Source organism: Streptomyces sp. NPDC012825 (genome assembly GCF_042900925.1).
Classification (GTDB): domain Bacteria; phylum Actinomycetota; class Actinomycetes; order Streptomycetales; family Streptomycetaceae; genus Streptomyces.
This window is the reverse complement of record NZ_JBIBBZ010000005.1, coordinates 1-432359: the sequence shown is the minus strand read 5'-3', so window position 1 is coordinate 432359 and position 432359 is coordinate 1. Positions and strand designations below refer to the sequence as shown.

Here is a 432359-nt window from a genome sequence, read left to right as displayed (position 1 = left end):
CGCCCGGTTACATTCCGAACCCGGAAGCTAAGCCTTTCAGCGCCGATGGTACTGCAGGGGGGACCCTGTGGGAGAGTAGGACACCGCCGAACAATTCTTCAGGACCCCTGGTCCCAGCGTTCACGCTGGGACCAGGGGTTCTTTTGTTTTTCCCTGATTTTTCTCCACTGCGCGGCGGAGTGCCGGCTGCGCGAGAATGACCGCAGTACCCGAAGACAGGAGTTACGACCATGCCCACCAACTCTCCCGACGACCGTCCGGAGCGCGAGCCGCGTCGCAGGGACGGTGCTGGTGGCGACCGGGGCGGCTTCCGTGGACCGCGCCGGGACGACCGTGGCGGCGACAATCGCGGTGGTGACAACCGGGGCGGCGGCGGATTCCGTCGCGATGACCGCCGTGACGACCGTGGCCGTGACAGCCGCGGTGGTGACAACCGTGGCGGCGACAACCGTGGCGGTGGCTTCCGCCGTGATGACCGTCGGGACGACCGGCGTGACGACCGCCCGTCGTTCCGGCGGGACGACAGCCGGGGCGGTGGCGGGTTCCGTCGCGACGAGCGGCGTGATGAGCGTCCGTCGTTCCGTCGCGATGACCGGCCTTCGTACCAGCGTGACGAGCGTCGGGACGACAACCGCGGCGGTGGGTTCCGTCGGGACGACCGTGGTGGTGACAACCGCGGTGGTGGGTTCCGTCGCGATGACCGTGGTGGTGACAACCGCGGTGGTGGGTTCCGTCGCGATGACCGTGGTGGTGACAATCGGGGCGGTGGCGGTGGTTTCCGTCGCGACGACAGGCGTGACGACCGCCGTGATGAGCGGCCCTCGTTCCGTCGGGACGACCGGCCTTCGTACCAGCGTGACGACCGGCGTGACGACAACCGGGGCGGCGGCGGATTCCGTCGCGATGACCGGCGTGACGAGCGTCCGTCGTTCCGTCGCGACGAGCGTCGGGACGACAACCGCGGCGGTGGGTTCCGTCGGGACGACCGTGGTGGCGACAACCGCGGCGGTGGTGGCTTCCGGCGCGATGACCGTGGTGGTGACAATCGGGGCGGTGGCGGTGGGTTCCGTCGCGACGAGCGGCGTGATGAGCGTCCGTCGTTCCGTCGCGATGACCGGCCTTCGTACCAGCGTGACGACCGGCGTGACGACAACCGGGGCGGCGGCGGATTCCGTCGCGATGACCGGCGTGACGAGCGTCCGTCGTTCCGTCGCGACGAGCGTCCCTCGTACCAGCGTGATGAGCGTCGGGACGACAACCGTGGTGGCGGTGGGTTCCGTCGGGACGACCGTGGTGGTGACAACCGTGGCGGTGGCTTCCGGCGCGATGACAATCGGGGCGGCGGCGGGTTCCGTCGGGACGACCGTGGTGGTGACAGCCGGGGCGGTGGCTTCCGGCGGGACGACCGGGGCGGCGACAGCCGTGGTGGGTACGGGCGCCGTGACGACCGGGGCGGTCGGGACCATGACCGGGACCGTGGTGACCGCGCGCCCGTCAAGCGGCTGCCGATCCCGCCGGAGGTCACCGGTGAGGAGATCGACCCGGACGTGCGCCAGGAGCTGATGAGCCTGCCCAAGGGGCTCGCCGAGGAGGTCTCGCGCAACCTCGTCATGGTCGCCCAGCTGATCGACGAGGACCCGGAGAAGGCGTACGGCTACTCCAGGGTCGCCCTGCGGCTCGCGTCCCGCGTCGCCGCCGTCCGCGAGGCCGCCGGCTTCGCCGCGTACGCCACGCAGAAGTACTCCGAGGCGCTGTCCGAGTTCCGGGCCGCGCGGCGGATGAGCGGTGGCGTCGAACTGTGGCCCGTCATGGCCGACTGCGAGCGCGGCCTCGGCCGGCCCGAGCGGGCGCTGGCGATGGCCGGTGAGCCCGAGGTGCAGAAGCTGGACAAGGCCGGGCAGGTCGAGATGCGGCTCGTGGCCGCCGGCGCCCGCCGGGACATGGGCCAGATCGACGCGGCCATCGTGACGCTGCAGAGCCCCGAGCTCGCCTCGGGCGCCGTTCACCCGTGGACCGCGCGCCTGCGGTACGCGTACGCCGACGCGCTCCTCGCCGCCGACCGCGAGCAGGAGGCCCGCGAGTGGTTCGGCAAGGCGCTGGAGGCCGACAAGGACGGCGCCACGGACGCCTCCGACCGGCTCGCCGAGCTGGACGGCGTCGAGTTCGTCGACGCGTTCGACGACTCGGAGGAGAGCTCCGAGGAGGACTCCGTGGAGGAGACCGGCGGCGTTGTCGTCGATGACGTCGAGCTCGACGGCGACGACCGTGACGACGACGACCGTGACGGCGACAAGGGCTGATCCGGGCCGGGACCGGTGAGTGGGAAGGGCGGCACCCGCGGGTGCCGCCCTTCTTCGTCTCCGGTGTTCCTCAGTCCAGCGCGAGGCTTCTCAGGACCAGGCCCGTCGCCGGTTTCGGGCCGAAGGAGGTCGACTTGCGGGGCATCGTGACGCCTTGGCGGGCCAGGTCCCGGACGACCTCCTCCCGTACCGGGTGCATGAGGACCGCCGTACCGCCGCGGCGCTCCGCCTGGGCCACGGCCGCCTCGGTGTCGTGGATGTAGGCGATGTCCTCGGGGGCGTCCGGGACGTGCCAGACGTGCTCCAGGAGGGCGGAGTGCAGGACGGTCGCGTCCAGCGTGCGCCAGGCCTCGGGACGGTCCGCGCGGACCGTGCGGTCCAGGAGGGCCGGGTCCGGGCGGTCCAGGAGGTGGAAGGCGCCGTCGCCCGTGAGGAGGAAGGCGGTGCCGTCGGCCGTGGCGGCCGCGAGGGCCTCCAGCGCCGCCGGCAGGGGGCCGTCGAGGCGGCGCACCCGGAAGGAGCCCTCGACGGCCGCGAGGGCGTCGGCGACCGGGAGGCGGTTGAGGAGGCGGTGGATGGCGCGGACCCGCAGGGGATAGCGGGCGGTGTCGACCAGGAGGACCAGGCCGCGGTTCCAGGGGCCCGGCGCGAGGTGCTCCTCGCGCAGGCGCAGGTACGTCGCCCAGCGGTGGTGACCGTCGGCGATGAGGGCCTGGTGGCGGCCGAGGTCCGCGGCGACGGCGGCCTGCTCGGCCGGGTCGGTCACCGCCCACAGGCGGTGGCAGAAGCCGTCCTCGGTGGTGGTGGAGAAGAGCGGTTCACGTTCCACGGTCCGCTCGATCACCGCGTCCGCGCCGCCGTCCTCCTCGCCGACGTAGGTGAGGAGCAGGGGTTCGAGGTTGGCCGCGGTCGTCCGCATCAGGGCGGCGCGGTCCTCGACCACGTGCGGCATCACGTCCTCGTGCGGGAGGACGACGCCCGCCTCGGGGGCGGAGAGCTCCAGGGCACCGATGATCCCGCGCTGGAGTATCCCGTCGCCCCGCTGCTCGTACACGTAGAGCGCGGGCACCGGATCGGGCGCGAGGACGCCGTCCGCGAGCCAGCGGTCGAGGGTGACGGCGGCCTTGCGGTGGCGGGTGCCGGCGGTGATCGCCTGGGGGAGGATCAGCCGGACGATGTTGTGCGGGTCCGCCGACTCCAGGTGGAGCAGCCCGTCAGGTCGGACGACGACGTCGTAGGGAGGGGACGTCACGGCGGCGAGGCTGCCGACCCGCTCGGGGACGTACCGCAGCCCGCGGAACGGGGACAGGCGCAGCCCCGCGCTGTCGTCGCGGACGTCGGCGGCCGCGTGACCTGAGGTGTTCATCTCGACATCGTATGTGCGCCGGGGCATGAGCGATGATCGGGGTAGCGGGGGGATCACAACCGGTGAGGCGAGGAGCGAGCGTGACGGTGCACGGCGGCGAGGGACGGCAGGGCGGCGGCAGGACGAGGCCGGGGAGCAGCGCGGAGCCGCTGAGCGGGGCGTACGACACGGCCCTCCTCGATCTGGACGGGGTCGTGTACGCGGGCGGCCTGGCCGTTCCGTACGCCGTCGAGTCCCTCGGGACGGCCCGGGACGCCGGGATGCGTCTCGCGTACGTCACCAACAACGCGCTGCGGACGCCGGAGGCGGTCGCGGAGCACCTCACGGAGCTCGGGGTGCCGGCGGAGGCCGGGGACGTGGTCACCTCGGCGCAGGCCGTCGCGCGGCTGATCGCGGACGAGGTGCCGGCCGGGTCCCGGGTGCTGCTCATCGGCGGCGAGGGGCTCGCGGTGGCGCTGCGCGAGCGGGGCCTGGTGCCGGTGGAGTCGGCGGACGACGACCCGGCGGCGGTCGTGCAGGGGTACGGCGGCCCCGAGCTGCCGTGGAAGCGGTTCGCGGAGGCCGCGTACGCGGTGGGGCGGGGCGTGCCGTGGTACGCCTCCAACACGGACCTGACGATCCCCGGCGCGCGCGGGATCGGGCCCGGGAACGGGGCGGCCGTGGAGGTCGTGCGGATCGCCACCGGCGGGCGCTTCGAGCCGAAGGCGGCGGGCAAGCCGCTGCCGCCGATGCACCGGGAGACGGTGCTGCGGACCGGGGCGGAGCGGCCCCTGGTCGTCGGGGACCGGCTCGACACGGACATCGAGGGCGCGTTCAACGGCGGCGTGGACTCGCTGCTCGTCCTGACCGGGGTGACGGACGTGGCGCAGCTCCTCGCGGCCGTGCCCGAGCACCGGCCGACGTACGTGGCGGCCGATCTGCGGGGGCTGCTCACGGGCCAGCCGGAGGTGGTCGCCGACGGGGACGGCGGGTTCGTGTGCGGGGCTTGGCGGGCCTCGGTGGACGGGGGCGCGCTGACGGTCGAGGCGACTTCGGCCGGGGAGACCGATCCCGTGGACGGCGTACGGGCCCTGTGCGGGGCCGCGTGGTCGGCGGCGGGGGCCGGGGCGGGCGCCTTGGACGCCGAGAAGGCGATCACGCGGCTGGGGCTGTAAGCGGGGGCAGGGAGGGAGAAGGCAGGGCGGGCGGTGGCTTGGGGTCCGGTCGGAGGGGCCTGGTCGGAGGGCCGGGGCGGGCGGCCGTGAGGCGGCTCAAGGAGTTGGGTAGGCTAACCTAACTCCGCTTGGGTCGTGGTCGTCAGCGTCCGCCACGGTCACGGACGAGGACGACGGGAGTCGCGGGTATGGCGGGTACGGACGGTCGGCGGAGGCAGCGCCTGAGCACGGAAGCGGTCACCCTGGCGTACGAGCAGCGGGTCATCGCCCGTGACCTGTCCGTCGAGATCCCCGACAACTCCTTCACCGTCATCGTCGGGCCGAACGCCTGCGGCAAGTCCACGCTGCTGCGCGCCCTCTCCCGGATGCTGAAGCCCACCCGGGGACGCGTCCTGCTCGACGGGCAGTCGATCCACTCCCTGCCCGCCAAGAAGGTCGCCAAGACCCTCGGGCTGCTGCCCCAGACCTCCCTGGCCCCCGACGGCATCACCGTCTCCGACCTCGTCGCCCGCGGCCGCTATCCGCACCAAGGGCTGCTGCGCCAGTGGTCCCCGGAGGACGAGCGGATCACCCGGGAGTCGATGGAGGCGACCGGCGTCGCCGAGCTGGCCGACCGGTACGTGGACGAGCTCTCCGGCGGCCAGCGCCAGCGCGTCTGGATCGCCATGGCACTCGCCCAGCAGACCCCGCTGCTCCTGCTCGACGAGCCGACGACGTACCTCGACATCCAGCATCAGATCGACGTCCTCGACCTGTGCGCCGAGCTGCACGAGACGCAGGGGCGCACGCTCGTCGCCGTCCTGCACGACCTCAACCACGCGGCCCGGTACGCGACCCACCTCATCGCCGTCCGCGCCGGCGAGGTGGTCGCCGAGGGGCCGCCGTCCGAGGTCGTGACCGCCGAGCTGGTCGAGCGGGTCTTCGGACTCCGCTGCCAGGTCATCGAGGATCCGGAGACGGGGACGCCGCTGGTCGTGCCCGCCGGGCGGAAGGCGCGCGCCGTCGCGACGGCGGAGCCCGCGCTGCGGAAGTGACGCCGGGGCGGGGGAGGGGCGCTACAGAAGCGAGCGGAGCCGCAGGAGGTCGCGGAAGCCGGCCTCCAGCCTGACCCGGCCCGAGGCCCAGGCCTTCGCGAAGTGCAGCCGCCCGTCCACCATCGCCACCAGGTCGTCACCGGTCATCGCGAGCCGGATCTGCGCCTTGGCCGGCGGCGGGCCCTCCACCGTGGAGTCCACCCGGATCCGGCCGTCCGCGAGGCGGCCCGTGAAGGTGGTGTCCAGGTCGGTGACGTGGCAGCTCAGGGTGCGGTCGAGCGCGGCGGCGCCGCGCACGTCGCCCTCCGCCCGCGCGAGGTTGTCGGAAAGTCTGTCCAGTGCGCCGCGGCACTCCGTGATCGTCGCCATCGCCGTCGACGGTACCCCAGGGCTTCGCGGTAGCGTCGGGGCATGAGCGACGCGATGCCGGGACCGGCTGGGGAACCGGCGACGGAATCAACGGAACCAGCTGTGGAACCGGTGCTGGACGACCATGCCGACGGAGTGTCCGGGGAGACCGGGGGAACGCCCGGCGGGGTGCCCGACGAGCCCGCCGCGCCCGCGCCCCTCGGGGTCGCCCGGGAGCTCACCGGCCACCCCGCCGTCGACGCCCGCCTCGCGCGTCTCGCCGAGGTCGACGCCCTCCCGGCGGACGGGCACCCGGAGGTGTACGAGGATGTACACCGGGGCCTGCGCGACGAGCTGACCTCGCTCGACGCACACCCCGCCCCCCGTCCGCACGACAACAGGAGCTGAACAGAACGTGGCAGGAGTGGCACGCCGCCGTCTCGACGCCGAGCTGGTCCGGCGCAAGCTCGCGCGCTCGCGGGAGCACGCGAGCCAGCTGATCGCCGCGGGCCGGGTGACCGTCGGCAAGAACGTCGCCACCAAGCCCGCCACCCAGGTCGAGACCGCCGCGGCCATCGTCGTCGTCCAGGACGACTCCGACCCCGACTACGTCTCGCGCGGCGGCCACAAGCTCGCCGGCGCCTTCGAGGCCTTCGTGCCCCTGGGGCTCGTGGTCGAGGGGCGGCGCGCGCTCGACGCCGGGGCCTCCACCGGCGGCTTCACGGACGTCCTGCTGCGCGCGGGCGCGGCCCACGTCGTCGCCGTCGACGTCGGCTACGGGCAGCTCGCCTGGTCGCTGCAGAGCGACGAGCGGGTCACCGTGAAGGACCGCACGAACGTACGCGAGTTGACATTGGACGTGATCGACGGCGTGCCCGTCGACCTCGTCGTCGGGGACCTGTCCTTCATCCCGCTCGGCCTCGTCCTGCCTGCCCTGGCGTCCTGCACGGCGCCGGACGCCGACCTCGTCCTGATGGTCAAACCGCAGTTCGAGGTGGGCAAGGAGCGGCTCGGCACGGGCGGAGTCGTCCGGTCCGCCGAACTCCGGGCCGACGCCGTGAAGAACGTGGCCCGGCGGGCCGGCGAGCTGGGGCTCGGCGTCCTCGGCGTCACCGCCAGCCCGCTGCCCGGCCCCTCGGGGAACGTCGAGTACTTTCTGTGGCTGCGGGCAGGGGCGCCCGCGCTGGATCCGGCGGACGTCGACCGCGCCGTGGCGGAGGGACCTCGTTGAGCTCAACGGCAGCACCACCAGAGACCGCACCACGCACCGTCTTCCTGCTCGCGCACACCGGCCGGCCGGCCGCCGTGCGCAGCGCCGAACTGGTCGTCCTGGGGCTGCTGCGCGCCGGGCTCGGCGTCCGCGTCCTGGAGGCCGAGGCGGCGGACCTGCCGCTGCCGTCCTCCGTCGAGAAGGTCCCCGAGGCCTGCTCCGAGGCGATCGACGACTGCGAACTCCTCGTCGTCCTCGGCGGCGACGGCACCCTGCTGCGCGGCGCCGAGTTCTCCCGCGCCTCCGGGGTGCCGATGCTCGGCGTCAACCTGGGGCGGGTCGGCTTCCTCGCGGAGGCCGAGCGCGACGACCTCGACCGGGTCGTCGACCGGGTCGTCACCCGGGCGTACGAGGTCGAGGAGCGGATGACCCTCGACGTCACCGTCTACCAGAACGGCGACGTCCTGCACCGCGACTGGGCGCTCAACGAGGCGGCCGTGCAGAAGGTGTCCCCGGAGCGGATGCTGGAGGTCGTGCTCGCGATCGACGGGCGGCCGGTGACCGGCTTCGGCTGCGACGGGGTGATCTGCGCGACACCGACCGGCTCCACCGCGTACGCCTTCTCGGCGGGCGGGCCGGTCGTCTGGCCCGAGGTCGAGGCGCTGCTCATGGTCCCGATCGGGGCCCACGCCCTCTTCGCCAAGCCGCTGGTGACCACCCCCGAGTCGATCCTCGCGGTCGAGGTCGAGCCGCACACCCCCGACGGGGTGCTGTGGTGCGACGGGCGGCGGACGGTGGAGCTCCCGGCGGGCGCGCGGGTCGAGGTCCGGCGGGGCGCCGTCCCGGTCCGGCTCGCCCGGCTGCACCACGCCTCCTTCACGGACCGGCTCGTCGCCAAGTTCGCCCTTCCGGTGTCGGGCTGGCGGGGCGCCCCGCGCTGACCGGCCCCGCCTCCGCCGGGTGCCGGAACGATCGGCGCGCCGGAGGGTTACGGCCGGGGCGATGTCGCATCGGACCAGGGAAACCTCGTAAGGTCTGGGGCGTGCTGGAGGAGATGCGGATACGGTCGCTCGGGGTCATCGACGACGCTGTGGTCGAGTTGTCGCCCGGCTTCACCGCGGTGACCGGTGAGACCGGCGCGGGCAAGACCATGGTCGTGACCAGTCTGGGGCTGCTGCTCGGCGGACGGGCCGACCCGGCGCTCGTACGGATCGGCGCGGCCTCGGCCGTGGTCGAGGGACGGATCAGCGTGCCCCCGGGCGCGCCCGCAGCCGTGCGCGCCGAGGAGGCCGGGGCCGAGCTGGACGAGGGGGTCCTCCTCGTCAGCCGTACGGTCTCGGCCGAGGGGCGCTCCCGGGCCCACCTCGGCGGGCGCTCCGTGCCCGTCGGGCTGCTCGCCGAGCTCGCCGACGAACTCGTCGCCGTCCACGGCCAGACCGACCAGCAGGGGCTGCTCAAGCCCGCCCGGCAGCGCGGCGCGCTCGACCGGTACGCGGGCGAGGCCGTCTCGGTGCCGCTCGCCGCCTACGGCGGGGCGTACCGGCGGCTGCGGGCCGTCACCGCCGAGCTGGACGAGATCACCACCCGGGCCAGGGAACGCGCCCAGGAGGCCGATCTGCTGCGCTTCGGACTCGACGAGGTCGAGGCCGTCGCCCCGCTGCCCGGCGAGGACGCCGAACTGGCCGCGGAGGCCGAGCGGCTCGGGCACGCCGAGGCCCTCGCCTCCGCCGCCGCGCTCGCCCACGGCGCGCTCGCCGGCTCGCCCGAGGACCCCGAGTCCGTCGACGCGACCACGCTCGTCGCGGGCGCGGGCCGGGCCCTGGAGGCCGTGCGGTCGCACGACCCGGCGCTCGCCGCGCTCGCCGACCGGATGGACGAGATCTCCATCCTGCTCGCCGACGTGGCCACCGAGCTGGCCGGGTACGCCGACGACCTGGACGCCGATCCGCTGCGGCTCGCCGCCGTCGAGGAGCGGCGCGCGGCCCTCACCCAGCTCGTCCGGAAGTACGGGGACGGGGAGGGCACCGGCGCGGTCCTGGCCTGGGCGGAGGAGAGCGCGGCCCGGCTCGGCGAGCTGGACAACGACGACGACCGGATCGAGGAGCTGACCGCCGAGCGGGACCGGCTGCGCGACGAGCTGTCGGCGCTCGCGCAGCGGCTCACCGACGCGCGCACGGAGGCGGCGGACCGGTTCGCCGCCGCCGTCACCGCCGAACTCGCCTCGCTCGCCATGCCGCACGCGCGCGTGTCCTTCTCCCTCTCGCAGACCGAGGACCCCGAGGGCGTCGAGGTCGGCGGCCGGCGGGTCGCGTACGGGCCGTCCGGGGCCGACGAGGTCGAGCTGCTGCTCGCCCCGCACCCCGGCGCGCCGCCGCGGCCGATCGCCAAGGGCGCGTCGGGCGGTGAGCTGTCCCGGGTGATGCTGGCCGTCGAGGTCGTCTTCGCCGGGGTCGACCCGGTGCCCACGTACCTCTTCGACGAGGTCGACGCGGGCGTCGGCGGCAAGGCGGCCGTCGAGATCGGCCGCCGTCTCGCCAAGCTCGCCAGGACCGCGCAGGTCGTCGTCGTCACCCACCTCCCGCAGGTCGCGGCCTTCGCCGACCGCCAGCTCCTCGTGGAGAAGACCAACGACGGCTCGGTCACCCGCTCCGGCGTCACCGTCCTGGAGGGCGAGGAGCGGGTCCGCGAACTGTCCCGGATGCTCGCCGGCCAGGAGGACTCCGAGACGGCCCGGGCCCACGCGGAGGAACTCCTCGCGGCGGCGCGGGCGGACGGGTGAGCGGGTTGCGTGGGTCGTGCGGGGCGAGTGTGCCGAGCGGACCGTACGGGTGAGGCGCGTCGTCTCCTTCGCCGTGGCCGCCGGGACGGCCCGGGCGGTGTACGAGGGGCTGCGCGGGCTTCCGCGCGACGCGCGGTGGACGCGGACGAACCACGCGGGACGGCAGGTCGACCTGTACGCCGGGCCGGCGGTCGTCCTCGGGACGGCGGCCGGGAGCGGCAGCGCGCCCGTCGCGTTCGCCGTGCTCGCGGCCGGGGCGTGCGGGGCGTACGACGACGTGAGGGGAGATCACCGGCGCGGTCTCCGGGCGCACTTGGCGGCGCTGCGGGACGGCGAGGTGACCGGCGGGACCGTCAAGCTCCTCGGGATCGGGGCCGCCTCGCTCGTGGCCGGGGCGCTGCTCAAGGAGCGGCCCGTGGACAAGGTCCTCGCCGGGATCGTCGTCGCGGGCAGCGCCCATCTGGTGAACCTCGTGGACGTGCGGCCGGGGCGCGCCGGTCTGGCCGTGTTCGCGCTCGCCGCCCCCGGGCTGCTCCGCGGCTCGACCGCCGCCGCCCCGATGGGAGCCGTCGCCGCGGTCCTCGCGGACGACCTCGGGGAGTCGACCATGCTCGGCGACACGGGCGCGCACGCGCTCGGGGCCGCCGTCGGCGGGGCGATCGTGGCCGGGACCGGGCGGCTCGGGCTCGCCGCGCACGCGGTCGCGCTCGTCGCCGCCGCCGTCCGGGGGGCGCGCGGCCTCCTCGCGCGCTCACCCGTGTGAGTGAACCCGTGGGCTGAGCCCCGGTGTCGGGCGCCCTCCGCGCAAGGGAACGACTCCATTTCGGTGCCGGAACGTGCGTACGGTCGCGGGCCCGGACTGGCATCCTTGGGCGCGTGACACAGCTCCGTACGGTCCAAGTGCTGGGCGGCGGCAGCGCGGGCGGCAGCGCTCACGTCCGATCACTCGCCTCGGGGCTCGTGGCGAGGGGCGTGCGGGTGACCGTGTGCGCCCCTCCCGAACTCGGCCGCGTCCACGACTACCCCGCCGCCGGCGCGCACTTCGTGCCCCTGCCGCGCCTCGGCGACCCCGCCGCCGTCACCGCCCTGCGCAACACCTGCATCGGCGCGGACGTGGTCCACGCGCACGGCCTCCAGGCCTCCGTGCGGGCCGCGCTCGCCCTGTCCGGCGGGGCGCCGGTCCCGCTCGTGACGACCTGGCACACCCGCGGCCACGCGGAGGGCGCGCGGGGCGGGGTCCTCCGGCTCCTCGAACGGCGGACCGTGCGGGCCGCGAGCGTCGTCCTCGCCACCTCCTCCGAACTGGTCGACCGGGCCCGGCGGCGCGGCGCCCGCGACGCCCGGCTCGCCCCCGTCACCCTGCCCGCCGCGCGCGGACCGGTCTGCCTCCACGACGGCAAGGCGCGCGCCGAACTCGGCGCCGTCGACCGCCCGCTGCTCATGGCCGTCGGCGCGCTCGAACGCGGCCGGGGGTACCGGACCCTGCTCGACGCGGCCCGGCGGTGGCGGGACCTCGACCCGCAGCCGCTCCTCGTGATCGCCGGGGAGGGCCGCGAACGGGCCTTCCTCCAGCGGCGGATCACCGAGGAGGACCTGCCGGTCCGGCTGATCGGGAGCCGCGAGGACGTCGCCGAACTGCTCGCGGCGGCGGACGTCGCGGTCCTCCCGTCCCGCTGGGAGGCCCGCTCCCCGCTCGCCCAGGAGGCGCTCCGGCTCGGCGTGCCGCTCGTCGCGACGGCGGTCGGCGGAGTGCCGGAACTCGTCGGGGACGCCGCGGAACTGGTGCCGTACGGCGACTCCGCGGCCCTCGCGGCGGCGGTCCGGGACCTCCTGGAGGACGCCGACCGGCGGATGGACCTGGCGGCCGCCGGCCGGGTCCAGGCGGGCACGTGGCCGACCGAGGACGACACGGTGGCGCACGTCCTCAGCGTGTACGACGAGCTGGTGGGGCGCTGAGGAGGACGGGCTACGGCGTGTGGCGGCGGGCCCTGAGGGCGAGCGACAGGGCCAGGACCGTCTGGGGATCGTCCAGGTCCGTGCCCAGGAGCTCCGAGACGCGGGCCAGGCGGTTGTAGAGGGTCTGGCGGTTGAGGTGCAGCTCGCGGGCCGTCTCCGCCTTGCGGCCCGCGTGCGCCAGATACGTCTCCAGGGTGGGCAGCAGCGGCGGCCGGGAGGTGCGGTCGTGCTCCTGGAGGGGCCCGATCGCGCGGTCCACGAAGGCCGCGAGCACCGTGTCCCCGTGGAAGTGCAGCCGCCACAGGAGCAGGTCGATGTCGAGGCGCCGCGCGTCGTACCAGGGCAGGTCCGACAGGCCCTGTGCCGCCGTCGCCGTCTCCGCCGCGTGCCGCAGGCCCGCCGAGGCCGCCGCCCAGCCGCCCGCGACGCCCACCACGATCACCGGCGGATGCGTGCCCGCGCGCTCCAGACCGGCCCGCTCCACGCCCGCGCGCAGGGCCGCCGCGACCCGGTCCGCGACCGCCGTCCGCTCGGTCTCCGAACGCAGGCCGAGCAGGAGCGGCACCCGGCCCTCGACCGGGCGGACGCCGAGCAGGACGGGCACGCCGACGGAGGACAGCTCCTCCAGGACCGCCCGGGCGAACAGCGCCCAGTTCCCCGACGGGGAGAGCTCCGGGGCCAGCCGCATCACCACCGGCAGGAGCGGGCCGTCCCCCGGTTTGAAGCCGAGCACCCGGGCCTGGGCCGGGGCGTCCTCGGCCGTGATCCGGCCCTCCGCCAGGTCCGTCAGGAAGTCGCCCCGGCCGCGCGCGGCCAGCTCCTCCTCCTGCCGCGCCTGCATGAGGACGACCGCGAGGAGCCCGGCCGCCCGCTCGGCCGCCATCCGGTGGACGGGGGAGAGGGCGCCGGAGACCGCCAGGAGCACGAGCCGGGCCCGCACCGAGCCCGTACCGGGTCCGCCGCCGGGCACGTCCACCAGGACCGTGCCGGTGGGCGGCCCGGACTCGCGGGCCGCCCGGCCGCCGCGCAGCCCGTCCCACACCTGGAGCGGGTCGGCGGGCGCGGACTCGGTGCCCGCCGCGTAGAGGAGCTGTCCGTCGGGGGTCTCCAGGAAGACCGGGTTGGCGGCGAAGTCGGAGAGGATCCGCAGCACCTGCGGCACCCCGCCGCCGCCGAGCAGGGCCTCCGTGCACTGCCGGTGGACCTCCTCGGCCCGCCGCTGGAGGGCGTAGTGGCCGTTGACGATCTCGGTGTGGATCTCCTCCGTCACCGTCACGAACGGCACCTCGCGGTGCAGCTGCACCAGCGGCAGCCCCGCCGCCCGCGCGGTCTCCACTATGGTCGCCGGGAGGCGGGCGAAGCGCGGCCCCAGCTCCACCACGAGCGCCGCGATGCCCCGGTCGGCGAGCCGCCGCACGAACGCCCGCTGCTCGGCCGGCCGGGTCCCCAGCCCGAGGCCCGTGGTGAGGAGCAGTTCGCCGCCCTTGAGCAGCGAGGCGATGTTCGGCACCTCGCCCGCGTGCACCCAGCGCACCGTCCGGTGCAGCCGGTCCGCGCCGGCGACGACCTCCGGGAGCCCGCCGCGCAGGCCGGGGAGTTCGAGGGCCCGCTGCACGGTGATACCGCCCTGGTTGTCCATGGCCCCGGACGCTACCCCGCGGCCCTGTTTCCGCGACATCACCGCACTGTCACGGCGCCGGACACTTCGTCCAACGGGGCGACAACTCGTCGTGTCGTGGCGGGAATTGCGCGACCGCCTGTCGATTGTGGCCTGCATCACGTCCGAGGATGCTCTCGCGCCATGGCAGAGAACCCCACCCCAGAGGTCCATCGGCTCAAGGCCGATTCGGTCGGTCTGGTCGGCGTCGTCTTCATGGCCGTCGCCACCGCCGCCCCGATCACGGCGATGACCGGGAACCTCCCCATCGCCGTCGGCTTCGGCAACGGCACCGGCGCGCCCGCCGGATACCTCTTCGCGACCGTCGTCCTGACCGTCTTCTCGGTCGGCTACGTCGCCATGGCCAAGCGGATCACCGCCGCCGGAGCCTTCTACGGCTACATCTCCCACGGCCTCGGCCGGATCGCCGGCATGGCCTCGGGCATGCTCGCCGTCCTCGCGTACGTCGTCTTCGAGGCCTCGATCGTCGGCGTCTTCTCCTACTTCGCCAGGACGACCGTCGCCGACCAGCTCGGCGTCGACCTGCCGTGGGTCCTCTACGCGGCGGCCATGCTGGCCGTCACGGCCGTCCTGTCGTACTTCGACATCAACCTGACGGCCAAGGCGCTCGGCGTGATGCTCGTCGCCGAGATCGCGGTCCTCTTCGCCGTCGCCACCGCCGTCCTGATCTCCGGCGGCGGCCCGGACGGCATACCGGTCGAGCCGGTCAACCCGAAGAACGCCTTCACCGGGGCCTCCGCCGGGCTCGGCCTCTTCTTCGCCTTCTGGTCGTGGGTCGGCTTCGAGTCCACCGCGATGTACGGGGAGGAGTCCCGCGACCCCAAGCGGGTCATCCCCCGGGCCACCCTGATCTCCGTCGTCGGCGTCGGCTTCTTCTACATCTACGTCTCGTGGATGACGATCGCGGGCAACGGCCTCGCCGGATCGGTGGAGCTGTCCGCCTCCTCCTCGCCCCTCGACCTGTTCTTCGCGCCCACCCGGTCCTTCATCGGGGCCTGGGCCGTCGACGCCTTCCAGTGGCTCCTGCTCACCGGCTCCTTCGCCTGCGGCATGGCCTTCCACCAGTGCGCCTCCCGCTACCTGTACGCCATCGGCCGCGAGGGCTTCCTCCACCCGGCGCTCGGCCGCACCCACGCCCGGCACGGCTCGCCGTACGTCGCCTCCTTCGCGCAGAGCGCGATCGCCGTCGGCCTCGTCGCCGCCTTCTGGCTCACCGGCCAGGACCCGTACATCCACCTCTACACGCTGCTCGCGATCCTCGGCACGATGGCGATCCTCATCGTCCAGACCCTCTGCTCCTTCGCGGTCATCGGCTACTTCCGCAAGAACCACCCCGAGGACCGGCACTGGTTCAGGACCTTCACCGCCCCGCTCCTCGGCGGCGTCGGCATGATCGCCGTGGTGGTGCTGCTGATCATGAACATGGAGACCGCGGCCGGACTCGCCGCCGACTCCCTCTTCTTCGAGGCCATCCCCTGGATCGTCGCCCTGGTCTTCTTCGGCGGCCTCGGCCTCGGTCTCCACCTCAAGGCCAGGCGGCCCGAACGGTACGAGATCATCGGCCGGATCGTCCTGGAGGACGCCACCGAGCGCGACGCGAACGGCACGGAAACCGCAGCACCCGCACCCGCCCCCGTACCCCAGAGCTGAATCCCCCTTCCTCCAGGAGCGCCCCATGGCACGCACCAACCCGATGCACCTCCTGAAGCACCTCGCCGCCGAGCACGCCGCCGCGCGCCGGCTCCGCCTCCCCGTCGACGACCTCAGGGGCCTGCGGGCCGACGCCCCCGGGCGCCGCTCGCTCCTCAAGGCGGCCGCCGCGGCCGGCGTCGCCGTCGCCGCCGGGACGACGGCACCGGCCGTCGCCGCCATCCCCGACCCGCCCGTCAGGAGCGACGCCAGGATCGCCGTCGTCGGCGCCGGGATCTCCGGCCTCACCGCCGCCCTCACCCTCCAGGACGCCGGCCTGAACCCCGTCCTCTACGAGGCCAACCCCTCCCGGGTCGGCGGCCGCATGTGGACCCAGCGCGCCCACTGGGCGTACGGACAGACCTCGGAGATCGGCGGCGAGCTGATCGACACCAGCCACAAGAAGATCCTCGAACTCTGCCGCCGCTTCGGCCTCGTCACCGAGGACTTCCTGGGCGGCGGGCCCAACGGGGCCGAGGAGGTCCTCTGGTTCGGCGGCGCGTACTACCCGCGCCACCAGGCGGACGAGGACTTCAACGCCGTGTACCAGTCGCTGCGCCGCGACCTCTCCGAGGCGGGGGAGGTGCGCTGGAACCGGACCACACCCGCCGGGACCGCGCTCGACGACATGTCGCTGTACGAGTGGATCGAGACCCGCGTCCCCGGGGGGCACTCCGCACCGCTCGGCCGCTTCATCGACGTCGCCTACAACGTCGAGTACGGCGCCGACACCACCGAGCAGTCCGCGCTCGCCCTGGTCCTGCTCATGGGCTACCAGACCAATCCGGGCAACTTCAACGTCTGGGGCCTGTCCAACGAGCGGTACCACGTCGTCGGCGGCAACGACCGGCTCCCGAACGCCATCGCAGGGGCCCTCGCCCCGGGCACCCTCCGCATGGGCTGGTCGCTCGACGCGCTACGGGCCAACGCGGACGGGACGCAGACGCTCACCTTCACCGAGGCCGGCTCGACGCGGACCGTCACCGCCGACCGGACGGTCCTCTGCCTCCCGCTCCCGATCCTCCAACGGCTCGACGCCTCCCGGGCCGGTTTCGACCCGCTCATGCGGAACCTGCTGAGGGACGCCCGCATGGGCCACTGCACCAAGCTCAACATGCAGTTCGCCACCCGCCCCTGGCGCGGCACCGGAGCCTGGCCCGGGGTCTCCGCCGGGGACTGCTTCACCGACACCGAGGTACAGCAGACCTGGGACACCACCAAGGTCCAGGGCGGCACCGGCGGCATCCTCATCCAGTACCACGGCGGCAGCCTGGCCCGCGCCCTGGACCCGGCCGGACCGTTCTCCACCGAGTCCGACCCGTACGTGCGCGCCCTCGTCACCCGCCGGCTGGCCGGCATCGACGCCTTCTTCCCCGGCACCTCCCGGGCGTACACGGGCCGGGCCCAGCTCTCGGCCTGGCACGAGAACCCGTACTCCCTCGGCGCGTACTCCTGCTGGCCCGTCGGCTACCTCCACCGGTACGCGGGCTACGAGGGCACCGCCCAGGGCAACGTCCACATCGGCGGCGAGCACTGCAGCTACGACTTCCAGGGCTTCATGGAGGGCGGCGCCACCGAGGGCGAGCGCGCGGCCCGGGAGGTGATCGACCGCCTGCGCTGACCGGCGGGCGCCGCCGGGGCCGTGCGCGGTCCCGGCGGCGCCCTCACACGCCCCTCAGCCGCCGTACGCGCCGCTCGCCGTCAGGCGCAGGGCCGTGTCGATCAGCGGGACGTGGCTGAAGGCCTGCGGGAAGTTGCCCACCTGACGCTGGAGCCGCGGGTCCCACTCCTCGGCGAGGAGCCCGAGGTCGTTGCGGAGCGCGAGCAGCTTCTCGAAGAGGGTGCGGGCCTCGTCGACCCGGCCGATCATCGCCAGGTCGTCGGCCAGCCAGAAGGAACACGCCAGGAACGCGCCCTCGTCGCCCTCCAGGCCGTCGACGCCGGCCTCCTCGCCGGCCGTCGGGTAGCGCAGCACGAAGCCGTCCTCCGTGGACAGCTCCCGCTGGATCGCCTCGATCGTGCCGATGACCCGCTTGTCGTCCGGCGGCAGGAACCCCATCTGCGGGATCAGCAGCAGCGAGGCGTCCAGCTCCCTGGAGCCGTACGACTGCGTGAAGGTGTTCCGCTCCTTGTCGTAGCCCTTCTCGCAGACGTCCCGGTGGATCTCGTCGCGCAGCTCGCGCCAGCGCTCCAGCGGGCCGTCGGCGTCCCCGGACTCGATGAGCTTGATCGTGCGGTCCACGGCCACCCAGGCCATCACCTTGGAGTGCACGAAGTGCCGGCGCGGGCCGCGGACCTCCCAGATGCCCTCGTCGGGCTGGTTCCAGTTCTTCTCCAGGTAGTCGATCAGCTTCAGCTGGAGCAGGGAGGCGTAGTCGTTGCGGGACAGGCCCGTCATGTGCGCCAGGTGCAGGGCCTCGGTGACCTCGCCGTACACGTCCAGCTGGAGCTGGTTGGCGGCGCCGTTGCCGACCCGGACCGGGCCGGAGTTCTCGTACCCCGGCAGCCAGTCGAGCTCGGCCTCGCCCAGCTCGCGCTCGCCCGCGATGCCGTACATGATCTGGAGGTTCTCCGGGTCGCCCGCGACGGCGCGCAGGAGCCAGTCCCGCCAGGCGCGGGCCTCCTCGCGGTAGCCGGTGCGCAGCATCGAGGAGAGGGTGATCGCCGCGTCCCGCAGCCAGGTGTAGCGGTAGTCCCAGTTCCGCACGCCGCCGATCTCCTCGGGCAGCGAGGTGGTCGGGGCGGCGACGATCCCGCCGGTCGGCGCGTACGTCAGCGCCTTCAGGGTGATCAGGGAGCGGACCACGGCCTCCCGGTAGGGGCCGTGGTACGTGCAGTGGTCGACCCAGTCGCGCCAGAAGTCGGCGGTCGCCTCCAGGGCGCCCTCGGGGTCGGGCAGCGCCGGCTGGTCCTTGTGGGAGGGCTGCCAGGAGATCGTGAGGGCGATCCGCTCGCCGGGCGAGACGGTGAACTCGGAGTACGTGGTGAGGTCCTCGCCGTGGGTCTCGGCCTCCGCGTCCAGCCACACCGAGTCGGGCCCGGCGACCGCGACCGTGCGGTCGCCGACCTTGTGCACCCAGGGCACGATCCGGCCGTAGCTGAACCGCATCCGCAGCGCGGAGCGCATCGGGACCCGGCCCGAGACGCCCTCGACGATCCGGACCAGCTGCGGCGCCCCGTCGCGCGGGGGCATGAAATCGGTCACCCGGACCGTGCCGCGCGGGGTGTCCCACTCGGACTCCAGGATGAGCGAGTCCCCCCGGTAGCGGCGCCGGTCGGCGGGGGCCGGCTCGGCGTCCTCGGGGCCCGCGGGGGCCACCCGCCAGAACCCGTGTTCCTCGGTGCCGAGGAGTCCCGCGAAGATCGCGTGCGAGTCGAAGCGGGGCAGGCAGAGCCAGTCCACGCTGCCGTCCCGGCAGACCAGGGCAGCGGTCTGCATGTCTCCGATGAGTGCGTAATCCTCGATGCGCCCGGCCACGTGCTTCACTCCAGTCGAACGGCCATGTCCGCCCCTCGGGGCGCTTGCTCCAGATGCCCGGCCGCGTGTGCCGGCCGGGGTCCGAGTGTGTCAGCGATCAGGGGGTCTTCGACAAGCCTCGGTCCGGGATGGGTCCCCGGGCGTTCGGCCCCGGAGGGACAGGCGGTGGCGTCGTCGGCCGGCCGGCTCGGCGGGCCATGTCCGAGCAGGATACGTGGCGCTCCGCGCCACCCGTTGGTCACACCAGTAACGTCGTTGCTCCAATCGGGTGAACACCCCCTTTACCCGTCCGGGGCTGGTCGGACCCCGGTCGCTCGCCGTCCGTGAACACCCGGCTGCCGCGTGTGGCCGGAAGCGGTCTCCCCGGGTCGCTGATACCCTGGTACCCCGTGGACCGGTGGGAAACGGCGAGAGCCGAGGACCCCGCAACCGCAGCGACGGCACCCCCCGATTCTTCCGGAGGGGAAGCCGGTACGCACCTCCAGAACGCGACCACGGGAGCCCCCTCTTGGCGATGCCGCCCAACACCACGACGACCAAGCACATCTTCGTCACCGGGGGTGTCGCCTCCTCCCTCGGCAAGGGCCTGACCGCCTCCAGCCTGGGTGCGCTCCTCAAGGCGCGGGGCCTGCGGGTCACGATGCAGAAGCTCGACCCGTACCTGAACGTCGACCCCGGCACCATGAACCCCTTCCAGCACGGTGAGGTGTTCGTCACCAACGACGGCGCCGAGACCGACCTGGACATCGGCCACTACGAGCGCTTCCTCGACGTCGACCTCGACGGCTCGGCCAACGTCACCACCGGCCAGGTCTACTCGCAGGTCATCGCCAAGGAGCGGCGCGGCGAGTACCTGGGCGACACCGTGCAGGTCATCCCGCACATCACCAACGAGATCAAGTCCCGGATCCGCCGCATGGCGACCGACGACGTCGACGTGGTCATCACCGAGGTCGGCGGCACCGTCGGCGACATCGAGTCCCTGCCGTTCCTGGAGACCGTCCGCCAGGTCCGCCACGAGGTCGGACGCGACAACGTCTTCGTCGTGCACATCTCGCTGCTGCCCTACATCGGCCCGTCCGGCGAGCTGAAGACCAAGCCGACCCAGCACTCGGTCGCCGCCCTGCGCAACATCGGCATCCAGCCCGACGCCATCGTGCTGCGCGCCGACCGCGACGTCCCCACCGCCATCAAGCGCAAGATCTCGCTGATGTGCGACGTGGACGAGGCCGCCGTGGTCGCCGCCATCGACGCCAAGTCGATCTACGACATCCCGAAGGTGCTGCACACCGAGGGCCTGGACGCCTACGTCGTCCGCAAGCTCGACCTGCCCTTCCGCGACGTGGACTGGACCGTCTGGGAGGACCTCCTGGACCGCGTCCACAACCCGGACCACGAGGTCACCGTCGCGCTCGTCGGCAAGTACATCGACCTGCCCGACGCCTACCTGTCGGTCACCGAGGCCATGCGGGCCGGCGGCTTCGCGAACAAGGCCCGGGTCAAGGTCAAGTGGGTCACCTCCGACGACTGCAAGACCCCGGCCGACGCCGAGAAGCAGCTCGGCGACGTCGACGCGATCCTCGTCCCCGGCGGCTTCGGCGACCGCGGCGTGAGCGGCAAGGTCGGCGCGATCCGGTACGCCCGCGAGCACAAGGTGCCGCTGCTCGGCATCTGCCTCGGCCTCCAGTGCATCGTCATCGAGGCGGCCCGGAACCTGGCCGACATCCCCGAGGCCAACTCCACCGAGTTCGACCCGGCCACCGCGCACCCCGTCGTCTCCACGATGGAGGAGCAGCTGGCCTACGTCGAGGGCGCGGGCGACCTGGGCGGCACGATGCGCCTGGGCCTGTACCCGGCGAAGCTCGCCGAGGGCTCGATCGTCCGCGAGGTCTACGGCGACGAGCCGTACGTCGAGGAGCGCCACCGCCACCGCTACGAGGTGAACAACGCGTACCGCGCGGAGCTGGAGAAGAAGGCCGGCCTGGTCTTCTCCGGCACCTCCCCGGACAACAAGCTCGTCGAGTACGTCGAGTACCCGCGCGAGATCCACCCCTACCTGGTCGCCACCCAGGCGCACCCGGAGCTCCGCTCCCGCCCGACCCGCCCGCACCCACTCTTCGCGGGCCTGGTGAAGGCCGCGGTGGAGCGCAAGACGGGCAAGTAGGACGCAGGCGTTAACGTTGCCGGGGTGCGGACCCGTTCGGGTCCCGCACCCCGGCTTTCGTATGTCCGTGTGTGTTCGTGTGTTGTGTACGGGAGGACGACTGATGGAGTTGCAGGACACCCCGCAGGAGTGGCGGGTCGTCGCGACGGACACCCCCTTCCGGGGCAAGAAGACGAGCGTCCGCACGGACGACGTGGTGATGCCGGACGGCGAGGTGGCGCGCCGCGACTACCAGGTCCACCCCGGCTCGGTCGCCGTCCTGGCCCTGGACGAGGAGGACCGGGTCCTGCTGATCAAGCAGTACCGGCACCCCGTGCGGCAGAAGCTCTGGGAGATCCCGGCCGGGCTGCTCGACGTGCCCGGGGAGAACCCGCTGCACGCCGCCCAGCGCGAGCTGTACGAGGAGGCGCACGTCAAGGCCGGTGACTGGCGGGTCCTGACCGACGTCTACACCTCGCCGGGCGGCTGCGACGAGGCCGTGCGGATCTTCCTCGCGCGGGACCTCGCGGACGCGGAGGGGGACCGCTTCGAGGTGGCCGAGGAGGAGGCCGACATGGAGACGGCGCGGGTGCCGCTCGCGGACCTCGTACGGGGGGTCCTCGCGGGCGACCTGCACAACAACTGCCTGGTCGTGGGCGTCCTCTCGCTGGCCGCCGCCCGCGCCGGCGACGGCCTCGACGCCCTCCGTCCGGCGGAGGCGCCCTGGCCGGCCCGCCCGTTCGAGGCGTAGGCCCCGGCCGGACCGTTCGCGTCCGTGCCGGGTGCGGTGGGGGTGGCGGGGGTGGACGCGGGTCCCGGTGTGACCATCCGCTGATCCGATCGGGGGATGTGTCCGCCCTGCCCCGCCGGGTACGTGTCGTGCCCTGAACTACGCTCGGAAACGCCCGCGTGGAGCCCCTCCCGCGGGATCGGCTCGTGCGCAGGTGGACGGGAGCGTGGCCCGTGACGGATCAGGCGGTGGCGGCAACCGGCAGCCGGCGGTTCTTCGGCCGCCAGCGGGAGTTGAAGGCCCTGCGCGCCGACATCGAACGGACCGGGCTCGACACCCTCACCGGCCGCAAGGTGCCCCGCGCCCGGGTCCTGCTCGTGGCCGGCCGGCCCGGCTCCGGACGTACCGCCCTCGCCGAGGAACTGGCCGCCGCGGTCGCCGACCGGTACCCCGACGGGATCTTCCGCGCCCGGCTCACCGAGCCCGGCGGGGAGCCCGTCCCCACCGCCCGGGCCGCCCAGGAGCTCCTCGCCGCCCTCGGGGTCGCCGAACCCCCCGGCGCCGCCGAGGACGAGCTGGCCGAACTGGTCCGCGGCGCCTTCACCGGGCGCCGGGCCGTCCTGATCCTCGACGACGCCGTCGACGCCGAGCAGGCGGACCCGCTGATCCCCGACGAGCCCGACACCCTGGTGATCGGGGTCGCCGGGGGGCCGCTCACCGGCATCCCCGACGTACGGCCCTGCACCCTCGGCGGCCTCGACCCCAAGTCGGCCATCGAACTGCTCACCTCCTTCACCGGCTCCGTCCGCGTCACCGTCGACCCGCAGGCCGCCGAGGCCCTCGTCGAGGAGTGCGGGGGGCTGCCCGCCGCGGTCGTCCTCGCCGGCGGCTGGCTCTCCACCCACCCCAAGGCCTCCGTCGCCGACCTCGCCAAGCGGCTGCGCGGGCCGAGCGGCGACCCCCTCACCCGGGCCTTCCTCCTCGCCCACGAGGGCCTGCCCGCCACCGCCTCCCGGATACTGCGATTCCTCGCGCTCGCCCCGCTCGGCCGGGCCGACGCCCACACCGCCTCCGCCCTGGCCGGCTGCTCGGTCTCGGCGGCCGCCACCACGCTCGCCGACTTCGAGGCCCTGGGACTCGTCTCGGCCGGCGAGGACGGCCAGTACGAGGTGCGCGCCCATCTCGTCCCCCTCCTGCGCGCGCAACTGGAGGAGCGCGACCGGCCCGCCGAGGTGCAGCTCGCGCGGGCCCGGATGCTGGAGCGGACCGTACGGCTCCTCCAGTCCTGCCGTGCGGTCACCGAGCCCGAGGGCTCGTCCGCCCGCAGGAAGCTGGCCGGGCTGCCGCGCGCCCTGCGCTTCCCGAACGCCGCCGCCGGGGCGGCCTGGCTGGACTCCCGGCGGCCCGTCCTGCTCGCCTCCGCCCGCCTCGCCGTCGCCGACGGGGAGCTCGACACCCTGGCCCGCCGCCTGATCGCCTCCCTCGTCCGGGCGCTCGCCGCGCACCGGGGCGCCGAGGCCGCGGCCCCCGAGCTGTACGGACTGCACCGGCTCGTCCTGGACGTGGCCGAGCGGCGCGGACTGCACCGCGAGCGGGCCGCGGCCCTGCTCAACCTGGCCGACCTCGACGCCCGCACCGGCAGGACGAAGGAGGCTCTGCTGCGATATCGGTCGGCTTTGGAGGCCGGACGCGAAGCAAATGACCCGTACGCGACCGGTCGGGCGATGGAATCCGTAGGTGGCTCCTACCAGGAACTGGGGGACTGGCAGCGGGCCGGCGACTGGTACGGGCGGGCCCTCGCCCAGCGCCTCGCCCGGGACGAGCGCGCCGACCAGGCCCGGCTGTACGCCCGCCTCGGCGCCGTGCAGACCTATGCCGGGCGGTACGGGGAGGCCCTGCGGAACTGGCGGGCCGCCGCCGCCGGCTACCGCAGGCTCTCCGATCTCCCGGGCTACGCGCGGGCGTTGAGCGAGGCGGCCCGGGTCCAGGAGTACGCCGGACGGCCCGAGGAATCCCTGCGGACCTGCGAGGAGGCCGTGGAGTGGGCCCGCCGGGCCGAGGACGTCCGGCTCCAGGCCGCGCTCCGGCTGCGGCTCGCCGACACCCTCGACCGGCTCGGCGACCCGGCGGCGGCCCGACTGCACCGGGCCGGGGCGGAGAGACTGCTGGAAACGGAACCGTCTGCCTGCGAAATCCGTAGTGGGTCCATCGAAGATTAGTACTTTGAAAGGCTAGACAGCGGGAACTCCTTCATTAGACTGGGTCTGCCGCGTTCGAACGTGGTCTGCCCCGGTGCGTCGCGATGCATCCGGGTATGTATCGCAGTGCGCCAGTTATCCCTCCCTGATTCAAGGACCGTGATCGACGATGAAGGTCGGCATCCCCCGCGAGGTCAAGAACAACGAGTTCCGCGTGGCCATCACCCCCGCCGGTGTCCACGAGCTCGTCCGCCACGGCCACCAGGTCTTCATCGAGCAGAACGCCGGTGTCGGCTCCTCGATCACGGACGCGGAGTACGTCGCCGCCGGCGCCGAGATCCTCCCGACCGCCGACGAGGTCTGGGCCACCGCCGACCTGCTGCTCAAGGTCAAGGAGCCCATCGCGGAGGAGTACCACCGCCTCCGCAAGGACCAGACCCTCTTCACGTACCTGCACCTCGCCGCCTCCCGCGAGTGCACCGACGCGCTCCTGGCCTCCGGCACCACCGCCATCGCCTACGAGACCGTCGAGACCGCGGGCCGCGCGCTTCCGCTGCTCGCCCCGATGTCCGAGGTCGCGGGCCGCCTGGCCCCGCAGGTCGGCGCCTACCACCTGATGCGCTCGGCCGGCGGCCGCGGCGTCCTGCCCGGCGGCGTCCCCGGCACCCACGCCGGCAGGGCCGTCGTCATCGGCGGCGGCGTCTCCGGCTGGAACGCCACCCAGATCGCCGTCGGCATGGGCTTCCACGTGACCCTGCTCGACAAGGACATCAACAAGCTCCGCGAGGCCGACAAGATCTTCGGCACCAAGGTGCAGACGATCGTCTCCAACGCCTACGAGCTGGAGAAGGCCGTCGTCGAGGCCGACCTCGTCATCGGCGCCGTCCTCATCCCGGGCGCCAAGGCCCCGAAGCTGGTCACCAACGAGCTCGTCGCCAAGATGAAGCCCGGAAGTGTCCTTGTCGACATCGCGATCGACCAGGGCGGCTGCTTCGAGGACTCGCACCCGACCACCCACGCCGAGCCGACCTTCCGGGTACACGACTCGGTCTTCTACTGCGTCGCCAACATGCCGGGCGCGGTCCCGAACACCTCCACCTACGCCCTCACCAACGCCACGCTGCCCTACATCGTGTCGCTGGCGAACAACGGCTGGGCCGAGGCGATCCGGCGCGACGCCGCCCTCGCCCTGGGCCTCAACACCCATGACGGCAAGGTGGTTTACAAGGAGGTCGCCGAGGCGCACGGCCTCGAGCACGTCGAGCTGAGCAGCCTCCTGGGCTGACCCCCGCGGCGCCGCGTCAACGCGCGCCGTCAATACCACGCACCCGGCCGGACCTTGTTCGACAAGGTCCGGCCGGCTGTGTCTCCGGCCACGCCGAAACGTTCGGGCAACTCGCGGGGAACGTAACCCTTCAACCGTTTCGCACACCCCGGAAACGTGCGGATGCGTGGCCGCGCGCCCTTGACAGAGCCGTGTTCGGTTACCGACACATCGGGCCGGGTCCGGTGGATTGTGTTGCTGCGGACCGGTGACACGCCATAGAGTCGCCAACCGTCGGCATGGTGCCACGCTGACCTATCGATAAATGTTCCTGGTCACATCCAAGGAGGTAAGACGACTTGTGAATGAGTCGACATTTACTCCCGGGAGTGGTGCGCCAGGCGCCCCGATCGGCTCCGTCGCGGTGCGGACCTTCGCGACGCACCGGCCCGTGACGACAGCCCACACGATGAAGACGATGGACGGCCTACACGTGAACGCCACGGCCGGCAACGAGATGGGCCGAGAGTCCACCCACTTCGCCGCCTACGACGAGGTGCCCGAGGGGCACTTCTACGACCCCGACGCCGAGTACGAGCCCGATCCGGAGTACGCGGCCACCCTCGCGCCCGACGCTGCCCGCCAGCGCCGCGAGCGGATCGGCCCGACCGGACGGCCCCTGCCGTACTTCCCGATCCCGGGTCCGCTGACCGACCACGGACCCGCGAAGATCATCGCGATGTGCAACCAGAAGGGCGGCGTCGGCAAGACCACGTCGACCATCAACCTGGGCGCCGCGCTCGCCGAGTACGGACGGCGGGTCCTGCTCGTCGACTTCGATCCGCAGGGAGCCCTGTCGGTCGGCCTCGGCGTGAACCCGATGGAGCTCGACCTCACCGTCTACAACCTGCTCATGGAGCGGGGCATGTCGGCGGACGAGGTCCTCCTCAAGACCGCCGTGCCCAACATGGACCTGCTGCCGAGCAACATCGACCTCTCGGCCGCGGAAGTCCAGCTCGTCAGCGAGGTCGCGCGCGAGTCCACGCTCCAGCGCGCCCTGAAGCCGCTGATGAACGACTACGACTACATCGTGATCGACTGTCAGCCCTCGCTCGGCCTGCTGACCGTGAACGCCCTGACGGCCGCTCACAAGGTCATCGTGCCGCTCGAGTGCGAGTTCTTCGCGCTGCGCGGCGTGGCCCTGCTGACCGAGACCATCGAGAAGGTGCAGGAGCGGCTCAACCCCGAGCTGGAGCTCGACGGCATCCTCGCCACGATGTACGACTCCCGGACCGTGCACAGCCGCGAGGTCCTCGCGCGCGTCGTCGAGGCCTTCGACGACCACGTGTACCACACCGTCATCGGGCGGACCGTGCGCTTCCCGGAGACCACGGTCGCCGGCGAGCCCATCACCACGTACGCCTCCAACTCCGTGGGCGCCGCCGCCTACCGCCAGCTCGCCAGGGAGGTGCTCGCCCGGTGTCACGCCGAGTGAGTCTGCCCGGCGCCGACGAACTCTTCCGTACGACCGGGGGGACGGCGCTGCAGGCGTCCTCACCCCGCCGGGCCGTCCCGGCACCGGCGGGCGAGAGCGACCCGGCGGCGGCCGAGGGCTCCGCGGAGCACACGGCGGCGGACTCCGAGGCGGCGGAACCGCGCGCCCGGACGTCCCCCGAGACCGACAAGGCGGCCCCGGCCGCCGCCCCCCGGCGGCGCGGCGGAGGCCGCACCGCGAGCCGGCGGCCCAGCGGCCGCGAGCGCCACGACGAGAAGATCACGGTCTACGTCTCCGCCGAGGAGCTGATGGACCTGGAGCACGCCCGGCTCGTGCTGCGCGGCGAGCACGGCCTCGCCGTCGACCGGGGCCGGATCGTCCGGGAGGCCGTCGCGGTCGTCCTGGCGGACCTGGAGTCCCGCGGCGACGCGAGCATCCTCGTCCGGCGTTTGCGCGGCCGCTGACGGTAGCCTGCGGGCTGCCGCGCCCTCCGCTCCCCCTGGACCTCCATGCACCACGCCCCCCACGACCCCGCCCCTGACGAAACGTCCCGCCCGCCGCGCCGCCGCGCTCTGGGGCACGGCGGGAACACGGGACCCCCGCGGGGGGCGGGGCCGGGGCCCGCGCCCGGTGGGGGCCCCGGGGTGCTCGGCGGGGTGCTAGAGGTGCCCGCCGGGGTCCCCGAGGTACCCGCCGAGGTCCCCGAGACGGCCGCCGGGACCTCTGAGGTGCCCAGCGGGGTTCCCGAGGCGTCCGCCGGGACCTCTGAAGTGGCCAGCGGGGTCCCCGAGACGTCCGCCGGGGCTCCCGGGGCGTCCGCCAGGACCCCCGAGAGGGCCGTACGGGCTCCCGCGCCCGCCCGGGAACTCCCGGGGCCCGTCGCCGGGGAGTCCCCGGCCGCCGGTCCCGGTGGGGCCGACGGGCGGTTCACCGTGCGGCTCGCGAACTTCGAGGGGCCCTTCGACCTGCTCCTCCAGCTGATCACCAAGCACAAGCTCGACGTCACCGAGGTCGCGCTCTCGCAGGTCACCGACGAGTTCATGGCGCACCTGCGCGCCCTCGGGCCCGACGGGGACCTCGACCAGACCACCGAGTTCCTCGTCGTCGCCGCCACCCTGCTCGACCTCAAGACCGCCCGGCTGCTGCCCGCCGCCGAGGTGGAGGACGAGGCCGACCTCGCCCTCCTGGAGGCCCGCGACCTGCTCTTCGCCCGGCTCCTCCAGTACCGCGCGTACAAGCGGATCGCGGCGATCCTCGAGGAGCGGTGGGAGGCCGAGGGCCGTCGGTACCCCCGTACCGCCGGGCTCGAACCCCACCACGCCGAGCTGCTCCCCGAGGTGATCATCTCCATCGGCGCCGAGGGCTTCGCGAAGCTGGCCGTCAAGGCCATGCGGCCCAGGGCCGAGCCGCAGGTGTACGTCGAGCACATCCACGCCCCCCTCGTCAGCGTCCGCGAGCAGGCCGCCGTGGTCGCCGCCCTGCTGCGCGAGCGCGGCACGGCGGTCTTCCGGGAGCTGATCGAGGGCGCCGGCGACACCCTCACCGTCGTCGCCCGCTTCCTCGCCCTCCTGGAGCTCTACCGGGAGCGGGCCGTCGCCCTCGACCAGGAGACCGCCCTGGGCGACCTCACCGTCTCCTGGACCGGCGGGGACGGGGAGACCCGGGTCACCGACGAGTTCGACCAGGAACCCGGACAGGAAACGGAGGCCCGCGCGTGAGCGACCCCGACACCGACACTCGCACCGACACCGACCTCAAGCCCTCCCTCGAGGCCGTCCTCATGGTCGTCGACGAGCCCGCCACCGAGGCCCACCTCGCCAAGGTCCTCGACCGTTCCCCCCGGGAGGTCGCCGACGCCCTGCGCGAGCTGGCCGACGAGTACACCGCCCAGGGCCGCGGCTTCGAGCTGCGCCAGGTCGCCGGGGGCTGGCGCTACTACACCCGCCCCGCGTACGCCCCGGCCGTCGAGGCCTTCGTCCTGGAGGACCGGCAGACCCGGCTCACCCAGGCGGCCCTGGAGACCCTCGCGGTGGTCGCGTACCGCCAGCCGGTCAGCCGTTCCCGCGTCTCGGCGGTCCGCGGGGTCAACTGCGACGGCGTGATGCGGACCCTCCTCCAGCGGGGTCTGGTGGAGGAGGCGGGCGCGGAACCCGAAACAGGTGCGATCCTGTACAGGACGACGAACTACTTCCTGGAGCGGACGGGCCTGCGCGGCCTGGACGAACTCCCCGAGCTCGCGCCCTTCCTCCCCGAGGCGGAGGCGGTCGAGCCGGACTCCCTCGAAGGCGTCCCGTCGTTCGAACCCGACGCAGACGTAGACGACAAGACGGAACTTTGATGCGAAGCAGCAGCGGCAGGAACAGCAGCGGAAACAACGGCGGGAGCCGTGGTGGCAACAGCGGCGGCCGCGGCGGCAGCGGTGGCGGTCGCGGGAACGGCGGCGGAGGCGGGAACGGCGGCGGACGCGGCAACCACCGCGGCGCCGGCAACGGCCGCGACGACCGCCAGGGCGGCGGGCGCCCGGGCCAGGGCGGCGGTCGTCCCGGCGGCCAGGGCGGCGGCTCCCGCCAGGGCGGCCAGGGCGGCGGCAGCCCGCGCCGGCCGCGCCCGGAGGAGCGCAGCTACGACGTGGAGGGCCTCGCCGGCCGCCCGGACGGCCCGCCCAGGCGCGGTCGCGGCGACGCCGCGCGCGGCGGGGCCAAGGGCGGCCCCCGGCAGTCCCCGCAGCGCGGCGGCGGCCGTACGGCGCCCGCCCGCTCGCGCGAGTACGACGCCCGCACCGAGGAGCGGAACCGGGAGCGGTACGCCGGCAAGCCCGAGATCAAGACCCCCAAGACCTTCCCCGGCGCCGAGCAGGAGGGCGAGCGGCTGCAGAAGGTCCTCGCCCGCGCCGGCATGGGCTCGCGCCGCGCCTGCGAGGAGCTGATCGAGCAGGCCAGGGTCGAGGTCAACGGCGAGATCGTGGTCGAGCAGGGCATGCGCGTCGACCCGGAGAGGGACGAGATCAAGGTGGACGGCCTGACCGTCGCCACCCAGTCGTACCTCTTCTTCGCCCTGAACAAGCCCGCCGGCGTCGTCTCCACCATGGAGGACCCGGACGGCCGCCAGTGCCTCGGCGACTACGTCACCAACCGCGAGACCCGGCTCTTCCACGTCGGCCGGCTCGACACGGAGACCGAGGGCATCATCCTGCTCACCAACCACGGCGAGCTGGCCCACCGCCTCACGCACCCGAAGTACGGCGTGAAGAAGACCTACCTGGCCGCCATCACCGGCCCGCTGCCCCGCGAGGTCGGCCGGCGGCTCAAGGACGGCATCGAGCTGGAGGACGGCTACGCCCGCGCCGACCACTTCCGCGTGGTGGAGCAGACCGGCAAGAACTACCTGGTCGAGGTCACCCTGCACGAGGGCCGCAAGCACATCGTGCGCCGGATGCTGGCCGAGGCCGGCTTCCCGGTCGAGAAGCTGGTCCGCACGGCCTTCGGCCCGATCGGCCTGGGCGACCAGAAGTCGGGCTGGCTGCGCCGCCTGACCAACACGGAGGTCGGCATGCTGATGAAGGAAGTCGGCATGTAGCACCGCCCGGGCGTCCGTACGAAGGGGCCCGTGACCGTTCCGGCGGTCACGGGCCCCTTTGCGTCCGCGTCCGGCCCTTGTGGGCGCGGCCCGCCACCCTTTATAGTCAACATGACTCTTAAGGAGGCGGGCATGAGCCTCGCGACCCTGCTCGAACCCCTGCAACGGCCGCTCCTCACCGTCCTGGACACCCCGGTCAGCTGGACCGAGGTCCTGGGCTTCGGCAGCGGAGCGCTCTGCGTCTGGCTCGTGGCCCGCCAGCACGTGGCCAACTGGCCCGTCGGCATCGCCAACAACCTCTTCTTCGTCCTGCTCTTCGCACAGGCCGGGCTCTACGCCGACGCCGGCCTCCAGATCGTCTTCATCACCCTCGCCGTGTACGGCTGGTGGACCTGGACCCACGGGGGTGGACCGGGCTCCGACACCCTTCCGGTGCGCCGCACCACGAGCGCCGAATGGGCGTGGCTGCTCACGGCGGGGGTGGTGGGGACCCTCGGGCTCACCCTGCTGCTCGACCGCGCCACCGACTCGACCGTCCCCTTCTGGGACGCCCTGACGACCGCGCTCTCCCTGACGGCCACCTACGGCCAGTGCAGGAAGCGCCTGGAGTCCTGGTGGCTCTGGATCGCCGCCGACGTCGTCTACGTGCCGCTGTACGCGCACAAGGGCCTGTACCTGACCTCCCTGCTGTACGTCGGCTTCATGACGCTCTGCGCAATCGGCCTGCGCGGCTGGACCAGGGACCTCACGGGGGCCCGCCGACCGGCGGTGGAAACGGCGGAGACGACGGAGGCGACGGCGTGAAGCGCTACGGGCACGGCCTCGTCCTCGGCAAGTTCTATCCGCCGCACGCCGGCCACCACCACCTCGTCCGCACCGCCCTCGACCGCTGCGACCGCCTCACCGTCCTCGTCTGCGCCTCCTCCGCCGAATCCGTCCCCCTGGAGGAGCGCGTCGCCTGGATGCGCGAGGTCCACCCCGACGCCCTCGTCGTCGGCGCCGTCGACGACCACCCCGTCGACCTCCACGACCCCGACGTGTGGGAGGCCCACATGCGGGTCTTCCGGGCCGCCGTGCCCGAACGCGTCGACGCCGTCTTCACCTCGGAGCCGTACGGCGAGGAGCTCGGCCGCCGCTTCGGCGCCGACTCCGTCCTCGTCGACCCCGACCGCGTCCGCTTCCCCGTCTCCGGCACCGCCGTCCGCGCGGACACCGCCGGCTGCTGGGACTTCCTGGAGACACCCGTACGGGCCGCGCTCACCCGCCGGGTCGTCGTCCTCGGAGCCGAGTCCACCGGCACCACCACCATGGCCCTCGCCCTCGCCGACCACTACCGGCGGCGCGGCGGCGTCTGGGCCCGCACCCGGTACGTACCGGAGTACGGCCGCGAGTACAGCGAGCTCAAGCTCGCCGAGCTGCGGGCCGAACACCCCGGCGCCACCTGGCCGGACGTCGTCTTCCGCTCCTCCGACTTCCCCGTCATCGCCCAGCGCCAGGCCGAACTGGAGGAGGAGGCCGCCCGCGACGGCTCGCCCGTGCTCTTCTGCGACACCGACGCCTTCGCCACCACCATCTGGCACGAGCGGTACATGGGCACCACCAGCGCCGACACCGGCGAGATCGCCGCCCGGGGCCGTCAGCACCTCTGGCTGCTCACCGACCACCGGGGCGTCGACTTCGAGGACGACGGGCTGCGCGACGGGGAGCACCTGCGGCCCTGGATGACCGCCCGCTTCCTCACCCAGCTCGCGCACTCCGGCCGCCGCACGGTCGTGCTCACCGGACCGCACGAGGAACGGCTCGCCACCGCCGTCGCCGCCGTGGACGCGCTGCTCGCCGAGGGCCCCCGCTTCACCGATCCCCTGCCGGAGCGCCGATGACCGCCCGCCGGGCCCCCGAGGGCTACGACCCCCGCGCCTTCGAGCCGTTCGCCGTCACCGTCGACCTCGCCGTCCTCACGATCCGCGAGGAGCGCCTCCACGTCCTCCTCGTCGAACGCGCCCGGGAGCCGTACGCCGGGTCCTGGGCGCTGCCCGGCGGCTTCGTGCTGCCCCGCGAGTCCGCCGAGTCCGCCGCCCGCCGCGAACTCGCCGAGGAGACCGGCCTCTCCGTCGCCACCGTCGCCGGACTCCACCTCGAACAGCTCCGCACCTACACCGAGCCGGACCGCGACCCGCGGATGCGGGTCGTCTCCGTCGCCTTCACCGCCCTCGTACCGGACCCGCCCGAGCCGCGCGGCGGCGGGGACGCGGCCCAGGCGCGGTGGATCCCGTACGGGACGCACGGGCCGCTCGCCTTCGACCACGACCGGATCCTCGCCGACGCCCACGAACGGGTGGGCGCCAAGCTGGAGTACACCTGCCTCGCCACCGCCTTCTGCCCGCCCGAGTTCACCCTCGGCGAGCTGCGGCAGGTCTACGAGACGGTCTGGGGCGTCGAGCTCGACCGCCCCAACTTCCGGCGCAAGGTCCTCGCCACGCCCGGCTTCGTCCGGGCCGTGGAGGGGCCGCCGCGCCTCACCGGCGGACGGGGGAAACCGGCCGCCCTCTACCGGGCGGGCGGGGCCACGGCCCTCCACCCGCCCCTCCTGCGACCGGAAGGACGCTCCTCGTGAACCACGCACCCACCGCCGTCAAGCGGGCCGCGACCGGATCCCTGATCGGGCTCGCGCTCGGCGACGCGCTCGGCTTTCCCACCGAGTTCGACGACGTGCCCTCGATCCTCGCGAAGTGCGGACCCTGGCGGGAGATGGAACTCCCCGTCAGGGACGGAAAGGCGTACGTCACCGACGACACCCAGATGGCCCTCGCCTTCGCCCGGGGCATCCGCACGGCCATGGACACGGGCGTCCTCGCCCCGGACCACCTCACCGGTCCGGTCCGCGAGGAGTTCGTCGACTGGTACCACTCCCCGGACAACAACCGGGCCCCCGGCACCACCTGTCTGCGCGCCTGCGAACTCCTCGACGGCGACCGGCTCTGGCAGGACGCCAGCCGGATCCACTCCAAGGGCTGCGGCGCCAACATGCGGGTCACCCCCGTCGGCCTCGTCCCCGGCCTGAGCGACGAGCAGCGGGCCGGGGCCGCGCAGCTCCAGGCGGCGCTGACCCACGGCCACCCCACCGCGCTCGCCGCCTCCGACCTGACGGCCCGCGCCGTGCACCTCCTCGCGCGGGGCGTGGACCCGGCCGGACTCGTCGGACAGCTCCGCTCGTACGCGTACGAGAACCGCTCCCGCTACCACGAGGAGTGGCTCGGCGACCTGTGGACCCGCTCCCAGGACCCCTCCGCCCGGCACTTCGCCGAGCGCGGCTGGGACGAGTGTCTGGCGGTCCTGGAGCGCCTGGACGCCGTCCAGCGCACGGCCGACCCGGAGCTCGACCCCTGCACGTACACCGGCGACGGCTGGATCGCGGAGGAGGCCCTCGCGACCGGGCTGCTCTGCTTCCTCCTCTTCCCCGACGAGCCCCTCACCGCCCTGCGCCGGGCCGCCTGCACCCGCGGCGACTCCGACTCGATCGCCGCCCTCGCGGGCGCCTTCGCCGGCGCCCGCCTCGGCGCGGACGCCTGGCCGGGGGAGTGGGCGGACCGCGTCGAGTACCGGAGCGACCTCGTCGCCTTCGGCGCCCTCTGGGACGCCTGAACCCCGGCGTCCGGCTACAGCTCCCGCAGGGCTGACGCGCGGCGGGCGCGGGTCAGGAAGTCCTCCACGCGCGCGTGGTCCGGGGCGGCGGGCAGTGGGGAGGCGTCGTGGGCCAGGTCGGCCTCCTCCTGGAGGCGGTTCATCCAGGACTCGACCTCCGGCCAGGGCACCTCGCCGCGCTTGACCGCGAGGAGGCGGTCGCGGTCCCCGCCGACGTCGACGCGCAGCTCGCCCGTGCGCAGCAGGTCCCGGCAGCTCGCCAGGAGCCGCAGCAGGTGCATGGCGTGCTTCCAGCGCGGATGCCCGTACTGGCGCACGTCCGCGTCCAGCTTGCGGCGCTGCCCGTCCGCATACCGCACGAACGTCCGGTGGGCCTGCCGGGAGAGGAAGGCGCCGCGCAGGGAGATCAGCTCCCGGCCCAGGTCGTCGGCGTACTCGACCACGGGGGAGTGGAGGCACTCCAGGGCGTTCGGGTTGTTGCGCAGGGCCAGCTCGCAGAAGCGCTCCAGCTCCCAGCTGAACTGCTCCTCGCGCGGCCCCTCCACGTGCGCCGGGGGCTTGTCGAAGCGCCAGAACAGCGGCGTCGGGGCGAGGTAGACGCCCCGCACGTCCGTGTCGCTGCCCTCGGTCGCCAGACCGAAGGCGCGCGAACCCGTCACACAGGAGTAGATCGTGTGCTCGCGCACCAGCTCGTCCGGAGTCATGCCGGGCAGGTTACGCGAGGGTGATCGTCTCCTCCGAGACGATAATCTGCTCGGCGGGGAGGGGGCGGGTGGCCGGGCCCGTCACCACCGAGCCGTCCGCGACGCGGAACTTCGAACCGTGGCAGGGACAGTCGACGGTGCCGTCCGCGACCTTGTTCACCAGGCACCCCTGGTGGGGGCAGACCGCCGAGAACGCCCTGAACTCGCCGGCCGTCGGCTGCGTCACCACCACCTTCTCCTCCGGGAAGACCGTGCCGCCGCCGACCGGGATCTCGGAGGTCCTGGCCAGCGCCCCGCCGTCGCCGCCGGGGGACGCGGAGCCGCTCGGGGCCTCCGGCGTCCCCGGGGCGTCCGTGCCCGCCGTCGTACCGCCGTCACCCCCGTCCCCGCCGCCGTCCGAGCCGCAGCCCGTCGTCGTCAGGGCCGCGGCGGCGAACAGGACGGTACGGCGGCACGCGCGGGGAGACGTCATGGCGCCAGCCTGGCCAGGCGCCCCCGCCGGGTCCCGCGACACGCCCGCGTCCGTACTCCGGACGGCGGAACGCCGCGCCCGCCCCGTCTCGGAGAGCGGGCGCCGTGCTTCCCGCGCCCCGCCGCTGACTAGGCTGAACGGAGCACCGACGCAGCAGAAGGAGCACGACGTGGCGGTACGAGCGGTCCGAGGCGCCGTCCAGCTGGACCGGGACGAGGCCGGGCACATGCGCGAGCGGGTCGAGGAGCTGCTCACCACCGTCCTCGAACGCAACGGCCTCACCGCCGACGACCTCATCAGCATCTGGTTCACCGCCACGTCCGACCTGCACAGCGACTTCCCCGCCGCCGCGGCCCGGCACATCGGGCTCGTCGACGTCCCCCTGCTCTGCGCCCGGGAACTCGACGTCGAGGGCGCCATGCCGAGGGTCGTCCGGCTCCTCGCCCACGTCGAGACCGAGCTGCCCAAGACCCGGATCGCGCACGTCTACCTCGGCGCCGCGGCCGCCCTGCGCAAGGACATCGCCCAGTGAGAACAGCGCTCGTCATCGGAACCGGCCTGATCGGCACCTCCGCCGCCCTCGCCCTCGCCGGCCGGGGCGTCACCGTCCACCTGCGCGACCACGACCCGGCCCGCGCCCGCACCGCCGCCGCGCTCGGCGCCGGCACCGACGAGGCGCCCGAGGGCCCCGTGGACCTCGCCGTCGTCGCCGTGCCCCCCGCCCACGTGGCCACCACCCTCGCCGGGGCCATGGCCTCGGGCCTCGCCCGCGGCTACCTGGACGTCGCCAGCGTCAAGGGCGGACCGAAGCGGGAGCTGGAGGCCCTCGGCCTCGACCTCACCGCGTACATCGGCACCCACCCGATGTCCGGCAAGGAGCGCTCGGGCCCGCTCGCCGCCACCGCCGACCTCTTCGAGGGCCGCCCCTGGGTCCTCACCCCCACCCGGGACACCGACACCGAGGTCCTCAACCTCGCCCTGGAGCTCGTCGCCCTCTGCCGGGCCGTCCCCGTCGTCATGGACGCCGACGCCCACGACCGGGCCGTCGCCCTGGTCTCCCACACCCCGCAGCTGGTGTCGTCCATGGTCGCCGCGCGCCTGGAGGAGGCCGACGAGTCGGCCGTGCGCCTCTGCGGGCAGGGCATCCGCGACGTCACCCGGATCGCCGCCTCCGACCCCCGCATGTGGGTCGAGATCCTCTCCGCCAACCCCGGCCCCGTCGCCGACGTCCTCTCCGGCGTCGCCGCCGACCTCGACGAGACCGTCCGCGCCCTGCGCTCCCTCCAGTCCGCCGACGAGGACGAGCGCCGGGACGGCGCCACCGGCGTCGAGGACGTCCTGCGCCGCGGCAACGCCGGGCGCTCCCGCGTCCCCGGCAAGCACGGCGCCGCCCCCGCCGCCTACGAGACCGTCGCCGTCCTCATCAGCGACCGGCCCGGCGAACTGGCCCGGATCTTCGCCGACGCGGGCCGCGCGGGGGTCAACGTCGAGGACGTCCGCATCGAGCACGCGACCGGCCAGCAGGCCGGCCTGGTCCAGCTCATGGTGGAGCCCTCGGCGGCCCCGGCCCTCGGCGCGGCCCTCCAGGAGCGCGGCTGGGCCCTGCGCACGGGCTGACGCGGGCCCGGGACCCGCGGGTCCCGGGGGTCCGGCACGGGCTGGGCCGAACGGGTGCGTGGGACTCGGTAACCTTGGGGGAGCCCGTCGCGTCTCCGCCGGGTCCTGTCACCCCACCCCAGGAAGGTGTTCCCACCGTGGAATCCGTGATCGTCGCCATCGACGGGCCGTCCGGCACGGGCAAGTCGAGCACCTCGAAGGCGGTCGCCGCCAAGCTGGGACTGAGCTACCTCGACACCGGCGCCCAGTACCGGGCGATCACCTGGTGGATGATCAGCAACGGCGTGGACGTCTCCGACGCCGGGGCCGTCGCCAACGCCGCCGCCAAGCCGGTCATCGTCTCCGGCACCGACCCGTCCCGGCCCACCATCACCGTGGACGGCGCCGACGCCTCCGGCCCCATCCGCACCGAAGAGGTCACCTCCAAGGTCAGCGCCGTCAGCGCCGTCCCCGAGGTCCGCGCGCTCATCACCGAGCTCCAGCGGACCATCGCCAGGGGCGCCGCGCACGGCATCGTCGTCGAGGGCCGGGACATCGGCACCACCGTCCTGCCCGACGCCGACCTGAAGATCTTCCTCACCGCCTCGCCCGAGGCCCGCGCCGCCCGCCGCTCCGGCGAGCTCAAGGGCGCCGACGTACGCGCCACCCAGGAGGCCCTGGTCAAGCGGGACGCGGCCGACTCCAGCCGCAAGACCTCCCCGCTCGCCAAGGCCGACGACGCCGTCGAGGTCGACACCACCGACCTCACGCTCGACCAGGTGATCGAGTGCGTCGTCACCCTCGTGGACGAGAAGAGGGCGGCCGTCAGGTGACCGTGCCCTCCGCGAAGGGCGCCGCCGTCGGCCGCGGCATCGGCATCGGGCTGATGTACGGGCTGTGGAAGCCGCGCGTCCTCGGCGCCTGGCGGGTGCCGGCCTCCGGCCCCGTCATCCTCGCCGTCAACCACGCGCACAACATCGACGGCCCCATGCTCATGGGCACCGCCCCCCGCCCCGTGCACTTCCTCATCAAGAAGGAGGCGTTCGTCGGCCCGCTCGGCGGCTTCCTGAAGGGCATCGGACAGGTCGAGGTGGACCGGCACGGCACCGACCGCACCGCGATAGCGGACGCCCTGGGCGTCCTGGAACAGGGCGGCGTCCTCGGGATCTTCCCCGAGGGCACCCGGGGCGAGGGCGACTTCGCCTCGCTGCGCGCGGGCCTCGCGTACTTCGCGGTCCGCGGCGGGGCGCCGATCGTCCCGGTCGCCGTCCTGGGCAGCACCGACCGCCGGGGACGGCTCGTCAAGGCCCTGCCCCCGCTGCGCGGCCGCGTCGACGTCGTCTTCGGCGACGCCTTCGAGGCGGGCGACGGCTCGGGCCGCCGTACCCGCAGGGCGCTGGACGAGGCCACCGTACGGATCCAGGGGAAGCTCACCGCCCACCTGGAAAACGCCAGGCGCCTCACCGGGCGCTGAGCGAGACTCTCAGTAGTGGAACCCGCCGTCCGGGAACCACCGACCACGAATGATCGAGGAACGGACTTCATGAACGACCAGCACGACCACGGGGCACTTGGCGACGCCGAGTACGCGGAGTTCATGGAGCTCGCCGCGGAAGAGGGCTTCGACGCGGAGGAGATCGAGGGCGCGATCGAGGAGGCCGGGCACGGCCCGCTCCCCGTCCTCGCCGTCGTCGGCCGCCCGAACGTCGGCAAGTCGACCCTGGTGAACCGCATCATCGGCCGCCGCGAGGCCGTCGTCGAGGACAAGCCGGGCGTCACCCGCGACCGCGTCACCTACGAGGCCGAATGGGCCGGCCGCCGCTTCAAGGTCGTCGACACCGGCGGCTGGGAGCAGGACGTCCTCGGCATCGACGCGTCCGTCGCCGCCCAGGCCGAGTTCGCCATCGAGGCCGCCGACGCCTGCCTCTTCGTCGTGGACGCCACCGTCGGCGCCACCGACACCGACGAGGCCGTCGTCAAGCTGCTCCGCCGCGCCGGGAAGCCGGTCGTCCTCGCCGCCAACAAGGTCGACGGCCAGTCCGGCGAGGCCGACGCGGCCATGCTCTGGTCGCTGGGCCTGGGCGAGCCGTTCCCCGTCTCCTCGCTGCACGGCCGCGGCACCGGCGACCTCCTGGACGAGGTCCTGAAGAAGCTGCCCGAGGCCCCCGCGCAGCGCTTCGGCAACGCCGTCGGCGGCCCGCGCCGCATCGCCCTCATCGGCCGCCCGAACGTCGGCAAGTCCTCCCTGCTCAACAAGGTGGCGGGCGAGGACCGGGTCGTCGTCAACGAGCTGGCCGGCACCACCCGCGACCCGGTCGACGAGCTGATCGAGCTCGGCGGCGTGACGTGGAAGTTCGTCGACACCGCCGGCATCCGCAAGAAGGTCCACCTCCAGGAGGGCGCGGACTACTACGCCTCCCTGCGGACCGCGGCCGCCGTCGAGAAGGCGGAGGTGGCCGTCATCCTCATCGACACCACCGACACCATCTCCGTCCAGGACCAGCGCATCATCACGATGGCGGTCGAGTCGGGCCGCGCCATCGTCATCGCCTACAACAAGTGGGACGAGCTGGACGAGGAGCGCCGCTACTACCTGGAGCGCGAGATCGAGACCGAGATGCAGCAGGTCTCCTGGGCGCCCCGGGTCAACGTCTCCGCCAAGACCGGCCGCCACATGGAGAAGCTGGTCCCGGCCATCGAGACCGCCCTCGCCGGCTGGGAGACCCGCGTCCCCACCGGCCGGCTGAACGCCTTCCTCGGCGAGATCGTCGCCGCCCACCCGCACCCGGTCCGCGGCGGCAAGCAGCCCCGCATCCTCTTCGGCACGCAGGCGGGCACCAAGCCGCCCCGGTTCGTCCTCTTCGCCTCGGGCTTCCTGGAGGCCGGCTACCGCCGCTTCATCGAGCGCCGCCTCCGCGAGGAGTTCGGCTTCGAGGGCACCCCGATCCACATCTCGGTCCGGGTGCGCGAGAAGCGCGGCCGCAAGAAGTAGCACCGCGCGCCGGCGGCGCCGCGCGACACGGCCGGGGGCCGGTACCCGTAGCGGGTACCGGCCCCCGGCCGTTCGGTCCTACAGCCCCCCGCGGATCCCCGGCGGGAGCGCCGGGCGGGGCACCTGCGGGGGCGGTGGCGCCGGGGCCCGGTCCGTCCACGCCGCGGGGGCCGCGTGCCGGCGCCCCCGCCCGCCCGCGCCCAGCGTCGTGCCGAAGGCCCGGAAGGCCAGTCCCTCCTCGCCGCTGCGATCGCCCGGCAAGGTCCGGAACGACCTGCGGTACTCCAAGTACAGGGCGTCGTAGATCGGCGTGGGCGAAGGGCCCGCCGTGACGTCCGGCGCGGGGCGCATGGAGGGGATCTGACTCGGATGCGGCTGGAGGAAAGGGTCGTATGGGTGCACGTAGGTGCCAACGACCCCGCCGCCCGTCGGATGCGGGCGGCTCTCCGAAAGGGGAGCCCGCCGCGGACGCGACACGGGCGGAGCCCCGGCTCCCGGCGTCCCCCGCTCCGCCGGCACCCCGGCGACCCGCACCCAGCCCGAGCCCTGCCGCGCGTCCTTCGTCACGTGCCGGCCAGGGGCATCGCGGCGGCGACCAGGCGTCCGTTCGCGGCGGCCTTCTCCAGGGCGTCGCGCAGCAGGTCCTCGCGCGGCTGCTGGCCGATCGAGCCCACCGGGGCGGCGAAGACCAGGACCGTGTGCGACTTGTTGGCCGCCGCGCGCCAGCCGTCGGTGACCTGGAGCGGCTGGTGCGCCTGCCACCAGGCGGCCTGCCCGGCGCCGCCCGGACCCGGCTGGAGCACCGAGTGGAGCCGGCCCATGGCGACCAGGACCGACCAGCCCGGCAGCGTCGCCGGCGCCGTCTCCAGGTCCACGACCGGCTGGAAGCCCTGCTCGGCCAGGAGCGGCAGGAACTCGTCGACGAGGCCGCCCGACCCGGGGCGTGCCACCGGGGCGGTCGGCTCCACCACCAGGGCCGGGTGCAGCTCGCCCCGGATCAGGACGAGCCCGCTGGTGACCCCGAGCACGGCCTGCTCGGGGTGGGAGGCGGAGAGGGCGTCGGCGGCGTCCGAGGCCGTGATGGAGGCGACGGCGCCCTGGAGCTGCTCCTCCGCGACTCGGACGACCTGGGAGGGGATGCAGCCGGCGTGGGCGAACGCGAGGACCGCCGTCTCCTCGCCGACGAACAGCACCGTGCTGGTGCGCTCCTGCTCGGAGTCCCCCGGCGTGCGGCAGGAGGTGCAGTCGTAGTGGCCCGGGGCGTTGTCGCCGTCGAGCAGCCGGTCGGCTTCTTCGTCGCCGATCTCGGCGCGTACGTCCTCGCTGACGTCGAGCATGCGCGGCACGGGGGGCTCCCTGGACTCGGTACGGGCGGACGCCGGGCCGTTCCCGGTCGTCTCATGCCGAGTTCAACGGGTCAGGCTCGGCCGGGGTCACGCGCGGATGCGGGACAAGTTGCGGCCGGACCGTACGGCGGGAGGGTGCCGCCGACCGGGTGGGGTCCCGGCGGAGTCCCGCGCGCCACGGGCCGGTGGCGCCGGGAGGCCGCCTAGCCTGCGGCGATGTCGAAGATCAGATTTTTGACGGCCGGTTCCCTCGCGGCGGCCTCCGCGGCCGCGCTCCTCGCCCTGGCCCCGGCGCCCGCCCGCGCGCAGGCCGCGACCCAGGCCCCCGACCGGGTGCAGAGCCGGTCCCAGGCCGTCGCCGCGCCCCGTACGACGACCGCCTCCGTGCCCGCGTACGCCTGCGCGCAGGACCAGTGGCCGTGGGGCTGCGTCGCCGAGTGCGAGAGCGGCGGGCGCTGGCACGTCAACACCGGCAACGGCTTCTACGGCGGCCTCCAGTTCTGGCAGCCCACCTGGGTCGAGCACGGCGGCCTCGCCTACGCCTGGCGCGCCGACCTGGCGACCCGCGCGCAGCAGATCAAGGTCGCCGAGGCGGTGCTGCGCACCCAGGGCTGGGGTGCCTGGCCCGTCTGCTCCAAGCGGTACGGCCTGAGCGGGCGCGTCCACACCGTCCAGGCCGGCGACACCCTCAGCTCGATCGCCCGCCGCTTCGGGATCAAGGGCGGCTGGCAGGCGCTGTACACGGCGAACCGGAGCCTGATCGGGGCCGATCCGAACCGGGTCGCCGTCGGCACCATGCTGCGGATCTCCCCGCTCTGACGACCCCGCCCGCCCGCGCGGGAGCACCGGCGCCGCCCCGGCAAGTACAGTCGGGCGACCGACCAACTGACCGGGGGGAACCGGCAGCGCGATGCGCATCTCCTTTCTGCTCCACAACGGCTACCACTACGGCGGCACGATCCGCGCCACCTTCACGCTCGCCGAGGAACTGGCGGAGCGTCACGAGGTCGAGATCGTGTCGGTGTTCCGCCACCGCGACCGCCCGCTGCTCGGCCTGCCCGGCGGGGTGACCCTGCGTCACCTCGTCGACCTGCGGAAGAACAGCCCCGGGTACGACGGGGACCACCCCGACTTCCACCGCCCCGCCGAGGTCTTCCCGCGCGGCGACGGACGCTGGAAGCAGTACAGCGCCCTCACCGACGCCCGGATCGGGGAGCACCTGCGCGGGGTGGAGACCGACGTCCTCGTCGCCACCCGCCCCGGGCTCAACGTCCACCTCGCCCGGCAGGCTCGGCGCGGGCCCGTCCTGATCGGCCAGGAGCACCTGACCCTGGAGGGCCACGGCTACCGGCTGCGCCGGGACATCGCCCACGAGTACGCGCTGCTCGACGCCGTCACCACGGTCACCGAGGCCGACGCCCGCGCCTACCGGAGGCTGGGGCTGTCCGGCGTACGGATCGAGGCCGTGCCCAACAGCGTGCCCGCGCCCTCGCTGCCGCCCGCCGACCCGGCGGCGAAGACGGTCGTCGCGGCGGGCCGGCTGACCCGGGTCAAGCGGTACGACGTGCTGATCGACGCCTTCGCGGAGCTGGCCGGGGACCACCCCGACTGGAAGCTGCGGATCTACGGCTCCGGGGACGCCGTCCAGAACCTCCGGGAGCCGCTCGTCCGGCGGATCGAGGAGCGCGGCCTCGGGGGACGGGCCTTCCTCATGGGGTCGGTCATCCCGCTGGAGTCGGAGTGGGTCAAGGGGTCGATCGCCGCCGTGACCTCCCGGCGCGAGTCCTTCGGCATGACGATCGTGGAGGCGATGCGCTGCGGCCTCCCGGTGGTCTCCACCGACTGCCCGCACGGGCCGCGCGAGATCATCGAGAACGGGGTCGACGGGCGTCTCGTGCCGGTCGACGACGTGGCGGCGGTCGCGCGGGCGCTGCGCGAGCTGATCGAGGACGACGAGCTGCGGGCGAAGACGGCGCGGGCGGCCCTCGCCGCCTCCGAGCGCTTCGACCCGGCCCGGATCGCCGCCCGGCACGAGGCGCTCTGGACGGAGCTCCTCGGCCGGGGCGCGTCCCGGCGCACCCACCCCCCGGCGCGGGCCGCGCTCCACCGGGGCGTGGGCCGGGCCGTCGACGCCGTCTACGCCCAGAAGGCGCGGGCGGGCCGCCTGGTCCGCCGCTTCCGCTGACCCGGCCGGAGCGCCCTCCGCCGGTCGCCGGAGCGGTCCGCGCCGAGGACGGTGGCTGTCCGCGAGGGCTGCCAGACTCGGGCACATGTTGGAGACCTCCGCACGGCTGCTGCGTCTGCTCTCACTGCTCCAGGCCCACCGCGAGTGGTCCGGCGCCGATCTCGCCGACCGGCTCGGCGTCACCCCGCGCACCGTGCGGCGGGACGTCGGCCGGCTGCGGGAGCTCGGCTACCCGGTGCACGCCGGCCCCGGCACCGGCGGCGGCTACCGGCTCGGGGCCGGGGCCGAGCTGCCGCCGCTCCTCCTCGACGACGAGGAGGCCGTGGCGGTCGCCGTCGGCCTGCGCGCCGCCGCCGGACAGGGCGTCGAGGGCATCGGCGAGAGCTCCGTCCGCGCCCTGGCCAAGCTGGAGCAGGTCCTGCCGGGCCGGCTGCGGCGGCGCGTCGGGGCGCTGAACGCCTTCACGGTCCCCCTGCTGCGCACGCCGGACCAGCGGGTCGACCCGGAGGTCCTCACCGAGCTCGCCCACGCCTGCCGGGACAGCGAGCGGCTCCGCTTCGCCTACCGGGACCACGGCGGCTCGGCCACCCGCAGAACGGTGGAGCCGCACCGCCTGGTCTGCACCGAGCGGCGCTGGTACCTGGTCGCCTGGGACCTGGACCGGGCCGGCTGGCGGACGTTCCGGGCCGACCGGATCGAGCCCGCCCCGCCGCACGGCCCCCGCTTCACGCCCCGCGAACCGCCCGCCGAGGACCTGGCGGCCTATGTGGCGAAGGGCGTGTCCAGGAGCGCCTACACCACGGAGGCGACGGTCCGGCTGCTCGTGCCGCTCGCCGAGGCCGCCGCGGCCGTCGGCCCGCTGGACGGCGTCCTGGAGGCCGACGGGGACGCGGCCTGTCTGCTGCGCACGGGGGCGCACGGCCTCGACGTCCTGGTGTTCCACGTGGTGATGCTGGGCCTCGACTTCGAGGTGGTCGATCCGCCGGAGCTCACCGGGTGGGTCCGGGAGCTCAGGGACCGTCTGTCCCGGGCCCTCGACCGGGCGGACGGCGGTTCCGGTACGGGCTCCTGACGCCCGCGCCGGGGTGTTCGGGCGGTGTAGGCATTGTGTGAGGGAAGAGTGAGCGCTCCGCGCGGGTGCCGTGGAAACAATTCCGGAAGCCCGCGCGGCGAGAGCCGATCGTTCGCGTTCCACCGGCCCTTTCCCTCTTCGGGGAGAAGTCCGGGGCATTTCCGGGAAATAGCGGGAGAGACGGCGGAGAAGAGGCGGGCGTCCGGCCTTCCGGGTGACATGGGACACGGCAAACTCATGTCGAGAACTTGTGACACAAGCGTGACCGGCAAGGGACTAACGTGAGGTTCATGGCACCCACACCGCGCACTCCCGAACCGCCCCGCGACGCCCCCGAGTCCTATGTGGGCCTCGACGCGGAAGGCGCCGAGCAGCTCGCCAGGACCCGGGGCTGGAGCGTCGTCCGCTCCCTGCCGCCCGGCTCGATGATCACCATGGAGTACCTCGCCGGGCGCATCAACTTCGAGGTCCAGGACGGCGCCGTCACCCGCTGCTGGCTCGGCTGACGCCCGGCCCGGCGCACAGGGAAGGGCCCCGGCCGACCGGCCGGGGCCCTTCCGTGCGTACGGGGGAGGAGGCGCGGATCAGCCCCCGGTCGCCGGGGTGCGCCGGCCGCCGGCCACCCCCACGGGCTCCCGGACCGGCTCCTCGGGGCCGGGCGGGCGGGTCGGGAAGAACCCCGGCCGGGGCCCTCCGGACGCCACCGGCAGCGAGGGCACGAGCCGCCGCCGGTCCCGCAGCCGCTCCCGCAGCCGGTCGCGCGCGGCGAGGATCCACGACTCCGCCACGGCCAGGGCCGGCTCGCACCAGGGCAGCGCGAGCAGGACCAGGAGGCCGGCCGCCCAGCCGAGCAGGACGTCGCTCAGCCAGTGCGTGCCCAGGTAGACGGTGGTGAGGCCGACGCCGAGGGCGACCACGGCGGAGAGCGCCGACAGATAGCGCCGGGCCCGTGGGGTGGTCGCCAGATAGGCCAGGATCCCCCAGGTCACGACCGCGTTGGCGGTGTGGCCGGAAGGGAATATATCGCCGCCCGCGAAGAGCTCGGCGGAGCCGACCTGCGTCGCGTAGTGGGGTCCGAGCCGGCCCAGTCCGAGCTTGACCGAGCCGACCGAGACGTTGAGCAGCAGAAGGGCGGCGCCGAGACACAGCAGGGGGCGCAGGGTGTGCTGGCGCCAGGAGCGCCAGCCCAGCCAGGCGGCCACCATGACGGCCGTGGGGCCGCGCTGACCGAGGACGACGTAGTAGTCGAGGAAGGCGTGCAGCTCCGGCCACTGCTGGTAGGGCCGGAACAGCATGATCTTCCAGTCGAGGGCCACCAGCCGGGTCGACAGCAGGACCGCCACGACGATGGCGAGATAGAACGCCGACGTCCCGCCGAAGAGGGCGAGACGCGTGCGGGTCATCCCCGGGACCTCTATCTTCGGCGGTTCCGGCTCCCGGTCCAGCCGGGCAAAGATGTCGGTACGCACCCAATCGACGTTACAGGGAGTGAGAAGCCGACCCCGTCAAACCGCTCCCTTCGTGATGACGATGTGATGTTGAGCGGCTCGTGAAGAGCGGCTCGTCGGCGGCGGCCGTCCGGAAATCGGATGGCCCGCCATCCCATTCTCCGAAGGCGCATTCCGGATGAATGTTTGAACGACCGGGAATTGTTCCGAACGGGCGTCCGTGTGGAATTCCGTACGATCCGCGCGCCGACCCGAGTGGCGTACGCCACACCGGGCGCCCCGACGGGGTGAGAGGTGCGCCACGCGCTCGATGCTTGAACTCGCGTACGCTGGCGGCTCACTCGCCCGTCGATGCCGGGCCGCTCCGGGGAGACAACCCCTGGTCGGGGCCCACCGAGCGCGAGAGCTTCACTGGGAGGTACGTACATGTCGCGGACGAACACGGCCCCAGCACGACCCCGTGCCGCCGCGGGCGGTGGTGCCAACCGCTGGGTCGTCCTCGTCGTCCTCTGCGTCAGCCTCCTCCTGGTCGCCCTGGACGCGACCATCCTCCACGTCGCCGTCCCCTCGCTCACCGAGGACCTGCGCCCCAGCTCCACCGCGCTGCTCTGGATCGTCGACGCCTACCCCCTGATCTGTGCCTCGCTCCTCATCCTCTTCGGCACCCTCGGGGACCGGGTGGGCAGACGCCGGGTCCTGCTGCTCGGTTACGCACTGTTCGGTGTCGCCTCCGCGGTCGCCGCCCTCGCCACCGAGTCCTCCGTCCTCATCGCGGCCCGCGCGCTGCTCGGCGTCGGCGGCGCCATGATCATGCCCGCCACGCTCTCCATCCTCCGGGCGGTCTTCCCCGACCGGCGGGAGCGCGCCACCGCCATCGGGGTCTGGACGGCGGTCGCCGCGATCGGCGCCGCCACCGGACCGGTGCTCGGCGGCTTCCTCGTCGAGAACTACTGGTGGGGCTCCGTCTTCCTCATCAACATCCCGCTGATGGCGCTGATCCTGCCGCTCGGCCGCCGCCTGCTGCCCGAGTCGCGGGGCGCCGCCGACGGGCCCTGGGACGTCCTCGGCGCCCTCATGGCCGCGGCCGGAGTGCTCGGCTGCGTCCTCGGCGTCAAGCGCGCCGGGGCCGGCGACCCGCTGCTCGCCCTGCCCACCGCCGGGCCGCTGCTGCTCGGTGCCGCGCTCCTCGTCCTCTTCGTGCGGCGGCAGCGGCGGCGCCCGCACCCGCTGATCGACACGGGCCTCTTCGCCCGACCCGCCTTCACCACCTCGGTCGGCTGCATCGTCCTGGCCATGCTGGCCCTGGTCGGCCTGGAGCTCATCGCCGTCCAGTACCTCCAGCTGGTCCTCGGCCTCAGCCCCCTGGAGACCGGCCTCCGGCTCCTTCCGCTGACCTTCGCCGCCATGGCGGCCGGCGCCACCGGCTCGTACACCCTGCGCCGGATCGGGCCGCGCCGGATGGTCGGCTGGGGCTTCGTGCTCACGGCCGGCGCCGTGCTGCTGCTCGTCCTCATGGGGGAGCACGACCGGCCGCTGCTGCTCACGGTGGGCTTCGTCCTGCTCGGCTTCGGCCTGCAGACCACGCTCTTCTCGGCGTACGAATCGATGCTCAGCGAGGCGCCGCAGAAGAGCGCGGGCGGCGCGGCGGCGATCGGGGAGACCTCGTACCAGCTCGGCGCGGGCATGGGCATCGCGCTGCTCGGCAGCGTGATGAACGCGGCGTACGCCCCCGGTCTCCGCGGGGTCCCCGGGGTGCCCGAGGAGGCGGGCCGGGCCGCCGCGAACTCGCTCGGCGAGGCCTACCAGGTGGCCGACCGGCTCGGCGGCACCGCCGGCGCCGCCCTGCACCAGGCCGCCCGTCACTCCTTCGTGGACGGCCTGCACGTCACGCTCTGCGTCAGCGCCGCGCTGCTGCTCGCCGGCGCGCTGATGGCCCTGCGGCTGCCCCGGGTCATGGAGTGCCCGGTGGATCCCGGGGGCGAGGAGCACCCGGGCGCCGCGGACGCGCTGAGGGCCGACGGCGATCCGGCGCGGTCCGTGGAGCCCGCCCGGAAGGCGGGGCCGCCCGGGGTGTCCGAGCCGCGGGTGCCCGCGACCCGGGAAGCGATCGAGCCCGCCGGCTCGGGACGACGTCCGGCGCGCTGACCCGGTCCGTCGGGAGGGGCCCGGCCGGACCGGCGGACCCGCTCAGCTCTGGTTGAAGAAGCCGTCCTGCGGGCGCCGGCCGCCCTCGCTGACGATCCGGGTGTCGGCGGGGGTCAGCAGGAAGACCCGGGTCGCCACGCGCTCGATGGAACCGCGCAGGCCGAAGGCGAGGCCGGCGGCGAAGTCGACGACGCGCTTGGCGTCGTCCGGCTCCATCGCCGTCAGGTTCACGATGACCGGGACGCCCTCCCGGAAGAGCTCGCCGATGCCCCGGGCGTCCCGGAAGCCGTCCGGGGAGACGGTGGCGATCCGGCGGCCCCGGTCCTCGGCCGTGTCCGTGGCCACCCGGACCCGGGGGTCCGTCACCCAGGCGTCGCCGCTCTCGGCACCGTCGGCGTACTCGTCGTCGTAGTAACGCTCGTCGCTGTCCTCGACGAGTCCCAGCCAGGCACTTGCCTTGCGCACCGATCCCATCGACGCCTCCTTTCAACGCGGTCACTTGTGGTTCCGCATGTCCCCATCGTCGTCCATGATGCGGATCGCGCGCCAAACGGATAAGCGCCGTGCAGGGGATTCGTGACGGTACTGGTGCAGAACGTGAGGGCGGTTTCCTGGCGATACGTCAGGAAACGTGCGGTATACGGGTCCTGGCGGGGGGCCATGCAGATGAAAATATGAAAGTCGTGCCGGAAGAGTGACGACGGGCGCGTACGGGTGAACGGGACCGCTCGCTACGATGCCGCGAGGCCGCTCGGCGGCCCTTCGTACGGCCCTCCGTACGACCTTGCGCACCGCTTCCGGACGCCTTTCGGGGCGGCCCGGGGCCACGACTCACGGGGGAGTCCTTGTTCGGAATCGTCAGACCCTGCACGCACCGGCTCACCGACGGCCTCAAGACCGAGTGGATGGCCCACCTCTGCGGCCTCTGCCTGGCCCTGCGCGCCGACCACGGCCAGTTCGCCCGGGTCGTCACCAACTACGACGGGCTCATCGTCTCGGTCCTGACGGAGGCTCAGACCGGCAGCGCGGCGGGGGGCCGCCGCACCGCGGGACCCTGCCCGCTGCGCGGCATGCGGACCGCGCCCGTGGCCCGGGGCGAAGGGGCCAGGCTCGCCGCCGCCGTCTCGCTCGTCCTCGCCTCGGCGAAGGTGCGGGACCACGTCGCCGACCGGGACGGCCTGTTGGCGCGCCGGCCCGTCGCCGCCGCGGCCCGGCGCGTCGCCCGCTCCTGGGACCGGGCCGGCGCCAGGACCGGCCGCGCCCTCGGCTTCGACACCGCCGTCCTCGTCGACGCCGTCGACCGCCAGACCGGCATCGAGGCCCTCGCCGGACCCGGCACGCCCCTGCTCGCCGTCACCGAGCCGACCGAGACCGCGACCGCCGCCGCCTTCGCGCACACCGCCGTCCTCGCGGGCCGCCCGGAGAACGCCGCGCCCCTCGCCGAGGCCGGCCGCCTCTTCGGCCGGCTCGCCCACCTCCTCGACGCCGTGGAGGACCAGGACACCGACGCGGCGAGCGGCGCCTGGAACCCGCTCACCGCGACCGGCACCTCCCGCGAGGAGGCCCGCCGGCTCGCCGACGACGCCCTGCACGGCATACGCCTCGCCCTGAAGGACGCCCGGTTCGCCGACGGCAGGCTGGTCCACGTGCTGCTCGCCCACGAGCTGCGCACCTCGGTGGACCGCGCCTTCGGCACGACGACCTGCTCGCACGGGGCGCACGGCGCCGGACAGGGGCCGGTGCCGGGGAACCCGTACGCCCCCGGGGGGCCGGGCACCGGCAACCCGTTCGCGCCCGGACCCGGCGGCCCCGGAGGGCCGGGAGGACCCTACGCCCCCGGTCCCGGTGGTCCCGGTCCCGGCGGTCCCGGCGGGCCGTTCCCGCCCGGACCGCCCGGCCGGCGCGGGCTGATCGCCGGATGCGCCCTCTGGGTCGGCCTCGCCTGCACCTGCCAGATGTGCTGCGGGACCTACGAGGACCCCTGGAGCCGGGAGCGGCGCGACGGACTCTGCGGCCAGTGCGACCCCGGCAACTGCTGCGACTGCTGCGACTGCTGCAGCAACTGCTCCTCCTGCTGCGAGGGGGACGGCTGCTGCTGCGACTGCGGCTGCGACTGCTGACGGCCCGCCGGGAACCTCCCGCCGCCCCCCTCGTACCGGCTACTTCTCCGGCGCGGGGATCTCCGGCGGGGAGATCCGCGAGCGCTCGATGCCCGAGCCCGTCACCCCCCACTTCCTCAGGATCCGGTCGTACGTCCCGTCGGCCTTCAGGCCGTTCACCGCGGCCTGGAAGGCCGGCGCGAGCGGTGTGCCCTTCTTGAAGGCGAAGCCGACGTCGAGGCGCCGGTACTCGTTGAGGAACTTCATGCCCTTCTGCTGCGTCACCGCGTACCGCAGGCCGTTGATCGTGCTCATCACGACGTCGCTGCGGCCCTGCTGGAGCGCCATCCAGACGGCCCCGGTCTGGTTGTAGACGTCGATCCCGTACGGCTTCTTCCCCGCCGCCGCGCACCGGCCCCTGTTCTCCTCCAGGGTCCGCTCGAAGGTGGTGCCGGCGTCCACCGCCACCTTCAGGCCGCACAGCTGGGTGAGGTCGGTGATCTCCTTCAGCGGACTGTCGGCACGGGTCGCGAAGCCCTGCCCGTCGTTGACGTACGTGACGAAGTCGATCGTCTTGCGCCGCTCCTCGGTCACGCCGAAGTTCCCGGTGCCCACGTCGTACTTGCCGGTGCCGAGGGCCGGCAGGATCGCCTCGAAGCCGACGGCCTCGCGCTTCGGCTCCAGGCCCAGGGCCTTCGCCACCGCCGCGGTGAAGTCGGCGTCCACCCCCACCACGGTCCTGCCGTCGGGCAGGTAGGCGGAGCTGGGCGGGGAGCCGACGGAGGCGGCGACCGCGAAGCTGCCCCGCTGCCGCACGTCGGCGGGGAGCAGCTTCGCCGCGGCCTCGTTCCTCCTCACCCCCGCCACCACGTCCTCGGTGGGGAGCGACCCCTTCGCCGCGCCCGGGGCCCCGGCCGGCACGGTCGCGGGCTCGCCGCCCGCGCAGGCGGTGAGCCCGAACGCGGCGACGGTGATCAGGGCGAAGGCCAGGCTGGTGCGTGCGGGGCCGGAACTCGTGCGCGTACTCATGGCTTCGGGTTCTCCAGGAACTTCTCGAACGGCAGCGGGCCGATCGTCTCGGGATCGGCGGACACATCGAAGAGCGGGCGGTAGCCGCTCGCCAGGTAGAGGCCCCTGGCCTCCGGCTGGCGCGGCCCGGTCGTCAGGTAGATCCGGGAGTAGCCGCGGACGGCGGCCTCCCGTTCCAGCGCGGTCAGGACGCGGCGGGCGAGTCCGCGCCTGCGGTGCGCCGAGTGGGTCCAGATCCGCTTCAGCTCGGCGGTGTGCTCGTCGTAACGGCGGTAGGCGCCGCCCGCCACCGGCAGGCCCTCCTCCAGGAGGAGCAGGAAGGCGCCGTGGGGAGGGGCGAACTCCTCCGCCGGATAGCGGCTCAGGTCGTGCGCGGTGCCGTACCGGGTCGTGTACTCGTACGCCAGCTCGTCGAGGAGCGGGCGCGCCAACGGGTCGTCGGCCGTGGTCCGGCGCACGGACGGCGCGGACTCACGGCTGGGCGTGAGAGGCATGCGTCTCTTTCGGGCGAAGAGAACAGGGAAAAGGGAAAAGAGCGAGGGGAGGGAAGCTCAGTGCCGCACAGGTGAAGGTGACACCGACGGCGTCGGAACGGACGCCGCGGGCGGGGAGGAGACGGAGGAAGACGCAGAGGGTCGGCTCAACAGGAAGAGGACCACACGCGACCGAAGTCGATGTGGGAGCGCGTGACCAGCTGCTGCGAATGCATGGGCCCAGTGGAACAGGCATCCGTTTCCCCGTCAACCGTCGCGAGACGAACGGCTCATATTCCGGACGGACTTGACAAGCATCCGCTCGACGGCCGTAGCCTCACGGGGCGGACACCGGGCTGAGGGGCCCGGCTCCGCGCTCACCGCTCGCCGTGCGTGTGAAGGCGCACTCGCGAGGACGCCCCGCGCGTTCCCGCCGGAACCACCGTCGCCTCCCCCCGGGGGAGAAGCCCGTCCGTGGTCCCGCGTGAACGGCCCCGCGTCCCCCGCGTAACCCCGTGTTCGATCCGCCCCCGGCATCCACGGAGCCTTCGCATGTCGACACCCCTCGCCACCCTCGCCAAGGAGGCCGCGGCCCCGCCGCCGGCCGAACCACCCCTCCGGATCGTCCCGACCCGCCGTGCCGGGCAGTGGACCGCCGCCGGCGCCGTGATCGTCCTGGTCGCGCTCGGCCTCGTCTCGATCGTCCGCAACGAGGCCTTCCAGTGGGACGTCGTCGCCCAGTACTTCACCTCCGCGTCCGTCCTGCGCGGCCTCGGCCTGACCCTGTGGCTGACCGCCCTCGTCATGGTCCTCGGCTTCGCCCTCGGCACCCTCCTCGCCGTCCTCAGGCTCTCCGCCAACCCCGTTCTGCGCGCGGTCAGTTGGAGCTACATCTGGTTCTTCAGGTCCACTCCGATCCTGGTCCAGCTGCTCTTCTGGTTCAACATCGGCATGCTCTACCCGCAGATCCTCGGCGTGAGCACGGTCAACCTCCTCGGCCCCGTCGCCGTCGCCGTCGTCGGCCTCACCCTGCACGAGGCCGCCTACGCCGCCGAGGTCGTGCGCGGCGGCATCCTCTCCGTCGACCGGGGCCAGATCGAGGCCGCCGAGTCCCTCGGCCTCGGCCGGTGGCGCCGGCTCTCCCGGATCGTCCTCCCGCAGGCCATGCGCGCCATCGTCCCGCCGGCCGGGAACATGCTGATCGGCACCCTCAAGGGCACCTCGATCGTCTCCGTGATCGCCGTCCAGGACCTGCTCTACTCCACCCAGCTCGTCTACCACCGCACCTACGAGGTCATCCCGCTCCTCCTCGTCGCCACCCTCTGGTACGTCGCCGTCACCTCGGTGCTCGGCGTCGGCCAGTACTACGTCGAGCGGCACTACGCCCGCGGAACGGGCGGTGCCCGATGAGCACCCGCCCCTCCGTCGTCGTCGTGGGCGCCGGGCCGCGGGGGACCGGCTTCCTCGAACGGCTCGCCGCCAACCTGCCCGAGCTGTACGGCGACCGGCCCCTCGACGTCCACCTCGTCGACCCGCACCCGCCCGGCCCCGGCCGGATATGGCGCACCGAACAGTCCCCGCTGCTCTGGATGAACTCCCAGGCCGAGGACGTCACGATGTTCACCGACGAGACCGTGCGCCTCGAAGGGCCCGTCCGGCCCGGACCCACCCTCGCCGAATGGGCCGGCATCGACGGTCGCACCTTCCCCGCCCGACCCCTCCAGGGCGCCTACCTGCGCTGGGTGTACGAGCGGGTCCGGGCCGACCTGCCCCCCTCCGTCACCGTCCACGAGCACCGCACGAGCGCGCTGCGGGTCGGCGGCCCCCGCGAGGGACGCCAGCGGGTCTGGCTGGAGGGCTCCGCCGTGCCCCTCCCCGCCGACCTCGTCGTCCTCACCGTCGGCCACCTCGACGCCGAACCCGACCGCGAACAACGGGCGCTCGCCGACTTCGCCGCCCGCCACGGCCTCGTCCACCTGCCGCCCGACTTCACCGCCGACACCGACCTGAGCGCGCTCCGCGCCGGCGAACCCGTCCTCGTCCGCGGCTTCGGACTCGCCTTCGTCGACCTGATGGTCCTCCTCACCGAGGGCCGCGGCGGCCGGTACGAGGGCGAGGGCGACGACCTCGTCTACGTGCCCTCCGGCCGGGAGCCCGTCCTGCACGTCGGATCGCGCCGGGGCGTCCCGTACCACTCGAAGATCGGCTACGCCCTCGACGGCGAACGGCCCCCGCTGCCCCGCTTCTTCGGCCCCGAGCAGACCGACGCGCTGCTCGCGCGCCGCGAACCGGTCGACTTCCGGCGCGACGTGTGGCCGCTCGTCGACAAGGAACTCGGCTGGGCCCACTACCACCGGCTCTTCTCCACCCACCCCGAGCGGACCGCGCTCCCCTGGAGCGACTTCGAGAAGGCCTACGAGGCGGCCGAACCGCTCGGCGCCGAACTCGCCGCGCTCGTCACCGCCGCCGTCCCCGACCCCGCCGACCGGCTCGACCTCGACGCCCTCGACCACCCCCTGGAAGGAGCCCGCTTCGCCTCCGCCGAAGCCCTCCAGGAGGGCCTGCGCGCCTACGTCACCGCCGACCTCGCCCGCAGCCACGACCCCGCCCACAGTGCCGACGCCGCCGTCTTCGCCGGACTGCTCTCCGTCTACGCGCAGCTCCTGCGGCTCGGCACGCGCCTGGACCCCGGCGGCTGGTGGCACGGTTTCTTCAGCTACCTCGCCTCCGGGCCGCCCGGGCCCCGGCTCCGCCGGCTCCTCGCGCTCTCCCGCGCCGGCGTCGTCCGCTTCCTCGGCCCCCGGATCTCCGTCGAGACCGACGAGGAGCGCGGCCTCTTCCGGGCCTCGTCCGAGGCCGTGCCGGGGGAGTGGACCGAGGCCCGCGCCCTGGTCGAGGCCCGGCTGCCCGACCCCACCCTGGAGCTCACCGGCAGCCCGCTGCTGCGCGCCCTCCACGAGGAGGGGGCCCGCGCCACCGACAGCGGCCTCCTCGTCGTCGACCCCGCCGACGGCCGGATCCTGGAGCGCGACGGACGCCCCCACCCGCGCCGCTTCGCGCTCGGACCCCACACCACCGCCCGCGCCGGCGGGGCCTTCACCCGGCCCCGCACCGGCGGGGTCGCCTTCGGGCAGAACGACGTCACCGCGCGCGCCGCGCTCGCCCTCCTGCGCGACCTGGAGTGTCGTCTCCCGGCCCCGCTGAGCGCCTGACCGGCGCCCTCCCTCCCGTACCCCGCCTGCTTTTCTCCCGAGGAACCGCCATGGCTCTCACCAGCGATCCACCGGTCGACCCGCTCACGAAGGAACCGGCCGCCCCCGCCCCGCCACCGGCCGCCGGCCTCGTGGTCGTCCCCGTCCGCCACCCCTGGCGCTGGGTGGCCGTCGCCGTCACCGCCGTCCTGCTCGTGCAGTTCACGCACGGGCTCGTCACCAACCCCGGCTGGGAGTGGGACGTCTTCGCCGCGTTCTTCACCACCGAGACGATCCTCAAGGCGGTCTGGGTCACCCTCCAGCTCACCTTCCACGGCACCGCCCTCGGCTTCGCGATCGGCATCGTGGTCGCCTTCATGCGCCTGTCGGCCAGCCCCTTCCTGCGCTCGGTCGCCTTCGGCTACATCTGGGCCTTCCGCTCCATCCCGCTCATCGTCCAGCTCCTCTTCTGGTTCAACCTCGCCTATCTCTACAAGGAGCTGAGCGTCGGCATCCCCTTCGGGCCGAGCTTCTTCTCCTTCGACACGATGGGCCTGGTCGGCGAGATGAGCGCCGCCGTCCTCGGACTCGCCCTGCACCAGGCGGCCTACGCGGCCGAGATCGTCCGAGGGGGCGTACTCGCCGTGGACGAGGGCCAGTTGCAGGCCGCGGCCTCCCTCGGCATCCCCAAGCTCCGGCAGGTGCGGCGGATCATCCTGCCGCAGGCGATGCGCTCCATCCTGCCCAACGCCGCCAACGAGGTCATCTCGCTCTTCAAGGGCACCTCGATCGTCTCCGTCATGGCGATCGGCGAACTCTTCTACCAGGTCCAGGTCGTCTACGGCCGCAACGGGCGGGTCGTCCCGCTCCTGATGGTCGCCACCGTCTGGTACATCCTGCTCACCACCGCGCTCTCCGTCGTCCAGCACTACGTCGAACGCCACTACGCGAAGGGGAGCACCCGATGAGCTCCGCCACCACCGCCGAGCCCGCCCCCGCCGACACCACCGCCAAGGTCGAGATCCGGGACGTCCACAAGAACTTCGGCTCCCTGCACGTCCTGCGCGGCATCGACCTCGACGTGCGGGCCGGCGAGGTCACCGTCGTCCTCGGCCCCTCCGGCTCCGGCAAGTCCACCCTGCTCCGGACCATCAACCACCTGGAGAAGGTCGACGGCGGCACGGTCAGCGTGGACGGCGTCCTCGTCGGCTACCGGCGCTCCGGGAACAAGCTCTACGAGCTGCGCGAGCGCGAGATCCTCAAGCAGCGCACCCGGATCGGCTTCGTCTTCCAGAACTTCCACCTCTTCCCGCACCTGACCGTCCTGGAGAACGTCGTCGAGGCCCCCGTCTCGGCCCTCAAGCGCCCCCGCAAGCAGGCCGAGGCCGCGGCCCGGAAGCTGCTCGGACGCGTCGGACTCGCCGACAAGGCGGACGCGTACCCCAAGCAGCTCTCCGGCGGACAGCAGCAGCGGGTCGCCATCGCCCGCGCGCTCGCCCTCGAACCGGGCCTGCTCCTCTTCGACGAGCCGACCTCCGCGCTCGACCCCGAGCTGGTCGGCGAGGTCCTCGACGTCATCAAGGACCTGGCCGCCACCGGCACCACCATGATCGTCGTCACCCACGAGATCGGCTTCGCCCGCGAGGTCGCCGACACCGTGGTCTTCATGGACGAGGGCCGGATCGTCGAGCAGGGCCCGCCGGCCGAGGTGCTGGACAGCCCGCGCCACGAGCGCACCCGCGCCTTCCTCTCCAAGGTCCTCTGACCCGCCCCTCCCCTTCCCCTCCCCCTCACGACAGGAGCATCACCGTGAAGACCCGCCGCACCCTCCTCACCGCCCTCGCCTCGCTCACCGCCCTCGGGGTCCTCACGGCCTGCGGCTCGGGGGACGCCGCCATCGGGACCACCGAGCCCGAGGCCAAGAAGGACACCGGCGTCAACCTGAGCCCGGAGCAGAACCGCGTCCGCACGGAGAAGGTCGACGCCATCGCCGCCAAGCTCCCCGCGGCCGTACGGGAGAGAGGCACGCTCGTCCTCGGCGTCTCGGCCTCCGGCAATCCACCGCTCGCCTTCCGCGCCACCGACGACAAGACGCTGATCGGCGTCGAGATCGACCTCGCCACCCTGGTCGCCGACGCCCTCGGCCTGAAGCCCGAGTTCAACCCGGTCTCCTGGGAGAACCTCTTCGTCGGCCTGGACAGCGGCAAGTACGACGGCGTCCTCTCCAACGTCACCGTCACCGAGGAGCGCAAGGACAAGTACGACTTCGCCACCTACCGCCTGGACGACCTCGCCTTCGAGGCCAAGAAGGGCTCCGGCTGGACGGTGAAGGGGCCCGAGGACGTGGCCGGGAAGGTGATCGCGGTCGACTCCGGCACCAACCAGGAGAAGATCCTGGTCGACTGGTCCGCGCAGAACGAGAAGGCCGGACGCGAGCCGGTCGACATCAAGTACTACAAGAACACCCCCGACTACTACCTGGCGCTCCAGTCCGGCCGGCTCGACGGCTTCCTCGGCCCCAACCCCGTGGCCGCCTACCACGTGCTCTCGGCGGGACAGACGGAGATCGTCGGCAAGTTCTCCGGCGCGGGCGCCGGCCTCCAGGGCAAGATCGCGGCCACCACGAAGAAGGACAGCGGCCTCGTCGCCGCCTACGCCGCCGCGATCGACCACATCATCCAGAACGGCACCTACGCGCAGGTCCTCGAGCGGTGGGGCCTGGAGAGCGAGGCCGTGCAGAAGTCGGAGATCAACCCGCCCGGCCTGCCCCGCACCAAGAACTGACCCGTCCGGCTCCGGTACGGGGCCGGGCGCGCCGCACCCGGCGCGGATCCGTCCGGCCCCCGGCGGCCCGTACCGCCGGGTCCCCGGGCGCCGCGCCCGGCCCCGTACCGCGAGAACCCTCCCGAGAGAGACCGCATGACCAGCACCCGACCGCTCCACCTCGCCGCCGAGCTCGCCCCGGGCTCCGGCCGGGCCGACCCGGGCCCGGGGACCGCCGCCCGCGCGGTCGCGCTCGCCCGTCTCGCCGAGGCCGCCGGGCTCGACTTCCTCACCCACGACGACTCCTTCGCCCGGCCGGGCCTCGACGCGCTCGCCGTCCTCGCCCGGGTCGCCCCGGAGACCCGCTCCGTCGGCCTCGTGCCGACCGTGACCACCACCCACACCGAGCCCTTCCACGTCCAGGCCGCCGTTGCCACCCTCGACTGGGTCAGCCGGGGCCGGGCGGGCTGGCGGATCGACGTCTCCCCGACCGGCGCCGAGGCCCGGCTCTTCGGCCGCCGCCCGGCGCCGCCCACCGCCGAGCTGTGGCAGGAGGCCGGCGAGGTCGCCGAGGTCTCCCGCAAGCTGTGGGACAGCTGGGAGGACGACGCCGAGATACGGGACGTGGCGACCGGACGGTTCGTCGACCGTCGCAAGCTGCACCACGTGAACTTCCAGGGCGCGACCTTCTCGGTCAAGGGCCCCTCGATCGTCCCCCGGCCCCCGCAGGGCAACCCGGTGACCGTCGTCGACGCCACCCGCCCCGCCGCCCGGGAGACCGCCGCCCACCACGCCGACGTGGTCCTGATCGGGGCCGCCACCGCCGAGGAGGCCGCCGCGCTCCGCGCCGAACTGCACCGGGGCGCCCGCGCCCACGGCCGGGACCCCGGACAGCTGCGCGTCCTGCTCACGCTGACCGCCGACCTCGACGCGTACGAGGGCGGGCCCGGGGCGCTCGCCGGGCTGATCGCGGACTGGCACCGGGGCGGGGCCGTCGACGGCTTCCACCTCGTACCGGCCGTCCCGGAGCGGGATCTGGAACGGTTCACCGCCGAGACCGTCCCCCTGCTCGCCGACCGGGGCCTCTTCCGCACGGCCCACGAGGGCACCACCCTCCGCGACCACCTGGGCCTCGAACGCCCCGGGAGCCAGTACGCCGCCGGTCCGCGCGTCAGGACGGGAGCGGGCTCATGAGCGCCCCGTCGAGGCCCCGCAGGCGGATCCACCTCGCCGCGCACTTCCCCGGCGTCAACTCCACCACCGTCTGGGCCGATCCGCGCTCCGGCTCGCAGATCGACTTCTCCTCCTTCGCGCACCTCGCCAGGACCGCCGAGCGCGGACTCTTCGACTTCTTCTTCCTGGCCGAGGGGCTGCGGCTGCGCGAGCACGCGGGCCGCATCCACGACCTCGACGTCCTCGGCCGGCCCGAGTCGATCACCGTCCTGAACGCGCTGGCCGCCGTCACCGACCGGCTCGGCCTGGCCGCCACGGTCAACGCCACCTTCAACGAGCCCTACGAACTGGCCCGCCGGCTCGCCTCGCTCGACCACCTCAGCGCGGGCCGGGCAGCCTGGAACGTGGTCACCTCCTCGGACGCCTTCACCGGCGAGAACTTCCGGCGCGGCGGCTACCTCGACCGCGCCGACAGGTACGCGAGGGCCGCCGAGTTCCTCGCCACCGCCCGCGAACTGTGGGACTCCTGGACCCCGGAGGGCGCCCCGAAGCCCTTCGCCCACAGCGGGCCGCAGTTCCGGATCGACGGCGAGTTCACCGTCCCGCGCTCCCCGCAGGGGCATCCGGTCGTCATCCAGGCCGGGGACTCGCCCGAGGGCCGCGAGTTCGCCGCCTCCGGCGCCGACGTGGTCTTCACCCGCCACTCCACCCCGGAGGCGGGCCGGGCGTTCTACGCCGACGTCAAGGGCCGCCTCGCCCGCTACGGCAGGGAGCCCGGCGACCTGAAGATCATGCCGGGCGTGACGTACGTCCTCGGCGACACCGACGCCGACGCGCGGGAGAAGGCGGCCGAGATCCGCCGGCAGCAGGTCTCCCCGCAGAACGCGATCCTCGCCCTGGAGCAGGTCTGGGGCCGCGACCTGTCCGGCCACGACCCCGACGGGCCGCTCCCGGACGTCGACCCCGACCCCGACTCGGCGCTCGTCCAGGGCAGGGTCCGGGTCGCCGACCCGGTCGGCACGGCCCGGAAGTGGCGGGCGCTCTCCGAGGCCGGGGGCCTGTCGATCCGGCAGACCGTCATCGAGGCCACCGGCAGGCAGTCCTTCGTCGGCAGTCCGGAGACGGTCGCGACGGCCCTGGAGGAGTTCGTCGCCACGGACGCCGCCGACGGCTTCATCCTCGTCCCGCACCTCACCCCCGGCGGCCTCGACGACTTCGTCGACCGGGTCGTCCCCCTGCTCCAGGAGCGCGGGGTCTTCCGCACGGAGTACGCCGGCACGACGCTGCGGTCCCACCTCGGGCTCCCCGAGCCCGTACGAAAGGATTGAGAAGGCATGGGCACGGATCCACGGCAGGACTGGCGGGAGTGGCACGAGGCGCGCGAGGCCGCCGTCTCCTCCCCGTACGGGCTGCTCTCCCTCACGGGCAACCACTGGCTCTCCGATCACCCGGAGGGGCGAATTCCGGCCGTTCCGGGGGAGTGGCGGGCGGAAGGCGACGAGGTGGTCCTGACGGCGACCGCCGACGACGGCCTCACCGTCGACGGGAAGCCGTTCACCGGCACCGTCCGGCTCGCCGCCGACCAGGGCCCGCCCGAGGAGTCCCGGGTCGCGGCGGCCGAGCGGCGGATCGTGGTGCTGCGGCGGGAGGGGGAGTGGGCCGTACGGGACTTCGACCCCGGCGCGGAGGCGCGCCGCGCCTTCCGGGGCATCGAGGCCGCCCCGTACGACGAGCGCTGGGTGGTGCCCGGCGTCTTCCGTCCGTACGGGGAGACGCGCAGCGTGCGGGTGGAGAACGCCGACGGCCGGGAGCGGGGCCTCGGCCTCGCCGGCGAGCTGGTCTTCGAGCTGGACGGCGACGAGCGCGTGCTCCGGGTGGCCGTCGAGGAGGGCGGCTCCCTGTGGGCGGTCTTCGCGGACGCCACCGGCGGCGGTGAGGGCCACCGGTTCCGCTTCCTGAAGCCCCCGGCCCCGGCGGCGGACGGGACGGTGACGGTGGACTTCAACCGGGCGCTGCTGCCGCCGTGCGCCTTCGCCGACCACTTCCTCTGCCCGTTCCCGCCGCCGGGGAACACGCTCGACGTCGCCGTCACGGCGGGCGAGCGGCGCCTCGCCCAGGTCTGACCTCTCCAACCCCTGACGAGTGCCCGGTAGTTGACGGCCGTACGGCCGAAAGGCGCCCTTGCGGCGTGAAGTCGTACGGCCGGAGACTCCCCCACAGCGCCGGCCCCCGGGCCGCGCCTCACGGGCCCGGCGCCCCACGGCGGGCCCCCGATTCCCCTCGGGAGGAACGAGAAGTGAGGACCACGCGCACCACCCCCACGAGAACGATCCGGCTGCTCGCCGTCGCCGCCGGCCTCGCCGCCGCCGCGACGCTCGCCGCCCCCACCGCGAACGCCGGCCCCACCGGCACCTTCGACGCGGCCGCCCTCGCGGCGACCGGCGACGCCGTCCGCGCCGCCGACGTGTCCGGCACCGCCTGGCACGTCGACACCGCCACCGGCCGGCTCGTCGTCACCGCCGACTCCACCGTCAGCGAGGCGGAGATCGCGAAGATCAAGCGGCGGGCCGGTGCCAACGCCGCCGCCATCGAGGTCGAACGGACCCCGGGCCGCTTCAGCAAGCTGATCTCCGGCGGGGACCCGATCTACGCCGACGCCGGCTGGCGCTGCTCGCTCGGCTTCAACGTCCGCGACGGCGCCGGCAATTACTACTTCCTGACCGCCGGACACTGCACCGACGGCGCCGGGACCTGGTACGCCGACTCCGCCAAGACCACCGTCCTCGGGACCACCGCCGGGTCCAGCTTCCCGGGCAACGACTACGGCCTGGTCCGCTACACCAACGGCTCGATCACCAAGTCCGGCACCGTCGGCAGCGTGGACATCACGAGCGCCGGCAACGCCACGGTCGGCCTGTCGGTCACCCGCCGGGGCTCCACCACCGGCATCCACAGCGGCAGCGTGACGGGCCTCAACGCCACCGTGAACTACGGCGGCGGCGACATCGTCTCCGGCCTGATCCGCACGAACGTCTGCGCCGAGCCCGGCGACTCCGGCGGCCCGCTCTACTCGGGCAGCCGGGCCATCGGCCTCACCTCGGGCGGCAGCGGCAACTGCTCCTCGGGCGGGACGACCTTCTTCCAGCCCGTGACGGAGGCGCTGAGCGCCTACGGGGTGAGCGTGTTCTGAGAGGAACCGCGCCGGGGGCGAGCGGCCCCCGGCGCGAGGACGGGAAGACCCCGGCGCTCCCGTGCCGGGGTCTTCCCACGTCCCGGTCGCGCGTTCGTCCTCAACTCGCCTTTTTCCAGCCGGTCATGACGACACATCACTTTTTACCGACGCGTAACTTCCCAGCCGTGGCTACCCGTGCGTAGCTTGGCTGAAGCGCATCCCCACTTGTGGTCCGGGCCGCAGGGCGTAGCACCCCACCTTTCCCCTTGAGCCGCAAGGAGATCGCCCGATGCTGCCCTGGAAGCACGCCGGCAGAGCGCTGTCCGTCCTGCTGCTGACCGCCGCCGCCACCCTCGTCCCCACCGTCGCCTCCGCCGCCCCCGAGCGGGCCGAAACCGTCGCCGTCGCGGCCGGCCGCGGCTGGAACGACTTCTCCTGCAAGCCCTCCGCCGCGCACCCGCGCCCCGTCGTCCTCGTCCACGGCACCTTCGGCAACTCCGTCGACAACTGGCTCGGCCTCGCACCGTACCTCGTCAACCGCGGATACTGCGTCTTCTCGCTCGACTACGGGCAGTTGCCGGGCGTGCCCCTCTTCCACGGCCTCGGCCCCATCGCCGCCTCCGCCGGGCAGCTCGACGCCTACGTCGACCGGGTCCTCGCCGCCACCGGAGCCCCCGAGGCCGACCTCGTCGGACACTCGCAGGGCGGCATGATGCCCCGCTGGTACCTGAAGTTCCTCGGCGGGGCCGAGAAGGTGAACGCGCTCGTCGGCATCGCCCCCGACAACCACGGCACCACCCTGCTCGGCCTCACCAGGCTCCTGCCGTACTTCCCCGGGGCCGAGGACCTGATCGGTTCCAGCACCCCGGGCCTCGCCGACCAGATCGCGGGCTCGCCCTTCATCACCCGGCTCAACGAGGGCGGCGACACCGTGCCGGGGGTCCGCTACCACGTCATCGCGACCCAGTACGACGAGGTCGTCACGCCGTACCGCTCGCAGTTCCTGAGCGGTCCGAACGTCACCAACGTCCTCATCCAGGACAAGTGCGCGCTCGACCTGTCCGAGCACGTGGCGATCGGCACGGTGGACCGGGTCGCCTTCCACGAGGTCGCCAACGCCCTCGACCCCGCCCACGCGACCCCGACCACCTGCCTCTCCGTGGTCGGCTAGCGCGGGAGCGGGTGCGCGGCCGGCCCCCTGGAGGGGTCCGGCCGCGCTCGTCTTCGCTCCGTCGGCCCAATGGCGGCGTCCTGTGATGGCGCACTATCACGAAATGGGCGCTAATCGTGGTCAAGTGTGCGTTTCTTGCACATCACGAGACAGCCACAGTGGGTGCTCCCCAGGACGTCCACGAACGGAGCCTGTGACATGACCACCGACCTTCCTCACATCCGACCGACGGAAGACGACATAGGAAGAGAGCCGATCGAAGGGCCCGTCTCCGGGCCTCACCCTCAGCCGGCTGTCTCCCCGTCCCCGGCGCCCGGCGTGCCGGACCTTCCCGTCCTCCCGGCCCTGCCCGGCTCCGCGCCGGACATCCCGGTCCTGACGGCGGCCCCGGCCGGCCCCGGACTCTCCGACGACGTGGCCCCGGCGGAGACGCGGCGGTCCGATCCGCCTGCCGAACCCCCGACCGGCCCGCCGGCCGATCCGTCGCCCGAACCCCCGGCCGGCCCGCCGGCCGAACCCCCGGCCGTCCTCGCGGAGACCGACGAGGGCGTACGGGCCGTGCCGGAGGCCCCGCACCAGGACGAGACCGGTGACGAGGCGGTCCACACCCTCCTGACGACGGCGGCGACCGAGCGTCCGGTGGTGGAGGTGGCCGCGCTCGTGGCCCGCCTCCAGGCGACCGGCGAACTGTCCAGCCCCGCGGACGTGGCGCTCCGCGCGGCCGCCGTCTCCCGCCCCCTGGAGGAGGTGCGGGAGCTGCTCGCCCTCCTGAACGCCTCGGGATACGACCTCCACCAGGCCGAGACCACGCTGCGTGCCGCGGCGGTGGGCCGGCCGATCGAGGACGTGGTGCGGCTCGTCGGCATCCTCGGTACCGACAGCAGCGACTGGCGGCCCACCGAGCACGGGCCCGCCGCGGACCGGAAGACCGGGTCCACGGAGGAGCCCGTTCCGGCCGCCGCCGTCCCGAAGCGCCCCCGGGGCGCCGCCAAGCGGACGAACTCGCCCCTGGACGGAGCCCTGGCCACGGGGCCCGGCACCCACAGCACCTCCCCGGCGCTGCGGTCGGCGCTGCGCTGGCCGGCGGCGCTCGCGCTGCTCGCCTGCGGACTCGTCCACCTGCCGACGGACCTCACGGGCCTTCGCTCGGCCGGCGACACGGAGACGTTGTCCGTGGTCGTCACCGTGCTCTGCCTGGTGGGCTGCGTGTGGATCGCGGCGCGGGACACCGTGGTGGCCTGGGCCGTCGCCGCGGGCATCGGCATCGCCGTCATCGCGCTCCACGGAGTCGCGAGCGCCCGCACCGTCGACCTGCTGAGCGGCAGCCTCGGCGCCACGTCCGCCTGGGCGAAGGCGCTGGCCCTGCTGGGCGCCGTGGCCGTCGTCGTCCTGGCGGCCTCGGCCGTGGTGCGGCACACGAGGACGGCCGGCGCGGCGGACAACGCCTGACGCACCGGCCGTCGAGAACCGTCCCCGCCCGGACAGCCCCGTGCTGCCCGGGCGGACGGCTGTCAGGCCCGGCGGCGCCGGGCGGCCCCGAAGAGCACGGCCGCGCCGACCGCGAGCACGGCGGCGCCGCCGATCGCGAGGTACGGGGTGGCGGCGTCGCCGCCGGTCTCGGCCAGCTCCACGCCGGAACCGGACGTACCGGCGGGCACGGGCGCGTTGGGCGTGGCCGGGGTGGCGGGCGCCGGGGAGGACGACGCGGGGGCCGCCGTCCCCTCGGCACCCGTTCCTCCGGTGCCGGCCCCCTCGGCACCCGTCTCCCCGGCGCCCGTGTGTCCGGCGCCCGCGTGTCCGGCGCCCGTGTCCCCGGCGCCGGTCGCCGGGTCGTCGTCCCCGTGCCCGCCGTGCTCGACCGAGGACTGGTCCGTGCCGTCCTGGATCTGCTGGTCGGTGGGCGCGGTGGCACTCGGCGCCGGGGACCCGCCCTCCTGCCCGAACACCACGTCGGAGCAGGTGTAGAAGGCCTCGGGGGAGTCGGAGCGCTGCCAGATCGAGTAGATCAGGTGGCGGCCGGACTTCTCCGGCACGGTCCCCCGGAAGACGTAGTCGCCGTTCTGCATCTCCGGGTCGGTCACCGTCAGGAACGGCTCCGCCTCCAGGTCCGACCACTTCAGCGGCTTCGACGGGTCGTAGCCGTCCTTCGTCACGTACAGCTCGAACGAGCCCTTGTGCGGTGCGGTCCCCTTGTAACGGAAGGTGTGCGCCCCGGAGTCCAGCCCGCTCGCCGGCCAGTCGGCCCGCGCCAGGTCGAGCCCGCGGTACTTGTCGTTGCCCGCGCTGCACAGCTCGCCGTCCGGGATCAGCCGCCGGTGCTGCCCGGCCGCGTTCGCGATGTTCACCGCGTTCCAGTCGTAGAACGCCTGCGCCCCGCTCGCCGCCACCGCCGCCTTGCAGGCCGCCGACCGCGGGGACTCCGGCCCCTCCGCGTAACAGGCCGAGACCCGGCTCACCGGGTCCGTCATCGACCCGTGCGCGGACGCGGGGGCGGCCGAGAGCCCGGACAGGGCCAGCACGGTACCGGCGGTGACGACAGCGGCCGAACGGCGAGAGGTCATGGGGGGACAGCTCCTTCACGAGGGTGAACACGGGGGGTCGCCCAGCAAGCTAGCCGCCCGGAACCGCGAAGAAGCGCGCGAGGAGCGGGAGACGGCGATCCTTAGGACCCCGTTAAGGAGCCACTAAGCGACGCCTGAGGAACCGGCCCGGAGCAGGCCGGACAGGCCCTCCCGGGGCTCCCGCCGGCCCGGCGCGGGTCCGACGCCCCCGGGGCTCCCGCCGGCCCGGGCACCGGCGGTGGCGCTCCGCGCGGCCCGTCTCCATGAAGCCCTCCTCGCAGCACCCCGGGCAGCAGCGGGCCCTCGTCCGGCGCGATGCCCCTCCCCACCGAAGGGATGAACTTCGGCCATCTGACGGCCGGATCCGGGTATCCCTGGCGGGCAGTACCATCCCCCACCCCCGAAGGGACCCCCCATGCGCGTCCGGCTCGTTCTTGCCGCAGCCGCCCTGTTCACCGCCGCCGTCGCCCCCCTCGCCCACGCGGGAGGGGCCGGCGGCCACCACGCCACCGACCGGCTCACCGCGAGCCAGGTCCGTGACGGCCTCTTCACCAACGGACTCTTCGTCGACGCGTACGGAACCGTCGCCGCCGACAGCACCGTCACCCTCTCCGGCAGCTACCGGTGCCTCGACGACGGCGCGGGCCCCGTCTTCGTCAGCTCCACCCTCGTCCAGGAGGACCGCTCCACCGGCATCGGCGGCACCCGGGCCGTCTGCGACGGGCACCTCCACACCTGGACCAACAGCTCCGTGGTGAAGGAGCCCGCCTACAGCCCCGGCGCCGCCCGCGTGGAGGCCACCCTCATGCAGCTCAGCGGGACCGGCCTGCCGCTGCCCCGCTTCCTCGCCACCGAGAAGACGGACGTCGAGCTGCGCTGACGACTCCTACGCCCGGCCCAGCAGGTCGACCAGACCGGCGCGGCCGAGCGCTTCGAGCTCGTCCAGGGCGGCCACGGCCCGGTCCGCCGCCTCCGGATCGGAGGCGGCGAGACCGCTCGCCGCGAACTCGTCCTCGTCGAGCCGCAGCACCTCGCTGCCGTCCGCCGACACCCACAGGTCCAGGTCCAGGTCCTCGACCAGCACCCCGGAGCCGCCGAGCACGGGCGGCCGGGTGACGTCGCAGTACCAGCCCTTGAGGGCGCCGTCGGCGGACCGCACCTCCTTGACCGTGAACCAGCGGTCCCGCCAGTAGTGCTCCACGAAGACGTCGCCCGGCTCGAACCGCACGAAGCCGAAGTCCCGCACCCCCTCGGCCGCCCACGGGGCGCGCACCGAGAGCCGGCCCGGCTCCTCCACGAGCACCTCGGCCGGGTAGCGGATCTTCGTCCGGCCCGCCTTCGTCAGGGTGACCTCAACCGAGCGTCCGGACATGCCGCACCTCCGTCGCCGCGACCTCGTAGCCGAACCACGCGTTGATCGCCAGCATCGGCCCGTTGCCGGCGTCGTTCCCGGTGAACGCCTCCGTACAGCCCGCCGCCCGCGCCCGGTGCAGGGACGCGTTCTTCACCAGCTTGGCGAGCCCCCGGCCCCGGAAGGCCGGCGCCGTGCCCGTCATCCCCGTGCCGTACCGGCCGAGACCGTCCGTCTGTGCCGCGCTGAACGCGGCGGGCGTCCCGTCCACCACCGCGACCGTCGTCAGCGACCGGTCGAAGAGGGGGTGCTCCCAGGTGGTCTTCCGCCAGTGCGCGTAGTCGTCCATCGCGACCGACACGTCACCCGGCTCGTCCGCGGTCGTCACCGCGTCCAGCTCGAACAGCGGCCGGGGGTCGGCCGCGAAGTCCTCGGCCGTCAGCAGCTCGACGCCGGAGGGCGGGGTCCGGAGCGGCGGCAGCACGGCCCCCGCCAGGTTGAGCCGGAGGAAGTGGGCCGAACGGCTGGGGGAGTACCCCCGCCGCCCCGCCCAGGCACGGTGCTCCGGCGCGTCCAGGACCCAGCTGTAGAGGGTGCGCGCCCCGTGCTCGGCGAGGTGCTCCTCGGCGGTGCGCAGCAGCAGCGACCCGGCGCCGCGCCCCTGGTGGGCGGGGTCCACGTACACGTTGACGGAGCCGATGCCCGGCTCCGGGGAGTCGTGGGCGATCCGCAGCTGGGCGGTCCCCACGATCCGGCCGTCCCCGGTGACGGCGACGAGCGGGCGTGCGCGGCTCGCGGGGTGGGCGTGCGCCCAGTCGAAGGCGAACTGCCCGGCGGTCGCGAGCATGAAGGGGAGCGCGGCGCGGCGGACCCGGGCGTAGCCCTCGGCGTCCCCGTCCCGTACATCACGGACGATCACAGTCATGTGGGCGCACGCTACGGCCGGAGCACGCACCGCCGCCTCCCATTTTCCGGCGGGGTGGGGGCAGAATCGGCGGGTGACACTCACCATCGTCGTGGACCACGAATCCACCACCGCTCCCTACGAACAACTGCGTGCCCAGATCTCGGAGCGGGCCCGGTCGGGCGGACTGCCGGTCGGTTACAAGCTGCCGACGGTACGGGGACTCGCGGAGCAGCTGGGGCTCGCAGCGAACACGGTCGCCAAGGCGTACAAGGCCCTCGAGGCGGACGGGGTCGTCGAGACGCGCGGGCGCCACGGGACCTTCGTCGCCGCCGCCGGGGACGCGGCGAGCCGCCGGGCCGCCACCGCCGCCGCCCAGTACGCCGAGGAGACCCGCCGCCTCGGCCTCAGCCGCGAGGCCGCCGAGGCGGCGATGAACGAGGCCCTGCGGGCGGCGTACGACACCCCCTAGGGGGGCGCGCTCACAGGTACAGCCCGGCCCCCGCCGTGCGGGGCTCGGGGAGGTCCGCCGGGGGCGTGCCGCGGCGGAGCGCGAACAGCTCCGCCAGCGTCGCGCCCTCGCGCGGCACGTCCTCCTCGCGTCCGAGCCACGCCACCGACTCGGCCCGGCTCAGCGGCCCCACCTCGATGCGGGCCAGACAGCGGCCCGGCCGGACCACGGCCGGGTGCAGCCGCTCCAGGTCCTCGTTGGTGGTGACCCCGACCAGGACGTTCCGCCCCTGCCCGAGCAGACCGTCCGTCAGGTTCAGCAGCCGCGACAGGGCCTGCCCCGCCGTGTGCTTCGCCTCGCCCCGGATCGGCTCGTCGCAGTCCTCCAGGAGCAGCAGCCGCCAGCGTCCCTTCGCCGTGCCCTCGTCCTCCCCGATGGCGATGTCCATCAGATAGCCGACGTCGTTGAAGAGCCGCTCCGGGTCGAGCACGCAGTCCACCTGGCACCAGTCCCGCCAGGACCGCGCCAGGGTCCGCAGCGCGGACGTCTTGCCGGTCCCCGGCGGCCCGTGCAGCAGCAGGAGGCGCCCCGCGACGGATTCCGGCGTCACCCTCATCAGCCGGTCCATGGACTCGGCCACCGGCGCCGAGTAGTTCGGCCGGACCTCCTCCCACGTCCCGGCGCCGATCTGCCGGGTGGTGCGGTGCGCGCCGCGCCGGGGCGACATGTACCAGAAGCCCATCGTCACGTTCTCCGGCCGCGGCTCCGGCTCGTCCCTCGCCCCGTCCGCGGCCTCGCCGAGGATCCGCCGCGCCAGCTCCTCGTCCGTGGCCGTCACGGTGACGTCCGCGCCCCGGTTCCAGCGGGAGACCAGGAGCGTCCAGCCCTCGCCCTCGGCGAGCAGGGCGCTGCGGTCGTCGTCCTTCGCGGCCCGCAGCACGCGCGCGCCCGCCGGGAGCAGCGTCGCCTCCGGCCTGACCCGGTCCAGGGTGGTGCTGTGGGAGTGGGGCTGCTCGCCGGTGGCGAAGCGGTCGAGGAACAGCACGTCGACGACGTCCGACGGCGAGTCGCTGTCGTCGAGGTTCAGCCGGATCGGCAGCGACCGCTGCGGTGCGGAAGGTACCGGTGGGGTGTCAGCCATGGCGCCCATGATCCGGCAACCGGTTGCGCCGCGCACCGTGTTTCCGGCGGGGCGCGCTCCCCGGTCGCCGGAGTGGCGGTACGTCAGATCCCGTGGCCCCGCAGGGCGCCCCGGGCGCGCCGGACGAGCGCGTACCCCTTCGTCAGGGCCCGGTCGGCCGCGAAGTTCCGCGCGATCGCACGGCCCTCGATCAGCCGGGTGAACTCCTCGGTGCCGGTGGAGCGGCGCACGGTCACCCGCTCCAGGGCGTACGGCCCCTGGCGGCGGCGGGCGAGCGCGTTGCCGACGGCGAGCGCCTGGGCGAACCCGGCCTCCCGGACCGCCCGGCGGACCCGTCGGCTGGAGTACCCGTACGGATGGGCGAAGGAGACGGGTGCGGTGCCGAGCTCCTCGCCGACGATCTCGCGGCAGCGCAGCGTCTCGAACCGGAGCCGCCCCGCGTCGAGCTGGTCGAGCTGCGGATGGCTGTGGCTGTGCCCGCCGATCTCCGTTCCCGCGTCGGCCAGTTCGCGCACCTGCGCCCAGTCGAGCATGGTGTCGGGCGCGCCGCCCCCGTCGTGCTCGCCGCGCAGCCAGCCGGTGGAGACGAAGACGGTGCTCGCGAAGGAGTGCTCCGCCAGGACCGGCAGGGCGTGCCGGTGCACGCCCTCGTAGCCGTCGTCGAAGGTGATGAGCAGCGGCCTTGCGGGCAGCGGGGCGCCGTCCCGCCAGGCGGCGGCGAGCCCGGCGGTGGTCAGCGGCGTGAACCCCCGCTCGGCGACCACCGCCATCTGCGCGGCGAACGCCTCGGGCGTGACGGAGAGACCGAGGACGGCGGGGGCCGGGTCCCGGCCGACGGCGTGGTACATGAGGATGGGCACGGGGGCGCCGCCGGGCGCCTCGGACGGAGGCTTCTCCGGTACGGCGCCGCCGGACGCCCCGGACAGGTCCCCCTCCGGTACGGCGCCGGACGCCGCCCCGGTCACCCGGCCGCTCCCTCGGCCGTGCTGTTCTCGAGGGTCCTGCCCCCGGTGGTCCCGTTCTCGGCGGCCTCGTTCCCGAGGCACCTGTTCCCGACCGTCTCGTCCTCGACGCCCCCGGTGGCGCGTTCGACCGGTCCCCAGGAGAAGGGGGTGCCGGAGCGGCGGGCCCGCAGGCGTCCGAGGGCGTAGCCGCCGGCCGCGAGGGCCACCCCGGTGACGATGGCCCCGGCACGGCCCGCGCCGCCGGAGCGGCCGCGCAGCGCGTCGCGCACCCCGCGCAGGACACCGGCGGGCAGGACCCGGGTGGTGTAGCGCCGCTCGGACTCCAGGCCCCTGCGCGCGCCGACGCTCCGCGCGACGAGCGCCTTGGAGAGCCCCTCGGCGTACACGCGGGTGCGGAAGTAGGCGAAGCGCTCGCGGGCGGCGGGCACCTTGTGGTGGATGACCGCCCGGTCGTCCATGAGCAGGACCGCCCCGGGCAGCGCCCGGGAGAGCCGGATGCACAGCTCGGTCTCCTCGCCGCCCAGGGGCCGCCGGTCGCCGTCCCGGCCGATGCCGGTGGCGAAGCCGCCCGCCGCGTCGAAGGCGGTACGGCGGAAGGAGGCGTTGCCGCCGAGCACGTTCCGCACGGGGACGCGGCCCGGGGCCAGGCCCCGGTACGTACAGCCGACCACCCAGTCGAACTCCTCCGGGAACCAGGCCGGGCGGCGGCCGGAGGCCCAGGAGGGCAGGGTCCGGCCGCCGACGGCCATGACGCGCGGGTCGTCGTAGGCGGCGGCGAAGTGGTGGAGCCAGTCCCGCTCGGCGACGGCGTCGTCGTCGAGGAAGGCCACGAACGCGCCGCGGGCGGCGGCGATTCCGGTGTTGCGGCCGGCGGAGAGGCCGCGGGGGCCCGCGTTGGCGAGCACCCGCACCTCCTCCCGGGCCCGCGCGTCCGCGTACTCCTCGGCGAGCCGCGCGCGCAGGCGCTCGTTGTGGTCGACCACCAGGAGCGTCTCGAGCGGCGGCAGGGACTGCTTCCGTACGGAGTCGACGGCGGCGAGGACGTCCTCCCACCGGTCCTCCGTGTAGGCGCAGACCACCACCGAGAACCCGGGCGGGGACGCGCCCCCGCCCGGGACGTCTCCACTCGGGGCCCCGCCGGTCAAGACACCTCTCCCCGGGGGACGTTGACCGAGAACGGGGCGGGGCGGCGGCGGGCCGCCCGGCCGGGGGACTTCTCCTTGAGGATGACCTTCAGGACCCGGATCCCGTCGCGCACGGCGTTGAGGTTGCTGACGCCGTGGATGCGGTTGTACTCGTGGCTCGGCACCTCCTGCACCCTGAGGCCGGCCTTGACGACCCGGATGTTGATCAGGGTCTCGATCTCGAATCCGGTGCAGTCGAGGGTGATCTCGTCGAGGCAGCGGCGCCAGAAGGCGTTGTAGCCGTAGCAGAGGTCGGTGTAGCGGGCGCCGAACTTGCGGTTGACGAGCGTGCAGAGGGCCCAGTTGCCGAGTCTGCGGACGGCCGTCATGTCGTCCGTGCCGCCGCCGTTGGCGAAACGGGACCCCTTGGCGAAGTCCGCGCCGCCGACGAGGGCGGAGACGTAGGAGACGATCTCCTGGCCGTCGGCCGATCCGTCCGCGTCGACCATGACGATGATGTCGCCGGTGCAGGCGGCGAAACCGCTGATCAGGGCGTCGCCCTTGCCCTTGCCGACCTGCTTGACGACCTTGACGTCCGGCCAGTGCTCACGGGCGACGTCCACCGTGTCGTCGGTGGAGTTCCCGTCCACGAGGACGACTTCGTGAATCCATTCCGGCAGCGTCTTGAAGACGTACGGAAGGTTTTCGGCCTCGTTCATCGCGGGAATGACGACACTCACCGGCGGCGTGATCGCCAGGTGCGAGGTGATGGCCCGGTAACGGGCTGATATGCGACTCGGCTCGGCCATTTCTTGGCCCGTGGCGGCCGGGCGCAGGAACGAGCTCATGGGTCTTTTCCCTCTCGTCCGGTGGGCCGCCCACCCCTTGGGAGGCCCGGTGGTGTGTCCGGTGCGAAAGGGGGGTGCTCGCCATGCCGCGTGCAGAAACGATCTTTCTGCGGGAGAAAGATCTTTCCGCGAGAAAGAGATCTCCTTGCGGAATCGGCGAGTTGGCATGGCCGACCGCGCGGTACCCGCGACCCGGCGCACGTGCGAACACCGGGCACGGAACCCCCCTACCGCGCCCCGCACCGGGACCACCGCGACGCCGAAGCCCTCCCCTGAGCCGCTGTGCGTGATGGATCGGTGCGGGTGAGATGTACGACGGTATTGATGAAGGGGACTGTATGGCAAGCCCCGGTTCCGTGGTCCGCTTTTCCGTGGTGTGACGGTGCTTCAACGGTCGGAAGGGCAATCGTCCCGATCGTTTTCGATCAATGCGGTGAAACGTCGGAGAGGGGTGGGGCGGGGGCGTATCCCCGTGCATTGACGCGTGAATATGCCGCGGCCCGGTCCGGTCGGACTGGGCTCGTTCCGGCGGGGTTCGGCTCGGTCCGGACCGGTTCGGCACGGTCCGGCCCGAACTCCTCCGGGCGGAAAGCGGAAGTGGAAGGTCCGTTTCCCTCGGTGGCCGGATCTCGACGGTCCCTGACGGAGGGTCGGAGGAAGTTCACCCCCAGTTTTGACATGAACACTTCCGGTGTGGCGAATCCACTGCTACTACCTGGTAACGCAGAGATCCTGCTACAGGGAGGTTCCATGAGACTGTCCCGATTCACCGCCCTCTCCTCCTCGCTCCTCCTCGGCGCCGTCCTCGCCCTCACCGGAGCGGGCGCCGCACAGGCCGCCGAGTCCGCCGCCCTCGACTACGTGGCGCTGGGCGACTCGTACTCCTCCGGCGTGGGGGCCGGCAGCTACGACAGCGCCAGCGGGGACTGCAAGCGCTCCACGAAGGCGTATCCCGTCCTCTGGAAGAACGCGAACGCCCCCTCCTCGTTCGCCTTCACCGCTTGCTCGGGCGCCCGAACGGGTGATGTGACCGCCAATCAGCTCGGACCGCTCTCGGCCGCCACCGACCTGGTCTCCATCACGATCGGGGGAAATGACGCCGGTTTCGCCGACGTCATGACGACCTGTGTGCTCCAGTCCGAGTCCACCTGCATCAACCGTGTGAATCAGGCCAAGGCCTACGTCGACTCCACCCTGCCCGGCAAGCTCGACTCCGTGTACGGCGCCATCAGGAGCAAGGCGCCCAACGCCCGTGTGATCGTCCTCGGCTATCCGCGCTTCTACCAGCTCAACGGCACGTGCGTCGCCGGCCTGAGCGAGGGCGAGCGCACCGCCATCAACGGAGCCTCCGACTACCTCAACGCGGCCGTGGCCAAGCGCGCGGCCAACCACGGCTACACCTTCGCCAGTGTCGTCTCCGCCTTCACCGGACACGAGATCTGCTCCGGCTCGGCCTGGCTGCACAGCGTCAACTGGCTCAACATCGGGGAGTCGTACCACCCGACCGCCGCCGGCCAGTCCGGCGGCTACCTGCCGCCGTTCAGGAACGCGGTGTAGAACGCGGTGTGACCGGTACCGTCGTTCAGGAGCGCGGTACGGTCGGTACGCCGTCCGCCCCCGTGGTGCCGGAACCGGCCGGGACGGTGCTCGTGACGCCGCCCGGCGCGCCCGGCCCGGTGCCCGGCCCCTCGTCCCGCACCGCGTGGTAGACCAGCGCCCCCGCGATGAGCAGCGCCCCGACGACCCCGGCCGCCAGGACGGGGACCCGGCGGGGCGTCCTCGTCCTCCGGGCGGGCGACGTGCCGGGAGCGGAGACCGCGCCGTCCCCGGGGGCGCTCCGGTGCGTCGCGGACGCGTCCGCCGGGGCGGCGCCCGCCCTCGACGCGTCGCCGCCCGTTCGGGAGCCGTCGCCGCCCGCCCGCGCGTCGGCCCCGTCCGCCCCCGAACCGCCCGTGGGCGTCCGTGCGCCGCCGCCCGCCACCCGCCGCAGCTCCCGCTCGGCCCGTTCCGCCGTCGGGGCGCCCCCGGGCCCCTCGCCCAGGAGGGCGTCGATCACGGTGCCCAGCGGACCGGACCGGTCGTCCGCGATCCTCTCCAGGAGCGCCCCCAGGGAGCGCAGTTGCTCCGCCCGGCTCGCGCCGTCCTCCGGCGCGCCGTCGAAGCCGGTGACGACGACCCGGCCGTCGTTGCCCAGGAGCACGTCCTCCGGCTCCACGCCCCGGTGCGGGACGCCCGCCTCCCGGGCCGCCCGCAGCCCGGCCAGGACCTCGGCGCCGACGCGCGCGGCCTCGCGCGACGGCAGGGGCCCGCCCGCCAGGGTCTCGGCGAGGGTGAGGCCCCGGACCAGCTCGGTCGCCACCCAGGGCCGGCCGTCCTCGGTGACCACGCCGAGGACCCGTACGACGGAGGGGTGGGAGATCCGCGCGGCGGCCCGCGCCCCGCGCTCCCGCCGCGCGTGGAGCGGGGGCACCTCGTCCGCCGGGAGTCCCGGCGGGACCCGGGACTCCTTCAGGGCCACCTCGTGGCCGCTCGTCCCGTCCAGGGCGCGCCAGACGGTGCCCGTCGCCCCCTCGGCCAGGACGTCCAGAAGCCGGTAACGACCCGCGATCACCGTCATGGATCCACGGTAACCGAGGGCCGCCCCTCCGGCCCCGGTCCCGCGCGTGACCCCGGCCGGGCCGTGCTCCCGGATCCCGCCGGTGGATCTTGGTGGTGGAGATCACACGGGTCCGTGCGCACCGGGGGGTCACCCCGGAGTGCAGGATGGTTCGTGACGGTTCGACAGTTGTTCGAGCCCTGTCCAACTCGCCCTGGAATCGCATGGATTCGTACGGTGACCGACAACCCCCTTACGGGTGCGTTGAATCCCGTCGCCGGGATACACGGGTGTCATGACGGGGCGATAGGGTTAACCTGCCCGGGTCGGGTGCCCTTGTACGGGTGGGGAGTGACATGGAACAGATAGCAATGCGCAGCAGGCCGCGAGTGCCTGCCATCACCTGCGGGAGCAGCGCGACCAGTTCGCGGCTCGACCGTCACCTCGCGGTGCTCGGCGGACCCGCCGTGCCCCAGCGCGAGGTGGCCGAGGCGACCCTGCTGATGCGGGAACTGACGACGCGTACGCGCGAGACACCGGTGCACGGCCACCGCAGCCGCAGCGCCCGGGTCTCGCTCTTCGCACCGCTCCGCCGGCTCCGCCGCTCCCTCTTCGGCACCCGCCGCTAGCCCGCCCGGGGCCCGCTGCCCGTACGGCCCCGACCACGACTCCGCCGGACGTGTCCCCGCCCGTCCGGCGTTCGTCGTGTCCGTACCACCGTCCCCTCGTGACGGCCCGGGTCCGACCGGTCCCCTCAGGCCACCACGCCCGCGTTCCTGAGTTCCTTCACCTCCGTCTCCCGCAGACCGAGTTCGGCGAGCACCTCGTCCGTGTCCTGCCCGAGGGCCGGGATCCGGTCCATCCGCGGCTCCGGCGCGTCCGGGAACACGATCGGCGGCAGCAGCGTCCGCAGCGGTCCGACCGGCGACTCCACCTCCCGCCACCGGTCACGGGCCGTCAGCTGCGGATGGTCCGCGAGCTCCGCCACCGAGTTGAGCCGCGCGCAGGCGATGCCCGCCGCGTCGAGCCGGGCCAGCGCCCCCTCCGTCGTCAGCGGGGCCAGCGCCTCCGCGACCACCGCGTCCGTCGCCGCGCGCCCCGCCACCCGCGCCGCGTTCGTCGCGAAGGCCGGGTCGTCGGCGAGACCGGGCCGGCCGAGCACCCGCTCGGCGAGCCGCCGCCACTCCCGGTCGTTCTGCACGGAGAGCAGCACCAGGCCCCCGTCCGCCGTCGGATAGGCGTCGTACGGGGCGATCACCGCGTGCGCGAGCCCCGTGCGCGCCGGGGCCGCGCCCCCGTGCGTCCCGTGGTGCAGGGGGTGCCCCATCCACTCGGCGAGCGAGTCGAGGAGGGAGACCTCCACCGGCCCGCCCCGGCCGGTCGCGCCGCGCCGCACGAGCGCGGCGAGGACGCCCGAGAAGGCGTACATCCCGGCGGCGATGTCGGCCGCCGGGATGCCCGACTTGACGGGCCGCTCCGGGGTGCCGGTCACCGACACCAGGCCCGCCTCGCACTGGACGAGCATGTCGTAGGCCCGCCGGTGCGCGTACGGCCCCTCCGCCCCGTACCCCGAGACGTCCACCGCGATCAGCCGCGGGTGCGCGGCGCACAGGGTGGCGGCGTCGAGGCCGAGGCGGGCCGCCGCGCCCTGCGCGAGGTTCTGCACGAAGACATCGGCCCCGGCCGTCATCCGCCGGACGAGGGCCAGGCCCCGGGGGTCCTTGAGGTCGATCGCCACCGACTCCTTGCCGCGGTTGCACCACACGAAGTGGGAGGCCAGGCCCCGGGCGGCGGTGTCGTACCCGCGGGCGAAGTCGCCGCCGTCGGGGCGCTCGACCTTGACGACGCGGGCGCCGAGGTCGGCGAGCTGGCGGGTGGCGAAGGGCGCGGCGACCGCCTGCTCGACGGCGACGACCGTGATCCCTTCGAGGGGGAGTGGCTGAGTGCTCATGACCGCCCTGCCTACCCTGCCGGACCGGCCCTTGTCACCAGGGGACGCGTCACCCCCGGCCGGCCCCGCCTCCGGTCACAGGAGCATGAACTGCCCCTCCGGGCCCTCCTCCCGGTGGTCCAGTACGGACGCGGGGCGGCGGGCCCGGGCGGGTGGCGGCAGTATTCCGGCGGCGCGCAGCGCCCTCGCGCCCTCCGCCGCCCCCGGCGTCCCGGCCGCCCGTGCCGCGAAGGCCGCCCGCTCCGGCTCCCGCGCCCCGAGCAGCGCGAGCACGGTGATCAGGTCGAGCAGCTCCGAGGTCCACTCCTGCGGCCAGGCGGCCGGTCCGATCGCCTCCAGGGAGCCGGGCTCCGCCGGAGCGGTCCGGTGCGCGAACCACTGCTCCAGGACCCGCGCGCCGCCCACCCGGAACTCCCAGGCCTCCGCCGGTACGGGGGAGATCCGGCCTCCGTCGAGGACCAGCGCCCCGTCCCCGGAGTCGTACGCCATCGTCGTCGGACGCGCCGGGACCGCCGCCCGCACGTAGGGGCGGCGGCCGCCCGGCAGGCGGGGCTTCGTCCCGCTCAGCGCGCCCCGCGCCTGCACGTCGAGGAGGTCCCGGCCGAGCGCCACGCCCGCCGCCCAGGCCTCCGGCCCGGCGGGGAGCGGGACGCGACAGCCGGCGGGGGAGGGGCGGACCGCCGCCACCGTCCACGCCAGCCAGTCACGGGCGTCGACCTCCCGCCCGTACCGCTCCCCGAGGAAGTCCAGGAGTCCGGGCGCGAGGTTGGGCTCGTGGCCGCCGGGGCGCCGGAACAGCGGCCGGATCCGGCCCGGACGGCCCGCCGTGGAGCGGCCCTCCGGCAGCGCGGCCGTCACCAGGAGCGAGGGCCCGGCCGCCCCCGGCGCGCACCCCTGCTCGACGGCGAACAGCTGCGGCTCCCCGGCGACCCGCCACAGCTCCGGCCGCGCGGTGTCGATCAGCCGGTGGTCGGGGAGCAGCCACTGCTCGTCGAACGGGCCGTGCGCCACCCGTACCGGCGCCGGGCAGGGTCCCGCCTCGCGCGCGAACCGCACGGTCCCGGTCCGCCGGCCGGGCAGCGCCGCCACCGCGCTCGCCGGGGTCCGCGCCCGGCTGGGCCGGAACAGCGCCTCCCGCTCGGCCCCCTCGGCGGCCACCAGCCGGTCCCAGCGGGTCCGCAGGGTCCGCGCGTCGGGGGCGACGATCCAGGAACGGCCCAGCCGCAGCGGGGCCACGGACCACGGCATCAACTCGTCGAGGAGGGGCGCGTCCTGCGGCCGGGCGTCATCCGTCACGCCCCGCATGCTAACGACCGCCGCCGGTGCGCCTCCAGGGCGTCAGTGGGCCTCGACCGTGACCGTGAAGGAGAAACGGTCGCCGCGGTAGCGGATGCGGGCCACGTCGACGACCCGGCCGTCCTCGTCGTAGGTCACGCCCGTGTAGTGCAGGATCGGGGAGAGCAGCGGGACCTGGAGCAGGCCCGCCGTCTCCGGATCGGCGAGACGGGCCTCGACCGTGTCCGTGATGCGGCTGATCCGCACCCCGACCACGTCCCGCAGCACCTTCGTCATCGGCCAGCGCTCCAGGTCCGCCGGGTCGATCGCGGCGGCGAGTTCGGGCAGCACCGCGTTCTCCGCCCAGTTCGTCGGCTCGCCGCTCTCCCCGTCGCTGCGCAGCCGCCGGTACGCCACGACCTCGGACACGCCGGGGAAGTACTCCGCGAGCTCCCCGGGCACCGGCTCGGTGCCGTGCCCGAGGACCGTCGTCCGCTCGCCCGACTGCTGGGCCACGATCGCGTCGATCGAACCCAGCAGCCGGCGCGGGCCGGCGCGGCGGGCACCCGGCTCGATGAAGGTGCCGCGCCGCCGGTGCCGGCTGATCAGGCCCTCCTCCTCCAGCTCCTTGAGGGCCTGGCGCATCGTCAGGACGCTCACGCCGTAGTGCGCGGCGAGCTGCTCCTCGGTGGGCAGCCGCAGCGGGGCGTCGGGCGTGCGGCCCAGTATCGAGGCGCGCAGCGACTGCGAGACCTGGTACCAGAGCGGCAGCTTGCGGTTCAGGACCAGCGAGTCGGGAGCGAAGGCGGTCACGGGTCCTCCGTACGGGGGCTACGGGCGTGCGGCCGGGACGTCACGCCCGGAAATGGCGCTCCAGACCCTGCCACACGTCGTCGTACCCCTTCTGCAGGTGGTCGGCGTCCGCGGCCTGCGGGGTCGCGGTCACCGGCCAGCGGGTCTCGAACATGAAGGCGAGCCCGTCGTCGATCTTCTGCGGCTTCAGCTCGGCGGCGCTCGCCCGGTCGAAGGTCTCCCGGTCGGGGCCGTGCGCCGACATCATGTTGTGCAGCGAGCCGCCGCCGGGAACGAAACCTTCGGCCTTGGCGTCGTACGCGCCCTCGATCAGGCCCATGTACTCGCTCATCACGTTCCGGTGGAAGTACGGCGGCCGGAAGGTGTCCTCGCCGACCAGCCAGCGCGGGGCGAAGGCCACGAAGTCCACGTTCGCGAGCCCCGGGGTGTCGGAGGGCGAGGTGAGCACCGTGAAGATCGACGGGTCGGGGTGGTCGTAGGAGATCGACCCGATGACGTTGAAGCGGTGCAGGTCGTAGACGTACGGGGTGTGGTTGCCGTGCCAGGCGACGACGTCGAGCGGGGAGTGCCCGTACGTCGCGGACCAGAGGTTGCCGCAGTACTTGTTGACCACCTCGACCGGGCCCTCGACGTCCTCGTAGGCGGCGACCGGGGCCCGGAAGTCCCGGGCGTTGGCCAGGCCGTTGGCGCCGATCGGGCCGAGGTCGGGGAGCTGGAAGGGGGCGCCGTAGTTCTCGCAGACGTAGCCGCGGGCGGTCTCGCCGAGCAGCTCGACGCGGAAGCGGACCCCGCGCGGGACCAGCGCGACCTCGCCGGGGCGGACGGCGAGCAGACCCAGCTCGGTGCGGAGCAGGAGACCGCCGCGCTCGGGGACGATCAGCAGCTCGCCGTCCGCGTCGCCGAAGACCCGCTCCATGGAGGCGTTGGCGTGGTAGAGGTGCACGGCCATGCCGGTGCGCTGGGTCGCGTCGCCGTTGCCGCCGAGCGTCCACAGGCCGGCCAGCCAGTCCGTGCCGGCCGCCGGGTCGGGCAGCGGGTTCCAGCGCAGCCGGTTGGGGTCGGGCACGGTCTCGGTGAAGGGGGCGCCGCGCAGCGCCCCGTTGGCGATCCGGGTGTACGGCGGGTGCGCGGCCGACGGGTGGATCCGGTAGAGCCAGGAGCGGCGGTTGTGCGCCCGCGGCTCGGTGAAGGCGCTGCCGCTGAGCTGCTCGGCGTAGAGGCCGAGGGGTGCGCGCTGCGGCGAGTTGCGGCCGTGCGGCAGCGCGCCGGGGACCGCCTCCGAGCTGTGCTCGTTGCCGAAACCGGTGCTGTAGGTGAGCGCCTCGGCCGTCTTCCTGGCCTGCTCCGTGGTCATCGCCCGCTCCTGTCCTGAGCCCGCAAGGGAATCCTATGGGAGACCGTAGGATTCCGCGCGCCTCCCGTCAACGGTGCGTCGGGGGGAAGCGGCCGGAAGGCGCCGGAAGGCACGAGGGGGTACGGGGAGGCGTCCGCGCCCGGGAACCGGCTTCGTCCGTCCCGCCGGAGCGGCATCATGGTCCCCGTGCCCCAGCCCCGCCCCCCGACCGCTCCGGCGCTGCGCCGCGCCCCCGTGCAGCGGCGCAGTGCCGAGCGGCTCGCCCGGATCCTCGACGCCTGCGCCGTGCTCCTCGACGAGACCGGGTACGAGCGGCTGAGCACCCGGGCCGTCGCCGCCCGCGCCGGTGTCCCCATCGGCTCCGTCTACCGCTTCTTCGGCAACAAGCGGGCGATGGTCGCGGCCCTCGCCCTCCGCAACCTCGACCGGTACGCCGAGCGGGTCTCCGAGCGGCTCGCCGCGACGCGGCCCCTCGACGCGTACGGGGCCATCGACGGCGTCCTCGACGAGTTCGTCGCGATGAAGCGGACCGTCCCGGGCTTCGCCCTCGTCGACTTCGGCGTGCCCGCCTCCGCGCCCGGGGAGGCCTCCGGCGGCGCCTCCGAGGAGGACTCCGGCGCCTTCGGCACCTCCGGCGGCGGAGAAGGTGGCGACAGGGGTGACGGCGGGAGTGGTTCGTGCGACGTGCCCGAGGATCCCAACCGGCTCGTCGCCGAGCGGATCTGCGGGCTCCTCGCCGCCCACCTGGGCCGCCCCGCCGACGAGGAGCTGCACCGGAAGGTGCTCGTCGGGGTCGAGACCGCCGACGCCCTCGTCCGGCTCGCCTTCCGCACGGACCCCGCCGGGGACCCGGCGCTCGTCGACGAGACCCGGCTCCTCCTCCACGCGTACCTGGCACCCTCTCTCTCGTAGGGGCCGCGCCGTACGGGGACCGCCGTGCCTCCAAGCCGTACCCCTCCATTGACCTGGGGTTTTGCTCGTATTGCTCACGCCTCGACACCTTGTTCGCGGAGGAAGGGGGCACCTACCGTCATCCGGACCGCCGCTCGGCGGCAGTTCAAAGGTGAACGTGAGGTGTCCTCCATGCTGACCGTCCTCGGCTTCGCCATGATCGCGACCTTCCTGGTCCTGATCATGACGAAGAAGATGTCGCCGATCGCGGCGCTCGTGCTGATCCCCGCGCTCTTCTGCGTCGCGGTCGGGCAGGGCGCCCGGCTCGGCGACTACGTCATCGACGGCGTCGGCAACCTGGCACCGACGGCCGCGATGCTGATGTTCGCGATCGTCTACTTCGGCGTCATGATCGACGTCGGTCTCTTCGACCCGATCGTGCGGGCCATCCTGCGCTTCTGCAGGGCCGATCCCCTGCGGATCGTCGTGGGCACCGCGGTGCTCGCCTCGATCGTCTCCCTGGACGGCGACGGCTCCACCACCTTCATGATCACCGTCTCGGCGATGTACCCGCTCTACAAGCGGCTCGGGATGAGCCCGGTCGTCCTGACCGGCGTCGCCGCCACCGCCAACGGCGTCATGAACACCCTGCCCTGGGGCGGCCCCACCGCCCGCGCCGCGACCGCCCTGAAACTGGACGCCGCCGACGTCTTCGTGCCGATGATCCCCGCCCTCGGCGTGGGCCTGCTCTTCGTCTTCTCCCTCGCGTACGTCCTCGGCCGCCGCGAGCGCGGGCGCGTCGGCCGCCTCGCGCTCGACGGGGCCCCGGTGCCGGAGACCGACGCGGTGCTGGTCGCGGTCGGCGGCGGGAACGGCGACAGGAAGACGGCCAGCCGCGGCGGCGCCGGTGCGGAGGAGGGGGACGACGGCGGGTTCCGGGGGCTCGACCCGGAGCGTGCCACGCTCCGGCCCCGGCTGTACTGGTTCAACGCCGGTCTGACGGTCGTGCTGCTCACCGCGATGATCCTCGAACTGCTGCCGATCCCGGTGCTGTTCCTCCTCGGCGCCGCCCTCGCGCTCACCGTCAACTACCCGGACATGGCCGATCAGAAGGCCCGCATCGCCGCCCACGCCGAGAACGTCCTCAACGTCTCCGGCATGGTCTTCGCCGCCGCCGTCTTCACCGGCGTCCTCACCGGTACGGGCATGGTCGAGCACATGGCGGACTGGCTCGTCGCCGCGATCCCCGAGGGCATGGGGCCGCACATGGGCCTGGTCACCGGTCTGCTGAGCCTCCCGCTCACCTACTTCATGTCGAACGACGGCTTCTACTTCGGCGTGCTGCCGGTCCTCGCGGAGGCGGGCGCCGCCCACGGCGTGTCGTCCCTGGAGATCGCCCGGGCGTCGATCGTCGGCCAGGCCCTGCACATGTCGAGCCCGCTGGTGCCGGCGGTGTACGTGCTCGTGGGCATGGCGAAGGTGGAGTTCGGCGACCACACCAGGTTCACGGTGAAGTGGGCCGCGCTGACCTCGCTGGTCGTCCTGGCGGCGGCGCTCCTCTTCGGGATCGTCTGAGGCGTCCGAGGGGTCGTCAGAAGCCGTCGGTAATCTGCCCGAAGCCCTGCCCGAAGCCCTGCCCGAAGTCCTGGTCGGAATCCGTCGGAGCCGTGGTGACCGGGCGGGTCCGGCGGTCTCTGGGCCGGACGGGCGACTCGGATATCGACACGGGCATGTCGCCACCTTCCGCAGTCATGCGATGTCTGATAGTCGGATTATCGGTTGAAACACCCGACATGTCCTTCCTGGAGGAACCCGCATGCCTGCTCGTGCTCTCCGCCCCCTCGCCGCCACCCTCGCGGCCACCGCCGCCTTCGGCGGCCTCGCCCTCGCCGGCGCCCCGTCCGCGTTCGCCGCACCCGGCGACAACGGCGACATCAAGATCCACAAGGTCGGCGCCCCCTACGGCGACCTGAACGACGAGGCGAGGGTCTGCAAGTTCTACCTCGCGGCCTTCAACTTCGACATCCTCGACGAGGTCAGCTGGGAGATCACCCCGCAGCCGCCCCGCCCGGAGGTCCCCAGCCTCACCGGCCGCGTCGCGCTGAACACCGGGATGGGCCACAGCAGCCCTCTGACGCTGCCCGAGGGCCAGTACCGGGTCACCTGGACCTACCCGGGCGCGGCCGCCCTCGGCAGGCAGAAGGTCTTCACCGTCGACTGCCACGGCAACGGTCAGGGCGGACGGCCGGGCAACGGGTCGAACCACGGCAGCAACAACGCCGGCAACCACGAGAACAACGGCAACCACAACGGCAACAACAACGGCAACGACAACGGCAACGACAACTGGTCCGGCAGCGGCCAGGGCCGGCCTCCGCAGGGCGCGGTGGGCGCGGGCGGCGGCGGCAGCGTGGAGCTCGCCGCGTCCGAGGACTCCTCCGCCTTCGGTGTCGGCGCGGCCGTCGCCGCCGGTCTCGCCGGCACGGCCGGACTGGTCATGATCCGCCGCTCGCGCCGCCGCAACGATGGCGCCGCGTAGGTCCCGCATCACGCGCAGGCGACGGCGCCTGTTCCGGCTCGCCAGGACCGTGACGGCGGTCGTGGTCCTGCTGGTCGGGGGCTTCTGGTGGGCGGGTGACGAGGAGCCCTCCGCCCCGCCCCTCGCCTCCGCCCCGGCCGCTTCCGGCGAGGCCGCTTCCGGTGAGGCCGGCGGCGCCGGGGCGGAAGGAGTGCCGCGGGAAGGGGCGGGGGCGGCGGCCGGAGCGCCGGCCGCCCTGGACCACGGGGCGAAACCCGAGGCCCCGTCGGAGGGCGTACCCCCTTCGAAGAGCGTCCCCTCGCCGAAGGCCACTCCCTCGCCGAAGGCCGTACCCCGGTCGAAGGACACGTCCGGGCAGGCGGCCGCGCCGCTTCCCCGCTCGCGTCCCACCACCGTCGCCGTCCCGGCCATCACCATCGAGGCGCCCGTGACCGACCTCGGCCTGGACGCCGCGGGACGGCTCGCCGCCCCGCCGGTCGACAACCCCAGGGTCGTCGGCTGGTACGCCAAGGGGCCCACCCCGGGCGAGCGCGGGACCGCCGTCGTCGTCGGTCACCGCGACACCCGCACCGGACCCGCGGTCTTCCTCAACCTCGGCGTGCTCAACCCCGGCAACACCGTCCGGATCGCCCGCGCCGACGGCAAGGTCGCCGTCTTCACGGTCGACCGCGTCAAGACGTACGCCAAGGACGACTTCCCCGACAAGGAGGTGTACGGCGCCACCGGGCGGCCCGAACTGCGGCTGCTCACCTGCGGCGGTTCCTTCGACCGCAAGACGGGTTACGACGCCAACATCGTCGTCTTCGCCCACCTCACCGACATCGCCCAGAAGATCTGACGCCCCCGGGGCGCGAGACCTCCTGGGCCCGCAGCACCGGAACGTCCGGCCGACGGATCCCAGCCGCTCCGTCGGCCTCCCCTCCCCGCCGCGTCCGGCGGGCCGCGCCGCCCGGCGCGCGCCCCGCCGGACGCGGCGGCGTGTCCGGACGGGCGCCCGCCGCCCGGCGAGGCGGAACCGCCCGGATCCGGCGCCCTCGCCTGTCCGGTCCCGCCATGGACGGCGCCGGGCCCGGGACGGCACGATCGGCTCCGTACCGAAACCCCCGGACCGGTCCCGGTACTGAGACCCGGGGCACGCCCCGTCACCCTGGCGCCGGAAAACTAACGGCGCTAGTTTGGGTGGGCGACGAACCCGTCGGTAACGTGAGGAGACAGCGGATGAAGGCGCACGACGCGATGTACATCGGCGGGGAGTGGCGCCCCGCCTCCTCCACGGAGACCATCCCGGTGCTCAACCCGGCGGACGAGCAGGTCGTCGGCCACGTCCCGGCCGGCACCGCCGAGGACGTCGACGCCGCCGTCCGCGCCGCCCGCGCCGCGCTGCCCGGCTGGGCCGCCACCCCGCCCGCCGAGCGCTCCGCCCGCATCGCCGCCCTGCGCGACGCGCTCGCCGCCCGCGCGGAGGAGATCGCCGCCACCGTCACCGCCGAACTCGGCGCCCCGCCGCAGCTCGCCGCCGCCGTCCACGCCGGACTGCCGATCGCCGTCGCCGGCACGTACGCCGAACTCGCCGCCACCCACCCCTTCGAGGAGAAGGTCGGCAACTCCACCGTCTACGCCGAGCCGGTCGGCGTCGTCGCCGCGATCACCCCCTGGAACTACCCGCTCCACCAGATCGTCGCCAAGGTCGCCCCGGCCCTCGCCGCCGGCTGCACCACCGTCCTCAAGCCCGCCGAGGACACCCCGCTCACCGCGCAGCTCTTCGCCGAGGCCGTCCACGAGGCGGGCCTGCCCGCCGGCGTCTTCAACCTGGTCACCGGCCTCGGCCCGGTCGCGGGCCAGGCCCTCGCCGAGCACCCGGACGTCGACCTGGTCTCCTTCACCGGCTCCACCGCCGTCGGCCGCCGCATCGGCGCCCTCGCGGGCGGCGCGGTCAAGCGGGTCGCCCTCGAACTCGGCGGCAAGTCCGCCAACGTGATCCTGCCGAGCGCCGACCTCCCCAGGGCCGTCGCCGTCGGCGTCGCCAACGTCATGTCCAACTCCGGCCAGGCGTGCAGCGCCTGGAGCCGCATGCTGATCCCCGCCGACCGGTACGAGGAGGCCGTGGCGCTCGCCGCCGAGGCCGTCGCCAAGTACGTCCCCGGCGAGCGCATCGGCCCGCTGGTCAACGCCAAGCAGCAGGAGCGCGTGCGCGGCTACATCGAGAAGGGGATCGAGGAGGGCGCCCGGCTCGTCGCCGGCGGCCCCGAGGCCCCGCGCGAGACCGGCTACTACGTCTCCCCGACCGTCTTCGCCGACGTCACCCCGGACATGACCATCGCCCAGGAGGAGATCTTCGGACCCGTCGTCTCGCTCCTGCGGTACGAGGACGAGGAGGAGGCCCTCGCCATCGCCAACGGCACCGTCTACGGCCTCGCCGGAGCCGTCTGGGGCGACCCCGAGGAGGCCGTCGCCTTCGCCCGCCGCATGGAGACCGGCCAGGTCGACATCAACGGCGGCCGCTTCAACCCGCGCGCCCCCTTCGGCGGCTACAAGCAGTCCGGCGTCGGCCGGGAGCTGGGCGCGCACGGCCTCGCCGAGTACCTCCAGACCAAGTCCCTGCAGTTCTGAGCCCGTTCGCCCCCCCCGCAGTCCCGAGTCCCGAGTCCCGAGGAGCACCGCACGTGAGCCCGATCCGCGCCGCCGTCCTGCCCGCCGTCGGTGCTCCGCTGGAGATAACCGACATCGAGCTCCCGGAGCCCGGCCCCGGCCAGGTCCGGGTCCGCCTCGCCGCCGCCGGCGTGTGCCACTCCGACCTCTCCCTCTCCAACGGCACCATGCGCGTGCCGGTCCCGGCCGTCCTCGGCCACGAGGGCGCCGGCACCGTCGTCTCCGTCGGCGAGGGCGTCACGCACCTCGCCCCGGGCGACGGGGTCGTCCTCAACTGGGCGCCCTCCTGCGGCACCTGTCATCCCTGCTCGCTCGGCGAGGTCTGGCTCTGCGCCGACGCCCTGACCGGCGCGGGCAACGTCCACGCCCGCACCCAGGACGGCACCGAGCTCCATCCGGGCCTCAACGTCGCCGCCTTCGCGGAGGAGACGGTCGTCGCCGCCCGCTGCGTCCTGCCCGTGCCCGACGGCGTCCCGCTCGCCGACGCCGCCCTGCTCGGCTGCGCCGTCCTCACCGGCTGGGGCGCGGTCCACCACTCCGCCCGGGTCCGGGAGGGCGAGACCGTCGCGGTGTTCGGCGTCGGGGGCGTGGGCCTCGCCACCCTCCAGGCCGCCCGGATCGCGGGCGCCTCGACGATCGTCGCCGTGGACGTCTCCCCGGAGAAGGAGGCCCTCGCGAGGGCGGCCGGAGCCACCGAGTACCTCGTCGCCTCCGCCACCACGGCGAAGGACGTCCGGAGGCTGACCGGCGGCCACGGCGTCGACGCGGCCGTGGAGTGCGTGGGCCGCGCCGTCACCATCCGCACCGCCTGGGAGTCCACCCGGCGCGGCGGCCGGACCACGGTCGTCGGCATCGGCGGCAAGGACCAGCAGGTCACCTTCAACGCGCTGGAGATCTTCCACTGGGGCCGCACCCTGGCCGGCTGCGTCTACGGCAACTCCAACCCGGCCGTGGACCTGCCCGTCCTCGCCGAGCACATCCGGGCCGGACGGTTCGACCTGGGCTCCCTCGTCACCGAGCGGATCACCCTGGACGGCATCCCCGGCGCCTTCGACAACATGCTCGCGGGCAAGGGCGGCCGGGCCCTGGTCGTCTTCTCCTGAGACCCGTACGGGGTCCCGGCCGGGGGCCGCCGTTCCGGCGCGGTCACCCGGCGGCGGCCCGCAGCAGGATGTCCTCGTACACCTTCGGGTCGTCGGAGGCGATCACCGGCCAGCCGATGCCGTACGCCCCCTCCCAGCGCACGTCGATGCCGGGGTTGGCGTGGTCGGAGCCGTCGGACAGGAACAGGTGGGGGCTGCAGTCGACGCGGTCCGTACGGGAGAGCGCGGCCTGGTCCGAGAGCGCCCGGCGGGCCCTCCCGTCGTCCAGCGCCCCGGCGAGGGCGTCGACGTCCACCGCGCCGGTCTCCGCGGCCACGTCCAGGATCACCTTGCGGTGGCTGACGCACCGCGACTCGGCCCAGAAGGCCCGGCGCAGCCCGAGGTCGAGCTGTTCCGAGGCGCGCGGGCCCTGCTCCTTCGCGGCGAGGACCGCCTCCAGGGCGGGCAGCGTCGTCGAGGGGTACAGCCAGTCCTTGGCCTGCCACAGCTGCCAGCCGGCGGCCGGCTCCAGAGCGGCCATCCGGGCCACCTCGCTGTCCGTGCCGGGACGCGGGCTCGGGGCGTCGTTCAGCAGCTCCAGCGGGAAGGCGCGCAGGTCGAAGGAGACCCGCTCCTCCAGGCCGAGCCGGGCCCGGGTGGTGTGCAGCCGGTGGACGGCGATGTGCGCGAAGGAGCACCAGATGTCGGAGAAGACGGTGACGACCCCGGGCGGCGGAGTCGGATCGGTCGGGGCGGCGTCGGGCATGGTTCTCCTCGATTCGTGTGCGGCGGAGCGGATGTCCGGCCCGGGATCAGGCGAGCTGGATGGTCAGGGAACCGGCGATCAGCAGGGCGAGGCCCAGGGCGCGCGGCCCGGTGAGGGAGCGCCGCGGCAGCTTGAACAGGCCCTTGTGGTCGATGAGGGCGGAGGTGAGCTGCTGGCCCGTCACGGTGAGGGCGACGGTCACCGCCGCGCCGATGGACGGGATGAGCAGGAAGGTGCCGGTGACGTAGGCGGCGGCGCAGGCGCCACCGAGCCAGCCCCACCAGGGCATCCTCTTCAGCGGGGCGATCCCGGGCTTCGGGGTGCGCCGCGTCGCGCAGAGCACGAGCAGGACGACGGCGATGGTGAAGGTCGCCACGGCGAAGCTGATCACCGCGACGGTGAGGGGCTCCTCGATCCGGGCGCGCAGCCGGGCGTTGACCGCGCCCTGGACCGGCAGCACGCCGCCGGCCACGACGCCGAGGGCGAGCCGGCCGGCGCGGCCGGCGCTCGACGTCGCGGGAGCGCCGGCGGGGGCCGCCGCCTTCATGCCCCGGATGATCACGACGATGCCCGCGAGGACCGCCACGGCGCCCAGGACGATGCCGACGCCGAACTCCTTCCGCTCCAGGCCGAGGAGGCCGAAGAGGTCGAGCGCGAGCGAGGCGAACATCTGGCCGGTGACGAAGAGCCCGACGGCGGCGAGGGCGCCGAGCCGGGGGAAGAGCAGGATGCCGCTGGTGATGTAGAGCGGGCTGGCGAGCCCCCCGAGCAGTTGCCAGGGTTCGACGTCGGGCAGCCTGCCGAGCGCGCCGAGCGCGCCGGCCGCCGCGGCGAGGACGACGAGCAGGCCGGTGGCGACACCGAGCTGGAGGGTCGAGGCGCCGTAGGGGGTGCCGACGGCCGCGTTGAGCCGGAGGTTCACCGAGGCCTGGACGGCCAGCAGGCAGCCGACCAGCAGGGCCGCGGCGAGGAGCGCGATGTGCATGGGATCTCCCCAGGGCGGGATGGCGATCAGTAAGTGGACGGTGCGTCCGTTTAGGATGCCATCCAGCGTGTCAAATGGACAAGGTGTCCACTTGTGTGGGGGAAACGTGAGGGAAGTAGGGTCGGGCCCATGAGCGACGACGAGCGGCGGGGCGGCGGAGCCGGCTCCGCGCACCGGGTCGACGGTCTCCTCGGCGACCTCCAGGCCGTGGACGAGCGGCCGGTCGCCCCGCGCAGACGCGCGGACGCCGAGCGGAACCGCGCCCAGATCCTGGCCGCGGCCGAGGGGCTCTTCGCCGAACATGACCCCCGGTCGGTCACCATGGACCGGATCGCCAAGGCCGCCGGGGTGGGCCGCGCCACGCTGTACCGGAGCTTCCCCGATCCGTCCTCGGTCGCCGTGGCGCTGCTCGACGAGCACGAGCGCCGGCTCCAGGGGCAGCTCGTCCACGGGCCCCCGCCGCTCGGGCCCGGCGCGCCGGCGGGGGAGCGGCTCGCGGCGTTCTACCTGGCGATGCTCGACCTCCTCGAACGGCACCTGCCGCTGGCCCTGGGGGCCGAGACGGGTCCGGCGCGCTTCCGGACGGGCGCGTACGGCTTCTGGCGCGTGCACGTCCGGACGCTCCTCGTCGACCACGGGGTCGAGGACCCGGACCCGTTGACCGACATCGCGCTCAGCCCGCTGTCCCCGGAGCTGTTCCGGTTCCAGCGGCACGAACTCGGCCTGTCGGCCGAACGCGTCGGCCGCTCGCTGACGGCCTTCGCCCGCCAGCTGCTGCGGTCGGGGGAGGGGCGCTGACGGCGCCCCCCGGTGGGGACGCCGGGGCGGGCCCCGTCAGGCGGACCCGGCCGTTCCGGGGGCGGCGGAACGGCGTGGCCGGGAACGGGACACGGCCACGCCCGCGAGGCACAGCACGCCCCCGGCGAGGGTGAGCGGCCCGGGCAGTTCGCCCAGGAACGCCCAGGCGAGCAGCACCACGAGGGCGGGCACGGCGTACGTCGTCGCGCCCATCCGCCCGGCGGTCGTACGGGCCAGGGCGTAGGCCCAGGTCGTGAACGCGAGAGCGGTCGGGAACACCCCGAGGTAGACCATGTTCAGGGTCGCCGACAGCGGCGCCCGCCCCACCTCCCCGACCAGTTGCCCGGCGAACGGCAGGCACGCCACCGCCCCCACCAGGCACCCGAACGTCGTCACCTGGAGCGCGCTGCCGTGCGCGAGCGCCGGCTTCTGGGCGACGACCCCGCCCGCGTACGCCACCGCCGCGAGCAGGCAGAGCGCGACCCCCAGCACCGAGGCGTGGCCGCCGGAGGAGCCCCGGGACATCGAGAGGCCGACGGTCACCGCGCCCGCGAACGACACCGCCATGCCCGCGAGCAGCCGGGGCGGCAGGGACTCCCCGAGGAACCGCGCGCCGAGCAGGGCGATCAGGATCGGCCCGACGTTCACGACCATCGCGGCCGTGCCCGCGTCGACCTCCTGCTCGCCCCAGTTGAGCACCACCATGTACACCCCGAACCAGAGCAGCCCCGAGATCGCGATCCCCGGCCGGGCGGCTCTGGGCGGCAGCCCCTCCCGTCGCACCAGGAGGACGGCGCCGAGGACCAGGGCCCCGGAGAGGAGCCGTCCGAGCGCGAGCGCGCCGGGGGAGTAGGCGGCACCCGCGCTGCGGATGGAGACGAAGGCGGAGGCCCACAGGACGACGGTGACGCCGGCGGCGACGAGCGCGAGCCGGGAGGACGGTTTCTGCATGCCCCGACGGTAGGCGGCGGACCGTTCGGCCCTCACCGCAATATCCGTGAGGGTGGGAGGGGGAGCGGGGAAGCGACCCCCGGCCCCCCGGTCCCGACCCTCGGCCCTGGTCCCCGGCCCCGACTCCCGGCCCTGGCCTCCGGTCCCGGCCCTCGGCCCCTGCCCCCACCCCGGAAGGCTGCCCTGCCCCGTCTACCGCTGCCGGCCCAGCTCCCACAGGCGCCACACGCCGCTGTCGTCCGCGACGAGGGAGTGGCCCCCGGTGACCGCCGGGCGGGTCACCACGTAACTCTTCTTCTGCCAGAGGGGCACCAGCGGGACGTCCTCCGCCACCACCCTCTGGATCGCCCGGAACCGCTCGATGCTCCTGTGGCGGTCGACGAACCGCTGCGTCGCCTCGATGGAACGGTCGATCCCGGCCGACGCGTAGCCGTTGTGCAGGGTGTTGTCGCTCCCCACCAGCGGCTGGACGAAGGTGTCCGGGTCGGGGAAGTCGGGACTCCACTGAAGGACGTACGCGTCGAACTCGCCGCTCTTGTAGCGTTCCTGGTACCTCACCCAGTCGGCCTCCTCGACCAGTTCGACCCGGAACAGGCCCCGCCTCTCCAGTTGCGCCTTCAACGCGCGCGCCTCGGCGGCGGCGCTGCCGAGCTGGTGGCCCAGTTTGATGCGTACGGGAGTGGACACGCCGGCGTCGCGCAGGCGGCGCGCCGCCCACCGCGGGTCCGACTCGGGGTAGACGTCGTAGAAATCGGTGCCGTGCCCGGTGACGCCCCGGGGGACGAGCGAGTAGAGCGGCGACACGGTGTCCTCGAACACCGTCTCCGCCAGCCGTCCCCGGTCGACGAGCGCGGCGACGGCTTCCCGGGCCGCGACACGGCCCAGCGGGCGGTGCGCCGGGCGCGTGTTCAGGACGAGGTAGCGGGCCACCGTGCTCTCCCCGACGGAGAGGCGCGCGTCCGGGTCCTCGCCGTTCTCCAGGGCCGCGAGGGTCGCGGCGGTGAGCCCGGCGTGGGCGACGTCGATCTCCCTCGCGTTCCAGGCCTTCTCCACCTCCTGGGAGGTCGCGTAGTAACGGATCTCGACCGGTTTGCCCTCCTTGGGGACGGCTCCCCGGTACGCGGGGTTCGGGACGAGACCGATCCGGTCCCCCTCCTCGTACGAGGAGAGGAGGTAGGGGCCCGACCCCGGGAAGGTCGGCAGCGTCCGGAGCCCGCTCCGGGGGAACTCGGCCGGGTCGACGATGGACCCCGCCGGCGTGGCGATCTTGGAGGGCCAGGTGGCGTCCGCCGTCGCGAGGTGGAAGGTCACGAAGGAGCCGCTCGCCTCCACGGAACGGAGGTTCGCGAACAGCGGAGAGGGCCCGAGGGGGTCCCGGATCTCCAGAACGCGGTCGAACGAGTGCTTCACGGCCGCGGCGGTGACCGGATGCCCGTTGGAGAACGTGAGGTCTCCGCGAACCTTGCACCGATAGGTGGTCAGGGGGCCGGTGAATCCGCACGATTCGGCCGCGTCGGGCCGGGGGACGCTCGCGCCCGGGTCGAAGGTGAGCAGGCTCTGGTAGATGTTGCTGTACAGCGCCCAGGACCCGCTGTCGTAGCCCCCGGCGGGGTCGAGGTGGGTGAGGCTGTTCGCCGTTCCGATGACGAGGGGCTCTTCCGCCGGGGCCGTCCACGGCAGCAGCCGGTACCCGCAGGCGGCCAGTAACACGCAGGCTCCCGCCGCGATGCCGAGACTTCTGCGCTTCATGTGATCGTTTTCCTTCTGCGTGGGGGGAGGGGGGAGGCGGGCGACCGGCGCGACACCGGACAGCCCCGGCGGGGGGAAGCCGCCGGGGCTGTTCGGGCATCAGGGGGAAGGGCCGGTCGGTGCGGGGCCCGGGTCAGCCGCCGCTGACGGCGCTCAGGGTCTTGGTCGCGTCGGAGAGTCCGGCGCCGCAGCCGCCGTCGCAGGTGCCGGGCAGGGCGCGCGTGTTGTTCTTGATGGTCTGCTCGATCTGGGCCGGGGTGAGGGAGGGGTTCTTCTGCTTCAGCAGGGCGGCCAGGCCCGCGATGTGCGGGGCGGCCATGCTGGTGCCCTGGTAGGAGGCGTACTTCTCCTTGCCCGGCGTGGTGGTTCCCGTGTTGAGGGTGGACCAGATGCCGTTGTTGGCACTGTCGGCGGTCTCGCCGCCGGGGGCGGTGACGTCGACGACCTGGCCGTAGTTGGAGTAGGCGGCGCGGTTGCCCTCGCGGTCCGAGGCGGCGACGGTGATGACGTTGGCGCAGCCGGCCGGGCTGTAGGCGGCGGCGTCGGTGTTGTCGTTGCCCGCGGACACGACGACGGTGGTGCCCCGGTCCCTGGCGCCCTTGAGGGCGGCGTTGTAGGCCTGGTCGCAGGTGAACTTGCCGCCCAGGCTCATGTTGATGACCGCGGCGCGGTTCTTGTTGGCGGGCACGCCGGTCACGGTTCCGCCCGACGCCCAGGTGATGGCGTCGACGATGTCGGAGGTCGTTCCGCCGCACCGGCCCAGGACGCGGACGGGCAGGATGTTCGCCTCGTGGGCGACGCCGACCGTTCCGTATCCGTTGGCCGCGGCCGCGATCGTGCCGGCGACGTGGGTGCCGTGCCAGGAGCTGTTCCGGTCGCCGGAGGGGACGGGGTTGCCGTACTCGTCCTTGCCGCACTCGCCGGTCTTCAGCCAGTCGCCGGCGTCGGAGGGGTCGTTGTCGCGGCCGCCGCCGTCGTTGGCCGTCCAGGTGTGGGAGATGAAGTCGTAGCCGGGCAGCAGCTTGGCGCTCAGCTCGGTGTGCCTGGTGATGCCGGTGTCGATGACCGCGACGGTGACGCCCTTGCCGGTGGCCTGCTTCCAGGCCGCAGGAACGTTCATGCCGGCCGTGGTCTCGTACAGGTCCCACTGGTAGCCGTACTCGGCGGGGTCGACGGCGGTGGCGTAGACCCGGCGATCGGGCACGACGTAGGCGACGTCGGGGTCGGCCAGGAAGGCGGCCGCGACCTTCTGCGCGTCCTGGACCTTGTCGGCCTCGGGCAGTTCGACCAGGGCGGCGCCCGTGCCCAGGCGGCGCTCGAAGGAGACCGGCTCGCCGGCCTTGCCGGCCTTGGCCTTGGCGTCCTTCACGGCCGCGTCGTTCGACGTGGCCTCCGCCGCGCCGGACTTGTACCCGACGATGAAGCCCTGGACGAGTTCGGTGGCGCCGGTGACGTCGGCGGCCACGGGGGCGGCGCCCCGACCGGCGTCGGTGGGAAGGGCCGCGTCGGAGGAGCCGCCGGCGAAGGCGACGCCGGTGCCCATCACCGCGGCGGCGGTCACGGCCGCGAGGGATATGCGGAGGGGGGTGAAACCGTGCACGTGGGTTCCTTTCGATCCGATCGGGCGGGTGGTCCGCCGTCTCGGGGTGGGGCAAACAGGGGAGCCGGGCACCGGATGCGCGGACGCACCCGTGCGCCCCGGCTCCTGTTTTCCGAGTGCCGCCCGTTCCTCGGTGGGGGGTGGTGGGGGGTGTGGGGCGGCAGTGGTGCGCACGAAGGGCGGGGAGCGGATCGCGCCCGTGGCCCGTCGTGGCGCGGCCGACCGCCGTGAAGGGCGGAAGATCGGCCGGTGGCGGAAACCTACGGACGGGAAGGGCGGAAGGACCATCCGGGTGCCCGTACATACGGACACCTATTTATTCCGGCGCGACGGCGCGTGCGTGACGGCCCCACTGGCCGGCGAGAGGCGGTCGCGCCACGGGCTCGGCCCCGGAGGGTTGATTGCGTATCCGTGGAACCGGCTTCCCGGATGTTCGGACGTACCGGGGGCCCCTAGGTTCGGGCATCGGCCGACCGGACTCGAGGGCCGTGCGGAAGGCGCGCCGGATTCCTCCAGCCTCGGTCGGCCTGTGCACGGGCGTGCGGAACGAGCTGTGCGCGCCGCCCTCGGGCAGTCCCGGCCGGACGGCACAGCGCCCTGCTTTTCGGCAGTCGGCCGGGCGTGCTCCGCGGTGCGCCCCGTCGCCGAAAGCTCTTCCGCACGCCCGGGCACGCACGCCCGTGAAACAACCGGGCCCCTGCGCGCGAGCACACGAGAATCCCCCCGCCGCCGACGGCGTGCGTCGTGACGGATTTCCGGTTTCGTACGGGGAGGACGGTGAAAATTCCGTTCCCGTGCCCGTGTGCTCGCGTGGCGACCTTGATACGGTGCCTTAATCGACTCGCGCGGACCGGCGCCCCGGGCGCGGAATTCCTTTCGCGGAATTCCCGCCGTACGGGATTCCCGCCGCGGGAGCCGCGTGGCCTCCGCCCTTTCCCGAAGTGCCGGCGGCCGGGCGGCGGCGCGGGACGCCGGTGCGGCGTGACCGGGCCGCCCGGAAGGAGGAGAGCGAGGATGACGACGTGATCGAGACGCGTGGTTCCGCTCTGCGGCCCCTGGCCCGCGCCCTCGCCGACGGAGGCGCCGAACCGGTGCTGCTGTTCGTCGAGGGCACCGCCGGCGCGGGGAAGAGCCGTCTGCTCCGGGAACTGGCCGACCTGCCGGGGACGGCGGACACGGCCCGGGTGCGGTGGCGGTGCGGAGCCGACGGCGGGCCGCCGGAGGAGGCCGAGCACCGGCGGACACCGGCCCTGTGGCTGGTGGACGACGTCCACCGCGCCGACGAGGACGAACTGCGCCGGGTGCGCCGGGTCCTCGAAGGACTGGCACCGGGCTCGGCGGCCGCCGTGACCTACCGCCCCGAGGAACTCCCCCCGCCCGGCCTGCCGCTGGGCGCTCCGCCGGTGGCGTACCCCTCGCGGCTGACGGTGCTCCGGCACCGGCTCGCGCCCTGGGACGAGGAACGCGTCCGCCGCGCCGCCGCGGAGGCGCTGGGCGAGGGCTGTACGGACGGAGCGGTGCGCAGGCTGCGCGAACTCACCGGCGGGGTGCCCCGGGTGGTCGTCGACCTCCTCGCCGTACTGCGCGAACAGCGGCCGGCGTTCACCGGCACGGCCGCCGAGGTGGAGGCGGCCGGCGTACCGGCCCGGCTCGCCGAGCTGGTACTGAGCCGCACGCACGCGCTGGCCCCGGCGCACCGGCCGGTGGTCTGGGCGGCCGCCGTCCTCGACGGCCCCGTCGCCCGCGACGAGCTGATCGCGGTCTCGGGCCTCGGAACCGCGACGGGGAACGAGGCCCTGCTGCGGGCCCTGGAGGTCGCGGCCCTGGCCGAGCCGGCCGAGGGCCGCTACGGCTTCGCCGTCCCGCTGGCCGCGCCCGCCGTACGGGCCTCCGTGCCCGGACCCGTCCGCCAGGACCTGCACGGGCGGGCGGCGGGCGTACTGAGCCGCGGACAGCCCGTGCCCTGGGCCGACGTGGCCGACCACCACAGGGCCGCCGGCCGGACCCGCGCATGGCTGAGAGCGGTGGAGAGGGCGGCCGGGACGGCGGCCGCGTCCGGCCGGCACCAGCAGGCCGTCACGCTCCTCGAACGGACGCTGGCCACGCCCGGCCTGCCCCTGCGGAGCCGGGCCCACCTGGCGCCGCTCCTCGCCCGCAGCGCGGTGACCGGGCTGCGCTCGGACCAGACCGTGGAGGTCCTCGGGCAGATCGTCCGGGACGCCTCCCTGCCCCCTGCCGTACGCGGGGAGCTGCGGCTCGACCTGGGGCTGATGCTGTGCAACCAGATGGGCCGCTTCCCCGAGGGGTGGCGGGTCCTGGAGACCGCCGCCGCCGAGCTGCGCGAGGTCCGGCCCGGCCTGGCCGCGCGCGCCATGGTGGCGCTGTCCAGCCCCTACTGGCCGGGCAGCTCCCTCGACGTCCACCGGGGATGGCTGGCCGAGGCCACCGCCGCGGCGGACGCCAGCGGGGACGAGCCCATGCGCACGGCGGTCCTGGCCGGCCGGGCGGGACTCGCCATGAGCTGCGCCGACCCGGGGGCCTGGGAGCTGGCGAAGGAGCTGCCCGCGGAGGACGCGGACCCCGCGTGCGCCCGGCAGGCGGCGCGCGGTCTGTGCAACACCGCGGACTTCGCGGTCTGGCTCGGCTTCTACGAGCGGGCGGAGGACCTCCTCGCGGCGGGGAGCGACCTGTCCGCCCGGAGCGGCGCGTCGTACATGGAGTACAACGCGCTGGGCACGCGGCTGCTCCAGGAGTGGTGGACCGGCCGGTGGCCGGGGCTCGCCGAGCGGTGCGAGGAGTTCGTCGCCGCGACCGCCGACATGCCGTTCATCGCCTCCGACGCCTACGTCGTGCGCGGCCTGATCGCCCTCGCCCAGGGGGACTGGGGAGAGGCGGCGACCTGGCTGTCCCAGCGGGGGACGATCGGGACGGAGGAACTGCCCGTGCCCCTGGCCGCGACGACGGCCGGCGCCCTGGTCCGCCTCGCCCTGGCCCGCCAGGAGGTGCCGGCCGCGGCGGAGCAGGCGCGCGCCGCCTGGGCGGTGGTGGCCGGGAAGGGCGTGTGGCCGTGGGCCGCGGAACTCGCGCCGTGGGCCGTGGAGGCCCTGGCGCGCGCGGGCGACGGGGCCGCGGCGCGCACCATGGTCCGGGACTTCTCCCGGGGCCTGGGCCGGGGCGACGCGCCCGCCGCCCGGGCCGCGCTCCTCTGGAGCCGGGCCGTGCTCGCCGAGACGGAGGCACCGGCCGGGGAGGGCCGCGACGGACTGCTGCGGGCCGCCGAGCTGTACCGGGAGGCCGCGGCGGCCTACGCGGAGCTGCCCCGCCCGTACTCCCGGACGCTCACCGCGGAGGCCGCCGCCCGCTGCGTGCTCGCGGCGGACACCGGGACGGACACCGGAGCGGATTCGGCGGGGGATTCAGCGGCGGTTCCAGCGGCGGACTCCGGCCCGGCACCGACGGAGACGGGGGACACCGCCGTACCGCCGAATCCGGTACCGGACCGGTCCGCCGCCATGCCCTCGGACCCGGTACCGGACCGGTCCGCCGTCGCGCCCTCGGACCCGGTCTCCGGCCGTCGCCCCTCCGCCGCACCGTCGGATCCGGGCTCCGAGTGTCCCGCCACCCTGTCGGCGATCGCCGAACTCGAGGACTGCGCCCAGCGCTTCACCGAGCTGGGCGCCGTCTGGGACGCGGCACGGGCCAGGGCCCTGCTGCGCACGCGCCGGCCGGCGAAGAAGGGCCGCCCTCCCGGCCGCCCCTCGCACGCCGACGGACTGTCCCCCCGGGAGGCGGAGGTGGCCCAGCTCGCGGTCTCCGGCCTGACCAACCGGGAGATCGCCGCGACCCTCCACCTCTCCCCCCGGACGGTGGAGCAGCACATCGCCCGCGCCATGCGCAAGACCGGGGCCCTCTCCCGCCGCGACCTCGCCCACCGGCTGGAGGGCACCTCCTGAGGGGCGGACCCACCGGCTGAGGGGCATCCCTCAGAAGGCGCCCCACCGGGGCGGAGCGAACCTGCTGGTCCGGAACGTCCCGTCGTGCTCCCAGGCGTCCACGGTCGCGGCCGTCCAGTCGAGCACCCAGCCGGGGCGCAGCCCGCGCGCTCCCCACCCGTCCGGGCGCCGGCGGGGTATCGGGAAACCCGCCCTCTGCGCGGCGACCGCCGTGTCGCAGGTCTCGCGCGCGATGCGGAGGGCGTCCGACCAGGTGTCGGCCGGCCCGGTGAAGACGTGCAGTCCGCACTGCTCGGGCCGTACGGAGTTCTTTATGGGGACATTGACCTGGAAGTAGACCTTGGTCATGGCGCCGTCTCCTCGGTTCGGAGCTTTCCCGCTCAGCGGGCTGCGACTCTTCGGGACCGCCCGACTGCTGATCGGATCCCGCCAGCCTACGAACCGGCCCGGGCCCTGAATATCCGGAAACGGCCGATCACCTATACGTATCCCGGTCTCCGAACGAAGCACGGGCGGTCTGTCACGTCGATCTGTCCGGTACCGCCCGAAGATCGGTGACAACATGCCGATCGGTGTCCGGTAAGACGCTTTCCCATTCAACCGGAGAGCCGTGAATTCTGTTAAAAATTCTCCGGTGCACGTCTCTTGAAGTTCTTTCGATCGCTACGCAATAGTTCGGATCACGGCGAGTCGATGACTCTTCGTCAGCCGGGAACCGCCTTTCGTCGGTGTGCTGTTGGCGCATTTCGGCGATAAACCCCCCATCGGGTTCCCGGTCGTCATCCGGAAGGAATCAACGTGCGTAACTCTCGTAAGTACCGCCTGGCCGCGGTGGGCATCGCGCTCTCGGCCTCGGCGGTCCTGGGGACCCAGGTCACGGCGCAGGCGCAGGACACGGCGTCCACCCCCCGCTACCAGCCCGAGATGGTCCGGGCGCTGGCCGCCTCGCTCGGCGTGAGCGAGAAGGCCGCGGTCGACCGCCTGGACCGGCAGGACGCCCAGCAGGCCACGCTCGCCCGGCTGAGGAAGAGCGGAACGGCCGGCGACGGCGCCTTCTTCGACGCCTCCGGCACGCTGACCGTCAACGCCGGCGACAAGGCCGAGGCGGCCAGGATCGAGAAGGCCGGCCTCGCCGCCCGGGTGCCCGCCCGCGGCCAGGCCGCGCTCGACGGGGTCAAGGCCGAACTCGACGCCCTCGCCGCCAAGAAGGTCCCCTCCGGGGTCGTCGCCTGGTCCGTGGACCTGGCCTCCGACAAGGTGACCGTCAAGGTGAACGACGACCGGGGCGCCGCCGCCAGGGCGTTCCTCGCCGCGGCCGCGAAGCACGGCTCCGCCGTCCGGATCGTGCGGGGCCAGGAGGAGCTCGCGCCCCAGGCCGCGATCTACCCCGGCAGCAAGATGACGATCAACAACACCACCGGCTGGTGTTCCGTCGGCTACGGAGCCCGTGACAGCTCCGGCTACCAGTACCTGGTGACCGCCGGGCACTGCGTCGCCAACCTGCCCACCCTGCGCTACGACGGGACGGCCTTCGCCAAGGGCTACAGGACCCGCTTCGCGGTCGGCACCCGCAGCGTCGACATGGGCATAGCGACCATCAACTCCGGTCACTCGATCACCACCGCCGTCGGCACCTGGGGCCAGGGCAGCACCAGCACGGTCGCCGTCAAGGGCAGCAGCCGCGCCGCGTCCGGCGCCGCGATCTGCAAGTCCGGCGCCACCACCGGCTGGACCTGCGGCACGATCGGCTCCTACAACAACAGCGTCACCTACAAGGACCAGAACGGCGGCCCCGACACGGTCGTCAACGGTCTCGCCACCTCCAGCGTCTGCACCGAGGGCGGCGACAGCGGCGGCGCGTACATCTCGGGCAACCAGGCCCAGGGCATGACCTCCGGCGGCCCGATCGGCCAGGAGTGCACCGGTGGGGTCAACTCCCGCGGCTCCTCGTACTTCCAGCCGCTCGACGACACCCTGCGCTACTACGGCCTGACGCTCAACACCAACTGAGCGGGTCCACAGCAGGACCGGCCGGGGGTCGCTCGCGGAACGAGGCGAGCGGCCCCCGGCTGCTTTCCCCCACAGCCCGGTCCACGCCCCCCGCAGTATCCCACAGCCCCCCACAGACCCGCCCGCTGGAAGACGCCATGCCGAACACCCCCCGCCCCGACGACCCGGACACGACGTTCGCGGCCGTGTTCAAGGAGGCCCTGAGGCGGCGGGGCCTCCCGCTGGACCGCGTACGCGACCACCTGGAGTCGTACGGGATCACCCTCAGCCTCGCCACCCTCAGCTACTGGCAGAGCGGCCGCAGCCTCCCGGAGAAGCCCCAGTCCCTGCGCGCCGTCGACGTCCTGGAGCCCTTCCTCGACCTCCCGAGCGGCACCCTGCGCTCGCTGCTGCGCCGCCGGCCGCGCGGCTGGGTCCCGCAGCACGACCCGGCCGCCGTCCGCGGCGTCTACGGCGAGGACTCCGACCTCGAGAAGATCCTCGGCGACGCCTTCCCGTACTTCAACGCCGGTCTGCGGCGACTGGTCGTCCACGAGACGGTGCGCGTGAACGAACACCGTCTCGTCGCCGAGATCCGCGTCACCGTCGCGGTCAGGGCCGTCCGCGACGACGCGCGGCACCTGACGGTCGTCCACACCCTGGAATCGGCGAAGGCCGACACGGTCGACCTCACCGTCCCCCACGGACCGCCTCCGCACATCCGCCGGCGGCCGGAGCTGAACTGCGTGATCGCCGAGATCCCCCTCGGCCGCCGACTGGCCAGGAACGAGACCGCGGTGATCGAGTACACGCTCCGCTCCACCGCCACCACGGGCGTCTCCCACCGCTACGAACGCCGCGTCACCACGCCCCTGCAGTCCTATCTGCTCCACGTGCGCTTCCACCCCTCGGCGGTCCCGTCGAAGTGCTGGCACTACTACTGCCGCCAGCTCGGGACCGAGCCCCGGAGCCGGCAGCTCGCACCCCTCGACGACTTCCGCGCGACGCACCTGCTGCCCGTGAAGTGCGCGCCGGGCGTGCACGGCGTCGAATGGCTCTGGACGGACTGAGACCCGGCGGGACTCCGCGCGACGGCCGGGACCGTCACCGCAGCACCCCCGGCGCGATGCCCAGACCGGCCCGCAGCGCCTCCTCGCCCGCCGGGGTCACCTTCACGGCCCGCCCGGACCCGATCCGTACGCACCACCCGGCGTCGAGCGCGTGGCGGCAGAGCGCGGCGCCCGCCGCGCCCGCGAGGTGCGGCCGGCGCTCGGTCCAGTCGAGGCAGCCGCGCGCGACGGGCCGCCGCCCCTTCCGTACGAGCACGATGCCCTGCTCGCCGAACCACGCCAGGCCCCGGTCCGTGAGCGCGAACCCGATGTCCTGCCGCAGCAGCCCCCGCGCCGTCAGCGCCTCGGTGAGCGCGGTGCCGAGCCGTCCGGCGAGGTGGTCGTAGCAGGTCCGGCCGCGGGCCATCGCCGCCCCGGCGTTCGCCTCCCGCAGCGAGCGGGGCCGCGCGGGCGCCGGGGGACCCGACCGGGCGGCCAGCTCCTCGACGAGGTGCGCGGTCCCGGGGCCGGCGAGCCGTACGTACCGGTGCCGGCCCTGCCGTTCCTCCGCGAGCAGTCCGCCCCCGACCAGCCTCCCGAGGTGCTCGCTCGCGGTGGACGGCGCCACCCCGGCGTGCCGGGCGAGCTCCCCGGCGGTCCAGGCCCGCCCGTCGAGCAGGGCGAGCAGGAACGCGGCGCGGGTCTCGTCCGCGAAGAGCGCCGCGAACGCGGCGAGGTCACTGGCTGCCATGACCCCAGGCTCCCGTACTCACCCTTCGGCGGCGGCCGAAGCGTCACGTGGCCCCGCCACCCGGGACGCGTACTGCGCGGCGAGGCCGTCCAGGAGCGCCCGCAGGCCCGTCTCGAAGGCGCCCTCGTCGACCTGCCGGCGGCGCTCCGCGAGCAGGTGCGCCTGGCCCAGGTGGGGGTACTCGGCGGGGTCGTACGCCGTCTCGTCGTCGACGAAGCCGCGGGCGAAGGAGCCGAGGGCGGAGCCGGTGACGAAGTACCGCATCAGGGCGCCGATGTACGTGGCCTGGGCCGGGGGCCAGCCCGCGCGGACCATCGCGCCGAAGACGGCGTCGGCGACCCGGAGCCCGGCCGGGCGGCGGCCGGGGCCCTGGGCGAGGACCGGGACGATGTGCGGGTGGTCGGCGAGGGCGGCGCGGTAGGAGACCGCCCAGTCGTGCAGCGCCGTCCGCCAGTCGCGGGGGTCGTCCGCCGCGAACATCGACAGGTCGATCTTCGCGCTCACCGCGTCCGCGACGGCGTCGAGGATCTCGTCCTTGGTGCGGAAGTGGTTGTAGAGCGAGGGCCCGCTCACCCCGAGCTCGGCCGCGAGCCGGCGGGTGGAGAGCGCGGCGAGGCCCTCCGCGTCGACCAGCGCGCCCGCCGTCTCGACGATGCGGTCTCGGCTGAGCAGGGGCTTGCGCGGTCGGGCCATGGCGCACATAGTAGGCCTGCGCTGCGAAAACTAGCAGTGGTAATTAAAGTGGTGGCCGAACGGAACGGTGAGGTGGCACGGTGGATCTGGCGCTGAGCGAGGAGCAGGAGGCCGCGCGGCGGCTCGCCGAGGACTTCGTCGCCCGGGAGGTGACCCCGCACGCCACCGCGTGGGACCGCGCGGAGGAGGTGGACCGGGGGATCGTGAAGAAGCTCGGCGCCGTCGGCTTCCTCGGCCTCACGATCCCGGAGGAGTACGGCGGCTCGGGTGGCGACCACCTCGCGTACTGCCTCGTGACCGAGGAGCTGGGCCGGGGCGACTCCTCCGTGCGCGGCATCGTCTCCGTCTCCCTCGGCCTGGTCGCCAAGACGATCACCTCCTGGGGGGATGAGGAGCAGAAGCGGACCTGGCTGCCCCGGCTCGCGTCCGGCGAGGCGCTCGGCTGCTTCGGCCTCACCGAACCGGGCACCGGCTCCGACGCCGGGAACCTGGCGACCCGGGCCGTGCGGGACGGCGGCGACTACGTCGTCAACGGCACCAAGATGTTCATCACCAACGGCACCTGGGCCGACGTCGTGCTGCTCTTCGCCCGGACGAACGACACCCCCGGACACAGGGGCGTCTCCGCCTTCCTCGTCCCCGCCGACGCCCCCGGCCTCACCCGCCGCCCCGTCCACGGCAAGCTCGGACTGCGCGGCCAGGCCACCGCCGAACTGGTCCTGGAGGACGTCCGCGTCCCGGCCGCCGCGATGCTCGGCCCCGAGGGCAGGGGCTTCGCCGTCGCCATGTCCGCCCTCGCCAAGGGCCGCATGTCGGTCGCCGCCGGCTGCGTCGGCATCGCCCGCGCGGCCCTCGACGCGGCCCTGCGGTACGCCGGGGAGCGCGAGCAGTTCGGAAAGCCGATCGCCTCGTACCAGCTGGTGCAGGAGCTGATCAGCGACATCTCCGTCGACGTGGAGGCCGCCCGGCTGCTCACCTGGCGGGTCGCCGACCTGATCGACCGCGGCCTGGACTTCGCCACCGCCGCCTCCCAGGCGAAGCTGTACGCCTCCGAGGCCGCCGTCCGCGCGGCCAACAACGCCCTCCAGGTCTTCGGCGGCTACGGCTACATCGACGAGTACCCGGTCGGCAAGCTGGTCCGCGACGCGCGCGTCATGACCCTGTACGAGGGCACCAGCCAGATCCAGAAGCTCGTCATCGGCCGGGCGCTGACGGGGATCTCGGCCTTCTGAGTACGACGCATGAGTACACGGACGGATGTGGCGCCCGCCACATCCGTCCGATGCTGTCCCCCATGAGCGACACACCGGTCAAGCAGCAGAACACCGCCGCCTACTCCACGCAGGCCGCCCTCTCCTTCGGTCTCGCGCTCACGGCCGTGGCCGTCGGCGTCTACCAGCTCGACGCCGGCGCCTGGGTGCGCGCCTTCCTCGCCGTCTCGGTCCTCTACCTCACGACCTCGGCCTTCACCCTGGCCAAGGTCGTCCGCGACCGCCAGGAGGCCGGCCAGATCGTCAGCCGGGTCGACCAGGCCCGCCTGGAGAAACTCCTCGCCGAACACGGCCCCTTCCAGAAGCTCTGAGCCCGCGCCCGGTCCCGCCCGTTCCCGTCAGTGGCGCTAAGCGCTTGCTCACCCTCGTTGATATGGTGTCCGTGCTGACGGGGACCGAGGAGGAGTGTGGGATGAGCGCGGCGGAGGAGACGCCCGGGGGCGAGGACGTGCCCTGGGGCGAGGTCACGCCCGAGGCGGCGCGGCGGCTGCTGGTGGCCGCCGTCGAGGCGTTCGCCGAGCGCGGCTACCACGCCACCACCACCCGGGACATCGCCGGCCGCGCCGGGATGAGCCCGGCCGCGCTCTACATCCACTACAAGACCAAGGAAGAGCTGCTCCACCGGATCAGCCGCATCGGTCACGACAGGGCGCTGGAGATCCTCCGGGCCGCCGCCGACGGCGGGGGCACGGCGGCCGAGCGCCTCGCCGACGCCGTCCGCTCCTTCGTCCGCTGGCACGCCGAGCGCCACACGACCGCCCGCGTCGTCCAGTACGAGCTCGACGCCCTCGGCCCCGAGCACCGCGCCGAGATCGTGGAGCTGCGCCGCGAGTCCGACGCGGCCGTGCGCCGGATCATCGACGAGGGCGTCGCGGCCGGCGAGTTCGACGTCCCCGACGTGGCCGGCACCACGGTCGCCGTGCTGTCCCTCTGCATCGACGTCTCGCGCTGGTTCACCGCCCGGGGCCGCCGGACGCCCGACGAGGTCGGCGCGCTCTACGCCGACCTCGTCCTCAGGATGGTCGGCGCTCAGAAGTAGTAGCGGGAGACCGACTCGGCCACGCAGACCGGCTTCTCGGAGCCCTCGCGCTCCACGGTCACCGCCGCCGTCACCTGCACGCCGCCCGTGACCTCCTCGACCCTCGCCAGGACGGCCGTGGCGCGCAGCCGCGAGCCGACCGGCACGGGGGCCGGGAAACGCACCTTCTCCGTGCCGTAGTTGATGCCCATCCGCACGCCCTCGACCGCCAGGACCTGCGGGACGAACACCGGCAGCAGGGACAGCGTCAGATAGCCGTGCGCGATGGTGGTGCCGAACGGCCCGGCGGCGGCGCGCTCCGGGTCGACGTGGATCCACTGGTGGTCGCCGGTGGCCTCCGCGAAGAGGTCGATCCGCTTCTGGTCGACCTCCAGCCAGTCGCTGTACCCGAGCTGCTCGCCGACCCTCGCGCGCAGCTCCTCGGCGGAGGTGAAGATCCTCGGCTCGGCCATGTCCCTGCTCCCTCTCGTCACGTTCCCTCCGGGCGCCCCGCACGCTCCGGTCGCACTGTCCAAGCGCTTGCTCAGCTTGTGGTGCGGAGGGTCCGCTGTCAACGCCCGGCCGGACGGCGGGGCGGTTCCCGTAGGGTCGCCGGGTGCCGCAGATTCCAGAGAAGATCCACGAGCTCACCGTCGGCCAGCTCTCCGCCCGCAGCGGGGCCGCCGTCTCCGCCCTGCACTTCTACGAGGCCAAGGGGCTCATCAGGAGCCGCCGGACCAGTGGGAACCAGCGCCGCTACGGCCGCGACACCCTCCGCCGGGTCGCCTTCGTCCGTGCCGCGCAGCGGGTCGGGATCCCCCTGGCCACCATCCGCGAGGCGCTCGCCCGGCTCCCCGAGGAGCGCACGCCCACCAACGAGGACTGGGCCCGCCTCTCGGCGGCCTGGCGCACCGAACTCGACGCGCGCATCCAGCAGCTCGGCCGCCTCCGCGACCACCTGACGGACTGCATCGGCTGCGGCTGCCTGTCCCTGGAGACCTGCGTCCTGTCCAACCCCGACGACGTCTTCGGCGAGCGGATGGCGGGCTCCCGCCTCCTCCCGGTACGCCGCCCGGCCCCGGCGGAGGGCGAGAACACCTAGGGCGGGGCCGGAACTCCCTCCCGCGCGCCGCGCGTCAGGGAGTTCCGGCCCCGCCCCGGGCGCCCCGCCGGGTCACGCCGCCGACGCCAGCCGGTGGTGGCCCCGGTCGGACCGCGCCCGGGCCAGGGCGGTCGAGGTGAGCACCGTCCGGGGGACGCCCACGCCGCAGTCGGCGCACACCGGGCCGTGCCACGGCTCGTACCGGTCGCCGGGCCCCGCCCACTCGATCCGGGGCCCCGCGCACACCGGGCACGCCTCGCCCGGGCCGCGCTCCAGGGCCGTGATCAGCCGCCGCAGCACCTCCGGCAGCGGGTCCGACGGATGCGTCTCGGGATCGCCGCACCGGACCACGCCGTTGCCGCCCCAGACCCGCCGGTGCCAGTCGTCGACCGCGCCGAGCCGGCGCAGCCCCTCGTGCTTCTCGCGCCGCCGCCGGGCGGCGAACTCCTCCTCGTACGCGAGCCACACGGCCCGCGCCTCCTCCAACTCGTCGAGCGCCGCCACGAGCCGCCCCGGGTCGAGCTCCCGGTCCTCGGGGCCGAACCTGTGCCTGCGGCACAGATGGTCCCAGGTCGCACGGTGCCCGTACGGGGCGAACCGCTCCAGACACTTGCGCAGGGAGTACCTGCGCAGTGCCGTGTCGCACCCCGGATCGCGCACCTGTCTCGCGAGACTCCGGAAACCGGCCATCTCCCGCCACCTCCGTCGCTGGTCCTTCCGCGGTATCAGAGGGACGAACGGGAAGCCGTCTGTGTTCCATCGAAATGCGGATGGCAGCCATCAGCGGGACGGAAGAGGCCCGTGGGACGGAGCGGAACCACTACGTCCGGCGGCCCGTCCCCGACGCCGCCACCACCCGGGCCGGCTCCGGGCGGCAGAGGTCGTCGTGCGAGCGGACCACCTCCGCGGTGTCCACGTTCACGCACCCCGCCCCCGGCACCCCCGTGCGCAGGACCGCCGCCGGACTCCGCGCCACCGTCCCCGGCACCGCCCGCGCCCCGCCGTGCCCGATCGCCCCCCGGCGCGGATCGTCCGCACCGGCGGGACCCGGGCCGTTCGCGACGGGAGTTCGGCGCGGCTCGGCGGACGCCACGGGGACGTTCCGCCCGCCCCCTCGGGACACGGGGGTCAACTCCCTTTCCCCGGGCGGCCCTCAGCGATAGAGCAGGTACTCCCTCCGTACCGCCCGGAAGGCCGCCAGGTCCGTCTGCCAGGCGCCGACGACCTCGTCCGTGTCCGCGCCCGCGTCGATCAGGGTCCGCACCCGGGTCGAGCCGGTCAGCCTGTCGATCCAGTTGTCCGGCCGCCAGGCGAAGCCGGGCCAGGAGCGGCGGGCGGTGACCAGGAGCGCGATCCCGGTCCGTACCGGGTCGAAGGCCTCCCGGTCGTGGACGTGCAGCTGCACCCCGCCCACCGTCCTCCCCTGGAACTTGGAGAAGGTCGGCGCGAAGTAGGCCTCGCGGAAGCGGACCCCGGGCAGGCCGAGCGCGTTCGCCGCCTCCGCCCACCGGCGGTCGATCCCCTCGGCGCCGAGGAGTTCGAAGGGACGGGTGGTGCCCCGGCCCTCGGAGAGGTTCGTGCCCTCGAAGAGGCAGGTGCCGGAGTAGACGAGCGCGGTCTCCGGCGTCGGCATGTTCGGGCTCGGCGGCACCCAGGGCAGCCCCGTGGAGTCGAAGAAGTCCGTCCGTCGCCACCCCGTCATCCGCACGGTCTCCAGGGCGACGGGCGCGGCCAGGAACTCCCCGTTGAAGAGCAGCGCCAGCTCGGCCACCGTCATGCCGTGCGCCTGCGCGATCGGCTCGCGCCCGACGAAGGTGGCGAACGCCCGGTCCAGGACGGGCCCGAGCGCCGCGCGCCCGGTCACCGGGTTCGGCCGGTCCAGGACCACGAACCGCTTCCCGGCGAGGGCGGCGGCCTCCATGCAGTCGTACAGCGTCCAGATGTAGGTGTAGAAGCGCGCGCCGGCGTCCTGGACGTCGAAGACGACCGTGTCCACCCCGGAGGCCGTGAAGACGTCCGCGAGCGGCCGTCCGCTCCTCAGGTACGTGTCGTAGACGGGCAGTCCGGTCGCCGGGTCGTCGTACCGGCCCTCCGAGCCGCCCGCCTGGGCCGTGCCCCGGAAGCCGTGCTCGGGGCCGAAGACGGCGATCAGGTCCACCCGTTCGTCGGCGTGCATCACGTCCACGAGGTGCCGGGCGTCGGGGGTCACGCCGGTCGGGTTGGTGACGACGCCGACCCGCTGCCCGTCGAGCGCCGCGTACCCGTCCGCCGCGAGCCGCTCGAAGCCGGTCCGCACCCGGCGCCGCCCGGTCTCCCGCCCCGGAGCCCCCGTCTCCCGGCCCGGCGTCCCGGCGGTGGCGGGGTGCGCGGTCGCCACCGCCGCCCCCAGGGCGCCTCCGGCGGCCAGCAGACCCCGTCGCGACAGACCCATGCGCGAACCTCCTCGATCGCGGCCCCGAGCGGGGCACATGACATGGGCACGCACGCTAGCGCTCCCGGCCGCCCGGGGGAACGAGGCGTGCGGAGGCCGTCCCCCGGCCGCCGACCCTTCCCTCCTCGCATACCGACCGGTTAGTCTGCCGGAGTCGTCGGCCCGGGGCCGACGTCCCGGGGGAGCCGGACGGGCCGGAGGGACCGGGAAACCGGAGAGTCGCGGAGAGGTGGGTCCAGACATGGACGCGGACACGGGCACGGGCGCGGACACAGGTACGGGTACGAGGGCGGGGACGGACCTCCGGGGCGCCGGCGTCGTCGTCACCGGCGCGGGCGGCGGCATCGGCGCCGCCCTCGCCCGCCGCTTCGCCGCCGAGGGCGCCCGCGTCGTCGTCAACGACCTGGACGCCGAGCGCGCCGAGTCCGTCGCCGCCGGGATCGGCGCCGTCGCCGTCCCCGGCGACGCCTCCGCCGTCGTCGCCGAGGCCCGCGAGGCCCTCGGCGGCACCGTCGACGTCTGGTGCGCCAACGCCGGCCTCTCCTCGCCCGGCGACGCCTTCGCCGACGAGGACGTCTGGGCCGCCGCCTGGGACGTCAACGTCATGGCCCACGTCCGCGCGGCCCGCGCCCTGCTCCCGGAGTGGCTGGAGCGCGGCGGCGGCCGCTTCGTCTCCACCGTCTCCGCCGCCGGGCTCCTCACCATGATCGGCGCCGCGCCGTACAGCGTCTCCAAGCACGGCGCGTACGCCTTTGCCGAGTGGCTCTCCCTCACCTACCGGCACCGCGGCCTCTCCGTGCACGCCATCTGCCCGCAGGGCGTCCGTACGGACATGCTCACCGCCGCCGGAAGTGCGGGCGAGCTGGTCCTCGCCCCCACCGCCATCGAGCCCGAGGACGTCGCGGACGCCCTGATCGACGCCATCGGCGCCGGCCGCTTCCTCGTCCTGCCCCACCCCGAGGTCGCCGGCTACTACCGCAACCGGGCCACCGACCCCGAGCGCTGGCTCGGCACCATGAACCACGTCCAGCGGACCTGGGAGACGGGCGCCGGTCGGTCGTAGTACCCGGCGAATGGGAAGATCTACCGGCGGGAACGCGTTCCCCGGACCGAAAACGATCACCGAGGAAGCACGAAGGAAGGCGGCGGAGCATGGCCAGGACGACGGAAGGGAACGGCGCCCCCGTCCCCCAGAGGCTCCTCGCCGCCGCCACCCGGCTCTTCGCGGAGCAGGGCTACGACCGCACCTCCGTCCAGGAGATCGTGGAGGCCGCCGGGGTCACCAAGGGCGCCCTCTACCACTACTTCGGCTCCAAGGAGGACCTCCTCCAGGAGGTCTACTCCCGGGTCCTGCGCCTCCAGCAGGAGCGGCTCGACGCCTTCGCCGACGCCGACGCGCCCGTGGAGGAGCGGCTGCGCGACGCCGCCGCCGACGTCGTCGTCACCACCATCGAGAACCTGGACGACGCCTCGATCTTCTTCCGCTCCATGCACCACCTGAGCCCGGAGAAGAACAAGCGGGTGAGGGCCGAGCGCCGCCGCTACCACGAGCGGTTCCGGGCCCTGATCGAGGAGGGCCAGAAGGCCGGGGTGTTCTCCTCCGCGACCCCCGCCGACCTGGTGGTCGACTACCACTTCGGCTCCGTGCACCACCTGTCCACCTGGTACCGCCCGGACGGCCCCCTCAGCCCCGAGCAGGTCGCCGGTCACCTCGCCGGCCTCCTGCTCCGGGCCCTGCGCCCCTGACCGCACCCGCCCCGGGGTGCGGCCCCACGGGCACTCCTACAGGTACTTCTTCAGCTCCCGGCGCGCCAGGGACCGCTGGTGCACCTCGTCCGGCCCGTCCGCCAGCTTCAGCGTCCGCGCCGCCGCCCACAGCTCGGCCAGCGGGAAGTCCTGCGACACCCCGCCCGCGCCGTGCGCCTGCACGGCCTTGTCGATGATGTCGACCACCGCGCGCGGCGTCGCGATCTTGATGGCCTGGATCTCGGTGTGCGCGCCCCGGTTGCCGACGGTGTCCATGAGCCACGCCGTCTTGAGGACCAGCAGCCGCAACTGCTCGATGGTGACCCGGGCGTCCGCGATCCAGTTCTGCACGACGCCCTGCTGGGCGAGCGCCTTGCCGAAGGCGGTACGGGAGACCGCGCGCCGGCACATCAGCTCCACGGCCCGCTCGGCCATGCCGATCAGCCGCATGCAGTGGTGGATGCGGCCGGGGCCGAGCCGGGCCTGGGCGATGGCGAAGCCGCCGCCCTCCTCGCCGACGAGGTTCGCGGCCGGGACGCGCACGCCGTCGAAGAGCACCTCGGCGTGGCCGCCGTGGTAGTGGTCCTCGTACCCGTACACCTTCATCGCGCGCCGCACCTCGACGCCCGGGGTGTCGCGCGGCACCAGGATCATCGACTGCTGGCGGCGGGGGTCGGCGCCGTCGGGGTCGGTCTTGCCCATGACGATGAAGATCTCGCAGTCCGGGTTCATCGCCCCGGAGATGTACCACTTGCGCCCGTCGACCACGTACGAGTCGCCGTCCCGCCGGATCCGGGTCTCGATGTTGGTGGCGTCGGAGGAGGCGACCTCGGGCTCGGTCATCGCGAACGCCGAGCGGATCTCACCCGCCAGGAGCGGCTCCAGCCACCGCTTCCTCTGCGCCTCGTCGCCGAACTGGGCGAGCAGCTCCATGTTCCCGGTGTCCGGGGCGGCGCAGTTGAGGGCGGTCGGGGCCAGCTGCGGGCTGCGGCCGGTGATCTCGGCGAGCGGCGCGTACTGGAGGTTCGTCAGCCCCGCCCCGTACTCGGCATCGGGCAGGAAGAGGTTCCACAGGCCCTGCCGCTTGGCCTCGGCCTTCAGCTCCTCGACCACCGCCGGGGTGTCCCACGGGGAGGCGAGCAGGGCCCGCTGCTCCTCGGCGACGGCCTCGGCCGGGTAGACGTGCCCGTCCATGAAGGCGAGCAGCTTCGCGCGGAGCTCCTCGGTGCGCGCGTCGTAGGCGAAGTCCATGGGGTTCAGCCCTCCTGAAGGGTGGTCAGGCCGTGTGCGATGAAGACGGGGACGAGTTCGCCGATGCGGTCGAAGCCGGCGCCGACCGTCTGGCCGAGGGTGTAGCGGTAGTGGATGCCCTCCAGGATCACGGCGAGCTTGAACCAGGCGAAGGCCGTGTACCAGGAGAGGGCGGAGGTGTCGCGGCCCGAGCGGGCCGCGTAGCGCTCGACCAGCTCGGCGGCGCTCGGGTGGCCGGGAGCCGTGGCGGTCGTGGAGATGGGGGAGTTCGGCAGGTCCAGCGGGGTGCTGTACATGACGAGGAGGCCGAGGTCGGTGAGCGGGTCGCCGAGCGTGGACATCTCCCAGTCCAGGACGGCCCGGATCCGGTCGTCGGGGCCGACGAGGACGTTGTCGAGCCGGTAGTCGCCGTGGATCACGGTGGGCGGGGGAGAGGCGGGCAGCGCCCGGCCGAGGGCGGCGTGCAGCTCGTCGATGCCGGGCAGCTCGCGGCCCCGCGAGGCGTCGAGCTGCTTGCCCCAGCGCCGCAGCTGCCGGTCGAGGAAGCCGTCGGGGCGCCCGAAGTCACCGAGCCCGACGGCGGCCGGGTCCACGGCGTGCAGGGTGACGAGGGTGTCGACCAGGCCGAGGACGGCGGCGCGGGTGCGCTCGGGGCCCAGCGGGGCGAGCTCGCGGGCCGAGCGGTACGGCGTCCCCTCGACGAACTCCATGACGTAGAACGGCGCGCCGAGCACCGACTCGTCCTCGCAGAGCAGGACCGTCCCGGGGACGGGCACGTCCGTCGCGTGCAGGGCGCTGATCACCCGGTGCTCGCGCCGCATGTCGTGGGCGGTGGCCAGGACGTGGCCGAGCGGGGGCCTGCGCACGACCCAGCGGCCGGCGGCGGTGCCGTCGGTCACCGCGTACGTCAGGTTCGACCGCCCGCCCTCGATCAGCCGGGCTTCGAGGGGTCCGGCCACCAGGCCGGGCCGCTCGCGGTCGAGGAGGTCGCGCAGCCGCTCGGGGTCGAGACCCGGTGGGGGTACCTCCCGCGTCGTGGGCTGCGGGTCAGGGGCGGAGCTCATCGGGCGTACCTCCGGATCGGCTGCGGTCGGCCCTCATGATGACCGACCAGTCGGTATGTCGTCCAGAGGGGTGTCCGCCGCCCTCCACGGGCGCGCGTGCCGGGAGGCCGTCCTCGGCACGCGCCCCCGGGCGGCTCAGGCGTGGCAGGCCACCGGCACCCCGCCGTTCATCGCGGCCATGTCGCCGAACACCGTCGCCGGGTCCAGCGGATGCCCCTCCGGCAGGCCCGCCAGCTCCGCGTGGGCCCGGTGCAGATTGGCCACCAGTCGCTCGCTCTCCCGCCACGCGGCGAACTCGCCGAGCTCCGCCCGCCGCGCCGTCTCCAGGGGCGCCTCCCCCTTCGCGTACCCCTCGGCGGCCAGCTCCCGCACCCACAGCAGGTACCGCTCCGTCGCGTCGTACGCGGAGGGGTCGGTCACCCGCCCGTGGCCCGGCACCACCGTCGGCGCGTCGAGCGCGCGCAGCAGGGCGAGCGCGCGCAGCGAACCGGCGAGCGACCCCATCGGCAGGAACGGCGTCCCGCCGTGGAAGACCAGGTCGCCCGTGAAGACCACCCCCTGCTCCGGGAGGTGCACGATCGAGTCGCCCGTGGTGTGCGCGGCACCCGGGTGGATCACCCGCACCTCGATCCCGCCGACGTGCAGCGTCAGCCGGTCGGTGTACGTGACGGACGGCGGCAGGATCTCGACCCGGCCGAAGTCGGTCCGCGGCCAGATCAGATGGAGCTGGTGCCCGGCCGCCAACTGCTCGGCCCGGCAGTTCTCGTGCCCCACGATCCGCGCCTCGGGGGCGAACACCCCGTTCCCGTAGGTGTGGTCCCCGTGGTGGTGGGTGGAGACGACGGTCCGGGGCGGCGCGAGCCCCTCGGCGAGGACCGCGTCGCGCAGCAGCAGGGCCCGCCGTTCGGTGGCGGCGGTGTCGACGAGCAGCGACTCGTCCGCGTCGCCGAGGAAACCGGCGTTGTTCAGGCACCAGCCTCCGTCGGGCTGGACGAAGGCGTGGACGCGCGGGGCGAGGGTGACCACGTAGGGGTCGGTGGAAGGCAAGGGATTCCCCCGGATGAGAGCCGGACCTGACAGGGGGGAAGAATGCCGGTCGGCCCCGGTCCGGGGGAAGGAGGGGGCGGGTCGTTCACCGGATCAGTGGTCGTCCCAGTGCCCGTCGTGCACCGCGTGCCGGTGTCCGTCGTGCACGTAGTCGACGTGGTCGCCGTGCGTCACCGCCTGGTGGCCGCAGTCGGGCCCGTGCTCGTGCGCGTGGGCCTCGTGGGAGACGTGACCGGCCGGCTCGCACTCGTCCCAGTGGCCCGAGTGCTCGCGGTGCAGGTGCCCGTCGTGCGCGTAGTCGACATGGTCTCCGTGGGCCACCGCCCGGTGGCCGCAGTCCGGACCGTGGGCGTGGGCGTGCGTGGGGTGTTCGTGGTGGAGAACGGTCATCACATGGCCTCTGTGAGGGAACTGCTGACCTTCCCAGGCTAGTCCGATGTGCCCGGCTCGTCCTGGTTCGGAAGGCTCACCACGCCCGTGTCCCCCTACGGGATTTCCGCCGCGTTCGTGTCCCCGTGCCGGGCCCGCCCAGTGTCCCTGTGCCGGGCCCGTTCCGTGTCCCCGTACTGGACTCGCCCGGTGTCCCCGTGCCGGACCCGCCCAGTGGCCCCGTATCGCGGCTCCACCGACCTCACCAGATCAGCGCCGCCCCGAAGAAGGCGAACCCGATCGTGCACGCGGCGGCGAGCAGTGCGCCCCGGTGGGTGAGCGGGCGCGGCCGGACCGCGTCCAGGGAGCGGATCCGGCGGTGGGCCACCGCCAGGAACAGGACCCACGCGAGGGCGGAGAGGGCGAGCGCGGCGAGCCCCCCGGGCGCGGCCTCGCCCTGGACGGCCAGCTTCACGGCGAGCACCGCCACGACCGTGCAGGAGAGCGTGGTGCGCCGCCAGGCGAGCCGGGTCCGCTCCGGCTGGAGCCCGGGGTCCCGGGTCACCACCGAGCCGGCTCCGTCTCCGTCCTGGGGCACCGCCACTACCCGGCCCAGCCGAAGAGCACGACCACCACCATCGCGAGCGCCACCACGGCCACCGCCAGGCCGAGGACCGCCGGGAACCGGGACACCGGCAGGTCCTCGCCGCGCCGCATCGCCCGCTCGCACCGCATCCAGTGGTTGACCGCGCGCAGGGCGCACAGCACCCCGGACGCGAGCAGCGCGAGCGCGAGTCCGACCCGCACTCCCCACCGCAGGTCCGGCAGGAACTGGTCGACGGCGAAGCCGCCGCCGACCAGGGCGAGCGCGGTCCGGATCCAGGCGAGGAAGGTCCGTTCGTTGGCGAGGGAGAAGCGGTAGTCGGGGGTGTCCCCCTCGTCCCGGATCCGCTGCGGCGCGAACCAGAGCCGCAGACTCTGCACGAAATCGCTCACACGTGCACCCTAACGGCCTGATCATCGGACCGCCCGGCGCGCCGGGGCCCGTGACAGGACACCCCTGGGGGGTGTCAGCCCCGCCCCTCCGTCTCGTGCGCCCGCAGCCGCTCGTACGCGGCGAGCCCGTCCGGCACCCACTCCCACTCGCCGAGCCGCGCGGCCAGCTCGTCCTCCGTCAGGAAGGCGTGCCAGGCGACCTCCTCGGCCTGCGGGTCCACCGGCAGCTCGCAGCGGACCTCGTACACGGCCGACCACCACTTCCCGGCCACGCCCCCGGAGTCGTACAGGAAGCGCAGCACCGGCTCGGGGCGGGGGAGGCCCCGCACCCCCAGCTCCTCCTCGGCCTCGCGCAGCGCGGCCTCGTCGTAGGACTCGCCCGCACCGACGACACCGCCGACGAACATGTCGTACATCGAGGGGAAGACCAGCTTCGTCGGCGTCCTGCGGTGGACGAAGACCCTGCCGTCGGCGTCCCGGGCGCGGATGAACACGCAGCGGTGGATCAGGCCCCGCGCGTACACCTCACCGCGCGGGGCCCGTCCGATCACCCGGTCCTGCTCGTCGACGACGTCGAGAATCTCTTCGGCGGAACTCATGCCGCCATCCAAGCAAAGCCGCGCGGGGAACCGCCCGGTCTCACTGCCCCATGACGTACTTGACCGTCGGACCGGTCGTCCAGCCGCCGTCCACCGCCAGCTCGGCGCCCGTCACGTACGAGGCGGCGTCCGAGAGCAGGAAGACGACCGCGCCCGCGATCTCACCGGCCTCGCCGACCCGGCCCATCGGGGTGTTCGGGTACTTGCCCTCGCCGCGCTCGATGCCGACGGAGGCCGTCATCGGGGTGTACGTCATGCCCGGGTGGACGGAGTTGACGCGGATCCGCGCCGTGCCGAGCTCCACCGCGCCGATCTTCGTCAGGCCGCGCACGCCCCACTTGGAGGCGCCGTAACCGGCCGTCAGCGCCAGACCCATCAGGCCGGCGGCCGAGGAGACGTTGACGATCGAGCCGCCGCCCGCCTCCCGCATCGCGGGGATCACGGCCTTCATGCCGATGAAGACGCCGGTGAGGTTGATGTCGAGGACCTTGCGGAAGTGCTCGACGGACTCGGTCTCCAGGAGGGTGCCGGTGGACACGCCGGCGTTGTTCACCAGGCCGTGCAGCCCGCCGAACTCCGCCACCGCGTACGCGACGGCCGCCGCCCACTCCTCCTCGGAGGTCACGTCGTGGTGGAGGAACCGTGCCCGCTCGCCGAGCTCCTCGGCGGTGGCCCGCCCCTCCTCGTCCAGGACGTCGGTGATCACGACGTTCGCTCCGGCGGCCACGGCCTGCCGGGCGGCCTCGGCGCCCAGGCCCCGGGCGCCGCCGGTGATGACGACGGTCCTGCCGGTGAGGTCGTTCATGAGGGATCCTTTCGGTGGTCCGCCGGCTCCGGCCGGGGGGCGCGCAGCAGGGCGGTGGTGGTCTGGGCGAGATCGGCGAGGAAGAGCGCCTCGCCGGTGAGGGGCTCGGTGCCGTCGAGGTACTGCCGGGCCCGGTCCGCCAGGGCCGCGCCGACCACGGTCAGCGCCAGGTCGAGCCGCTCCAGGAGCAGTGGCTCGGGCAGCCCGGTGGCGGCGAGGCGGTCCGCGATCCGCTCGATCAGGCGCCAGTAGCCGGTGCCGGCGAGCGTGGGGTGGGGCGTGCGGGCGCGGACCCCGCTCTCGTGGCTGAGCTGCGCGGAGATCCGCAGGCAGCGCCGGCCCCGCTCGGTGCGCAGCTCACTGGCCTCGGCGGTGACGAGCGCCGTGACCAGCCCCTTCAGATCACCGTCCGCGCTTCCACTGTCCACACTCTCCAGGAGCGGCGCGAGGACCGCTTCCGTACGGGCCTGGCGCCCGGCCATCACGGCGTCGAGCAGCCCGGCGCGCGAGCCGAAGTGGTACTGCACGGCGGAGGGGTTCGCCTGCCCGGCGCGGGCCACGACGTCCCGCAGCTGCGCTCCGTGGACGCCCTGGGCGGCGAAGAGCTCCTCCGCCGCGCGGATCAGTTTCTCCCGGGTCTCGGGACCCGATGTCCTGGCCATACGACCATATTAATGCTGAGCATTAAAAAGCGAGAAGGGCTCCAGGGTCCGGGAAGGGGCTCGAACGGTTGACTGGATACACCGGTGTATCCAAGATGCGGTCCATGTCCTACGACGCTGACGTGATCGTCATCGGGGCCGGCCTCGCCGGCCTCGTCGCCACCGCCGAGCTGGTCGACGCCGGCCGCACCGTGATCCTCCTCGACCAGGAGCCCGAGCAGTCCCTCGGCGGCCAGGCCCACTGGTCCTTCGGCGGCCTCTTCCTGGTCGACTCGCCCGAACAGCGCCGGATGCGCGTCAAGGACAGCCAGGCCCTCGCCCTCCAGGACTGGCACGGCACCGCCGGCTTCGACCGCACCGAGGACCACTGGCCGAGGAAGTGGGCCGAGGCGTACGTCGACTTCGCGGCCGGCGAGAAGCGCGCCTGGCTCCACGCGCGCGGGGTGCGCTTCTTCCCCGTCGTCGGCTGGGCCGAGCGCGGCGGCTACGACGCCACCGGGCACGGCAACTCCGTCCCCCGTTTCCACATCACCTGGGGCACGGGCCCCGGCCTCGTCGCCCCCTTCGAGCGGAAGGTCCGCGAGGGCGTCGCCCGAGGCCTCGTCCACCTCCGCTTCCGCCACCGCGTCACCGGCCTCGGCCGCACCGCCGGAGCCGTCGACACCGTCACCGGCGAGATCCTGGAACCCTCCACCGTCCCGCGCGGCACCGCCAGCGGCCGCGAGACCACCGGCTCCTTCGCCCTGCGCGCCCAGGCCGTGATCGTCACCTCCGGCGGCATCGGCGGCAACCACGACCTCGTGCGCGCCCAGTGGCCCGCCCGCCTGGGCACCCCGCCCGCCAAGCTGCTCTCCGGCGTCCCCGCGCACGTCGACGGCCTCATGCTCGGCATCGCCGAGAAGGCCGGCGCCAGCCACATCAACCGCGACCGGATGTGGCACTACACCGAGGGCATCGAGAACTGGAACCCCGTCTGGGCCCGCCACGGCATCCGCATCCTGCCCGGCCCGTCCTCCCTCTGGCTCGACGCCACCGGCAAGCGCCTGCCCGTGCCGCTCTTCCCCGGCTTCGACACCCTCGGCACCCTCGAACACATCACGCGGACCGGGTACGACCACACCTGGTTCGTCCTCGACAAGAAGATCATCGGCAAGGAGTTCGCCCTCTCGGGCTCCGAGCAGAACCCCGACCTGACCGGCAAGTCGGTCCGCGACGTCATCGGGCGCGCGCGGGCGGACGTGCCCGGTCCCGTCCGGGCCTTCATGGACAAGGGCGTCGACTTCGTCGTCGAGAAGGACCTCTCCGCCCTGGTCCGGGGCATGAACGCGCTCACCGACGAGCCGCTGATCGACGAGGCCGCCCTGCGCCGCGAGATCACCGCCCGCGACCGCGGGATCGCCAACCCCTTCACCAAGGACCTCCAGGTCACCGCGATCCGGGGGGCCCGCAAGTACCTGGGCGACAGGCTCATCCGCACGGCGACCCCGCACCGCATCCTCGACCCCGGCGCGGGCCCGCTGATCGCCGTGCGCCTCAACATCCTCACCCGCAAGTCCCTCGGCGGCCTGGAGACCGACCTCGACTCCCGCGTCCTGACGGAGGGCGGCGAACCGCTGGAGGGCGTGTACGCGGCGGGCGAGGCGGCCGGCTTCGGCGGCGGAGGCGTCCACGGCTACCGCTCCCTCGAAGGCACCTTCCTCGGCGGCTGCGTCTTCTCGGGCCGCGCGGCGGGGCGGGCGGCGGCGAGGGCGGTGGGCTGACGCGGGGTCCCGTACCGGGGCAAGATGACGGTGTGACAAAGCGCTTGGTTTTCACGACAGTCGGAGCGGTCCTGGCCATGGGCGGCCTGGCGACCTTCCTCGTCCTCCAGGGCCTGGACGCGGCGGACAAGTGGAGCAGCGTCCTGAGCCTGTTCTTCACGGCGGCGGGGTTCGGCCTCACCCTGGTGGGCCTCTTCGCGCGGGGCTCCCGGCAGTCGGCGGACCACGCGGCCACCGGCGGCTCCCTGCACCAGGTCAGGAACGTCACGGGCGACGTCGTCATCAGGGCCGTGGGCGGTACGGTCGCCCCGCCCACGGCCGCTCCTGCCGAGGGCCAGGGCGGCGGAACGCAATCGGCCCACGGGGCCCGTACGGCGGGGGACCTGCACCAGATCGACGGGGTGGGCGGCTCGGTCCGCGTCGAACCGCCGACGGCGAACCCGTGAGGCGCTTCTTCAAGCGCCGCAAAGCGTCCCAGTCGGTGGCGGGGGTGGCGACGGACGGCCCGATCACCCAGATCGACCGGGTCGGGGGAAACGTCACCGTCGTCGTGGGGCAGCGGCAGGCCCCGCCCGCCCCGCCGGAGTTCGAGGCGGCCCGCGAGCGGTACGCGGCCCGCGTCCGCCAGCGCTACGGCCGCCTGGACCTGGAGGTCCTCACCCCGCTCCGCGAACAGGACGAACACCCGGTCCTCCACCTGCGGGACGTCTTCGTCCCCCAGTCGGTACGCGCCGACCCGCCGCCCGTGGAACTGCCCCAGGAGCTTCTCCGCCGCCTGATGGACCCGGCCGAGGCGGAGCTGCACGACCTGCCGCCCGGCATCGACCGGGAGACGGTCGACCGCGTCCGCCGCGCGTACCGGGAGCGGCCGCCGCTGCCCGTACTCGACGTCCTGGGCACGCCGGAGCACGACCGCGTCGTCCTGCTCGGCAACCCGGGCTCGGGCAAGTCCACCCTGGCCCGCTACCTGGCTCTCGTCCTCACGGCCCCCGAACCTTCCGCGGGTCTCCATGCCCTGCGAGGCAGCCTTCCTCTGATCGTCGAACTCCGGGAGTACGCGCAGCCCGCCTGGCGCGAGCGGACCTTCGAGGACTTCCTGGCCCACCAGTACGAGACGGAGGGCCTGGGCCTCCCGCCGGAGACGCTGATCGCCCTCCTGTCCGGTGAGGGCCCGTACACGGCCCTCGTGGTCTTCGACGGCCTGGACGAACTCTTCGAGAAGGACGTCAGGGACGCGGTCGCCCGCCGCGTCGCGGGCTTCGCCGCCCGCCACCCCCGGACCCGGATCGTCGTCACCTCACGCGGCTACGGCTACCAGCGGGCCGTCCTGGACGGCGCCGGCTTCACCAACTTCATGCTCCAGGACCTGGACCGGGAGCAGATCGGCGCGTTCGCGGAGCAGTGGTTCTCGCTCGCGTGCCCCGACGACCCGACCCGGGCCCGGAAACTGATCGAACGCGTCACGACGGCCGTGGACGCCTCCACCTCGGTCCGCGAACTCGCGGGCAATCCGCTGATCCTCACGATCCTCGCCATCATCGGCCGCCGCCGCGAACTCCCGCGCGACCGGCGCACGGTGTACGAGCACGCGGTCGACGTCCTGGTGGAGCACTGGGACCCCAGCAAGTACCTCAAGGACCGCCAGGTCGAGGAACACCTGCCGTACTTGGGCCCCGAGGACAAGCGTGAACTCCTGCGCCTCATCGCCCGCCAGATGCAGGAAGGCCACGGCGGCATCTCCGGCAACCACATAGCGGGCCCGGACCTCCTGAAGAGCTTCGAGGAGTACCTGAGGGACCGCTACGCCCTCCCACCGGACCGCGCGGCGACGGCGGCCCGCGTGATGCTTGACCAGTTCCGCCACCGCAACTTCATCCTCAGCCGCTACGGCGGCGAGATCTACGGCTTCGTCCACCGCACCTTCCTGGAGTACCTGGCGGCGACGGACCTGGCCCACCGCTTCAACCAGGAACGCAGCCTCTCGGAGACGGACCTCCAGGACCTCTTCGCGGACAAGGTCCACGACCCGACGTGGCACGAGATCCTGCTGTTGCTGGTGGGACTGCTGGACGAACGGTTCGTGGCGGGGGTGATCGACCGGTTGCTGGGGGCGCGCGAGGTCGCGGCCCCCTTCGGGAAGGGTGACGACACGCCCTTCGTCGAGGTGGCCTTCGTCGCACGGTGCCTGGCGGAGGTCCGCCGCATCGGGGCACTGGCTCCGCAGAGCACGGCCATGGTGGAGCGGATTACCCAGCTGTTCGAATTCGCCTGGGCGCTGGAAAGAAGCTATTTCTTCCCCTTTCCGCATGTGGAGAGTCTGGGACCGGCCCTGATGGCACTAGGCGCGGACTGGGCGGGCCGGGACGACTACCTGCGGTGGTACGAGCGGTGGAGCCGTCGGCAGTCCGGCGAGGTACGAGCGCTGGCGGACAACTCCACGGATCGGCTCGCCGTGAAGATTCTCCTGTTCCTCCGCGGCAGAGGGGAGCTGCCACGCTTCGAACTCCTCACCGAGACGGCAAGAAACGGGGACCGTCCTCTGATGAGGATCGCCGCGGCGGACCTGCTCCTGCACGAGGCGGGCCACGGGCCGGTGGCACAGGAGTTGGTGGAGCACTGCGTACGGCACGACCCCAGCGACCACGTACGGTCGTGGTTCCAGCGGTATCTGGTGTACGAAGACAAGGCCGCCTCCGATCGAATGGTCGACTTCGCCGTCGAGCAACTGGCCGACGAGGCCGAAAAGATGCGGGGGTGGGCACTCGACTACCTGCAGCGACGCCAAGCCGTCACTCCCGGGGCCCGCGCCTTGCTCGACGGCCTTGTCCGCCGCCCTGGCTCACCTCTGCGCGGCCAGGCCATGCGCGTGCTCGCCCTGTACGCCGACGATGGAACAGGGGCGATGGAGCTTCTGCGGGACGTGCTGACGGACACCGATCCCGGGGTCCGCGCCGCGGCGCTGTCCGCGGTGGTGACGAGGACCGGCGACGAGCCCGCAGTCCGTGCTTTCGTCCAGGAGCGGATGAGGAGCGACGAGAGCCCCGAGGCGATGGCGGCCGCAATCGACGCAGTGGGGGAGATCGGATCCGATGACCCGGATACGCACACACGCCTGTGCCACCTGTCCGGCCACGAGGACCCCAACGTGCGCGAAGCCGCCCTCCGCTGCCTGGCCGAGACGGGCATCCAGGAGGAGGCCCTGACGGAGCTGTTCCTCCACCGGCTGGCACACGACGAGTCCCACCAGGTCCGTGCGAACGCCCTACGCCTCTTCGTGCAACACGGCGAGGACGCCGCGGCGATCCGGGGCTCCCTTCGCGACCGGGCACGGAACGACCCGAGCCCGATGGTCCAGGAACGGGCTCTGACGTGGCTCGTGGACCTGGACCCCGAGGGCGCGTACGATCTGGTTGTCGAACACGCCCGTACACACCCCGACAGGGGGCCGCGGCACTCGGCCCTTGCTCATCTGCTGGTCGTGTACGGAGGCATCCCCGAGGCGGTGTGCCTCATCCGCGACCTCGCGGTGCGCGATGAGCAATCCGGCGTACGGCTCTCGGCCCTGCAGAGCCTCCTGGAGTACCACAGCGACTCCGCGCTCACGGTCCTGGCGCGGGACCGCTTCGAACACGACCCCGATGCGGAAGTCCGGTACGCGGCCCTCCGCATCCTCGCCGATCTCCGGCGCGACGATCCCGCCCTCGTCCCCGTTCTCCGGCGGGCGGCCGGAAGCGATCAGCAGACGATCCGCGACCTCGCGAACCGCCTCCTCGCCGTCCTCGCCCCTCAGGTCCCCTGAAACACCTCCACCACCCGGAACCACTCCACGACCAACATCGTGTCCCCGTCCACCACGAACCCCGGGTCCCCCAGCGCCTCCCGCATCTCCTCGCCGTGCCAGAAGGTCTCGTGGCCCGCGCGCCACTCCGCGACCGACCGGTACCCCTCGCCCTCGGCGAGTGCGAGGCGGAGGTCCGCGTCGCGCAGGGGCAGGACATGGACCTCCGTGATCTCCACGACCGCCACCTCGCGGCCGTCCGAGTCGATGACCGCCGACCGTTCGCCGACCTCGGGCAGCTCCTCCCGCTCGGCCTCGTACTCCAGGAGGAGCCCCGTCGTGGCGGTCTTCTCGCCGGAGAGGACCGCCGCGACGAGCCGGTCCCGCAGGGGGCCGGGGAAGGCGAGAAGGAAGGGCTTGAGCGCGTGAGGGCCGGTCATGGCGACAGTCTGTCAGCCACGACCGGCCCTCACCGGTGGATTCCTCCGCCGCTACAGCACCAACGACAGCAGCAGCACGAACACGATGCCCACGACCGAGATGATCGTCTCCATCACCGACCAGGTCTTGATCGTCTGGCCGACGCTCATGCCGAAGTACTCCTTCACCAGCCAGAACCCGGCATCGTTGACATGGCTGAAGAAGAGCGAACCGGCACCGATCGCGAGCACGAGCAGCGCCGTCTCGCCCGTCGACATGCCCTCCGCCAGCGGAGCCACGAGCCCCGCCGCCGAGATCGTCGCCACCGTCGCCGAACCCGTCGCGAGCCGGATCGCGACCGCGATCAGCCAGGCGAGCAGCAGGGCCGGGATGGACCAGCTCTTGGAGAAGTCCAGGATCATCCGGCCGACGCCGATGTCGATCAGGGTCTGCTTGAAGCCGCCGCCCGCGCCGACGATCATCAGGACGCCCGCGATCGGGGCGAGGGACTTCTCGACGGTCGAGGACAGCCGCTCCTTGGTGAAGCCGGCCGCCCGGCCCAGGGTGAAGAGCGCCACTATGACGGCGGCGAGCAGCGCGATCAGCGGCGAGCCGATGACGTCGGTGACCTTCTGGACGCCGTTCTCGGGGTCGTCCACGACGATGTCGACGAGCGCCTTCACCAGCATCAGGACGACCGGGAGCAGCACGGTCGCGACGGTCACGCCGAAGCCGGGACGCTTCTCCAGGTCCTCGGAGGGCCGCGTCGCCCCGTCAAGGGAACTCAGCATGTTCTCGGGGACCTTGATGTCCACCCAGCGGGCCGCGTACCGGGAGAAGACCGGACCGGCGATGATCACGGTCGGGATCGCGACGACGAGGCCGAGGGCGAGGGTGACGCCCAGGTTGGCGCCGACGGCGTCGATCGCGACGAGCGGGCCGGGGTGCGGCGGGATGAGCCCGTGCATCACGGAGAGGCCGGCGAGGGCCGGGATGCCGATCCGCATCAGGGAGTAGTTGCCGCGCTTGGCGACGAGCAGCACGACCGGGATCAGCAGCACGATGCCGACCTCGAAGAAGAGCGGCAGGCCGATCACGGAGGCGATGAGCACCATCGCCCAGGGCATGGCCCGGCCGCTCGCCCTCGCCAGGATCGTGTCGACGATCTGGTCGGCGCCGCCGGAGTCCGCGAGCAGCTTGCCGAGGATGGCGCCGAGGGCGATCAGCACGCCCACGCCGGCGACGGTGGCGCCGAGGCCGGTGGTGAAGGACTTGATGGTGTCCGCGAGCGGCGCGCCCGCGAACGCGCCGAGCGCGAGCGACCCGATGGTCAGCGCCAGGAACGCGTGCAGCTTGAACTTGGTGATGAGCAGGACGATGACGGCGATGCCGGCGAGCACGGCGATCCCGAGCTGGGCGTTGCCCGCCGAGGTGATCGGTTCGGCGGCGTCCGCTGCCAGGATCTCGACGCTGAGACTGGTCACGGTGGTGTCCTTCGTACGGGCAGGAGAGAAGAAAGAAGGGGCGGAGGGGTCAGCCGGCCCGGCCGCACAGTGCGGCGACGGCGCGGGCGGTGATCTCCTCGGGGGTGCCGGACACGTCGACGGCGACGCCGGCCTCGTCGTCCTGGAGCGGTTCCAGGGTGGCGAACTGGGAATCGAGCAGCGCCGTCGGCATGAAGTGCCCCTTGCGCGCGGCCATCCGGCCCTCGATGAGCTCCCGGTCGCCGGTCAGATGCAGGAAGACGACGCCGGGAGCGGCGGCACGCAGCCGGTCCCGGTACGCCCGCTTCAGCGCGGAACTGCTCACCACGCCGCCGAGCCCGGCCCGGCCGTGCGCCCACTCCCCGATGGCGTCGAGCCAGGGCCCCCGGTCCTCGTCGTCCAGCGGGACGCCGGCCGACATCTTGGCGACGTTCGCCGGCGGGTGGAAGTCGTCGCCCTCGGCGTAGGGGAGGCCGAGGGCCTCGGCGACCAGCGGACCGATGGTGGTCTTGCCGGTCCCAGAGACGCCCATCACGACGACGACGGGAGGGGCCTGGGGAGTGCTGCTCATGGGTGCCTCGCTGTCTTCTTCGACATCGATTCCGTTGTCCGTCGCGCTCATGAAACCCATTGGGTACGACGTATTCAAGAGACTGTGACATAAAAGTCGTACTTTTTGTTCCGGGGTGCGCTTCGGAGGTGATCGCTCCCGCCTACCCGCATAGGCTGGTCCCCATGACGACACAGGCCCAGGGGCTCCACTCCCACGTCCTGGCCACCCTGGGCCTCGCGATCACCGCGGGGGAGTACCCGCCCGGCACCGTGATCCGCACCGACGAGCTCGCCCGGCGCTTCGACGTCTCCCGGACCGTGGTCCGCGAGGTCGTCCGGGTCCTGGAGTCCATGCACCTCGTCGAGTCCCGCCGCCGCGTCGGCGTGACCGTGCTCCCCACCGCGAGCTGGAACGTCTACGACCCCCAGGTCATCCGCTGGCGCCTGGCCGGCGCCGATCGCCCCCGCCAGCTCCGCTCGCTCACCGTGCTGCGCTCCGCCGTCGAGCCCGTGGCCGCCGGCCTGGCGGCCGAGAACGCCACCCCCGAGCAGTGCCGCGAGCTCACCGAGCAGGCCCTCGGCATGGTCGCCACCTCGCGCGGCCGGCGCCTGGAGGAGTACCTCGTCCACGACATCGCCTTCCACCGGGTCGTCCTCAACGCCTCCGGCAACGAGATGTTCGCCCGCCTCGGCGACGTCGTCGCGGAGGTCCTCACCGGCCGCACCCACCACCACGTGATGTTCGAGGACCCCGACCCGGCCGCCGTCACCCTCCACGTCCAGGTCGCCGAGGCCGTACGGGAGCGGGACGCGGCCCGCGCCGAGGAGCTGACCCGGCAGATCGCGGTCGGCGCCCTCCAGGAGCTGGACGTCCTCGCGCCGTGAGAACCGGACGCAAGCTCTGAACTAGCTCAAATATGGGCGTTCAGTGACATGCGCCACAGTCGGTCACCGCCCCGTGCCGTGAGGATGTGCGCTGGTCGTACCGGGGAGACCCCCCCACCAGGGACGACCGGGTACCGCACCACCCCCCTCACGAAGGCGAACAACTCCATGAGTGACCGCGTCACCGCGGCCGATCCGCTGTCCGCCGCACCGGCGTCCGGCGGGCCCACGGCCGCCACCCCCCACGTCGACGCCGGCGACGCCGGATACCGCAAGGACCTCAAGTCCCGGCACATCAACATGATCGCCATCGGCGGCGCCATCGGCACCGGCCTCTTCCTGGGCGCCGGCGGCCGCATGTCACAGGCCGGCCCCTCCCTCTTCATCGCCTACGCCGTCTGCGGCGTCTTCGCCTTCCTCGTGGTCCGGGCCCTCGGCGAGCTGGTGCTCTACCGCCCCTCCTCCGGCGCCTTCGTCTCCTACGCCCGCGAGTTCATGGGCGAGAAGGGCGCCTACACGGCCGGCTGGCTCTACTTCCTCAACTGGTCGACCACCGCCGTCGCCGACATCACCGCGGCCGCCACCTACGCCCACTTCTGGTCGATGTTCAGCGACGTCCCGCAGTGGATCCTCGCCCTGATCGCCCTCGCGGTCGTCCTCGCCGCCAACCTCATCTCCGTGAAGTACTTCGGCGAGATGGAGTTCTGGTTCGCGATCGTCAAGGTCGCCGCCCTCGTCGTCTTCATGCTGGTCGGCATCTTCCTCGTCGTGACCTCCCACGACGTCGGCGGCCACACCCCGGGCCTCGGCACCATCACCGGCAACGGCGGCATCTTCCCCGAGGGCACGATGCCGATGCTGCTGCTCATCCAGGGCGTCGTCTTCGCCTACGCCTCCGTCGAACTGTGCGGCGTCGCCGCCGGCGAGACCGAGAACCCCGAGAAGATCATGCCGAAGGCGATCAACTCGATCATGTGGCGCGTGGGCCTCTTCTACGTCGGCTCCGTCGTCCTGCTCGCCCTCCTCCTGCCGTACACGGCCTACTCCGGCGACCAGAGCCCCTTCGTCACCGTCTTCGACGAGCTGGGCGTCCCCGGCGCCGCCGGCGTGATGAACCTCGTCGTCCTCACCGCCGCCCTCTCCAGCCTCAACTCGGGCCTGTACTCCACCGGCCGCATCCTGCGCTCCATGTCGCTCGCCGGCTCCGCGCCCCGCTTCACCGGCGTCATGAACAAGGGCGGCGTCCCCTACGGCGGCATCCTGCTCACCGCGGGCTTCGGCGTCCTCGGCGTCGCCCTCAACTACGTCATGCCCGGCGAGGCCTTCGAGCTGGTCCTCAACTTCGCCTCAATCGGCATCATCGGCACCTGGGCCATGATCATGGTCTGCTCGCTGCTGTTCTGGCGCCGCGCGAAGGAGGGCCGGGTCGTCCGCCCCGCCTACAACCTGCCCTGGGCCCCGTACACCCAGATCGTGACCCTGCTCTTCCTCGGCTCCGTCCTCGTCCTGATGTGGATGGACGAAGGCATCAGCCGCACCACCGTCAACTGCCTCCCGCTGATCGCGGCCGCGCTCGTCGGCGGCTGGTTCCTGGTCCGCGGCCGGGTCCGCGCGACCGCCGCGACCCCGCGCGACTGACGTATCGTCAGGGGACCCCCGCGGGCACGGCCTGCGGGGGTCTCGCCCCTTGTCGGGAGATAGTGGTACGCAGGAGCCTTGCAAGATCCGTTCGCAGAGAAGGAAGTTCGCGATGCCGCAGCACGTCCAGGGGGTCATCGCCCCCGGCAGGAACGAACCGGTACGGGTCGAGACGATCGTGATCCCCGATCCCGGCCCCGGCGAGGCCGTCGTGAAGATCCAGGCGTGCGGCGTCTGCCACACCGACCTGCACTACAAGCAGGGCGGCATCAACGACGAGTTCCCCTTCCTCCTCGGCCACGAGGCCGCCGGAATCGTCGAGTCGGTCGGCGAGGGCGTCACCGACGTGGCCCCCGGCGACTTCGTGATCCTCAACTGGCGTGCCGTGTGCGGCACCTGCCGCGCCTGTCTGCGCGGCCGCCCCTGGTACTGCTTCGACACCCACAACGCGAAGCAGAGGATGACCCTGCTCGACGGCACGGAGCTCTCCCCGGCCCTCGGCATCGGCGCCTTCGCCGAGAAGACCCTCGTCGCCTCCGGCCAGTGCACCAAGGTCGACCCCGCCGTCGCCCCCGAGGTCGCGGGCCTCCTCGGCTGCGGCGTGATGGCCGGCATCGGCGCCGCCCTCAACACCGGGAACGTCGGCCGCGGCGACACCGTCGCCGTCATCGGCTGCGGCGGCGTCGGCGACGCGGCGGTCGTCGGCTCCCGCCTCGCCGGAGCCGCGAAGGTCATCGCCGTCGACATCGACGACCGGAAGCTGGAGACGGCGAAGGCGATGGGCGCCACCCACACCGTCAACTCCCGCTCCACCGACCCCGTCGAGGCGATCCGCGAACTCACCGGCGGCTTCGGCGCCGACGTCGTCATCGAGGCCGTCGGCCGCCCGGAGACGTACGAACAGGCCTTCTACGCCCGCGACCTCGCCGGCACCGTCGTCCTCGTCGGCGTCCCCACCCCCGAGATGAAGCTCGAACTGCCCCTCCTGGACGTCTTCGGCCGCGGCGGCGCGCTCAAGTCCTCCTGGTACGGCGACTGCCTGCCCTCCCGGGACTTCCCGATGCTCGTCGACCTGCACCAGCAGGGCCGCATCGACCTCGCGGCCTTCGTCACCGAGACCATCGGCCTCGGCGAGGTCGAGAAGGCCTTCGCCCGCATGCACGAGGGCGACGTCCTGCGTTCGGTGGTGGTGCTGTGATGACCGCCCGGATCGACCACCTCGTCACCTCCGGCACCTTCAGCCTCGACGGCGGCACCTGGGACGTCGACAACAACGTCTGGATCGTCGGCGACGACACCGAGGCGATCGTCATCGACGCCGCCCACGACGCCGGGGCCGTCCTCGCCGCGCTCGACGGCCGCACCCTGCGCGCCATCGTCTGCACCCACGCCCACGACGACCACGTGAACGCGGCCCCGGCGCTCGCGGCCGCCACCGGCGCCCGCATCCTGCTCCACCCCGCCGACCTGCCGCTGTGGAAGCGGACCCACCCCGACCACAGCCCGGACGGCGACCTCGCCGACGGCCAGGTCCTCACCATCGCCGGCACCGACCTCACGGTCCTCCACACCCCGGGCCACGCCCCCGGGGCGGTCAGCCTGTACGCGCCGGAGCTCGGCACGGTCTTCACCGGCGACACCCTCTTCCAGGGCGGCCCCGGCGCCACCGGCCGGTCCTTCTCGGACTTCCCCACGATCGTCGACTCGATCCGGGACAAGCTCCTCACCCTGCCGCCGGAGACGGTGGTGCGCACCGGCCACGGCGACACCACCACCGTCGGCGCCGAGGCCCCCCACCTCCAGGAGTGGATCAGCCGGGGCCACTGAGCCGCAGCCGGCTCTCGAAGAGCGCCGCACGGCCCGTGAACGGGTCGGTGAACTCCAGCGTCCGCGCCAGCAGCCCCAGCGGACGCCCGAAGTCCTCCGGCCCGTCCTCACGGACCACCGGATAGACCGGATCGTTCAGGATCGGCAGCCCCAGCGCGTTCATGTGCACCCGCAGCTGGTGCGTCCGCCCGGTCACCGGCTCGAGCCGGTACCGGCCGAGCCCGCCCGCGTGCGCCACGAGGGCGATCCGGCTCTCGGCGTTCGGCTCGCCCGGCACCTCCCGGGCGGCCATCACCCCGCGCTCCTTCTCGATCCGGCTCCGCACCGTCACCGGCAGCCCCACCGCCGGGTCGTACGGCGCCACCGCCTCGTACTCCTTGCGCACGGCCCGGTCCCGGAACAGCGTCTGGTACGCCCCCCGGTCCTCCTCCCGCACGACGAACAGCACCAGCCCCGCCGTCAGCCGGTCGAGCCGGTGCGCGGCCTGCAGCCGGGGCAGCCCCAGCTCCCGCCGCAGCCGCGCCGTCGCGGTCTCCACGACGTGCCGCCCCCGGGGCATCGTCGCCAGGAAGTGCGGCTTGTCGGCCACCACGATCCGTTCGTCCCGGTACACGACCCCGACCCCGAACGGCACCGGCGTCTCCGGCGGGAAGTCCCGGTGGAACCAGATCCACCGCCCCGCGGCGTACGGCTCGTCCCCGCCGACCGGCCCGTCGGTCCCGACGAACCGCCCCGCCCGCAGCATCTCCTCGACCCGCCCGGCCCCGACGGCCGCCCCGTACCGGTCGAGCAGGTGGTCCCGTACGGTCGCCCAGGCGCCGTCCGGGTCCTCCGGCAGCCGCACCCGCACGGGATCGACCCCGTCCCGCTGCGGCAACGGCGACGCGGGGGCCCTGGTTCTGCGTCTCACCGCTCCGCCTCGTGACCGTCCGTACTCGTGCGCCCATGCGAAAGTCCCGGTCGAGAAGATCTCGACCGGGACTCCGTGTGGTGTCCGAGGGGGGACTTGAACCCCCACGCCCGATAAAGGGCACTAGCACCTCAAGCTAGCGCGTCTGCCATTCCGCCACCCGGACAAGGTGTCTGTCTTCCTGGCCGCTGGGCCCTTCCGACGAGGAAAACCATAGCAAACATTCGAGGTGGTCGATCACCCCCCCGGTGGCCGGGGAGGGCCCCCGGCATGTGACGGCCGCATGACGGGCGGCGGGCGGCCTTGGGCGGGGAGGGGGCCACGCGGGAGGATGGGGACGACCACCAGCAACCGCGTGGGGCACGTAGTGGGAGGAAGCAGAGTGAGCGAGTCGAACACGGCCGGGAGCGTCCGCGGCGAGGACGAGGTAGTCGACCTCTGTCGCGACCTCATCCGCATCGACACCAGCAACCACGGCGACCACTCGGGCCCGGGGGAGCGGGCGGCGGCGGAGTACATCGCCGAGAAGCTCGCCGAGGTCGGCCTGGAACCGCAGGTCATCGAGTCGCACCGGGGACGGGCCTCCACCGTCGCCCGGATCGAGGGCGAGGACCCGTCGCGGCCCGCCCTCCTGATCCACGGCCACACCGACGTCGTCCCGGCCAACGCCGAGGACTGGACCCACCACCCCTTCTCCGGGGAGATCGCCGACGGCTGCGTCTGGGGCCGCGGCGCCGTCGACATGAAGGACATGGACGCGATGACCCTCGCGGTCGTGCGGGACCGGCTGCGCAGCGGCCGCAAGCCCCCGCGCGACGTCGTCCTCGCCTTCCTCGCGGACGAGGAGGCCGGCGGCACCTACGGCGCCCGGTACCTGGTCGACGAGCACCGGGACCTCTTCGAAGGGGTCACCGAGGCCATCGGCGAGGTCGGCGGCTTCTCCTTCACCGTCAACGAGAACCTGCGGCTCTACCTGGTCGAGACGGCCCAGAAGGGCATGCACTGGATGCGGCTGACCGTCGAGGGCACCGCGGGCCACGGCTCGATGACCAACAACGACAACGCCATCACGGAGCTCTGCGAGGCCGTGGGCCGCCTCGGCCGCCACCAGTGGCCGGTGAGGGTCACCAAGACCGTCCGGTCCTTCCTGGACGAGCTCTCGGACGCCCTGGGCACCCCGCTCGACCCCGAGGACATGGACGCCACCCTCGCCAAGCTCGGCGGCATCGCCAAGATGATCGGCGCCACCCTGCGCAACTCGGCCGCCCCGACCATGCTCGGCGCCGGCTACAAGGTGAACGTGATCCCCGGCCAGGCCACGGCGCACGTCGACGGCCGCTTCCTGCCCGGGTACGAGCAGGAGTTCCTGGCCGACCTCGACCGGATCCTCGGACCCCGTGTGAAGCGCGAGGACGTGCACGGCGACAAGGCCCTGGAGACCAGCTTCGACGGCGCCCTGGTGGACGCCATGCAGCTGGCCCTGCGCGCCGAGGACCCGATCGCCCGCGCCGTGCCGTACATGCTCTCCGGCGGCACCGACGCCAAGTCCTTCGACGACCTCGGCATCCGCTGCTTCGGCTTCGCCCCGCTCCAGCTGCCGCCGGAGCTCGACTTCGCGGGCATGTTCCACGGCGTGGACGAGCGGGTCCCGGTCGACGGCCTCAAGTTCGGCGCCCGCGTCCTGGACCGCTTCCTGGACGCCTGCTGAGCGGACCCCCGGGTGCCCGCCGGATTCGCCCGTGCGTTTGTGTGTGCCCGAAAAGAGTGAATGAACCCGGGGGCTCGTAGCCCCCACCCCTCCCCCTCGTTACAGGTGTGCGGTCCGCGGCTGGGACCGCATTGCCAACTAGGAGGAATAATGATCAAGAAGGTCGTCGCTGCTGCGGCTGCCACTGGCGGTCTGGTTCTCGCGGGCGCCGGCATGGCGGTCGCCGACGCGGGTGCCCAGGGTGCGGCCATCGGTTCCCCCGGTGTCCTCTCGGGCAACGTCGTCCAGGTGCCGGTTCACGTTCCCGTGAACGTGTGCGGCAACACGGTCTCCGTGATCGGCCTGCTGAACCCCGCCTTCGGCAACGCCTGCGTCAACGACTGACGTCGTCCCTCGCCCCGTGAGGGTGTGAGCCGGTCCGGCCCCGGAGTGCGTGCCATGCACTCCGGGGCCGGTGGCCATTTCCGCCCCGGGCCCTCCGCCCGGTGGCACTCCTTCGAAGCCGAGCAGGCAGGGAACAAGCTATGCGACAGGTCACGCGCAAGGGCCTCATCACCGTTGCGGCCGCCGGCGGCGTCTTCGCCGCGATCGGCGGCGGTTACGCGCACGCCGACTCCGGTGCGACCGGTGCGGCCGTGAACTCCCCGGGCGTCGCGTCCGGAAACTCCGTCCAGGTCCCGGTCCACGTGCCGGTGAACGCCTGCGGCAACACCGTCAACGTCGTCGGGCTGCTGAACCCGGCGATGGGCAACAAGTGCGCCAACGTCTCCGACCCGGGCAAGCCGGGGAAGCCGGGCAAGCCCGGCGGCGGCTCGTCCGCCGACGGCCACACGGGCGGCTCGCCCGGCGTGGGCTCCGGCAACAACGTCCAGGTGCCGGTCGACGTCCCGGTGAACGTGTGCGGCAACAGCGTCTCGGTCGTCGGGCTCCTCAACCCGGCCGCGGGCAACGACTGCGCCAACGAGGTCGAGCCGACGCAGCCGGGCAACCCGGAGAACCCCGGCAACCCCGGTAACCCCGGGAATCCGGGCAACCCCGGCACTCCTGAGAACCCCGGTACCCCGGGCACCCCCGATAACCCGGGCGCCGACGGCGGGTCCAACACCCCCGGCGCGCAGACCGTGACGCAGCCGCGGGCCGTCGAGGAGCTCGCCGAGACCGGCTCCGGGCCGCTCGGCGTGATCGTCCCCGCCGGAGCCGGGCTCCTGCTCGCCGGTTCGCTGATCTACCGCCGGTCCCGCCGCGCCGCCTGAGGCGACCCCGCGGCCCCGGGCCGTGTGACACGCGCCACGCACAGGGGCCCCGCACACCGCGGGGCCCCTTCCCGTCGTCCTCCGGCTACCGGGTCACGGCTACCAGGTCGCCCTGACCTGGCGGATGATCCGGCGCTTCAGCCGCACTCTGCGGCTCCCGTCCCGGTGCAGGCTCAGACGGTCCAACTCCCAGTGTCCGTACTCGGCATGGTCGGTCAGCAGCCGCGCCGCCTCCTTGCGGGAGACACCTCGCGGCACGTACACGTCGACAAATTCGTATTCCGGCATCGCATCTATTGTGCGGGCACGGCCCCGGTACGGATAGCGTCTGTCCCATGTCTGATGCTGCGCAGCCCACCGCTGCCGAGGTACGTGCCGCCGCCGAGGCGGTCAAAGCCGCACTGGACCGTCACCTCGCGGCGGTCGAACGCCGCACGGGGGACGACGACCCGGCCGTCTACGAGGCCTTCAACGCCCTGGCCTCGGCGGCCGAGACCTACGACGAACTCCTCTACGACCGCTACGACGAGGTCACCCCGTTCGAGATCCCCGGAGCGGACGGCACCCTGCCGCCGTACACCGGACCCGACGAACCCCACGCCCTCAGCCTCCTGATCCGCCGCGACTACGCCGTGGCGGAACCCCGACGACTGCTCGCCCAGGCCCGTCGCGTCGCCGAGACCGGCGACGACGTCACCGGGGCGGCCGCCAAGGCCGGCGTCTCGCCCCTCGCCGCGCTCGGCGTGCTCTTCGGCGAGTACGAACCGGACGAGATCGCCTCCCGGCACAAGGACTTCGGCCTGGAGGAGGGCGACTCCACGCTCTGGGTCGTCGCGGCCGACGAACTCCCGGAACCGGGGGAGTGGCTCAACGCCCCCTTCGACCACGCCGATGCCGAGCGGATCGTCTGCCGCTTCGACGTCAGCTCCGTCTTCGACGAGGAAGAGGACGACGACATCGGCGCCACCGACGGCGGCACGGCCGGGAGGGCCCGCGCCTGACCTCCGGGCCGCCACGGAGACGCGAAGGCACCGACACGCCGAGACGCGGGAGGGCCGGAACACCTCGTACGGTGTTCCGGCCCTCCCGTCGTTTCCGCTCCGCCCTACTCCCCGGGAGCGGCGAGCAGCGCCTCCAGGAGCGGCCGCAGCCGTGTCGTGCGCTCCGGGGCCACCCCCTCGGCCACCGCGCGGGCCAGCGCCTGCTCCACGCCGTGCACGACCGACAGATGGCGCTCCGCCCGGCCGAAGGCCGTGTACACCCACGCCCGGCTCAGGCCCCCCGCCGCGTCCCCGGGCAGCACCGCGACCACCGCGGGCCACCGCGCCCCGGCCGCCTGGTGCGCGGTGAGCGCCCAGCCGTGCCGCAGCGCCGACTCCACCCGCTCCTTCGGTACGAGGACCTCGTCGTCCCCGCACCGCAGCCGCAGGCCCTCGGCGTCGGCCGAGAGGACCGTGCCGGTGACCGTCCGGCCCGGCACCGGCGCGTACGCCACCCGGTCACCGGGGTCGTAGCCGCCGAACCGGCCGGGGCCGGGGTTGAGCCGCTGCTTCAGGGCGGCGTTCAGCGCGCGCGTGCCGGCCGAGCCGCCGTGGCCGACCGTGACGACCTGCGTCCGCTCCGGCGGCACTCCGATCGCCCGGGGCACCGAGTCGGCCACCAGCTGGACGGTACGGTGCACGGCCTCGCCCGCGTCCCGCACCGGGACGATCACGATCTCCTTGCCGGGGGCCTCGACCTGGTTCAGTTCGCCGGCGCCGATGCCCGACACCAGCTCGCCGAGCGGCCCCGGGTCGGGGACGCGCGAGGCGATCCGGGGGCACACCCGGGCCGCGAGCACGTCGGCGAAGACCCGGCCCGCGCCCGGCGCCCCGAGGACCTCCGGGTCGCCGCTCAGGACCAGACGGCAGCCGTCCGGCAGCGACTCCACGAGCGTCGCGGCCGTCTCCACGTCCAGCTGCGGCGCGTCGAGCACCGCCAGGAGGTCGAGGGCGAGGGCCCCCTCCTCGTCCCGGCCCGGCCCGGCCGCCCCGGACAGCAGGGCGGCGACCGTCACGGCCTCCGTCCCCGCGGCGCCGAGCGCGCTCCGCCCGCCGTCGGAGTGGACCGCGACCAGGGTGCGAAGGCCCCGCTCGCGCGCCGCCGCCGCGAGCGCCACCGGCTCGGCGCGGGAGGCCTCGCCGCCGGTGTGCAGGACGAGTCCGTGCGCACCGGCGGCGCGCTCCAGCTCGGAGCCCTCCCAGGCGTCGGCCGTCGCCGTCCTGACCAGACGGGCGAGGCCCTCCGCGAGGCTCTCCTCCGCGAGCGCGTACCGGTCGAGACCGAGCAGCGCGGGCGGTTCCTCGCCGCTCTCCCCGGTCTCGTCCGCGCCCCCGCCGGACTCCTCCGACTCCTCCTCCGTCTCCTCCGGGGCCTCCCGCTCCTCCTGGAAGAGGTGGACCGCCCCCTCGGAGACGGCCGTCTCGACCGCCTCCTCGGGGTCGGGCACGGAGTGCGCGGCGAGCCCGGCGCGCACGGTCCCGGCCTCCTGGGCGGTGTGCCCCTGGAGCGCGGCCCGCTCCAGGAGCCACACGGTGAGGGCGACCGTCCGGCGCGGGTCGCCGGGGCCGCAGCCGGGCCCGATCAGCGCCCGCGCGAAGCCGTCGGCCTGCTCCGGCCGCACTCCCGCCACCGCGAGGAGCTGCCAGGGGTCGTCGAGCAGCACCGCGGCCGCGCCCTCGCCGAGCGCGGCGGCCACCGGCCCGGCCAGCGCCTCCGGGGCGCCGCCCCTGGCCAGGACCTCGCGGACGGCGGCCGTGGTGGCGGGTGCCGGGGCGGTCGCCCGCTCCGGCACGGGGGGCCGGGGGGCCGCCGCCGGGTCCGGTCCGGGGGCGGAGGGCCGGGGCGCCGGCTCGGCCGCCTCGTAGAAGGAACCGCCCTCGGCCGCGCCGCCCTCCACGGCGCGGACCGCAGCGAGGAGGTCCGCCGCGGTGCCGCTCAGCTTGGCGCCGGCCGCGACCGGGCCGTCCTTCTCGGCCTTCCGCGCCTCGATCCTCGCCCGCAGCTCCCGCTGCGCGGCCAGCTCGGCCTGCGCCTCGCTCAGCCCGGGCGCGTCGGCGTCCCCGGCCGGCTTCCCGGGGGTCTCTCCGGTGTCCCCGGCCCCTTCGGCCGGCTCCTCGAAGGTCTCCCCGGAGCCCCCGGAGCCCCCGGCGTCCTCGGCCGGCTCCTCAGGGGTCTCTCCGGCGTCCTCGGCCGGTTCCTCGGAGGCCTCTCCGCTCCTCTCGGCGGCATCGGGCTCCCCGGCGGTCGTCCCGGTCCCCTCCCGTACGTCCTCGGAGGGTTCCACGTCCTCGGGTGCCTCGGGCGCGGTCTCCCCGGAAGGCTCGGTCACAAGGTGCTCCAGTCGTGATCCGGATAGCGGTGCACGGGCGCCGACACGTCGTCCAGCGCCCGACAGATCTCGTCAGGAAGACTAAGGGTCTCCACCGACAACGCGGCCGTGAGCTGGCGCGCCGTGCGCGCGCCGACGATCGGGGCGGCCACCCCGGGCCGGTCGCGGACCCAGGCGAGCGCCACGTGGAGCGGGGTCGTCGCGAGGCCGTCCGCCGCCGTCGTCACCGCGTCCACGATCCGGCCCGCCGCGTCGTCCAGGTACGGCTCCACGAAGGGCGCCATCGTCTCCGAGGCGCCCCGCGAGTCCGCCGGCGTCCCGCTCCGGTACTTCCCGGTCAGGACGCCGCGCCCCAGCGGGGAGGAGGGCAGCAGGCCCATCCCGAGGTCCATGGCGGCCGGCAGCACCTCGCGCTCCACGCCCCGCTGGAGCAGCGAGTACTCCAGCTGCGCGCCCGCCAGCCGGGTCCGGTCCCCGCCGAGCTGCCAGGTGCCCGCCTTGGCGAGCTGCCAGCCGCAGAAGTTCGCCACGCCCGCGTACCGGGCCCGTCCGCTGCGCACGGCGATGTCGAGCGCCTGGAGGGACTCCTCCAGGGGCGTGTACGGATCGAAGGCGTGCAGCTGCCACAGGTCCACGTGGTCCGTGCCGAGCCGGGCGAGGGAGGCGTCGAGCGCGGCGAGCAGGTGCCCGCGCGAGCCGTCCGTGCGCCGGTCGGGGTCGGGGACGCTGCCCGCCTTGGTCGACAGGACGAGATCCCGCCGGGACACGAGCCGCTCCATGAGCCGTCCGAGCAGGTACTCCGCCTCGCCCCCGCCGTACACGTCGGCGGTGTCCACGAGCGTGCCGCCGGCGTCCCAGAACGCCTTCAGCTGCCCGGCGGCGTCCTGCTCGTCGGTGTCCCGGCCCCAGGTGAGGGTGCCGAGTCCGATGCGCGACACACGCAGGCCCGTACGTCCGAGATGCCTCTGCTCCATGGCCGCGAGATTACTGGCCGGGGCGCCACGCGGAGAGGAGCCTGTGGACGACCACGTCCTGTCGGAGGCGCCGACCGCGCGCTAGAGTCCGGCCCACAGAGACGTTACCGATGGGTAAGGGGTGCGTGGAATGCGGCTCGGCATCAACCTCGGCTACTGGGGCGCCGGTATGGACGGCGACAACCTCGCCGTCGCGCAGGAGGCGGACCGCCTCGGATACGACGTCTGCTGGGCCGCCGAGGCCTACGGCTCCGACGCGCCCACCGTCCTCGCCTGGGTCGCGGCGAAGACCGAGCGGATCGACGTCGGCTCCGCGATCATGCAGATCCCGGCCCGGCAGCCCGCCATGACGGCGATGACCGCCGCCACCCTCGACTCGCTCAGCGGCGGCCGCTTCCGCCTCGGCCTCGGCGTCTCCGGACCCCAGGTCTCCGAGGGCTGGTACGGCGTGAAGTTCGACAAGCCGCTCGCCCGGACCCGCGAGTACGTCGAGATCGTCCGCAAGGCCATGACCCGCGAGCGGCTCAGCCACGACGGGGCGCACTGGACCCTGCCCCTCCCGGGCGGCCCCGGCAAGCCCCTCAAGCTCACCGTGCACCCGCAGCGCGAGCACATCCCGCTCTACATCGCCGCGATCGGCCCCAAGAACCTGGAGCAGACCGGCGAGATCGCCGACGGCGCCCTGCTGATCTTCCCCTCCGCCGACCACCTGGAGGAGACGGCCCTGCGGCACATCCGCGCGGGACGCGAGAAGGCCGGCCTGACCATGGACGGCTTCGACGTCTGTCCCACCGTGCCGCTCGCCCTCGGCGACGACGTAGAGGCGCTCGCCGACGTGTTCCGGCCGTACACGGCCCTCTACGTCGGCGGCATGGGCAGCCGCGAGCAGAACTTCTACAACCGGCTCGCGGGGCGCATGGGGTACGAGAAGGAGGCCGCCGAGATCCAGGACAAGTACCTGGCCGGCGACAGGACGGGGGCCGCGGCCGCCGTGCCGCACTCGCTGATCGACCGCACCACCCTGCTCGGCTCCGTCGAGCGGATCGCCGACCGGATGGCGGCCTACGCCGCCGCCGGGGTCACCACCCTCACCGTCGCCCCGGCCGGCTTCACCCTCGACGAGCGGGTGGCGGCCCTGCGGGCGGGCGTCGAGGCGCTGGAGCGGGCCGACCTCGCGTGACGCGCCGACGACCCCGTGCGTGAAGCGCCGACGGCTCCGTACGGATGTCCCGTACGGAGCCGCCGGCGAGGTCTGCGGCCGTGGTGGGGGCTCGGGGGTCTTCCCCGCCACGGCCGTCACGCAGCACAACGGCTCCGGCGGGCTCCTGGTTACGCCCTCGGGGCTCACTCTTTCGGCCGAGCAGTTCCCGGCCCCGTGTTGCCCGCCACCCCGGACAGGACTTGACTCGTTCTCCCCGGACGAGGTGCTCCCCGGACGTACCGGAGTGCGAACGTCCGCACGGAGGTGGCGGCGATGCTCACGGCCAAGGGCCTGTTCCAGGAAATCATCGACGACGACGAGTCCTTCCGGCTCTTCTGCTCGATCGCGGCGAGCGGCGAGGCCCAGGGCGGCTGGGAGAACGCCCGGATCGCGGCCCTCGTCGCCCCCGGGATGCGCGACCTCGCGCCCAAGATCACCCGGCACGGCGCCGACGAGGACAAGCACGGCCGGATCTTCAACGCGTTGATGAGGAAGCGCGGCCTCGAACCCGTCCCGGTGCCCCCCGACACCGACTACACGATGCTGCTCGAACGGCGCGGCATCGGCCTCGCGCACGACAAGCTCCGCCGCGACGAGCCGCTGACCGAGCGGGACATCATCGTCTACCTCGCCCACAGCCGGGTCACCGAGCAGCGGGCCGCCGACCAGATGGACATGCTCGTCACGTACTTCGGGGACCACCCCGAACTGGGCAGGGCCATCCACATGATCGACAACGACGAGGCCAACCACCTCGCCTACTGCCACGAGGAACTGCTCCGGCTCGCCCGCCTGGGCCACGGCCGGCTGATCCAGCGGACCCTGCGCGCGTCCGCCCTCGTCGAGATCCAGGTCTACCGCGACGTCAGCCTCGCCGTGATGCGCCACATGGGCCGCATCCTGAAGTGGCCGAGGCCCAAGGCCCTCGCCCTCGCCGCCGGCATCCACGCCATGTACGCGTACGAGCGCGTCGCCGGGTGGCACAAGATGATCGACCTCAGGACGCCCGAACGGCTCGACGCCCTCGGCGGCCCGGCTGCCCCCGCCCCCGCCTTCTGAACCCGGTTCCGGTACGGCGCGGCGGGAACGGTCCTACATCCAGCCGCGCCGCTTGAACATCCGGTACAGGACGACGACGATCCCCGTCATCACGACGATCACCGCCGGGTACCCCATCCCCCAGCGCAGCTCCGGCATGTGCTCGAAGTTCATGCCGTAGATCCCCGCGACCATGGTGGGGACCGCGGCCATGGCCGCCCACGCCGAGATCTTCCGCATGTCGTCGTTCTGCCGCACCCCCATCTGCGCCAGATGGGCCGAGAGCACGTCGGACAGGAGCCGGTCCAGACCCTCCACCTGATCGTTGGAGCGCAGCAGGTGGTCGTTGACGTCCCGGAAGAACGGCTGGGCGTGCTCCTCCACGAACGGCACCGAACCCGCCGTGAGACGCGCCATCGGACCGGCCAGCGGCCCGCTGGCCCGCCGGAACTCCAGGACCTGCCGCTTCGCCGTGTAGATCCGCGCCGCCGTGTTGGAGGCCGCGTCCCCGCTGGGCGCGAAGACGTCCGCCTCCAGCTCCTCCAGGTCCACCTGGAGCTCGCCCGCGACCTCCAGGTAGTGGTCCACGATCGCGTCGCTCACCGCGTACAGGACCGACGTCGGCCCGTGCTTCAGGACCTCCGGGTCGGCCTCCAGGCGCCGGCGCACCTGCGCCAGCGGGGCCCCCTCGCCATGCCGGACCGTGACCACGAACGAGTCGCCCACGAACAGCATCAGCTCGCCCGAGGAGACCCGGTCGCTCTCCGGCTCGTACACGACCGGCTTGAGCACCATGAAGAGCGAGTCGTCGTAGACCTCCAGCTTGGGCCGCTGGTGGGCCTTCAGGGCGTCCTCGACGGCCAGGGGGTGCAGCGCGAACTCCGAGGCGACGTGGTCGAACTCCGCCTCGGAGGGTTCGTGCAGGCCCACCCACAGGAACGCGTCGCCCTTCGACCGCGCCTCCTCCAGGGCGTCCGAGAGGTCGGCGGGCCCGTCCGTGCGGCGCCCGTCCCGGTAGATGGCAGAGTCCACGATCACGGAGCGCATTTTCCCCCGGACGACCCCGCCATGCACGCGTGCGGACCCCGCGGATCCCCGGACGCCGGCCACGCGCGCGCAGCGAGCCCGTCGGCGCAGCCGGACGGCCGCCCGCCGCCGCCGGCGCCGGCCACGCGCGCGTGCGGGCCCGCCGGCCCGCCCCGGCCACCCCCTAGGCTGGCCGCCATGGCCACGCTGATCCTCGTCCGGCACGGACGCTCCACCGCCAACACCTCCGGGGTCCTCGCCGGGCGCACGCCCGGGATCGCGCTCGACGAGCGCGGGGCCGCGCAGGCCGCCGCCCTCCCCGGGCGCCTCGCGGACGTCCCGCTCGCCGCCGCCGTCTCCAGCCCCCTCCAGCGCTGCCGGGAGACCCTGCGCCCCCTCCTCGACGCCCGCCCGGACCTCCCGCTCCACGTCGAGGACCGGATCAACGAGTGCGACTACGGCGACTGGTCGGGCCGCAAGCTCGCCGAGCTCAACGGCGAGCCCCTGATGGAGGTCGTCCAGGCGCACGCCTCCGCCGCCGCCTTCCCCGGCGGCGAGTCCATGCGCGCCATGCAGAACCGCGCCGTCGAGGCCGTACGCGACTGGAACGCCCGGATCGAGGCCGAGCACGGCGAGGACGCCTGCTACGTCATGTGCTCGCACGGCGACATCGTCAAGTCGCTCGTGGCGGACGCCCTCGGCCTCCACCTCGACCTCTTCCAGCGCCTCCACGTCGATCCCTGTTCGGTCACCGTCATCCGCTACACGCGCCTGCGTCCCTTCCTCCTCCGGCTCGGCGACACGGGGGACTTCGCCGGATTCGCCCCCCGTGAGCGTCCCGGGGACGGTGGGACGGCCGAGGTCGGTGGTGGTGCGGGCGCACCGTGATCCCTTCGCGCAGTAGGGTGGACGCGCCGTTGTAGTACGACCGTCGAGACGCAAGGAGTCGGGAACGTGTCCCGTCAGGTGTTCCTCTACGACCCACCGGAGCGTTTCGTGGCCGGTACGGTCGGGCTGCCTGGCCGCCGTACGTTCTTCCTCCAGGCGTCCGCGGGCGGCCGGGTCACCAGTGTCGCCCTGGAGAAGATGCAGGTCGCCGCCCTCGCCGAGCGCATCGACGAACTCCTCGACGAGGTCGTGCGGCGCACCGGCGGCAACGCCCCGGTGCCCGCCGTCGCCCCCGCCGAGGTCGCGGACACCGCCCCCCTCGACGTGCCCGTCGAGGAGGAGTTCCGGGTCGGCACCATGGCGCTCGCCTGGGACGGCGAGGAGCAGCGCATGATCGTCGAGGCGCAGGCCCTCGTGGAGCTCGACGCGGACTCCGAGGAGGACCTCGCCGAGGCCGAGGAGCGGCTGCTCCAGGACGAGGAGAACGGCCCGCCGATGCTGCGGGTCCGCCTCACCGGTGCCCAGGCCCGGGCCTTCGCCAAGCGGGCCCTGGACGTCGTCAACGCCGGCCGCCCGCCGTGCCCGCTGTGCAGCCTGCCGCTCGACCCCGAGGGGCACGTCTGCCCCCGCCAGAACGGATACCGCCGCGGAGCATGAGCAGCCCCCAGACCCTGCCGGGCGCGGACCTGCTCGCCCGCGGTGAGCTGACCGTGCGCGGCCGGATCCGCGAGGCCTCCAACGCCGTCCTGTACTGCTCCGTCGCGTACGGGGGCCGGGAGGCGGCCTGCGTCTACAAGCCGGTCGCGGGGGAGCGGCCCCTGTGGGACTTCCCCGACGGAAACCTCGCCCGGCGCGAGGTCGCCGCGTACGAGGTCTCCGAGGCCACCGGCTGGGGCCTGGTCCCGCCGACGGTGCTCCGCGACGGCCCGTACGGCGAGGGCATGGTCCAGCTGTGGATCGAGGCCGACCCCGGGGCGCGGCTCCTGGCCCTCACCGAGGACGAGGAGCCGGGGGAGGGCTGGAAGGCCGTCGGGGAGGCCGAGGTCGGCGAGGGCCGCACCGCCCTCCTCGTCCACGCCGACACCCCCGAACTGCGGCGGCTCGCCGTCCTGGACGCCGTGATCAACAACGGCGACCGCAAGGGCGGGCACCTGCTGCCGGCCCCCGGCGGACACCTGTACGGCATCGACCACGGGGTCACCTTCCACGTCGAGGACAAGCTGCGCACCCTGCTGTGGGGATGGGCGGGCGAGGAGCTGCCCGCCGAGGCGGTCGAGGCCCTCGACCGCCTCGGCCCGGCGCTGACGCCCGGAGCGCCCCTCGCCACCCGACTGGCCGAACTGCTCACCGGCGCCGAGGTGGCGGCGGTACGCGCCCGCGTGGCGGCCCTGCGGGCGGACGGACGGCACCCGGAGCCCTCGGGGCAGTGGCCCGCCATCCCCTGGCCGCCCGTCTGAGAAAGCCGCCCGTCCCACGGGTTCGACCGAAAGGTTTCGGCCAAGCCGGGCCGGGCGGAGGGGCACCCCCCAGGGGTACGCACGCGCGCATTCGCCCCGCAAGACCGCCTAATCGGTCAAGATCCCGGATCCGGTTCGTATCCGGAACACCTGTCCGGTTACGCTCGGGTCATGCATGCCTGGCCCGCTTCTGAGGTCCCCGCCCTTCCCGGCAAGGGCCGCGACCTCCGGATCCACGACACCGCGACCGGGGGACGAGTCACCCTCGTCCCCGGCCCCGTCGCCCGTATCTACGTCTGCGGCATCACCCCGTACGACGCGACCCACATGGGTCACGCGGCGACCTACAACGCGTTCGACCTCGTTCAGCGCGTGTGGCTCGACACCAAGCGGCAGGTTCACTACGTCCAGAACGTGACGGACGTGGACGACCCCCTCCTGGAGCGCGCGATCCGCGACGGCGTCGACTGGGTCGGCCTCGCCGAGCGCGAGACCGCCCTCTTCCGCGAGGACATGACCGCCCTGCGGATGCTGCCCCCGCGGCACTACGTCGGCGCGGTCGAGGCCATACCGGGGATCGTCCCGCTCGTGGAGCGCCTGCGGGACTCCGGCGCCGCCTACGAGCTCGACGGCGACGTCTACTTCTCCGTCGACGCCGACCCGCACTTCGGCGAGGTCTCGCACTACGACGCCGAGCTGATGCGCCACCTCTCCGCCGAGCGCGGCGGCGACCCCGAGCGCCCCGGCAAGAAGAACCCGCTCGACCCGATGCTCTGGATGGCCGCCCGCGAGGGCGAGCCGAGCTGGGACGGCGGCAGCCTCGGCGCGGGCCGCCCCGGCTGGCACATCGAGTGCGTCGCCATCGCCCTCGACCACCTCGGCATGGGCTTCGACGTGCAGGGCGGCGGCTCCGACCTGATCTTCCCGCACCACGAGATGGGCGCCTCGCACGCCCAGGCCCTCACCGGCGAGTTCCCGATGGCCAAGGCGTACGTCCACGCCGGCATGGTCGCCCTCGACGGCGAGAAGATGTCCAAGTCCAGGGGCAACCTGGTCTTCGTCTCGAAGCTGCGCCGCGACGGCGTCGACCCGGCCGCGATCCGGCTCGCGCTCCTCTCCCACCACTACCGCGCCGACTGGGAGTGGACCGACGGGATCCTCCAGGACGCCCTGGAGCGCCTCGGACGCTGGCGCGCCGCGGTATCCCGCCCCGATGGACCCTCCGCCGACACCCTCGTCGAGGAGGTCCGCGAGGCCCTCGCCGACGACCTCGACACGCCGGCCGCGCTCGCCGCGGTCGACCGCTGGGCCGAGCACCAGACGGCCGGGGGCGGCACGGACGAATCCGCTCCCGGGCTCGTCTCCCGCACGGTCGACGCGCTCCTGGGCGTCGCGCTGTAGGGCGCCGGAAGAGTTCCGCACGGCACACGACACGAGGGAGGGGCGCCCGGTTCCGGGCGCCCCTCCCTCATCGTCCGCCGCTTGTCACCTGCCGGAGTCGTCGTCCGGGCCACTGGCGTCCGGGCCCTCGCCGAGCGGGCTCTCGCCGGACGGTCCCTCGCCGGGCGAATTCTTGCCGGACGGGTTCTCGCCCGTGGCGCCCCCGTCCGGAACGGACCCGTCGTCCGGTGCATCCGCATCCGCATCCGCACCCGCTTCCGGCTCCGTCTCCGCTTCCGGAGCCGCCTCGGACCCCGGAACCGACTCCGGCCCCGGCTGCTCCGGCTTCGGCGGGCGGGTGCGGCCGCTGCCGGGGTCGCGCAGGAACGGGGAGTCCCCGCCCTCCGTCGCCACCCCCGGACCGGGCCCCGTGCCCGGCTCGCGCCGCCGCAGATACCGCTCGAACTCACGGGCGATCGCCTCGCCGGACGCCTCCGGGAGCTCCGCGGTGTCCCGCGCCTCCTCCAGGGTCTGCACGTACTCGGCGACCTCGCTGTCCTCGGCGGCCAGCTGGTCCACGCCCAACTGCCAGGCCCGCGCGTCCTCGGGCAGCTCGCCCAGCGGGATGCGCAGCCCGATCAGGTCCTCCAGGCGGTTGAGCAGCGCCAGCGTCGCCTTCGGGTTCGGCGGCTGCGACACGTAGTGCGGCACCGCCGCCCACAGGCTCACGGCCGGCACGCCCGCGTGTGTGCACGCCTCCTGGAGGATGCCCACGATGCCCGTCGGGCCCTCGTACCGGGTCTCCTCCAGGTCCATCGTGCGCGCCAGGTCCGGGTCGGAGGTCACCCCGCTGACCGGGACCGGCCGGGTGTGCGGGGTGTCGCCGAGCAGCGCGCCCAGGATCACCACCATCTCCACGCCCAGCTCGTGCGCGAAGCCGAGCAGCTCGTTGCAGAAGGAGCGCCAGCGCATCGAGGGTTCGATCCCGCGCACGAGCACCAGGTCGCGGGGCTTGTCGCCGCCCACCCGGACCACCGAGAGTCTGGTCGTCGGCCAGGTGATCTTCCGTACGCCGTTCTCCAGGAAGACCGTGGGCCGGTTCACCTGGAAGTCGTAGTAGTCCTCGGCGTCGAGCGCCGCGAACACCTCGCCCTTCCACTCCCGGTCCAGATGACCGACCGCGGTGGAGGCGGCGTCCCCGGCGTCGTTCCAGCCCTCGAACGCGGCCACCATGACCGGGTCGATCAGCTCGGGCACCCCCTCGAGCTCGATCACCCAGCGCCTCCTTCTCGAAGTTCCTGTCGTACGGACCAACCTTACGGCTTTCCGGCGGTCCGTCCGCAGCCCCCGGACATCCCCGAAAACCCGTGCGGCCTTGATCGACTACCCAGGAACTCACCCCCGCACACGGCGGGGTCACTCCTCCCAGAGGGTGCTGGGCGCCTCCCTCCGGACCACCGGCGCGATCTCCTCGGCGAAGCGCTGCAGCGTCTCGGCCTGCTCGGCCGTCGACTGCCCGAAGGTGTCGACCGTGACGGACTGGAGGTCGTGCCCGTAGTGCTCGTGGTAGCCGAGGATCTTGTCGATGATCTGCTGCGGCGAGCCGATCAGCTGGGGGCCGTCCGCGACGGCTTCCTCGATCGTGCGGAACGGGGTGTTGTACCCCGCCTTCCCCTCCAGGTGCGGCCGGAAGCTCTGCCGGACCTTCGCCTCGTACAGGTCCTTGTAACGGGCGACCGCCCGCTCGGGGGTGTCGGCGACGAGCAGGCCGCCGGAACCGGCCGCCACCCGCGCGTGGGCCGGGTCGTGCCCGTACTCCTCGAACTTCTCGCGGTAGTGGGCGATGAGCCGCGCGTACGCCTCGCGGGGCTGGATCGCGTTGGCGGTGAAGAGCGGATCGCCGTGCTTCGCCGCGAGTTCGGGGGAGTTGAGGCTGGTGGCCGAGCCGTGCCAGATCCGGGGCGGACCGGCGTACGGGCGCGGGACCGTGGTCACGTTCTTCAGGGCGGGCCGGAACTCGCCCTCCCAGTCGACGCCCTCCTCCGTCCAGAGCCGGCGGAGCAGCTCGTACTTCTCCTTCTGGAGGCCCCACTGCCGCTCCTCGTCCAGGCCGAAGAGGTCGAAGTGGCCGGCCTCCGCGCCCTTGCCGACGACGAGTTCGATCCGGCCCCGGGAGAGCTGGTCGAGCGTGGCGTAGTCCTCGGCGACCCGGACCGGGTCGAGGATCGCGACCACGGTCACGCCGGTGAGGAGCCGGATCCGGGTGGTGCGGGCGGCGAGCGCGGCGAGCAGCACGGTCGGGGCCGAGGAGAGGAACGGGCCCGCGTGCCGCTCGCCCACCGCGTACGCGTCGAAGCCCAGCCGCTCGGCGGTCTCGCCGAGCGTGACGACCTGCTCCAACCGGTCGGCGGCGGACAGCAGTTCGCCGGTGAGCGGGTGCGGGGAGTGGTGGACGATCGTGAGCACTTGAAACTTCATGCTTCAACTCTGCGCGCGGAGTGTTGCGGGCGTGTGGACGGGATGTGGCACGCCGGAGGGGCGGTCCCTGGAAGAGGAACCGCCCCTGCTCCCAAGGGTGTTACTTGCGCAGCATCGACTCCACCCCGGCGCGGACCTCGTCCGTCGCCAGACCGCGGATGGTCAGCGTCGTGCGGCGGCGCAGCACGTCGTCGGCGGTCTCGGCCCACTCGTGGTCGCGGGCGTAGGCGACCTGGGCCCAGATCTCCGGCGCGTCCGGGTGGACGCGCCGGGCCAGCTCCGGGTTCTCGTTCGCCATGCGGGCGATCTCGAAGGAGAGCGAACCGTAGTGCGTCGCCAGGTGCTTGGCGGTGTCGGCGGCCATGCGCGGACCGGGCGCCGGGCCGTCGACGAGCAGCCGGTGGGCGACCGCGTTCGGATTGGCTATGCCGGGCAGCGGTAGCCGCTTCGGCAGCGCGGACACCGGCTCGTAGTCCTCGCCGAGCGGGTGACCGGGCAGCTGCTCCAGCTTCCTCATGACCGTGCGGCCGATGTGGCGGAAGGTCGTCCACTTGCCGCCGGCCACCGACAGCATCCCGCCGCGGCCCTCGGTCACGACCGTCTCGCGCTTGGCCTTCGAGGTGTCGCCGGGGCCGCCGGGGAGCACCCGCAGACCGGCGAAGGCGTACGTGATCAGGTCGCGCGACAGCTGCTGGTCGCGGATGGAGAAGGCGGCCTCGTCCAGGATCTGGGCGGTGTCCTTCTCGGTGACCTCGACCTGGCCGGGGTCGCCCTCGTACTCCTCGTCGGTGGTGCCGAGCAGCAGCATGTCCTCCCAGGGGAGGGCGAAGGTGATGCGGTACTTGTCGATCGGGGTGGCGAGCGCGGCCTTCCACGGGGAGGTCCGCTTCAGGACCAGGTGCGCGCCCTTGGAGAGGCGGATGGAGGGGGCCGCGTTCGGGTCCTCCATCTTCCGCAGGTGGTCGACCCACGGGCCGGTCGCGTTGAGGACCAGGCGGGCGGTCACCCCGAACTCGTCGCCGCTGGTGCGGTCCTTCAGCTCGGCGCCGGTGACCCGGCCCCGGGTGAAGCGCAGACCGGTGACCTCGGCGTGGTTGAGGACGGTGGCGCCGGCGTCGACCGCGGCGCGGACCGTCATCAGCGCCATCCGGGCGTCGTTCATCTGGTCGTCGCCGTAGACGGCCACGGCCTTCAGGCCGTCGGTCCGCAGCTCCGGCACGTCCTGCGCGGCCCTGGCGGGGGAGAGCAGGTGGCCGACGCCGTCGCCGAACGCGGAGAGGGCGGAGTACGCGAAGACGCCGGCGCCCAGCTTGGCCGCGCCGTGCGGGCCGCCCTTGTAGACGGGCAGGTAGAAGGTGAGGGGGTTGGCGAGGTGCGGGGCCACCTGGCGGGAGACCGCGCGCCGCTCGAAGTGGTTCTCCGCCACCAGCTTCACCGCGCCGGTCTGCAGGTAGCGCAGGCCGCCGTGGAGCAGCTTCGAGGAGGCGGAGGAGGTGGCGCCGGCGAAGTCGCCGGCGTCCACCAGGGCCACCCGCAGGCCCGACTGCGCGGCGTGCCAGGCGGTGGAGATGCCCAGGATGCCGCCGCCGACCACCAGGAGGTCGTACGTCGCCTTGGAGAGCTGGTCCCGGGTCTCGGCGCGGCTCGGCAGGGAACCGGCGGCCGGGCGCGTCCCCAGGGCGGGGACGCTCTGCAGGGTGGTCATGTCGCTTGCTCCTCTTACTGCTCGCTCTTACTGCTGGCTCTCACTGCTCGGCGGATTCGTCTTCGAGCCAGCCCATGGAGCGCTCGACGGCCTTCAGCCAGCTCTTGTACTCGCGGTCGCGCTTGTCGGCGTCCATGCGGGGGGTCCATTCGGCGGCCCGGCGCCAGTTGGCGCGCAGCGCGTCGGTGTCGGGCCAGAAGCCGACGGCCAGGCCGGCGGCGTAGGCGGCGCCGAGGCAGGTGGTCTCGGCGACCATGGGGCGCACGACGGGCGCGTCCACGAAGTCCGAGAGGGTCTGCATCAGCAGGTTGTTGGAGGTCATGCCGCCGTCGACCTTGAGCGCGGTCAGCTCGACGCCGGAGTCCTTCGTCATGGCGTCGGCGATCTCGCGGGTCTGCCAGGCGGTGGCCTCCAGGACGGCGCGGGCGATGTGCGCCTTGGTGACGTACCGGGTGAGGCCGGCGATGACACCGCGCGCGTCGGAGCGCCAGTACGGGGCGAACAGGCCGGAGAAGGCCGGGACGAAGTAGGCGCCGCCGTTGTCCTCGACCGAGGACGCGAGGGTCTCGATCTCGGCGGCGGACTTGATCAGGCCCATCTGGTCGCGCATCCACTGCACCAGGGAGCCGGTGACGGCGATCGAGCCCTCCAGGGCGTAGACCGGCTTCTCGTCGCCGATCCGGTAGCCGACCGTGGTCAGCAGGCCGCTGTAGGAGTTGATCACCTTGTCGCCGGTGTTCATCAGCATGAAGGTGCCGGTGCCGTACGTGGACTTGGCCTCGCCCTCGGCGAAACACGTCTGGCCGAACAGGGCGGCCTGCTGGTCGCCGAGCGCGGAGGCGACCGGGACGCCGTCGAGGACGCCGCCCTTGACCGTGCCGTACACCTCGGCGGAGGAACGGATCTCCGGCAGTACGGCGGCCGGGACGTCCATGGAGTGCAGGATGCGCTCGTCCCACGCCATCTCGTGGAGGTTCATCAGCATGGTGCGGGAGGCGTTGGTGACGTCGGTGACGTGCACGCCGCCGTCGACGCCGCCGGTCAGGTTCCAGATGACCCAGGAGTCCATGGTGCCGAAGAGGATGTCGCCGCGCTCGGCGCGCTCGCGCAGGCCCTCGACGTTGTCGAGCAGCCAGCGGACCTTGGGGCCGGAGAAGTACGAGGCGAGGGGGAGGCCGGTCTCGCGGCGGAAGCGGTCCTGGCCGACGTTGCGGCCGAGCTCCTTGCAGAGGGTGTCGGTGCGGGTGTCCTGCCAGACGAGGGCGTTGTGGACGGGCTCGCCGGTGTTCCTGTCCCACAGCAGCGTGGTCTCGCGCTGGTTGGTGATGCCGATGGCCTCGACGTCGGCGGCGGTGATCTCCGCCTTCTCCAGGGCGCCGGCGACGACCTCCTGGACGTTGGTCCAGATCTCGGCGGCGTCGTGCTCCACCCAGCCCGGCTTCGGGAAGATCTGCTCGTGCTCCTTCTGGTCGACGGAGACGATCCGGCCGTCCTTGTCGAAGACGATGCAGCGGGACGAGGTGGTGCCCTGGTCGATGGCGGCGATGAAGGGGCCGGAGGTGTGGGCGTCGGTCACGGTGTGCTCCAAGGGAGGTCTGGAAGAAGGACGGCTCAGGCGAACGCGATGGTGTAGATACCCGCGGCGAGGGCGCCGCCGATCAGCGGACCGACCACCGGGATCCAGGCGTAGCCCCAGTCGGAGCCGCCCTTGTTCGGCAGCGGCAGCAGGGCGTGCACGATGCGCGGGCCGAGGTCGCGGGCCGGGTTGATGGCGTAACCGGTCGGGCCGCCGAGCGAGAGGCCGATGGAGACCACGACGAAGGCGGTGATCAGGGCGCCCAGGGTGCCGAGGCCCTTGCCGCTGTCGTTGAGACCCTGGGTGAGCACGGCGAGCACGAGTACGACGGTGCCGATGACCTCGGTGGCCAGGTTCTGCCAGGTGTTGCGGATCTCGGGGCCCGTGGAGAAGATCCCGAGCACCGGGCCGGGGCCCTCGATCGGCGTCTCGCCGAGGGTCTCCGGGTCCGTGAGGTGGGCCCGGAACTGGCCGTAGTAGGCCACCCAGACCAGCGCCGCGCCGATCATCGCGCCGAGCAGCTGGCCGGCGAAGTAGACGGGCACGTCGCCCCAGGCCCCGTCCTTGATCGCGATGCCGACCGTGACGGCGGGGTTCAGATGGGCGCCCGAGAGGGAAGCCGTCATGTAGACGGCCGTCATGACGGCGAAGCCCCACCCGAAGGTGATCGCGAGCCAGCCGGCGCCGCGCGCCTTGGAGCTCTTGAGCGTGACGGCGGCGCACACGCCACCGCCGAGCAGGATGAGTACGGCGGTACCGATGGTCTCGCCGAGGAAGATGTCGGAGCTGGACACCCGCGACTCCTTTGTCCTTCGTCCAGGGGAAGGCGAACCACGGGTCCCTCCGATGGTCCGCACCCTCGTGTTGAGGGCGTTGCCGGCCCTTGGCACTGCCACACTCTAGCGCGTATTGCCGGTAGGTGTTCGGCAATGCCGACCGGTGAACGGAAGTTTTGCCCTCGGGTCAACAGCGCGTCAAGGGTCCGGGAAGCGAAAAACCCGCCGATGACGCGATCGTTACCGGCGGGTCGGAAAGGGGTGCGGGGGGAGGGGTGGGAAGAAGGCGGAAGGTCCGGGGAGAGGGTGCGGGGCGCCCCGGGAGGAAGCGGCCGGAGCCTCAGAAGCGGCCGGCCCCCAGGTCCCGGGAGACCGCCCGGGCGCAGTCCCGCACCGCCGCCACCAGCTCCGGCCGCAGCTCGCCGTCCGGGCGGAGCCGCTCCACCGCGCCCGTCACCGCCACCGCGCCCACCGGCATCCGCCGCCGGTCGTGGATCGGCGCCGCCACCGACGCCACGCCCTCCCAGGTCTCCTCCACGTCCGCCGCCCAGCCCCGGGCCCGCACCGTGTCGAGCAGCGTCTCGAAGTCCCCGAGCGCCGTCGTCGTCCGGGGCGTGAACGCCTCCCGCTCGACCTCCAGCACCTCGCTGTGCGCCACCGGGTCGTACGCCGAGAGCACCTTGCCCAGGGCCGTGGAGTGCAGCGGCTGCATGGCCCCCACCTCCAGGACCTGACGGCTGTCGTCCGGCCGGAAGACGTGGTGCACGATCAGCACGCCCCGCTGGTGCAGCACCCCCAGGTGCACGCTCTCGCCGCTGGACCGCGCCAGGTCGTCCGTCCAGACGAGCGCCCGCGCCCGCAGCTCGTGCACGTCCAGGTAGCTGTTCCCGAGCCGCAGCAGCTCCGCGCCCAGCTGGTAGCGGCCCGAGGCCGCCTCCTGCTCCACGAAGCCCTCCGCCTGGAGGGTGCGCAGGATCCCGTGGGCCGTCCCCTTGGCGAGTCCGAGCGACGACGCGATGTCGGACAGGCCGAGCCGGCGCTCGCCGCCCGCGAGCAGTCGCAGCATGGCCGCCGCTCTTTCAAGCGACTGGATGTTCTTAGCCATCGCCCGGCCCCTATTCCTCTCGCGCTGTTCGACAATGCTGAACACTATCGGCCGATGCCGACCTTCCGTCACATTTCACAGTGTCGGACAAGGAGGGGCAGGACCGGGAGTCCCCGGACACAGGATGCCGTCCGGCCCGTGGGACGCCGTGTCCACCCCGGGCCGGGCATGGTTAGGCTGGCTCCGTGCACGCTCCACCGGGCGTGCAAAGCCGACAGCCGTCGCAGCCCAGGGAGATCGCCCATGGCCTCGTTGCCGTCCCCTTCCGCCTCCGCCTCCGGAGGAAGCGCCCCCGCCCCCGGCGACGCCCGGAGCCGCGCCGCCGCCCTCCGCGAGGCACTCGCGACCCGCGTGGTGGTCGCCGACGGAGCCATGGGAACCATGCTCCAGGCCCAGGACCCCACCCTCGAGGACTTCCAGAACCTCGAGGGGTGCAACGAGATCCTCAACGTCACCCGGCCCGACATCGTCCGTTCGGTCCACCAGGAGTACTTCTCCGCCGGCGTCGACTGCGTCGAGACCAACACCTTCGGCGCCAACCACGCCGCCCTGGGGGAGTACGACATCCCCGAGCGCGTCCACGAGCTGTCCGAGGCGGGCGCCCGGATCGCCCGCGAGGTGGCCGACGAGTTCACCGCCTCCACCGGCCGCCAGCGCTGGGTCCTCGGCTCGATCGGCCCCGGCACCAAGCTGCCGACCCTGGGCCACGCCCCGTACCCCCTCCTGCGCGACGCCTACCAGCAGAACGCCGAGGGCCTCCTCGCGGGCGGCGCGGACGCGCTCATCGTGGAGACCACGCAGGACCTCCTCCAGACCAAGGCGTCCGTGATCGGCGCCCGCCGCGCCCTGGAGGCGCTGGGCGCCGACGTGCCGCTGATCGTGTCCGTCACCGTCGAGACGACCGGCACGATGCTCCTCGGTTCCGAGATCGGCGCCGCCCTGACGGCCCTCGAGCCGCTCGGCATCGACATGATCGGCCTGAACTGCGCCACCGGTCCGGCCGAGATGAGCGAGCACCTGCGCTACCTCGCCCGCCACTCCCGCATCCCGCTCTCCTGCATGCCGAACGCCGGCCTGCCGGTCCTGACCTCGGACGGCGCCCACTACCCGCTGTCGCCGGCCGAGCTGGCCGACGCCCAGGAGAACTTCGTCCGCGACTACGGCCTCTCCCTGATCGGCGGCTGCTGCGGTACGACCCCGGAGCACCTGCGGCAGGTCGTCGAGCGGGTCCGCGGCCTGACCCCCGCCGGCCGCGAGCCGCGTCCGGAGCCGGGCGCCGCCTCGCTCTACCAGACGGTGCCGTTCCGCCAGGACACCTCGTACATGGCGATCGGCGAGCGCACCAACGCCAACGGCTCGAAGAAGTTCCGCGAGGCCATGCTGGAGGCCCGCTGGGACGACTGCGTGGAGATGGCCCGGGACCAGATCCGCGAGGGCGCGCACATGCTCGACCTCTGCGTGGACTACGTCGGCCGCGACGGCGTCGCGGACATGGAGGAGCTGGCGGGGCGCTTCGCCACCGCCTCCACCCTCCCGATCGTCCTGGACTCCACCGAGGTCGAGGTCATCCGGGCCGGCCTGGAGAAGCTCGGCGGCCGGGCCGTCATCAACTCGGTGAACTACGAGGACGGCGACGGGCCCGAGTCCCGCTTCGCCAAGGTCACCCGCCTGGCCCAGGAGCACGGCGCGGCCCTGATCGCGCTGACCATCGACGAGGAGGGCCAGGCCCGCACCGTCGAGCACAAGGTCGCCATCGCCGAGCGCCTCATCGAGGATCTGACCGGCAACTGGGGGATCCAGGAGTCGGACATCCTCATCGACACCCTGACCTTCACCATCTGCACCGGTCAGGAGGAGTCCCGCAAGGACGGCATCGCCACCATCGAGGCGATCCGCGAACTCAAGCGCCGCCACCCCGACGTGCAGACCACGCTGGGCCTGTCGAACATCTCCTTCGGCCTCAACCCGGCCGCCCGCATCCTGCTGAACTCCGTCTTCCTGGACGAGTGCGTGAAGGCGGGTCTGGACTCGGCGATCGTGCACGCCTCCAAGATCCTGCCCATCGCCCGCTTCGACGACGAGCAGGTCACCACCGCGCTCGACCTGATCCACGACCGGCGCGCGGAGGGCTACGACCCGCTGCAGAAGCTGATGGCCCTCTTCGAGGGAGCCACCACCAAGTCCCTCAAGGCCGGCAAGGCCGAGGAACTGGCCGCGCTGCCGCTGGAGGAGCGCCTGAAGCGGCGGATCATCGACGGGGAGAAGAACGGCCTGGAGGCCGACCTCGACGAGGCCCTGACCACCACCCCGGCCCTCGACATCGTCAACGACACCCTCCTGGACGGCATGAAGGTGGTCGGCGAGCTGTTCGGCTCCGGCCAGATGCAGCTGCCGTTCGTGCTCCAGTCCGCCGAGGTCATGAAGACGGCCGTCGCCCACCTCGAACCGCACATGGAGAAGTCCGACGCCGAGGGCAAGGGCACCATCGTCCTGGCCACCGTGCGCGGCGACGTCCACGACATCGGCAAGAACCTCGTGGACATCATCCTGTCCAACAACGGCTACAACGTCGTCAACATCGGCATCAAGCAGCCCGTCTCCGCCATCCTGGAGGCCGCCGAGCAGCACAACGCCGACGTCATCGGCATGTCCGGCCTCCTGGTGAAGTCCACCGTGATCATGAAGGAGAACCTGGAGGAGCTCAACCAGCGCGAGCTGGCCGCCAGGTACCCCGTGATCCTCGGCGGCGCCGCCCTGACCCGCGCCTACGTCGAGCAGGACCTCCACGAGATCTACCAGGGCGAGGTCCGCTACGCCCGCGACGCCTTCGAGGGCCTGCGCCTCATGGACGCCCTCATCGCCGTCAAGCGCGGAGTGCCCGGAGCCGCGCTCCCCGAGCTCAAGCAGCGCCGGGTGCCCAAGCGGGACGCGGCCGCGCTCCGGGTCGAGGAGCCGGAGCCCGGCGGCCGCTCGGACGTCGCCACCGACAACCCGGTGCCCACCCCGCCGTTCTGGGGCACCCGCGTCGTCAAGGGCATCCCGCTCAAGGACTACGCCTCCTGGCTCGACGAGGGCGCCCTCTTCAAGGGCCAGTGGGGCCTCAAGCAGAACCGGGCCGGCGACGGACCGGCGTACGAGGAGCTGGTGGAGACCGAGGGCCGGCCCCGGCTGCGCGGCTGGCTGGAGCGCCTCCACACCGAGAACCTCCTGGAGGCGGCCGTCGTGCACGGCTACTTCCCCTGCGTCTCCAAGGGCGACGACCTGATCATCCTGGACGAGGGCGGCAACGAGCGGACCCGCTTCTCCTTCCCCCGCCAGCGCCGGGGCCGCCGCCTCTGCCTCGCGGACTTCTTCCGCCCGGAGGAGTCCGGCGAGACCGACGTCGTCGGCCTCCAGGTCGTCACCGTGGGCTCGAGGATCGGCGAGGCCACGGCCAAGCTCTTCGAGTCCGACTCCTACCGCGACTACCTGGAGCTCCACGGCCTCTCCGTCCAGCTCGCCGAGGCCCTCGCCGAGTACTGGCACGCCCGCGTCCGCGCCGAACTGGGCTTCGCCGGCGAGGACCCGGCCGACGTCGAGGACATGTTCGCGCTCAAGTACCGCGGCGCCCGCTTCTCCCTCGGCTACGGCGCCTGCCCCGACCTGGAGGACCGCGCCAAGATCGCGGACCTGCTGCGGCCGGAGCGGATCGGCGTCCACCTCTCGGAGGAGTTCCAGCTCCACCCCGAGCAGTCCACCGACGCCATCGTCATCCACCACCCGGAGGCGAAGTACTTCAACGCACGGTGACCGCGCGCTGACCCCGCGTCAAGCCGCAGTGCGAAAAGGGACGCGTTTCCGGTGATCGGGACGTACACTTGTCCGTCCAGCAGGCCGGTCCTCCTCCCGCACGGCGAGGAAGACCGGCCTTCTCGTCCCTTCATGGAGGTGTGCCGGATGACCAGTACGGTTCCCGCGTCCCTGTTCCGTACGAACGGCAGCTCCGCCCTCCAGGCGGTCTTCCTCGACATGGACGGGACCCTCGTCGACACGGAGGGCTTCTGGTGGGACGCGGAGGTCGAGGTCTTCGCCGACCTCGGGCACCGGCTCGACGAGGCCTGGCGGGACGTGGTGGTCGGCGGGCCGATGACCCGCAGCGCCGGCTACCTCATCGAGTCCACCGGCGCCGACATCACCCTCCCCGAGCTGACCGTCCTCCTCAACGAGAAGTTCGAGCAGCGGATCGAGCGGGGCGTCCCGCTCATGCCCGGCGCCGATCGGCTCCTCTCCGAGCTGGCCCGGCACTCCATCCCCACCGCCCTGGTCTCCGCCTCGCACCGCCGGATCATCGACCGGGTCCTCGCCTCGCTGGGCCGCGACCGCTTCTCCCTCACCGTCGCCGGGGACGAGGTCGTACGGACCAAGCCGCACCCCGATCCGTACCTCGCGGCCGCCGAGGGGGTCGGGGCCGACCCCACGCTCTGCGCCGTCGTCGAGGACACGGCGACCGGTGTCGCGGCGGCCGAGGCGGCGGGCTGCCGGGTCGTCGCCGTGCCCTCCGTCACCCCGATCGCGCCCTCCCCGGGCCGGGTCGTCGTGCGCTCGCTCGAAGAGGTCGACGTGCCCTTTCTCCGTACGCTGATCACGGGAATCTGAGCTTTCGCAGAGCTTTCCCGCGGGAAACCGATCAGGCCATTTGCCGAAAAGGCCTCCGCGTGACCTTGGTCACGCAGAGTGCCGGGCGGCAGATGGCCTGTTTCCGTTCATCGTCCGGAATGAGTGCTTCTGGGTGTCACCATGTGCCCGATTCGCTCGCGACCGTCCGCATCGTCCGGCGCATGACTATCGAACCGCACGCATTCATGATCACTGTGCGATTACCCCGGGCACCGGCGGTGGTCCGGCAATAGGGGCCCGGCGCACTAATCTTTCGCGAGTACTTCGCCGCATAACCGCGTGCACCGGCGCACACCCAAGTCGCCGTGAACACAGGACCGATCGCAACACCCGGCCCGATCGCTCCCGCCCCGACCGGGCGGCAGGCGGCGGAGTGTCACTGACCGCTGCAACCCAGTGCCGGATGAGGAGATCGTCCCCGATGAACCGCAAGACCCTGGTGCTCCCGGCCGTGGCCGGCCTGCTCGCCCCCCTGCTCGCCGCCTGTGGCGGTTCCGAGGGCGACCGGGCCATCGTGGTCGGCACCACGGACCAGTTCATCGCGACCGGGGACGCCCCCGCCCCGCTCGACCCGGCCTACGCCTACGACACCGGCGCCTGGAACATCCTGCGGCAGACCGTCCAGACCCTGCTGCACGTCCCCCGGGAGGGCGGCGAGCCCGTCCCCGAGGCGGCCGAGAGCTGCGGCTTCTCCGACAAGGTCAGCGAGAGCTACCGCTGCACGCTCCGCGCCGGCCTCACCTTCGCCGACGGCACCCCCGTCACCGCCGAGGACGTCAAGTACTCCATCGAGCGCGTCCTGAAGATCAAGTCGGACAACGGAACGGCCGCCCTCCTCTCGAACATCGACACCGTCGAGACCCAGGGCGCCGACGGGATCGTCTTCCACCTCAAGACCCCCGACGCCACCTTCCCGTACAAGCTCTCCACCCCGGTCGCCGGCATCCTCAGCAAGGACAAGTACGCCGCCGACCGGCTCCGCGACGGCTTCGACGTCGACGGCTCGGGCCCGTACACCGTGAAGGTCGAGCGCGAGGGCGACAAGGCCGGCCGCTTCGTCTTCACCAAGAACCCGAAGTACAAGGGCGACATCACCCTGCGCAACGACAAGATCGAACTGCGCCCCTTCGCCGACTCGACCGCCCTGGGCGAGGCCCTGGAGAGCGACGACATCGACATGGTGGCCCGCTCCCTGTCGCAGAAGCAGATCAAGGACTTCACCGAGAAGCCCAAGGACGGCATCCAGATGGTCGAGGTCCCCGGCCTGGAGATCCGCTACCTCGGCTTCAACACCAAGGCCCCCTCCGTCGAGCAGAAGGCCGTGCGCCAGGCCATGGCCGCCGTCGTCGACCGGGGCGCCCTGGTCAACCTGGTCTACGGCCCCACCGCCCAGCCGCTCTACTCGCTGATCCCCTCCAGCATCACCGGCCACGCCACCCCCTTCTTCGACGCGTACGGCGAGCCCGACCGCGACCGGGCCGCCCGGATCCTCGACAAGGCGGGCATCAAGACCCCCGTCAAGGTGACCCTGAACTACACCACCGACCACTACGGCGCCGAGACCGCCCAGGAGTTCGAGGCGCTCGGCAAGCAGCTCACCGCCAGCGAGCTCTTCGAGGTCACCGTCGAGGGCACCGAGTGGTCCACCTTCCGCACCGCCCAGAAGCGCGGCGACTACGCCGTCTACGGTCTCGGCTGGTTCCCCGACTACCCGGACCCGGACAACTACATCGCGCCCTTCCTGGACAGCGACAACTTCCTCAACACGCCGTACGTGAACAAGGTCGTCCGCGACCAGCTCATCCCGCGCTCGCGCCGCCAGGCCGACCGCACCGCCGCGGCCCCCGTCTACGCGCAGATCCAGAAGATCGTCGCCGAGGACGTCCCCGTCCTGCCCCTGTGGCAGGGCAAGCAGTACGTTGCCGCCCGCAACGACCTCACCGGAGTCGAGTACGCGCTCAACACCTCCTCCGACCTGCTGCTCTGGGAACTGGGTCGCGGCACCGCCTGACCCCTTCGTTGTCCCGGCCGCGCGCCCGCGCGGCCGGTCTGGCAAGAGATCAAGAGGCACGACTGTGAAGGCACACAACAAGTGGCTGACGGCTCCGCTCGCCGCCGGCCTGTCCGCCGCCCTCCTCAGCGGCTGCGGCACCGAACAGGGCGGCGGCTCCGGCGGTTCCGGTGACGGCATACGCGTCGGCATGTCCGACGAGATCCTCGCCACCGACCCGGCGGCCGGCTACGACCCCGGCTCCTGGCTGCTGTTCAACAACGTCTTCCAGTCCCTCCTGGCCTTCCCCAAGGGCGGTCTCGAACCCGAGCCCGAGGCCGCCGACGAGTGCGCCTTCTCCGCCGGCAGCAAGGTCTACACCTGCACCCTGCGGGACGGCCTCACCTTCTCCAACGGCAACAAGCTCACCTCGGAGGACGTCAAGTACTCCTTCGAGCGGGCCATCAAGATCGCCGACCCGAACGGCCCGGCGCCCCTGCTCGCCGGCATCGACACCATCGAGACCCCCGACGAGAAGACCGTCGTCTTCCGCCTCAAGGTCCCCGACGCCACCTTCCCCAGCAAGATCGCCTCCGGCGCCGGCTCCATCGTCGACCACCGCGAGTACCCCGCCGACGCGCTGCGCACCGACGGGAAGGCGACCGGCTCCGGCCCCTACCGGCTGGACTCCCTCAGCGACACCGAGGCCACCTTCTCCGCCAACTCCTCCTACCACGGCAACGCCGAGCGCAAGAGCGACGCGATCACCCTCAAGCTCTACAAGGGCGACCGCTCCGCCCTCGCCAAGGCCCTCGCCGACGACCAGGTCGACGTGGCCTACCGAGGCCTCTCCGCCGACGACATCTCCGCCCTGGAGACCTCCGAGAGCACCGACGACCGGGGCATCGAGGTCATCCAGGGCAGCAGCGCCGAGGTCCAGCACCTCGTCTTCAACATGAAGGACCCGGTCGTCGGCAAGCTCGGCGTCCGGCAGGCCATCGCCCACCTCGTCGACCGCGAGGCGCTCGTCGAGGGCGTCTACAAGTCAACGGCCACCCCGCTCTACTCGATCGTCCCGGCCGGCATCAACGGCCACAACACCGCCTTCTACGACGCCTACGGCGCCCCCGACGCCGCCAAGGCGAAGAAGGCCCTGCGCGCGGCCGGCATCACCGACAAGGTGAAGCTCACCCTCTGGTCCACCCCCAGCCGCTACGGCCCGGCCACCGACCAGGAGCTCAAGGCCATAGCCGGCCAGCTCAACGCCAGCGGACTCTTCGAGGCCGACGTCGAGTCCGTCGCCTTCGAGCAGTACGAGAAGGACATCGCGGCCGGCAAGTACGGCGTCTACGTCAAGGGCTGGGTCCCGGACTACCCCGACGCCGACAACTTCACCGCCCCCTTCTTCGGCGAGGGCAACGTCCTCGGCAACCACTACGAGAACACCGAGATCACCGGCGGCCTCCTCCCGAAGACGGCCGCCGCGGCCGACCGCGCCGGCACCGCCGACGAGTACGGGAAGCTCCAGGACATCGTCGCCGAGGAACTGCCCGTGCTGCCGCTCTGGCAGGGCAAGCAGTACGCCGTCTCCCGCACGGGCGTCACCGGCCTCGAATGGACTCTCGACGCCTCGACCGTCTTCCGCTTCTGGGAACTCCGCAAGAGCTGACGGAGAAACGTCTCCCCACGACGGGAGGGGCCCGGCGCACCCGCGCCGGGCCCCTCCGTCGTCCGCTACTGGTTGCCGCCGGGCCGCACCAGACCGCTCTCGTACGCGTACACCGCCGCCTGCACCCGGTCCCGCAGCCGCAGCTTCGTCAGCACATGGCCCACGTGCGTCTTCACCGTCGTCTCGCTGACGAACAGGTCCGCCGCGATCTCCGCGTTCGACAGGCCCCGCGCCACCAGCTTCAGCACCTCCACCTCACGGTCGGTCAGGGTGCTCAGCGCGTCCGGCATCCGCTCCTCGCCCGTCGGCAGGTGCGCCGAGTACTTGTCGAGCAGCCGGCGCGTGATCGACGGCGCCAGCATCGCCTCGCCCGCGGCCACCACCCGGATCGCCTGCACCAGCTCGTTCGCCGGGGCGTCCTTCAGGAGGAAGCCGCTCGCACCGGCCCGCAGCGCCTCCACCACGTACTCGTCGAGGTCGAAGGTGGTCAGGACGAGGACCTTCGCCGGACCGTCCCGGCCCGGACCCGTGATCTGCCGGGTCGCCTCCACCCCGTCCATCCGCGGCATCCGGATGTCCATGAGCACCACGTCCGGCTGGAGGGCGCGCACCTGCTCCTGCGCCTGGAGGCCGTCCCCGGCCTCACCCACCACCGCGATGTCCTGCTCCGCCTCCAGAATCATCCGGAAGCCGGTGCGCAACAGCGGCTGGTCGTCGACCAGGAGGACGCGGATCGTCACAGGGGCTCCTTCACGGGGCTGGACACACGGGATTCACGGCCGGGCCGGCCCCCGAGGTGCGAGCGAGCCCCTACGGCGCGGGCGGGGCCGGTTCCATTCTGCCCTGCCCGGATTCGTCCGACTCCGGCGGCCGCACCGAAACGATCTCCAGCGGATAGACCGGGGGAGTCCCGCCGAACTCCGGGCAGACCGCCCGGTGGTCGCACCAGCCGCACAGCTTCGTCGGCCGCGGCCGCCAGTCGCCCGTCTCCGTCGCCAGCCGGATCGCCTCCCACAGCGCGAGCAGCTTCCGCTCCACCCGCAGCAGGTCCGCCTCCACCGGGTCGTACGTCAGCACCTCCCCGCTGCCCAGGTACACCAGCTGGAGCCGCCGGGGGACCACGCCCCTCAGCCGCCGCACCACGAGGGCGTAGAAGGTCATCTGGAACAGCGCGCCGTCCCGGTACTCCGGCCGGGGCGCCTTCCCCGTCTTGTAGTCGACGATCCGCACGTCGCCCGAGGGCGTCACGTCGATCCGGTCGATCACCCCGCGCAGCCGCAGCCCCGAGTCCAGCTCCGTCTCCACGAACAGCTCGCGCTCGGCCGGCTCCAGGCGCGTCGGGTCCTCCAGCGTGAACCACCGCTCGACCAGCCGCTCCGCCTCGCCCAGCCAGCCCGCAAGCCGCTCCCCGTCCGGATCCTCCGCGAACAGCTCGCCCAGCTCCGGCTTCGACTCCAGGAGCCGCTCCCACTGCCCCGGCACCATCGCCTTCGCCCGCGGCGCCGTCCGCTCCGCCGCCGGATCGTCGAAGAGCCGCTCGAGCACGGCGTGCACCAGCGTGCCCCGGGTCGCCGCCGGACTCGGCTTCTCCGGCAGCCGGTCGATCACCCGGAACCGGTACAGCAGCGGACACTGCATGAAGTCGCTCGCCCGCGAGGGCGACAACGACATGGGCGCCCGCGGCTCGGCCGGCACCCGCTCGCTCGTACTCATGACCCCGACCCTACGACCCGCCACCGACAACCGGCCGCATACCATCGACCCGGGACCCCGTCGCACTGCATGATCGAACCGTGACGCACCGACGCGGGTCACACCGGCGCGACGAAAGGAACCCGTGAACCAGGACGAGCCCAAGCCGCAGCGGACCGAGGAGCCCGGCGGAGGCATCCTCATGGGCCGACCCTTCGGCGTGCCCGTCTACGTCGCCCCCAGCTGGTTCCTGGTCGCCGCCCTCATCACCTGGGTCTTCGGCGACCAGATCGAACGCGTCCTGCCCGACCTCGGCGCCGCGCGCTACCTCGTCTCCCTCTTCTTCGCGGTCGCCTTCTACGCCTCCGTGCTCGTCCACGAGCTGGCCCACACGATCGCCGCGCTCCGCTTCAAGCTGCCCGTGCGCCGCATCCAGCTCCAGTTCTTCGGCGGCGTCTCCGAGATCGAGAAGGAGAGCGAGACCCCCGGCCGCGAGTTCGTCCTCGCCTTCGTCGGCCCCCTCCTCTCCCTCGTCCTCGCCGGCCTGTTCTACCTCTCCCTGTACGCCGTCGAGCCCGGCACCGTCCCCGGCGTCCTCCTCGCCGGCCTGATGATCTCCAACCTGATCGTCGCCGTCTTCAACCTGCTCCCCGGCCTCCCGCTGGACGGCGGCCGGATGCTCCGCGCCGTCGTCTGGAAGATCACCGGCAAGCCCATGAGCGGCACCGTCGCCGCCGCCTGGGTCGGCCGCGCCCTCGCCGTCCTCGTCCTCGTCGGCCTGCCCCTGCTGACCCGCACCGGGCTCCTCGGCAACTCCACCGAGGACATCAGCGGCTTCGACACCGTCACCGACGCCCTGCTCGCCGCGATCCTCGCCGCCATCATCTGGACCGGCGCCGGCAACAGCCTCCGCATGGCCCGGCTGCGCGAGCACCTGCCCGACCTCGGGGCCCGCTCCCTCACCCGGCGCGCCATCCCCGTGGAGCCCGTCACCCCGCTCTCCGAGGCCCTCCGCCGCGCCAACGAGGCGGGCGCCCGCGCCCTCGTCGTCGTCGACGCCACCGGCGAGCCCACCGGCATCGTCCGCGAGGCCGCCATCGCCGCCGTGCCCCAGCACCGGCGCCCCTGGGTCGCCGTCAGCACCCTCTCCCAGGACCTCGCCGACGGCATGCGGGTCCCGGCCGAACTCGCCGGACAGCCCCTCCTCGACCACCTCCGCGCCAGCCCGGCCACCGAGTACCTGGTCGTCGAGGAGACCGGCGAGATCTACGGCGTCCTCTCCACCGCGGACGTCGAGCGGGCCTTCGTCAGGGCCATGGCACGACCGGGTTCCTGACCCCGGTACTCTGGTCGCATGTCCGAACCGACCGGTGCCGCCCGCCGACGCGGGCCCTTCAAGGTCGGGGACCAGGTTCAGCTGACCGACCCCAAGGGCCGTCACTACACGTTCACGCTCGAAGAGGGAAAGAACTTCCACACCCACAAGGGTTCTTTCCCGCACGACGAACTGATCGGCGCCCCCGAGGGCAGCGTTGTCCGCACCACCGGAAACGTCGCCTACCTCGCGCTGCGCCCCCTGCTCCCCGACTACGTCCTGTCCATGCCCCGCGGCGCCGCCGTGGTCTACCCCAAGGACGCGGGGCAGATCCTGGCCTTCGCCGACATCTTCCCCGGCGCGCGCGTCGTGGAGGCCGGGGTGGGCTCGGGGTCGCTGAGCAGCTTCCTCCTGCGCGCCATCGGAGACAGCGGCATGCTGCACTCCTACGAGCGCCGCGAGGACTTCGCCGAGATCGCGAAGGGCAACGTCGAGCGCTACTTCGGCGGCCCCCACCCCGCGTGGCAGCTGACCGTCGGCGACCTCCAGGACAACCTGTCCGACACCGACGTCGACCGCGTCATCCTGGACATGCTCGCCCCCTGGGAGTGCCTGGAGGCCGTCTCCAAGGCCCTCGTCCCCGGCGGCATCCTCTGCTGCTACGTGGCGACCACCACCCAGCTCGCCCGCACCGTGGAGTCCATCCGCGAGTTCGGCTGCTACGCCGAGCCGCAGCCCTGGGAGTCCATGATCCGCAACTGGCACGTGGAGGGCCTCGCCGTCCGCCCCGACCACCGCATGATCGGCCACACCGGCTTCCTCGTCACCGCCCGCCGTCTCGCGGACGGGGTCGAGCCCCCGATGCGCCGCCGCCGTCCCGCCAAGGGCGCCTACGGCGAGGACTACGAGGGCCCCAACAAGGGCTGACGCCCCGCCATCCGCGGCACGCCGCCGCCGAGTTCCCGCCCCCGGGCGGAACTCGGCGGCGGCGTCCCCATGTTCGAGACCTCCGGAAAACGGTCCGGGGCCGCCGGACGGCGGTTCCGGACCGTCGGGAAAACGTTCGATTCACGCCGGAAGGCCGTCGCCCGCCGTCCGCCCCCGCGTGTTCCGTCCCCCTGTGACGTGTGGCACGATGCCGGAAACCCCCGCCGCACCACCCCACAGGAGACGTCTCGCGTGCAGCTCCCCGCCGCCCCGGACCTCGCCGACCTCGCGCACACCCACGCCGGGCCGATGCACTGGCTGGCCACCGCCACCGCGACCGCCGCGGTCGTCGCCCTCGCGGGACTGTTCCAGCCCGGACCCGCCGGAGCCGCCGCCACGGCGGCACCCGCCCCGCGCCCGGCACCCGCCCCCGAGGCCGCGGCGGCCTCCTACCCCCTGGAGTGCGCGGGAGGCCCCCACACGGTCGCCAGGCGGGTCTCCGGGGACCTCGACGGCGACGGGAACCCCGAGACCGTTGCGGTCGTGCACTGCGAAGCCGGCTCCGGCACCCCGCCGAGCGGCGTCTACGTCCTCACCCGCGGCCGGGGGACGGACGCATCCGCGCGCGTGGTGGCCACACTCGTCGCACCCGATCAGCACCGGAGCGTCACCGAGCTGGCCGTACGCGACGGGGCGGTGCTCGCCACCCTGCTCGGCTACTCGTCCCTCGACGTACCCCGCTGCTGCCCGGACGAGAAGGAGCAGGTCAGCTGGCGCTGGCGGGGCGGAGCCTTCGTCCGCGCCGGCGGGGCCGAGGCGCGGAGCGCCTGACCCGTCACTCCGCGTCGGGGCCGTACACCTCGACCTTGTCCGCGACCCGGCGCACGTGGATGCAGTCGCCCGGGCACTCCTTCGCGGAGTCCACCACGTCCTGGAGCAGCGGCAGCGGCACCGGCGTGGTGGCACCCGTGTCCTGGAGGAGCTCGTCGTCGGTGCTCTTCACATAAGCGAGCCCGTCGATGTCCAGCTCGAAGACCTCGGGAGCGTACTGCGCGCAGATCCCGTCCCCGGTGCACAGGTCCTGGTCGATCCAGACCTCCAGGGCCTCGCCGGCGCCCGTCTCCGGGGCCTCGTTCTGCACGGTCATATCTCCTGCCGTTTCTGCTTCGCGCGTTAAGTCGGGCCACCCTTGGCGGGTGTTGGCCAATGACGACGATACAACCGCCCGCTTTCAGACGGTGAAGGGTGGGTATTCCCCTGGCGAGAGGGGAAGCGCAAGGGTGAAGATCGGACACACCCCGGAGTCTTTTTGATCTAGGGGTTTCAATCACCACCCACGCAGGTAGGGTCAGGAAGCGTCCAGCTCCCCTTGGAGGAGGTGAGGACCGTGGCAGCCCACGACGACGACATCAACCGCGGCATCCGGCCGGGACGAGGGTCTGAAGACCCCGCCGGTCAGGTTGCCTATCTCGAGCAGGAAATCGCCGTCCTGCGCCGCAAGCTCGCCGACTCTCCGCGACACACGAGGATTCTCGAAGAGCGGATCGTCGAGCTGCAGACCAACCTGGCCGGCGTGTCCACGCAGAACGAACGTCTGGCGAACACGCTCCGTGAGGCCCGCGACCAGATCGTGGCCCTCAAGGAGGAGGTCGACCGGCTCGCGCAGCCGCCGGCCGGCTTCGGTGTCTTCCTGCAGGCCAACGAGGACGGCACGTGCGACATCTTCACCGGTGGTCGCAAGCTCCGGGTGAACGTCAGCCCGAGCATCGAGCTCGAAGAGCTCCGGCGCGGCCAGGAGGTCATGCTCAACGAAGCGCTCAACGTGGTCGAGGCCATGGAGTTCGAGCGCGCCGGCGACATCGTCACCCTCAAGGAGATCCTCGAGGACGGCGAGCGCGCCCTGGTGGTCGGGCACACGGACGAGGAGAGGGTGGTCAGGCTCGCCGAGCCCCTGCTGGACGTCACCATCCGCTCCGGCGACGCCCTGCTGCTCGACCCCCGGTCCGGCTACGTCTACGAGGTGGTCCCCAAGAGCGAGGTCGAAGAGCTCGTCCTCGAAGAGGTCCCGGACGTCGACTACGAGAAGATCGGCGGTCTGGGCAACCAGATCGAGCTGATCCGCGACGCGGTCGAGCTCCCGTACCTCTACCCGGACCTCTTCAAGGAGCACGAACTGCGGCCGCCGAAGGGCATCCTGCTCTACGGCCCGCCCGGCTGCGGCAAGACGCTGATCGCCAAGGCCGTGGCCAACTCCCTGGCCAAGAAGGTCGCCGAGGTGACCGGTCAGCCCGCGGGAAAGTCCTACTTCCTCAACATCAAGGGCCCCGAGCTCCTCAACAAGTACGTCGGCGAGACCGAGCGGCACATCCGCCTCGTCTTCCAGCGTGCGCGCGAGAAGGCGAGCGAGGGCACCCCCGTCATCGTCTTCTTCGACGAGATGGAATCCCTCTTCCGCACCCGTGGATCCGGTGTCAGCTCGGACGTGGAGAACACCATCGTCCCGCAGCTGCTCGCCGAGATCGACGGCGTGGAGGGCCTGGAGAACGTCATCGTCATCGGCGCCTCCAACCGCGAGGACATGATCGACCCCGCGATCCTGCGGCCCGGCCGGCTCGACGTCAAGATCAAGATCGAGCGTCCGGACGCGGAGGCGGCGAAGGACATCTTCGCGAAGTACCTCACGGGCAACCTGCCGCTGCACGAGGACGACGTCTCCGAGCACGCCGGCTCCAAGGACGCCGCGGCCCACGGAATGATCCAGTCCGTCGTCGAGCAGATGTACGCGGAGTCCGAGGAGAACCGCTTCCTCGAAGTCACGTACGCCAACGGCGACAAGGAAGTCCTGTACTTCAAGGACTTCAACTCCGGCGCGATGATCCAGAACATCGTCGACCGGGCCAAGAAGATGGCCATCAAGGCCTTCCTCGACCACAACCAGAAGGGCATCCGGGTCTCCCACCTCCTCCAGGCGTGCGTGGACGAGTTCAAGGAGAACGAGGACCTGCCCAACACCACCAACCCCGACGACTGGGCCCGTATCTCCGGAAAGAAGGGCGAGCGGATCGTGTTCATCCGCACGCTCGTCACCGGAAAGCAGGGCGCGGACACCGGGCGCTCCATCGACACGGTGGCCAATACCGGCCAGTACCTGTAGAACGCACACCGGCTGCGGATGTCCGGGGACCGGGCATCCGCAGCCTGCGCATTCCATCCAGCATTTCCCCCGGCATCACAGGGGAATACCGCAAACGATCTCCCCACCAGCGCGGAGCCGCTCTAGGCTCTTCGGTACCGCCGAGTCGCGCACAGTGAGCGCCGCCGGGCAAGGAGGGCCGCATGACCGTACGGCGAGTAATGGGCATCGAGACGGAGTACGGGATCTCCGTCCCGGGACACCCGAACGCCAATGCCATGCTCACCTCGTCCCAGATCGTCAACGCCTACGCGGCGGCGATGCACCGGGCGCGCCGCGCCCGCTGGGACTTCGAGGAGGAGAACCCGCTGCGGGACGCCCGCGGCTTCGACCTCGCCCGCGAGGTGGCCGACTCCAGCCAGCTCACCGACGAGGACATCGGCCTGGCCAACGTGATCCTCACCAACGGGGCCCGGCTCTACGTGGACCACGCCCACCCGGAGTACAGCTCCCCCGAGGTCACCAACCCCCGCGACGCCGTCCTCTGGGACAAGGCCGGCGAGCGGATCATGGCGGAGGCCGCCGAGCGCGCCGCCCAGCTGCCCGGGGCCCAGCCCATCCACCTGTACAAGAACAACACCGACAACAAGGGCGCGTCCTACGGCACCCACGAGAACTACCTGATGAAGCGGGAGACCCCCTTCTCGGACATCGTGCGCCACCTGACCCCCTTCTTCGTCTCCCGCCAGGTCGTGACCGGCGCGGGACGGGTCGGCATCGGCCAGGACGGGCGCGAGAACGGCTTCCAGATCAGCCAGCGCGCCGACTACTTCGAGGTCGAGGTGGGCCTGGAGACCACCCTCAAGCGGCCCATCATCAACACCCGGGACGAACCGCACGCCGACGCCGAGCAGTACCGCCGCCTGCACGTGATCATCGGCGACGCGAACCTCTCGGAGATCTCGACCTACCTCAAGCTGGGCACCACCGCGCTGGTCCTGTCGATGATCGAGGACGGCTTCATCACCGTCGACCTCGGTGTCGACCAGCCGGTGCGCACCCTCCACCAGGTCTCGCACGACCCCTCGCTCCAGTACCTGATCACGCTCCGCAGCGGCCGGACGCTCACCGCCGTGCAGCTCCAGATGGAGTACTTCGAGCTGGCCAGGAAGTACGTGGAGGAGCGGTACGGCGCGGACGCGGACGAGCAGACCAAGGACGTCCTGACGCGCTGGGAGGACACCCTCAACCGGCTGGAGAACGATCCGATGAGCCTGGCCGGCGAGCTCGACTGGATCGCCAAGCGGGAGCTCATGGAGGGCTACCGGCGCCGCGACGGCCTGGACTGGGACGCCGCCCGTCTGCACCTGGTGGACCTCCAATACGCGGACGTGCGCCCCGACAAGGGCCTGTACAACCGCCTGGCGGCCCGCGGGCGCATGAAGCGGCTCCTGGACGAGACCGAGGTGGAGCGGGCCGAGACGGCGCCTCCCGAGGACACCCGGGCCTACTTCCGGGGCCGCTGTCTGGAGCAGTACGCGGACGACGTCGCCGCGGCCTCCTGGGACTCGGTGATCTTCGACCTGCCGGGCCGGGACTCGCTCCAGCGCGTCCCGACCCTGGAGCCCCTCCGGGGCACCAAGGCACACGTGAAATCGCTCCTGGACCGCTGCCGGACGGCGGAGGAACTGGTGCGCGTGCTCTCGGGCAACTGAACCGGGAGCCCCGGACAAGCCTGAAATGCCCCGGCACTGGGAATCATGGAACCAGTGCCCGGGCTTGTGGAAACCACGAGGCCGAAGTCGGACCCTGCCTATAGGGTCTGATCTTGCAAGGACTCAACCGAGCGGGCCGATTCGAGCGGGGTGAGGGACATGGCGACCAAGGACACCGGCGGCGGACAGCAGAAGGCGACGCGCTCCACGGAGGAGGTCGAGGAGACCACCACGGAGGCGAGCTCCGACCTCCAGGAGCGCCAGGAGAAGCTGAGCGAGGACGTGGACTCCGTCCTGGACGAGATCGACGACGTCCTGGAGGAGAACGCCGAGGACTTCGTTCGATCGTTCGTGCAAAAGGGTGGCGAGTAACCGCCTCGCGCACCTGTCGTCCTCCGTCCCCGGAGCCCCGGACAAAGCCGTGGGTCCGGGGACGGATGACAGGCCGTGGCACGGGTAAGGTCCGTGCACAGCAAGCAAGATCGGCCCGCGCTCCGCACGGCGGGCCGATTCTCCCACCCGGAAGGAATCGCGTGGAAGCCAACCCTCGTAGCACCGGGCGTCTGCCGGCGGCCTTCCTGACGCCGGGCTCGTCCTCGTTCATGGACTTCCTGTCCGCGCACTCGCCGGATCTGCTCCCCGGCAACCGGAAGCTTCCGGAGGGCATCGTCGAGGCCCCCCACGGCACGACCATCGTGGCCGCCACCTTCCCCGGCGGGGTCGTCCTCGCCGGTGACCGCCGCGCCACCATGGGCAACATGATCGCGCAGCGGGACATCGAGAAGGTGTTCCCGGCCGACGAGTACTCCGCGGTCGGCATCGCCGGCACCGCGGGCCTGGCGGTGGAGATGGTCAAGCTGTTCCAGCTGGAGCTGGAGCACTTCGAGAAGGTGGAGGGCGCGACGCTCTCCCTGGAGGGCAAGGCGAACCGCCTGTCCACCATGATCCGCGGCAACCTCGCCATGGCCATGCAGGGCCTCGCCGTCGTGCCGCTCTTCGCGGGCTGGGACGAGGGCAAGGAGAAGGGCCGGATCTTCTCGTACGACGTGACCGGCGGCCGCTCCGAGGAGCACGGCTTCGCCGCCACCGGTTCGGGTTCGATCTTCGCGCGCGGTTCGATGAAGAAGCTCTACCGCGACGACCTGACCGAGCAGCAGGCCACCACGCTGGTGGTGCAGGCGCTGTACGACGCGGCGGATGACGACTCCGCGACCGGAGGCCCGGACCTGGCCCGCCGGATCTTCCCGATCGTCACCGTCATCACCGACGAGGGCTTCCGCAGGCTCACCGAGGCCGAGTCCTCCGAGCTTGCCCGGTCGATCACCGAGCGACGGCTCGAGCAGCCCGACGGGCCGCGCGCCGCCCTGCTCTGACCACTCGTCGCTCCAGAAGCCCAGAAGAAAGGGACGGACCGCCGGTGTCCACTCCGTTCTACGTCTCACCCCAGCAGGCCATGGCCGACCGGGCCGAGTACGCCCGCAAGGGCATCGCCCGCGGCCGCAGCCTCGTCGTCCTCCAGTACACCGACGGCATCGTCTTCGTCGGCGAGAACCCGTCCCGCGCCCTCCACAAGTTCAGCGAGATCTACGACCGGATCGGCTTCGCGGCCGCCGGCAAGTACAACGAGTACGAGAACCTGCGCATCGGCGGCGTGCGCTACGCCGACCTGCGGGGCTACACCTACGACCGGGACGACGTCACCGCGCGCGGCCTGGCCAACGTCTACGCGCAGACCCTCGGCACCATCTTCTCCAGCGCGGGGGAGAAGCCGTACGAGGTGGAGCTGGTCGTCGCCGAGGTCGGCACCGAGCCGGAGGGCGACCAGATCTACCGGCTGCCGCACGACGGCTCGATCGTCGACGAGCACGGCTCGGTCGCGGTCGGCGGCAACGCCGAGCAGATCAGCTCCTTCCTCGACCAGCGGCACCGGGACGGCATGTCCCTGGCCGAGGCCCTGAAACTGGCCGTGCAGGCGCTCTCGCGGGACACCAACGGCAGCGAGCGGGACATCCCCGCCGAGCGCCTGGAGGTGGCGGTCCTGGACCGCACGCGCCCGCAGCAGCGCAAGTTCAAGCGGATCGTCGGCCGGCAGCTGTCGCGCCTCCTGGAGGCGGACAACGCGGCGGTGACGAAGACGGACGAGCCCTCCGACGAGGCTCCCGAGGAGTAGACGGCACCGTCCGAGGGGCCCCGGCGCGCTTGAGCGGCCGGGGCCCCTCGGCACATCCGCCGCCGATAGGGCTCAGGCGGCCGGGGCGGGTCCCGAGGAGCCCCGGGGGACCAGGGTGACGGGAAGGGTGTCCGGGCGGGGCGGTTCGCCCGCGAGGACGGCGAGGAGCGCCTCCATGCCCCGCCGGCCGAACTCCTCGGCGGGCAGCCGGACGGTGGTGAGCTCCGGCTCCAACACCGTCGCCAGGGCCATGTCGTCGAAACCGGTGACCGACAGGTCCTCGGGGACGCGCAGACCGAGCCGGCGCGCGGCCTTGTAGACGCCGGCCGCGAGGATGTCGTCGTCGCAGACCACCGCGGTGGGGCGGGGCCCCGGAGCGGCGAGGGCCCGGCCCGCCGCCTCCCGCGCGTCCGCGACGTTCAGCGGCGACCGCACGGTACGGACGTCCGTACCGCGCAGGGTCCGGGCGAGCGCGTCGGCCCGCACGTCGAAGGTCCAGGACGGGGCCGCGGACGCCAGATGGAGGAAGCGGCGGTGGCCGAGGGCCAGCAGGTGCTCGGTCACCCGGCGCATGCCGTCCGCGACGTCGAGGTTCACATGGGCGGCGGCGCCGGTGCCGGCCGGATCGCTGTCGAGCATGACGAGCGGCAGGTCGGTGCCCCGGAAGGCCTCCAGGGCGTCGGTCGCCATGGAGGAGGCGATCACGCCGTCGAGGGCGGCCTGCGCGGAGGCGAAGGGGTCCCGGGCCGGTCCCACGCCGTCGGGGGAGGGGTAGAGGACGACGCCGAAGCCGTGCCGGGCCGCCGCCGCTGCGGCGCCCGTGTGGACGTGGGCGAAGAACTCGTTGGTGAGGGCCGGGACGACGAGCAGGGCCGTCCTGGTGCGGCCGAGCCGGAGGTTGCGGGCGGCCAGATTGGGCCGGTAGCCCAGCTCCCGGGCGGCCTCCCGCACGGCGCCCGCCGTGCGCTCGGAGACCCGGCCGCGCCACTTGTCGCCGAGCACCAGGGAGACGGTGGCCTGCGAGACGCCCGCGACCCGGGCGACGTCCCGGCTGGTCGGGCGGGTGCCGCCGAGCGGCTCCGGGGTCTGCACACAAGCCTCCGCGTCGGACGGTCCCAGGGTCGCGGAGTGGACCCGCGCACAGGCGACATGGTACGTATGACGCCGGACGTTATACGTAAAACCCCGGCAGGTCCGGGGCGAGGGGAGACCGACATGGCCACCGAGGCACCGGCACGCGGGGGCTATCTCGACATCCTCCGGGCACCGCACGCGGCCCGGCTGCTCACCGGGACCCTCGTGGGGCGCCTGCCCAACGGTACGGGCCCCGTCGCCCTCACCCTCTTCGTCCGCGACCAGGGCGGCAGCTACACCCTCGCCGGCGGCCTCATCGCCGCCTACGGCGTCGCCACCGCCCTCGGCCAGCCCCTCCTCGGCCGGGCCGTCGACCTCAAGGGACAGCCCCGGGTGCAGCTGCCCGCCGCCGTCCTCTCCGCCCTCGGCGCGGCCCTGCTCGCCCTCACCGGCATCGGACACCTCGGCCTCGCCTACGCGGCCGTCGTCGTCGCGGGGCTCTTCACCCCGCCCCTGGAGGGCGGGCTGCGGGCCCTGTGGCCGAGCGTCCTCGGCCGCGAGGACCGGGTCCACCGCGCGTACGCCCTCGACGCGGTCGCCCAGGAGGTCATGTTCACCGTCGGGCCCCTGCTGCTCACCCTCCTGATCTCCCTGTGGTCGCCCGCCGCCGCCCTCCTCGTCATCAACGCCCTGGGCGTCCTCGGGGCCCTCGCCGTCGTCCTCTCCGAACCCTCCCGCACCTGGCGCTCCGCGCCCCGCGAGGCCCACTGGCTGGGCGCCCTGCGCTCGCCCGGCCTCCTCGCCCTCCTCGGCTCCTTCTTCTTCGTCGGCCTCGCCCTCGGCTCCATCACCGTCGCCGCCGTCGCCTACGCCGACGACCGCGGCGCCCCCGCCGTCTACGGCTGGCTCATGGCCGCCCTCGGCCTCGGCGCGCTCCTCGGCGGCGTCGCCTACGGCGCCCGGCAGTGGGCCGGGGCGCCCGAGCGCCGTCTGCGCGTCCTCGTGCTGCTCCTCGCGGTCTGCTACCTGCCGCTGATCCTCGTCCCGGGCCCCGTCGCCATGACGGGCCTCTCGGTCCTCTCGGGCGTCTTCCTGGCCCCCGCCCTCGCCTGCGCCTTCCTCGTCGTCGACCGCCACGCGCCGCGCGGCACCGTCACCGAGGCCTTCTCCTGGCTCGTCACCACCTTCGGCGTCGGCTCGGCCCTCGGCTCCGCCGTCGCGGGACCCGCCGTCGAACTCGCCGGGACCGCGTCCGGCTTCGGGGTGGCCGGGGCCGGCGGCCTCGTGGCCTTCGCCGTCCTCCTCGCCACCACCCGCGTCCTGCACGTCCCGACGGCCCCCGCCGCCGGGGCGCGACACGCCGTCGGCACGGACGGTCCCGCCGCCGCGCACGGGGAAAAGAACACGCCCTGATCGGAAAATGATCCGAACGTGAGTGTCCAACCCGGTTTCAGCACAGGCCGTCAGGCGTAATGTTCAGACATGGACCGCCGCATTTTCGGACTGGAGAACGAGTACGGCGTCACGTGCACGTTCAGGGGACAGCGCCGACTGTCTCCTGACGAAGTGGCGCGCTACCTCTTCCGCCGTGTCGTGTCATGGGGCCGCAGCAGCAATGTCTTCCTGCGGAACGGCGCCCGCCTGTACCTCGACGTGGGTTCGCATCCGGAATACGCCACACCGGAATGCGACGACGTGACCGAACTGGTCACCCACGACAAGGCCGGCGAGCGCATTCTCGAAGGCCTGCTCGTCGACGCCGAACGCCGCCTGCACGAGGAGGGAATCGCGGGCGACGTCTACCTCTTCAAGAACAACACCGACTCGGCCGGAAACTCCTACGGCTGCCACGAGAACTATCTCGTCGCCCGCCACGGGGAGTTCTCCCGGCTCGCGGACATCCTCATTCCCTTCCTCGTCACCCGGCAGCTCATCTGCGGTGCGGGGAAGGTCCTCCAGACCCCGCGCGGCGCGGTCTACTGCGTCTCCCAGCGCGCCGAGCACATCTGGGAGGGCGTCAGCTCCGCCACCACCCGCTCGCGGCCCATCATCAACACACGGGACGAGCCGCACGCCGACGCCGAGCGCTACCGCAGGCTCCACGTCATCGTCGGCGACTCGAACATGTCCGAGACGACCATGCTGCTCAAGGTCGGCGCCACCGACCTCGTGCTCCGCATGATCGAGGCCGGCACCGTGATGCGCGACCTGACCCTGGAGAACCCGATCCGGGCCATCCGCGAGGTCAGCCACGACATCACCGGCCAGCGCAAGGTCCGGCTCGCCAGCGGCCGCGAGGCCTCCGCCCTGGAGGTCCAGCGCGAGTACTACGAGAAGGCCGTGGACTTCGTCGACCGCCGCGGCATCCGCGCCGGCACCGTCGCCCAGGTCCTGGAGCTGTGGGGCCGCACGCTCGACGCGATCGAGGCCGAGCGGCTGGACCGCATCGAGACCGAGATCGACTGGGTCATGAAGCACAAGCTCATCGAGCGGTACCGGGCCAAGCACAACATGACCATGTCGAACCCGAGGGTCGCGCAGATAGACCTCGCCTACCACGACATCCACCGTCGCCGGGGCCTGTACTACCTGCTCCAGAAGAACGGACAGGCGGCCCGGATCTGCAACGACCTGAAGATCTTCGAGGGCAAGTCCGTGCCCCCGCAGACCACCCGGGCCCGCCTCCGCGGCGACTTCATCCGCCGCGCGCAGGAGCAGCGGCGGGACTTCACCGTCGACTGGGTCCACCTCAAGCTCAACGACCAGGCACAGCGCACGGTGTTGTGCAAGGACCCGTTCCGCTCCGTCGACGACCGGGTGGAGAAGCTGATCGCCGGCATGTGACGGGACCACCGCAAGGGTGAAAACACGGCACGGGAGGCCGGGTCCGGAGCACCGGGCCCGGCCTCCCGTGACGAAGGCCGCGCCCCGCCGGGAGCGCGGCCGCGGTTCCGTCCGTCGAGTACGCCGGAACCCCTGCGGGGCAGGGGCCGCACCGTAGAGTGTGGACGTTCCCATGGCCCCGACTCCCAGTTGGACTGATGAACTACAACACGAAGCGACGTATCGCCGCGCTCCTCGCCGTGCCCGTCCTGCTGATCACCGCCGCGTGCGGTTCGGACTCGGAGAAGGACGGCGCCTCGGACGGCACGGTGGCCGAGGTCAAGGGGAAGTTCGGCGCGCAGCCCGACGTCGTGGTCCCCAAGGACGCCAAGGCCGCCGACAAGACGGTGATCGAGACCGTGACGGAGGGCAGCGGGGCGACGGTCAAGAAGGGCGACTTCGTCAGGCTGGACTGGACGGTCGAGAAGTGGCAGGAGGACAAGCCGCTCGGCGGCACGTGGGCCCAGCAGACGCCCGGCGCCAAGGGAGTGCACCCGCAGTCCGTGGAGCGGCTCGGCCAGCCGAGCCAGCAGCTGCCGGAGAAGGTGCTCAACGCGGTGGAGGGCAAGAAGGCCGGCTCCCGCATCCTCGTCCAGGGCACCGCGAGCGACCTGGTCGGCGAGAACCTCAACCCGCAGTCGGGGCTGAAGGCCACCGACACCCTGGTCTGGGTCGTCGACGTGGCCGGAACCGCCACGGTGGACTCCAAGGCCGAGGCCAAGGGCACGCAGGCGGCGCCCGAGGCCGGCATGCCGGAGGTGAAGGCGCCCTCCCAGGCCGCCGCCACGATCACCATCCCCAAGGGCCAGAAGGCCCCCACCGAGCTGAAGCAGCAGGTGCTCATCAAGGGCACCGGGCCGAAGGTCGAGGCCGGACAGGGCCTCATCGCCCAGTACACCGGTGTGAAGTGGGAGGACGGCAAGAAGTTCGACTCCTCCTGGGACCACGGTGGCGCCACCGCCTTCCAGATCGGCACCGGATCGGTCATCCAGGGCTGGGACAAGGGCCTGGTCGGCAAGAACGTCGGTGACCGCGTGCTCCTGGTGATCCCCCCGGCGCTGGGCTACGGGGCCAACCCGAGCAGCGAGCTGGCGAAGAACACGCTGGTCTTCTCCGTCGACATCCTGGGCGTCGCCTGATCACCGGCCCGACCACGGGTCCGGTCACCGACATCACCGGTCCGATCACCGATCTGTGAGACTGTTCCGGACCGACGCACCACAAGAAGGAGCACACAGCAGTGAGCATCGAGAAGCCCGAGGTCGACTTCCCGGGTGGCGAGCCGCCGAAGGACCTGGAGATCAAGGACGTCTGGGAGGGCGACGGCGAGATCGCCGAGGCCGGCGACGCCGTCCAGGTCCACTACGTGGGCGTGGCCTTCTCCACCGGCGAGGAGTTCGACGCCTCCTGGAACCGCGGCACCCCGCTGCAGTTCCAGCTCGGCATCGGCCAGGTCATCAAGGGCTGGGACCAGGGCGTCCAGGGCATGAAGGTCGGCGGCCGCCGCCAGCTGATCATCCCCGCCCACCTCGCCTACGGCGACCGCGGCGCCGGCAGTGCCATCGCCCCCGGCGAGACGCTGATCTTCGTCTGCGACCTCGTGGCCGTCGGCAAGCGCTGATCCGGCCCGACGAGGCATCGGGGGCCCCCGCCGTCCACGGCGGGGGCCCTCGGCTTTGGTTCCCGGGACCCCGGGGCGGTACGGTCGGACGTCCGAGAAGTGCGACCGGCGGAAGAGGTGCGGGGCGGCGATGGCGATTGCCAAGTCCGAGCGGCTGATGAATCTCGCGCTGTGCCTGCTCGGGACGCGCCGCCCGCTCAGCAAGCGCGAACTGCGCGGCTCCATCGAGGCGTACCTCGAAGCGAGCGGCGAGGACGCCTTCAACCGCATGTTCGAGCGCGACAAGGACGACCTCCGCGAGCTCGGCCTCGTCATCGAGACCGTCGAGAACCTGGACGGCGAGACCGGCTACCTGGCCCGCCGCGACTCCAACCGGCTGCCGCCCATCACCCTCGACGCCGAGGAGGCCGCCGCGCTCGGCCTCGCCGCCAAGGTCTGGCAGCAGGCCCGCCTCGCCGGGGCCGCCAGCGGCGCCCTCCAGAAGCTCCGCGCCGCCGGCATGCCGGAGGCGGAGGACTCGTACGACGTGCAGCCCAGCGCCCTCGAACCGCGCATCCCGGTCCGCGAGGCCGCCTTCGAGCCCCTCATGCTGGCCTGCCGCGACCGGCGGCCCGTCGTCTTCGACTACCGCAAGGCCAACGCCGCCCGCCCCGAGACCCGTCACGTCGAGCCCTGGACCCTCGAGTGCTGGCGCGGCCACTGGTACCTCGCCGGCTGGGACCGCGACCGCGGCGCCGAGCGCGTCTTCCGCCTCTCCCGGATCACCGGCAGGGTCCGCTCCCGGGCCGGTGCCTTCACCGCGCCCGTGCCCGACGTCGTCACCGTCCGGGAGACCGTCGAGAGCTGGGCCGGCGAGACCGCCACCCGCTCCGCCCGGATCCGCCTCCGCGCCGGCGCCGGCTACCCGCTGCGGGCCCGCGCCCGGTCCGTACGGCAGGGCGCCGACGGCTGGGACGAGCTGGAGATCCCGTACGGGCACGGCCTCGACGCCTGGCTCGTCGAGTTCGGCCCCGACGTCGTCGTGCTGGAACCGGCCGATCTGCGGGCCGACGTGATGGACCGGCTGCGCGCCGTGGCCAAGGGCTGAGGGGGAGACGGACGCATGGCTGCCAACGCGATCGACCAGACGAGGCGGATGCTCTCCCTCGTCACCTACCTCCGCGAGCGTCCCGGCGCCCACGTCGCCGACGTGGCGCGCGCCTTCGGCATCACCGAGGACGAGCTGATCTCCGACCTGGACGTGCTGCCCATGTGCGGCACCAGCTTCCGGGGCGGCGACCTCCTCGACATCGACACCGACGGCGACCGGATCTGGTGGCACAACCCCGACGACGTCGCCGCCCCGCTGCGCCTCGCCGCCGACGAGGCGACCGCCCTGCTCGTCGCCGCCCGCGCCGTCGCCACCCTGCCGGGGCTCCGCGAGGGCGACCGGGAGGCCCTGCTGCGCGCCACCGCCAAGCTGGAGGCCGCGGCCGGCGAGGCAGCCGGGGCCAGCGCCCGGCTCTCGGTGACCTTCGAGGCCGAGGGCGGGGTCTTCGCCGAGGTCGACCGGGCGATCTCCGAGCGCCGCCGCCTGTGGGTGCGCTACTACTCGCCCGCGCGCGACGAGCTCACCGAGCGCGAGGTCGACCCCATCCGGCTCTTCGCCGTCGGCCACACCTACATGGAGGCGTGGTGCCGCCTCTCCGAGGCGCGCCGCACCTTCCGGCTCGACCGGGTCGCGGAGATCCGCCTCCTGGACGAGCCCGCCGCGCCGCCGGAGCTGGAGCTGCGGGACCTCTCCGAGAACCTGGTCCAGCCCTCCGCCGACGACCCCGAGGTCGTGGTCGAGGTCGGCCCCGGGGGCCGCTGGGTCGCCGAGTACTACCCGCACGACCGGGCCGACGAGCTGCCCGACGGCGGTCTGCGGATCACCCTGCGCACACCGGACCCCGCCTCGCTGCGCCGGCTCGCGCTCCGGCTCGGCAGCGACGGGCGCATCGTCGCGCCGGCCGAGCTCGCCGACAGCGCCAGGACGGCGGCCGCCGCCGCGCTCGCCGCGTACGAGAACGGGTGAGGCACGGCGGGGACGGCCCGGCGCGAGCGGGATGAACGGCCCGGGACGAAAGAGATGAGGGAAATGTCCGTGATGCACGGTTTTGCGGCGACGGTGGCCCCGGTCCTCTTCAAGGCCGCCTGCCCCGACTGCCGTTCCCGCTTCGAGCTCGCGCCGAACGCCCTGCGCCTCGCCATCGGGGCCAGCCGCCGCACCACCTTCTACTCCTTCACCTGCCCCGAGTGCGGAAGCGCCGTCCGCAAGCCCGCGGGCGAGCGCATCGTCGAACTCCTCACCGGGGGCGGCGTCCGGACACTGCGCCTCCACACCACCGTCTGACCGGCCCCCCGCCGCCCACCGTCTAGGCTCGCCCCATGTTCTGGCCCATGCTCGCCATCGCCCTCGGCTTCCTCGGCATCGCCGTCCTCGGCGTCCTCGCCGTCAAGGTCTTCCTGGAGGTCCAGCGCCTCGGCCGTCAAGTGGCCCGCACCAGCGACCGGATCGCCCGGGCCGCCGAAGAGCTCGAGGACGCCGCCGCCGACCTCGCCCGAACCGGCGAGACGCTCCGCTGAACCCGTGCCGTACGCTGCGAGAAGCGGCCCCGGCCGGGGCACGCGGGACGCAATCGGGAGTACGCACGGGCATTGCCCCCCGTTTACTCCTGCGGGTTACGATCGCAGACAGCGCGGCGGCCGGACGCCTGTCCGACCCGCCGGGCACGCACTCCATGTCGCCTCGGTGAAGAAGGTAAACAGCTATGGGTAGGCTCGGCCCCACCGAGATCATCCTCATCCTCGTCGTCATCATCCTGCTGTTCGGCGCCAAGAAGCTCCCGGACATGGCCCGCTCGCTCGGCAAGTCGGCCCGCATCCTCAAGAGCGAGGCCAAGGCGATGAAGTCCGACGACCAGCAGAGCGCGCCCGCCGATCCGCCGCACCCCGGAACCGGAACGCCGGACCAGTCCGCCCCGCGCACCATCCAGGCCGCTCCCGGCGACGTGACCAGCGCGCGTCCCGTGACCGAGCCCACGGACACCACCAAGCGCTGACCCGGTTCGACGCCGCCGCCGCACCGGGCGGCGGCTGCCGCACGAGATGAGGACGTGGGTTGCTCAAGTCTGCCCGCAAGCAGGAGAAGGATCCCGAGGGCCGCATGCCCCTCGTGGAGCACCTCCGCGAACTCCGCAACCGCCTGGCGAAGGGCCTCCTCGCCATCTCGGCGGTGACGATCGTCGCCCTCGTGTACAGCGAGGAGCTGATGCAGTTCCTGGTGAAGCCGGTACCCAAATGCCCACCGGGCGTCACCAGCGACGGCGGAAACTGCGCGGTCGTCACCTTCACCACGCTGATGGCGCCGTTCAGCACGACGATCCAGCTGTCGCTGACGGCGGGCCTCGTCGTCGCCAGTCCCGTCTGGCTCTACCAGCTGTGGGCCTTCATCGCGCCCGGGCTGCACAGGAACGAGAAGAAGTACACGTACGCCTTCGTCGGCGCGGCCGTGCCGCTCTTCGCCGCCGGCGCCTACCTCGCGTACCTCATCCTCCCCATCAGCGTGAAGGTCCTCATCAGCCTCACGCCCGAGGGCGCCGCGAACCTCCTCTCGCTCGGTGACGTCCTCGACTTCACCCTGCGCATGGTGCTCGTCTTCGGCCTCGCCTTCGAGCTCCCGCTCGTCCTGGTGATGCTCAACCTCACCGGCATCCTCACCGGCCGCCGCATGGCCGGCTGGTGGCGCGGCGTGATCATGGGCGTCTTCGTCTTCGGCGCCGTCATCACCCCCACCACCGACCCCGTCGGCATGATCGCCCTCGCCGGGCCCATCACCGTCCTGTACTTCGGGGCCGTCGGCTTCTCCCTCCTCAACGACCGGCGGCGCAGGCGCCGCGACCCCGACGCCGAGCTCGACGACGACGAGGCCTCCGCGCTCGACCTCGCCCCCGAGCCGGTCGGCGCCGTCGAGGCCGTGAGCGCCCCCCGCGCCCTGCCCGAGCAGGCCACCGGGGAGCCCGGCGGCGTACGGCGCCTCAACGGTTACGACGACATCACCTGATCCCGCCGGGCCCCCGGGCTTCGTCCGGGGGCCCGGCGATCGTGCGATAAAGGTCGCGTCACTGTCAGAGGTGGCGGGTAGTCTCGACAACAAGATGACAGAGGACCTCACACCAGCCGAGGCGTACGCGGCCGCCCGCGCCCGCAACGCCGAGCGAGCCACCGCGCTGGCCCCCTTCCGCGAGATGTACGACTTCGACCTGGACCCCTTCCAGATCGAGGCGTGCAAGGCCCTCGAAGCCGGCAAGGGGGTACTCGTCGCCGCGCCCACGGGCTCCGGCAAGACCATCGTCGGCGAGTTCGCCGTCCACCTGGCCCTCACCCAGGGCCGCAAGTGCTTCTACACGACCCCCATCAAGGCGCTGTCGAACCAGAAGTACGCCGACCTCGTCAAGCGGTACGGAGCAGGCAAGGTCGGCCTGCTCACCGGGGACAACAGCGTCAACGGCGACGCGCCGATCGTCGTCATGACCACCGAAGTCCTCCGCAACATGCTCTACGCGGGCTCCCAGGCGCTCTCCGGCCTCGGGTACGTCGTCATGGACGAGGTGCACTACCTCTCGGACCGCTTCCGCGGCGCCGTCTGGGAGGAAGTGATCATCCACCTCCCCGAATCCGTCACCCTCGTCTCACTCTCCGCGACCGTCTCCAATGCGGAGGAGTTCGGCGACTGGCTCGACACCGTCCGCGGCGACACCGAGGTCATCGTCTCCGAGAGCCGCCCCGTCCCGCTCTGGCAGCACGTCCTCGCCGGACGCCGGATGTACGACCTCTTCGAGGAGGAGACCGACCACGGCGGCCGCGGCGCCTCCCGGCGCGAGGTCAACCCCGACCTCCTCCGCCTCGCCCGCACCGAGAACACGCGCACGTACAACCCGCGCGACCGGCGGCGCGGCAAGATGGTCCGCGAGGCCGACCGCGAGCGCGAGCGCCGCCAGCGCTCCCGCATCTGGACCCCCGGCCGCCCCGAGGTCATCGACCGCCTCGACGCCGAGGGGCTCCTGCCCGCCATCACCTTCATCTTCAGCCGCGCGGGCTGCGAGGCCGCCGTCCAGCAGTGCCTCTACGCGGGGCTCCGCCTCAACGACGACGACGCCCGGCAGCGGGTCCGCGAGATCGTCGAGGAGCGCACCGCCTCCATCCCCGGCGAGGACCTCCACGTCCTCGGCTACTACGAGTGGCTCGAAGCCCTGGAGCGGGGGATCGCCGCCCACCACGCGGGCATGCTCCCCACCTTCAAGGAGGTCGTCGAGGAGCTGTTCGTCCGCGGCCTCGTCAAGGCGGTCTTCGCCACCGAGACCCTCGCCCTCGGCATCAACATGCCGGCGCGGTCCGTCGTGCTGGAGAAGCTGGTCAAGTGGAACGGCGAGCAGCACGCCGACATCACCCCCGGCGAGTACACGCAGCTCACCGGCCGTGCCGGACGCCGCGGCATCGACGTCGAGGGACACGCCGTCGTCCTCTGGCAGCGCGGCCTCGACCCCGGCCACCTCGCCGGACTGGCCGGCACGCGCACGTACCCGTTGCGCTCCAGCTTCCGGCCCTCGTACAACATGGCGGTCAACCTCGTCGACCAGTTCGGCCGGCACCGGTCCCGCGAACTCCTCGAAACCTCGTTCGCGCAGTTCCAGGCCGACCGCTCCGTCGTCGGGATCTCCCGGCAGGTCCAGAAGAACGAGGAGGGCCTCACGGGCTACCGCGAGGGCATGACCTGCCACCTCGGGGACTTCGAGGAGTACGCGCTGCTCCGCCGCGACCTCAAGGACCGCGAGACGGAGCTGTCCAAGCAGGGCGCCGCCCAGCGCCGCGCCCAGGCGGCGAGCTCCCTGGAGAAGCTGAAGCCCGGCGACGTCATCCACGTCCCCACCGGAAAGTTCGCCGGCCTCGCGCTCGTCCTCGACCCCGGCATTCCTGCGGGCCGTACCAACGGACACCGCGGCTTCGAGCACCACGACGGGCCCCGCCCGCTCGTCCTCACCGCCGAGCGGCAGGTCAAGAGGCTCGCCTCCATCGACTTCCCCGTCCCGGTCGAGGCGCTGGAGCGCATGAAGATCCCCAAGTCCTTCAATCCGCGCTCCCCGCAGTCCCGCCGCGACCTCGCCTCCGCGCTGCGCAGCAAGGCAGGTCACGTCAACCCCGAGCGGCACCGCAAGAACCGCGCCGCCGCCGCCGACGACCGCGAGATCTCCCGGCTGCGCACCGCGATCCGGGCCCACCCCTGCCACGGCTGCGACGAGCGCGAGGACCACGCCCGCTGGGCCGAGCGCTACCACCGCCTCCAGCGCGACACCCGGCAGCTGGAGCGGCGCATCGAGGGCCGCACCAACACCATCGCCCGCACCTTCGACCGGATCGTCGCGCTCCTCACCGAGCTCGACTACCTGCGCGGCGACGAGGTCACGGACAACGGCAAGCGGCTCGCCCGGCTCTACGGCGAGCTCGACCTGCTGGCGAGCGAGTGCCTCCGCGACCGGGTCTGGGAGGGCCTCACCCCGCCCGAACTCGCCGCCTGCGTCTCCGCGTTGGTGTACGAGTCCCGTCAGGCCGACGACGCCGTCGCACCCAAGCTGCCCACCGGCAACGCCAAGGCGGCGCTCGGCGAGATGGTCCGGATCTGGGGACGCCTCGACGCCCTGGAAGAGGAGTTCAAGATCAACCAGGCGGAGGGGGTGGGCCAGCGCGAGCCCGACCTCGGGTTCGCCTGGGCGGCCTACCAGTGGGCCTCCGACAAGACCCTCGACCAGGTGCTCCGCGAGGCGGAGATGCCCGCCGGGGACTTCGTCCGCTGGTGCAAGCAGGTGATCGACGTCCTCGGGCAGATCGCCGCCGCCGCGCCCAAGGAGAACAGCACCGTCGCCAAGAACGCCCGCAAGGCCGTCGAATCGCTGCTGCGGGGCGTCGTCGCCTACAGCTCGGTGGGCTGACGTTCCTCACTCCTTCGGGGGAGTTCCGGCCGGGGCCCACGGCGATCACGCCGTGGGCCCCGGCTTCTGTCGTGTTCTCGACGCCGTTGTCCACAGGCCGTCGTCCACAGGGGTGGCGCGGATCCCGGCCCTTCCGCTTGCATGGACTCACACGCGGGGAACGGCAGTCGGGGAGGGGAAACGGATGACCGCACATGCCGGTCCGGATGTAGGGACGCACGACAGGATGCATGACGGGGCGCAGGGGGGAGAGGCGGGAGAGCCGGGGGCGCCGGTGGTCTTCGCGGAAGGGCCGCGGGGCGTGCCCCTCCTCGGCAACCTGCCCGCCTTCGGCAGGGATCCGCTCGCCTTCTTCGAACAGCTCCGGGACCGAGGGGACTTCGTCCGCTGGCGCTTCGGCCGCAGCCGCGCCCTCTTCATCGCCCACCCCGACAACATCGGCGAACTCCTCACCGAGATCGAGCGCACCTTCGACCAGCCCGACCTCGGCATCGCCTTCCGCACCCTCCTCGGCAACGGCGTCGTCGTCGCGAAGGGCGCCGACTGGCGGCGCAAGCGCTCCCTCGTCCAGCCCTCCGTCCGCCCCAAGCAGGTCCGCTCCTACGCGGCGACCATGGCCGAATGCGCCGTCGACCTCGCCGACCGGTGGACCGACGGACAGCGGATCGACATCAAGAGGGAGATGGCCGCCCTGACCCGGCTCATCGCCGTCCGCACCATCTTCGGTGTCGACACGGCCGCCGACGCCGAGTCCATCGGCCGGGCGATGGACATCGCTCAGAAGGAGATCGGCGCCGAGTTCAGCGGCATCGGCGCCCTGCTGCCCGACTGGGTCCCCACCCCCGGACGCGCCCGCATCAAGCGCGCCACGGCCGTCATCGACGCCGAGGTCTCCCGGATCGTCTCCCGTCACCGCGACGGCGACACCGAACGGCCCGACCTGCTCAGCCGGCTCCTCGCCGCCCGGGACGAGACCGGTGCCCGCCTCTCCGACCGGGAGATACGCGACGAGACCGTCACCCTCTACATCGGGGGTCACGAGACCACCAGCTCCACCCTCGTCTGGGCCTGGCACCTGCTCTCCCGCAACCCCCGGGTCCGTGACGCCCTCACCGAGGAACTCGACCGGGTCCTCACCGACCGTGAACCGGGCTACGACGACTACGCCTCCCTCGCCTACACCCAGGCCGTCGTGAAGGAGACCCTCCGGCTCTACCCCACCATCTGGCTCCTCACCGGCCTCGCGAAGGAGGGCGCCACCATCGCCGGCACCCCCGTCCCCGCCGGCACCCGCGTCTGGTCCAGCCAGTGGGCCACCCACCGCGACCCCCGCTGGTACGGCGACCCCGAGGCCTTCCGCCCCGAACGCTGGCTGACCGGGAGCCCCGGGAGCGGCGACGGCGACGCATCGGGTGAGGAGACGGAGCAGATACCCGAGTACGCCTGGTTCCCGTTCGGGGGCGGCCCCCGGGTGTGCCTCGGCACCCGCTTCGCCCTCGTCGAGGCGGTCCTCGTCCTCGCGGTGCTCGCCCGCCGCTTCCACCTGGACGTCACCGCCGACGGGATACGCCCGGTCCCCGGCCTGACCCTCCAGCCGGACCGCGACGTCCTGGCGACGGTCCACGCCCGGGGCTGAGCCCGGCCCGGCGCCTCAGCCGGCCGTGGCCAGGGCCCGCGCGAGGTCCCGCAGGTCGTCGGCGTCCAGGACTCGGCGGCCGAAGCCGGGGAGGGGGACGTGGAGTACGGACAGCCAGCGGGCGGGGACGGCGGCGGAGCCGTACACCGCGCCCGCGAGCGTGCCGGTCACCGCCGCCACCGTGTCGGTGTCACCTCCCAGGTCGACCGCCGCGGCGAGGGCCTCCTCGAGGGAGCGGGTGGTGCGCAGCGCCCACACCGCCGAGCCGAGGCAGGGCCAGACCGCGCCGTTGAACTCGGTGGCGTCGTCCGGGTGCCAGTCCGGGGCGAGCACCCCGGCCCACCGCTCCCGGTGGGCGGGAGCGGTCTCGGCGAGGGCGGCGGGCAGGGCGGTGAGCGGGTCCTCGCCGAGGAGGGCGACCCGGACCAACTCGTGGAGGATCGCCGTACCCTCCCAGGCCGCGCCGTCGCCGTGTGTCAGGGCGGCGATGCGGCGGGCGGCCTCCATGGTCTCCGTCCGTCCCCGCACCGCGAAGTACACGGCCGAGGTGGCGGCCCGCATCAGCGAACCGTTCCCGGCGGCGTACAGGGTGGTTTGGAAGTGGAGGGCGGAGGCGAGGTTCCACGGGTCGCCGCCGAGCAGCACCTGTTCGGTCTGGAGGCCGATGTCCTTGGGGTCGGCCGCCGCCCAGCGCCGGAAGCGGTCGAAGACGTCCGGCAGGTCGAGACCGCCCCGTTCGAGGAGGGACTCCCCGAGCAGAACGGCCATCTGCGTGTCGTCCGTGGCCTCGCCCGGATCCCAGCCGCCGCCTCCGCACAGCTCGCCGACGCCGTCCGGGAAGCGTTCCCGGAAGGCGCCGGGGAGGCCGAACTCGAAGGGGGCGCCCAGGGCGTCGCCCACGGCGGAGCCCAGGACGGCGCCCACGGCGCGGTCGGTGTCCGTCATCCGGTCGGCCTGAGTCCTGTCTTTCGGAGGGCCGAGGGGTGGGGGTGCTCTCGGCTTCGGTGGGTGGGGGGAGTAGCGGTTGGCCGGGGAAGTTCAGGAGCAGTTCGCCGAACAGGAGGGTGTTCCCGTCGGAGAAACGGGCCTCCCGGGAAACGTCGGGCAGGAGACTGGAAAGGAGAACAGGCCCTGCCCCGCCATCCCCGTCCGGAAGTCCGCTCAGCTTTCCTGTTCGCGTTCCACCTGGTCGTTCCAGTCGCGCTTGATCGCGCGCCAGGCCTCGTCCGTCTTGCCCAGGCGCCAGTAGCCCGAGATGGACAGGCGTTCGCGCGGTACGCCCCGGTCCAGGCGCAGGTGGCGGCGGAGTTCCTTCACGAAGCCGGCCTCGCCGTGGACGAAGGCGTGGACGTCGCCCGTCGGGAAGTCCAGGGTCCGGACCGCCTCGACCAGTGCCTCGCCCACCGGGCGGCCGCTCCGGTGGAGCCATGTGACGTCGACGTCCGCCGCCGTCTCCAGCTTCTGCTCCTCCGCCGCGTCCTCGATCTCCACGAAGGCGTGCGCCCGCGCCCCGGCGGGAAGCCGCTCCAGGGCCGCCGCGATCGCCGGAAGGGCGCTCTCGTCGCCCACGAGCAGGTGCCAGTCCGCCGTCTCGTCCGGCGCGTAGCCCCCGCCGGGGCCGAGGAAGCGCACGGTGTCGCCCGCCTCGGCGCGCGCCGCCCACGGGCCCGCGAGACCCTCGTCGCCGTGGACCACGAAGTCGACGGTCAGCTCGCGCCGCTCCGGGTCCCAGGCCCGTACCGTGTAGGTCCGGGTCGTCGGCCACTGCTCCCGGGGGTACTCCTCACGGATCCGCTCCATGTCGAAGGGCTCCGGATAGGTGACGCCCCCGGGGGAGAAGAGCAGCTTCACGTAGTGGTCGGTGTACTCGCCGACGCCGAAGCCGTCGAGTCCCGGACCCCCGAGGACGAGCCGCACCATGTGCGGGGTGATCCGCTCCGTGTGCACCACGCGCGCCTCGGTGGCCTTCGGTGACCTGCGGGTCGGCTGCTCTGCCACGACGTGCTCCCCTGGCTCTGCTTACTTAGGTATGCCTAAGCTAGCACCTCGTCGCGCGGACGGGCCGGTTCCGGCCCGGCCGGTTCAGCGTTCCAGGACCGGCAGCAGCCGTCCCACGGCCCCGGTGAGGCCCCAGCGCTTCACCAGCGCGTCCAGGGCCGCCGGGTCGCGGGGGCCCCGGGGGAGGGCCGGGTCGAACTCCGGCAGCGGTACGTCGGTGGCGACCCGTACCACCGTCGGTGCCGCGTCCAGGTACGCGGCCGCCTCCACGATCCCGCGCCGCTTGGCCGGGGTCAGCCTCGAAGCCGGGTCCTCCGCCGCAGCCCGCACCCCCGCCAGGTCCCCGTACTCCGTGATCAGCTGCGCCGCCGTCTTCTCGCCGATGCCCTTCACGCCCGGCAGCCCGTCGCTGGCGTCCCCGCGCAGCGCGGCGAAGTCCGCGTACCGGTCGGGGCGCACCCCGTACTTCGTGCGGATCAGCTCGCCGTCCACCAGGTCGCAGTCGCCGACGCCCTTGCGCGGGTAAAGGACCCGCACCTCCCGGGCGTCGTCCACCAGCTGGAACAGGTCCCGGTCGCCCGTGACGATGTCCACCGGCCCGGCGGCCCGCCCCGCCAGCGTCCCGATCACGTCGTCCGCCTCGTACCCCGCCGCCCCGATCCGCGCGATGCCGAGCGCCGCCAGGACCTCCTCGATCACCGGCACCTGCGGGGACAGGGTGTCCGGCACCTCCTCCTCGTCCGGGCCCGTCTCCGTCTCCACGGCCACCCGGTGCGCCTTGTACGACGGGATCAGGTCCACCCGCCACTGCGGCCGCCAGTCCTCGTCCCAGCAGGCCACCAGGTCGTCCGGGCGGTGGTCCTGGACGAGCCTGCCGATGAAGTCGAGCAGCCCGCGCACGGCGTTCACCGGGGTGCCGTCGGGAGCCCGGACGGAGTCCGGCACGCCGAAGTACGCGCGGAAGTAGAGGCTGGCGGTGTCGAGGAGCATCAAACGTCGCGTCACCCGGCCGATCCTATGGCGCGGCGCGACGCACCGGGGAAACACCGGAAACGGGGCTTCCGGACCGTTCTTCCGTGACCCCCGTCACCTTTGCGTTTGCGACCTTCGGCCCCGGGCATGCGCGGTCCCGGAGTGAACCCCGGTACGGAATTCAACGAAAAGGTCCCGTACGCGACGGGGCGCGGGCCGATCCCGCGGGCTCCACGGTCCGGCCTCGCGGGGGTGGCGGGGCCGTTCTTCGTTCCTACCCGTGAGGTGTATGTGTCCAGGCTCCAGGCCGACCGCCTGTACAAGGTGTTCGGCAGACGACCCGACGAAGCCGTCCGCAGGCTGGCGGACGGCGCCGACCGCGAGGAGCTGCGCGCCGAGGGGACGACGGCGGCCGTCGTGGACGCCGGCTTCGTCGTCGAGCCCGGCCAGATCTTCGTCGTGATGGGCCTGTCCGGCTCCGGGAAGTCCACCCTCCTGCGCATGCTCAACGGTCTCCTCGAACCGACCGCGGGCCGGGTCCTCTTCGACGGCGACGACCTCACCGCGCTCTCCCCCCGGGACCTGCGCGCGGTCCGCTCCCGCCGGATCAGCATGGTCTTCCAGCACTTCGCCCTCTTCCCGCACCGAAACGTCCTGGAGAACGCCGCCTACGGCCTGGAGGTCCAGGGCGTGCCCCGCGCCGAGCGCGAGACCCGCGCCACCGAGGCCCTCGCCCTGTGCGGCCTCGCCGGCTGGGAGAAGTCCTGGCCCGACGAGCTCTCCGGCGGCATGCAGCAGCGCGTCGGCCTGGCCCGGGCGCTCGCCACCGACGCCGACCTGCTCCTCATGGACGAGTCGTTCAGCGCGCTCGACCCGCTGATCCGCCGCGACATGCAGGACCAACTCCTGGTCCTCCAGAAGCAGTTGAAGAAGACCATCGTCTTCATCACCCACGACCTCAACGAGGCCATGCGCCTCGGCGACCGGATCGCCGTCATGCGCGACGGCAGGATCGTCCAGCTCGGCACCGCCGAGGACATCCTCGTCCGCCCCGCCGACGACTACGTGGCCTCCTTCATCCAGGACGTCGACCGCTCCCGGGTGCTCACCGCCTCCGCCGTCATGACGGAGGGCGCCCCTGCGGCCGACTGCCCCGACGGCTGCCCCTGCGGACCCGTCGGACCCGACACCCTCGTCGCGGACCTGTGCGCCGTCGCCGCCGGCACCCCGCACCCCGTGACGGTGGAGGACACCGACGGCACCGTCCTCGGCACCGTGTCCCCGGAGCGCCTCCTCGGCGTGATGGGCGGCCTCGGCACGCACGACACCGCCGCGAACGACGTCACCACGAGGGGCGTCGAGGACAGGCGCGCCGCCATCAAGGGCTCCACCATCAAGGGCGCCGGCGCGAAGGACCCCGGTGCGAAGAGCGTTCCCACGAAGGACGACAGCGCCGAGAAGGTCCCCGCGAAGAACGGGCAGGAGGTGACCGCCGGTGCCTAGGCTGCCCCTCGGCCAGTGGGTCGACAGCTCCGTCGACTGGCTCCAGGCCCAGTTCTCCTGGCTCTTCGACGCCGTCACCACCGGCGTCACCGGCCTCTACGACGGCATCGACGCCGTCCTCTCCGCGCCCCAGCCCCTGCTCTTCGCCGGCATCCTCGCCGTCGTCGCCTGGTGGCTGCGCGGCTTCGCCGCCGGTCTCCTCGCCTTCGCGGGCTTCGCGCTCGTCGACTCCGTCCAGCTGTGGGACGAGGCCATGGCGACGCTCTCCCTCGTCCTCGTCGCCACCCTGGTCACCCTGGTGATCGCCGTGCCGCTCGGCATCTGGGCGGCCCGCTCGAAGACCGTCAGCGCCGTCATGCGGCCCATCCTCGACTTCATGCAGACCATGCCCGCCATGGTCTACCTGATCCCCGGCATCATCTTCTTCGGCGTCGGCGTGGTCCCCGGCATCATCGCCACCATCGTCTTCGCGCTGCCCCCGGGCGTCCGGATGACCGAACTCGGCATCCGCCAGGTCGACGGCGAACTCGTCGAGGCCGCCGAGGCGTTCGGCACCACCCCGCGCAACACCCTGCTGCGCGTGCAGCTGCCGCTCGCCCTCCCCACGATCATGGCCGGCGTCAACCAGGTCATCATGCTGGGCCTGTCCATGGTCGTCATCGCCGGCATGGTCGGCGGCGGCGGACTCGGCGGCGCCGTCTACCGCGCCATCGGCAACGTCGACATCGGCCTCGGCTTCGAGGCCGGCGTCTCCATCGTCGTCCTCGCCATGTACCTCGACCGGATGACCGGCGCCCTCGGCCGCCAGGTCTCCCCGCTGGGCCGCCGCGCCGCCGCCAAGGCGCGCGCCGCGACCGCCAAGCGCCCCGGCGCCAAGCTCTGGGCCCACCGGCCGCAGCCCGTCACCGCCCTCGTCGGCGTCGTCGTCCTCGCCCTCGTGGCGGGAGGCACCGGCTTCCTCGGGACCGGCTCCGGGAGCGCCGGCGGCGGCAACGGCAAGAAGGTCAGCATCGGCTACATCCCCTGGGACGAGGGCATCGCCTCCACGTACCTGTGGAAGGAGCTCCTGGAGCGGCGCGGCTACGAGGTCGACACCAGGCAGCTGGAGGCCGGCGCGCTCTACACCGGCCTGGCCGGCGGACAGCTCGACTTCCAGACCGACGCCTGGCTCCCCGTCACCCACGCCCAGTACTGGGAGAAGTACCAGAACGAGCTGGAGGACCTCGGCTCCTGGTACGGCCCCACCTCCCTGGAGCTCTCCGTCCCCTCGTACGTGAAGGGCGTCGACCCCCTCGCCGACCTCAAGGGCAAGGCCGGGCAGTTCAAGGGCCGGATCGTCGGCATCGAGCCCAGCGCCGGAATGATGGGCATCCTCAAGGACAAGGTCCTCAAGGAGTACGGCCTGGAGGGCGAGTACGAGGTCGTCGACGGCTCCACGCCCGGCATGCTCGCCGAGCTGAAGCGCGCGTACGAGCGCAAGGAGCCCGTCGTCGTCACCCTCTGGTCCCCGCACTGGGCCTACTCCGCCCACGACCTGAAGAAGCTGAAGGACCCCAAGGGGACCTGGGGCGAGGGCGACGGCGTCCACACCCTCGCCCGTAAGGGTTTCACCGAGGAGAACCCCGAGGTCGGCGCCTGGCTGAAGGACTTCGAGCTGAGCGAGAAGCAGCTCACGGGCCTCGAAGCGGTCATCCAGGAGACCGGCAAGGGCAAGGAGCAGCAGGCCGTCCGCACCTGGCTCGACCGGAACCCCGGCCTCGCGGAGAAGCTCACCCCGCAGTAACCGCCCGACGGGACCGGGACGGTCCCTGTCCGAAAAGGGGTGGTCGCCGTGCGTGTCCGGCGACCGCCCCTTTTTCGGCACGACGCGAAACCCCGCCCCAAAGCTGCGTAAGGTTCAGGTAACCGACCGGTACGAGGATCGCGACGGGCACGAGGCGCGAGGGAGGGAGCCGACATGGACGAGAAGGAATCACCCCGCGTGGGCGCGGCCGTCAAGAGGCGCCGCAGAGCGCTCCAGCTCACCCTGGCCGTCGTCGCCTCCCGCAGCGGCCTCTCCGTGCCCTTCCTCAGCCAGGTCGAGAACGACCGGGCCCGCCCCAGTCGCCGCTCCCTCGAACTCGTCGCCGAGGCCCTGGAGACCACGGCCGGGGAACTCCTCGCCGTCGCCGAGGCCGCCCGCACCGTCGACGTCGTACGGTCCGCGGAGAACGCCTCCGGCCTGCCCGAGGGCATCCGGTCCCTCGTCCGGGGCCGCCACCAGCTGCACGCCCTGGAGTTCACCGGCGAGCAGGACGCGGGCCGCGAGTTCCAGCACCGCAACGACGAGCTGCTCTACGTCGCCGACGGCGCCGCCGAGGTCGAGGCCGAGGGCCGCGCCTACCGGCTCGACCGGGGGGACACCCTCTACCTCTCCGGCGGGGTACGGCACCGCTGGCGCGCCACCGAGCCCGGCACCCGGCTCCTGGTCGTGGCCGTCGGGGAGCACGTGGAGGCGGAGGAGGAGTGAAGGGTCTCCGGGGCCCGGAGGCGCGGCGATGAGGGTCGTCTCGCTCGTGCCCTCCCTCACCGAGGCCGTCGCCGTCACCCTGCCCGGCGTCCTCGTCGGCGCCACCGACTGGTGCGTCCACCCCGCCGGGCTCGACGTCGTCCGGACCGGCGGCACCAAGAACCCCGACGTCCCCGCCATCACCGCCCTGCGCCCCGATCTCGTCCTCGCCAACGAGGAGGAGAACCGCGCCCCCGACCTTGACGCCCTGCGGGCCGCCGGGCTCGACGTCCTCGTCACCGAGGTCCGCACCCTCGACCAGGGCCTGCGCGAACTGGCCCGGACCCTCGCCGCCTGCGGCGCGCCCCGGCGGCCCCGCTGGCTGGCGGAGGCCGAGGACGCCTGGGCCGCGGTCGTGCCCCTGTGCCCGGAGGCGCCGCTCACCGCCGTCGTGCCGATCTGGCGCCGCCCCTGGATGGTCCTGGGCCGCGACACCTTCGCCGGCGACCTGCTCGCCCGCCTCGGGATCCGCAACGCGTACGCCGGCCACCCCGAGCGCTACCCCCGCCTTTCGCTCGACGAGCTCCGCGCCGCCGCCCCCGACCTGGTCGTCCTGCCCGACGAGCCCTACCGCTTCACGCGCGACGACGGCCCCGAGGCCTTCCCCGGGACCGCCGCCGCCCTCGTCGACGGGCGCATGCTCACCTGGTACGGGCCGTCGCTGGCCGAGGCTCCGGAGAGGCTCGCCCGGGCCCTGCGAGCAGCGCGCCGCTGACGAGGCCGCGCAGGGTGTGCAGACCGGCCACCAGCCAGGCCGCCACGAGGAGTGCGTACAGGCCGACCGCCAGCCACCGGAAGGCGGCCAGACCGGTGTGCCCGGCCAGTCCCTCGGCGCCGGTCACGCAGGTCCCGACCGGGAAGGTGAACGCCCAGAAGGTCATCGCGAAGTCCATGCCCCGGCGCCGCGCCCGCAGCACCATCGCCCCGGCGAGCGCCAGCCACAGCAGCGCGAACCCCATGACGGGCACCCCGTAGAGGACGGCGAAGGCGGCGAAGCCGTCCGCGTACGGCGCGGGCAGCACGCCCGGGGCCGCGTCGGCGAACTTGTTCGCGGCGGTCGTCGACTGGCCGAGGGGGCCGAGCACCAGGAAGAGGGTGGGGGTCAGCGCGAGCGGCGGCGGACCGCCGGTGACGAGCCGCCCGAAGACCAGGGGCAGTACGACCAGGGTGGCGAGCAGGCTGACGCCGAACAGCGCGTGGCAGGCGAGCAGGAGCGTCTGCCGGGCCTCCCCGGCGGGCAGGTGGGGGACGAGCAGCGGGCCGAGGGCGGCGGAGACCATGGGGGCGACCAGCGGCAGCAGCCACACCGGGGACGCGCCCTCGATCCGGTGGTGCACCACCATGAGGTACGGGACGGCCACGGCCGCCGCCAGGCCGATCAGGGTGCCGGCGCCGAACAGGACGGCGTCGAGCGCGACGGCCGCCGGGAGCCCGATCCAGTCCCGTCCCACGAGCAGGGCCCCGCCGCCGACCGCGAGCAGCGCCATCGAGAGACAGCCGTAGAACGGGGCCACGGCCGGGTCCAGGAGGTGGGCGCGCGCCTGGTCGCGGTGGTGGATCCAGTGCAGCGCGCGGGCCGGGAGCAGGACGAGCAGCATCACGAGCGACAGGGCCCAGACCGCCGCGCATGCCGTACGGAGGCCGGGGACGTGCACCGGGAGGGCGGCGCCCGCGGTGGCGACGATCGCCGTGCCCATCACGGAGGCGTACCAGTGGGGTCCGAGGTGACGGACGGAGCGGACCCGGAGGCCCGGTCCGGCGCCGGGGGCGGTGGCGCGGGGGACCGGAAGGGGGGTCGGGCGGAGGGGTGCGACGCTTGCCATGGCCCCACCGTCGTCCCGTTCCGGCGCCCGGACCAGGGATCATGCGGCTATGACGCCATAAGCTGGGTTTATGAGCAGGGGAACGCGGGGCGACGATGCCCATGGAGACGGGGCACGCGAGGACGGGGCCCGGGCCGAGGGCCGACGCGGCACGGCTCCGGGCGGTACGGCTTCGAACGGCGCCGTTTCCGGGGGCGGCTCCGTGTCCGGGGGCGGCTCGGCGGCCCGTGGCGGTTCGGCTGCCCGTGGCGGTCCGGTGGTCCCCGTCGGGGCCGGGGCGCCGCGGCCCCACCTCTCCCACCGCGTCCCCGACCTCGGCGCGCTCGAACTGCTCCTCGCCGTCGCCCGGCACGGCAGTCTCGGCGCCGCCGCCCGCGAGATCGGGATCACCCAGCCCGCCGCGAGCAGCCGGATCCGCTCCATGGAACGGCAGCTGGGGGTGGCCCTGGTCGACCGTTCGCCGCGCGGCTCCCGGCTCACCGACGCGGGCGCCCTCGTCACGGACTGGGCGCGGCGGATCGTGGAGGCGGCGGAGGCCTTCGACGCCGGGGCGCAGGCCCTGCGCGGTCGGCGCGACTCGCGGCTGCGGGTGGCCGCGTCCATGACGATCGCCGAGTACCTGCTGCCCGGCTGGCTGATCGCCCTGCGCGCCGAACGCCCCGACACCGCCGTGTCGCTCCAGGCCGGGAACTCGGCGGCCGTCGCGGAACGCCTCTTCGCGGGCGGCGCGGACGTCGGCTTCGTGGAGGGCCTCGCCGTGCCGGACGGCCTCGACGGCGTGGTCGTCGCCCACGACCGGCTCGCGGTCGTCGCCGCGCCCTCGCACCCGTGGGCCCGCCGCCGCGCCCCGCTGGACCCGGCGGAGCTGGCCGCGACCCCGCTGGTGCTGCGGGAGCGCGGCTCGGGCACCCGGCAGGTCCTCGACGCGGCGCTCGCCGCCCACGGCGGCCTCGCGCGACCGCTCCTCGAACTCGCCTCCACGACCGCGGTGAAGGCCGCCGCCGTCAGCGGGGCGGGCCCGGCCGTCCTCAGCGAACTGGCGATCACCGAGGAACTGGCCTCCCGCCGTCTGGTCGCCGTCCCGGTCGCGGGGGTGCTGCTGCGCCGGGACCTGCGCGCCGTCTGGCCCGCCGGCCACCGCCCCACGGGCCCGGCCCGGGACCTGCTCTCCCTGACCCGCGACCGGCCGTAGGAGCCCGGTCCACGACCGGCCCGCGATCGGCCCCACGACCGACCCCGGAGTCGGCCCCACGCCCAACCCCGCAGCCGGTGATCAGACGCTCGTCGCGCGGTGGGTGATCCGCCCGTCGAGGACCGTCAGCAGGACCGGCAGGTTCGGCAGGTCCGTCGCGGCCGTGGTCAGCGGGTCGGCGGCGAAGACGGCCAGGTCGGCGCGGTGGCCGAGGGCGATCCGGCCCGCCTCGTGCTCCTCGCCCGCCGCGTACGCCGGAGCCGTCGTCAGGCCCCGCAGCGCCTCCAGGGGCGTCAGCGCCTGCTCGGGTCCGTGCGGCGCCTGCCCGAGGTCGCGGCTCGGGCGCCGGTGCCGGGCCCCGGCCATCACGCCGAGCGGCGGGAACGGCGCGATCGGCCAGTCCGAGCCGAGGACCACGGTCGCCCCGGAGTCCAGCAGGTCCCGGCAGCGCCACGCGCGCGAGGCGCGCTCCTCGCCGAGCCGGCGCGACCAGTTGTCGGTGTGGTCGGCGCGGGTGAAGTCGCAGCAGTGGGTGGGCTGCATGGAGGCGAGGACGCCCAGCTCCGCGAAGCGGCGCAGGGTGTCGTCCGGGACGGTCTCGATGTGCTCGACCCGGTGCCGCACCTCTCCGCCGCCCAGGGCGCGCGCCTTCTCGACAGAGTCGAGGACGTGCCGGACGGCCGCGTCCCCGATGGCGTGCGTCGCGGTGGGCACGCCCGCCCGGTGCAGCTCGCCGACGATCCGGGTGTACGCGTCGGGGTCCGGCCAGAAGGCGTGCGTGGACTCGCCGTGGCAGTCGGGGCGCTCCAGCCACGCGGTGCCGTTGTCGATGGTCCCGTCCATGAAGAGCTTCACGCCGGCGACCCGCCACAGCGCCCCGCCGGTGCCCTGCCGCTCGATCAGGGCCCGTACGCCGTCGGCGTCGGTGCCGGGCTGGCACCAGGGCGCCACCCGCAGCCGCAGCGGCAGCTCACCGGCCGCGTCGAGCTCCCCGTACAGGGCGAGGCTGTCGCCGTTGGCGTCCATGGCGTGGCCGCCGGTCAGGCCCGTGGCGGCCATGGCGCGCAGCGCGGCCGCGAGCCGCTCCCGGCTCTCCTCGCGCGTCGGCTTCGGGGCGACCCGCTCGACCAGCTCGCAGGCCGCGTCCTCCTGGAGGAGGCCGGTGGGGCGCCCGTCGGCGTCGCAGACGACCTCGGCGGAGGCCTGGTCGAAGGTGCGGGGGCCGTCGACCCCGGCGAGTTCGAGGGCCCGGCGGCTGGCGAGGGCCGAGTGGGCGTCGAACAGCAGCAGGAAGGCGGGCACCCCGTCGAGGACGGAGTCGAAGGGGGCGGTGCCGACGGGCCGGTCGCCGAAGACGTTCGGGTCGAGGCCCCAGCCGAACAGCCACGCCCCGCGCTCCAGGGTCCGCACCTCGCGGGCGAGGGCCTCCCGCACGTCGTCGAGGTCGGCGCAGTACGACAGGTCGAGGCCGTGCGTCAGCTCGGCGCCGGAGACGGGGTGCACGTGGCCGTCGACGAGTCCGGGGGTGACGACGGCTCCCCGGAGATCGACCACGGTGGCGGCCGGCCCGGCGAGCGCGCGGATCTCGCGGTCGTCGCCCAGGGCCGCGATCCGGCCGTCCTCGGAGACGGCGAGCGCGGTCTCCGGCAGGAACGCCCCCGTGCCGGGGTCGAGCAGACGGGCGGAGAGCAGGACGAGACGGGTGCGCACGGGTGGCTCCAGGGAGGGTCGCGGGGTTCTTCTTCGGTGGTACGGAGGCGGGGCGGGGCCCATGGGTGACTTCGGCGGGTACGGCCGGACGACCGAGCCCCGGCCGGCGCCACCACCCGTACGGGCGGGCCCGTACGGTTCAGTCCGGCACCGCCGGCAGCGGCGTCCTCGTCAGCGTCCCGGCCGCCAGGCCGAGTTCGCGTTCCGCCGTACTGACGGCCATGCGGGTCACCACCTCCGGCCGGTCGGTCCGGTCGGTGTTGGCGTGGGCGCCGAGCCCGTCGAGGACGACCAGGATCTGGATGGCCGTGGCGCGCGGGTCGTCCGTGCGGAACTCGCCCCGCTCGACGCCCTCGCGGACGAGCCCTTCGAGGCGGTCGTCGGAGGCGCGCTCCTGCTCGGCGACCCGGTCGCGCAGGACGGGCCGGTAGCGGCTGAGGTGCCGGGCGTTGATCCACAGGCGGCTGATGTCGTCGTACGCCTCTCCGGCCGAGAGGGCGAAGTAGCGCGCGAGGTACTGCGCGGGGGTGCCGTGCGGCCGTTCGGCGGGCAGCAGGGAGTCGAGTTCGCCGGTGGAGGCCACGGCGAACGCCTCGGCCACGAGCTCCTCCGCCGAGGGGAAGTAGTGGCTGATCAGGCCCGGCCGCACGGCCAGCTCCTCGGCGATCCGCCGCAGGGTGACGCACTCCAGGCCCTCGGTCAGGGCGACCCGGGCCGCCGCCTCCACGATCTCCGCCCGCCGGGCCTCCGGAGTTTTCCGAACGCGCTTGCGCTCAACGCTTGACGACATACCCGGGATGCTATTGAGTGTGCGACCAATAAGCAACCAGGTGGGCACCACACGCTTCCGGAGGGCCGCATGGCTTCCACGATCCCCGACCAGGACCCGGCCTCCGGGGCCGCTCGGGTCACTCCGCCGGCCGCCGACCGGCCCGGCCGCGTCGAGGCCCACGGCATCGACCACATCCCCGACGGGGAGCGCCACGGACACCCCCGCGAGCTCTTCTCCGTGTGGGCCGCGGCGAACGTCAACTACCTGAGCCTGGTCATCGGCGGCGCCCTCGTCCTCATGGGCCTGAGCCTCTGGCAGGCCCTCGGCGTGATCGTCGTGGGCAACCTCTTCTGGGTGCTCACCGGACTGCTCGCCACCTCGGGCCCGGCCGCCGGCGCGCCCAGCGAGGTGATCACCCGCGCCGCCTACGGCGTCCTGGGCAACCGCGTGAACAACGCCGTCGGCGGCTGGCTGGTCTCCGTCTGCTACTTCGCCCTCAACCTGGCCGCCGCGGCCACCGCCGCCTTCGCGCTCGTGGAGAGGACCGGCGTCGCGGTCACCGTCCCCGTCGAGGTGGCCGTCATCGTGGTGATCGCCGCCCTCACGCTGGTCATCAGCGTCTACGGCCACGGCCTGATCGTCAGGCTCTACCTGCCGATCACACTCGTCCTCGCCGCGGCCTTCGCCGTCGTCGCGTACGCCGTCCTGCGGCACGCCGACCTCTCGTACGCCCCTGCCGCGCGCCCCTCCGGCACCGAGCTGTGGTCCCTGCTCCTCGCGGGCACCACGATGATCGCCTCGGGCCCGCTCTCGTACACCACGAGCGCCGACTTCTCCCGCTACCTGCCCCGCACCGCCCCGAAGAGGGCGATCGTCGGCTGGACCGCCCTCGGCGCCTTCCTGCCCAGCGTCGTCGTCTGCTCCCTCGGCGCCCTCGCGGCCACCGCCGTCGACATGACCGACCCGCAGACCGCGCTCCAGGAGATCCTGCCCGGCTGGTTCGTGCCGGTCTTCCTGCTCGCCCTGGTCCTCGGCACCATCGCCATCAACGCCCTGACCGCCTACAGCGCCGGACTCGCCCTCCAGGCCGTCGGCCTGCGCGTCCGCCGCTCCGTCAGCGTCCTCCTCGACGGCGCCGTGGCCGTCGCCCTGACCCTGTACGGCGTCCTCGTCTCCGACTTCCTGGACACCGTCAGCAACGCCCTCCAGGTGATCACCGTCCTGGTCGGCCCGCTGATGGCCGTGTACGCCGCCGACGTCCTGCTGCGCCGCTGCCGCTACGACGGCGTCGCGCTCTCCGACGAGACCCCCGGCAGCCCCTTCTGGTACACCGCCGGCGTCAACCGGGCCGGGGCGCTCGCCCTCGTCGCGGGCGTCGCGGCCGGGGCCCTCTGCGTCAACACCCTCTACACCGGGCCCGTCGCCACCGCCCTCGGCGGCCTCGACCTCTCCCTGCCCGTCGGCATGGGCGTCTCCGCCGCCCTCTACGCCCTCCTGATGCGCGGCGACCGCACGGTGCTCGCCGCCCGCGCGGCCGCCTGATCAGGTACGTCCCCCGGCCGCCGTCGCCGCTGCTTGGACCAGTCCCCGCATCACGCGCGTGTCATCGCCCATCTCCGGGTGCCACTGCACGCCGAGTACCCAGGCCGGGGCGGCCAGCTCCACCGCCTCCACCGTGCCGTCCTCCGCGTGGGCCGAGACCGCGAGCCCCGCGCCCAGCCGGTCCACGGCCTGGTGGTGGTAGGTCGGGACCTCGGCCGGCTCCGGCACCAGGGAGGCGTAGAGCGAGCCCGGCACCGGCTCGACCTTGTGCCGGCCGATCACCCCGACCGCCTCCACGTGCCCGTCCAGGTGCTGGACCAGCGTGCCCCCGAGGGCCACGTTGAGCAGCTGCATCCCCCGGCAGATGCCCAGGAGCGGGGTGCCGGAGGCGAGGGCCGCGTCGATCAGGGCCAGCTCCCAGGCGTCCCGCTCCCTGGCCGGAGGGCCGGTACGCGGGTCGGGCTCGGCCCCGTACCGTACGGGCTCCACGTCCGCCCCGCCCGCGACGACCAGCCCGTCGAGCCGGGCCACGACCGGCGCGGCGGCGTCCGGACCGTCCGGCGGGAGCATCACCGCGATCCCCCCGCCCTCCCGTACGAGCCGGGGGTACGCGGAGGGCAGCAGCGCGGCCTCCATGTCCCACACCCCCCAGCGGGCTCGGTTCAGATAGGTGGTCACGCCGATGAGCGGCTTCGACACGACGGTTCCTCCAAGGGGGTCGGGACGGGGTCAGTCGCGTGCGAGTTCGGCCTCGGCCGCGGCGAGCGCCGCGAACTCCTCCTCGGGCGCCTTCGCCACCAGGTGGTGCCGACTGTAGAACGCGAAGTAGGCGAGGGCGATCGCGTACACCCCGAGCGCCATGAGCGCCGCCGTCCGGTCCACCAGGAAGGTCGCCACCAGGGCCGACAGGGCCAGGACGAGGGCCGTCGACGAGGTCGCGGTCCCGCCGGGCGTGCGGTACGGCCGGTGCAGGCGCGGCTCGCGACGGCGCAGCACGATGTGCGAGAGCGCCATCAGGGCGTACGAGATGGTGGCGCCGAAGACCGCGATGTTCAGCATCCGCGCCCCGTCCCCGGTGCCGGCCGCGAGCGCGAAGCCGATCGCGCCCGGGACGAGGAGCCCCAGGTAGGGCGACTTGCGGCGGCTGGTCAGGGAGAGGAAGCGGGGCAGGTAGCCCGCCCGGGAGAGGGCGAAGAGCTGACGCGAGCCGGCGTAGACGAGGGAGAAGAAGGAGGCGACCAGACCGGCCAGACCCGCGTAGTTCACGAACCGGCTGAGCGCCGTCGGCTCCCCGTCGCCCTGGAGCGCCACGACCAGCGGGTTCCCCGCCTCCTGGACGGCGGCCGCGCCGCGCGCCCCGGTGGCGGCGAGGAAGGTCATGACGGCGAGCAGCACCAGGACGCCCAGCGCGATCGCCAGCGCCCTCGGCATCGACCGGACCGGGTCCTTCGCCTCCTCGGCGGCCAGCGGCACCCCCTCGACGCCGAGGAAGAACCACATGCCGAAGGGGAACGCGGCCCAGATCCCGAGCAGGCCGAACGGCAGCCAGGAGTTCGAGCCGAACGCCTCGCCGTCCACCGGGATGTCGTTCAGGCCGTCCACGTGGAAGTCGGTGAACGCGCCGAGCGCGAAGACGACCAGGGCCGCGACCGCGATCGCCGTCACGACCAGGCTGAACCGCAGCGCCTCGCCCACGCCCCACAGGTGGATCCCGATGAAGAGCGCGAAGCAGACCAGGTAGACCGGCCAGCCGGACTCCAGGCCGAAGAGCCCGAGGGACTCGACGTAGTCGCCGATGAAGATCGAGATCGCGGCGGGGGCGAGGACGTACTCGATGAGGATCGCCGTCCCGGTGAGGAAGCCGCCCCAGGTGCCGAGCGCCCGGCGCGCGAAGCCGTAGCCGCCGCCCGCCGTGGGCAGGATGGCGGAGAGCTCGGCGAGCGCGAAGACCAGACAGGCGTACATCGCGCCCATCAGGACGGTGGCGACGGCGAGCCCGCCGAAACCGCCCTTCGACAGGCCGATGTTCCAGCCGGAGAAGTCCCCGGAGACGACGTAGGCGACGCCGAGACCGGTGAGCAGCAGCCAGCCGGCGCTGCCGCGGCGCAGCGCGCGCCGCTTCAGGTAGTCGTCCTCCGGCGGGGCTCCGGACGCCTTCCCGTCCCCGGGCGCCTTCCCGTCTCCGGGCGCCTTCCCGTCTCCGGGCGCCCTCCCGTCCCCGGGCGCCCTCCCGTCCCCGGGCGTCTTCCCGGACGTGCTCCCGGTCGTTTCTTCGAGCGTCATGGCAGCGTCAGCTCCCCGCAACGGACCCAATGGATTGAGGCCATACCTTTGCGCCGCCCCGACGGGAACGCAACCCCCGTGCGTCGCTTTCGGGTCACGGAGCCCTCCGTACGGCCCGGGCTCCGCTCACGTCAGGAAGCCCCGCAGCAGCGCCGCCGTGCCCGCGCAGTGCTCCCGCATCACCTCGCGCGCCGCGTCCGCGTCCCCGTCGAGGACCGCCTCCACGAGTGCGGTGTGCTGGTGCTGGGAGTGCTCCAGGTTCCGCACGAGCAGCGGGATGCAGTCGAGCAGGTCGTTCACCGTCGCCCGGACCGCCGCGTACCGCGCCGTCAGGGTCGGCGAACCGGACAGCTCCGCGAGCGTGAGGTGGAGCAGGGTGTCCTGGCGCCGGTAGTCGCCGAGCGGGGCGTCGTGGGTCGCCGCGAGGGCGGACCGCAGCCGCCCGGCGCCCGCCGCGTCCAGACCGTGGGCCGCGCACAGGCCGGCGGCCCCCACCTCCAGGACCTCCCGGAAGCGCAGGGTGTCCTCCACGTCGACCGAGGCGATCCGGCGGCGCAGCTCGTCCTCGTCGCCCGTCCGGACCCGGGGCAGCACGAACGTCCCGCCGTACCGGCCGCGCCGGCTCTCCACGAGCCCCTGCTCCTGGAGGACCTTCAGGACCTCGCGCAGGGTCACCCGGCTGATCCCCATCCGGTCGGCCAGCTCCCGCTCGGCGGGCAGCCGCTCCCCGTCCGGCACCAGACCCAGCCGCACCACCTGGAGGATCTGCTCCAGGGCCTCCTCGAACCCGTTGCCCGCCCGCACCGGCCGCAGCACGGGCGTCAGCCGGTCCGCCGGTCCACTCGTACTGGCCACGTCCTCGTTTCCTTTCCGCCGGTACTTCCCAAGCAATGGTCTTCCGCAATACCTTATGGCTCCCGGCAGGCCGAAGGAGGAGCAATCCCGTGGCAGACCGCACACCCCCGCTCCGCGTCGAGGAGCTGCGCGCCCTCGTCGCGAGCGGCGAGATCGACACCGTAGTCCTCGCCTTCCCCGACATGCAGGGGCGGCTCCAGGGCAAGAGGTTCGCCGCGCAGTTCTTCCTGGACGACGTCCTCGGCCACGGCACCGAGGGCTGCAACTACCTCCTGGCCGTCGACACCGAGATGAACACCGTCGACGGCTACGAGATGTCCTCCTGGGACCGCGGCTACGGCGACTTCGCCATGCACCCCGACCTCACCACCCTCCGCCGCGTCCCCTGGAACGAGGCCACCGCCATGGTGACGGCCGACCTCGCCTGGGCGGACGGCACCCCCGTCGCCGCCGCGCCCCGCCAGATCCTCCGCCGCCAGCTCGAACGCCTCGCGGAGCACGGGCTCACCGCCCACGTCGGCACGGAGCTGGAGTTCATCGTCTTCAAGGACAGCTACGAACAGGCCTGGGACGCCGACTACCGCGGCCTCACCCCAGCCAACCAGTACAACATCGACTACTCCGTCCTCGGCACCGGACGCGTCGAACCCCTCCTGCGCCGCATCCGCAACGAGATGACCGCCGCCGGGCTCACCGTCGAGTCCGCCAAGGGGGAGTGCAATCCCGGACAGCACGAGATCGTCTTCAAGTACGACGAGGCCCTCGTCACCTGCGACCAGCACGCCGTCTACAAGACCGGCGCCAAGGAGATCGCCGCCCAGGAGGGCCGCTCGCTCACCTTCATGGCGAAGTACAACGAGCGCGAGGGCAACTCCTGCCACATCCACCTCTCCCTCCAGAACGCCGCCGGGGAGAACGTGATGGCGGGCGACGACGAGCACGGCATGTCCGGGACCATGCGGCACTTCCTCGCCGGACAGCTCGCCGCCCTCCGCGACTTCTCCCTCCTCTACGCCCCCAACATCAACTCCTACAAGCGGTTCCAGCCCGGCTCCTTCGCCCCCACCGCCGTCGCCTGGGGCCACGACAACCGCACCTGCGCCCTCCGGGTCGTCGGCCACGGCCGCGCCACCCGCTTCGAGAACCGCCTCCCCGGCGGCGACGTCAACCCCTACCTCGCCGTCGCCGGCCTGATCGCCGCCGGCCTCCACGGCATCGAGCAGCGCCTCGAACTGCCCGAACCCTGCACGGGGAACGCCTACACCGCCGGGTACGCCCACGTCCCCACCACCCTGCGCGAGGCCGCCGAACTCTGGGAGACCAGCGAGATCGCCAAGGCCGCCTTCGGCCCCGAGGTCGTCGCCCACTACCGCACCATGGCCCGCGTCGAACTCGACGCCTTCGACGCCGCGGTGACCGACTGGGAACTGCGCCGCTCCTTCGAACGCTTGTGAGGAAAGAGTTGCTCCAGGTACTGAACCCGGCGACCGAGGAACACGTCGCCGACGTCCCCGAAGCCACCCCCGCCGACGTCGACGCCGCCGTCGCCCGGGCCACCGCCGCCCAGCGCGGCTGGGCCGCCGCCGCACCCGCCGACCGCGCCCGGCTCCTTCGCCGCTTCGCCACCGTCGTCGACGAACACACCGAGGAACTGGCCCGGTTGGAGGTCACCGAGGCCGGCCACACCCTCGGCAACGCCCGCTGGGAGGCCGGCAACGTCCGCGACCTGCTCGACTTCTCCGCCGGGGGAGTGGAGCGCCTCAACGGCCGCCAGATCCCGGTGGCCGGCGGCCTCGACGTCACCCTCCTCGAACCGCTCGGCGTCGTCGGCGTCATCGCGCCCTGGAACTTCCCCATGCCGATCGCCGCCTGGGCCACCGCGCCCGCCCTCGCCGCCGGCAACGCCGTGCTCCTCAAGCCGGCCGAGACCACCCCGCTCACCGCCCTCCGCCTCGCCGAACTCGCCCTGGCGGCGGGCCTGCCCGAGGGGCTCCTCCAGGTCCTCCCCGGCACCGGCCCGGTCACCGGGAACGCCCTCGTCGAACACCCCGGCGTCGCCAAGATCGTCTTCACCGGCTCCACCCGGGTCGGCAAGGCCGTCATGGCCAAGTGCGCCGACCGGGTCAAGCGGGTCACCCTCGAACTCGGCGGCAAGAACCCCAACGTCGTCTTCGCCGACGCCGACCTCGAAGCCGCGGCCGCCGCCGCCCCCATGTCCTTCCTCGACAACAGCGGCCAGGACTGCTGCGCCCGCACCCGCATCCTCGTCCAGCGGAGCGCGTACGACCGCTTCCTGGAGCTGCTCGCCCCCGCGATCGAGGAGATCGTCGTCGGCGACCCCTCCGACGAGCGCACGCAGATGGGCCCGCTCATCTCCCGCGCCCAGCTCGACCGCGTCCGCTCCTACGTCCCCGACACCCTCGAAGGCATCCGGGGCAAGGCCCCCGAGGGCCCCGGCTTCTGGTTCCCGCCGACCGTCCTCACCGGCCTGCCCGAGGACGCCCCCTGCGCCGTCGAGGAGGTCTTCGGACCCGTCGCCGTCGTCCTCCCCTTCGAGGACGAGGCCGACGCGATCCGCCTCGCCAACGACACCGAGTACGGCCTGTCCGGCTCGATCTGGACCCGGGACGTCGGCCGCGCCCTGCGCGTCTCCCGCGCCGTCCGAGCCGGCAACCTCTCCGTCAACTCCCACTCCAGCGTCCGCTACTGGACCCCGTTCGGCGGCTACCGGCAGTCCGGCCTCGGCCGCGAACTCGGCCCCGACGCCCTGACCGCCTTCACCGAAACCAAGAACGTCTTCATCAGCACGGAGGCCTGAACCGCATGACCACCGAAGGAACCGAAGAGATCATCTGCCGCCGGCTCGTCGGCCGCACCGCCGTCATCACCGGCGCCGGCAGCGGCATCGGCCTCGCCACCGCCCGCCGCCTCGCCTCCGAGGGCGCGAACGTCGTCTGCGGCGACATCGACGAGACCGCCGGCAAGGCCGCCGCGGAGGAGGTCGGCGGCACCTTCGTACGGGTCGACGTCACCGACCCCGAGCAGGTCGAGGCGCTGTTCAGGACCGCCTTCGACACCTACGGCTCCGTGGACGTCGCCTTCAACAACGCCGGCATCTCGCCCCCCGACGACGACTCCATCCTGGAGACCGGTCTGGAGGCCTGGAAGCGCGTCCAGGACGTCAACCTCACCTCCGTCTACCTCTGCTGCAAGGCCGCCCTGCCCTACATGCGCCGCCAGGGCCGGGGCTCCATCATCAACACGGCCTCCTTCGTCGCCCTCATGGGCGCCGCCACCAGCCAGATCTCCTACACCGCCTCCAAGGGCGGCGTGCTCGCCATGTCCCGCGAGCTGGGCGTCCAGTTCGCCCGCGAGGGCATCCGCGTCAACGCCCTCTGCCCGGGCCCCGTCAACACCCCGCTCCTCCAGGAGCTGTTCGCCAAGGACCCCGAGCGGGCCGCCCGCCGCCTCGTCCACATCCCCGTCGGCCGCTTCGCCGAGGCCGACGAGATCGCCGCCGCCGTCGCCTTCCTCGCCAGCGACGACTCCTCCTTCGTCAACGCCACCGACTTCCTCGTGGACGGCGGCATCGCGGGCGCGTACGTGACCCCGCTGTAGGCCCCGCCCACGCGAACGGCCGGACGTCCCGTGACGCCCGGCCGTTCGCGTATCTGTCCTAGAGGAAGGTCCGGCCCTCGCCCCGGTACGTCGGCACGGTAGCCGTGATCCGGTCGCCCTCGACCAGGTGCAGGCTCTCGAACCGCTCGCACAGCTCGCCGGCCTTCGCGTGCCGGAACCACACCTTGTCGCCGATCCGCAGGTCGTCGGCCGGCGAGCCGAGCAGCGGGGTCTGCACCTCGCCGGCCCCCTCCTGCGGGTCGTACCGCAGCCCCTCCGGCAGGTACGGCACGGGCAGCCGGTCCCGGCCCGCCACCCCGGAGGCCGGATAGCCGCCGCCGAGCACGGTCACCACGCCCACACCCGGCCGCCGGACCACGGGCTGCGCGAAGAGCGCGGCGGGCCGGCCGCTGAAGGACGTGTAGTTGTCGAAGAGGCACGGCACGAAGAGCCCCGAACCGGCGGCGATCTCCGTCACCGCGTCCTCGGCGGCCGTGTGCTGCACGCTGCCGGTGCCGCCGCCGTTCACGAACTCCAGGTCCGGCGCCACCGCCCGCACGGCCCGCACCACGGCCGCCCGGCGCTCCGCCAGCTCCCTGCGGGCGGCGGACTGCATCAGCCGGACCGCCCGCGACCGCAGCGGCCGGCCCGCGACCGCGTCCCCGACCCCCGCGACGTGCCCCTCGTACGCCATGATCCCGACCAGCCGGAACCCCGGCCGCCGCACCACCGAGCGGGCCAGCTCCGCCAGCTCGGCGGGCTCCCGCAGCGGGGAGCGGCGGGCGCCGATCCGTATCCGGCCGCCGAGCAGGCTGAGCGCCGTGTCCAGCTCCAGACAGACCCGGACCTCCTCCGCCCCGCCCGCGCGGGAGGCGTCGACCAGGTCGAGCTGCGCCACGTCGTCCACCATCACGGTCACGGCGGCGGCGAGCTTCGGATCCCGCGCCAGCTCCCCGAACCCGGCGCGGTCCGCCGACGGGTACGCGAGCAGGACGTCCTCGAACCCGGCACGGGCCAGCCACAGCGACTCGTCGAGCGTGAACGACATGATCCCGGCGAAGCCCTCCCGCGCGAGCACCCGCTCCAGGAGCGCCCGGCACCGCACGGACTTGCTCGCCACCCGTACGGGCTTGCCCCCGGCCCGGCGCACGAGGTCCGCCGCGTTGACGTCGAAGGCTTCGAGATCGACGATCGCCACGGGCGCGTCGAGATGAGCGGTGGCCCGGTCGTAACGGGCCCGGTCGCCGGCACGGGGAGTCATGGCCCGAGCTTGCCAGACAGGTTTACGGGTGGGTAGCCCCGAGTTCCCGCACGACGGGGAACAGCCCGTAGAGTGACGGGCATTGTCGACACGAGCGGGAGACGGGGATGACCAGCGAGCACCGCCCCCTGCCCTCCCGCATCACCGACCTCCTCCTCCCGGCGTCCCCCGACGCCACCACCCCTACCGCCCCGACACCGCCCGGGGCCCCCGTGCCTCCGGCTCCCGCCGGCCCGTCGGCGCCCGGGGCTTCGGCTCCCAGCGGCCCTCCGGCGCCGGGGACCTCCGGAACCGCCGCAGTAGGCCGGCCCCCGGGCCCCGGCTCCTCCGTTCCCACCGGCCCTTCGGCGCCCGACGCCCCTGGAACCGCCACCACCGCCCGCCCGACGGCCTCCGGGACCTCGGCTCCCACCGGCTCTTCTGCCCCCGGCGCCTCCGCTCCCGCCGGCCCACCGGTCTCCGGGGCCTCGCCCGGCCGTCCGGCGGGACCCGGTGCCTCCGCCCCCGCCCGCCCGCCGGGGCCCGGCACCCCCGCCCCCGCCCGCCCCGCGCCCGCCGGCGCCGACCCGCTCGCCGTCGAGACGACGGCCCGCCTCCGCCCTGTCCGTTCCACGGACCCCACGCCGCCACCGGGCCCGTCCGGCCCGCGGACCGCCCCGGCGCGCCCGCCGCAGGGTCCGTCCGCCACCCCACCGCGCCCGCCGCAGGGTCCGTCCGCCGCCCCGGCGCCCGTCCCGGTCGCGCCGTCGCGGGCGATACCGCCCCGGCCGCCGTCGCCGCCCTCCGTGCCCGGGCCGCTCGTTCCGTCGCAGGGCGCCGCCCCGCCCCCTCGGACGGCCGCGTTCCCCGGGCCGGTGCGCCCGGCCGCCGTACCGGCCCAGCCGTCGTCCGCCCGTCCCGCGTCCCCTCGGACCGCCCCGCCGGGCCCGGTACGGCCCGCCGGCTTCGTACCGCCGTCGTACGGCCGAGCCCCCGGTCACCCCACGGGTCACGTCCTGCCGCCCGAGGCGCCCGTCGAGACCACCACGCGGCTGCGGCCCGTCCGGGACCGGAGGAGCGCCGGACGGACGGCCACCGTCGCCGTCTGCGCCGTGCTCGGGTCCGGGCTCATCGGCGGCGCCCTCGCCGGGGTGTGGCTGGCGGCCTCCGAGCCCGGGAAGCCCGCCGAACCCGCCGGATACGCCGAGGCCCGGGAGCTCTGGCACAGCGTCCCCGTCGACACCCTCTTCCCCCGCACCCTCGCCGGCCCCCACGCCGGCCCCGGCGCCGCCGCCCGCACCTGGACCCGGATCGTCGTCGCCCCGGACGCCCCCTGCTCGTCCGCCGTCCTCGCCGAGGGCCTGCGCGCCACCGTCGAACCGCTCGGCTGCGAGCGCGTCCTGCGCGCCACGTACACCGACGCCACCGCCAGCAGCGTGATCACCGTCGGCCTCGTCTTCACCCGCGCCGACGCCGCCGCGCAGCGCACCCTCGGCCGGCGCCTCACCGCCCGCCCCGGCCAGGACGTCCCCCCGGCCCTCCCCGCCCCCTCCACCGTCGCCGCCCGCTTCGGCGACCGGCAGCGCGCGAGCTGGTGGACCACGGCCCCCGCCGACCTCCCCGTCGTCGTCACCGCCGTCTCCGGCTTCGCCGACGGCCGGACCGTCGACGCCCCCCAGCCCGCCGACCGGGCCACGGCCAAGGGCCGCACCGACGCCGTCGCCCAGTCAGGCCTCGGCCACGAGGCCAAGGGCATCACCGAACGCCTGGAGCACCTGCTGCGCACGCTCGCCGACACGACGGCGAAGGAGAAGAGCCGGTGACCCGACCCGTCCGCCGGCACGCGCGCGGCGGCGCGGCCGTCCTGCTCGCCGCCGCCTTCTCCGTCCTGCCCGCCACCACCGCGCCCGCCCACGCCGACACCATCCGGGCCCGGCAGTGGGGCCTCGAAGCCCTCCACACCGACCAGGCCTGGCGCACCACCAAGGGCGGGGGCGTCACCGTCGCCGTCCTCGACACCGGCGTCGACGCCGAACACCCCGACCTCGAAGGCTCCGTCCTGCCCGGCCACGACCTCATCGGCTTCGGCGCCTCCCGGGGCGACAGCACCTGGGCCCGGCACGGCACCGCCATGGCCGGGATCATCGCCGGGCACGGCCACGGCCCCGACGGCCGCGACGGCGTCCTCGGCGTCGCCCCCGAGGCCGAGATCCTGCCCGTACGGGTCATCCTGGAGTCCCGTGACAAGGCCCGCGACAAGGCCCGCAAGAGCCGGGGCACCGCCCTCGCCCAGGGCATCCGCTGGGCCGCCGACCACGGCGCCGACGTCATCAACCTCTCCCTCGGCGACGACTCCAAGTCCGCCCACCCCGACGCGGGCGAGGACGCCGCCGTCCAGTACGCCCTCTCCAAGGGGGTCGCCGTCGTCGCCTCCGCCGGCAACGGCGGCGAGAAGGGCGACCACATCTCGTACCCCGCCGCCTACCCCGGCGTCATCGCCGTGACCGCCGTCGACCGCTACGGAACCCGCGCCTCCTTCTCCACCCGCCGCTGGTACGCCACCGTCAGCGCCCCCGGCGTCGACATCGTCATCGCCGACCCCGACCACCGCTACTACGAGGGCTGGGGCACCAGCGCCGCCGCCGCGTTCGTCTCCGGCGCCGTCGCCCTCGTCCGGGCCGCCCACCCCGACCTCACCCCGGCCCAGGTCAAGACCCTGCTCATCGACACCGCGCGCAGCCGTCCGAAGGGCGGCCGCAGCGACGACAAGGGGTACGGGACGGTCGACCCGGCCGCGGCGATCGAGGCGGGCGCCCGGCTGAAGGGCGGCGACCCGAAGGACACCGCCGCCGGCTACCGGGGGCGCTACTTCGGTCCCGGCCCCACCGCCCCCGCCGAGGAACCCCGCCCCTTCGGCCTGCTCGCCCCGGTCCTCGGCGGCCTCGGTGCCCTGCTGCTCCTCACCGCCGTGGCGCTCCGGCGCGCCCACCGCCCCGGCTGACACCCGGCGGGCCGGGCGCACCGGCCCGGGACTAGGCTCGGGGCGTGGCGCTCAAGAACATCCCGGACCCCGGTTTCTCCGACGACGACGGCACCGCCGACCCGCGGCTCGCCGCGGCCCTCGCGGCCTGGGCGGAGGACAGAACCGCCCACGGACCCGTCCTCGAAGCACTGCGGGATGCCCGGCTGCTCGTCCCCGTGGTCGCCGTCCTCGGCGAGGTCGAGACCGACGAGAACGGCCTGCGCCGCGAGAAGACCAGCGACATGGCGGTCCCCACCCTCACGGCCGGCGACCGGCGGGCCCTGCCCGCCTTCACCTCGACCGCCGCGCTCGCCCTCTGGGACCCCGAGGCCCGGCCCGTGGCCGTCCCGCTGCACCAGGCGCTCCAGGCCCTCGCGCACGAGAAGGCGGACACGCTCGTCCTCGACCTCGCGGGGCCCGTGCCGTACCAGGTCACCGGCCCGGCCCTGCTCGCCCTCGCCGAGGGCCGCTCCAGCACCGACCCGCTCGACGACCCCGCCGTACGGGAGGCGGTCCGGGCGGCCGTCGCCGCCGAGCCCGCCGTGCTCCGCGCCCACCTGGGCCCCGGAGCCGCCGACGGCACCCTCGCCCTGGTCCTCGCCGGGGACGCCTCCCCGGCGGAGGCCGCCCAGAGCGTGGCGCGCGCCCTGGCCGCCGACGCAACACTGAGGGCCCGCCTGGTGCGGGGCCTCGACCTGGCACTCCTGCCGGCCTCTGCCACGCCTCCGGGCGAGCCCTTCTACGTACGGAACGTCCAGACGCCCTGACGGTAGGGGGCGACCCCCGTCAGGTCCTGGCCGTGCACCGGCCCCGCGGCTGTCGTCTTCCGGGGGCGACCCCCGTACCCCCGTGGCAGGTCCTACCCGTACACCGGCCCCGTGTACTTCTCGCCCGGTCCCTGGCCCGGCTCGTCCGGGATCAGGGAGGCCTCGCGGAAGGCGAGCTGGAGGGACTTCAGGCCGTCCCGCAGGGGCGCGGCGTGGAAGGAGGAGACCTCGGTCGCGCCGGCGTCGAGCAGGCCCGCGAGCGCGTGCACCAGCTTGCGGGCCTCGTCGAGGTCCTTGTGCTTGTCGCCCTCCTCGGTGAGCCCGAGCTTCACCGCGGCGGCGCTCATCAGGTTGACGGCAACGGTCACGATCACCTCGACCGCCGGAACCTCGGCGATGTCACGGGTCATGGCTTCGAAGTCGGGGGTGTCGGAGGAGTCGGGGGACTCGTTCTGGGGCGTCTCGCTCATGCCCCACACGATATGCCGGTCTCCGGTTAGCGGAGACCGGCGGGTCCTGCTAACCTTGTGTAACGACCGGCTGGACACGTGTGTGTCCGGCCCACAAGTGGAGGCTCCGTACTCCCACCTGACCACCCTCACGGGCGGCAGGTCACCGGTCAGGTGGCGCCCATCGTTCCGTACGGACGATGGAGCCGCCCGAAGTGCGCCCCGCGGTTGACCGCAGCGGTGCTCCGGTATTCCCATGGAGCCCCGCCTGTGTCCCGTCCGGGGCATTTTTCATGTCCCGGCTCGGTTGGTCTCAGAAACAGACGTTGCGCGTCCGTCCGCCAGGCGGTCGTGTGGTGCTACCGAGGAGGATCCATCAGCGCCGAGCCCCGCATCAACGACAGGATTCGCGTTCCCGAGGTGCGACTTGTCGGACCCAGCGGCGAGCAGGTCGGGATTGTTCCGCTTGCCAAGGCCCTGGAGCTCGCACAGGAGTACGACCTCGACCTGGTCGAGGTCGCGGCGAACGCCCGTCCGCCCGTGTGCAAGCTCATGGACTACGGGAAGTTCAAGTACGAGTCGGCCATGAAGGCCCGTGAGGCGCGCAAGAACCAGGCGCACACGGTCATCAAGGAGATGAAGCTCCGGCCGAAGATCGACCCGCACGACTACGACACCAAGAAGGGTCACGTCGTCCGGTTCCTCAAGCAGGGCGACAAGGTCAAGATCACGATCATGTTCCGTGGTCGTGAGCAGTCCCGCCCCGAGCTCGGCTTCCGGCTGCTGCAGCGGCTGGCGTCGGACGTCGAGGAGCTTGGCTTCATCGAGTCCAACCCGAAGCAGGACGGCCGGAACATGATCATGGTTCTCGGCCCGCACAAGAAGAAGACCGAGGCCATGGCCGAGGCGCGTGAGGCCCAGGCCGCACGCAAGGCCGAGCGCCAGGGCGTCACCGCCGAGGAGACGTCCGAGGCTCCGGCACCCGAGGCCGAGGCCCCGGTCGCCGAGGCTCCGGCCGAGACCCCCGAGGCGTGATCCGAGGGGCTGCCACCCAGGCAGCCCCGGGCTCCGCCCGGACCCACCAAACGAAGAACTGACGCTCCCGGACGTCCGGTGCCCGCACCGGGGGGAGCGCCACTGACGAGGAGATACGGCGCGATGCCGAAGAACAAGACGCACTCCGGTGCCAAGAAGCGCTTCAAGGTCACCGGCTCCGGCAAGATCCTGCGCGAGCGCGCCGGCAAGCGCCACCTGCTCGAGCACAAGTCGTCCAAGCTGACCCGTCGCCTCACCGGCAACGCGGAGATGGCCCCGGGCGACGCGGCCAAGATCAAGAAGATGCTGGGCATCTGATCTGATCACCCGCCCTCGGCGACGAGGGCCACCGGCCAGGTCCGGGACCCATTCGTTTTTCGGGTCGTGTGAGTCCAACCACGACCCCGCTACAAGGAGTTAACAAGTGGCACGCGTCAAGCGGGCAGTCAACGCCCACAAGAAGCGCCGGGCGATCCTCGAGCAGGCCTCCGGCTACCGCGGTCAGCGTTCGCGCCTGTACCGCAAGGCCAAGGAGCAGGTCACCCACTCGCTGGTCTACAACTACAACGACCGCAAGAAGCGCAAGGGCGACTTCCGTCAGCTGTGGATCCAGCGCATCAACGCCGCTGCCCGCCTGAACGGCATGACGTACAACCGCCTCATCCAGGGTCTGAAGGCCGCCAACATCGAGGTGGACCGCAAGATCCTCGCCGAGCTGGCCGTCAACGACGCCAACGCGTTCGCCGCCCTCGTCGAGGTCGCGCAGAAGGCCCTCCCGGCCGACGTCAACGCCCCGAAGGCCGCCGCCTGATCTCCCAGGCCGCAGCACCTCCGCCCGGACCCGCAGCCGCTCACGCGCCTGCGGGTCCGGGTGCGTCGGCCCCCTGAACCACCCGGACCGCACCGCACCCGCACCCGCATCCGTACCCGTGGCGCACCCGCGCGCGTGCGCCCGTACCGCGTCCGACCGCGACCGCGACCGCCCCGGCCCCGCCGTCCCCGGCCTCCGCAGCCCCCGGCCCCGAAGAGAGAACCGCCGCACGCCATGGTCACCCCCGAGCTGATCTCCCCGCGTTCCCCGCGCGTCGTCGCCGCCCGGCGGCTCGCCAAGCGCAACTTCCGGGGCAAGGACCGCCTCTTCATCGCCGAGGGCCCCCAGGCCGTCCGCGAGGCCGTCGAGCACCGGGGCCCCGGCGGGGAGCCCACCCTCGTCGAGCTGTTCACCACCGTCGAGGCCGCCGAGCGGTACGCCGCCATCGTCGAGGCGGCCCACGCCGCCGGGGCCCGCGTCCACCACGCCTCCGACGCCGTCCTCGCCGAGGTCTCCCAGACCGTCACCCCGCAGGGACTCGTCGGCGTCTGCCGGTTCCTCGACTCGCCGTTCGAGGAGATCGTCGCGGCCCGCCCCAGGCTGGTCGCCGTCCTCGCCCACGTGCGCGACCCCGGGAACGCCGGCACCGTGCTGCGCTGCGCCGACGCGGCCGGCGCCGACGCCGTCGTCCTCACCGACGCCTCCGTCGACCTCTACAACCCCAAGTCCGTGCGCGCCTCCGTCGGTTCGCTCTTCCACCTGCCGGTGGCCGTCGGCGTCCCCGTCGAGCAGGCCGTCGCCGGGCTCAAGGCGGCGGGCGTGCGGATCCTCGCCGCCGACGGGGCCGGGCGGGACGACCTCGACGACGAGCTGGACGCCGGCACCATGGGCGGGCCCACCGCCTGGATCTTCGGCAACGAGGCCTGGGGGCTGCCCGAGGAGACCCGGGCCCTCGCCGACGCCGTCGTCCGCGTCCCGATCCACGGCAAGGCCGAGAGCCTCAACCTCGCCACCGCCGCCGCGGTCTGCCTGTACGCCTCCGCGCGCGCCCAGCGCCCCCGCCCCTCCGCCTGAGAGACACCGGAAGGGACCATTCCGCCCCTCCCGCCCAGTAGAGTGACGCACTCGGGGCCCACTGCGCTACACGGAGGGGTGGGGGACGGGAATGACGGTCGGCACGGACAGTCCCGCGGAGGCACGGAGCGACGGCCCGCACGCCCGGGAACGGGACGGGGCCGCCGGCACCACGGACGCCGAGGCCCCCACCGGCGGCGCGGCCCGCGACGACTCCGCCGACTTCGCCGGGCTCCGCCCCGACGACCTGCCCGACGGTCTCGTCGTCGCCGACGAGACCGGCCGCGTCGTCTGCTTCAACGCCGCCGCCGCCCGCATCGCCGCCGTCCCCGCCGACCGGGCCCTCGGCCTCCCCCTCGACCGGGCGCTGCCCCTGGAGGACCTCAAGGGCCGCCGCTGGTGGGCGCTGACCGACCCGTACGGCGGACTCGCCACCCGCAGCGGACAGCCCGAGCGCAACCTGCTCCTCCCCGGCGGCCGCGAGGTCCTCGTCTCCGCCCGCTACGTCCGCGAACACCCCACGGGCCCCGTCCGCCGGGTCGTCGTCTCCCTGCGCGGCACCGAGGCGCGCCGTCGCACCGAGCGCAGCAACGCCGAGCTCATCGCCACCGTCGCCCACGAACTCCGCTCCCCGCTCACCTCCGTCAAGGGCTTCACCGCCACCCTCCTCCACAAGTGGGAGCGGTTCACCGACGAGCAGAAGCGGCTGATGCTGGAGACCGTCGACGCCGACGCCGGCCGCATCAAGCGGCTCATCGCCGAACTCCTCGACATCTCCCGGATCGACTCCGGCCGTCTGGAGGTCCGCCGCCAGCCCGTCGACATCGCGGCGGCCGTCGGCCGGCACGTCCACGCCCACACCGCCGGCGGCCAGTCCCCGGACCGCTTCTTCGTACGGATCAGGCCGCAGCTGCCCCCGCTCTGGGCCGACCCCGACAAGATCGACCAGATCCTCGGGAACCTCCTCGAAAACGCGGTGCGCCACGGCGAGGGAACCGTCACCATCGAGGTGGCCCCCACTACGGCGGGCGACGACGGGGAGGAGGGGACGGAGGTGACCGTGAGCGACGAGGGCCCCGGCATTCCCGAGGAGTCCATGAGCCGCGTCTTCACCCGCTTCTGGCGGGGCAGCAAGCGCGGCGGCACCGGTCTCGGCCTCTACATCGTCAAGGGCGTCGTCGAGGCCCACGGCGGGACCATCACCGTCGGACGGGGCCCCCGCGGCGGGGCCGAGTTCCGATTTATCCTGCCCGTCGGCACCCCGGCCCACCTCCTCTGACGTCTCGCCCCGCGAGACCGCGGACGATCAGGAGCCGCCCGGCCCGCCCACGGGCTCATTCGCGTCCCCCCACCCCGTTAGACTCGACCTTTGGCACGTTTGCGCCCTTGACGTCGAGCGGGGCCGCCCAGCCAAGCCAACGGAAGCACGGGAAGAGATGTCCGCACCCAATAAGTCGTACGACCCGGTCGAGGTCGAGGCGCTGAAACCGGAAGAGATCGAGCGCATGCGGGACGAGGCGCTCGCCGCCTTCGCCGCCGCGGGCGACCTCGACGCGCTCGCACACGCGAAGACCGCGCACACCGGTGGCACCTCGCCGCTGGCGCTCGCCAACCGGGAGATCGGCGCCCTGCCCCCGCAGGCCAAGGCCGCCGCGGGCAAGCTCGTGGGCCAGGCCCGCGGCGCCGTCTCCAAGGCGCTCGCCGCCCGCCAGAGCGAGCTGGAGGCCGAGCGCGACGCCCGCGTCCTCGTGGAGGAGGCCGTCGACGTCACCCTGCCGTACGACCGCGTCCCGGCCGGCGCCCGCCACCCGCTGACCACCCTCATGGAGCGCGTCTCCGACGTCTTCGTCTCCATGGGGTACGAGATCGCGGAGGGCCCCGAGGTCGAGGCGGAGTGGTTCAACTTCGACGCCCTCAACTTCGTCCCGGACCACCCGGCGCGCCAGATGCAGGACACCTTCTTCGTCCAGGGGCCGGAAGGCACCACGGGCGACGAGTCCGGCGTCGTCCTGCGCACCCACACCTCCCCGGTGCAGGCCCGCACGCTCATCGACCGGGAGCCCCCGGTCTACGTCGTGTGCCCCGGCCGCGTCTACCGCACCGACGAGCTCGACGCCACGCACACCCCGGTCTTCCACCAGATCGAGCTGCTCGCCGTCGACGAGGGCCTCACCATGGCCGACCTCAAGGGCACCCTCGACCACATGGTCCGGGCGCTCTTCGGCCCGGACATGAAGACCCGGCTGCGCCCGAACTTCTTCCCGTTCACCGAGCCGTCCGCCGAGATGGACATGCTCTGCTACGTCTGCCGCGGCGAGTCCGTCGGCAACCCGGACCGCCCCTGCCGCACCTGCGGCAGCGAGGGCTGGATCGAGCTCGGCGGCTGCGGCATGGTCAACCCGAAGGTGCTCGTCGCCTGCGGTGTGGACCCCGAGAAGTACAGCGGATTCGCCTTCGGGTTCGGCATCGAGCGGATGCTGATGTTCCGCCACAACGTCGAAGACATGCGAGACATGGTCGAGGGTGACGTCCGGTTCACCCGGCCGTTCGGGATGGAGATCTGATGCGGGTCCCGCTTTCTTGGCTGCGGGAGTACGTCGACCTGCCGGCGACGGAGACCGGCCGAGACGTCCAGGCCAAACTCGTTTCGGCAGGCCTGGAGGTCGAGACCGTCGAGCGGCTCGGCGCCGGTCTGTCCGGCCCCCTGGTGGTCGGCCGTGTCCTCACCATCGAGGAGCTGACGGAGTTCAAGAAGCCCATCCGCTTCTGCACCGTCGACGTCGGCACCGCCAACGGCACCGGCGAGCCCCAGGAGATCATCTGCGGCGCCCGGAACTTCGCCGAGGGCGACAAGGTCGTCGTGGCCCTGCCCGGCGCCGTGCTCCCCGGCGACTTCCGGATCGCCGAGCGCAAGACGTACGGCCGCGTCTCCCGGGGCATGATCTGCTCCGGCGACGAGCTCGGCATGGGCGACGACGGGTCGCACGGCATCATCGTGCTGCCGCCGGAGCACGAGGTCGGCACCGACGCCACGGTCCTCCTGGAGCTGTTCGACGAGGTCCTCGACATCGCCGTCACCCCGGACCGCGGCTACTGCCTTTCGATGCGCGGCGTCGCCCGCGAGACGGCCACCGCCTACGGGCTGCCGCTGCGCGACCCGGCGCTGCTCGACGTGCCCGCGCCGAACTCGTACGGCTACCCGGTCCAGATCACCGACCCGATCGGCTGCGACCGCTTCACCGCGCGCACCGTCGTCGGCCTGGCACCCGAGGCCCGCTCCCCGATCTGGCTCCAGCGCCGCCTCCAGAAGGCCGGCATGCGCCCGATCTCGCTGGCCGTGGACGTCACCAACTACGTGATGCTGGAGCTCGGCCAGCCGCTGCACGCCTACGACCGCACCCGGCTCGACGGCCCCATCGGGGTCCGCCGCGCCGAGGCCGGCGAGAAGATCACCACCCTCGACGGCACCGTGCGCGTCCTGGACGCCGCGGACCTGGTCATCACCGACAACCGCGGCCCCATCGGCATCGCGGGCGTCATGGGCGGCGCCAACACGGAGATCGCCGACCCGGTCCTCGACCCGGAGACCGGTGTCGTCACCGGCACCTCCGAGGTCGTCGTCGAGGCCGCGCACTTCGACCCGATCTCGATCGCCCGCACGGCCCGCCGCCACAAGCTGCCCTCCGAGGCGTCCAAGCGCTTCGAGCGCGGCGTCGACCCGCAGGCCGCCGCCGCTGCCGCGCAGCGCACCGTCGACCTGCTCGTGCTGCTCGCGGGCGGCACGGCCGAGGCCGGCGTCACCGAGGTCGTGGCCCCGTCCGCGCCCCGGACGATCGTCGTCCCGGCGGACCACCCGGACAAGGTCGCGGGCGTCGCCTACGGCCGCGAGACCGTCGTCCGCCGCCTCCAGGAGGTCGGCTGCGACGTCTACGGCCAGGACGAGCTCGTCGTCACCGTCCCCTCGTGGCGGCCCGACCTCAACGAGCCGAACGACCTCGCCGAAGAGGTCATCCGCCTGGAGGGCTACGAGAACCTGCCCTCCACGCTGCCCAGGCCCCCGGCCGGCCGCGGACTCACCGAGCGCCAGCGCGTCCACCGCCGCGTGGGCCGCGCCCTGGCAGGCGCCGGCTACGTCGAGGCGCTGAACTACCCCTTCCTCGGCGAGCAGGTCTTCGACCAGCTCGGCCTGGACGCGGACGACGCCGCCCGCCGGGTGGTGAAGCTGGTCAACCCGCTCTCCGACGAGGAGCCCGCGCTCCGTACGACGCTGCTCCCGGGCCTGCTCGGGGCGCTGCGCCGCAACGACAGCCGCGGCGGCCACGACCTGGCCCTCTTCGAGACCGGCCCGGTCTTCCGGGCCGGCGAGCGACCGGGCGTCGCCGTCCGCCTCGGCGTCGACCGGCGTCCCACGGACGAGGAGATCGCCGAGGTCGACGCGGCCCTGCCCGCGCAGCCCCGGCACGCCGCCGTCGTCCTCGCCGGCGCGCGCGAGCAGGCCGGCTGGTGGGGCAGGGGCCGTCCGTCGGACTGGGCGGACGCGGTCGAGGCCGCCCGCACGGTCGCCCGCGAGGCCGGCGCCGAACTGATCGTGCGCCAGGGCCAGTACGGCCCGTGGCACCCGGGCCGCTGCGCCGAGCTGCTCGTCGTCGTCGACGGCGAGGAGCGCACGGCGGGCCACGCGGGCGAGCTGCACCCGCGCGTGGTGAAGTCCTTCGGCCTGCCGGCCCGGACCAGCGCCATGGAGCTCGACCTCGACCTGGTCGAGGCGGCGTCCGAGGGTCCCCTCCGGGCCCCCCGGATCTCCTCCTTCCCGGTCGCCACCCAGGACGTCGCCCTGGTCGTCGCCGCCGGCGTCCCGGCCGCCGAGGTCGAGGCCGCCCTGCGCGAGGGCGCGGGCGAACTCCTGGAGTCCATCCGGCTGTTCGACGTCTACACCGGCGACCAGCTCGGCGAGGGCACCAAGTCCCTGGCCTACGCCCTGAAGTTCCGTGCCCCGGACCGCACCCTGACGGTCGACGAGGCCACCGCGGCCCGCGACGCGGCCGTCACCCTGGCCTCCGCCCGCACCGGCGCCGTCCTGCGCGGCGCCTGACCCCACGGCGGTACACAGCGGCACCAGGAGGGCCGCCCCGGAGACCTTCTCCGGGGCGGCCCTCCGCCGTTTCCCGGGGACCCCGGGTACGTACGTCCTTACGGGACCGGCACGTACGTGCCGGTGGCGCGCCCCTGGCGCAGCGCGCCGCGCCGGAAGTGCTCACTCCTTCGGGTGAGATCGTCCGGGGGTGTTCGTCGGGGTGGGGGCGGTCGGGAGAATCGACGCGGCCGCAGGGGCGGACCTGTGGGCCGCAGGGCCTTCGGGCGCTGTCGGGGCTCGGGAAGGGCCGTGCATGATCCGTACGAGGTTCTTGGACTCCGCCGGCCCCCGGCTCCGCCGGTCGGCCCCGTTCGCTCTTCCCGTCGCCTGGGGCGCGACGGCCGTGGCGTGGAGGTTGGCCTGCCCGTCGGCCGGGGAGCCGGGGCTTCCGATACGGATCGCCGTCGGCGTCGTCTTCCTCTCCGTGGGCATCGGGCTCGTCCTCGGCGTCCGGCGCGGGCTCGCCCGGGAGCTGGCGCGGGCGCGGGCCGTCGCGGCCGCCACCCAAAGGGTGCTGCTGCGGCCGCCGCCGGGCCGCCTCGAAGGGCTGGCCCTGGCCGCCGGGCAGCTCTCCGCCTCCCGGGGCGCCACCGTCGGCGGGGACCTGTACGAGGCGGTGGCCAGCCCCTACGGGGTGCGGATCGTCCTCGGGGACGTGCGGGGGCACGGGCTCGCCGCGCTCGGCGCCGTGGTCGCGGTGCTCGGCAGCTTCCGCGAGGCCGCCCACGACGAACCCGAACTCGCCGGTGTGCTGCGGCGGTTGGAGCGGGCCCTGGAGCGGCACCTGCGCGAGCGGGCCCGGGACGAGCACCCGGCGCGGGCCGGGACGGACCCCGAACACCCGGTGGCCGAGGAGTTCGTGACCCTGCTGCTCCTGGAGGTCGGGCCCGACGGGCGGCTCGCGGTCTTCAACTGCGGTCATCCCGGCCCGTACCGCCTGGGGCGGAAGGCGGAGCGCCTTCCCGTGGGGGACCCGCTGCCCCCGCTCGGGGTGCTGCCGCTGCCCGCCGGTCTCGCGCCGTACACGGCGGCCCGGCTGCTGCCCGGCGAGACCCTCGTCCTGCACACCGACGGCGCGGAGGAGGCCCGGGACCGCCGGGGCCGGTTCTTCGCGCTCGACGCCGCCCTGGCCGGGCCGCCCGGCGAGACGCCCGCCGCTTTGGTGCGCCGGGTCCACGCGGAGCTGCTCCACCACACGGGCGGCCGGCTCGCCGACGACGTCGCGCTCCTCGTCGTACGGAACGACCGCGCCAGGGTGCCGGCGCAGCCCGCCGAACCCGGGCTGCGCCGGCCCCGGCCCGCCCCCTCCTCCCACTGTTGAGAGGAGGGGGACGGTACCGGCGCCGCCCGCCCCGCCACGGAGTGTCGGGCAGATCGGCGGGGCGGGCGACGCGGACCGGGCGGCCGCACTGTACGAGGGGGAGCCGGCGGCCCGGTCGTCGCCTTGCGGCGAGAAGCACAGTCAACCGGGACCGGGGCGGGCGCGGCAGAGCGCGCGGACCGGAAGAACGGGTGCTTCGTTCACACCCCGTGCGAAACCCCCGCGAGAGGTCCGCGCGATTTTCCGCGTGACCCTCCGCGCGTACACCTCGTGCACGCGATTCCCCCCGTACGGGGCGACTCCGCGCCACTTCGCCCCATACGAAATCGGCCACCGCTACGCTGAGTTCACCGAGCGGACCGGAGCGGCCATGCAGCCCAACACCTTGCTCGACGCCCTGCTCGACGAAGCGGGCGTCTCGCACGCCGGCCTCGCCACCCGGGTGAACCGGGCCGGCCGGGCCAGGGGACTCACCCTGCGCTACGAACACACCGCCGTGGCGCGCTGGTTGAAGGGCCAGCGGCCGCGCGGCCAGGTGCCGGACCTGATCTGCGAGGTGCTCGCCGCCCGGCTGGACCGGCAGGTGACCCTGGACGACATCGGCCTCGGGGTCCCGGACGGCCCGGGACCGGCGCCCGGTTCGCCGCTCTCCGGCTTCGTGGAGCGGGCCGCCGCCCTCTGGCGCTCCGACGAACAGCAGCGGCCGTACGTCGTCTCCGCGCCCGCCCTGACCGGCACCCCCGCCGTGATGCCCGTGTGGGAGTGGGAGAACCCGCCGGAGGACGTGGACGTCTCCCGTACCGGCCGGACCGCGGTCTCGGCCGCCGACATCGCCGTCCTGGCCGCCGCCCGGTCCCACTACGAGCAGATGTACCGCAAGGCCGGGGGCGTCGCGACCCGGGCCCGGATCGTCGGCTTCCTCACCGCCGAGACGGCGCCGCTGCTCCGGGGCACGTACGGCGACGCCCTCGGGCGGAGGCTGCACCGCGCCGCCGGCGGTCTGGTGGCGGTGGCCGGGATCTGCGCCTACGACGCCGACGCGCACGGCCTGGCCCAGCGCTACTTCCACCAGGCGCTGCGGCTCGCGAAGGCCAGCGGGGACCGGGGGCTCGGCGCGTACGTGATCGCCCTCCTCGTCAACCAGTCGCTGTTCACGGGGGAGTACCGGCAGGCGGTGGCGTTCGCGGAGGCGGCGCTGCGGGCGGCGGGGCCGCGGATCACCCCGGCCCTCGCCGCCGACCTCACGGCGATGCAGGCGAAGGCGTACGCGCACCTGGGCGACCGCGCGACCGCGCTCGCCTGCATCCGGCGGGCCGAGGAGGCGGCGGAGCGGATCAGCCCGGACGAGGAGCCGGCCGAGACGGGCTACGTGCAGCCGGGGCTCGTCAACGTGCAGATCGCGGAGGCGCTCCTCGGCCTGGGCGACCTCCCGGCGGCCCACGAGCACGCCGTGGCGGCGGTCGGGGCGCCCTCGCACGACCGGGGGCGGGTGCACCGCCTCGCCATGCTGTGCCGGGTCCAGCTGCGGCAGGGGGAGGCCGACGGGGCGGCGCGCACGGCGGTGGAGATGACCGAGCGGGCGCGCGGGATGGAGTCGCGGAGGCTGCGGGACCGGCTGCGGGAGGTGCGGGAACATCTCCTCGAGAGCGGCGCGGGGGACGCCCGGGAGGCGGCGGCCCTCATCGACGGGGCCCTGCGCGTCCCCCTCTGACCCTCCTCCGCCCTTCTCCGGCCGATCCGATCCCCACTGATCCCCTTCGGTCCGCCGGCTGCTGCGATATTGCCACCGAACAAGCTCCGATCAGTCGGAAGGTGGCAAGAACGTGCAGTGGACGAAACTGAGCGAACGCTCTGTCTATGAGAACCGTTGGTTCCGAGTGAACCTCGCGGACGTCGAACTCCCGGACGGCCGCCACCTGGACCACTATCTGATCCGGCTCCGTCCGGTCGCCGTCGCGACCGCCGTTAACGAGGCCGACGAAGTCCTGATGCTCTGGCGCCACCGCTTCATCACCGACAGCTGGGGCTGGGAACTGGCCGCCGGCGTGGTCGAGGACGGCGAGGACGTCGAGTCCGCCGCCGCCCGCGAGATGGAGGAGGAGACCGGCTGGCGGCCGGGGCCGCTGCGCCACCTCCTCACCGTCGAGCCCTCCAACGGCCTCACCGACGCCCGCCACCACCTCTACTGGGCCGAACGGGCCACGTACACCGGACCTCCCGAGGACGCGTTCGAGTCCTCGCGGCGGGCCTGGGTCCCGCTGAAGCAGGTCCCCGACATGATCGCCCGGGGCGAGGTCCCGGCCGCCAACACGGCCGCCGGGCTGCTGATGCTCCACCACCTGCGCCTCGGCTGAGCCGGGGGCGGTGGCCGGGGGGCCGGAGAAAGGCCGGACGGCCCGTACCTGTGCGGGAGTACGGGCCGTCCGGGTGGTGCGGAGAGTGGTCTGAGGGGTGTCCCACGGGGGACGGGGTCAGGAGTACGGGTAGAAGCCCGAGCCCGTCTTCCGGCCGAGCCGGCCCGCGTCCACCATGCGCTGGAGCAGCGGGGGAGCGGCGTACAGCGGCTCCTTGAACTCCGAGTACATCGAGTCGGCGATCGAGGCGATCGTGTCCAGGCCGATCAGGTCGGACAGCTTCAGCGGGCCCATCGGATGGGCGCAGCCGAACTCCATGCCGTTGTCGATGTCCTCGCGGCTCGCGATGCCCGACTCGAACATCCGGATCGCGGAGAGCAGGTACGGCACGAGCAGTGCGTTCACCACGAAGCCGGAGCGGTCCTGGGCGCGGATCGCGTGCTTGCCCAGCGTCTTCTCGGCGAAGGCCTGGGCCCGGCTGATCGTGCCCTCGGAGGTGGTGAGGGCCGGGATCAGCTCGACGAGCTTCTGCACCGGGGCCGGGTTGAAGAAGTGGATGCCGATGACGTGGTCGGGGCGGGAGGTCGCCACGGCCAGCTTCACCAGCGGGATCGAGGAGGTGTTCGAGGCCAGGATGGCGTCCGGGCGGGTGATCACCTGGTCGAGGACCTGGAAGATCTCGGTCTTGACCTGCTCGTTCTCCACCACGGCCTCGATCACGAGGTCGCGGTCCGCGAACTCGCCCAGGTCGGTGGTGAAGCTGAGGCGCGCGAGGGTCGCGTCCCGCTCCTCCTCGCTGATCTTGCCGCGCTCGGCGGCCTTCGCCAGCGAGTTGTAGAGGCGGGTGCGACCGATCTCCAGCGCCTCGCCGGTGGTCTCGGCGACCCTCACGTCGAGGCCGCTCCGGGCACACACCTCCGCGATGCCCGCGCCCATCTGGCCGCAGCCCACCACTCCGACGCGCTCAATGTCGGCCATGGAGTCCGTCACCTCGTGCCTTTCGCTCTTCTGCCGGGGGCGGGCCCGTGCGATTCCGGTGCGTCCGCCTCGATCCCCCGACGTTACCGCTCATTAACCGATGATCGATCGTCCGGGGCGTGGGCATGCTCTTCCGGTGAGTGTGACGTATCCGACAGAAGAGGGGTACAAGTGCGGCCTATCGGGAGAAGAGGGTTCGTGGCCGGCGCCACGGGGGCGGTGCTCGCCGTGACGGGAACGACAGGAACGGCGGCGGACGAAGCGGCTCGCGGGGTCACGGAGGCGGGTGCGGCACCCGAGGCGAGGAGCCGGGCGCGGGGGAGGCCGTACCGCCGCCGGGAGTTCCGCGGCATGTGGCTGGCGACGGTGAGCAACATCGACTGGCCCTCCGCGCCCGGCCTGACCGCCGAGCAGCAGCGCGCCGAGCTCCTCGTCCACCTCGACACGGCGGCCGAGCGGCGCCTCAACGCCGTGGTCCTCCAGGTCCGGCCGACCGCCGACGCCCTGTGGCCCTCGCCGTACGAGCCGTGGGCGGCGTGCCTCACCGGCACCCAGGGCCGCGACCCCGGCTGGGACCCGCTGGGCACGGCCGTCGCCGAGGCCCACGCGCGGGACCTCCAGCTGCACGCCTGGTTCAACCCGTACCGGGTGGCGAACCACACCGATCCGGCCCGGCTCGTCGCCTCCCACCCGGCACGGCGGAACCCGGAGTGGGTGCTGCCCTACGGCGGGAAGCTGTACTACGACCCCGGGCTCCCCGAGGTCCGGCGCTTCGTCCAGGACGCCATGCTGGACGCGGTGCGCCGCTACGACGTCGACGCCGTGCACTGGGACGACTACTTCTACCCGTACCCGGTCGCCGGGCAGGCCTTCGCCGACGACGGGACGTACGCGCGCCACGGCGGCGACTTCCCCGACAAGGCGTCCTGGCGGCGGCACAACACCGACCTGCTGGTCTCCGAGATGTCCGCCCGGATCAAGGAGGCCAGGCCGGGCGTGGCCTTCGGCGTGAGCCCCTTCGGGGTCTGGCGGAACGCCGCCACCGATCCGGAGGGCTCGGACACCGACGCCGGCGTCCAGACGTACGACGACCTGTACGCCGACACCCGGAAGTGGGTGCGGGAGGGCTGGCTCGACCACATCGTGCCGCAGCTCTACTGGCACATCGGCCTGGCCGCCGCCGACTACGCGAAGCTGCTGCCCTGGTGGGACGAGACGGTACGGGGCACCGGCGTCGGCCTCTACGTCGGCGAGGCCCTCCACAAGGCGGGCGACCCCGCGCAGCCCGCCGCCTGGCAGGACCCGGGGGAGCTCTCGCGCCACCTGGAGCTGGCCAAGGGGTACGCCGGGGTCGGCGGCCACTGCTTCTTCTCGGCGAAGGAGGTCGCGCGGGACCGGATCGGGGCGATGGCCGCCGTGGTGGCCGACCACTACCCGACCAGGGTCCGCCCGCCGGGATAGCCGGAGGGACGGCGTCTCAGCCGGCCCCCGCCTCCGGGCGGTGCCGCACGACGGTGTCGGGGCCCGGCGACATCAGGGCCTCGTGACCGTCGTCGTCGAACTTCACGCGGTACGGGGGAGTGCCGTTCTCCCCCAGTACCTGAAGGACCCGGGCCGTACGGTCGTGGTGACCGACGGTCCGTCCGTGCACCAGCAGTTCGTCGCCCACGCTCGCCTGCATCGGGGTGACCTCCTCGCGACCGGGTCCGTGCCGGTTCTCCGCGCTTCGGGCTCTCTGTCTGCCATTGTGACCCGCGTCACCCGCTCCCGTCGCGCCGGCCTCCCGGCGGGCGGATCAGGACTTCGAGCGCTGGGTGACCGCGATGCAGACCAGGACCGCGACCGCCGCGACGGGGGCGGCCGGCGACAGGGTCTCGCCGAGCAGGGAGACCGACCAGACGAGGGTGAGCAGCGGCTGGGCGAGCTGGAGCTGACTGGCCTTCGGGATGCCGATCGCCGCCATGCCCCGGTACCAGACGTACAGACCGAAGAAGGTCGAACCGGCGGCGACCCACACCAGGCCGACGACGCCGTGGGCGTTCAGGTGGACCGGCTCCAGGGACAGGGTGACGGCCGAGGCGACCAGCATCAGCGGCAGGCAGAGGACCAGGGCCCAGCCGATCACCTGCCAGCCCGGCATCAGGGCGGCGAGCCGCCCGCCCTCGGTGTAGCCGGCCGCGCACACGAGCAGGGCCCCGAAGAGGTACAGGTCGCCGGTGGAGAGCGCCCCGCCGCTCTCCGCGAGCGTGAAGCCGAGTACGACCACGGCGCCGGAGACGGCCGCGATCCAGAAGGTGCGGGAAGGGCGCCGGCCCGTCCGCAGGGCGGCGAGGGTCGCCGTGGTGAGCGGCAGGAGGCCCACCACCACGGCGGCGTGGGAGGTGGTGGAGGTCTGGAGGGCCAGGCTGGTCAGGAGCGGGAAGCCGACGACGACCCCGCCGGCGACCACCGCGAGCCCCGCCCAGTGGCGCCGTTCCGGCGGCGGCACCCGGCCGGCGAGCAGGAAGACGCCCGCGACGAGCGCGGCGAGGGTGGACCGCACGGCCACGAGCGACCAGGGGCCGAAGCTCTCCAGGCCCCAGACGGTCGACGGGAAGGTGAGCGAGAACGCGACGACGCCGAGCCCGGCGAGCAGGGTGCCACGGGACGGGGAATCGGCCGCGGGGGTCCGGGAGGCGGTCGCGGGGGCCGCGGGGCCGGACGGCCCCGCGGCGCGGTGCGCGGCTCCGGTCCCGGGGGCGGAAGAGCCGGACGGCCCGTCGGTGCGGTGTGCGGCTCCCGTCCCGGAGGCCGAGGGACCGGAAGTGCGGGTCTCCGGGGCGGGGACCGCTATCGCGATGGGGGCAGTAGCGCTATCATGTGCTCTCATGCATGAGCGTAGCAGTGTCGCGGAACTGGTGAAATCCCTGAGGAGCGAGCTCGACCGCTACTCTCCCGGCGGAAAGCTGCCGTCGAGTCGTGCGCTCGTCGAGCGCTACCGCGTCTCCCCGGTCACCGTCACCCGCGCCCTCGCCCGGCTCGCCGCCGAAGGGCTCGTCGTCACCCGGCCCGGCGCCGGCGCCTTCCGCGCGCAGCCCCGTACCGCCACCCCGGCCATCGGGGACACCTCCTGGCAGGAGGTCGCCCTCAGCGCCGACACCGCCACCGAACTCGTGCCCCGGGCCGTCGACGCCTCCGGCGTCCTCGTCACCCTCTCCGCGCCACCGCCCGGCGTGATCGAGTTCAACGGCGGCTACCTCCACCCCGCCCTCCAGCCCGAACGCGCCCTCTCCGCCGCCCTCGCCCGGGCCGGCCGCCGCCCCGGCGCCTGGGGCAGACCGCCCGTCGACGGCCTGCCCGAACTGCGCGAATGGTTCGCGCGCGAGATCGGCGGCAGCGTCACCGCCGCCGAGATCCTCGTCACCGCCGGGGGCCAGTCCGCGATCACCACCGCCCTGCGCGCCCTCGCCCCGCCCGGCACCCCCGTCCTCGTCGAGTCGCCCACCTACCCGGGCATGCTCGCCGTCGCCCGCGCCTCCGGACTCCGCCCGGTCCCCGTGCCCGCCGACGCCGGGGGAGTCCGCCCCGACCTCCTCGAAGCCGCCTTCCGCGCCACCGGCGCCCGCGTCCTCGTCTGCCAGCCGCTCTTCCAGAACCCGACGGGCGCCGTCCTCGGACCGGAGCGGCGCCGGGAGGTCGTCCGGATCGCCCGCGCCGCCGGGGCCTTCGTCGTCGAGGACGACTTCGCCCGCCGCCTCGTCCACGAGGACGCCCCGCCGCTCCCCGAGCCCCTCGCCGCCGAGGACCCGGACGGTGTCGTCGTCCACGTCCGTTCCCTCACCAAGCCCACCTCGGCCAGCCTGCGCGTCGGCGCCCTCGCCGCCCGGGGACCCGTCCTGGAGCGACTGCGCGCCATCCAGGTCGTCGACAGTTTCTTCGTCCCCCGGCCCCTCCAGGAGGCCGCGCTCGAACTCGTCGGCTCCCCGGCCTGGCCCCGGCACCTCCGCGCCGTCTCCCAGGAGCTCAAGGCCCGCCGGGACGCCATGACCGGCGCCCTCGCCCGCCACCTCCCCGAACTCGCCCTGCCCCACATCCCCTCCGGCGGCTACCACCTCTGGCTGCGCCTGCCCGACGCCCTGCCCGAGGCCTCCCTCCACGCCACCGCCCTGCGCACCGGGGTCGCCGCGGCCCCCGGCCGCCCCTACTTCTGCGCCGAACCGCCCGCCGGCCACATCCGGCTGAGTTTCGCGGGTGTCGCGGGCCCCACGGAGATCGCGGAGGGGGTGCGCCGCCTGCGGACGGCGGTGGACGAGCTCACCGGCTGACCCCGGGGCCGGACCGTACGGGCCCTCCGCCGGCTCCGGCCCCGCGACCGCGCCCGGAGAATTCGCCTGACAGGACGCCGTACTCCTGCGAGCCTGCGTCCATGAGCGACAGCACCCTCCCGCTGAGCCCCGTCATGCACGGGGCGTACGAGATCTCGTCCGACCCCGCCCGGATCGACGCCGCCCGCGTCCATCACTGGATCTCCACCGACTCCTACTGGGCCCACGGCCGACCTCGGGAGAAGCAGGACCGCGCCATCGCGGGCTCGCTCAACGTCGGCGCCTACCACCGCGAGACCGGCGAGATGAGCGCCTACGCGCGCGTCGTCACCGACTACGCCACCTTCGCCTGGCTCTGCGACGTCTACGTCGACCGCCCGGCCCGGGGCGCCGGCCTCGGCACCGCGCTCGTCACCGCCGTCCGGGACCTCCTGGAGCCGTACGGGCTGCGCCGCGTCATGCTCGCCACCGCCGACGCGCACGGCGTGTACGAGAAGGTGGGTTTCGCGCCACTGCGAAATCCGGACAAGTGGATGGCTCTCGGGCAGCAGTGAACCCGGCCCCCTCCGCCCCTCGAAACGACCCCTTGACCAGCGGCGCCACCGGCCTCACGATCGCGGCCATGGGTCTTCGGGTGACGCTCGTCACGGCGGCACGCAGCTCCTCCCTGCTCGCCGAACGGTTCGACGACGACCGGCCGATGGACGAGGCCGGCTGGTACGAGGTGCAGCAGGCCGCGCCCGCGCTCATCCCGCTCGGCGCGGCCGAACTGCGCTACTGCTCCCCGACCCCGCGCAGCCGCGCCACCGGCACCGCCCTCGGCTACGCGCCCCTGGTCCAGCCCGCCCTGCGCGACTGCGACATGGGCCGCTGGCGCGGCCTGACCCTCGCCGAGGTCGCCGCCCTCGAACCGGCCGCCGTCGACGCCTGGCTCGCCGACGCCCGCACCGCCCCGCACGGCGGCGAACCGCTCCTCGCCTTCATCACCCGGATAGGGAACTGGCTCGACACCCGTCCCGCCGAGGACTGCGCCGTCGTCGCCGTCGCCGAGCCCTCCGTCGTACGGGCCGCCCTCGTGTACGCCCTGAGGGCGCACCCCGCCACGTACTGGAACGTCGACGTCCGCCCCCTCTCCACCGTCACCCTCACCGGCCGCCCCGGCCTCTGGCACCTCCAGCTCGACGCGGCCCTGCGCTGACGGGCCCGCGCCACCGGGACGGGAGGCGGCCCGGCGACCGGGACGAGGGCGGCCCGGCCCCGCGACCGGCTAGCCTGAACCCACGATGAACCGTTTGAGCACGTCATGGGGCGCCTTCACGCTGACCCGCCACCCCGAGGACCCGCGCGACCCGCTGCGCGCCTGGGACGCGTCCGACGAGTACCTCCTGGGGCACCTGGCCGAGACCGGCACCGACCTCTCCGGCACCGTCGTCGTCCTCGGCGACCGCTGGGGAGCCCTCGTCACCGCGCTCCGGGCCGCGGGCCCCGGCGAACTCGTCCAGATCACCGACTCGTACCTCGGCGGGCAGGCCACCCGGACCAACCTCGCGCGCGCCGGCGCCGCCCCGGACGCCGTCCGGCTGCTCACCACCCAGGACCCGCCGCCCGAGCGGATCGACGTGCTCCTGGTCCACGTCCCCAAGAGCCTCGCGCTCCTGGAGGACCAGCTGCACCGCCTCGCCCCCGCCGTCCACGAGGGCACCGTCGTCGTCGGCACCGGCATGGTCAAGGAGATCCACACCTCCACGCTGAAGCTCTTCGAGCGGATCCTCGGCCCCACCCGCACCTCCCTGGCGGTGAAGAAGGCCCGGCTGATCCACACCACCCCCGGCCCCGCCGCCGCCCCGGGCCCGAGCCCCTGGCCGTACCGGTACGCCCTGCCCGCCGACACCCCCGCGCCCGGCCTCCCCGGCCGGACCGTCACCAACCACGCCGGCGTCTTCTGCGCCGACCGCCTCGACATCGGCACCCGCTTCCTCCTCGCGCACCTGCCCCGCGGCCTCGGCCGGGCCCGCGTCGCGGACCTCGGCTGCGGCAACGGCGTGGTGGGCCTCGCGGTCGCCCTCGCCGAACCGGAGGCGGAGCTGGTCTTCACGGACGAGTCGTACCAGGCCGTCGCCTCGGCCGAGGAGAACTTCCGCGCCCACGCGGGCGACGGGCGCACGGCCGAGTTCCTCGTCGGCGACGGACTCGCGGACCTGGCCCCCGGCTCGGTGGACCTCGTCCTCAACAACCCGCCGTTCCACAGCCACCAGGCCACCACCGACCGCACCGCCCGCCGCATGTTCGCCGACGCCCGGCGCGCCCTGCGCCCCGGCGGCGAACTGTGGGTCGTCGGCAACCGGCACCTCGGCCACCACGTCACCCTCCGCCGCATCTGCGGCAACGCCGAACTGGTCGCGAGCGATCCGAAGTTCGTGGTCCTGCGCGCGGTCCGCACCTGAGGCGCACGGCGGAAGGCCGGCCCGGCACCGAGGGGTGCCGGGCCGGCCTCCGCGTACCGCCGGGAGCCGTCGCGCGTCAGTCCGTGCCGAACTCCATCGCCGCCCGGTCGAGCAGCTCGTCGTCGCCGGAGGACTCGCCGCGCGAGGCGATGGCCTCGGCACCGCCCTCCGGCATGCTGCCGATCAGCCCGGTCGCGGCGGCCTGGGCGGCGCCGATGGCCGGGTTGGCCGTGCCGATCAGGCCGAGGCCCGCGTACTGCTCCAGCTTGGCGCGGGAGTCGGCGATGTCGAGGTTCCGCATGGTGAGCTGGCCGATCCGGTCCGCCGGGCCGAAGGCCGAGTCCTCGGTGCGCTCCATGGACAGCTTGTCCGGGTGGTAGCTGAACGCCGGGCCCGTGGTGTCGAGGATCGAGTAGTCCTCGCCGCGCCGCAGCCGCAGGGTCACCTCGCCGGTGACGGCCGCGCCGACCCAGCGCTGGAGCGACTCGCGGACCATCAGGGCCTGCGGGTCCAGCCACCGGCCCTCGTACATGAGCCGGCCGAGGCGCCGGCCCTCGTTGTGGTACTGGGCGAGGGTGTCCTCGTTGTGGATCGCGTTGACCAGGCGCTCGTACGCGGCGTGCAGCAGGGCCATGCCGGGGGCCTCGTAGATGCCCCGGCTCTTGGCCTCGATGATCCGGTTCTCGATCTGGTCCGACATGCCCATGCCGTGGCGGCCGCCGATGGCGTTGGCCTCCATCACCAGGTCGACGGGGGAGGAGAACTCCTTGCCGTTGACGGTGACCGGGCGGCCCTGGTCGAAGCCGATCGTCACGTCCTCGGCGGCGATCTCGACCGACGGGTCCCAGAACCGGACGCCCATGATGGGCTCCACGGTCTCGACGCCCGTGTCCAGGTGCTCCAGGGTCTTGGCCTCGTGGGTGGCGCCCCAGATGTTGGCGTCGGTGGAGTACGCCTTCTCGGTGCTGTCGCGGTAGGGGAGGTCGTGGGCGAGGAGCCACTCCGACATCTCCTTGCGGCCGCCGAGCTCGGTCACGAAGTCGGTGTCCAGCCACGGCTTGTAGATCCGCAGGTGGGGGTTGGCGAGCAGCCCGTAGCGGTAGAACCGCTCGATGTCGTTGCCCTTGAAGGTCGAGCCGTCGCCCCAGATCTGGACGTCGTCCTCCAGCATCGCCCGGACCAGCAGGGTGCCGGTGACGGCGCGGCCCAGGGGCGTGGTGTTGAAGTAGGCGCGGCCGCCCGAGCGGATGTGGAACGCGCCGCAGGTGAGCGCGGCGAGGCCCTCCTCGACCAGCGCCGCCCGGCAGTCGACCAGGCGCGCGATCTCGGCACCGTAGGTCTTCGCGCGGCCGGGCACCGAGGCGATGTCGGGCTCGTCGTACTGGCCGATGTCGGCGGTGTAGGTGCAGGGGATGGCGCCCTTGTCGCGCATCCATGCGACGGCGACGGAGGTGTCGAGGCCGCCGGAGAAGGCGATGCCGACGCGCTCGCCGGCGGGCAGGGAGGTGAGGACCTTGGACATGGGAAGAGTATGCATCAACTCGCATGGTCATGCAAAGGGGGTCGAGAGGGCCTCATGGAGCTCGTTGCATAAAACTTCGGCCACACGTATAGTCATGCCATCCATGAGGAGGGTTTCGATGACGGTACGAGTAGCAGTGGCGGGTGCGAGCGGATACGCGGGCGGAGAGCTCCTGCGTCTGCTCCTGGCGCACCCCCACGTCGAGATCGGCGCACTGACCGGCCACTCCAACGCGGGCCAGCGGCTCGGGGCCCTCCAGCCCCACCTGCTCCCGCTCGCCGACCGCGTCCTCGTGCCCACCACCGCCGAGGAGCTCGCCGGACACGACGTCGTCTTCCTCGCGCTGCCGCACGGCCAGTCCGCCGCCGTCGCCGAGCAGCTCGGCCCGGACGTCCTCGTCGTCGACATGGGCGCCGACTTCCGGCTGAACGACCCCGCCGACTGGGAGACGTACTACGGCTCCCCGCACGCCGGGACCTGGCCCTACGGCCTCCCCGAACTGCCGGGCGCCCGCGCCGCACTGGAGGGGTCCAAGCGCGTCGCGGTGCCCGGCTGCTACCCCACCGCCGTCTCGCTCGCGCTCTTCCCGGCGTACGCGGACGGCCTCGCCGAGCCCGAGGCCGTGATCGTCGCCGCCTCCGGCACCTCCGGCGCCGGCAAGGCGGCCAAGCCGCACCTGCTCGGCAGCGAGGTCATGGGCAGCATGTCCCCGTACGGCGTCGGCGGCGGCCACCGCCACACCCCCGAGATGATCCAGAACCTCAGCGGACCGGCGGGGGAGCGGGTCACCGTCTCCTTCACCCCCACCCTGGCCCCGATGCCCCGCGGCATCCTCGCCACCTGCACGGCCGCCGCGAAGCCGGGCGTCACCGCCGAGGCCGTACGGACCGCGTACGAGAAGGCCTTCGCGGACGAGCCGTTCGTCCACCTCCTCCCCGAGGGACAGTGGCCGGCCACGGCGTCCGTCTACGGTTCCAACGCCGTTCAGGTCCAGGTCGCGTACGACCCCGGCGCGAAGCGGATCATCGCGATCAGCGCCATCGACAACCTCACCAAGGGCACCGCCGGCGGCGCGGTGCAGAGCATGAACATCGCCCTCGGTCTCTCCGAGAGCACCGGACTTTCCACGATTGGAGTCGCTCCGTGAGGGACGCACGCGCAGCCACCGGTCTGCAGACGACGACGAAGCCCGCACCTCTGCGCTGCGCGGGCGGAGAAGCGAACGGAGAAGCACAGTGAGCGTCACCGCAGCGAAGGGATTCACGGCGGCGGGCATCGCCGCCGGGATCAAGCAGAACGGCAACCCGGACCTGGCCCTCGTGGTCAACACCGGGCCCCGCCGCGCCGCCGCGGGAGTCTTCACCTCCAACCGCGTCAAAGCCGCCCCCGTCGTCTGGTCCCAGCAGGTCCTCGCCGACGGCGAGCTGACCGCCGTCGTCCTCAACTCCGGCGGCGCCAACGCCTGCACCGGTCCCCAGGGCTTCCAGGACACCCACGCCACCGCCGAGAAGGTCGCCGAGGTCCTCTCCGGACACGGCGAGGAGGTCGGCGCCGGCGAGGTCGCCGTCGCCTCCACCGGCCTCATCGGCGTCCTGCTCCCCATGGACAAGCTGCTCCCCGGCGTCGAGAAGGCCGCGGCCGAACTCTCCGAGCACGGCGGCGAGAAGGCCGCCATCGCCATCAAGACCACCGACACCGTCCACAAGACCGCCGTGGCGACCGGGGACGGCTGGACGGTCGGCGGCATGGCCAAGGGCGCCGGCATGCTCGCCCCGGGCCTCGCCACCATGCTCGTCGTCCTCACCACCGACGCCGACGTGGACGCCGAGGGCCTCGACGCCGCCCTCCGGAGCGCCACCCGCGTCACCTTCGACCGGGTCGACTCCGACGGCTGCATGTCCACCAACGACACCGTCCTGCTCCTCGCCTCCGGCGCCTCCGGGACCACTCCCGACCAGGACGAGTTCGCCGGGGCCGTACGGACGGTCTGCGACGACCTCGCCCGTCAGCTCATCGGCGACGCCGAGGGCGCCAGCAAGGACATCCGCATCGAGGTGGTCAACGCGGCGACCGAGGACGACGCCGTCGAGGTGGGCCGCTCCATCGCCCGCAACAACCTCCTCAAGTGCGCCCTCCACGGCGAGGACCCCAACTGGGGCCGGGTGCTCTCCGCCATCGGCACCACCTCCGCCGCCTTCGAGCCCGACGAACTCGACGTCGCCATCAACGGCGTCTGGGTCTGCCGGAACGGCTCCGTGGGCGAGGACCGCGACCTCGTCGACATGCGCTACCGGGAGGTCACCATCACCGCCGACCTCGCCGCCGGCTCCGAGTCCGCCGTCATCTGGGCCAACGACCTCACCGCGGACTACGTCCACGAGAACAGCGCGTACTCGTCGTGACCGGCGCCACGCGGAAGCACACCGCGCTCCCCAAGGCCCAGATCCTCATCGAGGCCCTGCCCTGGCTCACCCGCCACCACGGCAGGACCGTCGTCATCAAGTTCGGCGGCAACGCCATGATCGACGAGGACCTCAAGGCGGCCTTCGCCCAGGACGTCGTCTTCCTGCGCCACGCCGGCCTCCGGCCGGTCGTGGTGCACGGCGGCGGCCCCCAGATCAACGCCGCCCTCGACCGGCACGGCCTGGTCAGCGAGTTCAAGGCCGGCCTCCGGGTCACCACCCCCGAGGCGATGGACGTCGTACGGATGGTGCTCGCCGGACAGGTCCAGCGCGAGCTGGTCGGACTGCTCAACCAGCACGGCCCGTTCGCCGTCGGCATGACCGGCGAGGACGCCCGCACGATCACCGCCACCCAGCACCGGCCGGTCATCGAGGGCGAGCAGGTCGACATCGGCCGGGTCGGCGAGATCACCGCCATCGAGACCGGCGCCATCGAAGCACTCCTGGAGGACGGCCGGATCCCGGTCATCTCCTCCATCGCACGCTCCCAGGACGACGGACATGTCTACAACGTCAATGCTGATACGGCGGCTGCGGCACTCGCTGCGGCGCTGGGTGCCGAGACCCTGATGGTCCTGACCGACGTCGAGGGCCTCTACGAGGACTGGCCGAACAGCGACGAGGTCATCAGCCGGCTCACCGCGAGCCAGCTGGAGAAGCTGCTGCCCGAGCTCTCCAGCGGCATGGTCCCCAAGATGGAGGGCTGCCTGCACGCCGTGCGGAACGGGGTCACCACGGCCCGCGTGATCGACGGCCGCGTGCAGCACGCGATCCTCCTGGAGATCTTCACCGACGAGGGCATCGGCACGATGGTCGTCCCGGACGACCGGAACGGAGGGGGACACCGATGAGCGGAGAACCGATGAGCGGCACCGGCAACACGGAGCTGACCCGGCGGTGGCGGAGCTCGCTCATGAACAACTACGGCACGCCCCGGCTGCCCCTCGTCCGCGGCGAGGGCGCCCGGGTCTGGGACGCCGACGGCAAGGAGTACCTGGACTTCGTCGGCGGCATCGCCGTCAACGCCCTCGGCCACGCCCACCCGGCGGTCGTCGAGGCCGTCTCCCGGCAGGTCGGGACCCTCGGTCACGTCTCCAACCTCTTCGTCGCCGAACCGCCCGTCGCCCTCGCCGAGCGGCTCCTCGGCCTCTTCGGGCGGCCCGGCAGGGTCTTCTTCTGCAACTCGGGCGCCGAGGCCGTCGAGGGCGCCTTCAAGCTCGGCCGGCTCACCGGCCGCCCCCACATGGTCGCCACCCACGGCGGCTTCCACGGCCGGACCATGGGCTCCCTCGCCCTCACCGGCCAGCCCGCCAAGCAGACCCCCTTCCTGCCGCTGCCCGGCGACGTCACCCACGTCCCGTACGGCGACGCCGAGGCGCTGCGGGCCGCGGTCACCGAGGACACCGCCCTCGTGATCATCGAGCCGATCCAGGGCGAGAACGGCGTCGTCGTCCCGCCCACCGGCTACCTGAAGGCGGCCCGGGAGATCACCCGCGCCACCGGCACCCTGCTCGTCCTCGACGAGGTCCAGACCGGCATCGGCCGCTGCGGCCACTGGTTCGCGGCCCAGGCGGAAGGCGTCGAGGCGGACGTCGTGACCCTCGCCAAGGGCCTCGGCGGCGGTCTCCCGATCGGCGCGACCGTCGCCTTCGGCCCGGCCGCCGACCTCTTCGGCCCCGGCCACCACGGCACCACCTTCGGCGGCAACCCGGTCGCCTGCGCCGCCGGACTCGCCGTCCTGGACACCCTCGCCGCCGACGCGGCCCTCGACCACGTGAAGGCGGTGGGGGAGCGGCTGCGGCGGGGAATCGAGGCCCTGGGCCACCCGCTGGTCTCCCACGTCCGTGGCGCGGGCCTCCTGCTGGGTATCGTGCTCACGGAGTCCCTCGCGCCCCAGGTGCAGCAGGCGGCTCAGGACGCCGGCCTCCTGGTGAACGCGCCCGCCCCCGATGTCGTACGGATCATGCCTTCGCTGCTCCTCACCGACGCCGAGGCGGACGCCTTCGTCCGGGCCCTGCCCGGAGTCCTCGACGTGGTGAACGGGCAAGGACGAAGCGGAGAATGAGACGACGATGACCGACGCGCAGGAGAACGAGCACGGAGGGCCGTCCGTTCCGCAGACCCGCACCGCACGCCACCGCAGGATCGTCGACATCCTCAACCGGCAGCCGGTGCGCTCGCAGAGCCAGCTGGCCAAGCTCCTCGCGGACGACGGCCTGAGCGTCACCCAGGCGACGCTCTCCCGCGACCTCGACGAGCTGGGCGCGGTGAAGATCCGCAACACCGGCGGGGAGCTGATCTACGCGGTCCCCAGCGAGGGCGGCTTCCGCACCCCGCAGGCCCCGCTCGGCGAGTCCGCCAAGGAGGAGCGCATGCGGCGCCTCTCCGGCGAACTGCTGATCTCCGCCGAGGCCTCCGCGAACCTGGTGGTCCTGCGGACCCCGCCGGGGGCCGCCCAGTTCCTCGCGTCGGCCATCGACCAGGCCGAACTGCACGCCATCCTCGGCACGATCGCGGGTGACGACACCCTCCTGCTGATCAGCCGAGACCCGGTGGGCGGCCAGGCCCTGGCGGACCACCTCCTGAAGCTGGCCCAGAAGTAGGCCCCCGGCCCAGCAGCGCGTGATCGCCGTCGGAACGCCCCGCGCTCCGACGGCGACGTGCGACCGACGGGGGCCGGCCCGGCCGGTCGCGGCTCCGTACGGGCCTACCCGGCCGCGCCGGCCGGCAGCGGCGGGAGCGGCAGCGGAAGCGCGGGCAGCCCGTCCAGGCTGCTCGCGATGAGCTCCTTGCCCTCGCAGTACGTGGCGAACTCCTCGTCCGTCTTCCGGTTGAAGTACTCGGCGTGCAGCGTCCGGTCCTCCCGGTACTCCATCAGCGGGACGGCGAACCCGCAGGAGTCGCTGATCCGCCGCGCCCGCACCACGACGATCGCCCGGGCGCTGCCCTGCCCCTCCACGGCCCCGGCCGGGAACCGCGCGAACAGCCCGCTCCAGCGCGGGTCGTCACGGAGCACCACCTCGCCGGTCCCGTGCACCCGGACCACCGTCGGCGGTCCCGAGAACGCGGTCCACATCAGGGTGATCCGCCCGTTGCCGGGCTCCCGCAGGTGCGCGAGCGTCTCGGCGGTGCTGCCGCCGAAGTCCACGTAGGCGAGGGTCAGTTCGTCGAGCACCACGAGGGTGCCGTGCCGTCCCTTGGGGGAGAGGTTGACGTGGCCGTCACCGGTCAGGGGAGCGGTCGCGGTGAAGAAGACCGGCTGCTCCTCGATGAAGGCGCGCAGCCGTCCGTCGATACGTTCGTATGTCTTTCCCATGTCCCACATTCTGCTCGGCGCTCCTACCAGGAGCGATGCCTTGGCGACTCCCTTGCGAAAGAAGGCGCTTGTGCCCCCGCCCGCCGCGCCCGGTCCCGCACCTTCGGGTCCGGGTCGTCGACGAGCGCCCGGACCGCCTCCCGGAACGGCGTGCCCCCGGCTTCGGCGAGCAGCCGCAGCGCGCCCCGCCGGACGTGCGGGGCGGGGGCGCCGGTCGCGCGCCGGAGGAGCGCGTCGGCCGGAAGCCGGTCGGCCCACGGCAGCAGCGCCGCCACGGCCTCCCGCACGACCCGCGCCGAACCGTCGTCCAGCAGGGGTACGAGGGGTTCGACCCGTACGGCGTCGAGCCGCCGCAGTCCCGCCACCGCGCTCGCCCGTACGCGGGGCCGCCCGTGCCCCGTGAGCGTCCACAGGACCGGGACGTCCACGGCCCGTTCGCCGCACTCGGCGAGCCCGAGCGGCGCGTCGTCGGGCACCCCGGCCCCGGCCGCGCAGACCGCCCGGTAGAGCGGCAGCGGGTCCGTGTCCGCCTGTCGCAGCACCCAGCGGGCGCAGGCGCGCACCAGTGCGGAGCGGTCGTACAGGAACGGCTCGGCCCCGGCGGCCCGTCCCGTCCGGCGCAGTCCCGTGACCCCGGCGGCCCGCACCCGGCCCTGCCGGGAGCGCAGGAGCGGATCGAGGAGGGGCCCGTCGGCCGCGTCCGCGACCGCCGCGAGCACCGCGTTCGCGCAGAGGTCCTGGACGACCGCGTCGGGGTCGGCGGCGGCGGTCTCCGCGAGCCGGGCGGGGGAGAGCAGGCCGCGCTCGACGGCGATCCGGTGGGCGAGCCGCCGGACGGCCCGGTCCCCGCTTCCGAGCAGTGCGGTCACCCGGTCTCCGGGGCCTTCCCGCAGGGCCCCGACCAGCAGGTCCCGCGCGGCGCCGCCGCGCAGCCGCCCCGCGATCCGCAGCGCGACCGCCAGGAGGCCGCCGAACGCCCCGGGCGACAGCCCCGGCAGCTCCGCGCGCAGTACGGACCGCGCCCGCTCCCGTACGGGCCCGGCCCAGTCGGAACACCGGACGACGACCAGGGGGAGGAGTTCGGGGAGGCCGCCCGCGCGGGAGAGGGCGGCCTCCCGTGTCCGCCCGTCCGGACCGCACAGGGCGACGGCCGTCTCCACGAGGGCGGGCCGCCGGCCCGGGGCGCCGGGGAACCGGGCGGGGGCGGCCGGGGCCGGCGAGCCCCACCGCAGCGCGGCCCGGACGTTCTCGTCGAAGTCGGCCCACACACCCGCGTCGGCTGCCGCCGGGCTCCGGGCGAGCTGGTCGGCGAGCTGGTCGGCGAGGTCGTCGAAAGCGCTGGTCGGCATGGGCGGAGCCTAGATCCGGCAGGCCGGGAACGCCGCCGAATATCGGGCCGGAGACCCGCCGGCCGGCGCACGTTGACAAAACATACGGAGGATTGCATAGTTATGCCATCGTCTTCTTCGCCCCGACCCGCGAGGCCCGGGGCCGGGAAGGCCGCGGTACACCCACCCTCCCGAGGAGCAGCAGCTGTGAGCAGCAACAACGGTGACGTACGGCTCTGGGGCGGACGGTTCGCCGACGGTCCCGCCGAGGCCCTGGCGAAGCTGTCCGCGTCGGTCCACTTCGACTGGCGTCTCGCCCCGTACGACATCGCCGGCTCCCGCGCCCACGCGCGCGTGCTGCACACGGCGGGCCTGCTCACCGAGGACGAACTGACCCGCATGCTGGCCGGGCTCGACCGGCTGGAGGCGGACGTGGCCGACGGCTCCTTCGTCGGCACCCTCGCCGACGAGGACGTCCACACCGCCCTGGAGCGGGGTCTCCTGGAGCGCCTCGGCCCGGACCTCGGCGGCAAGCTGCGCGCCGGCCGCTCCCGGAACGACCAGGTCGCCACCCTCTTCCGGATGTACCTGCGCGACCACGCCCGGATCATCGGCGGTCTCCTCGCCGACCTCCAGGACGCCCTCGTCGGCCTCGCCGAGGCGCACGCGGACGTGGCCATGCCCGGCCGCACGCACCTCCAGCACGCCCAGCCGGTGCTCTTCGCCCACCACGTCCTGGCCCACGTCCAGTCCCTCTCCCGGGACGCCGAGCGGCTGCGCCAGTGGGACACCCGGACGGCGGTCTCCCCGTACGGCTCCGGCGCCCTCGCCGGCTCCTCCCTCGGCCTCGACCCGGAGGCGGTCGCCAAGGACCTCGGCTTCGAGCGGGGCAGCGTGGGCAACTCGATCGACGGCACGGCCTCCCGCGACTTCGTCGCCGAGTTCGCCTTCGTCACCGCGATGATCGGGGTGAACCTCTCCCGGATCGCGGAGGAGATCATCATCTGGAACACGAAGGAGTTCTCCTTCGTGACCCTCCACGACGCCTTCTCCACCGGCTCGTCGATCATGCCGCAGAAGAAGAACCCCGACATCGCGGAGCTCGCCCGGGGCAAGTCCGGCCGCCTCATCGGCAACCTCTCCGGCCTGATGGCCACCCTCAAGGCGCTCCCGCTCGCCTACAACCGGGACCTCCAGGAGGACAAGGAGCCGGTCTTCGACTCCTGCGACCAGCTGGAGCTCCTGCTGCCCGCCTTCACCGGCATGATGGCCACGCTCACCGTCAACCGGGAGCGCATGGAGGCCCTCGCCCCGGCCGGCTTCTCGCTGGCGACGGACATCGCGGAGTGGCTGGTCAAGCAGGGCGTGCCGTTCCGGGTGGCGCACGAGGTGGCCGGCGAGTGCGTGAAGGTCGCCGAGTCCGAGGACAAGGAGCTGGACGAGCTGACGGACGAGCAGTTCGCCAAGATCTCCGAGCACCTCACCCCCGAGGTCCGCACGGTCCTCGACGTCCCCGGCGCCCTCGCCTCCCGCGACGGCCGGGGCGGCACCGCCCCCTCCGCCGTCGCCGTCCAGCTCGTCGAGGTCAAGGCGGACCTGGTGATCCAGCACGCCTGGGCCACCGCCAAGCACTGACCCCGAAGCGCCGCCGCCCCCGGGACACCGCGGCGCCACGGCACCACAGCGCCGCCGCCCACTCCGCGAACGCGTCGAAGTCCGGCCGGATCAGCCCGATCCGCTCGTCGACGCGCAGCAGCAGGGCGGCGGCGAGGTGGTTCCGCTCCGCGTACTCGTGGTCGTACGGCGTGATGTCGTCGTCGGCCCACGCGAACGGCCGCCCCTCCGCGTACTCCAGGACGTACTGCGTCCTCCAGAAGGTCCCGCGCGGGGCGCCTTCCCGTGCATCCGCGGCCAGTCGACGTACGGCAGCTCGGGCAGGCCGAGGCGGGGCCCTGTCCAGTCGTTCGCCTCGCCCTTCCACGTCGTCGCCCGCACCGGCTCGTACGCCTCCGCCGGCGCGAGCAGCTCGTCCCCGTGGTCCGGGTCGAGCCACACCTGCGGCGGCTTCGTCGTGTCCACAGCATTCCGTCCCTGCCCCCGATGAGGCATCGCATTATTGAATGAGACATCGATGTCTCATTCGGTGTACTCTTGTCTCATGTCAGTCGATCGCACCCAGGTGCTCCGCGCCGCCGCCGCCCTGCTCACCCGCAAGGCGACCGCCACCATGGACGAGGTCGCCCGCGCCGCCGGGATCGGCCGGGCCACGCTGCACCGGCAGTTCGCCGGGCGCGACGCCCTGGTGCGGGCCCTGGAGGAGCTCGGCCTCCAGGAGCTGGAGGCGGCCCTCGACGGGGCCGCGATCGACGAGGGACCCGAGGACGAGGCCGTGCGCCGGCTCGTCGCTGCGGTCGAGCCCGTCGCCCCCCTGCTCTCGTTCCTCGTCACCGAGAACCAGCTCTTCGAGGGCGACCAGCAGAACGAGGGCTGGGCCCGCATCGACGCCCGGATCTCCGCGCTCTTCCGGCGCGGACAGGAGCACGGCGTCTTCCGGATCGACCTGACCCCCGCCTGGCTCACCGAGGCCCTCTACGGGCTCGTCGGTTCCGGCGCCTGGGCCGTGCAGGACGGCCGGGTCGCCGCCAAGGACTTCCAGTACATGATCGTCGAGCTGCTGCTCGGCGGAGCGCGCAGGAGCGTGGAGAAGTGACCACCAGCACCTTCCAGAGCACAGACCATACCGAGGGCGTGCGCCGCCCCGGCCGGTGGCTCGCCCTCTCCGTCCTCGTCCTGGCCGTCCTGCTCGTGGCGGTCGACGCCACGGTGCTCGGCCTCGCCACCCCCTTCCTCTCCGAGGACCTCGAACCCACCGGCACCCAGCTGCTCTGGATCGGCGACGTCTACTCCTTCGTCATCGCCGGACTCCTGGTCTCCATGGGCAGCCTCGGCGACCGCATCGGCCGCAAGAAGCTGCTCCTGATCGGCGCCACCGCCTTCGGCGCCGTCTCCGTGCTCAACGCCTACGCGACCAGCCCGGAGACGATGATCGTCGCCCGCGCGCTCCTCGGCGTCGCCGGCGCGACCCTGATGCCGTCCACCCTGGCGCTCATCCGCAACCTCTTCCACGACCCGCGCGAGCGCAGCCTCGCCATCGGCATCTGGGGCGCCATGGCCTCGGCCGGCGCGGCCGTCGGACCGGTCGTCGGCGGCTTCCTCCTGGAGCACTTCTGGTGGGGCTCCGTCTTCCTCATCAACCTGCCCGTCATGGCCGTCCTCGTCCTCGTCGGCATCAAGCTGATCCCCGAGTCGAAGAACCCGGATCCGGGCCCCTGGGACCTGCCCAGCGTCGCGCTCTCCCTCGTCGGCATGATCGGCGTCGTCTACGCGATCAAGGAACTGGCCTCGCACGGCCCCTCCCCCGACGCGGGCCTCGCCGCCCTCGCCGGCATCGGCGCGCTCGCCTGGTTCGTCCGCAGGCAGCTGACCCTGCCCGCGCCCCTCCTCGACATGCGCCTCTTCCGCCACCGCGGCTTCTCCGGCGCCGTCCTGGCGGACCTGCTGACCATCCTGGGCCTCTCCGGCCTGGTGTTCTTCCTGTCCCAGTTCTTCCAGCTGGTCCAGGGCCGCCAGCCCCTGGAGGCCGGGCTCGCCGAACTGCCGGCCGCGATCGGCGCGGTCACCGCCGGTCTGATCGCGGGCGTCGTGGCCCGCCGCTTCTCCGTACGGTCCGTGGTGTCGGGCGGCCTCGCGGCGGTCGGCCTCTCCCTCGCGGTCCTGACCGGTCTCGACCAGCACACCGGCTACCCGCTGCTCGGCTCCGCCCTGCTCGTCGTCGGCGTCGGCGCGGGCTTCTCCTTCACCGTCACCGCCGACGTGATCCTCTCCAGCGTCCCCAAGGAGCAGGCCGGTTCCGCGTCCGCCGTCTCCGAGACCGCGTACGAACTGGGCGCCGCGCTCGGCATCGCCGTCCTCGGCTCCATCGTGACCGGGGTCTACCGGGGCTTCCCCGTCCCGGCCGGCGTTCCCTCGGACGTCGCGTCGGCCGCCCACGAGTCCCTCGGCGGCGCCGTCGAGGCCTCCGGCGCCCTCGCCCCGGGGACCGCGGCGGCCCTCGTGTCGGCCGGCCAGGAGGCCTTCGTCGACGGCCTGCGGATCGCGGCCGGCGTCGGCGCGGCGGTCCTCCTCGCGACGGCGGTCGCGGCCTGGTTCCTGCTCAGGGGCCAGAAGCTGGAGGACGGCGTCGCACACTGACGCGCCGCCCCGCACACGAGAGCGCCCCCCCTTACGGCACGGACCGTACGGGGGGCGCTCTCACACGCGTACGAGGCCTACGCGGCCTTCGCCTTGGTGGCGTACATGTCCACGTACTCCTGCCCGGAGAGCCGCATCACCTCGGCCATCACCGAGTCCGTCACCGCCCGCAGGACGTAGCGGTCGCGGTCCATCCCCTCGTACCGGGAGAACTCCATCGCCTCGCCGAAGCGGACCGTCACCCGGCCCGGACGCGGGAAGCCCGCCCCGCCCGGCTGGATCTTGTCGGTGCCGATCATCGCGAACGGCACCACCGGCGCGCCCGTCATCAGGGTCAGCCGCGCGATGCCCGTACGGCCCCGGTACAGCCGGCCGTCGGGGGAGCGGGTGCCCTCCGGGTAGATCGAGAAGACCTTGCCCTCCTCCAGGACCCGGCGGCCCGTCATCAGCGCCGCCACACCGCCCCGGCCGCCGTCCCGGTCCACCGGGATCATGCCGACGCTGGTGAAGAACCAGGCCATCGCCCGGCCCTTGAGGCCCTTGCCCGTCACGTACTCGTCCTTGCCGATGAAGTGGACCGGACGGTCCAGGCAGATCGGCATGATCATCGAGTCGATGAAGGTCAGGTGGTTGCCCGCGAGGATCACGGGGCCCGTGCCCGGGATGTTCTCGGCGCCCTCCACGCGGGGGCGGAACATCAGGCGCATGACCGGCCCGAGCACTGCCTTGATGATCGCGAGACGGGACAACGTTTCCTCCGGTGGGAAGCGGGTCGGGCGAAGGCGGCCGCACCGACGGTGCGCCCGGCGACGATACTCGCGGGTCACCACCGCGCGCACATCGGGTTCACCGAGTGGATACGCGGTGTTGACGCGTGTTTCCGCCATGTTCGACGCAGGTCTGCCGCCCGTAGGGGCTTCGTGCCTAGCGTCGGGGGAACCGCCGACAGGTGCGGGACATCACACCACGGTTCACTCAGGAGGATCCCTCATGACCCAGGGCGAACGCCGGACCCCGGCACGGCGGACGGTTCTCGGCGCGGCGGGCGCCACCGTCCTCGGCGCCTCCGCGGCCCTCACCGCCGGCACCGCGCAGGCCGCCGCGCCGGCCACCGGGGCGAGCGGCGCGCACGGCCGGGGCCGCGGCTACCGCTCCCTGCCCGTCCCCACCGTCATCGGCCACCGCGGCGCGAGCGGCTACCGCCCCGAACACACCCTGGGCGCCTACCAGCTGGCCCTCGACCTCGGCGCCCACGTGATCGAGCAGGACCTCGTCCCCACCCGGGACGGCCATCTGGTCTGCCGCCACGAGAACGACATCACCGGCACCACCGACGTCGCCGACCACCCCGAGTTCGCCTCCCGGAAGACCACCAGGACCGTCGACGGCACCAGTCTCACCGGCTGGTTCACCGAGGACTTCACGCTCGCCGAGCTCAAGACCCTGCGCGCCAAGGAGCGCATCCCCGGCAACCGGCAGGAGAACACCCTCTACGACGGGCGCTGGACGGTCCCCACCTTCGAGGAGGTGCTGCGCTGGGCCGACGAGGAGGGCCGCCGCCGGGGCCGCGAGGTCTGGCTGTACGTCGAGACCAAGCACCCCAGCCACTTCCGCTCCCTCGGCCTCGGCCTGGAGGAGCGGCTCGCCAGGCTCCTGCGCCGGTACGGGCGCCACCGCGCGCACTCCCCGGTCATCCTCCAGTCCTTCGAGCCCAGCAGCATCCAGCGCCTGGCGAAGCTGGTCGACACCCCCGGCGTGGTCCTGCTCTCCGGCGCGGGCAGCCGCCCCTGGGACTTCACCGAGGCCGGGGACCCGCGCACGGTCGCGGACCTGATCACCCCCGAGGGCCTGCGGTGGATCTCCTCGTACGCGAAGGGCATCGGCCCCACGCTCGACCTGGTCGTCCCCCGGGACGCGGGCGGCCGGCTCGGCACCCCGACCACCCTGGTCCGCGACGCGCACGCGGCCGGGCTCGTCCTCCACCCGTACACGCACCGCAACGAGAACGCCTTCCTGCCCGCCGAGTTCCGCCGGGGCACCGACCCGAACGCCTACGGCGACTCCTTCGGAGCCCTGAGGAAGTACCTGGAGACGGGCATCGACGGCATCTTCTCCGACAACCCGGACACCGCCCTGCTCGCCGCGGCGGACCTCACCGCCCGCGGCTGACCCGGCACCGCCCCGTGCGGGCCCGGCAGACAGGGGCACCGGGCCCGCACGCCCCTCCGGGGGAGGGCTCCGGGCCCGCACGCCCCCCTCCCGGGTGGTTTACGCCCCGGACCGCAACCACGGGCGCGTGCCCCGGCATGGTGCGGGGCATGACCACCCCCGACACCCTCGTCGCACCTGCATCCGGACCCGCATCCGCATCCGGACCCGCGCCCGCACCCACATCCGGACCCGCGACAGTCCCCGCATCCGGACCCGCGCCCGCACCCGGACCCGCGACAGCCCCCGCATCCGGACCCGCGACAGCCCCCGCCCCCACCCCCGCATCCTCCTCCGACACATCGCCGGCCGGTCTCCTCGCCGAACTCGCCCCGCTCCTCGCCGCCGAGTCGGACGCCGAGGCGCCGGCCGCCGGCGTCGACCCCGGAGACCTGGAACAGGCCGTCTGGCTCCGCCTCCTGGAGCGCCTCCGGGAGACCGGCGCCCCCGAGCGGCCCGCCGAGTGGCTGCGCCGGGCCGTACGGGCCGAGGCCCGCCGCGCCCGCAGGACCAGGGACCGGGAGCGCCCCTACCGGGACGAACCCGTCCACGAGCCGGGCGGCGCCGAACCCCACGGCTCCCCGGAGCACTCCCTGCTCGTCGCCGAGGGCCGCCGCACCCTGCGCGCCGCCGTCACCCGGACCCCCGGCCGCTGCCCCGGGGTCCTCACCGCGATGCTCGACCCGCAGGACCCCACCTACCGCGAAATCGCAGGAGAGTTGGGTATCTCACAGGGGAGTCTGGGGCCGACACGTTCCCGTTGCCTGGGATGCCTGCGCAGAATGCTGGCTGCAGAGGTTCCCGCCCCGGGCCGTCGGGGAAGGGTGCGGTAAACCGATGATCGGCAGATGAGCGGGAGGCGTGCACACATGGGCCTGAGCGTGACCATCTCGGCGGCGGACGCGCGGGACGCGGAGCACATCCTGAAGCTGCAGTACCTCTGCTACCAGAGCGAGGCGGAGCTGTACGGGGACTGGTCCATCGAACCGCTCACCCAGTCGCTCGACGCCCTGCGCGCCGAACTGGAGGAGGGGCAGGGGCTCGTGGCCCGCCTCGGCGACGAGGTCGTCGCCTCCGTGCGCGCCCGCGTCGACGAGGACGGCACCGTACGGATCGCCAAGCTGATCGTCCACCCCCGGATGCGGCGGCACGGCCTCGGCGGCCGGCTCCTCGACGCCATCGAGCGCCACTTCGCCGAAGGAGCCGCGACCTCCGCCCCGACCGGGACCGAGGCCGCCCCGCCCGTCAAGCGCTTCCAGCTCTTCACCGGCCACCGCAGCGAGGTCAACCTGCGCCTCTACCGCAGCAAGGGGTACGCGCAGGTCGCCACTCGGGAGCTCGGCCCCCGGCTCACCCTGGTCACCCTGGAGAAGGCCGCCTAGAGACGGCCCGTCGCACGGCTCCTAGGCGGTCCTGGACCGCCGCAGCCACCAGATGCCGGTCAGCGGCAGCAGCACCGGGATGAAGACGTAGCCGTAGCCGAAGTCCGACCAGACCGTCGCGTCCGGGAAGGCGGACGGCTCGACCAGCGTCCAGGTCCCCACGACCAGCACGCCCGCGAGCTCGGCGGCGCAGCACACCAGCGCCGCCCTGCGGGCCCTCTCCCCGCCCCGTACCAGCGTGTACGTGATGAAGACGTAGACGACGGCCGCCACCGCCGACAGGGAGTACGCGAGCGGCGCCCGGTCGAACTCGGTGGCGATCTGGTAGATCGAGCGGGAGACCGCGCCGACCGACATCACGCCGTACAGCCAGACGAGCAGCATGCCCGGCCCCTTGACCAGGCGGGTCGTTCCCTCGGTCGCGGTCATGGTCAGCCCACCGTCCAGATGTCGTGGAGACGTACTTCGAGCACGGCCAGGACGACCGCGCCGGCCGCCACCGTCGCCGAACCCCACCGGCTGCGCTCCGCGAGCGACATGAACCCGGCGATCGGCACCGCGCACAGCGCGCCGAGCAGATAGGCGACGAAGATCGTCGCGCCCTCCTCGGCCTTCTCGCCCCGCGTCAGCTGCACGATGCCGACGATCAGCTGGACCAGGACCAGGAAGGTCACCACGGCCATGCCGATGAAGTGCCAGTCCTTGGTCGGCCGGTCGCGGAAGGCGGCGAAGCCGCACCAGGCGGCGAGGGCGAGCGCGGCCGCGGAGACCGCGACCGTCAGGGCGTCGAGCATGCGCCCGAGGGTATTACGGTCCGAACGACCCGATGCGCGCGGCCCTCCCCGGCGCCTCCCGCCGGCCTCCGCGTCCACGTGGCCTTGGCCACAGACGGGCCCCGGCAGGCCCTCGCCCGCGTCCGCCGACCGCCCCGTCTTTCGTAGGCCGCACAAGGGAAGAGAAGCGGAAGGTGAGCCTCCGGGGCTGTCCGAATACCGTCTCAACCATGTCCGCTATGCGGACACGCCCCTTTCGCCGTCAACCGTGCGTGCTTTACTTGCAGACATGACCACGACGAGCAGCCGCATCCTTGCGACCGAGGCGATCACGACGCCCGGTGCTCGTTGTTCGTGTCGAATGTGCGCCATCTGAGGGCCCCCGCCGATTTTCGCGCCCCGAAGCGAGACCGACGGCCGTGCCGGTCCCTCCGCCCCACGGCGGCGGACCGTGCCCGCCCCGCGCACCCGCCGACGCCCGGCCACCCGCCGGACCGGCCCCCGTGCGCCTGACTGTCCGATGACGAATGCCCCGTGCGTGACGGACCCCGCGTCGCGCACTCGACAGTGACGGAAACCCCTGTGATCACCACTTCGGGCCTGACCAAGGTCTACGAGTCGCGCGGCCGCCAGGTCACCGCTCTGGACGGCGTCGACCTCCACGTCCGCGAGGGCGAGGTGTTCGGCGTGATCGGCCAGAGCGGCGCCGGCAAGTCCTCCCTCATCCGCTGCGTCAACCTCCTGGAGCGCCCCACCTCCGGCACGGTGACCGTCGACGGCGTCGACCTCACCGCCCTCGCCGGCAAGGGTCGCCGCGCGGGCAAGGACCTGCGCCGGGCGCGCAGCAGCATCGGCATGGTCTTCCAGCACTTCAACCTGCTGTCCTCCCGCACGGTCAAGGACAACGTCGAGCTCCCCCTGGAGATCCTCGGAGTGTCCGGCGCCGAGCGCTCCCGCCGCGCCCTGGAACTCCTCGACCTCGTCGGCCTCGCCGACAAGGCCAAGGCCTACCCCGCCCAGCTCTCCGGCGGCCAGAAGCAGCGCGTCGGCATCGCCCGCGCCCTCGCCGGCAAGCCCAGGGTCCTGCTCTCCGACGAGGCCACCAGCGCCCTCGACCCGGAGACCACCCGCTCCATCCTCCAGCTCCTGCGCGACCTCAACCGGCAGCTCGGCCTCACCGTCCTGCTCATCACGCACGAGATGGACGTCGTCAAGACCGTCTGCGACTCCGCCGCCCTCATGCAGCACGGGCGCGTCGTCGAGTCCGGCACCGTCGGCGAACTGCTCGCCACCCCCGGCTCCCAGCTGGCCGCCGAGCTCTTCCCGGTCGGCGGCGCCCCCACCGGCCCCGACCGCACGGTCGTCGACGTCACCTTCCACGGCGAGGCCGCGACCCGGCCGGTCATCTCCCAGCTCTCCCGCACGTACAACGTCGACATCTCGATCCTCGGGGCGGCGATGGACACCGTCGGCGGCAGGCAGATCGGCCGGATGCGGATCGAACTGCCCGGGCGGTACGAGGAGAACGTCGTCCCGGTCGGCTTCCTGCGCGAGCAGGGCCTCCAGGTCGAGGTCGTCGAAGAAGTCGAGACCACCGAAGAAACGGTTGTCCAGGAATCGGTGTCCGACGCGGCGACCGTACTGGCGAAGGAAGGTGCCAAGTGACCTGGTCCGAGATGCAGCCCCTGCTGGAGCAGGGCACCGTCGACACCCTCTACATGGTCCTGTGGGCCACGTTCGTCACCGTCCTCGGCGGCCTGCCGCTCGGCATCCTCCTCGTCCTCACGGACAAGGGCGGACTGCTGCAGAACCGGCCGGTGAACAAGATCGTCGGCGCGATCGTCAACGTGGGCCGCTCGCTGCCCTTCATCATCCTGCTGATCGCCCTGATCCCCTTCACCACCCTCGTCGTCGGCACCTTCATCGGCCCGACCGCGATGATCGTGCCGCTCGCCATCGGCGCCATCCCCTTCTTCGCGCGCCTCGTCGAGACCGCGATCCGCGAGGTCGACCACGGACTCGTCGAAGCCGTCCAGGCCATGGGCGGCGGCATCCCCACCATCGTCCGCAAGGTCCTGCTCCCGCAGGCCCTGCCCTCCCTGGTCTCGGGCGTCACCACCACCGTGATCGTGCTCATCGGCTACTCCGCGATGGCCGGCGCGGTCGGCGGCGAAGGCCTCGGCTCCAAGGCCGTCACCTACGGCTACCAGCGCTTCGACACCACCTTCATGCTCGTCACGGTGGTCGTCCTGGTCGTGATCGTGACCGTCGTCCAGCTCATCGGCGACGGAGTCGTCCGACTCCTCGCCCGCCGGGGCCGCACGGCCTGAGGCCGTCCCGCCCCGCCCACCGACTTCGTCCTTCGAAGAACAGTCCGGACTTGTTGTCCAGACGACCACCACTCCACCTGAAAGAGGCACTCTTCGTGCGCAAGAACATCAAGCTCACCGCCGGCGTCGCCGCCACCGCAGCCCTCGCCCTCGGCCTGAGCGCCTGCGGCACCTCCTCCGACCCGTCCTCCTCCAAGGACCCGGCCGGCTCCGCCGACAAGCCCCTCGTCGTCGCCGCGTCCCCGACGCCGCACGCCGACATCCTCAACTACGTCAAGGACAACCTGGCCGAGAAGGCGGGCCTGAAGCTGGAGGTGAAGGAGTTCACGGACTACGTCCTGCCGAACACCGCCACCCAGTCCGGCCAGGTCGACGCCAACTTCTTCCAGCACAAGCCGTACCTCGACGACTTCAACCAGAAGAACAAGACCACCATCGTCCCCGTGGTCAACGTCCACCTGGAGCCGCTCGGCCTCTACTCCAAGAAGCTCAAGTCGCTGAAGGACGTCAAGCCCGGCCAGACCGTCGCCGTCCCCAACGACACCACCAACGGCGGCCGCGCGCTCCAGCTCCTCGCCGAGAACGGCCTGATCACCCTCAAGGACGGCGTCGGCACCAACGCCAAGCTCTCCGACATCACCGACAAGAAGGGCCTGGAGTTCAAGGAGCTGGAGGCCGCCACCGTGCCCCGCGCCCTGAACGACGTGGACGCCGCCGTCATCAACGGCAACTACGCCCTCGAGGCCAAGCTGGAGCCGGCCAAGGACGCCATCGCCCTGGAGAAGGCCGAGGGCAACCCGTACGCCAACTTCCTCGCCGTCAAGGAGGGCAACGAGAAGGACGCGCGCGTGCAGAAGCTCGCCGAGCTCCTCAACTCGCCCGAGGTGAAGAAGTTCATCGAGGACACCTACAAGGGCTCGGTCGTCCCGGCCTTCGGCGCTCCCAAGGAGTGATCGCCGTCCGAGGGGCCGTCAGACCGGTTCCCCCGTACCGTCCTTGAGCGGAAGGCCCCCGCACCCCGTCCGGTGCGCGGGGCCTTCCGCCGTACCCGACCCGGCCATGCGCACCGGCGGCCGCATGCTGCATGCTGTGCGTTCACGGTCGATTCGGACGGTCCACGGCATGGAGCTGCGCATGACTACCACCTTTCCGGACATCTCCATCAACACGGACCGGTTGGTGCTGCGCGCGCTCGAGGAGGCGGACGCCCCCGCGCTCGCCGAGATGATGAACGACGAACTCGTCGGCGCCTGGACGGCCGTGCCCCAGCCCTACACCGAGGCCGCCGCCCACCACTGGATCACCGAGTACGCCCCCGCCGAACGCGCCGCGGGCCGCGGACTCGACCTCGCCGTCACCGAGTTCCTCACCCAGCGCCTCGTCGGCATCGTCCAGCTGAGCAACACGAACTGGCGCGTCCGCTCCACCGAACTCTCCTACATCGTCGCCCCCTGGGCCCGCGGCGAGGGCTACGCCTCCGAAGCCGCCCTCGCCACCGCCCGGTGGCTCTTCGGCGACCAGAGCTTCGAACGCCTGGAGCTGCGCACCGCCGCCGACAACACCGCCTCCCAGCAGGTCGCCCAGAAGATCGGCTGCATCAGCGAGGGCGTCCTGCGCAACGCCTGCATAGCCCGCACCCGCACCGAGGACGGCGGCTGGACCGAGCTGCGCACCGACTTCATCGTCTGGGGCCTCCTCCCCGAGGACCTCGACGACGCCGCCGACCAGATGGCCGAAGCCGGATACTCCTCGTACACCGACTGGAACTGATTCCCAAGGTTCCCGAGGGCCCTCCCGGGGTACGCTCGGCACCCCCCGACCTGCGACAACACCACAGGGAGACAGACGACGATGGCCGACCGCGTCACGGTGATCGGCTGGGACGGCTCGCCCCTTTCCCCGGCGGCCCGCTCCGCGCTCTCCGCCGCCACCCTGGTGGCCGGAGCCGCCCACCACCTGGCCCGGCCCGAGGTGCCCCCCGCCGCCGAACGCATCCGCCTCGGCAGCGTCGACCTCGCCGCCCGCCGCATCGCCGGCCACCGCGGCACCGCCGTCGTCCTCGCCGACGGCGACCCCGGCTTCTTCGGCGTCGTCCGCACCCTGCGCGCCCCCGAGCACGGTCTGGAGGTCGAGGTCGTCCCCGCCGTCTCCTCCGTCGCCGCCGCCTTCGCCCGGGCCGGCATGCCCTGGGAGGACGCCCGGATCGTCGTCGCCCACCAGCGCACCCTGCGCCGCGCCGTCAACGTCTGCCGCGCCCACCCCAAGGTCGCCGTCCTCACCTCGCCGGGCGCCGGCCCCGCCGAACTCGCCCTCCTCCTGGACGGCGTCCACCGCACCTTCGTCGTCTGCGAACAGCTCGGCACCGACCGTGAACGGGTCTCCGTCCTCACCTCCGACAAGGCCGCCGACCACACCTGGAGCGACCCGAACGTCGTCCTCGTCATCGGCGGGGGCGGCGGCACCCCGGCCGCCCCCTGGCTGGCGGGCCTGGACCCGTCCGTCCGCCCGGTCCGGGGCTGGGGCCTCCCCCCGGAGGAGTACGACTCCGAGGGGCACGCCCCCGGAACCGATCAGCCCCGACGGAAGGCGGGCGAGGACCCCGCCCTCCGAGCCGCCCAACTCGCCCGTCTCGGGCCCCGCACCGGCGACCTCGTCTGGGACATCGGCTGCGCGGGCGGCGCCTTCTCCGTCGAGGCCGCCCGCTTCGGCGCCGCCGTCATCGCCGTCGACCCCGATCCGGCCGCCTGCGCCCGCACCGAGGCCGTCGCCCGTCGCCACGGCGTCGCCCTCCAGACCGTCCTGGGCCGCGCCCCGCACGTCCTGGAGACCCTCCCCGAGCCCGACGTCGTACGGATCGCGGCCGGCGGCGTCCACGTCGTCACCGCCTGCGCCGACCGGCGCCCGGAGCGCATCGTCGCCCACGCCTCCACCCGCGACGAGGCCGAGGCGATCGGGGCCGCCCTCACCGCCGCCGGCGGCTACGCCGTCGAGACCCTCCTCCTCCAGACCGTCGGGCTCGACCCGGACACCTGGTCGGAACGCGATCGTTCGGCCGTCTTCCTGCTCTCCGGGCGCAGGATCGAACGCGCCCCGTGATCCGGCCGCCCCACCGGGCGGGGTAGGCTGGCGGATTGTTGTACCGCGTCCGGACGTTCGTCGCTTCGTGTGCCGATGTCCTGAAATGGTGGCCCCTCGGAGTCACCGGTCGTGGTCACGCGACAAGGGGGGACCGCGCGACGTGGCGCAGTCCACAGCGCACCGTGGCGAATCTTCCTGCCACGAAGGCCGAGGGCCGGGACAATGTGCAGGTGTCCGCGTCCTTCGTGCCGCGCGGCGCGCACGCTCGTTCTTGTCGACGGGCGAAGGTCTGAAGGAGCACAAGCGATGGGCGAGGGGTACGCATGACGGACACCGGCCAGGTCCCGGGCGAGGGGCTGCCGGAGAACGCAGGCATGGTCGAGCAGCCGGGCATCCCCGCACCGGGCGCTTACACCTTCCTGGACCCCTCCGAGCAGACCACCGAGGACGACGACCTCCTTCTGATGCCGGGCGCCCAGGGCGCCTGGAGCGAGCACCCGCCGGGCGTCGCGCCCGCGCCGCCGGTCGCCGTGCCGCCCCCGGCGGCGATGGGCGACCCGCTGACGGACCCCCTGCCGGACCCGCTCACGGACCCGTTCCCCGAGCCCGTGGCCCTCGGCGACGTCCTGACCGCCCCGCAGGGCGTCCCCGTCGACCCTTACACCGGCACCCCGGCGCACGGGATCCCCGCCGGCACGCCCGCGCACGGCGTCCCCGTCGCCCCGTACGAGCCGGTCGTCACCGACCACGGCTACGAGCCCGGCATCCTCGACACCGGCGCGCACGAGATCACCGGCCACGACTCGGGCTCCGTCGACCTCGGCGGCGTCGCCCTGCCCCCGCAGGCCGTGGCGCCGACCCCGCCGCCGGCCCGCCGCCCGCTGCACATGGGCCCGCCCGTGCCCGAGGGCACCGGCGGAGTCGTGCGCTCGCTCGCCGACCGGGGCCCGGCCGCCGCGCCCGCGCCGGTCCCGCAGCCCGCGCCGGAGCCCCTCGCGGCCACCGGCCCCGCCCCCGTGCCGGTCCGGACCCCGGGCCCGCCGACCACGGGCCCCGAGTACTTCGAGATCGCGCAGGAGCAGCAGCTCGCGCCGCAGGGCGCCGAGCCGTGGACCGCGCAGGAACCGGAGGCGCAGGCCCCCGCAGAAACGGTCGTCCCGCAGCCGGACCACTCCGGCCGGTTCGTCCGGGTCGAGGGTGCCGTCCCGACGGCCCCGCACCCGGTCCCGGCGCCGGCCGCGGAGCAGCCCCCGGCCGCCGAACCGGCCCCCGCGCCGGAGCCGCGGCCCGAGGCGCCCACCGCCGTGGCGGAGCCGGCGCCCGAGGCCGCGCCGGAGATCTGGGAGGAGCCGGCCGGGCCCGAGGCGGTCGTCGTGCCCGCGCCGCGCGAGCCCGAACCCGAGCCGGAGCCCGTCGTGGCCGCCGCTCCCACTCCCGTACCGGACGAGCCCGAGCAGGCCCAGGAGACCGTCGAGCCCGAGCCCGAGCCCGAGGCCCCGGTGGAGCAGACCCCCGCCGAGCCGGTCGCGGAGGCCGTCCCCGAGCAGCCGCAGGAGCAGGGGACCCCCGAAGCCACGACCCAGGAGCAGCCGGAGCCCGCGACGGCCCCGGAACCTGCCCCGGCCGAAGAGCCGACCCGGCCCCAGCTCCAGGAACAGGCACCCGCTCCGGAAGCCGTTCCCACTCCGGAGCCGACCCCCGCCCCGGAGGTCGTCCCCGCCCCGGAACCGGCCCCCGTCCCGGAACCGGCCCCCGCTCCGGAGGTCGTTCCCGCCCCGGAACCGGCGCCCACCCCGGAGGCCGTTCCCGCCCCGGAACCGGCCCCCGCTCAGGAGGTCGCCCCGGAACCGGTCCCCGCCGAAGAACTCACCTCCGCGCCGGAACCGACCCCGGAAGTCACGCCCGCGCCGGAACCGACCCCGGAGGCCGCGCCCGCCCCGGAACCGACCGCGGAGGCCATTCCCGCTTCCGCCCCGGCCCCCGGCTACGACGACGCCGAGCGCGAGGCCGTCCTCCGCGTCATGCGCGAGCGTCGCGACATCCGCAACGGCTTCCGCTCCGACCCGATCCCGCACGAGGTGCTGCTCCGCGTCCTGGAGGCCGCGCACACGGCCCCCAGCGTCGGCCACTCCCAGCCCTGGGACTTCGTCGTCATCCGCTCCGCCGAGACCCGGCAGACGATGCACGAGCTGGCCCAGCGGCAGCGCGAGGCGTACGCCAAGTCGCTGCCGAAGGCCCGGGCGAAGCAGTTCAAGGAACTGAAGATCGAGGCCATCCTCGACACCCCGGTCAACATCGTGGTGACCGCCGACCCCACCCGGGGCGGCCGCCACACCCTCGGCCGCCACACGCAGCCGCAGATGGCTCCGTACTCCTCCGCGCTCGCGGTCGAGAACCTCTGGCTCGCGGCCCGCGCCGAGGGCCTCGGCGTCGGCTGGGTCAGCTTCTTCGACGAGCGCGAGATGGTCCGCGCCCTCGGCCTTCCCGAGCACCTCGAAGTGGTCGCGTACCTCTGCGTGGGATACGTGGACGAGTTCCCCGAGGAGCCCGAGCTGATGCAGGCGGGCTGGTCCAAGCGCCGCCCGCTGGCCTGGGTCGTCCACGAGGAGACGTACGGCCGCCGCGCCCTGCCCGGCGAGGAGCCGCACGACCTCCTCCAGGAGACCGTCGCGAACATCCGCCCGCTGGACGCCAAGGCGCTCGGAGAGGCCTGGGAGCGCCAGAAGCGCATGACCAAGCCGGCCGGCGCGCTCGGCATGCTGGAGATCATCTCCGCCCAGCTCGCCGGGCTCTCCCGGATGTGCCCGCCGCCGATCCCGGAGCCCGCGGCCGTCGCGGTCTTCGCGGGCGACCACGGCGTCCACGCCCAGGGCGTCACGCCCTGGCCGCAGGAGGTCACCGCCCAGATGGTGGCCAACTTCCTCGGCGGGGGAGCGGTCTGCAACGCCTTCGCCCACCAGGTCGGCGCCGAGGTCGTCGTCGTCGACGTCGGCGTGGCCTCCGAGCTCCCGGCCACCCAGGGCCTGCTGCCCCGCAAGGTCCGCCCCGGCACCGCCGACTTCACCACGGGTCCCGCCATGACCCGCGAAGAGGTCCTGGCCGCGATCGAGGTCGGCATCGAGACGGCCCGCGACCTCGTGGCAGCCGGCAACAAGGCCCTGCTCACGGGCGAGATGGGCATCGCCAACACCACGGCGTCCGCCGCCCTGATCTCCGTCTTCACCGACGTGGACCCGGCCGAGGTCACGGGCCGGGGCACCGGCATCAACGACGAGACCCACGCCCGCAAGGTGGACGTGGTCCGCCGCGCCCTCGCCCTGCACACCCCGGACCCGGAGGACCCGATCGGCGCCCTCGCGGCGGTCGGCGGCCTGGAGCACGCGGCCCTCGTGGGCCTGATCCTGGGCGCGGCCTCGCTGCGCACCCCGGTCGTCCTCGACGGCGTCTCCACCGGGGCGGCGGCGCTCGTGGCCCGGGCGATCGCGCCCGAGTCGCTCGCGGCCTGCATCGCGGGCCACCGCAGCGCCGAGCCGGGCCACGTGGCGGCCCTGAACAAGCTGGGCCTGCGCCCCCTGGTCGACCTGGACCTGCGCCTCGGCGAGGGCACGGGCGCCCTGCTGGCCCTCCCGCTGGTGCAGAGCGCGGCCCGCGCGATGCACGAGGTGGCCACGTTCGACTCGGCGGGAGTCACCGAGAAGTAGCACCACGGCGCGGCCCCCACCCACACACGCGAGTGGGGGCCGCGGAGCGGCCCCCACGTCACGCCCCACGGCCGGGAGATCCGTCACAGGGTGACACCCCGGGGCCACCGATATCGTGGGACCCGAAACCGCGCCCCACCAGCCGCTCCACCGCCGCAGCGGCCCGCACCTGCCACGCCCTGAGGAGCCGCTCACCCATGGCCGAGAACACCGAGAAGGCGACCGCCGACGCCCACCCCGCCTACCCGGTGGGCCTCCGCCTCGCCGGCCGCCGCGTGGTGGTCCTCGGCGGCGGCCAGGTCGCCCAGCGCCGCCTCCCCGCACTGATAGCCGCGGGTGCCGACATCACCCTGATCTCGCCCTCCGCGACCCCGTCCGTGGACGTGATGGCGGAGACGGGCGAGATCACCTGGATCAAGCGCCGGTACCGGGACGGCGACCTCGCCGACGCCTGGTACGCCCTGGTCGCGACCACCGACCCGGCCACGAACGCCGCCGCCTCCGCCGAGGCCGAGCGGACCCGGACCTGGTGCGTGCGCTCGGACGACGCGGAGGCGGCCACCGCCTGGACCCCGGCCACCGGCCGCGTCGAGGGCGTCACCGTGGCGGTGCTCACCGGCCACGACCCGCGCCGCTCGGCCGCCGTGCGGGACGCGATCGTGGAGGGCCTGCGGGACGGTTCGATCGCGGCGCCCCAGCACCGGGCCCGCACCCCGTTCGTCGCCCTGGTCGGCGGCGGTCCCGGCGACCCGGACCTCATCACGGTCCGGGGCCGCCGCCTGCTCGCGGAGGCGGACGTGGTGATCGCGGACCGTCTCGGCCCCCGGGACCTCCTGGACGAGCTGCCCCCGCACGTCGAGGTGATCGACGCGGCGAAGATCCCGTACGGCCGGTTCATGGCCCAGGAGGCCATCAACAACGCGCTGGTCGAGCACGCGAAGGCGGGCAGGTCGGTGGTCCGCCTGAAGGGCGGCGACCCGTTCGTCTTCGGCCGGGGCATGGAGGAGGCGCAGGCGCTCGCCGCCGAGGGCATCGCCTGCACGGTGGTCCCCGGCATCTCCAGCTCGATCTCGGTGCCCGGGGCGGCCGGCATCCCGGTCACGCACCGGGGGGTCGCCCACGAGTTCACTGTGGTCAGCGGCCACGTGGCCCCCGACGACCCGCGTTCCCTCGTCGACTGGGCCTCGCTCGCCAAGCTGACGGGCACCCTGGTGATCCTCATGGGCGTCGACAAGATCGGGAAGATCGCGGAGGCGCTCGTCACCCACGGCAAGGACCCGCAGACCCCCCTGGCCCTGGTCCAGGAGGGCACCACGGCGGCCCAGCGCAGGGTGGACGCGACGCTCGCGACGGTCGCGGAGACGGTCAGGACGCAGGAGGTCCGCCCGCCGGCGGTGATCGTCATAGGCGCCGTGGTGACGGAAGGCCCGAACAAGCCGACGACATAAGAACGACACCGACCCACCCCACCCCGCCCCACTCCCCGAACGAGGCAGCAGCACCCCGTGACCGAACTGATCACGATCGACGCCCCCGACGACCCGCGCCTGCGCGACTACACCGGCCTGACCGACGTCGAGCTCCGCCGCAGACGGGAGCCGGCCGAGGGCCTGTTCATCGCGGAGGGCGAGAAGGTCATCCGCAGGGCGGGGCAGGCCGGGTACGCGATGCGGTCGATGCTGCTCTCGGCCAAGTGGGTCGACACCATGCGGGACGTCATCGAGGGGTCCGAGGCGCCGGTGTACGTGATCGATCCGGACCTGGCGGAACGGGTCACGGGCTACCACGTGCACCGGGGCGCCCTCGCGTCCATGCAGCGCAAGGAGCTCCCGGAGGCGGCCGGGCTGCTGGCGGGAGCCCGCCGCGTGGTGGTCATGGAGTCGGTCAACGACCACACCAACATCGGCGCCGTCTTCCGCAGCGCGGCGGCCCTCGGCATGGACGCGGTGCTGCTCTCGCCGGACTGCGCGGACCCGCTCTACCGGCGCTCCGTGAAGGTGTCCATGGGCGCGGTCTTCTCCGTCCCGTACGCCCGCCTGGAGGGCTGGCCGCGGAGCCTGGAGACGGTGAAGGAGGCGGGCTTCGAGCTGCTCGCGCTCACTCCGGCGGAGCGGGCGGTCCCCATCGACGAGGCCGCCCCGCACAAGCTGGACCGGGTGGCGCTGATGCTGGGCGCGGAGGGCGAGGGACTGTCGCAGAAGGCCCTGCGGGCCGCCGACGAATGGGTCCGCATCCCGATGGCCCACGGCGTGGACTCGCTCAACGTGGGAGCGGCGGCGGCCGTCGCCTTCTACGCGGTGGCGACGGGTCGCCCGGAGGCGTAGCGAACCCGCCCGGCTCAGCCCTGGAGCGCCTGCGCGGCGGCGATGCCGAGGGCGACGACCAGGGTCACGACGACGAAGACGAAGAGCCGCTGCCGCAGCAGCCGGGGGTTGGCGGGGCGGCGGCCCGTCGAGGTGGAGCGGGCGCCGGGCCTGGTGCCGGGACGGGACTGCGGGGACCGTGAGCCCCCGGTGCGGGGACCGGTGGCGGAGGACCGCGAGGAGGTGCCCCGCTTCCCACGCCGCTCCCGCTCGGAAACACGCTCGGAACCGCGCTCGCCCGCCCGCTCGGGACCACGTCCGCGCGTGTCCCGTTCGGTGTGCTCGGTGTACCGCTCCGTCGGCCGGACGGTGTTGCGCTCCTCGGACCGCTCCCGCTGGGCGGGCGGCCGGGAGACGGGCAGCCCCTGCGCCTCGCGCGCCGCGATCTCCTTGAGCCGCATCGACAGCTGGAGGGTGCTGGGCCGGTCCTCGGGATCCTTCGCGAGACAGGCCCGGACCAGCGGTGCCAGCGCGTCGGGCACACCGTGCAGCTGCGGCTCCTCGTGCACGACCCGGTAGAGCATGACCTCGGAACTGCCGTGCCCGAAGGGGGAGTCGGCCATCGCCGCGTACGCCAGGGTGGCACCGAGCGAGAACACGTCGGTGGCGGGGGTGACGGCGGCGCCGCGCACCTGCTCGGGGGCGAGGAAGCCGGGCGAGCCGACGGCGGTGCCCACGTGGGTGAGGGTGCTGGCGCCGGTGGCCCAGGCGATGCCGAAGTCGATGATCCTGGGGCCCTTGGGGGAGAGCAGGATGTTGGACGGCTTGAGGTCCCGGTGCACGACGCCCGCCTCGTGGACGGCGACCAGGCCCTCCGAGAGCGCGGCCCCGATGGACGCCACGTCGGCGGCGCGCAGCGGACCCTCCTCGGCGACCCGGTCGTGCAGGGAGGGCCCGGGGACGTACTGGGTGGCGAACCAGGGGCGGTCGGCCTCCAGGTCGGCGGCGACGAGCCGGGCCGTGCAGCCGCCGCGGATCCGCCGGGCCGCCGACACCTCACGGGCGAACCGCGACCGGAACTCCTGGTCCTCGGCGAGGTCGGGCCGGATGACCTTCAGGGCCACCCGCTGGCCGCGCCGGTCGGACCCCAGGTACACGACGCCCATTCCGCCGGCCCCCAGCCTGCGGTGGAGCCGGAACGACCCGACGATCCGCGGATCCTCGCGTCGGAGCCGCATCATCGCCATGTCCGTCCCCTCGTCCGTTCGACGTGGCACAGCTTACGTAGTGGCGCCCGCACGTGCTCATAGGCCGCGCCCTCGCACCGGGATCGATTGTCAGTGCTGTGGGGGGACTCCTGGGACCGGCGACACCAGCCCGCCTCCAACCCCCGCCCTTCCCCGCCCACTTGACGAGGCCCCCGGAACCGGACCGCCCGCGCTCCGGAGGGTGGGAGGCCCGGCTCGGCGGCCCCGGGCACACCGCCGACGATCAAGGAAGTGAGCGATGTCACGCCGTCCCCCTCCGGCCCCCGCCCGTACACCTCCCCGACACAACCCCTCGGGGATGTCCCGGGGTTGCGCGCCCCCGTCTCCACCCAGGGGAGTACGCCGTGAGGGCGGCCGTCATCCTCCTGGAGGCCCGCAAGTCGGTACGCGGGCATGACGCCCCGGCGCCCCCCGCTTCCTAGGGTTGTTGTCACGCGGCGGGTGCAGCACTCGTCCCCCGAGGTCACGCACCCGCCGCGCCACACGACGGGAGAGGAACCATGGCCTACACGGCGCCGCGGACGAGCAGCCGGCCTTCGGGCCGCCGTCACCCCCTGGTGGCCACCGCCATGGTCCTTCCTCTCGCGGCCCTGCTCGTGGTCGTCTTCGGCGGCTGGGAAGCGGTGGTCACACAGGCGTCGTCCGTGGGCGTGATGCTGGGGCGCTGAGCAGCGCCCCGGACCCGGGAGAGCGGCCCGGGTCGGGACATCCGGCCATCAGCCCCGTGGGGACGGGGGTGCGACGGACGGCAGCGCGGGGCCGGTCGGCCGGGGAGCCGACCGGCCCTCGCGCGTCCCCGCCCCTTCGTACGCCCCTGGCCCGCGCACAGAAGCCCGCACGCGGAAGCCCGCACGCGGAAGCCCGCCTGCGGAGGCCCCGGCACGGGGAGGCCCTCGCCCCACCCCGTACGCTCCCCGCGTGACTCCCACCACCCGGTCCACGCACGCTTCGGGCGCCCCGCTCGACCGTCTCGCCGCCCTGGCCCGCACCGCCGCCCACCCGCCCGGCCGCGCCCCCTGCGGCTGCGCGGAGGAGGGGCTCGTCGGGGTGCTCGCGGACCGGGAGGACGGGACCGTCGTACGTCACGGGGCGCACGTGGTGAAGGCGCACGCCCCCGACACCGACCCCGAGGCGCACCGCGCACGGCTCGCGCTGGCGGCCCGCCCGGACGTGGCCGGAGTCCTCCTGCCGCCCCTCCCGCCGCCGCCGGGGGCCCCGGAGGAGCTCGGCGGACGTCCGGTCAGCGTCTGGCCGTACGGATCGCCCGTCGACCCGGGGGACCCCGACGCCGCTCCGTGGGAGGAGGCGGCGCGGCTCCTCGCCCTGCTGCACCGCACCCCGCTCCCGCCCGGGGCCGCGGACGGCCTTCCGGCGATGCGGGCCCCGCTCAAGGCGGCCCTCGCCGTGGACCGGATGCGCCGGGCGGCGCCGGACCACCCGGCCGCGGCTCCCGTCCTCGCCGCATGGCGGACGGTCCCCGCGGCCCCCGCGAACGCTCTCCGGCTGCTCTGCCACGGCGACTTCCACCTGGGGCAACTCGTCCGGTTCGCCCCGGCCCCGCCCGCCCCTCCGGCCTGGCGGCTCATCGACGTCGACGACCTCGGCACGGGAGACCCGGCCTGGGACCTGGCCCGCCCGGCCGCCTGGTTCGCCGCCGGCATCCTGCCCCCGGAGGTCTGGTCCCGTTTCCTCGGCGCGTACCGGGAGGCGGGCGGTCCGGCCGTGGACGCCGACCCCTGGACCCGACTCGACGTGCCGGCCCGTGCCCTGACGGTGCAGACCGCCGCCCTGGCCGTCGCGAAGTCCACGGCGGAGGGCCGGCCGCTGGACGAGGTCGAAGAAGTGATGATCGACACCTGCGCCCGCATCGCCGGACATCGAACCGGGTAGGTGGTTTCGGCGTCCCCCTAGGGTGAGGCCACCATTCGAACGGCAACGTCAGGGAGTTGAGCCGAGCATGCAGTGTCCCAAGTGCCATGCGGCCATGCACACGTACAACCGCAACGGCGTCCAGATCGAGCAGTGCAGCGGCTGCCGGGGCATATTCCTGGACTACGGCGAGCTGGAGGCCCTGACCCGCCTGGAGTCCCAGTGGGTCCAGCAGGCCCCGCCGGCGCCGCCCGCCCCCCAGGGCTACCCGGCGCAGCACGCGCCCGCCGCGCCCGCCTGGGGCGCCCCGCACCAGGGCGGTCACCACGGCGGCGGCCACTACCGCCAGCGCGGCTTCGGACGGATGCTCTTCTCCTCCTGAGGCACCCGAGGTGCCGGCCGGGCCCCCTCCTGGGGGTGCCCGGCCGGGACACCGGCACGAAGAAGCCCCCGGCCGCGAAGTGCGGTCGGGGGCTTCTTGCCATGGTGCGCGATACTGGGATTGAACCAGTGACCTCTTCCGTGTCAGGGAAGCGCTCTCCCGCTGAGCTAATCGCGCGGGGTGGTGCACAACCTACCCGAAGGCGGTCGTACTGCGTGCGCGATACTGGGATTGAACCAGTGACCTCTTCCGTGTCAGGGAAGCGCTCTCCCGCTGAGCTAATCGCGCGGGGGATCCGGAGATCCAGGACCCGAAGGTCCAGTGGACGATACTGGGATTGAACCAGTGACCTCTTCCGTGTCAGGGAAGCGCTCTCCCGCTGAGCTAATCGTCCTTGGAGGTGGAGACGGGATTTGAACCCGTGTAGACGGCTTTGCAGGCCGTTGCCTCGCCTCTCGGCCACTCCACCAGGAGTGAATACAGGGGTTCGGGAAGATCCCCCACATCGAGCGGACGACGAGATTCGAACTCGCGACCCTCACCTTGGCAAGGTGATGCTCTACCAACTGAGCCACGTCCGCTTGTCGTTTCCGTTCCGCTTGCGCGTCCCGGCGACGTGTTGAACTCTAGCGGATTCCCGGGCCAGTACAAAAACGCGTTTCCGCAGCGTGCTGACCTGCGGACCGACCGGCGCGCCGCCGGCCACCCCCGACGGGACCCCCGGAGGGTTCGCGCGGCGTTCACCCCACGTGTTCCCGGAGTCGCACGAGGCCCCCGGCGTCCACGGACCGCCGCCCCGCCCCGTCCGACCTAGACTCGACGCGTGTACGACCTCGCTCCCCTGGCCCGTTTCGGCGGCCTCGTCGCCACCGACCTCCGGGACGTCACCCACGATCCCGAGGCCCTGGACTCCACCGGCTTCTGGGCCGTCTGCGCGGACTTCGAGGGGCGCCTGACCTGCGCCCGCTTCGGTGACGTGCGGCCGGACCCGGTGCCCCCGCCCGTGCCGGGCGCCTGGCGCGGCCCCGCCGCCGACTCCTGGACGTCCTCCCTCGACCGCGCCGCGTACACCGAGGGCGTACGGCGCGTGCGGGAGCACATCGCGCGCGGCGAGGTCTACCAGGCGAACCTCTGCCGGGTGCTGTCCGCGCCACTGCCGGACCCGGCCGCCGCCGACGTGGACGCCCTCACCGCGCTCCTCGCCCGGGGCAACCCCGCCCCGTACGCAGGAACGATCCGCCTGCCCGCCCACGGCGTGGAGATCGCCACCGCGTCCCCCGAGCTCTACCTGCGCAGGGAGGGGGCCCTGGTCTCCTCGGGACCCATCAAGGGCACCGGCCGCACCGCCGCCGACCTCCTCCCCAAGGACCACGCGGAGAACGTGATGATCGTGGACCTGGTCCGCAACGACCTGGGGCGCGTCAGCGAGACCGGCTCCGTCACCGTCCCCGCCCTCTGCGCGGTCGAGGAGCACCCCGGCCTGGTCCACCTCGTCTCCACCGTCGGCGGCGTGCTGCGCGAGGACGCCGGCTGGCCCGAACTGCTCGCCGCCACCTTCCCGCCCGGCTCGGTCACCGGCGCCCCCAAGTCCAGCGCGCTGCGGATCATCGAGGCCCTGGAGACCGCCCCCCGGGGCCCCTACTGCGGGGGCGTCGGCTGGGTCGACGCCGACGCGGCCACCGGCGAGCTGGCCGTCGGCATACGCACCTTCTGGATCGACCGCCCCCAGGGCGTGCTGCGCTTCGGCACCGGCGCCGGGATCACCTGGGGCTCCGACCCGGAGCGGGAGTGGGAGGAGACCGAGCTGAAGGCGTCCCGGCTGGTCGCGATAGCGTCGGGCACCCACGAAGAAGCAGGCGCCCCCGAGGTGACCGGAAAGGCCATTTCCCGATGAAACTCTGGGTCAACGGCGGGCTGCACGACGCGGAGACCGCCCGGGTCTCCGTACTGGACCACGGACTGACCGTCGGCGACGGCATCTTCGAGACGGTCAAGGCGGAGCGCGGCGAAACGTTCGCCCTCACCCTCCACCTGGAGCGCCTCACCCGCTCGGCCCGGGGCCTCGGCCTGCCCGACCCGGACCTCGACGAGGTCCGCCGCGCCTGCGCCGCCGTTCTGGAGGCCAACCCGATGGAGCTCGGCCGGCTCCGCATCACGTACACCGGCGGCCCCTCCCCGCTCGGTTCGGAGCGCGGCGACGCCGGGACCAGCCTGGTCGTCGCCCTCGGCGAGACGGGCCGCCGCCCCGACTCCACCGCCGTGATCACCGTGCCCTGGACCCGCAACGAGCGCGGCGCCCTCACCGGACTCAAGACCACCTCGTACGCCGAGAACGTCGTCGCCCTCGCCAGGGCGCGCGAGCAGGGGGCCTCCGAGGCGCTCTTCGCCAACACGGTGGGGCGGCTCTGCGAGGGCACCGGCTCCAACGTCTTCGTCGTGGTCGACGGCCGGATCCTCACCCCACCCGTCTCCTCCGGCTGCCTCGCGGGCATCACCCGCGCCCTCGCCGTGCGGTGGACCGGCGCGGAGGAGGCCGACCTGCCGCTGGACGTCCTGGAGAGCGCCGACGAGGTCTTCCTGACCTCGACCCTCCGCGACGTGCAGGCCGTGCACCGGGTCGACGGGCGCGAACTGTCGCCCGCGCCCGGCCCGGTCACCGCCAAGGCCATGCGGTCCTTCGACGAGCACGCGGCCCGCGACCGGGACCCGCGCCTCGGGTGACGCCCGCCGGTCCACCGCAAAACCCGATGACGGACGGCCCCGGGGTGGGTAGAACATCTCTGATGACCACCACCCTGCGGCCGGTCGAGCCGCTTCAGCAGCTGCCCGACGGCGGCCGTTCCCGCACCTACGACGTGTGCGTGAACAGCCGCCGGGTCGGCTCCGTCCACCTCGCCACCGACCCCGGCTTCGGCGCGGCCTCCGGAGTGATCCAGGACCTCCGGATCGACGAGCCGGACCGGGGGCGGGGCCGGGGCGCGGTCGCCGCGCTCGCCTCCGAGGAGGTGCTGCGGAGCTGGGGCTGCGTCCAGGTGAGCGCCTCGGTGCCCGCCGACGCCGCGCCCGCGCTGCGCCTGGTCCGCTCGCTCGGCTACGTCGAGCGCAGCCGGAACATGGTCAAGGAGCTGCCCGACGCCCCGCCCGGCCTGCCGGAGGGCGTCGAGGTCCGGCCGATGACCGGCGCCGAGTACGAGGAGTGGGCGGTGCGGGCCAGGGAGGCCTTCGCGCGGGACTGGACCGAGCGGGGCGTCCCCGAGGAGCAGGCGCGCGTGAAGGCCGAGAACAGCCACCGCACCCTCCTGCCCGAGGGCCCGGCCACCCCCGGCGCCACGTTCCACGTGCTGGTCCGCGACGGGCGGCCCGCCGGCGTCCTGTGGACGGGCCGGGTCGAACTCGAACCGGGGCGGTGGGCCGCCTACGTGTACGACATCGAGGTGGACGAGGAGCAGCGCGGCCGCGGCTACGGGCGGGCGCTCATGCTGCTCGCCGAGCGGGTCGCGCGGGAGGCCGGGGAGACCCTGCTCGGACTGCACGTCTTCGCGGACAACACCCCGGCGGTCCGGCTCTACGAGTCGCTCGGCTACCGCACGACCTACGTCAACGGCGCCAAGTCGCTGCTGTAGGCGGTCGGGCGGTCAGGCGGTCAGGAGGCGGTCGGCGATCGTCTCGATCCGCTCCCGCAGGCCCTCCTGGCTCCGGCCGCCGTCCAGGCGCTCGCCGCCGATGACGTAGGTCGGCGTGCCGGTGACCTTGATCGCCTTGCCCTCGGCCTCGTCCGCGTCGACGGTCAGCAGGTGCCTGCCGTCGATCAGGGCGGTGTCGAACTCCTCGGCGTCCAGGCCGAGTTCGGCCGCCAGTTCCAGGAGGACCGGCTCGCCCCGCTCGCCGAGCTCGGCGGTCCTGGCGAGCAGCGCCTCCGCGTACGGCCAGCCCTTGCCCTGCTCGGCCGCCTCCTCGGCCGCCTGCGCGGCGGCGTACGCGTGCTTGTGCTTCGCCAGCGGGAAGTGGCGCAGCTGTACGTCGAGCCGGTCGCCGTACTTCTCGCGGAGCGCGCGGACGTCGTCGAGCGCCCGCAGGCAGTCGGGGCACTGGAGGTCGAACCACGCCTCCAGGACGACGGGGGAGACGGGTGCGGTGGTGGAGTCGCTCATGCCAGCAGTCTCCCTCACCGGAGCCGGGGGCTCACCGGCACCCGACGGGTCACCGGGGCCGGAGGGCCGTCGGGATCGGGGGTCACCGGGGCCGGGGGAGGGGGATCCCGGCCGGAGCGACCCGGAGATCTCCCTGAGACCGGCCCGGGGACATGGCCCCGGGCGGAGGCGCGGGTGCAGGATGGAGAGGACGTATCACCCGGGGACCTGGAGGACCGCATGCTCGCCGAGACCATCTGCTCCGCGGTGTCCGCGGCGGGCCTGGGCATCGCCGCGATCACGGCGTACCGGAAGCGCTTCCTGACCGCCGCCCGGATCGCCGCCTACGCCCTGGTGCCCCTCGGACTGGTGATGACGGGGGCCGTCGCCTGGCTCGCGGACACGGCGTTCAGCCCGGTGGCCTGGGCCGGCTTCGGACTGCTCGGCCTCGCCTGGGTGCTCCTCCTGTCCACCCGGGCCGTCGAGCGGCGCCGGACCGGCCGGGGACGGACCGCCGTCGCGGAGGCCGACCCGAGAACGGTGACCCCGGGCGCTCCGGCCTCCCCGCGTGCCGTGACGGGGAAGCCGCGGACCGCCGAGCCCGCGGGCGACGACTTCAGCGACATCGAGGCGATTCTGAAGAAGCACGGAATCTGACCGCTTCTGGCGATTCCGCCGACCGTCCCGGTTCGGTGATCCACGGGAAGGGGTGAACCACCCGGTCAGAAGGCGTTTTCCGTGATCCCGGGCGCGCGGCGTGCGCGATCATCCCCCCGAGATGCTGGATACCTCGCGGGACCCCGTCCCCGCCCCCGCCGACGCCACCGCCGACGCTCCCGCCGACGCCCCCGGCGAAGAGCGGCGCGGCTGTCTGTACGCGCTCTCCCAGCCACCGCTGATGATCTTCCTCGGCGTCATCGGCTGTCTGCTGCTCCTGGCCGCCGTGCACGACCTCTTCGTGCTGTGACGCCCCGCCGTGACGCCCGGGACCGGACCGTCAGCCCGCGGCCTCCTTGCGACGCGCCCGGTACGCGGCCACGTGCAGCCGGTTGCCGCAGGTCCGGCTGTCGCAGTAGCGGCGCGAGCGGTTGCGGGAGAGGTCGACGAAGGCCCGGCCGCAGTCCGGCGCCTCGCAGCGCCGCAGCCGCTCCTGCTCGCCCGCCACGACGATGAACGCCAGGGCCATGCCGCAGTCGGCCGCGAGATGGTCCGCCACCGAGGCGCCCGGCGCGAAGTAGTGCACGTGCCAGTCGTAGCCGTCGTGGTCGGTGAGCTGCGGGGTGGTGCCCGCGCCCGCCACGAGCTGGTTGATCAGGGGAGCCGCGATCCGGGCCTCGGGCGCGGAGAAGACCGCCGCGAACTTCCCGCGCACCTCGCGCACGGCCCGCAGGTCGCGGGCGTCGAGGACGCCCACGTCGCTGATCTTGTGGGCCCGCACGAAGGCGTGGAGGCCCTGGAGGTCGGCGAGCGCGTCGGGGCGGTCGCCCTGGGGCGAGGTGTTCATCAGATCGACGACGGTGTCGAGGGCGATCCGGGTGTCGTGAGGGATCAGCACGATTCGCTCCCTGGCCGGCCGCGGGCGGGCGCCCGCGGAATGGCGCTGACTTTAGCGCGACCCGGACATGGCACCGGCGCCCACCACCGCGCCGGCTGCGCGGTGGTGGGCGCCGGATCACGTGCCTGTGTGGCTGCCCGCGCGGCGCCGTCTCCCCGAGTCGGACGGCGCCGTACGGCTCTCGGCCTGGCTCAGCTGTCGGCCAGGATGTGGGACAGCTCCGTATCGAGGTCGAAGTGCCGGTGCTCGGTGCCCGGTGGCACGGCGGCGTCGGTCCGCTTCAGGAACGACTCCAGGGCCCTCGCCGGGGCCTCGAGCAGGGCTTCTCCCTCGGGGGAGCTCAGCGCGATGCAGACGACTCCCTGACCGTGGCTGCGGGACGGCCAGACCCGGACGTCGCCCGTGCCGGTGGGCCGGTGCAGCCCCTCGGCGAGAAGGTCGCGGGCGAAGACCCACTCGACCGTCTCCTCGGCTCCGGTGTGGAAGGTGGCGTGCACGGCATACGGATCGGCCGTGTCATACCGCAGGCCCGCGGGTACAGGCAGTGAGGACTCGCTCGACACAACGAGGCGCAGGTGCAGCTCGCAGCTGACCGTGGTGTTCATAAGCGCCAGGGCCTTTCGCTCAGTGTGCGCTCGGGGATTCGCACGTCGGCGAAATCGACATGCCACCTCCGGTGCCGTTGTAAACCCCTCTGTCGGTTTTGTGGCCGTTCAGGTCCCTCGTACGGACCCGTGTAACTTTGGGTAATACGGCCATTCAGGTGGCGGCCCGGCGTCCGGTAGGTTGGGAAGCATGAATGCGGAGAGTGACGAGCGCACGGAGGAGTCCGCGGCCGACCAGGACGCCGAACTGGGATCCCGCGCACCGGAGTTCATCAAGTCCCGCCGGACCCTGCACCTCAGCTGGCAGGTCGGCGTCTTCGTCGTGGGACTCGCCGTGGTCGGCGCCGGGGTGGTCATGCTGCCGCTGCCCGGGCCCGGCTGGCTGGTCATCTTCGCCGGCATGGCGATCTGGGCGACCGAGTTCGTCTGGGCGCAGCTCGTGCTCCGCTGGACCAAGCGCAAGGTCACCGAGGCCGCCCAGCGCGCCCTCGACCCCGAGGTCCGCCGCCGCAACATCGTTCTCACCGGTGTCGGCCTGGTGATCGTCGCCGCCCTGCTCGGCGTCTACCTCTGGAAGTTCGGCCTCGTCATGCCGTGGAAGATCGACGAGTGACCTCCGCGCGGTGCGGAAGCCCCCCTGACATGGGGTAATGTTGGCGATGCGCCGGGGCGATTAGCTCAGCGGGAGAGCACTTCGTTCACACCGAAGGGGTCACTGGTTCGATCCCAGTATCGCCCACCACCCGGACCGAGGGCCCGGAGACGATCATCGTCTCCGGGCCCTCGGCGTTCCGCCTCCTCGGGAGACCTCACCGCATCCGCGCCAGCCGCTCCCGCAGCCTCCGGGCGTCCCGCAGCCGCTGCTCGTACGTGGCGCCCGCCGCGAGCAGCAGCAGCCCGGCGAGGGCCGGCGGCAGCCAGCGCGGCAGCGCGCCCACCACCTGCACCACGTACGGCGCCAGCTCGTGCAGCCCGTCCAGGGCGAGCACCGTGCCGCCGAGCAGCAGCAGGGCCTGGAGCCGGAACCGCGCCCCGAGCAGCGTCACCACGAGGGCCGCCACCCCCAGGACGAGCGGCCGCACCCACTCCGGGTCCGTCCAGGCCGCGCCGAGGCTCGGCAGCAGCGTCACCGCGAGACCGGGGCCGTACGCCGTCCAGGACGAGGCCTCCGGGTCCCGGCGCCGCCGCAGGAACCCGACGACGAGCGCCGGGACCGTCACCGGCAGCGTGTACGCCTCCGGAGTCGTCACGCCCCAGGCCCCGAGCCGCACCCAGGCAGCGAGGAGGAACAGCCCCGCCGCCGCCCACGAGGCGAACGGGCGCCGCTCCGGCCGGACCGCCGTCGCCGCCGCGATCACCCCGCCGAGCGCCAGGGCGAGCGCGAGGAACGCGGGCCGCGGGCCGGCGAGCCCGAGGGCGCAGAGCCCCACCGCGGCTCCGGTGATCTCGACCGGCAGCGCCACCGGCCGCGCCGTGGCGCCGACGGCCGCCGTCGCCGCCGGGACGAGGAGCAGGGCGAGCGCCGTCCAGTGGTCCTCCAGGCCGGCGGCCGCGGCCCCCGCGAGCACGAGGCCCGTCGCCGCGAGCACCGCCCCGCAGGCCGACACCGTCCGCCGCGCGCCCGTGCCGAGGACCGCGACGCCCGCGAAGAGCCCGAGGACCACCCCGAGCGCGGCGAACGTGGCGCCCCGCACGTCCAGGGCGAGGGCCACCGCGCCCACGGCGGACACCAGCCCGCCGGCGTACGCGACCCACCCGAGGACGGTTCCGGGCTCCGCCGCGGGAGCCTGCGGCCGGGGCGACGGGGACGCCCAGCCCGGCCGGGGGACACCGGAACCGGCCGCCGGGACCTGCGGCGGGGCCGAGGGCGGGGGAGGGACGGAACCGGGGGCCGACCGCCCCGCCGAGGCGGCGGCCGGGGCACCGGCAGAGGCGTTGGCCGGTCGTCCCACCGGGCCGGAAGCCGACGGGCCGGTGGTCGGCCCGGTCGGAGCGGCCTGATCGGTGGCCGGTCGGGCCGGCGGGCCGTCGGCCGCCGACGGGGTGCGGCCGGGAACGGGCGGCGCGGCGGGACCGGCGGCCGTCTTCGTGCCCCGCGCGGTTCCCGCGGCGGTTTCCGGCGTCGTCCCCGGACCCGGCCCGGCGGTGTCTCCGACCGTCCCCGGAAGGGGCAGGCCGCGGGTCGACGGGGCCGGGCGGACGGCGGTCCACAGGGCCGTCGCCGCCGTGAGGAGCTGGAGGGGGAGCGTCGCCGCGTACGGCAGGCCCAGGGAGACCGGCAGGGCCGTGAGGAGCGCCCACATCAGGACGAGGGCCCCGCAGCGGGCCCACAGCCGGGGGACGGACACGAGCGCGGCGGCGGCCACCGCGAGGACCAGGAGGGCCGTCGCGGGGTACGAGGCCAGGGCGGGCCCGGCGTGCTCGCCCGACCAGACCCCCGTCGTCCGGGCCAGCGGCCCCAGCGCGCCCGCCGCGACCGGCGGCAGCGCCCACAGGAGACCCAGCGCCACCACCGACGCCCCCGCGCCCGCGAGACCCGTCCGGACCCCGTACGGCAGCCGGGCGCCCGCGCCCGCCCGCCACACCGACGCCAGGAGCAGCGCGCACAGCACGTACCCCGGAACCGCCCAGTCGGCGGGAAGCGCCGCCCGCAGCGGGCCGCCGACGGCCGCCACCGCCGCCAGACCCGCGACCACCGAGGGCGCCACCGCCCGCGCGGGCGCCCGCCACGCCGCGTACAGGCACACCGCCGCACCCGCCAGGAGCAGCGCCGCGCCGCTCCACGGCGAGGAGAGGGAGAGCCGGGCGCCCGTCAGGAGCGCCCAGCCGCCCAGGAGGACCGCGCCGACGCCCGCCGTGATCCGCACCGGCGGCGGACGCCCCCACAGGACCGCCGCGCCGTCCGCCGCGGCCGTGACGAGCGCCGCCCACGCGAAGGCCGTCGGCCCGCCCCCGGCCGCGAGCACGCCCAGCGGCAGGGGCAGCTGCGCCGCGACCACCGCCGCCGGCAGCGGGACGCGCAGCCGCGACAGCGCCGAGCCGTACGCCGCCCACGCTCCCGCCAGGACCGCCGAGGCCACCGCCGCGTACCCGGGGCCGTCCGTGTCCGCCAGCGCCACCCAGTGCAGCGCGTACGCGTCGAGCACCGTCAGGACGAGCCCCAGGACCGCCACCGACTCGGCCGTCGACCCCAGCCCCCTGCGCAGCAGCGCCGCCGGCGCCGCGAGCGCCGCGCCGGTCACCGCGCACAGCACCGCCGCACGGCCGCCGATCCCCATCGAACCCCAGCTCACCAGGGTGAACGCGACCGCCGCGATCGTCAGCAGCGTGCCGCCGAGCGTGAGGAGCACGTTCTGCGCGCTCCGCGGCGTCGCGTCCGTCACCGGCGCCGCCGGCCACTGCGGCGTCACCGCCCGGACCGGCTGGTACAGGACCTGGACCAGCCAGGCCCGCCGGGCCAGCAACTGGGTCCGGCGGGCTTCGATGTGGGCCAGCTCGCGGTCGACGAGCACCAGTTCGTCCGCGGGCGGCAGGGAGTTGTCCATGTCCGGAGTGTCGTCCCGCCCCCGGCCGCCGGGAATGGGGACCCGTACTCAGATTCCCGCCTGAGTACACCCACACTGGGGCCATGGACTGGTACCGGTACCGCTTCCGCTGCGTCTGGCGCCTCGACGCCCCGCCCGACCGCGTCTACGCCGTCCTCGAACGGGCCGAGGACTACCCCCGCTGGTGGCCCCAGGTGCGCGAGGTCGTCCCCCACGGCGAGACCTCCGGCACCGCCCGCTTCCGCTCCCTCCTCCCGTACGACCTCGTCGTCACCGTCCGCGCCCTGCGCCGCGACCCCGCGGCCCGGGTCCTGGAGATCGGCCTCGGCGGAGACCTGGAGGGCCGGGCCCGCTGGACCCTCGCGTCGGAGGGGACCGGCACCCGCGTCCTGTACGAGCAGGAGGTCGAGGTCCGCGCCCGGCTCCTGCGGGCCCTCGCCGTCCCCGGCAGGCCCGTCTTCCGTGCCAACCACGCCCTGATGATGCGGGGCGGAAGACGGGGGCTCGCCGCCCACCTGCGATCGGTTTGAAGGAAGGGCCGGGAGGCCTGTATGGTTCAACCCGTTCCCGGGCGATTAGCTCAGCGGGAGAGCACTTCGTTCACACCGAAGGGGTCACTGGTTCGATCCCAGTATCGCCCACCGGGAGAGGCCGGTCCGTCGAAAGACGGACCGGCCTCTGTCATTGCGCGCACCGCCCACGGGTCATGCCGCCGCGCGCAGTTCCGGCCGCAGCGGCCACGACGGATCCACCGTCTCCGGCGTCCCCTGCCGCGCGAACCACGCCTGGAGGCCCCGCGCCTGGGCCGCGTGCCACACCGCCTGGAGCGTGTGCAGCTCCGCCGGCGTCAGCCGTTCGAGCCGGGACGCGAAGCGCCGCGCCACCGCCCGTACGACGTCCATCGCCGCCGTCGCGTCCGCCGCCGCGTCGTGCGCCCCCGTCAGCTCCACCTCGTAGTGGGCGCACAGGTCCGTCAGCGTCCTGCGCCCCTTGCGGTAGCGGTCCAGGTGCTTGTCCAGGACCCGCGGGTCGAGCACGCACAGGGGAGTGCCCGCCAGGTAGGCGTCCAGCGTCGAGGCCCGGTGCCGCCGCAGCTCCCGGTCCAGGAGCGTCAGGTCGAACGGCGCGTTCATCACCACCAGCGGACGTCCCACCGCGGCCTGCTCGGACAGCGCCCGCGCCACCTCCTCCATCACCGGGGACGGCCACCGGCCGTTCCGCCGGAGGTGATCGTCCGTCAGGCCGTGCACGGCGGTGGCCTCCGCGGGCACCGGTATGCCCGGATTCACCAGCCACCGCGTCACCCGCGGCCGCGCCCCGGCCGCGTCCTGCACGACCAGGGCGGCCGAGACGATCCGGTCGCCCTCGACGTCGATTCCGGTCGTCTCCGTGTCGAAAGCCGCCAGGGGCCCTTCGTACCAGTGCATCGTCATCCCCGAACTCCCTGCACACGTGCGGCAGATGGCCAACCCCCTGCCCCGAAACGGTGATACCCGGACTGTTTGCGCCGTACGCGGACCGGTCACAACAGAAGGGACGGGGAAGGAAGAAGACATGGCGCTCGCCCAGCCCGAGTCGGGAGGGCTGCCGCCCCAGCGGGCGGCACCGACGCGCGGCTCACTCGCCACCACCGCCTGCATGGAGACCCTCCAGGTGGGATACCTGCACGCCGTCGCGGCCGCGGCGGGCTGCTCGCTGTCCCAGCCCTTTCCGGACAACGGCATCGACTGGCACGTGAGCCACAGCGCTCCCGGCCACACCGTCGACGACGAGGTGACCATCAAGGTGCAGCTCAAGTGCACCTACCAGATACCGCCGCGCCCGCAGGGGAGCACGTTCTCCTTCACCCTGGACAACGACCACCTGGTGAAGCTCGCCCGGACCCCCGTGTCCGTGCACAAGATCCTGGTCGTGATGCTCGTCCCGAGGTCGCGGGACGACTGGCTGAGGGCGGGTCACGACCGGCTCGACCTGCGGCACTGCTGCTACTGGACCAACCTGGCCGGACACCCGGTCACGGGACGGCGCCGGACGACCGTGCGCATTCCGACGACACGGATCTTCGACGACCGGGCGCTCTGCGAGATCATGACCCGGGTCGGGGTGGGAGGGAGACCTTGATGCACCGACCGATCGACGGCCCCGGACACGGGGGAGAGGGGTTCGACGGAGAGGGGGACGGCGCCGGGTACGGCTCCGTCCCCCCGCCCTGCCGGCCGCACCCGGCCCCCGGGGACCCCCCGGGGCCCCGGAGCGGCGCCCCCGCGCCCCGGCCCGGGATCCCCGGCCCGCCGCCCGCCGGGTCCTGGGACGGTGCCCACGACGCGCCCGATCCCGGCCGCGTCGATCCCCGGGTCCTCGGCGCCCTGCTCGCCCGCCACGGCTGGCGGCGGCGCGGCGGCGCGGCCGGCCGGTACAGCCGCTGGACCCCGCCCGGCACCGGCAGCGGCACGAGCCTCCTCGTCCCCGAGAGCCGCGCCTTCCCGGACTGCGAGGACCTGCTCGGCGAGGCCCTCGCCGCCCTCGCCCACAGCGCCACGCCCTCCGCCCGCGAGATCCTCACCGGCCTCGCCGTGCCCGGCGACGAGATCCGCTGGTGGCGCGACGTGCCCCCCGGCCCCGCCGGCACCGTCCCCTGGACCGCGCGGGAGCAGCTCGGCTCGGCCGCCCGCCAGCTCCTCCTGGCCGGCGCCCTCGCCGTGCGCGGCCGGGCCGGCTACTACGGCGCCCGGCACCGGCGCCCCGCCCGGGCCTCCCTGGAGGGCGTCCTCGTCGGCGCGTCCCCCGACGGGCGCGGCCTCACCGCCTTCCTGCCCGTCGAACCGGGCCGCCCGATCGCCGTCCGGCTCCACCACGCGCTCCACGCGACCCGCGAGGCCGTCGACTACCGGCGGGCCACCGGCGGTACGGAGGCCTTCGACGCCGCCGTCGGGGCGGGCGTCAGCCGCGAGCTCACCGAGGCCCTCGTCGCCCTCGTCCGGGGCACCGAGGGCGCCCGCGTCGCCCTGGAGTGGGCCCCGACCGCCGGACCGCCCGAAGGGTGCGCGGCCCGGCCCGAACCGGTCGAGTTCTCGCCCGGCGACCTGCCCGCCCTGCGCGAGGCGAGCGCCCGCTACCGGACCGGCGAGCCCTCCGTACCGGTCCGCCTCACCGGCGCCGTCGTCCGCATGCGCCGCTCCGGGCCCCGGGGCGCGGGCACCGTCCGGCTCCGCGTGCTCGGCGGGGCCGAGGTCCCGCACGTCCGCGTCACCCTCGACGAGGAGGCGTACCGCACCGCAGGCCACGCCCATCTCGTCGGACTGCCGATCCGGGTCTCCGGGCGGCTGGAGAGCCGGGGCGGCTTCCGCCGCCTCACCGACGCCTCCGAGGTCGTCCCCGTCCAGGTCGACGAGACGGAGCGGGACCGTCTGATGAAGGCGCTCCACGAGAACCTCGACTTCTTCGAGGAGGCCTGCGGGCCGGAGGACTGAGGCGGGGCGGGGCCGGGGCCGGAAACGCCGAGGACGGGCGTCCGGCCGAGCCCGTAGGATCGGCGGTGCGCGGCACCTCGTCTCTGTCGCGCACCGCCGGCGCCGGCACCTCGTGTCTGTCGGCGCCCCGATGTATGGAGCACCAGTGTCTGATGTCCGTGTGACCGTCCAGTCCGCCTCGGAAGCAGAGGAGAGGGCGGTGAGCGCGGGTACCACCGCCGGCGCCCTGTTCGCCGACGACCGTACGATCGTCGCCGCCCGCGTCGGCGGTGAGCTGAAGGACCTGTCGTACGAGCTCGCCGACGGCGACGTCGTCGAGGGCGTCGAGATCTCCTCCCCGGACGGTCTCGACATCCTGCGCCACTCGACCGCCCACGTCATGGCCCAGGCCGTGCAGGAGATCTTCCCCGAGGCCAAGCTGGGCATCGGCCCGCCGGTCCGGGACGGCTTCTACTACGACTTCGACGTCGACCGGCCCTTCACTCCCGAGGACCTCAAGGTCATCGAGAAGAAGATGCAGGAGATCCAGAAGCGGGGTCAGCGCTTCGCCCGCCGCGTGGTGACCGACGAGGCCGCCCGCGAGGAGCTCGCCGACGAGCCGTACAAGCTGGAGCTCATCGGCATCAAGGGCTCCGCGTCGACCGACGACGGCGCGAACGTCGAGGTGGGCGGCGGCGAGCTGACCATCTACGACAACCTCGACGCCAAGACCGGCGAGCTGTGCTGGAAGGACCTCTGTCGCGGTCCCCACCTGCCGACCACCCGGAACATCCCGGCGTTCAAGCTGATGCGGAACGCGGCCGCCTACTGGCGCGGCAGCGAGAAGAACCCGATGCTCCAGCGGATCTACGGCACCGCCTGGCCGTCGAAGGACGAGCTGAAGGCGCACCTCGACTTCCTCGCCGAGGCCGAGAAGCGCGACCACCGCAAGCTGGGCAACGAGCTCGACCTCTTCTCGATCCCGGACGAGATCGGCTCCGGCCTCGCGGTCTTCCACCCCAAGGGCGGCATCATCCGCCGGGTCATGGAGGACTACTCGCGCAAGAAGCACGAGGAGGCGAACTACGAGTTCGTCTACACCCCCCACGCGACCAAGGGGAAGCTCTTCGAGAAGTCGGGTCACCTCGACTGGTACGCCGAGGGCATGTACCCCCCCATGCAGCTCGACGAGGGCGTGGACTACTACCTCAAGCCCATGAACTGCCCGATGCACAACCTGATCTTCGACGCGCGCGGCCGCTCCTACCGTGAACTGCCGCTGCGCCTGTTCGAGTTCGGCACCGTGTACCGGTACGAGAAGTCCGGCGTCGTCCACGGTCTGACCCGGGCCCGCGGTTTCACCCAGGACGACGCGCACATCTACTGCACCCGCGAGCAGATGGCGGAGGAGCTGGACCGGACCCTCACCTTCGTCCTGGACCTGCTCCGCGACTACGGTCTGAACGACTTCTACCTGGAGCTGTCCACCAAGGACCCGGAGAAGTTCGTCGGCTCCGACGACGCGTGGGAGGAGGCCACCGCGGTCCTCCAGCAGGTCGCCGAGAAGCAGGGCCTCCCGCTGACCCCCGACCCGGGCGGCGCCGCGTTCTACGGACCGAAGATCTCGGTGCAGGCGCGGGACGCCATCGGCCGCACCTGGCAGATGTCGACCGTGCAGCTCGACTTCAACCTGCCGGAGCGCTTCGACCTGGAGTACACCGCCCCGGACGGCACCAAGCAGCGTCCGGTCATGATCCACCGCGCGCTGTTCGGCTCGATCGAGCGGTTCTTCGCCGTGCTCCTGGAGCACTACGCGGGCGCGATGCCGCCGTGGCTGGCGCCCGTGCAGGCGGCCGGCATCCCGATCGGCGACTCGCACGTCGAGTACCTCCAGGACTTCGCGGCCGAGGCGAAGAAGCTGGGGCTGCGGGTCGACGTGGACGCGTCCTCGGACCGGATGCAGAAGAAGATCAGGACCTGGCAGAAGCAGAAGGTTCCGTTCATGATCATCGTCGGTGACGACGACATGGCGGCCGGCACCGTCTCCTTCCGCTACCGCGACGGGTCGCAGGAGAACGGCATCCCGCGCGACGCGGCGCTGGCGAAGCTCGTCGACGTGGTGGAGAGCCGCGTTCAGGTGTGACGCGGTCCCCGCGCGAGCGGGGGTCAGGCCCCCGGGGAATCCCCCGGGGGCCTTTCCGCGTCCGTCCGCTTCTCGTCCTCCCGCGTGAACGTCTGGATCAGCCAGGACGAGAACGAACCCGTCACCGCCCCCAGCAGCGCCAGGCCACAGGCCATCAGGCCCACCGCCGTCACCCGGCCGACCGGGGTCACCGGGGACACGTCCCCGTATCCCACCGTCGCCAGCGTCGCGCAGGTCCACCACACCGAGTCGCCGAAGGTGACGATCGTCGCGCCGGGGGCGCCCACCTCGTGGTGGTAGACCGTGAGCGATCCCGCGAAGCCGAGCAGGGACACGCTGAGGCCCGAATAGACCATCACGCGCCCGTAGAGGCCGAGCCTCGGGCCGTGGCGGCGCTGGACCCGGTCGTACAGCTTCACCATCCGGAGCGGGCGCAGCAGGGGCAGGACCACGACCAGGGTGTCGAGGGGATGGGCGCGCAGGAAGCGGTGCGGGGCGAGGCCGCTCAGCCGGAGCCGCACCAGGTAGTCCACGACGAAGAAGGCCCAGGCGCCGAGGGTGACCGCGAGGCAGACGCCGTGCCAGACCTCCGGGAGGCGGCGGGCGAGGACGTGGACGGCGTAGGCGGCGAGGAAGGCGAGGGAGGCCACGGCGAGCGGGGTCTCCATGCGGCGGTCCCAGCGCTCCTGCCGGGACGGGGGCGGTGGCCTGTCGCTCATCGGACCAGCATGGACGGCGGAGGGATCCTTCGCCCCGGCGACACGTTCCGAACGGACGACGCAATATGCTGCACGACATGACGACTGAGCCGGAGCAGCAGATCGGAGTGGGGACGCAGGACGCGTTCCAGCGCCTGTGGACGCCTCACCGGATGGCGTACATCCAGGGCGAGAACAAGCCGACCGGGCCGGGTGCCGAGGACGGCTGTCCGTTCTGCTCGATTCCGTCGAAGTCGGACGAGGACGGCCTGGTGATCGCGCGCGGCGAGAGCGTGTACGCGGTCCTCAACCTGTACCCGTACAACGGCGGCCACCTCATGGTCGTCCCCTACCGGCACGTCGCCGACTACACGGACCTGGACGCGGCGGAGACTGCGGAGCTGGCCGACTTCACGAAGCGGGCGATGGTGGCGCTGCGGGCGGCCTCCGGCGCGCACGGCTTCAACATCGGCATGAACCAGGGCGCGGTGGCGGGCGCCGGCATCGCCGCGCACCTGCACCAGCACGTGGTGCCGCGCTGGGGCGGGGACACCAACTTCATGCCGGTCGTCGGACACACGAAGGTGCTGCCGCAGCTCCTCGCGGACACCCGCGCGATGCTGGCCGACGCCTGGCCGGCCGGGGTCTGATCCGTACGCGCGCGAGGACCCGGCCCCCGATTCCGTACGGGGCCGGGTCCTCGCGTCCGGTACGGGCGGCCGGTCAGGCGTCGTAGACGTCGGCCTTGCGGGGGCTCGCCTCCTGGACGCCGCCGCCGAGGACGAGCGAGCGGTTGGTGAAGCGCTCCGTGTCGACGTTGTGCTCGTCGAGGACCTTGATGGTGGCCTTGTGGACCGCGCGCAGCACCGGGGTCGCCATGCGGATGGCGTCGTCGGCCATGAAGCGGTTCTTCCAGAGCGGCCCGGCCCAGACGTGGCGCAGGCCGAAGGGCTCCGGCAGGACGAGCTTGCCGCCGAGGAACTCCAGGACCGGCGGGAACCAGGTGAACGGGGCGCGGACGGCCGTCCGGACGACGTCGTCGGTGGTGGTCAGCGGCAGCTTGACCTCGCGGGTCTCCCAGAAGCGGACGGACTTGGAGACGACCTTGGTCTTCGCCGCCGGCTTGTCGTTGAAGAGGCCGTGGACGGGGCCGAGGGCGTGGCCGGTGACCTCGACGCGGAGCGTGTGGTGGAGCGAGGTCACGGTGACCATCATGGTGAGGACGAGGTTCCCGTCCCACAGGGTGAACTGCACGCCCAGGTAGTGGCGGTTGCCCGCGCCGAACTGCTGCTCGTTGCAGATGCGCTGTATCTCGTGGGGCTTCACCTGGTAGTGGACGATGTTGTCGCCCCCGGGGCGGGTGACGGAGTCGGCGCCCTCGCCCACCGGGACGACGATCCAGTGCTTCACCGTCGGCTTGGGGAAGCCGCTCTTGAGCGAGCCGCGCTCCAGGAGGGTGAGCTGCTCGTGGATCTTGCGGACGACGTCCCAGGTGCGGAAGTCGTGGATCTCCTTGCCGGGCAGGGGGACGAGCTCCTCGGCGAGGGTCCAGCTGCCCCAGCGGGTGCCCAGGCCGAGGATGCCCTTGGGGCCGGCGTAGAACACGATGTTGGACTGCTGCTCGGCGGAGAGCTTCTCCAGGTTCTGGCGGAGCTCCTCGGCGGCCTTCTCGCCGGGGTCGCGGGGGGCCGCCTCGGGGATCTTGGCGCCGATGCCGCCGCCGCCGAGCAGGGCGCTCCAGCGCTCGCGCAGCTCGACGGCGGTCCTCTCGACGACGCGGCGGGCGAGGAACCAGCCGACGACCGGGGCCACCAGCATGAGGCGCAGATAGGTCGGCAGGACCCCGGCGAAGGGCAGCTTGAACATCACGAGCAGGGCGAGGAACCCGGCGGCGACGAGCACCGCGGTGCCCAGGAAGCCGGTGCTCCTGTTGTCGGAGCCGGCGGCGAACCGGCGGAGCTGGATCACGGCGAGCCAGAGCAGCAGACCGGGCAGGAAGAGGACCCCGCAGAGGACCGTGATCAGGGTCAGCTTCACGTCCCGCTGCTTGCGGATGCGGTTGGCGGCCAGGCAGTGGACCACCACGGGCTGGGGCTCCACGCCGAAGGACTGGACGAGGGCGCCGCGGGCTCCGCCGAGCATCCGCACCTGGACGGCGCGGGAGAAGGCCTCGCCGAGGTCGGGGCGGAAGAGCTTGTGCCACTTGCCCGGGGTGACCTTCGACTTGTACAGCTCGTTGTCGGCGTCCAGGATCTTGTCGACGGGGCCGTCGCGGTACGCGGCGGAGGCCAGGGCGTGGGTCGCCGCCGTCTGCCCGTCCGAGCCCTGGAGGGGGACCTGCGCCCCGAGTCCGAAACCGTCCATCGCCACTGCCGCCCCCATCGCGCCGAGTCCCTGTGCGGGCTGTTTCCCAACTGCGGTGCCCCGCACACCTTCTGAGCTGGGCACCCCAGCGTAACCGGGTACCCCCCGACGCGTCACCGGAGTGCGGGGGGACGGCCGAATGCCGCCCGCCCCGCGGCGGCGGAACGGGCGGCCGCGGCTGTCGGGCCGTCAATCGGGAGCGGTTTCAGGCACGTTGCCGTACCTTCTCCGCCAGGTGGGGCGGCATCGGCTCGTGCCGGGCGTACGCGCGGTCGAACCGTCCGGTGCCGTGCGACACGGACCTCAGGTCGACCGCGTACCGCACGATCTCGGTCTCCGGCACCTCGGCGCGCACGAGGGTCCGCCCCGGACCCGCCCGGTCGGTGCCGACGACGCGGCCGCGCCGCCCGGACAGGTCGCTCATGACCGGGCCGACGTACTCGTCGGGGACGAGGACCCCGATTTCGTCCACCGGCTCCAGGAGGCGGACGGGGGCGTCGGCGGCCGCCTCGCGCAGCGCGAGGGCGCCGGCCGTCTGGAAGGCGGCGTCGGAGGAGTCGACGGAGTGGGCCTTGCCGTCGCGCAGGGTGACCCGGACGTCGACGAGCGGATGGCCGGTGGCGATCCCGCGCGCGGCCTGGGCGCGCACGCCCTTCTCCACGGAGGCGACGAAGGGGCGCGGGACCGCGCCGCCGACCACCTTGTCGACGAACTCGACGCCGCTGCCCGGCGGCAGCGGCTCCACGTCGATCTCGCAGACGGCGTACTGGCCGTGGCCGCCGGACTGCTTGACGTGCCGCCCCCGGCCCGAGGAGGCGCCGCCGAAGGTCTCGCGCAGCGCCACCTCGTACGGCACGGCGTCGACCCGTACGCCGTGGCGCTCGCGCAGGCGCTCCAGGGCGACGTCCTGGTGGGCCTCGCCCAGGCACCACAGGACCGTCTGCCGGGTGTCCGGGTTCTGTTCGAGCCGCAGGGCCGGGTCCTCGGCGACCAGCCGGGCGAGGCCCTGGGAGAGCCGGTCCTCGTCGGCCTTGCCGTGGGCCCGGACGGCGAGCGGCAGCAGCGGCTCCGGCAGGGTCCACGGCTCCATCAGGAGCGGGTCGTCCTCGGCGGAGACGGTGTCGCCGGTCTCCGCGTGCCCGAGGCGGGCGACGCAGGCGAGGTCCCCGGCGACGCAGTGCTCCACGGGGCGCTGCTGCCTGCCGAAGGGGGAGGTGAGCCCGCCGATCCGGTCGTCGGCCTCGTGGAGGTCCTGCTCGCCGGTGTCCGCGCGCGTCTCCGTCCCCGGCGCGTCCGTGAGTCCGTGGCCGCAGACGTGGACGGTCTCGTCGGGGCGCAGGGTGCCGGAGAAGACCCGGACCAGGGAGATCCGGCCCACGTAGGGGTCGGCGGCGGTCTTGACGACCTCGGCGACCAGGGGCCCCTCGGGGTCGCAGACGACCGGGGGCCGGGGCCGTCCGTCGGGGGTGGTGACGGCGCGCGGCCCGTGCTCCAGGGGGGAGGGGAAGCCGCGGACGATCAGCTCCAGGAGTTCGACGGTGCCGAGGCCCCGGGTGCCGCCCTCGGCGGCGGGGGCGGCCACGAGGACCGGGTGGAAGGCGCCCCGGGCGACGGCCTTCTCCAGGTCGACGAGGAGGGTCTCCGGGGGGATCGGTTCGCCGCCGAGGTAGCGGTCCATGAGGGTCTCGTCCTCGCTCTCGGCGATGATCCCCTCGATGAGCCGGGCCCGGGCCTCCGCGACGGGTTCCCGCCGGCTCCCGTCGGGCGGCTCCTCCCGCCGTTCCCCCGTGGAGTAGTCGAGGAGCCGTCCGGTGAGCAGATCGATCAGGCCGGTCGCGGGCGCGTGCCCGTCGGCGCCCTCGGGGCCGTGCACCGGCAGGTGGAGGGGGAGGACGGCGTCCGGGTCGTCGTGGCCGAAGAGCCCGGCGCACACCCCGGTCAGCTCCGTGAAGCCGGTGCGGGCGGTGTCGAGGTGGGTGACGACGATGGCGCGGGGCATGCCGACGGCGGCGCACTCCTCCCAGAGCGCGCGCGTGGAGGCGGCGACGGCGTCGGCCTCCTGGGCGGCCGAGACGACGAAGAGGGCCGCGTCCGCCGCGAGCAGACCGGCCCTCAGCTCCCCGACGAAGTCGGCGTACCCGGGCGTGTCGATCAGATTGATCTTGTGGCCGTCCCAGCCGACCGGGACGAGCGAGAGCTGTACGGAGCGGTGGCGGCGCCGCTCGATCTCGTCGTAGTCCGAGACCGTGCCGCCGTCCTCGACGCGTCCGGCCCGGTTGAGCGCGCCCGCGGTCTGCGCGAGGGCCTCGACGAGCGTCGTCTTGCCCGATCCGCTGTGGCCGACCAGCACCACGTTCCGTACGTCCGAGGGCCGGTCGGCCGTCGGAGCCCTGCCGGCGGCCCCGGCGGGTGTCTTCGCCCTGTCACCCATGACGTGTTCCTCCCGACTGCTCGCACGGTGCGGCGGGACGCGGGCGCGGGGGAGCGGTGTGTCGCGGCGGTGCGGCGTCCGCGGTGCCCGCGGTGCCTCGTGGTGGTCCTTCGAGCTTGGCACCGACACCGGGGCGCGTCCATCCGTCCGGGGCGCGGCGGGCGGCGGCCGTCCGGTGACCGGGGTCCGCCGGACAGGTCCTCGGGGGGACGCCGACGCGGCGGGGCGGGTACCCGCCGGTAGCCGGGGGCGCGCGTGGCTACGATGGGCGGGCCGGTGGTCGTAGGGGCCGCGCGGCCCACCGAACCTCGGGAAGGCCATGCTGAACAAGTACGCGCGTGCCTTTTTCACGCGTGTCCTCACACCGTTCGCCGCGTTTCTGCTCCGCAGGGGCGTCAGCCCCGACGCGGTCACGCTCATCGGCACGGCGGGGGTGATGGCCGGTGCGCTGGTCTTCTTCCCCCGCGGCGAGTTCTTCTGGGGCACGATCGTCATCACCCTGTTCGTCTTCTCCGACCTCGTCGACGGCAACATGGCCCGGCAGGCGGGGATCTCCAGCCGCTGGGGCGCCTTCCTCGACTCGACGCTCGACCGGGTCGCGGACGGCGCGATCTTCGGCGGCTTCGCGCTCTGGTACGCGGGCAAGGGCGACAACGACGTGATGTGCGCCGTGTCGATCTTCTGCCTGGCGAGCGGCCAGGTCGTCTCGTACACCAAGGCCCGCGGCGAGTCGATCGGCCTGCCCGTCGCCGTCAACGGCCTGGTCGAGCGCGCCGAGCGGCTCGTCATCTCGCTCGTCGCCGCCGGACTGGCCGGACTGCACGCCTTCGGCGTCCCCGGCATCCAGGTGCTGCTGCCGATCGCGCTGTGGATCGTGGCCGTCGGCAGCGCCGTCACCCTGGGACAGCGGGTGGTCACCGTACGGCGGGAGTCGGCCGAGGCGGACGCCGCCGCGGCCGGGGGAAGCGGGGCGGCGTCGTGAGCGACCTCAAGGACCGGCTGAGCGACGGCCTGTACGGGCTCGGCTGGGCGACCGTGAAGAAGCTTCCCGAGCCGGTGGCCGCGGGCCTCGGCCGACGGATCGCCGACCTCGCGTGGAAGCGGCGCGGCACGAGCGTCCTGCGTCTGGAGTCCAACCTCGCGCGCGTGGTGCCGGATGCCACGCCCGAGCGGCTCGCCGAGCTGTCGAGGGCCGGCATGCGCTCGTACATGCGGTACTGGATGGAGTCCTTCCGGCTGCCGAACTGGAGCAGGGAGCGAGTCGAGCGCGGGGTGGAGATCAAGGACATCCACCGCCTCCAGGAAGGCCTCGCCTCCGGACGCGGGGTCGTCCTCGCCCTGCCGCACCTGGCCAACTGGGACCTGGCGGGCGCGTGGGCGACTCGCTCGCTCGGCGTGCCCTTCACCACGGTCGCGGAGCGGCTCAAGCCGGAGTCGCTGTACGACCGGTTCGTCGCCTACCGCGAATCCCTGGGCATGGAGGTCGTGCCGCACGCCGGCGGTGCCGCCTTCGGCACGCTGGCGCGGCGGCTGCGGGCCGGCGGTCTCGTCTGCCTGGTCGCGGACCGGGACCTGTCCGCCTCCGGCACGGAGGTCACCTTCTTCGGGGAGCCCGCCCGGATGCCGGCGGGCCCGGCGATGCTCGCCCAGCACACGGGCGCCCTGCTGCTGCCGGTGACGCTCTGGTACGACGACACACCGGTCATGAAGGGCCGGGTCCACCCACCGGTGGACGTGCCCGGGACGGGCACACGGTCCGAGAAGACGGCCCTCATGACCCAGGCCCTCGCCGACGCCTTCGCCGAGGGCATCGCGGACCACCCGGAGGACTGGCACATGCTGCAGCGGCTGTGGCTCGCGGATCTGGAGGAGCGGGACCCGGCGGGACGGGACTCCGACGCGGTCTCGGAGGACCGGGGAGCGGAGGACCGGGGAGCGGCGGGGCGGGGCCCCGGCGAGCGGGCTCCGGGGCGGAGAGAGGGCGGGGCGGCGTGAGGATCGGGATCGTCTGCCCGTACTCCTGGGACGTGCCGGGCGGCGTCCAGTTCCACATCCGCGACCTCGCCGAGCACCTGATCCGGCTCGGCCACGAGGTCTCCGTCCTGGCCCCGGCCGACGACGAGACCCCGCTGCCGTCGTACGTGGTCTCGGCCGGGCGGGCCGTCCCCGTGCCGTACAACGGCTCGGTGGCCCGGCTCAACTTCGGCTTCCTGTCGGCCGCGCGGGTGCGCCGCTGGCTGCACGACAACGCCTTCGACGTGGTCCACATCCACGAACCGACCTCGCCCTCGCTCGGGCTGCTGACCTGCTGGGCGGCGCAGGGGCCGATCGTGGCCACCTTCCACACCTCGAACCCGCGCTCGCGGGCGATGATCGCCGCGTACCCGATCCTCCAGCCCGCCCTGGAGAAGATCAGCGCGCGGATCGCCGTCAGCGAGTACGCGCGGCGCACGCTCGTCGAGCACCTCGGCGGCGACGCCGTCGTCATCCCCAACGGCGTCGACGTGGACTTCTTCGCCCGCGCCGAGCCGAAGAAGGAGTGGCAGGGCGAGACCCTCGGCTTCATCGGCCGGATCGACGAGCCCCGCAAGGGCCTGCCCGTCCTCATGAAGGCCCTGCCCCGCGTCCTCACCGAGCGGCCCGGGGCGCGGCTCCTGGTCGCCGGACGCGGTGACGAGGAGGAGGCGGTGGCCTCGCTGCCGCGCGAGATGCGCTCCCGGGTGGAGTTCCTCGGCATGGTCAGCGACGAGGACAAGGCGCGGCTGCTGCGCAGCGTCGACGTGTACGTGGCGCCCAACACCGGCGGCGAGAGCTTCGGCATCATCCTCGTCGAGGCGATGTCGGCCGGCGCGCCCGTGCTCGCCGCCGACCTGGACGCCTTCGCGCAGGTCCTCGACCAGGGCGGCGCGGGCGAGCTCTTCGCCAACGAGGACGCCGACGCCCTCGCGGACGCGGCGATCCGCCTCCTGGGCGACGAGGAGCGCCGCAAGGAGCTGAGCACCCGCGGCTCGGCCCACGTCCGCCGCTTCGACTGGTCCACCGTCGGCGCGGACGTCCTCGCGGTCTACGAGACCGTCACGGACGGTGCGGCGGCCGTGGACACGGACGAACGGGTGGGCGGCCTGCGGGCCCGGTTGGGGTTGTAGCGGCCAGAGCCGCCCATGTCCGTCCGTACGGCGGAGACGGGAGCCGGAGCCGTACGCCTCCGGCTGAAACCGAGGCCGTACGCCTCCGGCTGAACACCACCGCCCGCCGGGTCCCGCGTCGCAGGCTGGGGCGATGACCTCGATCACCGTGCACCGGCTCGACCTCGGGCACTTCACCCGCCCCACCGAGGAGTGGGGCGGCCCCCACGCGCGCGTGGAGCCCGTCTTCGGGTACCTCGTGCGGCACGCGCGCGGGACGCTCCTCCTCGACACCGGCATGGGCACCGGCTCGCCCGAGACCGACGCCCACTACCGGCCGGTCCGCAGGCCGCTCACCGTCGGCCCCGCCGACGTGGACACCGTGGTCAACTGCCACCTGCACTTCGACCACATCGGCGGCAACCAGCGCTTTCCCGGCACCCCCGTCCTCGTCCAGCGCACCGAACTCGCCCTCGCCCGGGCCGGCGGGCACACCGTCGACTCGCTCCTGCCCGGCGTCCGGTACGAGGAGCTGGACGGCGAGCACGAGATCGCGCCCGGCGTCCTCGTCGTGCCCACGCCCGGCCACACCGAGGGGCACCAGTCGCTCCTCCTCGACCACGGCGACCGCGTGACCGTCCTCGCGGGCCAGGCGTACGACGTCGCGGGCGAGTTCGGGACCCCGTACCGCCCGTGGCTCGACCGGCTCGCCGAACTGGCGGCGGGCCGCCCGGCCCGTGTCCTGTTCGCCCACGACCACGCCCTCTGGAAAGGCGTGCTGCCACCGCCCCGGTAGCCTGTGCGCCCGTGACCGAAACCCTGATCTGGACCGTCGTCGCGCTGATCGTCATCGGCGTCTACCTGAGCTGGACCGCCGGGCGGCTCGACCGGCTGCACTCGCGCATCGACGCCGCGCGCGCGGCCCTGGACGCGCAGTTGCTGCGCCGGGCCTCGGTCACCCAGGAGCTGGCCACCTCCGGGGTCCTCGACCCGGCCGCCTCGATCGTCCTGTACGAGGCCGCGCACGCCGCCCGGCAGGCCGAGGAGGACCAGCGGGAGGTCGCCGAGAGCGAGCTCAGCCAGGCGCTGCGGGCCGTCTTCGGCGAGCCCGAGCAGATGGAGCTCGTACGGGAGGCCCCCGGCGGCGAGGAGGCCGCGGGGGAGCTCGCGCAGTCCGTGCGCCGGGTGCCGATGGCCCGCCGCTTCCACAACGACGCCGTACGGGCCGCCCGCGCCCTGCGCCGCCACCGCACGGTCCGCTGGCTCCGGCTCGCGGGCCACGCACCCTTCCCGCTGGCCTTCGAAATGGACGACGAACCGCCGGTGGCCCTTGCCGATCGCCCGGCTTGATCCTTTCGACCTGCGAAAACGAGCCACCGGGTCCACATTGGCCCTTGCCGTGGCCCACCGGTGGCCTGTTTCCTCGTTTCTGTCGTCAACCCCCGTTGTCACCAGTGAGGTATCCGTGTCCACCACGCCTTCCACCCCCTCCTCGTCCCCCGAGACCGGCACCGCGCGCGTGAAGCGCGGCATGGCCGAGCAGCTCAAGGGCGGCGTGATCATGGACGTGGTCAACGCCGAGCAGGCGAAGATCGCCGAGGACGCCGGCGCCGTGGCCGTCATGGCCCTGGAGCGGGTCCCCGCGGACATCCGCAAGGACGGCGGCGTGGCCCGCATGTCCGACCCGAACATGATCGAGGAGATCATCGGCGCGGTCTCCATCCCGGTGATGGCCAAGTCCCGCATCGGCCACTTCGTCGAGGCCCAGGTCCTGCAGTCCCTCGGCGTCGACTACATCGACGAGTCCGAGGTCCTCACCCCGGCCGACGAGGTCAACCACTCCGACAAGTGGGCCTTCACCACCCCCTTCGTCTGTGGCGCCACCAACCTGGGCGAGGCCCTGCGCCGCATCGCCGAGGGCGCGGCCATGATCCGCTCCAAGGGCGAGGCCGGCACCGGCAACGTCGTCGAGGCCGTCCGCCACCTGCGCCAGATCAAGAACGAGATCGCCAGGCTGCGCGGCTTCGACAACAACGAGCTGTTCGCCGCCGCCAAGGACCTGCGCGCCCCGTACGAGCTCGTCAAGGAGGTCGCCGAGCTCGGCAAGCTGCCGGTCGTCCTCTTCTCCGCCGGTGGCGTCGCCACCCCCGCCGACGCCGCGCTCATGCGCCAGCTCGGCGCCGAGGGCGTCTTCGTCGGCTCCGGCATCTTCAAGTCGGGCGACCCGGCCAAGCGCGCCGCCGCCATCGTGAAGGCCACCACCTTCTACGACGACCCGAAGATCATCGCGGACGCCTCCCGCAACCTGGGCGAGGCCATGGTCGGCATCAACTGCGACACCCTCCCCGAGGCCGAGCGCTACGCCAACCGGGGCTGGTAAGCACCGATGAGCAGCACTCCCGTCATTGGTGTCCTGGCCCTCCAGGGCGACGTACGGGAGCACCTGATCGCCCTGGCCGCGGCGGACGCCGTGGCCAGGCCGGTGAGGCGCCCCGAGGAGCTCGCCGAGGTCGACGGCCTGGTCCTTCCCGGTGGTGAGTCCACCACCATCTCCAAGCTGGCCGCGCTCTTCGGCCTCATGGAGCCGCTGCGCGAGCGCATCGCCGCCGGCCTGCCGGTCTACGGCACCTGCGCCGGCCTGATCATGCTCGCCGACAAGATCCTCGACCCGCGCTCGGGCCAGGAGACCTTCGGCGGCATCGACATGATCGTCCGCCGCAACGCCTTCGGCCGGCAGAACGAGTCCTTCGAGGCCGGCGTCACCGTCGCGGGCGTCGAGGACGGCCCCGTCGAGGGCGTCTTCATCCGGGCCCCCTGGGTGGAGTCGGTCGGCGCGGACGTCGAGGTCCTCGCCGAGCACGAGGGGCACGTCGTCGCCGTACGGCAGGGGCGGGCGCTCGCGACCTCGTTCCACCCCGAACTCACCGGCGACCACCGCGTCCACGCCCTGTTCGTCGACATGGTGCGCGCGGCGGGCTGATCCGATCCCGGTAGGATCTCTGGGGTTCGTTCGGAAAAGGGTTACGCGAAGGAGACAGGCAGATGTCCGGCCACTCTAAATGGGCTACGACGAAGCACAAGAAGGCCGTGATCGACGCCAAGCGCGGCAAGCTCTTCGCGAAGCTGATCAAGAACATCGAGGTCGCGGCCCGCACGGGCGGCGCCGACCCCGAGGGCAACCCGACCCTCTTCGACGCCATCCAGAAGGCGAAGAAGAGCTCGGTCCCCAACAAGAACATCGACTCCGCGGTCAAGCGCGGCGGTGGTCTCGAGGCCGGCGGCGTCGACTACGCCACGATCATGTACGAGGGCTACGGCCCGAACGGCGTCGCGGTGCTCATCGAGTGCCTCACCGACAACCGCAACCGCGCCGCCTCCGACGTGCGCGTGGCCATGACCCGCAACGGCGGCTCCATGGCCGACCCGGGCTCCGTCTCGTACCTGTTCAACCGCAAGGGCGTCGTCGTGCTCCCCAAGGGCGAGCTGACCGAGGACGACATCCTGGGCGCGGTCCTCGACGCGGGCGCCGAGGAGGTCAACGACCTCGGCGAGTCCTTCGAGGTCGTCAGCGAGGCCACCGACCTGGTCGCGGTCCGCACCGCGCTCCAGGAGGCCGGCATCGACTACGACTCCGCCGACTCCAGCTTCGTCCCGACCATGCAGGTCGAGCTGGACGAGGAGGGCGCGCGCAAGATGTTCAAGCTGATCGACGCGCTGGAGGACAGCGACGACGTGCAGAACGTCTTCGCCAACTTCGACGTCAGCGACGAGGTCATGGCGAAGGTCGACGCCTGATCACCTGCTTTTCGCGGCGGGCCGACGGGGACACGCTCCCGTCGGCCCGCCGCGTTGTCGGTGGCAGCCGATAGCCTGCTCAAACAGGAGATCGAAGAGAGGGGGCGACGTGCGCGTACTCGGAGTGGACCCCGGGCTCACCCGGTGCGGCGTCGGCGTCGTCGAGGGCGTCGCCGGACGGCCCCTGACCATGCTCGGCGTCGGCGTGGTGCGGACGCCCGCGGACGCCGACATCGGCATGCGCCTGGTCGGCATCGAGCGGGGCATAGAGGAGTGGATCGACCGCTTCTCGCCCGAACTCGTCGCCGTGGAGCGGGTGTTCAGCCAGCACAACGTGCGTACGGTGATGGGCACCGCCCAGGCCAGCGCGGTCGCCATGCTCTGTGCCTCCCGCCGCGGCATCCCCGTCGCCCTGCACACCCCCAGCGAGGTCAAGGCCGCCGTCACCGGCAGCGGCCGCGCCGACAAGGCCCAGGTCGGGACCATGGTGACCCGGCTGCTCCGGCTCGCCGAACCGCCCAAGCCGGCCGACGCCGCCGACGCCCTCGCCCTCGCCATCTGCCACATCTGGCGGGCCCCCGCGCAGAACCGCCTCCAGCAGGCCGCGGCCGCCCAGAACCGCCTCCAGGAAGCGGCCGCCCGACACGCGTCCGCAGTGAAAGGCCGAACCCGATGATCGCCTTCGTCAGCGGCCAGGTCGCCGCCCTCGCCCCCACCACGGCCGTCATCCAGGTCGGCGGCGTGGGCATGGCCCTCCAGTGCACCCCGGCGACCGTCGCCGGACTGCGGATCGGCGAGGACGCCCGGCTCGCCACCTCCCTCGTCGTCCGCGAGGACTCCCTCACCCTGTACGGCTTCGCCGACGACGACGAGCGGCAGGTCTTCGAGCTCCTCCAGACCGCCAGCGGCGTCGGCCCCCGCCTCGCCCAGGCCATGCTCGGCGTGCACAGCCCCGACGCCCTGCGCCTCGCCGTCTCCACCGGCGACGAGAAGGCCCTCACGGCCGTCCCCGGCATCGGGAAGAAGGGCGCGCAGAAGCTCCTGCTCGAACTGAAGGACAAGCTCGGCACCCCCCTCGGCAGCAGCGGCCTCGTCGGCGCCCAGCGCGTCGCCTCCGGCCCCGCCCCGTGGACCGAGCAGCTCGCCGCCGCCCTCATCGGCCTCGGCTACGCGAGCCGCGAGGCCGAGGAGGCCGTCGGCGCCGTCACCCCGCAGGCCGAGGCCGCCCTCGCCGAGACCGGCACCGCCCCCGTGCCGCAGCTGCTCCGCGCCGCCCTCCAGACCCTCAACCGCGCCCGCTGACCACCCCCGACCCCGCCCGGCCGGGCCGTACGAACGAGAAGGCATCCACCGTGAACTGGGACGACGACACCACCGCCGAGGCACACGACGCCGAGGCGCGCATCGTCGACGCCGCCGCCGAGGGCGACGACCAGGCCGTCGAGGCGGCCCTGCGCCCCAAGGACCTCAGCGAGTTCGTCGGCCAGGAGAAGGTCCGCCAGCAGCTCGACCTGGTCCTCAAGGCCGCCCGGCAGCGCGGTGCCACCGCCGACCACGTCCTGCTCTCCGGCGCCCCCGGCCTCGGCAAGACCACCCTCTCGATGATCATCGCGGCCGAGATGAACGCCCCGATCCGCATCACCTCGGGCCCCGCCATCCAGCACGCCGGGGACCTCGCCGCGATCCTCTCCTCCCTCCAGGAGGGAGAGATCCTCTTCCTCGACGAGATCCACCGCATGTCCCGGCCCGCCGAGGAGATGCTCTACATGGCGATGGAGGACTTCCGCGTCGACGTCATCGTCGGCAAGGGCCCCGGCGCCACCGCCATCCCCCTCGAACTGCCCCCCTTCACCCTCGTCGGCGCCACCACCCGGGCCGGACTCCTGCCGCCCCCGCTGCGCGACCGCTTCGGCTTCACCGCCCACATGGAGTTCTACGACCCGTCCGAACTCCAGCGCGTCATCCACCGCTCCGCCGGACTCCTCGACGTCACCATCGACCCGGCCGGCGCCGCCGAGATCGCGGGACGCTCCCGCGGCACCCCCCGCATCGCCAACCGCCTGCTGCGCCGGGTCCGCGACTACGCCCAGGTCAGGGCGGACGGGACGATCACCCGGGAGATCTCCGAGGCCGCCCTCAGCGTGTACGAGGTCGACAGCCGCGGCCTCGACCGGCTCGACCGCGCCGTCCTGGAGGCCCTCCTCAAGCTCTTCGGCGGCGGACCGGTCGGCCTGTCCACCCTCGCGGTCGCGGTGGGGGAGGAGCGCGAGACCGTCGAGGAGGTCGCCGAACCCTTCCTCGTACGCGAGGGCCTGCTGGCCCGTACGCCCCGCGGTCGCGTCGCCACTCCGGCCGCCTGGACGCACCTCGGCCTCGTTCCGCCGCAGGCAGCGGGCCCGGGCGGCACGGGGAGCGGCACGGGAACGGGACAACAGGGGCTCTTCGGGGCGTGACGGTGCGGACACTCGCCCGGACCGGAACCGGGGTGCGATGCTGGACGTTGTTCCAGCGATGCGGACTCGCCTAGACTCCGCCGATGCCGCCCTTTCCGGTCGGCGCGCCCACCCCCGAAGATCAGGCCGCGGGCTCTCCGCGACCGTGCGAAGGAAACCCGTCCCGTGAGCATCGTGACCCTCCTCCCCTTCATCGTCCTCATCGGGGCCATGTTCCTGATGACCCGCTCCGCCAAGAAGAAGCAGCAGCAGGCGGCGCGGATGCGTGATGAGATGCAGCCCGGTACCGGCGTACGCACGATCGGGGGGATGTACGCCACCGTCAAGGAGATCTCCGACGAGACCGTTCTCCTCGAGGTCGCCCCGGGCGTGCACGCCGTCTACGCCAAGAACGCGATCGGCGCGGTCCTCGAGGACTCCGAGTACAACCGGATCGTCCACGGCGACGACGACAGCGAGGGGTCCTCGGACTCCGGCACCGTCGTCCCGGACGACGCCTCCTCGCTGACCGGCGCCACCGACGTCACGGCCGAGGACGCGCCCAAGGCCGACCTGACGAAGAAGTCGGACGCGGCCGAGGCCGCGACCGAGGGGGAGAAGGACGGCAAGACCGACGGCGAGACCGACGCGAAGTAATCGCGACCGGGGACCGCGCGCACGCCCACCGGCGTACGCGCGCCCCCGAACGGTTCCACGTCTGCGGGGGATGGTCCCCACACATACTTCGTGGCCGTCGCGCACACCCGTCGCGCGGCGGTTGGACAGGGAGATACGACAGGTGGCAGCACCGAAGAAGGGCCGAAGGCCGGCGGGGGGACAGAGCCGGCCGGGCCGCGCCCTGGCACTCATCCTGATCGCCATGGTCGCACTCACCGGCGGCATGTTCTGGTCGGGGCACACCACCCCGCGCCTCGGCATCGACCTCGCCGGCGGTACGTCGATCACGCTCAAGGCCAAGGCGGATCCCGGCCAGGAGTCGGCGGTCAACGAGACCAACATGAACACGGCGGTCGACATCATCGAGCGCCGTGTCAACGGTCTGGGTGTCTCCGAGGCCGAGGTCCAGACCCAGGGCCGCGAGAACATCATCGTCAACATCCCCCGCGGGACGAACGAGAAGCAGGCCCGGGAGCAGGTCGGCACCACCGCCCAGCTCTACTTCCGGCCCGTCCTCACGGTGACGAACGGCGCGCCCCAGGTGGCCCCGAGCGCCACTCCCTCGGGCTCGGCCTCGCCGAAGCCGTCGGCCACCGCCTCCGCCCCGACCGCGGGCGAGAAGTCGTCGGCCACCCCGTCGGCCACCGCCTCCACCCGGGGCCGCGCGCTCACCGAGGCCCTCAGGGCCCCGAGCCCGACGCCCACCGGCAGCGCCTCGCCCTCGTCCTCCGCGACGCCGAAGGCCACCGGGACCCCGCAGGCGACCCCCACGCCCGACCCCGCCACCGCGGCGCTCGAGCAGAAGTTCGCCGCCCTGAACTGCCTCGACCCCAAGCAGCGCACCGCCGCCGGCCAGGGCGTCAAGGCGGACCAGCCCACCGTGGCCTGCGGTGAGGACGCCCCGGGGCAGTGGTCCAAGTACATCCTCGGCCCGGCCGAGGTGGACGGCCGCGACGTCGACGACGCCAAGGGCGTCTTCGACCAGCAGCGCGGCATGTGGATCGTCACCATGGACTTCACGGACGGGGGATCGAAGAAGTTCCAGTCGATCACCGGCAAGCTGTCGCAGCAGGCCGACCCCCAGAACCGGTTCGCGATCGTCCTCGACGGTGAGGTCGTCTCGGCCCCCTCGGTGCGCCAGACGCTGAGCGCCAGCGCCGAGATCTCCGGCAACTTCAACCAGGAGTCCGCCCAGGACCTCGGCAACATCCTGTCCTACGGCGCCCTGCCGCTCTCCTTCCAGACCCAGAGCGTCGACACCGTCACCGCCGCGCTCGGCGGCGACCAGCTGGAAGCCGGCCTGATCGCCGGCGCCATCGGCCTCGCCCTGGTGATCATCTACCTGGTCGCCTACTACCGCGGCCTGTCGCTGATCGCCATCCTCAGCCTCGGCGTCTCCGCGCTCCTCACCTACGTGATCATGGCCCTGCTCGGCCCGGCCATCGGCTTCGCGCTGAACCTGCCGGCCGTCTGCGGCGCCATCGTCGCCATCGGCATCACCGCGGACTCGTTCATCGTCTACTTCGAGCGCATCCGCGACGAACTCCGCGAGGGCCGCACGCTCCGCCCGGCCGTCGAGCGCGCCTGGCCGCGCGCCCGCCGCACCATCCTGGTCTCCGACTTCGTGTCGTTCCTGGCCGCGGCCGTGCTCTTCATCGTCACCGTCGGCAAGGTCCAGGGCTTCGCGTTCACGCTCGGCCTGACCACCCTGCTCGACATCGTCGTGGTGTTCCTCTTCACCAAGCCGGTCATGACGCTGCTCGCGCGGACCACGTTCTTCGGCAACGGTCACCCGTGGTCCGGTCTGGACCCGAAGCGCCTCGGCGCCAAGCCGCCGCTGCGCCGCACCCGCCGCACCACCGCCCCCGCCGGCCCTGTCGACCCGAAGGAGGCGTGAGATGTCGAAGCTCGGAGATCTCGGCGCCCGACTCCACCGCGGTGAGGTCGGCTACGACTTCATCGGCAACCGCAAGATCTGGTACGGCCTGTCCGTCCTGATCACCATCACCGCCATCGTCGCCCTGGCCGTCCGCGGCCTCAACATGGGCATCGAGTTCCAGGGCGGCGCCGTCTTCACCACCCCGAAGACGGACGTCTCCGTCAGCCAGGCCCAGGAGTACGCGGAGGAGGCCTCCGGCCACGACGCGATCGTCCAGCAGCTCGGCAACGGCTCGCTGCGCATCCAGGTCGGCGGCCTCGACACCGCGCAGTCCGACCAGGTCCGCTCGGAGCTCGCCGAGGACCTGAACGTCACCGAGGACAAGATCGCCGCCGAGCTGGTCGGCCCCAGCTGGGGCGAGCAGATCGCCAACAAGGCCTGGACCGGCCTCGGGGTCTTCATGATCCTCGTGGTGATCTACCTGGCCATCGCCTTCGAGTGGAGAATGGCGGTCGCGGCGCTCATCGCCCTCATCCACGACCTCACCATCACCGTGGGCATCTACTCCCTGGTCGGCTTCGAGGTCACCGTCGGCACGGTCATCGGCCTCCTGACGATCCTCGGCTACTCGCTGTACGACACGGTGGTCGTCTTCGACTCGCTCAAGGAGCAGACGAAGGACATCACGAAGCAGACCCGCTTCACCTACAGCGAGATGGCCAACCGCTCGATCAACGGCACCCTGGTCCGCTCGATCAACACCACCGTCGTGGCGCTCCTGCCGGTCGCCGGTCTGCTCTTCATCGGCGGCGGCGTCCTCGGCGCCGGCATGCTCAACGACATCTCGCTGTCGCTGTTCGTGGGCCTCGCGGCCGGCGCGTACTCGTCGATCTTCATCGCCACCCCGCTGGTCGCCGACCTCAAGGAGCGCGAGCCGTCGATCAGGGCCCTCCGGAAGCGCATCCTGGCCAAGCGCGCCGGTGCCGCCGCCAAGGGCGAGTCCCCGGACGGCCCGGACGCGTTCGACGGCGGCGCCGAGGCCGCCGTCGTCGGCCCCCGCGCCGGCCGCCGGGGCCGTGCCCAGGAGCACCGAGGATGACCGCCGGGGCCCAGGACGTCACCGGACTCCTGCTCAGCCGCATCCGCGACGTGCCGGACTACCCGAAGCCGGGCGTGCTGTTCAAGGACATCACGCCGCTGCTCGCGGACCCGGAGGCGTTCGGGGCCCTCACCGGCGTCCTCGCCGGGCTGTGCTCCGCGCACGGCGCGACGAAGGTCGTCGGCCTGGAGGCCCGCGGCTTCATCCTGGCCGCCCCGGTCGCCGTCCACGCGGGCCTGGGCTTCGTCCCGGTCCGCAAGGCCGGCAAGCTCCCCGGGGCCACGCTCCGCCAGGCGTACGAGCTGGAGTACGGCACCGCCGAGATCGAGGTGCACGCCGAGGACCTGGCGGCGGACGACCGCGTCATGGTCATCGACGACGTCCTCGCCACCGGCGGCACGGCCGAGGCCTCCATCGAGCTCGTCCGCCGCGCGGGCGCCGAGGTCGCGGGCGTCGCCGTCCTCATGGAACTGGGCTTCCTGCCGGGCCGTGCCCGTCTGGAACAGGCCCTCGAGGGCGCTCCGCTCACGGCGCTGATCACCGTCTGACACCGGGCTCCGGCCCGTACGGGGCGCTCCGGGGAATCCCTGGGGCGCCCCCGTCGTTTTCCGGAGTGCCCCGGTCCGGTCGTCCGGGGGCGTGGACCGTCCGTGGCCGGATCCGTTCACTCCCCGGGCGCGTGAGCAGTGCGGGTCCGGGGTCGATACCATGGCCGTTCCGGGCCTGACCGGGGAACCCGGAACCTCCCCCGGAGTCCGTCCGGGGAGACCCCCAGAGGAGCGCTCTTGCCAGACGAGGCCCAGCCACTCTCCGCCGCGCAGCCCGACCCGAAGGCCGAGAAGGCCGCGCCGGGGACCGGCACGCCCCAGAACGAGTCCGCGGAGACCGCGCCCGCCGCACCGGCCCCGGCGCCCGCGCCCGCCTCGTCCGCGCGTCCCGCGCCGACCGCGCCCGCCCGCTCGGGCGGCTCGTCCAACCGCGTCCGCGCCCGCCTCGCCCGCCTCGGCGTGCAGCGCTCCTCCCCGTACAACCCGGTCCTCGAACCGCTGCTCCGGATCGTCCGCTCCAACGACCCCAAGATCGAGACGGCCACGCTCCGCCAGATCGAGCGTGCCTACCAGGTCGCCGAGCGCTGGCACCGCGGCCAGAAGCGCAAGAGCGGCGACCCGTACATCACGCACCCGCTCGCCGTCACCACCATCCTCGCCGAGCTCGGCATGGACCCGGCGACCCTGATGGCCGGGCTCCTGCACGACACCGTCGAGGACACCGAGTACGGCCTCGACACCCTGCGCCGGGACTTCGGCGACCAGGTCGCCCTCCTCGTCGACGGCGTCACCAAGCTCGACAAGGTCAAGTTCGGCGAGGCCGCCCAGGCCGAGACCGTCCGCAAGATGGTCGTCGCCATGGCCAAGGACCCGCGCGTCCTGGTCATCAAGCTCGCGGACCGCCTGCACAACATGCGCACCATGCGCTACCTCAAGCGGGAGAAGCAGGAGAAGAAGGCCCGCGAGACCCTGGAGATCTACGCCCCGCTGGCCCACCGGCTGGGCATGAACACCATCAAGTGGGAGCTGGAGGACCTCGCCTTCGCGATCCTCTACCCCAAGATGTACGACGAGATCGTCCGGCTCGTCGCCGAGCGCGCCCCCAAGCGGGACGAGTACCTCGCCGTCGTCACCGACGAGGTCCAGGCCGACCTGCGCGCCGCCCGCATCAAGGCCACCGTCACCGGCCGCCCCAAGCACTACTACAGCGTCTACCAGAAGATGATCGTCCGCGGCCGTGACTTCGCGGAGATCTACGACCTGGTCGGCATCCGCGTCCTCGTGGACACCGTCCGCGACTGCTACGCGGCCCTCGGCACCGTCCACGCGCGATGGAACCCGGTCCCCGGCCGGTTCAAGGACTACATCGCGATGCCTAAGTTCAACATGTACCAGTCGCTGCACACGACGGTCATCGGACCCAACGGCAAGCCCGTCGAGCTCCAGATCCGCACCTTCGACATGCACCGGCGCGCCGAGTACGGCATCGCCGCGCACTGGAAGTACAAGCAGGAGGCCGTCGCCGGCGCCTCCAAGGTGCGCACCGACGTGCCGAGGAGGACCGGCAAGGACGACCACCTCAACGACATGGCGTGGCTGCGCCAGCTCCTCGACTGGCAGAAGGAGACCGAGGACCCCGGCGAGTTCCTGGAGTCCCTGCGCTTCGACCTCTCCCGCAACGAGGTCTTCGTCTTCACGCCCAAGGGCGACGTCATCGCCCTGCCCGCCGGCGCCACCCCCGTCGACTTCTCCTACGCGGTCCACACCGAGGTCGGCCACCGCACGATAGGGGCCCGGGTCAACGGGCGGCTCGTCCCGCTCGAATCGACCCTCGACAACGGCGACCTGGTCGAGGTCTTCACCTCCAAGGCCGCCGGCGCCGGCCCCTCGCGCGACTGGCTCGGCTTCGTCAAGTCCCCGCGCGCCCGCAACAAGATCCGCGCATGGTTCTCCAAGGAGCGCCGGGACGAGGCCATCGAGCAGGGCAAGGACGCCATCGCGCGGGCCATGCGCAAGCAGAACCTGCCGATCCAGCGGATCCTCACCGGCGACTCCCTCGTCACCCTCGCCCACGAGATGCGCTACAGCGACATCTCCTCGCTGTACGCGGCGATCGGCGAGGGCCACGTCACCGCCCAGTCCATCGTGCAGAAGCTGGTCCAGGCACTCGGCGGCGAGGAGGCCGCCTCCGAGGACATCGACGAGTCCGCGCCGCCGGCCCGAGGCCGCTCCAAGCGGCGCTCCAACGCCGACCCCGGTGTCGTCGTCAAGGGCGTCGAGGACGTCTGGGTCAAGCTGGCCCGCTGCTGCACCCCCGTCCCCGGCGACCCGATCATCGGCTTCGTCACCCGGGGCAGCGGCGTCTCGGTCCACCGCAGCGACTGCGTCAACGTGGAGTCGCTGTCCCGGGAGCCGGAGCGGATCCTGGACGTCGAGTGGGCCCCGACCCAGTCCTCGGTCTTCCTCGTCGCCATCCAGGTCGAGGCACTGGACCGCTCCCGGCTCCTCTCCGACGTCACCCGGGTCCTCTCGGACCAGCACGTCAACATCCTCTCGGCGGCCGTCCAGACCTCCCGCGACCGGGTGGCCACCTCCCGCTTCACCTTCGAGATGGGCGACCCGAAGCACCTGGGCCACGTCCTGAAGGCCGTGCGGGGCGTGGAGGGCGTCTACGACGTGTACCGCGTGACATCGGCCCGCCGGCCGTAACGACGGCGTACGAAGAGGGCGGCCCCGGTACCTGCGTACCGGGGCCGCCCTCCTGCGCGTACGGACGGGATCAGCCGCCGAACTCCTCCAGACCCTTCAGGGCCTGGTCGAGCAGGGCCTGGCGGCCCTCCAGCTCGCGCGAGAGCTTGTCGGCCCTGGCGTCGTTGCCGGCGGCGCGGGCCGCGTCGATCTGCTTGCGCAGCTTCTCGACCGCGTCCTGGAGCTGGCCGGTCAGACCCGCGGCACGCGCGCGCGCCTCCGGGTTCGTCCGGCGCCACTCGGCCTCCTCGGCCTCCTGGATCGCCCGCTCCACCGCGTGCATCCGGCCCTCGACCTTGGGACGGGCGTCGCGCGGCACGTGGCCGACGGCCTCCCACCGCTCGTTGAGGGAGCGGAAGGCCGCGCGGGCCGCCTTCAGGTCCGTCACCGGGACGAGCTTCTCGGCCTCGGCCGCGAGCTCCTCCTTCACCTTGAGGTTCTCGCCCTGCTCCGCGTCCCGCTCGGCGAAGACCTCGCCGCGCGCCGCGAAGAAGACGTCCTGGGCGCCGCGGAAGCGGTTCCACAGGTCGTCCTCGTGCTCGCGCTGGGCGCGGCCGGCCGCCTTCCACTCCGTCATCAGCTCGCGGTAGCGGGCCGCCGTGGTCCCCCAGTCGGTGGAGCCCGAAAGCGACTCCGCCTCCGCGACCAGGCGCTCCTTCGCCTTGCGGGCGTCCTCGCGCTGCGCGTCCAGGGACGCGAAGTGGGCCTTGCGGCGCTTCGAGAACGCCGAGCGGGCGTGCGAGAAGCGGTGCCACAGCTCGTCGTCGGACTTGCGGTCGAGCCGGGGGAGGCCCTTCCAGGTGTCCACGAGCGCCCGCAGCCGCTCGCCCGCCGAGCGCCACTGCTCGCTCTGGGCCAGCTCCTCGGCCTCCGTGACGAGCTTCTCCTTGGCGGCGCGCGCCTCGTCGGCCTGCTTCGCCTTCTGGACCCGGCGCTCCTCGCGGCGCGACTCGACCGTCTCGACGAGCTTGTCCAGCCGGGCGGAGAGCGCGGCCAGGTCGCCGACGACGTGGTGCTCGTCGACCTGGTGCCGGATGTGCTCGATCGCCGCGGTGGCGTCCTTCGCCGAGAGGTCGGTGGTCCTCACCCGCTTCTCGAGGAGGCCGATCTCGACCACCAGGCCCTCGTACTTGCGCTCGAAGTAGGCCAGGGCCTCTTCGGGGGTGCCGGCCTGCCACGATCCGACGACCTGCTCACCCTCGGCCGTCCGCACGTACACGGTGCCCGTCTCGTCGACGCGGCCCCACGGGTCGCTGCTCACAGCGCCTCCTCACCATGATGCCGTCGCGGGGTCGTACCCCCCGGGCATCGTCCACAGTTTCCCGGCGGGCCTCGCCCGCCTTCCGCAGCGCGGCCGACGGCCCACGCTGCACACCGCCAATCTAGGCGAACCGCGGCCCGGCTGTCCGCACTCAGCGCGACCGAGATTCGACGGTCGGCCCGCCGGTGCGGACGCGCGGGCTCACTTCTTCGTGACGGTGGCCTTCTCGATGGTCACGGCCTTCTTCGGGGCGCCGTCCGTGGCGCCGCCCTCGACACCGGCCGCGCCGACCTCCTGGACCGTCTTGAGGCCGGCCGCGTCGATCTTCCCGAAGGGGGTGTAGGTCGGCGGCAGCTTGGTGTCCTTGTAGACGAGGAAGAACTGCGAGCCGCCGGTGCCCGGCTGCCCGGTGTTGGCCATGGCCACGGTGCCGACCGGGAAGGTCACCGTGCCGTCCGCGCCCGCCTTGCCGAGGGCGTCCAGGTTCTCGTCCGGAATGGTGTAGCCGGGGCCGCCCGTGCCGGTGCCCTCGGGGTCGCCGCACTGGAGCACGAAGATGCCCTGCGTGGTGAGCCGGTGGCACTTGCTCCCGTCGAAGTACTTCTTGTCGGCGAGGTGCTTGAAGGAGTTCACCGTGCGCGGGGTCTTCGACGCGTCCATGGTGACCGTGATGTCGCCCTCGTTGGTCTTGAGCGCCATGGCGTACGAGGCCTTCCGGTCCACGGCGAGCTTCGGCTCCGGGTTCGCGGACCCCTGGGAGGGCGAGGGGGTCGGGGTGGTGGGCGCGTCGCCCGCCGCGCTGTCCGAGCCCTTCTTGGAGCCGTCCGACAGTGCCACCGAGGCGTACACGGCGCCGCCCGAGGCCAGCACCACCGCGAGGACGGCCGCGACGACGGTGTTGCGGCGCTTGTCCTTGCGGCGCTTCTCCTCCCGCCGCTCCTGCTGCCGTACGTACTTCTCCCTGGCAAGCTGCCGCCGCCGCTGATCGCTGCTGACCACCGGTCCGCTCCTTGTCGCTCGTCTGTTCCTGTCCTGGCCGGATGTGCCCGTACCGTATACGGGTTGGCTGTGGAACCGGCACCGCCGGTAGGCTCTGATCTGCTGAATCCCGTCATTCCCGTGATTTCCGCGCCCCCGTGCCGGACGACATCCAAGGACAAACGTGCTGATTGCCGGGTTCCCCGCCGGCGCCTGGGGCACCAACTGCTACCTGGTCGCCCCCGCCGCGGGCGAGGAGTGCGTGATCGTCGACCCCGGCCACCAGGCCGCCCAGGGGGTCGAGGAGACGCTGAAGAAGCACCGGCTCAAGCCCGTCGCCGTCGTCCTCACCCACGGACACATCGACCACGTCGCCTCCGTCGTCCCGGTGTGCGGCGCCCACGACGTCCCCGCGTGGATCCACCCGTCCGACCGCTACATGATGAGCGACCCGGAGAAGGCCCTCGGCCGCTCCATCGGGATGCCCCTCATGGGCGAGCTGACGGTGGGAGAGCCCGACGACGTGCGCGAGCTCGCCGACGGATCCGCGCTGAAGCTCGCCGGTCTGGAGTTCTCCGTCGCCCACGCGCCCGGCCATACCAAGGGGTCGGTGACCTTCCGGATGCCCGAGACCACGGAGGTCCCCTCCGTGTTCTTCTCCGGGGATCTGCTGTTCGCCGGCTCCGTCGGACGCACCGACCTGCCCGGCGGTGACATGGACGAGATGCTCGGATCGCTGGCCCGCGTGTGCCTGCCCCTCGACAACTCGACCGTGGTGCTGTCGGGACACGGTCCCCAGACGACCATCGGCCAGGAGCGCGCCACCAACCCCTACCTCAGGCAGGTGGCCTCCGGCCTCGGGAGCCCCGACGCTCCCCGACGAGGAATGTGACGACTCACGTGAGCACCTTCAAGGCCCCCAAGGGCACGTACGACCTCATCCCGCCCGTCTCGGCGACCTACCTCGCGGTCCGCGAGGCCATCGCGGCCCCCCTGCGCCGCTCCGGCTACGGCTACGTCGAGACCCCCGGCTTCGAGGACGTGAACCTCTTCGCCCGCGGCGTCGGCGAGTCCACCGACATCGTGACCAAGGAGATGTACGCCTTCGAGACCAAGGGCGGCGACCGGCTCGCCCTGCGCCCCGAGGGCACCGCCTCCGTGCTCCGCGCCGCCCTGGAGGCCAACCTCCACAAGCAGGGCAACCTGCCGGTCAAGCTCTGGTACTCCGGCTCGTACTACCGCTACGAGCGCCCGCAGAAGGGCCGCTACCGCCACTTCTCGCAGGTCGGCGCCGAGGCGATCGGCTCCGAGGACCCGGCGCTCGACGCCGAGCTGATCATCCTGGCCGACGAGGCCTACCGCTCCCTCGGCCTGCGGAACTTCCGCATCCTGCTGAACTCGCTCGGCGACAAGGAGTGCCGTCCCGTCTACCGGGAGGCCCTCCAGGACTTCCTGCGCGGGCTCGACCTCGACGAGGACACCCTGCGCCGCGCCGAGATCAACCCGCTGCGCGTCCTCGACGACAAGCGCGAGTCCGTGCAGAAGCAGCTCGTCGGCGCCCCGCTCCTGCGCGACCACCTGTGCGACGCGTGCAAGGCGTACCACGAGGAGGTGCGCTCCCTGATCACCGCGGCGGGCGTGGTCTTCGAGGACGACGACAAGCTGGTGCGCGGCCTGGACTACTACACCCGCACCACCTTCGAGTTCGTCCACGACGGCCTCGGCTCGCAGTCGGCGGTCGGCGGCGGCGGGCGCTACGACGGCCTCTCCGAGATGATCGGCGGCCCCGCGCTGCCGTCCGTCGGCTGGGCGCTCGGCGTGGACCGCACGGTCCTCGCCCTGGAGGCCGAGGGCGTCGAGCTCGACCTGCCCTCCGCCACCAGCGTCTTCGCCGTCGCCCTCGGCGAGGAGGCCCGCCGGATCCTCTTCGGCAAGGTCACCGAGCTGCGCAGGGCCGGGATCGCCGCGGACTTCTCCTTCGGCGGCAAGGGCCTCAAGGGCTCCATGAAGGACGCCAACCGCTCCGGTGCCCGTCTCGCCCTCGTCGCCGGCGAGCGCGACCTCGCCGAAGGCGTGGTCCAGCTCAAGGACATGGAGTCCGGCGAGCAGCGGGCGGTCGCCCTGGACGACCTCCTGGACGCGGTACGGGCCCAGCTGGCCTGACCCCCGGCCGTACGCGGGAGGGACCCGGTGCGCGCGAGCGGCCGGGTCCCTTCCTTATGTCCATCGAACGGTGGACGGGGGCCTCCGTACGGCAGAATGACCGTGCCCAGCAGCCCGCGAGCGATGGATCGGAAACATGACGGAAGCAGTGGTGGACGACCCGGCACGCGGCACGATCGGAGCGAGCCGTGCCTTCTCCTGGCTCCTGGTGATCACGGGCGCGGCCGGCCTGCTCGCCGCCTGGATCATCACGATCGACAAGTTCAAGCTCCTGGAGGACCCCGGCTTCACCCCCGGGTGCAGCCTGAACCCGGTCGTCTCCTGCGGCAACATCATGAAGAGCGAGCAGGCCTCGGTCTTCGGCTTCCCCAACCCGATGATCGGCCTCGTCGCGTACGGCATGGTGATCGCGATCGGCGCCGGCCTGCTCGCCGGCGCCCGCTACCGCCGCTGGTACTGGCTCGGCCTCAACGCCGGCACCCTCCTCGGCGTCGTCTTCTGCGCCTGGCTCACCTACCAGTCGCTGTACGAGATCAACTCGCTGTGCCTGTGGTGCTGCCTGGCCTGGGTCGGGACCATCGTCATGTTCTGGTACGTCACCTCGCACAACGTGCGCCACGGCGTGATCCCCGCCCCCGCGTGGCTGAGGACCTTCTTCGGCGAGTTCACCTGGGTCCTGCCCGTCCTGCACGTCGGGATCATCGGCATGCTGATCCTGACCCGCTGGTGGGACTTCTGGACGAGCTGATCCCAGCGGCGTTGTCGGCGGCGTGACCTAGGCTTCATGGACGTGGAGCCCGATCTCTTTACCGCAGCCGCCGAAGACCGCCAGGAGAAGGACCCGTCCAGCAGCCCGCTGGCCGTCCGGATGCGCCCCCGCACCCTCGACGAGGTGGTGGGGCAGCGGCACCTGCTCAAGCCCGGCTCGCCGCTGCGCCGCCTCGTGGGGGACGGCGACGGCGGCCCCGCCGGCGCCTCCTCCGTGATCCTCTGGGGCCCGCCAGGCATCGGGAAGACCACCCTGGCGTACGTCGTCTCGAAGGCCACGAACAAGCGGTTCGTGGAACTGTCCGCGATCACCGCGGGCGTCAAGGAGGTCCGGGCCGTCATCGACGGGGCCCGGCGCGCCGTGGGCGGCTACGGCAAGGAGACCGTCCTCTTCCTCGACGAGATCCACCGCTTCTCCAAGGCCCAGCAGGACTCCCTCCTGCCGGCCGTCGAGAACCGCTGGGTGACGCTGATCGCCGCCACCACCGAGAACCCCTACTTCTCGGTGATCTCCCCGCTCCTCTCCCGCTCGCTGCTCCTCACCCTGGAGCCGCTGACCGACGAGGACCTGAAGGGCCTGCTCGCCCGGGCGCTCACGGAGGAGCGGGGACTCGGCGGGGCCGTGACCCTGCCGGAGGACGCCGAGTCCCACCTTCTCCGGGTCGCGGGCGGGGACGCCCGCCGCGCCCTGACCGCCCTGGAGGCCGCCGCCGGCGCGGCGATCGCCAAGGGGGAGGCGGAGATCACCCTCCAGACGGTCGAGGAGACCGTCGACCGGGCCGCCGTGAAGTACGACCGGGACGGCGACCAGCACTACGACGTGGCCAGCGCCCTCATCAAGTCCATCCGGGGCTCGGACGTGGACGCGGCCCTGCACTACCTGGCGCGGATGATCGAGGCGGGGGAGGACCCGCGCTTCATCGCGCGGCGCCTGATGATCTCCGCGAGCGAGGACATCGGCCTCGCCGATCCGAACGCCCTGCCGATCGCCGTGGCCGCCGCCCAGGCCGTCGCCATGATCGGCTTCCCCGAGGCGGCGCTGACCCTGAGCCACGCCACCATCGCCCTGGCCCTGGCCCCGAAGTCGAACGCGGCGACGACAGCGATCGGCGCCGCCCTCGCGGACGTCCGGGGCGGCCTCGCGGGCCCGGTCCCGGCGCACCTGCGCGACGGCCACTACAAGGGCGCGGCCAAGCTCGGCCACGCGCAGGGCTACGTCTACCCGCACGACGTGCCGGACGGCATCGCGGCCCAGCAGTACGCCCCGGACGCGATCCACGGCCGCCGGTACTACGAGCCCACCCGTCACGGCGGAGAGGCGAGGTACGCGGACGTGGTGGAGTGGACGCGGACGCGGCTGAAGGGCGACGAGCAGCGGTAGCGCGCTCAGGCGCGGGCGGCCTCGAAGAGCCGGTGCATCTCGCGGCGCAGCTCCGAGACCTCCCGCACCGGCTCGGGGAAGTCGAAGCGGGCGTCGAAGCAGTCTCCGGGACCCGCGCTGAAGCGGACCCGCAGGCCGAAGCGGTCGAGGGCGAGCGGGGCCACGTCCCGGGTGGGGACGAGGGCGGCCGAGCGCTCGCCGAGCAGCGAGGCCAGCTCCCGCAGCCGGTCGCCGTGCGCCGCCGCCAGGTGCTGGAGCAGCTCCGTCTCGTGGGCGTGCAGCGGATCGGGCGCGGCGGCGGCGAACTCCTCGGCGTCGATCCCGGCGGTTCCCCACAGGTCGTCCACGCGCGCCTCCCCGACCTCCAGGCGCAGCATCATGCGGCCCCTCTCGGCGACGCCCGGCAGACAGGTGAGCCAGCCGGAGACCCAGGCGCGGCCCCGGATGCGGTGGGGGACGGAGACGGGGGCCACGTCCGTGAGCTCCAGGACGACCGGCAGCTCGTCGTCCTGGGCGTGCGTGGCGGCCCGTACCGGCGGGGCGTCGGCGGGGTAGAGCAGGAAGATCTCGCCGTCGGGCCCCACGGCCCGCGCCTCGGGCGCGAGCTGCTCGGGCCGGTGCCCCTCGGCCCCGGGAATCAGCAGCACGCCGGAGCATGTACTCTGTACGAGAGTTCGTGTGCGCTCGGCTGCTGACGGCATCCGCGCGATTTCAAGTCCGCTGGGACGCGGCTGACCATGAGCTGATCGGACCTCCGTCGTATCGATGCCATCCAGGGCTTCATCCATGGATTGGGCGTCGTTCTTTGTGTTGCCGTCCGTGATGCGCGTGGTGTTCCCCGGGCGAGACATGCGATCTCCTTGAGTAAGGTGAGCCTAACCTAACCTACAACGGAGGTCTGGAGAACGTGCCTAACCAGTCGCGTCCCAAGGTCAAGAAGTCCCGTGCGCTCGGTATCGCGCTGACGCCGAAGGCCGTCAAGTACTTCGAGGCCCGCCCGTACCCGCCGGGCGAGCACGGCCGTGGTCGCAAGCAGAACTCGGACTACAAGGTCCGTCTGCTCGAGAAGCAGCGTCTGCGCGCCCAGTACGACATCAGCGAGCGCCAGATGGCCCGCGCCTACGACCGCGCCAAGAAGGCCGAGGGCAAGACGGGCGAGGCGCTGGTCGTCGAGCTCGAGCGTCGCCTCGACGCCCTGGTCCTGCGTTCGGGCATCGCCCGCACCATCTACCAGGCCCGCCAGATGGTCGTCCACGGCCACATCCAGGTCAACGGCCAGAAGGTCGACAAGCCGTCCTTCCGCGTCCGTCCGGACGACGTCGTCATGGTCCGCGAGCGCAGCCGCACCAAGCCGCTGTTCGAGGTCGCCCGCGAGGGTGGCTTCGCCGCCGACGGCGAGACCCCCCGCTACCTCCAGGTCAACCTGAAGGCGCTGGCGTTCCGCCTCGACCGCGATCCGAACCGCAAGGAGATCCCGGTCATCTGCGACGAGCAGCTGGTCGTCGAATACTACGCCCGCTGACGCAGGCGCGGTACCACCCACGCGGTGTTCAGCCCGCCGCTTCCCCGCCCTTTCCGGTGGGGGAGCCGGCGGGCTTCCGCGTTCCCGGGACCTCCGCCGACCGGCCCGTACGGAACGGGCGCGGCGCCGCCGGACCGCCCGTGGCCGGATCCCGGCGCCCGGCGAGCGCACGCTCCACCGCCGCGTCCGGCGAGAGCCTCCGGCCCTCCCGGAACGCCTCCTCGTACGCCCGCGCGCCCAGCGCCTCGCGCGCCCGCCCCTCGCACAGCACCCTCGGGCCGTCGAACGACTTCGAACCGAAGAGCCGGACGCCCACCGTGTCCCACATCGGCACCGCCGCCCCCTGGAGCACCGCCGCCTCCGCCGGATCCCCCTCGCCCACCGTCACCAGCGCGAGCAGCTCGATCGCCAGGACGAGCCCCACCAGATCGTGGAAGGCGTGGTTGATCGAGACGCACGCGGTCAGCAGCTCCCGCGCCTCCCCGTACGCGTCCCGGGTCCACGCCGCGTACGCCAGGACGTAGAGGGCGTACGCCCGCGTCCACAGCTCCCCGCGCTCCTCGCAGACCTCCCGGACCTCCCGGCAGAGGGCGACCGCCCCCTCCAGATCGCCCCGGAAGGCCCGCGCCATCGCCACCTCGACCCGGCCCATCAGCACGTTGCTGTTCAGCTCGCCCAGCTCCCGGTAGGAGTCGAGCGCCCGCCCGATCAGCTCCTCCGCGCGCGCCGGGTCGTCCGTGAGCAGCGCCAGACAGCCCATCCGGTGCGTCGCGTACGCCTCCGCCAGCGCGTTCCCCGAGGACCCGGCCCGCTCCCCGCACTCGTGGAGCGCCGCCACCGCCGCCGTGCCGTCCCCCTGGAGGACCGCCACGTACCCGAGCACCCACAGCGCCTTCAACCGCGCCTCCCGGTGCCCGGATTCGAGCCCGAGCGCCCGGTCCAGCCAGTACCGGCCCTCCGAGAGGCGCCCGCAGCCCGCCCAGGCGAACCAGAGCGTGCCCGCCAGGTGCTGGGCCAGGTGCGCGTCCTCCGGAAGCTCCAGGCACAGCTCCAGGGCGGCCCGCAGATCGGGCAGCGCCGCGTCCGTGCGCGCCGCCACCTCCGCCTGACGCGGACTGAACCACTCCAGCTCGCACCAGGTGGCCAGGCCCATGTACCAGTCGCGGTGCCGGCGCCGCATCCGCTCCGTGTCGCCGAGCGCCGCCAGCCACTCCGCCCCGTACGCGGCGACCGTGCCCAGCATCCGGTAGGCGGGGCCCGCCGGCGTGTCCTCCCGCGAGACGAGCGACTGCGCGAGCAACTCCCCGAGCAGGTCCAGGATCCGCTCCGGCGGCAGCTCGGGGCCCCCGCACACGTACTCCACCGCCTCCAGGTCGAAGGGCCCGGCGAACACCGAGAGCCGCGCCCACAGCAGCCGCTCCCGCGGCGTGCACAGCTCGTGGCTCCAGCCGATCGCCGTCCGCAGCGCCCGGTGGCGGGGGAGCGCCCCGCGCTCGCCGTCCGAGAGGAGCCGGAAGCGGTCGTCGAGCCGGTGCAGCACCTGCTCGGGGGAGAGCAGGGGGAGCCGTCCGGCGGCCAGTTCGAGGGCGAGCGGAATCCCGTCGAGCCGACGGCACAACTCCCGCACCACTTCCGGCACTTCGGGGCACGTGCGATCGGGACCCGCGACCCCGCCCGCACCGCACGGGTCCGTGGGGGCGCCCGCCGGCGTGTCCCGGGAGACCGGCGCGCCCGCCTCCGCCGCCCTTTCCGCGAGGAGCGCCACCGCGTCCGCCTCGCCCATCGGCGCCAGCGGGAACACCGTCTCGCCCGCCACCCGCAGGGGCCTGCGCCCGGTCGCGAGGACGGTGAGGCCGGGCGCGCGCGCGAGCAGCTCCCGCACCAGCGGGGCGCAGCTCTCCACCAGGTGCTCGAAGCCGTCGAGCACCAGCAGGACGTGCCGCTCCGCGAGGTGCTCCACCAGCGCCTCGCGCGGCGGCCTCGGCGTGTGGTCCGTGAGGCCGAGCGCCTCGGCCAGGGCGTGCGCCACCAGATCCGGGTCGCGCAGCGGCGCCAGATCGGCGAGCCGCACCCCGTCGCCGTGGTGTCTCCGCGCCTCGGCCGCCGTCCGCAGCGCGAGCCGCGTCTTGCCGACCCCGCCCACCCCCACGACCGTGACCAGGCGGGACGTTCCGAGGAGCGCCGCCAGCGCCGCCCGCTCGGCGGCCCGTCCGACGAACCGGTTCAGCTCCGCCGGGAGATTGCTCCGTCGCATGGGACACGGAGCGTACTCACCCGCCCGCACCGCGTACAACCGAATCCTGTGACGGGTGCCTCGCACGCGGTTATGCGGTACGGCACAACAGCCCGGGCGCGATAGGGTCGGGGGACGACTTTCACAAGGCCCAACGACAGCAGAGAGCGGTGCAGCGTGACCGGTGGAGAGGTTGCCGGGATCCTGGTGGCCGTCTTCTGGGCGATCCTCGTCTCCTTCCTCGCCGTGGCGCTGGCGAGGCTGGCGCAGACGCTCAGGGCGACCACCAAGCTCGTGGCGGACGTGACGGAGCAGGCCGTTCCCCTGCTCGCCGAGGCCTCCGCGACCGTGCGTTCGGCGCAGACCCAGCTCGACCGGGTCGACGCCATCGCCTCGGACGTCCAGGAGGTCACCTCCAACGCCTCCGCGCTCTCCACCACCGTCGCCTCCACCTTCGGCGGCCCGCTCGTCAAGGTGGCCGCCTTCGGCTACGGCGTGCGACGGGCGCTCGGCCGGAGCCGGGACGGGCAGGACGCGCCGCGCGCCTCCGCGCGCCGCACCGTGATCGTCGGCCGTACCGTGCCGTCCACGCGACGCCGGAAGCAGAAGGGCTGAGCCGTCATGTTCCGCCGCACGTTCTGGTTCACGGCCGGCGCAGCCGCCGGCGTGTGGGCCACCACCAAGGTCAACCGGAAGCTGAAGCAGCTGACCCCCGAGAGCCTCGCGGCCCAGGCCGCGAACAAGGCCGTCGAAGCCGGCCACCGGCTCAAGGACTTCGCCCTCGACGTGAGGGCGGGCATGGTCCAGCGGGAGGCCGAACTGGGGGAGGCGCTCGGGCTCGACGCCGCCGCCGACCCGGCCGCCGCACAGGGCCGGGAGTTTCCGGAGCCCCGCCGCGGGACCGGGCTCGGTCCCGCCGCGCCCTCGTACTTCACCCTTCCCACGAGTTCGTACAACCGGAATGAGGACCACTGATGGAGTCGGCTGAAATCCGCCGCCGCTGGCTGAGCTTCTTCGAGGAGCGCGGGCACACCGTCGTCCCTTCGGCGTCGCTCATCGCGGACGACCCGACTCTGCTCCTCGTCCCCGCCGGCATGGTGCCCTTCAAGCCCTACTTCCTGGGCGAGGTCAAGCCGCCCTTCTCGCGCGCCTCCAGCGTGCAGAAGTGCGTGCGCACCCCCGACATCGAAGAGGTCGGCAAGACCACCCGCCACGGCACGTTCTTCCAGATGTGCGGCAACTTCTCCTTCGGCGACTACTTCAAGGAAGGCGCCATCAAGCTCGCCTGGGAGCTGCTGACCACCCCGGTGGAGCACGGCGGCTACGGGCTCGAGCCGGAGAAGCTCTGGATCACCGTCTACCAGGAGGACGACGAGGCCGAGCAGATCTGGCGCGACGTCGTCGGCGTCCCCGCCGAGCGCATCCAGCGCCTCGGCAAGAAGGACAACTACTGGTCCATGGGCGTCCCCGGCCCCTGCGGCCCCTGCTCCGAGATCAACTACGACCGCGGCCCCGAGTTCGGCGTCGAGGGCGGCCCGGCCGTCAACGACGAGCGGTACGTGGAGATCTGGAACCTGGTCTTCATGCAGTACGAGCGCGGTGAGGGCTCCGGCAAGGAGGACTTCCCGATCCTCGGCGAGCTGCCGTCGAAGAACATCGACACGGGCCTCGGCCTGGAGCGCCTGGCGATGATCCTCCAGGGCGTCCAGAACATGTACGAGACGGACACCCTCAAGGTCGTCATCGACAAGGCCACCGAGCTGACCGGCGTCCGGTACGGCGCGGACCACGAGAGCGACGTCTCGCTGCGCGTGGTCGCCGACCACATGCGCACCTCCGTCATGCTCATCGGCGACGGCGTCACCCCCGGCAACGAGGGCCGCGGCTACGTGCTGCGCCGCATCATGCGCCGCGCCGTCCGCAACATGCGCCTGCTCGGCGCCACCGGCCCGGTCGTCCAGGAGCTCGTCGACACCGTGATCGGGACGATGGGCGAGCAGTACCCGGAGCTGGTCACCGACCGCAAGCGCATCGAGACGGTCGCCCTCGCCGAGGAGGCCGCCTTCCTGAAGGCCCTCAAGGGCGGCACCAACATCCTCGACACCGCCGTCACCGAGACCAGGGCCTCCGGCGGCACGGTCCTCTCCGGCGACAAGGCGTTCCTGCTCCACGACACCTGGGGCTTCCCGATCGACCTCACCCTGGAGATGGCCGCCGAACAGGGCCTCTCCGTGGACGAGGACGGCTTCCGCCGTCTGATGAAGGAGCAGCGGGACCGGGCCAAGGCCGACGCCAAGGCCAAGAAGACCGGCCACGCCGACATGACCGCGTACCGGGAGATCGCCGACGTCGGCGGCGCCACGCGGTTCACCGGCTACACCAACACCGAGGGCGAGACCACCGTCGTCGGCCTCCTCGTCAACGGCGTCCCCTCGCCGGCCGCCACCGAGGGCGACGAGGTCGAGGTCGTCCTCGACCGTACCCCGTTCTACGCCGAGGGCGGCGGCCAGATCGCCGACCAGGGCCGGATCAAGCTGCACAGCGGCGCCGTCATCGACGTCCGCGACGTGCAGCAGCCGGTCCCCGGCGTCTCGGTGCACAAGGGCTCCGTGCAGGTCGGCGAGGTGACCGTGGGCGCCACCGCCTACGCCGCCATCGACGTGCGCCGCCGCCGGGCCATCGCCCGAGCCCACTCGGCCACCCACCTCACCCACCAGGCCCTGCGCGACGCCCTCGGCCCGACGGCCGCCCAGGCCGGTTCCGAGAACCAGCCCGGCCGCTTCCGCTTCGACTTCGGCTCGCCGAACGCCGTCCCCGGCGCCGTCCTCACCGACGTCGAGCAGAAGATCAACGAGGTCCTCGCGCGCGAGCTGGAGGTCCACGCCGAGGTCATGCCGATCGACGAGGCCAAGCGCCAGGGCGCCATCGCCGAGTTCGGCGAGAAGTACGGCGAGCAGGTCCGCGTCGTCACCATCGGCGACTTCTCCAAGGAGCTGTGCGGTGGCACCCACGTCCACAACACCGCCCAGCTCGGTCTGGTGAAGCTGCTCGGCGAGTCCTCCATCGGCTCCGGCGTGCGCCGCATCGAGGCCCTCGTCGGCGTCGACGCGTACAACTTCCTCGCCAAGGAGCACACGGTCGTCGCCCAGCTCCAGGAGCTGGTCAAGGGCCGTCCGGAGGAGCTGCCGGAGAAGATCTCCGCCATGCTCGGCAAGCTGAAGGACGCCGAGAAGGAGATCGAGAAGTTCCGCGCGGAGAAGGTCCTCCAGGCCGCGGCCGGCCTCGTCGAGTCCGCCCGCGACGTGCGCGGCGTCGCCCTGGTCACCGGGCAGGTCCCGGACGGCACCACCGCCGACGACCTGCGCAGGCTGGTCCTCGACGTGCGCGGCCGGATCTCCGGCGGCCGCCCGGCCGTCGTCGCCCTGTTCACCACGGTCAACGGCAAGCCGCTGACGGTCATCGCCACCAACGAGGCCGCCCGCGAGCGCGGCCTCAAGGCCGGCGAGCTGGTCCGCACGGCCGCCAAGACCCTCGGCGGCGGTGGCGGCGGCAAGCCGGACGTCGCCCAGGGCGGCGGCCAGAACCCGCAGGCCGTCGGCGAGGCCGTCGCCGCCGTCGAGCGCCTCGTGGGGGAGACGGCGTGACGATGCGCCGCGGCCGCCGCATCGCGGTCGACGTCGGGGACGCCCGGATCGGGGTCGCCTCGTGCGACCCCGACGGGGTCCTCGCCACGCCGGTGGAGACCGTGCCGGGCCGCGACGTCCCGGCCGCCCACCGGCGGCTCCGCCTGATCGTCGAGGAGTACGGGCCGATCGAGGTCGTCGTGGGCCTGCCCCGCTCGCTCAGCGGGCGGGAGGGCCCGGCCGCGACCAAGGTCCGCGCCTTCGCCCGCGAGATGGCCAAGGGCATCGCCCCCGTACCGGTCCGGCTGGTCGACGAGCGGATGACGACGGTCACCGCGACCCAGGGCCTGCGGGCCTCCGGGGTGAAGTCGAAGAAGGGCCGGTCGGTCATCGACCAGGCCGCCGCCGTGATCATCCTTCAGAACGCTCTTGAGTCCGAACGGGTATCGGGTAATCCTCCCGGTGAGGGCGTCGAAGTGGTCATCTGATCGCGATACGGTAACGTTCCGCGCGATGCGGCGGCGTTCGAACAGCTGCCGCACTACGTAGAGGCGGATCGTCCGGAAGCCTCGCGGCTGTTTGGGGATCGATGACTGAGTATGGCCGGAGCCCGGGCTCCGAACCGTGGCACCCCGGGGACCCGCTCTACGGGGACCAGGGGTGGGAGGGCCAGCAGCACCCGCATCCGCAGCAGGCGAACCAGTACGACCAGGGCGGCCAGGGCGGCCAGGGCGGCCACGGCCACCAGGACCCGTACGGGCAGGGCGGCCAGGAGTACGGGGGCGACCCGTACCGGCAGCACCAGCCGCAGGCCCACGCCGATCCGCAGTACCAGCAGCAGCACTACCAGCCGCAGCAGCCGTACGACCAGCACCGGCAGCAGTACGGGACGGGGTACCAGGGCGGATACGACACGCCCGGACACCTCGGACAGCAGTACGACGGCCACTGGGAGACCGGCCAGGCGGCGATGGCCTACGGCGCGCCGCCGGCCGACCCGTACGGCGGCCAGAACCCGGACCTGTACGGCACGCCCGAGGCCTATCCGCCGCCCCGGCCCCCCGGCCACCGGCAGAACCCGCCGGAGCCGGTGGTCGACTGGGCGCCGGAGGAGGAGCCGCGCCGCGAGCCGGAGCCCGGTCCGGAACCGGAGGAGGAGAACCACCCCTTCTTCACCGGCGGGGACGACCGCGGCGCCGGGCGCGGCGGCCGGAACGACCGTGACGGCCGTGACGACGCGTACGACGACGACGAGGAGCCGGCGCGCGGCCGGGGCTCCCGCGGCGGCGACCGCGACCGCCGCGGCAGGGACAAGAAGCGCAAGGGCAAGAACGGCGTGGCCTGCCTGGTCGTCGCCGTCGTCCTGGTGGGCGGCGTCGGCGGCGTCGGCTACTTCGGCTACCAGTTCTGGCAGGGCCGCTTCGCCGAGGTGCCGGACTACGCGGGAAGCGGCACGGGCGAGGTCCAGGTCGAGATCCCGAAGGGGTCGTACGGCTCCGACATCGGCAACATCCTGAAGAAGGCGGGCGTCGTCAAGAGCGTCGACGCCTTCGTGTCGGCCCAGCTGAAGGCACCCAAGGGCAACACGATCCAGGCCGGTGTCTACACGCTGAAGAAGGAGATGTCGGCGGAGAGCGCGGTCGCGCTGATGCTCGACCCGGCGAGCCAGGCCAACCTCGTCATCCCCGAGGGCAAGCGGAACGTCTGGGTCTACGAGACGCTCGACAAGCGCCTGGACCTCAAGCCCGGCACCACCAAGGAGGTCGCGCTCGCGAAGGCGGACTCCCTGGGCCTGCCCGAGTGGGCCAAGCAGCACCCCGACATCAAGGACCCGCTGGAAGGATTCCTCTTCCCGGCGAGCTATCCGGTCGCGAAGGGCGGCAAACCCGAGGACGCCCTGCGCAGGATGGTGGCCCGCGCGAACCAGGAGTACGGCAAGCTGGACCTGGACGCGAAGGCACAGGCGGTCGGCCTGAAGGGGCCCTGGGAACTGCTGACGGTGGCGAGCCTCGTGCAGGTCGAGGGCAAGTACAAGCACGACTTCGACAAGGTCGCGCGCGTGGTCTACAACCGGCTCAAGCCCGGCAACATGGAGACCGTCGGCCGTCTGGAGTTCGACTCGACGGTGAACTACCTCAAGGGGCAGAGCACCCTCGACGTCGGCACGGTCGAGGACATGCGCAAGATCGACGACCCGTACAACACGTACAAGGTGATCGGACTCGTTCCCGGACCCATCAGCAATCCCGGCACGGAAGCGCTCCAGTCCGCGATCAGCCCCGCGGCCGGCCCGTGGTACTACTTCGTCTCGATCAACGAGGACAAGACCGTCTTCTCCGTGACGAACGAGGAGCACAACCGGAACGTGGCGGAGTACGAGAAGCAGCGGAAGCAGGGACAGTGAGCAAGCAGCGTCGCGCGGCGGTCCTCGGTTCGCCCATCGCCCACTCCCTCTCCCCGGTCCTGCACCGCGCCGCGTACGCCGAACTCGGCCTTCACGACTGGTCGTACGAGCGCTTCGAGGTCGACGAGGCGGCCCTTCCGGGGTTCGTGGGCGAGCTGGAGGGCAGCTGGGCCGGGCTCTCGCTGACCATGCCGCTCAAGCGGGCGGTCATCCCGCTGCTCGACGAGGTCAGCGACACGGCCGCGTCCGTGGAGGCCGTCAACACCGTCGTCCTCCACGAGGACGGACGGCGGGTCGGCGACAACACCGACATCCCCGGCATGATCGCCGCCCTGCGCGAGCGGGGCGTCGAGAAGGTGGAGGCGGCCGCCGTCCTCGGCGCCGGCGCCACCGCCTCCTCCGCCCTCGCCGCCCTCGCCCGGATCTGCGCCGGTCCCGTCACCGCGTACGTACGGAGCGAGGCGCGGGCCGAGGAGATGCGCGGCTGGGGCGAGCGGCTCGGCGTGGACGTGCGCACCGCCGACTGGGAGCGCGCGGCGGAGGCCTTCGAGGCCCCCCTGGTGATCGCGACCACCCCCGCCGGCACGACGAACGCCCTGGCCACCGCCGTCCCGAACACCGTCGGCACCCTCTTCGACGTTCTCTACGACCCCTGGCCGACCCCGCTGGCCGCCGCCTGGTCCGACCGCGGCGGCAAGGTCGTCGGAGGCCTCGACCTCCTCGTCCACCAGGCCGTCCTCCAGGTCGAGCTGATGACGGGCCGCGCGCCCGCCCCCCTCGCGGCCATGCGGGCGGCGGGGGAGCGGGCGCTGGCCGCCCGGTAGGCTCCCGTCGGCGCCCGCGACCGGCCGTCCCGGACGACGGGGAAACCGTTCCGGAACCTGAGACCCCCGTCCGGCAGCTGGACAGGAGTCCAAGGGGGCGCCCCGGACGTGGGAGGATCGGGGGTGGCGGGCCAGGGCCGCGCACCCGGGCGCGCCGTCGCAGTGCCAGGCGCGAGCATGAGGAGCATCGTTGAGCAGGTTGCGTTGGCTGACGGCCGGCGAATCCCACGGACCCGCGCTGGTCGCGACCCTCGAGGGTCTGCCCGCGGGCGTCCCGGTCACCACGGAGCTGGTGGCGGACCACCTCGCGCGGCGACGCCTCGGCTACGGACGCGGCGCCCGCATGAAGTTCGAGCAGGACGAGATCACCTTCCTCGGCGGCGTCCGGCACGGACTCTCCCTCGGCTCCCCGATCGCCGTCATGGTCGGCAACACCGAGTGGCCCAAGTGGGAGAAGGTCATGTCGGCCGACCCGGTCGACCCCTCGGAGCTCAAGGAGACGGGCCGCAACGCGCCCCTGACCCGGCCCCGCCCCGGCCACGCCGACCTCGCCGGCATGCAGAAGTACGGCTTCGACGAGGCCCGGCCGATCCTGGAGCGCGCCAGCGCCCGCGAGACCGCCGCCCGCGTCGCCCTCGGCGCCGTCGCCCGCTCCTTCCTCAAGGAGGCCGCGGGCATCGAGATCGTGTCGCACGTGGTCGAGCTGGCCGCCGCCAAGGCCCCGTACGGCCTCCACCCGACCCCCGCCGACGTCGAGAGGCTCGACGCCGACCCGGTCCGCTGCCTCGACGCCGACGCGTCGAAGGCGATGGTCGCCGAGATCGACCAGGCCCACAAGGACGGCGACACCCTCGGCGGCGTCGTCGAGGTCCTCGCCCACGGCGTGCCCGTCGGCCTCGGCTCGCACGTCCACTGGGACCGGCGCCTCGACGCCCGGCTCGCCGCCGCCCTCATGGGCATCCAGGCCATCAAGGGCGTCGAGGTCGGCGACGGCTTCGAGCTCGCCCGCGTGCCCGGGTCCCGGGCCCACGACGAGATCGTCAGGACCGACGACGGCATCCGCCGCTCCTCCGGCCGCTCCGGCGGCACCGAGGGCGGCCTCACCACCGGCGAGCTGCTGCGCGTCCGCGCCGCCATGAAGCCGATCGCGACCGTCCCGCGCGCCCTCGCCACCGTCGACGTCGCCACCGGCGAGGCCGCCGCCGCCCACCACCAGCGCTCCGACGTCTGCGCCGTCCCCGCCGCCGGCATCGTCGCCGAGGCCATGGTCGCGCTCGTTCTCGCGGACGCCGTCCTGGAGAAGTTCGGCGGCGACAGCGTCCCCGAGACCCGGCGCAACGTGCAGTCGTACCTCGACAACCTGCACATCCGGTGACCGCCGGACCCCTGGTCGTCCTCGTCGGACCGATGGGCTCCGGCAAGTCCACGGTGGGCGCGCTCCTGGCCGAACGCCTGGGCGCGCCCTACCGGGACACCGACGCCGACATCGTCGCCGCCGAGGGACGCGAGATCTCCGACATCTTCGTCGAGGACGGCGAGGAGCACTTCCGCGCCCTGGAGCGGGCCGCCGTCGCGCGGGCCGTCGCCGAGCACGGGGGCGTCCTCGCCCTCGGCGGCGGCGCGGTCCTCGACGCCGGCACCCGCGAACTGCTCGCCGGGCTGCCCGTCGCGTACCTCTCCATGGAGGTCGAGGAGGCGGTCCGCCGCGTCGGCCTCGGCGCCGCCCGGCCGCTGCTCGCCGTCAACCCGCGCCGCCGGTGGCGCGAGCTGATGGAGGCGCGCCGCCACCTCTACACCGAAGTCGCCCGCGCCGTCGTCGCCACCGACGACCGCACCCCCGAAGAGGTCGCGGACGCGGTCCTCTCGGCACTGGACATCAAGAAGGACGCATGACGACGGACCAGGACGTGACCCGCATCCACGTGGCCGGCAGCGCGGGCACGGATCCGTACGAGGTGCTCGTCGGCCGGCAGCTCCTCGCCGAGCTCCCCGGCCTGATCGGCGACCGGGCCAAGCGGGTCGCCGTGATCCACCCCGAGGCGCTCGCCGACACCGGCGAGGCCCTGCGCGCCGACCTCGCCGAGCAGGGCTACGAGGCGGTCGCCATCCAGGTGCCGAACGCCGAGGAGGCCAAGACCGCCGAGGTCGCCGCCTACTGCTGGAAGGCCCTGGGCCAGACCGGCTTCACCCGCACCGACGTCGTCGTCGGCGTCGGCGGCGGCGCCACCACCGACCTGGCCGGCTTCGTCGCCGCGACCTGGCTGCGGGGCGTGCGCTGGATCGCCGTGCCGACCACCGTCCTGGCGATGGTCGACGCGGCCGTCGGCGGCAAGACGGGCATCAACACCGCCGAGGGCAAGAACCTCGTCGGCGCCTTCCACCCGCCCGCCGGAGTCCTCTGCGACCTCGCGGCCCTCGACTCGCTCCCGATCCACGACTACGTCAGCGGCCTCGCGGAGATCATCAAGGCCGGCTTCATCGTCGACCCGGTGATCCTCGACCTCATCGAGGAGGACCCGCAGGCCGCCCGCACCCCGGCCGGACCGCACACCGCCGAGCTGCTCGTCCGCTCGATCAAGGTCAAGGCCGAGGTCGTCTCCGGCGACCTCAAGGAGTCCGGCCGCCGCGAGATCCTCAACTACGGCCACACCCTCGCCCACGCCATCGAGAAGAACGAGCGCTACAAGTGGCGCCACGGCGCCGCCGTCTCCGTCGGCATGGTCTTCGCCGCCGAGCTCGGCCGCCTCGCCGGGCGCCTCGACGACGCCACCGCCGACCGGCACCGCGCGATCCTGGAGTCCGTCGGCCTGCCGCTCAGCTACCGCGGCGACCAGTGGCCCAAGCTCCTGGAGACCATGAGGGTCGACAAGAAGTCCCGCGGCGACCTGCTGCGGTTCATCGTGCTCGACGGGCTCGCCAAGCCCACCGTCCTGGAGGGCCCCGACCCGGCCGTCCTGATCGCGGCGTACGGCGAGGTGTCGGCGTGAGCGAGCCGCGTCCGGTACTGGTGCTCAACGGCCCCAACCTGGGCCGGCTCGGCTCCCGCGAGCCCGACATCTACGGCGCCACCTCCTACAAGGGGCTCGTCGAGTCCTGCCGCGCCCTCGGCACGGAGCTCGGCTTCGACGTCGAGGTGCGGGAGACCAACGACGAGGGCGAGATGATCCGCTGGCTCCACGAGGCGGCCGACGGCTCGGTCCCGGTCGTGATCAACCCCGGCGCGTTCACGCACTACTCGTACGGGATGAGGGACGCGGCCGCCCAGCGGACCGCGCCGCTCGTCGAGGTGCACATCTCGAATCCGTACGCCCGCGAGGAGTTCCGGCACACCTCGGTGATCGCGGCCGTGGCGACCGGGACGGTCGCCGGGTTCGGCATCGGCTCCTACCGGCTGGCGCTGCGCGCGCTCGCCGAAGAGCTGTCCGACTGACGGGGCACCGGAAAGCGCCCCCGGCCGTTCCCCCTGTGGGGGCCGGGGGCGGTAACGTTCCGCCGTCCGGGTCCACGACCGGTCCCGGGTGACAACAGGCGTACGAGACGGAGTGGCACCGGATGCAGCACGCAGTGGGGGGTCCGCTGCCACCGCACGAGCGGCCGGGCGGGACGCCCGGCCCCGTTCCCGGGGCGGGCGACGGCGGCCGGCCGCCCGTACCGGAGGACACTCCCTACCCCGGGACGGCACCGGGCGCCGGCTCCCGCCCCGGCGTCCATCCGGCCGTGCCGCACGGGACGGCCGCGCCCCGGCACCCGGTCCCGCCCTCGGCGCCCCCGCACCCGCCGGCCCCGTCTCCCGCCGGGCCGGGACCGGGAGCGCGGAGCTGGGGCGCGAGCGCCTCCGGCGGCATACCGGGACACCAGGGACCCGGGCACGCCCCGGCGCCCCGGCCCCCCGCCGTCCCCGGGCCCCCCGCGGCCCCCCAGTACCCCGCCGCACCGCCGCCCCACCGCGCCGAGTCCACCGGGCACGTCCCGCTGCCGCCCGTGGGCGCGCCCCTCGCGCCGCCCGCGGAGCACGGCGCCGGGACCGGCGGCGCGACCCTGGCCGTGCTGCTCATCGGCCCCGCCGGCGCCGGCAAGACGACCGTCGCCCGGCACTGGGCGCAGCGCCGCCGCGTGCCCACCGCGCACATCAGCCTCGACGACGTCCGCGAATGGGTCTGCTCCGGCTTCGCCGACCCGCAGTCCGGCTGGAACGAGCACTCCGAGGCGCAGTACCGGCTCGCCCGCCGCACCTGCGGCTTCGCCGCGCGCAACTTCCTCGCCAACGGCATCTCCTGCATCGTCGACGACGCCGTCTTCCCGGACCGGCCCGTCGTCGGCCTCGGCGGCTGGAAGCGCCACGTCGGCCCCGGCCTGCTCCCCGTCGTCCTCCTGCCCGGCCTGGAGGTCGTCCTGGAGCGCAACGCCCAGCGCAGCGGCAACCGGCGCCTCTCGGACGAGGAGGTCGCCGCCATCCACGGCCGGATGGCCGGCTGGTACGGCTCGGGCCTGCCGATCATCGACAACTCCACGTACGACGTCGAGACCACCGCCCGCGTCCTGGACGACGTCCTCGCCCGCGCGATCGCGAGCCCGCCCTCCTGGTGAGCCCGCGCCCGTCGCGCACTCCGGAGCGCCCGGTCGGCCGTTCCGAACAGGCCGTCGCGCCCCGCTCCTCGTAGGCTCGGAGCATGTCAGAGGTGTATGCGGACCGCCGTGTACGGCTGCGCGACAGGTGCGCGGCCGCGGGCAGCCCGGCGGCCCTGGTCTCCCGCCCCGCCAACGTCCGCTATCTCGCGGGCGGATCCCCGCCGGGCGCCGTCCTGCTCGTCGGCCCCGAACCCGGGGCGGACGTCCTGCTCCGCCCCGTCGCGCCCGGGGACGAACCGGCCGACGGACGGCTCGACGAGCTGCTCCGGCAGCAGGTCCTGCCCACCGGGGGAGGGGACCCGGCCGTCGCCGCCGTCGGCCTCGCCCGCCGCACGGGCGCCGACGCGCTCGCCGTCGAGGAGCACCACCTGACGGTGACCCGGCACCGGGCCATGGGCGCCGTCGCCTCCGCCCCCCGCCTCACCGACCTCGACTGCGCCGTGGAGCAGCTCAGGATCGTCAAGGACGAGGACGAGATCGCCTGTCTCCGGATCGCCGCCGAGATCGCCGACCAGGCCCTCGGCGAGCTCCTCGAATCCATCCTGGTGGGGCGGACCGAACGCCACCTCGCCCTGGAGCTGGAGCGCCGGCTCGTCGACCACGGCGCCGACGGGGCCGCCTTCCCCACCTCGGTGGCGACCGGCCCGCACTCCGGCCGCCGGGGCCACCGGCCCACCGACCGCCGGGTCGAGGAGGGCGATTTCCTCTCCGTCTGCCTCGGCGCCGACTACCGCGGCTACCGCTGCGAGATCGGCCGCACGTTCGTCATCGGCACCACCCCCGCCGACTGGCAGATCGAGCTGTACGAGCTCGTCTTCGCCGCTCAGCGGGCCGGGCGGGAGTCCCTCGTGCCCGGAGCCGAGTACCGGGACGTGGACCGGGCGGCCCGCCGGATCCTGAAGGCGGCGGGGCACGCGGAGACCGCCGTCCCCCTCACCGGGCACGGGGTGGGGCTCGAAATCGACGAGGACCCGCAGTTGTCACCCTCGGCCATGGGTAAACTGGACGCTTGTGTGCCGGTCACCGTCGAACCGGGGGTCCACCTCCCGGGCCGGGGCGGGGTCCGGATCGATGACACGCTCGTCGTGCGCCAGGAGGCGGACGGCGGACCCGAGCTACTCACCATCACGACCAAGGAGCTGCTCGCGCTGTAGGGCGCGTACGCCCCTCCGGTCCCACGTCAGTCCAGAGTCCAGGAGATTCCGCAACCGTGGCTTCCACGAACGACCTCAAGAACGGCATGGTGCTCAAGCTCGAAGGCGGCCAGCTCTGGTCCGTCGTCGAGTTCCAGCACGTCAAGCCCGGCAAGGGCCCGGCCTTCGTGCGCACCAAGCTCAAGAACGTGCTGTCCGGCAAGGTCGTCGACAAGACCTTCAACGCGGGCGTCAAGGTCGAGACGGCCACCATCGACCGCCGCGACATGCAGTTCTCCTACATGGACGGCGACTACTTCGTCTTCATGGACGAGGAGACGTACGACCAGCTGATGGTCGAGCGCAAGGCCGTCGGCGACGCCGCCAACTTCCTGGTCGAGGGCTTCACCGCCTCCGTCGCCCAGCACGAGGGCTCGGTGCTCTACGTCGAGCTCCCGGCCGCCGTCACTCTGACCATCAAGCACACCGACCCGGGCGTCCAGGGCGACCGTTCCACCGGCGGCACCAAGCCGGCCACCCTGGAGACCGGCCACGAGATCCAGGTCCCGCTCTTCGTCACCACCGGTGAGAAGGTCAAGGTCGACACGCGCACCAGCGACTACCTCGGCCGGGTGAACAGCTAACCGTGGCCGCTCGGAGCAAGGCCCGCAAGCGCGCCTTCCAGATCCTCTTCGAGGCCGACCAGCGCGACGCCTCCGTGCAGGAGGTCCTCGCGGACCAGGTCCGGTACGCCCGGTCGGACGACCGGCAGCCCCCGGTCAACGAGTTCACGATGCAGCTGGTCGAGGGGTACGCGTCCCACGTGGCGCGGATCGACGAGCTCATCGCGACCTACGCGGTGGACTGGGACCTCGACCGGATGCCCGTCGCCGACCGGAACATCGTGCGCCTCGGCGCGTACGAGCTGATCTGGGAGGACGGCACGCCGGACGCGGTCGTGATCGACGAGGCGGTGCAGCTCGCCAAGGAGTTCTCCACCGACGAGTCGCCGGCCTTCGTCAACGGCCTCCTGGCGCGCTTCAAGGACCTGAAGCCGCGTCTTCGCCGGGACGTGGACGTCTGAGTCCCGCCCGCACCCGGTAGCCGAAGGGGCCCGCAGCGCCGAGCGCGCTGCGGGCCCCTTCGGCCTGTTCCGTGTTCCGGAAACCCTGAAGACCTCCACCGGCCCCAGAGAGACCCGTACGGGCCGGGAGAACACGAGATCCGTGGACGTCGGACGTCCACGGACCCGGGCGGTACGTTTCTGCTGAACCCTCCGAAGAGGTCAGGCCTCCTCGTGGGCGACCGCGCGGCGCGCGTCCGCGTCCAGCACGCCCCAGCTGATCAGCTGCTCGGTGAGGACCGAGGGGGACTGGTCGTAGATGACGGCGAGGGTGCGCAGGTCGTCCTGGCGGATCGACAGCACCTTGCCGTTGTAGTCGCCGCGCTGCGACTGGATCGTCGCGGCGTAGCGCTGGAGCGGGCCGGCCTTCTCCTGCGGGACGTGGGCCAGGCGCTCCAGGTCGAGGACCAGCTTCGGCGGCGGCTCGGCGGCCCCGCCCGGAGTCGTGCCCGGCAGGAGCTCCTGCACCGGCACGCCGTAGAAGTCCGCCAGCTCGGCGAGGCGCTGCACGGTCACGGCGCGGTCGCCCCGCTCGTACGAGCCGACCACCACGGCCTTCCAGCGGCCCTGGGACTTCTCCTCCACCCCGTGGAGCGAGAGACCCTGCTGGGTGCGGATGGCGCGGAGTTTGGCCCCGAGCTGCTTTGCGTATTCGCTGGACATAACGCTCCCGGACGCTGTGACGACATGCGGCTGCGCCGCGCGGCTGGTAACTCACTGTGAGGTTACGCAGCGTTACACCCACCCGTCAAGCCGAAAGGTCCGTACCGCCCTCCTCCGGGGGACGGCGCCCGGAGGGGCGCCGGGGGTGCGCGGAAGGCGCCGCGCCACCCCTGGTACGGTGGAGACGCAAGTACGACGTCCTTTAAGAGCCGTCCCGTGAGGCGGAGAAGGAGGTCCGTTTTCCATGGACACCCGGCTGGACACCCAGCAGCAGTACGGCGACGACGCGCGGCCCGTTCTCGAAGGCCCCGACATCGCGCGGGTCCTCACCCGCATCGCCCACGAGATCGTCGAGCGCGCCAAGGGCGCCGACGACGTGGTCCTCCTCGGCATTCCCACCCGCGGCGTCTTCCTCGCCCGCCGGCTCGCCGAGAAGCTCGCCTCCATCACCGGCACCAAGGTCCCGGTCGGCTCCCTCGACATCACCATGTACCGGGACGACCTGCGGATGCGGCCCGCCCGCGCCATCGGCCGCACCGAGATCCCCGCCGACGGCGTCGACGGGCGCCTCGTCGTCCTCGTCGACGACGTCCTCTTCTCCGGCCGCACGATCCGCGCCGCCCTCGACGCCCTCGGCGACATCGGCCGCCCCCGCGCCGTCCAGCTCGCCGTCCTCGTCGACCGCGGCCACCGCGAACTGCCCATCCGCGCGGACTACGTCGGCAAGAACCTCCCCACGTCGCTGCGGGAGACGGTCAAGGTCCTGCTCGCCGAGGAAGACGGTCGCGACACCGTCCTGCTCGGCTCCAAGGCCGCCTCCTAGCCGATACCGGCCTCCCCGCCGGGGCCGGGGCACCCCCCTGCCCCCGCACGCCCTCACGCCTCCCCACCACGGAGAGAAACCCCGATGATGCGTCACCTCATCTCGGCCGCCGACCTCACCCGCGACGACGCCGTACTGATCCTCGACACCGCCGAGGAGATGGCCCGGGTGGCCGACCGGCCCATCAAGAAGCTGCCGACCCTGCGCGGCCGCACCATCTGCAACCTCTTCTTCGAGGACTCCACCCGGACCCGGATCTCCTTCGAGGCCGCCGAGAAGCGCCTCTCCGCCGACGTCATCAACTTCGCGGCCAAGGGATCCAGCGTCTCCAAGGGCGAGTCCCTCAAGGACACCGCCCAGACCCTGGAGGCCATGGGCGTCGACGCGGTCGTCATCCGGCACGGCGCCTCCGGCGCCCCGTACCGGCTCGCCACCTCCGGCTGGATCGACGCCCCCGTCGTCAACGCCGGCGACGGCACCCACCAGCACCCCACCCAGGCCCTCCTGGACGCCTTCACCATGCGCCGCCGCCTCGTCGGCCGCGACGCCGGACTCGGCCAGGACCTCGCGGGCAGGCGGATCACCCTCGTCGGCGACGTCCTGCACAGCCGGGTCGCCCGCTCCAACGTCGACCTGCTGCACACCCTCGGCGCCGAGGTCACCCTGGTGGCCCCGCCCACCCTGGTCCCCGTCGGCGTCGAGACCTGGCCCTGCGAGGTCTCCTACGACCTCGACGGCGTGCTGCCGAAGTCCGACGCGGTGATGATGCTGCGCGTGCAGCGCGAGCGGATGAACGCCGCCTTCTTCCCCACCGAGCGCGAGTACTCGCGCCGCTACGGCCTCGACGGCGAGCGGATGGCGAAGATGCCCGACCACGCCCTCGTGATGCACCCCGGCCCCATGGTCCGCGGCATGGAGATCACCGCCGAGGTCGCCGACTCCGACCGCTGCACGGTCGTCGAGCAGGTCGCCAACGGCGTCTCCGTCCGCATGGCCGTGCTCTACCTGCTCCTTGGCGGCTCCGAGCCCGCCGTCACCACCACCCCCGCCGCGCGCACCGAGGAGAACAAGTAACCATGAGCAAGATCCTGATCCGCGGGGCGAAGGTGCTGGGCGGCGAGCCGCAGGACGTGCTGATCGACGGCGAGACCGTCGCAGAGGTCGGTGCGGACCTGTCCGCCGAAGGAGCGACCGTGATCGAGGCCGGCGGGCAGATCCTCCTGCCGGGCCTGGTCGACCTCCACACCCACCTGCGCGAGCCCGGCCGCGAGGACTCCGAGACCGTCCTCACCGGCACCCGCGCCGCCGCCGTCGGCGGCTACACCTCCGTCTTCGCCATGGCCAACACCCACCCGGTCGCCGACACCGCCGGTGTCGTCGAGCAGGTCTACCGGCTCGGCCAGGAGCACGGCTACTGCGACGTACAGCCCATCGGCGCCGTCACCGTCGGCCTGGAGGGCAGGAAGCTCGCCGAACTCGGCGCCATGCACGACTCCGCCGCCGGCGTCACCGTCTTCTCCGACGACGGCAAGTGCGTCGACGACGCCGTGATCATGCGCCGCGCCCTGGAGTACGTGAAGGCCTTCGGCGGCGTCGTCGCCCAGCACGCCCAGGAGCCCCGCCTCACCGAGGGCGCCCAGATGAACGAGGGGATCGTCTCCGCGGAACTCGGCCTCGGCGGCTGGCCCGCCGTCGCCGAGGAGTCGATCATCGCCCGCGACGTCCTCCTCGCCGAGCACGTCGGCTCCCGCGTCCACATCTGCCACCTCTCCACCGCCGGCTCCGTCGAGATCGTCCGCTGGGCCAAGTCCCGCGGCATCGACGTCACCGCCGAGGTCACCCCGCACCACCTCCTCCTCACGGACGAGCTGGTCCGCTCGTACAACCCGGTCTACAAGGTCAACCCGCCGCTGCGCACCGAGAAGGACGTCCTCGCGCTCCGCGAGGCGCTGGCCGACGGCACGATCGACATCGTCGCCACCGACCACGCCCCGCACCCGCACGAGGACAAGGACTGCGAGTGGGCCGCGGCCGCCATGGGCATGGTCGGCCTGGAGACCGCCCTCTCCGTCGTCCAGCAGACGATGGTGGAGACCGGACTTCTCGACTGGGCCGGCGTCGCCGACCGCATGTCCTTCGCCCCCGCCCGCATCGGCCGGGCCAAGGGCCACGGACGACCCGTCTCGGCTGGTGAGCCCGCGAACCTGACCCTGGTCGATCCGGCTTACCGTGGAGTCGTGGACCCCGCGGACTTCGCCTCCCGCAGCCGCAACACCCCGTACGAGGGCCGCGAGCTGCCGGGACGCGTCACCCACACCTTCCTGCGGGGCCGGGCAACGGTCGTGGACGGGAAACTGGCGTGACACCACTCATCGCAATCGCCGCAGAGGCAGCCGAACAGAAGTCGGCGGAGGTGACCGACTGGGCCGGCCGGCTCGGCTGGGTCGCCGGACTGCTGCTCTTCGTCGCCTTCGTGTACTGGCTCATGCGCCAGGGATGGAAGTGGCGCGGCAGCCTCCAGTCCGGCCTCCCCGCACTGCCCGCCGCGCCGGAGACGGCCGGTGCGGCGAAACTGACCCTCACGGGCCGCTACCACGGGTCCACGACCGCCGGGCAGTGGCTCGACCGGATCGTCGCCCACGGCCTCGGCACCCGCAGCCGCGTCGAGCTCACGCTCACCGACGCCGGGATCGCGGTCGTACGTCCCGGGGCGAACGACTTCTTCGTCCCGGCCGGCGCCCTGCGCGAGGCACGCCTCGACAAGGGCATCGCCGGCAAGGTCCTCGCCGAGGGCGGGCTCCTGGTCCTCACCTGGGAACACGGCGGCACCCTCCTCGACTCCGGCTTCAGGTCCGACCGGGCGGCGGAACACGCCGCCTGGGTCGAGACCGTCAACTCCATGATCAGCGCAACGGAAGGCATCGCACGATGACGACCTCCACCAGGGGACCCGCCAAGGCTCCCGCCGTACTCGTCCTGGAGGACGGCCGCATCTTCCGCGGCCGCGCCTACGGGGCCGTGGGGGAGACCTTCGGCGAGGCCGTGTTCTCCACCGGCATGACCGGCTACCAGGAGACCCTCACCGACCCGTCGTACCACCGCCAGGTCGTGGTCATGACGGCCCCGCACGTCGGCAACACCGGCGTCAACGACGAGGACCCCGAGTCCGGCCGCATCTGGGTCTCCGGCTACGTGGTCCGCGACCCCGCCCGCGTCTCCTCCAACTGGCGCGCGCGCCGCTCGCTCGACGAGGAGCTGGCGCGCCAGGGCGTCGTCGGGATCTCCGGCGTCGACACCCGCGCCCTCACCCGCCACCTGCGCGAGCGCGGCGCCATGCGCGTCGGCATCTTCTCCGGCGACGCCTGGACGGGCGTCCGCGACGAGGCCCTGCTCGCCAAGGTCAAGGCGCAGCCCGAGATGAAGGGCGCCGACCTCTCCGCCGAGGTCGCCACCAAGGAGACGTACGTCGTCCCCGCGGTCGGGGAGAAGCGGTTCACCGTCGCGGCGATCGACCTCGGCATCAAGGGCATGACCCCGCACCGGATGGCCGAGCGCGGCATCGAGGTGCACGTCCTGCCGGCCACCGCCACCCCCGAGGACGTCTACGCGGTCCGGCCCGACGGGGTGTTCTTCTCCAACGGCCCCGGCGACCCGGCCACCGCCGACGGTCCCGTCGCCCTCATGCAGGCCGTCCTGGAGCGGAGGACGCCGCTCTTCGGCATCTGCTTCGGCAACCAGATCCTGGGCCGCGCCCTCGGCTTCGGCACGTACAAGCTGAAGTACGGCCACCGGGGCATCAACCAGCCGGTCCAGGACCGCACCACCGGCAAGGTCGAGGTCACCGCGCACAACCACGGCTTCGCCGTGGACGCGCCCCTCGACAAGGTCTCCGACACCCCCTTCGGCCGCGCCGAGGTCTCCCACGTCTGTCTCAACGACAACGTCGTGGAGGGGCTCCGGCTGCTCGACCGGCCGGCCTTCTCGGTGCAGTACCACCCCGAGGCGGCAGCGGGCCCGCACGACGCCGCGTACCTCTTCGACCGCTTCACGTCTTTGATGGAAACCGCCCTCATGGAGGCCGAGCGTGCCTAAGCGCAGCGATATCCAGTCCGTCCTGGTCATCGGCTCCGGCCCGATCGTGATCGGTCAGGCCGCGGAGTTCGACTACTCCGGCACCCAGGCTTGCCGCATCCTCAAGGCCGAGGGCCTGCGGGTGATCCTGGTCAACTCCAACCCGGCCACGATCATGACCGACCCGGAGATCGCCGACGCCACGTACGTCGAGCCGATCACCCCGGAGTTCGTCGAGAAGATCATCGCCAAGGAGCGCCCCGACGCCCTCCTGCCCACCCTCGGTGGCCAGACCGCGCTGAACACCGCGATCTCCATGCACGAGCAGGGCGTCCTGGAGAAGTACGGCGTCGAGCTGATCGGCGCGAACGTCGAGGCGATCCACAAGGGCGAGGACCGCGACCTGTTCAAGGGCGTCGTCAAGGCCGTGAAGGCCAAGATCGGGCACGGCGAGTCCGCCCGCTCGGTCATCTGCCACTCCATGGACGACGTCCTCCAGGGCGTCGACACGCTCGGCGGCTACCCCGTCGTCGTCCGCCCCTCCTTCACCATGGGCGGCGCCGGCTCCGGCTTCGCCCACGACGAGGAGGAGCTGCGCCGCATCGCCGGACAGGGCCTGACCCTCTCGCCGACCACCGAGGTGCTCCTGGAGGAATCCATCCTCGGCTGGAAGGAGTACGAGCTGGAGCTGATGCGCGACAAGAACGACAACGTCGTGGTCGTCTGCTCCATCGAGAACTTCGATCCGATGGGCGTGCACACCGGTGACTCGATCACGGTGGCCCCGGCGATGACGCTGACCGACCGCGAGTACCAGGTCCTGCGCGACATCGGCATCGCGATCATCCGCGAGGTCGGCGTCGACACCGGCGGCTGCAACATCCAGTTCGCGGTCAACCCGGACGACGGCCGGATCATCGTCATCGAGATGAACCCGCGCGTCTCCCGGTCGAGCGCCCTGGCCTCGAAGGCGACCGGCTTCCCGATCGCCAAGATCGCGGCCCGCCTCGCGGTGGGCTACACGCTGGACGAGATCCCGAACGACATCACGGAGAAGACCCCGGCGTCCTTCGAGCCCACGCTCGACTACGTCGTGGTCAAGGCCCCGCGTTTCGCGTTCGAGAAGTTCCCGGCGGCCGACTCCACGCTGACCACGACCATGAAGTCGGTCGGCGAGGCCATGGCGATCGGCCGCAACTTCACCGAGGCCCTGCAGAAGGCCCTGCGCTCGCTGGAGAAGAAGGGCTCGCAGTTCGCCTTCACCGGCGAGCCGGGCGACAAGGACGAGCTGCTGCGCGAGTCCGCCCGCCCGACCGACGGCCGGATCAACACCGTCATGCGGTCCATCCGCGCCGGCGCCACCCCGGAAGAGGTCTTCGACGCGACGAAGATCGACCCCTGGTTCGTCGACCAGCTCTTCCTGATCAAGGAGATCGCCGACGAGCTGGCCGCCGCCGAGAAGCTCGACCCCGAGCTCCTGGCCGAGGCCAAGCGCCACGGCTTCTCCGACATCCAGATCGCCGAGATCCGGGGCCTGCGCGAGGACGTCGTCCGCGAGGTCCGGCACGCCCTCGGCGTCCGCCCGGTCTACAAGACGGTCGACACCTGCGCCGCCGAGTTCGCCGCCAGGACGCCGTACTTCTACTCCTCCTACGACGAGGAGTCCGAGGTCGCGCCGCGCGAGAAGCCGGCCGTGATCATCCTGGGCTCGGGCCCGAACCGCATCGGCCAGGGCATCGAGTTCGACTACTCCTGCGTCCACGCCTCCTTCGCGCTGAGCGAGGCGGGCTACGAGACGGTGATGGTCAACTGCAACCCGGAGACCGTCTCCACCGACTACGACACCTCCGACCGGCTCTACTTCGAGCCGCTCACGCTCGAGGACGTCCTGGAGATCGTCCACGCCGAGACCCTCGCCGGTCCCGTCGCCGGTGTCGTCGTCCAGCTCGGCGGACAGACCCCCCTCGGTCTGTCCCAGGCGCTGAAGGACAACGGCGTGCCGGTCGTCGGCACCTCCCCGGAGGCGATCCACGCCGCCGAGGACCGCGGCGCCTTCGGCCGCGTCCTGGCCGAGGCGGGCCTGCCGGCCCCCAAGCACGGCACCGCGACCACCTTCGCCGGCGCCAAGGCCATCGCGGACGAGATCGGCTACCCCGTCCTGGTCCGCCCGTCGTACGTGCTCGGCGGACGCGGCATGGAGATCGTGTACGACGAGGCCCGTCTGGAGTCGTACATCGCCGAGTCCACCGAGATCAGCCCCACCCGGCCGGTCCTGGTCGACCGTTTCCTCGACGACGCCATCGAGATCGACGTCGACGCGCTCTACGACGGCGAGGAGCTCTACCTCGGCGGCGTCATGGAGCACATCGAGGAGGCCGGCATCCACTCCGGCGACTCCGCCTGCGCCCTGCCCCCGATCACGCTCGGCGGGCACGACATCAAGCGGCTGCGGGCCTCCACCGAGGCCATCGCCAAGGGCGTCGGCGTCCGCGGCCTGATCAACATCCAGTTCGCGATGGCCGGGGACATCCTCTACGTCCTGGAGGCCAACCCGCGCGCCTCGCGGACGGTGCCCTTCACCTCCAAGGCCACCGCCGTGCCGCTGGCCAAGGCCGCCGCCCGGATCTCGCTGGGCGCCACCATCGCCGAGCTGCGTGCCGAGGGCCTGCTGCCGAGGAACGGCGACGGCGGCACCCTGCCGTTCGACGCGCCGATCTCCGTCAAGGAGGCCGTCATGCCCTGGAGCCGCTTCCGCGACATCCACGGCCGCGGCGTCGACACCGTCCTCGGCCCGGAGATGCGCTCCACCGGCGAGGTCATGGGCATCGACTCGGTCTTCGGCACCGCCTACGCCAAGTCCCAGGCCGGCGCCTACGGGCCGCTGCCCACCAAGGGCCGCGCGTTCATCTCGGTCGCCAACCGCGACAAGCGCTCGATGATCTTCCCGGCCCGTGAGCTGGTCGCCCACGGCTTCGAACTGCTCGCCACCTCGGGCACGGCCGAGGTCCTCAAGCGCAACGGCATCAACGCCACGGTCGTGCGCAAGCTCAGCGAGGGCGAGGGCCCGCACGGCGAGAAGACGATCGTGCAGCTCATCCACGACGGGGAGGTCGACCTCATCGTCAACACCCCCTACGGCACCGGCGGCCGGCTCGACGGCTACGAGATCCGCACCGCCGCCGTCTCCCGCGGCGTTCCCTGCCTGACCACCGTCCAGGCACTCGCCGCGGCCGTCCAGGGCATCGACGCGCTCAACCACGGCGGCGTCGGCGTCCGCTCCCTCCAGGAGCACGCCGAGCACCTCGTCGCGGCCCGCGACTAGCAGCCCGTACGGAGAAGGGGGACACCGGCCACAGCGCGGTGTCCCCCTCTTCATGACCGAACAAGGGATATTTCGGACGATGTACAAGCTGTTCTTCCACCTGGTCTTCAAGCGGATGGACCCCGAGCAGGCCCACCACCTGGCCTTCCGCTGGATCCGCCTGGCGGCCCGCGTCCCGGTGCTCCGCACCTTCGTCGCCGCCGCCCTCGCCCCCCGGTACGAGGGGCTGCGCACCGAGGCCCTCGGCCTGCGCATGCACGGCCCCTTCGGCCTCGCCGCCGGCTTCGACAAGAACGCCGTCGCCATCGACGGCATGGCGATGCTCGGCTTCGACCACGTCGAGATCGGCACCGTCACCGGCGAGGCCCAGCCGGGCAATCCCAGGAAGCGCCTCTTCCGGCTCGTCCCGGACCACGCCCTGATCAACCGCATGGGCTTCAACAACGAGGGCTCCGCCGCCGTCGCGGAACGCCTCGCCACCCGTACGCCCGTCTTCAGGACGGTCGTGGGCGTCAACATCGGCAAGACCAAGGTCGTCCCCGAGGTCGAGGCCGCCGCCGACTACGTGAAGTCCACCGAGCGCCTCGCCGCACACGCCGACTACCTCGTCGTCAACGTCTCCTCCCCGAACACCCCCGGCCTGCGCAACCTCCAGGCCACCGAGTCCCTGCGCCCCCTCCTGACGGCCGTGCGCGAGGCGGCCGACCGCACGGTCACCGACCGCCGGGTCCCGCTCCTGGTCAAGATCGCCCCCGACCTGGCCGACGAGGACGTGGACGCGGTCGCCGACCTCGCCCTGGAGCTGGGCCTCGACGGCATCATCGCCACCAACACCACCGTCGCCCGCGAGGGCCTCGGCCTGAAGTCCGCGCCCGAGCTGATCGAGGAGACCGGCGGGCTGTCCGGCCGCCCGGTCAAGCAGCGCTCCCTGGAGGTCCTGCGCCGCCTCCACGCGCGCGTGGGCGACCGCCTGGTCCTCGTCGGCGTCGGCGGCGTCGAGAACGCCGAGGACGCCTGGCGGCGCATCCTCGCCGGCGCCACCCTCGTCCAGGGCTACAGCGCCTTCATCTACGAGGGCCCGTTCTACGCCCGCGCGATCCACCAGGGCCTCGCCGCGCGCCTCGCGGCCTCCCCGTACGCCACCCTCGCCGAGGCCGTCGGCGCCGACAACCGAAAGGCCGCCCAGTGACGCTCTCCTTCGGATCCCGCCTGCGCTCCGCCATGGACGAGCGCGGCCCCCTCTGCGTCGGCATCGACCCGCACGCCGCCCTGCTCGACTCCTGGGGCCTCACCGACGACATCGCCGGTCTGGAGCGCTTCACCTTCACCGTCGTCGAGGCCCTCGCCGGCACCGTGGCCGTCTTCAAGCCCCAGTCCGCCTTCTTCGAGCGCTTCGGCTCGCGCGGCGTCGCCGTCCTGGAGCGCGCCGTCTCCGACCTGCGCGCGGCGGGCGGCCTGGTCGTCATGGACGCCAAGCGCGGGGACATCGGCTCCACCATGGCCGCCTACGCCGAGGCCTTCCTGCGCGAGGGCTCCCCGCTCTTCTCCGACGCGCTCACGGTCTCCCCGTACCTCGGCTACGGCTCCCTGAAGCCGGCCGTCGACCTGGCCCGCGAGTCCGGCGCCGGTCTCTTCGTCCTGGCCCTCACCTCCAACCCGGAGGGGAGCGAGGTCCAGCGGGCCGTGCGCACCGACGACCCCGCCGGGAGGACGATCGGCGCCACGATGCTCGCCCACCTGGCCGAGGAGAACGCGGGGGAGACCCCCATGGGCTCCTTCGGCGCGGTCGTCGGCGCCACCCTCGGCGACCTGTCCTCGTTCGACCTGGACATCAACGGCCCGCTCCTCGCCCCCGGCATCGGCGCCCAGGGCGCGACCCCCGCCGACCTCCCCGCCGTCTTCGGCGCGGCGGTCCGCAACGTCGTCCCGAACGTCAGCCGCGGGGTCCTGCGGCACGGCCCGGACGCCACCGCCCTGCGGGACTCGGCACTCCGGTACGCGGACGAGATCCGCGCGGCCGTCGGCGTCTGATCCCCGGCGGGACCAATCCGCAGGTCGGAGCGGATCGGGCCGGTTTCCGAGTCCGCTCCGGCCGGTCGTCCCGCCACTTGACGAAATCTTGGCTCAAAACCGGGTCGTTATGCCGGGAAAGTCCTGGTCGGTCGATGCTGACCAGGACTTTTCCGCTGTTCTCGCTGACTGGAGCGGCCTCGGCCGCTAGTCTCCGGGGCAGAGCAGGCGTTCAGCGGCCACTCCGCTGATCGTTGCTCCACTGGTGCGGGGCGACTAGGTTCCTCACCGGTCCGTATCCGACAGATCGACATCCGAGGTGACGTAGGCGTGGCTCTTCCGCCCCTTACCCCTGAACAGCGCGCAGCCGCGCTCGAGAAGGCCGCCGCGGCTCGCCGGGAGCGGGCCGAGGTCAAGAATCGACTCAAGCACTCCGGAGCATCCCTCCACGACGTCATCAAGACGGGCCAGGAGAACGACGTCATCGGCAAGATGAAGGTCTCCGCGCTCCTGGAGTCCCTGCCGGGCGTGGGCAAGGTCCGCGCCAAGCAGATCATGGAACGGCTCGGCATCTCCGAGAGCCGCCGGGTGCGCGGTCTCGGCTCCAACCAGATCGCCTCCCTGGAGCGGGAGTTCGGCTCCACCGGAGCCTGACCTTTCGGGACATTCCCGGCATGCGGCGTCCTCCCTGCGCAAGCAGGGGTGAACCACTGGAATAATCGCTGCATGGCAGCAGAGGTACGTCCGCGGCTGACCGTGCTCTCCGGCCCCTCCGGGGTCGGCAAGAGCACGGTCGTCGCGCATATGCGCAAGGTCCACCCCGAGGTCTGGCTCTCGGTGTCGGCGACGACGCGGAAGCCCCGCCCCGGCGAGAAGCACGGCGTCCACTACTTCTTCGTGACGGACGACGAGTTCGACAAGCTGATCGCCAACGGTGAGCTCCTCGAATGGGCCGAGTTCGCGGGCAACCGCTACGGCACCCCGCGCGCCGCGGTCCTCGACCGCCTCGACTCCGGCGAGCCCGTCCTCCTGGAGATCGACCTCCAGGGCGCCCGCCAGGTGAAGGACTCCATGCCGGAGTCCCAGCTGGTCTTCCTGGCCCCGCCGAGCTGGGACGAGCTGGTCCGCCGCCTCACCGGCCGCGGCACCGAGTCCCCCGACGTCATCGAGCGCCGCCTGGACGCCGCGAAGGTCGAGCTGGCCGCCGAGGCCGAGTTCGACACCACCCTCGTCAACACCTCCGTCGAGGACGTGGCGCGCGAGCTGCTAACGTTGATGCTGCTGTCTTCTGGGGAATGATCCCCAGGTCCCGCAGTGTGTCTGATCTTTTTTCCATCTTCGGAAGGTAGAGCGTGTCCTCTTCCATCACCGCGCCCGAGGGCATCATCAACCCGCCGATCGACGAGCTGCTCGAGGCCACCGACTCGAAGTACAGCCTCGTGATCTACGCGGCCAAGCGCGCGCGTCAGATCAACGCGTACTACTCCCAGCTCGGCGAGGGCCTGCTGGAGTACGTGGGTCCGCTCGTCGACACCCACGTCCACGAGAAGCCGCTCTCGATCGCCCTGCGCGAGATCAACGCGGGCCTGCTGACGTCCGAGGCCATCGAGGGCCCGGCGCAGTAAGCGCGCAGCGCTTGTAACGCTTGTCACCACAGGCCCGGCGGAACATCCGCCGGGCCTGTGGTGTCTCATGGAGTCGTACGCATCCGAGTGCGCGTCCGAGTGCGGGGAGTCGTGGAAGTCGTGGCAAAGCCGAAGGTCGTTCTGGGCGTCACCGGCGGCATCGCCGCCTACAAGGCGTGCGAGCTGCTCCGCCGGCTCACCGAGTCGGGCCACGACGTCCGGGTCGTGCCGACCGACTCCGCGCTGCACTTCGTCGGCGCCGCCACCTGGTCCGCGCTCTCCGGCAACCCCGTCTCGACCGAGGTCTGGGAGTCCGTCCACGAGGTGCCGCACGTGCGGATCGGCCAGGCCGCCGACCTCGTCGTGGTCGCCCCCGCCACCGCCGACACGCTCGCCAGGGCCGCCCACGGCCTCGCCGACGACCTGCTCACCAACACGCTGCTCACCGCGCGCTGTCCCGTCGTCTTCGCCCCCGCCATGCACACCGAGATGTGGGAGCACCCGGCGACCCGGGAGAACGTGGCGACCCTGCGCCGCCGCGGCGCCGTCGTCGTCGAGCCCGCCGTCGGCCGCCTCACCGGCGCCGACACCGGCAAGGGACGGCTGCCGGACCCCGGCGAGATCTTCGAGGTCTGCCGCCGCGTCCTCGCCCGGGGCGCCACCGCCCCCGACCTCGCCGGCCGCCACGTCGTCGTCAGCGCGGGCGGCACCCGCGAGCCCCTCGACCCCGTCCGCTACCTGGGCAACCGCTCCTCCGGCAAGCAGGGCTACGCCCTCGCCCGGGCCGCCGCCGCCCGGGGGGCCCGGGTCACCCTCGTCGAGGCCAACACCGGCCTGCCCGACCCGGCCGGCGTCGACGTCGTCCGCGTCGGCACCGCCGTCCAGCTCCGCGAGGCCGTCCTCGAGGCCGCCGCCGACGCCGACGCCGTGGTCATGGCGGCCGCCGTCGCCGACTTCCGCCCCGCGGTCTACGCCCCCGGCAAGATCAAGAAGAAGGGCGACGACGGCGCCCCCGTCGTCGAGCTCGTCCGCAACCCCGACGTCCTCGCCGAGCTCTCCGCCGACCGGTCCCTGCCCGGCCAGGTGGTCGTCGGCTTCGCCGCCGAGACCGACGACGTCCTCGCCAACGGACGGGAGAAGCTCGCCCGCAAGGGCTGCGACCTCCTCGTCGTCAACGAGGTGGGGGAGCGCAAGACCTTCGGCTCCGAGGAGAACGAGGCCGTGGTGCTCGCCGCGGACGGCACCGAGACCCCCGTGCCGTACGGACCGAAGGAAGCGCTCGCCGAGACGGTCTGGGACCTGGTCCTGCCCCGGCTGCGTCCCACCGGCTGAGATGTCCGGATCCGGTCGGCCCCGGCGCGGCGTCATCGGAGGGCCGTCACCCGGACGGAGGGACGAAACACCGCCTCGCGAGTGATTCGCGTCCCACCGGAGCAGTAACCCCGCCCCCGTCGGCGACCGGTTCCGGCCGCCACGGGGCATTCGCCAGGCGAGACACCTGGTCCATCGCCCGACCACGACCGATAGACTGTTCGTGGAACGTCGCGGGGCGCAGCCCCCTGCCGGTCCGAGCCACGAGTAGCCAGCAGCCGCTGCAACCCCAGGGAGCGTTGTGTCCCGTCGTCTGTTCACCTCGGAGTCCGTCACCGAGGGGCACCCCGACAAGATCGCTGACCAGATCAGCGACACCATCCTCGACGCACTGCTGCGCGAGGACCCCACCTCGCGCGTCGCCGTCGAGACGCTCATCACCACCGGCCTGGTGCACGTCGCCGGTGAGGTGACCACCAAGGCGTGGGCGGACATCCCCACCCTCGTCCGGAACAAGATCCTCGAGATCGGTTACGACTCCTCGAAGAAGGGCTTCGACGGCGCCTCCTGCGGCGTGTCGGTGTCCATCGGGTCGCAGTCGCCGGACATCGCCCAGGGTGTCGACACCGCGTACGAGAAGCGGGTCGAGGGGGCCTCCCAGGGGGACGAGGGTGACGAGCTGGACAAGCAGGGCGCCGGCGACCAGGGCCTGATGTTCGGCTACGCGTCGGACGAGACCCCCGAACTGATGCCGCTGCCGATCCACATCGCGCACCGCCTCTCGCGCCGCCTCACCGAGGTCCGCAAGAACGGCACCATCCCCTACCTGCGTCCCGACGGCAAGACCCAGGTCACCATCGAGTACGACGGCGACAAGGCGGTCCGCCTGGACACCGTCGTCGTCTCCTCGCAGCACGCGAGCGACATCGACCTGGAGTCGCTGCTCGCGCCCGACATCCGCGAGTTCGTCGTCGAGCACGTCCTCAAGCAGCTGGTCGAGGACGGCATCAAGCTGGACACCGACGGCTACCGCCTCCTGGTGAACCCGACCGGCCGCTTCGAGATCGGCGGCCCGATGGGCGACGCGGGTCTGACCGGCCGCAAGATCATCATCGACACCTACGGCGGCATGGCCCGTCACGGCGGCGGCGCCTTCTCCGGCAAGGACCCGTCGAAGGTCGACCGCTCGGCGGCTTACGCGATGCGCTGGGTCGCCAAGAACGTGGTCGCCGCCGGCCTCGCCGCGCGCTGCGAGGTCCAGGTCGCCTACGCGATCGGCAAGGCGGAGCCCGTCGGCCTCTTCGTCGAGACCTTCGGGACCAACACGGTCGACGTCGAGAAGATCGAGAACGCCATCGCCGAGGTCTTCGACCTCCGCCCGGCCGCGATCATCCGCGACCTCGACCTGCTGCGCCCGATCTACTCCCAGACCGCCGCCTACGGTCACTTCGGCCGCGAGCTGCCCGACTTCACCTGGGAGCGCACCGACCGCGTCGACGCCCTCAAGCAGGCCGCCGGGCTGTAGGCCCCGGAAGCGCACGACCGAAGCCCGGCACCCCGCGAGGGGTGCCGGGCTTCGCTCCGTCCGGGCTGTCGGTGGCGTCTGGTAGGTATGGGGCCGTGAGCAGCGAGAACGAGAAGCCCTCCGAGGAACCCGAGCAGCTCGCGCTCATTCGGGAGACCGTGCGGAAGGCCAAGGTGCCGAAGGCCAAACCGCGGACCTGGCGGGGAGCGGCCCTCGCCAGGGAACTGCCCGTCGCGCGGGTCGTCGTGAACAAGGGAGTGCTCCACCTCGACCAGTTCTTCGACTACGCGGTCCCCGAGGAGCTGGACGAGGCCGCCCGGCCCGGAGTGCGGGTGCGGGTGCGGTTCGGCGCCGGGGCGCACCAGGTCAAGAACGGGCGCCGGGAGGGCGGCCGGCTCATCGACGGCTTCCTCGTCGAGCGCCGGGCCGAATCCGACTACACCGGACCGCTGGCCGCCCTCGCCGACGTCGTCTCCCCGGAACCGGTCCTCGGACCCGAGCTGCTCGGCCTCGCCCGCGCCGTCGCCGACCGCTACGCGGGCAGCCTCGCCGACGTGCTCCAGCTCGCCGTGCCGCCGCGCAACGCCCGCGCCGAGGGCCGCCCCTCTCCGGAGCCGCTGCCGCCGCCGGACGCCCCGGAGCCGGGGAGCTGGACGCGGTACGAGCAGGGGCCCGCGTTCCTGGACTCCCTCGCGCACGGCGGGGCGCCCCGGGCCGTGTGGACCGCGCTGCCGGGGCCGTACTGGGCCGAGGAGATCGCCCGGACCGTCGCCGCGACCCTCGCCTCCGGGCGCGGCGCCCTCGTCGTCGTCCCCGACGGACGGGCCGCCGACCGGGTCGACGCGGCGCTGACCGGCGTCCTGGGGGAGGGGCGGCACGCGCTGCTCACCGCCGAGGCCGGCCCCGAGAAGCGCTACGCGCGCTGGCTCGCCGTGCGGCGCGGGGCGGTGCGGGCCGTCGTCGGCACCCGGGCGGCGATGTTCGCCCCCGTGCGGGACCTCGGGCTCGTCGTCGTCTGGGACGACGGCGACGGCAGCCACAGCGAGCCGCACGCCCCGCAGCCCCACACGCGCGAGGTGCTCCTGCTGCGCGCCGCCCACGACCGGTGCGCCTTCCTCCTGGGCGGTACGAGCTGCACCGTCGAGGCCGCCCAGCTCGTCGAGACCGGCTGGGCCCGGGCCCTGACCGCCGGCCGCGACCGGGTCCGCGCGGCCGCCCCCCTGATCCGTACCGTCGGCGACGGCGAACTCGCCCGGGACGAGGCCGCGCGCGCCGCCCGGCTCCCCTCACTCGCCTGGCAGACCGTACGGGAGGGCCTCAAGACCGGTCCGGTGCTCGTCCAGGTGCCCCGCCGGGGGTACGTGCCGAGGCTGGCCTGCGAGCGCTGCCGGACGCCCGCCCGCTGCCGGCACTGCGCCGGGCCCCTGGAGGCGCCCGGCCAGCGGGAGCTGCGCTGCGGCTGGTGCGGGCGCGACGATCCCGACTGGCACTGCGCGGAGTGCGGCGCGACCCGGCTGCGCGCCCAGGTGGTCGGCGCGCGGCGGACCGCCGAGGAGCTCGGCCGTGCCTTCCCGGCGGTCCCGGTCCGCACCTCGGGCCGGGACCACGTCCTGGACGGCGTGCCCGGGCGCCCCGCCCTCGTCGTCTCCACCCCCGGCGCCGAGCCCGTCGCCGAGGGCGGCTACGCGGCCGCGCTGCTCCTCGACGGCTGGGCCATGCTCGGCCGGCCCGACCTGCGCGCGGGCGAGGAGGCGCTGCGCCGCTGGATCGACGCGGCCTCCCTGGTGCGGGGGCAGGCCGAGGGCGGCACGGTCGTCGTGGTGGCCGAGCCGACGCTGCGGCCGGTGCAGGCCCTCGTCCGCTGGGACCCGGTCGGGCACGCCCGGCGCGAGCTGGCCGAGCGCGCCGAGCTGGGCTTCCCGCCGGTCTCCCGGATGGCCGCGGTGACCGGCCCGCCGGAGGCCGTCGAAGGCTTCCTGGCGGCGGCCGCGCTGCCCCCCGACGCCGAGGTCCTCGGTCCCGTGCCGCTGCCCGTGGTGCGCCCCGGCGGCGCCCGCCGGCCCGGCGACCCCCCGCCGGGCGAGCAGTGGGACCGGGCCCTGGTCCGGGTCCCGCCGGGCAGCGGCGCGGCCCTGGCGGCGGCCCTCAAACAGGCCAGGGCGTCCCGCCTGGCACGCGGCGGCGGGGATCCGGTACGGGTCCGCGTGGACCCGCCGGACATCGGCTGACGCCGGGCCCTCCCGCACGTGCGGGCGAAGCGGTCGTGGACGCGAGACGGCCGCCCGTCCCACGAGGGGCGGGCGGCCGTGGCGTCTCGTGCGTCAGACGTTGCGGGGCGCGGGGAGGACCGGCGGGCGGGGGTCCTCGCGGAGGGCGGAGCCGCCCGCCGAGGGCTGCGCGGGCATCGAACGGGCCGCGGGGACCGACGGGACGGGCCGGATCCCGCCCGGCTCCACCCCGTGCTCCTGCTCCGCGGCGGCGTTCTGCTGGGACGCCCGGCGGGCGCCGTAGCGGCGGTGGACGGCCTGCTTGGTGACCCCGAGCGCGGAACCCACCGCGTCCCACGAGAAACCGAGCGAGCGGTCGAAGTCGACCGCCGCGGTCACCAGGGTCTCGACGCTGTCCCGCAGCTCCTGGGCGAGGCGTACGGTCGGGGCGGGCGCGCGCCCGTAGACGACGAAGCCCGTCGACGGGCCGGAGCGGCGAGGGCGGTAGACATTGCCCAGCTGGGCCGTGAGCGTGCGCAACGCGTCCACCTGCCGCCGGACCCGCTCGATGTCCCGCACGAGCAGGTGCAGACTCGCCCGGGCCTGGGCGTCGTGGGTTGCGTGGTCGGCCATGTGAAAGCCTCTCGAACCGGCGATTAGGGGGGCGGGTCGCGAGGGAGCGGCGCGACCCGATGAGGTCAATCTCTCTTGACCAACGCGCCACCGGGAGTTGGGTCACGCTGCGGGCGCGTACACGCATATGCGCGGAGCGCCCGTCCTCGCGTACGCCCCCTCCGCCCCCGGCGCCGCGCGCCGGGCGGGAGCCGCCGGGCACCGCCTAGACTGGTGCGCTGCCCCAACGCCCCCGGAGAGACAGGCAGTCGCCACCCATGAAGCTCGTCTTCGCAGGCACCCCCGAGGTCGCCGTTCCCGCCCTGGACGCCCTGATCGCCTCCGGGCGGCACGAGGTGGCCGCCGTGGTCACCCGGCCCGACGCCCCGGCGGGACGCGGCCGGCGGCTCGTCGCGAGCCCGGTGGCCCAGCGGGCGGAGGAGGCGGGGATCGAGGTCCTCAAGCCGGCCAGGCCCCGGGACGAGGACTTCCTCGCCCGGCTGCGGGAGATCGCGCCGGACTGCTGCCCGGTCGTCGCGTACGGCGCCCTGCTGCCCAAGGCCGCCCTCGACGTCCCGGCCCGCGGCTGGGTCAACCTGCACTTCTCGCTGCTGCCCGCGTGGCGCGGGGCGGCGCCCGTGCAGCACGCGCTGATGGCGGGCGACCAGGTGACCGGCGCCTCCACCTTCCTCATCGAGGAGGGTCTCGACTCGGGCCCGGTCTACGGCGTCGTCACCGAGGACGTCCGCCCGACCGACACCAGCGGCGACCTGCTCACCCGGCTCGCCTTCGCCGGCGCCGGACTGCTCGCCGCGACCATGGACGGCATCGAGGACGGGACGCTCCAGGCCGTCCCGCAGCCCGTCGAGGGCGTCACCCTCGCCCCGAAGATCCGGGTCGAGGACGCCCACGTCGACTTCGCGGCCCCCGCGCTCCGGGTGGACCGGGTGGTGCGCGGCTGCACCCCGGCTCCCGGCGCCTGGACCGTCTTCCGCGGCGAGCGCCTCAAGCTGATCCAGGTCACGCCCCTCCCGGACCGCACCGACCTGGCCCCGGGCGAGCTCTCGGTCGGCAAGAACGACGTGTACGCGGGCACCGGCTCGTACGCCGTCGAACTCCTCTGGGTCCAGCCCCAGGGCAAGAAGCCGATGAAGGCCGCCGACTGGGCCCGCGGGGTGCGGATCGCGCCGGGGGAGCGGCTGGGGGCGTAGGGGGCGCCTCGTCGACCGGGCCGGGCCCGCGGCGCCCGGCCCGGTCGGCAGGACACCGCCCGGGGCCCGCCCGGCCCTCCGGTGCGGGCCCGGGCGCGGCGGACGTAGGCTGGAGGCGTTCGACCTCGTCATTTCGTCACGCGGAGCACCTTTGAGCGAGCAGGCACGTCGCCGTCCCCCCAAGCCCTACCGGAAGCCCAAGAAGGATCCCGTCCGGATGCTCGCCTTCGAGGCGCTGCGGGCGGTCGACGAGCGGGACGCCTACGCGAACCTGGTGCTGCCGCCGCTCCTGCGGAAGGCCCGCGAGGGCGGGGACTTCGACGGCCGGGACGCGGCCCTCGCGACCGAGCTGGTGTACGGGACGCTGCGCCGCCAGGGCACGTACGACGCGATCATCTCCGCCTGCGTCGACCGCCCGCTGCGCGAGGTCGACCCGCCCGTGCTCGACGTGCTCGCGCTCGGCGCGCACCAGCTGCTCGGGACCCGGATCCCCACCCACGCCGCCGTCTCCGCCAGCGTCGAGCTGGCGCGGGTGGTGCTCGGCGACGGACGGGCCAAGTTCGTCAACGCCGTGCTGCGGAAGATCGCGCGGCAGGACCTGGACGCCTGGGTGGCGCAGGTCGCCCCGCCGTACGACGAGGACCCCGAGGACCACCTCGCCGTCGTCCACTCCCACCCCCGCTGGGTCGTCTCCGCGCTCTGGGACTCCCTCGGCGGCGGCCGCGCCGGGATCGAGGACCTCCTGGAGGCGGACAACGAGCGCCCCGAGGTCACCCTCGTCGCCCGTCCCGGCCGCTCCACCACCGAGGAGCTCGCCGCGGCCACCGAGACCCTGCCGGGCCGCTGGTCGCCGTACGCCGTGCGGATGGCGGAGGGCGGCGAGCCCGGCGCCATCGAGGCGGTGAAGGAGGGCAGGGCCGGCGTCCAGGACGAGGGCAGCCAGCTCGTCGCCCTCGCCCTCGCGAACGCCCCCCTCGAAGGCCCCGACGCCCGCTGGCTCGACGGCTGCGCGGGCCCCGGTGGCAAGGCCGCGCTCCTCGCGGCCCTCGCCGCCGGACGGGGCGCCGCGCTCCTCGCCTCCGAGAAGCAGCCGCACCGCGCCCGCCTGGTCGAGCGCGCCCTGGCCGGCAACCCCGGCCCGTACCAGGTGATCGCCGCCGACGGCACCCGCCCGCCGTGGGCCCCCGGCTCCTTCGACCGGGTCCTGATGGACGTGCCCTGCTCGGGCCTCGGCGCCCTGCGCCGCCGCCCCGAGGCCCGCTGGCGCCGCCGCCCCGACGACCTGGACGGCTTCGCCCCGCTCCAGCGCGCGCTGCTCACCGAGGCGCTGCGCGCGGTGCGCGTCGGCGGCGTCGTCGGGTACGCCACCTGCTCGCCGCACCTGGCCGAGACCCGGGTCGTCGTCGACGACGTCCTCAAGAGGACCGGCGGCGCCGAGCTGATCGACGCCCGCCCGCTGCTCCCCGGCGTCCCCGCGCTCGGCGAGGGACCCGACGTCCAGCTCTGGCCGCATCTGCACGGTACGGACGCCATGTACCTGGCGCTGCTGCGCCGGACCGTCTGACCTCCGGACCGCCCCACCCTTCGATCATCCGACCGCAATATCCCGGTCCGTCCCGGTCCCGGGCTCGTCGTTTCGTACCGAACCTGGTCCGGACCTGAATCGAAACCGCCCAGCGGCAAAGAAGTGCCCAAGAACGTGGGAGGCTTGGCGCATGGCGCAGATCAACCCCAGCATCCTGTCCGCGGACTTCGCCCGGCTCGCCGAGGAGGCGAAGGCGGTCGAGGGAGCAGACTGGCTGCACGTCGACGTGATGGACAACCACTTCGTCCCCAACCTGACGCTGGGTGTGCCGATCGTGGAGTCCCTCGCCCGCGCGACGGACACTCCGCTCGACTGCCACCTGATGATCGAGGACCCCGACCGCTGGGCTCCCCGGTACGTGGAGGCAGGCGCCGGTTCGGTGACCTTCCACGTCGAGGCGGCCGCCGCCCCCGTGCGGCTCGCTCGGGAGATCCGGGCCAAGGGCGCCCGCGCCTCCATGGCGCTCAAGCCGGCCACGCCCATCGAGCCGTACGAGGACCTGCTCCCCGAGCTGGACATGCTGCTGATCATGACCGTCGAGCCCGGCTTCGGCGGCCAGGCCTTCCTCGACATCATGCTGCCCAAGATCCGCCGCACCCGTGAGCTGATCTCCAAGCACGGCCTGGAGCTGTGGCTCCAGGTCGACGGCGGGGTCGCGGAGTCCACGATCGAGCGGTGCGCCGAGGCCGGCGCCGACGTCTTCGTCGCGGGCTCGGCGGTGTACGGGGCGGCCGACCCGGCCGCCGCCGTCGCCTCGCTGCGGGCCCGCGCCGAGACCGCGACGGCCTCCGCCGCGTGGGCGTGTGGCCACTGAGCCTCCGGCGGATGAACGCGGTCCGTCGGGCCGCCGACAGGACTGATCGGGGTCCGTCGTTTCTGACAGGATGAACGACGGAGCCGAAGAGTGAACGACCTCGGCACGCGAACGGCGTGACGTGAGCAAGCGGTACGTGAACGGCAGTGAGGAGAGCGCGGTGGCGGGTATGTCGGCGGGACGCTCAGCCCTGCGGATGGGCCCCGCGGAGCTGGTGCAGGCGGCGGCCATGGCCCGCCGCTTCTACCTGGAGGGCAAGTCCAAGATCCAGATCGCCGAGGAGTTCGGCGTGAGCCGCTTCAAGGTGGCCCGGGTCCTGGAGACCGCCCTGGAGCGCGACCTCGTACGCATCGAGATCCGGGTGCCGGCCGAGCTGGACGCCGAGCGCTCCGACGCGCTCCGCGCCCGCTACGGGCTCCGCCACGCCGTCGTCGTCGAGTCCCCGGCGGAGGGCGAGGACGAGTCGCCCGACCCGGAGAACCTCGGCGAGGTCGCCGCCGACCTGCTCGGCGAGCTGGTCACCGAGGGCGACGTCCTCGGCCTGGCCTGGGGCCGTTCCACCATCCACATGGCGGCGGCGCTCGACCGGCTGCCGCCCTGCACGGTCGTCCAGCTCACCGGCGTGTACGACGCCGGGACCGCCGAGCGCGGCTCCGTCGAGGCCGTGCGCCGGGCCGCCCAGGTCTCCGGCGGCGAGGCCCACCCGATCTACGCCCCCATGCTGCTGCCCGACCCGGCGACGGCCGCCGCGCTGCGCAGCCAGACCGGCATCGCGCGGGCCTTCGAGTACTTCGACAAGGTGACCGTCGCCTGCGTGTCCATCGGCTCCTGGGAGCCGGGCATCTCCACCGTCCACGACATGCTCTCCGACGAGGAGCGCGCCCACTACGCCTCCCTCGGCGTCGCCGCCGAGATGTCCGCCCACCTCTTCGACAGCGAGGGGCGCCGGGTCGGCCGCGACCTGGGCGAGCGCTGCATCACCGTCGAGGCGGACCGGCTGCGCCGGATCCCCGAGGTCGTGGCCATCGCCGGCGGCCAGCGCAAGGCGGCGGCGATCGGCGCGGTGCTCCGCTCCGGGCTCGTCACCAGCCTGGTGACCGACCGCGCGGCGGCGGACTACCTGCTCACCGAGTCGCGGCCGGGCACCCACCCGGCGCTCGACCGCACGGACCCCGACAGCTGAACCACGCGTGCCCCCCGGGGCCGGAGCCGTCCCGCACGGGTATGTTCGGGACATGCTGCTCCGGCCCCCGCGCGTGCTCCTCGCGCTCGTCCTCGCCGTCCTCCTGGGCGGCTTCCTGGCCGGCTGCTCCTCGAACGGCGGAGGCGCGGGAACCGCCGCCCCGCCCCGTACGACCGCCGCCGTCGCGCCCACCGGCGCCTCGGGACTGCCCACCGTGCGGGCCGCCGACCTGCCGCCCGAGGCGCGCGGGACGCTCGACCTCGTCGCGCGCGGCGGACCCTACCCGTACGCCAGGGACGGCGCCGTCTTCTCCAACTTCGAGAGGATCCTGCCCGGCGAGGAGCGCGGCTACTACCACGAGTACACCGTGAGGACCCCCGGCGAACGCGACCGCGGGGCACGCCGGATCGTCACCGGGCGCGGCGGCGAGACGTACTACACCGACGACCACTACGAGACCTTCCGGGAGGTGGTCGCGGATGGGCCTTGACGACCCCGTCGTCCTCGACCTGACCGGAGTCACGGACAAGGCCGCCCTCATGGACCGGTGCGCCGACGCGCTCGCGCTGCCCGACCGGTTCGGCCGCAACTGGGACGCCCTCGCCGACTGCCTGGCCGACCTGCCCCGGCCGGTCGTCCTCGTCGTCACCGGCTGGCGGGGGTACGCCGAGGCCCGGCCGGGCGAGTGGCGGACCGCCCGGGAGGTCTTCGCCGCTGCGGCCGACGAGAGCCCCGCCCGCCTCTCCGTCCTCCTCTCCCTGGGCGGGACCTTCGGAGGATCCTCCTAACCTCCTGCCGCAAGCCTCGGAGGATCGGCCCGGGACTGGTATGCGTACACCCGTGGGACAATGAACTACGTGCTTTTTCCCCTGGCTGAAATGCCTAGGGGCCGATCCGAACGACTGGGATGTCAGCACGTGCGTTTCCTCAATGACGTCAAGCCGCCCTACGACCTGACGTACGACGATGTGTTCATGGTGCCGAGCCGCTCGGCCGTGGGCTCCCGCCAGGCCGTGGACCTCTCCTCGCCCGACGGCACCGGGACGACCGTCCCGCTCGTCGTGGCCAACATGACCGCCGTCGCCGGCCGCCGGATGGCCGAGACCGTCGCCCGCCGCGGCGGTCTGGTCGTCATCCCGCAGGACATCCCGATCGAGGTCGTCACCGACGTGATCTCGTGGGTGAAGAGCCGGCACCACGTCCTCGACACCCCGATCGTCCTGGAGCCGCACCAGACCGTCGCCGACGCGCTGGCCCTGCTGCCCAAGCGCGCCCACGACGCCGGTGTCGTCGTCGACGAGGAGCGGCGCCCGGTGGGCGTCGTCACCGACGCCGACCTCTCCGGGGTGGACCGCTTCACCCAGCTCTCCGAGGTCATGTCCAAGGACCTGCTCCTCCTGGACGCGGACATCGACCCGCGCGAGGCCTTCAACACCCTCGACGCCGCCAACCGCCGCTACGCCCCCGCCGTCGACGCGGAGGGCAGGCTGGTCGGCATCCTGACCCGCAAGGGCGCCCTGCGCGCGACCCTCTACAGCCCGGCCGTCGACGAGAACGGCCGGCTGCGCGTCGCCGCCGCCGTCGGCATCAACGGCGACGTGGCGGGCAAGGCCAAGCTGCTCCTCGACGCGGGCGTCGACACGCTCGTCATCGACACCGCGCACGGCCACCAGGAGTCGATGATCTCCGCCATCCGGACCGTCCGGGCGCTCGACCCGCGGGTCCCGATCGTCGCGGGCAACATCGTCGCCGCCGAGGGCGTCAAGGACCTCATCGAGGCGGGCGCGGACATCATCAAGGTCGGCGTCGGCCCCGGCGCCATGTGCACCACCCGCATGATGACCGGCGTCGGCCGCCCGCAGTTCTCGGCCGTCCTGGAGTGCGCCGCCGAGGCGAAGAAGTACGGCAAGCACGTCTGGGCCGACGGTGGCGTCCGGCACCCGCGCGACGTCGCCATGGCGCTCGCCGCCGGCGCCTCCAACGTGATGATCGGCTCCTGGTTCGCCGGCACGTACGAGTCGCCGGGCGACCTCCACCAGGACGCCCAGGGGCGCTCCTACAAGGAGTCCTTCGGCATGGCCTCGGCCCGCGCCGTCAAGAACCGCACCTCCGACGAGTCCTCCTACGACCGCGCCCGCAAGGCGCTGTTCGAGGAGGGCATCTCCACCTCCCGCATGTTCCTCGACCCGCAGCGTCCGGGCGTCGAGGACCTGATCGACTCGATCATCGCGGGCGTCCGCTCCTCCTGCACCTACGCCGGTGCCGGCTCGCTCGCCGAGTTCGAGGAGAAGGCCGTGGTCGGCGTCCAGTCCGCCGCCGGCTACGCCGAGGGCAAGCCGCTGCACGCCAGCTGGAGCTAGTCCGCACGGACACGCGAAGGCCGTGGGCCCCGGGCATCGCTCCCGGGGCCCACGGCCGTCTCGTACGTGCGCTCATGCCGGGGCCGGGACGCCCGGGACCCCGCTCAGCACCTCCGCCACCGCCGCCGCGATCCGGGCGTGCCCCCGGTCGTTCGGGTGCAGGCCGTCCGCCAGGTGCTCCGGGCCGAGCAGCGGGCCGCCGGACAGGACGATCAGGTGTCCGTCGCCCTCGGCCGCCAGGTCCCGGCCCGCCCGCTCCATCGCCCGGCGCAGCTCCGTGAGGGTCGCGCCGAGGGCGTTGCGGGTGTGCTCGGCCTCCGGGCGCAGGACGGGCGAGACGATCAGCAGCGGGGTCCCGGGGTGGCCCGTGCGGACGAGGCCGACGAAGGCCCGCACCGTCTCGTACAGCCAGTCGGCCGTCGCGGGCGCCTTGGACCAGCAGTTGGTGCCGAAGGCCAGGGTGATCAGTTCGCCCGGGAGCCGCGCCAGGTGCTCGGCGAGCGGCAGTTCGCCGCGCGCCGCGCCCGCGTACCCCAGGTTGACCGGGTCGAGGCCCAGGAGGCGGCCCGCCGTGGCGGGCCAGGAGCGGGCCGGGCGGGTCGACCACCAGCCCTCGGTGATGGAGTCGCCGTGGACGAGCCAGCGGGGCCGGGCCGGGGCGGGGGAGAGGGCGCCGCCGACGGCCCGCAGGCCCAGCGGCACGGGCGCCTGGCCCTCCGGCAGGTACACGCTGAAGCTCCCGCCGCCCGGGGGCAGCGGAAGCTTCACGACGGCCTCGGCGGCCGGCCCCACACAGGTCTCCCCGACGAACCGCGCCCCGCTCCACAGGGCGAAGCAGTGGCGCAGGTCCCGCAGCGGGTCGTCCGCGTCCGGCACGGCCGCCCGGTAGCGCAGCTCCACCGCGCGCGTGCCGGGCGCCGCCGTGAACTCGATCCGCACCCCGATGGGGAGCTCGGCCCGCGCCGCCACGTCCCACGGCAGCCGCGCCAGATCGTCCGGATCGGCCCGTACGGGCCGCTTCCCGTCCAGCCAGGCCGTACCGCGCAGGAACGGTTCCGGGTCGAGCCAGTCCACCGGGTCTCCGATCGTCGGGCCGCAGGGCCTCGCGGAGCGGGTCGTCCGGCACGAGGAGCCCATGCGTGCGTGGATCGCTGCATGCCCCCGATGTACTGATTCATGCGGGGGAGCGCAATGTTTCCCCCGTCCGTGCCGTAAGTGCGCAATGATCATCCGTCATTGCGCAACAACCCTGCATTACGAGTGCGAACCCCTTCCGCTTAGGCTCGTGCCTCGTACCAGGAGTGGCGGCGACCGTCTGCTCGGCGGTTCCGTCCCCCGTGGGCCTGCTCCGGCATGCCCGCGCACCGCCGCGGTCCCCGCTCCGCCCCACAGGCAGCGATAAGGAGCCTCCGCAGTGCTGGACCACGGCGCAGCCCCACCGGTCGACGACACGACCGCCCCCAAGCCCTCCGCTCTCCGTGCCCTCGGCCGCCGAAAGCCGGTGGAAGCCCTGGTCGCGGAGGGTGGGCAGGGCGAGGGCGGCACCCTCCGCCGCTCCCTCTCGATGTGGCAGCTGACCATGATCAGCATCGGCGCCACGCTCGGCACGGGCATCTTCGTCGTCCTCGGCGACGCCGTCCCGGAGGCCGGCCCCGCGGTCACCCTGGCCTTCGTCATCGCCGGCCTCGCGGCCCTCTTCTCCGCCCTCTCGTACGCCGAGCTGGCCGGCTCCATACCGGTCGCGGGCTCCTCGTACTCGTACGCGTACGCAACGATGGGCGAACTCGTCGCCTGGGTCTGCGGCTGGTGCCTGGTCCTGGAGTACGGCGTCTCGGTCGCCGCCGTGGCCGTCGGCTGGGGCGAGTACCTCAACGAGCTGCTCGACGGCACGATCGGCGTCACCCTCCCCGCGGCGGTCTCCTCCGCCCCCGGCGAGGGCGGCTTCATCAACCTGCCGGGTCTGATCGTCGTCCTGCTCGCGATGGTCTTCCTGCTCGGCGGCGCCCGCGAGTCCGCCGTCGTCAACACGATCATGGTCTTCGTGAAGATCGCCGCGCTCGTGCTCTTCTGCGCCATCGGCTTCATGGGCTTCAAGTCCGGCAACTACGCCGACTTCATGCCGCTCGGCATGGCCGGCGTCGGCGCCGCCGGGGCCACCCTCTTCTTCTCGTACATCGGCTTCGACGCCGCCTCCACCGCCGGTGAGGAGGCGAAGAACCCGAAGCGCGACCTCCCCCGCGCGATCATGCTCTCGCTGCTCATCGTCACCGTCCTCTACGTCCTGGTCGCGGCCGTCGCGGTCGGCGCGTGGAACTGGAAGGACTTCGACGGCTCCGAGGCCACGCTCGCCGCGATCATGAACGACGTCAGCGGCCAGAAGTTCTGGGGCACCCTGCTCGCCGCCGGCGCCGTCATCTCGATCGCCAGCGTCGTGCTCACCGTGCTCTACGGCCAGACCCGGGTGCTCTTCGCGATGTCCCGCGACGGCCTCGTGCCCAAGGTCTTCGGCAAGGTCAACGCCAAGACCGGCACTCCCCGCGTCAACACCGTCATCGTGTCGCTGTTCTGCGGCGCCCTCGCCTCCGTCATCCCGCTGGGCAAGCTCGTCGACGCCACCAGCATCGGCACCCTGTTCGCCTTCGGTCTGGTCAACATCGCGGTGATCGTGCTCCGCAAGACCCGCCCGACGATGGACCGCACCTTCCGCGTGTCGCTCGGCTGGACCTTCCCGATCCTCGGCTTCGTGGCCTGTGCGTACCTCATGTACAACCTGGACGCGATCACCTGGGCCGTCTTCGGTTGCTGGATGGCCGCCGGGCTCGTGTTCTACTTCCTGTACGGCATGCGCCGCTCCCGTCTGGCCACCGCAGTGCCCTCAGCAGAGAAGTGATCCACCCGTAGTGCGACTCAACGACCTCGACGAACGCATCGTCCACGCCCTCGCGGAGGACGCCCGCCGCTCGTACGCCGACATCGGCTCGCTCGTGGGGCTCTCCGCGCCCGCCGTGAAGCGGCGCGTGGACCGGCTCCGGGCCGAGGGCGCCATCACCGGCTTCACCGTACGGGTGGACCCGGCGGCGCTCGGCTGGGAGACCGAGGGGTTCGTCGAGATCTACTGCCGCCACAACACCTCGCCGGACGACATCCGGCGGGGTCTGGAGCGGTATCCCGAGGTGGTGTCCGCGTCGACCGTCACCGGTGACGCGGACGCCGTCGTCCAGGTCTTCGCCTCGGACATGCGCCACTTCGAGCGCGTCCTGGAGCGGATCGCGGGCGAGCCCTTCGTGGAGCGCACCAAGTCCGTCCTGGTGCTCTCGCCGCTGCTGCGGCGCTTCTCCTCCGGCTCGCCCGCGTAGGACCCGCTCGCCCGGAGCCCACCTGCCCGGAGTCCGTCCGCCCGGGACCGCCCGTCCGCCCCGTGAGGGACTTGTACGCCCCCGGCCGGAGCCGTACGCAACGAATCGCCGTCCGGTACGAGGATCGCGCAACGGTTCGGCGGTCGGTCCGCAACGCTCCCGCCTTGTCCCGGCCGAGTCCGGAACCGTACCGTTTTTGACGTCTTCCCCCTGTACTCCGGACCCCCCGAGGATCGCCATGCCCGCGCTGCGCACCGCCCTGCTCCAGAGCTCCGGTGAGCTCGGTGACGTGGCCGCCAACCTCAAGATCCTCGACGAGGCCGCCGCCCGCGCCGCCGCCGCCGGGGCGGGCCTGCTGCTCGCCCCCGAGCTGTTCCTCACCGGCTACGCCATCGGCGCCGACATGGCCCGTCTGGCCGAACCGGCCGACGGCCCCTCCGCCCGCGCCGTCGCGGCCGTCGCCGTGCGCCACGGCCTGGCCGTCGGCTACGGCTACCCGGAGCGCAACACCGAGGAGCACGGCGTCCTCCACAACTCCGTGCGGCTCATCGGCGCCGACGCCGTCCCGCTCGCGAACTACCGCAAGACGCACCTCTACGGCGCCTTCGAGAACCAGTGGTTCACGCCCGGCGACGACGGCGTCGTCCAGGCCGAGGTCGGCGGCCTCACCGTCGGCCTGATGATCTGCTACGACGTCGAGTTCCCCGAGAACGTACGGGCGCAGGCCCTGGCCGGCACGGACCTCCTCCTCGTACCGACCGCGCTCATGCACCCCGCCGAGGTCGTCGCCGAGTCCGTCGTCCCCGTGCGCGCCTTCGAGAACCAGCTCTACATCGCGTACGCCAACCGGACCGGGCCCGAGGGCGACTTCGAGTTCGTCGGCCTCTCCGTGCTCTCCGGTCCCGACGGCACCGCCCGGGCCCGCGCCGGACGCGGTGAGGACCTGGTCGTCGGCGACGTCGACCCCGCCTTCCTGGCGGCCTCCCGCGAGCTGAACCCCTACCTCCGCGACCGGCGCCCGGACCTCTACGGCCCCCTGGTCTGAGCCCCCTCCCCCCCGCCTCACCCTTCTTCATCCCGTGCAAGGAGTCCGTACCCCATGACGTCCACGGTGCCCAACGCCGTCCAGCACACCGACGCGCAGCCGCCGATCACCATGTTCGGTCCGGACTTCCCGTACGCCTACGACGACTTCCTGGCCCACCCGGCCGGGCTCGGCCAGATACCGGCGACCGAGCACGGCACCGAGGTCGCGGTCATCGGCGGCGGCCTGTCCGGGATCATCGCCGCGTACGAGCTGATGAAGATGGGCCTCAAGCCCGTCGTCTACGAGGCCGACAAGATCGGCGGACGGCTGCGGACCGTCGGCTTCGAGGGCTGCGACGACTCGCTGACCGCCGAGATGGGCGCCATGCGCTTCCCGCCCTCCTCGACCGCGCTCCAGCACTACATCGACCTGGTCGGCCTGGAGACCACGCCCTTCCCGAACCCGCTCTCCCCGGCCACCCCCTCGACCGTGGTCGACCTCAAGGGCGAGTCGCACTACGCCGAGACCATCGACGACCTGCCGCAGGTCTACCGCGACGTCGCCGCCGCCTGGGGCAAGTGCCTGGAGGAGGGCGCCGACTTCTCCGACATGAACACCGCGATGCGCGAGCGGGACGTCCCGCGCATCCGCGAGATCTGGGCGCAGCTCGTCGAGAAGCTCGACAACCAGACCTTCTACGGCTTCCTCTGCGAGTCCGAGGCCTTCAAGTCCTTCCGGCACCGCGAGATCTTCGGCCAGGTCGGCTTCGGCACCGGCGGCTGGGACACCGACTTCCCCAACTCCATCCTGGAGATCCTCCGCGTCGTCTACACCGAGGCCGACGACCACCACCGCGGCATCGTGGGCGGCTCGCAGCAGCTGCCGCTGCGCCTGTGGGAGCGCGAGCCGGAGAAGATCGTCCACTGGGCGCAGGGCACCTCGCTCGGCTCCCTGCACGGCGGCGACCCGAAGCCGGCCGTGACCCGGCTGAACCGGACCGCCGGCAACCGGATCACGGTCACCGACGCCTCCGGCGACATCCGCACGTACCGGGCGGCGGTCTTCACCGCCCAGTCCTGGATGCTGCTCTCCAAGATCGCCTGCGACGACTCGCTCTTCCCGATCGACCACTGGACGGCGATCGAGCGCACCCACTACATGGAGTCCAGCAAGCTTTTCGTGCCCGTGGACCGGCCGTTCTGGCTGGACAAGGACGAGGAGACCGGCCGTGACGTCATGTCGATGACGCTCACCGACCGGATGACCCGCGGCACCTACCTCCTGGACGACGGCCCGGACAGGCCGGCCACGATCTGCCTCTCGTACACCTGGTGCGACGACAGCCTCAAGTGGCTGCCGCTGTCCGCGAACGAGCGGATGGAGGTCATGCTGAAGTCGCTCGGCGAGATCTACCCGAAGGTCGACATCCGGAAGCACATCATCGGCAACCCGGTGACGGTCTCCTGGGAGAACGAGCCCTACTTCATGGGCGCCTTCAAGGCCAACCTGCCGGGCCACTACCGCTACCAGCGGCGCCTGTTCACGCACTTCATGCAGGACCGGCTGCCCGAGGACAAGCGGGGCATCTTCCTCGCCGGCGACGACATCTCCTGGACGGCCGGCTGGGCCGAGGGCGCGGTGCAGACGGCGCTCAACGCGGTCTGGGGCGTGATGCACCACCTCGGCGGCTCCACCGACGCCACCAACCCGGGTCCGGGCGACGTGTACGACGAGATCGCCCCGGTCGAGCTGCCGGAGGACTGAGCCGTACGGTTCAGGGCCCGGCCAGGGGCGTGAGCAGCATCCGCCCCACCAGGCCCACCGACCGGTCGAGACGCTCGGTGAACTCCCCGGCCAGCTCGGGGAGGCCGCGCAGCTGCCAGAGCGAGCGCGCCGCCAGCCAGGCGCCGTCCCTGGCCCGGTCCAGGCTCCAGCAGCCGAGCAGATGGGTGAGCGGGTCCGCGAGCTCCAGGAGGTCCGGGCCCGGCATCAGCTCCTCCCGGATGCGCTCCTCCAGGAGGACCAGGACGTCCCCGACCCGGTCGAACTCGTCCTCCAGGTCGGCGGGCGCGCACTCCAGGTCCCCGCAGGCGTCCACGACGGCGAGCGCCAGGTCGTGACCGATGTGGGCGTTGATCCCGGCGAGCGCGAACTGGAGCGGGCGTACGCCGGGATGCCGCCGGTAGTGGAAGAGGGGCCGCCAGCAGGCGGGCGCCGGGCCCCCGGTGGCCAGGGCGTCGACCGCCGCGAGGTACCGCTCGGCGAACCGCACGTCGAGCGTGGCGGCGGCCCGCCGGTCCTCGAAGGCGCCCGCCGCGAGGGCGTGGCCGATCTCCTCCGTGACGGTCAGATAGACCCGGTTGAAGACGGCGACCCCGTCGGCCGGGTGCCAGGCCGAGCGGAGCGCCCGCATCCGGTCCACCACGGGGTCGACGGCGACGAAGGGTCCGAGCTGCTGGGTCTGCGCCATGGGGGCAGGCTCCCAGCCGCCGGGCCCGCGGGGGAGCCTTCCGGGCCCGGCTTCCCCAGAACGGGCGAATCCCTCAGCTCTTCGCCCCGCCGTCGGCTCCGCTCTCGTACGAGCTGGTGCCGGAGTCCAGGAGCGGTTCCTGCTCCTTGAGGTGGGCCGGGGCGAAGGCCCGCAGCACGTGGTAGCCGGTGATGACGACGATCGTGCCGAGCGCGATGCCGCCCAGCTCGAAGGTGTCGGTGAAGGTCAGCTTCACCCCGCCGACGCCGATGATGATGCCGGCGGCGGCCGGGACCAGGTTGAGCGGGTTGCGCAGGTCGACCCCGGCGTTGATCCAGATCTGGGCGCCGAGCAGGCCGATCATGCCGTACAGGATGACGGTGATGCCGCCGAGGACGCCGCCGGGGATGGCGGCGACGACCGCGCCGAACTTCGGGCAGAGACCGAAGAGCAGCGCGAAGCCGGCCGCGGCCCAGTAGGCGGCGGTCGAGTAGACGCGGGTGGCGGCCATGACGCCGATGTTCTCGGAGTACGTGGTGTTCGGCGGGCCGCCCACGGCGGTCGACAGCATCGAGGCGGCGCCGTCGGCGGCGATGGCGGTGCCGAGTTTGTCGTCGAGGTTGTCCCCGGTCATCTCGCCGACGGCCTTGACGTGTCCGGCGTTCTCGGCGATCAGGGCGATGACCACGGGCAGCGCGACCAGGATCGCGGACCACTCGAAGCCGGGACCGTGGAAGGAGGGCAGGCCGATCCAGTCGGCCTTCGAGACGCCGGAGAGGTCGAGCCGCCAGTGGTCGGCGACCTGCCCGGACGGGGACATCGAGTGGATCTTCCCGAAGGTCAGATCGAGCACCCAGGACAGCGCGTAGCCGAAGACCAGGCCGAGGAAGATCGCGATCCGGGACCAGAAACCGCGCAGGCAGACCACGGCCAGACCGGTGAACAGCATCACCAGGAGCGCCGTCCACTGGTCCTGCGGCCAGTACGTGGCCGCGGTGACCGGGGCCAGGTTGAAGCCGATCAGCATGACGACGGCGCCGGTCACGACCGGGGGCATCGCCGCGTGGATGATCCGCGCGCCGAACCTCCGCACCGCGAGACCCGCCAGGAAGAGCACGGCGCCGACGACCAGGACCGCGCCGGTCACGGTGGCGCTGGTGCCGCCGGAGGCCCGGATGGCGGCGGCGACGCCGACGAAGGAGAGCGAGCAGCCCAGATAGGACGGGACCGTGCCCCGGGTCGCCAGGAGGAAGATCGCGGTCGCGACGCCGGACATCATGATCGCGAGGTTCGGGTCCAGGCCCATGAGGACCGGGGCCACGAAGGACGCGCCGAACATCGCGACCACGTGCTGGGCGCCGAGTCCGACGGTCCGGGGCCAGGAGAGCCGCTCGTCCGGGCGGACGACGGCCCCCGGAGCGGGTGTTCTCCCGTCCCCGTGCAGGGTCCAGCGCACGCCGAGGTTCATGAGGTCGCTCCCGTTCTCCGGTTCCGGCGGTCGCGTCGGGACCGCAGAAGATCAGCCACATGGTATGCGCGGCCACCGGCCGGGGACGCCCGGGAGGACGGCGCCCCGGCCGGTGGCCGGCGTTACGCGGCCGGGCCCCCGCTCCTGGCGGGGACACCGTCCGCCGGAGACGCCCCCGGGGCCTTCGCGTCGGCGCTCCGGAGCACGCCCGCGCCCACCACCAGACCGAACGCGAGCAGGGTGACCAGGCCGAAGGAGAAGACGAGGGAGGTCGCGTCGGCGATGCCGCCGATCGCGGAGGGGGCGATCAGGCCCGAGGTGTACGTGATGGTGGCGACGCCCGCGATGGCCTGGCTGGGGTTCGGGCCGCTGCGCCCGGCCGCCGCGAAGGCGAGCGGGACGACGACCGCGACCCCGAGCCCGATGAGACCGAATCCGGCCAGGGCGACGGCCGCGTGCGGGGCGAGGACGACCAGGAGGCCGCCGAGGGTGGCGACGACGCCCCCGACCCGTACCGTACGGACCGCGCCGAAGCGGTCCACCACCCGGTCGCCGACCAGCCGCGCCACGGCCATCGTCAGGGCGAAGGCGGTCGTCGAGGCGGCCGCGAGCCCGGCCGAGGTGCCCAGCTCGTCGCGCAGGTAGACGGCCGACCAGTCGAGGCTGGCACCCTCCGCGAACACCCCGCAGAAGCCGATGGCGCCGATGACGAGCGCGGACTTCGGCGGCAGCGAGAAGCGCGGCGGCGCCTCCTCCTCCGGGGTGCTGCGCACGTCGAGGACGCCCTGGCAGAAGACCAGGCCGAGCGCCGTGAGGACCAGGGCCGCGACCAGGTGGTGCAGCCGGGCGTCGGCGCCGAGGTGGGCGGCGACCGTGCCGGCGGCGGAGCCGATCAGGGCGCCCACGCTCCACATGCCGTGCAGGCTCGACATGATGGAGCGGCCGAGCCGGGTCTCGGTCTCGACGCCCAGGGCGTTCATCGCCACGTCGGACATGCCGGCGGTCGCGCCGTACACGAAGAGCGCGCCGCACAGGCCCCAGACGTTCGGGGCGAGTGAGGGCAGGATCAGGGACAGCGTCCACAGGACGAGCAGGCCGCGCAGCGCGGTGCGGGCGCCGAAGCGGTGGGAGATCGCCCCGGCCAGCGGCATCGCGAGCGAGGCGCCGAGCGCGGGGAAGGCGAGCGCGAGCCCGAGCTGCCCCGCGCTGACGCCCGCGTGCTCCTGGATCCAGGGGATGCGGGTGGCGAAGCTGCCGGTCACCGCGCCGTGGACGCAGAAGACGGCGGCGACGGCGAAGCGCGCCCGCCGCAGGCGTTCGGTGCTGGTGACGGTCTCCGCCGCCATGGGGCCTCCCCGGTGTGTGCCGTGTCGGTGTCGGTAGCTGTGTCTGTGTCTGTGTCTGTGTCTGTGTCGTGGTGCGTCGCGTAAACTATCAGGAACCCTGCCTGATAAATAGTCCGCAGGGACGGGCCCCGTCCCGGGAACGTCTGAGAGGATCGCCGCATGGCCGCATCCCCGAGCACCGCACGGGCCATCAACGACCGGCTCGCCCTGCGACTGCTCCAGGACGAGGGCCCGTTGACGGCCGCTCAGCTCAAGACGCTCACCGGGCTCTCCCGCCCGACCGTCGCCGACCTCGTCGAGCGGCTCCGGGGCTCCGGACTCGTCCACGTGGTCGGCGAGGCCGGGGCCGAGCGCCGGGGCCCCAACGCCAGGCTGTACGGGATCGTCGCGGGCCGCGCCCACCTCGCCGCCCTCGACGTGCGGACCCGCTCGGTCTCCGTCTCCGTCGCCGACCTGCTCGGCACCACCCTCGTCGAGGCCTCCGCGCCCGTCGGCGACGACGGCGGCACCGGACCGGCCGTGGAGAAGGCCGTCACCCTCCTGGAGCGGACCGTGAAGGAGGCCGGCGTCGACGCGCCGCACAGCGTCGCGGTCGGCGCCCCCGGGCTCATCGAACCGGTCACCGGCGAACTCCGCGACTCCACGGGACTGCCCGCCTGGCACCGGCGGCTCGTCGCCGTCCTCCAGGAACGGCTTCCCGCGCGCGTGCTCGTCGAGAACGAGACCAACCTCGCCGCCCTCGCGGAGCTGCGCGAGGGCGCGGCCCGCGACCGAGAGGACTTCGTCCTGCTCTGGCTCGGCCAGGGCGTGGGCGCCGCCGTCGTCCTCGACGGACGGCTGCGCCGGGGGGCCTCGGGCGGCGCGGGCGAGATCGGCTTCCTGCCGGTGCCGGGCACCACCGGGCTCCCCTCGGCCACCGGCTGCGACGGCGGCTTCCACGAACTGGCCTGCACCGCCGCCGTCGAGGCGCTCGCCCGGGAGCACGGCCTGGACCCGGAGGACGCGCTCGCCTCCGGCCACGAACCCTTCCTGGACGCCCTCGCCCGTCGCCTCGCCGTCGGCGCGGCGGCCGTGGTCTCGGTCCTCGACCCCGGCTGCGTGGTCCTGGGCGGCGAGACCGGCCACAGCGGCGGCGCGGTCCTGGCGGCCCGGGTGGAGGCGGAGCTCGCCGCCCTCTCGCCGCTGCGCACCGAGGTCCGGGCCACCGCCCTCGGCGACGCGGCCGTCCTGCGCGGCGCCCTCCTCACGGCCCGGGACGCGGCCCAGGAGGACCTGTTCCCGTAGGGGGAGTCCCGGAGGAGGCTCCGCGTCCTTCCGGGAAACGCCTCCGCGCCGCGCCCCGGACAGGGAAGCGCGGCGCGGAGGGTGCCCGGCGGCGGCAAGGGCCGTGATTCTCCGCCGCCGGGGGCCTTCAGGGGCCGGGGATCAGCAGGTGCCGAGGTCCTTCCAGACGCCCCACTCGCCGGTCGTGCCCGGCTCCTGGTTCTGGGTCCACCACTGGGCCTTCCACTTGTGGCCCTTGTGGGAGACCTCGTTGCCCGCGTTGTAGACCGTCCCCGCCACGTACGCCGGGACGGTGCAGCCGACGGGCGGCTCCGTCGTCGGCGGGGTGGTCGGAGGCGTGGTGGGCGGGGTGGTGCCGGAGCCCGGCTCCACGACCGTCGTGCCGCGCGCCAGGTCACCGGCGAGGGCGTACGTCGTGCCGTTGATGTTCACCGTCCAGTTGGAGGGGGTGGACACCGGCAGGTAGTAGTTGAACGACAGGTCGACCGTCGCGCCCGGGGCCAGCGACTGCCAGGCCGGCAGCTTCAGCGAGACGCGGTGGAAGTCGCCCTTCAGCCCGCCCACGTTGGAGCCGGTGTGGTCGCTGCTGATGACCTTCGTGCCGAAGCCGGACTGGTCGGAGGCGTTGCTCGGCGCCGAGGTGCCGTAGTCGAACTGGAACTCGGTGCCGCCCGGCAGGGTGGTGTTGGTCCGGTTCGTGATCTTGACCTTGGGCGTGATCGGGTAGTTGGAGTCGCCGAGCTTGAACTCGGTGAACGCCGTCTCGATGTTCACGGCCTGGGTCGGCAGCGCCTTGTTGGACTTCTTCGCGCCGTACGGGGTGGCCGACTTGAACTTGTCGTACATCAGCGAGGTGAGCGTGGAGCCCATCTCGTACTGGCCCTTGGTGGCGTTCCAGGCGTAGTCGCCGGCCATCTCCCAGACCATGGTGCCGCCGATGCCCTTGTTCACCACGTAGTCGGCCTTGGCGGCCACCGACTGCTCGTCCTCGGTGGAGAGGAAGACCTTCTTCTGCGCGTTCCACAGCCACGGCGCGACCAGGGTCGAGTCGTACTTGCGGACGTAGGTGCCGGTCAGCGTGGTGTTCGCGGGGAAGCCGTACTTCGTGACGTAGTCGCCGACGATCCCCTTCTCCAGGTTCTTGGCGTGCCACATCGGGTTGGAGCCGGCGGGCGACTCCTTGCCCGCGGTGTCCTTGTCGTGCCAGAGGTTGTCGATGCCCTCGGCGCCGTCGCCGCACTTGGTCAGGCCGGCGCCGGCCGGGCAGGTGGCCGCGGTGGCCTTGCCCCAGAGGCCGTCGGTGCCGCCCTGCACGTTCTTGTGGCCGCGGGTGTAGTAGGGCAGGCCGATGTTGATGCGGCCGGCCGGCATCGAGCCGCGGAAGTAGTGGTACGCCCAGTCGGTGTTGAGGTAACCGATGTTGCCGTACTGCGCCGAGCCGTAGACGTTGGCGGCGGCGAGCTCGCCGTCCTTGCCGTCGTCGAAGAGGGAGGCGTTCGGGCCGACGTACTCGTTCCAGGCGCCGTGCAGGTCGTACGACATGATGTTGACGTAGTCCAGGTACTTCTGGACCTGGAAGGTCTCCATGCCGCGCAGCAGGTAGCCGGAGGAGGGGGCGGCGACGGTCAGCAGGTAGTGCTTGCCGTCGGCGGCGCCGGCCGTGTCCAGCTTCTCGCGCAGGGACTTCATGAGGGCCGCGTAGCCCTGCACGAGACCGGCGCGGCGCGCGTTGGCGAGCTGCCAGTCGAGCGGGTTGCCCGCGTCCTTCATCGTGGTCGGGTACTCGTAGTCGATGTCGACGCCGTTGAACCCGTACTTCCGGATGAAGTCGACGGCCGAGGTCGCGAAGGTGTTGATCCCGGCCTGGTTGACCGAACCGTCGGCGTTGGTGGCCATCGAGTAGAAGCCGCCGGAGTTCACCCGGTCGCCGTTGTCCGCGAAGTAGCCGCCGGTCTCCGCCCAGCCGCCGACCGAGATCAGCGTCTTGACGTTCGGGTGCTGCTTCTTGAACTTGTTGAGCAGGTTGAAGTGGCCCTTGTAGGCGAAACCGGGGTCCATCTCGGCCCCGGCGACGCCGGGCCAGGTCATCCCGGTGGCCGCGTTGTTCGGACCGTCCGTGCCCACGGAGAGCTTGTTGGCCCCGTCGACGTGCCCGAAGGCGTAGTTGATGTGGGTGACCTTCTCCCACGGGACGTCCTTGGCGAGGTACGACGGCTCGCCGTTCTTGCCGGTGCGCCAGCCCGTGAAGTAGCCGATGACCCGGCGCTGGTGGTCCGCGCCCATCTTCTCGCGGCCCTCGGCGTCGTAGACCGAGCAGTACGGGACGTCGACGCCGGGCGTCTTGTAGAGGCCGTCGGGGCGACAGGACTCGTTGTCGGCCGCGTACGAGACGCCGCCGGAGAGCGAGCTGAGCAGCAGTCCGGCGACGGCCGCGCCGGACGCGAGCAGCGAGGCTCTCTTCGTCGTGGGGGACAACACGATCGGTTCCTCCTGGGGAGGTGATGGAGCACAACGAACAAGGGGGTGGGTCGTGTTGGGTCCGTGGCGTGCGCACCCCGACGGACCGTTACCTCGAAGGTGACACGGAGATTAAGAGGACTAGACCAGTGCGTCAATAGGTCTGGACCAAAGAAGGGGAATGTGGGATCCTGTGAGCCAGCCCACAGGCTCGTGGCCGCACCGCCGTTCACCGGCCGTGGCACACTGGCCCTGTATCAGCAGCAGCGCACTCCGGGGTCGGTGTAATTCCGAACCGGCGGTATAGTCCGCGACCCGTCCGCAGCCAGCGGCCGGTTGACCAGGTGAGATTCCTGGACCGACGGTGAAAGTCCGGATGGGAGGCAGTGCGCGGCGGGTGACCCCTCTCCGGAGGTGTGCCGGCCGTACGTCCGCCGTTCGCCGGGTTTCCGGCGGACCGGACCTTCGGCCTCGGCGTACCCCGTGCGAGGCGTCCTTCCCGCTCCCTGTCGCCGCGACAGACCCCGGAGTCCGTGCCCGAAGAGGCAGGAGGACCCGGTGGACCGGCAGGCCGACACCACCGCCATGCGACGCGCCGTCGAGCTCGCCGCCCGCGCGCTCGGCGCCACCAGCCCCAACCCCGTCGTCGGGTGCGTCGTCACGGACGCCTCCGGCCACCAGGTCGGAGAGGGCTACCACCGGCGCGCCGGCGGCCCGCACGCCGAGGTCCACGCCCTGCGCGAGGCCGGTGTCCTCGCCCGCGGCGGCACCGCCTACGTCACCCTCGAACCCTGCGACCACACCGGCCGCACCGGACCCTGCTCCCAGGCCCTGATCGAGGCCGGGATCAGCCGCGTCGTCTACGCGGTCGGCGACCCGAACCCGCAGGCCACGGGTGGTGCCGACACCCTGCGCGGCGCCGGCGTCGAGGTCGAGCGGGGACTCCTGGAGGCCGAGGCCGAGGCCGTCAACATCGCCTGGCTCACCTCCGTGCGCCGCGGCCGCCCCTTCGTCCGCTGGAAGTACGCCGCCACCCTCGACGGCCGGACCGCCGCCGCCGACGGCACCTCCCGCTGGATCACCTCCCCCGAGGCCCGCGCCGACGTCCACCGGCTGCGCGCCGAGGCCGACGCCGTCCTGGTCGGCGGCGGGACGCTGCGCGCGGACGACCCGCACCTCGCCGTCCGGGGGATCGAGGACGCGACCCAGCCGCTGCGGGTCGTCCTCGACACCCGCGCCGGGATCCCGCCCACCGCCCGCGTCCTCGACGACGCCGCGCCCACCCTGGTCGTCGTCGGCGAGGACGCCGACACCCGGCACCTGCCCGACGCCGAACCGCTCCGGCTGCCCCTGCGCGACGGCCGGATCGGCGTGCACGACCTGCTCGACGCGCTCCACGCCCGGGGCGTGCGCTCGGTCCTCCTCGAAGGCGGCCCCACCCTCGCGGGCTCCTTCGTCGCCGTCGGCGCCGTCGACCAGGTCGTCGGCTACCTCGCCCCCGTCCTCCTCGGCGACGGCCCGCAGGCCCTCGCCGGGGCGGGAATCGGCACCATCGCCGAAGCGTTGCGGCTCGACATCACCGAGACCGTCCGCATCGGACCCGACCTCCGCATCACCGCCACCCTCAAGGGAGCCTGACCGTGTTCACCGGAATCGTCGAAGAACTGGGCGAGGTCGTCGCCGTCGAGCTGCTGGAGGACGCCTCCCGCTTCCGACTGCGCGGCCCCCTGGTCACGGAAGGCGCCCAGCACGGCGACTCCATCGCCGTCAACGGTGTCTGTCTCACGGTCGTCGAGCACGGCGACGGCGAGTTCACCGCCGACGTCATGGCCGAGACCCTCAAGCGGTCCAGCCTCGGCGCCCTCGGCGTCGGCTCCCGCGTCAACCTGGAACGGCCCATGGCCGTCGGCGGCCGCCTCGGCGGCCACATCGTCCAGGGCCACGTCGACGGCACCGGCACCGTCCTCGACCGCACCCCGTCCGAGCACTGGGAACTGGTCAGGATCGGCCTCCCCGCCCACCTCGCCCGGTACGTCGTCGAGAAGGGCTCCATCACGGTCGACGGCGTCAGCCTCACCGTCGTCGAGGTCGGCGACGACTGGTTCACCGTCAGCCTCATCCCCACGACCCTCGGCCTGACCACGCTCGGCGTCAAGAAGGGCGGCGACCCGGTCAACCTGGAAGTGGACGTCATCGCCAAGTACGTCGAGCGGCTGCTCGGCCCGAACACCGGGGAGAACGTCAAGTGAACTGGCTGAACTCCGAGGCGTTCACCGTCCTCGGCCAGCGCATCATCTGGGCCGACATGATCGGCAACGTCTTCGGGCTCGCCGCCCTCGCGCTCGGCTGGCGCCGCTCCGTCTGGACCTGGCCCGTGCAGTTCCTCGCCGGCCTGATCCTCTTCGGCGCCTTCTACGGCCACCTCACCGGCAGCGCGGGCAAGCAGGTCGTCGTCGTGCTCGTCGCGATCTACGGCTGGTGGCGGTGGCAGCGCGGCAAGGACCAGGGAGCCGACGGCCACATCACCGTGCGCTTCGCCACCTGGCGCGAGCGCGGCGCCATGATCGCCGCGGCCGCCGCCGGCACCGTCGCCGTCGCCCTGTTCTTCGAGGCCTTCCCGAAGCTGTCCTGGGACCCCTGGCCGGACGCGTACATCTTCGTCGGCACGGTCGTCGCCATGTACGCCCAGGCCCGGGGCATGGTCGAGTTCTGGTTCGCCTGGCTCCTCGTCGACCTGGTCGGCGTCCCGCTGAACTTCGCCAACGGCTACGCCTTCTCCGGCTTCGTCTACGTCATCTACGGCGCGCTCGTCCTGTGGGGCATGCGCGACTGGTGGCTCCGCTCCCGCACCGCCCCCGCTCTGGAAGGAGCCCGCGCATGAGTCCGCTCCCTCCCTGGGACGCCGCCGACCTCGCCCTCGACCCGGTCGAGCAGGCCGTCCGGGACATCGCCGCCGGCCGCCCCGTCGTCGTCGTCGACGACGAGGACCGCGAGAACGAGGGCGACCTCGTCATCGCCGCCGAGAAGGCCACCCCCGAGATCGTCGCCTTCATGATGAGCGAGTGCCGCGGCCTGATCTGCGCCCCCATGGAGGAAGAGGAGCTGGAGCGCCTCGAACTCCCGCAGATGGTCGACCACAACACCGAGTCGATGCGCACGGCCTTCACCGTCTCCGTCGACGCCTCCGCCGCCCACGGCGTCACCACCGGCATCTCCGCCGCCGACCGCGCCACCACCCTGCGGATGCTGGCGGGCGGACGCCACGAGCCCTCCGACTTCGTCCGCCCCGGCCACGTCTTCCCGCTGCGCGCCAAGCCCGGCGGCGTCCTCGTCCGCAACGGGCACACCGAGGCCGCCGTCGACCTCGCCCGCCTCGCGGGCCTGCGCCCGGCCGGCGCCATCGTCGAGATCGCGGGCGAGGACGGCGTCATGCTGCGCCTGCCCGAGCTGGTCCCCTTCGCCCGCAAGCACGGCCTCACGATCATCTCCATCGAGGACCTGATCGCCTACCGCCGCTCCGCCGAACCGACCGTCCGCCGCGAGGCCGAGGTCAGCCTCCCCACCGCGCACGGCGACTTCACCGCGTACGGCTACCGCTCCACCGTCGACGGCGTCGAGCACGTCGCCCTCGTCCACGGCGAGATCGGCGACGGCGAGGGCGTCCTCGTCCGGGTCCACTCCGAGTGCCTGACCGGCGACGTCTTCCACTCGCTGCGCTGCGACTGCGGCCCCCAGCTCCAGGCCTCCATGGACCGGATCACCGAGGCCGGCCGGGGCGTCGTGGTCTACCTGCGCGGCCACGAGGGCCGCGGCATCGGCCTGCTGTCCAAGCTGCGCGCGTACGAGCTCCAGGAGCGCGGCCGCGACACCCTCGACGCCAACCTGGAGCTCGGGCTGCCCGCCGACGCCCGCGACTACGCGGCCGGCGCGCAGGTCCTCGTCGACCTCGGCGTCCGCAGCCTGCGCCTGATGACCAACAACCCCGACAAGGTCGACGCCCTCACCCGGTACGGCCTCGTCGTCGAGGGCCGCGAGCCCATGCCGGTCCAGGCCGGCGAGCACAACCTCCGCTACCTGCGCACCAAGCGGGACCGGATGGGCCACGACCTGCCCTGGCTGGACGGTTCCCCCGCCCCCACCTGCGGCAACCAGTAACCCCGTACGCAATCACCGGCACCACCGGCACACCGGCACCACCGGCACATCGGCAAGGAGAAACATGAGCGGCAAGGGCGCACCCGTCCTCAGCGTCAAGAACTGCGGCGACCTCCGCGTCGCGGTCGTCGCGGCACAGTGGCACGAGAAGATCATGGACGGCCTCGTCGACGGCGCCCTGCGCGCCCTGAGCGAGCTCGGCATCGACGAGCCGACCCTGCTGCGCGTCCCCGGCAGCTTCGAGCTCCCGGTCGTGGCGAAGGTCCTCGCCGGGCGCGGCTACGATGCCGTCGTGGCGCTCGGCGTCGTCATCCGCGGCGGAACGCCGCACTTCGAGTACGTGTGCCAGGGCGTCACCCACGGCCTCACCCAGGTCTCGATCGACACCGGCGTACCCGTCGGATTCGGCGTCCTCACCGTCGACAACGAGGAGCAGGCGCTCGACCGGGCCGGCCTGGAGGGCTCCTCCGAGGACAAGGGCCACGAGGCCGTCACCGCCGCCGTCGCCACCGCCACCACACTGCGCACGGTCAGCGAACCCTGGCGCTGAGTGGCGTATTCGCACCCCGTATTCTTAGGACCATCATGGCGAACGGAACCCGTAAAAGCTTCGAAGAGCTCTTCGCCGAGCTCAAGCTCAAGGCCGAGACCGGCGACCCGGCCACCTCCCGCACCGCGGAACTGGTGGACAAGGGCGTCCATGCCATCGGCAAGAAGGTCGTCGAGGAGGCCGCCGAGGTCTGGATGGCCGCCGAGTACGAGGGCAAGGAAGCCGCCGCCGAGGAGATCTCGCAGCTGCTGTACCACGTCCAGGTGATGATGGTCGCCCGCGGGATCTCGCTCGACGACGTCTACGCCCACCTCTGAGCCGCACCCGCCCCCCGCACCACAACTCCCCAGGCAAAGGAAGCCGTCCCATGCTGCGCATCGCCGTCCCCAACAAGGGTTCCCTCTCCGGACCTGCGTCGGCCATGCTCCATGAGGCCGGCTACCGCCAGCGCAAGGAGTCCAAGGAACTGGTGGTCATCGACCCCGGCAACGAGGTCGAGTTCTTCTACCTGCGCCCGAAGGACATCGCGATCTACGTCGCCTCCGGGAAGCTGGACATCGGCATCACCGGCCGCGACCTGCTCCTGGACTCCGGCGCCAGCGCCGAGGAGATCCTCGCGCTGAACTTCGGCCGCTCCACCTTCCGGTACGCCACCCGGCCGGGCACCGCCGAGGGCCCCGAGGACTTCGGCGGCATGACGATCGCCACCTCCTACGAGGGCATCGTCGCCAAGCACCTCGCCGACCAGGGAATCGACGCCTCCGTCGTGCACCTGGACGGCGCGGTCGAGACCGCGATCCAGCTCGGCGTCGCCCAGGTCATCGCGGACGTCGTGGAGACCGGCACCAGCCTGCGCAACGCCGGCCTGGAGGTCATCGGCGAGCCGATCCTCACCTCCGAGGCCGTCGTCGTCCGCCGCCAGGGCGCCACCGACGACCACCCGCAGGTCCAGCAGTTCCTCCGCCGCCTCCAGGGCGTCCTCGTCGCCCGCTCGTACGTGATGATGGACTACGACTGCCGCGCCGAGCACCTGGAGCAGGCCGTCGCCCTCACCCCCGGCCTGGAGTCGCCCACCGTCTCCCCGCTGCACAACGAGGGCTGGGTCGCCGTCCGCGCGATGGTCCCCGCCAAGGACGCGCAGCGGATCATGGACGACCTGTACGAGCTGGGCGCCCGCGCCATCCTCACCACCGCGATCCACGCCTGCCGCCTCTGACGGCCGGACGGCGCACCTCCCACCAGGCACCACCAGGGTGTCACCAGGCACCACCAGGCACCGAGGAACCCGCATGTCCGAGCCCACGACGCCCGCCCTCCCGGTCACCTTCCGCCCCGGCCGCACCCGGGCCGTCCTGCTGACCGTGGGGGTCGTGATGTTCGCCACCGTCACCCTGGTGGCGATGATGCTGGAGCGGCTCGGACCGGGGGAGCGCGCCAGCTTCGTCTTCACGGCCGCGCTCTTCCTCGGGGTCCTCGTCCTGCTGAGCCGTCCCAAGGTGGTCGCCGACGACGAGGGCGTCACGGTCGTCAACATCACCCGGACCCGCCGGCTCGCCTGGGCGGAGATCCTCCGCGTCAACCTCCGCTCCGGCGACCCGTGGGTCTTCCTGGACCTGAGCGACGGCACCAGCCTGCCCGTACTCGGCATCCAGCCCGGCATCGCCAGGGAGGCGGCCGTCCGGGACGCCCGCGCCCTGCGGGCCCTGGCCGAGAGCCGGGGGACGGGCGCGGAGGGGGCCTGACCCCCAGGGGTCCGCATCGGGCGGGGCGTCCGGGAGGACCCCGGTCCGTCCCCCATCCGGAGCCGACCCCCTGCCCCTCGGGCCGTCGGCGTGACTACTCTGGAGGCGGTGGTGCCCGGCGCACCACCGCCTCGCGTGTGCAGGGCCGCCGCAGCGGCCCGCGAGGCCACCCCTTCGACCCGAGGAGTGACTCCCTCCAGCAATGGACGGATCGTCCGGTAGTACCCGCGCCGCCCCCTCCCAGGAGGCGGCGGCATGATCGTCTCCCTTCTGCTGCTCGCCGCGGCCTTCTTCCTGATCCTCGCCAACGGCTTCTTCGTGGCCGCCGAGTTCGGGCTCGTGACCGTCGAGCGCGCCGAGGCCGAACGGGCCGCGGCCACCGGCGACCGGCGCGCCCGCGCCGTCGTCACCGCGCTGCGCGAGCTGTCCTTCCAGCTCTCCGGCACCCAGCTCGGCATCACCCTCACCTCGCTCGTCGTCGGCATGCTCGCCGAGCCCGCGCTCGCCGGGCTGCTGCACGGGCCGCTCACCGCGACCGGACTGCCCGAAGGGGCCGTCTCCGGGGTGTCGGTGGTGATCGGGATGCTGCTCGCCTCCGCCGTCCAGATGGTCGTCGGCGAGCTCGTGCCCAAGAACTGGGCGGTCTCCCGGCCGCTCCAGGTGGCCCGCTTCGTCGCCACCCCGCAGCGCCGCTTCTCCGCCCTCTTCCGGCCGGTGATCGCCCTGCTCAACCGGGTCGCCAACCGGCTCGTCCGGCTCCTGGGCGTCGAGCCCACCGAGGAGCTGGACTCGGTCCGCACCCCCGGTGAGCTGGTCTCCCTGGCCCGGCACTCGGCCCTGGCCGGCGCCCTCGAACAGGACACCGCCGACCTCTTCGTACGGACCCTGTCCCTCGGCGGCCTCACCGCCGAGCAGGTCATGACCCCGCGCGTGAAGGTCAGCGCCCTCCAGTGGGACGCCACCGCGGCCGACGTCCTCAACCTCACCCGGGCCACCGGCCTCTCGCGCTTCCCGGTCTACCGCGACCGGATCGACGAGATCGTCGGCATGGTCCACCTCAAGGACGCGCTCGCCGTCGCCCCGCAGGCCCGGCTGCGCACCTCCGTCGGCCGGATCGCGGTCCCGCCGCTCCTCGTCCCCGAGTCGCTGCCCGCCCAGACCCTCCTGGAGCGGCTGCGCCGGGAGCAGCCGATCGCGGTGGTCGTCGACGAGTACGGCGGCACCGCCGGCGTCGTCACCCTGGAGGACATCGTGGAGGAACTCGTCGGCGAGGTCCGCGACGAGCACGACACGGCGGCCGACGGACGGCCCGAGCTGGTCGCCGTCCCCGCCGAGGACGGCCGCCCCGCCTGGGAGGCCGACGGCTCCTGCCGGGTCCACACCCTGCGCCGGATGGGCCTCGACGTGCCCGACGGGCCGTACGAGACCGTCGCCGGGCTCGTCGCCGACCTCCTCGGACGCATCCCCACCGCCGGGGACCGGGTCGAACTGCCCGGCTGGCACCTCTCGGTCCGCCGGGTCGACCGCTACCGCGCCGAATCCGTCCGGATCGTCCGTACGGACGCGGTGCCGGGCCCGGTGACGGTGCCGGTGTCGACGCCCTCCACCGGTCCGCTGGTCGCGGAGGGCGCCCGATGAGCACCCTCCAACTCCTCCTCGCCCTCCTCCTGGTCCTCGCCAACGGCTTCTTCGTCGGGGCCGAGTTCGCGCTCGTCTCCGTCCGGCGCAGCCAGATCGAGCCGCTCGGCGGGGCCCGGGCCAAGCAGGTCCTGTACGGCCTGGAGAACCTGCCGCGGATGATGGCGGCCGCGCAGTTCGGCATCACGATCTGCTCGCTGACGCTCGGCGCCGTCGCCGAGCCGACCGTGGCCCGGCTCCTCGAACCGGTCTTCCACGCGGTCGGGGTCCCCGAGGGGCTGATCCATCCGCTCGGCTACGTCATCGCCCTCGCCGCCGTCGTCTTCCTCCACCTCGTCATCGGCGAGATGGTGCCGAAGAACCTGGCGATGGCCGCGCCCGAACGGACCGCGCTGTGGCTGGCCCCGGCCCTCGTCGGCTTCGCCCGGCTCTGCCGTCCCGTGACGACCGCGCTGGGCGCCTGCGCCCGGCTGGTCCTGCGGGCGTTCGGGGTCGAGCCGAAGGACGAGGTGGAGGCCGTCTTCACCAGTTCCCAGCTGGGCCGGCTCGTCGAGGACGCCGGACAGGCCGGTCTGCTCGACCCGGCCGAGCAGGAGCGCCTGGAGGACGCCCTCGAACTGGGCTCCCGCCCGGTGACGGACGTCCTCATCGCCTCCGCCACCCTGGTCACGGTCCCGCCGTCCGTCACCCCGCGCGAGATCGAGGAGCTGACCGTGCGGACCGGGTACTCGCGCTTCCCGGTCCGCGCCGAGACGGGCGCCGCCTTCATGGGCTTCGTCCACGTGAAGGACGTCCTCGACCTGGACGAGCGGGAGCGCGCGGTGCCGCAGCGGCTGTGGCGGCCGATGGCGACGCTCCGGGCGGAGCTGCCGCTCGACGACGCCCTCACCGTGATGCGCCGCGCCGCGACCCATCTGGCGCAGGTCGCGGACGGCTCGGGACGGGTCCTCGGACTCGTCGCCCTGGAGGACGTCCTGGAGATGCTGGTGGGCGAGGTCCGCGACCCCGCCCACCGGGTGCGCCCCCGGACCGCCACGGTCACGATCCCGGTCACGGCTCCGGTGCCGGGCGCGCCCTCGTCCCCGGCTCCCGCGCGGAGCCGGTAGCCCGGCTAGGGCGTGTGTCGAAAGTCCCGCCTGCCCGGCGGCGCCCGGCACGCACGCTCGCCGCGTTGTCGGGATCGCCCCGATACGACCAGTATCGGGGCGACCCTCCGCCTTGCGATCGCACGCACCGGACACCGCCGGGCCTGCCCTTCGGGCAGACGGCGCTACTTTCGACACGCGCCCTAGTACGGGGGCGGTTCCTGCTGCGGGCCGCGGTCGACGGGACCGCGGCCCGACAGGACCTCCCCGTACGCCTGCATGAGGTCCGCGAGCCGGAGGGTGGCGAGGTCCTCCCGGGTCGGGCTGCCCGGGTAGCCGGAGAGCCGCAGGTCCCGGTAGGCGCAGGACTTCTCGTACAGGGTGCGCAGGAAACGCCCGTTGCCCAGTTCGTCGATCCAGCCCTGCTCGACGACATGGCCGCTGATCGAGCGCAGCTCGTCGCGGGCCTCGTCGTCCCAGCCGTCCCCGTTGGCCGCCGCGAGGACCTCGCCGATGGCGGTGAGTTCGAGCGGCCGGTACGACGGGAAGTCCACCCGGGTGGTGAACCGGGAGGACAGGCCGGGGTTGGTGGAGAGCAGCCGGTCCATCCCCTCGGGGTAGCCGGCCAGGATGACCACCAGGTGGTCGCGGTTGTCCTCGGCCCGCTTCAGGAGCACCTGGAGCGCCTCGTCGCCGTACGCGTCGCCCTTGCTGTAGCCGGTGTTCGAGAGCGCGTAGGCCTCGTCCACGAAGAGCACCCCGCCGACCGCCGAGTCGATCAGCTCGTTGGCCTTGACCGCCGTCTGGCCCAGGAACTCGCCGACCAGATCGGCCCGCTGGGCCTCCACGAGGTGGTCGCCGCCGAGCAGCCCGAGGGCGTAGAAGACCCGGCCCAGGATCCGGGCGACCGTGGTCTTTCCGGTGCCGGAGGGGCCGGAGAAGACGAAGTGCCGCTTCGGCGGCTGAACCGGCAGCCCCCGGTCGGCCCGGAGCCGTGCCATCTCCAGCTGCGCCGAGAGCGCCTTGACCTGGCGCTTCACCGGTTCGAGGCCGACCATGCCCTCCAGTTCGGCGAGCGCCTCCGCGAGCAGGGCCGGATCGGTGGGCCCGGCCGGGAAGCGCGGCGGCTCCGGCTGCCGGGGGACCCGCGCCTTCCGCCGTACGGCCTCCGGCGGCGCGGCCGGCGGCGCCGGGTCGGGCGCGAGCAGCAGTCCGTCGCCGAGCCCGCCGGTGTCCGGCTCGGTGCCCGGCACGGTGTCCACCGCGTCCTGGCCGAGGCCGCCGCCGACCGTGCCCAGGGCGACCGTCGCCAGCCCGGCCGGATCCTCCGTGCCGTCGTACCCCTCGAAGCCGTCGTACGCGGTGATCGCCGCGAGCCGCGCCGCCGTGTCCATGAACGCCGGGTCGATCCGGTGCACGGCCCGGTAGAGCGGCAGGGCGGCGGCGCTGCGCCCGGTGCCCTCGTGGGCGCGGGCCAGCCAGTACCGCAGCTCCTTGCGCTGCGGCTGCTCGCTGCGGCACCGCATCAGGGAGGCCGAGAGGAGCGGCTCGGCCTGGCCGTACATCTCCAGGCGCACCCGGGCCATGCCGCCGAAGAGCCCGGCCTCGATGCCGAGCAGCGGATCGTCGACGAGGGGCTCGGTGAGCCGGACGAGCTGCTCCCAGTCCTTGACGAGATAGGCCCGGCAGGCGTGCAGGAAGCGCACCTGGGGGTCGGTGTCGACCGGGGGGAGCCCCGCGAGGGCCCGGTCCAGCTCGGGCACGTGGCGCCCGTCGAGCCAGTGGGAGGCGTGCGCGAGCAGCAGGTCGCGCGGGCTCTCCAGGACCGGCTGCACCCACCAGCCCAGCCAGTACCAGGAGTTCAGGGTGCGCCGGTAGCGGGTCCGCTGCTCGCCGAAGCGCTCGCGGTGGCGGTACATGCGCAGCAGCGCGGTCGTGGTGTCGACCCGGAGCGCGTGCAGCCCGAGCCAGGCGTCCGCCATGCCGGGATCGATCCGTACCGCCGCCCGGAACTCGTCCTCCGCCTGCGGATAGGCGCCCATCGTGTAGGCGTCGACACCGCGCAGCCAGGCGAGCTCGGCCGGGGGCTGCGAGCCCTGCGTGCCGATGTCCATCGGGTCCCCCACAACCGTCATCGCATGGACGGGATTTGACCGCACCTGCGGGCATCGTACCCGCGCGGGGGTGGGCGCTTGAGGAGAAGCACATGATCCGGAAGCGGTGACCCTGGGTGAGCGCCGGGGGACTCGAAAGGCTCCGGAGGAGGTGCGAAAAGGGACTCCGGGGGCAGAACGAAGCCCCCGATCACGGGGGAACAATCGGGGGCTTCGCGTCCGCGGCGGCTCCGAAAAGCCGCACATTCAGAACGTAAGACCTGTACGGCCGCCGGGTCAAGCGGAGTTGGGGCACTTGCGCAAGCGGAGCCGGAGCCCCTCAGTTCGCGGTCAGAAACCCGTCACGGTGGGTGATGATCTGGTCCGTGCCCGCTGTCACGCGGGGCCCGGGAAGCCACTCGTACCCCTTCCGGCACTCCCGTACCAGGGTGTCGGCGAAGGGCCGGGAGGGGTCCTCGGAGAAATGGCGAGTCTCCGCCACGGTCCAGCCGTCCCAGAACGCCGCCTGCTCCGGCCCGTCCCGGTGCCTGCCCCGCTCCCAGGACTCCTCCGCGCCGCGCTCCATCCACAGCAGCCGCGCCAGGAAGGGCCGCACCGCCCGCCGGCCCGCGCCGACGCCCTCGACGAGGACCACCGGCGCCGGGGGCAGCGCGCGCGCCTCCCCGAAGCGCCGCAGTCGCCAGTCGTACGGACGGTAGGACGCGGCCGCGCCCCGCGCGAGGGGCTCCAGGACCTGCTCCCGCAGCCGGCCGGTCCACGCGAAGAGCTCCTCGTGGGTGGCGAGGTCGTCGAGGTGGAGGACGGGGGCGTCGCCGAGGGCGGCGGAGAGACGGGCCGCGAGGGTGGACTTGCCGGAGCCCGCGTGGCCGTCGACCGCGACCAGCCGGACCGGTCCGCAGGAGGGTGGGAGCCGGAGCAGCGCGCGGGCCGCGCGGTCGAGGTCGTCCATGGGCCCCAGGGTAGGGGAGCGGCGACCGCCGCAGGTCAGGGAGGTACCGCCGTCAGTGGACGAGACCAATATTGGTACGGCGACGCGGGGCGAAGTGCTGGCGGAGGCCCGCCGGGGCCGGGATAGTGGGCCCGCGCGACCTGTCCGTACGCCCGTGGTCCGGGGCGGGGCGGACGAGGTCCGGAGTTCCGCACGCCCGTCCGTCGGCAGATCGGCGCGTCTCGATGCCGGCCGCCCGTCCGCCCGCCGTTCTCGACTGGGGGTCACCGCCCATGACCAGCTCCACCCCGCGCAGAACCGTCCTCGCCGCGGCGCTCGCGGCCGCCGCCGGAACGGCTGCCTCCGCCGTCCCCGCCGTGGCCGCCCCCCGGGGTCGGACCCCCGCGCCCGGCTTCGTCGACAACCGCTTCTGGTCCTCGTACACGGACTGGCGGGGCGGTACCGCGGACGGCACGAAGGCGGTCCCGGGCCACCGTCCGGGCCTGGTCCTCGCCCACCCCGCGGGCCGCACCGACCACACCGACCCGCACACCGGGCGGACCTCGTCCTGGGAGTACGCGAGCTGGACCTCGCCCGTCCACACCTCCACCGTGCCCGCCACCGAGGTGATCGCCTCCTGGAACGCCCGCACGCCCCCCGGCACCTGGATCCAGGTCGAGCTCTCCGGCACGTACTCCGACTCCACGGCCACCCCCCGGTACGTCCTGGGCCGCTGGACCTCCGGCGACGGCGAGGACGACATCCGGCGCACCTCGGTCGACGACCAGACCGACGGCAGGAGCAGCGTCTGGACCGACACCTTCGCGATCGACGACCCGGCGAGCGGGCTGCGGCTGCTCTCGTACCGGCTGCGGCTGACCCTGTACCGGGCGCCGGGCAGCGGGCTCACCCCGACGGTGTGGCGGATCGGCGCCATGGCCTCGGACGTCCCGGACCGCTTCACCGTCCCGGCCTCCGCGCCCGGCCCCGCCCGCGAGCTGGCCGTGCCCCGCTACTCGCAGAACACCCACGTGGGGCAGTACCCCGAGTACGACAACGGCGGCGAGGCCTGGTGCAGCCCGACCTCCTCCCAGATGATCGTCGAGTACTGGGGCCGCCGGCCCTCGGCGGAGGACCTGGCCTGGGTGGACCCGGCCTTCGCCGACCCCCAGGTCTGCCACGCGGCCCGCCTCACCTACGACAACCAGTACGAGGGCTGCGGCAACTGGCCCTTCAACGCGGCCTACGCGGCCACCTACCCCGACATGAACGCCGTGGTCACCCGGCTGAACTCGCTCACCGAGCTGGAGGACCTGGTCCGCTCCGGCATCCCGGTCGTCACGTCGCAGTCCTTCCTCGAGGACGAGCTGACCGGCGCCGGGTACGGCACCTCGGGCCACCTGATGACCGTCGTCGGCTTCACCCCGGCCGGCGACGTCATCGCCAACGACCCGGCCTCACCCGACAACGAGGCCGTCCGCCGGGTCTACCGGCGGCGCGAGTGGGAGAACATCTGGCTGCGTACGAAGCGCTACGACGCGAACGGCAAGGTCAGAAGCGGCACGGGCGGCGTCTGCTACATCTTCTGGCCGACCGGACCGACCCCGTCCCGGCACCGCGCGTTGCGGCCGCTCGGCCTGGTGTGAGCGTGTGCGGCCCCACGGCCGTCTCGACGACCTGACGGCAGCGCTCCCGGCCGTCCTGCGTGAGGTGGCCGTACCTGCCCACCGTGACCTTGATCGAACATGTCACCGGAGCGGGCAGGCGGGCGACGAGTTCGCCTCGCTCCTCAGCCGGCCACCAGTCGGCGGCTTCCAGGCACCCCGACGCCATCGCCCAGACCGCCCGCCCCCACCCGCAGGGAACCGGCCGAGGCCGCCCACGCCTTCGAACGCGCCACCCGTTCCCACACGCGCGCCGAACAGGCCGACGGCCGAGCCCTCCGCTCCGCCGCGCGTGGCACCGTCCAGGCCGGCAACGTCCTCGGTAGAGGCGAGGACAGCTGCGTCACCGCGATGCTCCTGTCCACGATGGTCCTCGTCGCGATCGCCGCCATCCACTGGCACTCCACCCGCGGCCACGCCCGGCAGGCCGCCACCGCACGACAGCCCCGCAGCACCTGTGAGGGTCGGGCCCGCGGCGCCAACCAGCACTTCAACCGGCTGGACACCCACGGCCCCCGCTCTTGGGGTTGGTCAACCAAGAGGACGAGGAGGCGGTGCCGATGCTCAGCGAAGACCTTCGGACCCGGCGAGACGCAGCCGGAGACGGCAGCCAACGACCTCTTGCCGAGACTCCGGAAGGAGACGCGGCTCGGTGACGGCATCATCCCTCTCCGTGCCACCACCCCCCGACGAAATCCGAATCGGCGGCATCCTGGTGATGTGTGCGGCGTGCGGAGCCCGGTGCGACTGGATGGTCGTCCGCGACCGCAGCGAGATCAGTATCCGCTGCCGACGCGCCCACCAGTGGGGCGAACAGGAGCCGACCCGTGCGGACTACGAGGCGATGATCGACGTCGGTGGTCAGGACTGCCCGAGCCCGGAGGCCGCCGCCCGGGACGTGGGGTAGGACGGCACGCTCGCCGGCACCCACCAGTCGGAGCAGAGGTCCGAGTGGAACCCGGCGCCAGCGGCGTTCACGGCCTCTCACCGACGTGGCATCTGTTTCGACCCGAGCCCGATCGTGGGGGCCGATGTGGCCGCAGTCCTTGGTGAGGTGGTTGGCGTTCCGGGGACTGAGCTGTGACGGCTCGTCGTAGACGAGCCCCCGGGCCGCGTCCGCAGGACCGATCGAGGGGGACAGGCTCCGCGGCTCGAGTTGCGTCGTTCGTCGGGTACGCACAAGGCTCGGCGGCGTGGTCGTGGACCGCAGTCATACGCGGGTGGGCGGTAGGACGTATGAGTCCACCAGTCGTCAGCCACGTCTCCGAAGCGGTCGTCGAGGAACCCGGAGACGGCCCGACCGGAGTCGATGACCACGAAGTGGGCGTTGTCCAGCCTTGGTCAGGTCGTCCGGATAGCACCGGTCGTTCATGCCCTCATAACCTCCCATCTCAAGGAGAGACGAAGATCACTCCTTCTGCGGGAACTTAGAAGTCGATCTTGCACGCTCTTGTCTCCGTTACAGGCTCTTTCTCCTCCCGATACGTTCACATCGACATCACGTCAGTGATGAAAATGTCTACATAGAGATCGAGGAACTGTGACGATTCGCATGTCTGCGCCATTGGGGCGGGGACGGCCTTGGCGGCGGAGAGCTTCCGGTTACATAGCGGGAAGCGTTGCCCTGGCTCTGTCCCTCACCCTCCTGGACGGCGCCCATGTGATGGCCGCAACGCCCCGGGCGCTGTCCGCTCCTGAGAGCCAGGCCGTCACGCAGGCCTCGGACGTTCCGTCGGCGCGTGTCGCCGCGCGGTTGTCGGGCAGGCGTGTGGAGGCTCTTTCGGAGCGTACCGAGACCTCCACGACCTGGGCCAACAAGGACGGTTCGCTGACCACCGAGCTGTCCGCCGGTCCGGTTCGTTTCAAGGACGCGGTCACGGGCGCCTGGCGCGATGTGGATGTCGAGCTGGCCAGGCAGGCCGACGGTTCGGTCGCGGCCAGGGCCCACCCGCAGGGGCTGAGCCTGGCCGGGAAGTCCGGGGCGCCGGCGCGCTCGCTTCGTGCGGCGCAGTCCGCTCCGGCAACCGACCTGGTCACTCTCGGACAGGGTGACGAACAGATCACCCTTCAGTGGCGGGGCGGTCTGCCCGCGCCGAAGCTCGACGGGACCCGCGCCACCTATGTGAACGCGGTGCCCGGCGCGGATGTGGTGGTGGAGGCCACCCGCACCGGTTTCGAGCAGTTCGTGGAGATCAAGGAGAAGCCGGTCGAGGGCTACTCCTACACCCTGCCGCTGAAGACCAAGGGTCTGAAGGCCCGGCAGCAGGCCGACGGCAGCGTGCTGTTCACGGACAAGAAGTCCAAAAAGACCGCGGTCATGCCCGCCCCGGTGATGTGGGACGCCACGGTCGACCCGGTATCCGGCGAGCACACGCGCCAGGTCAGGGTCGGCATGAAGGTCGTCAAGACCAAGGGCGGCGTCGATCTCGTCCTCACCCCGGACGCGAAGTTCCTCGCCGATCCGGCGACGAAGTACCCGGTCACGGTCGACCCGTCCACCGCGTCCCTGTCGAATGTCTTCGACACCTACGTCCAGCAGGGCACGACGGTCGACTGGTCCACGGACGTCGAGCTGGACCTGGGCAACCCGGGCACGAAGAACGCCGACGGCACGTATCGCACTGCGCGTTCCTTCATCTCCTGGAACACCGCGCCGATCGCCGACGCGCTGGTGATGGACGCCGAGCTCAGTCTGTGGAACTTCCACTCCGGCAACTACACCGGCACCTCCTGCCCCAACCAGCCGTGGGAGGTGTGGTCCACCGGTGCCGCGACGACCTCGTCGCGGTGGACGGTCCAGCCGTCGTGGATCGCGGCGAAGGCCACGTCCTCGGAGACCCGGGGCAACGCCTCCTGCTCCACCCAGCCGGACGGCTGGATCAACGCCGACGTCACGACGATGGTGCAGGAATGGGCGTCGGCCAAGGCGGCCAAGTCGCACATGGGCCTGCGCGCCTCCGACGAGAACGTCACGGGACAGTGGAAGCGGATCAACTCCGCCAACGCCGCCTCCAACCCGCCCAAGCTGGTCGTCACCTACAACTACCGGCCGCGCACGGGCACGAAGCAGGAGGCCGGTCCTCCGTTCTTCTCCTACAACGGCGCCTACGTGGTCAGCACCACCACCCCGACCCTTCGGGACACCTTCGTCGACCCCAACGGTGACAAGATCCAGGGCGCGTACCAGATCTACGACACCGCCACCAACACCCAGGTCGGCGCCGTCCTGCGGTCCGCGTTCGTCCCGTCCGGGCAACCCGCCCCGGTCGTCGTACCGGCCGGCGTGCTGGCCAACGGCAAGACGTACCAGTTCCGCAGCAGCCCGTACGACGGCACCCACTACAACCTCGGCTGGTCGGAGTGGAAGACCTTGACGGTCGACACCACTTCCCCCATCGCCCCGACCGGCATCACCTCGACGGACTACCCGTCGAACGCCTGGGTCAAGGGCGCGGGCCAGGCCGGCACCTTCACCGTCACCCCCAACGGCACCGACCACAACTGGCTGGAGTGGTCCCTCGACGGCGTGACCTGGACCAAGGTCGCCACCGCCGGCTCCACCGCCGCCAAGGCCATCAGCGTCACCCCGCCGAAGAACGGCACCCACACCCTCCAGGTGCGGCAGGTCGACAAGGCCGACAACAAGTCCGAGCCGATCGAGTACGCCTTCCACGCCGGGCCCGGCGGCTTCGTCCAGCCCGCCGACGGCGAGCGCACCGCACGCCGACTGCCGCTCGTCGCAGAAGCCGACGGCACCAGGTACGACGCGGTGTCCTACTCGTGGCGGCGTTCCGAGGCCGACCCCTGGGTGACGATTCCTGCAGGTCACGTCACCTCCGGCGGCACCCCGCTCCCCGCCTGGCCGGTGCCGATGGTGAACGGCAGGAACGCGCCGCTGGTCTGGAACGCCACCGACACCGTCAACCCCGATGGCACCATCCAGATCAAGGCTGACTTCACCGGTCCGAACTCGGCCACCGGCAGCACGCAGCCGCTGAGTGTGGTCGTGGACCGGAACGCCTCCGGTGCCGCCGCCAGCGACGTGGGTCCCGGCTCGGTGAACCTGCTCACCGGCGACTTCACGTTGCCGGCAACGGACGCCTCGGCATTCGGCACCTCCCTGTCGCGCACGGCTTCCTCGCGTACCCCTGACAAGGGTGCGAACCAGGAGGGGCAAGCCGCGATCTTCGGCAAGGAGTGGGTTGCCGGTACCACTGCCGAGACGGCCAAGTCCGACTACTCCCACGTCCGCAGGATCTCCGACACCGCCGTCGCCGTCATCGGCTCCGACGGCACCGAGACCCACTTCACCGCGAACGCCGCGAAGACCGCGTGGATCGCCGAACCCGGCTCCGAGGATCTGACCCTCACCGGCAGCGTGACGGGATCCTTCACCCTCTCCGACACCGAGGGCCTGGTGACCGTTTTCACCAAGCCTGACGCATCCGCCACCACGTGGCAGGTCTCCAGCACCCTGGTGGAGGGAGTGTCCAACTCCACTGTCACGGTGATCTCCGAGACGGTGACGGTCGATGGCAAGAAGCTGGCCCGCCCCAAGCAGGTCATCGCCCCGACCTCGGCCGTCAGCACCGCCACCTGCGCGACCGCCCCGGCGACCAAGGGCTGCCGCGTCATGGAGTTCGTCTACGCGACCTCCACCACGGCGACCGCCGGCTCGTTCGGTGACGTGAACGGTCAGGCGAAGGAGATCCGTCTGTGGGCCACCGTTCCCGGTGCGGCCACGGCGACCGCGAAGTCCGTGCAGACGTACCTGTACGACAGCTCCGGCCGCCTGCGCCAGGCATGGAACCCGCAGATCAGCCCGGCGGTGAAGACCGAGTACGGCTACGACACCGCAGGCCGCGTCACCTCGCTCACGCCGCCGGGTGAACTTCCCTGGACCTTCACCTACGGCAAAGCCGGAAACGCTGCCGCCGCCGGTGACGGCATGCTCCTCAAGGCGTCGCGGTCCGGTCTGCAGCAGGGCACGGCCGGGACGGAGTCCGGAACGGCCACCACCAGCGTTGTCTACGACGTGCCACTGACCGGCAGCACCGCCCCGTACGCGATGGGCGCCGCCGATGTGAAGGCATGGGGCCAGCTGGACGCGCCGACGGACGCGGCCGCCGTGTTCCCCGCCGACACCCTCCCGGCGTCGGCTTCCGGCAGCGCGCTGACTGCTGCCGACTACAAGCGGGCCGAGGTGTACTACCTCGGTGCGTCCGGCCGTCAGGTCAACACGGCTTCTCCCGGTGGTCACATCACCACGACGGAGTTCGACCGCTTCGGCAACACCGTACGTGAACTCTCCGCCGCCAATCGGGCCGTCGCCCTCGGCACCGGCGCCGCCGACCAGGCCGCGCGGAACGACCTGGGCATCGCCTCGCTGCCTACGGCCGAGCGGGCCAACCTTCTGTCCACCACCTCGGTCTACAACGACAGTGGCACGCGTGAGACGGAGAAGTTCGGACCGCTCCGCCGGGTCGACCTGACCGCAGACCTCAAGTCGGGTACGACCACCCTCGTCGCCGCGGGCACGTCGGTGACCGCACGCACCTGGCTCGTCAACGAGTACGACGCGGGCCGGCCCACTGACGGCACGGCCAGCGTCAAGGACCAGATCACCAAGAGCACCGCCGGTGCACAGGTCCGTGAACACCCCGAGATCCAGGCGGACACCCGTACGTCCCAGATCTCCTACGACTGGGCCAAGGGCCTGCCCACCAAGACCGTCCACGACCCCAGCGGTCTGGCCGTCACCACCACGACCGAGTACGACGCCCAGGGCCGCATCACCAAGCAGCTCCCGCCCGGCGCCACGGGCACGGACGCCGGGACCCGGGTGACCACCTACTGGTCCGCGACCGGCACCGGCACCTGCCAGGGCCGGCCGGAATGGGCCGACCTGGTCTGCTCCACGGGGCCGGCCGGCGCCATCACCGGCGGCGGCGCCAACCCGGCGCAGCTGCCCACCACGACCACCGAGTACGACTGGTGGGGCAAGCCGTCCAAGGTGACGGAGACGGCGAACGGAACCACCCGCACGACCACCACGACGTACGACAGCGCCGGGCGGCAGACGAAGGTGGTCATCGCCGGGGGCGTCGGCCAGGCGGTGCCGGAAGCCACCACCGAGTACGACCCGGTCACCGGCCAGGCCGTCAAGACGACATCGCCCACCGGCGGCACCATCACCAAGGCGTACGACAAGCTCGGCCGCCTGATGTCGTACACGGATGCCGACGGCGGTGTCACCACGACCGAGTACGATCTGCTCGACCGTCCGGTCAAGACCACGGACAACACGCCCTCCACGGTCACCTACACCTACGACCACACGGTCGAGCCACGCGGCATGGCGACCACGACCACCGACTCCGTCGCGGGTGCCTTCCAGGCCACCTACGGGGCGGACGGTTCCGTCAACACGCAGAAACTGCCCGGCGGCTACACCCTCCGGCAGACGGAAGACACGATCGGCGGGCTTGTCGCACGCACGTACACGCGCGACAGCGACGGGGTCAGTGTCCTGACCGACACGGTCACCCGGTCCGTGTTCGGGCAGGTGGTGACCCACGCAGGCTGGTCCGATCAGTCCTACGCGTACGACAAGGTCGGGCGGCTCGTCACCACCGAGGACACTGCTGACACCATCTGCACCAAGCGGACGTACGCGTTCGACGTCCGCAGCAACCGCAAGTCCCTGACCTCTGCTCCGGGCATTCCCGGTCTTGACTGCCCCACGGCAGGAGGCACCACCACCAGCCACACCTACGACAGCGCCGACCGCATCGTCGACACGGGCTACACCTACGACGCGTTCGGCCGCACCACGGCTGCCCCCGGCAACGGCACGATCGGCTACTACGCCAACGATCTCGCCTACCAGCAGACCGTCAACGGCACGCGCCAGACCTGGCAGCTCGACGCCGGCCTGCGCTTCCGGTCCTGGAAGACCGAATCCGGCAGCGGCTCCACCTGGACGCAGACCGGCTCCAAGGTCAACCACTACGACAGCGACGGCGACAGCCCCCGTTGGATCACCGAGGACACCGCCACCGGCACACTGACCCGCATGGTCACCGGGCCGGACGGCCGACTGGCCGCCACCACGGCCAAGACCGGCGGCACGGTTCTGCAGCTCACCAACATTCACGGTGACGTCAGCCTGCTCCTGCCGCTGGACGTCGGCGTCGCACCCGCGGTGCTCGACGCCGACGAGTACGGCAACCCCCGGGCCGGTCAGGACGAGGCTCGCTACGACTGGCTCGGTGCCCACCAGCGGTCCGGTGAGACCGTGACCGGGCTCACTCTCATGGGTGCCCGGCTGTACAACTCGGTCACGGGACGCTTCCTGTCGATCGATCCCGTCAACGGTGGTAGCTGCAACAGCTACGACTACGTGTGCGGCGACCCCGTCAACATGCTCGACCTCGACGGACGCATGGCCGTGGCCGCTCTCGTCGCCGCCGCTGGACTCGGAGTGAGCCTCAGTACGGTGCTCACCGTCATCGGCGCCGCCGCCATCGTGGCGATCATCGGCCTCATCTGGTGGTACGGCAAGGACTGGGCCATCCGCAAGGTCAAGTACCTGTGGAAGGAAGCCAGGAAGTCCGGCAAGGAAAAGGGGAATGATGTCCCCAGCTTCGCGAGAGGGCAGCGTAAGCATTCAGGGGAATCCCTGGACCGGGCCACGGACCGGGTCATGAAGAGCGGTGGTTATCGGCCGCCGTACAAGAAGGGTCCCGGATCCATCTACAACAAGGTCCGCAAGTACCTGTCACGAAACTAAGTGCATCAGAGAAGGTCTGACGATCAACATGGCCGATCCATCCACGGTTTACCTGCTCTGGCACGTACACCATCGAGCGGCGGAAGAGGGGGAGGTCCGGCACTTCACGGCTCCCGACGACTTCTGGGCCGACGAAGAGGCCGGAGACGACGTGAAGCTCCTCGGCACCTACTCGAGCAGAGAGGTCGCGCGGGATCGTATCGAACGAGCCCGGCGGCTCCCCGGGTTCAGTGATGAGCCCGACTGCTTCTACGTCGAGGAGTTCGAAATCGACAAGGACGAGTGGACTGAGGGGTACGTGACAGACTGATCCACTCGTTGTACAGCGGCCCACCAGGGATGCCTGGTGGGCCGCGCCCTTTCCGCTTGTTTTCGGCGGCCTGATCGGTGGGGCCCATCGATCGGAGGACCGGCGCCGGACGTCGCGATGCCGGAGGTCTGTCGGGGATCGGAGAGTGCGGAGCGAGCACCGATCCGGCACGACGCACCCGAACGGACCGGAACGGACGCCGGAGAAAGTCAGCACCAGGTCAGCACCAGCGCGACCGCGCTCGATTCGCCTCACGCGGTCCGAGCCTGTGAGCTGTGTGTCTGTGCGGGACAGTGTGGCGTGGTGTGCGACACCCTCCCCTGTGGAGGACATCTAGCTCCGCACCAAGCGCTATGACGCCAACGGCAGGATCGGAAGCGGCACGGGCGACGTCTGCCATGTCTTCTGGCCGGCCGAGCCGACCCCGGCCCGGCACCGCGCGTTGCGGCCGCTCGGCCTGGTGTGACCGGCGGCGGCCGCACGGGCGTCATAGGCCCGGCGGTCCGGATCCGGACGGTCGCACGGGGCTCGTCGCCGAGGCCGCCGTCCGAGGGTGCCGTGTACGACACACCAGGTCGGCACCGTTTCGGCCGTCCTCCGGATTCGTGGCCGGCGGCGTGCGACAGGGCCTCGGCGACTGTACGGACGCGGTCCCGGTGAGGCCCGTGTGCTGTTCGGCGGTCGGCGGGTTCGAGCCCGACGAGGGGGAGTGGGGGAGCGGCGGCCGGTGTGAGCGCCGGAAGGGGGCGCACGGACAGGTGACGAGGAACGACGGTGCGGGGCCGGACGGCTGTTCCGGACGTGCGGGCGGCGGCGTGGCGTCCGGCACAGGAGGGGGTGCCAGCCCCGTCTCCCCGACCGCCTTCCGGCCGTCCGGCGCAAGGGCTTCGGGGCCCTCGGGTCCCTCCGGCGCGGCGGCGCGGTCCCGGGGGACGTGACGGACATCTCTACCCCCGGGCCGCCCCCGTGGCGCATGGTGGTCGCCATGACCTCCACCACCCACGCCCTCGCCCTCTTCCGCGCCCGCACGGGCGGTCCCCGGGACGACGACGGCCCCAAGCTCCTGGAGCACGTCCTCGGCTGGACCCTGGTCGTGCTGCTCGCCGTGCTCGTCACCCGGGCGGGCCTCATGTGACGGCGTCGGTGTGATCCCCCGGCGACCGGGTGAACCGGGGCCGCCGGGCGGGCATACTCCCCGCGACCCCGGCATCCCGCGTGCGACCCGCCCGCACCCGGCAGGGAGGAGCGTCCGGCCGTGCCCGACACCCCCGCGGACGGCGTGGAGCGCCGACTGCCCACCGACGAGGCCCGTGAGCTGCTCGCCCTGGTGCGTGACATCGCCCGGCGGGAGATCGCCCCGGCCGCCGCGGCCGAGGAGGCCGCCGGACGCTTCCCCCGCGAGCTGTTCGCGCTGCTCTCCCGCTCCGGACTCCTCGGACTGCCCTACGACCCCGCGTACGGCGGGGGAGGTCAGCCGTACGAGGTGTACCTCCAGGTCCTGGAGGAACTCGCCGCGGCCCGGCTCACCGTCGGCCTCGGCGTCAGCGTCCACACCCTCTCCTGCCACGCGCTCGCCGGCTACGGCACCGAGGAGCAGCGGGCCGCGCACCTGCCCGCGATGCTGGGCGGCGGCCTCCTCGGGGCCTACTGCCTCTCCGAGCCCTCCGCCGGGTCGGACGCGGCGGCACTGCGGACCCGGGCCGTCCGCGACGGCGACGGATGGACGATCGACGGCACCAAGGCGTGGATCACGCACGGCGGGATCGCCGACTTCTGCACGGTCATGGCCCGCACCGGCGGCCCGGGCGCGCGCGGCGTCACGGCCTTCCTGGTCCCGGGCGACGCGCCCGGCCTGAGCGCGGACCCGCCCGAGCGGAAGATGGGCATGGGCGGATCGCCCACCGCGCAACTGCGCTTCGACGGCGTACGGGTCCCCGACGCCCGGCGGCTCGGCGGGGAGGGACAGGGCTTCACGATCGCGCTCGACGCCCTGGACTCGGGGCGGCTCGGCATCGCCGCCTGCGCCGTGGGGCTCGCGCAGGCCGCTCTGGACGTGGCCGTCGGACACGCGCGGGAGCGCCGTCAGTTCGGCCGCCCGGTCGCCGACTTCCAGGGACTCCGCTTCCTCCTCGCCGACATGGCGACCCAGGTGGAGGCGGGCCGGGCGCTGTACCTGGAGGCGGCGCGACTGAGGGACGAGGGGCGGCCCTTCGGCCGGTGCGCGGCGATGGCCAAGCTCTTCTGCGCGGACGCCGCCATGCGGGTCACGACGGACGCGGTGCAGGTGCTCGGCGGGTACGGCTACACGGCGGACTTCCCGGTGGAGCGCTTCCTGCGCGAGGCCAAGATGCTCCAGATCGTCGAGGGGACCAATCAGATCCAGCGCGTGGTCATCGCCCGCCACCTGCTCGGACCAGAGTCCCGCTGACACGGACGGTCCGGTCCGCCCAGACGGGCCCCGCCGCGAGCCGGGCCCACTCCTGGTCGCGGTGACCGGGCAGGGTACGGCCCTGGCTCGCCCAGAGGGAGAGCACGTCCTGGTAGATGGGCGGGTGCGCGGGGACGGGAGCGGGAGCAGGAGCGGGAGCCGGGGCCGGGATCGAAGCCGGGCCGGGGATCGAAGCCGGAGCCAGGGCTGAGGCATGTGGCGGGGCCTGGGCAGAAGACGGACGCTGCTCCTGGGGCCGTACCCGGGCCCGGGGCTGGGTCTGCGACTCGACGGCCCGCGTCCCGGTCCGGGGCTGCGCCTGTGCCTGCGTCTGCGCCGGGACGGGGAGGGGCGGAGGCAGGGGCGCGGACACCGGCGCGGATACGGGAGCGGACGCCGACGTCGCAGCCGGGTGAGGAACCGATTCTTCAATGCGCGGCTCGGCCTGCCGGTGCCGACCGTAACCGCTGGAAGTCGTATGCAGCGTGGTCATGCCCGGACCAACGCGTCCCGGCGGCCAAGGGTCACCGCCGGGCGGATTCGAGCGGCAGTTCGCCCGGTACCCGGGCGGAGCCGGCGTACCGCCGGACCGTCGGGTTCCCCGTACCGCACCACGGGCGCGGCACGGGGAGACGGCCGGCGGCGGGCGGTCTCAGGCCGCGCGGCGCATCTGCGGCACCCGGATCGGGCGCGAGCCCGGGCCGCCGACGTGCGAGAAGGGCTGCGTGCGCCAGTCGAGGCCCCGGGGGAGCGTCAGGAGCAGCGCGGTGTCCTGCTCCAGGACCTCCAGGGAGTCGTCGGCCGGACGCGCCCCGGAGGCCGCGACGCCCGTGCCCGGGCACACCGTGAGGACGAAGGGGTTCCACGGCGTGGGGCAGAGCGCGTGCTCCGGCAGCACGTCCTCGTCCGCGAGCAGCGCGATGGGCTGCACGCACTCCGGGCAGACGACCCGGAACATCTCAAAGGTGTCGTACGCGTCGAGTTCGTCGGACGTGTCGACCGAATCAACAGGCTCCTGCATGGAGAATCTCCCCCTCGGCTGGGTCGGCCGGATCTGTGCGGCCTTCGACCACAGCAACCACTTCCCATACGGAACTCCGCATAACCGTGAGGCGGCGTTCCGAGCCCGGTGCAAACATGTGGCGTTCGTCACATGCTCGTCGCAGGTGCCCCGTGACGGCGCATAGCACCCCATAGAGGCCGCCCCGGGTTGTCCCCCGGCCTCCCCGGAGCACTAGGGTCACCGCATGGAGGAGCTGGATCGTCAGATCGTGGAGTTGCTCGTCAAGGACGGGCGCATGAGCTACACCGACCTGGGCAAGGCCACCGGCCTGTCCACGTCGGCCGTGCATCAGCGCGTCCGCCGCCTGGAGCAGCGCGGTGTCATCCGCGGCTACGCCGCCGTCGTCGACCCGGAGGCCGTGGGCCTGCCGCTGACCGCCTTCATCTCGGTCAAACCCTTCGACCCCAGCGCCCCCGACGACACCCCCGACCGGCTCGCCGACATCCCCGAGATCGAGGCCTGCCACAGCGTCGCGGGCGACGAGAACTACATCCTCAAGGTCCGGGTCGCCACCCCGCTGGAGCTGGAGCACCTGCTCAGCCGCATCCGCTCCCAGGCCGGCGTGTCCAGCCGTACGACCGTCGTCCTGTCCACCCCGTACGAGGCCCGGCCTCCGCGCGTCTGACCTGCCGGGCGACCGGCGGGACCTGCCGGACGGACCAGGTCCCCCCAGGTCCTAGCCTGGGGGCATGAGCGAGTCCATGCCCGCCGGGTCCCCCGGCGAACACCGCACCGTGCTGCTGCGCGGTGGAGAAGTCCACAGCCCCGCCGACCCCTTCGCCACCGCCATGGTGGTGGAGCGCGGGCACGTCGCCTGGGTGGGGTCGGAGGGCGCGGCCGACGCCTTCGCGTCCGGCGTGGACGAGGTGGTCGACCTGGAGGGCGCGCTCGTCACCCCCGCGTTCGTCGACGCGCACGTGCACACCACCGCCACCGGCTTCGCCCTCACCGGGCTCGACCTCTCCTCCGCCGCCTCGCTCGCCGAGGCGGCGGAGCGGATCCGGGCCCACGCCGCCGCCCGCCCCGAGGACCGCGTCCTCGTCGGCCACGGCTGGGACGCCTCCCGCTGGCCCGAGCGCCGCCCGCTCACCCGCGACGAGCTCGACGGGCTCACCGGCGGCCGTCCGCTCTACCTGACGCGGATCGACGTCCACTCGGCCGTCGTCACCACCGCCATGCTCGACCTCGTGCCCGGCGTCCGGGACCTGGACGGCTTCCACGACGGCCTGCGGCCGCTCACCGGCGACGCCCACCACGCCGTGCGCGCCGCCGCCTTCGGCGCCGTGTCGGCGCGCCAGCGCACCGAGGCCCAGCGCGCCGCCCGCGCCCGGGCCGCCTCCCTCGGCATCGGCACCCTGCACGAGTGCGGCGGCCCCCGGATCTCCTCCGAGGAGGACTTCACCGGACTGCTCGACCTCGCGCGCGAGGAGGCCGGACCCCGCGTCGTCGGTTACTGGGCCGACCTCGACGTGGAGCGGGCGCGAGCCCTCGGCGCGCTCGGCGCCGCCGGCGACCTGTTCGCCGACGGCTCCCTCGGCTCCCACACGGCCTGCCTGCACGAGCCGTACGCCGACCACGCCGACACCGGCCACACCGGCGCCGCCCATCTGGACGCGACCGCCGTCGCCCTCCACGTCGTCGCCTGCACCGAGGCGGGCCTCCAGGCCGGCTTCCACGCCATCGGGGACGCCGCCGTCACCGCGGTCGTCGAGGGCTTCCGGGACGCCGCCGAGAAGCTCGGCCCCACCCGGATCCGGGCCGCCCGGCACCGCGTCGAGCACGTCGAGATGCTCACCCCCGAGACGATCGCCGCCTTCGCCGAACTGGGCCTCACCGCCTCCGTCCAGCCCGCCTTCGACGCGCTCTGGGGCGGCGAGGAGGGCATGTACGCCGATCGGCTCGGCACCGAACGGGCCCGCACCCTCAACCCGTACGCCGCGCTGCTGCGCGCCGGAGTGCCGCTGGCCTTCGGCTCCGACAGTCCCGTCACCCCGCTCGACCCCTGGGGCACCGTCCGGGCCGCCGCCTTCCACCGCACCCCCGAGCACCGGATCTCCGCCCGCGCCGCCTTCACCGCCCACACCCGGGGCGGCTGGCGGGCCGTCGGCCGTGACGACGCCGGGACGCTGGTCCCCGGGGCTCCCGCCGACTACGCGGTCTGGCGCACCGAGGAGCTCGTCGTCCAGGCGCCCGACGACCGGGTCGCCCGCTGGTCCACCGACCCGCGCTCCGGCACGCCGGGCCTGCCCGACCTGTCGCCCGGCGCCGACCTTCCCGTCTGCCTGCGCACGGTGGTGCAGGGACGGACGGTGTTCGCGCGGCCGGACGCGTGACGCGGAGGCGCTCCCCCTCTTTCGGCCACCGACCCGCACCGCACGTCACCCGCCCCACCCGACCCGCCGCGCCGGAGCACCGCGGAGACCTCGCTATGGTGGGGGCCTGTGTATGCATCCGAAGGGGCAGTAGTGAACGACGGTGGCCAGAGGCGTTACGGCCCGCTCGGCAAGGCCTTGGTGATCATTCCGACCTACAACGAGGCGGACAACATCAAGCCGATCGTCGCGCGGGTGCGGGAAGCGGTACCCGACGCGCACGTTCTCGTCGCCGACGACAACAGCCCCGACGGCACGGGCAAGCTCGCGGACGAGGTCGCCGCCGAGGACGACCACGTGCACGTCCTGCACCGCAAGGGCAAGGAGGGGCTCGGCGCCGCCTACCTCGCCGGCTTCCGGTGGGGCATCGAGCACGGCTACGGCGTCCTCGTCGAGATGGACGCCGACGGCTCCCACCAGCCCGAGGAACTGCCCCGGCTGCTCACCGCCCTCAAGGGCGCGGACCTGGTGCTCGGCTCCCGATGGGTGCCGGGCGGCCGGATCGTGAACTGGCCGAAGTCCCGCGAGTTCATCTCCCGGGGCGGCAGCCTCTACTCGCGCGTGATGCTCGACGTGCCGATCCGCGACGTCACCGGCGGCTACCGGGCCTTCCGCAAGGAGACCCTGGAGGGCCTGGGCCTGGACGACGTGGCCTCGGCCGGCTACTGCTTCCAGGTCGACCTGGCCCGCCGCGCGGTCGCCGCGGGCTACCACGTCGTCGAGGTCCCGATCACCTTCGTGGAGCGGGAGGTCGGCGACTCGAAGATGAGCCGCGACATCCTCGTCGAGGCGCTGTGGCGGGTCACCGGCTGGGGCCTGACGGCGCGCGCGGAGAAGGTCGGCAAGCGGCTCGGCCGCAAGCCCTCCTGACCCCTTCGCCGATCCACGGGCGCCGGATCCCGGTCCACGAGGGGCCGGCCCCCCCCGGCCCATACGGAACGGCCCCGGCCCGCGAAGGCCGGCCCCCGGTGCGCGAGGGCCGGGCCCCGGTCCGCACGCGCTGATCCTTCCTTTACGCCGTTCCGGCGGGGCTCCGGGCACACTGGGGACCATGACGACCGGCGTATCGCCCTCTCCCGCCCCCAAGAAGCGCTCCCGCGCGCGTACGTTCCTTCCGCTCGGCCTCGCCGTCTGGCTGGCCCTGGAGATCTGGCTGCTCACGGTGGTGGCGGACGCGGCGGGCGGGCTCACCGTCCTCGCCCTGCTCGTCGGCGGCGCCGTGCTCGGCACCGTCGTCGTCAAGCGGGCGGGCCGGCGTGCCTTCCGGAACCTCACCTCGACCTTCCAGCAGGCCCAGGAGGCCGCGCGGGCCGGCGGAGTGCCCGTCGCGCCGGAGCGGACCGGCGCGGAGGACCGCAACGGCTTCCTGATGCTCGGCGGCCTGCTCCTCGTGCTCCCCGGCCTCGTCTCCGACGCGGCCGGCCTGCTCCTGCTGATCCCCCCGGTCCGCTCCCTCCTCGGACGGTCCGCGGAGAAGGCCGTCGAGCGCCGGATGCGCGCCGCGTCCCCCGGCGGCCTCCAGGACGCCTTCCAGCAGGCCCGCATCCACCGTCCGGACGGGAAGGTGGTCCAGGGCGAGGTCGTCCGCGAGGACGCCCCCCGGGGCCCGTACCGGGCCGAGGACTCCCGCCCGCCCCTGACGCCCTGACCCCGGCGCCCCCTCGGGGGAGCGCGCACGGAAACGCCGCGGGGCCCGGTACACGTCTTCGTGTACCGGGCCCCGCGGCGTCGATCGTCCGGCGGTCCGCTAGGCGGACTTGCGGCTGTCGCGCGGATGCACGGCGATGTTCATGGCGCCGGAGCGCAGGACGGCCAGCCTTTCGGCGAGGACCTCCTCCAGCTCCTCGCGGGTGCGCCGCTCCATGAGCATGTCCCAGTGCGTACGCGCAGGCTTGCCCTTCTTCTCCTCGGGGCCGTCCCCGTCCACCAGGAGTGCCTGGCTTCCGCAGACCTTGCACTCCCACTCCGGCGGAATCTCCGCCTCCACCGAGAAGGGCATCTCAAAGCGATGTCCCTTCTCGCATGCGTACTCCACCGCCTGGCGCGGGGCCAGATCGATGCCGCGGTCGGTCTCGTAGCTCGTCACCACGAGGCGCGTGCCGCGAAGAGCTCGCTCACTCATGAATCGTGCCTCCCGGGCTTGTCGCCCACAGGACAGATGTCGCTGTCGTCGTTATCCGGTCAACGTCCGGTCGGCGGTAAAGATTCCCGTGCCGGGTCATGCGTCGCCCGTCGTGCCGCCCCTTGTTGTACCCACCAGTGCCCGTTTTGTCACATCTGACGGCAGGTGCGACATGGTGTCTTCACCAAAGCAGCACGCAGTAACGGTCCGCCTGGCAGGCCAAACGCGTACACTACCGCCCTTTCAGCGCCACGTCTAAACACGCTCCGGCACCGTGTTTCCCGCGGCCTCGACCGCGCGCCGCACCGGCACGCGGGCGAGCAGGACGAAGCCTACGACGAAGAAGATCAGCAGGGAGACGATGGCGTCACGGTAGCTCCCGGTCAGCTGGTACGCGAGACCGAACACCAGCGGACCCAGCCAGCTGAGCCCCCGGTCGCTCATCTCGTAAGCCGAGAAGTACTCCGCCTCCTTGCCGCGCGGCACCAGGTGCGAGAACAGCGAGCGCGACAGGGCCTGGCTGCCGCCCAGGACCAGGCCGATCGCGGCCGCCAGGGAGTAGAAGAAGACGGGCGCGTCGGCCGGCAGGACGTAGGCCGCCGCCAGGATCAGCGTCCAGACCGCGAGGGAGGCCAGGATCGTCCGCTTGGCGCCGTACGACCGGGCGAGCCGCCCCATGCCGAGGGCCCCCGCCACCGCGAGCACCTGGACGAGCAGGACCGCCGTGATGAGCGTCGTCTGGTCCAGGCCCAGCTCCTCCGAGCCGTACAGGGAGGCCTGCGAGATCACCGTCTGCACGCCGTCGTTGTAGACCAGGTACGCGAGGAGGAACGAGAGCGTCAGCGGGTGCCGGCGCATGTCCTTCAGGGTCGCCCGCAGCTGGCGCCAGCCGCTGCCGACCGCGCCCTCGCCGGTCCGCCCCCGATCCTCCGGGGGGATCCGCCGGTCGCGCAGCCGCCGCAGCGGCACGAGGGTGAACGCGCCCCACCACAGGCCGGCCGAGGCCAGGCAGATCCGGACCGCCTCCCCCTCGGCGAGGCCGAAGGAGTCGTGGCCCGAGTAGAGGACCAGGTTCAGGACGAGGACCAGCGCGCCGGACGTGTAGCCGAAGGCCCAGCCGCGCGAGGAGACCGCGTCCCGCTCGTCCGGCGCGGAGATCTGCGGCAGATAGGCGTTGTAGAGCGCCATCGATACCGAGAGCGAGGCGTTCGCCGTGATCAGCAGGAAGGCGCCCAGGAGGTAGCGGTCGCCGTCCAGGAAGAACATCCCGGCCGTGGCCGTCGCTCCCAGGTACGCGGTCGCCGCGAGCAGCGGCTTCTTCCGGCCCGTGCGGTCGGCCGCCGCGCCGACCAGCGGCATCGCGACCACCGCGACCACGATCGAGGCGGACACGGCGTACGCGAAGAGCGAGCCCGCCCGCACGGGTATGCCCAGCGGGTGGACGAACCCCTCCGGGTCGGCCGCCGCCCGCGCCACCGAGGTCAGGTACGGGCCGAGGAAGACGGTGAGCACGCTCGTCGAGTACACCGAGCACGCGAAGTCGTAGAAGTACCAGCCCCGCTGCTCGCGCCGCCGCTCGGCGGGGCCGGTGGCGTACTCCTCCGGCTCGGTGGTCTCAGCGGTCACGGCCGCGCCCCCTCGTTCGTCCCCGTGGGCCCGTGCCCCTTGCGGTCCCTCCCCGGGCCGCCCGGGCGCGTCAGGTCCACGCGCCCCGCTCGGTCAGCACCGAGCGCAGCGTCTCCAGGTGATCGGTCATGATGCCATCCACCCCCAGGTCGAGGAGAGAGTGCATGCGGGCCGGATCGTTCACGGTCCACACGTGGACCTGGAGCCCGCGCGCGTGCGCCTCCCGGACGAACCGCCGGTCGACCACCGTGACCCCGCCCTGGCGCTCCGGGACCTGCGCCGCCACCGCCCCGGCCCGCAGCGCCGCCGGGACGCCGAGGGAGCGCAGCCGCAGCCCGAGCACCCCGCGCACCCCGTACGAGGTGGCGAGGCGCGGACCGGCCAGGCGCTGCGCCCTGGCCACCCGGGCCTCGGTGAAGGAGCCCACGCAGACCCGGTCCCAGGCGCCGGTCCTGCGGATCAGGTCGACCAGCGGGGCCAGGGCCGACTCCGTCTTGAGGTCCACGTTCCAGCGGGCCTCCGGGAACTCCTCCAGGAGGTCGGCGAAGAGCGGCAGCGGCTCCCGGCCCGCCACCCGGGCCTCGCGCACGGCCTCCCACGGCAGGTCGCGGATCCGCCCCGAGGCGTCCGTGACCCGGTCCAGGGTCGCGTCGTGGAAGGCCACGAGCACCCCGTCGGACGTCGTGTGGACGTCGGTCTCGAAGTAGCGGTAGCCCGCCGCGGAGGCCAGGCGGAAGGCGGCCGCGGTGTTCTCCAGGCCGTTCGCCGTGCCGCCGCGATGGGCGAACGGGAGGGGGGAGGGGTGGTCGAGGTAGGGGTGGCGTACGCGAGTCACCGCCGCAGTATGGCCTGTTCCGGTGTCCCGGGGGCGGCCGCCGGGGGACGGACGGCCGTCGCGGGGCCGGCGTCCCCGGAGTCCTCGACGGTCCGGGCGTCTCCGGGGGCCTTCGTGGTCCGGGTGCCCATGGAACTCTCGGCGGTCCGGGCGTCCCCGGAGTCCTCGGCGGTCCCGGCGTCCTCGGTCGGGTCGTCCTCCCGCTCCGGGACCGCGAACCGGCGGAGGAAGAACTGGGCGAGCGGGCCGATGGAGAGCGCGTAGAGCACCGTGCCGATCCCCACCGAGCCGCCGAGCAGGAAGCCGGTCGCCACCACGGCCACTTCGAGGAACGTCCGCACCAGGCGGATGGAGCGGCCGGTGAGCCGGTGCAGACCGGTCATCAGGCCGTCGCGCGGGCCGGGGCCGAACCGGGCCGCGATGTACAGGCCGGTCGCGACCCCGTTGAGGACGATCCCGAGCACCATCAGCGGCACCCGCGCGACCAGGGCCTCGGACTCCGGGACCAGGGCCAGGGTGCCGTCCATCGCCAGGCCGATCACGAAGACGTTGGAGACCGTGCCGAGGCCGGGCCGCTGCCGGATCGGGATCCACAGCAGCAGCACCACCGCCCCCACCACGATCGACACCACGCCGATCGTCAGCCCGGTCTTCTCGGCGAGGCCCTGGTGGAGGACGCCCCAGGGCTCCAGGCCGAGCGCGCCGCGCACCAGCAGCGCCGAGCTGACGCCGTACAGCGTCAGCCCCGCGTACAGCTGGACGAGCCGGCGGGTGAGGTGCCGGCCGCGGAGGCCGGAGGCGATGGACAAGGGACTGCCCCCCAGGGTGGTGGTAGTGGACCGACTCGTGCCACTCTGTGGCAGGGGTTCGAGGGCCAACCATGGCCAATTCGAGGAAGGTGGACTGATTTCCATGGCTCAGTGGACTTCGGCGGTGGGACCGGCCCAGCTCGCCCGGCAGCTCCAGGCGCAGCAGCCCCGGTCGGCCGGGCCCGGCGCCCGCAAGCCGCCCGCCTACCGCGCCCTCGCCGACGGCATCCGGCTCCTCGTCCTGGAGGGCCGCGTCCCGGTCGCCGCCCGCCTGCCCGCCGAGCGGGAGCTCGCCCTCGCGCTCGCCGTCAGCCGGACGACGGTGGCCGCGGCCTACGAGGCGTTGCGCACCGAGGGCTTCCTGGAGTCACGGCGCGGCGCCGGAAGCTGGACCGCCGTCCCCGCCGGGAACCCGCTGCCCGCGCGCGGTCTGGAACCGCTGCCGCCCGAGGCACTCGGCTCGATGATCGACCTCGGCTGCGCGGCCCTCCCCGCCCCCGAGCCCTGGCTGTCCCGCGGTTTCCAGGGCGCCCTGGAGGAGCTGCCGCCCTACGCCCACACGCACGGGGACTACCCGGCGGGCCTTCCCGCGCTGCGGCAGACGCTCGCCGACCGGTACACCGCCCGCGGCATCCCCACCATGCCCGAGCAGATCATGGTCACGACCGGCGCCATGGGCGCCATGGACGCGATCTGCCACCTGTTCGCCGGGCGCGGCGAACGCATCGCCGTCGAGTCCCCCTCGTACGCCAACATCCTCCAGCTGATGCGAGAGGCCGGTGCCCGGCTCGTGCCCGTCGCCATGTCCGAGGGGCTCGGCAGCTGGGACCTGGGCCGCTGGCGCCAGGCGCTGCGGGACGCGGCGCCCCGTCTCGCGTACGTCGTCGCCGACTTCCACAACCCGACCGGCGCGCTCGCGGACGAGGACCAGCGGCGGCAGCTGGTGGAGGCGGCCCGCTCGGCCGGCACGGTGCTCGTCGTCGACGAGACCATGGCCGAGCTGCACCTCGACGACGACCTGGAGATGCCCCGGCCGGTCTGCGCCTTCGACCCGGCCGGCTCCACCGTCCTCACGGTCGGCTCGGCCAGCAAGGCCTTCTGGGCGGGCATGCGCATCGGCTGGGTCCGGGCCGCGCCCGACGTCATCCGCTCCCTGGTGGCCGCCCGCGCCTACGCGGACCTCGGCACCCCCGTCCTGGAGCAGCTCGGTGTGAACTGGCTGATGCGCACCGGCGGCTGGGAGGAGGCCGTGGGCCTCCGGCGCGACCAGGCCGAGGAGAACCGGGACGCGCTGGTGGCCGCGGTCCGCAGGGAGCTCCCGGACTGGGAGTTCACGGTCCCGCGCGGCGGCCTGACCCTCTGGGTGCGCACCGGCGGCCTCTCCGGCTCCCGGCTCGCCGAGGTGGGCGAGCGGGTCGGCGTCCGGGTGCCGTCCGGCCCGCGCTTCGGCGTCGACGGAGCCTTCGAGGGCTTCGTCCGGCTGCCCTTCACGGTGGGTGGCCCGGTCGCGGACGAGGCGGCCGTACGGCTCGCCGCCGCGGCCCGTCTGGTCGCCTCGGGGGCGGGCGGCGGGGCGGAGTCGCCGCGCTCGTTCGTGGCGTAGTCCCGCCGGGGCGATGCCTCGCAGGACGTACGGAGGGGCGGGTGCGGACCGTGGTGTCCGCCCCCGCCCCTCCGCGGCGTTCCGGGTGGCTCAGCCCTCCGCCGGGACCGGGGCGTGGAGCGGTGCCGGAGCGGGTGCCGCGGCCGGCTCGGCGCGGGGGGCCGGGGCCGGGTCGGGCGCGGTGACGGGGATCTTCTCGATCACCACCGTCGGCACGGGCGCGCTCGTGACCGCGCCCGTGGGCGCGGCCGGGGTCCGCTCCGGCAGGAGGTCCAGGACCGCCCGGCGGTGCGCGTCGCTCGTCGCGTCGTCGTACGGGTCGGGCGTCGCCGGCACCTGGAGCCGCAGGACCGGGCCGGTGCCCAGGCGCGCGTAGCCGCGGCCCGCGGGGACGTCGGGCGTCGGCGTGGTGTGCGGCTGGGCGCCGAGGACGGCGCCGATCTGTGCGGGAGTGGCGGGGCCGAGGACGATCCGGGCCCTGGTGTGGCTCCGTACCGCCTCGCTCAGCATGTCCACGTTGTCGAACTGCTCGGCCACCACCACCGTGACCTGGGCCGCCCGCCCGTGCCGCAGCGGCACCCGGAGCAGTTCCTGCGGGTCGGGGCGGCCGTCGGCGGCGGCCAGGTGGCCGAGGACGCCCGGCCGGTCGAGCAGGATCCACAGCGGCCGCCGGATGTCCTCCGGGGCGGGCAGGCCGGCCTGCCGGGCCCGGTTCGCGGCGATCAGGCGCCGCTCGGTCTCGTGCGCCGCCCACTCCAGGCTCGCCAGGGCGCCGGAGAGCCCGCACTCGACGGAGAGGACCCCGGTGCGGCCGGTCAGGCACGCGTACTCGCCGGTGCCGCCGCCCTCGACGATCAGGACGTCGCCGTGGGGGAGGGCCTGGAGCGCGATCGAGCGCAGCAGGGAGGTGGTGCCGCTGCCGGGCTGGCCCACGGCCAGCAGGTGCGGCTCGGTGGAGCGGGGGCCGGTGCGCCAGACCACGGCGGGGGCGTCCTCCGTACCGTCCGCCGCGACCACGGGCACGGTCCGCTGCACGGCGTCGGCGTCGGTGAAGCCGAGGACGGTCTCGCCCGGCACGGTGACGAAGCGCTGGGCGGCGATGGTGGTGGGCAGGGCGGGCAGCACGCTCAGGACGAGCCGGTTGTCCTCCTCGTCCCAGTCGAAGCGGTACTCGCGGCCGCGCCCCGACTTGGCGTGCAGCAGCTGCTCGATCCGGGCGCGCGCGGCGGGGTCGCCGTCGTCGAAGTACGGGGGGTACGCGATCCGCAGCCGGGTGGGACGCCCGTCCTCGTCGAAGGCGTACTCCCCGAAGGCGCCGCTCCAGTCGCCGCCGTGGGAGAAGAGCGGGGAGGGGTCCTCGGGGACGGAGAAGTGCGGCACGAGCGCCTCGTACAGGCCCTTGAGCCGGGCGGTCTCCGCCTCGTCGGGTCCGGTCCTGACCACCCGACGCTCGCGCCCCTTCCACCCGGCGGCGCCCATGACCGTGACGAGCGCGAGGAGCGGCCCGTACGGCAGGAGGGCGACGACCAGGACGCAGGCCGCGACCAGGAACAGCGTGGGACCACGCTTCTCCTTGGGGGTCGCGGCCCACCTGGCACGCGCGGACGCGGCCAGCTTCCGCAGACCGCGGGAGACCGTGATCAGCGGATGGAGCACGTCGGTGGCGCTGTCGGCGGCCGTGCGCGCGATCTCTCGACTACGGGCGATCTGCGCGCTGCCGCTGCTCAGAATGCGGGGGAGTGGTCGCCGGGCCACGTCGTACTCCTGAAGTGGTGGAAGGGGCTGAGGGGCGTCAGAACTTGATCCCGCCCAGGAGACCGGCGAGGCTCTGCCCGCCCGCCGTGATGCTCGGGGCGATGGCGGTGCCCGCGAGGTAGAAGCCGAACAGCGAGGTGACGATGGCGTGGGAGGGCTTCAGGCCGTCCTTCTTGAAGAACAGGAAGCAGATGATGCCGAGCAGGACCACGCCTGAGATGGACAGGATCATTGGGTGTTCTCCTGGTTGAGGGGACAGTCACCACGAGTTCTTCCAGGTTCACGGCAAGTATCTATGTGACTAAAGGTGCATTGGAGTGAAAAACGGGCTATTTCACTTGACCGGCGGACGGCGGACGCACGGCCGGGTGGCGAAAAGCGCGGGGTGCGCTATAGGCGGATCGGGAGGGACGGAACGGCGTGATCTTTGCCTTGGTCGCACACGGTCATGCCCCCGAACGGGCAGTACCCTGTCGATTCACCCGTACGGCCGCGCTCCCCGTGCACGGCCCGACAGCGCAGGAGAGAGGCGGTTCCACCCGATGAGCGAGACTCCGGACCCCGAGGTCATCGAGCTGGCGTCCAAGGTCTTCGACCTCGCGCGCACGGGGGACGCCGAGGCCCTCGCCGCCTATGTCGACGCGGGCGTCCCCGCGAACCTCACCAACGACAGGGGCGACACCCTCGTCATGCTCGCCGCCTACCACGGCCACGCGGCCGCGGTCTCCGCCCTCCTGGAGCGGGGCGCCGAGGCCGACCGTGCCAACGACCGCGGCCAGACCCCGCTCGCCGGCGCCGTCTTCAAGGGCGAGGGCGACGTGATCCGCGCCCTCCTCGCCGGCGGCGCGAATCCGGAGGCCGGGACTCCGTCCGCCGTCGACACCGCCCGGATGTTCGGCAAGGCCGAACTCCTGGAACTCTTCGGGACCCGGTGAACGGACGCTGAACCCCAGGTGAGGCGGCGTCGTAAATGTGGTCGCGGTGGCGAAATGGGTGGGTCATCATGACGTCGGACCCGGCGAAACGGGCCACCGACGAGAGGCAGAGGAAGATGGTCACTGGCAAGCGCAGGACGACGAGCGACCCGACATGCCGTCGCACGGCCTAGGCGTACACCGATGCACCGCCTGACCCGGTTCATCCCGGTCATCCCGGCATCCCCCGGTCGTGTCGACAGCTTGATGTGAGGCGTCTCCCCATGTTCGATCCAGTCATAGCGCCGAGCGGCACCCTGCTCGGCCTGCTGCAGCGGGGCCGCGGCGACGGCACCCTGCACGCGCTCGCCGCGCCACGCGCCGAGGCCCTCGCGGCCCTCAACCACTGCGTTCTCGACGACCCCCGCCACGACTGGCAGGTCGAGAACCGCTCCCTCTACTACGCCCGTCTCTACCTGGACCTCCACGGAGGTCTCGACGAGATCGAGGCGCACCTCTTCGGTGCCGAGGACCACCTCGACACCGAGGAGTCCCGCACCGGGCTCGCGCTCGCCGTCCTCGGCCACCTCGCCTCCTACGGACGCCAGGACGCCCTGCTGCTGCTCCGGCGCTACGCCGCGACCGGCACCAACTGGGCCTGGGCCCTGGACGAGCTGGCCCTCCGCGACGACGACGCCGGACTCCGCGCACTCGCCCCGTCCGTACTGGCCCGCTTCGCGGCCGGCGCGGAGGGCGACGCCGAGCTGGCCCGCACCGTGCGCGACGCCTTCGAGCCCCGGCCCTGGCGGCTGTGGGCCGAGGACCGGCGCGACACCGTGGGCCCCCGCGTCAGGGCCGCCATGGAGCAGGGCTCCTTCGACCGCTGGCAGCGCCAGATGCGCCCCGCCGGGCCCCGCCCCGGCTGGAGCGTGCGCGCCGTCCTCGACTGGGCGCAGGAGGGGTACGAGCGCGGTGCCGTCCTCCACGGCCCCGCCGCCCGCTGCCTCACCGCCGTCGCCGGACCCGAGGACCGGCCCGAACTCCTCGCCGCCGCCCGCGACGGCGCGGAAGGCGCCCGCGGCGCCGCCCTCCACCACCTCGCCGAGTCACGGGACCCCGCCGTCCTCGACCTCGTCGAGCACGCCGCCGACAGCGGCTCCCGCGCGGCCGCCGAGGCCGCCGTCGCCGCCTACCGGCGCATGTGCGGCGAGGACGCGGTCGCCCGCGCCCGCGCGTGGATCCGGCGCACCGACGCGCTCGGCACCGTCGCCGCCGAGGTACTGGCCTGCCGTGGCACCGCCGAGGACTCCCCCTCAGTCCTCGGCGCGCTGCGCGAGACCGTACGCTCCCAGGGCCCCGACGCCCCCGCGCTCCCCTTCCTCGTCGACGGCGCCGGGCGCCTCGGCATCGCCTGCGCGGCCCCCGTGCTGCGACACGTCTACCGGGAGACGGCCTCCTCCCAGCTGCGCGGCCGCACGGCCCGCGCCCTCGCCGCCACCGACCCCGCCTTCGCGACCGGCCTGGCCGTCGAGTGCCTCTGGGACTGCGAGGAGACCACCCGCGAGATCGCGGCCCAGCACGCCGAGACCGGCGACATCCGCGTCGCCGAACGCCTGCGCCGCCTCGCCGCCGACCCGGCCGAGGAGGTCGAGGTCCAGCTCGCGGTGCGCAACCGGATAGGGCCGGACCTGCAGGTCTGAGGACCTGGACGCCCGACGGGGGCGGGTCGCGCCGACGGCGTGGCCCGCCCCCCGTCGTCGCGTCGGCCTCTTTAGCCTCGCTCCCCGTCGTCGCGTCGGCCTCTGTAGCCTCGGCCCCCGTCGGGTTCCCGAAGGAACCGCACGGCGTTCCCGAAGGCGCCCCGCGCGGGAAACGCTCACGGGACGTTCCCTCCCCGTCCAGATCGACTTCGACGGAGACACGCCGGGCACGACGACAACACCCGTATGCGTGTCGTCATCGTCACCGAATCCTTCCCTCCCGACGTCAACGGTGTGGCGCACTGCGCTCTGCAGACCGCGCGCCACCTCGTCCGGCGGGGCCACGCCCCGCTCGTCATCGCCCCCGCCTCCGCCTCCGCCGATCCGGCTGCGGACGCCGACGCCCCCTGTCCCGTCGTCCGGGTGCCGTCCCTGCCCCTGCCCGGCTATCCGCAGGTACGGGTGGCCCTGCCCGGCCGCCGGGTCGCCGCGGCCGTCGCCGCCCACCGCGCCGACCTCGTCCACCTCGCCGGACCCTTCGTCCTCGGGGCGCGCGGGATGACGGCCGCCGCCCGGCTCGGCATCCCCGCCGTCGCCGTCTACCAGACCGATCTCGCCGGCTACGCGCGCGCGTACGTCGGAACCGGCGAGGGGACCGCCTGGCGCCGCCTCCGCGCCGTGCACGGCGCCGCCGACCGCACCCTCGCCCCGTCCTCCGCCGCCCTGCGCGACCTGGAGGCCCACGGCATCGCCCGCGTCCGGCTCTGGGGCCGCGGGGTCGACACCGCCCGCTTCCGCCCCGGGCTGCGCGACACCGCCCTGCGCCGCGAACTCGCCCCGAACGGCGAACTCCTCGTCGGCTACGTGGGCCGCCTCGCCCCCGAGAAGCGCGTGGACCTGCTCGCCGGGGTGTGCGGACTCCCCGGCGTACGGGTCGTGGTCGTCGGGGACGGCCCGAGCGGGCCCGCCCTGCGCACCGCCCTGCCGGAGGCCCTCTTCCCGGGCCGCCGCACGGGCGCCGACCTCGCCCGGATCTTCGCCTCGCTCGACGTCTTCGCCCACACCGGCCCGTACGAGACCTTCTGCCAGACCGTTCAGGAAGCCATGGCGAGCGGGGTCCCGGTGGTCGCCCCGGCCGCCGGCGGGCCCCTGGACCTGGTCGACCACGGCCGTACCGGGTTCCTCGTGCCCCCGGGCGACCCGGACGCGCTGCGCGACGCCGTCGCCGCGCTCGCCGCTTCGCCGGACCTGCGCGCCGCCCACGGCCCGGCCGGCCGCGCCGCCGTCGAGGGCCGCACCTGGGAGGCCCTCGGGGACGAACTGATCGGCCACTACCGGGAGGTCCTGCACGCGCGGACGGCGGTGGCGGCGTGAACGGCATCCGTACGACGGCGGACAGGGACACGGACAGGGACAGGGGTACGGCCACGGGGTCGGAGGTGAGCATGCGTACGGGCACGGGCGCGCGCACGGGCGGTCCCACCGGTCGCGGCGGGCTCAGGATCGTGCGGCTCGCCAACTTCGTGACCCCCACCTCGGGCGGCCTCCGCACCGCCCTCGACCGGCTCGGCCGCGGCTACCTCGCGGCCGGGCACGAGCCGGTCCTCGTCGTCCCCGGCGCCACCGCGAGCGACCGCCGTACCGAGCAGGGCCGGGTCGTCACCCTCCCCGGCCCCGTGCTGCCCGGCACCGGCGGCTACCGGGTCCTCGCCGACCGGCGCCGGATCGCCCGGCTCCTCGACGAGCTGGCCCCCGACCGGATCGAGGTCTCGGACCGCACCACCCTGCGGTGGACGGGCGAGTGGGCGCGACGCGCCCGCGTGCCCTCGGTCATGGTCTCCCACGAGACCGCGGACGGGGTCCTGCGCACCTGGGGCGTGCCGCCCGCCCTCGCGGCCCGCGCGGCGGACCGGCTCAACCGCCGCACCGCCTGGGCGTTCGCGCGGGTCGTCTGCACGACGGAGTGGGCGGAGCGCGAGTTCGTACGGATCGGGGCCCGCAACGTCGTACGGGCCCCGCTCGGCGTGGACCCGGACCGCTGCCGGCCCGACCGCCGCGACGCCGCGACGCGGGCCCGGTACGCGGGCGGGGAGCGGGTGCTGCTCCTGCTGTGCTCGCGCCTCTCCGTCGAGAAGCGGCCCGGCGCGGCCCTGGACGCCCTGGAGGAGCTGCGTGCCTCGGGGGTCGCGGCGGCGCTCGTGGTCGCGGGCGACGGGCCGCTGCGGGCCGCCCTGGAGCGGCGGGCGCGCGAGCGGCGCCTCCCGGTGCGGTTCGTCGGGCACCTCGCCGACCGGGAAGCCCTGGCGGACCTCCAGGCGGCGGCCGACGTCTGCCTGGCGCCGGGGCCCGCCGAGACGTTCGGGCTCTCCGCCCTCGAAGCCCTCGCCTGCGGGACCCCGGTCGTCGTCAGCGCCTCCTCGGCCCTCCCGGAGGTCGTCGGCACGGCCGGGGTCGCCGCCGCCGACACCCCGGCGGCCTTCGCCTCCGGCGTCCGGAGCCTCCTCGCCGTCCCGGAGGAGGCCCGCCGCCGGGCCGCACGCACGCGTGCGGAAGGTTTCACCTGGGACCGCTCCGTCGCCGCCTTCCTCCGCGCCCACGACGCCCTGCCCGTCCCGGAGCCGCTCGGCCCGGAGGAGCTTCCCGCTCCGGAGCCGCTCGCCCCGGAGGAGGTCCCCCGATGACGGGGGGCGCCATGCGCGCGGGAACGCGGAACGGGGTGGCGGGGCGGACGGCCGCCGGGCGCACCCGGAGCGGCCCGTTCACCGCACCGGTACGAACCGCACCGCCGTCCCCGGCACCGCCTGGGCCGCCGCGCCCAGGTCGGCCTCCCGGACGACCCCGACCACCGGGTAGCCCCCGGTCGTCGGGTGGTCCGCGAGGAAGACCACCGGCCGTCCGTCCGGCGGCACCTGGACCGCGCCGAGCACCATGCCCTCGCTCGCCAGCTCCCCGGGCACGGCCCGCTCCAGGGCCGGCCCTTCGAGCCGCAGCCCGATCCGGTTGCTCGCCTGGGACACCCGGTACGCGCGCGTGGCGAGGGCGCGGAGGGCGCCGGGGGTGAACCAGTCGTCACGGGGCCCGAGCCGGACCCGCAGGACGAGCGCGTCCGGCGGTCCCGGCCAGGGAGGGGCGTCGACCGGCGCCCGTACCGTCGTGTCCGCGCCCAGCGGCAGGACCGTCCCCCGGGCCAGGGGAGGCGGGCCGAGGCCGGACAACAGGTCGGTGGAGCGGCTGCCGAGCACCGGCTCGACCTCGATCCCGCCGCCGAACGCCACGTACGCCCGCAGCCCCCGCACGGCCGTCCCGACCTCGACCACCGCTCCGGCCGCCACCCGGACCGCCGTGCCCCAGGCGGCCGGGCGCCCGTCCACCCGGACCGGGCAGGGCGCGCCGCCCACCGCCACGGTCACCGCGCACCGGGTCCGCACCGCGCACCCGTCGACGGTGGTCTCCAGGACCGCCGCCCCCTCCGCGTTGCCCACGAGCCGGTTGACGAGCCGTACGGCCGCCGGGTCGAGCGCGCCCGAGCGGACCACGCCCAGGTGCGCGTAGCCCGGGCGCCCCAGGTCCTGCACGGTGGTCAGCGCCCCCGGCCGGACCACGGCGATCCCCCTGCCCGTCATCGCGTGCCCCGCGCGGTGAACCGGACCCGGGTCCCGGGGGAGAGGAGCGCCGCCGGTTCCCGCCCGGTGTCCCAGAGGACCGCGTCCGTGGTGCCGATCAGCTGCCAGCCGCCGGGGGAGGAGCGCGGGTACACGCCCGTGTACGGCCCGGCCAGGGCGACCGAGCCGGCCGGGACGGCGGTGCGCGGAGTGGCCCGCCGGGGGACCTCGTACCGCTCGCCGAGCCCCGTCAGATAGCCGAAGCCCGGCGCGAACCCGCAGAAGGCGACCCGGAAGTCGGCCGCCGTGTGGATCCGCACCGCCTCCTCGGCGGACACGCCCCAGTGCGCTGCGACCTCCGCCAGGTCGGGCCCGTCGTAGCGGACCGGCACCTCCACCACCCGCTCCACGCGCGCGGAGAGCGGCGCCACCTCCCACCCCGGCAGCTCGGCCGCGAGCCGCTCCGGGTCCGCCACCCCGTCGAGCAGCACGGTCCGCGCCGCCGGCACGACCTCCCGTACGGCGGGCAGGGCGCCGGCGGCCCGCCGCCGCAGCACCTCGGCGTGGAACGCCTCCGCCTCGGCGCCGCCGTCCAGCTCCACGAGCAGCGCCCCCTCACCCACGCGCAGCACGCGCACGCGTACGTCCGGGGAAGAGGCCCCGTTCCCGCTCATGCGAAGGCCTCCACCCGCACACCGGAGGACTCCAGGCCCTCCCGGACCCGCCGGGCGAGCTCCACCGCGCCCGGGGTGTCCCCGTGCAGACAGAGCGACCGGGCCCGGACGGCCACGGAGGCCCCGTCGTGCGCGGTGACCGTCCCGAGCCGGGCCAGGGCCACCGACCGCTCCACGACCTCGGCGGGGTCGGTGACGACCGCCCCCGCCCGCCCGCGCGGCACCAGGGAGCCGTCGGCCAGGTAGGCCCGGTCGCCGAAGGCCTCGGCGACGACCGGGAGCCCGGCCGCCGCGGCGGCCCCGTGCAGCCGGGACCCGGGCAGCCCCAGGACCGGCAGCGTCCGGTCCGCCAGCAGCACGCCCTCGACGACCGCCGCCGCCTGCTCGCCGTCCCGGACCACCCGGTTGTAGAGGGCGCCGTGCGGCTTCACGTACGCGACCCGGGAGCCCGCCGCCCGGGCGAAGACCTCCAGGGCGCCGATCTGGTACGCCACCTCGGCGGCCAGCTCCGCCGCCGGGACGTCCATCGCCCGCCGTCCGAAACCGGCCAGGTCGCGGTAGGAGACCTGCGCCCCGATCCGCACCCCGCGCGCGGCCGCGAGGTCGCACACGCGCCGCATGGTGGCCGCGTCCCCGGCGTGGAAGCCGCAGGCCACGTTGGCGCTGGTGACCACGGACAGGAGTTCCTCGTCGTCGGTCAGCGTCCAGCGGCCGAAGCCCTCGCCGAGATCGGCGTTGAGGTCGATCGACACCCGGTTCGTGCTCATCTGCGCCTCGCGGGGTGAGGGCGTGCCCGTGCGGGCACGGCGGGACCGTAGGGTGCTCTCAACGTAGAGGATCGTTGAACGATCCGACAAGAATCCGGTGGGAAGCGGTGGGCGGCGGCCCCGACGGGAGGCGTGTTGTCCCGTTCGTCGCCGTGCGGTTGACTTCCGTGCGGCCGGACCGGCGGCGGACGCCGCCGGAGCACCGGCGACCGAGAGGGAGGAAGCGCCGTGACGGGACGGGCGGGGAGCGGAGCCGGGGACCCGGGGGACCTGGCGGACGACCGCGCGCTGCTCGGGCGCACGAGCACCGCGGAGCGGGTCGCGGACATCCTGCGCACCCGTATCGCCGAGGGCCGCTTCGCGCCCGGCACCCGGCTCTCCGAGGACGGGATCGGCGGCGCGCTCGGCGTCTCCCGCAACACCCTGCGGGAGGCCTTCCGCCTCCTCACCCGCGAGCGCCTCCTGGTCCACGAACTGAACCGGGGCGTCTTCGTCCGCGTCCTCACCGCCGACGACGTGGCCGACATCCACCGCGTCCGCAGGCTCGTCGAGTGCGCCGTCGTCCGGGGCCTGGGACGGGCGCCGTTCGCCCTCGACGGACTCGCCGCCGCCGTCGCGGACGGCGAGAGCGCCGCCCGCGGCGGCGACTGGGACGGCGTCTCCACGGCCAACATCCACTTCCACCGCGAACTCGTCGCCCTCGCGGGCAGCGCCCGTACCGACGAGCTGATGCGCGGCGTCCTCGCCGAACTCCGCCTCGCCTTCCACCTCGTCGGCGAGCCGCGCGCCCTCCACGAGCCGTTCCTCGCGCGGAACCGGGAGATCCTGGACGCCCTGCGCGCCGGCGAACACGGCACGGCGGAACGCCTCCTCGCCCGCTACCTCGACGACTCCCTCGCCCGGGTCGCGGACGCCTGCGCCCGGGCCGCCGACGCCTGCGGCTGAACCTCCGGACCCCGTCGCATCCGCACTGTTTCGACCGTTGTCAGTACGAGGACCTAATCTGTGCACCGTGACTTCGCCTGCCTCGACGGACCTCGCTCCGCCCCAGCTCAGCGCGGGGCCGCGGCCCGCGCAGGGCCCGGCCGCCGACGAAGGGCTCGCGCGGCGGCTCCGCGCGCTCGCGTGCACCGCCCCGCTGCACGACCTGGACGCCCGCAAGGCGAACCTGGCCGGCGAGTACACGGTCTACGCGATGGCCGAGGTGGCCCTCGCCGCGATCGACCTGATCACCCTGAACATGGACTTCGACACCGGCGCCGACCACGAGCAGATGGTCGCCCGCCTGCTGCCCCGCGTCGCCGCCCAGGCCCCCGAGCGCCCCGCCGCCGAGCACGAGCGCGTGGCCCGCTGGGTCCTGGAGAACCTGATCAACGTCGGCAGCGTCGACCGCGGCTTCCGCGCCGTCTACGGCACCTTCGGCACCGACGGCGTCTACGTCCGCAGGGACTACGACTTCAAACTCGTCGAGGAGGTCCCGGGACACGGGGGCGGGATCTACCTCCGCACCACCGACGAAGCGGTCAACGTCCTCGTCGGAGCCCTCGACACGGACGTCACCAGCGCCCAGATCGCCGCCGAGGTGAAGCTGGAGGTCCTCATCAACCGGGGCCGCCTCGCCGACGCCCAACTCGCCGCCGAGCAGGCCCGCTACCGGACCGTGCAGTACGCCGAGACCCTCCGCAGGACCCTGGAGGCCACCCGGCGCAACGTCCGCGCCGTCGACTGGCTCCAGGCCGTCCCCGACATGATCGCCGAGGCGCTCGACCACGTGGCCGACCGCTACCGCCACGAGAACGCGATCCTCACCAACATCCGCAAGGCGCGCGACGAGGCCGAGGCCGCCACCGACGCGAAGACCGCCGAGCACAAGCGGCGCGCCGCCGAACTCGTCGACATCGTCAAGGACTGCATCCGGCGCCACACCCAGCTCCAGTCCCGCCTCCTGGAGGCCGGGCCGCTCTTCCGCGCCGAGCAGGACCGCCAGGCCTTCGCCGTCCCCACCGCGTACACCGGACTCGACCTGTACGGGCAGCTGGTCGCCCCGCTCCTCACGCTCCCCGTCGAGCAGGCCACCCGCGCCACCGACGCCTTCTTCGCCCACGGCACCGGCCTGCGCACCCCCGCCTCCGTCCGCCTGGGCGACCTCGTCGACCTGCTGCTCACCCCGCCCGTCGAGCGCGAGCACCTGGGCGCGGAGATGCCCGAACCGGACCTGATCGCCACCCCCGACGACTCCCGCTTCAGCGAGGAGCAGCTCGGACACGCCATGCGCCTGCTCGACCTGGAGCACGACGCCCCGCGCCGCCTCTCCGGCCTGCTCGCCGAGGCCCGCGCGATCGACCCCGACCTGCCGTACCTCGTCGCCCTCCTCGCCGTCCACGCGGCGAGCCCCCCGGTCGGCACCGCCTACCGCCAGGGCGAGGAGCGGCTGCTCTTCGCCGTCGACGACGGCACCCCGCTCGACGACCCCGAGTTCGGCGGCGCCGACCTCGTCGTCGGTACGGCACTCCTCGACGCGGCGGGCATGGCCGCCGACCGCAAGGAGGCGACGTGACCCTCGTACCCCCCGCCACCCCGCCCTCCTGTACGGAGGAGGGGGCCGGCCCCGTCCCGACCGGCCCGCAGGACCCGAACGACCGGCCGGGGCCGACCGACTTGCAGGGCTCGCACGATTCGCAGGGCCCGACCGACCTGCCGGATCCGGCAGTTACCGCCGCGCCCGGAACCACCGCCGCGCCCGAAGCCGGGGTCCTTCCGGCGCCACGGCGGGAAGCCGACGCGCGGGAGCCGGTACGGAAAGCAGTGCGTGAGCCGGCATCCGGAGCCGGTACGGAGTCCGGGGCGGGCGTCGTGCCGGACTCCGGAGCCGGTACGGAGTCCGGGGCGGGCGTCGTGCCGGACCCCGAAACCGGGCCGGAGCCCGAGGCGGGCGCCGAACCGGACGCCGAAGCCGCCCCGGCCCCCCGCACCCACCCCCGTCTCGGCACCGTCCCCCTGTCCGGGCCGTCCCGCACCGGGGCCGCGCGGCGGCGGGGCGAGGTCCCCTCCGTACGGGCCGTGCGGCTCGCGGACGGGCCGCCCGCGCCCGCCGGGAGAGCCGCCGCCCCGGCCGCCGTCACCCCCGTCCCGCTGCCCGTACCCCGGCCCGCCGACCGCGCCGTACCGACCGAGAACCGTCCCGAGGAGCCCCAGCCGTGAGCGAGACCCACGCCGAGCACGCCGACGCGTGGAGCGAGCAGGAGCCCCCGCACGCCGACGCGTGGAGCAGGCCGGAGCCCCCGCAGACCCCGGCCGCCCCCGCCGCGTCCGGCGGCTCCGCGGTCACCCCCGCCGACGCCGCCGACGCGGCCCGGCTCGTCTCCTTCGGGCTCCAGCCCAAGCTGCTCCCGGCCCGCGACGCCGAGTACGCCGAACTCCTGCGCCGCTACCGCGAGGACCCCGCCTTCGCGCGCCTCGCCGACGCCGTCGCCACCGGCCTCGGCCTCGTCGTCCTGGAGGTCTCCCCGCGCGCGGGGATGGCCGTCACCGCCGGCGAGGACTCCGTCTTCGCCGTCCGCATGGGCGACTACGCCCGCCGAGCCGCCACGGACTCCGCCGACCGGTTCCTGCACGGCCTGGCCCACCTCGCCGTCGCCGCCATGGCCTTCCCCCGCCCCGAGGACCTCGCCGACGACTCGTACATCGGCCGGTTCACCGTCAACGGCGTCGACGCCTTCGTGCGCCAGGCCTGCCTGCGCCTCGAACAGCGCGCCGAGGAGGAGGGCGAGAACACCGACCCGGCCTCCGGCGCCCCCGGCCTGGAGGCCGCCTGGCGGACCTACGCCCGCCGCAGCGCCACCGGCGCCACCAAGGACGCCCGCAGGCTCGCCGGCTCCACCACCGGCATCGTCGGCAAGGCCGCCGCCTTCCTCACCGACTCCGGCTTCCTCCAGCGCACCGGCGACGAGGGCGGCGGCTCCTACCGCACCACCGCCCGCTACCAGCTCCAGGTCCGCGACATGGCCGGCTCCGCCGCCATGGCCGAACTCCTCGACCTCGGCGTCGTCCCTGTCGGCGACGGCTCCGCGACCCTCCTGCCGCCGTCCGAGGACGACGACCTGGAGCTCGTGGCCGACGCGGGCCTCCCGTTCCACTCGTAACCCGCTCACGTCCCGCGCGGTCCCGCCGCCCCACCGACCTTCCCAGCACGAGAGTCCCCGCCATGTACGAGCTGTCCCGGGTCCGCCTCTACTCCATCGGCCCCGCCGGCGCACGCTACGCCGACACGGTCCTGGACCTGCGCGGAGTCGGCGCCCCGGTGCCCCACCCCGCCCCCACCCAGGCGGAGTTCTTCGAGGACGAGCCGGTCGGGCCGCCGCGCCGCCCGGCCCCCGCGGGCGTGCTCTTCCTGGAGAACGGCGGCGGCAAGTCCGTCCTCCTCAAGCTGATCTTCTCGGTCATGCTCCCCGGTCACCGCAACACCCTCGGCGGCGCCAGCTCCGGCGTGCTGCGCAAGTTCCTCCTCGCCGACGACTGCGGCCACGTCGCCCTGGAGTGGCAGCACACCCTCACCGGCGAACTCGTCGTCGTCGGCAAGGCCAGCGAGTGGCGCGGCCGCCAGGTCTCCAACGACCCGCGCAAGTTCGCCGAGGCCTGGTACTCCTTCCGCCCCGGCCCCGGCCTCAGCCTGGACAGCCTGCCCGTCGCCGAGGCCACTTCGGTCCGCCCGCCCGTCGAGGGCGCCTCCGGCGCGCGCGGCCGCCGCCGCACCATGAAGGGCTTCCGCGACGCGCTGACCGAGTCCGGCAAGAACTACCCGCACCTGGAGGTCGTCTGGGAGGAGATCCACGACCGCTGGAACGAGCACCTGGGCGAGCTCGGCCTCGACCCCGAACTCTTCCGCTACCAGCGCGAGATGAACGCCGACGAGGGCGAGGCCGCCGGCCTCTTCGCGGTCAAGAAGGACTCCGACTTCACCGACCTGCTGCTGCGCGCCGTCACCGACACCCGGGACACCGACGGCCTCGCCGACCTCGTCGGCGGCTTCGGCGACAAGCTCGGCCGCCGCGCCGAACTGACCGCCGAACGCGACTTCACGGCCGGCTCCGTGGACCTCCTGAACCGGATCGTCGAGGCCGCCGGAACCCGGGCCCACGCGCGCGAGGTCCACACCGCCGCCGAGCGCCGCACCCGCACCCTCGCCCGCCGGCTCTCCGCCCGCGCCGCCGAGGAGCGCGGCCGGGGCGCCGAACTCGCCCAGCAGGTCACCTCCGCCGCCCACGCCGTCGCCGAGACCGAGGACGCCCGCGGCCGCAGCGCCCTCATCGCCGCCGAACTCGCCTACCGCCACGCCTCCCTGGCCCTGGCCGCAGCCGAGAAGGGCGCCGCCTCCCAGCGCCGCGAACTCACCGACGCCCGCACCCTGCACTCCGCCTGGCAGGCCGCCGAGGCCGTGCTCCGCCACCGCGCCGCCGGCGACCGCTCCGCGCGCGTGGCCGCCGCCATCCGCGAGGCCGAGCGCGACGCCGCCCCCGCCCTCGCCGCCCGCGCCGGGGCCGCCGCCGACCTCGTACGGGCCCTCGCCGCCGCCGCCGAGGACGGCGAGCGGCACGCGGCCGAGGAGGAGGAGCGCTCCACCGCCCTCCAGGAGGCGGGCGAGACCGCCCACCGCGACGCCACCGCCGCCGCGACCGAGGCCCAGCGCGCCCGCAGCGAGGCCGGCCACCTGCGCCAGCGGCTCGCCGAGGTCGAGCAGGAGACGGCCGAGGCCGTACGGGCCGGCTGGCTCGACGACACCGCTCCCGACGCCGACCCGGCCCGCGCCGCGCTCGCCGCCAGCGACGCCGAGAAGACCGCGGTCGCCGCCTGGGACACGGCCCGCGAGACCGCCGCCGCCGCCATCGAGCGCGCGCGTGAGGCCGCCGCCGCCGAGACCCGCGCCGAACTCGCCGCCGCCCGCGCCGCCGACGCGGCCGCCGCCGCCGGGAACGCCCACGACGCGGAGCGCCGCGCCGCCGAGGCCCTCGCCTCCGAGGAGCGCCTCGCCGAACTCCTGGGCCTGCCCTCGGGCGGACACACCGCCGGGTACGACGGCACGCCCCACGGCGGACCGCTCACCGTCACCGACCTCGACCGGTCCGCCGACGAACTGCGCTCCCTGCTCGACGGGGCCGTCGCCTCCGCCGAGCGGCAGCTCTTCGAACTGCGCACCGCCGCCGCCGACGACTCCCGCATCCTCGGCGCCCTCGGCGACGGCGGCCTGCTGCCGCCGGGACCCGACGTCCTCGCCACCGTCGAACACCTCGGCGAGCACGGCATCCCCGCCCTCCCCGGCTGGCGCTACCTCGCCCAGGCCGTGGCCCCCGCCGACCACGCGCGCGTGCTCGCCGCCCGCCCCGAACTCGTCGACGGCGTCGTGATCACCGACCCCGTCTCGTACGGACGCGCCCGCGAGGTCCTGGCCGCCGCCGCCCTGCTGCCCCGCTCCGCCGTCGCCGTCGGCACCGCCGCCGCCCTGCTCGCCCCCGTACCGGCGCGGGCGGACGGCGAGGACTCCGGCGTCTTCCTCGTACCGCCGAACCCGGCCATGCACGACGAGCACGCGGCCGACGAGGAGCGGCACGCCCTGCGCGCGCGTGCCGCCGCCCGCGACGAGGAGATCCGCGCCCTCGCCGCCCGCCTCGCCGGCGACCGCTCCCTCGCCGCCCGGATCGGCGCCTGGCGCGCCGACTGCCCGCCCGGCATGCTCGCCGAACTCGCCGCCGCCGCCACGGCCGCCCGCGAGAGCGCCGAGGCGGCCGCCGCGACCCTCGAAGAGGCCCGTACCGTCCGCGCGGAGGCCGACGAGACCGCCGCCGAGGCGACCCGCGTCCGCGACGAGCGCCAGGAGGCCGCCCAGCGCGCCCGCCGGGTCGCCGACGCCCTCGCGGGCCTGGCGTTCCGGCTGCGCGAGCGGTCCGCCTGGCAGGCCAGGCTCCGCGAACTCGCCGACGACGCCGCCGAGTCCGAGGCCCGTGCCCAGACCTGTCTGGAGCGCGCCCGGGCCGCCGACGAGGACCGCCGGGCCGCCCAGCGCGCCGCCGACGACGCCCACCGCACCGCCCGCGCCCTGCGGGCCGAGCGCGCCGAGATCGCGGGCGCCCCCGACCCCCTCCCCGAGGCGGACCCGGCCGCGCCCCGCACCGCCCTGCCCACCCTCCGCGAGGCCTACCGCGCCGCCTCCCAGCTGTACGAGAAGGTCGGCGTCGGCGCCGACCTGCGCGCCGAGCAGGCCCGCGCCGAGAGCGACGAGTCCGCCGCCCTCGCCGAGCTGAACCGCCTCACCAACAAGGTCCGCACCCGCGCCGAACAGCTCCTGGAGTCCACCGACGGCGCCGACGGCCCGTCCCGGCAGGCCGCCGCCGCCCGCGCCGAGTCCCTGGTCCAGATGCTGGAGACCCGCGCGTCGGAGGCGAGCGAGAAGCTCGGCCGGCTCCGCGGCGAGGCCGAGCGCCTCGCCCCCGAGGACGGCGGTGCGCACACCGAGCTGTCCGAGGAGCTCGTCCCCGCCGACGCCGAGCGCGCCCAGGCCCTCCTGCGCACCGCCACCGCCGAACTCGCCGCCCGCAGCGCCGCCCTGGAGTCGGCCCGCGCCGCCCACGCGGGACTGCTCCGGGACCACCGCGCCGCCGAGGACGCGGCCGGCGGCTTCGACGAGACGGCGGCCCTGCTCCGGGACCAGCTCCGCGACCACGCGGACGAGGAGCGGGAGGAGACCGAGCCGTATCCCGGCACCCTGGAGGAGGCCCGTACGGCGGCGGCCGAGGCGCGCCGGGCGCTGCGCGGCAGGACCGGCGAGCTGTCCGCCGCCGACGCCGCCGTGCGGGAGGCGAGCGACGTCCTCGTCCGGCACGCCAACTCCACCCGCTACGAGCAGGTCCGCACCCCGGCCCGTCAGCAGATCCGCGAACTCCCGGCGTCCGCGCTCCCCGAGCACGCCGCCAAGTGGGCCGAGGCCTTCGCGCCCCGGCTGCGGGTCCTCACCGACGAACTGGCCCAGCTGGAGCGCAACCGCGACTCGATCGTGGACCGCCTCCGCGGCCTCGTCGAGTCCTCCCTCGCCACCCTCCGCTCGGCCCAGCGGCTCTCCCGGCTCCCCGAGGGCCTCGGCGAGTGGTCGGGCCAGGAGTTCCTGCGCATCCGCTTCGACGAGCCCGACCAGGCCACCCTCGCGGAGCGGCTCGGCGAGGTCGTGGACGAGGCCACCCGCGCCGCCGTGAAGAAGAACTCCGACCTGCGCCGCGACGGCATGTCCCTGCTGCTCCGGGGCGTGCAGGCGGCCCTCGAACCCAGGGGCGTCTCCGTCGAGATCCTCAAGCCGGACGCGGTGCTGCGCGCCGAGCGGGTCCCCGTCGGGCAGATGGGCGACGTCTTCTCCGGCGGCCAGCTCCTCACCGCCGCCATCGCCCTGTACTGCACGATGGCGGCGCTCCGCTCCAACGACCGGGGCCGCGACAAGCACCGCCACGCGGGCACGCTGTTCCTGGACAACCCGATCGGCCGCGCCAACGCCACGTACCTCCTGGAGCTCCAGCGGGCCGTGTCGGACGCGCTCGGCGTCCAGCTCCTGTACACGACGGGCCTGTTCGACACGACGGCGCTCGCCGAGTTCCCGCTGGTGATCCGGCTCCGCAACGACGCCGACCTGCGGGCGGGACTGAAGTACATCAGCGTGGAGGAGCACCTGCGCCCGGGGCTTCCGCGGACCGAGCCGGAGGGGGAGGCGGTCCACGGCGAGATCACGGCGACGCGGATGTTCCGCCGTCACCAGTCCGACGACCCGGCCCCGACGGACGCCGCGTAGCCGCGCGCGGGACCGTCCGCGAGACGGAGAACGGCCCGGTCCCCTCGGGGGACCGGGCCGTTCTCGGTGTTCCTCAGGCCGCCTCGGACAGCGGCGCCGTCTCCATCCGGCCCTCGTCGCGCCGCGTCCGCAGCGACGGACGCGCCGTGCTGCTCGGCTCCGACACCACTCCGTTGCGCTGGCGCCACACCTGACGGGTGACCCAGACGTCGAGGACGCTCCAGGTGGCCACGACCGTCGAGACCACCGCGGTGATGGTGATCGGGAAGGCCAGCCACGAACCCGCGAGGCTGCAGAAGAACGCCACCACCGCCTGGATGAGGGTCACCGATGTGAGCAGTACGGCCCGCACCGCGGCGTCGCGCACCGGATCGGGCATCCGCCGTCGGCCCCGCTCGTCCTCCACCCACAACTGCCGCGCCGACCGCGCCTCGTGTTCCATTGTCCTGTCACTCCCCACCACTGAACGACTTCGGGGAACGGCTGCCCGTTGTGAGCGCCTTTACGCGGACAGAACACTCCCCGTACGTATTGACGCACGTCAGAGGGAAAAGGTTTCGCCCCTCCGGAGACGAACGCGAGACCTTTTACGAGCGGAACGCACAGTTCCAGCCATCTCCGCAGGCCGGCGGAGTGGCACGTCGTCAGGTGTCCTGCGCCACAGTGACCGACCTCAACTCCCGGAATAACGGGACATCTGATGATCAACGCTCACTCGACAGGCTGAAAATAGCCCGGACACACCTTCGGGAAGGCCACGATGCAGTAGTAGGCTCGCGCCGCCGTTTGTTGAAACTCAAGGTTGACGCCGCGTGTTGACGCCCGACGTCACGAAGTGAAGGACCCTCGCGACGAACGGGGGCCGAGCTGGGGGAGGCCATGCGCTTTCGCGGGAAGTCCATCCGCAGGAAGATCGTGGCGTTGCTGCTCGTACCGCTCGTCTCCCTCACCGGCCTGTGGGGGTTCGCCACGGTCCTCACCGGCCGCGAGGCCGACCAGCTCCTCGACGTCGGCTACATCGTCGACAAGGTCGGCTACCCCCTGGAGGACACCGCCCGGGTCATCCAGCTCGAACGCCGCCAGTCGCTCGTCTACCTCGCCGATCCCCGGGGCTCCGACGCCCTCGGCTCGCTCCAGGAGACCCGCAGGGCCACCGACCGGCAGATCGCCCGCATCCGCGCCAACGCCGCCGAACCCGGCGTCCGCGAGGAGATGCGGCCCGTCACCGCCCAGCGGATCGACAGCCTGCTCGAAGCGCTCGACGGCCTCGAATCGCTCCGCCGCTCCGTGGAGAACCGCAGCATCGGCCGCATGCAGGCCCTCGACTTCTACAACCGGCTCGTCGACCCCTGCTACAGCTTCCTCGTCACCCTCCACGCCCTGGAGAACGTGGAGATGGACAAGCAGGGCCGCGCCCTCGTCGGCGTGACCCGCGCCCGCGAACTGCTCTCCCGCGAAGACGCCCTCATCCTTTCCGCGCTCGTCGCGGACCGCGTCACCGCCCAGGAGATCCGCGCGATATCCGACCTGATCGCCAACCGGAAGCAGTTCTACGAGGTCAACCTCGAACTCCTGCCGGTCGCCGAACGCGACCGCTTCGAGAAGTTCTGGCGCGGCCCCGAGACCCTGGCGCTGCGCACCGCCGAGAACGCCGTCGTCGAACAGGGCCCCACCGACAGCCCGCGCGCCGTCACCGCCGCCCGCTGGCAGGACCAGGCCGGCCCCGTCCTCGACGTCCTCGCCCGCGAGAACACCGCCGCGGGCGACCGCTACCAGGAACGCGTCCGGCCCGCCGCGTACAGCGTCCTCCTCAAGGTCGGCGTCGCCGGCGTCCTCGGCTTCCTCGCCCTGCTCGCCTCGATCGTCATCTCCGTCCGCATCGGCCGCGTCCTCGTCCGCGACCTGCGCCGCCTCCAGAAGGAGGCGCAGGAGGTCTCCGGCGTCCGCCTGCCCAGCGTCATGCGCAGGCTCGCCGCCGGCGAACAGGTCGACGTCACCACCGAAGTGCCCCACCTGCGCTACGGGGAGGACGAGGTCGGCCAGGTCGGCCAGGCCCTCAACACCCTCCAGCGCGCCGCCGTCGAGGCCGCCGTCAAGCAGGCGGAGCTGCGCCGCGGCGTCTCCGAGGTCTTCGTCAACCTCGCCCGGCGCAACCAGGTCCTGCTCCACCGCCAGCTCACCCTCCTCGACACCATGGAGCGGCGCACGGAGGACACCGACGAACTGGCCGACCTCTTCCGGCTCGACCACCTCACCACCCGCATGCGCCGGCACGCCGAGGGCCTCGTCATCCTGTCCGGCGCCGCCCCCTCCCGCCAGTGGCGCAAGCCCGTCCAGCTCATGGACGTCGTCCGCGCCGCCGTCGCCGAGGTCGAGGACTACGAGCGGATCGAGGTGCGCCGACTGCCCCGCCTCGGCGTGGGCGGCCCCGCCGTCGCGGACCTCACCCACCTCATCGCCGAACTCCTCGAGAACGCCACGGTGTTCTCGCCCCCGCACACCGCCGTCCAGGTGCTCGGCGAGCGGGTCGCCAACGGCTTCACCCTGGAGATTCACGACCGCGGCCTCGGCATGAACCCCGACGCCCTGCTCGACGCCAACCTCCGGCTCGCCGAGACCCCCGAGTTCGAGCTCTCGGACACCGACCGCCTCGGCCTCTTCGTGGTCAGCCGGCTCGCCCAGCGCCAGAACGTCCGGGTCTCCCTCCAGACCTCCCCGTACGGAGGGACCACCGCGGTCGTCTTCATCCCGGCCGCCCTGCTCACCGACGCGCCCGAGACGGAGGGCGCCGGCTTCCGCCTGGACCGCAAGGTCTCCGACCGCGCCGACGACGGCTCCGCCGCGCTGCCCGTCCGCCGCCCGGCGCTCGCCCGGGTCCCCGACGTCACCGCCGCGCCCCTCGACGGCCCCGTCGAGCTGGAGGCCCCGCTCGACGACGACTTCGACGTGCTCCTCGACCGGTCCGCGGACCTCCTCGACACCGAGAGCGAGCGCGGCGGCCTCTTCAAGCCCCGGGACCGGCGCCGCACCGGCCTCGCCCCCGCGGGCGAACAGCACGAGCAGGCCCCGGACCGGACCACGGCCGGCCGCGACGAGGGGGACGGGCCCGCCCGCCGCCCCGTACCGCTGCCGCGCCGCCACACCCCGACGCTCGTCGTGGACCACGGCCGGCGCCTCGACGGCCCCGACCGCGCCCACCCGCTCCCCGGCCGGTCCCACCCCGCCCCGGGCCGCCCGGGCAACGGCTCCGGCCCCGGACCCGGCCACGACGACCGCCAGGGCCCCACCCTCGTCCCCGTCCGCCGGCAGGACCCCGCGGGCCCCGCGGGCCCCGTCCGCCCGAACGATCCCGTCCGCCTGAACGATCCCGCACGCCCGGAAGGCCCCGCGAAGTCCCAGGGCCCCGCGCGTCCGGAAGGCCCCGCGCGTCCGCAGGGTCCGGTACGCCCCCGGAACCCCGTACCGCCCGCCACCGCCCCCGCCCCGCCGGAGGCCCCGGCCCCCGCGCTCTTCGACGGCCTGCCCCGCCGCGTCCGCCAGGCCAGCCTCGCGCCCCAGCTGCGCGAGGCCGACCGCGAGACCGGCACCGGCAAGGAGACCGCCGCGCCCGCCGGACCGGACTCCTTCGAGCGCGACGCCGAGGAGGTGCGCGCCCGGATGGCCGCCATGCAGCGCGGCTGGCAGCGCGGACGACGGCACACCGCCGGCCCTGACGACCCGACAGCACCAGGAACGACACCCGAGGGGGACGGTCGATGACCGCACCGAACGCCGCAGCACCCAGCACGACCTCCGGAAACGGCGAACTGAACTGGCTCCTCGACGAACTCGTCCAGCGGGTCGGATCCGTCCGGAAGGCCCTAGTGCTCTCCAGCGACGGACTCCCCACGGGCGCCTCCCGGGACCTGACCCGGGAGGACGGCGAGCACCTGGCCGCCGTCGCCTCGGGCTTCCACAGCCTCGCCAAGGGCGTCGGCCGCCACTTCGAGGCGGGCAAGGTGCGCCAGACGGTCGTCGAGCTTGAGGACGCCTTCCTCTTCGTCACGGCCGCCGGTGACGGCAGCTGCCTGGCGGTGCTCGCGGACGCCGACTCCGACGTCGGCCAGGTCGCCTACGAGATGACGCTGATGGTGAAGCGGGTCGGGGCCCACCTCGCGACGGCCCCCCGGACCGGACTGCCCTCGGGAGGGTGAGTGGGACGGCATGAGTGACGAAGCCGAGCGGAACCGGACGGCGGAGGAGCGGACCCCGCGCCCCCACCACTGGTTCGACGACGAGGCCGGACCGGTGGTCCGCCCGTACGCGATGACCCGTGGCCGGACGAGCGCCGCCACCCGCCACCGGCTCGACCTGATCGCGCTGGTCGTCCCCGAACCCGCCGCCGAAGACCCCGGCCGGGACCAGACGCTCTCCCCGGAACACGTGGAGATCGTCGAACGCTGCTCCGAGCAGCCCCAGTCGATCGCCGAGCTCGCCGCCGGACTCGACCTCCCCGTCGGGGTGGTCCGGGTCCTCGTCGGCGACCTCGTCGAGGACGAACTCGTCCACGTGACCCGCCCCGTTCCGCCGGCCGAGCTGCCGGACGTGAACATCCTCCGCGAGGTGATCAATGGCCTTCGGGCGCTCTAACCGCACCAAGCCCTTCGTCGAACCGGTGACCCTGAAGATCCTCGTCGCCGGAGGGTTCGGGGTCGGCAAGACGACCCTGGTGGGCGCGGTCAGCGAGATCAGGCCCCTGCGGACCGAGGAGATGCTCAGCGAGGCGGGGCGACCCGTCGACGACCTGCAAGGCGTCGAGACCAAGACGACCACCACGGTCGCCATGGACTTCGGCCGGATCACGCTGCGCGAGGACCTCGTCCTGTACCTGTTCGGCACGCCCGGCCAGGACCGCTTCTGGTTCCTCTGGGACGAACTGGCCCAAGGGGCCCTGGGCGCGATCGTCCTCGCGGACACCCGCCGCCTGGAGGACAGCTTCGCGGCCATCGACTACTTCGAGCGGCGCGGCATCCCGTTCACGGTGGCCGTCAACTGCTTCGAGGGCGCCCAGCGGTTCCCCGCCGAGAGCGTGCGCGGGGCCCTCGACCTCGATCCCGAGGTCGAGCTGGTCATGTGCGACGCCCGGGACCGCGAGTCCGTGAAGAACGTCCTCGTGGCGGTCGTCGAGCACGCCCTCGTCCTCGCCGACCGCACCCACGCGGCCGTCCCCTCCTGAGTCCCGGGGAGGGCCCCCGACCGGGGCCCTCCCCGGAGGTCTCAGTGCCCCGCCACCGACCTCCGCGCCACCGGGAAGTCGAAGAAGGTGCCGGGGAACGGCTCCGGCCTGAACGTGAAGTGCCACCACTCCTCCGGCAGGTTCACGAACCCCTGCTCGGCGAGCACCCCCTTGAGCAGCTGCCGGTTGGCCCGCCGCTCACCCGTGATCCGGGGGTCGTCGGTGTGCGACAGCGTGTCGAAGCAGTCGTAACCCGTCCCCACGTCCACGGAGTTGTCGGGGAACCGTTCCGCCTGCGGCGCGTAGCACTCCACCAGCCCCTCGCCCGGCCGGTACGCGCGCGTGGGCGCCGCCGGCAGCCGCACGATCGTCAGGTCCACCGTCGAACCCCGGCTGTGCCCGGACTTCTCCGCGATGTAACCGTCCGCGAACAGCCTCGACTTGTCGACGAGCGGATAGAACTCCTTCTTCATCCGCTGGTCCTCCAGGTCCTTCGCCCACCGCACGAAGTGGTCGACGGCCCGCTGCGGCCGGTAGCAGTCGTACACCTTCAGCGTGTAGCCCCGGGCGAGGAGCCGCACCTGCGCCCGGTGCAGCGCCTCCGCCGCCGGGCGGGTCAGAACGCACAGCGGCTGCCGGTAGCCGTCCACCGGCACGCCCGTGAAGTTGTGCGCCGTCGTGTAGCGCATCTCCTGGAGGATCGTCCGGTCCACCGAGTCGAGGGCCACGAACTCCCGCGGCGCCCTGGGCTCCGGCGCGGCCGAGGCCGGGGGAGCGGAAGCGGTGAGGATCGACAGCCCGGCGACGGCTGCGACGGAGAGGGTACGGAGGAGAGAGGCGAGTCCTGTCATGGGCCCCGTCTACCAGTTCCGGCAGCGCCGGGAAAGAGCGATCGCATACGGTCGGGCCGTGAAGCACCCGACCGCGCATCACTCGACCGTGAAGCACCAGACCGTGAGGGACCCGGCCGTGACCGATTCGACCGTGCAGGACTCCCACTGCTCCTCCTGCGGCGCGGCCCACCCCGCCGACGCGGGCTGGCCCCGCACCTGTGCGGGCTGCGGCCACACCGCCTATCGCAATCCGCTGCCCGTCGCCGTCGCGCTCCTGCCCGTCACGGACGCCGACGGCACGGGGCTCGTCGTCATCACCCGCACCATCGAGCCCCGGCGGGGCGAGGTCGCGCTCCCCGGCGGCTTCATCGACCACGGCGAGGACTGGCGCGCCGCCGTCGCCCGCGAACTGCGCGAGGAGACCGGCATCGAGGCCGCCGCCGGGGAGGTCCGCCTCGCCGACGCGATGAGCTCCCCGGCCGGCCACCTCCTCCTCTTCGGCCTCCTCCCGCCCCGCCCGGCCTCCTCCCTGCCCGCCTCGACCCCGACGGACGAGACCAGCGGCCACCACCTCCTCCGGGCCCCGGGGGACCTGGCCTTCCCGCTCCACACGGAGGCGGTACGGAAGTGGTTCGCGGGGGAGTACGGCTGAGGGGGCGAGGGGCCGCCCAGGCCCGGTCCCCGTGCCGGCGGGAGCACGCGGCAGGTAGTTTCCTGACCCCTGCACCGGCGGGAGTTCGCGGCAGGCAGCTCCTGGCCCCGTACTGGCAGAAGTTCGCAGCAGGCAGACCCTCCCGCTCCGTACCACCGGACCACCGGGAGCCCGCAGCAGGCAGACCCCCGCCCCCGCCGTGACCCCCGGGAGCCCGCAACCGGTCAGACCCCCCGCACCCGCACCGGCAGCCCCGGCTCCGTCACCCCGTCGTCCGTCACCCGCTCCACCACCACCCGCCCATCCACCAGGCGCGACTGGTACCGCTCGATCTCGGCCGGCTCCCAGCCGTCCCCCGTGTCCCGTACGACGAGCCCCCCGCCCGTCCGCCCGGCGGCGGGCGCCCACACCTCCAGGACCGGGTCGCCCCCCTCGCCCCGCACCGGGAGCACCGCGCCCGCCCGGGCCAGGACCGGCACCCGCGACAGCGGCGCGTCGAGCAGCACCTGCCCGGGCCCCTCGTACGCCCGGCCCGTCGCCGTGTCGTACCAGCGCCCGCGCGGCAGCCGCACCGCCCGCCGGTCGGCGCCGTGCGTCAGGACCGGCGCCACGAGCAGCGAGTCGCCGAGCAGGAACGCGTCCTCGCAGTCCCGCAGCGCCCGGTCCTCCGGCGTCCCCCACCACACCGGCCGGACGTACGGCGCGCCCGTCATCCGGGCGAGCCGCGCCAGGGTCGTGAAGTACGGCCGCAGCCGCTCCCGTTCGGCCAGCGCCACGCGCGCGTGCTCCAGGACCCCGGGCCCGAACCCCCACGGCTCGTGCGGCCCGGGACCGGTCCCCGCGCGCGTGCGGAACAGCGGGAGCCACGCCGCCAGCTGGTACCGGCGCAGGAACAGCTCCGGCGACGAACCGCCGCCGGCTCCGGAGCCGTCCACGTCCGGACCCGAGTACGGCACTCCGCACAGGCCGAGCCCCAGGACCAGGGAGAGCGAGGCCCGCAGCCCCGGCCACCCCGCCGGCACCCCGTCCGCCCAAGTGCCCCCGTACCGCTGCGTCCCCGCCCAGCCGGAGCGCGAGAGGAGGAAGGGCCGCTCGTCGGGCCGCAGCCGGCGCAGCCCCTCGTACCCGGCCCGGGCCATCGTCAGGCCGTACACGTTGTGCGCCTCCCGGTGGTCGCCGCCCCGGCCCTCCAGTGCGTGCCGGGCCGAACGCGGCAGCGTCGGGTCGCCGAACGGGACGGGGAAGACCGGCTCGTCCAGGTCGTGGGCCACTCCGGAGAAGCCCTGCCGGAGCCGTTCCTCGTACAGTCCGCCCCACCACTTCCGCACCGCCGGATCGGTGAAGTCCGGATAGGCGCACCTCCCCCGCGGGACGGATCCGTGGAGCTCCTCGCCCCGGGCGTCCCGGACGAAGCCGTCCACCGCGCGCCCGCCGTCGTACACCGGGTCCCCGGCCTCCGCCCGCACCGCCGGATCCACGGCCGCCACCAGCCGCACGCCCTCCTCCCGCAGTTCCTCCGCGAGGGCCGGCGGATCGGGGAACCGCTCCCGGTCCACGGTGAACGCCCGCCGCCCGTCCCGGTGGCCGGCGCCCAGGTGGACGGCGGACAGCGGGAGCCCGTGCCTCCGGTGCGCGTCCACGGCGCTCCGCACCTCCGCCGCGCCGCCGGATCCCTCGCGCGCGTGCTGCGGGCCGAGCGCCCAGGACGGCGGGAGCGCGGGCGCGCCCGTGAGCGCCGCCCAGCCGTGCAGCACGCGCGCGGGGGTGCCGACCACCACCCAGCAGCGCAGCGGGCCGCCCTCCATCCGGACCTCGCCGGTCCCCGGCCGGTCGTGCCCGGACCCGGCGCCCTCCTCGCCCTCGGACAGGGTGACCAGGCCGTCCCGGGAGTTGTCGTGGAACACCAGGTGCGTACCGGCGTCCGAGACGACGAACTGCACGGGCATGGTGAGGTGCGGCGGATCGTCCTCCGGGCCGGAACATCCCCGGGGCGCCGTGTTCCACAGCCGGTACGAGCCGTCCCGCAGCCGCGGCCCGCCCGCCCGCCCGCCGAGCCCGAAGAACCGCGCGTCGGCCGGCACCTCGCTCCGCTGCACCCAGCGCGCGGCCCCGGGTGCGTCCCCGGCCCCGGGTGCGTCCCCGGCCCCGGGGGCGTCCCCGGACCCGGAAGGACCCGCGCCCCCGGAGGAATCCGCGCCCCCGGCCGCGTCCACCGGCTCCCACCAGCGCGGCGGCAGGTCCCGCCGGAGCAGCAGCCCGCCCGGCGTCCGGACCTCCACCGCCCCGTGCCGGGAGACCGCCACCGTCACCCGCTCCGACACGATCCGCCACCCGCCGTCCGTGTCCGGCTCCAGGGCCGCCCGGGGATCCGGCTCCGGCGCCTCGCCGGCCAGCGCGTACGAGGGCAGCGGACCAGCCCCGTCCCACCCCCAGAACACCGTGCCGCCCGCCGACACGCACAACCGCAGCGAGGACCGCGCGAACCGGATCGTCCCCCCGCCCGGCGCGGACTCCGCCGCCTCCGCGAGCCCCGGCACCCGGGCCCGCTCCGCCCCCCTGGAGGGCGTTCCCCACGCGTCCGTACGGCGCTGCCGCCACGCCGACCACACCGCCCGCAAGCCCTCCACGGAACCGAACACCTTCATCGAACGCAGCAGATCCCGACCGTCCATGCAGCTCACCCTGCCACCCGGAAAAGACGGAACGAGCCGCGTTCAACTGCCGTTCACCCGTGGTGGGAGCACATATTCAACTACCGGACCATGGGCGGGCAGACCTGGTGCGAAAGACGATCACATGGCATCGTCCTGTCAGCCGCGTCGCGCGCACACCCCAGCACGTGCGCGGGACACACGCAGACCCCGCGTACAGCCAGGGAGCCGCCCCATGACATCAGCGCAGACCGAGCCGCTCTGGCAGCCGGACGAGGAACGCATCGCCACGGCCGCCGTCACCCGTTTCCAGTCCTGGGCGGCCGAACACCACGGGGCCCCGGCCGAGGGCGGGTACCCGGCGCTCCACCGCTGGTCGGTCGACGAGCTCGAAACGTTCTGGCGGGCGGTCGTCGAATGGTTCGACATCCGCTTCTCCACCCCGTACGAGCGCGTCCTCGGCGACCGCTCGATGCCCGGCGCGGACTGGTTCCCCGGGGCCACCCTCAACTACGCCGAGCACGCCCTGCGTGCCGCCGACGAGCGTCCCCACGACACGGCCCTGCTCCATGTGGACGAGACACATGAGCCCACCCCGGTGACCTGGGCGGAACTCCGCCGACAGGTCGGCTCCCTCGCCGCCGAGCTGCGCGCCCTCGGCGTACGCCCCGGCGACCGCGTCAGTGGCTACCTGCCCAACGTCCCGCAGTCCGTCGTGACCCTCCTCGCCACCGCCGCCGTCGGCGGCGTGTGGACCTCCTGCGCCCCGGACTTCGGCGCCCGCAGCGTCCTCGACCGCTTCCAGCAGGTCGAACCGGTCGTCCTCTTCACCGTCGACGGCTACCGCTACGGCGGCAAGGAGCACGACCGCCGCGACACCGTGGCCGAACTGTGCGCCGAGCTCCCGACCCTCCGCGCCGTCGTCCACATCCCGCTCCTCGGCACCCCAGCCCCCGAGGGCACCCTCGCCTGGGACGACCTGGTCGCCGCCGACACCGAGCCGGTCTACGAGCAGGTTCCCTTCTCCCACCCGCTGTGGGTCCTGTACTCCTCCGGCACCACCGGCCTGCCGAAGGCGATCGTCCAGTCCCAGGGCGGCATCCTCGTCGAGCACGTCAAGCAGCTGGGCCTGCACTGCGACCTCGGCCCCGAGGGCGTGTTCTTCTGGTACACCTCCACCGGCTGGATGATGTGGAACTTCCTCGTCTCCGGCCTGCTCACGGGCACGACGATCGTCCTGTACGACGGGAGCCCGGGCTACCCCGACACCGCCGCCCAGTGGCGCGTCGCCGAACGCACCGGCGCCACCCTGTACGGCACCTCCGCCGCGTACGTGATGGCCTGCGCCAAGGCGGACGTGCACCCCGGCCGGGACTTCGACCTCTCGGCCGTGAAGTGCGTCGCCACCACCGGCTCCCCGCTGCCCCCCGACGGCTTCCGCTGGCTCCACGACGAGGTCCGCGAGAACCTCTGGATCGCCTCCGTCAGCGGCGGCACGGACGTCTGCTCCTGCTTCGCCGGCGCCGTCCCCACCCTCCCCGTCCACATCGGCGAGCTCCAGGCCGCCGGCCTCGGCACCGACCTCCAGGCCTGGGACCCCTCCGGCAAGCCCGTCGTCGGAGAGGTCGGCGAACTCGTCGTCACCAACCCCATGCCGTCCATGCCGATCCACTTCTGGAACGACCCCGACGGCAGCCGCTACCGCGACAGCTACTTCGAGATGTTCCCGGGCGCGTGGCGCCACGGCGACTGGATCACGATCACCGACCACGGCTCGGTCGTGATCCACGGCCGCTCCGACTCCACCCTCAACCGGCAGGGCGTCCGCATGGGCAGCGCCGACATCTACGAGGCCGTCGAACGCCTCCCGGAGGTCCGCGAATCCCTCGTCATCGGCCTGGAGGAGCCCGACGGCGGCTACTGGATGCCCCTCTTCGTCCACCTCGTGGAGGGCGCCGTCCTCGACGAGGAGCTGATCGCCCGCATCAAGCGGACCATCCGCTCCGAACTCTCCCCGCGTCACGTCCCCGACGAGATCATCGAGGTCCCGGGCGTCCCGCACACCCTCACCGGCAAGCGCATCGAGGTCCCGGTCAAGCGCCTCCTCCAGGGCACCCCGCTCGCCAAGGCCGTCAACGCCGGCTCGGTCGACGACCTCGGCCTCCTCCACTTCTACGAGACCCTGGCCGCCAACCGCCGCGCCTAGACGCACGAACGCCCGGGGCCCCGATCCACCAGGACCGGGGCCCCGGCGCCATCACCGACGCCGCCCGCCGCCGGTTCCTCCCCCTCACCGGCCCCTTCGCCGCCGGCACGCTCGCCGTCGGTGCTCTGAACGACCGGCCTCGTCTCCGCGGGACCCTTCACCCGGACCGTCACTGTCAGTGGCGAAGGTTACGGTGAGTGAGTACTGATCGGACCGTCACCAGGGGGAGACATGACACGGACCGGAACCACCCCGACGAACCTCCGCCGCGCACTGCGCCGCGAGATCCCCAGCACGATCGGCCTCCTCGCCGACGAGCAGGACTTCGCGGCCATGCGCCGGTACCGCACGTTCCTCTTCGACGACCACGCCACCTACCTGCGCCAGGTCGAGGCCCTCCTCAAGACCCTCGCCCGCCAGGGCGGCCACACCACCGTCGCCCTCTTCGACCCCGAGGAGTACGCGGCCTGGTGCGCCGAGACCGCCACCGACCCCGACCGGCCCGCGAGCCGCAGCCGCTTCACCGCCCACCTCGCCGCCACCGGGGCCCGCGTCACCTACACCGGACAACCCCTCGCCGCCCTCCTCCCCGAACTCGTCGACACCGCCGTCCGCCAGGCCACCTGGGAGTACGCCACCACCGTCCTCGCCACGGCGGGCGACTGCGCGAGCTGCGGCAAGGACATCGGAAAAGCCGCCTACGAGCGGGCCGCCCGCCTGCTCGTCCGCCTCCTCGAAGCCGCCGGACCGGGCGCCCACCACCTCGTCTGCAGCGTTCCCACCGCCGACGACCAGCTCCTCGCCGTCCTCCACACCGACGGCACCCCGCCGCCCGAGGACACCACCGGCACCGGATTCGCCACCGAGTTCACCGCCGTCCTCGCCGCCGGCATCGCCCTCGCCGCCCCCGGCGGCCTCGTCCTGCGCACCACCGCCCCCGGCACCCCCGACCACCTCCACGGCTGGCGCCTCACCGACGGCACCCTGACCCCGCTCACCGAGGCCGAGGTCTTCTCCGCCTACTGCACCGACGCCCGCACGGGAGAACCCCTCTCCCCGGAGCCCGGCGTCGAGTACCGCGCCGGCTTCCCCCTCGCCCCCGGCCCCGACGACGACTGGACCACCCACCACTGACCCCGCGCACGACGAAGGGGCTCCCCGCCACCTCCGTGACGGAAAGCCCCTTCGTCGTCGCTCACCCCGGGGGGATCACTCCCCGGACAGCACCGCCTGCGCGGCCAGCCGCGCCTCGTCCGCGGTGTCCGCGGCCCGCGCCGCGGCCGCCGCGCGCTCGCACTGCGCCAGCGTGTACTTGGCCAGTGTCGCCCGCACGTACGGAATCGACGCCGCACCCATGGAGAGGGAGGTGACGCCCAGACCCGTCAGCACACACGCGAGCAGCGGATCCGAAGCGGCCTCGCCACAGACACCACAGCTCTTGCCCTCGGCCTTGGCCGCCTCGGCGGACAGCGCCACCAGATCGAGCAGCGCCGGCTGCCACGGGTCCTGGAGCCGGGACACCGCACCGACCTGCCGGTCGGCCGCGAAGGTGTACTGCGCCAGGTCGTTGGTGCCCAGCGAGAGGAACTCGACCTCCTGGAGGATCGAGCGCGCCCGCAGCGCGGCCGACGGGATCTCGACCATCGCACCGAACTTGGCCCGCAGCCCCGCCTCACGGCAGGCGTCGGCGAACGCCTTCGCGTCCGTACGGTCGGCCACCATCGGCGCCATGACCTCGAGGTACACCGGCAGCCCCTCGGCCGCCTTCGCGAGGGCGGACAGCTGCGTCCGCAGCACCTCCGGGTGGTCGAGCAGCGACCGCAGGCCCCGCACGCCGAGCGCCGGGTTCGGCTCGTCGGCCGGGGTCAGGAAGTCCAGCGGCTTGTCGGCGCCCGCGTCGAGGACACGCACGACCACACGCCCCTCGGGGAAGGCCTCCAGGACCTGACGGTAGGCCTCGACCTGCTTCTCCTCGGACGGCGCCTTCTTGCTGTCGTCCAGGAAGAGGAACTCCGTACGGAACAGACCGACGCCCTCCGCACCGGCCTCCACCGCCGCCGGCACGTCCGCCGGACCGCCGACGTTGGCCAGCAGCGGCACCTTGTGCCCGTCCGAGGTCGCGCCCGGACCGGTGGAGGTCGCCAGCGCGGCCCTGCGCTCGGCGGCGGCCCTCGTCAGCTCCGCCTTCTTCTCCTCGCTCGGGTCCACGAAGAGCTCACCGGTGGAACCGTCGACCGCGATGAGCGTGCCCTCGGCCAGCTCGCCCGCGCCCGGCAGCGCCACGATGGCCGGCACGCCCAGGGCCCGCGCGAGGATCGCGCTGTGGCTGGTCGGCCCGCCCTCCTCGGTCACGAACCCGAGCACCAGCGTCGGGTCGAGCAGCGCCGTGTCGGCCGGCGCCAGGTCCCGCGCGATCAGCACGTACGGCTCGTCGCTGTCCGGCACGCCCGGCATCGGCACGCCGAGCAGCCGCGCGACGATCCGGTTCCGCACGTCGTCCAGGTCGGCGACCCGGCCCGCCATGTACTCGCCGGCCCCGGCGAGCAGCTCGCGGTAGTGCGAGAAGGCGTCGTAGATGCCGCGCTCGGCCGTACTGCCGACCGCGATCCGGCGGTCCACGTCGGCGATGAGCTCCGGGTCCTGGGCGATCATCGCCTGGGCCTCGAGCACCGCCTGGGCCTCGCCACCGGCCAGATTGCCCCGGGCGATCAGATCCGCGGCCACGGCCTCCACGGCCTGACGGGCGCGCCCCTGTTCGCGCTCCGCCTCCTCGGCCGGAATCGACTTGGCCGGCGGCTCCAGAACCGCAGTGCCCATGTGCCGGACCTCGCCGATCGCCACTCCGTGGCTGACGCCGACGCCTCGCAGCGTTGTCTCCATCTCACCCGTCTCCGATTGAGCGACGGCCCCTGCCGCCGCGTTGAATGTCGAACTCGCGGTCGTCACGGCGGACGGACCGGCTCAGCTCCAGCCGAAGAGGCTGTCGCCGGTGGCCACGTGGCCGTCCTCGGCGACGTCGGAGAGCGAGTCCGCGGTGGCCTCCAGAGCCACGACGGGACAGATGGGGGACTTGCCGGCGGCCTCGACCGCGGCCGGGTCCCAGCGCACGACGGCCTGTCCGCGCGTCACGGTGTCGCCCTTGCTGACGAGCAGCTCGAAGCCCTCGCCGTTGAGCTGGACGGTGTCGATGCCGAGGTGCGTCAGCACACCGTGCCCCTCGGCGTCGACGACGACGAAGGCGTGCGGGTGCATGGAGACGATGACCCCGTCGACGGGGGAGACGGCCTCGGAGGGCTCACGTACGGGATCGATGGCGGTACCGGGACCGACCATCGCACCGGAGAAGACCGGATCGGGGACTGCGGCGAGACCGATGGCACGGCCGGCGAGCGGCGAGGTCACGACTGTCATGGGAAGCCTCCCAGGGGCGGAGATTGTGTGGCGCCGTCACTGCCTGTCCTGGACGGCGTACTGTTCCGAAGCGTATGTCATGGGAAGTCCCGGTTCCGCACGAGACGTACCAGTTGGGCGGAGCTAGGGACTACCGGAGACGGTTTGCCTCTACTGACGGTGGGATGTACTGTCGTACTCCTGCCTGACCCCAACGCGGCCTTGAGTCGCGGGTCGGCAGCACCTATCAAGCCAGATCCTAACCCCAGTGGTCTACACCTCTGCGTGCTCGCAGCGGGACGTGGTCAGGGGGACCGAGAAAGCCTGGTAATGTTTGACCCCGCCGGGAACGGAAAGCGCGAAAGCGAATTCCAGCCCCAGCAGCCCGCTCCAGCGGGGGGCAGAAACGGAAAACGGATCTGCTAAGCTGGAAACACGAAAGACCGAAGGGAAAAGCCCGGAGGAAAGCCCGAGAGGGTGAGTACGAAGGAAGCGTCCGTTCCTTGAGAACTCAACAGCGTGCCAAAAATCAAC

General features: G+C 73.3%; 385 protein-coding genes, 8 tRNA genes, 1 rRNA gene, 3 pseudogenes and 1 riboswitch. Of the genes and pseudogenes, 269 read left to right on the top strand and 128 right to left on the bottom strand.

The window, feature by feature from the left end; genetic code table 11:
* From rrf to ACFY7E_RS15560, 3 genes and pseudogenes are all read left to right on the top strand, one after another.
* Nucleotides 1-92: ribosomal RNA gene (gene rrf, locus ACFY7E_RS15570) — 5S ribosomal RNA — on the top strand; the annotation flags it as partial.
* A gap of 138 nt (nucleotides 93-230) precedes the next feature.
* A pseudogene (locus ACFY7E_RS15565) lies at nucleotides 231-1388 on the top strand (hypothetical protein); the annotation flags it as partial.
* A 114-nt stretch (nucleotides 1389-1502) separates the two neighbouring features.
* Nucleotides 1503-2300: a hypothetical protein gene (locus ACFY7E_RS15560; protein ID WP_389484988.1), complete on the top strand. Its 798-nt coding sequence runs from the start codon at nucleotides 1503-1505 to the stop codon at nucleotides 2298-2300.
* A gap of 70 nt (nucleotides 2301-2370) precedes the next feature.
* Here ACFY7E_RS15560 and ACFY7E_RS15555 read toward each other — a convergent pair whose 3' ends face one another.
* Entirely contained in the window at nucleotides 2371-3666 is a 1296-nt protein-coding gene (locus tag ACFY7E_RS15555) for a DUF1015 domain-containing protein (protein WP_389484952.1), read from the bottom strand.
* An 80-nt stretch (nucleotides 3667-3746) separates the two neighbouring features.
* On the opposite strand from ACFY7E_RS15555, the gene ACFY7E_RS15550 reads away from it, so the two are divergent.
* Nucleotides 3747-4820, top strand: a complete 1074-nt coding sequence (locus ACFY7E_RS15550; RefSeq protein ID WP_389484949.1) for an HAD hydrolase-like protein — start codon at nucleotides 3747-3749, stop codon at nucleotides 4818-4820.
* 188 nt (nucleotides 4821-5008) lie between these two features.
* The gene (locus ACFY7E_RS15545) at nucleotides 5009-5854 is read left to right on the top strand and encodes an ABC transporter ATP-binding protein (protein WP_389484946.1); all 846 of its coding nucleotides are present in this window, start codon (nucleotides 5009-5011) and stop codon (nucleotides 5852-5854) included.
* A 21-nt stretch (nucleotides 5855-5875) separates the two neighbouring features.
* Here ACFY7E_RS15545 and ACFY7E_RS15540 read toward each other — a convergent pair whose 3' ends face one another.
* Nucleotides 5876-6223: an SCP2 sterol-binding domain-containing protein gene (locus ACFY7E_RS15540; protein WP_389484944.1), complete on the bottom strand. Its 348-nt coding sequence runs from the start codon at nucleotides 6221-6223 to the stop codon at nucleotides 5876-5878.
* Between the two features lie 42 nt (nucleotides 6224-6265).
* Between ACFY7E_RS15540 and ACFY7E_RS15535 the strand changes: the two genes are divergently transcribed.
* From ACFY7E_RS15535 to ACFY7E_RS15510, 6 genes are all read left to right on the top strand, one after another.
* A complete protein-coding gene (locus ACFY7E_RS15535; protein ID WP_389484942.1) occupies nucleotides 6266-6610 on the top strand; it encodes a hypothetical protein in 345 nt (114 codons plus the stop codon).
* A gap of 7 nt (nucleotides 6611-6617) precedes the next feature.
* Complete coding sequence (locus tag ACFY7E_RS15530; protein WP_389484939.1) at nucleotides 6618-7433, top strand: TlyA family RNA methyltransferase; 816 nt, start codon at nucleotides 6618-6620, stop codon at nucleotides 7431-7433.
* Complete coding sequence (locus ACFY7E_RS15525) at nucleotides 7430-8353, top strand: NAD kinase (protein ID WP_389484937.1); 924 nt, start codon at nucleotides 7430-7432, stop codon at nucleotides 8351-8353. The genes ACFY7E_RS15530 and ACFY7E_RS15525 overlap by 4 nt, the downstream gene beginning before the upstream one ends.
* 113 nt (nucleotides 8354-8466) lie before the next feature.
* Complete coding sequence (gene recN / locus ACFY7E_RS15520; RefSeq protein WP_389484984.1) at nucleotides 8467-10191, top strand: DNA repair protein RecN; 1725 nt, start codon at nucleotides 8467-8469, stop codon at nucleotides 10189-10191.
* 49 nt (nucleotides 10192-10240) lie between these two features.
* On the top strand, nucleotides 10241-10954 hold the full coding sequence (locus tag ACFY7E_RS15515; RefSeq protein ID WP_389484934.1) for a hypothetical protein: 714 nt from the start codon (nucleotides 10241-10243) through the stop codon (nucleotides 10952-10954).
* A gap of 113 nt (nucleotides 10955-11067) precedes the next feature.
* The gene (locus ACFY7E_RS15510) at nucleotides 11068-12147 is read left to right on the top strand and encodes a glycosyltransferase family 4 protein (RefSeq protein WP_389484932.1); all 1080 of its coding nucleotides are present in this window, start codon (nucleotides 11068-11070) and stop codon (nucleotides 12145-12147) included.
* 10 nt (nucleotides 12148-12157) lie between these two features.
* Here the strand turns inward: ACFY7E_RS15510 and ACFY7E_RS15505 are convergent, their stop codons facing one another.
* Nucleotides 12158-13786 carry a PucR family transcriptional regulator gene (locus tag ACFY7E_RS15505; RefSeq protein ID WP_383442580.1) on the bottom strand — a complete coding sequence of 543 codons (1629 nt, stop codon included), beginning with the start codon at nucleotides 13784-13786 and terminating at the stop codon, nucleotides 12158-12160.
* 162 nt (nucleotides 13787-13948) lie between these two features.
* Between ACFY7E_RS15505 and ACFY7E_RS15500 the strand changes: the two genes are divergently transcribed.
* Nucleotides 13949-15475: an APC family permease gene (locus ACFY7E_RS15500; protein WP_389484929.1), complete on the top strand. Its 1527-nt coding sequence runs from the start codon at nucleotides 13949-13951 to the stop codon at nucleotides 15473-15475.
* Nucleotides 15476-15500: 25 nt separating this feature from the next.
* On the top strand, nucleotides 15501-17135 hold the full coding sequence (locus tag ACFY7E_RS15495; protein ID WP_389484927.1) for a flavin monoamine oxidase family protein: 1635 nt from the start codon (nucleotides 15501-15503) through the stop codon (nucleotides 17133-17135).
* Nucleotides 17136-17189: 54 nt separating this feature from the next.
* Here ACFY7E_RS15495 and ACFY7E_RS15490 read toward each other — a convergent pair whose 3' ends face one another.
* Nucleotides 17190-18992 carry a glycoside hydrolase family 15 protein gene (locus ACFY7E_RS15490; protein ID WP_389484925.1) on the bottom strand — a complete coding sequence of 601 codons (1803 nt, stop codon included), beginning with the start codon at nucleotides 18990-18992 and terminating at the stop codon, nucleotides 17190-17192.
* Between the two features lie 514 nt (nucleotides 18993-19506).
* Here ACFY7E_RS15490 and ACFY7E_RS15485 point away from each other — a divergent pair.
* The 13 genes from ACFY7E_RS15485 (at nucleotide 19507) to ACFY7E_RS15425 (ending at nucleotide 34040) form a co-directional block, all read left to right on the top strand.
* Nucleotides 19507-21156: a CTP synthase gene (locus ACFY7E_RS15485; RefSeq protein WP_366377800.1), complete on the top strand. Its 1650-nt coding sequence runs from the start codon at nucleotides 19507-19509 to the stop codon at nucleotides 21154-21156.
* Nucleotides 21157-21259: 103 nt separating this feature from the next.
* Nucleotides 21260-21886 carry an NUDIX domain-containing protein gene (locus tag ACFY7E_RS15480; protein ID WP_389484922.1) on the top strand — a complete coding sequence of 209 codons (627 nt, stop codon included), beginning with the start codon at nucleotides 21260-21262 and terminating at the stop codon, nucleotides 21884-21886.
* Nucleotides 21887-22098: 212 nt separating this feature from the next.
* Complete coding sequence (locus ACFY7E_RS15475; RefSeq protein ID WP_389484920.1) at nucleotides 22099-24084, top strand: NB-ARC domain-containing protein; 1986 nt, start codon at nucleotides 22099-22101, stop codon at nucleotides 24082-24084.
* Nucleotides 24085-24232: 148 nt separating this feature from the next.
* A complete protein-coding gene (gene ald / locus ACFY7E_RS15470) occupies nucleotides 24233-25348 on the top strand; it encodes an alanine dehydrogenase (protein WP_389484917.1) in 1116 nt (371 codons plus the stop codon).
* A gap of 448 nt (nucleotides 25349-25796) precedes the next feature.
* On the top strand, nucleotides 25797-26822 hold the full coding sequence (locus ACFY7E_RS15465; protein WP_030212665.1) for a ParA family protein: 1026 nt from the start codon (nucleotides 25797-25799) through the stop codon (nucleotides 26820-26822).
* Complete coding sequence (locus ACFY7E_RS15460) at nucleotides 26807-27286, top strand: hypothetical protein (protein ID WP_383443880.1); 480 nt, start codon at nucleotides 26807-26809, stop codon at nucleotides 27284-27286. The genes ACFY7E_RS15465 and ACFY7E_RS15460 overlap by 16 nt, the downstream gene beginning before the upstream one ends.
* Before the next feature lie 45 nt (nucleotides 27287-27331).
* Nucleotides 27332-28540: a segregation/condensation protein A gene (locus ACFY7E_RS15455; protein ID WP_389484914.1), complete on the top strand. Its 1209-nt coding sequence runs from the start codon at nucleotides 27332-27334 to the stop codon at nucleotides 28538-28540.
* A gap of 62 nt (nucleotides 28541-28602) precedes the next feature.
* The gene (gene scpB, locus ACFY7E_RS15450) at nucleotides 28603-29160 is read left to right on the top strand and encodes an SMC-Scp complex subunit ScpB (RefSeq protein WP_389484981.1); all 558 of its coding nucleotides are present in this window, start codon (nucleotides 28603-28605) and stop codon (nucleotides 29158-29160) included.
* Nucleotides 29160-30398, top strand: a complete 1239-nt coding sequence (locus tag ACFY7E_RS15445; RefSeq protein ID WP_389484912.1) for a pseudouridine synthase — start codon at nucleotides 29160-29162, stop codon at nucleotides 30396-30398. The genes scpB and ACFY7E_RS15445 overlap by 1 nt, the downstream gene beginning before the upstream one ends.
* A 132-nt stretch (nucleotides 30399-30530) precedes the next feature.
* On the top strand, nucleotides 30531-31202 hold the full coding sequence (gene pnuC / locus ACFY7E_RS15440) for a nicotinamide riboside transporter PnuC (protein ID WP_389484909.1): 672 nt from the start codon (nucleotides 30531-30533) through the stop codon (nucleotides 31200-31202).
* Nucleotides 31199-32278 (top strand): AAA family ATPase, encoded by a 1080-nt coding sequence (locus ACFY7E_RS15435; protein WP_389484906.1) that lies wholly within the window; start codon nucleotides 31199-31201, stop codon nucleotides 32276-32278. The genes pnuC and ACFY7E_RS15435 overlap by 4 nt, the downstream gene beginning before the upstream one ends.
* Complete coding sequence (locus tag ACFY7E_RS15430; RefSeq protein ID WP_389484904.1) at nucleotides 32275-33012, top strand: NUDIX domain-containing protein; 738 nt, start codon at nucleotides 32275-32277, stop codon at nucleotides 33010-33012. Before ACFY7E_RS15435 ends, ACFY7E_RS15430 begins: the two co-directional genes overlap by 4 nt.
* Nucleotides 33009-34040 (top strand): ADP-ribosylglycohydrolase family protein, encoded by a 1032-nt coding sequence (locus ACFY7E_RS15425; protein WP_389484901.1) that lies wholly within the window; start codon nucleotides 33009-33011, stop codon nucleotides 34038-34040. Before ACFY7E_RS15430 ends, ACFY7E_RS15425 begins: the two co-directional genes overlap by 4 nt.
* A 14-nt stretch (nucleotides 34041-34054) precedes the next feature.
* Here ACFY7E_RS15425 and ACFY7E_RS15420 read toward each other — a convergent pair whose 3' ends face one another.
* Together ACFY7E_RS15420 and ACFY7E_RS15415 are read right to left on the bottom strand one after the other, a co-directional pair.
* Nucleotides 34055-34744: a DNA polymerase beta superfamily protein gene (locus tag ACFY7E_RS15420; protein WP_389484899.1), complete on the bottom strand. Its 690-nt coding sequence runs from the start codon at nucleotides 34742-34744 to the stop codon at nucleotides 34055-34057.
* Between the two features lie 10 nt (nucleotides 34745-34754).
* Nucleotides 34755-35216, bottom strand: a complete 462-nt coding sequence (locus ACFY7E_RS15415) for a Rieske (2Fe-2S) protein (RefSeq protein ID WP_389484896.1) — start codon at nucleotides 35214-35216, stop codon at nucleotides 34755-34757.
* Between the two features lie 169 nt (nucleotides 35217-35385).
* Between ACFY7E_RS15415 and aroH the strand changes: the two genes are divergently transcribed.
* From aroH to der, 5 genes are all read left to right on the top strand, one after another.
* On the top strand, nucleotides 35386-35748 hold the full coding sequence (gene aroH / locus ACFY7E_RS15410; RefSeq protein ID WP_389484894.1) for a chorismate mutase: 363 nt from the start codon (nucleotides 35386-35388) through the stop codon (nucleotides 35746-35748).
* A complete protein-coding gene (locus ACFY7E_RS15405; protein ID WP_389484891.1) occupies nucleotides 35745-36833 on the top strand; it encodes a prephenate dehydrogenase in 1089 nt (362 codons plus the stop codon). Before aroH ends, ACFY7E_RS15405 begins: the two co-directional genes overlap by 4 nt.
* A 137-nt stretch (nucleotides 36834-36970) precedes the next feature.
* Nucleotides 36971-37645: a (d)CMP kinase gene (cmk, locus tag ACFY7E_RS15400; protein ID WP_389484888.1), complete on the top strand. Its 675-nt coding sequence runs from the start codon at nucleotides 36971-36973 to the stop codon at nucleotides 37643-37645.
* A 53-nt stretch (nucleotides 37646-37698) separates the two neighbouring features.
* On the top strand, nucleotides 37699-38286 hold the full coding sequence (locus tag ACFY7E_RS15395; protein WP_389484979.1) for a lysophospholipid acyltransferase family protein: 588 nt from the start codon (nucleotides 37699-37701) through the stop codon (nucleotides 38284-38286).
* A 69-nt stretch (nucleotides 38287-38355) separates the two neighbouring features.
* Nucleotides 38356-39804 carry a ribosome biogenesis GTPase Der gene (gene der, locus ACFY7E_RS15390; protein WP_383153044.1) on the top strand — a complete coding sequence of 483 codons (1449 nt, stop codon included), beginning with the start codon at nucleotides 38356-38358 and terminating at the stop codon, nucleotides 39802-39804.
* A gap of 78 nt (nucleotides 39805-39882) precedes the next feature.
* Here the strand turns inward: der and ACFY7E_RS15385 are convergent, their stop codons facing one another.
* A complete protein-coding gene (locus ACFY7E_RS15385) occupies nucleotides 39883-40155 on the bottom strand; it encodes a hypothetical protein (RefSeq protein ID WP_389484885.1) in 273 nt (90 codons plus the stop codon).
* 212 nt (nucleotides 40156-40367) lie between these two features.
* Complete coding sequence (locus ACFY7E_RS15380) at nucleotides 40368-41150, bottom strand: hypothetical protein (protein ID WP_389484883.1); 783 nt, start codon at nucleotides 41148-41150, stop codon at nucleotides 40368-40370.
* 216 nt (nucleotides 41151-41366) lie between these two features.
* On the opposite strand from ACFY7E_RS15380, the gene ACFY7E_RS15375 reads away from it, so the two are divergent.
* The 4 genes from ACFY7E_RS15375 (at nucleotide 41367) to ACFY7E_RS15360 (ending at nucleotide 44913) form a co-directional block, all read left to right on the top strand.
* The gene (locus ACFY7E_RS15375) at nucleotides 41367-41969 is read left to right on the top strand and encodes a transglycosylase family protein (RefSeq protein ID WP_389484881.1); all 603 of its coding nucleotides are present in this window, start codon (nucleotides 41367-41369) and stop codon (nucleotides 41967-41969) included.
* A 91-nt stretch (nucleotides 41970-42060) separates the two neighbouring features.
* Nucleotides 42061-43335 carry a glycosyltransferase family 4 protein gene (locus ACFY7E_RS15370; protein WP_389484879.1) on the top strand — a complete coding sequence of 425 codons (1275 nt, stop codon included), beginning with the start codon at nucleotides 42061-42063 and terminating at the stop codon, nucleotides 43333-43335.
* An 85-nt stretch (nucleotides 43336-43420) separates the two neighbouring features.
* The gene (locus ACFY7E_RS15365; RefSeq protein WP_383447819.1) at nucleotides 43421-44407 is read left to right on the top strand and encodes a helix-turn-helix transcriptional regulator; all 987 of its coding nucleotides are present in this window, start codon (nucleotides 43421-43423) and stop codon (nucleotides 44405-44407) included.
* Between the two features lie 290 nt (nucleotides 44408-44697).
* On the top strand, nucleotides 44698-44913 hold the full coding sequence (locus ACFY7E_RS15360) for an I78 family peptidase inhibitor (protein WP_383447816.1): 216 nt from the start codon (nucleotides 44698-44700) through the stop codon (nucleotides 44911-44913).
* Nucleotides 44914-44991: 78 nt separating this feature from the next.
* Here the strand turns inward: ACFY7E_RS15360 and ACFY7E_RS15355 are convergent, their stop codons facing one another.
* Nucleotides 44992-45810, bottom strand: coding sequence for a phosphatase PAP2 family protein (locus ACFY7E_RS15355; protein WP_389484876.1), 819 nt, complete (start codon nucleotides 45808-45810; stop codon nucleotides 44992-44994).
* 471 nt (nucleotides 45811-46281) lie between these two features.
* Between ACFY7E_RS15355 and ACFY7E_RS15350 the strand changes: the two genes are divergently transcribed.
* A complete protein-coding gene (locus ACFY7E_RS15350; protein WP_389484874.1) occupies nucleotides 46282-48000 on the top strand; it encodes an MFS transporter in 1719 nt (572 codons plus the stop codon).
* A gap of 42 nt (nucleotides 48001-48042) precedes the next feature.
* Here the strand turns inward: ACFY7E_RS15350 and ACFY7E_RS15345 are convergent, their stop codons facing one another.
* The gene (locus ACFY7E_RS15345) at nucleotides 48043-48474 is read right to left on the bottom strand and encodes a cell division protein SepF (protein WP_383438824.1); all 432 of its coding nucleotides are present in this window, start codon (nucleotides 48472-48474) and stop codon (nucleotides 48043-48045) included.
* Between the two features lie 371 nt (nucleotides 48475-48845).
* Between ACFY7E_RS15345 and ACFY7E_RS15340 the strand changes: the two genes are divergently transcribed.
* Nucleotides 48846-50120 (top strand): DUF5685 family protein, encoded by a 1275-nt coding sequence (locus ACFY7E_RS15340; protein WP_389484872.1) that lies wholly within the window; start codon nucleotides 48846-48848, stop codon nucleotides 50118-50120.
* A gap of 39 nt (nucleotides 50121-50159) precedes the next feature.
* Here the strand turns inward: ACFY7E_RS15340 and ACFY7E_RS15335 are convergent, their stop codons facing one another.
* Both ACFY7E_RS15335 and ACFY7E_RS15330 read right to left on the bottom strand, forming a co-directional pair.
* Entirely contained in the window at nucleotides 50160-51128 is a 969-nt protein-coding gene (locus tag ACFY7E_RS15335) for an ABC transporter substrate-binding protein (RefSeq protein ID WP_389484870.1), read from the bottom strand.
* On the bottom strand, nucleotides 51125-51622 hold the full coding sequence (locus ACFY7E_RS15330; RefSeq protein WP_389484868.1) for a GNAT family N-acetyltransferase: 498 nt from the start codon (nucleotides 51620-51622) through the stop codon (nucleotides 51125-51127). The genes ACFY7E_RS15335 and ACFY7E_RS15330 overlap by 4 nt, the downstream gene beginning before the upstream one ends.
* A 531-nt stretch (nucleotides 51623-52153) precedes the next feature.
* On the opposite strand from ACFY7E_RS15330, the gene ACFY7E_RS15325 reads away from it, so the two are divergent.
* The 11 genes from ACFY7E_RS15325 to ACFY7E_RS15275 all read left to right on the top strand — a co-directional run bounded on the left by ACFY7E_RS15325 (nucleotide 52154) and on the right by ACFY7E_RS15275 (nucleotide 64520).
* Nucleotides 52154-53011: an amino acid ABC transporter permease gene (locus tag ACFY7E_RS15325; RefSeq protein WP_389484865.1), complete on the top strand. Its 858-nt coding sequence runs from the start codon at nucleotides 52154-52156 to the stop codon at nucleotides 53009-53011.
* Entirely contained in the window at nucleotides 53008-54813 is a 1806-nt protein-coding gene (locus ACFY7E_RS15320; protein WP_389484863.1) for an FAD/NAD(P)-binding protein, read from the top strand. Before ACFY7E_RS15325 ends, ACFY7E_RS15320 begins: the two co-directional genes overlap by 4 nt.
* Before the next feature lie 50 nt (nucleotides 54814-54863).
* Nucleotides 54864-55760 (top strand): amino acid ABC transporter permease, encoded by an 897-nt coding sequence (locus ACFY7E_RS15315; protein ID WP_389484861.1) that lies wholly within the window; start codon nucleotides 54864-54866, stop codon nucleotides 55758-55760.
* Nucleotides 55757-56557, top strand: a complete 801-nt coding sequence (locus ACFY7E_RS15310; RefSeq protein ID WP_389484858.1) for an amino acid ABC transporter ATP-binding protein — start codon at nucleotides 55757-55759, stop codon at nucleotides 56555-56557. The genes ACFY7E_RS15315 and ACFY7E_RS15310 overlap by 4 nt, the downstream gene beginning before the upstream one ends.
* A 44-nt stretch (nucleotides 56558-56601) precedes the next feature.
* A complete protein-coding gene (locus ACFY7E_RS15305; protein ID WP_389484853.1) occupies nucleotides 56602-57576 on the top strand; it encodes an ABC transporter substrate-binding protein in 975 nt (324 codons plus the stop codon).
* A 135-nt stretch (nucleotides 57577-57711) separates the two neighbouring features.
* On the top strand, nucleotides 57712-58749 hold the full coding sequence (locus ACFY7E_RS15300) for an LLM class flavin-dependent oxidoreductase (RefSeq protein ID WP_389484851.1): 1038 nt from the start codon (nucleotides 57712-57714) through the stop codon (nucleotides 58747-58749).
* Entirely contained in the window at nucleotides 58746-60056 is a 1311-nt protein-coding gene (locus ACFY7E_RS15295) for an NtaA/DmoA family FMN-dependent monooxygenase (protein WP_389484849.1), read from the top strand. Before ACFY7E_RS15300 ends, ACFY7E_RS15295 begins: the two co-directional genes overlap by 4 nt.
* 6 nt (nucleotides 60057-60062) lie before the next feature.
* A complete protein-coding gene (locus tag ACFY7E_RS15290; RefSeq protein WP_389484847.1) occupies nucleotides 60063-60851 on the top strand; it encodes a DUF1684 domain-containing protein in 789 nt (262 codons plus the stop codon).
* Nucleotides 60852-61024: 173 nt separating this feature from the next.
* Nucleotides 61025-61918, top strand: coding sequence for a S1 family peptidase (locus ACFY7E_RS15285; RefSeq protein ID WP_389484845.1), 894 nt, complete (start codon nucleotides 61025-61027; stop codon nucleotides 61916-61918).
* Between the two features lie 271 nt (nucleotides 61919-62189).
* Nucleotides 62190-63071, top strand: coding sequence for an esterase/lipase family protein (locus tag ACFY7E_RS15280; protein ID WP_389484843.1), 882 nt, complete (start codon nucleotides 62190-62192; stop codon nucleotides 63069-63071).
* Nucleotides 63072-63389: 318 nt separating this feature from the next.
* Nucleotides 63390-64520, top strand: a complete 1131-nt coding sequence (locus tag ACFY7E_RS15275; protein ID WP_389484841.1) for a hypothetical protein — start codon at nucleotides 63390-63392, stop codon at nucleotides 64518-64520.
* Nucleotides 64521-64582: 62 nt separating this feature from the next.
* On the opposite strand, the gene ACFY7E_RS15270 is transcribed toward ACFY7E_RS15275, so the two are convergent.
* Complete coding sequence (locus ACFY7E_RS15270) at nucleotides 64583-65632, bottom strand: lytic polysaccharide monooxygenase (protein WP_389484839.1); 1050 nt, start codon at nucleotides 65630-65632, stop codon at nucleotides 64583-64585.
* Nucleotides 65633-66047: 415 nt separating this feature from the next.
* On the opposite strand from ACFY7E_RS15270, the gene ACFY7E_RS15265 reads away from it, so the two are divergent.
* Nucleotides 66048-66512 (top strand): DUF6299 family protein, encoded by a 465-nt coding sequence (locus tag ACFY7E_RS15265; protein WP_389484837.1) that lies wholly within the window; start codon nucleotides 66048-66050, stop codon nucleotides 66510-66512.
* Between the two features lie 6 nt (nucleotides 66513-66518).
* On the opposite strand, the gene ACFY7E_RS15260 is transcribed toward ACFY7E_RS15265, so the two are convergent.
* Nucleotides 66519-67004, bottom strand: coding sequence for a DUF402 domain-containing protein (locus ACFY7E_RS15260; RefSeq protein ID WP_389484834.1), 486 nt, complete (start codon nucleotides 67002-67004; stop codon nucleotides 66519-66521).
* Nucleotides 66985-67908, bottom strand: coding sequence for a GNAT family N-acetyltransferase (locus tag ACFY7E_RS15255; protein WP_389484832.1), 924 nt, complete (start codon nucleotides 67906-67908; stop codon nucleotides 66985-66987). The genes ACFY7E_RS15260 and ACFY7E_RS15255 overlap by 20 nt, the downstream gene beginning before the upstream one ends.
* Before the next feature lie 73 nt (nucleotides 67909-67981).
* Here ACFY7E_RS15255 and ACFY7E_RS15250 point away from each other — a divergent pair, with 73 nt between their 5' ends.
* The gene (locus tag ACFY7E_RS15250; RefSeq protein ID WP_389484830.1) at nucleotides 67982-68359 is read left to right on the top strand and encodes a GntR family transcriptional regulator; all 378 of its coding nucleotides are present in this window, start codon (nucleotides 67982-67984) and stop codon (nucleotides 68357-68359) included.
* Nucleotides 68360-68369: 10 nt separating this feature from the next.
* Here ACFY7E_RS15250 and ACFY7E_RS15245 read toward each other — a convergent pair whose 3' ends face one another.
* The 4 genes from ACFY7E_RS15245 to ACFY7E_RS15230 all read right to left on the bottom strand — a co-directional run bounded on the left by ACFY7E_RS15245 (nucleotide 68370) and on the right by ACFY7E_RS15230 (nucleotide 72416).
* Nucleotides 68370-69488: a DUF5925 domain-containing protein gene (locus tag ACFY7E_RS15245; protein WP_389484827.1), complete on the bottom strand. Its 1119-nt coding sequence runs from the start codon at nucleotides 69486-69488 to the stop codon at nucleotides 68370-68372.
* Between the two features lie 74 nt (nucleotides 69489-69562).
* Nucleotides 69563-70327 carry a polysaccharide deacetylase family protein gene (locus ACFY7E_RS15240; protein WP_389484977.1) on the bottom strand — a complete coding sequence of 255 codons (765 nt, stop codon included), beginning with the start codon at nucleotides 70325-70327 and terminating at the stop codon, nucleotides 69563-69565.
* A 113-nt stretch (nucleotides 70328-70440) separates the two neighbouring features.
* Nucleotides 70441-71589: a glycosyltransferase family 2 protein gene (locus tag ACFY7E_RS15235; protein ID WP_389484825.1), complete on the bottom strand. Its 1149-nt coding sequence runs from the start codon at nucleotides 71587-71589 to the stop codon at nucleotides 70441-70443.
* Nucleotides 71586-72416 carry a glycosyltransferase family 2 protein gene (locus ACFY7E_RS15230; RefSeq protein WP_389484822.1) on the bottom strand — a complete coding sequence of 277 codons (831 nt, stop codon included), beginning with the start codon at nucleotides 72414-72416 and terminating at the stop codon, nucleotides 71586-71588. The genes ACFY7E_RS15235 and ACFY7E_RS15230 overlap by 4 nt, the downstream gene beginning before the upstream one ends.
* A 750-nt stretch (nucleotides 72417-73166) precedes the next feature.
* Between ACFY7E_RS15230 and ACFY7E_RS15225 the strand changes: the two genes are divergently transcribed.
* Nucleotides 73167-73973 carry an SGNH/GDSL hydrolase family protein gene (locus ACFY7E_RS15225; protein WP_389484820.1) on the top strand — a complete coding sequence of 269 codons (807 nt, stop codon included), beginning with the start codon at nucleotides 73167-73169 and terminating at the stop codon, nucleotides 73971-73973.
* Nucleotides 73974-73998: 25 nt separating this feature from the next.
* On the opposite strand, the gene ACFY7E_RS15220 is transcribed toward ACFY7E_RS15225, so the two are convergent.
* A complete protein-coding gene (locus tag ACFY7E_RS15220) occupies nucleotides 73999-75033 on the bottom strand; it encodes a protein kinase (RefSeq protein ID WP_389484818.1) in 1035 nt (344 codons plus the stop codon).
* A 335-nt stretch (nucleotides 75034-75368) separates the two neighbouring features.
* Here ACFY7E_RS15220 and ACFY7E_RS15215 point away from each other — a divergent pair, with 335 nt between their 5' ends.
* Nucleotides 75369-75641, top strand: coding sequence for a hypothetical protein (locus tag ACFY7E_RS15215; protein WP_383438867.1), 273 nt, complete (start codon nucleotides 75369-75371; stop codon nucleotides 75639-75641).
* Between the two features lie 125 nt (nucleotides 75642-75766).
* On the opposite strand, the gene ACFY7E_RS15210 is transcribed toward ACFY7E_RS15215, so the two are convergent.
* The 4 genes from ACFY7E_RS15210 to hmgA form a co-directional block, all read right to left on the bottom strand.
* Nucleotides 75767-76963 carry a CaiB/BaiF CoA transferase family protein gene (locus tag ACFY7E_RS15210; protein WP_389484815.1) on the bottom strand — a complete coding sequence of 399 codons (1197 nt, stop codon included), beginning with the start codon at nucleotides 76961-76963 and terminating at the stop codon, nucleotides 75767-75769.
* Nucleotides 76964-77038: 75 nt separating this feature from the next.
* Nucleotides 77039-78268, bottom strand: coding sequence for a type ISP restriction/modification enzyme (locus tag ACFY7E_RS15205; protein WP_389484813.1), 1230 nt, complete (start codon nucleotides 78266-78268; stop codon nucleotides 77039-77041).
* Between the two features lie 33 nt (nucleotides 78269-78301).
* Nucleotides 78302-79051: a GntR family transcriptional regulator gene (locus ACFY7E_RS15200; protein WP_389484811.1), complete on the bottom strand. Its 750-nt coding sequence runs from the start codon at nucleotides 79049-79051 to the stop codon at nucleotides 78302-78304.
* 40 nt (nucleotides 79052-79091) lie between these two features.
* Nucleotides 79092-80405, bottom strand: a complete 1314-nt coding sequence (hmgA, locus tag ACFY7E_RS15195; protein ID WP_389484809.1) for a homogentisate 1,2-dioxygenase — start codon at nucleotides 80403-80405, stop codon at nucleotides 79092-79094.
* A 177-nt stretch (nucleotides 80406-80582) separates the two neighbouring features.
* Between hmgA and ACFY7E_RS15190 the strand changes: the two genes are divergently transcribed.
* Together ACFY7E_RS15190 and ACFY7E_RS15185 are read left to right on the top strand one after the other, a co-directional pair.
* Nucleotides 80583-81317: a TetR family transcriptional regulator gene (locus tag ACFY7E_RS15190; protein WP_389484807.1), complete on the top strand. Its 735-nt coding sequence runs from the start codon at nucleotides 80583-80585 to the stop codon at nucleotides 81315-81317.
* Nucleotides 81318-81488: 171 nt separating this feature from the next.
* Nucleotides 81489-82871 (top strand): CitMHS family transporter, encoded by a 1383-nt coding sequence (locus tag ACFY7E_RS15185; protein ID WP_389484974.1) that lies wholly within the window; start codon nucleotides 81489-81491, stop codon nucleotides 82869-82871.
* 16 nt (nucleotides 82872-82887) lie between these two features.
* On the opposite strand, the gene ACFY7E_RS15180 is transcribed toward ACFY7E_RS15185, so the two are convergent.
* The gene (locus ACFY7E_RS15180) at nucleotides 82888-83028 is read right to left on the bottom strand and encodes a hypothetical protein (protein WP_389484805.1); all 141 of its coding nucleotides are present in this window, start codon (nucleotides 83026-83028) and stop codon (nucleotides 82888-82890) included.
* Nucleotides 83029-83112: 84 nt separating this feature from the next.
* Here ACFY7E_RS15180 and ACFY7E_RS15175 point away from each other — a divergent pair, with 84 nt between their 5' ends.
* The 4 genes from ACFY7E_RS15175 (at nucleotide 83113) to ACFY7E_RS15160 (ending at nucleotide 87587) form a co-directional block, all read left to right on the top strand.
* The gene (locus tag ACFY7E_RS15175; protein WP_389484803.1) at nucleotides 83113-83835 is read left to right on the top strand and encodes a hypothetical protein; all 723 of its coding nucleotides are present in this window, start codon (nucleotides 83113-83115) and stop codon (nucleotides 83833-83835) included.
* 49 nt (nucleotides 83836-83884) lie between these two features.
* Nucleotides 83885-84673 carry a class F sortase gene (locus ACFY7E_RS15170; RefSeq protein ID WP_389484801.1) on the top strand — a complete coding sequence of 263 codons (789 nt, stop codon included), beginning with the start codon at nucleotides 83885-83887 and terminating at the stop codon, nucleotides 84671-84673.
* A gap of 380 nt (nucleotides 84674-85053) precedes the next feature.
* Nucleotides 85054-86445, top strand: a complete 1392-nt coding sequence (locus ACFY7E_RS15165; protein WP_389484799.1) for an aldehyde dehydrogenase family protein — start codon at nucleotides 85054-85056, stop codon at nucleotides 86443-86445.
* Nucleotides 86446-86498: 53 nt separating this feature from the next.
* Complete coding sequence (locus ACFY7E_RS15160) at nucleotides 86499-87587, top strand: Zn-dependent alcohol dehydrogenase (protein ID WP_389484797.1); 1089 nt, start codon at nucleotides 86499-86501, stop codon at nucleotides 87585-87587.
* A 43-nt stretch (nucleotides 87588-87630) separates the two neighbouring features.
* Here ACFY7E_RS15160 and ACFY7E_RS15155 read toward each other — a convergent pair whose 3' ends face one another.
* Complete coding sequence (locus tag ACFY7E_RS15155) at nucleotides 87631-88332, bottom strand: DsbA family protein (RefSeq protein ID WP_389484795.1); 702 nt, start codon at nucleotides 88330-88332, stop codon at nucleotides 87631-87633.
* 46 nt (nucleotides 88333-88378) lie between these two features.
* The gene (locus ACFY7E_RS15150; protein WP_389484793.1) at nucleotides 88379-89317 is read right to left on the bottom strand and encodes a DMT family transporter; all 939 of its coding nucleotides are present in this window, start codon (nucleotides 89315-89317) and stop codon (nucleotides 88379-88381) included.
* A gap of 129 nt (nucleotides 89318-89446) precedes the next feature.
* Here ACFY7E_RS15150 and ACFY7E_RS15145 point away from each other — a divergent pair, with 129 nt between their 5' ends.
* Nucleotides 89447-90115 (top strand): TetR/AcrR family transcriptional regulator, encoded by a 669-nt coding sequence (locus tag ACFY7E_RS15145; protein WP_389484791.1) that lies wholly within the window; start codon nucleotides 89447-89449, stop codon nucleotides 90113-90115.
* 36 nt (nucleotides 90116-90151) lie between these two features.
* Here the strand turns inward: ACFY7E_RS15145 and ACFY7E_RS15140 are convergent, their stop codons facing one another.
* The 3 genes from ACFY7E_RS15140 to ACFY7E_RS15130 form a co-directional block, all read right to left on the bottom strand.
* A complete protein-coding gene (locus tag ACFY7E_RS15140; protein WP_389484788.1) occupies nucleotides 90152-91066 on the bottom strand; it encodes a DMT family transporter in 915 nt (304 codons plus the stop codon).
* A gap of 192 nt (nucleotides 91067-91258) precedes the next feature.
* The gene (locus ACFY7E_RS15135; protein WP_389484785.1) at nucleotides 91259-92815 is read right to left on the bottom strand and encodes an ABC transporter substrate-binding protein; all 1557 of its coding nucleotides are present in this window, start codon (nucleotides 92813-92815) and stop codon (nucleotides 91259-91261) included.
* A 133-nt stretch (nucleotides 92816-92948) separates the two neighbouring features.
* Nucleotides 92949-94415 carry a S8 family peptidase gene (locus ACFY7E_RS15130; RefSeq protein ID WP_389484782.1) on the bottom strand — a complete coding sequence of 489 codons (1467 nt, stop codon included), beginning with the start codon at nucleotides 94413-94415 and terminating at the stop codon, nucleotides 92949-92951.
* 1022 nt (nucleotides 94416-95437) lie between these two features.
* On the opposite strand from ACFY7E_RS15130, the gene ACFY7E_RS15125 reads away from it, so the two are divergent.
* A complete protein-coding gene (locus ACFY7E_RS15125; protein ID WP_389484780.1) occupies nucleotides 95438-98368 on the top strand; it encodes a LuxR C-terminal-related transcriptional regulator in 2931 nt (976 codons plus the stop codon).
* Between the two features lie 30 nt (nucleotides 98369-98398).
* Here ACFY7E_RS15125 and ACFY7E_RS15120 read toward each other — a convergent pair whose 3' ends face one another.
* The gene (locus tag ACFY7E_RS15120; RefSeq protein ID WP_389484777.1) at nucleotides 98399-98716 is read right to left on the bottom strand and encodes a hypothetical protein; all 318 of its coding nucleotides are present in this window, start codon (nucleotides 98714-98716) and stop codon (nucleotides 98399-98401) included.
* Between the two features lie 450 nt (nucleotides 98717-99166).
* Between ACFY7E_RS15120 and ACFY7E_RS15115 the strand changes: the two genes are divergently transcribed.
* Nucleotides 99167-100378: a S1 family peptidase gene (locus tag ACFY7E_RS15115; protein ID WP_389484775.1), complete on the top strand. Its 1212-nt coding sequence runs from the start codon at nucleotides 99167-99169 to the stop codon at nucleotides 100376-100378.
* Between the two features lie 137 nt (nucleotides 100379-100515).
* Complete coding sequence (locus ACFY7E_RS15110) at nucleotides 100516-101427, top strand: hypothetical protein (RefSeq protein ID WP_389484772.1); 912 nt, start codon at nucleotides 100516-100518, stop codon at nucleotides 101425-101427.
* A 34-nt stretch (nucleotides 101428-101461) separates the two neighbouring features.
* Here ACFY7E_RS15110 and ACFY7E_RS15105 read toward each other — a convergent pair whose 3' ends face one another.
* Nucleotides 101462-102157: an ArsR/SmtB family transcription factor gene (locus ACFY7E_RS15105; protein WP_389484770.1), complete on the bottom strand. Its 696-nt coding sequence runs from the start codon at nucleotides 102155-102157 to the stop codon at nucleotides 101462-101464.
* Nucleotides 102158-102175: 18 nt separating this feature from the next.
* Nucleotides 102176-102850, bottom strand: a complete 675-nt coding sequence (locus tag ACFY7E_RS15100; RefSeq protein WP_383441248.1) for a TetR/AcrR family transcriptional regulator — start codon at nucleotides 102848-102850, stop codon at nucleotides 102176-102178.
* An 80-nt stretch (nucleotides 102851-102930) separates the two neighbouring features.
* Between ACFY7E_RS15100 and ACFY7E_RS15095 the strand changes: the two genes are divergently transcribed.
* The 3 genes from ACFY7E_RS15095 to ACFY7E_RS15085 all read left to right on the top strand — a co-directional run bounded on the left by ACFY7E_RS15095 (nucleotide 102931) and on the right by ACFY7E_RS15085 (nucleotide 105160).
* Nucleotides 102931-104082 carry an acyl-CoA dehydrogenase family protein gene (locus ACFY7E_RS15095; RefSeq protein WP_389484767.1) on the top strand — a complete coding sequence of 384 codons (1152 nt, stop codon included), beginning with the start codon at nucleotides 102931-102933 and terminating at the stop codon, nucleotides 104080-104082.
* A gap of 62 nt (nucleotides 104083-104144) precedes the next feature.
* Nucleotides 104145-104432 (top strand): YiaA/YiaB family inner membrane protein, encoded by a 288-nt coding sequence (locus ACFY7E_RS15090; RefSeq protein ID WP_389484765.1) that lies wholly within the window; start codon nucleotides 104145-104147, stop codon nucleotides 104430-104432.
* A 101-nt stretch (nucleotides 104433-104533) separates the two neighbouring features.
* Nucleotides 104534-105160, top strand: coding sequence for a TetR/AcrR family transcriptional regulator (locus ACFY7E_RS15085; RefSeq protein ID WP_389484763.1), 627 nt, complete (start codon nucleotides 104534-104536; stop codon nucleotides 105158-105160).
* Here ACFY7E_RS15085 and ACFY7E_RS15080 read toward each other — a convergent pair.
* Entirely contained in the window at nucleotides 105151-105612 is a 462-nt protein-coding gene (locus tag ACFY7E_RS15080) for a MaoC family dehydratase (RefSeq protein ID WP_389484761.1), read from the bottom strand. The two genes, ACFY7E_RS15085 and ACFY7E_RS15080, sit on opposite strands and share 10 nt — an antisense overlap.
* 143 nt (nucleotides 105613-105755) lie before the next feature.
* Between ACFY7E_RS15080 and soxR the strand changes: the two genes are divergently transcribed.
* Nucleotides 105756-106241, top strand: a complete 486-nt coding sequence (gene soxR / locus ACFY7E_RS15075; protein ID WP_389484759.1) for a redox-sensitive transcriptional activator SoxR — start codon at nucleotides 105756-105758, stop codon at nucleotides 106239-106241.
* Between the two features lie 72 nt (nucleotides 106242-106313).
* On the opposite strand, the gene ACFY7E_RS15070 is transcribed toward soxR, so the two are convergent.
* Nucleotides 106314-106931: a hypothetical protein gene (locus ACFY7E_RS15070; RefSeq protein WP_389484757.1), complete on the bottom strand. Its 618-nt coding sequence runs from the start codon at nucleotides 106929-106931 to the stop codon at nucleotides 106314-106316.
* A gap of 463 nt (nucleotides 106932-107394) precedes the next feature.
* A complete protein-coding gene (locus ACFY7E_RS15065) occupies nucleotides 107395-108672 on the bottom strand; it encodes an exo-beta-N-acetylmuramidase NamZ domain-containing protein (protein ID WP_389484754.1) in 1278 nt (425 codons plus the stop codon).
* 241 nt (nucleotides 108673-108913) lie between these two features.
* Between ACFY7E_RS15065 and ACFY7E_RS15060 the strand changes: the two genes are divergently transcribed.
* Both ACFY7E_RS15060 and ACFY7E_RS15055 read left to right on the top strand, forming a co-directional pair.
* Nucleotides 108914-109735 carry an SDR family oxidoreductase gene (locus tag ACFY7E_RS15060; protein ID WP_389484751.1) on the top strand — a complete coding sequence of 274 codons (822 nt, stop codon included), beginning with the start codon at nucleotides 108914-108916 and terminating at the stop codon, nucleotides 109733-109735.
* Nucleotides 109736-109824: 89 nt separating this feature from the next.
* Nucleotides 109825-110418 (top strand): TetR/AcrR family transcriptional regulator, encoded by a 594-nt coding sequence (locus ACFY7E_RS15055; RefSeq protein WP_389484749.1) that lies wholly within the window; start codon nucleotides 109825-109827, stop codon nucleotides 110416-110418.
* Nucleotides 110419-110454: 36 nt separating this feature from the next.
* Here the strand turns inward: ACFY7E_RS15055 and ACFY7E_RS15050 are convergent, their stop codons facing one another.
* The 9 genes from ACFY7E_RS15050 to ACFY7E_RS15010 all read right to left on the bottom strand — a co-directional run bounded on the left by ACFY7E_RS15050 (nucleotide 110455) and on the right by ACFY7E_RS15010 (nucleotide 117211).
* The gene (locus ACFY7E_RS15050; RefSeq protein ID WP_389484746.1) at nucleotides 110455-111669 is read right to left on the bottom strand and encodes an acyl-CoA dehydrogenase family protein; all 1215 of its coding nucleotides are present in this window, start codon (nucleotides 111667-111669) and stop codon (nucleotides 110455-110457) included.
* A gap of 5 nt (nucleotides 111670-111674) precedes the next feature.
* Nucleotides 111675-112733 (bottom strand): phosphotransferase family protein, encoded by a 1059-nt coding sequence (locus tag ACFY7E_RS15045; protein WP_389484743.1) that lies wholly within the window; start codon nucleotides 112731-112733, stop codon nucleotides 111675-111677.
* A gap of 135 nt (nucleotides 112734-112868) precedes the next feature.
* Nucleotides 112869-113780: an MBL fold metallo-hydrolase gene (locus ACFY7E_RS15040; protein ID WP_389484740.1), complete on the bottom strand. Its 912-nt coding sequence runs from the start codon at nucleotides 113778-113780 to the stop codon at nucleotides 112869-112871.
* A 93-nt stretch (nucleotides 113781-113873) separates the two neighbouring features.
* A complete protein-coding gene (locus tag ACFY7E_RS15035; protein WP_389484737.1) occupies nucleotides 113874-114170 on the bottom strand; it encodes a hypothetical protein in 297 nt (98 codons plus the stop codon).
* A 241-nt stretch (nucleotides 114171-114411) separates the two neighbouring features.
* The gene (locus ACFY7E_RS15030) at nucleotides 114412-114747 is read right to left on the bottom strand and encodes a DUF202 domain-containing protein (protein ID WP_389484734.1); all 336 of its coding nucleotides are present in this window, start codon (nucleotides 114745-114747) and stop codon (nucleotides 114412-114414) included.
* 5 nt (nucleotides 114748-114752) lie between these two features.
* Nucleotides 114753-115145: a YidH family protein gene (locus ACFY7E_RS15025; protein WP_389484732.1), complete on the bottom strand. Its 393-nt coding sequence runs from the start codon at nucleotides 115143-115145 to the stop codon at nucleotides 114753-114755.
* A 74-nt stretch (nucleotides 115146-115219) separates the two neighbouring features.
* Nucleotides 115220-115744, bottom strand: a complete 525-nt coding sequence (locus tag ACFY7E_RS15020; RefSeq protein WP_389484730.1) for an NUDIX domain-containing protein — start codon at nucleotides 115742-115744, stop codon at nucleotides 115220-115222.
* Nucleotides 115745-115784: 40 nt separating this feature from the next.
* Nucleotides 115785-116549 (bottom strand): glucose 1-dehydrogenase, encoded by a 765-nt coding sequence (locus ACFY7E_RS15015; protein ID WP_389484727.1) that lies wholly within the window; start codon nucleotides 116547-116549, stop codon nucleotides 115785-115787.
* A complete protein-coding gene (locus ACFY7E_RS15010; protein WP_389484724.1) occupies nucleotides 116546-117211 on the bottom strand; it encodes a TetR/AcrR family transcriptional regulator in 666 nt (221 codons plus the stop codon). The genes ACFY7E_RS15015 and ACFY7E_RS15010 overlap by 4 nt, the downstream gene beginning before the upstream one ends.
* A 104-nt stretch (nucleotides 117212-117315) precedes the next feature.
* Here ACFY7E_RS15010 and ACFY7E_RS15005 point away from each other — a divergent pair, with 104 nt between their 5' ends.
* The 3 genes from ACFY7E_RS15005 to ACFY7E_RS14995 are packed head-to-tail and all read left to right on the top strand — an operon-like array spanning nucleotide 117316 to nucleotide 122770.
* Nucleotides 117316-118971 carry an FAD-binding dehydrogenase gene (locus ACFY7E_RS15005; protein ID WP_389484721.1) on the top strand — a complete coding sequence of 552 codons (1656 nt, stop codon included), beginning with the start codon at nucleotides 117316-117318 and terminating at the stop codon, nucleotides 118969-118971.
* A 44-nt stretch (nucleotides 118972-119015) separates the two neighbouring features.
* Nucleotides 119016-119417 (top strand): hypothetical protein, encoded by a 402-nt coding sequence (locus tag ACFY7E_RS15000; RefSeq protein WP_389484718.1) that lies wholly within the window; start codon nucleotides 119016-119018, stop codon nucleotides 119415-119417.
* Entirely contained in the window at nucleotides 119414-122770 is a 3357-nt protein-coding gene (locus ACFY7E_RS14995) for a HEAT repeat domain-containing protein (RefSeq protein ID WP_389484716.1), read from the top strand. The genes ACFY7E_RS15000 and ACFY7E_RS14995 overlap by 4 nt, the downstream gene beginning before the upstream one ends.
* Here the strand turns inward: ACFY7E_RS14995 and ACFY7E_RS14990 are convergent.
* Genes ACFY7E_RS14990 through ACFY7E_RS14980 form a run of 3 tightly spaced genes read right to left on the bottom strand, consistent with a single transcriptional unit; the run spans nucleotide 122758 to nucleotide 125224 of the window.
* A complete protein-coding gene (locus ACFY7E_RS14990) occupies nucleotides 122758-123189 on the bottom strand; it encodes an ASCH domain-containing protein (RefSeq protein ID WP_389484714.1) in 432 nt (143 codons plus the stop codon). The genes ACFY7E_RS14995 and ACFY7E_RS14990 overlap by 13 nt on opposite strands.
* A gap of 51 nt (nucleotides 123190-123240) precedes the next feature.
* The gene (locus ACFY7E_RS14985; RefSeq protein WP_389484712.1) at nucleotides 123241-124653 is read right to left on the bottom strand and encodes a GntP family permease; all 1413 of its coding nucleotides are present in this window, start codon (nucleotides 124651-124653) and stop codon (nucleotides 123241-123243) included.
* Between the two features lie 49 nt (nucleotides 124654-124702).
* Entirely contained in the window at nucleotides 124703-125224 is a 522-nt protein-coding gene (locus ACFY7E_RS14980; protein ID WP_389484710.1) for a gluconokinase, read from the bottom strand.
* A 164-nt stretch (nucleotides 125225-125388) separates the two neighbouring features.
* Between ACFY7E_RS14980 and ACFY7E_RS14975 the strand changes: the two genes are divergently transcribed.
* The 4 genes from ACFY7E_RS14975 (at nucleotide 125389) to ACFY7E_RS14960 (ending at nucleotide 129555) form a co-directional block, all read left to right on the top strand.
* Nucleotides 125389-126090 carry a FadR/GntR family transcriptional regulator gene (locus ACFY7E_RS14975; protein ID WP_383441616.1) on the top strand — a complete coding sequence of 234 codons (702 nt, stop codon included), beginning with the start codon at nucleotides 125389-125391 and terminating at the stop codon, nucleotides 126088-126090.
* A 168-nt stretch (nucleotides 126091-126258) separates the two neighbouring features.
* The gene (locus ACFY7E_RS14970; protein WP_389484707.1) at nucleotides 126259-127728 is read left to right on the top strand and encodes an amino acid permease; all 1470 of its coding nucleotides are present in this window, start codon (nucleotides 126259-126261) and stop codon (nucleotides 127726-127728) included.
* A 112-nt stretch (nucleotides 127729-127840) separates the two neighbouring features.
* Nucleotides 127841-128926, top strand: a complete 1086-nt coding sequence (locus tag ACFY7E_RS14965; RefSeq protein ID WP_389484705.1) for an S-(hydroxymethyl)mycothiol dehydrogenase — start codon at nucleotides 127841-127843, stop codon at nucleotides 128924-128926.
* Nucleotides 128926-129555 carry an MBL fold metallo-hydrolase gene (locus ACFY7E_RS14960; protein WP_383441610.1) on the top strand — a complete coding sequence of 210 codons (630 nt, stop codon included), beginning with the start codon at nucleotides 128926-128928 and terminating at the stop codon, nucleotides 129553-129555. The genes ACFY7E_RS14965 and ACFY7E_RS14960 overlap by 1 nt, the downstream gene beginning before the upstream one ends.
* Here the strand turns inward: ACFY7E_RS14960 and ACFY7E_RS14955 are convergent.
* Both ACFY7E_RS14955 and ACFY7E_RS14950 read right to left on the bottom strand, forming a co-directional pair.
* Nucleotides 129539-130465: a pseudouridine synthase gene (locus tag ACFY7E_RS14955; RefSeq protein ID WP_389484702.1), complete on the bottom strand. Its 927-nt coding sequence runs from the start codon at nucleotides 130463-130465 to the stop codon at nucleotides 129539-129541. The two genes, ACFY7E_RS14960 and ACFY7E_RS14955, sit on opposite strands and share 17 nt — an antisense overlap.
* Nucleotides 130466-130543: 78 nt before the next feature.
* Nucleotides 130544-130631, bottom strand: a tRNA-Leu gene (locus ACFY7E_RS14950).
* A gap of 216 nt (nucleotides 130632-130847) precedes the next feature.
* Between ACFY7E_RS14950 and ACFY7E_RS14945 the strand changes: the two genes are divergently transcribed.
* From ACFY7E_RS14945 to ACFY7E_RS14935, 3 genes are all read left to right on the top strand, one after another.
* Nucleotides 130848-132173, top strand: coding sequence for a M20/M25/M40 family metallo-hydrolase (locus ACFY7E_RS14945; RefSeq protein WP_389484700.1), 1326 nt, complete (start codon nucleotides 130848-130850; stop codon nucleotides 132171-132173).
* Nucleotides 132174-132323: 150 nt separating this feature from the next.
* The gene (gene chpH, locus ACFY7E_RS14940; RefSeq protein ID WP_030213014.1) at nucleotides 132324-132557 is read left to right on the top strand and encodes a chaplin ChpH; all 234 of its coding nucleotides are present in this window, start codon (nucleotides 132324-132326) and stop codon (nucleotides 132555-132557) included.
* Nucleotides 132558-132697: 140 nt separating this feature from the next.
* On the top strand, nucleotides 132698-133426 hold the full coding sequence (locus ACFY7E_RS14935) for a chaplin (protein WP_389484698.1): 729 nt from the start codon (nucleotides 132698-132700) through the stop codon (nucleotides 133424-133426).
* A gap of 99 nt (nucleotides 133427-133525) precedes the next feature.
* Here ACFY7E_RS14935 and ACFY7E_RS14930 read toward each other — a convergent pair whose 3' ends face one another.
* Nucleotides 133526-133714: a DUF5703 family protein gene (locus tag ACFY7E_RS14930; RefSeq protein WP_030692832.1), complete on the bottom strand. Its 189-nt coding sequence runs from the start codon at nucleotides 133712-133714 to the stop codon at nucleotides 133526-133528.
* A 47-nt stretch (nucleotides 133715-133761) separates the two neighbouring features.
* Between ACFY7E_RS14930 and ACFY7E_RS14925 the strand changes: the two genes are divergently transcribed.
* The gene (locus ACFY7E_RS14925; RefSeq protein WP_389484695.1) at nucleotides 133762-134427 is read left to right on the top strand and encodes a hypothetical protein; all 666 of its coding nucleotides are present in this window, start codon (nucleotides 133762-133764) and stop codon (nucleotides 134425-134427) included.
* Nucleotides 134428-134531: 104 nt separating this feature from the next.
* Here ACFY7E_RS14925 and ACFY7E_RS14920 read toward each other — a convergent pair whose 3' ends face one another.
* Together ACFY7E_RS14920 and ACFY7E_RS14915 are read right to left on the bottom strand one after the other, a co-directional pair.
* Nucleotides 134532-136796 carry a helix-hairpin-helix domain-containing protein gene (locus tag ACFY7E_RS14920; protein ID WP_389484693.1) on the bottom strand — a complete coding sequence of 755 codons (2265 nt, stop codon included), beginning with the start codon at nucleotides 136794-136796 and terminating at the stop codon, nucleotides 134532-134534.
* Nucleotides 136793-137770 carry an aldo/keto reductase gene (locus ACFY7E_RS14915; protein ID WP_389484691.1) on the bottom strand — a complete coding sequence of 326 codons (978 nt, stop codon included), beginning with the start codon at nucleotides 137768-137770 and terminating at the stop codon, nucleotides 136793-136795. Before ACFY7E_RS14915 ends, ACFY7E_RS14920 begins: the two co-directional genes overlap by 4 nt.
* A 130-nt stretch (nucleotides 137771-137900) precedes the next feature.
* Between ACFY7E_RS14915 and ACFY7E_RS14910 the strand changes: the two genes are divergently transcribed.
* Together ACFY7E_RS14910 and ACFY7E_RS14905 are read left to right on the top strand one after the other, a co-directional pair.
* The gene (locus tag ACFY7E_RS14910; protein ID WP_389484689.1) at nucleotides 137901-138950 is read left to right on the top strand and encodes an LLM class F420-dependent oxidoreductase; all 1050 of its coding nucleotides are present in this window, start codon (nucleotides 137901-137903) and stop codon (nucleotides 138948-138950) included.
* 294 nt (nucleotides 138951-139244) lie between these two features.
* On the top strand, nucleotides 139245-140030 hold the full coding sequence (locus ACFY7E_RS14905; RefSeq protein WP_389484687.1) for a ferritin-like domain-containing protein: 786 nt from the start codon (nucleotides 139245-139247) through the stop codon (nucleotides 140028-140030).
* A 33-nt stretch (nucleotides 140031-140063) separates the two neighbouring features.
* Here ACFY7E_RS14905 and ACFY7E_RS14900 read toward each other — a convergent pair whose 3' ends face one another.
* Nucleotides 140064-141056: a magnesium and cobalt transport protein CorA gene (locus ACFY7E_RS14900; protein ID WP_383447631.1), complete on the bottom strand. Its 993-nt coding sequence runs from the start codon at nucleotides 141054-141056 to the stop codon at nucleotides 140064-140066.
* Nucleotides 141057-141233: 177 nt separating this feature from the next.
* Between ACFY7E_RS14900 and ACFY7E_RS14895 the strand changes: the two genes are divergently transcribed.
* The 4 genes from ACFY7E_RS14895 (at nucleotide 141234) to mshC (ending at nucleotide 144781) form a co-directional block, all read left to right on the top strand.
* Nucleotides 141234-141923 (top strand): histidine phosphatase family protein, encoded by a 690-nt coding sequence (locus tag ACFY7E_RS14895; protein ID WP_389484684.1) that lies wholly within the window; start codon nucleotides 141234-141236, stop codon nucleotides 141921-141923.
* Between the two features lie 66 nt (nucleotides 141924-141989).
* Nucleotides 141990-142580, top strand: coding sequence for a DUF3090 domain-containing protein (locus ACFY7E_RS14890; RefSeq protein WP_383447625.1), 591 nt, complete (start codon nucleotides 141990-141992; stop codon nucleotides 142578-142580).
* Entirely contained in the window at nucleotides 142544-143380 is an 837-nt protein-coding gene (locus ACFY7E_RS14885) for an SCO1664 family protein (RefSeq protein WP_389484972.1), read from the top strand. Before ACFY7E_RS14890 ends, ACFY7E_RS14885 begins: the two co-directional genes overlap by 37 nt.
* Before the next feature lie 171 nt (nucleotides 143381-143551).
* Nucleotides 143552-144781, top strand: a complete 1230-nt coding sequence (mshC, locus tag ACFY7E_RS14880; protein WP_389484682.1) for a cysteine--1-D-myo-inosityl 2-amino-2-deoxy-alpha-D-glucopyranoside ligase — start codon at nucleotides 143552-143554, stop codon at nucleotides 144779-144781.
* 84 nt (nucleotides 144782-144865) lie between these two features.
* Here the strand turns inward: mshC and ACFY7E_RS14875 are convergent, their stop codons facing one another.
* From ACFY7E_RS14875 to ACFY7E_RS14850, 6 genes are all read right to left on the bottom strand, one after another.
* Nucleotides 144866-146035, bottom strand: coding sequence for a PAC2 family protein (locus tag ACFY7E_RS14875; protein WP_389484680.1), 1170 nt, complete (start codon nucleotides 146033-146035; stop codon nucleotides 144866-144868).
* A 141-nt stretch (nucleotides 146036-146176) separates the two neighbouring features.
* Entirely contained in the window at nucleotides 146177-147238 is a 1062-nt protein-coding gene (locus tag ACFY7E_RS14870) for an LLM class flavin-dependent oxidoreductase (RefSeq protein WP_389484677.1), read from the bottom strand.
* A 100-nt stretch (nucleotides 147239-147338) separates the two neighbouring features.
* Nucleotides 147339-148943 carry an FAD-dependent oxidoreductase gene (locus tag ACFY7E_RS14865; protein ID WP_389484675.1) on the bottom strand — a complete coding sequence of 535 codons (1605 nt, stop codon included), beginning with the start codon at nucleotides 148941-148943 and terminating at the stop codon, nucleotides 147339-147341.
* A gap of 40 nt (nucleotides 148944-148983) precedes the next feature.
* On the bottom strand, nucleotides 148984-150519 hold the full coding sequence (gene glpK, locus ACFY7E_RS14860; protein ID WP_383443716.1) for a glycerol kinase GlpK: 1536 nt from the start codon (nucleotides 150517-150519) through the stop codon (nucleotides 148984-148986).
* Nucleotides 150520-150554: 35 nt separating this feature from the next.
* Nucleotides 150555-151313 carry an MIP/aquaporin family protein gene (locus ACFY7E_RS14855; RefSeq protein ID WP_389484672.1) on the bottom strand — a complete coding sequence of 253 codons (759 nt, stop codon included), beginning with the start codon at nucleotides 151311-151313 and terminating at the stop codon, nucleotides 150555-150557.
* Between the two features lie 322 nt (nucleotides 151314-151635).
* Nucleotides 151636-152400 carry an IclR family transcriptional regulator gene (locus ACFY7E_RS14850; protein WP_125659000.1) on the bottom strand — a complete coding sequence of 255 codons (765 nt, stop codon included), beginning with the start codon at nucleotides 152398-152400 and terminating at the stop codon, nucleotides 151636-151638.
* 243 nt (nucleotides 152401-152643) lie between these two features.
* Here ACFY7E_RS14850 and metH point away from each other — a divergent pair, with 243 nt between their 5' ends.
* From metH to ACFY7E_RS14830, 4 genes are all read left to right on the top strand, one after another.
* Entirely contained in the window at nucleotides 152644-156189 is a 3546-nt protein-coding gene (gene metH / locus ACFY7E_RS14845; RefSeq protein ID WP_389484669.1) for a methionine synthase, read from the top strand.
* A gap of 147 nt (nucleotides 156190-156336) precedes the next feature.
* Nucleotides 156337-157035 carry an HAD family hydrolase gene (locus ACFY7E_RS14840; RefSeq protein WP_389484667.1) on the top strand — a complete coding sequence of 233 codons (699 nt, stop codon included), beginning with the start codon at nucleotides 156337-156339 and terminating at the stop codon, nucleotides 157033-157035.
* A 442-nt stretch (nucleotides 157036-157477) separates the two neighbouring features.
* On the top strand, nucleotides 157478-159067 hold the full coding sequence (locus ACFY7E_RS14835) for an ABC transporter substrate-binding protein (RefSeq protein ID WP_389484665.1): 1590 nt from the start codon (nucleotides 157478-157480) through the stop codon (nucleotides 159065-159067).
* Nucleotides 159068-159131: 64 nt separating this feature from the next.
* The gene (locus ACFY7E_RS14830) at nucleotides 159132-160715 is read left to right on the top strand and encodes an ABC transporter substrate-binding protein (RefSeq protein ID WP_389484663.1); all 1584 of its coding nucleotides are present in this window, start codon (nucleotides 159132-159134) and stop codon (nucleotides 160713-160715) included.
* Nucleotides 160716-160780: 65 nt separating this feature from the next.
* On the opposite strand, the gene ACFY7E_RS14825 is transcribed toward ACFY7E_RS14830, so the two are convergent.
* Together ACFY7E_RS14825 and ACFY7E_RS14820 are read right to left on the bottom strand one after the other, a co-directional pair.
* A complete protein-coding gene (locus ACFY7E_RS14825; protein WP_389484661.1) occupies nucleotides 160781-161455 on the bottom strand; it encodes a response regulator in 675 nt (224 codons plus the stop codon).
* Between the two features lie 70 nt (nucleotides 161456-161525).
* On the bottom strand, nucleotides 161526-162428 hold the full coding sequence (locus tag ACFY7E_RS14820; protein ID WP_389484660.1) for a RecB family exonuclease: 903 nt from the start codon (nucleotides 162426-162428) through the stop codon (nucleotides 161526-161528).
* A gap of 181 nt (nucleotides 162429-162609) precedes the next feature.
* On the opposite strand from ACFY7E_RS14820, the gene ACFY7E_RS14815 reads away from it, so the two are divergent.
* The 3 genes from ACFY7E_RS14815 to ACFY7E_RS14805 all read left to right on the top strand — a co-directional run bounded on the left by ACFY7E_RS14815 (nucleotide 162610) and on the right by ACFY7E_RS14805 (nucleotide 165480).
* The gene (locus tag ACFY7E_RS14815; protein WP_389484970.1) at nucleotides 162610-163743 is read left to right on the top strand and encodes a site-2 protease family protein; all 1134 of its coding nucleotides are present in this window, start codon (nucleotides 162610-162612) and stop codon (nucleotides 163741-163743) included.
* Between the two features lie 18 nt (nucleotides 163744-163761).
* On the top strand, nucleotides 163762-164649 hold the full coding sequence (locus tag ACFY7E_RS14810; RefSeq protein ID WP_015032448.1) for a tRNA (adenine-N1)-methyltransferase: 888 nt from the start codon (nucleotides 163762-163764) through the stop codon (nucleotides 164647-164649).
* 252 nt (nucleotides 164650-164901) lie between these two features.
* Nucleotides 164902-165480, top strand: a complete 579-nt coding sequence (locus ACFY7E_RS14805) for a hypothetical protein (protein WP_389484658.1) — start codon at nucleotides 164902-164904, stop codon at nucleotides 165478-165480.
* A 4-nt stretch (nucleotides 165481-165484) separates the two neighbouring features.
* Here the strand turns inward: ACFY7E_RS14805 and ACFY7E_RS14800 are convergent, their stop codons facing one another.
* Nucleotides 165485-165796 (bottom strand): ferredoxin, encoded by a 312-nt coding sequence (locus ACFY7E_RS14800; protein ID WP_389484656.1) that lies wholly within the window; start codon nucleotides 165794-165796, stop codon nucleotides 165485-165487.
* A 240-nt stretch (nucleotides 165797-166036) separates the two neighbouring features.
* On the opposite strand from ACFY7E_RS14800, the gene arc reads away from it, so the two are divergent.
* From arc to prcA, 5 genes are all read left to right on the top strand, one after another.
* Nucleotides 166037-167803, top strand: coding sequence for a proteasome ATPase (gene arc, locus ACFY7E_RS14795; protein WP_383447837.1), 1767 nt, complete (start codon nucleotides 166037-166039; stop codon nucleotides 167801-167803).
* Between the two features lie 182 nt (nucleotides 167804-167985).
* Nucleotides 167986-169497, top strand: coding sequence for a depupylase/deamidase Dop (gene dop, locus ACFY7E_RS14790; protein ID WP_383447834.1), 1512 nt, complete (start codon nucleotides 167986-167988; stop codon nucleotides 169495-169497).
* A 159-nt stretch (nucleotides 169498-169656) separates the two neighbouring features.
* Nucleotides 169657-169869, top strand: coding sequence for a ubiquitin-like protein Pup (locus ACFY7E_RS14785; protein WP_030213091.1), 213 nt, complete (start codon nucleotides 169657-169659; stop codon nucleotides 169867-169869).
* A 161-nt stretch (nucleotides 169870-170030) separates the two neighbouring features.
* Entirely contained in the window at nucleotides 170031-170870 is an 840-nt protein-coding gene (gene prcB / locus ACFY7E_RS14780; RefSeq protein ID WP_383448399.1) for a proteasome subunit beta, read from the top strand.
* A gap of 44 nt (nucleotides 170871-170914) precedes the next feature.
* Nucleotides 170915-171667: a proteasome subunit alpha gene (prcA, locus tag ACFY7E_RS14775; protein ID WP_125659034.1), complete on the top strand. Its 753-nt coding sequence runs from the start codon at nucleotides 170915-170917 to the stop codon at nucleotides 171665-171667.
* Between the two features lie 72 nt (nucleotides 171668-171739).
* Here the strand turns inward: prcA and ACFY7E_RS14770 are convergent, their stop codons facing one another.
* Nucleotides 171740-172759: a LacI family DNA-binding transcriptional regulator gene (locus ACFY7E_RS14770; protein ID WP_389484651.1), complete on the bottom strand. Its 1020-nt coding sequence runs from the start codon at nucleotides 172757-172759 to the stop codon at nucleotides 171740-171742.
* A gap of 123 nt (nucleotides 172760-172882) precedes the next feature.
* Between ACFY7E_RS14770 and ACFY7E_RS14765 the strand changes: the two genes are divergently transcribed.
* The 12 genes from ACFY7E_RS14765 to ACFY7E_RS14710 all read left to right on the top strand — a co-directional run bounded on the left by ACFY7E_RS14765 (nucleotide 172883) and on the right by ACFY7E_RS14710 (nucleotide 185888).
* The gene (locus ACFY7E_RS14765) at nucleotides 172883-174154 is read left to right on the top strand and encodes an MFS transporter (RefSeq protein WP_389484648.1); all 1272 of its coding nucleotides are present in this window, start codon (nucleotides 172883-172885) and stop codon (nucleotides 174152-174154) included.
* A 69-nt stretch (nucleotides 174155-174223) separates the two neighbouring features.
* Nucleotides 174224-175585 (top strand): Pup--protein ligase, encoded by a 1362-nt coding sequence (pafA, locus tag ACFY7E_RS14760; protein WP_389484646.1) that lies wholly within the window; start codon nucleotides 174224-174226, stop codon nucleotides 175583-175585.
* Between the two features lie 197 nt (nucleotides 175586-175782).
* Nucleotides 175783-176763 (top strand): FKBP-type peptidyl-prolyl cis-trans isomerase, encoded by a 981-nt coding sequence (locus tag ACFY7E_RS14755; protein WP_389484644.1) that lies wholly within the window; start codon nucleotides 175783-175785, stop codon nucleotides 176761-176763.
* A 101-nt stretch (nucleotides 176764-176864) separates the two neighbouring features.
* Nucleotides 176865-177245 (top strand): FKBP-type peptidyl-prolyl cis-trans isomerase, encoded by a 381-nt coding sequence (locus ACFY7E_RS14750; RefSeq protein ID WP_383445029.1) that lies wholly within the window; start codon nucleotides 176865-176867, stop codon nucleotides 177243-177245.
* A gap of 130 nt (nucleotides 177246-177375) precedes the next feature.
* Nucleotides 177376-178332 (top strand): helix-turn-helix transcriptional regulator, encoded by a 957-nt coding sequence (locus ACFY7E_RS14745; protein ID WP_389484642.1) that lies wholly within the window; start codon nucleotides 177376-177378, stop codon nucleotides 178330-178332.
* 15 nt (nucleotides 178333-178347) lie between these two features.
* Nucleotides 178348-179301, top strand: a complete 954-nt coding sequence (locus ACFY7E_RS14740) for a helix-turn-helix transcriptional regulator (RefSeq protein WP_389484640.1) — start codon at nucleotides 178348-178350, stop codon at nucleotides 179299-179301.
* A 54-nt stretch (nucleotides 179302-179355) separates the two neighbouring features.
* Complete coding sequence (locus ACFY7E_RS14735) at nucleotides 179356-179619, top strand: hypothetical protein (RefSeq protein WP_383445034.1); 264 nt, start codon at nucleotides 179356-179358, stop codon at nucleotides 179617-179619.
* 35 nt (nucleotides 179620-179654) lie between these two features.
* Nucleotides 179655-179852, top strand: coding sequence for a hypothetical protein (locus ACFY7E_RS14730; protein ID WP_383445036.1), 198 nt, complete (start codon nucleotides 179655-179657; stop codon nucleotides 179850-179852).
* 185 nt (nucleotides 179853-180037) lie between these two features.
* Nucleotides 180038-180328: a Sec-independent protein translocase subunit TatA gene (tatA, locus tag ACFY7E_RS14725; RefSeq protein ID WP_389484637.1), complete on the top strand. Its 291-nt coding sequence runs from the start codon at nucleotides 180038-180040 to the stop codon at nucleotides 180326-180328.
* A 104-nt stretch (nucleotides 180329-180432) separates the two neighbouring features.
* Nucleotides 180433-181329: a twin-arginine translocase subunit TatC gene (gene tatC, locus ACFY7E_RS14720; protein WP_383445045.1), complete on the top strand. Its 897-nt coding sequence runs from the start codon at nucleotides 180433-180435 to the stop codon at nucleotides 181327-181329.
* Between the two features lie 94 nt (nucleotides 181330-181423).
* Nucleotides 181424-184252: a DEAD/DEAH box helicase gene (locus ACFY7E_RS14715; protein ID WP_389484635.1), complete on the top strand. Its 2829-nt coding sequence runs from the start codon at nucleotides 181424-181426 to the stop codon at nucleotides 184250-184252.
* 184 nt (nucleotides 184253-184436) lie between these two features.
* Nucleotides 184437-185888, top strand: a complete 1452-nt coding sequence (locus ACFY7E_RS14710; protein WP_389484632.1) for a cytochrome P450 — start codon at nucleotides 184437-184439, stop codon at nucleotides 185886-185888.
* Nucleotides 185889-185903: 15 nt separating this feature from the next.
* Here ACFY7E_RS14710 and ACFY7E_RS14705 read toward each other — a convergent pair whose 3' ends face one another.
* The 3 genes from ACFY7E_RS14705 to ACFY7E_RS14695 form a co-directional block, all read right to left on the bottom strand.
* Complete coding sequence (locus tag ACFY7E_RS14705) at nucleotides 185904-186833, bottom strand: ADP-ribosylglycohydrolase family protein (RefSeq protein ID WP_389484629.1); 930 nt, start codon at nucleotides 186831-186833, stop codon at nucleotides 185904-185906.
* A gap of 216 nt (nucleotides 186834-187049) precedes the next feature.
* Nucleotides 187050-187886 carry a siderophore-interacting protein gene (locus ACFY7E_RS14700; RefSeq protein ID WP_389484626.1) on the bottom strand — a complete coding sequence of 279 codons (837 nt, stop codon included), beginning with the start codon at nucleotides 187884-187886 and terminating at the stop codon, nucleotides 187050-187052.
* Nucleotides 187887-187970: 84 nt separating this feature from the next.
* Nucleotides 187971-188876, bottom strand: coding sequence for a 5'-3' exonuclease H3TH domain-containing protein (locus tag ACFY7E_RS14695; RefSeq protein WP_389484967.1), 906 nt, complete (start codon nucleotides 188874-188876; stop codon nucleotides 187971-187973).
* Nucleotides 188877-189149: 273 nt separating this feature from the next.
* Here ACFY7E_RS14695 and ACFY7E_RS14690 point away from each other — a divergent pair, with 273 nt between their 5' ends.
* From ACFY7E_RS14690 to ACFY7E_RS14675, 4 genes are all read left to right on the top strand, one after another.
* Nucleotides 189150-190361, top strand: a complete 1212-nt coding sequence (locus ACFY7E_RS14690) for a glycine betaine/L-proline ABC transporter ATP-binding protein (RefSeq protein ID WP_389484624.1) — start codon at nucleotides 189150-189152, stop codon at nucleotides 190359-190361.
* Entirely contained in the window at nucleotides 190354-192144 is a 1791-nt protein-coding gene (locus ACFY7E_RS14685; RefSeq protein WP_389484621.1) for an ABC transporter permease/substrate binding protein, read from the top strand. Before ACFY7E_RS14690 ends, ACFY7E_RS14685 begins: the two co-directional genes overlap by 8 nt.
* Before the next feature lie 174 nt (nucleotides 192145-192318).
* Nucleotides 192319-192870 carry a helix-turn-helix domain-containing protein gene (locus tag ACFY7E_RS14680; protein ID WP_389484618.1) on the top strand — a complete coding sequence of 184 codons (552 nt, stop codon included), beginning with the start codon at nucleotides 192319-192321 and terminating at the stop codon, nucleotides 192868-192870.
* Between the two features lie 28 nt (nucleotides 192871-192898).
* Nucleotides 192899-193624 (top strand): helical backbone metal receptor, encoded by a 726-nt coding sequence (locus ACFY7E_RS14675; protein ID WP_389484615.1) that lies wholly within the window; start codon nucleotides 192899-192901, stop codon nucleotides 193622-193624.
* Here the strand turns inward: ACFY7E_RS14675 and ACFY7E_RS14670 are convergent.
* Complete coding sequence (locus ACFY7E_RS14670) at nucleotides 193551-194732, bottom strand: TDT family transporter (RefSeq protein WP_389484612.1); 1182 nt, start codon at nucleotides 194730-194732, stop codon at nucleotides 193551-193553. The genes ACFY7E_RS14675 and ACFY7E_RS14670 overlap by 74 nt on opposite strands.
* A gap of 256 nt (nucleotides 194733-194988) precedes the next feature.
* Between ACFY7E_RS14670 and ACFY7E_RS14665 the strand changes: the two genes are divergently transcribed.
* Nucleotides 194989-195924: a LysR family transcriptional regulator gene (locus tag ACFY7E_RS14665; protein ID WP_389484609.1), complete on the top strand. Its 936-nt coding sequence runs from the start codon at nucleotides 194989-194991 to the stop codon at nucleotides 195922-195924.
* 81 nt (nucleotides 195925-196005) lie between these two features.
* Here the strand turns inward: ACFY7E_RS14665 and ACFY7E_RS14660 are convergent, their stop codons facing one another.
* Both ACFY7E_RS14660 and ACFY7E_RS14655 read right to left on the bottom strand, forming a co-directional pair.
* The gene (locus ACFY7E_RS14660; RefSeq protein WP_389484607.1) at nucleotides 196006-197634 is read right to left on the bottom strand and encodes an amidohydrolase; all 1629 of its coding nucleotides are present in this window, start codon (nucleotides 197632-197634) and stop codon (nucleotides 196006-196008) included.
* 139 nt (nucleotides 197635-197773) lie between these two features.
* The gene (locus ACFY7E_RS14655) at nucleotides 197774-198424 is read right to left on the bottom strand and encodes a TetR/AcrR family transcriptional regulator (protein ID WP_389484605.1); all 651 of its coding nucleotides are present in this window, start codon (nucleotides 198422-198424) and stop codon (nucleotides 197774-197776) included.
* A 69-nt stretch (nucleotides 198425-198493) separates the two neighbouring features.
* On the opposite strand from ACFY7E_RS14655, the gene ACFY7E_RS14650 reads away from it, so the two are divergent.
* Entirely contained in the window at nucleotides 198494-199948 is a 1455-nt protein-coding gene (locus ACFY7E_RS14650) for a purine-cytosine permease family protein (protein WP_389484602.1), read from the top strand.
* Here ACFY7E_RS14650 and ACFY7E_RS14645 read toward each other — a convergent pair whose 3' ends face one another.
* The 3 genes from ACFY7E_RS14645 to ACFY7E_RS14635 form a co-directional block, all read right to left on the bottom strand.
* Nucleotides 199949-200647 carry a gamma-glutamyl-gamma-aminobutyrate hydrolase family protein gene (locus ACFY7E_RS14645; RefSeq protein WP_389484600.1) on the bottom strand — a complete coding sequence of 233 codons (699 nt, stop codon included), beginning with the start codon at nucleotides 200645-200647 and terminating at the stop codon, nucleotides 199949-199951.
* A gap of 30 nt (nucleotides 200648-200677) precedes the next feature.
* The gene (gene eat / locus ACFY7E_RS14640) at nucleotides 200678-202231 is read right to left on the bottom strand and encodes an ethanolamine permease (protein ID WP_389484598.1); all 1554 of its coding nucleotides are present in this window, start codon (nucleotides 202229-202231) and stop codon (nucleotides 200678-200680) included.
* A gap of 126 nt (nucleotides 202232-202357) precedes the next feature.
* Nucleotides 202358-203086: a FadR/GntR family transcriptional regulator gene (locus tag ACFY7E_RS14635; protein ID WP_383441961.1), complete on the bottom strand. Its 729-nt coding sequence runs from the start codon at nucleotides 203084-203086 to the stop codon at nucleotides 202358-202360.
* 89 nt (nucleotides 203087-203175) lie between these two features.
* Here ACFY7E_RS14635 and ACFY7E_RS14630 point away from each other — a divergent pair, with 89 nt between their 5' ends.
* From ACFY7E_RS14630 to ACFY7E_RS14620, 3 genes are read left to right on the top strand one after another with little or no spacing between them, the layout of a single operon-like run.
* The gene (locus tag ACFY7E_RS14630; protein WP_389484596.1) at nucleotides 203176-204540 is read left to right on the top strand and encodes a glutamine synthetase family protein; all 1365 of its coding nucleotides are present in this window, start codon (nucleotides 203176-203178) and stop codon (nucleotides 204538-204540) included.
* 8 nt (nucleotides 204541-204548) lie between these two features.
* Complete coding sequence (locus ACFY7E_RS14625; RefSeq protein WP_389484593.1) at nucleotides 204549-205904, top strand: aldehyde dehydrogenase family protein; 1356 nt, start codon at nucleotides 204549-204551, stop codon at nucleotides 205902-205904.
* A 5-nt stretch (nucleotides 205905-205909) separates the two neighbouring features.
* On the top strand, nucleotides 205910-206704 hold the full coding sequence (locus ACFY7E_RS14620; protein WP_389484590.1) for a 3-oxoacyl-ACP reductase: 795 nt from the start codon (nucleotides 205910-205912) through the stop codon (nucleotides 206702-206704).
* A 58-nt stretch (nucleotides 206705-206762) separates the two neighbouring features.
* On the opposite strand, the gene ACFY7E_RS14615 is transcribed toward ACFY7E_RS14620, so the two are convergent.
* A complete protein-coding gene (locus tag ACFY7E_RS14615) occupies nucleotides 206763-207965 on the bottom strand; it encodes an amino acid deaminase/aldolase (protein ID WP_389484588.1) in 1203 nt (400 codons plus the stop codon).
* A gap of 854 nt (nucleotides 207966-208819) precedes the next feature.
* On the opposite strand from ACFY7E_RS14615, the gene ACFY7E_RS14610 reads away from it, so the two are divergent.
* Genes ACFY7E_RS14610 through ACFY7E_RS14600 form a run of 3 tightly spaced genes read left to right on the top strand, consistent with a single transcriptional unit; the run spans nucleotide 208820 to nucleotide 211733 of the window.
* Nucleotides 208820-209767, top strand: a complete 948-nt coding sequence (locus ACFY7E_RS14610) for a hypothetical protein (RefSeq protein ID WP_389484586.1) — start codon at nucleotides 208820-208822, stop codon at nucleotides 209765-209767.
* Nucleotides 209764-210945, top strand: a complete 1182-nt coding sequence (gene mycP / locus ACFY7E_RS14605) for a type VII secretion-associated serine protease mycosin (protein WP_389484584.1) — start codon at nucleotides 209764-209766, stop codon at nucleotides 210943-210945. Before ACFY7E_RS14610 ends, mycP begins: the two co-directional genes overlap by 4 nt.
* 44 nt (nucleotides 210946-210989) lie before the next feature.
* Nucleotides 210990-211733, top strand: coding sequence for an SseB family protein (locus tag ACFY7E_RS14600; RefSeq protein WP_389484583.1), 744 nt, complete (start codon nucleotides 210990-210992; stop codon nucleotides 211731-211733).
* Nucleotides 211734-211825: 92 nt separating this feature from the next.
* Here the strand turns inward: ACFY7E_RS14600 and ACFY7E_RS14595 are convergent, their stop codons facing one another.
* On the bottom strand, nucleotides 211826-212203 hold the full coding sequence (locus ACFY7E_RS14595; RefSeq protein ID WP_030214668.1) for a DUF1844 domain-containing protein: 378 nt from the start codon (nucleotides 212201-212203) through the stop codon (nucleotides 211826-211828).
* Between the two features lie 330 nt (nucleotides 212204-212533).
* On the opposite strand from ACFY7E_RS14595, the gene infC reads away from it, so the two are divergent.
* The 10 genes from infC to ACFY7E_RS14545 all read left to right on the top strand — a co-directional run bounded on the left by infC (nucleotide 212534) and on the right by ACFY7E_RS14545 (nucleotide 223911).
* Nucleotides 212534-213217: a translation initiation factor IF-3 gene (gene infC / locus ACFY7E_RS14590; protein WP_383367279.1), complete on the top strand. Its 684-nt coding sequence runs from the start codon at nucleotides 212534-212536 to the stop codon at nucleotides 213215-213217.
* 123 nt (nucleotides 213218-213340) lie between these two features.
* Nucleotides 213341-213535 carry a 50S ribosomal protein L35 gene (gene rpmI, locus ACFY7E_RS14585; RefSeq protein ID WP_015032399.1) on the top strand — a complete coding sequence of 65 codons (195 nt, stop codon included), beginning with the start codon at nucleotides 213341-213343 and terminating at the stop codon, nucleotides 213533-213535.
* Between the two features lie 106 nt (nucleotides 213536-213641).
* Entirely contained in the window at nucleotides 213642-214028 is a 387-nt protein-coding gene (rplT, locus tag ACFY7E_RS14580; protein WP_019884941.1) for a 50S ribosomal protein L20, read from the top strand.
* Between the two features lie 234 nt (nucleotides 214029-214262).
* Complete coding sequence (locus tag ACFY7E_RS14575) at nucleotides 214263-215102, top strand: TrmH family RNA methyltransferase (protein ID WP_389484580.1); 840 nt, start codon at nucleotides 214263-214265, stop codon at nucleotides 215100-215102.
* 91 nt (nucleotides 215103-215193) lie between these two features.
* A complete protein-coding gene (locus ACFY7E_RS14570) occupies nucleotides 215194-216381 on the top strand; it encodes a sensor histidine kinase (protein ID WP_389484577.1) in 1188 nt (395 codons plus the stop codon).
* Between the two features lie 157 nt (nucleotides 216382-216538).
* Entirely contained in the window at nucleotides 216539-217666 is a 1128-nt protein-coding gene (pheS, locus tag ACFY7E_RS14565; RefSeq protein WP_383443999.1) for a phenylalanine--tRNA ligase subunit alpha, read from the top strand.
* Complete coding sequence (gene pheT, locus ACFY7E_RS14560) at nucleotides 217666-220194, top strand: phenylalanine--tRNA ligase subunit beta (protein ID WP_389484574.1); 2529 nt, start codon at nucleotides 217666-217668, stop codon at nucleotides 220192-220194. Before pheS ends, pheT begins: the two co-directional genes overlap by 1 nt.
* A gap of 295 nt (nucleotides 220195-220489) precedes the next feature.
* The gene (locus tag ACFY7E_RS14555; RefSeq protein WP_389484571.1) at nucleotides 220490-221557 is read left to right on the top strand and encodes a PP2C family protein-serine/threonine phosphatase; all 1068 of its coding nucleotides are present in this window, start codon (nucleotides 220490-220492) and stop codon (nucleotides 221555-221557) included.
* Between the two features lie 370 nt (nucleotides 221558-221927).
* Entirely contained in the window at nucleotides 221928-223268 is a 1341-nt protein-coding gene (locus ACFY7E_RS14550; RefSeq protein WP_389484569.1) for a transcriptional regulator, read from the top strand.
* 112 nt (nucleotides 223269-223380) lie between these two features.
* Nucleotides 223381-223911: an NUDIX hydrolase gene (locus ACFY7E_RS14545; RefSeq protein WP_185893396.1), complete on the top strand. Its 531-nt coding sequence runs from the start codon at nucleotides 223381-223383 to the stop codon at nucleotides 223909-223911.
* Between the two features lie 117 nt (nucleotides 223912-224028).
* On the opposite strand, the gene ACFY7E_RS14540 is transcribed toward ACFY7E_RS14545, so the two are convergent.
* Nucleotides 224029-224889, bottom strand: a complete 861-nt coding sequence (locus ACFY7E_RS14540) for a 3-hydroxybutyryl-CoA dehydrogenase (RefSeq protein WP_383446065.1) — start codon at nucleotides 224887-224889, stop codon at nucleotides 224029-224031.
* Between the two features lie 198 nt (nucleotides 224890-225087).
* On the opposite strand from ACFY7E_RS14540, the gene ACFY7E_RS14535 reads away from it, so the two are divergent.
* The gene (locus ACFY7E_RS14535) at nucleotides 225088-226350 is read left to right on the top strand and encodes a glycoside hydrolase family 10 protein (protein ID WP_389484566.1); all 1263 of its coding nucleotides are present in this window, start codon (nucleotides 225088-225090) and stop codon (nucleotides 226348-226350) included.
* A gap of 16 nt (nucleotides 226351-226366) precedes the next feature.
* Here the strand turns inward: ACFY7E_RS14535 and ACFY7E_RS14530 are convergent, their stop codons facing one another.
* Both ACFY7E_RS14530 and ACFY7E_RS14525 read right to left on the bottom strand, forming a co-directional pair.
* Complete coding sequence (locus tag ACFY7E_RS14530) at nucleotides 226367-226570, bottom strand: DUF1918 domain-containing protein (protein WP_389484564.1); 204 nt, start codon at nucleotides 226568-226570, stop codon at nucleotides 226367-226369.
* A gap of 114 nt (nucleotides 226571-226684) precedes the next feature.
* Nucleotides 226685-227758 (bottom strand): EamA family transporter, encoded by a 1074-nt coding sequence (locus ACFY7E_RS14525; protein ID WP_389484562.1) that lies wholly within the window; start codon nucleotides 227756-227758, stop codon nucleotides 226685-226687.
* Between ACFY7E_RS14525 and ACFY7E_RS14520 the strand changes: the two genes are divergently transcribed.
* From ACFY7E_RS14520 to ACFY7E_RS14505, 4 genes are all read left to right on the top strand, one after another.
* Nucleotides 227757-229193 carry a PLP-dependent aminotransferase family protein gene (locus ACFY7E_RS14520; protein ID WP_389484560.1) on the top strand — a complete coding sequence of 479 codons (1437 nt, stop codon included), beginning with the start codon at nucleotides 227757-227759 and terminating at the stop codon, nucleotides 229191-229193. The two genes, ACFY7E_RS14525 and ACFY7E_RS14520, sit on opposite strands and share 2 nt — an antisense overlap.
* A 101-nt stretch (nucleotides 229194-229294) precedes the next feature.
* The gene (locus ACFY7E_RS14515; protein ID WP_389484558.1) at nucleotides 229295-229747 is read left to right on the top strand and encodes a GNAT family N-acetyltransferase; all 453 of its coding nucleotides are present in this window, start codon (nucleotides 229295-229297) and stop codon (nucleotides 229745-229747) included.
* Between the two features lie 68 nt (nucleotides 229748-229815).
* Nucleotides 229816-230391 carry a histidine phosphatase family protein gene (locus tag ACFY7E_RS14510; RefSeq protein WP_383446072.1) on the top strand — a complete coding sequence of 192 codons (576 nt, stop codon included), beginning with the start codon at nucleotides 229816-229818 and terminating at the stop codon, nucleotides 230389-230391.
* Nucleotides 230392-230476: 85 nt separating this feature from the next.
* On the top strand, nucleotides 230477-231637 hold the full coding sequence (locus ACFY7E_RS14505; protein WP_389484555.1) for a methyltransferase: 1161 nt from the start codon (nucleotides 230477-230479) through the stop codon (nucleotides 231635-231637).
* Nucleotides 231638-231713: 76 nt separating this feature from the next.
* Here ACFY7E_RS14505 and argG read toward each other — a convergent pair whose 3' ends face one another.
* On the bottom strand, nucleotides 231714-233159 hold the full coding sequence (argG, locus tag ACFY7E_RS14500) for an argininosuccinate synthase (protein WP_383439479.1): 1446 nt from the start codon (nucleotides 233157-233159) through the stop codon (nucleotides 231714-231716).
* 118 nt (nucleotides 233160-233277) lie between these two features.
* Here argG and argC point away from each other — a divergent pair, with 118 nt between their 5' ends.
* The 5 genes from argC to ACFY7E_RS14475 all read left to right on the top strand — a co-directional run bounded on the left by argC (nucleotide 233278) and on the right by ACFY7E_RS14475 (nucleotide 238224).
* Nucleotides 233278-234306, top strand: a complete 1029-nt coding sequence (gene argC / locus ACFY7E_RS14495; RefSeq protein ID WP_389484553.1) for an N-acetyl-gamma-glutamyl-phosphate reductase — start codon at nucleotides 233278-233280, stop codon at nucleotides 234304-234306.
* An 88-nt stretch (nucleotides 234307-234394) separates the two neighbouring features.
* Nucleotides 234395-235561 carry a bifunctional glutamate N-acetyltransferase/amino-acid acetyltransferase ArgJ gene (gene argJ / locus ACFY7E_RS14490; protein ID WP_389484551.1) on the top strand — a complete coding sequence of 389 codons (1167 nt, stop codon included), beginning with the start codon at nucleotides 234395-234397 and terminating at the stop codon, nucleotides 235559-235561.
* Nucleotides 235558-236472 carry an acetylglutamate kinase gene (gene argB / locus ACFY7E_RS14485; protein ID WP_389484549.1) on the top strand — a complete coding sequence of 305 codons (915 nt, stop codon included), beginning with the start codon at nucleotides 235558-235560 and terminating at the stop codon, nucleotides 236470-236472. The genes argJ and argB overlap by 4 nt, the downstream gene beginning before the upstream one ends.
* An 11-nt stretch (nucleotides 236473-236483) precedes the next feature.
* The gene (locus ACFY7E_RS14480; RefSeq protein ID WP_389484964.1) at nucleotides 236484-237686 is read left to right on the top strand and encodes an acetylornithine transaminase; all 1203 of its coding nucleotides are present in this window, start codon (nucleotides 236484-236486) and stop codon (nucleotides 237684-237686) included.
* A 7-nt stretch (nucleotides 237687-237693) separates the two neighbouring features.
* Nucleotides 237694-238224: an arginine repressor gene (locus ACFY7E_RS14475; protein WP_030214728.1), complete on the top strand. Its 531-nt coding sequence runs from the start codon at nucleotides 237694-237696 to the stop codon at nucleotides 238222-238224.
* A 104-nt stretch (nucleotides 238225-238328) separates the two neighbouring features.
* On the opposite strand, the gene ACFY7E_RS14470 is transcribed toward ACFY7E_RS14475, so the two are convergent.
* Nucleotides 238329-238937: a pyridoxamine 5'-phosphate oxidase family protein gene (locus ACFY7E_RS14470; protein ID WP_389484546.1), complete on the bottom strand. Its 609-nt coding sequence runs from the start codon at nucleotides 238935-238937 to the stop codon at nucleotides 238329-238331.
* Nucleotides 238938-238960: 23 nt separating this feature from the next.
* Entirely contained in the window at nucleotides 238961-240286 is a 1326-nt protein-coding gene (locus ACFY7E_RS14465; protein ID WP_389484544.1) for a hypothetical protein, read from the bottom strand.
* Between the two features lie 186 nt (nucleotides 240287-240472).
* Between ACFY7E_RS14465 and argH the strand changes: the two genes are divergently transcribed.
* Nucleotides 240473-241900, top strand: coding sequence for an argininosuccinate lyase (gene argH / locus ACFY7E_RS14460; RefSeq protein WP_389484542.1), 1428 nt, complete (start codon nucleotides 240473-240475; stop codon nucleotides 241898-241900).
* A gap of 52 nt (nucleotides 241901-241952) precedes the next feature.
* Here argH and ACFY7E_RS14455 read toward each other — a convergent pair.
* Nucleotides 241953-242332: pseudogene (locus tag ACFY7E_RS14455) on the bottom strand (hypothetical protein); the annotation flags it as partial.
* 91 nt (nucleotides 242333-242423) lie between these two features.
* On the opposite strand from ACFY7E_RS14455, the gene ACFY7E_RS14450 reads away from it, so the two are divergent.
* Both ACFY7E_RS14450 and ACFY7E_RS14445 read left to right on the top strand, forming a co-directional pair.
* Nucleotides 242424-242975: a TetR/AcrR family transcriptional regulator gene (locus ACFY7E_RS14450; protein WP_383439492.1), complete on the top strand. Its 552-nt coding sequence runs from the start codon at nucleotides 242424-242426 to the stop codon at nucleotides 242973-242975.
* Complete coding sequence (locus ACFY7E_RS14445; RefSeq protein WP_389484539.1) at nucleotides 242972-244516, top strand: MFS transporter; 1545 nt, start codon at nucleotides 242972-242974, stop codon at nucleotides 244514-244516. Before ACFY7E_RS14450 ends, ACFY7E_RS14445 begins: the two co-directional genes overlap by 4 nt.
* Before the next feature lie 77 nt (nucleotides 244517-244593).
* Here the strand turns inward: ACFY7E_RS14445 and ACFY7E_RS14440 are convergent, their stop codons facing one another.
* Nucleotides 244594-245265 (bottom strand): lysophospholipid acyltransferase family protein, encoded by a 672-nt coding sequence (locus ACFY7E_RS14440; protein WP_383439495.1) that lies wholly within the window; start codon nucleotides 245263-245265, stop codon nucleotides 244594-244596.
* Between the two features lie 241 nt (nucleotides 245266-245506).
* Between ACFY7E_RS14440 and ACFY7E_RS14435 the strand changes: the two genes are divergently transcribed.
* The 3 genes from ACFY7E_RS14435 to ACFY7E_RS14425 all read left to right on the top strand — a co-directional run bounded on the left by ACFY7E_RS14435 (nucleotide 245507) and on the right by ACFY7E_RS14425 (nucleotide 248106).
* The gene (locus ACFY7E_RS14435; RefSeq protein ID WP_389484537.1) at nucleotides 245507-246685 is read left to right on the top strand and encodes a glycerophosphodiester phosphodiesterase; all 1179 of its coding nucleotides are present in this window, start codon (nucleotides 245507-245509) and stop codon (nucleotides 246683-246685) included.
* Between the two features lie 149 nt (nucleotides 246686-246834).
* Nucleotides 246835-247557 carry a sigma-70 family RNA polymerase sigma factor gene (locus ACFY7E_RS14430; protein WP_389484535.1) on the top strand — a complete coding sequence of 241 codons (723 nt, stop codon included), beginning with the start codon at nucleotides 246835-246837 and terminating at the stop codon, nucleotides 247555-247557.
* Between the two features lie 36 nt (nucleotides 247558-247593).
* Complete coding sequence (locus tag ACFY7E_RS14425; protein WP_389484962.1) at nucleotides 247594-248106, top strand: GNAT family N-acetyltransferase; 513 nt, start codon at nucleotides 247594-247596, stop codon at nucleotides 248104-248106.
* A 21-nt stretch (nucleotides 248107-248127) separates the two neighbouring features.
* Here the strand turns inward: ACFY7E_RS14425 and ACFY7E_RS14420 are convergent, their stop codons facing one another.
* Nucleotides 248128-248535: a hypothetical protein gene (locus ACFY7E_RS14420; RefSeq protein WP_383439501.1), complete on the bottom strand. Its 408-nt coding sequence runs from the start codon at nucleotides 248533-248535 to the stop codon at nucleotides 248128-248130.
* A 2-nt stretch (nucleotides 248536-248537) separates the two neighbouring features.
* Nucleotides 248538-248900: a hypothetical protein gene (locus ACFY7E_RS14415; RefSeq protein WP_383439503.1), complete on the bottom strand. Its 363-nt coding sequence runs from the start codon at nucleotides 248898-248900 to the stop codon at nucleotides 248538-248540.
* A gap of 561 nt (nucleotides 248901-249461) precedes the next feature.
* Between ACFY7E_RS14415 and ACFY7E_RS14410 the strand changes: the two genes are divergently transcribed.
* The 8 genes from ACFY7E_RS14410 (at nucleotide 249462) to ACFY7E_RS14375 (ending at nucleotide 260312) form a co-directional block, all read left to right on the top strand.
* A complete protein-coding gene (locus tag ACFY7E_RS14410) occupies nucleotides 249462-250544 on the top strand; it encodes a methionine ABC transporter ATP-binding protein (RefSeq protein ID WP_389484532.1) in 1083 nt (360 codons plus the stop codon).
* A complete protein-coding gene (locus ACFY7E_RS14405; protein ID WP_383439507.1) occupies nucleotides 250541-251209 on the top strand; it encodes a methionine ABC transporter permease in 669 nt (222 codons plus the stop codon). Before ACFY7E_RS14410 ends, ACFY7E_RS14405 begins: the two co-directional genes overlap by 4 nt.
* A 95-nt stretch (nucleotides 251210-251304) precedes the next feature.
* Complete coding sequence (locus ACFY7E_RS14400) at nucleotides 251305-252162, top strand: MetQ/NlpA family ABC transporter substrate-binding protein (RefSeq protein ID WP_389484528.1); 858 nt, start codon at nucleotides 251305-251307, stop codon at nucleotides 252160-252162.
* 181 nt (nucleotides 252163-252343) lie between these two features.
* Entirely contained in the window at nucleotides 252344-252979 is a 636-nt protein-coding gene (locus ACFY7E_RS14395; protein WP_389484526.1) for a GNAT family N-acetyltransferase, read from the top strand.
* Nucleotides 252980-253060: 81 nt separating this feature from the next.
* Nucleotides 253061-254305 carry a precorrin-6y C5,15-methyltransferase (decarboxylating) subunit CbiE gene (gene cbiE / locus ACFY7E_RS14390; protein ID WP_389484524.1) on the top strand — a complete coding sequence of 415 codons (1245 nt, stop codon included), beginning with the start codon at nucleotides 253061-253063 and terminating at the stop codon, nucleotides 254303-254305.
* A gap of 305 nt (nucleotides 254306-254610) precedes the next feature.
* The gene (cobT, locus tag ACFY7E_RS14385; RefSeq protein ID WP_389484522.1) at nucleotides 254611-257988 is read left to right on the top strand and encodes a nicotinate-nucleotide--dimethylbenzimidazole phosphoribosyltransferase; all 3378 of its coding nucleotides are present in this window, start codon (nucleotides 254611-254613) and stop codon (nucleotides 257986-257988) included.
* 197 nt (nucleotides 257989-258185) lie between these two features.
* A complete protein-coding gene (gene cobA / locus ACFY7E_RS14380; RefSeq protein ID WP_389484520.1) occupies nucleotides 258186-259436 on the top strand; it encodes a uroporphyrinogen-III C-methyltransferase in 1251 nt (416 codons plus the stop codon).
* A gap of 57 nt (nucleotides 259437-259493) precedes the next feature.
* Complete coding sequence (locus ACFY7E_RS14375) at nucleotides 259494-260312, top strand: TrmH family RNA methyltransferase (protein WP_389484517.1); 819 nt, start codon at nucleotides 259494-259496, stop codon at nucleotides 260310-260312.
* A 14-nt stretch (nucleotides 260313-260326) separates the two neighbouring features.
* Here the strand turns inward: ACFY7E_RS14375 and ACFY7E_RS14370 are convergent, their stop codons facing one another.
* Nucleotides 260327-261538: a serine/threonine-protein kinase gene (locus ACFY7E_RS14370; RefSeq protein ID WP_389484515.1), complete on the bottom strand. Its 1212-nt coding sequence runs from the start codon at nucleotides 261536-261538 to the stop codon at nucleotides 260327-260329.
* A gap of 521 nt (nucleotides 261539-262059) precedes the next feature.
* Between ACFY7E_RS14370 and ACFY7E_RS14365 the strand changes: the two genes are divergently transcribed.
* From ACFY7E_RS14365 to ACFY7E_RS14355, 3 genes are all read left to right on the top strand, one after another.
* The gene (locus ACFY7E_RS14365) at nucleotides 262060-262227 is read left to right on the top strand and encodes a hypothetical protein (RefSeq protein ID WP_389484513.1); all 168 of its coding nucleotides are present in this window, start codon (nucleotides 262060-262062) and stop codon (nucleotides 262225-262227) included.
* A 250-nt stretch (nucleotides 262228-262477) separates the two neighbouring features.
* Nucleotides 262478-263449: a phosphotransferase family protein gene (locus ACFY7E_RS14360; protein ID WP_389484510.1), complete on the top strand. Its 972-nt coding sequence runs from the start codon at nucleotides 262478-262480 to the stop codon at nucleotides 263447-263449.
* A 67-nt stretch (nucleotides 263450-263516) separates the two neighbouring features.
* Nucleotides 263517-263810, top strand: coding sequence for a zf-TFIIB domain-containing protein (locus tag ACFY7E_RS14355; RefSeq protein ID WP_383448457.1), 294 nt, complete (start codon nucleotides 263517-263519; stop codon nucleotides 263808-263810).
* Nucleotides 263811-263912: 102 nt separating this feature from the next.
* On the opposite strand, the gene ACFY7E_RS14350 is transcribed toward ACFY7E_RS14355, so the two are convergent.
* The 5 genes from ACFY7E_RS14350 to ACFY7E_RS14330 all read right to left on the bottom strand — a co-directional run bounded on the left by ACFY7E_RS14350 (nucleotide 263913) and on the right by ACFY7E_RS14330 (nucleotide 264391).
* Nucleotides 263913-263987, bottom strand: a tRNA-Val gene (locus tag ACFY7E_RS14350).
* Between the two features lie 39 nt (nucleotides 263988-264026).
* Nucleotides 264027-264098 (bottom strand) — tRNA-Val (locus ACFY7E_RS14345).
* A gap of 34 nt (nucleotides 264099-264132) precedes the next feature.
* Nucleotides 264133-264204 (bottom strand) — tRNA-Val (locus ACFY7E_RS14340).
* Nucleotide 264205: 1 nt separating this feature from the next.
* A tRNA-Cys gene (locus ACFY7E_RS14335) sits at nucleotides 264206-264279 on the bottom strand.
* A gap of 39 nt (nucleotides 264280-264318) precedes the next feature.
* A tRNA-Gly gene (locus tag ACFY7E_RS14330) sits at nucleotides 264319-264391 on the bottom strand.
* A 242-nt stretch (nucleotides 264392-264633) separates the two neighbouring features.
* Between ACFY7E_RS14330 and ACFY7E_RS14325 the strand changes: the two genes are divergently transcribed.
* The 3 genes from ACFY7E_RS14325 (at nucleotide 264634) to ACFY7E_RS14315 (ending at nucleotide 267433) form a co-directional block, all read left to right on the top strand.
* Entirely contained in the window at nucleotides 264634-265704 is a 1071-nt protein-coding gene (locus ACFY7E_RS14325) for a chorismate-binding protein (RefSeq protein ID WP_389484508.1), read from the top strand.
* Nucleotides 265701-266531 carry an aminotransferase class IV gene (locus ACFY7E_RS14320; protein ID WP_389484506.1) on the top strand — a complete coding sequence of 277 codons (831 nt, stop codon included), beginning with the start codon at nucleotides 265701-265703 and terminating at the stop codon, nucleotides 266529-266531. The genes ACFY7E_RS14325 and ACFY7E_RS14320 overlap by 4 nt, the downstream gene beginning before the upstream one ends.
* A gap of 62 nt (nucleotides 266532-266593) precedes the next feature.
* Nucleotides 266594-267433 (top strand): GNAT family N-acetyltransferase, encoded by an 840-nt coding sequence (locus ACFY7E_RS14315; RefSeq protein WP_389484504.1) that lies wholly within the window; start codon nucleotides 266594-266596, stop codon nucleotides 267431-267433.
* Between the two features lie 12 nt (nucleotides 267434-267445).
* Here ACFY7E_RS14315 and ACFY7E_RS14310 read toward each other — a convergent pair whose 3' ends face one another.
* Nucleotides 267446-267961, bottom strand: a complete 516-nt coding sequence (locus ACFY7E_RS14310; protein ID WP_389484502.1) for a DsbA family protein — start codon at nucleotides 267959-267961, stop codon at nucleotides 267446-267448.
* Nucleotides 267962-268180: 219 nt separating this feature from the next.
* Here ACFY7E_RS14310 and ACFY7E_RS14305 point away from each other — a divergent pair, with 219 nt between their 5' ends.
* Complete coding sequence (locus ACFY7E_RS14305) at nucleotides 268181-268597, top strand: hypothetical protein (protein ID WP_389484499.1); 417 nt, start codon at nucleotides 268181-268183, stop codon at nucleotides 268595-268597.
* A gap of 121 nt (nucleotides 268598-268718) precedes the next feature.
* Nucleotides 268719-268907 carry a hypothetical protein gene (locus tag ACFY7E_RS14300; RefSeq protein ID WP_389484497.1) on the top strand — a complete coding sequence of 63 codons (189 nt, stop codon included), beginning with the start codon at nucleotides 268719-268721 and terminating at the stop codon, nucleotides 268905-268907.
* Between the two features lie 30 nt (nucleotides 268908-268937).
* Here ACFY7E_RS14300 and ACFY7E_RS14295 read toward each other — a convergent pair whose 3' ends face one another.
* Both ACFY7E_RS14295 and ACFY7E_RS14290 read right to left on the bottom strand, forming a co-directional pair.
* Nucleotides 268938-269495, bottom strand: coding sequence for a CGNR zinc finger domain-containing protein (locus tag ACFY7E_RS14295; RefSeq protein WP_383447672.1), 558 nt, complete (start codon nucleotides 269493-269495; stop codon nucleotides 268938-268940).
* A 191-nt stretch (nucleotides 269496-269686) separates the two neighbouring features.
* Nucleotides 269687-270100, bottom strand: coding sequence for an SsgA family sporulation/cell division regulator (locus ACFY7E_RS14290; protein WP_015032345.1), 414 nt, complete (start codon nucleotides 270098-270100; stop codon nucleotides 269687-269689).
* A 190-nt stretch (nucleotides 270101-270290) separates the two neighbouring features.
* Between ACFY7E_RS14290 and ACFY7E_RS14285 the strand changes: the two genes are divergently transcribed.
* Nucleotides 270291-270713 (top strand): TIGR02611 family protein, encoded by a 423-nt coding sequence (locus tag ACFY7E_RS14285; RefSeq protein ID WP_389484495.1) that lies wholly within the window; start codon nucleotides 270291-270293, stop codon nucleotides 270711-270713.
* A gap of 54 nt (nucleotides 270714-270767) precedes the next feature.
* A tRNA-Val gene (locus tag ACFY7E_RS14280) sits at nucleotides 270768-270842 on the top strand.
* Between the two features lie 67 nt (nucleotides 270843-270909).
* Here the strand turns inward: ACFY7E_RS14280 and ACFY7E_RS14275 are convergent.
* Nucleotides 270910-273645: an SCO7613 C-terminal domain-containing membrane protein gene (locus tag ACFY7E_RS14275; RefSeq protein ID WP_389484493.1), complete on the bottom strand. Its 2736-nt coding sequence runs from the start codon at nucleotides 273643-273645 to the stop codon at nucleotides 270910-270912.
* A gap of 83 nt (nucleotides 273646-273728) precedes the next feature.
* Here ACFY7E_RS14275 and ACFY7E_RS14270 point away from each other — a divergent pair, with 83 nt between their 5' ends.
* Nucleotides 273729-274175 carry an SRPBCC family protein gene (locus ACFY7E_RS14270; RefSeq protein WP_389484490.1) on the top strand — a complete coding sequence of 149 codons (447 nt, stop codon included), beginning with the start codon at nucleotides 273729-273731 and terminating at the stop codon, nucleotides 274173-274175.
* Between the two features lie 39 nt (nucleotides 274176-274214).
* Nucleotides 274215-274286: transfer RNA gene (locus ACFY7E_RS14265), tRNA-Val, on the top strand.
* A 63-nt stretch (nucleotides 274287-274349) separates the two neighbouring features.
* Here ACFY7E_RS14265 and ACFY7E_RS14260 read toward each other — a convergent pair.
* Nucleotides 274350-275078, bottom strand: coding sequence for a 3'-5' exonuclease (locus ACFY7E_RS14260; protein ID WP_389484488.1), 729 nt, complete (start codon nucleotides 275076-275078; stop codon nucleotides 274350-274352).
* Between the two features lie 121 nt (nucleotides 275079-275199).
* Here ACFY7E_RS14260 and ACFY7E_RS14255 point away from each other — a divergent pair, with 121 nt between their 5' ends.
* The 3 genes from ACFY7E_RS14255 to thrS all read left to right on the top strand — a co-directional run bounded on the left by ACFY7E_RS14255 (nucleotide 275200) and on the right by thrS (nucleotide 279237).
* Nucleotides 275200-275766, top strand: a complete 567-nt coding sequence (locus tag ACFY7E_RS14255; protein WP_062758507.1) for a DUF4365 domain-containing protein — start codon at nucleotides 275200-275202, stop codon at nucleotides 275764-275766.
* Nucleotides 275766-277115: a hypothetical protein gene (locus ACFY7E_RS14250; RefSeq protein ID WP_389484486.1), complete on the top strand. Its 1350-nt coding sequence runs from the start codon at nucleotides 275766-275768 to the stop codon at nucleotides 277113-277115. The genes ACFY7E_RS14255 and ACFY7E_RS14250 overlap by 1 nt, the downstream gene beginning before the upstream one ends.
* 145 nt (nucleotides 277116-277260) lie before the next feature.
* Complete coding sequence (gene thrS, locus ACFY7E_RS14245; RefSeq protein WP_383440464.1) at nucleotides 277261-279237, top strand: threonine--tRNA ligase; 1977 nt, start codon at nucleotides 277261-277263, stop codon at nucleotides 279235-279237.
* A 23-nt stretch (nucleotides 279238-279260) separates the two neighbouring features.
* On the opposite strand, the gene ACFY7E_RS14240 is transcribed toward thrS, so the two are convergent.
* Nucleotides 279261-279956: a potassium channel family protein gene (locus ACFY7E_RS14240; protein ID WP_389484484.1), complete on the bottom strand. Its 696-nt coding sequence runs from the start codon at nucleotides 279954-279956 to the stop codon at nucleotides 279261-279263.
* Between the two features lie 65 nt (nucleotides 279957-280021).
* Between ACFY7E_RS14240 and ACFY7E_RS14235 the strand changes: the two genes are divergently transcribed.
* Nucleotides 280022-280585, top strand: coding sequence for an HIT family protein (locus ACFY7E_RS14235; RefSeq protein ID WP_383440458.1), 564 nt, complete (start codon nucleotides 280022-280024; stop codon nucleotides 280583-280585).
* Nucleotides 280586-280658: 73 nt separating this feature from the next.
* Here ACFY7E_RS14235 and ACFY7E_RS14230 read toward each other — a convergent pair whose 3' ends face one another.
* Both ACFY7E_RS14230 and ACFY7E_RS14225 read right to left on the bottom strand, forming a co-directional pair.
* On the bottom strand, nucleotides 280659-282317 hold the full coding sequence (locus ACFY7E_RS14230; RefSeq protein ID WP_389484482.1) for a hypothetical protein: 1659 nt from the start codon (nucleotides 282315-282317) through the stop codon (nucleotides 280659-280661).
* Nucleotides 282318-282504: 187 nt separating this feature from the next.
* The gene (locus ACFY7E_RS14225) at nucleotides 282505-284730 is read right to left on the bottom strand and encodes an elongation factor G-like protein EF-G2 (RefSeq protein WP_389484479.1); all 2226 of its coding nucleotides are present in this window, start codon (nucleotides 284728-284730) and stop codon (nucleotides 282505-282507) included.
* Between the two features lie 319 nt (nucleotides 284731-285049).
* Here ACFY7E_RS14225 and pgsA point away from each other — a divergent pair, with 319 nt between their 5' ends.
* From pgsA to ACFY7E_RS14145, 16 genes are all read left to right on the top strand, one after another.
* Complete coding sequence (pgsA, locus tag ACFY7E_RS14220; protein WP_389484477.1) at nucleotides 285050-285712, top strand: phosphatidylinositol phosphate synthase; 663 nt, start codon at nucleotides 285050-285052, stop codon at nucleotides 285710-285712.
* Complete coding sequence (locus tag ACFY7E_RS14215; RefSeq protein ID WP_389484474.1) at nucleotides 285709-286725, top strand: phosphatidylinositol mannoside acyltransferase; 1017 nt, start codon at nucleotides 285709-285711, stop codon at nucleotides 286723-286725. The genes pgsA and ACFY7E_RS14215 overlap by 4 nt, the downstream gene beginning before the upstream one ends.
* Nucleotides 286722-287876 carry a glycosyltransferase family 4 protein gene (locus ACFY7E_RS14210; RefSeq protein WP_389484471.1) on the top strand — a complete coding sequence of 385 codons (1155 nt, stop codon included), beginning with the start codon at nucleotides 286722-286724 and terminating at the stop codon, nucleotides 287874-287876. The genes ACFY7E_RS14215 and ACFY7E_RS14210 overlap by 4 nt, the downstream gene beginning before the upstream one ends.
* A 133-nt stretch (nucleotides 287877-288009) precedes the next feature.
* Complete coding sequence (locus ACFY7E_RS14205) at nucleotides 288010-288651, top strand: N-acyl homoserine lactonase family protein (protein ID WP_389484469.1); 642 nt, start codon at nucleotides 288010-288012, stop codon at nucleotides 288649-288651.
* Nucleotides 288652-288662: 11 nt separating this feature from the next.
* The gene (locus ACFY7E_RS14200) at nucleotides 288663-289205 is read left to right on the top strand and encodes a hypothetical protein (protein ID WP_383440437.1); all 543 of its coding nucleotides are present in this window, start codon (nucleotides 288663-288665) and stop codon (nucleotides 289203-289205) included.
* A 115-nt stretch (nucleotides 289206-289320) separates the two neighbouring features.
* Complete coding sequence (gene pdxS / locus ACFY7E_RS14195) at nucleotides 289321-290235, top strand: pyridoxal 5'-phosphate synthase lyase subunit PdxS (protein WP_383440435.1); 915 nt, start codon at nucleotides 289321-289323, stop codon at nucleotides 290233-290235.
* A gap of 6 nt (nucleotides 290236-290241) precedes the next feature.
* Nucleotides 290242-290835, top strand: a complete 594-nt coding sequence (pdxT, locus tag ACFY7E_RS14190; RefSeq protein ID WP_383440432.1) for a pyridoxal 5'-phosphate synthase glutaminase subunit PdxT — start codon at nucleotides 290242-290244, stop codon at nucleotides 290833-290835.
* Nucleotides 290836-290897: 62 nt separating this feature from the next.
* Nucleotides 290898-291650: a YebC/PmpR family DNA-binding transcriptional regulator gene (locus ACFY7E_RS14185; RefSeq protein WP_389484466.1), complete on the top strand. Its 753-nt coding sequence runs from the start codon at nucleotides 290898-290900 to the stop codon at nucleotides 291648-291650.
* Between the two features lie 109 nt (nucleotides 291651-291759).
* The gene (ruvC, locus tag ACFY7E_RS14180; protein ID WP_389484464.1) at nucleotides 291760-292326 is read left to right on the top strand and encodes a crossover junction endodeoxyribonuclease RuvC; all 567 of its coding nucleotides are present in this window, start codon (nucleotides 291760-291762) and stop codon (nucleotides 292324-292326) included.
* A complete protein-coding gene (gene ruvA, locus ACFY7E_RS14175; protein ID WP_383440426.1) occupies nucleotides 292323-292952 on the top strand; it encodes a Holliday junction branch migration protein RuvA in 630 nt (209 codons plus the stop codon). Before ruvC ends, ruvA begins: the two co-directional genes overlap by 4 nt.
* Before the next feature lie 50 nt (nucleotides 292953-293002).
* Entirely contained in the window at nucleotides 293003-294103 is a 1101-nt protein-coding gene (gene ruvB, locus ACFY7E_RS14170; RefSeq protein WP_389484461.1) for a Holliday junction branch migration DNA helicase RuvB, read from the top strand.
* Nucleotides 294104-294268: 165 nt separating this feature from the next.
* On the top strand, nucleotides 294269-294739 hold the full coding sequence (gene yajC, locus ACFY7E_RS14165) for a preprotein translocase subunit YajC (protein WP_389484458.1): 471 nt from the start codon (nucleotides 294269-294271) through the stop codon (nucleotides 294737-294739).
* Between the two features lie 142 nt (nucleotides 294740-294881).
* Nucleotides 294882-296657, top strand: a complete 1776-nt coding sequence (secD, locus tag ACFY7E_RS14160) for a protein translocase subunit SecD (protein ID WP_389484456.1) — start codon at nucleotides 294882-294884, stop codon at nucleotides 296655-296657.
* A 1-nt stretch (nucleotide 296658) separates the two neighbouring features.
* The gene (gene secF, locus ACFY7E_RS14155) at nucleotides 296659-297738 is read left to right on the top strand and encodes a protein translocase subunit SecF (RefSeq protein ID WP_389484453.1); all 1080 of its coding nucleotides are present in this window, start codon (nucleotides 296659-296661) and stop codon (nucleotides 297736-297738) included.
* Nucleotides 297735-298286, top strand: a complete 552-nt coding sequence (locus ACFY7E_RS14150; RefSeq protein WP_389484450.1) for an adenine phosphoribosyltransferase — start codon at nucleotides 297735-297737, stop codon at nucleotides 298284-298286. The genes secF and ACFY7E_RS14150 overlap by 4 nt, the downstream gene beginning before the upstream one ends.
* Nucleotides 298287-298523: 237 nt before the next feature.
* The gene (locus tag ACFY7E_RS14145; protein WP_389484448.1) at nucleotides 298524-300995 is read left to right on the top strand and encodes a RelA/SpoT family protein; all 2472 of its coding nucleotides are present in this window, start codon (nucleotides 298524-298526) and stop codon (nucleotides 300993-300995) included.
* Between the two features lie 70 nt (nucleotides 300996-301065).
* On the opposite strand, the gene ACFY7E_RS14140 is transcribed toward ACFY7E_RS14145, so the two are convergent.
* A complete protein-coding gene (locus ACFY7E_RS14140; protein WP_389484445.1) occupies nucleotides 301066-302295 on the bottom strand; it encodes a DUF349 domain-containing protein in 1230 nt (409 codons plus the stop codon).
* 201 nt (nucleotides 302296-302496) lie between these two features.
* Complete coding sequence (locus tag ACFY7E_RS14135; RefSeq protein ID WP_389484443.1) at nucleotides 302497-303294, bottom strand: peptidylprolyl isomerase; 798 nt, start codon at nucleotides 303292-303294, stop codon at nucleotides 302497-302499.
* Nucleotides 303295-303457: 163 nt separating this feature from the next.
* On the opposite strand from ACFY7E_RS14135, the gene ACFY7E_RS14130 reads away from it, so the two are divergent.
* The 4 genes from ACFY7E_RS14130 (at nucleotide 303458) to ACFY7E_RS14115 (ending at nucleotide 307585) form a co-directional block, all read left to right on the top strand.
* Nucleotides 303458-304165: an MBL fold metallo-hydrolase gene (locus tag ACFY7E_RS14130; RefSeq protein WP_389484441.1), complete on the top strand. Its 708-nt coding sequence runs from the start codon at nucleotides 303458-303460 to the stop codon at nucleotides 304163-304165.
* Nucleotides 304166-304173: 8 nt separating this feature from the next.
* Nucleotides 304174-305436 carry a histidine--tRNA ligase gene (gene hisS, locus ACFY7E_RS14125; protein WP_389484438.1) on the top strand — a complete coding sequence of 421 codons (1263 nt, stop codon included), beginning with the start codon at nucleotides 304174-304176 and terminating at the stop codon, nucleotides 305434-305436.
* Between the two features lie 136 nt (nucleotides 305437-305572).
* Nucleotides 305573-306184: a vitamin K epoxide reductase family protein gene (locus ACFY7E_RS14120; protein ID WP_389484436.1), complete on the top strand. Its 612-nt coding sequence runs from the start codon at nucleotides 305573-305575 to the stop codon at nucleotides 306182-306184.
* A 42-nt stretch (nucleotides 306185-306226) separates the two neighbouring features.
* Nucleotides 306227-307585 carry a replication-associated recombination protein A gene (locus tag ACFY7E_RS14115; protein ID WP_383441283.1) on the top strand — a complete coding sequence of 453 codons (1359 nt, stop codon included), beginning with the start codon at nucleotides 306227-306229 and terminating at the stop codon, nucleotides 307583-307585.
* Nucleotides 307586-307590: 5 nt separating this feature from the next.
* Here the strand turns inward: ACFY7E_RS14115 and ACFY7E_RS14110 are convergent, their stop codons facing one another.
* The gene (locus tag ACFY7E_RS14110) at nucleotides 307591-308286 is read right to left on the bottom strand and encodes a DUF2470 domain-containing protein (RefSeq protein WP_389484434.1); all 696 of its coding nucleotides are present in this window, start codon (nucleotides 308284-308286) and stop codon (nucleotides 307591-307593) included.
* Nucleotides 308287-308492: 206 nt separating this feature from the next.
* On the opposite strand from ACFY7E_RS14110, the gene rpsD reads away from it, so the two are divergent.
* A complete protein-coding gene (gene rpsD / locus ACFY7E_RS14105) occupies nucleotides 308493-309107 on the top strand; it encodes a 30S ribosomal protein S4 (protein ID WP_030214918.1) in 615 nt (204 codons plus the stop codon).
* Nucleotides 309108-309135: 28 nt separating this feature from the next.
* Here rpsD and ACFY7E_RS14100 read toward each other — a convergent pair whose 3' ends face one another.
* A complete protein-coding gene (locus ACFY7E_RS14100) occupies nucleotides 309136-311361 on the bottom strand; it encodes an ATP-binding protein (protein ID WP_389484431.1) in 2226 nt (741 codons plus the stop codon).
* Nucleotides 311362-311517: 156 nt separating this feature from the next.
* Between ACFY7E_RS14100 and ACFY7E_RS14095 the strand changes: the two genes are divergently transcribed.
* The 14 genes from ACFY7E_RS14095 (at nucleotide 311518) to nusB (ending at nucleotide 325037) form a co-directional block, all read left to right on the top strand.
* Nucleotides 311518-311955: a DUF948 domain-containing protein gene (locus tag ACFY7E_RS14095; protein WP_383441289.1), complete on the top strand. Its 438-nt coding sequence runs from the start codon at nucleotides 311518-311520 to the stop codon at nucleotides 311953-311955.
* A 6-nt stretch (nucleotides 311956-311961) separates the two neighbouring features.
* The gene (locus ACFY7E_RS14090) at nucleotides 311962-312315 is read left to right on the top strand and encodes a DUF6167 family protein (protein WP_389484429.1); all 354 of its coding nucleotides are present in this window, start codon (nucleotides 311962-311964) and stop codon (nucleotides 312313-312315) included.
* Nucleotides 312315-314984: an alanine--tRNA ligase gene (alaS, locus tag ACFY7E_RS14085; protein ID WP_389484427.1), complete on the top strand. Its 2670-nt coding sequence runs from the start codon at nucleotides 312315-312317 to the stop codon at nucleotides 314982-314984. Before ACFY7E_RS14090 ends, alaS begins: the two co-directional genes overlap by 1 nt.
* Nucleotides 314985-314986: 2 nt before the next feature.
* A complete protein-coding gene (ruvX, locus tag ACFY7E_RS14080) occupies nucleotides 314987-315451 on the top strand; it encodes a Holliday junction resolvase RuvX (protein ID WP_389484960.1) in 465 nt (154 codons plus the stop codon).
* A 101-nt stretch (nucleotides 315452-315552) separates the two neighbouring features.
* Nucleotides 315553-317367: an endolytic transglycosylase MltG gene (mltG, locus tag ACFY7E_RS14075; RefSeq protein ID WP_389484424.1), complete on the top strand. Its 1815-nt coding sequence runs from the start codon at nucleotides 315553-315555 to the stop codon at nucleotides 317365-317367.
* A complete protein-coding gene (locus ACFY7E_RS14070) occupies nucleotides 317364-318191 on the top strand; it encodes a shikimate dehydrogenase (protein WP_389484422.1) in 828 nt (275 codons plus the stop codon). The genes mltG and ACFY7E_RS14070 overlap by 4 nt, the downstream gene beginning before the upstream one ends.
* Before the next feature lie 190 nt (nucleotides 318192-318381).
* Nucleotides 318382-319566, top strand: coding sequence for a chorismate synthase (gene aroC, locus ACFY7E_RS14065; RefSeq protein ID WP_389484420.1), 1185 nt, complete (start codon nucleotides 318382-318384; stop codon nucleotides 319564-319566).
* The gene (locus tag ACFY7E_RS14060; RefSeq protein WP_389484418.1) at nucleotides 319563-320084 is read left to right on the top strand and encodes a shikimate kinase; all 522 of its coding nucleotides are present in this window, start codon (nucleotides 319563-319565) and stop codon (nucleotides 320082-320084) included. The genes aroC and ACFY7E_RS14060 overlap by 4 nt, the downstream gene beginning before the upstream one ends.
* Complete coding sequence (gene aroB, locus ACFY7E_RS14055) at nucleotides 320081-321178, top strand: 3-dehydroquinate synthase (RefSeq protein WP_389484415.1); 1098 nt, start codon at nucleotides 320081-320083, stop codon at nucleotides 321176-321178. Before ACFY7E_RS14060 ends, aroB begins: the two co-directional genes overlap by 4 nt.
* Nucleotides 321175-321621, top strand: a complete 447-nt coding sequence (aroQ, locus tag ACFY7E_RS14050) for a type II 3-dehydroquinate dehydratase (protein ID WP_389484413.1) — start codon at nucleotides 321175-321177, stop codon at nucleotides 321619-321621. Before aroB ends, aroQ begins: the two co-directional genes overlap by 4 nt.
* A gap of 122 nt (nucleotides 321622-321743) precedes the next feature.
* Entirely contained in the window at nucleotides 321744-322778 is a 1035-nt protein-coding gene (locus ACFY7E_RS14045) for an AAA family ATPase (RefSeq protein WP_389484410.1), read from the top strand.
* 83 nt (nucleotides 322779-322861) lie between these two features.
* Complete coding sequence (locus ACFY7E_RS14040; protein ID WP_389484408.1) at nucleotides 322862-323974, top strand: M24 family metallopeptidase; 1113 nt, start codon at nucleotides 322862-322864, stop codon at nucleotides 323972-323974.
* Between the two features lie 56 nt (nucleotides 323975-324030).
* Nucleotides 324031-324597: an elongation factor P gene (gene efp, locus ACFY7E_RS14035; protein WP_383441310.1), complete on the top strand. Its 567-nt coding sequence runs from the start codon at nucleotides 324031-324033 to the stop codon at nucleotides 324595-324597.
* 2 nt (nucleotides 324598-324599) lie between these two features.
* A complete protein-coding gene (gene nusB / locus ACFY7E_RS14030; RefSeq protein ID WP_389484405.1) occupies nucleotides 324600-325037 on the top strand; it encodes a transcription antitermination factor NusB in 438 nt (145 codons plus the stop codon).
* Between the two features lie 201 nt (nucleotides 325038-325238).
* Here nusB and bldD read toward each other — a convergent pair whose 3' ends face one another.
* Entirely contained in the window at nucleotides 325239-325739 is a 501-nt protein-coding gene (gene bldD, locus ACFY7E_RS14025; RefSeq protein ID WP_093608484.1) for a transcriptional regulator BldD, read from the bottom strand.
* 244 nt (nucleotides 325740-325983) lie between these two features.
* Here bldD and pyrR point away from each other — a divergent pair, with 244 nt between their 5' ends.
* From pyrR to ACFY7E_RS13955, 14 genes are all read left to right on the top strand, one after another.
* Complete coding sequence (pyrR, locus tag ACFY7E_RS14020; protein WP_389484403.1) at nucleotides 325984-326562, top strand: bifunctional pyr operon transcriptional regulator/uracil phosphoribosyltransferase PyrR; 579 nt, start codon at nucleotides 325984-325986, stop codon at nucleotides 326560-326562.
* Between the two features lie 84 nt (nucleotides 326563-326646).
* Nucleotides 326647-327636 (top strand): aspartate carbamoyltransferase catalytic subunit, encoded by a 990-nt coding sequence (locus ACFY7E_RS14015; protein WP_389484401.1) that lies wholly within the window; start codon nucleotides 326647-326649, stop codon nucleotides 327634-327636.
* A gap of 2 nt (nucleotides 327637-327638) precedes the next feature.
* Nucleotides 327639-328925 carry a dihydroorotase gene (locus ACFY7E_RS14010; protein ID WP_389484399.1) on the top strand — a complete coding sequence of 429 codons (1287 nt, stop codon included), beginning with the start codon at nucleotides 327639-327641 and terminating at the stop codon, nucleotides 328923-328925.
* Complete coding sequence (locus ACFY7E_RS14005) at nucleotides 328922-329494, top strand: hypothetical protein (protein ID WP_389484397.1); 573 nt, start codon at nucleotides 328922-328924, stop codon at nucleotides 329492-329494. The genes ACFY7E_RS14010 and ACFY7E_RS14005 overlap by 4 nt, the downstream gene beginning before the upstream one ends.
* Nucleotides 329491-330654 (top strand): glutamine-hydrolyzing carbamoyl-phosphate synthase small subunit, encoded by a 1164-nt coding sequence (gene carA / locus ACFY7E_RS14000; RefSeq protein ID WP_389484394.1) that lies wholly within the window; start codon nucleotides 329491-329493, stop codon nucleotides 330652-330654. The genes ACFY7E_RS14005 and carA overlap by 4 nt, the downstream gene beginning before the upstream one ends.
* Nucleotides 330647-333955: a carbamoyl-phosphate synthase large subunit gene (gene carB / locus ACFY7E_RS13995; protein WP_389484392.1), complete on the top strand. Its 3309-nt coding sequence runs from the start codon at nucleotides 330647-330649 to the stop codon at nucleotides 333953-333955. Before carA ends, carB begins: the two co-directional genes overlap by 8 nt.
* 79 nt (nucleotides 333956-334034) lie before the next feature.
* On the top strand, nucleotides 334035-335144 hold the full coding sequence (locus tag ACFY7E_RS13990; RefSeq protein WP_389484390.1) for a quinone-dependent dihydroorotate dehydrogenase: 1110 nt from the start codon (nucleotides 334035-334037) through the stop codon (nucleotides 335142-335144).
* Nucleotides 335141-335986 (top strand): orotidine-5'-phosphate decarboxylase, encoded by an 846-nt coding sequence (pyrF, locus tag ACFY7E_RS13985; protein WP_389484388.1) that lies wholly within the window; start codon nucleotides 335141-335143, stop codon nucleotides 335984-335986. The genes ACFY7E_RS13990 and pyrF overlap by 4 nt, the downstream gene beginning before the upstream one ends.
* Before the next feature lie 309 nt (nucleotides 335987-336295).
* A complete protein-coding gene (locus ACFY7E_RS13980) occupies nucleotides 336296-336619 on the top strand; it encodes an integration host factor (RefSeq protein ID WP_121828861.1) in 324 nt (107 codons plus the stop codon).
* A gap of 72 nt (nucleotides 336620-336691) precedes the next feature.
* Entirely contained in the window at nucleotides 336692-337264 is a 573-nt protein-coding gene (gmk, locus tag ACFY7E_RS13975) for a guanylate kinase (protein WP_383442504.1), read from the top strand.
* A 53-nt stretch (nucleotides 337265-337317) separates the two neighbouring features.
* The gene (gene rpoZ / locus ACFY7E_RS13970; RefSeq protein WP_005319902.1) at nucleotides 337318-337590 is read left to right on the top strand and encodes a DNA-directed RNA polymerase subunit omega; all 273 of its coding nucleotides are present in this window, start codon (nucleotides 337318-337320) and stop codon (nucleotides 337588-337590) included.
* Between the two features lie 120 nt (nucleotides 337591-337710).
* Nucleotides 337711-338922, top strand: a complete 1212-nt coding sequence (gene coaBC, locus ACFY7E_RS13965; RefSeq protein ID WP_389484385.1) for a bifunctional phosphopantothenoylcysteine decarboxylase/phosphopantothenate--cysteine ligase CoaBC — start codon at nucleotides 337711-337713, stop codon at nucleotides 338920-338922.
* A gap of 280 nt (nucleotides 338923-339202) precedes the next feature.
* Complete coding sequence (gene metK / locus ACFY7E_RS13960) at nucleotides 339203-340426, top strand: methionine adenosyltransferase (protein ID WP_389484383.1); 1224 nt, start codon at nucleotides 339203-339205, stop codon at nucleotides 340424-340426.
* 95 nt (nucleotides 340427-340521) lie between these two features.
* Nucleotides 340522-342654 (top strand): primosomal protein N', encoded by a 2133-nt coding sequence (locus ACFY7E_RS13955; protein WP_389484381.1) that lies wholly within the window; start codon nucleotides 340522-340524, stop codon nucleotides 342652-342654.
* Between the two features lie 93 nt (nucleotides 342655-342747).
* Here ACFY7E_RS13955 and ACFY7E_RS13950 read toward each other — a convergent pair whose 3' ends face one another.
* A complete protein-coding gene (locus ACFY7E_RS13950) occupies nucleotides 342748-343266 on the bottom strand; it encodes a hypothetical protein (protein WP_389484378.1) in 519 nt (172 codons plus the stop codon).
* A 257-nt stretch (nucleotides 343267-343523) separates the two neighbouring features.
* On the opposite strand from ACFY7E_RS13950, the gene fmt reads away from it, so the two are divergent.
* The 7 genes from fmt to ACFY7E_RS13915 all read left to right on the top strand — a co-directional run bounded on the left by fmt (nucleotide 343524) and on the right by ACFY7E_RS13915 (nucleotide 350398).
* A complete protein-coding gene (gene fmt / locus ACFY7E_RS13945; RefSeq protein ID WP_389484376.1) occupies nucleotides 343524-344456 on the top strand; it encodes a methionyl-tRNA formyltransferase in 933 nt (310 codons plus the stop codon).
* 151 nt (nucleotides 344457-344607) lie between these two features.
* The gene (locus ACFY7E_RS13940; protein ID WP_389484374.1) at nucleotides 344608-346020 is read left to right on the top strand and encodes an RsmB/NOP family class I SAM-dependent RNA methyltransferase; all 1413 of its coding nucleotides are present in this window, start codon (nucleotides 344608-344610) and stop codon (nucleotides 346018-346020) included.
* Between the two features lie 151 nt (nucleotides 346021-346171).
* Entirely contained in the window at nucleotides 346172-346855 is a 684-nt protein-coding gene (gene rpe, locus ACFY7E_RS13935) for a ribulose-phosphate 3-epimerase (RefSeq protein ID WP_389484371.1), read from the top strand.
* Nucleotides 346856-346991: 136 nt separating this feature from the next.
* Complete coding sequence (locus tag ACFY7E_RS13930) at nucleotides 346992-348038, top strand: sugar-binding transcriptional regulator (protein ID WP_383447586.1); 1047 nt, start codon at nucleotides 346992-346994, stop codon at nucleotides 348036-348038.
* 52 nt (nucleotides 348039-348090) lie between these two features.
* On the top strand, nucleotides 348091-348528 hold the full coding sequence (locus ACFY7E_RS13925; protein ID WP_389484369.1) for a ribonuclease domain-containing protein: 438 nt from the start codon (nucleotides 348091-348093) through the stop codon (nucleotides 348526-348528).
* Nucleotides 348518-348826 carry a barstar family protein gene (locus ACFY7E_RS13920; RefSeq protein ID WP_389484367.1) on the top strand — a complete coding sequence of 103 codons (309 nt, stop codon included), beginning with the start codon at nucleotides 348518-348520 and terminating at the stop codon, nucleotides 348824-348826. The genes ACFY7E_RS13925 and ACFY7E_RS13920 overlap by 11 nt, the downstream gene beginning before the upstream one ends.
* 129 nt (nucleotides 348827-348955) lie before the next feature.
* Complete coding sequence (locus ACFY7E_RS13915; RefSeq protein ID WP_389484364.1) at nucleotides 348956-350398, top strand: GuaB1 family IMP dehydrogenase-related protein; 1443 nt, start codon at nucleotides 348956-348958, stop codon at nucleotides 350396-350398.
* Between the two features lie 72 nt (nucleotides 350399-350470).
* On the opposite strand, the gene ACFY7E_RS13910 is transcribed toward ACFY7E_RS13915, so the two are convergent.
* Complete coding sequence (locus ACFY7E_RS13910) at nucleotides 350471-351472, bottom strand: GDSL-type esterase/lipase family protein (RefSeq protein WP_389484362.1); 1002 nt, start codon at nucleotides 351470-351472, stop codon at nucleotides 350471-350473.
* A 340-nt stretch (nucleotides 351473-351812) separates the two neighbouring features.
* Between ACFY7E_RS13910 and ACFY7E_RS13905 the strand changes: the two genes are divergently transcribed.
* The 4 genes from ACFY7E_RS13905 (at nucleotide 351813) to ACFY7E_RS13890 (ending at nucleotide 356545) form a co-directional block, all read left to right on the top strand.
* Entirely contained in the window at nucleotides 351813-353288 is a 1476-nt protein-coding gene (locus ACFY7E_RS13905) for an amino acid permease (protein ID WP_389484359.1), read from the top strand.
* Between the two features lie 10 nt (nucleotides 353289-353298).
* Nucleotides 353299-353754 (top strand): Lrp/AsnC family transcriptional regulator, encoded by a 456-nt coding sequence (locus tag ACFY7E_RS13900; protein WP_015032260.1) that lies wholly within the window; start codon nucleotides 353299-353301, stop codon nucleotides 353752-353754.
* A gap of 238 nt (nucleotides 353755-353992) precedes the next feature.
* Complete coding sequence (locus ACFY7E_RS13895; protein WP_389484357.1) at nucleotides 353993-354799, top strand: carbon-nitrogen hydrolase family protein; 807 nt, start codon at nucleotides 353993-353995, stop codon at nucleotides 354797-354799.
* A 54-nt stretch (nucleotides 354800-354853) separates the two neighbouring features.
* Nucleotides 354854-356545 (top strand): flavin monoamine oxidase family protein, encoded by a 1692-nt coding sequence (locus tag ACFY7E_RS13890; protein WP_389484354.1) that lies wholly within the window; start codon nucleotides 354854-354856, stop codon nucleotides 356543-356545.
* Between the two features lie 10 nt (nucleotides 356546-356555).
* On the opposite strand, the gene ACFY7E_RS13885 is transcribed toward ACFY7E_RS13890, so the two are convergent.
* From ACFY7E_RS13885 to ACFY7E_RS13875, 3 genes are all read right to left on the bottom strand, one after another.
* The gene (locus tag ACFY7E_RS13885) at nucleotides 356556-357251 is read right to left on the bottom strand and encodes a DUF5995 family protein (RefSeq protein WP_389484352.1); all 696 of its coding nucleotides are present in this window, start codon (nucleotides 357249-357251) and stop codon (nucleotides 356556-356558) included.
* A gap of 73 nt (nucleotides 357252-357324) precedes the next feature.
* Complete coding sequence (locus tag ACFY7E_RS13880) at nucleotides 357325-358719, bottom strand: uracil-xanthine permease family protein (protein WP_389484349.1); 1395 nt, start codon at nucleotides 358717-358719, stop codon at nucleotides 357325-357327.
* Nucleotides 358720-358841: 122 nt separating this feature from the next.
* Entirely contained in the window at nucleotides 358842-360065 is a 1224-nt protein-coding gene (locus tag ACFY7E_RS13875; RefSeq protein WP_389484346.1) for an MFS transporter, read from the bottom strand.
* A gap of 159 nt (nucleotides 360066-360224) precedes the next feature.
* Here ACFY7E_RS13875 and ACFY7E_RS13870 point away from each other — a divergent pair, with 159 nt between their 5' ends.
* On the top strand, nucleotides 360225-361349 hold the full coding sequence (locus ACFY7E_RS13870; RefSeq protein ID WP_389484344.1) for an ROK family transcriptional regulator: 1125 nt from the start codon (nucleotides 360225-360227) through the stop codon (nucleotides 361347-361349).
* Between the two features lie 141 nt (nucleotides 361350-361490).
* Here the strand turns inward: ACFY7E_RS13870 and ACFY7E_RS13865 are convergent, their stop codons facing one another.
* Complete coding sequence (locus ACFY7E_RS13865) at nucleotides 361491-363827, bottom strand: chitinase C-terminal domain-containing protein (protein WP_389484341.1); 2337 nt, start codon at nucleotides 363825-363827, stop codon at nucleotides 361491-361493.
* Between the two features lie 243 nt (nucleotides 363828-364070).
* A riboswitch (FMN riboswitch) is annotated at nucleotides 364071-364200 on the top strand.
* A 164-nt stretch (nucleotides 364201-364364) separates the two neighbouring features.
* On the opposite strand from ACFY7E_RS13865, the gene ribD reads away from it, so the two are divergent.
* From ribD to ACFY7E_RS13815, 10 genes are all read left to right on the top strand, one after another.
* On the top strand, nucleotides 364365-365444 hold the full coding sequence (gene ribD, locus ACFY7E_RS13860) for a bifunctional diaminohydroxyphosphoribosylaminopyrimidine deaminase/5-amino-6-(5-phosphoribosylamino)uracil reductase RibD (protein WP_389484339.1): 1080 nt from the start codon (nucleotides 364365-364367) through the stop codon (nucleotides 365442-365444).
* A 2-nt stretch (nucleotides 365445-365446) separates the two neighbouring features.
* Nucleotides 365447-366055, top strand: coding sequence for a riboflavin synthase (locus ACFY7E_RS13855; RefSeq protein ID WP_389484337.1), 609 nt, complete (start codon nucleotides 365447-365449; stop codon nucleotides 366053-366055).
* Nucleotides 366052-366687 (top strand): nicotinamide riboside transporter PnuC, encoded by a 636-nt coding sequence (locus ACFY7E_RS13850; RefSeq protein WP_389484335.1) that lies wholly within the window; start codon nucleotides 366052-366054, stop codon nucleotides 366685-366687. The genes ACFY7E_RS13855 and ACFY7E_RS13850 overlap by 4 nt, the downstream gene beginning before the upstream one ends.
* The gene (locus tag ACFY7E_RS13845; protein WP_389484333.1) at nucleotides 366684-367961 is read left to right on the top strand and encodes a bifunctional 3,4-dihydroxy-2-butanone-4-phosphate synthase/GTP cyclohydrolase II; all 1278 of its coding nucleotides are present in this window, start codon (nucleotides 366684-366686) and stop codon (nucleotides 367959-367961) included. The genes ACFY7E_RS13850 and ACFY7E_RS13845 overlap by 4 nt, the downstream gene beginning before the upstream one ends.
* 64 nt (nucleotides 367962-368025) lie before the next feature.
* The gene (gene ribH / locus ACFY7E_RS13840; RefSeq protein ID WP_388698615.1) at nucleotides 368026-368511 is read left to right on the top strand and encodes a 6,7-dimethyl-8-ribityllumazine synthase; all 486 of its coding nucleotides are present in this window, start codon (nucleotides 368026-368028) and stop codon (nucleotides 368509-368511) included.
* A gap of 35 nt (nucleotides 368512-368546) precedes the next feature.
* Nucleotides 368547-368828, top strand: coding sequence for a phosphoribosyl-ATP diphosphatase (locus ACFY7E_RS13835; RefSeq protein ID WP_055644610.1), 282 nt, complete (start codon nucleotides 368547-368549; stop codon nucleotides 368826-368828).
* Between the two features lie 50 nt (nucleotides 368829-368878).
* Nucleotides 368879-369727, top strand: a complete 849-nt coding sequence (hisG, locus tag ACFY7E_RS13830) for an ATP phosphoribosyltransferase (protein ID WP_383439127.1) — start codon at nucleotides 368879-368881, stop codon at nucleotides 369725-369727.
* A gap of 73 nt (nucleotides 369728-369800) precedes the next feature.
* Nucleotides 369801-370253, top strand: a complete 453-nt coding sequence (locus ACFY7E_RS13825) for a PH domain-containing protein (RefSeq protein ID WP_383439125.1) — start codon at nucleotides 369801-369803, stop codon at nucleotides 370251-370253.
* Between the two features lie 255 nt (nucleotides 370254-370508).
* Nucleotides 370509-371891 carry a hemolysin family protein gene (locus ACFY7E_RS13820; protein ID WP_389484328.1) on the top strand — a complete coding sequence of 461 codons (1383 nt, stop codon included), beginning with the start codon at nucleotides 370509-370511 and terminating at the stop codon, nucleotides 371889-371891.
* Nucleotides 371888-372997, top strand: a complete 1110-nt coding sequence (locus ACFY7E_RS13815; protein WP_389484325.1) for a hemolysin family protein — start codon at nucleotides 371888-371890, stop codon at nucleotides 372995-372997. Before ACFY7E_RS13820 ends, ACFY7E_RS13815 begins: the two co-directional genes overlap by 4 nt.
* Before the next feature lie 182 nt (nucleotides 372998-373179).
* Here the strand turns inward: ACFY7E_RS13815 and ACFY7E_RS13810 are convergent, their stop codons facing one another.
* Nucleotides 373180-375090: an AAA family ATPase gene (locus ACFY7E_RS13810; RefSeq protein WP_389484958.1), complete on the bottom strand. Its 1911-nt coding sequence runs from the start codon at nucleotides 375088-375090 to the stop codon at nucleotides 373180-373182.
* 319 nt (nucleotides 375091-375409) lie between these two features.
* Complete coding sequence (locus tag ACFY7E_RS13805) at nucleotides 375410-376039, bottom strand: uridine kinase (protein WP_389484323.1); 630 nt, start codon at nucleotides 376037-376039, stop codon at nucleotides 375410-375412.
* Nucleotides 376040-376311: 272 nt separating this feature from the next.
* On the opposite strand from ACFY7E_RS13805, the gene ACFY7E_RS13800 reads away from it, so the two are divergent.
* The 6 genes from ACFY7E_RS13800 to ACFY7E_RS13775 all read left to right on the top strand — a co-directional run bounded on the left by ACFY7E_RS13800 (nucleotide 376312) and on the right by ACFY7E_RS13775 (nucleotide 388212).
* Nucleotides 376312-377664, top strand: coding sequence for a peptidase C39 family protein (locus tag ACFY7E_RS13800; protein ID WP_389484321.1), 1353 nt, complete (start codon nucleotides 376312-376314; stop codon nucleotides 377662-377664).
* 670 nt (nucleotides 377665-378334) lie between these two features.
* Nucleotides 378335-378589, top strand: coding sequence for a hypothetical protein (locus ACFY7E_RS13795; protein WP_389484319.1), 255 nt, complete (start codon nucleotides 378335-378337; stop codon nucleotides 378587-378589).
* Nucleotides 378590-379345: 756 nt separating this feature from the next.
* On the top strand, nucleotides 379346-385474 hold the full coding sequence (locus tag ACFY7E_RS13790; RefSeq protein ID WP_389484316.1) for a DNRLRE domain-containing protein: 6129 nt from the start codon (nucleotides 379346-379348) through the stop codon (nucleotides 385472-385474).
* Between the two features lie 28 nt (nucleotides 385475-385502).
* On the top strand, nucleotides 385503-385784 hold the full coding sequence (locus ACFY7E_RS13785; RefSeq protein ID WP_389484314.1) for a hypothetical protein: 282 nt from the start codon (nucleotides 385503-385505) through the stop codon (nucleotides 385782-385784).
* Nucleotides 385785-386769: 985 nt separating this feature from the next.
* On the top strand, nucleotides 386770-386919 hold the full coding sequence (locus ACFY7E_RS13780) for an SCO1431 family membrane protein (protein ID WP_389484311.1): 150 nt from the start codon (nucleotides 386770-386772) through the stop codon (nucleotides 386917-386919).
* Nucleotides 386920-387039: 120 nt separating this feature from the next.
* A complete protein-coding gene (locus ACFY7E_RS13775; protein ID WP_389484309.1) occupies nucleotides 387040-388212 on the top strand; it encodes an acyl-CoA dehydrogenase family protein in 1173 nt (390 codons plus the stop codon).
* 652 nt (nucleotides 388213-388864) lie between these two features.
* Here the strand turns inward: ACFY7E_RS13775 and ACFY7E_RS13770 are convergent.
* Entirely contained in the window at nucleotides 388865-389233 is a 369-nt protein-coding gene (locus tag ACFY7E_RS13770) for a hypothetical protein (protein ID WP_389484306.1), read from the bottom strand.
* 226 nt (nucleotides 389234-389459) lie between these two features.
* Between ACFY7E_RS13770 and ACFY7E_RS13765 the strand changes: the two genes are divergently transcribed.
* From ACFY7E_RS13765 to fxsA, 4 genes are all read left to right on the top strand, one after another.
* Nucleotides 389460-389900 carry an Lrp/AsnC family transcriptional regulator gene (locus tag ACFY7E_RS13765; protein ID WP_015032222.1) on the top strand — a complete coding sequence of 147 codons (441 nt, stop codon included), beginning with the start codon at nucleotides 389460-389462 and terminating at the stop codon, nucleotides 389898-389900.
* Between the two features lie 64 nt (nucleotides 389901-389964).
* A complete protein-coding gene (locus tag ACFY7E_RS13760; RefSeq protein WP_389484304.1) occupies nucleotides 389965-391608 on the top strand; it encodes an amidohydrolase in 1644 nt (547 codons plus the stop codon).
* Between the two features lie 132 nt (nucleotides 391609-391740).
* Entirely contained in the window at nucleotides 391741-392517 is a 777-nt protein-coding gene (locus ACFY7E_RS13755) for a polyprenol monophosphomannose synthase (RefSeq protein WP_383439107.1), read from the top strand.
* A gap of 181 nt (nucleotides 392518-392698) precedes the next feature.
* Nucleotides 392699-393295: an FxsA family membrane protein gene (gene fxsA, locus ACFY7E_RS13750; protein WP_389484302.1), complete on the top strand. Its 597-nt coding sequence runs from the start codon at nucleotides 392699-392701 to the stop codon at nucleotides 393293-393295.
* Between the two features lie 99 nt (nucleotides 393296-393394).
* On the opposite strand, the gene ACFY7E_RS13745 is transcribed toward fxsA, so the two are convergent.
* From ACFY7E_RS13745 to ACFY7E_RS13730, 4 genes and pseudogenes are all read right to left on the bottom strand, one after another.
* Nucleotides 393395-393769: an RNA polymerase-binding protein RbpA gene (locus ACFY7E_RS13745; protein ID WP_026278069.1), complete on the bottom strand. Its 375-nt coding sequence runs from the start codon at nucleotides 393767-393769 to the stop codon at nucleotides 393395-393397.
* 255 nt (nucleotides 393770-394024) lie between these two features.
* Complete coding sequence (locus tag ACFY7E_RS13740) at nucleotides 394025-395395, bottom strand: MFS transporter (RefSeq protein ID WP_389484299.1); 1371 nt, start codon at nucleotides 395393-395395, stop codon at nucleotides 394025-394027.
* A 70-nt stretch (nucleotides 395396-395465) separates the two neighbouring features.
* Complete coding sequence (locus tag ACFY7E_RS13735) at nucleotides 395466-396230, bottom strand: glycerophosphodiester phosphodiesterase (protein WP_389484297.1); 765 nt, start codon at nucleotides 396228-396230, stop codon at nucleotides 395466-395468.
* A gap of 203 nt (nucleotides 396231-396433) precedes the next feature.
* Nucleotides 396434-397039: pseudogene (locus ACFY7E_RS13730) on the bottom strand (YitT family protein); the annotation flags it as partial.
* A 103-nt stretch (nucleotides 397040-397142) separates the two neighbouring features.
* Between ACFY7E_RS13730 and ACFY7E_RS13725 the strand changes: the two are divergent.
* Nucleotides 397143-398642, top strand: coding sequence for a PLP-dependent aminotransferase family protein (locus tag ACFY7E_RS13725; protein WP_389484294.1), 1500 nt, complete (start codon nucleotides 397143-397145; stop codon nucleotides 398640-398642).
* A 90-nt stretch (nucleotides 398643-398732) separates the two neighbouring features.
* Here ACFY7E_RS13725 and ACFY7E_RS13720 read toward each other — a convergent pair whose 3' ends face one another.
* Together ACFY7E_RS13720 and ACFY7E_RS13715 are read right to left on the bottom strand one after the other, a co-directional pair.
* Nucleotides 398733-400397 carry a hypothetical protein gene (locus ACFY7E_RS13720; RefSeq protein WP_389484292.1) on the bottom strand — a complete coding sequence of 555 codons (1665 nt, stop codon included), beginning with the start codon at nucleotides 400395-400397 and terminating at the stop codon, nucleotides 398733-398735.
* 37 nt (nucleotides 400398-400434) lie between these two features.
* Nucleotides 400435-400629 carry a hypothetical protein gene (locus ACFY7E_RS13715; protein WP_383441514.1) on the bottom strand — a complete coding sequence of 65 codons (195 nt, stop codon included), beginning with the start codon at nucleotides 400627-400629 and terminating at the stop codon, nucleotides 400435-400437.
* Between the two features lie 310 nt (nucleotides 400630-400939).
* Between ACFY7E_RS13715 and ACFY7E_RS13710 the strand changes: the two genes are divergently transcribed.
* From ACFY7E_RS13710 to ACFY7E_RS13695, 4 genes are all read left to right on the top strand, one after another.
* Nucleotides 400940-401332 carry an ankyrin repeat domain-containing protein gene (locus ACFY7E_RS13710; RefSeq protein ID WP_389484290.1) on the top strand — a complete coding sequence of 131 codons (393 nt, stop codon included), beginning with the start codon at nucleotides 400940-400942 and terminating at the stop codon, nucleotides 401330-401332.
* Between the two features lie 263 nt (nucleotides 401333-401595).
* Nucleotides 401596-403011: a HEAT repeat domain-containing protein gene (locus tag ACFY7E_RS13705; RefSeq protein WP_389484288.1), complete on the top strand. Its 1416-nt coding sequence runs from the start codon at nucleotides 401596-401598 to the stop codon at nucleotides 403009-403011.
* A gap of 246 nt (nucleotides 403012-403257) precedes the next feature.
* On the top strand, nucleotides 403258-404385 hold the full coding sequence (locus ACFY7E_RS13700; RefSeq protein WP_389484286.1) for a glycosyltransferase family 4 protein: 1128 nt from the start codon (nucleotides 403258-403260) through the stop codon (nucleotides 404383-404385).
* A 71-nt stretch (nucleotides 404386-404456) separates the two neighbouring features.
* On the top strand, nucleotides 404457-405692 hold the full coding sequence (locus ACFY7E_RS13695) for a glycosyltransferase (protein WP_389484283.1): 1236 nt from the start codon (nucleotides 404457-404459) through the stop codon (nucleotides 405690-405692).
* A 78-nt stretch (nucleotides 405693-405770) separates the two neighbouring features.
* Here ACFY7E_RS13695 and ACFY7E_RS13690 read toward each other — a convergent pair whose 3' ends face one another.
* Genes ACFY7E_RS13690 through ACFY7E_RS13680 form a run of 3 tightly spaced genes read right to left on the bottom strand, consistent with a single transcriptional unit; the run spans nucleotide 405771 to nucleotide 408054 of the window.
* Nucleotides 405771-406634: a biotin-dependent carboxyltransferase family protein gene (locus ACFY7E_RS13690; RefSeq protein WP_389484280.1), complete on the bottom strand. Its 864-nt coding sequence runs from the start codon at nucleotides 406632-406634 to the stop codon at nucleotides 405771-405773.
* The gene (gene pxpB, locus ACFY7E_RS13685; RefSeq protein WP_389484277.1) at nucleotides 406631-407287 is read right to left on the bottom strand and encodes a 5-oxoprolinase subunit PxpB; all 657 of its coding nucleotides are present in this window, start codon (nucleotides 407285-407287) and stop codon (nucleotides 406631-406633) included. Before pxpB ends, ACFY7E_RS13690 begins: the two co-directional genes overlap by 4 nt.
* Nucleotides 407284-408054 (bottom strand): LamB/YcsF family protein, encoded by a 771-nt coding sequence (locus ACFY7E_RS13680; protein ID WP_389484274.1) that lies wholly within the window; start codon nucleotides 408052-408054, stop codon nucleotides 407284-407286. The genes pxpB and ACFY7E_RS13680 overlap by 4 nt, the downstream gene beginning before the upstream one ends.
* A gap of 228 nt (nucleotides 408055-408282) precedes the next feature.
* Here ACFY7E_RS13680 and ACFY7E_RS13675 point away from each other — a divergent pair, with 228 nt between their 5' ends.
* From ACFY7E_RS13675 to ACFY7E_RS13655, 5 genes are all read left to right on the top strand, one after another.
* The gene (locus ACFY7E_RS13675; protein WP_389484272.1) at nucleotides 408283-408999 is read left to right on the top strand and encodes a GntR family transcriptional regulator; all 717 of its coding nucleotides are present in this window, start codon (nucleotides 408283-408285) and stop codon (nucleotides 408997-408999) included.
* 67 nt (nucleotides 409000-409066) lie between these two features.
* On the top strand, nucleotides 409067-410611 hold the full coding sequence (locus ACFY7E_RS13670; RefSeq protein WP_389484270.1) for a hypothetical protein: 1545 nt from the start codon (nucleotides 409067-409069) through the stop codon (nucleotides 410609-410611).
* Nucleotides 410612-410859: 248 nt separating this feature from the next.
* Complete coding sequence (locus ACFY7E_RS13665; RefSeq protein ID WP_389484268.1) at nucleotides 410860-411255, top strand: hypothetical protein; 396 nt, start codon at nucleotides 410860-410862, stop codon at nucleotides 411253-411255.
* Nucleotides 411252-412196, top strand: a complete 945-nt coding sequence (locus ACFY7E_RS13660) for a hypothetical protein (protein WP_389484266.1) — start codon at nucleotides 411252-411254, stop codon at nucleotides 412194-412196. Before ACFY7E_RS13665 ends, ACFY7E_RS13660 begins: the two co-directional genes overlap by 4 nt.
* A 62-nt stretch (nucleotides 412197-412258) precedes the next feature.
* On the top strand, nucleotides 412259-416878 hold the full coding sequence (locus ACFY7E_RS13655) for a hypothetical protein (protein WP_389484263.1): 4620 nt from the start codon (nucleotides 412259-412261) through the stop codon (nucleotides 416876-416878).
* Between the two features lie 73 nt (nucleotides 416879-416951).
* Here the strand turns inward: ACFY7E_RS13655 and ACFY7E_RS13650 are convergent, their stop codons facing one another.
* Entirely contained in the window at nucleotides 416952-417320 is a 369-nt protein-coding gene (locus tag ACFY7E_RS13650) for a hypothetical protein (protein ID WP_383445345.1), read from the bottom strand.
* Between the two features lie 437 nt (nucleotides 417321-417757).
* Between ACFY7E_RS13650 and ACFY7E_RS13645 the strand changes: the two genes are divergently transcribed.
* The 4 genes from ACFY7E_RS13645 to ACFY7E_RS13630 are packed head-to-tail and all read left to right on the top strand — an operon-like array spanning nucleotide 417758 to nucleotide 422093.
* Nucleotides 417758-420637, top strand: coding sequence for a nitrate- and nitrite sensing domain-containing protein (locus ACFY7E_RS13645; protein WP_389484261.1), 2880 nt, complete (start codon nucleotides 417758-417760; stop codon nucleotides 420635-420637).
* Nucleotides 420634-421071 carry a roadblock/LC7 domain-containing protein gene (locus tag ACFY7E_RS13640; RefSeq protein WP_383445339.1) on the top strand — a complete coding sequence of 146 codons (438 nt, stop codon included), beginning with the start codon at nucleotides 420634-420636 and terminating at the stop codon, nucleotides 421069-421071. Before ACFY7E_RS13645 ends, ACFY7E_RS13640 begins: the two co-directional genes overlap by 4 nt.
* A gap of 10 nt (nucleotides 421072-421081) precedes the next feature.
* The gene (locus ACFY7E_RS13635) at nucleotides 421082-421507 is read left to right on the top strand and encodes a DUF742 domain-containing protein (protein WP_389484259.1); all 426 of its coding nucleotides are present in this window, start codon (nucleotides 421082-421084) and stop codon (nucleotides 421505-421507) included.
* The gene (locus ACFY7E_RS13630; RefSeq protein WP_389484257.1) at nucleotides 421488-422093 is read left to right on the top strand and encodes an ATP/GTP-binding protein; all 606 of its coding nucleotides are present in this window, start codon (nucleotides 421488-421490) and stop codon (nucleotides 422091-422093) included. Before ACFY7E_RS13635 ends, ACFY7E_RS13630 begins: the two co-directional genes overlap by 20 nt.
* A 41-nt stretch (nucleotides 422094-422134) precedes the next feature.
* Here ACFY7E_RS13630 and ACFY7E_RS13625 read toward each other — a convergent pair whose 3' ends face one another.
* Complete coding sequence (locus ACFY7E_RS13625; RefSeq protein ID WP_389484255.1) at nucleotides 422135-422944, bottom strand: M15 family metallopeptidase; 810 nt, start codon at nucleotides 422942-422944, stop codon at nucleotides 422135-422137.
* Between the two features lie 133 nt (nucleotides 422945-423077).
* Here ACFY7E_RS13625 and ACFY7E_RS13620 point away from each other — a divergent pair, with 133 nt between their 5' ends.
* A complete protein-coding gene (locus ACFY7E_RS13620; protein WP_389484955.1) occupies nucleotides 423078-423578 on the top strand; it encodes an NUDIX domain-containing protein in 501 nt (166 codons plus the stop codon).
* Between the two features lie 224 nt (nucleotides 423579-423802).
* Here ACFY7E_RS13620 and ACFY7E_RS13615 read toward each other — a convergent pair whose 3' ends face one another.
* On the bottom strand, nucleotides 423803-426250 hold the full coding sequence (locus tag ACFY7E_RS13615) for a glycoside hydrolase family 31 protein (RefSeq protein WP_389484253.1): 2448 nt from the start codon (nucleotides 426248-426250) through the stop codon (nucleotides 423803-423805).
* 214 nt (nucleotides 426251-426464) lie between these two features.
* On the opposite strand from ACFY7E_RS13615, the gene ACFY7E_RS13610 reads away from it, so the two are divergent.
* Complete coding sequence (locus ACFY7E_RS13610; RefSeq protein ID WP_389484251.1) at nucleotides 426465-428435, top strand: acetoacetate--CoA ligase; 1971 nt, start codon at nucleotides 426465-426467, stop codon at nucleotides 428433-428435.
* Between the two features lie 231 nt (nucleotides 428436-428666).
* A complete protein-coding gene (locus tag ACFY7E_RS13605) occupies nucleotides 428667-429569 on the top strand; it encodes a hypothetical protein (protein WP_389484249.1) in 903 nt (300 codons plus the stop codon).
* A gap of 75 nt (nucleotides 429570-429644) precedes the next feature.
* Here ACFY7E_RS13605 and ptsP read toward each other — a convergent pair whose 3' ends face one another.
* The 3 genes from ptsP to ACFY7E_RS13590 all read right to left on the bottom strand — a co-directional run.
* The gene (gene ptsP / locus ACFY7E_RS13600; protein WP_389484247.1) at nucleotides 429645-431315 is read right to left on the bottom strand and encodes a phosphoenolpyruvate--protein phosphotransferase; all 1671 of its coding nucleotides are present in this window, start codon (nucleotides 431313-431315) and stop codon (nucleotides 429645-429647) included.
* Between the two features lie 81 nt (nucleotides 431316-431396).
* Nucleotides 431397-431846, bottom strand: a complete 450-nt coding sequence (locus tag ACFY7E_RS13595) for a PTS glucose transporter subunit IIA (RefSeq protein ID WP_062758273.1) — start codon at nucleotides 431844-431846, stop codon at nucleotides 431397-431399.
* Nucleotides 431847-432098: 252 nt separating this feature from the next.
* Nucleotides 432099-432359: hypothetical protein (locus tag ACFY7E_RS13590; RefSeq protein WP_389484245.1), on the bottom strand; the 261-nt coding region annotated here is incomplete at its 5' end.

What these genes read in the sequence shown, in the direction of transcription:
- ACFY7E_RS15555 (WP_389484952.1), bottom strand. Translation starts at nt 3,666, where the DNA reads ATGAACACCTCAGGTCACGCGGCCGCCGACGTCCGCGACGACAGCGCG.
- ACFY7E_RS15545 (WP_389484946.1), top strand. Translation starts at nt 5,009, where the DNA reads ATGGCGGGTACGGACGGTCGGCGGAGGCAGCGCCTGAGCACGGAAGCG.
- ACFY7E_RS15540 (WP_389484944.1), bottom strand. Translation starts at nt 6,223, where the DNA reads ATGGCGACGATCACGGAGTGCCGCGGCGCACTGGACAGACTTTCCGAC.
- ACFY7E_RS15535 (WP_389484942.1), top strand. Translation starts at nt 6,266, where the DNA reads ATGAGCGACGCGATGCCGGGACCGGCTGGGGAACCGGCGACGGAATCA.
- recN (WP_389484984.1), top strand. Translation starts at nt 8,467, where the DNA reads ATGCGGATACGGTCGCTCGGGGTCATCGACGACGCTGTGGTCGAGTTG.
- ACFY7E_RS15505 (WP_383442580.1), bottom strand. Translation starts at nt 13,786, where the DNA reads ATGGACAACCAGGGCGGTATCACCGTGCAGCGGGCCCTCGAACTCCCC.
- ACFY7E_RS15500 (WP_389484929.1), top strand. Translation starts at nt 13,949, where the DNA reads ATGGCAGAGAACCCCACCCCAGAGGTCCATCGGCTCAAGGCCGATTCG.
- ACFY7E_RS15495 (WP_389484927.1), top strand. Translation starts at nt 15,501, where the DNA reads ATGGCACGCACCAACCCGATGCACCTCCTGAAGCACCTCGCCGCCGAG.
- ACFY7E_RS15485 (WP_366377800.1), top strand. Translation starts at nt 19,507, where the DNA reads ATGCCGCCCAACACCACGACGACCAAGCACATCTTCGTCACCGGGGGT.
- ACFY7E_RS15480 (WP_389484922.1), top strand. Translation starts at nt 21,260, where the DNA reads ATGGAGTTGCAGGACACCCCGCAGGAGTGGCGGGTCGTCGCGACGGAC.
- ald (WP_389484917.1), top strand. Translation starts at nt 24,233, where the DNA reads ATGAAGGTCGGCATCCCCCGCGAGGTCAAGAACAACGAGTTCCGCGTG.
- ACFY7E_RS15465 (WP_030212665.1), top strand. Translation starts at nt 25,797, where the DNA reads ATGAAGACGATGGACGGCCTACACGTGAACGCCACGGCCGGCAACGAG.
- ACFY7E_RS15455 (WP_389484914.1), top strand. Translation starts at nt 27,332, where the DNA reads ATGCACCACGCCCCCCACGACCCCGCCCCTGACGAAACGTCCCGCCCG.
- scpB (WP_389484981.1), top strand. Translation starts at nt 28,603, where the DNA reads ATGGTCGTCGACGAGCCCGCCACCGAGGCCCACCTCGCCAAGGTCCTC.
- ACFY7E_RS15445 (WP_389484912.1), top strand. Translation starts at nt 29,160, where the DNA reads ATGCGAAGCAGCAGCGGCAGGAACAGCAGCGGAAACAACGGCGGGAGC.
- pnuC (WP_389484909.1), top strand. Translation starts at nt 30,531, where the DNA reads ATGAGCCTCGCGACCCTGCTCGAACCCCTGCAACGGCCGCTCCTCACC.
- ACFY7E_RS15430 (WP_389484904.1), top strand. Translation starts at nt 32,275, where the DNA reads ATGACCGCCCGCCGGGCCCCCGAGGGCTACGACCCCCGCGCCTTCGAG.
- ACFY7E_RS15420 (WP_389484899.1), bottom strand. Translation starts at nt 34,744, where the DNA reads ATGACTCCGGACGAGCTGGTGCGCGAGCACACGATCTACTCCTGTGTG.
- ACFY7E_RS15415 (WP_389484896.1), bottom strand. Translation starts at nt 35,216, where the DNA reads ATGACGTCTCCCCGCGCGTGCCGCCGTACCGTCCTGTTCGCCGCCGCG.
- ACFY7E_RS15395 (WP_389484979.1), top strand. Translation starts at nt 37,699, where the DNA reads ATGTACGGGCTGTGGAAGCCGCGCGTCCTCGGCGCCTGGCGGGTGCCG.
- der (WP_383153044.1), top strand. Translation starts at nt 38,356, where the DNA reads ATGAACGACCAGCACGACCACGGGGCACTTGGCGACGCCGAGTACGCG.
- ACFY7E_RS15385 (WP_389484885.1), bottom strand. Translation starts at nt 40,155, where the DNA reads ATGCGCCCCGCGCCGGACGTCACGGCGGGCCCTTCGCCCACGCCGATC.
- ACFY7E_RS15375 (WP_389484881.1), top strand. Translation starts at nt 41,367, where the DNA reads ATGTCGAAGATCAGATTTTTGACGGCCGGTTCCCTCGCGGCGGCCTCC.
- ACFY7E_RS15370 (WP_389484879.1), top strand. Translation starts at nt 42,061, where the DNA reads ATGCGCATCTCCTTTCTGCTCCACAACGGCTACCACTACGGCGGCACG.
- ACFY7E_RS15365 (WP_383447819.1), top strand. Translation starts at nt 43,421, where the DNA reads ATGTTGGAGACCTCCGCACGGCTGCTGCGTCTGCTCTCACTGCTCCAG.
- ACFY7E_RS15360 (WP_383447816.1), top strand. Translation starts at nt 44,698, where the DNA reads ATGGCACCCACACCGCGCACTCCCGAACCGCCCCGCGACGCCCCCGAG.
- ACFY7E_RS15355 (WP_389484876.1), bottom strand. Translation starts at nt 45,810, where the DNA reads ATGACCCGCACGCGTCTCGCCCTCTTCGGCGGGACGTCGGCGTTCTAT.
- ACFY7E_RS15350 (WP_389484874.1), top strand. Translation starts at nt 46,282, where the DNA reads ATGTCGCGGACGAACACGGCCCCAGCACGACCCCGTGCCGCCGCGGGC.
- ACFY7E_RS15345 (WP_383438824.1), bottom strand. Translation starts at nt 48,474, where the DNA reads ATGGGATCGGTGCGCAAGGCAAGTGCCTGGCTGGGACTCGTCGAGGAC.
- ACFY7E_RS15335 (WP_389484870.1), bottom strand. Translation starts at nt 51,128, where the DNA reads ATGAGTACGCGCACGAGTTCCGGCCCCGCACGCACCAGCCTGGCCTTC.
- ACFY7E_RS15330 (WP_389484868.1), bottom strand. Translation starts at nt 51,622, where the DNA reads ATGCCTCTCACGCCCAGCCGTGAGTCCGCGCCGTCCGTGCGCCGGACC.
- ACFY7E_RS15325 (WP_389484865.1), top strand. Translation starts at nt 52,154, where the DNA reads ATGTCGACACCCCTCGCCACCCTCGCCAAGGAGGCCGCGGCCCCGCCG.
- ACFY7E_RS15320 (WP_389484863.1), top strand. Translation starts at nt 53,008, where the DNA reads ATGAGCACCCGCCCCTCCGTCGTCGTCGTGGGCGCCGGGCCGCGGGGG.
- ACFY7E_RS15315 (WP_389484861.1), top strand. Translation starts at nt 54,864, where the DNA reads ATGGCTCTCACCAGCGATCCACCGGTCGACCCGCTCACGAAGGAACCG.
- ACFY7E_RS15310 (WP_389484858.1), top strand. Translation starts at nt 55,757, where the DNA reads ATGAGCTCCGCCACCACCGCCGAGCCCGCCCCCGCCGACACCACCGCC.
- ACFY7E_RS15300 (WP_389484851.1), top strand. Translation starts at nt 57,712, where the DNA reads ATGACCAGCACCCGACCGCTCCACCTCGCCGCCGAGCTCGCCCCGGGC.
- ACFY7E_RS15295 (WP_389484849.1), top strand. Translation starts at nt 58,746, where the DNA reads ATGAGCGCCCCGTCGAGGCCCCGCAGGCGGATCCACCTCGCCGCGCAC.
- ACFY7E_RS15290 (WP_389484847.1), top strand. Translation starts at nt 60,063, where the DNA reads ATGGGCACGGATCCACGGCAGGACTGGCGGGAGTGGCACGAGGCGCGC.
- ACFY7E_RS15280 (WP_389484843.1), top strand. Translation starts at nt 62,190, where the DNA reads ATGCTGCCCTGGAAGCACGCCGGCAGAGCGCTGTCCGTCCTGCTGCTG.
- ACFY7E_RS15270 (WP_389484839.1), bottom strand. Translation starts at nt 65,632, where the DNA reads ATGACCTCTCGCCGTTCGGCCGCTGTCGTCACCGCCGGTACCGTGCTG.
- ACFY7E_RS15265 (WP_389484837.1), top strand. Translation starts at nt 66,048, where the DNA reads ATGCGCGTCCGGCTCGTTCTTGCCGCAGCCGCCCTGTTCACCGCCGCC.
- ACFY7E_RS15260 (WP_389484834.1), bottom strand. Translation starts at nt 67,004, where the DNA reads ATGTCCGGACGCTCGGTTGAGGTCACCCTGACGAAGGCGGGCCGGACG.
- ACFY7E_RS15255 (WP_389484832.1), bottom strand. Translation starts at nt 67,908, where the DNA reads ATGACTGTGATCGTCCGTGATGTACGGGACGGGGACGCCGAGGGCTAC.
- ACFY7E_RS15245 (WP_389484827.1), bottom strand. Translation starts at nt 69,488, where the DNA reads ATGGGCGCCATGGCTGACACCCCACCGGTACCTTCCGCACCGCAGCGG.
- ACFY7E_RS15240 (WP_389484977.1), bottom strand. Translation starts at nt 70,327, where the DNA reads ATGTACCACGCCGTCGGCCGGGACCCGGCCCCCGCCGTCCTCGGTCTC.
- ACFY7E_RS15230 (WP_389484822.1), bottom strand. Translation starts at nt 72,416, where the DNA reads ATGAGCTCGTTCCTGCGCCCGGCCGCCACGGGCCAAGAAATGGCCGAG.
- ACFY7E_RS15225 (WP_389484820.1), top strand. Translation starts at nt 73,167, where the DNA reads ATGAGACTGTCCCGATTCACCGCCCTCTCCTCCTCGCTCCTCCTCGGC.
- ACFY7E_RS15220 (WP_389484818.1), bottom strand. Translation starts at nt 75,033, where the DNA reads ATGACGGTGATCGCGGGTCGTTACCGGCTTCTGGACGTCCTGGCCGAG.
- ACFY7E_RS15215 (WP_383438867.1), top strand. Translation starts at nt 75,369, where the DNA reads ATGGAACAGATAGCAATGCGCAGCAGGCCGCGAGTGCCTGCCATCACC.
- ACFY7E_RS15210 (WP_389484815.1), bottom strand. Translation starts at nt 76,963, where the DNA reads ATGAGCACTCAGCCACTCCCCCTCGAAGGGATCACGGTCGTCGCCGTC.
- ACFY7E_RS15205 (WP_389484813.1), bottom strand. Translation starts at nt 78,268, where the DNA reads ATGCGGGGCGTGACGGATGACGCCCGGCCGCAGGACGCGCCCCTCCTC.
- hmgA (WP_389484809.1), bottom strand. Translation starts at nt 80,405, where the DNA reads ATGACCACGGAGCAGGCCAGGAAGACGGCCGAGGCGCTCACCTACAGC.
- ACFY7E_RS15190 (WP_389484807.1), top strand. Translation starts at nt 80,583, where the DNA reads ATGGTCCCCGTGCCCCAGCCCCGCCCCCCGACCGCTCCGGCGCTGCGC.
- ACFY7E_RS15185 (WP_389484974.1), top strand. Translation starts at nt 81,489, where the DNA reads ATGCTGACCGTCCTCGGCTTCGCCATGATCGCGACCTTCCTGGTCCTG.
- ACFY7E_RS15180 (WP_389484805.1), bottom strand. Translation starts at nt 83,028, where the DNA reads ATGCCCGTGTCGATATCCGAGTCGCCCGTCCGGCCCAGAGACCGCCGG.
- ACFY7E_RS15175 (WP_389484803.1), top strand. Translation starts at nt 83,113, where the DNA reads ATGCCTGCTCGTGCTCTCCGCCCCCTCGCCGCCACCCTCGCGGCCACC.
- ACFY7E_RS15165 (WP_389484799.1), top strand. Translation starts at nt 85,054, where the DNA reads ATGAAGGCGCACGACGCGATGTACATCGGCGGGGAGTGGCGCCCCGCC.
- ACFY7E_RS15155 (WP_389484795.1), bottom strand. Translation starts at nt 88,332, where the DNA reads ATGCCCGACGCCGCCCCGACCGATCCGACTCCGCCGCCCGGGGTCGTC.
- ACFY7E_RS15150 (WP_389484793.1), bottom strand. Translation starts at nt 89,317, where the DNA reads ATGCACATCGCGCTCCTCGCCGCGGCCCTGCTGGTCGGCTGCCTGCTG.
- ACFY7E_RS15145 (WP_389484791.1), top strand. Translation starts at nt 89,447, where the DNA reads ATGAGCGACGACGAGCGGCGGGGCGGCGGAGCCGGCTCCGCGCACCGG.
- ACFY7E_RS15140 (WP_389484788.1), bottom strand. Translation starts at nt 91,066, where the DNA reads ATGCAGAAACCGTCCTCCCGGCTCGCGCTCGTCGCCGCCGGCGTCACC.
- ACFY7E_RS15135 (WP_389484785.1), bottom strand. Translation starts at nt 92,815, where the DNA reads ATGAAGCGCAGAAGTCTCGGCATCGCGGCGGGAGCCTGCGTGTTACTG.
- ACFY7E_RS15120 (WP_389484777.1), bottom strand. Translation starts at nt 98,716, where the DNA reads ATGACCAAGGTCTACTTCCAGGTCAATGTCCCCATAAAGAACTCCGTA.
- ACFY7E_RS15110 (WP_389484772.1), top strand. Translation starts at nt 100,516, where the DNA reads ATGCCGAACACCCCCCGCCCCGACGACCCGGACACGACGTTCGCGGCC.
- ACFY7E_RS15105 (WP_389484770.1), bottom strand. Translation starts at nt 102,157, where the DNA reads ATGGCAGCCAGTGACCTCGCCGCGTTCGCGGCGCTCTTCGCGGACGAG.
- ACFY7E_RS15100 (WP_383441248.1), bottom strand. Translation starts at nt 102,850, where the DNA reads ATGGCCCGACCGCGCAAGCCCCTGCTCAGCCGAGACCGCATCGTCGAG.
- ACFY7E_RS15090 (WP_389484765.1), top strand. Translation starts at nt 104,145, where the DNA reads ATGAGCGACACACCGGTCAAGCAGCAGAACACCGCCGCCTACTCCACG.
- ACFY7E_RS15085 (WP_389484763.1), top strand. Translation starts at nt 104,534, where the DNA reads ATGAGCGCGGCGGAGGAGACGCCCGGGGGCGAGGACGTGCCCTGGGGC.
- ACFY7E_RS15080 (WP_389484761.1), bottom strand. Translation starts at nt 105,612, where the DNA reads ATGGCCGAGCCGAGGATCTTCACCTCCGCCGAGGAGCTGCGCGCGAGG.
- ACFY7E_RS15070 (WP_389484757.1), bottom strand. Translation starts at nt 106,931, where the DNA reads ATGGCCGGTTTCCGGAGTCTCGCGAGACAGGTGCGCGATCCGGGGTGC.
- ACFY7E_RS15065 (WP_389484754.1), bottom strand. Translation starts at nt 108,672, where the DNA reads ATGGGTCTGTCGCGACGGGGTCTGCTGGCCGCCGGAGGCGCCCTGGGG.
- ACFY7E_RS15060 (WP_389484751.1), top strand. Translation starts at nt 108,914, where the DNA reads ATGGACGCGGACACGGGCACGGGCGCGGACACAGGTACGGGTACGAGG.
- ACFY7E_RS15055 (WP_389484749.1), top strand. Translation starts at nt 109,825, where the DNA reads ATGGCCAGGACGACGGAAGGGAACGGCGCCCCCGTCCCCCAGAGGCTC.
- ACFY7E_RS15050 (WP_389484746.1), bottom strand. Translation starts at nt 111,669, where the DNA reads ATGGACTTCGCCTACGACGCGCGCACCGAGGAGCTCCGCGCGAAGCTG.
- ACFY7E_RS15045 (WP_389484743.1), bottom strand. Translation starts at nt 112,733, where the DNA reads ATGAGCTCCGCCCCTGACCCGCAGCCCACGACGCGGGAGGTACCCCCA.
- ACFY7E_RS15035 (WP_389484737.1), bottom strand. Translation starts at nt 114,170, where the DNA reads ATGACCGTTCTCCACCACGAACACCCCACGCACGCCCACGCCCACGGT.
- ACFY7E_RS15020 (WP_389484730.1), bottom strand. Translation starts at nt 115,744, where the DNA reads ATGAGTTCCGCCGAAGAGATTCTCGACGTCGTCGACGAGCAGGACCGG.
- ACFY7E_RS15015 (WP_389484727.1), bottom strand. Translation starts at nt 116,549, where the DNA reads ATGAACGACCTCACCGGCAGGACCGTCGTCATCACCGGCGGCGCCCGG.
- ACFY7E_RS15010 (WP_389484724.1), bottom strand. Translation starts at nt 117,211, where the DNA reads ATGGCCAGGACATCGGGTCCCGAGACCCGGGAGAAACTGATCCGCGCG.
- ACFY7E_RS15005 (WP_389484721.1), top strand. Translation starts at nt 117,316, where the DNA reads ATGTCCTACGACGCTGACGTGATCGTCATCGGGGCCGGCCTCGCCGGC.
- ACFY7E_RS14990 (WP_389484714.1), bottom strand. Translation starts at nt 123,189, where the DNA reads ATGACCGGCCCTCACGCGCTCAAGCCCTTCCTTCTCGCCTTCCCCGGC.
- ACFY7E_RS14980 (WP_389484710.1), bottom strand. Translation starts at nt 125,224, where the DNA reads ATGAGCAGCACTCCCCAGGCCCCTCCCGTCGTCGTCGTGATGGGCGTC.
- ACFY7E_RS14975 (WP_383441616.1), top strand. Translation starts at nt 125,389, where the DNA reads ATGACGACACAGGCCCAGGGGCTCCACTCCCACGTCCTGGCCACCCTG.
- ACFY7E_RS14970 (WP_389484707.1), top strand. Translation starts at nt 126,259, where the DNA reads ATGAGTGACCGCGTCACCGCGGCCGATCCGCTGTCCGCCGCACCGGCG.
- ACFY7E_RS14965 (WP_389484705.1), top strand. Translation starts at nt 127,841, where the DNA reads ATGCCGCAGCACGTCCAGGGGGTCATCGCCCCCGGCAGGAACGAACCG.
- ACFY7E_RS14960 (WP_383441610.1), top strand. Translation starts at nt 128,926, where the DNA reads ATGACCGCCCGGATCGACCACCTCGTCACCTCCGGCACCTTCAGCCTC.
- chpH (WP_030213014.1), top strand. Translation starts at nt 132,324, where the DNA reads ATGATCAAGAAGGTCGTCGCTGCTGCGGCTGCCACTGGCGGTCTGGTT.
- ACFY7E_RS14935 (WP_389484698.1), top strand. Translation starts at nt 132,698, where the DNA reads ATGCGACAGGTCACGCGCAAGGGCCTCATCACCGTTGCGGCCGCCGGC.
- ACFY7E_RS14930 (WP_030692832.1), bottom strand. Translation starts at nt 133,714, where the DNA reads ATGCCGGAATACGAATTTGTCGACGTGTACGTGCCGCGAGGTGTCTCC.
- ACFY7E_RS14925 (WP_389484695.1), top strand. Translation starts at nt 133,762, where the DNA reads ATGTCTGATGCTGCGCAGCCCACCGCTGCCGAGGTACGTGCCGCCGCC.
- ACFY7E_RS14915 (WP_389484691.1), bottom strand. Translation starts at nt 137,770, where the DNA reads ATGGAGCAGAGGCATCTCGGACGTACGGGCCTGCGTGTGTCGCGCATC.
- ACFY7E_RS14910 (WP_389484689.1), top strand. Translation starts at nt 137,901, where the DNA reads ATGCGGCTCGGCATCAACCTCGGCTACTGGGGCGCCGGTATGGACGGC.
- ACFY7E_RS14905 (WP_389484687.1), top strand. Translation starts at nt 139,245, where the DNA reads ATGCTCACGGCCAAGGGCCTGTTCCAGGAAATCATCGACGACGACGAG.
- ACFY7E_RS14900 (WP_383447631.1), bottom strand. Translation starts at nt 141,056, where the DNA reads ATGCGCTCCGTGATCGTGGACTCTGCCATCTACCGGGACGGGCGCCGC.
- ACFY7E_RS14895 (WP_389484684.1), top strand. Translation starts at nt 141,234, where the DNA reads ATGGCCACGCTGATCCTCGTCCGGCACGGACGCTCCACCGCCAACACC.
- mshC (WP_389484682.1), top strand. Translation starts at nt 143,552, where the DNA reads ATGCATGCCTGGCCCGCTTCTGAGGTCCCCGCCCTTCCCGGCAAGGGC.
- ACFY7E_RS14870 (WP_389484677.1), bottom strand. Translation starts at nt 147,238, where the DNA reads ATGAAGTTTCAAGTGCTCACGATCGTCCACCACTCCCCGCACCCGCTC.
- ACFY7E_RS14865 (WP_389484675.1), bottom strand. Translation starts at nt 148,943, where the DNA reads ATGACCACCCTGCAGAGCGTCCCCGCCCTGGGGACGCGCCCGGCCGCC.
- ACFY7E_RS14850 (WP_125659000.1), bottom strand. Translation starts at nt 152,400, where the DNA reads ATGGCTAAGAACATCCAGTCGCTTGAAAGAGCGGCGGCCATGCTGCGA.
- metH (WP_389484669.1), top strand. Translation starts at nt 152,644, where the DNA reads ATGGCCTCGTTGCCGTCCCCTTCCGCCTCCGCCTCCGGAGGAAGCGCC.
- ACFY7E_RS14840 (WP_389484667.1), top strand. Translation starts at nt 156,337, where the DNA reads ATGACCAGTACGGTTCCCGCGTCCCTGTTCCGTACGAACGGCAGCTCC.
- ACFY7E_RS14835 (WP_389484665.1), top strand. Translation starts at nt 157,478, where the DNA reads ATGAACCGCAAGACCCTGGTGCTCCCGGCCGTGGCCGGCCTGCTCGCC.
- ACFY7E_RS14820 (WP_389484660.1), bottom strand. Translation starts at nt 162,428, where the DNA reads ATGAGTACGAGCGAGCGGGTGCCGGCCGAGCCGCGGGCGCCCATGTCG.
- ACFY7E_RS14815 (WP_389484970.1), top strand. Translation starts at nt 162,610, where the DNA reads ATGGGCCGACCCTTCGGCGTGCCCGTCTACGTCGCCCCCAGCTGGTTC.
- ACFY7E_RS14810 (WP_015032448.1), top strand. Translation starts at nt 163,762, where the DNA reads ATGTCCGAACCGACCGGTGCCGCCCGCCGACGCGGGCCCTTCAAGGTC.
- ACFY7E_RS14800 (WP_389484656.1), bottom strand. Translation starts at nt 165,796, where the DNA reads ATGACCGTGCAGAACGAGGCCCCGGAGACGGGCGCCGGCGAGGCCCTG.
- dop (WP_383447834.1), top strand. Translation starts at nt 167,986, where the DNA reads ATGACCGTACGGCGAGTAATGGGCATCGAGACGGAGTACGGGATCTCC.
- ACFY7E_RS14785 (WP_030213091.1), top strand. Translation starts at nt 169,657, where the DNA reads ATGGCGACCAAGGACACCGGCGGCGGACAGCAGAAGGCGACGCGCTCC.
- ACFY7E_RS14765 (WP_389484648.1), top strand. Translation starts at nt 172,883, where the DNA reads ATGGCCACCGAGGCACCGGCACGCGGGGGCTATCTCGACATCCTCCGG.
- pafA (WP_389484646.1), top strand. Translation starts at nt 174,224, where the DNA reads ATGGACCGCCGCATTTTCGGACTGGAGAACGAGTACGGCGTCACGTGC.
- ACFY7E_RS14755 (WP_389484644.1), top strand. Translation starts at nt 175,783, where the DNA reads ATGAACTACAACACGAAGCGACGTATCGCCGCGCTCCTCGCCGTGCCC.
- ACFY7E_RS14745 (WP_389484642.1), top strand. Translation starts at nt 177,376, where the DNA reads ATGGCGATTGCCAAGTCCGAGCGGCTGATGAATCTCGCGCTGTGCCTG.
- ACFY7E_RS14740 (WP_389484640.1), top strand. Translation starts at nt 178,348, where the DNA reads ATGGCTGCCAACGCGATCGACCAGACGAGGCGGATGCTCTCCCTCGTC.
- ACFY7E_RS14735 (WP_383445034.1), top strand. Translation starts at nt 179,356, where the DNA reads ATGAGGGAAATGTCCGTGATGCACGGTTTTGCGGCGACGGTGGCCCCG.
- ACFY7E_RS14730 (WP_383445036.1), top strand. Translation starts at nt 179,655, where the DNA reads ATGTTCTGGCCCATGCTCGCCATCGCCCTCGGCTTCCTCGGCATCGCC.
- tatA (WP_389484637.1), top strand. Translation starts at nt 180,038, where the DNA reads ATGGGTAGGCTCGGCCCCACCGAGATCATCCTCATCCTCGTCGTCATC.
- tatC (WP_383445045.1), top strand. Translation starts at nt 180,433, where the DNA reads ATGCCCCTCGTGGAGCACCTCCGCGAACTCCGCAACCGCCTGGCGAAG.
- ACFY7E_RS14715 (WP_389484635.1), top strand. Translation starts at nt 181,424, where the DNA reads ATGACAGAGGACCTCACACCAGCCGAGGCGTACGCGGCCGCCCGCGCC.
- ACFY7E_RS14710 (WP_389484632.1), top strand. Translation starts at nt 184,437, where the DNA reads ATGACCGCACATGCCGGTCCGGATGTAGGGACGCACGACAGGATGCAT.
- ACFY7E_RS14705 (WP_389484629.1), bottom strand. Translation starts at nt 186,833, where the DNA reads ATGACGGACACCGACCGCGCCGTGGGCGCCGTCCTGGGCTCCGCCGTG.
- ACFY7E_RS14695 (WP_389484967.1), bottom strand. Translation starts at nt 188,876, where the DNA reads ATGCTCCTCGACACCGCCAGCCTCTACTTCCGCGCGTACTTCGGCGTG.
- ACFY7E_RS14680 (WP_389484618.1), top strand. Translation starts at nt 192,319, where the DNA reads ATGGACGAGAAGGAATCACCCCGCGTGGGCGCGGCCGTCAAGAGGCGC.
- ACFY7E_RS14675 (WP_389484615.1), top strand. Translation starts at nt 192,899, where the DNA reads ATGAGGGTCGTCTCGCTCGTGCCCTCCCTCACCGAGGCCGTCGCCGTC.
- ACFY7E_RS14670 (WP_389484612.1), bottom strand. Translation starts at nt 194,732, where the DNA reads ATGGCAAGCGTCGCACCCCTCCGCCCGACCCCCCTTCCGGTCCCCCGC.
- ACFY7E_RS14655 (WP_389484605.1), bottom strand. Translation starts at nt 198,424, where the DNA reads ATGTCGTCAAGCGTTGAGCGCAAGCGCGTTCGGAAAACTCCGGAGGCC.
- ACFY7E_RS14650 (WP_389484602.1), top strand. Translation starts at nt 198,494, where the DNA reads ATGGCTTCCACGATCCCCGACCAGGACCCGGCCTCCGGGGCCGCTCGG.
- eat (WP_389484598.1), bottom strand. Translation starts at nt 202,231, where the DNA reads ATGACGCTCGAAGAAACGACCGGGAGCACGTCCGGGAAGACGCCCGGG.
- ACFY7E_RS14620 (WP_389484590.1), top strand. Translation starts at nt 205,910, where the DNA reads ATGACCACCGAAGGAACCGAAGAGATCATCTGCCGCCGGCTCGTCGGC.
- ACFY7E_RS14615 (WP_389484588.1), bottom strand. Translation starts at nt 207,965, where the DNA reads ATGACTCCCCGTGCCGGCGACCGGGCCCGTTACGACCGGGCCACCGCT.
- ACFY7E_RS14595 (WP_030214668.1), bottom strand. Translation starts at nt 212,203, where the DNA reads ATGAGCGAGACGCCCCAGAACGAGTCCCCCGACTCCTCCGACACCCCC.
- rpmI (WP_015032399.1), top strand. Translation starts at nt 213,341, where the DNA reads ATGCCGAAGAACAAGACGCACTCCGGTGCCAAGAAGCGCTTCAAGGTC.
- ACFY7E_RS14575 (WP_389484580.1), top strand. Translation starts at nt 214,263, where the DNA reads ATGGTCACCCCCGAGCTGATCTCCCCGCGTTCCCCGCGCGTCGTCGCC.
- ACFY7E_RS14570 (WP_389484577.1), top strand. Translation starts at nt 215,194, where the DNA reads ATGACGGTCGGCACGGACAGTCCCGCGGAGGCACGGAGCGACGGCCCG.
- pheS (WP_383443999.1), top strand. Translation starts at nt 216,539, where the DNA reads ATGTCCGCACCCAATAAGTCGTACGACCCGGTCGAGGTCGAGGCGCTG.
- pheT (WP_389484574.1), top strand. Translation starts at nt 217,666, where the DNA reads ATGCGGGTCCCGCTTTCTTGGCTGCGGGAGTACGTCGACCTGCCGGCG.
- ACFY7E_RS14555 (WP_389484571.1), top strand. Translation starts at nt 220,490, where the DNA reads ATGATCCGTACGAGGTTCTTGGACTCCGCCGGCCCCCGGCTCCGCCGG.
- ACFY7E_RS14550 (WP_389484569.1), top strand. Translation starts at nt 221,928, where the DNA reads ATGCAGCCCAACACCTTGCTCGACGCCCTGCTCGACGAAGCGGGCGTC.
- ACFY7E_RS14540 (WP_383446065.1), bottom strand. Translation starts at nt 224,889, where the DNA reads ATGGCCGACATTGAGCGCGTCGGAGTGGTGGGCTGCGGCCAGATGGGC.
- ACFY7E_RS14530 (WP_389484564.1), bottom strand. Translation starts at nt 226,570, where the DNA reads ATGCAGGCGAGCGTGGGCGACGAACTGCTGGTGCACGGACGGACCGTC.
- ACFY7E_RS14520 (WP_389484560.1), top strand. Translation starts at nt 227,757, where the DNA reads ATGCATGAGCGTAGCAGTGTCGCGGAACTGGTGAAATCCCTGAGGAGC.
- ACFY7E_RS14525 (WP_389484562.1), bottom strand. Translation starts at nt 227,758, where the DNA reads ATGAGAGCACATGATAGCGCTACTGCCCCCATCGCGATAGCGGTCCCC.
- ACFY7E_RS14515 (WP_389484558.1), top strand. Translation starts at nt 229,295, where the DNA reads ATGAGCGACAGCACCCTCCCGCTGAGCCCCGTCATGCACGGGGCGTAC.
- ACFY7E_RS14510 (WP_383446072.1), top strand. Translation starts at nt 229,816, where the DNA reads ATGGGTCTTCGGGTGACGCTCGTCACGGCGGCACGCAGCTCCTCCCTG.
- ACFY7E_RS14505 (WP_389484555.1), top strand. Translation starts at nt 230,477, where the DNA reads ATGAACCGTTTGAGCACGTCATGGGGCGCCTTCACGCTGACCCGCCAC.
- argG (WP_383439479.1), bottom strand. Translation starts at nt 233,159, where the DNA reads ATGTCCAAGGTCCTCACCTCCCTGCCCGCCGGCGAGCGCGTCGGCATC.
- argC (WP_389484553.1), top strand. Translation starts at nt 233,278, where the DNA reads ATGACGGTACGAGTAGCAGTGGCGGGTGCGAGCGGATACGCGGGCGGA.
- ACFY7E_RS14480 (WP_389484964.1), top strand. Translation starts at nt 236,484, where the DNA reads ATGAGCGGCACCGGCAACACGGAGCTGACCCGGCGGTGGCGGAGCTCG.
- ACFY7E_RS14475 (WP_030214728.1), top strand. Translation starts at nt 237,694, where the DNA reads ATGACCGACGCGCAGGAGAACGAGCACGGAGGGCCGTCCGTTCCGCAG.
- ACFY7E_RS14470 (WP_389484546.1), bottom strand. Translation starts at nt 238,937, where the DNA reads ATGGGAAAGACATACGAACGTATCGACGGACGGCTGCGCGCCTTCATC.
- ACFY7E_RS14465 (WP_389484544.1), bottom strand. Translation starts at nt 240,286, where the DNA reads ATGCCGACCAGCGCTTTCGACGACCTCGCCGACCAGCTCGCCGACCAG.
- ACFY7E_RS14450 (WP_383439492.1), top strand. Translation starts at nt 242,424, where the DNA reads ATGTCAGTCGATCGCACCCAGGTGCTCCGCGCCGCCGCCGCCCTGCTC.
- ACFY7E_RS14435 (WP_389484537.1), top strand. Translation starts at nt 245,507, where the DNA reads ATGACCCAGGGCGAACGCCGGACCCCGGCACGGCGGACGGTTCTCGGC.
- ACFY7E_RS14430 (WP_389484535.1), top strand. Translation starts at nt 246,835, where the DNA reads ATGACCACCCCCGACACCCTCGTCGCACCTGCATCCGGACCCGCATCC.
- ACFY7E_RS14425 (WP_389484962.1), top strand. Translation starts at nt 247,594, where the DNA reads ATGGGCCTGAGCGTGACCATCTCGGCGGCGGACGCGCGGGACGCGGAG.
- ACFY7E_RS14420 (WP_383439501.1), bottom strand. Translation starts at nt 248,535, where the DNA reads ATGACCGCGACCGAGGGAACGACCCGCCTGGTCAAGGGGCCGGGCATG.
- ACFY7E_RS14415 (WP_383439503.1), bottom strand. Translation starts at nt 248,900, where the DNA reads ATGCTCGACGCCCTGACGGTCGCGGTCTCCGCGGCCGCGCTCGCCCTC.
- ACFY7E_RS14395 (WP_389484526.1), top strand. Translation starts at nt 252,344, where the DNA reads ATGACTACCACCTTTCCGGACATCTCCATCAACACGGACCGGTTGGTG.
- cbiE (WP_389484524.1), top strand. Translation starts at nt 253,061, where the DNA reads ATGGCCGACCGCGTCACGGTGATCGGCTGGGACGGCTCGCCCCTTTCC.
- cobT (WP_389484522.1), top strand. Translation starts at nt 254,611, where the DNA reads ATGACGGACACCGGCCAGGTCCCGGGCGAGGGGCTGCCGGAGAACGCA.
- cobA (WP_389484520.1), top strand. Translation starts at nt 258,186, where the DNA reads ATGGCCGAGAACACCGAGAAGGCGACCGCCGACGCCCACCCCGCCTAC.
- ACFY7E_RS14370 (WP_389484515.1), bottom strand. Translation starts at nt 261,538, where the DNA reads ATGGCGATGATGCGGCTCCGACGCGAGGATCCGCGGATCGTCGGGTCG.
- ACFY7E_RS14365 (WP_389484513.1), top strand. Translation starts at nt 262,060, where the DNA reads ATGGCCTACACGGCGCCGCGGACGAGCAGCCGGCCTTCGGGCCGCCGT.
- ACFY7E_RS14355 (WP_383448457.1), top strand. Translation starts at nt 263,517, where the DNA reads ATGCAGTGTCCCAAGTGCCATGCGGCCATGCACACGTACAACCGCAAC.
- ACFY7E_RS14320 (WP_389484506.1), top strand. Translation starts at nt 265,701, where the DNA reads ATGAAACTCTGGGTCAACGGCGGGCTGCACGACGCGGAGACCGCCCGG.
- ACFY7E_RS14315 (WP_389484504.1), top strand. Translation starts at nt 266,594, where the DNA reads ATGACCACCACCCTGCGGCCGGTCGAGCCGCTTCAGCAGCTGCCCGAC.
- ACFY7E_RS14310 (WP_389484502.1), bottom strand. Translation starts at nt 267,961, where the DNA reads ATGAGCGACTCCACCACCGCACCCGTCTCCCCCGTCGTCCTGGAGGCG.
- ACFY7E_RS14305 (WP_389484499.1), top strand. Translation starts at nt 268,181, where the DNA reads ATGCTCGCCGAGACCATCTGCTCCGCGGTGTCCGCGGCGGGCCTGGGC.
- ACFY7E_RS14300 (WP_389484497.1), top strand. Translation starts at nt 268,719, where the DNA reads ATGCTGGATACCTCGCGGGACCCCGTCCCCGCCCCCGCCGACGCCACC.
- ACFY7E_RS14290 (WP_015032345.1), bottom strand. Translation starts at nt 270,100, where the DNA reads ATGAACACCACGGTCAGCTGCGAGCTGCACCTGCGCCTCGTTGTGTCG.
- ACFY7E_RS14285 (WP_389484495.1), top strand. Translation starts at nt 270,291, where the DNA reads ATGAATGCGGAGAGTGACGAGCGCACGGAGGAGTCCGCGGCCGACCAG.
- ACFY7E_RS14275 (WP_389484493.1), bottom strand. Translation starts at nt 273,645, where the DNA reads ATGGACAACTCCCTGCCGCCCGCGGACGAACTGGTGCTCGTCGACCGC.
- ACFY7E_RS14270 (WP_389484490.1), top strand. Translation starts at nt 273,729, where the DNA reads ATGGACTGGTACCGGTACCGCTTCCGCTGCGTCTGGCGCCTCGACGCC.
- ACFY7E_RS14260 (WP_389484488.1), bottom strand. Translation starts at nt 275,078, where the DNA reads ATGACGATGCACTGGTACGAAGGGCCCCTGGCGGCTTTCGACACGGAG.
- ACFY7E_RS14255 (WP_062758507.1), top strand. Translation starts at nt 275,200, where the DNA reads ATGGCGCTCGCCCAGCCCGAGTCGGGAGGGCTGCCGCCCCAGCGGGCG.
- ACFY7E_RS14250 (WP_389484486.1), top strand. Translation starts at nt 275,766, where the DNA reads ATGCACCGACCGATCGACGGCCCCGGACACGGGGGAGAGGGGTTCGAC.
- ACFY7E_RS14240 (WP_389484484.1), bottom strand. Translation starts at nt 279,956, where the DNA reads ATGAGCGACAGGCCACCGCCCCCGTCCCGGCAGGAGCGCTGGGACCGC.
- ACFY7E_RS14235 (WP_383440458.1), top strand. Translation starts at nt 280,022, where the DNA reads ATGCTGCACGACATGACGACTGAGCCGGAGCAGCAGATCGGAGTGGGG.
- ACFY7E_RS14230 (WP_389484482.1), bottom strand. Translation starts at nt 282,317, where the DNA reads ATGGGGGCGGCAGTGGCGATGGACGGTTTCGGACTCGGGGCGCAGGTC.
- ACFY7E_RS14225 (WP_389484479.1), bottom strand. Translation starts at nt 284,730, where the DNA reads ATGGGTGACAGGGCGAAGACACCCGCCGGGGCCGCCGGCAGGGCTCCG.
- pgsA (WP_389484477.1), top strand. Translation starts at nt 285,050, where the DNA reads ATGCTGAACAAGTACGCGCGTGCCTTTTTCACGCGTGTCCTCACACCG.
- ACFY7E_RS14205 (WP_389484469.1), top strand. Translation starts at nt 288,010, where the DNA reads ATGACCTCGATCACCGTGCACCGGCTCGACCTCGGGCACTTCACCCGC.
- pdxT (WP_383440432.1), top strand. Translation starts at nt 290,242, where the DNA reads ATGAGCAGCACTCCCGTCATTGGTGTCCTGGCCCTCCAGGGCGACGTA.
- ACFY7E_RS14185 (WP_389484466.1), top strand. Translation starts at nt 290,898, where the DNA reads ATGTCCGGCCACTCTAAATGGGCTACGACGAAGCACAAGAAGGCCGTG.
- ruvA (WP_383440426.1), top strand. Translation starts at nt 292,323, where the DNA reads ATGATCGCCTTCGTCAGCGGCCAGGTCGCCGCCCTCGCCCCCACCACG.
- secF (WP_389484453.1), top strand. Translation starts at nt 296,659, where the DNA reads ATGTCGAAGCTCGGAGATCTCGGCGCCCGACTCCACCGCGGTGAGGTC.
- ACFY7E_RS14150 (WP_389484450.1), top strand. Translation starts at nt 297,735, where the DNA reads ATGACCGCCGGGGCCCAGGACGTCACCGGACTCCTGCTCAGCCGCATC.
- ACFY7E_RS14120 (WP_389484436.1), top strand. Translation starts at nt 305,573, where the DNA reads ATGACGGAAGCAGTGGTGGACGACCCGGCACGCGGCACGATCGGAGCG.
- ACFY7E_RS14110 (WP_389484434.1), bottom strand. Translation starts at nt 308,286, where the DNA reads ATGCCGTCAGCAGCCGAGCGCACACGAACTCTCGTACAGAGTACATGC.
- ACFY7E_RS14100 (WP_389484431.1), bottom strand. Translation starts at nt 311,361, where the DNA reads ATGCGACGGAGCAATCTCCCGGCGGAGCTGAACCGGTTCGTCGGACGG.
- ACFY7E_RS14090 (WP_389484429.1), top strand. Translation starts at nt 311,962, where the DNA reads ATGTTCCGCCGCACGTTCTGGTTCACGGCCGGCGCAGCCGCCGGCGTG.
- alaS (WP_389484427.1), top strand. Translation starts at nt 312,315, where the DNA reads ATGGAGTCGGCTGAAATCCGCCGCCGCTGGCTGAGCTTCTTCGAGGAG.
- ruvX (WP_389484960.1), top strand. Translation starts at nt 314,987, where the DNA reads ATGCGCCGCGGCCGCCGCATCGCGGTCGACGTCGGGGACGCCCGGATC.
- mltG (WP_389484424.1), top strand. Translation starts at nt 315,553, where the DNA reads ATGACTGAGTATGGCCGGAGCCCGGGCTCCGAACCGTGGCACCCCGGG.
- aroB (WP_389484415.1), top strand. Translation starts at nt 320,081, where the DNA reads ATGACGACGGACCAGGACGTGACCCGCATCCACGTGGCCGGCAGCGCG.
- ACFY7E_RS14045 (WP_389484410.1), top strand. Translation starts at nt 321,744, where the DNA reads ATGCAGCACGCAGTGGGGGGTCCGCTGCCACCGCACGAGCGGCCGGGC.
- ACFY7E_RS14040 (WP_389484408.1), top strand. Translation starts at nt 322,862, where the DNA reads ATGTCAGAGGTGTATGCGGACCGCCGTGTACGGCTGCGCGACAGGTGC.
- bldD (WP_093608484.1), bottom strand. Translation starts at nt 325,739, where the DNA reads ATGTCCAGCGAATACGCAAAGCAGCTCGGGGCCAAACTCCGCGCCATC.
- pyrR (WP_389484403.1), top strand. Translation starts at nt 325,984, where the DNA reads ATGGACACCCGGCTGGACACCCAGCAGCAGTACGGCGACGACGCGCGG.
- ACFY7E_RS14015 (WP_389484401.1), top strand. Translation starts at nt 326,647, where the DNA reads ATGATGCGTCACCTCATCTCGGCCGCCGACCTCACCCGCGACGACGCC.
- ACFY7E_RS14010 (WP_389484399.1), top strand. Translation starts at nt 327,639, where the DNA reads ATGAGCAAGATCCTGATCCGCGGGGCGAAGGTGCTGGGCGGCGAGCCG.
- carA (WP_389484394.1), top strand. Translation starts at nt 329,491, where the DNA reads ATGACGACCTCCACCAGGGGACCCGCCAAGGCTCCCGCCGTACTCGTC.
- ACFY7E_RS13990 (WP_389484390.1), top strand. Translation starts at nt 334,035, where the DNA reads ATGTACAAGCTGTTCTTCCACCTGGTCTTCAAGCGGATGGACCCCGAG.
- gmk (WP_383442504.1), top strand. Translation starts at nt 336,692, where the DNA reads ATGGCAGCAGAGGTACGTCCGCGGCTGACCGTGCTCTCCGGCCCCTCC.
- ACFY7E_RS13950 (WP_389484378.1), bottom strand. Translation starts at nt 343,266, where the DNA reads ATGGCCGACCACGCAACCCACGACGCCCAGGCCCGGGCGAGTCTGCAC.
- fmt (WP_389484376.1), top strand. Translation starts at nt 343,524, where the DNA reads ATGAAGCTCGTCTTCGCAGGCACCCCCGAGGTCGCCGTTCCCGCCCTG.
- rpe (WP_389484371.1), top strand. Translation starts at nt 346,172, where the DNA reads ATGGCGCAGATCAACCCCAGCATCCTGTCCGCGGACTTCGCCCGGCTC.
- ACFY7E_RS13925 (WP_389484369.1), top strand. Translation starts at nt 348,091, where the DNA reads ATGCTGCTCCGGCCCCCGCGCGTGCTCCTCGCGCTCGTCCTCGCCGTC.
- ACFY7E_RS13920 (WP_389484367.1), top strand. Translation starts at nt 348,518, where the DNA reads ATGGGCCTTGACGACCCCGTCGTCCTCGACCTGACCGGAGTCACGGAC.
- ACFY7E_RS13895 (WP_389484357.1), top strand. Translation starts at nt 353,993, where the DNA reads ATGCCCGCGCTGCGCACCGCCCTGCTCCAGAGCTCCGGTGAGCTCGGT.
- ACFY7E_RS13890 (WP_389484354.1), top strand. Translation starts at nt 354,854, where the DNA reads ATGACGTCCACGGTGCCCAACGCCGTCCAGCACACCGACGCGCAGCCG.
- ACFY7E_RS13885 (WP_389484352.1), bottom strand. Translation starts at nt 357,251, where the DNA reads ATGGCGCAGACCCAGCAGCTCGGACCCTTCGTCGCCGTCGACCCCGTG.
- ACFY7E_RS13880 (WP_389484349.1), bottom strand. Translation starts at nt 358,719, where the DNA reads ATGAACCTCGGCGTGCGCTGGACCCTGCACGGGGACGGGAGAACACCC.
- ACFY7E_RS13875 (WP_389484346.1), bottom strand. Translation starts at nt 360,065, where the DNA reads ATGGCGGCGGAGACCGTCACCAGCACCGAACGCCTGCGGCGGGCGCGC.
- ACFY7E_RS13870 (WP_389484344.1), top strand. Translation starts at nt 360,225, where the DNA reads ATGGCCGCATCCCCGAGCACCGCACGGGCCATCAACGACCGGCTCGCC.
- ACFY7E_RS13845 (WP_389484333.1), top strand. Translation starts at nt 366,684, where the DNA reads ATGAGTCCGCTCCCTCCCTGGGACGCCGCCGACCTCGCCCTCGACCCG.
- ribH (WP_388698615.1), top strand. Translation starts at nt 368,026, where the DNA reads ATGAGCGGCAAGGGCGCACCCGTCCTCAGCGTCAAGAACTGCGGCGAC.
- ACFY7E_RS13835 (WP_055644610.1), top strand. Translation starts at nt 368,547, where the DNA reads ATGGCGAACGGAACCCGTAAAAGCTTCGAAGAGCTCTTCGCCGAGCTC.
- hisG (WP_383439127.1), top strand. Translation starts at nt 368,879, where the DNA reads ATGCTGCGCATCGCCGTCCCCAACAAGGGTTCCCTCTCCGGACCTGCG.
- ACFY7E_RS13825 (WP_383439125.1), top strand. Translation starts at nt 369,801, where the DNA reads ATGTCCGAGCCCACGACGCCCGCCCTCCCGGTCACCTTCCGCCCCGGC.
- ACFY7E_RS13820 (WP_389484328.1), top strand. Translation starts at nt 370,509, where the DNA reads ATGATCGTCTCCCTTCTGCTGCTCGCCGCGGCCTTCTTCCTGATCCTC.
- ACFY7E_RS13815 (WP_389484325.1), top strand. Translation starts at nt 371,888, where the DNA reads ATGAGCACCCTCCAACTCCTCCTCGCCCTCCTCCTGGTCCTCGCCAAC.
- ACFY7E_RS13810 (WP_389484958.1), bottom strand. Translation starts at nt 375,090, where the DNA reads ATGGACATCGGCACGCAGGGCTCGCAGCCCCCGGCCGAGCTCGCCTGG.
- ACFY7E_RS13805 (WP_389484323.1), bottom strand. Translation starts at nt 376,039, where the DNA reads ATGGACGACCTCGACCGCGCGGCCCGCGCGCTGCTCCGGCTCCCACCC.
- ACFY7E_RS13800 (WP_389484321.1), top strand. Translation starts at nt 376,312, where the DNA reads ATGACCAGCTCCACCCCGCGCAGAACCGTCCTCGCCGCGGCGCTCGCG.
- ACFY7E_RS13790 (WP_389484316.1), top strand. Translation starts at nt 379,346, where the DNA reads ATGGCCGCAACGCCCCGGGCGCTGTCCGCTCCTGAGAGCCAGGCCGTC.
- ACFY7E_RS13785 (WP_389484314.1), top strand. Translation starts at nt 385,503, where the DNA reads ATGGCCGATCCATCCACGGTTTACCTGCTCTGGCACGTACACCATCGA.
- ACFY7E_RS13780 (WP_389484311.1), top strand. Translation starts at nt 386,770, where the DNA reads ATGACCTCCACCACCCACGCCCTCGCCCTCTTCCGCGCCCGCACGGGC.
- ACFY7E_RS13770 (WP_389484306.1), bottom strand. Translation starts at nt 389,233, where the DNA reads ATGCAGGAGCCTGTTGATTCGGTCGACACGTCCGACGAACTCGACGCG.
- ACFY7E_RS13765 (WP_015032222.1), top strand. Translation starts at nt 389,460, where the DNA reads ATGGAGGAGCTGGATCGTCAGATCGTGGAGTTGCTCGTCAAGGACGGG.
- ACFY7E_RS13760 (WP_389484304.1), top strand. Translation starts at nt 389,965, where the DNA reads ATGAGCGAGTCCATGCCCGCCGGGTCCCCCGGCGAACACCGCACCGTG.
- fxsA (WP_389484302.1), top strand. Translation starts at nt 392,699, where the DNA reads ATGACGACCGGCGTATCGCCCTCTCCCGCCCCCAAGAAGCGCTCCCGC.
- ACFY7E_RS13745 (WP_026278069.1), bottom strand. Translation starts at nt 393,769, where the DNA reads ATGAGTGAGCGAGCTCTTCGCGGCACGCGCCTCGTGGTGACGAGCTAC.
- ACFY7E_RS13725 (WP_389484294.1), top strand. Translation starts at nt 397,143, where the DNA reads ATGGCTCAGTGGACTTCGGCGGTGGGACCGGCCCAGCTCGCCCGGCAG.
- ACFY7E_RS13715 (WP_383441514.1), bottom strand. Translation starts at nt 400,629, where the DNA reads ATGATCCTGTCCATCTCAGGCGTGGTCCTGCTCGGCATCATCTGCTTC.
- ACFY7E_RS13710 (WP_389484290.1), top strand. Translation starts at nt 400,940, where the DNA reads ATGAGCGAGACTCCGGACCCCGAGGTCATCGAGCTGGCGTCCAAGGTC.
- ACFY7E_RS13705 (WP_389484288.1), top strand. Translation starts at nt 401,596, where the DNA reads ATGTTCGATCCAGTCATAGCGCCGAGCGGCACCCTGCTCGGCCTGCTG.
- ACFY7E_RS13700 (WP_389484286.1), top strand. Translation starts at nt 403,258, where the DNA reads ATGCGTGTCGTCATCGTCACCGAATCCTTCCCTCCCGACGTCAACGGT.
- ACFY7E_RS13695 (WP_389484283.1), top strand. Translation starts at nt 404,457, where the DNA reads ATGCGTACGGGCACGGGCGCGCGCACGGGCGGTCCCACCGGTCGCGGC.
- ACFY7E_RS13690 (WP_389484280.1), bottom strand. Translation starts at nt 406,634, where the DNA reads ATGACGGGCAGGGGGATCGCCGTGGTCCGGCCGGGGGCGCTGACCACC.
- pxpB (WP_389484277.1), bottom strand. Translation starts at nt 407,287, where the DNA reads ATGAGCGGGAACGGGGCCTCTTCCCCGGACGTACGCGTGCGCGTGCTG.
- ACFY7E_RS13680 (WP_389484274.1), bottom strand. Translation starts at nt 408,054, where the DNA reads ATGAGCACGAACCGGGTGTCGATCGACCTCAACGCCGATCTCGGCGAG.
- ACFY7E_RS13655 (WP_389484263.1), top strand. Translation starts at nt 412,259, where the DNA reads ATGTACGAGCTGTCCCGGGTCCGCCTCTACTCCATCGGCCCCGCCGGC.
- ACFY7E_RS13650 (WP_383445345.1), bottom strand. Translation starts at nt 417,320, where the DNA reads ATGGAACACGAGGCGCGGTCGGCGCGGCAGTTGTGGGTGGAGGACGAG.
- ACFY7E_RS13645 (WP_389484261.1), top strand. Translation starts at nt 417,758, where the DNA reads ATGCGCTTTCGCGGGAAGTCCATCCGCAGGAAGATCGTGGCGTTGCTG.
- ACFY7E_RS13640 (WP_383445339.1), top strand. Translation starts at nt 420,634, where the DNA reads ATGACCGCACCGAACGCCGCAGCACCCAGCACGACCTCCGGAAACGGC.
- ACFY7E_RS13635 (WP_389484259.1), top strand. Translation starts at nt 421,082, where the DNA reads ATGAGTGACGAAGCCGAGCGGAACCGGACGGCGGAGGAGCGGACCCCG.
- ACFY7E_RS13630 (WP_389484257.1), top strand. Translation starts at nt 421,488, where the DNA reads ATGGCCTTCGGGCGCTCTAACCGCACCAAGCCCTTCGTCGAACCGGTG.
- ACFY7E_RS13625 (WP_389484255.1), bottom strand. Translation starts at nt 422,944, where the DNA reads ATGACAGGACTCGCCTCTCTCCTCCGTACCCTCTCCGTCGCAGCCGTC.
- ACFY7E_RS13615 (WP_389484253.1), bottom strand. Translation starts at nt 426,250, where the DNA reads ATGGACGGTCGGGATCTGCTGCGTTCGATGAAGGTGTTCGGTTCCGTG.
- ACFY7E_RS13610 (WP_389484251.1), top strand. Translation starts at nt 426,465, where the DNA reads ATGACATCAGCGCAGACCGAGCCGCTCTGGCAGCCGGACGAGGAACGC.
- ACFY7E_RS13605 (WP_389484249.1), top strand. Translation starts at nt 428,667, where the DNA reads ATGACACGGACCGGAACCACCCCGACGAACCTCCGCCGCGCACTGCGC.
- ptsP (WP_389484247.1), bottom strand. Translation starts at nt 431,315, where the DNA reads ATGGAGACAACGCTGCGAGGCGTCGGCGTCAGCCACGGAGTGGCGATC.
- ACFY7E_RS13595 (WP_062758273.1), bottom strand. Translation starts at nt 431,846, where the DNA reads ATGACAGTCGTGACCTCGCCGCTCGCCGGCCGTGCCATCGGTCTCGCC.